This window comes from Buchnera aphidicola str. Ua (Uroleucon ambrosiae) (assembly GCF_000225465.1).
Taxonomy (GTDB): domain Bacteria; phylum Pseudomonadota; class Gammaproteobacteria; order Enterobacterales; family Enterobacteriaceae; genus Buchnera; species Buchnera aphidicola_B.
In genome coordinates this window covers 57,672-519,044 of sequence record NC_017259.1, presented here as the reverse complement: position 1 = coordinate 519,044, position 461,373 = coordinate 57,672, and the positions used below count along the sequence as shown (strand labels likewise).

The following is a 461,373-nucleotide window of genomic DNA, read 5'->3' as shown; positions in this document are numbered from 1 at the left end:
AAAAGGATTTTCTCCTTAAGCTGAGACTAGTCGAAGATACCAGCTGGCTGCAACTGTTTATTAAAAACACAGCACTGTGCAAACACGAAAGTGGAAGTATACGGTGTGACGCCTGCCCGGTGCCGGAAGGTTAATCGAAAGAGTCAAAGGTAAAACTTAAAGCTCTGGACTGAAGCCCCGGTAAACGGCGGCCGTAACTATAACGGTCCTAAGGTAGCGAAATTCCTTGTCGGGTAAGTTCCGACCTGCACGAATGGCGTAATGATGGCCAGGCTGTCTCCACCTGGGACTCAGTGAAATTGAAATTGCTGTGAAGATGCAGTATATCCGCGGCAAGACGGAAAGACCCCGTGAACCTTTACTATAGCTTGACACTGAATTCTAAATTTTAATGTGTAGGATAGGTGGGAGGCAATGAAATTAAAACGCCAGTTTTAATGGAGCCAAACTTGAAATACCACCCTTTAAAATTCGGTATTCTAATCTAGTGCCGTTATCCGGCACAGAGACAGTGTCTGGTGGGTAGTTTGACTGGGGCGGTCTCCTCCCAAAGAGTAACGGAGGAGTGCGAAGATTGGCTAATCACGGTCAGACATCGTGAGGTTAGTGCAAAGGCATAAGCCAGTTTAACTGTGAGCGTGATAACGCGAGCAGATGCGAAAGCAGGTCTTAGTGATCCGGTGGTTCTGAATGGAAGGGCCATCGCTCAACGGATAAAAGGTACTCCGGGGATAACAGGCTGATACCGCCCAAGAGTTCATATCGACGGCGGTGTTTGGCACCTCGATGTCGGCTCATCACATCCTGGGGCTGAAGCAGGTCCCAAGGGTATGGCTGTTCGCCATTTAAAGTGGTACGCGAGCTGGGTTTAGAACGTCGTGAGACAGTTCGGTCCCTATCTGCCGTGGGCGTTGGAAGATTGAGGGGGGCTGCTTCTAGTACGAGAGGACCGAAGTGGACGCATCACTGGTGTTCGGGTTGTCATGCCAATGGCATTGCCCGGTAGCTAAATGCGGAAAAGATAAGCGCTGAACGCATATAAGCACGAAACTTGCCCCAAGATTAATCTTCCCTGAAACAGAAATGTTTACTGAAGGGACGTTGAAGACTACAACGTTGATAGGCTAGATGTGTAAGCATAGTAATATGTTGAGCTAACTAGTACTAATGACCCAAGAGGCTTAACCTTACAACACCAGAGGTGTTTTTAAAATAAATTGAATTTTTATGAAAGCTTGTTTTTACTGAATTTAATATAATTTATCAATATATTTTAATAACATAATATTTATTAAAATGCCTGGTAAAAATAGTGCAGTGGTACCACCTGAATCCCATTCCGAACTCAGAAGTGAAACGCTGTAACGCCAATGGTAGTACGGGGCCTCCCCGTGTGAGAGTAGGTCAAATCCAGGAAAAAAAACCCGAAATTTTTTTCGGGTTTTTTTATATGTAAAATAAATTATTTATAAAAACAAATTACTTTCTAGCTAACAGTAGATTTACATGTTAATCTATTGAGAATTTAATTTTTTAAAATTATTAAAAATTGTTTATTAATATTTTTTTAATTTAGTATATTTTTTCATGTGAAGGTAATATAGATGTCCAAGATTAAAGGTAATGTTAAATGGTTTAATGAATCTAAAGGTTTTGGTTTTATTACTCCAGAAGATGGCAGTAAAGATGTATTTGTTCATTTTTCAGCTATACAAAGTAATGGATTTAAAACTTTAGCCGAAGGTCAGAGTGTTGAATTTGAAATAACTGAAGGAGCGAAAGGACCATCTGCTGCTAATGTTATTAGTATATAGTGTTTTTAATAGTTAATATACTTTTTTCATAATTTGATTATAAATAAACATTTATTTTATAGTACGGCTCTTAAATAGGGCTGTACTATATTATAATCATTTTTATCAATATAAAATAACTAATTTTTTACAAAACCATTCGAACAATATTAATTTTACTAATTTCATGATATAAAATTTCAATTTGTTCAAAATTTTTAGCACAAATTGTAATTGAAACAGAAAGATAGTTTCCTCTATTACTTGATTTGATTTGAGGTGTATAATCTCCAGGGATTTGAATTTGAATTACTTTAATTATTTGATCAATTAGCTCAGGTTGTGCTAATCCAATAATTTTATAAGTAAAAAAACAAGGGAATTTTAACATATCTTTTAATTTTGTTTTCATCATTAATCCCTAATTTTTTTATAATAAAATATACTTAAAAAAAATATAATATTTTTTATTAAATTTTATTTTTTTTCTATATTTTTTGATTAATTTTAAAAAATTTACATATGTTTTTAAAAAAACAATTTTATTATTTTAACACATTGATAGTATAGACAATAATATATTTTATTTAGTTTTTTTTAATTTTATTTTTAGGATTTAATTTATGTTGAAAATTTTTAATACATTAACTCGCAAAAAAGAAATTTTTAAACCTATACAAAAAAATAAAATTAATTTATATGTATGTGGTGTAACTGTATATGATTTTTGTCATATTGGACATGGACGTACTTTTGTTGCATTTGACATAATAATACGTTATTTACGATTAATTGGATTTCAAGTAAAATATGTTCGTAATATTACTGATATTGATGATAAAATTATCAAAAAATCTATGAATGAACAAATTAATATTTATGATTTAACTAATTTTATGATATCAGAAATGCATAAAGATTTATTATCTTTAGGTATTTCTCCACCAGATGAAGAGCCGCGTATTACGGATTATATTAATAATATTATTAAAATAATTATTAAACTAATTCATAATCAACATGCCTATATAAACAAAAATGGTGATGTGATTTTTTCTGTAGATAGTAATCCTCATTATGGAGCTTTATCTCGTCAAGCTTTAAGATTCTTAAAATCCGGATTGCGTATTCCAATAAATAATACTAAAAAAAATCCTTTAGATTTTGTACTCTGGAAAATAACTCATAACAAAGAATATTCTTGGAATTCTCCTTGGGGTCGAGGTCGTCCTGGTTGGCATATTGAATGTACTACAATCAATAATGTATTTTTTCAAGATTGCGTAGATATTCATGGTGGTGGTTCTGATTTACTTTTTCCTCATCATGAAAATGAGAGAGCACAATCTATGTGTTTTAATAGTCAAGCTCAAATTAATTTTTGGATGCATACAGGTGTAGTAATTTCAAAAAATCAAAAAATGTCTAAATCATTAAACAATGTTTGTTTTTTAAAAGATATTTTACAAGATTATGATGCTGAAATTTTACGTTATTTTTTTCTTTCAACACATTATCGTCATCCTCTATATTATTGTCAAAAAAATTTAAATCAAGCAGATATATCATTAAAATATTTATATTCAGCTTTAAATAATACTCATCCTATATCTAATAATGATGAAGGCATGAATTTTGAATTAGAATTTTATAATGCTATGAATAATGATTTTAATACGCCTAAAGTTTTTTCTATTTTTTTACAAATAGCACGAAAAATTAATTTTTTTAAAAAAAATGATGTATTAAAAGCAAACAAATTTGCTTTTAGATTAAAAAAAATAGCTAATTATTTAGGCTTTCTATTAAATAAACCAGAAGAATTTTTAAAAAGTAAATCTATATTAAATCAAAATTTAGAAAAAAAAATAGAATTATTAATCAAAAAAAGAAACATAGCTAGACAATTAAAATCATGGAAAGAAGCTGACAAAATACGAGATAAATTAACATCTTTAGATGTTATTTTAGAAGATTCATCTGATGGTACACATTGGCGTAAAAAATAATTACTTAATTAAGTATCATGATGATTTTCACAGGCTTCTAATGTGTTTTGTAATAATGTTGCAACTGTCATAGGACCTACTCCACCAGGTACAGGTGTGATATATGATGCTCTTAAATATGCGTTTTTAAAATCAACATCTCCTACTATTTTACCATTTTTTAATCGATTAATACCAACATCTATAACTATAGATCCGTTTTTAATCCATTTTCCTTTTAAAAAATTTGGTTTTCCAACAGCTACAATTAATAAATCTGCATTTTTTACATGATATTTTAAATTTTTAGTAAATCGATGTGTAACAGTAGTAGTACAGCCAGCTAATAATAATTCTAAGCTCATAGGTCTTCCAACTATATTTGATGCTCCAACCATAACTGCGTGTAATCCATGAGTTTTTATTTTATTATATTGTAACATGGTAATAATACCTTTTGGAGTACATGCCCTTAATTTAGGCGTTCTTTGACATAAAGAACCAGTATTATACGGATGAAAACCATCTACATCTTTATCAGGAATAATACTACTTAAAATTTTTATATGATTTATATGCTTTGGGAGAGGTAATTGTACTAAAATACCATCTATATTTATATTATTATTGAGTTGATTAATTAAATTTAATATTTCTATCTCATCAACAGTTTCAGGAAAATTCCAATATTCTGAAAAAAAACCAACATTTTTACATGCAATTTTTTTTTTGTTTAAATAAATTTCTGAAGGAATATGCTGTCCTACTAAAATCATAGCTAATCCAGGTATTTTTTTTCCATCTTTTTTTCTTTGATTAATTTTTTGTGCAATTTTTAATTGCAATTTTTGTGCAATTTTATTACCATCTATTATTATTGCAGACATTTTTAATTAACTCAGTGAAATTTTATAAAGCATATTTATAAAATTGTTAATGTAATATTAATTAATATTATATTATTTCATAATATTTATAGTATTTACTTGTATATATATACTATTAATGTTAAATTTTAATATAATATTTTATGCGTTCTTAGCTCAGCTGGATAGAGCAACGGCCTTCTAAGCCGTAGGTCACAGGTTCAAATCCTGTAGAACGCACATAATAATTATTTATTTTAAAGCTTGTTCTATTTTTTTATGAATAAATGATACTGAATTAGTTCCATTAATTTGAAAAAATTTTATATTCCCCATTTTTTTTTGGTTTATATAATACTTAATTAATGGATCATGTATTTTTTTATATTCCTCTAATCTTTGTATAACACTTTCTATTTTATCATCTTCTCGAATGATCAATTCTTGTCCAGTGATATCATCTTTATTTTGAATTTTTGGTGGTTTAAATTTAACATGATAAATACGACCTGATGCAGCATGTACACGTCTACCAGATATGCGTTCTAATATAGATTGAAATGGTACCATAAATTCTAAAACGTAATCTATTTTAAAATTAATTTTTGATAAATAATAAGCTTGTTCTAGTGTTCTTGGAAAACCATCTAATAAGAAACCATTAATGCAATCTTTTTTTTGAATTCTTTTTGCAATTAAATTACAAACAATTTCATTAGAAACTAATTTTCCTTTTTCAATAACATTTTTAATTATTCTACCTATATTAGTTTTTAAATGAACAGCTTCTCTTAGCATATCGCCTGTAGATATTTTTGGTATTTTATATCTTTCTGAAATAAATGTTCCTTGTGTTCCTTTTCCTGTACCAGGTGCACCAATAAGGATAATACGCATAATTAATAATATCTTATAAAAATATTAGTGAATATTAAGATTACTACTATATTACATAGTAGTAGTAATCATACTAATGTATTACTTTAAAAGCAATTTGTTCATTCTAGCAATAAATTTATGTGGATTATCTAAATGACCTTTTTCAGATAATAAAGCTTGATCTAATAATAGTTTAATCCATTCATTAAATTTATTTTCATCATGAATTAAACATATTTTTTTTATCAATAAGTGTTTTGGATTAATTTCAAAAATATATTTTAATTCTGGAACAGATTGTCCTGCTGCAGAAAAAAGTTTAGCCATTTGTGTAGTCATTTCAGTTGAATCACTTAATAACACACATGGTGTTTCTGTTAAACGATTAGTAAATCTAACATCTTTTACTTGATCGCCCAGTGATTTTTTGACTTTTTTTAAAAAATCAATCATTTCTGTTGAAATTTCATTATTTTTTATTTTTGTTTCTTGATTAAATTTGTTAATTGACAAATCTTCTTTACTGATAGATTGAAATTTTTTACCTTGAAATTCAATGAGATAATTCATCATCCATTCATCAATACGATCTGATAATAATAAAACATCAATATTATTTTTTTTAAATATTTCTAAATGAGGACTATTTTTTGCAGCTAAATAGCTATCTGCAGTGATATAATATATTTTTTCCTGTTTTTCATTCATATCAGATATATATTTTTGTAAGGACATATTTTGTTCAGAAGTATTATTTTTAATAGATGTAAAACGTAATAAATTAGCAATTATATCTATATTTTCATGGTCTTCGGCAGGTCCTTCTTTTAACACTAGACCAAATTCATTCCAGAATATTTGATATTTTTCAATATTATTTTTTGATATTTTATCTAGCATATTCAAAGATCTTTTAATTAACGCTTTTCTTAATTGTCCTGTAACAGCATTATTCTGTAATATTTCACGTGATACATTTAAAGGTAAATCATTAGAATCTAATAAACCTCTTATAAAACGTAAATAATTAGGAAGAAATTCATAAGAATTATCCATAACATATACGCGTTTTACATATAATTTTAAACCATGTTTATTATCTCTATTCCATATATCCCAAGCTGCTTTTTGGGGGATATATAATAAACTAATATATTCTTGTTTACCTTCTACATGATTATGACTCCATATAAGCGGATCTTTTTGATCATTAGTAAGATGTTTATAAAAATCTTTATATTCTTCATCAGTAATAGAAGATTTATTTAAAGTCCATAATGCTTTAGCTTTGTTAATTTGTTCCCAAAAATATGTTTTGTTTTTTTCATCATAATTTTGCATGTATATTGGAACTGTAATATGATCAGAATATTTACTAATAATATTTTTAATACGCCATGTTTCTAAAAATTCTTCTTCTTCTTTTTTTAAGAATAATGTAATTTCTGTACCTCTAGTTTTTTTAGTGATATTTGTAACATTATATTTTCCTTCTCCTGATGATTCCCATAATATTCCTTCATTAGCTGTTGTTCCGGCAAATCTAGTTCTAATGGAAACTTGATCTGATACCATGAAAGATGAATAAAAACCAACTCCAAATTCTCCAATTAGTTCATTTTTTTTATTTGTTTTTTGTTCTAAAGATTTTAAAAATAGTTTAGTCCCTGATTTAGCAATTGTGCCAAGGTTTTCAATAGCATCTTTTTTGCTCATTCCAATGCCATTATCACTAATAATTAATGTTTTTTGTGCTTTATTAACAGATATTTGAATTTTTAAATCATTATCATTTTCATATAATTTTGGTGATGAAATAGATTCAAATCTTAATTTATCTATTGCATCTGATGCATTAGAAACTAATTCTCTTAAAAATATCTCTTTGTTAGAATATAATGAATGAATCATCAAATGTAATAATTGTTTAACTTCTGATTGAAAATTATATATTTCTTTTTTTTGTTTATGCATAAGAATATCTCTTTTTATATTTTCAATAATTAATATTAAAAAACAAAAAATATTTATAGATTAAAAGATGTAAAATAGAAAAAATATATTAATTATCTTAAAATTATTTTAATTGAGCTTAGTTTCTATTTTTTTTCAAATTAAATAGGAATATTAAATCCATTAGGTAATTGCATTCCTGTAGATATAGCAGACATTTTCTTTTTTGCACTTCTGATATTCTTCTTGTAGCATCATTAAAAGCAGCAGCTGCTAAATCTTCTAACATATCTTTGTCATCTTTAAGAAGACTAGGATCTACTTCTACGCGTCTACAATTATGAGCTCCATTTATAGTTACTTTAACTAATCCAGCACCGGCTTCTCCTGTAACTTCCATTTTAGCTATTTCTTCTTGTATCTTTGCCATTTTTTCTTGCATTTGTTGTGCTTGTTTCATTAAATTACCTAAACCACCTTTAGTAAACATATTTTATTCTCTTTTAATGATATGAAAGAACGTATTTTCAGTATTATTGAATGAATATTATTTTTAAAACATTTATATATTAAAGAATTTTTTAGTTCTGAATATAAAATCTTTTACTAAAAATGAATTTTTTTAATACTGATTGTATTATATATATTTAAAATTATTGTTTTATGAGCAAATAAGTTAAGTTTATTTTTTATAATGAATTTTATTATTTTTTAATTAATTTAATGTTTTTAAATATTTTTTATTTTTTACGAATTGGGTATAAAATCATTATATTCTATATTCATAAGTAATTTATTCATATTTTTATTATAATATTTATTTAAAGATTATATATAATACATTATTTATATTTTTTAAAATTTTTATATGTTTATATTAGAATAATCATTGTAAACATGTCTGAATTCAATTTGTTTTAATGTATTTTCATTGTATTAATTGCACGCAGTAAAGTCATTTCAACACCTATTCTTCTACTAGGAGCAAATTGTAATTCTTTTCTTCCATTTAATAATATTTGATAGCATAATTGTATATTTTTTTTTGTTATATTATTAGCTATTATATTAATATGATTTTGATAAATATCTTGAATAGATTGTTTATATTGTGATGAAAAATATTGTGTTATAGAAATACGATGTAAAAAACGTAGTATTTCAATTAAAATCTCTTCCCATTCTACTCCTATATTATGCATTCTATTTAATAAAAACATTGTTTTTTTTGCATTAATTTTTAATACTGATCTAGTTAATAAAAAAGAATATTTTTCTAATGGTATACCTAACATTTCTCTTGTTGTATTTATTGTAATATGACCATTTCCTATATTAATAGCATATTCTAACAAATTTAATGCATCTCTTATACTGCCTTTAGCGTGATAAGATATTTTTTTTAAAGAATATATATCAGTTTTAATAGATTCTTTTAATAATATAATTTTTAGAAAATTAAAAATTTTTTCTTCAGATATAATCTGTAGTTGAAAATATAAACAACGCGAAATAATTGTTTTAGGGATTCTTTCTATATCTGTAGTAGCTAAAATAAATTTCACATGTTTAGGAGGTTCTTCAAGTGTTTTAAGTAATGCATTAAAACTATGGCGAGATAGCATGTGTACTTCATCAATTAAATATATTTTAAAACGACTTTTATTTGGTGCATAAGAAATATTATCTAATATATCTCGCATATCTTCTACTTTAGTACGAGAAGCTCCATCAATTTCGATTACATCTAAACATAATCCTTTTTCGATTTCTTGACAAATCAGGCATTTTCTACAAGGATTTGATGTAATACCTTTTTCACAGTTTAAACTTTTAGCTAGTAAACGAGCAATAGTAGTTTTTCCAACACCTCGTGTACCAGAAAATAACCATGCATGATGAATACGTCCAAGAGATAATCCATTAGATATAGCAGTAACAATATTTTTTTGACCAATGATATCTTGAAAAGATTGTGGACGCCATTTTTGTGCTAATATTTGATAATTCATATATTTTTTATCATTTTAATAAAAAGAATATTATGCTATCAATATTTATTATATTATGAAAGTATTCTTATATATTTTATAGAAGTTTTTTATTTAATTGTTTAAAAATATTTTATTAATATTATAAATATTAGTTGTAACTTACCTAATTGATCTATACAATAAAAAATATACTTGAATAAAAGTAAAAAACTTATTATATTTAAATAGTTTTCTGTTAGCTCCAAACACTGTCATATTGAAAACTTGGTCAGATTCGGAAGAAAGCAGCCGCATCAATAGATACAGGTGTTCTGATTAAGCTAACAGAAACTTTTAAAATTTTGATATTTGGCACATATACATTTTCCAATAAACATCTTGATTACTTAATAATGTTTTATGTGTTCCAGATTCAACAATTTTTCCTTTTTTTAGAACAACAATTAAATCTGCATCCGTTATAGTTGATAATCTATGAGCAATTACAATGAAAGTGCAATTTTTCCGTATTGATAAGAGTGTTTTTTGAATGAGCTGTTCTGTTTCAGAATCAATATTAGCAGTAGCTTCATCTAATATAAGTATTTTAGGATATTCAACTAAAACTCTAGCAATAGCTAATAATTGTTTTTGACCCACAGATAAATTATTACCTTCTTCTCCTAATACAGTATAAATTCCTTGAGACATAGATTTTACTAAAGAGGAAAGATAAACAGTATTTAATATATTCCATATTTTTTTTTCTGATATTTTTCTTCCTAATGCAATATTAGCAAAAACAGTATCAGACAAAACTATAGGATCTTGTTGTACCATTAATATATTTTTTCTTAAAACGCTGCGGCTAATTAAATCAATGGATGTATTATCTAAAAATATTCTTCCATGTTTTATAGGATAATATCCCATTAGTAAATTCGCTAAAGTACTTTTTCCGCTTCCAGTATCTCCTACAAATGCAATAAAACTTTTCGATGGAATATCAATATTAATATTATTAAGTGTGTTTTTTTTAGAATTTTTATAGCTAAAACTCACGTTTTTAATTGTTATTTTCCCACTTTTTAATGACGTTGTATTTTTTCCATATTTCTGCTGTGGCGAATCTATTAATAAAAAAATTCTTTCTCCTGCAACAATAGATTGCTGAAATACTGATTGCTGAATAGTAATAGCAATCAGCGGTTCATTTAGTCTGCCAAGATAAGTAATAAATGCATATAATATACCTACTTCAAATGTTTTTTCAGGAAATAAACTAAATAATAATATAAAATTACATAAAATAAGAGCAGATATAAAACTTAATAATGGTCTGAGTAAAAAACCATCTAATCTTAGTATTTTCATACGTGATATATAATGTAAATAGCTACTGTGTTTTATTTTTTCTTTAAAATGTTTTTCTTGACGAAATTGTTGAATAACATTTATGCCATTTATTGTTTCATTAAATTTATTATTAATGTCTGATAAGTAATATCTTACTTTTCTTAAAATAGGTGTACTATAGTATTGATAAAACAACATGATAGTAATCAAAATAGGTAAAATACATAAAGCTATAATTGCCATATGCCATTCAAGAGAAAACATAGCACATAATATAACAATAATTAATATTGTACTGCGAAATATTGTAGGTGCTACTGTATCATATAGTTCTTTTATTGTTTCAGTATCGCTAGTGACTTTAGAAATCATTTGTCCAATAGGTTGCGAATCAAATATACTAATTGGCTGTCTTAAAGCTGCATACATCACATCATTTCGTAGTTTATTGATAATTTTTACTGCAATTTTATTAAATAAAATACTTTGAAAATAATTTAAAAACACTGATAATATTTGCAATATAATAAAACATATTATTATCACCAATATTGTTAGAAAATATAATTGATGCTTTGCTAAAATATTATCAATAAAATAACTAATTAAGATTGGTCCTAAAACTTCTGATATTGATCCACCTAAAAGTAAAAAACATGCTAGTATTAATTGTTTTTTATAAGGATGCACATATATGAGCAAACGTTTTAAAATCGGCCAAAATTCAATAAAACGTGATATATTATAAATATTTTTCACCTATTTTTTAGTTATCCTTAAGTTTTTTTTCTAATTTTTGATAATTATACATAGATTTATACCAATTTTCTTCTTGTACTAATTTTAAATGATTTCCTCTTTGTATAATTATACCATTTTTAATTACTACGATTTCATTTGCATCTATTAATGTAGATAAACGATGTGTTGCAATAATTAATGAATGTTCTTGTTTTTTCCATTTTATAATATTATTTAAAATATTATTTGCAGTTTGTGCATCAACAGCAGAAAGAGCATCATCAAGTATTAATATTTCTGCATTTAATAATACAGCACGTGCTATACAAATACGTTGTTTTTGTCCACCAGATAACATAACACCTCTTTCTCCTACTTGGGTATCATATTTATTTGGTAAATCAATAATATCTTTATGTATATCTGATAATTTTGCTGCTTGTTCAATATCTTTTTGTGATGCATTAGGTTTTCCTAAAGAAATATTATAAGCTATGCTGTCTGAAAATAAAAAAGAAGTTTGATTTACTACTGCGATACGTTTTCTCCAATCATTAATTTTTAATTCTAATAATGATAAAGAATGATACGTAATATCTTGTTTATTAATAAAATTAAATTGTCTTTGAATTAGTTTTAATATTGTAGTTTTTCCAGATCCTGTTGGACCACAAATACCTAATATATTTCCTGGTTTAAGAATGATTTTTATATTTTTTAAAGATGGAATGTTATTTTTTGGATAATAAAATTTATAAATATTAATATTTAATATACCAGGATATAGTGGAATGGTTTTATTTCCATCTTTGATATACAATTCTTTGTTAATAATTGAGTAAATTCTTTCCCATGCAGCACTACCTCTTTCAACGATATTAAACATCCATGCCAAAGCTAACATAGGCCAAATCATTAATCCTAAGTACATAATAAAACTAGTTAGTTGTCCGATAGTGATTTGATTCTTCCAAACTAATGATCCTCCACTAATAATGGCTAATAAATTAGAAAAAGCTACTGATAAATAAATAACTGGATCAAAACAAGCATCAATTTTAGCTACTTCCATATTTTTGTTTCCAGCTTCTCTAACAATTGTGTTAAATTTATTTAATTGATTTTTTTCTAATCCAAAGGCTCGAATCATGCGAATACTAGTTAGTATTTCTTGTGTTTGATTATTTAATAAAGAAAAAGCGGTCTGCGCACTACGAAATTTGTTGTGTAGTTCTTGACCATATTTTTTAATAAATATCGCCATAATTGGCATAGGTAATAGTGAAATTATCGTAAGTAGAAAACTAATCTGAGTACTCATAACTATTAAAACAGAGCAACCCATAACTAATGAGTCTACAAGTGTTAAAACACCTTCACCTGCTGCAAAAACTACACGATCTACATCATTTGTTGCTCTAGCTATTAAGTCTCCAGTTCTATTTTTTAAAAAAAATATTTGGCTTTGTTGGCTAAGATATGAATAAAATTTTACGCGTAGTTCTATAGCTAATTTATAAGAAGCTCCAAATAATAATATTCTCCATAAATAACGTAATATATATATAGTTATCGCCACTAAGAGAATAATAAAAATCCATGAAAATATTTGCATACCATGAATATCATTTTTAATAATTAAATCTATTAATACACCTACTATTTTAGGTGGTAATAATTGTAAAATAGCAATTATTATCAATAATATAATTGCTCCTAAATATCTTTTCCATTCACGTTTAAAAAACCATCTTAATTGGTTGAACAATTTCACAAAAAAATCCTAAGTTAAATATTATAAATTTATTTTTTAACATACAAGTAATCATTATTTTTTAAAAAAAATATTTAAAAAATATTTTTAATTTTTCTAAAAAATATCATGCTTATTTTTAAAATATCAAATGAATATATATTGAAATATTTTTTTAAATTTATATTTTTTATATTTATGATATTTAATCTTTTCATATATTTCTTACTTTAATATTATGTGTTAAATTGTTTTATCTTTTAAAAGATATAAATAATTAATATTCATGTAAGATACTTAATAATTTTATAATTAATATATATATAAATTTTCATTTGAATTTAGATAAGTTAAATTAATTCAAATTAATACTTTTATAAAAATTATTAAGATATTAATTATAATGAACATAAAAATTTATTTTGTATTATTTTTATAAAAATATAATTATTATAAATTTTAAAATATACTATTAATAATAGATAAATTTTTATTTATATTAAATAACTATTAAAGTAATTTATCAAATTCTATCTTATTGTATGTAATTACTGATTTTTCACGTAGGTCTTTAAGAATAGAATTAAAAATTATTTGATTGTTATTTTGTTCTATATATTTAATAATCATATTATTTTCTTCTGGAGAAAAAGTTGTATTATAAACTTTTTCTAATGATATAATTATAAAATTATTGTTTTTATCTTGATATAAAGTATATGTTTTTTTTCCTTGTTTTGGTCGAGGTAAATTAAAAATTATTGATGTAATAGAATTTTGATCATAACGAGATATAATTTCAGGATCAGAAAAATATAGATGTGATTTTTTAAATAAATTATTTTTTCCTTTTTTCAATTGCAACATAATTTTTTCTGCTTTTTTTTGAGATTCTTTTGTAGCTTTTATAAGATTTATTTTATATATAATATTTTTTCGAACGTTTTGAAATGATTGTTTTTCTTGATTCTTGAAATTTACTAATTTAATTAAAAAAGCTTGATGTTTTTTTAAAATAATTAAATGAAAATATTTTTTTGGAATTTGATGATTTTGCAATAATTTCTTATGAAAGATTATTTTTTTCAAAATAAAATTATTTAAATTTTTAGGAACTGAATTTTTATTAAACCAATTTGTTTTTTCAATAACAAAATTATTTTTTTTAATAATTGATTCGATATTATTTGGATGTTTTTTTACAACATGAGATATGTTATGTATAAAAGTATTATATAAATTTAATGATTTTTTGTGTTGAATTTTTTTTTTAATTATATCAGATACTTCATCTATTTTTTTTGGTTGTGCAATTTTAATGTCATTTAATTTAATAATTAAAAATTCATTTTTAAATGTAATAATATTAGATATTTGATTTTTTCTTTGTAAATTAGCTTTTTTTATTTCATTAGGTGTTATATCTTCTGATATCCAACCAATATCACCTCCTTTTTTAGAAGAAATTGGATCTATAGAGTGTTTTTGAGCAATTTTTGAAAAATCTTTTGGTGCATTAGATAATTTAGATAATATTAATAAAGCTTGTTTTTTAGTTTTAGTTTGAATAATACTATATCTTCTTATTTCTTTTGTTGAATATTTTTGAATATTTTTTAGATATGTTTCATAAATTTCTTTATTATTACAACTAGTTTTAAATCGATCAATATTTAAGTGAATAAAATTAATTTTAAATTTTTCAGGAATATAAAAATTATTTCTGTTTTGATAAAAATATTTTCGTGCTTCTATATCATTTGTGTGTTGTTTATTAATTATAGAATCTGTTTTAATAATAGCTTTTTTAATAATTCTTTTTTGAGATAACAATTTAATAATGTTGTTTTTTTCATAGTTTAAAATAAAATTACTATTATATATAGCATTGACTAAATTTTCTGTATTAATTTTTTTTTTAATTATATCAATATACTCACGATTAGTTAAATTTATAGATGTAAGATAATTTAAATATTGTTCTTTATTAAATTTTTTATTTTTTTGAAATAAAGAAGAATTAAATATTATTTTTTTAATTTCAGAGTCATTGACTTGTAATTGCATTTTTTTTGCGTATTGTTCTAAAAGAACGTTATTAACTAACTGTGAAATAACATAATTATATGTTTGTTGTATAAATTGTACATTATTATGTATTTTAAAGAATTTTTTTCCTAATATTTTTTTTTGTTTTTCTTGTTCAATAAAATACATTTTTTGAAAGGTACTAAGATTAATTTTTTCACCATTTACTACAGCTATATATTTTTCAGAATTTTGATGAATATAACCATTTATAGTACTTAATATTAAAGATAAAATGATAATTCCTAAAATACATTTTCCTATTATATGAGTGAAGCGTGATTGCGAATGTTTTTTCATAATATGCTATAATCCTATATATTTTAAATATTCTTTTAAAGAAAAAATATTCTTATATTCTATTTATAAAGGCTGACAAATTTTGTCAGCCAAGATTTTGATTTTGCTATTATAATATTATTTTTTCTCTCTTAAAATATAAGGTGTATTTTCAAATGCTAAGTTTAGAACTTCTATAATATTTTTTATTGGATGTATTTTTAATCCTTTAATAATATTTTTAGGTATTTCTTCTAAATCTCGTTTATTTTCATATGGTATTAATACTGTTTTAATCCCGCCACGATGTGCTGCTAATAGCTTTTCTTTTAATCCTCCAATAGGTAATACTTGTCCTCTTAAGGTTATTTCTCCTGTCATTGCGATATCTGATTTAACAGGATTTTTTTTTAATGATGAAACTATAGCTGTACACATTGCTATACCAGCGCTAGGTCCATCTTTTGGAGTTGCGCCTTCAGGTACATGTACATGAATATCATATTTTTCATAAAAATTTTTTTGAATTCCTAACTGACAAGATTCAGAACGTACTACAGTTAATGCTGCTTGAATTGATTCTTGCATAACTTTTCCTAAAGAACCTGTATAAGTTAGTTTTCCTTTTCCTGGTATACATGCGGTTTCAATAGTAAGTAATTCACCACCTACTTCTGTCCAAGCCAAACCAATTACTTGACCAATTTGATTTTTGCAATTACTTTTTCCATAGTTAAAACGTTTGATGCCTAAAAATTTTTTTAAATTTTGATTTTTTACTTCAATTTTTGTTAAAGATTTATCTAAAAGTAAATTTTTTACTACTTTTCGACATATTTTAGAAATTTCACGTTCTAAATTACGAACTCCAGCTTCACGAGTATAATTTTGAATAATACTAATTATTGCGCAATCCGTTATCTTTAATTCATCTTTTTTTAGTCCATTTCTTTCTATTTGTTTTGGATATAGATATTTTTTTGCTATATTTAATTTTTCATTTTCAGTATAACCAGACAGTCGTATTATTTCCATACGATCAAGTAATGGTGCAGGTATGTTCATAGAATTAGATGTAGCTACAAACATCACATCCGAGAGATCATAATCAACTTCTAAATAATGATCATTAAAAGTTGTATTTTGTTCTGGATCTAATACTTCTAATAAAGCAGAAGCTGGATCTACTCTTATATCACAAGACATTTTGTCAATTTCATCTAATAAAAATAAAGGATTTTTTACTTTTGATTTTGCTATTTTTTGAATTAATTTACCAGGCATAGAACCTATATATGTACGTCTATGACCTCTAATTTCCGCTTCGTCTCTTATCCCCCCCAAAGCCATACGTACATATTTTCTTCCTGTAGATCTTGCAATAGATTTTCCTAATGATGTTTTTCCTACACCAGGAGGACCAATTAAACATAGTATAGGACCTTTTATTTTATTTTTTCGGCTTTGTACTGCTAAGTATTCTAAAATTCTTTCTTTTACTTTTTCTAGACCAAAATGGTCTATATCTAAAATTTTTTTAGCTTGTTGAATATCTTTTTTTATTTTAGTTCTAGCGTGCCAGGGAACTTGTATCATCCAATCAATATAGCTTCGTACTACTGTTGCCTCTGCTGACATAGGGGACATCATTTTTAATTTTTGTAATTCTGATTCAGTTTTTTCTTTAGCTTCTTTAGGCATTTTTGACGCTGTAATTTTTCGTTTTAGTATTTGATTTTCATCTGGAATTTCATCCATATCTCCAAGTTCTTTTTGAATTGCTTTTATTTGTTCATTGAGATAATATTCTCTTTGACTTTTTTCCATTTGTTTTTTGACGCGATTTCTAATTTTTTTTTCTACTAAAAGTAAATCTATTTCAGATTCCATAATAGCCATTAAAAATTCTAATCTTTCATTTATATTACATATTTCTAATACTGATTGTTTATCATTTAATTTTAATGGCATATGAGCAGCAATAGTATCTGCTAGTTTTTCTGAATTTGTGATATTATTAAGAGTATTTAATATTTCTAATGGAATTTTTTTATTAAGTTTAATATAAGATTCAAATTGATTAATTGTCGTTCGAATTAATACTTTTTGTTCTTTTTCTAATATTTTAGGAGGCTGAATTAATTCAACTTCTGCAATAAAATATTGTCCATTATTTGTTAAGTTTTTTATAGATGCACGTTGCAGCCCTTCTATTAATACTTTAACTGTACCATCTGGTAATTTTAACATTTGTAAAATTGCACTAATAGTACCGATATTAAATAAATCGTTTTTTGTAGGTTTTTCTTTAGATGCTTCTTTTTGTGCAATTAACATAATTTTTTTATCATTATTCATAGAATTTTCAATACATTGAATTGATGTTTTACGACCTACGAATAATGGAATTACCATATGAGGATATATTACTACATCTCTTAATGGTAAGACAGGAATTGTAATACGTTCAGAACGCTCAGAATTCATAGAGCTCTCTCTTTAGTTGAATTTTCCGCTATTTATTTTTAAAAACTGCAATATATAATAATAAAATATTCAGTATTTAAACCTATAATCAGTCAAGTATATCGGAATCGTTGCTTGACGTGTTTTATGTTAAGCGTTTGATAAAATAAAAGTCATAGCTTTTATTTTTATAAGATCATCGAATATATTTTATTCACCCGATGCTTTTTTGGATTTGTTTTTTTCATATATTATTTTGGGTGATGAATTGGAATTAATAACAGATTCATTAATTAAAACTTTTTTTACATGATTCATAGATGGTAATTCGTACATAATATTTAATAAGACATTCTCAATAATAGACCGGAGTCCTCTAGCGCCTGTTTTTTTGTTTATTGCTTTTTTTGCAATAGATTTCATACATTCTTTATTAAATTCTAATTTTACTTTTTCTAATTGAAATAAAATTTGATATTGTTTAATTAAAGCATTTTTCGGTTTATATAATATTTGTGTTAAAACATCTTCAGTTAATTGATTTAATATTGCTATAATTGGCAAACGACCAATAAACTCAGGAATTAATCCAAATTTTATTAAGTCTTCAGGTTCTACTTTTTTTAATAAAATATCTTCTGATATATTTTTTTGTGTTTTTTTAACATCAGCGTGAAAACCTATTTCCGTTTTGTTATCAAGCCTTTTAGAAACAATTTTAGATAAATCTAAAAATGCACCAGCACATATAAATAATATATTAGAAGTATTAATTTGTAAAAATTCTTGTTGTGGATGTTTACGTCCTCCTTGAGGAGGGATAGATGCTAATGTGCCTTCAATTAATTTTAATAAAGCTTGTTGTACTCCTTCCCCAGATACATCTCTAGTAATAGATGGATTATTAGATTTTTTTGCTATTTTATCTATTTCATCAATATAAATAATGCCTAATTCTGCTTTTTTTACATCATATTGACATTTTTGTAACAATTTTTGAATAACATTTTCAACATCTTCGCCTACATATCCAGCTTCTGTTAAAGTTGTAGCATCTGCAATTGCAAATGGTACATCCAAAAATTTAGCTAATGTTTGTGCTAATAATGTTTTTCCACTACCTGTTGGTCCTATTAATAATATATTACTTTTTCCTAATTCAACTAAATCTATATTTTTATCAAAATTGCTCAAACGTTTATAATGATTATAAACAGCCACAGATAAAACTTTTTTTGTATAATCTTGTCCAATTACATAATTATCTAAGTATGCTTTTATTTCATGTGGTTTTGGTAAGTCATGAATTTTATTTGTAATACTTTTTGTTTTTTGTTTTGGAGTTTCTTGATGAATAATATTATTGCATAATCGAATACATTCATCACATATATAAACTTTAGGACCAGCTATTAATTTTTGCACTTCTTTTTGATTTTTACCACAAAAAGAACAATAAAGCAGTATTGTAGAATTTTCTTTACTCTTATCTGTCATGATTAACCTCTTTTGATATCTAGTCATATTACTTGAGTAAATAGATTCTATATTTTAACTAAATTTTTTATTAAAAAGTATAATATATTCATTTTTCAACGTTGTGTTAAAACTGCATCAGTTAATCCATATTGAATTGCTTCATGTGCTGATAAAAAACAATCTCGTTCTGTATCTTTATTAATTTTTTTTATAGATTGTCCTGTGTGAAAAGACATTAATTTGTTTAGTTTTTTCTTCATATCCATAATTTCTCGTGCATGAATAGCAATATCTGATGCTTGTCCTTTATATCCACCTAATGGCTGATGAATCATTACTTTTGAATTAGGTAAACAAAATCTTTTTCCTTTTTTTCCAGATGTTAATAATAAAGCTGCCATTGAACATGCTTGACCTATGCAAATAGTACTAATATCTGATTTTACAAATTGCATCGTGTCATAAATTGACATTCCTGCCGTGATAATACCTCCTGGAGAATTTATATATAAAAATATATCTTTATCTGGTTGTTCAGATTCTAAAAATAATATTTGAGCTACAATATTATTTGCCATATTATCTTCAATAGGACCTGTTATAAAAATTATTCTTTCTTTTAATAATCTTGAATAAATATCATATGAGCGTTCTCCTCTAGAATGTTCTTCTATAACCATTGGAACGAATGTTCCGAATAAATGTTGTGCATTTTTACTATATAACATTTTTGTTCCTGTAAAAAATGAATATCATTTTTGTTAAAGAATTTTTATAAATATGTAAAATTTTAGTATACTGAATTCAATATATATAAGTATAAAATTTATGTAGCAAACTCATTATAAGTTTCCCATTCATAATTTATAAAATCATTAAAAGTCCAATATTTTTCAACTATATTAACGTTATTTTTTAAGAATTTTATAGCTTGATTTTTTAATTCTATGTTTTTTATAGTATTTTTAAAAGTTTCATTTTTATTATATAAATTAATAATTTCTGTTGGTTTTTTATAATTTAAAGATATTTTATTAATTAAAGATGTTAAATTTTTTTCGTCTACAAATATTTTTTCATTCGATAGGATAGTATCTAATATAATTTGCATACATAATTGCTTTTTAACTTTTATATCAAAATTATAATGATATTTCTTTTCTAATATATTACTATTTTTTTCGTGATATTGTTTTACATATTCTTTATGTAAATTTTTTTTGTTTTGTTTAAATAAAATTGGTGGTATTAAAATAATATTTTTTTTAATTATTTGATCAATTATTTGATCTTCAAGATATTTCTCAGTTATTTTCTGTATTTGTGCGTAAATATTATTTTTTATATTTTTATATTGTTTTTGATTTAATTTTTGTTCATAAATGTTTTTTATAGTATTTGAATCAGTTTCTATTTCTTCTTGTTCTTCGATTTTAGTAATTTTAATTTTAAATGTGATATTTTGATTTTGTAGTTCTTGTATTGGATATAATGCATGAAATTTTATTGTAAAAAAAATAATATCGTTTATAACATGATTAATAATTTTATATTTTAATTGAGGAATTAATGTAGTGTCAGATACAATAAATGTATAATTTTTTTTATTAAATTTAGTGATTAAGTGAATATTATTATAAACTTCATAATCAATAGTTACACGATTATTAGATTTAATAGGTTTATTAATTTTTTTCCAAAAAAAATTTTTATATTTATATTTTTCAATATTGTTTTGAATTTCTTCATCTGTAATCTGAACATTGATTTTATTTACTGTAATATTATTAATATTTTTTATTTGAAATGTTGGATAAATTTCATATATAACAGAGTATTGAACATATTCTTTTTTTTCGTTTTTATTGTTATGGATATAATATTGTGGAGAGCCAATAATTTTTATTTTTTCTTTATTTAAAAATTCATAAAAAAATTTTTGCATTAGTTGTTTAAATATATCATAATAAACAACATCACCATATTTTTTTTGTATAAATGTAATAGGAATTTTACCTTTTCTAAATCCATTAATAATTTTAGTTTTACTAAGTTTTATAAATTCTTTTTGAAGAGAATTATTAATTGTTTCTTTTAGAATATTAATTGTAACGCGATGGCTTTCATCTTGATTTTTTTCCATAACAAATTTCATTTTCTTACCTCAAACAATTAATTTTATTATTTATTTTATATTTCTATATTTTAAAGTTTATTAATTTTTTAAAATGTCATTTTTTATAAGAAATATATTGTATTTAGAAAAAAATAAAATATCATTTTTTAAAACATTTAGGATTATTATTGATTTGACATTTTTTATTTTGCCATTCATTTACAGTATAAGTATTTAATGTTACTGAATATATTTTTTTATTTTAAATAGTTTGGAAAAAATTAAACGATGTCTATCAAGTAAATTTTGATTTATAAAATCATTACTAACAATAATTATTTTTATATGCGTGAGATCTGTTTTGGAATGATGATGAAAATAGCTATTATTATAAATTTTAATAAAATCGATATGCATGTTAGATATTAAATATTTTTTTATTTTTTTTAGAATCATTAATTAATACTATTCCTTTTTTTTGAATACAAATAAAGATCAATCAAAATATTTATATTAGATTTTTAAAAAATGCTCTTAAAATATTGATTAAATTTTATCAATTTTTAACAAATAATTCAATTATTTCGAAAAAGTATTATCATTAATAATTAGTGTAATTTCTTATATAAAATAAATGTTATGTAAATTTTTTTAATAAAGAATCAGAATTATTTAGAGGCTATTAAATGATATGTTTAAGTAATATTTATACTAAATTTTTTAGAGTATTATCATTAATAGTAGTATTTTTTTTTCTAAATGGATGTAGCAGTATAATATTGCATCCTAGTGGATCTATTGCCATACAAGAATACTCATTAATATTAATATCATTTGTCATGATGTTATTTATTATTATTCCTGTTATTTTTATGACAATATATTTTGCTTTTAAATACCGCTCAACTAATACTAATCAGATATATCGACCGAATTGGTCAGATTCAAAAAAAATAGAAATAGTAATATGGACAATACCAATTGTTATCGTTTCTTTTTTAGCTTTTTTAGCTTGGAATAATACACATGTATTAGAACCAAAAAAATCTATTATTTCTATTCATGATCCTATTAAAATAGATGTAGTTGCTTTAGATTGGAAATGGTTATTTATTTATCCAGATTATCATATTGCTACTATTAATGAAATTATGTTCCCTGTTAATCGACCTATCATTTTTCGTATTACTTCAAAATCTGTTATGAATGCTTTTTTTATTCCGGATTTAGGTAGTCAAATATATGCTATGCCTGGAATGATAACAAAATTAAATTTAATTGCGAATTACTCAGGTAAGCATCAAGGTATATCATCGAATTATAGTGGAAAAGGTTTTTCTAATATGAAATTTACAGCTATATCTGTTTTGAATCATGCTGATTTTTTAGAGTGGGTAAAAAAAATAAAAACATCATCTAAAACATTAAATACAATAAAAGATTTTAATATTCTATCTATACCAAATGATAATTATTCTATAGAATATTTCTCCAATGTTAAAAAAAGATTATTTAATCAAATTGTTAATCAATATCGTATAAAAAATTTTAAAATCTTAGATAAAAATACTGAATATAAAAAAATAAATGAAAGTATTAAGTTTGGAGAAATAGAATCATGTTTGGAAAATTAACATTAAATTCTATACCATATGATGAACCCATTATTATGGTAACATATATTGCTATTATTTTAGTGTCATTATGTCTTGCATCAACTATTACTTATTATAAAAAATGGAGATATTTATGGTCTGAATGGTTTACTACAGTAGATCATAAAAAAATATCTATTATGTATTGCATCCTAGCTTTTGTAATGTTATTTCGTGGTTTTGTTGATGCAATTTTAATGCGTACTCAACAGGTCATTTCATCAGCAGGATACAAAGGATTTTTACCGCCACATCATTATGATCAGATATTTACAGCTCATGGTGTAATAATGATTTTTTTTGTAGCTATGCCTCTTGTTATCGGTTTAATGAATTTAGTAATACCATTACAAATTGGAGCGCGTGATGTAGCATTTCCATTTCTGAATAATTTAAGTTTTTGGTTAAATGCAAGTAGTGCTGTATTATTAACTTTATCTTTAGGAATTGGTGAGTTCGCTCAAACAGGTTGGTTAGCCTATCCTCCACTATCTGGTATTAAGTATAGTTCAGGTGTAGGAGTAGATTACTGGATTTGGAGCTTGCAAATATCTGGTGTTGGAACAACTTTAACAGGTATTAATTTTTTAGTAACAATTTTAAATATGCGAGCACCAGGTATGTCTTTTTTTAAAATGCCAGTTTTTACTTGGACTGCTTTATGCACTAATATTCTAATAGTCATTTCATTTCCTGTGTTAACTATTACTTTGATACTATTAACCTTAGATCGTTATTTAGATTTTCATTTTTTTACTAATGACTTAGGTGGAAATGCAATGATGTATGTCAATTTAATATGGATTTGGGGGCATCCAGAAGTATATATTTTAGTTCTACCAGCATTTGGTATATTTTCAGAAATAGTACCGACTTTTTCAAGAAAAAGTTTATTTGGATATATATCTTTAGTTTGGGCTACATTATCAATTACTATTTTATCGTTTATTGTTTGGCTGCATCATTTTTTTACTATGGGAGCAGGAGCAAATATCAATTCTTTTTTTGGTATTACGACAATGATTATAGCTATTCCTACTGGTGTAAAAATTTTTAATTGGCTTTTTACGATGTATCAAGGACGTATATATATACATTCTTCTATTTTATGGACATTAGGTTTTTTAGTTACTTTTTCTATTGGTGGTATGACTGGTGTTCTTTTATCAGTTCCTCCAGCTGATTTTATTTTACATAATAGTTTATTTTTGGTTGCGCATTTTCATAATGTAATTATTGGTGGTGTTGTTTTTGGTTGTTTTGCTGGAATTAATTATTGGTTTCCAAAGTTATTTGGATTTATTTTAAATGAAAAATGGGGAAAATGTGCGTTCTGGTTTTGGATTATAGGTTTCTTGTTGGCATTTATACCGTTATATTTTTTAGGTTTAATGGGTATGACTCGTCGTTTAAGTCAAGATATTAATCCAGAATTTCATAAATTATTATGTATTGCTGCTATTGGAGCTATATTTATAGGTATTGGTATTGTATGTCAAATAATTCAATTTTTTGTTTCAATAAGAGATCGTAAATATAATTTAGATCTAACTGGTGATCCTTGGAATGGAAGAACATTAGAATGGTCTACTTCTTCACCAGCTCCATTATATAATTTTGCTATTATTCCTCAAGTAAAATGTAGAGATGATTTTTGGGAGACCAAAAATAGCAGTAAAAATAATAAAAAAATGATGTCAAGTATTAATTATCATACAATTCATATGCCAAAAAATACTGGATTAGGTTTTTTAATTAGTATATTTTCTTTATTATTTGGTTTTGCAGCTGTTTGGCATATTACTTGGTTATGTGTTTTATCTTGTATTTCTATTGTTATTAGTTTAATTAAACATAGTCTCAATGAAGATACAGAATATACTATATCCATAGAAGATATAAAAAAAATTGAAAATAAAAATTTTAAAAATATTCAAAAAGCAGGTTTGCAATGATAAAATATGACAATAATAAAATAATGTTCAATTTTCGCTCAGATAATATTTCAAATAAAAAATCAGAAAATAATAAATTATTTGGTTTATGGATATATTTAATGAGTGACTGCATTATGTTTGCAGTTTTATTTTCTATTTATGCTATAATTTCTTCAAACATAGATATAAATATTATTAGCAATAAAATATTTAATTTATCTTATGTGTTGTTAGAAACATTTCTATTATTATTAAGTTCTTTATCATCTGGTTTAACTGTCACTTCGATGTATAAAAACAAAATTAATATGCTTTTTTTGTATTTAATTCTTACTTTTTGTTTGGGATTAATGTTTATATTTTTAGAAATTTATGAATTTTACAAACTTATAATAGATAATTTAGGTCCTAATCAACATGCATTATTTTCTATTTTTTTTACTCTTGTAGGAATGCATGGAATTCATATTTTTTTTGGACTAATATTAATATTATCAATTCTTTATCAAATTCAAAAGTTAGGTTTAACTAATATTATTTATACTCGTATTTTATGTTTTAATATTTTTTGGCATTTTTTAGATATTATATGGATTTGTATTTTTACTTTTATCTACCTCAATGGATGTATATAATGTGTTGTGATATTAAATCAAAGATTGATACAAATATAAAATCGTATTTTTTAGGTTTTTTGTTTTCTTTTATTTTGACTATTGTTCCATTTTTACTTGTTATAAATAAAATTTTTTCCAGTAACACAAATTATATTATTTGTTTACTTTGTGCTATTATCCAAATATTTGTGCATTTTATATACTTTTTGCACTTAAATTTTTCTGAAGAAAAAAAATGGAATGTGATTAGTTTATTATTTGTCATAATAATTATTTTTATTATTGTATTTGGTTCTACATGGATTATGCATCATTTAAATCATTATAATTATCACACCATAAAATATGCATATAATTAATATGTTTAAATATTACTTAGAGATAGTTAAACCTAAAATTGTCATTGGCAATCTTATTTTAGTAATAGGTAGTTTTTTATTTGCATCTCGTTTGTTTAATTTTGATATTTTTTTGTTTGTATATACAATTTTAGGCGGATCTTTAGTTATAGCTTCTGCTTGTGTATGTAATAATGTAATTGATCGTGATATAGATCAAAAAATGAAACGTACAAGTGATCGAGTATTATCAAAAAATCTAATTTCTTGCCAATCTGCTTTAATATTTTCAATTGTTTTAGGAATATTAGGTATTGTTATACTTGGTTTATTAGTAAATTATTTATCAATGTTTATATCAATTTTTGGGTTTTTTGTTTATGTTTTTTTATACACATGGATATACAAACGTAAATCAATTTATTCAACATTTATTGGAAGTTTTTCAGGTTCTACTCCTTCTATGATTGGTTATGTTGCAATATCTAATAAAATTGATTTATGTTCAATATTATTATTTATTATTTTAATATTTTGGCAAATGTCTCATTTTTATTCTATTGCTATTTTTAGAAAAATAGATTACAAAAATGCTAATATTCCTATTTTCTCTGTAGTAAAAGGTGTTATGACAACGAAAAAGCATATTTTTTTTTATATTCTTGCTTTTACTTGTTTTAGTTCGTTGTTAACTTTTTTAGGATATCTGAGTTATATTTTTTTATTTTTATTTTCTATAATTAATTTTTATTGGTTATTTTTATCTTATTGTAGTTTGAAAAAAAAATACTGTTCAATAAATTCATATCAATTATTTTTTTGTTCTATTGTAGTTATTGTTATTTTTAATTTTTTAATATCTATAGATAGATATTTTGAATTTATTTTGATTGAATAATTTTCAGTTATTGATATTGTTGTTTTTTATAAACATTTATTTGGTCTGGGTATACCTGCAATTTTACTGGCTTGTCTAGCTGGACCTTTAGGAAAAAGTTTAAATAGATAAATACTGTTTATTTCAGAGTGATTCATCTTGTATTTGATACTTTTAATTAACATTCTCATTGATGGTGTGAGTTTAAATTGCAAATAAAAATTTCGTATAAAAATTATTATTTTCCAATGGTCTGAACGAAGATTAATATTTTCTTTTTGTGCAATTATTTTTGCTATTTCTGTATTCCAATCTTCAGTTTTTTTTAAATATCCTTCTGAATCTTTTTCAATTTTTTGATATATTTTATTATTGTTATTCATGTATTTTTTATGTTTATATAAGATTAGTTTTATATTAAAAAATATTAAATTGTGAGGATTATAAAATGAATTTTTTAGAATTACAAGTTACATTAAGTTTTTGTGCAATTTTTTTTTACGAATGCTAGGAATGTTTATGGTGTTACCAGTTTTAAGTAAATATGGTATGTATTTAGATGATGGAAATAAATTTTTAATTGGTTTATCAATCGGAATATATGGTTTTGCTCAAGTGTTATTTCAAATTCCATTTGGAATTTTATCTGATCAATTTAATCGAAAAACAATAATTTTAATCGGTCTTCTTGTTTTTTTTATTGGTAATCTTATATCTGCTAATATTCATTCAATTTGGGGTTTAATAATTGGTAGATTCTTACAAGGTTCAGGTGCTATATCTGGTGTATGTATGGCTTTTTTATCAGATTTTATACGTGAAGAACATCGAGTTAAATCTATTGCAGCTATTGGTGTTAGTTTTGCTATTTCTTTTTTGATTTCTATGATTTCTGGACCTTTAATTATCCAAAATTTTGGATTTTTTTCAATTTTTTGGATATCATCATGTTTATCTATAATTTGTATAGTAATAGTTTTTTTTCTGATTCCTTTTTCAAAAACTAATAAAATCAAAAAACAAACCATACGCTTATCACATAAAAAAATATTAAAACTTTTCTTGAATAAAATTTTTTTTAGATCATATATGGGTATATTTTTTTTACATTTTATTTTAATGATGAATTTTATGATTATTCCTAATCAGTTAGAAATATTAGGTTATTTATTTAACGATCATTGGAAAATTTATTTGTATACGATATCAATTTCTTTTTTAATCTTATGTATATTTATTTTATACTGTAAAAATAGATTTTTTTTAAAAAATATTATTGAAATTTCTATTTTTTTGATTTTTTTTTCAGAATTTATTTTTTTATTAGCACATAGTTATTTTTTTTGGTTGATAATTTCTTTACAGATTTTTTTTATATCTTTTAATTTTCTTGAAGTTTTTTTACCTTCAAATATAGGTAATAATATATCTAAAAATTATAAAGGTAGCGCTATGAGTATTTATTCGACTAGTCAATTTTTAGGAATTGCTTTTGGAGGTATTTTTAGTGGATGGATTTATAGTTTTTTAAATATGTTTCAAATCTGTTTGTTTCAAATATTTATAGTGTTAATATGGTATTTTTTTAGTTTTTTTTGTAAAAAATAGCTTTTTTATAGTATAATTATAATTATTTCATAAAAATATATATTACAATTTTTTTCAATATATATTTCTTAGGTTTTTATACATGACTTTTTTAAAATTACATAAAATATATCAATATCGCATTAATAAAAAATTATATTATATATTACAAGGTTTATCTTTTAAAAAATCAGATCTTTTAAAAGCAATCCAATATAGTTTATTTTCAGGTAGTAAAAGGTTGCGTTCATCTTTAGTATATGCAACTGGTCATATGTTTAAAAGTCATCTAATAACATTAGATGTCATATCTGCAGTGATTGAATGTGTCCATTCATATTCTTTAATACATGATGATTTGCCATGTATGGACAATGATAATTTTAGAAGAGGTAAAAATTCTTGTCATATAAAATATGGTGAAGATATTGCTTTATTAGCTGGAGATTCCTTACAAAGTCTTGCATTTAATATTTTATCAAATAGTTTTATGCCTCATGTATCTAATATGAAACGTATAAAAATGATTTCTGAATTGTCGTATTCTATTGGTTCATCAGGTATGTGTATAGGTCAAATGTTAGATTTACAATTAAAAAAAAAAAAATAGTTAATTTGTCTCAATTAAATATGATTAATTTATATAAAACTGCATTTTTAATGCGTACTGCTGTTCGTTTAACATATTTTTCTTCAAATAGTTTTTCTAAATCGATTTTATCAATTTTAGATTTTTTTTCGATTTCTCTTGGTTTAGCATTTCAAATTCAAGATGATATATTAGATATCAAAAATGATTTAATTATTAAAAAGCATACTTATCCAACTATAGTAGGTTTAGAAGCTTCAAAAATAAAAATAAAAGAATTATATAAAAAATCATTTTTAGCACTCAATTATTTAAAAAAAAAATCTTTTGATACAAGTATATTAGAACAATTAATAAATTTTATTATTCAATCTGTTGAATTAATTTAATATGAGCACCTAATGAATGTCAATCTTAAAAAATATCCTCTTTTGTCATTTGCTAATTCAGTAAAAAATTTACGACTTTTACGGATTGAAGAACTACCACAATTGTGTTCTGAACTACGTCAATACTTATTAGATATTGCAACTATAGCGCAAGGACATTTTGCTTCTGGTTTAGGTGTAATTGAAATAACTGTTGCGCTGCATTATACTTATAATACTCCTTTTGATAATTTATTATGGGATATAGGACATCAAGCATATCCTCATAAAATATTAACTGGAAGAATAGATAGAATTAATAGTATTAGAAAAAAAAATGGATTGCATTCTTTTCCCTGTCGCGATGAAAGTGAGTATGATGTTTTAAGTGTAGGTCATTCTTCTACTTCTATTAGTGCAGGATTAGGAATGTCTATTGCAGCAAGAAAAGAAGGAAGAAATAGAAAAACAGTGTGTGTTATTGGTGATGGAGCTATTACTGCAGGTATGGCATTTGAAGCGATGAATCATGCTGGAGTAATTAAATCTGATTTTTTAGTAATATTAAATGATAATCAAATGTCTATTTCTAAAAATGTTGGAGCTCTTGCTTCTCATCTTAAAATATTAAGCAATACAACACAATATTCAAGAGATCAAATAAAATTTCATAAGCTTAATAAACAATTATCTATTAAATCTAATAAGATTAAAAATCTTCATTGTTATTTCAATTCAATATTTTCTCATTTAGGTTTTAAATATTTAGGTCCATTTGATGGTCATAATGTTTTTTCTATTATTAGAATGTTAAAAAATATTAAAAGTACACAAGATACTTATATGTTGCATCTAATAACTAAAAAAGGTAAAGGTTATCTTCCAGCAGAGTTAGATCCTATTAAATGGCATTCGATTTCTGTAAATAATAAATTATCTCCTAAAAAAACTATAAGTTATTCAGACATTTTTGGTGCTTGGTTATGTGAGATAGCTCAATTTGATAAAAAATTAATAGCGATCACTCCTGCAATGTGTGAAGGTTCTGGTATGTTAAAGTTTTCTCGTCTCTTTCCACAACAATATTTTGATGTTGCTATTGCAGAACAGCATGCTGTGACTTTTGCAGCAGGTTTAGCAATTAGCGGTTATAAACCAGTTGTTGCGATTTATTCGACCTTTTTACAAAGAGCATATGATCAAATTATACATGATGTAGCTTTACAAAAATTATCTGTATTATTTGCTATAGATCGAGGAGGAATTGTTGGGAATGATGGAGCAACTCATCAAGGTATATTTGATTTAGCTTATTTAAGATGTATTCCTGGTATAGTCATTATGACACCTAGTAATGAAAATGAGTGTCGTCAAATGTTATATACTGGTTATATGTATCAAAAAGGTCCGTGCGTGGTAAGATATCCTAAAGGTAATGGTATTGGAACATTATTAACGCCAATGAATATTATGCCATTAGGAAAATCTTTAATAAAAAGATATGGAAAAAAAATAGCAATTTTAAATTTTGGTACTTTATTACAAAATGCTTTTTTTGCTGCAAATAATTTAAATGCAACATTAGTTGATATGCGTTTTGTCAAACCTTTAGATACAAATATGATCTTAAATTTATCATCTAAACATAAATTTTTTATTACTCTTGAAGAAGGTGTAATTTCTGGTGGTGCTGGTAGTGCTGTAAATGAATTAATTATGATTAATAAAATTTGTTTACCTGTTTTGAATATTGGTTTACCTGATGTTTTTATTCCCCAAGGGTCTCAAGAAGAAATTAGACATGATTATCAATTAGATGCAGAAGGTATCTATAAACAAATTTTTTGTTGGTTAACATAATAATAAATACAATTACATATTCAATAAAACATTAATCTAACTATATTTGATTTGTGTTGTGTATCCCATTTTACACGCAACTTTGTCTAATACTCCATTAATAAATTTATGACTATCTTCAGAACCAAATAGTTTAGCTAATTCAATGCCTTCATTTATAGATACTTTGTAAGGTATATCTTTTCTATTATATAATTCATAGAATGCAATTCTTAGAATAGCTTTTTCAATATGTCCTAATTCTTTTAAAGATCTAAATAAATATGGTTTTATTAGATTATCTATATTTTGATAATGACATGTAACGCCAATAATTAATTCATAAAAATATGATATATCAATGTTTTTTTTATTAATTTCTTTTAAAAATTGAATAGCACTTTCTTTTATATTATTATGAGAAATTTCCCAGGAATATAGCATTTGTAAGGCACATGCACGTGCTTTTCGTCGATAAGCGGGTTTCATAGATTATAATTTTCTCTTATTTTTTTTATATATTTATATGGAATTTTTAGGAGATAATATTAATCTTATATCAGGTCCTATTTGTCGAATGTCTTGAAATTCAAATTGAAGAGAATTAGATAATTTCAAGTTTTTATGAATTATGCATAATGGTTTAGATTCATGTCCTAATAGTTTAGGTGCGACATATATAATTAATTCATCTATTAAATTATTTTTTAATAAAAATCCTGATAATTGACTACCTGCTTCTATCCAAATATTATTTATCTTAGATTCTCCTAAAAATTTTAAAAGAGCATTGATATTAATTTTTTTTTGATGCTCTTCTATTATGATTTGTTTTATGTTTTTAGGCCATATATTTTGATCGCGTTTTAATCTTATTAACCAAATATCTCCTTTTGTTTGAATGATTTTATGAAATGGTTGAACACGATTTTGACTATCTAAAATAATTCTAATCGGATTTTGAAATATTTTTTTAGGAATGATAGATAATGTTTTATCATCTAGTTCTTGATATCGTATATTTAATAATGGATTATCAGTGATAATAGTTGAACTACTACTTAAAATAGCTGAACTTTTCGCTCGAAATACTTGAACATCTTGACGTGCATATTTTGAAGTAATCCATTTACTTTCACCATTTTTAGTAGCTATTCTGCCATCTATTGACATCGCTAATTTAAGTTGTGTTCATGGTAAACCAGTTTTCATTCTTTTAAAAAAACCTTTATTATATTTTTTTGATTCTTGAGATAATAAACCTGTTTTTACTAAAATACCATGTTTTTTTAAATATAAAACACCTTTTCCAGATACTTTTGGATTAGGATCAATATTTGATATAATTGCGCGATGTATACCAGCTTTTACTAATGCATTACAACAAGGAGGAGTTTTTCCAAAATAATTACATGGCTCTAATGTTATATAAACAGTACTGCCTTTTGCTTCCGTTCCAGCCATTTCTAATGCATTAATTTCTGCATGATTATCTCCTGGTTGTTGATGCCATCCTTCTCCTATAATATGATTATTTTTTACAATCACACATCCGACATTAGGATTAGGTGAAGTAGTAAATTCTCCTAATTGACTAATTTCAATTGCTTTTTTCATATAAAATATATCGTTCATTTTAATCAACTTATGTTAGGTGTATTTGTAAAATTTTTAATTAAAATGATTAAAATTTTTATTTTCAAAAAATATTTTTTTTGATTTTAAAATAAATTTAAACCAGTTTTTATTGATTTCATATGCCTAATACACGTACAATTAATAGAGAATTTTGCATAAATTTATGTAATTAATTTATTTTTTGTTGAATTTTACAATATAGTTTATAATCTTCTTCTATATTGCATTCCAAATTTAAACAATATTGATGTTTAAAGTTATTCGTTCACATAGGCGAAATACATAATTTATTTAAATTAATATTTGCTCCACATTTACTTTTTTAAGTATATAACCTAAATCAGAAATTAGTCCATCGGATATATTAATTTCTGAATTAGTATTTTTTTTAAGATAGATTCCTTTATAAATTCTTGGTATAGGATGTAGATGTTTTTAATGAAATAATTTTTTATTTTTATATTTTTAATATAATTTTTTTGTCAACAAAATAATCTAGTTTCACTCTCTCCAAGAGTACTAGTAACATAAATACGATCTCCTATTTTAGCATTACTTCTTAATAGTTCAGTATTTTTTTTAATAATCCATCAATACTTAAAGTAATGCTTAATGGATTACAATGTATATCACTACCGATTAATCGTATATTATATTTATCTAAAACATCAAAAAAAACTATTATTAAATTTTTTTTAACCAGAGACTTTGATCTTTAGGTATTGTGATAGATAGTGTTATCCATTTTGAAATAAGCATCCATAGCAGCAATATCATTAAGATTCACTGCTGCTGTTTTATATGCTAAATCATTAGGAGATATATTTTTAAAAAAAATGAGACCTTTAACTAAAGTATTAGTACTAATTTCAAGAACATCATCATCTGCTATTTTAATGATCAGACCATCATCTCTGATTCCTTTATAATTTCATGAGAATCTTGTTTTTGATTACGTTCAAAAAAAATTTACAATAATTTCAAATTCAGTATATTTCATAATATTTAGTTTTATTATATGATATATTTATTAAATTAAAATATATATATTATAGTGATGTTTTTAAATTTTTCACTATATTAATCATTTCTAATGCTGCTAAAGCAGCCTCAGATCCCTTATTTCCCATTTTTAAACCAGATCTTTCAATTGATTGTTGCATATTATTTGTTGTTAATATTCCTAAAGTAATAGGTAAAAAATACTGTATGCTAATCTTTGAAAGATTACTGATAGTATCATTGCTAATGTATTTAAAATGGTCTGTTTCTCCTTGAATAATTGTTCCTAAAGTAATAATAGCATCATACTTATTAGATTTTGCAATATAATTTGCTATAGTTGATATTTCATATGCTCCAGGAACATATATTGTTAAAATATTTTCTTGCTTTACTTTTCCTATTCTTATTAATATATCTAACGCTCCTGATAATAAATGTTGATTAATAAAATCATTAAATCGAGCTATAATTATAGCAATAGATGCATTTTTAGATACAATACCTGATTGAATTATATTCATTTTTTAATTTACTTATCGTGTTTAAAATTTATAAAACTAATTTTTAATTATTTAATATCCAAGCATATCCATAATGATTATAAAATCCTGCTATGTTAGCAGCTTTTTTACCAATTCCTTCATAGATGTCAAAATGTTGATTTTTAATTGCACCTCCTACATCTAATGCAATAACTAAACGCATTTCATATTGATTAATAAAGATACCATTTTTATTAAGCAAAGGTATTTTTAACAGAATTACACTACCGCTGTTTATTATAGATTTATCTGCTGCTATTGATGCTTGAGAGACCAGTGGCACAGCACTTGCACCATATACTTCTTTTTGATTGGTTTCTTTGAAAAAAACAAAAGATTCATTTTTTTCAAATAAATCTTTTATTTCTTGTTCAGAATGTTGTTTGCACCATAATTTAATTGCTTGCATTGACATATTTTTTTTTTTGATATCACCATGATTAATTAAAATCTTTCCAATGGCTTTATAAGGCCAACCATTTTCTCCTGCATAGCTAAAAAACATTAATTTTTTATTATCTCCATAATCTATAAATGCACTACCTTGAATTTCCATAATAAAATTATTTATTAAAGAGTTGCTATAAGCTAAAATATATTTATTATCTAATACTCCATTATATATATCTTTTCTTTTTGGTAAAGTTTGATTTTTGTTCATACGATGAGGCATAGAATAGATTGGATATTTAAAATTACCTTTTTTAATTTTTCTAGCTTGTACTATTGGTGTATAGTACGCAGTTATTTTTACATTTCCATAATTATTTATTCCATTCATTTGAAATAAATGAATTCCAAATTTGTTTAATTCGTTAATATTAGCGTTATATTTTAACCAATTAGAAATTTTTGTATAAATTAATTGATGTTTTGAGTATAATAATGGAGCAAATTTTTTAATTTTTTCAATTTGTATTAAAAATGATTTAGAATTAATAATTTTTTTTTTAATATTTATTTTTTTTATTTTTTTAAAATTTTTAATTAATTTATCTTTATGTTGTTGTCCTTGATTATAAAAAATTTGTGTAGAATATATTTTTTGAGATAAAAAAAAGTAAATTAAGGATATTATTATTATTTTAATTTTTCTATATTTCATCTTGCTTGAACTTATATAAGTTATAAAATTTTTTAAATCATAATTTTTTTGATAAAAAATATTGTAATAGTTTTAATAAACTGATAATATATTCATATAAATTGACGCGGGGTGGAGCAGTCTGGTAGCTCGTCGGGCTCATAACCCGAAGGTCGTTGGTTCAAATCCAGCCCCCGCAACCAAATCAATTTCATTATTGCATTAAAATTTATTCAAAACTTATTCATAATTTTTTCATACCCTTCAAAATTTTAATATATTTTAGTCAAAAAATATGTAATATATACTTATCTAAATATGGAAGTAAGATTAAAAATGAAATAAGATAATGTGTATTACTTAATCAGTATAAAACAAAAATTAACACAACAATTTTATATTAAACTATTTTTTAAAAAATTTAATAAATATTGTACAAATTTTGTATTTTAATTAAAATTTTATAAATATATATTTTATATTTTAGATATAAGAAAAGACATAAGAAATAAAAAATATAAGAATTAATTTTATTATCTTATTAATTTTCATTTTTTTTAATTCTTATTCAATATTTATTAAAAAATTAATAATGTTTGATGTTTATTTTATCTAAAAAATATTATTAAAATAAATATAATTTTTTAATTGTGTCAGAATTGATTAATTTTCAAAAAAAATCTTGGTTAAAGATATTATTACAATGCTTATTGATAGTAAAAATTAATATATAGTTACTAAAAAGTTCAAAAATTTTAATTTTTTATATTCTCATTAATAACGTATTTGATTTGTTTGATTAAAAACAGATTTGATAAATGTATCTTTTTTTGAAAATATATTTAAAGTTTTTTGAGATCTTGTAATTCCAGTATATATAATATCTTGATTTAAATAAGAAGAATAAAAATTTGGCAATACTAAAGTAGTATTTATAAATTCTGAACCTTGAGCTTTATGAATAGTCATCACCCAAGCAGTTTTGTAATTTTTTAAAATTTTTACTGGAATATTATGAATAGTATTATTTTCTTTTAAAAAAGATGCTTGTACAACACCATTATGATTAATATTAATAATTCCAATATTTCCATTAAATACGTTTAAATATGGATTATTTTTAGTTATCATAATTGGTTTTCCTATATACCATAATTCTTTATTAATATCAATATATTTTATCATTTTTTTATGATACATATTTTCTTCAATTTTCATATTTAAGATATTAACACCAAATAAACCATCATTTAATACACATAATGTTTGATGTTTTTGAAAAGCTTGTATTATATTTAAAATATTTTTTTGATTCTGTATGATTTTCCAAAAATATGTATATTTTGAGGATATTTGTTCAATCATATTATTATATTTTTGAATAGAGTTTATTTGATAAAAAAATATATTTTTTATTTTATTATTACAAGCATTTTTAATAATTTTAATTTTTTGATTAATAACTGCATGCGCTAATGTATAAATGCCAGAATTTTGATTAAATCTATAATTTTTGTGTAATGTACATATATTATTGCTAATTAATATTGCTATTTTTTTTTTTATTTTGTTTAATAATTTATAACCTGTAATTTTTTCAATATTTAGTATATTTTTAGCATTATAACTATACTTAATATGATAATAAATATATCTTAATATAGATCCTGGTTCTATTGGACGTAGTTGATTTTGATCACCAATAAAAATTAATTTAGTTTTTTTTGATACTGAAAATAATATTTTTTCCATCATTAGAACATCTACCATAGAAATTTCATCAATAATTAATACGTCTAAATCTAATAGATTATTTTTATTTAAAATACTTTTTTGTGAAATTTTATGAATTTTTAATAATTGATGGATTGTTTTAGGAGTTAATAAAATTGATTGTTTCTCTTTTTCAGAGAGATAAATATCAAAAATATTATTTTTTATCATTTCAAATAAACGTGTTGTTGCTTTTCCTGTTGGTGCAGATAATTGAATTTTTATTATTTTGTTTGTACTTTTTATTAAAGCAATTATTATTTTTAATATAGTAGTAGTTTTACCAGTTCCAGGTCCTCCAATAATAAAAACAATTTTATTTAATAAAGCAGTTGCTGCTGATATTTTTTGAAAATCTTTTTTCTTATTAGGAAATAAATTATTTAATATAACTAAACATTTTTTTTTGTTAATTTTGTTTATGGTATGATGTTTTGATAAATAATCTAAAATATTATTTTTAGATTTCCACATTTTATAAAGATATATCTTTTTTTGATGAATAACTAAAGGGGTTGGTCTAGAACCATTGCTACAAGATGAATGTTTTAATAATTCTACTTCCCAATTTATTTTTTTTTCTAAAATAGTTAATATTTTGTTTATAAATTTTTGATTAAAACTAGAAAAAAAATTATTTTTTTCAAAATATTGAATAGGTAAAAAGATATGCCCTTGTCTATTTTCATAACTTATACACGCTGCAACTAAAATAATTATATTATTTTTTTTATCAAGAAATTTTGAAAAATCTAAATCAATTTGATTGATAATTTTTTTTTGTACAGCCTTTTTTAATAAATTCATCATATTTTATGAAATTAAATCAATTATTTTTTTAATAAGTAAATAATCTGGTTTTATATAAAAAATTCCATGATGTTTTTTTTGATCTTCTATTGCTCTTAAAAAAACATAAAACACTCCACCAAAGTCATTTTCATAATGATAATTTTTAAGTTTTTGTTTTAAATATTTATGTACTGCTATTGTATATATTTGATATTGAAAATCATATCTATTTTTTATCATTTCTGTTCTAATATTTTGTGGAGCATAAAAAGAATTATTGTCTCCTAACCAATTAGATTTATAATCTAAAATATAATATTTTTTATCCCATATAAAAAATAAATCAATACATCCATTTAATATCCCTTTTGTTGGATTAAATAATAATTTTGGAGTGGAAAAAGAAATTGGATTAAAACATTGCATAATTTTATTTAATTCTGCATTATATAAAATTTGTTTAATAGGTAAAAAAAATTCTAATTCTTTTATACATGATTGTTTTAGTATTGTTGATAAACGCATATTTTGATTATCAAGCGAAATGTGAAGAATATTTTTTATCCACGAAATTAATGTTTTCGTCCATTTTAAAGAAATATTATATTTTTCTAAAATATTAGAAAAGAAATTATTGTCTTTATAATTTAATATATACAAATTTTTTAATATAAAATGCATCATTAATCCAGTTTTTTTACCTTTTGGAAAATTATTAACTGTTAATTTTTTATTTTTTTTGATAAATATTTCAGTATTATATTGATTATATAGTATAGTTGATTTTTTATTTTCAAAAAAATTATTTTCTTTTTTTAATTTTGTAAAACTAGTTATATTCCAAATATACTGATGTTTTTGATTAAAATAAATAGGTTGATTGATTAAATAAATATTTTTTGTATTAGATAATACAAATTTTTTTGTGTTATTTTTCACTTCTAATAAATTATTTATACTTAATTGATTTATTTTTTTTAATAAATCTTCATAATTCATAGATTTTCCATTTTGTATAAGATATCCTATACTACTTATATGTATATCACTGTGTATTCTGTTTTTTTTTCTTTGTTTTATTAAACAAGATAATCCAATACAACAGTGCAACATAGATCTTGTAATTGCAACATATAATAATCTCATATCTTCTGCTAATCGTTCTTTATCAGCAATTTTAAAATATTTTTTATTAGACTGAATATTAATAATAACTTCATTATTATTATGATGAATATATGATGAAGATTGATTAAAATTCACCATAAAAGGTATCCAAATAATTGGGTATTCTAATCCTTTTGATTTATGTATAGTAATAATTTTAACTAATTGACATTCTTGATAATTTCTAATATATTCATTTTGTACAGGTTCTTTTATTTCTGATATTTTTTTTTGAAACCAGCGAATTAAAGATATTTTTTTATTAAAATATTGATATTGTTCTTGCAAGATTTCTGCAATATGTAAAAAATTTAAATTTTTTATATAGTTTGTATTAAGTTCAGTTAAAGTAGCATGTTTTTGATATTCTAATATCATATTTTGAATCAAATGGAAGATACTAATATCGTTCCATATTGCATAATATGCATATAATTTTTCAATCATCAAATATGATTGTGTTTTATTTTTTTTTTGTATTGTAGAAGCGATGACTTGAAAAATGTGTGTAGACATAGCTTGTTGTAATAATTTTATGTTATCTGGTTCTAAAACACATTCTAATATCCACAATAATTCTTGAGCATCAAAAATTTTGAATACACTGTTTCTTTCAGAAAAATATATTGAAGATATATTAAGTTGATGCAATTCTTTTTTAATAATATCAGCTTCTTTTTTATTTTTAACTAATATCGCAATATCATTAGATGATAATATTTTTTCTGTTTTTTGAGTTATAATTTTTGCTTTTCCATTTTGAGCGCAAGTTAACCAATAACTAATTTTTTGAGCACATTGCTTAGCAATCCATATTTGATATTCATCTAAAGATGTTTCTGTTTTTTCATATAAAAAAAATCTAATGGGCACTTGAGATATGCCATTAACTATAAATTGCATTTTAGAATTTTTTTGAGAAGCTATAATGGGTATATATGAAATGTCTTTAAATATAAATGGATTGCTGTTTTGTGAAAATAAAAAATTAATACTATTACACATATTTACTGAAGAACGCCAATTAGTATCAAGATAATAGTGTTTTTTTATCTTAGATGTTATATGTAAATAAGAAAAAATATCTGCTCCTCTAAAACTATATATTGCTTGTTTTGGATCTCCAATTAAGAATAATGCTAATTTTTTACTATTTTTATATAATATATTAAATATTTTATATTGTTTAATATTAGTATCTTGAAATTCATCAATAAATGCTATAGGATATTTTTTTCTTATTAACTTTCGTAAATTTTTTTCTTTTTTTAATATTTTTAAAAAAAGATTTAATATATCATTAAAACCAAATAATGATTGCTTTTTTTTTTCTTTTATTAATAATTTTTTAATTTTTTGTATAGCATGTAATATAAATATATGTTTTAATGAAAAATTATATTTTAATATTTTCTCTATTTCATTAAAAATAATACATTTTGAGTCAATGTAATCTATTGTATTTTTTTTTATGTAGTTTTGAGTAAAATATTTTAATATAATAGGAATATTATAATCTTGTGTTTGAGATTTTGACCATTTGTCAATATAATTTATCCATCTAGATATATTAACATCATGATATATTTTTTTGTTAATATTGACATGATTAATTATTTTTAATATTTTATAAGAATGTGTTAACCATTTTTTTTTAAAATAGTTTATTTGTTTTATATTTTTTTCATGTAATAAAATTAAAGATTCATTATTAAATATTTTTTTATTAAAATTTACTGAATCAAGATCTATAAAAGGTTTAATAATTTTTAAGAGATCTTTTGGGCTTTTAGAATATTGTAAAATAATTTTAATAATATTCTCTGGTAAAGTATATACATATAGTCTCCAAAAATCTTCTGTTGTTTTAAGATACAAATGATCTTCATTTTCAATAATTTTATCGTGAAAAGTATAATATATATCAAAAGTATTTGATTGTAATATATTTTGGCAAAAACTATCTATTGTATAAATAGAAGCATCATGTATATTATTTTTAGCTATTTTTAAAATTTTAATAGCTGCATTCGTATCTTGTATTTCATTTAAAAATAATTGACATATAGGATCTTCATTTCTTTTATTAATACAAGATAAATATAAATTATTAATTCCTTCTTGGAGACGTATATATAATTCTTCTTTTGCTGCATTTGTAAAAGTTAATACTAATATTTCATGTATAAGAAGTTTTTTTTGATATGTTTTTTTGCCTATTCCTAATAAACAACGTAAATATAATAAGACGATTGTAAAAGTTTTTCCTGTACCTGCAGAAGCTTCTATTAAATTAATTCCAGATAAAATAATTTTAAATACATTAAGTTTTTTTTTTATAAGTACTGTCATATTATTATTTTTTATATTTTAATATTGGAGTAAACCATGTTTGAGCTATTTTACAAATTTCTTTAATATTATATTCATTTAATTCAACAAATGTTTTTTGAATATAAAAATCATTTTTTTCTCCTTGAGAAAAATTATTTCCTATCCAAGTTTGCAATAATTTTAAATTTCCTTTTTGTTTTGTTAAATTATCTTTTTTGATTATATGATGTTTTATATCATAAACTGCATCTAACCAAGAGACGCCTGATTTGGTTAATAAAATAATTTTTTTTATCCCCTTGAAATATCCTTTAATATATTTTAGTAAATAATAATATGCTATATCAGGCTCTAAAGCACAAAAAGACCATATTTGTTTTTTATAACCTATGATTTTGCTATTTCCAATACCGCCTGATATGCAGTAAATTAAATGTTCTAACCATAAGCTGATACGATCACTATAGTTAATTGTATTTGGTTTCCAACGTAATAAACCGGTATCTTGTATTTCAGATAATATACCATTAATACGATATTTTTTAATCTTTAAATTAATGTTTTGTTCTTGTGTATTATTTCGAAACGTTACTACGAATTTTGCTATAGATTGCATTTCTTCAATACTTTTATCCCAGAATATCTTTCCAAAAACACCATAAGGTAATTTTCCTGAAGCAACATAATATTGAAATAATTCATCAATATTTTCATTATATATAATTTTTTTTAATAAAATACTTTTTATTTTAAAAGCATCTAATTGATTGACTGAAAATGGTTCTGTTGTTTTGATAATGTTTTGTTTTGTGTTAAATTGAATATTTAAGTTATACTTAAAAAAGTATCGTATTGGATTTTTCCAAAAATTAATAATATTTTGTAAGTACACTTGATTAATAGTATTTTTATTAAATTGATCTTTAATATCAATTTTTTTTTCTATATTTTTATATGTATATTGTAATTCTTTTCTAACATGATGATCAATAGTTTTGATGGTATAAAAATATTTTTTGTGATGTGTTTTACAGATATGTTTTATTATATTTTTAGTATTATCATGTATATTAACATGATCATTTTTACTTAAATAAAAATTTAATGATATATAATTTAATAATTGATTAACTATGTGAGAAGAGCATATTTTACTTTCATCTTTAATAGAATATCCAACATAACTAATATAAAAATATTTTGTCGCACAAGATAGACTTTGAAAAAACAAATAACAAGATTTTTCATAACTATTTAAATCTCCAATAGAAGAATATGTTTTTAATAAATTAAAATTATCTAATTGATTTTTTTCGGGAATACTTTGATGATCAGATCCAATAATACATATTATTTTAAATGGAATATAACAAATAGAACTGGCACTACAAAAATTTATTGCACCAGGTAAAATATTTTGGTTTTTGTTATGATTAAATTGGTTAAAAAATAAAATTTTTAATATATTAATCGAAATTTTATTTGAATAATACGCTAATTTACTATCATCAATTGTTTTTATCCATTTTTTTTTAATAATTTCAAAATATTTTTCTATATTTTTATGATACGAAAAAAAATCTTTAATTATATCATTTGCTAGTAAACTCCAATATTGTATATTGCGTGATTTCGATAATTTTTTTTGCCATTTTTTAAGTGTGTTTATGAATATAATTAGTTTTGATATCAGTTCTGCTCGAAAATTATTAATTACACTAGACGATACAATATGATTCCAAATATTATTTGTATTGTTCATAGAATAACTAAGTAATAGTTTTTCTATACCATATAGCCAAGTATTTTGTTTGTGTTTAGGGAACAATAAATCATCTTTATGTTGTTCATCAATGGCCCATCGAATGTTAGTTTCTTCTATCCAATGGTATAAAATTTTTATTTCTTCATCTGAAATGTCAAATTTACTTGCTATTTCAGGAATATCAAGTAATTCTAATATTTCTTTGTTTTCAAATCGACTATTTGATAAATTAAATATTTTTTTAAAAGATAAAATGATTATGTTAATTTTTTTATTAAAATTTTTAACAATACAAAAAGGTATTTGTTTTTTTTTATTTATAGCAGTAAATATAGAATGAATATATGAAGTATAAGTATCAATAGATGTTGAAGTAACAATGATATCACCTGGAGATATAGATGGGTTTTTGTCTAATAATACTAATAATGTTTCATATAGTATTTCAATTTCATTTTTTTTATTATAACAAATATGAATAGAAATAGAATGATCTGTAGCTTTTAATAATTTTTTTGTATTTTGATTGCAATCTTTTTTTTTTAAAAAATTATTTTTAATATTATTTAATAAATTGCTATTAGTGTATTTTTTAAAATAATTTGTTATCTTTGTTTGTTTAGATTCTATAATATAATATTCATATATTTTTTCATATTTTCCCCATAATTTTATTAATGAATTGTTTATATTGTTTTTTTGAGCTTTATTGTTTAAAATTGATTTTGTATTTTGAATTGTATTAAAAATATTATATTTATACGGTGTAATGTGTAGAAAATAAATATTACTATATGAACTAATTTTTTTAAAAATTTCGAGATAAGAAGGATTTAATGCAAAAGAAGAAATGATAAAAAAACGATGAGGAAAATTATTTTTATTTATTTTTTTTTCTTTAAACAATATATTAAAAGATTTAAACATATTTGCAAAATGATTAATAGATTGATTATTTTTTTTTATATTATTAACAATTTCCATCCATAATTTTATTTGCCATATTTTATTATGTTCAAGATTTGATATATTTTTACCTATTTCCCATGCATTAATCCAATGTGGACGATAAAAAATATATTGTTTAAATATATTTGCCATTAAAAAAGAAAATTTAAATTTGTTAATTGTATTTTTATGATTAAATTTTATAAAAAAATTGTTTTGATCTAAAAATTTCACAATATTCCACATTATTACTGAGTTAGTAAAAATACTTTTTATTTTTTTTTTAAATAATATTTTTTCAAATAATGTCCAAATAAAATCATGAGGATGATATAATTTTAAATTAGCTGAAATTCCAATTTTTTGAGCAAGAAATATATTGATATATTTAAATAATATTTTATTATCATGTACAAAAATTTCTTTTTCAAAGATATTTGGTAAAGGTTTTGCTTGCATAATTTGAATTGCTTTTGATAGCAATGTATTTATATGATTCGATTTGTATACAAAAAACATAAATGCCTATTTTTTATTTAGTTAAAAGATATGTTAATTTGATATAAAATTATTTACATTTATTTTTTTTTATAAAGATGTATATCTAATTGAGGATAAGGAATATTAATATTATGTTTATCTAATTCTTTTTTAAATTTAGCCATTAAATCCCAATATACTGGATTTAAATCATTATTTTTACTCCAGCAACGCACTATAAAATTTAAAGAAGATGGTGCTAATTCGCTTAAACCAATAATAATATCTTTATCTTTTATTACTCTGTCTTCTTTTTCTATAACTTTTCGTAATATTTTTATTACTAAATCAATATCACTATTATAAGCTACACTAATAATAAATTCATTTCTACGTGCCGGTTCTCTTGAATAATTAATAATATTATTAGATATAATTTTATTATTAGGTATTACGACAATTTTTCCATCTAAGGTACGAAGCATCGTATAAAAAATATGAATATTTAAAACAGTTCCTGAAACACTTCCTAAATTAACATATTCTCCAGTTTTTAAAGGTCTTAATGTAACTAATAATACACCAGCTGCAAAGTTTGATAAAGAACCTTGTAAAGCTAAACCAATTGCCATTCCAGCTGCTCCTAATATGGCAATAACAGATGTAGTTTGTACACCAATACGTCCTAATGCAGCAATAATTGCAAAAGTAATAATGATATATCGTATTAATGCAGACAAAAAACCAGCAATAGTAGCATCAATATTACGAGTGATTAATACCTGATTTACGCCATTAGATATAATTTTAGATATAAACATTCCAATAATGATAATTATGATAGCTGATGCTAAATTGAATATATATCCAATTAATAATTCTTGATTGCGTATTAACCAATTTCCTGCATGATTTATATCATTGACTACGTTAAGTTCGTCCATTATTATCTCTTTGAATGTAAATTTCTATAAGTATTTTTAAAAATACCATCATATATTTTAAAATAATAAATATATTTTAATAAATTAATTTTACGGAGAATATTTTTTATTTATTCCCCGAAATAAGTGATGATTTTTTATAAAAAATCTCTATAAAATATTATAAGAATTTAACTCCTTGAATGATTTTTCTAATCTAATTGACATTGATTCTTGTGAGTGTCTTATCCATGATCTTGGATCGTAATATTTTTTATTAGGTGTATTTTTATTATATTTATTACCCAATTGATTTTGTAAAAATTCTTTATGTTTATTATAAAAATTTAAAACTCCTTTCCATGTTGCCCATTGCATATCGGTATCAAGATTCATTTTGACAATCCCATATTGTATTGCTTCTTTTATATCTGTTAAATTTGAACCTGAACCTCCATGAAATACTAGATTTAATGGATTATGTTTTAAATTATGTTTAGTACTAACATATTTTTGTGATTGTTTTAAAATCATTGGTTTAAGATCTATATTTCCAGCTTTATAAACACCATGTATATTTCCAAATGAAGCAGCTATGCTAAAATTATTACTAATTTTATTTAATATTTCATAAGCATAATTAACATCTTCTGGTTGTGTATAAAGTAATGCTTTATCAATTGTAGTATTATCTATCCCATCTTCTTCACCTCCTGTACATCCTAATTCTATTTCTAGCATCATATTAATTTTATTCATTTTTTTAAAATATTTTTCACATATAGAAATATTTTCTTTCAATTTTTCTTTAGATAAATCAATCATATGTGAAGTAAAAAGAGGTTGATTGTGATCAGAATAATGTTTTTTTCCTATTTCTAATAATCCATCAATCCATGATAATAATTCTTTAGGACAATGATCTGTGTGTAGTATGACTGGAACTTTATAATATTTTGCCATTAAATGAACATGTTGAGCTCCAGATATAGAACCTTGAATGATTTGTTCTGGATAAGAAGGAAATCGATTATTATATCCAGCAATGAACGATGCTCCTCCATAAGAAAACTGTATGATAACTGGAGATTTAACTCGAGCAGCTGTTTCTAAAACAGTATTAATAGAATCAGTTCCTATACAATTTACTGCTGGAATAGCAAATTGTTTTTTTTTAGCTATCTCAAAAATTATTCTCGCTTCGTTTCCATTTAAAACACCTGGACTAATTGTATTTAAAATATTCAATTGTTTTCCTATTCATTATCTAATATATTTTTAAAATTTTTTTCTAACATTTTTATTGCAGGTAATTTTCTTCCTTCTATAAACTCTAAAAATGCTCCTCCTCCAGTAGAAATATAAGAAATATTATTGTGAATATTAAACATATCAATTACAGATAATGTATCTCCTCCTCCAGCTATAGAAAAAGCACTACTATTAGCAATTGTTTTAGCAATCATTTCAGTACCTTTTCTAAAATTTGGAAACTCAAATACACCAACTGGTCCATTCCAAATAATTGTTTGAGCATTTTTAAGAACGTTTATAATTTTTTGAATAGTTTGATCACCAATATCCATAATTTCTTCATCTGCTAAAATATTAGAAGGTGATTTTATGGTAGATTTTTCTGTTTTACAAAATTTTTTTCCAACACGAGAATCAATTGGTGTAATAATATTACATTTATTACGTAATTTTTTAGCTTCAAAAATAAAATTTGGTTCATGTAACGATTTACCGATATTATAATCAATAGCTAAAAAAGTATTTGCTATTCCTCCTCCAACAATAATTGTATCTGCAATTTTAGATAATGTATGTAATATATTAAATTTAGTAGACACCTTTGCACCTCCTACTATTGCTACCATAGGACGTTTTGGTTTTTTTAATGCGTATTTTAAAGCATTCATTTCATTTATTAGAAGCGGTCCAGCACATGCAATTTTAACAAATTCACCAATTCCATAAGTAGATGATTGTTTTCTATGAGCACTAGCAAAAGCATCCATAACAAATATATCGCAAAGATTAGAATATTTTTTAGATAATACTTTGCTATTTTTTAGTTCTCCTTCATTAAAACGAACATTTTCTAGAATGGCAATTTCTCCTGCATTTAGTTGAATATCTTTTAAAAAATTGTTAGAGAAGTATATTTTAGTCTGATTAAATTTTTTTTTAAAATATTCAAATATAGGTAATAAAGAATATTCTTTTGTATATAATCCTTCTTTTGGTCTACCTAAATGAGACATAATAATTACTTTAGCATTTTTTTGAAGAGCTAATTTAATAGCAGGTAGTGCTGCAAGTATTCTTGCTTCAGATTGAATAATTCCGTTTTCTATTGGAACATTTAAATCACTTCTTATTAAAACTCTTTGATTTTTCATATCTATTTGAGTCATTTTTTTTATAGTCATAAAATCATACCTTTTATAATTTTTTATTTTTTAAAATTTTCAACCTGTTACTGTTTAATAACAGGTCTGAAAAATAATATATTTTAATTTTTAAACCATGATGTCATTCCATCTAAAAACATCTGAGTAGAAAGCATAATTAATACTAACCCCATAAGACGTTCTAGTGCATTCACACTTTGCTTTCCAAATATTTTTAAAAATACACCAGATAATAATAATATTATAACAGTAAAGCACCATGCAATTAATAGTGATATAACTAGATAAGATATATGATTTAAATATTGATGCGATAATAACATTAGTGTAGCTAATAAAGATGGTCCTGCAATTAATGGTATAGCTAAAGGAACTAAAAATGGTTCTTCATGTGAAGAAAGATTACTATGTTTGTTATCTTCAGAAGGGAAAATCATTTTAATTGAAATTAAAAATAGAATAATTCCTCCAGATATCGAAACCGTTTCAGTTTTTAGATTTAAAATAATTAATATTTTTTCTCCAATAAATAAAAATAATAGCATAATAATTAATGCTATAATCATTTCGCGTATAACTATAATTTTTCTTCGTTTAGCTTTTAGATTTTTTAAAACTGTCATAAATATTGGTAAATTACCCAAAGGATCCATAATCAGAATTAGTAATATAGTTGTAGAGATAATCTCAGTCATAATTGATGTATCATACCCTTTTCAATAATAGTGTTGATTTAATGTTTTTAAATATCTTAATAACATGATATTTTTTAATATAGAGTTTTAATTTTTATAATATATTAAAAAGTAAAAAGAAATTTTTATATCAAGATAATTGTAAAAATATTATAATTAAAAATTTCTAATATTTTATAACTATTATATATTCCATCACGTGGAATTTATAATTATTTTTAGGAGCCAGAATATTTTTGCTTTAACTGTTTTCTTACCTTGAATAAGAAAATATTATGGTTAATGCAAAAACAAATCTGTGTATAAATTAATGATGAAAATTGTAGGTTTAATAGGATGGCGTGGAATAGTTGGTTCAGTTTTATTAAAAAGAATGCAGGAAGAACATGATTTTTTTAAAATTATTCCTGTTTTTTTTTCAACATCTCAATATGGTCAAAATGGTCCTGTAATTAATAATATCTCATATGATATTTTAAAAAACGCTTATGATATACATCTTCTTAAAAAAATGGATATTATTATTACATGTCAAGGTAGTGCATATACTGAAAAAGTTTATCCTAAATTAAGACAAAATGGTTGGAAGGGTTATTGGATAGATGCTGCTTCAACTTTAAGAATGGACAATGATTCTATAATTGTATTAGATCCAGTTAATTATAATATAATAATTCATGCTATCAAAAAAGGTATTAAAACTTTTGTTGGTGGAAATTGCACAGTTAGTTTAATGCTTATGGCATTAGGAGGTTTATTTGAAAAAAAATTAATTGAGTGGATTACTATTTCAACTTATCAAGCTGCATCTGGTGCAGGTGCTCGTCATATGATAGAATTATTAAATCAAATGGGAATATTATATAATACTGTTCAACAAGATTTATTAAATAATTCAGTTTCAATTTTAGATATTGAAAATAAAGTTACTAATATATCTCGTAGTTGTAATTTTCCTATAGATTGTTTTTCTGTTCCATTAGCAGGTAGTTTAATTCCTTGGATTGATCAAGAAATAAATCAAGGTCAAAGTCGTGAAGAATGGAAAGCATATTCTGAAGCTAATAAAATATTAGGATATAATAATTCATTTATGATTGAAAGTTTATGTGTACGAATAGGTTCTCTACGTTGTCATAGTCAAGCATTTTTTATCAAGTTAAAAAAAGAGTTATCTTTAAAAAATATTGAAGAAATTATTGAAAATCATAATCAATGGGTTAACGTAATTCCAAACAATATGCAAGATACATTATCAAAATTAACTCCATCTGCTGTAACTAATACATTAAACATACCTATAGGTCGTTTAAGAACATTAAATATAGGAAAAAAATATTTATCCGCTTTTACTGTTGGAGATCAACTTTTATGGGGTGCTGCGGAACCTTTAAGACGCATGTTAAATTTATTAATTAATTTATAATTTTTTTACATATATTTATTAATCATGATTTTAAATATATACACTATATTTGTATATTTATGAACATGATATACACAATATAAAGTGTATATATTAAATATATTATTTAATAAAAAATATTTTTTACATAAATTTTATAATTTATAATCCTTTTTTTAATAAATATGTATATAATTTATTTTTTATTTCATATTTTAATAATGTATGTTCCATAAAATAACAAAAATTAGGAATATCTCTTTTAGTTGTAGGGTCATCAGAGATAATTAATATATTATCATCAATATTTATTGTTCGAAGTGTTTTTCTGATTATCATAATTGGTTCAGGACATCTTAATCCAATCAAATTTAATTTAATATTTTTTTTCATTATATATTTTAAATGTTTTTATTGTGATATTGACGTTTATGTTAATAAATTTTATTAATATAAATATAATTTTTTTAATAAAATATAATTATTTACATTTTTAGGAACAAGAGTGTGACAACTTTTTCCTAAAGAATATTGTTTTCTAATTTCGGTAGAAGAGATATCAAAAAAAGGTATTTTAGAAAAAAAAATATAGCCAAAAGATTTTTGATGAAGAAAATGATAATCATGTATAAGATATAACTTAATCCAATCTATTAGTTGTTTTTTTTTTTTATGATTTCTAGGACAAATAATTAAATGAGCATAAAGTAATATTTTATTCCAATCTTTCCAGAGATGAAAATTATCTAAATTATCTTCTCCTATTATAAAACACAATGCTGTTGAATAATTAATTCTTTCCCTAATTTTCTTTAGGGTATCAATTGTATAACAAATATTGTTGTTATTTGTTTCTAAATAACTTATTTCAAATAAAGTATTATTCTGAGTTGCCAGTTGAATCATATTTATTTTATCTACTATAGATGTCTTAGTTTGAGCACGATGAGGAGGATAGTTATTTGGTAGAAATATAATTTTATCTATATATACTTCTTTTGCTAATCTTTTAGCTAAATAAATATGACCGTAGTGAATAGGATCAAAATTTCCTCCAAATATTCCATATAATTTTTTCATTTTTATTTTTAAATATATTCAATATTAATTATTAAGTATTAAAGTTAATTCTTGAAATTGATTCCATACAGAATAATAATAATTTTTTTTAATATTAATTTCTATTTTTACAAGAATTTGTATTGCTTTTAATAAATTACAATAATCTATTTTTTGAAAAGCATGTATAAAAAATTTATGTCTTATAGTACAGATATTACATTTTTTTAAATAATTATTTATATTTACATTATTTTCACGTTTCATATAAATTAGTGTGAATAAATCTTTTTGTAAAGATCGTACTAAAATTAGAGGATTATATTTTTTTTTAGAAAAAAAATCTAATATAGATATAGCTTTTTGTGTTTGAAATTGAAAGATATAATTAATTAAATTTAATGATGAGTAATCTATACAGTTAATAATAATTTTTTCAATCATCTGACATGTAATATAAGTATTAGGAAATGTAATTAAAATCATATCCAAAACATTTAATATAAATAAAGTATTACCTTCATAATATTTATATAATAAAAAATATGCTTGATCTTCTATCTTAATTTTTCTTTCTTCTATTTCATATTTAATCCAAAGCATCAGATTTGAATTATATGGAGGATCACAAACAATTATGTTGTTATTTTCTTGCAATTGATCAAAAAATTTTGAATGTTTTATTGAAATTGATAGATGATTAAATTTTAATATGATTACAATATCTGAATTTAATAAAGTAAATATTTTAAAAATTTTTTTTATTAAAATAGAGTTAATTTGCTTAATAAGAAAATTAACGACTAAAATAGTTTTTTGAAAAAATAAATTTCTTTTTTTATAAAATATAACAACTTTTTCCCAGTCTTTATCTTTTTCTATATCTATTTGAACAGTGTTTAAAAAACCTTTTTTAAATGCAAATATTTTGATTATATCTTGACTTTTTTTTGATAGAGAATCATCTTCTCCCAAAAAAACATAAATAGTATTTAATTTTTTTATTAAATATTTTTTTAATTCATATAGATGTATATTTTTCATTTTATATAACAAAATTTATTATTTTTTTTGGAATATATATTATTTTTTTTATATGGATGTTTTTTAAATATTTTTTAATTTTTTCTTGAGTTTGTGCATATAATATTATTTCTTCTTTGCTTAAATTATGTAACATTTTGATCGTACATCGCATTTTTCCATTAATTTGAATAACAATAATGTTGTATTTTTGTAACAGTATTTCTTTTTCAAATAATGGCCATTTTTCATAATCAATAGGAGTATTTTTATAAAAATAATTCCAAACAAAAAAACAAAAATGAGGTATAAATGGATAAAGCATTTTAATAATACAGATTAAAGCTTCTCGCATAATCAATTGATCTTGCTTTGCTTTAATAGGAGCTTTAGATAATTTATTAACTAATTTCATAATTTCAGCAATAGCAGTATTAAATGTTTTTCTACGACCCATATCATCAGATACTTTAGCTATAGTTTTATGTAATTGATATCTTAATTCATTTTGTTGATTGTTTAAACAATTCAAGTGAATATTTTCATCATATGTATTTTTTATACTAATATAGTTAAATATTAACATCCAAAGCTTTTTTAGAAAACGATATATACCTTTAACACCAGATTCACTCCATTCTAATTGAGATTCTATAGGAGCAGCAAACATAATAAATAATCGAATTGTATCTGCGCCATAACGTTGAATAATTAATTCTGGTTCAATTCCGTTATTTTTTGATTTAGACATTTTAATCATGCCTGCATAAACTATTTTTTTTCTTTTTTTATTATAGGCTTCTATAACTTCTCCTTTTTCATTACGTTTTATTAAAAGTATTGAAGGATTTAGCCAAGTTTTTTGAGATTTACTATTTATTTCATAAAAAGCTTCGGACAATACCATGCCTTGACATAATAAATTTTTTACCGGTTCATCAACATCAACTAATTTAAAATCACGTAATAATTTATGAAAAAATCTAAAATACATTAAGTGCATAGTTGCGTGTTCTATTCCACCAATATATTGATCTATAGGTAACCAGTATTTTGATGCTACAGGATCAATCATACCTATATTAAAATTTGGACAAGTATATCTTGCATAATACCAAGATGATTCTATAAAGGTATCAAAAGTATCTGTTTCTCTAATGGCAATTTGATTATCAACAAGAATTTGCATCCAATCCGCGTTAGCATGATGATTTATATTTAATAAGTGAACATTATTTGATACTTTTGGTAAAGTTACTGGAAGCTGATCTTCTGGTATAGAAATAATTTTTCCATTATTCAATGTTGCCATTGGAATAGGAGTACCCCAATAACGTTGCCTTGATATACACCAATCTTTTAATTTATAATGAATTTTTTTTTCTAATATTTTTTTGTTTAATAGTATTTCTTTTATTTTTTCAGTAGCGTTTTCAACAGTTAATCCATTAAATTCCTTAGAATTAAATAATAAACCTTTTATATTTATGTATGAAGTATATGAATTTAATTTTTGAGGTGTAATAATAGAATTACATACCACATATTTAATTTTTAAATTATTTTTAACCGCGAAATGCCAATCGTGTTTATGATGTCCAGGAATAGATAATACTGCATTAGTACCATATTCTATATCAGTAAAATTTGTTATCCAAATAGGTATTTTTTTTTCTGTAATCGGATGTAAAGCAAAAAAATTAGTATTTATTCCTATATATTTTATATTATTTATTTCTTCTGCTGGAATATATTGATATTTTTTTATAAAAGCTGCAATATTTTTATTGATTTTAGATAATTGTTTAGATAATGGGTGTTGAGTAGATATTGCAACATATGTCACTCCCATAATGAGATCTAATCTCATGATGAATACTGGAAATTTTTCAAGAGTATTAAAATTTTTTAGAATAATTTGAAATCCTTTTGATCTACCAATCCAGTTTTTTTGCATATTTTTTACATTTTTAGGCCAATGAGTTAATTTTTTTAAATCTTGATATAATAATTCAGCATAATTTCTAATTTTTATAAACCATTGTGGAATTTTTTTAATAATAATTTTATTTTGACATCTCCAACAACAACCGTTAACAACTTGTTCATTAGCTAAAACTGTTTTATCATAATCACACCAGTTTACTAAACTATTTTTTTTATAGACTAATTTTTTTTGATATAGTTTAGTAAAAAACCATTGTTCCCAACGATAATATTCTGGTTGGCATGTAGTTATTTCTCGGCTCCAATCATAACTAAAACCTAATGATTGTAGTTGTTTTTTCATATATTCAATATTTTTTTTAGTCCAAGAGAAAGGATGAGTATTATTTTTAATTGCAGCTTCTTCAGCAGGTAAACCAAATGCATCCCAACCCATAGGTTGTAAAACATTTTTTCCTAACATTCTTTGGTATCGAGCAATAACATCACTAATAGTATAATTTCTAACATGACCCATGTGTAACTTTCCAGAAGGATATGGTAACATGGGAAGGCAGTAATATTTTTCTTTTTTCAAATCTTCTTGTACTTGAAAAGTTTTATTAGTTTTCCAAAATTTTTGTACATAAAGTTCTATTTTTTTTGGTGAGTATTCTTTTTCCATATTTTTCTCTAAAAACAAATATTTAAAAATATTTTATATTTGATCAATCTGATTTTTGGTTTTTTTCTAATATTGGTATTTTATTTTCTGGAATAGTTACATATATTTGTATAACTTTTCGACTATCTGCTATAGATATTTTAAAAATATAACCATCAATATTAATACTTTCACCTTTAATTGGTAAATAACCAAAGGCTTTCATCACTAATCCACCAATAGTATCTACTTCATCATCATTAAAATTAGTATTAAAAGTTTCATTAAATTCTTTTATTGCTGTGAGTGCTTTAATAGAAAAAGTACATTTTTTTAATCTTCTAATATTTAATGTTTCTATATCATCATATTCATCATCAATTTCTCCAACAATTAATTCAAGAATATCTTCTATAGTTACTAAACCTGAAACTGCTCCAAATTCATCTATTACTATTGCCATATGATTTCTTGTAGCTCGAAATTCTTTTAACATTCTGTCTACATATTTGCTTTCTGGAACGACAACAACTGGTCTTATGATACTCTGAATACAAAAAACTTTCTTTGAATTTTGCATAAAAGGTAATAAATCTTTAGCAATTAAAACACCTTCAACATAAGTATGATCATGACTCATAACTGGAAAACGTGAATGTGCAGATTCAATAATAACATCAAGACATTGATTTAAATTAAATTCTAATTTTAATATAACCATTTGTGTTCTAGGAATCATTATTTCTTTGATTCTTTTTTTAACAATATGCATTACACCTTCTAACATATCACAAGTATCTTGATCAATAAGTTCATTTTGTTCTGAATCACGAATTAATAATAATAGTTCTTCTCTATTTTTAGGTTCATCATGAAAAATTTGATTTAATAAAACAGAAAAGAAACCTTTTTTATTAATTTTATTACAGTTTTGAGAATTTTTATCACTCATAATATTAGATTGTCTAGTTTTAAAAAGTATTATACCATTCTATGGTAAAAAGGTTTTATATAAAATATTTTTTATAAAAGATTGATAGTTTTTTTTAAATATATGGTTTTTGATAATTTAACGACATCATAATTTCGTTTTCTACCTTTTCCATAATTTTTGCTTGTATTTGAGTTTTATGATCATATCCTAATAAATGTAATGTTCCATGTATTATAATATGAGCCCAATGTTCTTCTAATAATTTATTATATTTGTAAGATTCTTCTTCTATAATACTTTTACATACAACTAAATCGCCTAATAATTTAGCATTATATTTTATTAATTGATTAAAAGGAAAAGCTAAAATATTTGTTGGTTTGTTGATTTTTCTATAAGTATAATTTAATTGTTGTATGTTTTTTTTATCTACTATGCGAATAGTAATAATATTAATATTGTTGTTATTTAAAATTTTTTTTATCCATTTTTTAAATAGTTTTTTATTTGGTATAAATTGAGTATTGGTACAACATTTTTGAAGATTAATAACAATATTTTTCATATTTTTCAGTATGCATGATTTTAAATTAATGTACCTTTTAATGAGTGTGTATGAATTTTGTTAATTTTTAAATTCACAAATTTTCCTATCATTTTTGGTGAACCTTTAAAAGTAACAATTCTATTATTTTCTGTTCGACCAAATAATTCCATAATATTTTTATTAGAGACACCTTCGACTAAAATAGATTGGGTGCTTCCAAACATTTTTCTACTCCATAACATAGTTTGCATATTTATGCGATTTTGTAAAATATATAAACGTTTTTTTTTCTCTTCAATTTGAATATTATCTTTCATTTTAGATGCAGGTGTTTTAGGTCTACGTGAATATATAAAACTAAAACTCATATCAAAATTAATATCTTTGATTAAATTCATAGTTTGCTGAAAATCTTGTTCAGATTCACCTGGAAAACCTACTATAAAATCAGAACTAATTTGAATATTCGGTCTAACTATAGTTAGTTTTTTTACAATTAATTTATAGTCTTCTACTGTATATAAGCGTTTCATTGATTTAAGAATTTTATTAGAACCGCTTTGTACAGGAAGATGCAAAAAACTAACCAATTTTGGTGTATCTTTATATACTTCAATAATATCATCAGTAAATTCAACTGGATGACTAGTAATAAAACGAATTCTATCGATACCATCAATTTTTGCTACTAATCTGATTAATTTTGAAAAACTACAAATTCTTCCATCGAAAGTTAAACTTTTATATGCATTAACATTTTGTCCTAATAAATTAATTTCTCTTACACCTTGTTTTGCTAAACTTGAAATTTCAAATAAAATATCGTTGCATGGACGACTCAATTCATGGCCTCTTGTATATGGAACTATACAAAATGAACAGTGTTTATTACATCCTTCCATAATAGATACCATTTCTGTATATTTTGTTTTTATGGGTTTTGAGGCATATTTAAATTTTTCTAATTTAGGAAAACTAATATCTATAGTATGTTTTTTATTTTTTTCTATTTCAGAAATCATTTTTGGTAATTTATGCAAAGTTTGTGTGCCAAATATAATATCTACATAATTTGCTCTTTTAAAAATATTTTTGCCTTCCTGTACAGCAACACATCCACCAACAGCAATAATAATTTCTGGATTTTTGTTTTTAATTTTTCTCCATCTTCCAAGTTGATGAAATAGTTTTTCTTGTGCTTTTTCTCTTATCGAACATGTATTTAATATTAAAATATTAGCTTTTTCTATTAATGATGTTAGTAAATATTTTTTTTCTTTTTCTAATAAATTAGCTATCATAGATGAATCATATTCGTTCATTTGACAGCCCCAAGTTTTAATATATATGTATTTCATATGTTAAAATGAATCCAAATTTAATTTTAAAATGTATATATATGATATGAATATGCTTTTTTTTATATAGATATTTTTGCTTTAATAACAGAATAAGGATTATATCCAGTAATTTGAAAATCTTTTATAGAATATTGAAATAATGACGGAGGTTTTTTTAGAAGAACTAATTTTGGAAGCTTGCGAGGCGTTCTGAGAATTTGTTTTTTTGCTAATTTAATATGATTATTGTATAAATGAACATCTCCTCCTGTCCATAAAAATTCTCCAACTTTTAAATCGCATTGCTGTGCAATCATATGTATAAGTATTGCATAACTAGCTATATTAAAAGGTAGTCCGAGAAAGACATCACAAGAACGTTGATATAGTTGACAACTTAATGTTTTTTGAAAAACATAAAATTGAAAAAGTACATGACAAGGTGGTAATTTCATTTTTTGGATGTCACCAACATTCCAGCTTGATACTAATATTCTACGTGAGTTAGGATTATATTTTAATTCTGTTAATACATTTTTAATTTGATCAATATAATGACCTTTAATAGTTTCCCATTTTCTCCATTGTTTTCCATATATTGGACCAAGATTTCCTGATTCGTCTGCCCAATTATTCCAAATAAATACGTTATTTTGATTTAGATAATCAATATTCGTATCTCCTTTTAAAAACCATAATAATTCATGAATAATTGATGGAATATGACATTTTTTTGTTGTAATAAGAGGAAAGCCTTTTTTTAAATTAAATTTCATATTATAACCAAAAATTGATAATGTTCCTGTTCCTGTACGATCTTCTTTTTGGTTGCCAATTTTAATAATTTTTCTAATTAATTTAATATATTGTTTCATGATATCTCATAATTTATTTTTTATAAGAAAAAGATTGAAAAATAATGATAAATCCAAAAATAATCATCGGAAATGATAATATTTGCCCCATAGTAATTATATTTTGAAATAATCCTATTTGAGGATCTGGTTCTCTAAAGAATTCTACAAATATTCTAAATATTCCATAAAAAATTAAAAATAAACCACTGATACTTCCTATTGATTGATTTTTTTTAGAAAAAAAATGTATTATAAAAAATAATACTATACCTTCTAAAAAAAATTCATATAATTGAGAAGGATGGCGAGGTAATGATCCATATTGATCTAAAAGTATTTTTAAATCAGGATTCATCTTAGCTATTTCTATATCTTGGTATTTAGAGTTAGGAAAAATCATTGAATATTTAAAATTTGGTGATACACGACCCCAAAGTTCACCATTAATAAAATTTCCTAATCTCCCAGCACCTAAACCAAATGGTACTAATGGGACTATGAAGTCAGAAATTTCAAATATGTTTTTTTTATATTTTACAGAAAAATATAACATTGTAATTATAGCACCTATTAAACCTCCATGAAATGACATTCCTCCTTCCCATGTATAAAATATATGTAGTATATTTTTAGAGAAATATGTAAAATTATAGAAAAGTATATATCCTATTCTTCCTCCAATACAAGATCCTAAAAAAATAGAATATAATAATATTTCTATTTGTTTTTCAGATAATTTTATTTTATTCTTTTTGCTATATTTTTTTGCATACCACATTGAAAATAAAAAACTAATGAGATACATAAAACCGTACCAATGAGCAGATACACATCCAACAGAAAAAATAATAGGATTCAATTTTGGGAAAAGTATATACATATTGCACATAATATCCTGTTATTAAAATAATTTTTCTAAATTTAATAGTTCTTGAATTGTTTGGCGTCTTCTAATAATCATAGAATTATTATTATATAGTAATATTTCTTGTATTAATGGTCTTGTGTTATAATTAGAAGACATAGAAGCACCATATGCACCTGTATCATGAAAAATTAAATAATCTCCTGTTTTAATATTAGGCAATTTTCTTGTTTGAATAATACCTCCTTCTTGTTGTGTAAAAATATCTCCTGATTCACACAATGGTCCTGCAACAACAGTGTCAATCATTTCTTTTGAATCAATTGTTCTATTATCACCAGATATAACTGATATATGATGATAACTACCATACATAGTCGGTCTCATTAAATCATTAAATCCAACATCTACTAAAACAAAATATTTATTCTTTGTTTTTTTGGTAGCCCATACTCTTGTAATTAAAAATCCAGATTCAGCAACTAAAAATCTTCCTGGTTCAATTTCTAACTGAATTTTTTTTCCTAAAAATTTAGAGATTATTTTTCTTGCAATATTCCAAGATAAAAAATATTTTTCTATATCAATAGGTTTTTCATTGAATTTATAAGGTATAGATAGTCCTCCACCAGCAGAAATCGATGATATTTTTTGATTTAATTGTATAACATGTTTTATCATAGCTTGACAAACTTTTTCTAAATGTACATAATTAACACCTGATCCGATATGCATATGTAAGCCGATTAATTTTAATTTATATCGTTTTATAATAGGTAATGCAAGTTTAGGTTCCCAAATACCATGTTTACTATTTTCTCCTCCAGTATTAGTTTTTTTACTATGTCCATATCCAAAACCTGGATTAATTCTTAACCAAATATGATGACCTGGAGAAACTTTTCCTAATTGTATTAACATGTCTAAAGATCCAGCATTTACTGGAATTTTATGATTAACTACCTTAGATAAAGTTTCTTCATCTAAAATATCTGCAGTAAAAATAATTTCATTTGTATGTGATTTAAATCCAGATATTAAAGCTCTTTCAATTTCACCTAATGAAACAGCATCTACTTTTACATTTTTATTTTTCATTAAACGTAATATATTGATATTTGAACAAGACTTTTGTGCAAATCTAATTACGTCAAATTTTTTTAATAATTTAATTTTTTTATATATAATATCTGCATCATACAGCCAAAATGGAGATTGATATTTTTTTATTAAATTACGAATTGTATTGATATTATTATCATTTAAAAGTTGTGGCATTTTTATCTCATTAAAATTTAATCAATGTTTTAAGAACGAATATTTAAATATCAGTGCAAACGTGTAAAATTATTTCTTTAAAGAACGAAGAGTTGGAAATAAAATCACATCACGAATACTCATTTGATTAGTTAAAATCATAATTAAACGATCAATTCCAATTCCTAAACCTGCTGTTGGTGGTAAACCATATTTTAATGCTTCTATATAATCTTGATCATAAAATATATCTTGATTTTCTTTTCTATTTGATTGTTCAATTTGCTTTAAGAATCTATTTTGTTGATCTTCTGCATCATTTAGCTCTGAAAATCCATTAGCTATTTCATGACCAGCAATAAATAATTCAAATCTATCAGCAATATTTTGATCAATATCATTACGTCGTGCTAGAGGAGAGACTTCTATTGGATAGTGAGTGATAAAAGTTGGTTGAATTAATTTTTTTTCTACTGTTTTTTCAAAAATTTCATTTTCTATGTGACCAATTTCCCATTTTTTTTCTATTTTTATACCTATTGATTCTGCAAATAATTTTATTTTTTTTAAATCTTTCAAGTCAGATAAGGTAATTTGTGTATTAAATTGAAGAATAGCATTTTTCATAGTTAATCTGTGAAATGGTTGTTTGAAATCAAACTCATATTTATGAAAAATAATTTTGTTTTTTTTAAAAATTAATGTTGTAATATTTTTTAACATATTTTCAGTTAATTGCATCATATCTTCATAATTAGAATATGCAATATAAGCTTCCATCATTGTAAATTCTGGATTATGACGGGAAGAGACTCCTTCATTTCTAAAATTTCTATTGAGTTCAAAAATACGTTCGAAACCACCAATAATTAACTTTTTTAAATATAATTCAGGAGCTATTCTTAAGTACATTTCAGCATTAATTTCATTATGATAAGTAATAAATGGACGAGCATTGGCTCCTCCAGGAATACTTTGTAACATTGGAGTTTCGACTTCTAAAAAATCGTTTTCTATCATAAAATTTCGAATTGCCATAATTATATTAGAACGACATTTAAAAATTTTATATAATGTATTGTTGCTAATTAAATCTAGATATCTTTTTCGATAACGTATTTCTTGATTAGATAGACCATGAAATTTATTTGGTAATGGTTTTAAAGATTTAGCAAGAATTTTAATTTTATTGCAATAAATAGATAATTCTCCGGTCCTTGTTTTAAACAAAACACCTGTTACCCCTAAAATATCTCCTATATCCCATTTTTTAAAATGAGTATGATAAAAATTAGATGATATTTTTGTTTCATTAACATATATTTGTATTTTTCCTTCTATATTTTGTAATGTACAAAAAGAAGCTTTTCCCATAATACGTCTTTGTATCATACGACCAGCAATAGATAAATTAATATCTAATATTTTTAATTCATTTATATCTTTTTTTTGATATTTTTTATGTATTTGTTTTAAATTAGTATTTCTTTTAAAATAATCTGGAAAGATAAAACCTTGTGTCTTCATATTCAACAATTTATTTTTTCTTTCTATGATTTCATTAATAAAAATATTGTTTTGATTATTTTTTATAATATTTGACATTGATTTTCCAAATCTGCTTATAATCCAATAATTAAGCTTTGTTCAATAAAATCGTCTAAATCACCATCTAAAACTGATTGAACATCTGTTTTTTCTATATTAGTACGAAGATCTTTGATTTTTGAATTATCTAATATATATGATCTTATTTGATTTCCCCAAGTAATGTCAGATTTATTTTGTTCTATTTTTTGTTTTTCTTGTTGTTTTTTTTGTATTTGCATTTCATATAATTTTAATTTCATTTGTTTAATCGCATGTTCTTTATTTTTATGCTGAGAACGATTATTTTGACATTGAGTGACAATATTTGTAGGTAAATGAGTAATACGAACAGCCGATTCTGTGCGGTTTACATGTTGACCTCCTGCTCCAGATGCTCTATATACATCAATTCTTAGATCAGAAGATTTAATAGTTATCTCAATATTGTTCTTTATATCTGGATATATAAAAATTGAACTAAAAGAAGTGTGTCTTCGTTTTCCTGAATCAAAAGGACTTTTTCTAATTAAACGATGTATTCCTGTTTCTGTTCTTAACCAACCAAAAGCATAATCTCCGCAAACTTTAACAGTAGATGATTTAATTCCAACTGTTTCCCCAATAGATTCATGAATAATTTCTGTTTTAAATTTTTTTTTGTCAGCCCATTTTAAATACATTCTTAGTAACATATATGCCCAATCTTGTGCTTCTATTCCTCCTGAACCAGATTGTATATCAATATAGCAATCACAATTATCATGTTTTTTTGAAAACATACGATAAAATTCTAGTTGATTTATTTTTTTTTCTATTTCTTGAGTTTCTATAATAATATCTTTTAATATTATATTGTCTTTTGTTTCTATTGCTAATTCAAAAAAAATAATTATTTCCTTTATATTTTCTTCTATTTTATTAATTTTTTTAATTATAGAATTTAAAAAATATTTTTCTTTATTTAATTTTTTGATAGATTCTTTATCTTCCCATGTTTTAGGCGATAATAATTCTACATCAATTTCTAAAAGACGTAATTTTTTTTTGGTATAGTCAAAGATACCTCTTAAGATTTTTGATACGTTGCTCAAAATTTTTAATTTGGTTATTGAAGATTTTTATTTCTATCATAGTTTTATTATTCTTCTGTGATTAATTAATGTAAATTAAAAAAAATAAATATTTTAATATATAAAATATATGTAAATTTATTTTTTATTATATCTATTTTGTAAAATAGATGCATTTATTTTCATTTTATATTATTTGTTTAAGGAAAAAAAGTAATGTCATCATTTATATTATTACAAGATATTGTTTACCCTTCAAATCAATTATCATTGACAATGATAGATTTAAAAGAATGGTCTTTAATGTATATATGTGGATCTGATAGTAAGAAATATCTTCAAAATCAATTAACTATTGATATGAATATATTATCTGATACTGATCACACGCTGTGTGCACATTGTAATTTTAATGGTAAAGTATGGAGTACTATGCGTTTATTTCGTTATCAAGATGGTTATGCATATATACAACGTAAAAGTATTTCTACAATACAGATAAAAGAGATGAAAAAATATTCTATTTTTTCTAAAATAGAGTTTCATGAATTAAAAAATATTGTGCTAATAGGATTAGCAGGATTAAATATAAGATTATTTTTATTAAAATTTTTTATTACAATACCCAGTAAAAATTGTCCAGTCATACATGAAAATAATAAAACATTATTATGGTATTCTAAACCATCAGAACGATTTTTGTTAATTATATCTAAATCAGATTTTGAACAATTTAAAAAAAAAATTAATCAAAATATTTATTTAAATAATAGTAAACAATGGTTATTATTAGAAATTGAATCAGGTTTTCCTGTTATTGATAAGATGTGTGAAAATAAGTTTACACCACAAGCGATTAATTTAGATATTTTAAAAGCTATAAGCTTTAATAAAGGATGCTACTATGGACAAGAAATAATATCACGAATATTTTTTAAAAATTCAAATAAATATCATTTATTTTTTTTAATTGGTATTGGCAATCTTTCTTTTAAAATAGGCACAATTATTGAAACAAAAATAAATAATAAATGGTTTAAAATTGGTTTTTTATTATCAGTAGTACATGTTAAATATAAAGAAATTTATATACAAGTTGTGTTACATAAATCTGTTGATATTAATAATATGTTTAGAGTACGTGGATTCAAAAATATTTTTCTTAAAAAAAATTAGATATGTATATAGTATTACTTATGTATTAATATATTTTAATATATAAAATATTTTTGTTTATAAAATTTTATTTTAAAGTATTTTTAAAACATCATGTCTCAAGGTATTCTTTTTATTGTTTCTGCTCCTAGTGGAACAGGAAAATCAAGTTTAATTCAAGAATTGTTAAATTCAAAAAATTCATATGATATTCAAGTGTCAATTTCTCATACTACTCGAATTATACGACCTGGTGAATTAAATGGAAAACATTATTATTTTATATCCAAACAAGAATTTCAAATTATGATTCAAAAAGAATCTTTTTTAGAGTATGCAAAAGTATTTAGTCATTATTATGGTACTTCTCGTGAATCTATTGAAAAAATGTTATGTTCTGGGATTGATGTTTTTCTTGATATTGATTGGCAAGGAGCTAAGCAAATTAAAAATAAAATACCGGAATCAAAAAGTATTTTTTTATTACCACCATCTAAAGATGTTTTGTATAATAGATTGAAAAAAAGAGGTCAAGATAGTGAGATAGTAATTGCAAATAGAATGGCAAAAGCAGTTGATGAAATGCAACATTATTTAGATTACGATTATTTAATTATTAATGATGATTTTAAAACAGCTATAAATGATTTAAAAACTATTATTACTGCTGAACATTTATGTTTATTACCGCAAAAAAATAAATACCGTGTATTAATTTCTAATTTATTAAAACGTTAATCTTAAACAATATTTTATATAATTCTATTACAAAAAATAGAATTATATAACTTAAAATATACTTTAATATGTTTTGAACTTTTAATTTTTATTTTTATTATTATTTAGCACTAATATTTTTATTTCGATTGGCTTTTTTTCTTTCACTTTCTTTTAAATAAAATTTACGTAATCTGATAGATTTAGGTGTGACTTCTATAAGTTCATCATCATTAATAAATCCTAAAGATTCTTCTAATGTTAAATTAATAGCTGTTGTTAACACTATTGCTTCATCTGTTCCAGATGCTCGCATATTAGTTAATTTTTTTCCAGTTAAACAATTTACTGTTAAGTCATTAGAACGATTATGTAATCCTATTATTTGTCCTTCATATATTTGCGTACCATGTCCTATAAATAATTTTCCACGTTCTTGTAAATTAAATAAAGCAAAACCTACTGCTGTACCTGTACTATTAGATATTAAAACTCCATTTTTTCTTTGTCCAATATTACTATTATGAATAATATCGTAGTGACTAAAAGATGAAGAATATAGTCCTGTTCCAGAAGTCATACTTAAAAATTCTGATCTAAATCCAATTAAGGCTCTGCTAGATAATATATATTCAAGACGTACTCTTTTTTTTGAATCTATAATCATATTTTTTAATTCACCTTTTCTTGTTCCGATGAATTTCATAATACTACCTTGATGTTTTTCATCAATATCTAATGTGACATTTTCATATGGTTCTTTTTGACATCCATTTATTTCACGAACAATTATTTTTGGACGTGAAACTTGAAATTCAAATCCTTCACGACGCATATTTTCTATTAATATAGATAAATGTAATTCACCACGTCCAGAAACAGAAAAAATATTTGCATCTTTTGTTTCTTTAATTTTTAAAGCTACATTATGTATAGTTTCTTTTTTTAATCGTTCTAAAATTTTACGAGATGTAATAAATTTTCCTTCTTTTCCTGCAAATGGAGAAGTGTTAACTAAAAATAATATATTAACAGTAGGTTTATCAATATTTAATTTTGGTAATGCTTGTAGATTTTCTGGATGACAAATAGTATCAGAAATGTTTAATTTATCTAATCCTGTAAGAGCAACGATATCTCCTGCATATCCTTCATTTATTTCTATTCTTTTTAAACCAAAATAGTTTAATACTTTATGAACTTTTCCATTACGAATATTTCCTAAATTGTTAATAATAGCTACTGAATCATTTGGTTTAATACAACCTTGTTTAATACGACCTACTCCTATAACTCCTAAATAATTATTATAATCAAGTTGTGAAATTTGCATTTGAAATTTTTTTTCAGGGTTAACATCAGGTGCTGGAACATATTGAATAATTGCTTCATATAATGGAATCATATTATTTTGCATATTTAGATAATTTTTTCCTGAACTACCAAGAATAGCAGAGGTATAAATAATAGGAAAATCTAATTGTTTATCATTAGCATCTAGATTAACAAATAAATCAAATATTTGATCTACGACCCAATTAGGACGTGAGTTTATTCTATCAATTTTATTAATTACAACTATTGGATTTAATCCATATTTAAATGCTTTTTTAGTTACAAATTGTGTTTGTGGCATTGGTCCATCTAATGCATCTACTACTAAAAGAACTGAATCTACCATAGACATAACACGTTCTACTTCTCCACCAAAATCAGCATGTCCAGGAGTATCAACAATATTGATTTTATAATTTTTCCATTTGATAGAAGTATTTTTAGATAAAATAGTGATACCTCGCTCTTTTTCTAAATCATTAGAATCCATAATTCTTTCAAGTTTTTCTTCATGTTTTTGAAATGTTCCTGATTGCTGTAACAATTGATCCAATAATGTAGTTTTTCCATGATCAACATGTGCTATGATGGCAATATTTCTTATATTTTGATGCATATTATTTCCTATGTAATAGAATATTTTAATTTATAGGTATGTGAAAATTGATTATATAGAATGATAAGATAAGATTCATATTTTGAAAAAATAGTATTTGTTTTTATATCATTACAGATTTTAAAAATATTTTTTAGTTAAAATAAATCTTTATAGATTAAATAAATGATTTTTAATTAAATAAAATTCTATACTAAAAATATATTTTTATTTAAATAATAGGATTGTACTTTGAGCTCATTAGACTATAATAAAACATTTTTTTTAAAAAGTTATTCTAAAATGACTGATATAGATATTAAAGATGGTGTTGAGATCGCATTTGTTGGTTACTCTAATTCAGGTAAATCTAGTGTTATTAATGCATTAACTAATCAAAAAAAATTAGCACGTTTTAGTAAAATTCCTGGAAGAACACAATTAATTAATTTTTTTGAGGTATGTTCAGATTTTAGGATAGTAGATTTACCTGGATACGGTTATGCGAAAGCGCCTATATTCCTTAAAATAAAATGGCAAAAAATAATATATCATTATCTAAAAATAAGAGATGAAATAAAAGTCTTTGTTTTAATCATGGATATTAGATATCCACTTAAAAAACTTGATCAAAATATTATTAATATTGCTATAAAAAAACAAGTTTTTGTATTAATTTTATTAAATAAATGTGATAAATTAAAAAAAATTCAATGTCAAAAACAGTTAAAAATAGTCAATGAAGAGTTGAAATTATTTTTGCATGATTTTAAAATCATATTATTTTCATCTTATAAAAAAATTGGTATTCAGAAATGTAAATCAATTTTAAATAATTTTTATAATATTCATAATATTTAAAATATCTTCTAATATTTTAGAGAAAAAATATACACATGATAAAAATTTTTTAATTGACATTCTATGAAATCATTCTTTCTTGTGAAAGATGTATTGTCTGAATATTTTAAATATATTTTTAGAAGAATATTGTTCTAATGTGATATCTTTTAAAGTAATATCAATAGGAATATCTATTTTAATTTTCGCTAATTTATATGAAAGAAAAGCTGTTTCTTTATATTTTTTTAATTGAAGTGTGATGTTTTTTGCGTTTCGTAATGGCAACAGTGGTATTTTTTCTATATTTTTATAAATTTCATGAAGATTAGAAAATTTATTTAGCAACGATAATGCAGTTTTAATTCCAATTTTAGGAATACCTGGAATATTATCAGATACATCACCTACTAAAGCTAATAAATCAATAAATGCTTTAGGTTTAATACCATATTTATCTTTGATATTTTCTGGTGTAATAATAGAGTTTTTTTGTTTATTAAAAATAAAAATATTTTTTGTGACTAATTGTAGCATATCTTTATCATGACTAATAATTAATATTTTTTCACCTTTTTCTTCAAAGATTGATGCAATACTACCTATAATATCATCAGCTTCGATTCCTGGAATATTTAATGTTTTAATACCAATTTTGTTAAGTATTTTCAAAAGTGGATCAATCTGAATATATAGTGATGCAGGCATAGGAGGTCTATTATTTTTATATTCTTTAAATAATTTTTTTCTGAATGTTTTTTTTGAGGAATCAAAAATAATAATAAATTTCTTTGAATATTCATATTTTTTTAGAATTTTGTTGATTATGTTTAACATTCCATATATTGCACCATATGGTTCACCTAAATGATTTTCAAAATGACGAAATGTGTAATAAGATGAATATAAGTATAAACTACCATCTATTATAATAACTGGATTATTTTTATTTTGATTCATGTTTGTTCTTTTATTTTTTTTGAATTAGAAAGTTAATTAATTCAATATATTTTTTAGAAAAATTTTTATGAAATATTTTTTCTAATTTATCGTAATCAATAATATATTTTCCATTAATAAGTATCATAGGTATATGATCTAAATGAGATTTTTTGATATCTTGATTGATTTTTTTGATTAATATTTTCAGTGTTAAACTATTCCAGAAATTATTAAATTGATTTTCATTAATACCTGCTTTGTTTTTAAATATTTTTTTTATATCATTAATATTATGAATTGTATGGGTGTCTTGAATACCTTGGAAAATAGGTAAAATAATTTTTTTTTCAATTCCCATTTGTTGAGCTATAATCCAAGATTTAGTTAATATTGGACTTAATTTTCCTCCTAAAAAATTTACATGATATTTTTGAAAAGAGATATTTTTTTTAAAATTATTTTTTGTTAAATATTGTATATGATGTATTTTTTCAAATTCATAACAATATGGACAAAAAAAAGAAAAAAATTCTATAATATTAGGTATATTGTGTATTATTTTCTTAGTTTGAGTATATTCTCTTCCGTTTTTAAATTCATAAGCGACAGCATTAAAAGATAAAATAATACTTAATAATATAATAAACATTTTTTTCATAATTTATTACCTTGTTACCTAATAATATTTTTATTGCATTTATATATTCAATTACAGTAATTAATTTAAATCATATAATATGTTAATTTAAAATACTATATTTATAAGTTTAAACATATATTTATTTTAAATATAAAATAAATTAAAAATGATCATAAAAATAATGTTTTTAATAATGATAATTAGATGATACAACAATATTCATATTTACAATTATAAAATTTAGATATTTTATATTTTATCAAATAGTTAATATTAGCGAATGATTTTATAAAGATATAACACTAATTGTTAAGTTATTACAAAGTATTTTAAAAAATCAGAAAATATTTAAATAAAAAATGCTATCTATATTTAGATATCTAGTGATTAATTCAAATATAATTTATAGAATTTTGTAAAATCATGCATTAGTATTAGTAGAACTGAATAATATTAATAAATTTAATCTAAAAGTTTTATATTTTTAAATAATCTATTTATATACAAGTAAAATATAAAATATTATTTTTTAAGTAGTTATATCTAGTGATTAAATATTCTGTTTAGAGTTATTTATAAGTTGAATTTAAAAAAATCATCATGTTTTATTTTTAACATATTTAATATATATAAATAATATATAAATAAAGTACTTAATGTATCGTATATTTTTATAATTTTTATTATATATCTCTGATAAGTCGTTTGCTTTTATAAACATAATCTATTGATGAAATATATAATATTTTTTTATATACATGAATTCTAAATATAATTTAAGTGATGAATATTTAACTTTTAATAAAAGTAATAAAATATTGAAGATTTTAAAATTCAAAAATTTTAATTTTTATTTTGAGTTATGATATAAATATTTGTTTATTTATGTTAATTCACAACTAGAATTCATAAAAAAAATCTATAAAAATTTTTTATTTCACTAATATTTCTAATTATTTATATATATGTTTATATGAAACGAAAAAATCAGATATCTAATAAAATTTATGACATCTCTTACCAGCGAAATTATTTAGATTACTTAATATTGCTATAAAAATGCTCAAAAAACTAAAAATATAATATTAATAATTGATTTTGATTCATTAATATATAAATAATTTATTATGAATGTACAAGATAAAATATTTAAATAAAATGTAAATGTGATCTAGTAGCTAAAAATTTATATTTTCTGTAAATTATATTTTATTAATCATAATAATTATTTTATTTAATAATATTTGGATGTTTAGTATAATGAAAAATCAAAATCTGTTTAATCTCTTATTACCCCTAAATACAGAACAATTAAATTATTTAAATAAACTAGATAGTTCTTGTTCTAATATTCAACGTGCTTGGTTATCAGGTTATTTTTGGAAAAGCGCAAATCAAATATCTGATTCTTGCACTGCTGATACTGATAGATCTAATATAAATAATTCATTAATAACTATTATCTCTGCTTCTCAGACTGGTAATGCAAAATCGCTATCTCAAAGATTGCATGAGTATTTAAATAAACATAATAAAAAAAATCGTTTAATTAATGCTATTGATTATAAATTTAAAAAGATACAAAACGAAAAAATATTAATTTTAATTATTTCGACTCAAGGAGAAGGCGAGCCTCCAGAAGAAGCTATATCTTTATATAAATTTATTATATCAAAAAAAGCTCCAAATTTAAAAAATTTATGTTACAGCATTTTTAGTTTAGGCGATAAATCTTATAATTTTTTTTGTCAAGCAGGAAAAGATTTTGATAAAAGATTTAAAGAATTAGGCGCAACTTCTTTAATAGATCGCTTTGATGCTGATATTGAATATGAAGATGCTTATAATAAGTGGTCTGAGAATTTATTAAAATCTATTAATAACCAGAACCAACATGCGCAATCTTTTTTTACATCATCTAATAAAAAAAATCAATCTGCAGATTTAACCGATAGTTTTTCTAGAAAAAATCCTGCTAAAGCTGTGGTATTAGCTAATCAAAAAATTACTGGTCGTAATTCTATTAAAGATGTTTATCATATTGAAATTGATATTAATAATTTAAATATTAAGTATAAACCTGGTGATGCAGTTGGTATTTGGTATAAAAATGATCCGCAATTAGTCAATAAAATAATAAAATTCTGTTCTATTGATTCATTAGATAAAGTAAACATCAAAAATAAGATTATTACTATTTTTGATGCATTAACAAATCATTTTGAATTAACAAATAATACTAAAGATATTGTTAAAAATTATGTAAATATTACAAAAAATAAAATTTTACAAAATATTATTTCTGATGAAATACATTTAGAAGATTATATAGCAAATACACCTTTTATTAAAATGATACATGATTATCCAGAAAAAATGTCTTCTACACAATTACTTAGTTTTTTACGTCCATTAACACCTAGATTATATTCAATTTCTTCATCACAAGCAGAAACACCTAATGAGATTCACATTACAGTAGGAGTTATAAAAAAAGTTATTTCTGGTTGTGTGTATTTAGGTGGATCTTCAGGGTATTTATCTCAATCTTTAAAAGTAGATGATATAGTAAAAATTTTTATTGAAACCAATAATAATTTTCGTTTACCAGAAAATCCTGATATTCCAATAATAATGATTAGTTCCGGAACTGGTATTGCGCCTTTTCGTGCTTTTATGCAACAAAGAGATAATGATTGTGCTAAAGGAAAGAATTGGATATTTTTTGGTAATCCAAATTTTACTGAAGATTTTTTATATCAAATCGAATGGCAGCAATACATTAATAAGGGACTTATTACTAATATGAATGTTGCTTGGTCAAGAGATCAAGAAAATAAATTATATGTACAAGATAAAATACAAGAACATAGTAAAGAAATATGGTCTTGGATACAAGAAGGCGCAGTAATATATATTTGTGGAAATGCTTCTAATATGGCTAAAGATGTTGAAAAAACATTATTAAATATTATTAGTAAAAATGGTAATATGAATCTTGAAAATTCTGAAGAATTTTTAAATGATCTTCGTTTAAATAAACGTTATAAAAGAGATGTATATTAATGAAAATAAATGATAAAAAAAAAAATATAGTAAAAAAATTAACTGATGCAGAACGTATAAAAGAAAATAGTAATTATCTTCGAGGTACTATTATCAATGATTTAAAAAATGAAATAACTAATGGTTTTATCGGGGATAATTTTTCACTCATTCGATTTCATGGAATGTATCAACAAGATGATCGTGATTTACGATTAGAGCGTTATGAACAAAAATTAGAACCTCGTCATGCAATGATGCTTCGTTGCCGATTGCCTGGTGGAATTATTCAAGCTAAAAAATGGTTAAAAATTAATGATTTTGCTAATAAATATACATTATATAAAACCATTAGATTAACTAATCGTCAAACTTTTCAATTTCATGGAATTTTGAAAAAACATCTGAAATGTGTACATAAAATGTTACATGATATAGGATTAGATTCATTAGGAACTGCTAATGATGTAAATAGAAATATATTATGTACATCAAACCCTTTAGCATCTTTAATTCATCAAGAAGCTTATAAATGGGCTCATAAAATTTCGAATTTTTTATTGCCTCGTACTAGAGCATATGCAGAAATTTGGTTAGATCAAAAAAAAATTTTTACAACAGATCACGAACCAATTTTAGGAAAAACTTATTTACCAAGAAAATTTAAAACAACAGTAGTCATCCCTCCATATAATGATGTAGATTTGTATGCAAATGATATGAATTTTATTGCGATTGCAAAAAAAGATAAAATTATTGGTTTTAATGTATTAATAGGTGGTGGATTATCTTTTATTCATGGAAATAAAAACACATGGCCTTTTCTTGCGCAAGAAATAGGTTATATTCCAATAGAACATACTTTACTTGTTGCTAAGGCTATAGTTACTACTCAAAGAGACTGGGGTAATCGTACTGATCGTGCAAATGCAAAAACGAGATATACGATTAACAATATTGGATTAGATGTATTTAAAAAAGAGATTGAAAAAAGAGCTAATATATCTTTTGAACGCATTCGTGATTATACTTTTATTAGTAGAGGAGATAGATTTGGTTGGATTAAAGATATTAATGATAATTGGAATTTAACATTATTTGTTAAAAATGGACGTATATGTGATAATAATAATCATTTATTTAAATCTGGATTATGTGAAATAGCTAAAGTTCATGAAGGTAATTTTAGAATTACTTCTAATCAAAATATAATAATTTCTGACATATCTAAAGATAAAAAAAATATAATAAACAATATCGTTCAATCATACAAATTAATTGATAATATTAGTCATTTACGTAAAAATTCTATGGCATGTGTATCTTTTCCTACTTGCCCACTTGCTATGGCTGAAGCTGAACGTGTGCTATCTTTTTTTGTTACGCAATTAGAAAATATCATGTTAAAATATGGTTTAGAACAAGAAACAATAGTTTTTCGTATATCAGGATGTCCTAATAATTGCGGAAGATCTATATTAGCTGAAATTGGATTAATTGGAAAATCTCTTAGTCGTTATAATTTATATATAGGAGGTAATAAAATAGGAAGTCGCATTGCAAAGATTTACAAAGAAAATCTTACTGAAAAAGAAATATTTTTTCATTTAAAATATTTAATTCAAGTTTGGTCTGAAGAACGAAATGAAAAAGAAGATTTTGGAGATTTTGTTATTAGAAAGCAGTTTGTTAAAGAAATTATAAATCCGATTTCTGATTTTTGGAATTAGTCTGGAGTAAATATAATGTCAATATTTAATATTAAAAATATTAATTCATTACATTCTAAAAAAAAAAATGAGATATTATCTGAATTAAATATATTACTATCACAGTATTCTGCAGAAGAACGTATTAATTGGGCATTAACAAATTTACCTGATTCACATATTATGTCTTCAAGTTTTGGTATTCAATCGATAGTATTAATACATCTTATGATTCAGCAAAAGCCTAATATTCCTATTATATTAATTGATACTGGATATTTATTTCCACAAACGTATCATTTTATTGATATGTTAACTAATAAATTTAATTTACATGTAAAAGTTTTTAGATCAAAAATTTCTCCTGCATGGCAAGAAGCAAGATATGGAAAATTATGGGAACAGGGAATAAAAGGAATTAATTTGTATAATAATATTAATAAAGTAAAGCCTATGAATTTTGCTTTAAATCAATTATCAGTAAAAACATGGTTTTCTGGTTTACGTCGTGATCAATCTAAAAGTCGTAATGAATTAACTTACCTTTCTATTCAAAAAGGAATATTTAAGATATTACCAATATTAGATTGGTCTCGTCAGACAATAAGTAAATATTTAAAACAACATAATTTAGATATTCATCCACTATATAAAATGGGATATGTATCTGTTGGTGATGTACATACTACACAAAAGTATCAATCTGGTATGTTAGAAGAAGAAACTCGTTTTTTTGGTTTAAAGCGTGAATGTGGTTTGCATGAAAACTAGTATTTTAAAATATTATATTTTTTTATGATAGTATTTTCATTATCACTTTCTACTTTATATTATTTACTATTAAAAACATATTATAATTGAGTTCAATCATATAATTTATTACCTTAAAATATTTAATATAAAATATTTAATAAGAAATATATTATCATTTTTTTTTTTTTTTTTTTGGAAATAAAGCAATTGTGAATTATTTTCCTATTTTTGTTAATTTAAAATCTAAAAATGTTTTAGTTATTGGTGCGGGAGAAGTGGCATTCAATAAAATTAAATTATTACTTCGTGCCGGAGCAATAGTTAATGTTATTTCTAAAAAAATATGTTCAGAAGTACAATTATTATTAAGTGAAAAAAAAATTAATTTCTTATCTGATAATTTTGATTTAATTTATTTAAAAAAAATATTTTTAGTAATTTCAGCTAATAATGATGTTCAGTTAAATGAATATTTATCAAAAATTTGTAATGAACGTTGTTTACTATTAAATGTAGTAGATGATACATTAAAATGTTCTTTTATTTTTCCTTCTATTATTGATCGTTCTCCTATAGTTATAGCTCTTTCTTCTGGAGGTACTGCACCAGTTTTATTACGTTTATTACGTGAAAAAATTGAAGCAATTTTGCCGATCAAATTAGGTGATGTAGCAAAAATAGCCGGTAAATGGCGTGCAGTTGTTAAAAAACATTTTTCTAGTTTTTTAATACGACGCCGATTCTGGGAGAAATTGTTTAAAGGTATGTTTCTCGAACATATACTTAATGGAAATCAAAAAAAAGCTATTCTTATTTTAAAAGACAATTTAGTTAAAAATAATTTTTCTAAAAAAATAGGCGAAATTATTTTAGTAGGAGCTGGACCAGGAGATAGTGGTTTATTAACTTTAAGAGGTCTTCAGGTATTACAACAAGCAGATGTAGTATTATATGATTACTTAGTTTCTAAAGATGTGTTAGATTTAGTACGTCGCGATGCTAAATTAATATGCGTTGGAAAACGTGCTGGTATAAAAAATATTAATCAAAAAGAAATTATTACATTATTAATACATTTTGCTAAAAAAGGTAACAAAGTAGTACGTTTAAAAGGTGGAGATCCTTTTATTTTTGCACGTGGCGGAGAAGAAATAGAAGCAGCAAAAAAAGAAAATATTAATTTTCAAGTTGTTCCGGGAATTACTGCCGCGATAGGTGTTTCAGCTTACTCTGGCATACCATTAACACATCGTAAGTATTCACAAGGTGTTATATTTATTACAGGACATCAATGTTCTAATGGTTTTATAAATAATTGGTCAATTTTATGTGATTCTTCTTATACTTTAGTAATATATATGGGTACTTTAAAAGCTATCGATATATCTAAAAAACTCATTTCATTTGGACGATTAAAATCTACTCCAATAGCTATTATTGAACAAGGTACTACTGTTCATCAAAAAGTGTTTATTAGTTCTCTTGAGAATATTCAAACAATCATTAACTTTGCTATGACTCCTTCATTATTAATTATTGGAGACGTCGTTAATTTACATAAAACATTATCATGGTTTCAAAATGATATAAAATAATACTAATAACAATTTTTTTTTGATTATACTCATTCAAGGAAACATCATGTTCAAAAAAAATATTACTTATTTAAATCAATTAGAATCAGAAAGCATTTATATCATGAGAGAAGTAGTTGCAGAATTTCAAAATCCTGTAATGTTGTATTCTATTGGTAAAGATTCTTCTGTAATGTTGCATTTAGCAAAAAAAGCTTTTTATCCTGGACCTATTCCCTTTCCTTTGCTTCATATAGATACTGGATGGAAATTCAAAGAAATGTATAGTTTTAGAGATTATATTTCTGAAACGTATCAAGTCGAATTAATAGTTCATATGAATGCACAAGGTAAATTATTAAATTTAAATCCATTTGAACATGGGGGGCATAAATATACTGATATTATGAAAACTGAAGGATTAAAAGAAGCAATAAATCAATATAATTTTGATGCAGCTTTTGGTGGGGCTAGACGTGATGAAGAAAAATCACGTTCTAAAGAACGCATTTATTCCTTTCGTGATTCGTTCCATCAATGGGATCCAAAAAAACAACGACCAGAAATTTGGTGGAATTATAATAGTAAAATTAATCCAGGAGAAAATATGCGTATTTTTCCGCTTTCAAATTGGACTGAATTAGATATTTGGCAATATATTTTTTTAGAAAATATTGAAATTGTTCCTCTTTATTTTGCTGCTATGCGTCCAATTTTAATAAGAAATAAAACATTAATTATGATTGATGATGATCGTATTAATATTGAAGATAATGAAATTATTCAAGAAAAAATGGTTAGGTTTCGTACATTAGGTTGCTGGCCTTTAACAAGTGCTATTGAATCAGAAGCAGTAAATGTTAAAGAGATTATTCAAGAAACATTAATGGTTAACACGAGTGAACGAATTGGACGATCTATTGATTATGATCAAAAAAATTCAATGGAATTTAAAAAAAGACAAGGTTATTTTTAATAAAATAAAGGTGATTTTAAAAATAATGAATATGAATATATTAGATAATTTTCAAAAATGGTTTGATTTAAATCAAAAAAAAACTTTATTAAAATTTTTAACCTGTGGTAGTGTAGATGATGGTAAAAGTACATTAATTGGTCGTTTATTACATGATACAAAACAAATTTATGATGATCAATTATTTTCTTTGAAAAATGATAGTAAACGTCATGGAACACAAGGATCGCAAATAGATCTGGCATTAATAGTAGATGGATTACAGTCTGAACGTGAACAAGGAATTACCATTGATGTAGCATATCGTTATTTTTCTACTAATAAAAGAAAATTCATTATTGCAGATACTCCTGGTCATGAACAATATACTCGTAATATGGTTACAGGTGCTTCTAACTGTGATGTATCTATTTTATTAGTTGATGCTAGAAAAGGATTATTAGAACAAACTTATCGGCATAGTTTTATCTCAACATTACTTGGTATTAAAAATTTAATTGTAGCGGTTAACAAAATGGATTTAGTTAATTATAAAAAAGAAATATTTGTAAATATAAAAAAAAATTTTTTACTTTTTGCTCAAAAACTTCCTAAAAATTTAAATATTATTTTTATTCCTATATCAGCTTTAATTGGTGAAAATATTGTTTTTAAAAAAAATATTATTTCTTGGTATAAAGGTGCAACATTATTAAATATTTTAGAAACAATCAAAATTGATAACAGCACTAATTTAGAAGAAATTAGATTTCCAGTACAGTATATTAATCGTCCTAATTCAGATTTTCGTGGATATTCTGGAATGTTAGTATCTGGTCAAATTCATATTGGTCAACCTATTAAGGTTTTACCTATTAATATAAATTCTTATATTGATAGAATTATCACTTTCAATCAAGATTTAAAAAAAGCAGAAGTTGGAGAAGCAATTACTATCACTTTAAAAGATGAGATAGATATTAATCGTGGAGATTTTTTAGTAAACGTTGATTCTATTTTAAAACCACTTCAGGAATCTATTATTGATATTGTATGGATGACAGATGATATGTTACTAGCAGAAAAAACATATAATGTTAAATTGTCTGGAAAAACAATACGTATTTATATAAAAGAAATTTTATTTAAAATAGACATTAATAATTTAGTAGAAATTAAAACTAATTCTCTTGGTTTAAATAGTGTTGGTCGCATTAAAGTAGTTTTTAGCGAGCCTATGATTTTTGATAGTTATAAAAAAAATAGAATGACGGGTAGTATGATTTTTATTGATTTAATAACTAATATTACCGTAGGAGCTGGAATGATTGTAGAAGGTTTAAAAATGAACAATAGTATTACTTGCAATAACCATAAAAATAATTTTGAATTAGAGTTGCGTGATTTAGTTTCTCGATATTTTCCTCATTGGAATATACCAAAAATTTTATAAACAAGGTTTTGATTAACTATGATAGATAATATTCAAAAAAACATTTTTTGGCATAATTCTTTAATTACACGTCAAAAACGTGAAAAAAATAATAAACATAAATCTATTGTCATATGGTTTACTGGACTTTCAGGGTCAGGAAAATCAAGTATTGCTAACTATTTAGAAAAGCAATTGTTTAAAAATGGTGTTCATACTTATTTGTTAGATGGAGATAATATTAGATCTGGTTTATGCTCTGATTTAACTTTTAGTGTAATAGATCGAAAAGAAAATGTTAGACGCATTGGAGAAGTAGTAAAGATTATGTTAGATGCTGGCATGATAACATTAGTATCAGTTATTTCTCCGTATCGAAATCAAAGAGAAATTATTTATAATATGTTAGGAGGAGTAAAAAATTTTTTAGAAGTATTTGTTGATACACCAATTAGTGTTTGTGAATCTCGAGATCCTAAAAAATTATATCGAAAAGCTAGAACAGGAGAAATTTCTGATTTTACTGGTGTACAATTTGAATATGAAATTCCTAATAATCCTAGTATAATTTTAAATGGTACAGATTCTTTAGACATTAATTCAAAAAAAATTATTAATCTTTTATATAAAAATAATATAATATCTTTTTGTTAAAATTTAAGATTATGAATATAATATGAAGATATTTAAAATATTTCTATTATCAGTATTGTTTTGGTTACAATACTCTTTTTGGTTAGGTAAAAATGGTTTGATCGATTATATCACAATATATAATAAAGTAATTATGGAAAAAAAAATAATGAAAATATTGATATACAAAATAAAAAATTAATTTTAGATATTCAAAATTTAAATAATACTATGGATATTAAAAAATAAAAAATATGATATTGATGTAAGAACGTTCAATAAATCATTTTGATATTTTTTATCAATGATTTTTTTATTTTTTTAAGTATAAAATGATTTTATTTAATATGTTTAAACCAAAAATTATCGCTATTGTTCCAGCTGCTGGAATAGGTTCTAGAATGCAATCAAATTTACCAAAACAGTATATTAAAATTCAAAATTGTACTATTCTTGAACATACTTTAAAAACATTGTTATTACATCCTAATATACATCGTATTGTTGTAAGTTTAAATAAAAAAGATGTTTATTTTAATAAATTAGCAATATCATCTAATTTAAGAATTATATCTGTCATAGGTGGTACAGAAAGAATGCATTCTGTTTTATCTGGATTAGTTTTTGAAACAGATGCAGATTGGGTTATAATTCATGATGCAGTACGTCCATGTTTAAGTTATAAAGATTTAGAAAATTTAATATCAATTATTAAAAAAAATCCAGTAGGCGCTATTTTAGCAAGACCAGTATCTGATACTATTAAATACAGTAATTGCACACAGAAAAAAATTTTATATACTTTAAATAGACAGAATTTATGGCATGCTTTAACACCTCAGTTATTTCGAATAAATTTGTTAAAATTTTGTTTAAAAAAAATCATACATGATAAAATTAATATAACTGATGAAGCGGCAGCATTAGAATATTTTGGATATAAGCCATTACTTGTTTTAGGAAGTAGTAAAAATATTAAAATTACTTGGCCTGAAGATCTTATTCTTGCAAAATTTTATTTAAAAAATCTTAATATACATCAATAGAAAAGGAATTTTTATGCGAATTGGATATGGTTATGATATTCATGCTTTTGGTAGCATGAAGCCATTAATTATTGGTGGTGTTATCATACCTTGTGATCAAGGTTTAATTGCACATTCTAATGGTGATGTATTAATTCATACAGTAATAGATGCGCTTTTAGGTGCTACTGCAATGGGAGATATTGGTACTTTTTTCCCAAGTAGCAATCAGATGTATAAAAACATTGATAGTAGAATACTACTAAAAAATATTTGGAATAAAATTCAATTAAAAAATTATCATATATCTAATATTGACATTACAATTATTACAGAATATCCCAAAATGTCACCTTATATATTTCTTATGAGATCTAATTTATCATTAGATCTTAAAACTCAAATAAATAATATTAATATAAAATCAACTAGTTCTAAAAAAATAGGTTGTATTGGAAGAAAAGAAGGCATTGCTTGTCAAGCAATAGTCTTACTTATATAAAAATATAAAATTAAATAGTGTGTATTTTAAATATATATTATAAATAATGTGTTTACTAACGTACTATGGATACAGTTAATGCAAGTAAAATTATTTTTTTGCTTTTTTTTGTTATTTTTTTATCATATTTTTGCGTTTGGATTATCTATTCATCAAAGAAATTATTCTGATTTTGATTTTAAAAAAAAAAATACAAAAAAGTTTATATTTTATAAAAAAAATGAAATTTTTCACTTTTTAAGGTTAGATAAAAATTTTTTTTCTATTAAAGATAATATTCTTATTAAGAATAAAAATTTTATTGGTATTCTAAATCAAAATATATTTAAAATATTTTATATTGTCAAATCAAAAGATACTTTATATTCTATTGCTAAAAAGTCTAATCATAATTATCATGAATTATCTAAATTTAATTTAATTAAAAAACCTAATAAAATAATTATAGGACAAAAAATATGGATAGGAGATTTTAAAATTAATAAAAATAATTGTTATATTTTTAATACAAAAAAATATATATCTTGTAAGACTATCTTTAAAGATGCATCACATATTTTAAATTTATTTAAAAGCAATATACAATTTAATAAAATATATTTGTGTTTTAGTAAAAAATTAAAAAATAATAATGAATTTTTTCATAAAAAAAATTTGAAATTTTCTCATATTTGGTATTGGCCTGTTATTAAAAAAAAGATGCAAAATGTTTATAATTCTGTATTAAGTAGTAATAAAAAAATAGAAATTTCTGGTGTTAAAGGACAATCAGTATTTGCTGCAGCTGCAGGAGAAGTTGTGTGTGTTATCGATTGTTTTAAAAAATATGGTCGATTAATAATTATTAAAAATAATAAAAATTATTTTAGTATTTATGCTTTTAATGATTTAATTTTAGTAAAGAAAAAAGATAAAGTATATGCAAAACAAAAAATTGCAACTATGGGTTTATCTCCGAAAAAAAAAATAGCACGACTTTATTTTGAAATACGTTATCAAGGAGAATCAATTAACCCGTTAACTGTATTACCTTAAATCTATTTAAAAATTCATTTTTTTATATTAATATTTTATTTAATATTTATTTAAATTTATATTTTTATAATCAATGGTATTTTTTAAACTTATGTCAATTTTAAAATTTATTATTCAATATAATAATATATTTGGTATAAGATATATGTTTTTTTAATAAGAAACAGGCATATTTTTAAAATACCTGAATCTCTTTTATAATATAATTTTAAAAATTTTAAAATGCAGATATAATTTCTCTTAAGCCATGAAAAGGAGCATTTTTCACGCCTAACTTTTCTTCTATTCTAATTAGTTGATTATATTTCACAGTTCTATCAGAACGACTTACAGAACCTGTTTTAATTTGACCTGATGATGTTCCTACAGATAAATCTGCTATAGAACAATCTTCTGTTTCACCTGAGCGATGAGAAATAATAACGTTATAATTTGCTTTTTTAGCTATTTTTATTGCTTCTATTGTTTCTGTTAATGTACCAATTTGGTTTAATTTAATTAAAATAGAATTTGCGACACCTAATTGAATACCTTTTTTTAACAGGTTAGAATTTGTAACAAATAAATCGTCTCCAACTAATTGTATTTTATGACCTAGTTTTTTTGTTTGATATAAAAAACCTTTCCAATCAGATTCATCTTGTCCATCTTCAATTGAAATTATAGGGTATTTATTAGATAACTTTTCTAAGTAATGAGTAAATTCTTGTGAAGTAAAAGAAATATTTTCTCCTTTTAATTCATATTTTTTGTTTTTTTTATTATATAATTCTGAAGCTGCACAATCTATTGCTAATCGGATATCTTTTCCTAATTGATATTTAGTTCTGAATATGGCTTCGTTAATTATGTTTAAAGCTTCTTCATTAGATTTTAAATTTGGAGCGTATCCTCCTTCATCTCCTACTGTAGTACTCATTTTTTTTTCTTTTAGCAAAGCACCTAAAGTATGAAATATTTCACATCCTATACGTATAGCTTCTTTAATTGTTTTAGCACCAATTGGTTGAATCATAAATTCTTGTATATCAATATTATTATCAGCATGCTTTCCTCCATTAATAATATTAATCATTGGAAGAGGCATAGAAAATATATTTGGGGTACCATTAATGTCTGCAATATGTTGATATAATGGTATTTTTTTAGATACAGCAGCAGCTTTCGCAACAGCTAAAGATACAGATAAAATTGCATTTGCACCTAGTTTAGATTTATTTGATGTTCCATCTAAATGAATCATAGTATAATCAATATCACTTTGATTTTTGGCATTCTTGTTGTGCAATGCTGTAGATATTTCTTTATTGATAAGCGTTACTGCTTTTTTTACTCCTTTTCCCATGAATCTATCTTTATCATTATCTCTTAATTCTATAGCTTCTAATGAACCTGTAGAAGCTCCAGAAGGAGAAGAAGCTAATCCTATAGAACCATCTTCTAAATGTACTTCAGATTCGATAGTAGGGTTTCCTCGAGAATCTATAATTTCACGTGCAATAATTTTTATAATTTTAGACATATTTTAACCTCAATATATTTAAATAAATTTTTTTTATTCTTTCCTGCTGATTTAATAAAATCTATAAACAATGGATGTCCTTTATGTGGTGTAGAAGTAAATTCTGGATGAAATTGACAAGCTAAAAACCATGGATGGTTAGATATTTCTATAATTTCTACTATATTATTTTTTTGAGAACGTCCTGTAACTTTTAATCCTGAAGTTTCTATGTTTTTTAATAAAAGATTATTAACTTCATATCGATGTCTATGTCTTTCTATAATGATATCTTGATTGTATAATTTATGAGATAAACTATTAATGCTTAATTTACAAGCTTGACTACCTAATCTCATAGTACCGCCTAAATTGATTTTTTTATTTTCTTTATTATGTAATGTTTGTACATCTTTATTGCAATTTTGTATTAAATCAATGAGAGGATACGTGCATTTAGAATCAAATTCTGTTGAATTTGCTTCTTTTATTCCAATAACATTTTGTGCAAATTCAATAATAGCTATTTGCATACCTAAACAAATACCGAAATATGGAATATTATTTTCTCTTGCATATTTTATAGATAATAATTTTCCTTTAATACCTCGATCACCAAAACCACCAGGTATTAAAATACCATTGAGATTGTTTAATAATTTAATGTTTTTTTTATCTATATCATTAGAGCTAATTAATTTAATGTAAACCTTAATTTTATTTTTACAACCTGCATGTTTCAGAGCTTCTATTACGGATTTATATGCATCAGGTAATTTTATATATTTTCCAATAATTCCAATAATAATAGTTTGATTATAATTTTTTTCTTCATGAATAACTTGTTCCCATTTTTTTAAATTTGCTTCAGGAACATTTAAGTGAAAATATTTACAGATGTAATCATCTAATTTTTGATGTTTTAATAATTGCGGAATTTGATAAATAGAACTTACATCTTTTAAAGATATGACTGCATTTACTGGTACATTGCAAAATAATGCAATTTTTTTTCTATCGTTAATAGGTATATTTTTTTCAGAACGGCAGATTAAAATATCTGGTTGTATTCCTATTGAAAGTAATTGTTTAACTGAATGTTGAGTTGGTTTAGTTTTTATTTCACCAGCTGTACTAATATAAGGAACTAGTGTTAAATGTATATATATAACATTTTTGCGTCCAATATCCACTGCCATTTGTCTAATAGCTTCTAAAAATGGTAATGATTCAATATCACCAACAGTTCCTCCTATTTCTACAAGAGTAATTTGACTATTCTTTGAACATATAATAATTCGTTCTTTAATAGCATTAGTAATATGAGGAATAACTTGAATAGTAGCACCTAAATAGTCGCCTCGTCTTTCTTTTTTTAAAACTTCAGCATAAATTCTGCCTGTAGTAAAATTATTTAAACATGTCATTTTTGTATGCATAAAACGTTCATAGTGACCTAAATCTAAATCTGTTTCAGAACCATCTTCAGTAACAAATACTTCTCCATGTTGCATAGGACTTATTGTACCAGGATCTATATTAATATATGGATCTAGCTTTATAATAGTGATATCTAATTTTCTTGCTTTTAATATTGCACCTAATGAGGCTGCTGCAATACCTTTCCCTAAAGATGAAACTACTCCACCAGTAATAAAAATGTAATTTTTAGTCATACCGAATGTAAAAATTAGTTAAAATGAGTAAGCGTGTAATTTAAAATATTTTATTTTAATTTTAATTATAAAATATGCGTTTTAATATAAAATTGTTTTATAAAAATTATATCTATTTTGTTTTTATTACATTTTATAATATAATTTTATGAGTATATACTGATATTCATTATTAGTATTCTTTATTTAGATGTATTTATTTTTTGACATTCCATACATCACGTAAATGTACTGTACGATTAAAGACTAAATAATTTTTTTTAGAATCTATATAATCTAAACAAAAATAACCAATTCTTTCAAATTGAAAGTGTAATTGATCATTATAGTTCATAATATATTTATATATCATTTTTTCTAATTTTTTTTCAATAAAACCATATTTTTTAATTAATGATTTTGGATTGATATAAGATAAAAAATTTGTTTGTTGTTCTGGATTTTTTATATTAAATAATTGATCATATAATCTAAATTCTGCTGGTAATGCATTATGTATTGAAATCCAATGTATTACTGCAGGATTTTTTTTGTTTTTTGGTTTTTTTCCTAAACTATTAGTATCACAGTAACATATTATATTAATAATATTATTAAATTTATCTTTTTCTATTTTTTCTGCTTTAATTATATAAGCATATCTTAAACGTATTTCTTCTCCAATTCTTAATCTTTTATATTTTTTGTCGTATTCTTCTTTAAAATCAGATCGTTCAATATATATAATATTAGTAAAAAGAATTTCATGTGTACCCATATCAGGATTATTAGGATGATTAGGTACTATAAGTATTTCTTTATGGTTTTTATCTAAATTATACAAAATAATTTTAATTGGTTCTAGTATAGCCATACTACGTATAGCAGTTTGATTTAATTCTTTTCGAATACAATGTTCTAATAAAGAATATTCTATTAAATTATTTTGTTTTGTAATACCAATTTTTTGGCAAAAATGTTTAATAGAAGAGGGTGTATATCCTTTTCTTCTTAAACCAGAAATAGTAGATATACGAGGGTCATTCCATCCTTCTACTATATTGTCATCAATTAGTATTTTTAATTTTCTTTTAGATAAAATCGAAAATTCTAAATTTAGTCTGGAAAATTCATATTGTTTCGGATAATGTTTGACATTAGTATTTTCTAAAATCCAATTGTATAAACGTTTATTATCTTGAAATTCTAATGTACATAATGAATGAGTAATTTTTTCAATAGAATCAGAAAGACAATGAGCAAAATCATATGTTGGATATATATACCAATCATCTTTAGTTTGATGATGATGAGCAAAAAGAATACGATATAAAACAGGATCTCGCATAATGATAAAAGAAGAATTCATATCTATTTTAGCACGCAAACAAGCTTCTCCTTCATTATATTCGCCTTTTTTCATTTTTTTGAAAAGCTTTATATTTTCTTGAATGGTTCTATCTCGATAAGGACTATTTCTTCCAGGTGTGTTTAAAGTTCCTCTATATTCACGTATTTGTTCTTTTGTTAAATGATCTACATAAGCTAATCCTTGATAAATTAATTGTTTAGCATATTGATATAGTTTGAAAAAATATTCAGATGAATAATGCACATTACCATACCATTTATAACCTAACCAAGAAATATCATATTTGATAGAATTGATATATTTAATATTTTCTTTTAGCGGATTTGTATCATCAAAACGTAGATTACATCGTCCTTTATATAAATATGCTAATTCAAAATTTAAACATATTGACTTAGCATGACCAATATGTAAATGCCCATTTGGCTCAGGTGGGAAACGAGTATGAAAAGATAAATTTTTATTTTTATTAAGATCTTGATCAATGATCTGACAAATAAAATTATGATATTTTTTATTGTTCATTTTTTTCTTAGTTAATTTGTTTATTAAAATAATTTTGTTGATTATTCACTATATATATTATAAAATATACATTTGTTAGGCTACGTAGCTCAGTTGGTTAGAGCACAGCACTCATAACGCTGGGGTCATGGGTTCGATTCCCGTCGTAGCTACCATTTTAAAAATTCGCGGGAGTGGCGAAATTGGTAGACGCACCAGATTTAGGTTCTGGCGCCGTAAGGTATGCGAGTTCAAATCTCGCCTCCCGTATATTATATTATAATACATATAATAAAAAATATTATTTAATATCAAAATTATAATATGGGGTATAGCCAAGTGGTTAAGGCACCGGTTTTTGATACCGGCATCCCTGGTTCGAATCCAGGTACCCCAGAAATTCTATTCTAACAATTATCTTTTTTTATTCAATTGATCTATTAAAGAATACTAATATTCTGATTATTAAGAATATTATTTTATTTTTTAAAAATTATTAGTTGAACTTGGTTTTATAATATATAAAATTATATATCAAATTTTCATTTAATTAGATTAAAATATATTTTTTTAAAATATATATTTTTAAATTAATCATTTCTATTTTAAATAATAAAAAGTTTTAAAATTATGAATGTAAATAAAATGAAAAAACGAGCAGCATGGGCAGCATTAGATTATATTCATCCTGGAACTGTTGTTGGGGTTGGAACCGGTACAACTGTTTTTTATTTTATTGAAGCATTAAGTACAATAAAACATTTAATATCTGGAGCTGTATCTAGTTCTCATGCTTCTACTGTATTATTGCAAAAAAAAGGCATCGAGGTATTTAATATAAAAGATTTTCGTTCTCTTACTATTTATGTTGATAGCGCAGATGAAATGAATCGTTTTATGCACATGACTAAAGGTGGAGGAGCTGCGTTAACTAGAGAAAAAATTCTTGCTGCAATGGCTAAAAAATTTCTTTGTATTATTGATAAATCTAAAATAGTAGATATTTTAGGTCAATTTCCGCTTCCAATTGAAATTGTTCCAATAGCATTTTCTTATATTTTTGAAGAAATGATTAAAATGGGAGGTCAACCAAAATATAGAAAAAATGTTATTACTGATAATGGAAATATAATTATAGATGTTTATAATTTACATATAAAAGATCCTATATCTATGGAAAAAAAAATTAATGCACTTCCTGGAGTAGTAACAGTCGGTTTATTTGCTGCTAGAATAGCTGATGTAATATTAATTGGTGAAGAAAACAGTATTAAAACAATTAACAATAAACAAAATAAGTCATTTTAATTTCTTATTATAAGAATGTCTATATTAATTATTTTAATAATGTATTTATTTTATAAATCACCAAATTTTAATTGTAATGCAGTAACTGATACAAGTGCAGCTGTTTCTGTTCTTAATATTCTCGGTCCTAATTTAATTGAAATAAATCCATATTGTATAATTTTTTGAATTTCATTATAAGAAAAACCTTGTTCAGAACCAATAATAATTCGAATATATTTAAGAGGTGTATTTAATTGATGAATTGTCATTATAGATTCTGGATGAAAAATTATTTTTGTATCATGTTTTCTTTTTTCGCACCATGAAAAAATATCTATTGGATGTCGAATTTCTGGGATAATATTTCTTTTACATTGTTGACAAGTAGCAATAGCTATTTTTTTCCAACGTTGAATTTTGTTAGAAATATTTAAATTTTTCTTTTTAAGATAAAAATTTTCAGATAATAATGGTGTGATAATATTTACACCCATTTCAATTGATTTTTGAATTATAAAATCCATTTTTTTATCATTTTTAGGAATTAATTGTCCTAAATGAATATGAATTGGAGATTCAATATTTTTAAATTGTTTTAAAAATATTTTAATTTTAATTATTTTATTAGACATATATATAATTTTAGCAAAAAAAATATGATTAGTATCATTAAAAATTTCTAATACATCTTCATGCTTGATTCTTAATACTTTATGCAGATAATGTATGTGATCTTTTGATAAAATGTAAATTTCATTTATATTAAAATGTTCTTGAATATAAATACGGGGAATATTTTTTTTTATTTTCATTGAAATTTTTTATGACATTGTTTATAAATATAATTATTATGATTACCTTGTATTTGAAATATTAAATTTTCTCTTTTACATTCCCATAGTGTTACAGGAAAATTTTTATCCCATATATAAAATAATCTTTTTTGTTGCGGAGATAAATTAATATTATATTTTTGACTCATATAAAAATATGTTCTAGCTATTATACCTTTAGCTCTTTTAGGAGGTTCTACTAATTTTTTTTGAAAGTCGATTTTCATATTACATCTTCCGTATTTTGAAGTATAATTATGTAACTCACTGTACATAAAATTAGAACGATCAGCATTTATTTCTCCGATAGCCGGTTGTAAATTATGTAGATCAGATTCAATGTATGTATATTCTTGATCTTTAATACATTTTTTGCGTCCTCCTTGTTTCCAGCATTTTTTTTGATAACCAAATTGCCATGCTGGAACTACATGTTCCCATTCAATTCTATTTGCTCTATTTGTATTTTTTCGAATTTTATAGCCACAAGAAATTAAATTTGGAATACCTTTTTTTTGTTTCCAAATAATTTTACATCCACAATAAAAAGAACCTGGTGCATTTTTATGAATTTTAATTGCTGCAAGTTTAGCTTGGTAAAAATTATGTATGGTCTTTTTATGTATGGTCTTTTTTGGTAAGTCATTTTTTTTTATATACAGACAAAAAAAAATATGCTAATTATAAAAAATATTTTTTTTATCATTTTAATATCATCTATTTTATTTTTAAAAGTGATTTTTGTAAAATATATATTTATATATCATTTAAAATATTGTTAATTGATTTTGTATATTATAAGAATTCTATTTTTAATATTGCTGTTTATATTATAAAATTATAAAATATTATAATAAAGTAATATTGTGTGCTAAATAAATAGAAATATCAATATATCTTATATTTTTCGATATTAAAATATTTTAATTATTTATAAGATATATTAGTGATTTCAAAATAAAGTAGATATTTTTTATAAATGAATATCTTTTTATATCTTAATTAGTTTTATATAAGTCATTTAGATAAATTTCTGATTAAATTTCTCGTGCTTTACTTGATAAAATATTAAAATAAGATATCCAATCATACTTTTCTTATAAAATTTAAGTTAAAACAAAAAAAATAGTTTTAATGAAAGTAACAATTACAACAACTTCATGGGTTTTATTTTGAAGAAATTACTCAAAATGTAATGAATAAAATTAATTATATTAACTCTGATTTAGGATTAAATTCTAATTTTTTTACAATTTTTAGTATCTTTGGTAAAAAATCATGAGATATGAATCAAGATGTTAATTATATTGATTGAAAAAATCAAGGTACTAGAGATTAAGGTCTGATATTTTGTTTGATTCTACTAATAAAACTTAAAGTTTTAATATTAAAACCTATTATTTATATATATCTTTTATAAATACATAAATAGAATTAAGAAAAAATATTTTACTTTATCTCAGATCTGATGCTATAAGTCAGATGATATTTAAATATGATAATAGGATAATAATATCTATAGATATTGTAGTTTTTGACACATGATAGTAAGATAATATTAATCAATATATATTAATAGCTGAAATTATGGAAACAATAATTCACCCTGTATTATTTAAAAATCATTCAATAAAAATACAAAATTTTTTTATTATAATATTACAGTTAGATTTTTAATTAGAGGTTTAATGAAGACTATCGTGTAAACAGTAAGAAAAATGATTTTTGATACATATAGTAAAATTTCAAAAAACAAGAGAGTTATTTTTTTTTTTTTTTTTTTGGTAAAGATTGCTTGAAAATAGATCTTTTTTTTGCTTATTCTGAAAGATATATAAAAAAAATATTGTTATAGTAAATTTTGTCTAATTATTTTAATATTCACTTTGTTATATTCTATTTAGAATAATAGAGCTCATGTTTTTATATATGATAGATACTTTTAGGATTAGCAAAATAAGTAAAATAATGCGTGAATTGTTTTAATTATAAATATGTTTAATTTACGTTTTGATAGAGTTTTAATTAAAAAATTAAATTTTATTTAACTTGTTTTATTTACAAATAGAACTTTATAAGAATTTTAGAAGAGAATAATTTTCATGAAAAAAATGAACAAGAGAATCGAGTTATTACAATAATATTAAAATATATAAATATTTATTTAATACAAGCATTATTTACCATTTATATATTCTTCAAAATTTAATATATCTGATTTTTCTATTTTTATTTGTTTATCATGAGAATATTGTGCTTCTTGTTCTAATATTTTTTTATTTAAATTAAATTTATTTTTATTAATAAAGGTATTATAATATCTTTGTGATAAATTTAATCCTGTTTTTTTAATCCCCTTTTCAATGAATAATCTTAAAAATTGAGCAGAATAAGTAAGTTCTGGATTAATAAAAAATAATTTCATTTTATTACATACTGTTTGATATTCAATATTATTTGCATGATTATCAAGTATTAATGCTATTTTTTTTAGATCTTGAAATATTACTTCAATTATTTCAATTAATTTTTTTTGTTTATTTTCTTGATATATATATATATTTTGATTTGGTTTTCGACCTTCAAAGATTATTGTTTCCCAATTTTTATTTATAAATATAAAATCTTTTTTATTAGTTTTAGGGGAATCAATCAAGGCGCACCAAATTAAAAATAGATCTAATAAAAGTATTTGGTTTTTATTAATACCGATAGGTGAAAATGGATTAATATCTAAAGAACGTATTTCAATATATTCAATTCCTCTATTTTTTAATGCTTCTATTAGTGATTCATTATTTTTAGTATTTCTTTTAGGTCGTATTTGTGTATAAAGTTCATTTTCACTTTGTAAAATATTAGTATTTAATTGTTGAAAATTGTTTTCTTTATCTTGCAATCCAATTTTCATAAATTTTTCTGATGGTGTTGTTAAAGCTTTTTGTAATGATTGAACATATTCATCAAAATCATTAAACATGATATTTAAATCTAAAATTTTTGTGTTAGTATATCCTATATCACTCAGTCTTAATGAAGTAGCCCATGGTAAATAAAAAATATTTTCTTTATTTTTTTTAAATTTATATTTTTGTTGAATATTTTTTAAAAAAAATGATGGGATTGCTGGTGATGCTCCAAATAAATAAGGAATAATCCAGCCAAATCGATAATAATTTCTAATTAAATGTAAATACCCTTTTGAAACATAATTAATACTATCTTTTATTTGTTTTTGTTTTTTCCAATTTTTCCAAAATAATATAGGTAATGAAAAATTATAATGTACACCTGATATGGTATTAATTAGATCGCCATAACGATTTTTTAATCCTGTGCGATAAATAGATTTCATTTTTCCAAGATTAGAACAACCATATTGAGCTATTTGAATGTTGGTTTTTTTTTTATACGAATATGGTATACTAAAAGGCCACATACGTTCATTATTAATTTTAGATGCGGTAAAACAATGTAGATCTGTTAAAAAAGATAATATATCATCTATATTATTACTGGCTGGTGTAATAAATTCTAATAAGTTTTCAGAAAAATCAGTAGTTATCCATTTATTTGTTAAAGAAGAACCGAGAAAATAAGGATGTTTAGTTTTAGAAAAATTACCATTTTTTTTTATTCTTAAAGTTTCACGTTCAATTCCTCGAAAAATACCTTCTAATATTTTTGGATGTTCGTGTAGCCAAGAAATGTTTTTCGAGATATTTGTGATCAATTTTATCTCCTATAATATTGCAATATTTGAAATATTTTTATAGAAAGTTTTTGTCAATATATTTTGTAAGAGATTGTTGATGTGTTTTTTGCATCCGGAAGGATTCGAACCTCCGACCGCTCGGTTCGTAGCCGAGTACTCTATCCAGCTGAGCTACGGATGCAAAATGCAGTAATAAATATATATAAAAATATATATAAAATTTTATTAATAATAACAACGGTGAGAGAGGGATTCGAACCCTCGATGCAGATATTGCTACATACTCCCTTAGCAGGGGAGCGCCTTAATCCTCTCGGCCATCTCACCTAAATATAAAAATTTTTATTGTTTTTATTTTACTTTTTTTTTTATATAAGTCAAATATATTTTACTATCAAACAAGTATATTCTATTTGAAAAATAAAAAAAATAACAAACTACATCTTACTTAAATTAAGTAAGATGTAGTATTAATTAATATTGATTTTTTTGTTTTTTTTCTATTTGAATACGTTGATATATTTCTTCACGATGTACCGAAACTTCTTTAGGGGCATTGACACCAATACGAACTTGGTTACCCTTCACTCCTAGTACTGTTACAGTTATCTCATCGCCAATTATTAACGTTTCACCGATTCGACGAGTTAGAATAAGCATTCTTTGTTCCTTGAAAGATAAAAGAGTTCGATTTCTCTAGTTCTTGGTGTCATGAATAATATAGTTTTCAATTTAAATTTTAATTTTTTAAAAAATATATTTTGTATTATATTTTTTCATAAATTCTTTGTATTGATTATTATTTAATATAAACATATATTGAGATATGGTTTATTTTTTATCCAATTGTTCATCAATCCATAATGGTATATTTTTTAAAACAATAGATAGTTTTTCAGTGTATATTCCTCCTCCTTCAGCAATTTCTTTTTTTCCTCCCCCTTTTGTATGAGTTTTTTCTACAATCATTTTCATGATTTGTATAGCTGTTATATGATCTAATAAGTTTTTTGTAACTCCAATAATAACAGTAAAACGATTATTTATAATATTAACTAATACAGTAATTGTTTTTTTTAGTTTTTGTTTTAATGTATCTGTAATTATTCTTAATAATTTATGTTCATATTGATTAAATACATGTATTAATAGTTTTATTCCTTTTATATCATAAGTATTTTTTAGTAATTTTGTTATGTAGTATGTATTTTCTTTTTGTTGTAATTGAATTATTTTATCTTCAATATTTTTTATTTTATTTTTTAGATTTGTAATTTTATCTTTAATATCTGAGTTATTACATTGCAATATAAGAGATAAGTCTGTTATATAATTATCTTTTTGATGCAAATAATCTATCGCTTTTTGTCCTGTTACAGCTTCAATTCTTTTAATTCCTGATGCTATACTTGAATAAGAAATAATTTTAAATAGTCCAATGTCACCAGTTCTTTTAGTATGTGTTCCACCACATAGTTCAATAGAAATATTTTTTATACTAACAACTCGTACTATAGAACTATATTGATTGTCAAATAAGGCTATTGCTTTTTGTTTTTTAGCTTCTTCTAAACTTAATATTTGAGTTTTGATGAGAATATTATGACGAATGTACATATTAATCATATGTTCAATGTCTTGTATCTGAGATATTTCTATTGGAGTTTGATAAGAAAAATCAAATCTTAAATGTTTATTGGTTACTAAAGACCCTTTTTGGTAAACATGTTCTCCTAAAATATGTCGCAATACAGCATGTAATAAATGTGTTGCTGAATGGTTTAATTGAATAGAATTTCTATTTACTTGATTAATTTTAGTGTTAATATATTTTTTAATTTCAATTTTTCCTGAGATTAACTTACCAAAATGTCCTATTGCATTTCCATATTTTTTTGTATTTTCTACTAAAAAGTAGCATTTTTTATTATATAATTCACCTATATCACCAATTTGACCTCCTGATTCAGGATAAAATGGTGTTTTATCAAGAAAAATAATTCCATATTCATTTTTTTTTATTATTGAAACAGATTGATTATTTATAAAAATATATTTTACTAATGATTTTGTTTTATTTTTTTTATAACCTTCAAATACACATGTATTATTAATAGTAATATTATTATAATTCTTATAAAATTTTTGGTTAATATTCGATTGTTTTTTTTGTTTAGATTTTTCTAATTCATATGCATTTAAGTCTATTTGAATATTTTTTTCACGACAAATATCAGCTGTTAAATCAATTGGAAATCCAAAGGTATCATAAAGATAAAAGGCAGTTTCACCAGATAGCATATTGTTATGTGCTTTTTTTATTTCATGTTGTAATATTTTTAAACCTTTTTCTAAAGTGTAAGAGAATTGTATTTCTTCTAATTTTAAAATTTCTTCAATTTTTTTTTGTTTTTGTTTTAAAATTTTACCTGAATCTCCCATAACCTCAATTACTGTAGAAACTAATTTATAAAACAATTGTTTTTTCATACCTATTTTATGACAATGTCTTAATGCTCTTCTAATAATTCTTTTTAAAACATACCCTCTATGTTCATTAGATGGAGTAATATTATCAGCAATAATGTATGTACAGGATCTAATATGATCAGCTATGACTTGTAAAGATGTATGATTTAAATCTTTTACTTTACTTAATTGAGATATGTGTTGTTTTAATTGTTGAAATATATCAATGTTATAGTTAGAAAATACGTTTTGTAAAATAGCAGCTATTCTTTCTAATCCCATTCCTGTATCTATTGATTTATGTTTTAAAGGAACTATTTTTTTTTTTGAAATACGATTAAATTCAATAAAAACAATATTCCAAATTTCAACAAAACGATGATTTTTATTTTCTAAGAAAGATTCTGGATTATTTACTATATTATTTTCATAATCATAAAATATTTCTGTACAAGGGCCACATGGTCCACTGTCACCCATTTGCCAAAAATTATCTGAATTATATTGAATATTATTATTATCTCCTATTTTTATAATTTGTTTAACAGGTATTTTTATAATATCTTTCCAAATTTTATATGTTTCATCATCTTCTTTATATACTGAAATCCATAATTTATGCTTGGGTATATTAAACCATTTTTTTGATGTTAATAATTCCCAAGCATATTCAATAGCTTCTTTTTTAAAATAATCGTTAAAACTAAAATTTCCAAGCATTTCAAAAAACGTATGATGTCTTGAAGTGTATCCTACATTTTCTAAATCATTATGTTTTCCTCCAGTTCTCAAACAACGTTGAACAGTAGCTACTCGTGAGTAATCTATTTTTTTTTCACCTAAAAAAATTTCTTTAAATTGATTCATTCCTGCATTAGTAAACAATAATGTTGAATCATTATATGGAACTAAAGAGCTACTAGGAAGAATCATATGTTTCTTTTCTTTAAAGAAGTTTAAAAAATCTTGACGAATTTTATTTGTTGTTATATTCATTTTATTCTTGATTAATTTAAAAAGACATTGTAATTGTATTTAAATATTTCAAAAAAAATTTGTTATATTTAATAATTAAATAATAATTTAGTTATTTTCATTAATTTGTAATTTTATTTATTTATTTTGAATTTTATTTAAAACAATTATTTTTGATATTTTTTCGGCTATATCAAAAAATTTTAATGAATAATAAGATTTTTCCATATATATAAGAGCTTGTCGTGCTGATTCTGTTTCTGGATATTTTTGAAGCATTTCTTGCCCTCGACTAATGACAGCTATATATTCTTTACGAAAAAAATAAAATTTTAAAATTTGTAAATCATATTCTGATAAATGATGTTTTAAGCATAATAAATGTTTTTTAGCATTTGGAACATATAAACTATGAGGATATTTTTTAATAAATTTTTTTAACTGAAAAAAAGTGTTTATTGAATGATAAAGATCTTTTTTGTAATAGTCGTTTAGTAAAATATTTAAAAATATATTTTTATCTAATTTTATGTTAATTAGACATTCTATATATGCAATATAATCTATATTTGGATGCTTTGGATAGCTGTTAAAAAACTCTTTTATGTTTTTTTTAGCCATATTGAAATTATTAGTTTTATAATAAGCATAAATTAAATGTATTATAATTTTATCATCATTAAAATGCGTGATGTTATTTTTTTTAATATGTTCTAATATTGATATTACATTATTAAATCGTTCATATTTTAATTCTTTTTTAGATTTTTCATAAAGAATATAAGTGTCTGTAAAAATATGATTATTTAAAGCTTTACAATTAACTGCTAAGTTCAGGAATAAAATAATAAAAATAAATATAATGTTTTGTTTTCTTTTCATTTTATATATTCAATTTAATTTAAAAAAATTATTTTTTAAATATTAGTTCTAGAATTATACTAGAATACCATATTATATAAATATTCAAGATTCAGTGTGAACTTTCTAAAAAAATAAGGAATATTATATTGAAAGAAATTGAATTAAGTACAACGATATCTTGTATATCTTTATTTGGAAAACGATTAGATAAAGTTTTATCAATTATATTTAAAGAATATTCTCGTTCCTATTTAAAAAAAATTATTATTCTGAATCAAGTATATGTTAATGGAATAATTGTAAATACGCCTGATAAAAAAATATTAGTTAAAGATACGATTACGATTCGTTTTAATCAAGAAGATATATCATATAATCTTCCAGAAAATATTTTTTTGAATATTATTTATGAAGATAATTATATATTAGTTATTAATAAACCCGCTGGTTTAGTAGTTCATCCAGGAGCAGGTCATAAAACAGGAACGATTCTAAACGCTTTGCTATATCATTATAAAAATATTCAATACATTCCCAGAGCAGGTATAGTTCATCGTTTAGATAAAGATACTACGGGACTAATGGTTATTGCAAAAAATATTTTTTCTTACAATTATTTAGTTCAATTACTAAAAGAAAGAAGAATTATTCGCGAATATCAAGGTATTGTTAAAGGAAATATGATTTCAGGTGGAACTATTAATCAACCCATTATGCGTCATCCTATTAAAAGAACATGTATGACAGTTCATAATTTGGGAAAAAATGCTATTACACATTACAAAATCATTAATTGTTTTAAGAATTATACACATATATCTATACGATTGGAAACTGGACGAACACATCAAATTCGTGTTCATATGTCATATATTCAGCATCCATTAGTTGGAGATCCATGTTATGGTAAATCTAAAAATTGCATAAATTTTAAACAAAATAATAAAATTGATCAAGTATATAAGTTTTCTCGTCAAGCATTACATGCAAATTATCTTGCTTTTCAACATCCTGCTCGTCAAAATTTAATGTCTTGGACAGTACCTTTTCCTCAAGATATTATTGAATTAATTTCGAAATTATAACAATAAACATCAGATATTTAATAATATTAATTATTAATAAATTATATTATTTATTTTGATTAAATAATTTTAAAATATATTATTAATTTCTATTAAAAAATAGAATAAAATAAAGAGTCGATAATGTAATGTTAGAAAAAAAAATAAAGAAAGAATTTTTATTGTATTCTAAAATAAATGTTGAAGATAAAATTATCAAAAAATCTTTAAATGAATTAGTGAAAAATGCTTTAAAATATTATTTATCAAATTTACGTGATAAAAAAGCAAATAATTTATATGAGCTAGTATTAACTGAATTAGAACCACCATTATTAGATATAGTAATGCAATATACTAGAGGCAATCAAACACAAGCTGCTTTAATAATGGGAATTAATCGTAGTACATTAAGAAAAAAATTGAAAAAATATAGTATGAATTAAATTTTTTTATTGCACTTTCTATTAGTAATTTAAAATATAAGAGAGTGCAAATTATTTTTTTTAAAATTTTTTGTTAGATTTATTTTGATAGGAATGAATTAATCTATTAGATATTGTTTTTAATGCCCAATAATAACCATCTAGTCCTAATCCAGAGATAACACCTTGAGAAATATCAGATAACCATGAATGCGAACGAAAACTTTCTCTAGCAAAAATATTTGAAATATGAACTTCAATAAACGGAATATCTACTGCAATTAATGCGTCTCTGATAGCAATACTAGTATGTGTAAATGCTGCTGGATTAATAACAATATAATTAATTTTATTTTTTGCAGAATGAATTTTATCAATAAGAACATGTTCAGAATTAGATTGTATATGATATAAAGATATATTATCTTTTTTTGATTGTTTTTTCATATTTTCTATTAAATCAGATAGAGTTTCATGTCCGTAAATATTTGTTTCACGTGTTCCTAAAAGATTTAAATTTGGTCCATTGATGATTAATACATGTATAATATTATTCATATATAAAATACTTTTTAATAATTTGTCGTAATCTTTATAATAAACTATAATTTTAAAAAAAACATCAAAGATGTTAAATAACATTTTTATTTTTATGTTATATTTTATAATATATTTTAATATTAATAATCAATTGAGTAAGTTGAAATGATATTTGAATTAGTTGGTGAATCTTTATTAATTAACAATAAAATAAATTATCAAAATGTTTTTATGGCATTAGAAGAACTTTGTACTCGTGATATAGATTATGGAGATTGTTTTTTTCAATCTCATCTTTATGAATCTTGGTTTTTAGAAAATAGTATTATAAAAGAAGGTAACTATCATTTTGATCAAGGAATAGGAGTTAGAGCAATTAAAAATGAAAGTATAGGTTTTGCATATGCAGATCAAATTTCTATAGAATCTTTAAAAACTAGCATTCATAAAGCACGTAGTATTATTTCTATGAAAGGTTCAGTAAAAAATAAAAAATTGTCTAAAAAATCAATAAAATATTATTATAATAATATTAATCCTTTAGAAATATTTTCTTCACAAGAGAAAATTGATCTTTTATATAGAGCAGATCATATAGCACGTAGTATTGATCATAGAGTGAAGGAAGTAAATGTAAATTTAACAGGATCATATGAACAGGTTTTAATTGCTTCTACTGATGGTAATATTGTTGCTGATATAAGACCATTAGTGCAATTTTCAATAAATGTTTTAGTTGAAGATCATGGAAAACGAGAACGTGGTCGAAGTGGAGGAGGTAGTCGTACTGACTATAACTTTTTTTTAAATAAAGATGATATTTCAAATGAGATTCGGATTGAATATTGGGCTAGAGAAGCTGTTCGTATAGCATTATTAAATTTATCTGCAAAGTCAGCACCTTCCGGTACATTTCCAGTTATATTAGGATCTGGATGGCCTGGTGTTTTATTACATGAAGCAGTTGGTCATGGTTTAGAAGGTGATTTTAATAGACGAAAAACTTCTGTATTTACTAATATGATTGGAAAAAAAGTTACATCAGAATTATGTACTATAATTGATGATGGTACTATGCATAACCAGCGTGGTTCAGTCAGTATTGATGATGAAGGTACTCCTGGTCAGCGTAATATTTTAATTGAAAATGGAGTATTAAAGAAATACATGCAAGATAAATTAAATGCACGTTTAATGGGTATGGAAGTTACTGGAAATGGACGTCGTGAATCTTATTCATGTTTGCCAATACCTCGTATGACTAATACTTTTATGTTATCAGGAAAATCTAAAATAGATGATATGATTAATAGTGTTGATTACGGAATATATGCTGTAAATTTTTCTGGAGGACAAGTAGATATTACATCTGGTAATTTTGTTTTTTCTACATCAGAAGCTTATTTAATAAAAAAAGGAAAAATTATTACACCAATTAAAAATACAACTTTAATAGGATCAGGTTTAGAAGCTATGCAACAAATATCAATGGTAGGTGATGATTTAAAAATGGATCAAGGAATGGGAATGTGTGGTAAAGATGGTCAAAATATTCCTGTAGGTATAGGGCAACCATCTATTAAATTAGATCGTTTAACTATAGGTGGAACTGCTTAATTTAAGTAATATATTTTTATATAATTGCTTGATTATAAAATAATGCAGTCAAGTTTAATGTCATGACTGCATATTTAATATTAATTAATTCAGTCTTTCTTTAATACGCGCAGCTTTACCAGTACGATATCTTAAATAATATAATTTTGCTTTTCTCACTAAACCTTTTCTTTTAAGAATAATTTCTTCAATATTATGAGAATGTGTTTGAAAAACTCGTTCAACACCTTCTCCATTAGATATTTTTCTAACTGTAAAAGATGAATTTAAATAACGATTTTTTATCGCTATTACTATTCCTTCAAAAGATTGTATACGTTTTTTAGATCCTTCAATTACCCATACTTTAACTTCTATAGTATCGCCAGGTCTAAAAATAGGTATATTATTTTTTATTTGTTCCTTTTCTATTGCGTGAATTATACTCGACATAATTTTCCTTTTTTTTGAATTAAAAAATATTATAAATTATTTTTTTTAGTTTGTTTTTTAAAATCATTTAGTAATTCTTGTTCTTTCATATTTAATTGTTTATCTTTTAAAAGATCTGGACGTTTAATCGATGTTTTTCCAAGTGATTGTTGTAAACGCCAAAGACGAATATTTTTATGATTTCCAGATAATAAAATTTTTGGAACTGACATATTTTGTACAACTCTTGGTCGAGTATAACTAGGATAGTCAAGAAGATTATTAGAAAAAGAATCTTCTTGTATTGATTGTTTAGTTTTAATAACGCCCGGAATTAATCTAGAAATAGAATCAATCATAACCATAGCAGCTAATTCTCCTCCAGTCAGTACATAATTTCCAATAGACCATTCTTCATTGACTTGAGAATCAATAATACGTTGATCTATTCCTTCATATCGACCACATATAAAAATAATTTTTTTTTTCGTAATTAATTCTTTTATGTTGTTTTGTTGAAATGTTTTACCTTGAGGAGATAAGTAAATAACAGTTGCATTGCTTAGAATTGATTTTGCATATTTTATAGCTAAATATAAAGGTTGAAAACTCATTAACATTCCAGCGCCTCCTCCATAAGGACGATCATCTATAGATCTATATTTATTATTACTAAAATCTCTTAAATTTAAACAATTGATATGAATTATTTTTTTTTGAATTGCTTTTCCAATAATCCCATAATTAGTAATAGCATGAAACATTTGGGGGAAAATAGTAATAATATTAAACCATATTAGGGGATTGTTATTTACTTTGTTCATTTAGAATATATGATTTAGTTCCATGTAACTATTATTAATTTATTATGAATATTAATGTTTTTTATTATTTTATTTTCTATAAATGGAATTAATATATTTTTTTTAAATGGACTTAATTTATTTTTTATTACAAGAATATCATTATTATTAGTTCTAATTAAATTAATTACTTGACCAATATAATTATTGTTTGTATTAAATACTTTACAATCAAGCATATCATTCCAATAATAATTATTGTCTTTTAATAATGGCAATGTATATTGATTAATAATTATGTATGAATTGGTAAAATTTTTTACAATTGAACGATCAGATATATCTTCAATATGCACAATAAAATTTTTTTTATATTTTCTCCAGTTATTTATTTTTATTTTAGTCCATTTTTTTTCTTTTAAAAAAAACCAAGGCAGATAACTGAATATTTTTTCTTTTTTTTCTGTAAAAGAAAAAACAGTTATCCAGCCTAATATTCCATAAGATTTTCCTACTTTTCCGATTATTAATGGTTTAATAGGTATATCAATATTATCTTTTATAAAATGCTCTCTTTTTTATTAAATAATTTTATTAATTGTTTAGTGCGATCTGACATTTGCGCTCCTTGATTGATCCAATATTGCACTCTTTGTAAATTGATTTTAAGTATTTCAGATGCTCCCTTAGCAATAGGATTAAAAAATCCTATTTTTTCAATAAAACGACCATTTCTAGAAAAACGGCTATCTGCTACTACCATTTTATAAAAAGGACGTTTTTTTGTTCCATATCTTGATAAACGAATTTTAACCATATTTTATTCCTTAAAAAAGTTTTTTCATATAGATTAATTATGATATCAAAAAATAATTAATATTTTATTTTAAAATAAAAATATTTTTATTTTAAAAAATTTTTTGGTAACATATTTTTTATCCCTCTCATTACCTTTGATATTCCACTAGTTTTTATTTTTTTCATTATTCTGCGTATATCATCAAAATTTTTTAATAATTTATTTACATCTTGTATTTTTGTTCCAGATCCTAAAGCTATTCTACGTTTTCTTGAACCTTTTATAATTGTTGGTTGTTTTCGTTCTTTAGGTGTCATAGAAGATATAATAGCTTCTATCTTTGTTAATGTATTTTCATTCGTGACACATGATAATGTATTATTAGATAATTGATTATTAATAGATAGTTTATCTATAAAATAATTTAACCCTCCTATTTTTTGCATTTGTTTTATTTGTATTAAAAAGTCATTTAAATTAAAATCATGGCCTTGTTTTATTTTTTTTGTTAGTTTCTGAATGTCTGATTGATTTACTTTTTCTTCAATATCTTCAATAAGAGATATCATATCATTCATTCCTAAAATACGATCAGCCATTTTTTCTGGATGAAATTCTTCTAATGATGTTATTTTTTCTCCTGTTCCTATAAATTTAATTGGTTTTCCAGTAATATATCGCATTGATAAAGCAACACCACTTCTAGAATCACCATCTGTTTTTGTTAATATTATACCAGAAATTAATAATTCATTATTAAATATTTTTGCCATATTTATGGCATCTTGCCCCATCATAGAGTCTACTACTAATAATGTTTCAATAGGTTTAGATAGTGTTTTTATTTCATAAATTTCATTCATCATATTTTTATTAATATGTAAGCGACCTGCTGTATCAATTAATAGTACATCATACAATTTTAATCTTGCATATTGCATTGCTTGTTTAGTTATTTCAATTGGTTTTTGATTTGTTTTAGATTGAAAGAAATCTATTTCAATTTGCTGAGATAATATTTGTAGTTGTTTAATAGCAGCTGCGCGATAAATATCAGTAGATACAATTAATATTTTTTTTTTGTATTTTTCTTTAATCCATTTCCCTAGTTTTGCTAAACTTGTAGTTTTTCCTGAACCTTGTAAACCAATTAATAATATTATTGCAGGTGGTTTAGTAGATAAATTTAATAAATTATTTTTTTTTCCCATAATAAATATTAATTGATTTCTAACTATTTTAATAAATTCTTGTCCTGGTGTTAAACTTGTATTAATTTCATTACCAATAGATTGATCTTTAACATTTTGTATGAACTGTTTTATAACTGATAATGTGACATCTGCTTCTAATAGTGCTTTCCGTACTTCTCGTATAGTATCTTTGATATTTTCTTCTGTAAGTCTTCCTTTATTGATAATTTTTTTAAAACTGTTTGCGAGACGTTGTCTTAAGTTTTTAAACATTATTTATTGCTCATGTTAAAGTTTTAATATTTAATTTTTGTAAAATATATATATTTATATATTTATAAAATTAGTTACTAAATTATTGATTTTTTAAAAATTTTTTAGGAATGATTAGGATAATGTTTTATAAGGATAACTACCTAAAATTTTTATAAGTGTAGTAAATTTTTTAATTTTTTTAAGAGTTTCTTTTATTAAAATTGATGATAGATTAACTTGAATTTCAATATAAAATTTTTCTTCTAATGATTGATGATTTAATGTTCGATCAGTTAACTTTTTTATAATAATTTTTTTGTTTTTTAATATAGATAATATATTAGCAAGAGCTCCTGATTTTTTTTTAATAGTAAATAAAAAAATTATTTTTTTATTTTTGTTTTTAGAAACATCAATTAGATTACGATTTAATATAATAAATTTTGTAATATTTTTTTCTTCATTTGCTAAATTTTTAGATAAAATTTTTAATCCATATATTTTACTACCAATTTCACTGCCTAATGCTGCATTAGTTTTTTGATTAGATTCAGATATTATTTTCATAGCATCTGCAGTACTGTTTGTATAATTAATTGTCCAATTTGGAAATTTTTTAATAAAATTGCTGCATTGTTTAAATGGTTGAGGGTGACTATAGATATTTTTAATTTTTTCTAATGTAATTTTTTCAATTGAAAGTAAACAGTGATTAACAAAAATATTAATTTCTCCAACAATAAATAAATTTGTATCTTCTAATAAATCTAATACTTCATTAATATAACCAGAACAAGTATTTTCAAGTGGTAAAATCGCATAATCTGATTGATGTTTTTCAACCGCTTTAATTACTTCTTGAAATGTTAAACATTCTTGTATATTGCATGTTTGAATATTTTGGTTTGAATATTTACAAGCTGCAATATGAGAATAAGAACCTTTAGGACCAAGAACTGCAAAATTAGCGTGAGTTAAATTATTATCATGATTAAATTTTTGTAATGTTTTTTTTTGAGTTAACACTGATTCTTCAATTATTACTTGAAATAATTGAGTAATAAATGCTGGTTCAAGATGATTTATTTTTCCTAAACTAGTTAGTTCATTGATCATTGTTTTTTCACGTTCTAAATCTCGTATTTCTTGTTTATTTTTAATTTTAGATTGAGCTATTTCTAATACTAAATGTTTTCTTTCTGCTAATAATTTTACAATGTTTCTATCAATTTTGTTAATTTTATCACGAAAAAATAATAAAGAATTTTTAGTAGGCATAATTTATTACCAATGAAATATTATAGTGCATTCAAATAAAATGATGTTTATAAAAAAATTAATTATTAAATATAATAATATAGATAAATTTTTATTAAATACTACTAATTATAATACAATTAATTTGATTAATTTGATTAATTTTATTAATTTTAATAAATCTTACAGTACATTTACTATATCTTATTAATTTCAATGATAGTATTATTTTATATATAGAAAATTATACTTAAGTGAGTTTTATAATGAAAACATTTTCAGTAAAATTAAATGATATCAAACGAAATTGGTATTATGTTGATGCAACTAATAAAATATTAGGTAGATTGGCCAGTGTATTATCATCTTATCTTCGAGGAAAAAATAATATTCAGTATACTCCTCATCTTGATACTGGTGATTATATTATTGTTTTAAATGCTTCAAAAATTTTAGTAACAGGTAAAAAAAAGATTGACAAAGTTTACTATCATCATACAGGTTATGTAGGTGGCATAAAAAAATATAGATTTGAAGAAATGATTTCTTTACATCCAGAAAGAATTATAAAACATGCTGTAAAAGGTATGTTACCTAAAGGTCCTTTAGGGCGTGCTATGTTAAAAAAATTAAAAGTTTTTTCAAATGGAGATCATCTTCATATAGCTCAATGTCCTAAATTATTAAATATTTTATAAAGGTATATAAAAAATATATGATTATAAATCAAAACTATGGTACTGGTCGTCGTAAAAGTTCTTCTGCTAGAGTATTTCTTAGATCTGGAAATGGAAAAATTTTTATCAATAAACGTTCCTTAAATGATTATTTTGGTCGTGAAACTTCTTGCATGATTGTTCGTCAACCATTAGAATTAGTAGATATGATCGATAAATTTAATATTTATATAACAGTTAAAGGTGGAGGTATATCTGGTCAAGCAGGAGCTATTCGTCAAGGTATTACTCGTGCTTTAATTAAATATAATCAATTATTACGGTTTGAATTAAGAAAATCTGGATTTGTCACGCGTGATTCACGTCAAGTAGAACGTAAAAAAGTTGGTTTACGAAAGTCTAGAAAACGTCCACAATTTTCTAAACGTTAAAATTTAACAATATTAGTATATCCATTTTTAAAAGAACTTGGTTTTGAAAAACCGAGTTCTTATTTTATTTTTCTAGATATTTACTAATGTCATAACATAGTTGTTTTATACTATTTTTTTGAATAGATGAAATGAAATAATATTGATTCGGTAATTTAATCTGATATTTAATTTCGTTTATAATTTGATTGATTTTAGTTTCATTTAATAAATCAGTTTTATTAAAAATTAACCATCTTGGTTTATGATATAAATCTAAACTGTATTTTTTTAGTTCTTTTAAAACTATTTTGATATTATCTAGTGGATGATAATTATTTTGAGGAACTAAATCAACTATGTGAAGTAGTAATTTACATCTTTCTAAGTGTTTTAAAAAACGCAGACCTAATCCAGAACCATGAGAGGCTCCTTGAATGATTCCAGGAATATCAGCTATAATAAATTTTTTATTATTTTTTATTTTTACACTACCTAAAATGGGATTTAATGTTGTAAATGGATAACTTGCAATTTTTGTTTTAGCACCAGATATGTTTGCAACAAAAGTAGATTTTCCAGCATTAGGCATGCCCAAAGTACCAACATCTGCTATTAATAATAATTCTAATTGTATTTCTCTTTTTTCTCCTTTTTGACCTAATGTACTTTGCTGAGGTGTACGATTAGTTGGAGATTTAAATCTAGTATTACCTAAACCATGCCAACCTCCTTTAGCAATAATTATTTTTTGTTTATGTTGAATTAGATCTTCTATTATTTCTCGTGTTTGATAGTTTATTACTTTAGTTCCTGTAGGTACGTATATCTTTAGATCTTTTCCTTTTTTTCCAGAGCATTTTTTACCTGATCCATTTTGTCCATTTTCTGCTTGAAATTTTTTCTTAAATCTAAGATCTATTAAAGTATTTAAATTATTATTAGCTTCTAACCAAATATTTCCACCATCTCCACCATCTCCACCATCTGGCCCTCCTTTAGGAATATATTTTTCTCTTCTAAAATTAACACAACCATTTCCACCGTTTCCTGCAATCACTTCTATTATAGTTTGATCAATAAATTTCATGTTTTATCCATGTACTATATGTGTTTTATTTTGTATTAAATAAATATTTATAATGGTTTTATATGTTATATAAATTAATTTATAAAATAATATATATAAAAAATAACCCCTAGAATAAGGGGTTTTTATAAAAAATTTATATATTATTTAATTGATAACGTTAATATATGTTCTTTTTTTTAATCCTTTTGTTTTAAATTCGACTTTTCCTGTTATAGTAGCAAAAATTGTATGATCTTTTGCACAACCTACATTTTTTCCAGGATGAAATTTAGTTCCTCTTTGTTTAACAATAATACTTCCTGCAGAAATAAATTCACCTCCAAAACATTTTACACCTAATCTTTGAGCATTAGAGTCTCGTCCATTTCTAGTTGATCCGCCTGCTTTTTTATGCGCCATGTATTATATCTCCTTGAATATTATAAATGTCTAAAATTTTAACATCAGTAAAATATTGACGATGACCTTGTTGTTTTTTATAATGTTTACGGCGATTAAATTTAATAATTTTAATTTTTTTTAAACGACCATGATTTTGAATGTTAGCTTTTATTATTCCACCAGAAATAAAAGGTGTACCAACAATTGTAGAATCTTTTTCAGATATCATTAAAATTTTATTAAAGTTTATAGTCTTACCGATTGGACAGTTTAATTTTTCTAATCTAATCACTTGATTTTTAATGGCTTTGTATTGCTTTCCACCGCTTATAAAAACTGCATACATACAATACTCCAGTTATGTTACTTGTTTTTAAAAATTTTTATAAAAATTATGTTTATATAATTTTTATATCAGCTCCTAATTTATTAAGTTTATCAGGAAATGAATCATATCCTCTAAAAAGATGATAAGTATGATTAACTATTGTCACACCTATAGCAATACAACTAGCTAAGATTAATGTAGCTGATCCTCTTAAATCACTACACAAAATATTCGAAGCTATTAATTTTGGTATTCCATAACATGTCATAGTGTTATTTTTAATCTTTAATTTTGCACCCATTTTAATTAATTGAGAAGCATAAATAAATCGATTTTCAAAAATGTTTTCCGTTATTACACCGACTCCTTGAGAAATTGTGTTTAATAATGCAAATTGAGATTGCATATCTGTTGGTAGTCCTGGATAAGGAGCAGTGTTAATATTTAAAGATTTTGGACGTTTTCCTCGCATATCTAATTCAATCCAATCTTTTCCTGTTGTGATTATAGCTCCAGATTTACTTAAATTCATTAATACAGTTTTTAAATGCTTAGGTTCAGTTTTCTGACAAATAATACAACCTTGTGAAATTGTTGCTGCTATTAAAAAGGTTCCTGTTTCAATTCTATCCGGAATAATTTTATGTTTTCCTCCAGTTAATTTTGATACACCTTTAATATATATTGTTTTTTTTCCTGCACCAACAATATTAGCACCTATAGAATTTAAAAATTTTGCAATATCTATAATTTCTGGTTCACGAGCTGCATTATCAATAATTGTTAAACCTTGAGCTAAAGTAGCAGCACTCATTATTGTGATAGTAGCACCAACACTAATTTTTTCCATAAAAATATATTTTCCCTGAAAACGTCCTTTTATATAAGCACTGATATAATCACCTTTTACATTAATAATCGCACCCAACTGAGTTAAACCAGATAAATGTAAATCTATTGGTCTATTACCTATTTTACATCCTCCAGGTAAATATATTTTAGCTCTTCCAAAACGTGATAAAAGAGGACCTAGTATCCAAATAGATGCTCTAATTTTATTAATTAAATAATATGGTGCATAAAAAATATTTATTGAACTGGCATCAATATGAATATTATTTCTTTTTTTAATTTTTGCTCCTAAGTGTATAAGTAATTTAAGTGCAATTTGAATATCAGTTAAATTAGGTACATTACTAATTTGAATTTTTTCTTTTGTTAATATAGTCATAAACAAAATAGGTAATGCTGCATTTTTAGATCCAGAAATAATTACATTACCATTTAAATTTTTGTTTCCTTTTATACATAACTTATTCATGTATTAATAGATCTCTATTTTATTTAAATATATTTTTAAATCATAAACATTATTTATTTTTTATGTTTTTCCCATTCTTCATTTGTATAAGTAAGAATAGATACTGCATGAATATGTTTTTCTGTGATCATCTCAATTAAAGGTTCATAAACGATTTGTTGTTTTTTCACGGAACTAAGTCCTATAAAAACATTTCCAATAGCAATTATTTTAATATGCTTGTTATCTCCTGTGACATATATTTCTTTTAAATTTAATTTTTTCATTAGTAGTAACTTGATGTTTTTATTATTCATTTTTATATACTTTTTATATTAATAATTTAATTGAATATTAATTTTTTATAGATTTTATTCGTTTTTAATTAAATTGATTTACAAATAAAACTAGATAATTTATGCGTTAAATAAATCGACTTGAAATATATAACTCTATTGTGAAAATTTTGATAAATTATTTTTTTTAATTTAAAATAGATATATATATTTTTAAATATATTTTAATTATTTATAAAATTTAATTAAATATCATTAATATAAATTTCATATTTGATAATATAATTTTAAAAACATTAAAATAAAATATACAGTATAAATTATAATTTTTTAAAAAATACAGTGTTATTATGTTTATAGCTTTTTACATTAATTATAATTTAACAGTTTTAAAAATTTTCAAAAGCATTTTATTAAATTTTGTTTTTAGAAGTTTTTTTTAAAGAAATATTCTATAAATAGAAAAGGAGTATTCATATTATGGTTCATTTAATCCCTATGACTGTGCGAGGTGCAGAAAAACTTCTTCAAGAACTTAAGATACTAAAAAGCATAAAACGTCCTCGTATTATTCAAGCAATAGTGGAAGCTAGAGAACATGGTGATTTAAAAGAAAATGCTGAATATCATTCAGCACGTGAAGAACAAAGTTTTTGTGAAGGTAGAATTAAAGAAATTGAATTAAAATTATCTAATTCTCAAATTATTGATGTAAAAAAAATATCTAATACTGGTCGAGTAATTTTTGGTTCTACTGTAAATATTTTAAATATAAACAACAATAAAACATTTACGTATAAAATTGTAGGTGATGATGAATCTGATTTTAAAAAAAATTTAATTTCTATTAATTCTCCCATTTCTAGAGGTCTTATTGGAAAAAAAATTAATGATACTGTTAATATATCTACACCAGGCGGTGATGTTAAATATAAAATTTTAAAAATTGATCATATATAGTTTTAAAAAAAATAAAAAGATTTATTGTTTTTGATTTTAATTTCATCAAAAACTATCTATTAAAAAATTAATATTTAAATAATAAAAATATGATTTCTAAAAAAAAAATAAAAAGTTCTAATTATTGGCTTCGAGAGCATTTCTCAGATCTATATGTCAAAGAAGCAAAAAAAAATAATATACGTTCACGTGCTTGGTTTAAATTAGAACAATTAGATAAACAAAATAAGTTATTTCAAATAGGTATGAATATTATTGATTTAGGTGCCGCTCCTGGTAGTTGGTCTCAATATGCTGTTAATAAAATAGGAAAAACAGGATATATTATAGCATGTGATATATTACCTATTAAACCAATAATAGGTGTTAATATTTTTCAAGGAGACTTTCGTAATCAAGAAATGTTAAATAAGATGTTATCTTTATTGAAAAATATAACATTTCATTTAGTGATGTCAGACATGGCACCTAATATAACAGGTAACTTTTCTATTGATATGCCACGCATTATTGAATTGTCTAAATTAGCATTAAAAATATCAAATTATGTTTTATCTAAAAATGGCACTTTTTTATTAAAATCTTTTCAAGGAGAAGGTTTTAATGAATTATATCAAGAGATTAAAACATATTTTAAAAAAGTTAAAATTTGCAAACCTAAAACTTCTCGAACAAGATCTCGAGAAATCTTCATTATAGCAACCAGATAAAAAATAGTAGATATCTGTGTTCTTTTTTAAATATATAGATTCAATGAGAGGTTGTTCCTTTGAGTGACATGGTTAAAAACCTGATCTTCTGGTTAGTTATTACAATTGTATTAATGTCTGTTTTTCAGAATTTTAATACTAATGATGTTAACAATAATCATAAAGTTGATTATTCAACTTTTTTATCAGAAGTTAATCAAGATCAGGTGCGTGAAGCGTATATTAATGGACGCATGATTAGTGTTACTAAAAAAGATAGTAGTAAATATATTACTTATATCCCTATTAATGATCCTAAACTTTTAGATAATCTTTTAATAAAAAAAGTTAAAATTATTGGAGCAGTTCCTGAAGAACCTAGTCTTCTTGTTTCAATTTTTATTTCTTGGTTTCCGATGTTATTATTAATTGGAGTCTGGATTTTTTTTATGCGTCAAATGCAAATTGGCGGTGGAAAAGGTGCAATGTCATTTGGAAAAAGCAAAGCACGTATGCTGTCAGAAAATCAAATTCATACTACTTTTTCAGATGTTGCTGGCTGTGATGAAGCAAAAGAAGAAGTGAGTGAACTAGTTGAATATCTTAAAGAACCTAGTCGTTTTCAAAAGTTAGGAGGGAAAATTCCAAAAGGTGTATTAATGGTTGGTCCACCTGGAACTGGTAAAACATTACTTGCAAAAGCAATAGCTGGTGAGGCTAAAGTTCCTTTCTTTACTATTTCTGGTTCTGATTTTGTTGAAATGTTTGTCGGAGTTGGAGCTTCTAGAGTTAGAGATATGTTTGAACATGCGCGAAAATCTGCACCATGTATAATTTTTATTGATGAAATTGATGCAGTAGGTCGTCAGAGAGGAGCTGGATTAGGTGGTGGACATGATGAAAGAGAGCAAACATTAAATCAAATGTTAGTTGAAATGGATGGTTTTGATGGTAATGAAGGTATTATTTTAATAGCTGCTACTAATCGACCTGATGTGTTAGATCCAGCTCTTTTACGTCCCGGTCGTTTTGATCGTCAAGTTATTGTTCCCCTACCAGATATTCGTGGAAGAAAACAAATTTTAAAAGTTCATATGCGTAAAGTTCCTTTGTCTAAAGATGTAGATCCAATGATTATTGCACGGGGTACACCAGGTTTTTCAGGTGCTGATTTAGCTAATTTAGTTAATGAAGCAGCTCTTTTTGCTGCTAGACTTGATCATCGCGTAGTATCTATGTTGGAATTTGAAAGAGCAAAAGATAAAATGATGATGGGTTCTGAGCGTAGATCTATGGTTATGAGTGATTTTCAAAAAGAATCAACTGCATATCACGAAGCTGGTCATGTGATTATTGGAAGATTAGTACCTGATCATGATCCTGCGCACAAAGTTACTATTATTCCAAGAGGTCGAGCATTAGGTGTGACGTTTTTTTTACCAGAGTCAGATACATTTAGTATTAGCCGTCAAAAGTTAGAGAGTCAAATATCGACATTATATGGTGGTCGTTTAGCTGAAGAAATTATTTATGGTACTAAAAACGTTTCTACTGGCGCATATAATGATATTAAAATCGCTACTAGTTTAGCGAGAAATATGGTAACTCAATGGGGTTTTTCAGAAAAATTAGGACCTTTATTATATTCTGAAGAAGAAGGAGAAGTATTTTTAGGTCGTTCTGTAGCCAAAGCAAAACATATGTCAGATGAAACGGCTAGAATTATCGATGAAGAAGTAAAATTATTAATTGAAATTAATTATAAAAGGGCACGGAATATTTTAAATGATAATATTGATATATTACATTCAATGAAAGAAGCGTTAATCAAATATGAAACAATTGATGCTCTACAAATCGATGATTTAATGGAGAGAAGAGAAGTACGTAAGCCAATAGGTTGGATTGAGACAGAAATTAATAAATAGTTTTTTAATTCAGTAATATAAATATTTTAAAAATATTTATTTTTTAATGTTTGATATTCTTTTTGACATGTCTTGAAATAAGATGAAGGCATAAAATTATTATCACTTCATCTTATTTTTTAAAAAATTCTTGAAAAATAATTTTTAAAAATAGTACAGGAATCTATTATCATGACTTTTTTACAATATTTCAAAACAGATGGAATTCGTGGAAAAGTAGGAGATAATCCAATGACGTTAAATTTTTTATTAAATTTAGGATGGTCAATTGGAACAGTATTAGGTAAAAATAAAAGTAAAAAAATTATTATCGGTAGAGATACTCGTATTTCTGGAAATATGTTACAGTCTATTTTAGAATTTGGGATTTTATCGACAGGTGTATCTACTTTATTAGTTGACTGCATGCCTACTTCAGCAATTGCATATTTTACAAAATTTTTTAATGCTTCTGCTGGTATTGTAATTTCTGCTTCTCATAATCTTTTTTATGATAATGGCATAAAAATTTTTTATAAAAATGGTATTAAATTAACTAAAAAAATTGAATGTAATATTGAAAATCATATTAAAAATAATTTTTTTTACTCTAATGTAAGTAATTTCGGTTGTTCTAAAAATATGATAGATCCTGAAAATAAATATATAAATTTTTGTAAAAATACTTTTCCTAAAAATTTAAATTTATCATATTTTACTATTGTTATTGATTGCGCTAATGGTTCAACATATAATGTAGCCCCAAAAATTTTTCAGGATTTAGGTGCAAAAGTTATAGTAATGTCTAATACTCCTAATGGAGTCAATATAAATGAAAATTCTGGATCAACTAATATTATAAAATTAAAAAAAATGGTTGTATTAAAACAAGCTGATATTGGATTAGCATTTGATGGAGATGGTGATCGTATTATAATGGTAGATCATTTAGGTAATCAAGTAGATGGAGATCAAATAATTTATATTCTTGCAAAAGAATATTTGAAAAATAAGAAATTAGAAGGTGGAGTAGTAGGCACTCTAATGACTAATATAGGCGTGATTTTAGGTTTTAAAAAACTAGGAATTCCTTTTTATACAAGTCATATAGGAGATCGTAATGTATACAAAAAAATTAAAGAAAAAAAATGTATATTAGGAGGAGAACAATCAGGTCATATTATTTTATTAGATAAACATTCTACTGGAGATGGTATTATAGCTAGTTTACAAGTATTTGTAAGTATGATTAATAATAATATGTCTTTATATCATTTAGCAAATCAAATAAAATTATTTCCACAGATTATACTAAATATTTATTTAAAAAACCTAGAAAATATTAATAAAAATATAAAAATAAAAAAGATTCTTAATCAATATAAAAAATTTTTAGGAGAAAACAGTTGTGTATTAGTTCGTAAATCAGGAACAGAACCATGTATTAGGATTATGGTTCAAGGGGAAAATTATACAAAAGTTTATAAGTTTGCGCATTATATTGCAGATACTATCAAATTACTTTAATATTATTAAATTCATATTATAAGATTAGATTATATTATAAAATATCATATTTAATAAATTTTCTATAAAATGAAATATTTTTAATACGATTCCATTAAAAAAAATTGAATAGTATTTGAAAAATATAAAATATATTTAATTTTAAAAAAATAATTTTATATCAAAATAAATAATTTATATCTAATCTCTTAGATATTCATGTTATATAAAAATATTTTTATTAAAATATATAAGTTGTAAAAATATAACACAAAAAGATATTATAATAAGGAAATAATTTTTTATGTATTGGTTTTTTTTAGTATGTTTTATTTTTATTTCTATTTCTTTAATTTTTTTAATTTTATTACAGCCCGTACAAGAACTAAATAGTACAATTTATTCTAGTATAAAAAATAATGATACAGTTTTTAGATGTGTTAAACAAAATAGTTTTTTAATAAATATTATTAGAATACTTGCTTGTTTATTTTTAATAATAAGTATGATTTTATGTAATATTAACAATAGAATAATAGAGTCTAATTTTTTTTTAGAAGATGATGCTAAACAAACGACTATGAAAACAGATTCTATAGATAAAAAGATATTAAATTCTGACATACCATACTAATATTTTTTAAAGAAATAAATATACTAATTATGTTTTATGCCGAGATGGTGAAATTGGTAGACACGCTATCTTGAGGGGATAGTGCTGAATAAGCATATGGGTTCAAATCCCATTCTCGGTATTAAAATATATTATAAATATAATTTAATAAATTTAAATTAAATTATTTTGTTTTTAAAGATTTTAAAATTATTAATATATATTTAAAAAATAGGGTAATAGTACCTAAAACCCCGAATTTTCGGGGTTTTTATTAGAATATTTATTTTTATAAATAATATGCATTTTCATTAATATTTAAATATTCATTAATTATTAATTATATAAAGTTTTAATTCATAAAACTTAATATATTAATTATCTGATTTTATAATTAAAATTTTTATCATTAATTGTATGTAAAATAATTGTTAATTATTCATTTTAAGAAGTTTTATTTTGAGGTTCTACAAGATGAATAAAGAAATCTTAGCTGTTGTTGAAGCTGTTTCTAATGAAAAATCTCTTCCCCGTGAAAAAATTTTTGAAGCTTTAGAAATTGCATTAGCAACAGCAACTAAAAAAAAATATGATCAAGAAATTGATGTTAGAGTAAGTATTAATCGTAAAACTGGAAGTTTTACTACTTTTCGACGTTGGATGGTAGTAGACGTAGTAACTCAACCAACTAGAGAGATTACTTTAGAAGCTGCATGTTTTGAAGGTGAAAAATTTTTATTAAATGATTATATAGAAGATCAAATTAAATCTGTAAATTTCGATAGAATAACAACACAAACTGCAAAACAAGTAATTGTACAAAAAGTACGTGAAGCCGAACGAGCTATGTTAGTTGAACAATTTCGAAAATATGTTGGTCAAATTATTACTGGGATCGTTAAAAAAAATAACCGAGATAACATAATGTTAGATTTAGGTAATAATGCTGAAGCATTAATTTTACGTGAAGGTATGTTACCTAGAGAAAATTTTCGTCCTGGCGATCGTGTTCGAGGTATTTTATATGGAGTATATCCAGAAGCTCGCGGTTCTCAATTATTTATAAGTCGTTCAAAAACAGAAATGTTAATTGAATTGTTTCGCATAGAAGTTCCTGAAATTGGAGAAGAAGTTATTGAAATAAAAGCAGCAGCACGTGATCCAGGTTCTCGTGCTAAAATTGCAGTAAAAACTAATGATAAACGAATTGATCCAGTAGGTGCTTGTGTAGGTATGAGAGGAGCGCGTGTACAAGCTGTTTCAAGTGAATTGTGTGGTGAACGCATTGATATTATTTTATGGGATGATAATCCTGCTCAATTTGTTATAAATGCTATGGCTCCAGCTGATGTTTTTTCTATCGTTGTTGACGAAGATAACCATACTATGGATATAGCTGTAGATTCTAATAATTTAGCGCAAGCTATTGGTCGTAATGGTCAAAATGTTCGATTAGCTTCTCAAATTAGTGGTTGGGAATTAAATGTTATGACAAAAGAAGATTTACATTCTAAACATCAAGAAGAAGCACATGCCGCATTTAGTATTTTTAAAAATAATTTAAATATTAATGAAAATATTATTAAGATTTTAGTAAAAGAAGGTTTTTCTTCTCTTGAAGAATTAGTTTATATACCTTTTGATGAATTATTAAAAATTAAAAGTTTAACTAAAGCAGAAGCAACTTTAGTACGTGAAACTGCAAAAAATAAATTACTATCAATAGAATTAAATCAAAAAAATGTTTTTAGAGAGAGAAAAGTAGAGGAAAATTTGTTAAAAATTGATGGTATGAATGATATTTTGGCCTCTCAATTAGCGAAAAAAAACATATTTACTTTAGAAGAGCTAGCTGATCAAGGGATAGATGATTTAAGTGATATAAAAAACTTAAATTCAGAACAAGCTGGCTTGTTAATTATGACTGCTCGTAATATTTGTTGGTTTGGTAGTAAAGTCTGATAAATAGGAAAATAGTATGCCAGATATAAGTTTAACAGTTTTGTCTGATGAAATTAAAATAGCAACTAATGAATTAATAGAAGCATTATCTAATATAGGTATAAAAAAAGATCATAATGATAATATTAGTGTATTTGAAAAAAATCTTTTATTAAAATATTTAGAGTCAAAAAAACAATATTCTTTAGACACTTTAATTTTGCAAAGAAAAACACGTAGTATATTAAATGTATCAACTATTGGAGGAAAAAATAAATCTGTACAAGTAGAGATTAGAAAAAAAAGAACTTATACAAAAAATAAAGATCGAAATATTTTTAAAAAAATAACAGAAAATAATAATATAGAAAATAAACACATTAATAATTTTGAAAATGTAGAATCAAAAAATAATAATATTATATTGCCTAATGTGCAAAAAAAAAATCAATGTAAAGTAATAAAACAAGATGACAAAAAGAAAAAATTAAAAAATAATATTGAATTAAACATTTTTGATATAAATAATAAAAAAAGAACTAAACATAAAAAAGAAAATTGGTCTTCTTACGAAGAAGAAAAAAAAGATTATCATCTAACAACATTTTTACATGCTCGTCAAGCTGAAGATGATAATGATAGAGCAGTGGAAATAGATAAAAGAAATCATAATCGAACTTTAAAAAATTATCGTAAAAAGAAAAATAACAAACAATTTTATCATGGAAAATTTCATAAAGAAGATGCTCGTATTAATCATCGTAATAAAAAAATTTTAAAACAAAAAAATAAACCTATTTTATTACAACAGGTTTTTCAAAAACCAGAATCTGTTGTTAATAGAGATGTAATTATTAGCAATACAATTTCTGTTTCAGATTTAGCTAATAAAATGGCTGTAAAAAGTTCTGAAGTAATAAAATATATGATGAATATAGGTATTTTAGGCACAATTAATCATATTCTTGATCAAGATACGGCTCAATTAATTGCAGAAGAAATGGGTCATAAGGTTATTATACGTCGAGAAAATGTATTAGAAGAACTCATAATGAAAGATCGTGATACAGGAAATAATATTTTTGTTATTAGAGCTCCAATAGTCACTATTATGGGACATGTCGATCATGGAAAAACTTCATTATTAGATTATATTCGTGTAACAAAAACTGCATTTTATGAAGCTGGAGGTATTACACAAAATATTGGTGCTTATCATGTAAAAACTGATTTAGGTGCGATTACTTTTTTAGATACTCCTGGACATTCAGCATTTACTGCTATGAGAGCTCGTGGCGTGCAGTTAACTGATATTGTTGTGTTAGTTGTAGCAGCAGATGATGGAGTAATGCCGCAAACAATTGAAGCAATTCAGCACGCAAAAGAGGCTAATGTTCCTGTCATAGTTGCTATTAATAAAATTGATAAAATTGATACTGATATTAAAAAAATAAAAAATGATTTAATGAAGTACAACATTCTTTCAGAAGAATGGGGAGGTGAAAATATATTTGTATCTATTTCTGCAAAAACAGGAACGGGTATTAACAAATTATTAAGTTCTATTTTACTTCAAGCAGAGATGTTAGAACTTAAAGCAGTATCTACTGGAATGGCAGAAGGAATTGTTATAGAGTCTTTTCTTGATAAAGGAAGAGGACCTATAGCTACTGTTTTAGTAAAAAAAGGAAATTTAAATAAAGGAGATATAATATTATGTGGTTTTGAATATGGTCGCGTTAAAGCGTTATATAATCAAAACGGTCATGAAGTAAATAGTGTAGGGCCTTCTATTCCTGTAGAAATTTTGGGATTATCTAAAGTGCCTTTTTCAGGAGATATTATTACTGTAGTACGTGATGAAAAAAAAGCAAAAGAAGTAGCTTTATATCGTAAAGCAAAATCTCGTGAGATCAAATTATTAAATCAAAATAGAATTAATTTAGATAATATGTTTGATAGTATAAATAAAAATAATATTTCTGAATTAAAAATCATTCTTAAATCGGATATACAAGGTTCTTTAGAAGCTATTTCTGGGGCGTTACTAAAATTATCTACTAGTGACGTAAAAATTAATATTGTAAGTTTAGGTATTGGAGGAATTACAGAAACAGATGCTTCTTTAGCTTTAGCATCAAATGCTATTATTTTAGGATTTAATGTTCGTGCAGACGCTGCTGCTAAAAAAATAATTCATACAGAAAATTTAGATTTAAGATATTATTCAGTAATTTATGATTTACTAAATGAAGTAAAAGCTGCGATGATTGGTTTATTATCACCTGAATATAAAGAAAACATTATTGGTTTAGCTGAAATTAGAAATATATTTAAATCTCCTAAATTTGGTTTAATAGCTGGTTGTATGGTTATAGAAGGTATTATTAAACGTAGTAATCCTATTCATATTTTAAGAAATAATATAGTTATATATGAGGGTGAATTAGAATCTTTAAGACGTTTTAAGGAAGATGTAAATGAAATACGTAATGGATTAGAATGTGGAATTGGGATAAAAAATTATCATGATATATGTATTGGAGATATTATAGAAGTGTTTGAAGTAAAAGAAATTAAAAGAACATTATAAATTATTATTTATATTTTATTTGGTTAGATAATTATGGAAAAGCCGTTTAATAGGTCTATGCGTATTGCTCAAGAATTGCAGAAAAATATATCGCATATTATTCAAGTTTCACTTAAAGATCCTCGTATTATAACTATGATTACAGTATCTTCAGTCAAAGTTTCTAAAGATTTATCTCATGCTCAAGTATTTTTAAGTTTATTTGATACTAATAAGTCAATTAACATTAAAAAAATATTAATTATATTAAATAAATCTGTTGGTTATATTAGAAAATTATTATGTCAAAAAATGAAATTACGAATCATGCCTAATATTATTTTTTATTATGACGATACTTTATTAAAAGGAAATAACATCTCATTACTTTTAAAAAAAGTAATAAAAAAATAATAAGTATATATGTAATGTTTCATAAAAAAGGTAAAATAGATGTTTTTTTATAAAAAACGCAATGTACATGGGCTTTTATTATTAGATAAACCTAAAGGTATATCTTCAAATAATGCTTTACAAAAAGTCAAAATTATTTTTAATGCAAAAAAAGCAGGTTATGTTGGAACTTTAGATCCTTTAGCTACAGGAATGTTGCCTATTTGTTTTGGAGAATCTACAAAATTTTCGCATTATTTAATGCAATCTAATAAAAGATATCATGTTATTGCTAAATTAGGTGAAAAAACGTCTACTTTTGATTCTGATGGTGTTGTTATACAAAAACGCCCTATTTTATTTGATTCTTTAAAACTTATATCATCAATTAATGAGTTTATTGGTACTATTAATCAAATGCCTTCAATGTATTCAGCAATTAAATATAAAGGTTTGCCTTTATATAAATATGCCCGTAAGGGATTAAATGTTCAAAGAAAAACAAGAAAAATTATAATACATGATATATATTCTGTTCATCAAGAAAAAAATTTAATTGAATTTAAAATATTATGTTCAAAAGGAACATATATTCGCACACTCATTGATGATTTAGGAGAAAAATTAGGTTGTGGTGCTCATGTGATTTTTTTAAGACGATTACAAGTAGCTTCATATTGTAATAATCAATTAATTACATTGCCTAGTTTATATACATTAAAAAATGAAAATAATATAAATAATATTGATTTTTTTAAAAAAATAGATAGTTTATTAATGCCTGTAGATAGTCCAATATCTTTTTTACCTAGAATATGCTTATCTACTCAAAAATCTTATAATTTCGCTTTAGGTCAAACAGTCAAATTGAATTTTAATATAAAAGATGGTTTAGTACGCGTAATAGAGGAAAGAAAAAAATTTATTGGTTTAGGAGAAATTAAACAGGGTAAGTTATTAATTCCATATCGCTTAATTTCTACACATGCTGCTAATTAAGTTATTCACTATTAAATTTAAGATTAGCATGATATTATTTTAAAATTATTAAAAAAGTTAATATAAATTTAATATAGTTTTAAATATATTATATGGAGTGTTATTACATGTTTTTATCTAGCATTAATAAACAAAACATTATTTTAAAATATGGGAAATCAAAAAAAGATAGTGGAATAACAGAAGTACAAGTGGCATTATTAACGAAACAAATCAATCATCTTCAAATGCATTTTTCTGAACATAAAAAAGATCATTGCAGTCGAAGAGGTCTTTTGAATATGGTTTCAAAACGTCGTAAATTATTAGATTATTTAAAGAAAAAAAATATAGATCGCTATACTATTTTAATTGAAAATTTAAATTTAAGACGATAGATAATTATTTTAGAAAAAAATAAAATTTTATATTAATACAAGTATATTTTATAAAGGGCTTTATTAGCCCTTTTTTACAATTTAATTTAAAATATTTGAGTAAAATATTTTTTATTAAAATGTATTTCATGTTAAGGATATTATTTTGTTAAATCCAATTATACGTAAATTTCAATATGGCCAACATACTATTACGTTAGAAACAGGTGTAATGGCTCGACAAGCTACCGCTGCAGTTATGGCTAGTATGGATGATACAGCAGTTTTTGTCACTGTTGTTGGGCAAAAAAAAATATATTCAGGACAAAAATTTTTTCCATTAACTGTAAATTATCAAGAACGTACATATGCTGCAGGTCGTATACCTGGTGGTTTTTTTAGAAGAGAAGGACGTCCAAGTGAAAATGAAATTTTAATTGCTCGATTAATAGATCGTCCTATTCGTCCATTGTTTCCAAAAAATTTTTTAAATGAAGTTCAAATAATAGTTACAGTAGTATCAGTTAACCCACAAATCAATCCTGATATTATTTCAATTATAGGTGCATCTGCAGCACTCAGTTTATCAGGAATTCCATTTTATGGGCCTATCGGTGCTGCTAGAGTAGGTTTAATTAATAATCAATATATTTTAAATCCCATTAGTGATGACATAAAAAATAGTTCTTTAGATTTAGTAATTTCAGGAACACAAAATGCAATTCTTATGGTAGAAGCTGAATCTAAAATACTTAGTGAAGAACAAATGCTTGGAGCTATTATTTTTGGTCATCAACAACAACAAGTAGTTATTAATAATATTCGTTCTTTTTCTAATGAAGCTAGTAAATTACCTTGGGTAATGTCATATCCAGAAATCAATAAAATATTAGAATCAAAAATAACTAGTTTGTCACAACAAAATATAAGTAATGCTTATTTAATTTTTAATAAACAAGAAAGATTTGAAAAATTAAATAATATTAAAGAAGAAGTCATTAAAGTGTGTTTAGAAGATGATTTAAATGTTGATATATTAGTTATAGAAGATATATTACAAAATATCGAAAAAAAAATCGTTCGAAAACGTATATTAAATCATCAAATACGTATTGATGGACGTGAAAAAGATATGATTCGCGCTTTAGATATTCGTACTGGTATTTTACCTCGTACACATGGTTCGGCTTTATTTACTAGAGGTGAAACTCAATCTTTAGTCGCTGTGACATTAGGTACATCTCGAGACGCTCAAAATTTAGATGAATTATTAGGAGATAGAATCGAAAATTTTTTATTTCATTATAATTTTCCGCCATATTCTGTTGGAGAAATAGGAATAGTCGGATCACCTAAAAGACGAGAAATTGGACATGGTCGTCTTGCTAAAAGAAGTCTTTTAGCTGTTATGCCTACATTAAATGATTTTCCTTATACTATTAGAGTAGTATCTGAAATTACTGAATCTAATGGTTCTTCTTCAATGGCATCTGTTTGCGGTGCTTCTCTAGCTTTAATGGATGCTGGCGTTCCAATTAAATCTGCTGTCGCTGGAATAGCAATGGGATTAATAAAAGAAGGTAAAAAATATGTTTTACTTTCAGATATTTTAGGTGATGAAGATCATTTAGGTGATATGGATTTTAAAGTCGCAGGTACAAAAGAAGGCATTACATCTTTACAAATGGATATGAAAATAGAAGGTATAACTCATGAAATTATACATACAGCTTTAAATGAAGCACGATCAGCTAGATTGCATATTTTAAATGTAATGAATCAAGCATTAAGTAAATCAAGAAGTGAGATATCTGAATTTGCACCTCGTATCCATACCATTAAAATTAATCCTGAAAAAATTAAAGATGTAATAGGAAAAGGAGGTTCTGTTATTCGTATGTTAACTGAAGAAACTGGAACGATTATTGAAATTGAAGATGATGGAACAGTGAAAATATCATCAAGTGTCAGAGAAAGAGCAAATAATGCTATTCGTAGAATTGAAGAAATTACAGCAGAAATTGAAGTAGGGCGTATTTATTCTGGAAAAGTAACTCGTATTGTTGATTTTGGTGCTTTTGTATCTATTGGTGTTGGTAAAGAAGGATTAGTACATATTTCACAGATTTCTAAAAAAAGAGTTGATAAAGTTTCTAATCATTTAAGACTTGATCAAGTTATATCTGTTAAAGTTTTAGAGATAGATCGTCAAGGTCGTTTAAGATTAAGTATTAAAGAGATAGACAATTCTATTTAATCTAATAAAATAATAAAAAATAATATTATTATATGTGTGATATATTAATTTAAATATTATTTATGTTTTTTTCAATAAAATATAGATTTATATCTATTCAGATAGTACCATATAAATAGAAATCGTATATAATTTAATGTATATTATTTTAATAATATTTTGTAAATGTTAATATATTAATTTCAATAAACTGCTAATGTTTTGTATATAGATATTATATATTTAAAATTATTATTAATAACAACTAATAAATATTATTATTGATAAATATAAACAAGTTCAATAATGTTATTTTTTAGATCATTTAATTTTTGCCGGTTCACACTTTTCAATGAGAATAAATCATTATTTTCATAATGAGCTATGTAGACTGGCTACTGTAACTTAAAAGGCATATCTACTGCATGACTCATATTGAAAGCACATTTTCTGTTCTTGGTTTAAATTCTTTTCTTATTCAATCTTTAAACGAAATGAAGTATGTTAAACCTTCTCCTATTCAAGCAGCATGTATTCCTTTGCTTTTAAATGGACATGATGTATTAGGAATGGCTCAAACAGGTAGTGGTAAAACTGCTGCTTTTGCATTACCTTTATTACATAATCTTAATATTAATTTAACAGCCCCTCAAATTTTAGTTTTAGCTCCTACTAGAGAATTAGCTGTTCAAGTAGCTGAAGCATTTTCAGATTTTTCTAAATATATGATTGGTATTAATGTATTACCTTTGTATGGTGGTCAAAGATATGATTTACAATTGCGTGCTTTACGACAAGGTCCTCAAATTGTAGTCGGTACTCCAGGTCGTTTGTTAGATCATTTAAAAAGAGGAACGCTTAATCTTTCCAACTTACATGGTTTAGTTTTAGATGAAGCAGATGAAATGTTGCGTATGGGATTTATAGAAGATGTAGAAACAATTATGACAAAAATTCCAAAAAAACATCAAACTGCATTATTTTCAGCTACTATGCCAGAAGCTATACGTCGTATTTCCAAAAGATTTATGAATAGTCCAAAAGAAATAAAAATACAATCAAATATTACTACGCGTCCAGACATAAAACAAAGTTACTGGATGGTATATGGTCGAAAAACTGATGCATTAATTCGTTTTTTAGAAGTAGAAGATTTTTCTGCAACAATAATTTTTGTGAAAACTAAAAATGCAACTTTAGAAGTTGCTGAAGCATTAGAAAAAAACGGATATAATAGTGCTGCGTTAAATGGAGATATGAATCAAGCATTAAGAGAACAAACTTTAGAAAGATTAAAAAATGGCAGATTAGATATTTTAATTGCTACTGATGTTGCTGCTCGTGGTTTAGATGTTGATCGTATTAGTTTCGTTATTAATTATGATATTCCAATGGATTCAGAATCGTATGTACATCGTATAGGTCGAACAGGTCGAGCAGGTCGAACAGGTCGAGCATTATTATTTGTTGAAAACCGAGAACGTCGTTTATTGCGTAATATAGAATATACTATTAAACAATCTATTCCAGAAGTACAATTACCTAATATAGATTTATTATGTAAAAGACGTCTTGAAAAGTTTTCAAAAAAAGTTCAACAACAATTAGAAAGTCGAGATTTAGACGAATATAGTGCTTTATTAGATAAATTGTATTCGATAGATGATTTAGATATTAAAACTTTAGCTGCAGCTTTATTAAAAATGGCACAAGGTGAACGTCCCTTAATTATTAAAAAAGATTTAATTAAACGTCCATCTCCTCGTGAGAGTTTTTTAAGAGATGATCGTCGACGTGAAGATAAAAGAAATAATAATCGATTACGTCGTGAACGTCGTGAATGTAAAGAAATAGAGCTATATCGTATAGAAGTAGGTCGTAATGATGGTGTTGAAGTACGTCATATAGTTGGAGCAATTGCTAACGAAGGAAATGTGCATAGTCGTAATATCGGAAATATTAAACTTTTTTCTTCTTATTCTACAATTGAATTGCCTAAAGGCTCCTCAAAAGATTTATTACAAAAATTTGCTCGTACTAGAATTTTGAATAAATTAATTCACATAAAATTATTACGAGATACTCGTGCTTATGAAAGTAAAACATCTAATCGTGTTATACTTAATCGAGATAAAAATAGTAATCGTTTTATTTCTGAAAAGAATACAAATAAAACTAACGCTTCTAAAAAAAATGAACTTAAATCATCTTTTAGTCGTCGTAGAAATATCTAGTACTTTATTTTTATGCCGCTTTGCGGCATATTAATTTTTAATTAATAATCAACTATGTTTTAAATGCCATTGCTTCAATTTCTATCTTTACATTTTTAGGTAACGCTTGAACTTCAACACAAGATCGAGCTGGAAAATTTGATGTATGATCTAAAAAAAATTTTTTATAAATTTCATTAATAATATTAATTTTTTTTAAAGTAGTTGTAAATATTGTTATTTTAACAATATCTTTAATTTCAAATTTTGCATGTATTAAAATTGATTTAATATTTTTTAATACAAGATAAGTTTGTTCTGCAATATTATCTGGTATATGATGAGATATAATATCAATAGGTATTTGCCCTGATAATATAATCATGTTATTAATTTGAATAGCTTGAGAATAAGGTCCAATAGGTTTGGGGGCTGTTTGTGTTTTTATTATTTTATTCATTTGAATTATCACTTTTTTTTAATAAGAATATTTATGAAAAGATTGTTTTTTTACATACCTTTTTATAATACCTATATTTTTTATATATATATATATTGATTAAAATAATTAGTAATACGTATAAATTTTTATAGATTATTTAAATTTTTTATTAGATTTTTTTTTTATTACTTTTAAATAATATTTTTGAATTTATATTAATATATTTTTATTTCAGTCTATCTAAATAACTATAATAGTTTGTTATCAATATAGATCAGTTTAAATTTATAACATCATTTTTTAAAATATTTAATTTATATAATTAATTATACTTTTATTATTTTATCTTGAACTGTATTTCATGATTGTTTTGAAAATAACATTTAAATATTTTTATATATAAATTTATTAAATAAATTATTCAAAAAGTATACTTTTTGAAGAAATAATTATATAAATATATTTCATAATATTTAAGTGTATAATTTGTTTAATTTTTATTGTTAAAATATCACATATTTTTAATTAAATAATGTTAAACTCATAATTAGAATTATTGTGTTTTTAAAGAGATATTATATTTTATATTGTTTTAATTGAAAAATATTAATATTTAAATGAAGATTTTAAGTAATCTTATAAATAAGTATAAGTTTAAGTTTAATTAATTGAAATATAATCAAAATAACTTTTATTTTATATCAATTATTAAACAATATTATGAATTATGTAAATATACATACAAAAAAAATATAAAATTTTTAATTGTAATTTATAAAACTATATTTTAAAAATTTATTTGTTTTAACAAACTAGATATGAGAATTGCTTTTATAGTATGTAATCGATTCTCAGCTTGTTCAAAAATAATTTTTTCATTTTTTTGAAATACATCATTAGTTATTTCTACTCCATTTTTAAATCCATATTTTTTAAACAAATCTTTCCCAATTTCAGTATTATCGTCATGTAAAGCAGGAAGACAATGTAATACTTTTACATTTGGATTATTAGTCATATCTAACATTGCAGAATTGACTTGATAATTATGTAATAATTGAATTTTTTGTTTCCAAGTTTCTTTAGATTCTCCCATTGAAACCCAAACATCAGTATATATAAAATCTACATTTTTTACTCCTTGTTGAATATTTTCAGTACATATTATATTTGATGTATGATCGCTTGTTTTTGCTTGATAAAATTTTAATAGTTTTTTTTCTGGCCAATATTTTTTAGGTGCAATGAAACGAAGATCGAAATTACATAATAAAGCAGCTTCTAACAAACTATTTCCTATGTTATTACGCGTGTCTCCAACATATGCACATTTTATTTCATGAAATTTTTTATTTGGAAATATTTCTTGTATAGTTAATAAATCTGCAAATAATTGTGTTGGATGAAATTTTTCAGTCAATCCATTCCAAACTGGAACTTTTGAATATTTTGCTAAAATTTCTATTGTTTTATGATTATGTCCTCTATATTGAATGCCGTCATATAAACGTCCAAGTATTTTTGCTGTATCTTCAATTGATTCTTTTTTTCCAATATGAGTACTACCTGGTCCAAGGTATGTAATATGTGCTCCTTGATCAAATGCAGCTAATTCAAAAGCACATCTTGTCCTAGTTGATTCTTTTTCAAAAATTAAAGCAATGTTCTTTTTTTTAAGTAATTGAATTTCTTCATTATTTTTTTTATTTTGTTTTAATTTTTTAGATAATTTAATTATATGTTCTAACTCTAATAAATTAAAATCTAATAGTCTTAAACAATTACGTTTATAAAGATTGTTCATAATTAAAAACTCATTGTTAATATGAAAATATATTTTTATAAATTCAAATTGAAGAAAAATTATTTTTATAGTATATAATATTTTATATTAAATTTAAATTATATAAATAAAATTTTAAAAAAAAATAAAACATTTTGATTGAATATTATATTAAAATATTAGCAGCATATAAAAATATATTCTTTTTTTTAGTAAGAAAAATTTTAATATTAATCGTGTTAAATTGAATAAACTATTTTAAAATAAGTGAAAATGCTATGAATTTTTTTGTAAAAAACTGTTTATTAGAGCAAGAAAATACTGATTGCATTATTTTAGCGATTTTTTCATCATGTGAATTTTCTGAATCTTTACATGATTTAAATAAATGCAGTGATAATTATATTTCATCTTTAGTTAAGTTAGGTGATATTCAAGGTAAAATAGGAGAAACACTTTTATTATACAATATACCTAATATTATTTCGAAAAGAATATTATTAGTAGGTTGTGGAAATAAAAATAAAATACATAAATCAGATTTCAAAAAAATTATAGAAAGCAGTACAAAAGTGTTAAAAAAGCTTGCTGTCAAAAATGTAATTTATTCTTTTTCAGAATTAATTATTGATGTTAATAATAACATATATTGGATTATTAGAGTTTTGTTGCTTTCTATAGAAAATAGTTTCTATAATATTCTTAAAATAAATAGCGTTAAAAAAAATAATTTAAATATAAATCATATTACTTTTAACGTACTGATAAAATATGATTTACATCATGCACAAGTATCTTTAAAACATTCATTAGCAATCAGTCATGGTATTCAATCAGCTAAAAATTTAAGCAATTTACCACCAAATATTTGTAATCCATTATATTTATCTTATGAAGTAAAAAAATTATACAAAAAATATAAAAAAAATATTACTATCGAAATTATTGATATGGAGCAAATGAAAAAATTAGGAATGCATGCATATTTAGCTGTTGGCAACGGAGCAAGGAATAAATCTTTTATGTCTATAATTAAATATTCTAGAAAAGATATTATTACAAAAAAAACCATTGTTTTAGTAGGAAAGGGGTTAACATTTGATTCTGGTGGGATATCTATAAAACCTTCTGCTAATATGCATTATATGAAATATGATATGTGTGGTGCTGCAGCTGTATATGGTATATTAATTATGGTAGCTGAATTAGAACTTCCTTTAACAATAATAGGTATTTTATCTGGTTGTGAAAATATGCCGGGAAGTCAAGCTTTTAGACCTGGAGATGTGTTAACTACTATGTCAGGTAAAACAGTAGAGATATTAAATACAGATGCAGAAGGACGTTTAGTTTTATGTGATTCATTAACATATGTAGAACGTTTTGCTCCTGACATAGTCATTGATATTGCTACATTAACTGGAGCTTGTGTTACAGCTTTAGGAGAATCAATTAGTGGTCTTTTTAGCAATAATCAAGATCTTGAAAAACAATTATATCTTGCTTCACAACAAACAAATGATCAAGTATGGTCTTTACCATTAGTTTCAGAATATCAAAAAAAATTAACTTCTAATATTGCAGATTTTTCTAATACTGGAACAAGTTCTGCTGGAGCCATAACTGCAGCTTGTTTTCTTTCGAATTTCACAAAAAAATATAAATGGGCACATTTAGACATTGCTGGTACTGCATGGACGTCTAATAAAAAATCAGGCGCAACTGGACGTCCTGTAGAACTATTATGTCAATTTTTATTGAATCAACTAAATAATTATGATGAATAAATATTAAAAACCAATAAATAATTATTTGTTAAATATAAAAATCTTTTTATTGATATCTGGCAATATCGCCTTCTTTTTTATTAAAAAATAATAGTACAAAATTATGGAAAAAAATTATAATCCTAAATATCTTGAAGAATCTTTGTATAATTTTTGGGAAAAAAATGGATTTTTTAAACCTGATTATACAAAAAAAACAACATTTTGCATCATGATGCCTCCTCCTAATATTACAGGTAGTCTACATATGGGTCATGCATTTCAACAGACTATTATGGATGTTTTAATTCGTTATCATAGAATGCAAGGAAAAAACACATTTTGGCAAGTTGGAACAGATCATGCAGGTATCGCAACGCAAATATTAGTTGAACGTCAAATATTTTTAGACGAACAAAAAACTAAAAAAGATTATAGTAGACATGAATTTATAAAAAAAATTTGGATATGGAAAAAAAAATCTAGCGATATTATAAAAAAACAAATGAGACGTTTAGGTATATCAGTTGATTGGGAGCATGAAAAATTTACTTTAGATCCTGAAATATCTATTGCTGTAAGAGAAGCTTTTATTATATTTTATAAAAATAACTTTATTTATCAAAAAAAAAGATTAGTACATTGGGATACAAAATTAGAAACTGTAGTTTCAGATTTAGAAGTTGATCATCGTATAGTTAAAGGAAAAAAATGGTTTATTCGTTACCCAATTATTCAAAATGATTTTCTTATAAGAAATAAAATGAAATATTTAGTAGTTTCCACTACTAGACCTGAAACTTTATTAGGCGATACAGCTATTGCTATTAATCCTAAAGATCCGAATTATAGTTTTCTTATTGGAAAATTTGTGTTATCTCCTTTGGTAAATAGAGTAATTCCTATTATTGGAGATCAATATGCTAATTTAGAAAAAGGTACTGGTTGCGTTAAAATTACTCCTGCGCATGATTTCAATGATTATACAGTAGGTGTAAATCATAAATTACCCATGATTAATATTTTTACACTTGATGGTCGTATTAAGTCTAGTTCTGAAGTTTATAATCATAAAGGTGAAATATCTGATCAATATAGCGCATATATTCCATATCAATTTCAACAGTTAGATATTTTATCAGCACGAATAAAAGTTGTTGAAGAATTAGAAAAATTAAAATTAATTGAACATGTTGAAGGATCTGATATTGTTGTCCCTTATAGTGATAGAAGCGATTCTATTATCGAACCTATTCTTACAAATCAATGGTATTTAAAAACATCAAAATTAGCTCAAGAAGCTATTCATGCTGTAAAAAATAAAAAAATTAAGTTTATACCAGAACAATATGAAAGAATGTATTTATCTTGGATGAATAATATTGAAGATTGGTGTATTTCTCGTCAATTATGGTGGGGACACCGTATTCCAGTCTGGTATGATGATCAAAAAAATATATATGTTGGACAAAATGAAAAAGAAATACGTCAAAAATATAATATTTCAGAAAATATATTATTAGAGCAAGATACTGATGTATTAGATACATGGTTTTCTTCGGGTTTATGGACTTTTTCTACATTAGGATGGCCTAAAAAAACTAAGTTTTTAAAAATTTTTCATCCTACTAACATTATAGTAAGTGGATTTGATATCATTTTTTTTTGGATAGCTAGAATGATTATGTTAACAATGTATTTGATTAAAGATAAACATAATCATCCAGAAGTACCTTTTAAAAATATTTATATAACAGGATTAATTCGAGATGAATATGGAAAAAAAATGTCGAAATCAAAAGGAAATGTTATTGACCCATTAGACATGATAGATGGAATTTCTTTAAATAACTTAATTAAAAAAAGAATAAAAAATTTATTAAATCCAAAATTATCTAATAAAATTATTCAATGCACTTTAAAACAATTTCCAGAAGGTATTACATCTACTGGAACAGATGCATTACGTTTTACATTTTTAGCGTTAGCTTCTAGTACACGTGATATAAAATGGGACATGAATCGATTAAAAGGATATCGTAATTTTTGTAATAAACTGTGGCATGCTAGTAGATTTGTTATAAATAATACACAAAATCATCAGTTTATAAAATTTAATATGAATGATGATATGATTTTAGTAAATAAATGGATTTTAATAAAATTGAATCATACAATAAAATTATATCGTCAATCATTAGATACTTATCGATTTGATATTGCATCTAATATTTTATATGATTTTATTTGGAATATTTTTTGTGATTGGTATTTAGAATTTGTAAAAGTAATTATTAAAATAAGCGTACCTGAAGAAATTAATTCTACTAAAAATATTTTAATATATGTTCTAGAATCTATTTTAAAACTCTCACATCCTGTGATGCCTTTTATAACAGAAATTATTTGGCAACGTATTAAATTGATAAAAAATATTACAAAAAAAACAATTATGTTAGAACCTTTTCCAGAATATCATCAAAATTTATTTGATAAAAAAATATTAACAAATATGAACTGGATAAAAAAGATTGTTATTTTTTTAAGAAATATCAGAGTTAAAATGAATATTCGTTCTAATAAATTATTACCATTATTTATATATAATATAAATAATGAAAAAGAAAAAATTATTAAAGAAAATATATTACTTATAAAAAGTATATCTTTTTTAGATAGTATTACTATTATTTTTGAAACATATAATAAAGATTTATGTATTAAAGAAATTATAGATGGAGTAGAAATTTTTATTCCAATTATAAAAATAATCGACAAAGAAAAAGAATTAGAACGTTTAAAAAAAGAAAAAAATAAAATTAAAATCAATATATCTAAAATTCAAAATATAGTTTTTAATAAAAATTTTTTAAAATTTGCTCCAATAAATATAGTTAATCAAGAAAAAAATAAATTATTAGAATTAAATGACACATTAAAAAAAATATCTAATCAAATAAAAGTTTTACAAAATTAATTTGTATAAAATAATTTTATGTCTTATTTTATTACATTAACTAAAGGTATTGTATATGTCTATTCTACATAATCTTACTTCTAGAAATGAACTAAAAAAACGTATCTTATCTAACAATGATGAACGTTTAACATTATCTTTTTATAAATATTTTATCATTCATGATGTTAAAAAATATAGAGATATAATTTATCAATATTTTAATCAATATAATATTTTAGGACGTGTTTATATTGCTCAAGAAGGAATTAATGCGCAAATAAGTATTCCAAAACAATATTATTCATTATTAATAAAATTTTTAACTCAATTAGATACTCAATTAAAAAATTTACGTATTAATAAAGCATTAAATAATAATACTTCTTTCTGGGTTCTATCTGTTAAAATTAGACATAAAATTGTACAAGATGGTATTACGCAAGATTTTTTTAATCCTGATCATGTTGGTATTTATATTAAATCTAAAACTGTAAATTTAATGTTAAATGACAAAAATACGATCTTTGTTGATATGAGAAATTCTTATGAATATGCTATTGGTCATTTTGAAAATGCAATAGAAATTAAAAGCTCAACTTTTCGTGAACAGTTAAAAACTGTAATAAAGGTAATGAGTTATGCCAAAAATAAGAACATTGTTATGTATTGTACTGGTGGTATTCGTTGTGAAAAGGCAACTGCTTGGATGCTTTTTAATGGTTTTAAAAATATATATCACATAGATGGAGGAATTCTTGGTTATGTACATGATGCTAAAAAAAAAGGATTACCAATTTTATTCAAGGGAAGTAATTTTGTTTTTGATTATCGCATGAGTGAAAAAATTTCAAATGAAATAATATCTTTTTGTCAACAATGTAATCAACCTGCTGATACTTATGTGAACTGTCAATATAATTTATGTCATCTTCTTTTTATTCAATGTTATCAATGCATGATATATTTTCAAAAATGTTGTTCTACATTATGTATGAAAAATTATGCATTACAAAAATAATATTTTTGATGCTTTTTAAAAATAAAAATAATTTTTATATGATGATTTTAATATCATGTAATATTTTTTTGATGTATTTTTTTTTCTAATTTTTCCCAATACATCATATTGTGTGTTAGTTTTTTTTCTTCTTTAGATAATGTGTGAAGTATTGGTAATTTTTCTTCTAATTTTTTTTTAAAAAAATTTGGTTCATTAATTAATTTTTGTAAATTTTTAATTATTTCTTCTATTTTTTCTATTTTATGTAATGTTTGATTTAATTCCTTGATTAAAGTATTTGATATTTTTGTTTTTATATTTTTTGAAGAAACATGGCATATTTTTTGTTTGATTATTAAATTATTATTTGTTTTTTTAAAAGATTTGTAATTTCCTAAATGAGTTTCAATATGTCCATTTTTTTTAAATAACCAACATTTATTAACTGTATTATTAATAAAAGTTTCGTCATGACTAACAATTAAAACAGTACCTGTATAGTTTATAATAATTTTTTCTATTAATTGCAAAGTATCTAAATCTAGATCATTTGTTGGTTCATCAAGAATTAAGACATTACTAGGTTGTAAAAATAATTGAGCTAGCAATAATCTATTACATTCTCCACCAGATAATGTTTTCACTAAAGATTTTAATTGATTAGGTTTAAAAAGAAAGTTTTTTAGATAACTTATTATATGTATTTCTTTACCATTTAAAGAAAAATACTCTTTACCATAAGATATATTTTCAATAATAGATTTATTTAGATTTAAAGCAGATCGGTTTTGATCAAAATATGATATTTTTAATTGATTACTTATGTAAATTTTTCCTGTTTTAGGTTGATTTATTCCTAATAAAATTTTAATTAATGTGCTTTTTCCACATCCATTATCACCGATTAATCCAATTTTATCTCCATACTGAACAATTGATGAAAAATTTTGGATAATAATTTTTTTATTAATTAAATATTTTATATTTTCTAATTTAAAAACAATTTTTCCTATGTATTTTTTAGATTCATTAATTGAAATACTATTCAATATTTCTATTTTTTTATAATCATGATCTTCTTGTCTTAAAATTTTTAAATTTTGCACTCTTCCTTCATTTCGTGTAGATCTTGCCTTAAGATTCTTTTTCATCCATTGTTCTTCTTTATTTAAATTTTTATCAAATAATTTTTTTTGTATTATTTCAATACGATTGCTTTCATTTTTTAGTTTGATAAAATTGTTATAATTTCCTGGCCAAGAAATTAATTTTCCGCGATCTAGATCTACAATACGAGTAGATATATTTTGAATAAAATTTCTATCATGTGATACAAATAAAATACTACCAGAAAATTTTTTTAAGAATTTTTCTAGCCATTGAATAGTTTTTATATCTAAATGATTAGTAGGTTCATCTAGTAAAAGTATATCAGGCTCTCCTATTAATGTACGTGCTAAAGTTGCTTTTCTTAATAAACCTCCAGATAAATCGGATAGTAAAGAATATTTATTTAATTTAATTAATTCAATAAATTTATTTATTTGTATTATATTTTTTATGTGGTGTTTTTCATTGTATGTTTTATTATTAAATCCTTCATAAATAAAATCATTTAAGGAGATATTTAGATTTATAGGATTATCTTGTTTTAAATAAGATATTTTTATATTTTTTTTATAAATAACATCACCAAGATCTAAATCTTGTTGTTTATTAATGACTTTTAATAAAGTTGATTTACCAGTTCCATTTTTTCCAATTAAACATACTCTTTCATTTTTTTTAAGAGATAATGTACTATTTTTCAGGATGTTTACATTATTAAATGTTAAATAAGCATTTTTCAAATGAATCAAAGACATAAATTGTTTAATCCTTTAAATTTATTGTATATGCTGTATTAGCCATGAATGATAATTATTAGAATATTTTAAATAATCTTTTGATTGTACTTGTTGAGTAATTTTTTTTGCATATAATTTGATCTTGTTCATAAAATTATAATCAAGTTCAAAATTTTTTGTAGAACTAGAAAAAATAATATAACCATGATAACGTAAAATTTTTTTTAAATTAATCATCAAATTAAAATAATCTTTTTTTACGTCAAATGATTGATTCATATTTTTAGAATTAGAAAAAGTTGGTGGATTAATAAATATTAAATCAAATGTTTTATGAGTCTTTTTTATCCATTTTAAACAATCAGATTTAATAAAAATATGTTGAGATCCAGTTAAATTATTAATAGCCATATTTTTCATAGACCATTTAATATAAGTATTAGAAATATCTATACTAGTGGTGCTTTTAGCATTACCTAATCCAGCATATACACTAGCAGTAGCAGTATATGAAAATAAATTAAGAAAATCTTTATCATAAGACATTTTACCTAATAATTTTCTTAAAATTCTTTTATCAGAAAATAATCCAGTATCTATATAATCTATTAAATTGACTAAAAATTTTGCATGATATTCTTGAATTAAAATAAAATTATTACTATTAGATAGCTTTTTATACTGTGTTTTATGTGTATTTTTTTTTCTAATTTTGAAAATTATATTATCTATTGAAACAGATAATATTTTTTTAGTATAGTAGATAGCATCACATAATCTTCTTAAAGTTTTATAACTATGTATTTCTTTTGGAGCTTGATATTCTTGAATTACTATCCAATTTTTATAAACATCTACTATGATATTATAATTTGGCAAATCAGCATTATATATACGAAAACATTCTATATTTTGAATATCAGCCCATTTTTTAAATTTTTTAAAATTTTTTTTTAATCTATTTTCGTATTCATTATTTATGATAACTTTATTTTTTAAATAAATAGTATAGTTATGTTGAATGCAATCTAATGAACCATTTTTAAAAAAATATTTTTTGTTAGGTTTCATTTGCAAGAAATTGAATAAAAATTTTGATGCGCTAAATATAGATAATTTCCAATTTTCAAAATAATTTTTAGATATGATACCCAATTGTATATATAAACTTACTAATTGGCTTTCAGTTTTATATCTATTTCCATATGGTGGATTAGTTAACAATATTCCTGATTCTATTTTTGTTTGATTTATGTTTTTAAAATTTTCTAGATTTTGTGTTTTAAACTCAATGATTTTTAATACGCCTGCATGTAATGCATTAATTTTAGCTTTTTTTATGATGTCTGTATTTGAATCATATCCTATAAAAAAATTTTTTAGACATGTTTGCATACCGATTTCAAATTTTTCTTTTGCTTCTTGTATAATTTGCGTCCATATTTTTTTATTATAATCTTTCCATGATTGAAACCCCCATTTTGATCTTTTGAGCCCTGGTGCTCTATTAGAAGCCATCATAGCTGCTTCAATTAATAAAGTTCCTGAACCACACATGGGGTCAATTATTGGTAAATTTTTATTCCATCCTGAATTAATAATTATTGCGCTAGCTAAATTTTCTTTAATTGGAGTTTGATTAAAAAATTTACGATATCCTCTTTTATGTAAAGATTCTCCACTTAAATCTAGCATTACATGTATTATATTATTATTTAATAATAATAATTTTATTCGAATATCTGGTTCAATTAAATTAATATTTAGACGAATACAATATTTTTTTCTAAATTGATCAATAATTGCATCTTTTGTAATTAATGCTCCAAACAAACTATTACGTATAATATTATTTGTTCCTTTAAAATTAATAGCAAAAGTGCTATTTTTATAAAAAATTTTATTCCAATCAATATCATATATTTTTAAATAAAGATCTTGGCTATTTTTTATATAAAAATTTGTAATACATAAAAAAATACGTGACGCAATACGACTCCACATTAAAGTTTTATATAACAAAAAATCATTTGCTTCATAATAAACTCCTCCATTTATAATAGTACTATTTTTAATTCCTAAACGTAATAATTCTTGTTTTAGTAATTGCTCAGTTCCAAAGTGAGTACTTGCAAACAAATAATTTATTTTCATTTTTATACTAGTTGTATTTAATTGAATTTAATTTTTTTAAAGATATATTATATCTGTTTATTTGATATAATAATTTATAGAGACATTTATTAAAATATAATAAAATTATGTCTTGATAACATCATAAAATATTTTATTTATTATTAATTATATATTGCACTAATTAAGTTTATAATATAATAGATAGTATTAACAAAAAAATTTTATCATAAATATAATTATATCATTGTTTTTTTAAAGAATTCACTTAATATTTGTATATCTTATAGATTGTATAAATATAATACTAATAAATAATTTTAATTAATATCAATGCAAAAAAATATTATAGAAATTTTATATATCATAAATCATTTTAAAATTTATATTAATTATTCAATTAACAATTCAATCAAATTTTTTTCTATGAATATATTTTTAGATAGATTAAAATGGTATTTTTAAAGATTGTAAAATGATTTTATATAATCTTGAATTTTTTTGTATTAAAAAATAATATGTTGATATTTTTTTTTGATTTGCTAGTTTAATATTATTTTGATTATTGTTAATATTATTAATATTTATGTTTTAAAGCATGAAATTTTGATATTATTAAACTTATTTTTTTATAATTAAATGTTTATATTAAACTTTTAAAATATTTTTTTAAAAATTTTAAATTAGGTATTAAAAAATGTAAAAAATATTTTTTGTTTAACGTTTAACAAAAAAAAATAAATAAAAAACTAATTTTATTTGAAAATGCACATTCATAATATTTTATTTTTATTTTAGTTCTAATAAAATTGTATGTTAGACAGTAATATATATATTTATTTTCTATGAGTACATTATTTTATAATAAATATTTAATAGTTTTATGTTTTTAAATACTGAAATATTATAAAAAATTAAATTTTTCAAATTATATTAAAAAAAAATAATAGTTTACGAGTTCAATAATAAAACATTATAATTCTTATTTAATATAGATTGAAATTCATAAAATCATAACAAAAATATTTTTAGATATTAATAGATTTTTTTATATTTGCAATTTTATGGTATATTTTTATATTAATATTTCAATAATATTAAATTTTATTAAAATATAAAACTGTGTAATATTTATTTTACAATAGCTGTTTTATATAAAACAGTATAATCAAATAAGAAAAAAACTATGAAACAATATCATAATCCAATAATAAAAACATTGCTTGATACTGATGCATATAAATTTCATATGCAACAAGCTATTTTTTATCATTATGATAATGTTCATGTAGTTTCTGAGTTTTTTTGTAGAGGAGAAAATAATTTAGGTTGTTATGCGAATATTTTATTAGAACAGATTAATATGATGCAATCTTTATCTTTAAGTCATGCAGAATATATGTATCTAATTTCTTTTCCATATTTTAAAAGAAAATATCTAAACTGGTTAAAAAATTTTCGTTATAATATTGCGCAAGTGAAAATTAAAAATCATCGAGGACAATTAAAGATTCGTATCAGTGGTTTATGGAAAGAAATAATATTATGGGAAGTACCTATTTTATCTTTAATTAGTGAAATATTTCATTATAATTTATCTCCAAATATTAATACTCAACTAGCTATTACACACTTAGATAATAAATTAAAAAAATTTTTTAATAATACGAATACATTAGATTTATCTCATTTAAAAATTGTTGATTTTGGCACAAGAAGACGGTTTTCTTATGATGTTCAATTATCTGTTATTGAAAGATTAAAAAAAATATGTCCTTTTTTTATTGGTTCCAGTAACTATCATATATCTCGTGTATTACAATTAAAACCTGTAGGAACACAAGCGCATGAATGGTTTCAAGCGCATCAACAAATTAGTACTAATTTGAAAAATAGTCAGATTTTAGCTTTAAAAATATGGCTACGTCAGTACAAAAATTATTTAAATATTGCTCTGACAGATTCAATTAATATGAATGCTTTTTTAAGTGATTTTAATTTCAGTTTAGCTTCTTCTTATCAAGGAATCAGACATGATTCTGGTGATCCATTTAAATGGTCTGAAAAAGCTATTAAACATTATAATAAATTAGGTATTAATCCTTTAACTAAAACGTTATTGTTTTCTGATAATTTAAATTTTGAAAAAATTATATTTTTATATAAAAATTTTTATAGAAAGATTAATATGATATTTGGTATTGGAACACAATTAACTTGCGATATTCCATATGTTAAGCCTTTAAATATTGTTATTAAATTAGTGAAATGCAATGGTAAACCTGTGGCTAAAATATCTGATAGTCCAGGTAAAACATATTGTGTAGATTCACATTTTTTAAATATTTTATGTAAAACATTTGATGTATCGTTAAATAAATAGATAAAATTACATGTTAAAATATCAATAATAATAATTCAATATATTTAGTAAGGTAATATAAATATCATTTATATTTCTATTTTACAATCTATATTGCTTCAATAAGTACTTGTTTTAATATAATTAAAATTTATTTTTTAGAAAATATAAAAAGTTTTTAATATTTTAAAAAAATTCTATAATCTATTTTCAAATAAGCAATAAGAAATGTAGGAAATATTATATGAATGTAGTATCAATATTAAATATATATAAAGATGATATTGTAGTAAATAGTTGTATTACTATACGCGGATGGGTCAAAAGTTGTAGAAGTTCAAAATTAGGTTTTTCTTTTATTTCTGTTTATGATGGTTCATGCGTTGAGTCAATACAAGTTATTGCTAAAAATATTTTATCTAATTATTATACAGATGTATTACGTTTGACTATTGGCTGTTCTGTTATAGTTACTGGAAAATTAATATTTTCTATTGGTATTAAACAAAAATATGAAATTGAATTAAAAAAAATTGAAGTATTAGGTTGGATTGAAAATCCAGATACTTATCCAGTTTCTGCTAAAAAACATAGTATGGAATATTTAAGGAAAGTAGCTCATTTAAGATCAAGAACAAATTTAATAGGTGTTGTATCTAGAATAAGAAATCATGTCATGCAATCATTACATCGTTTTTTTGATAAAAATAATTATTTTTGGGTACCTACACCTATTATAACTAGTTTAAATACTGAAGGTGCAGGTGATATGTTTCGTGTGTCAACATTAGATATGAAAAATATTCCTAAGAATGAAGATGGATCTGTTAATTTTAAAAAAGATTTTTTTGGGAAAGAATCTTTTTTAACTGTTTCAGGTCAATTAAATATTGAAACATATGCTTGTTCTTTATCAAAAGTTTATACTTTTGGTCCTATATTTCGAGCTGAAAATTCTAATACTGTACGTCATTTATCAGAATTTTGGATGCTAGAAGTAGAATCAGCTTTTTCTGACTTAAATGATATATTAGATTTTTCTGAATACATGTTAAAATATATTTGTAAATCTGTATTAAAACATTGTTTATCAGATATCAGTTTTCTTAAAAATTATACTGATACCCAAATCATTAATCGTTTAGAAAAATTATTATCATCTGATTATGTACGTATAGATTATATAGATGCTGTAAGTATTTTACAGGAATCTAAAGCACAATTTAACGAATCTGTTTTTTTAGGAATGGATTTATCTTCAGAACATGAACGTTTTATTGTAGAAAAATATTTTAAAAATCCTGTAATCATCAAAAATTATCCAAAAGAATTAAAAGCATTTTACATGAGATTAAATAATGATAATAAAACTGTTGCAGCAATGGATTTATTAGTTCCTAATATTGGCGAATTAATTGGTGGTTCACAACGTGAAGAACGTATTTCAATTTTAGATCAACGTTTATTAGAATTAGGCTTAAAACAAGAAGATTATTGGTGGTATCGTGATCTTCGTCGATATGGTACGGTGCCGCATTCTGGTTTTGGTATGGGTTTTGAACGATTACTCTCTTATATTACTGGAATTGTAAATATAAGAGATCTTATTCCATTCCCGAGAACTGTTAACAATGCTAATTTTTAATTATAATATTTTGATATTTTGTATAATATTTTTTTTAGTATTCCTATAAAGTATTTTATTTATATATAGTCTTGATATATACATATAAAATATATTACTTCAATAAGTAATTTTATTTTATATTGATAAATTAATATTGATTTAAATTATTTTTACTAAAAGGTAGTATAAAAAATTATGACAAATCGTAAATCTTTAGCAATTATCATACCAATTTTATTAGGAATGAGTAATGGAATTAATGCCGCAGAAATTTTTAATAAAAATGGTAATCAACTTAAATTGTACGGTAGTATTAATCCTAATTATAAATTATCTCATGGTTTTTTATCAAGCACAATTACATCTAATTCAGATGACACAAATGCTATTTTAGGTTTATCAGGGACAATAAATATCAATGATGAACTATTAAGCTATGGTACTCTTGAATATCAAACTCATTTTTCATATCCAGAAAAATTATTGAATGCACAACAGTCTAATACTGTTCGTTTAGGATATGCTGGTTTTAAATATGCTGATTGGGGTTCAATCGATTATGGGCGTAATTATGGAATTTTTAATGATGTTCAATTATTAACTAATCATATGCCATATATTAATCAAGATAGTTTCTTTAATCATCATGATCATTATATGATAGGTCGAAATAATGGTTTACTAACTTATAGAAATAATAATGTTTTTGGTTTAGTAGATGGAGTTAGTTTTGCAGTACAATATCAAGATGCAGCAAAAAATCAATCAAATAAGAAACAAAAAGGTGATATTTGGGGTGCATCTGTAAAATATGAGACTGATATTGGTTTTACTGCTGTTGGTTCTTTCTTTTCGTCTCCAAATTTATTTTTGAATAAAGATGATAAAAATAATAAGAGTGATAATATTGGAGCATATGGATTAGGCTTTAAATATAATGTAAATAATGTATATATTGCAGCTTTTTATGGTGAAGCACGTAATTTAATACCAGATAATGTTATTAATAATAACGAAGCAACTAATAATAACAATAATAATCAAGATAATACAAAGCCATATATTAATACAACACAAAATATTGAAGCTATTGCTGAATATGATTTTCATTCAGGTTTTTACTCTGCTTTAAGTTACTTAGATTCAAAGAAACAAACATCCATTTTTAAAGATGGAGCAAATAAAAATGATATAACATCATCAAAACAAATTAATATTTCTACACGTTACGAATTTAATAAAAATATTTCTACATATATGAATTATAAAATTAATTTATTAAAAAATGATAATGCTGACAAAAACCAAAACAATTTTACAGATAATACTATTGGTGCTGGAATAGTTTATCAGTTTTAATCTTATTTAAAAATATAATTATTTATAAAAAGTGTAAAATTTTATCTAGATATATTGGATGTTAAGAGTCAGAACTTTCTATTGAATATTATAAATAATCATATCTATTTTAAATTTTGCAAAAAATAATTATTTATGAAATTTAGTAGAAAGGACTGCTCTTATTAATATTAATAATAGTATTTATCATTTTATATATTTGCAATTATATATTAACAAATATATAAAACGTTAAATAATATATAATATTTAATTATTTATAATTAAATATAATAAATTTTTTTATAGCATTATTTTTTCCAATAAAATTTTTCTAATTGTGTAAACACTATTTCTCCTGTTTTAACCAAAACTAGTTCTATTTTTAATGAATAAGGATTTTTTTCTCCAAAAATATAGCTACGTAAATAATATGTTACATGATTATTACGAGATAATAACATAGCAACACTATTTTCTAAATTTTTATTTATATTAGATATACCTAATTTTTTTTTATCTTTTTCAATGCTTTTGTGTTCAAGAAAATTAATTATATTATTTGTTTTATTAAATTGTTCTTTTATTACATTTATTAAAATTGTATTATCTAAATCAATATTAGTATGATTTTCTGGAAAATCAATAAACCATAATGTATTTTGATAGTGCAATAAATTATTTAATTTTATGATATTTATCATAATTTTTTCTATAGCAGAATTAAAATCTACAATAATGAAATGTGTTTTTTCTTGAATTAAATTATTATTTAAATTTTTGTTAATATTACAACCATTTATAAAAAAATCATATAACAAATTAATAGCCAATATTTATTCACATTTTATCCTTAAATAATCATATATTGAAATTTTATTTTTTAAAATTAATATAAAAATTTTAGTTTTTCTCCTCCTAATAAATGCATATGAAGATAATTTATTTCTTGGCCTCCATTTTTATTACAATTAATAATGATTTTGTAGCCTTCTTTGCTAATATTTGTTTTTTTTGCAATTTTTACGGCAATATAAAACATATGTGCTAAAATATGTTTGTTTGTTTTATTAATTTCATTAGATGATGCAATAAAAACATTCGGTATAATTAATATGTGAATCAATGCTTTAGGTTTTATATCTTCAAATGCAGTTACTATATTATCTTCATAAATAATATTTGCTGATGTTTCTTTATTGATAATTTTTTTAAAAATTAAACCATCTTTCATAATTTAGTTTCCAAAATTATTATATTTTTTTTATATATTCATCTATTGCTGTTTTAATATTTTCAGATTTTGTACCAAATACAATTTGTATTCCTAATCCTGAAATAATTATTCCTGCAGCACCAATATTTTTTAAATCTGTTTGATTAACTTTTGATATTTCTAAAACTGTAATTCTTAATCGAGTAATACAAGCATCTAAATTCTGAATATTATTTTTTCCACCTAATGCTTTAACGATACATGGCGCAATTTCATTATTATTTTTTTCCAAAAACTCATATTTAATATTTTCTCGTCCTGGTGTATTTAAGTTAAAATTAATAATGATAAAATAAAATATACTGTAATATAATAATCCATATATAATGCCGACTATAGGAAATAGAAAAATATTGTGACTGTTTCCACTTAATATTATAAAATCTATAAAACCATGTGAAAAACTAGTGCCTGCACGCATGTCTAAAAAAATACATAATGGAAAAGATAATCCTGCTAGAAGAGCATGAATAACATATAGTATAGGTGCAACAATAATAAATGAAAATTCAATAGGTTCAGTAATTCCTGTTAAAAATGCAGTTAATGCTGCTGAAAGCATAACACTTCCTATTTTATTTTTATTTTCTTTTTTAGCTGTTTGCCATATTGCTAGAGCTGCTCCTGGAAGACCATACATTTTAAAGATAAAACCTCCTGATAAATTTCCAGCAGTTGAATCTCCAGCCATATATCTTGCAATATCTCCATGAAATACTTGTCCTATAGCATTAGTATATTCTCCAATTTGCATTTGAAACGGAACATTCCATATATGATGTAATCCAAATGGTACAAGCGTTCTTTCTACTAATCCATATAAAGTAAAAGCCAGCATAGGGTTTTGGTATGCTGCCCATTGTGAAAACTGTTTTATTCCATGACCAATTGGAGGCCAAATCATAGATAGTATTAAACCAATGAATATTGCAGACAATCCTGAAATAATAGGTACGAATCTTTTTCCACCAAAAAAACCTAAATATTCAGGTAATTGAATACGATAAAATTGATTAAACATATACGCTGAAATAGCTCCTGCAATAATTCCTCCTAATATACCAGTATCAGATAAGTGTTGACTTTTTATTATATCAATATTGATATGTAAAATAATTGGTTCAACTGTATTTAATGTTTGAACTAAAATTCCGTAAGAAACAACTGCTGCTAATGCTGCTACACCATCATTTTTAGTAAAACCAAGAGCTACACCAATTGCAAAAATTAACGGCATATTTGTAAAAACAGAACCTCCTGTTTGAGCCATAATTTCAGAAAGAATATCTGGAAATAAAATAAAATGAGCCGATCCTATTCCAAGTAATATTCCTGCAATAGGTAATACTGAAACAGGTAACATAAGTGATTTACCAACCTTTTGAAGGTTTGCAAATACGTTTTTAAACATATTTAAAAGACTCCTAAATATATATATATCAAATTTTTCATAAACTATATATTATTTTAATTTAAAGAGATTAAAAAAATTATTTGTTGTAATTTGTGCAAGAGTTTGTATATTAATATTTTTAATTATAGATATTTTTTTTGCTATATTAAACAAATAAGCTGGTTGATTTTCTTTGCCTCTATATGGAACTGGTGATAAATATGGAGCATCTGTTTCGATTAATAAATGTGTTAAAGGTATTTTTTTTATAGTATCACATAATTCTATAGAATTTTTAAAAGTGGTTATTCCAGAGCAAGAAATGTAAAAACCTAGTTCTAATAATTTTAATGCAGCATTCAAATTTTCATTAAAAGAATGTAATATGCCTTTACATTTTTCCGCTTGTTCTTCTTTTAATATATTAATAGTATCATGTATAGAATGACGTGAATGTACTATAATTGGTTTGTTTAATTTTATTGCAATTCTAATGTGTTCACGAAAAAAATTTTGTTGTATTTTTTTAGTTTGAAATGAATGATAATAATCTAAACCAGTTTCACCTATTGCTATGACTCGTTTACTATTAGATAATTTTTCTATTTTATCAAAGCAATTTTCTTGATTTTTAAAATTATTTAATTCTTTTAAACAATTTAAAGGATGTATACCGCAAGAGTACAAAATATTTTGATGTTTTTCAAATAACTGATTAATTTTATAAAAATTGTTTATAGATGTTGATATTGTTAAAAATTTTTTTACATTATTGAAATAAGCTTTATTTAACATATCTTCTATATCTTTATGAAACAATTTATAATTTAATCTATCAAGATGACAATGTGAATCAATTAATAACATAATTTTATCGCTTTATATAATTTAATTTTTAAACATATTATTTTAAAATTATTTCCCATTGAAGTAATTGTTCTAACAATAATAATTCGTGATTAATTCCAGGTATTTTTAGTAATCTATTTTTACAACGCATCCAAGTTCGTATACTGAAATCTAAAATCATATGTGTATAACGATAAGAAAGAAATTGAATAAATTTTATTTGATCAAAATTAATTAAATATTTTTTTTGATCAATATTAAATTTAATAGCATCAAATAATAATAAACATAGCCAATCAATTTTCATAATAGTATTTTTTTCTTTTAATATAGGTAGTATTTTTAATAAATTATAATCTTTAAAAGCAGAATCTAATAATTTAAAAAAAAATGTTCGTTCTATCCATATGCTACTATTAATAAATTTTTTGGCGGATAAAGGCGATCCTTGATGAATACGCAATGCAGTTAAACATGATCTATTTTTTTTTATATGCTCTTGTTTTAACCAATTTAAACTATGTTTTTCTGATGGAACAAATAATTTATAAATTAAACAGCGACTATTTAATGTATAAAAATAATTTAAATTACTGTAATCAATAAGAAAAAACCAAGTATTTTTTGGTGGTTCTTCTAAAGTTTTTAAAAATGCATTTACTGCTGATTCTGTTAATTTTTCAATATCTGATAAAAAAATGATTTTTCGTCCACCTTGTTGTGAACATTCAAATATTTTTTTATTAATTAAACGTATAGTATCTATATTACAAATTGTATTTTTTTGATTAATGCAGTTATGCCAATCAGGATGATTATTAGAAGACATTAATTTACATCCATGACACTCATTACAAAACTTTGTTCCCTTTGGTTTAAGACATAATAACCATTTACTAATAAACAAAATTAACAAAGATGCTCCTACACCTCGTTGGGTTTTGATTAAAATTGCATGGTGCGCTTTTTTTTTTTATGTTGTTGTATAATATTCTTATAAGGTTCTATTAACCATGGATATAATTTCATATATATTGTTTTTTTAACCAAATTGATATATTTTTTTTAATATTTTTATTGACTATCTGCAAATTTTCATTTGCATTAATAGTTATACTTTTTTTATCTAATTTAATATATTTTAAATAAGTTTTTCTAGTTCTTGTAAAAAATTCTAAAGATCTACTTTCAATTGCATCTAGCGAATTTCTTTTTAACGCTCTTTTTAAACCAATTTTTGGACAAACATCTAAATATACAGTGAAATCTGGAGTAAAATTATTTAAAAATAATAATTTTAATTGATTAATTATTACTTTTTTAATGCCTAATCCACCTCCTTGATAAGCTAATGAAGATAAATCATGACGATCTGAAATAACCCATATTCCTTTTTTTAATGCAGGTTTGATTTTTGTTTTAATTAATTGAATCCGCGCAGCATACATTAATAATAATTCTGTTTCTTTAGTCAGATTTTCTGAATATTTTTTTTTTATTAATTTTCTTATTATTTCTGAAATTTTTGTACTACCTGGTTGACGTACTAATAATATCTTTTTAATATTATATTTTGTATATAATAGATTTTTAATATATATACATGCATGGGTTTTTCCTGCACCTTCTAATCCTTCAATTACAATAAATTTATTTTTTATCATGTTTTTTAAATACTTATGAAGATAATATTTATTATTTTATTTGATATTTTTCTTTAAATAAATATATAAAATTAAGATTAATATTATAAAAATATAGAAAAATATTTATTTTTTTAAATGATAATTTTTAATAAAATTAATAGCTTCTTGTATTGTATTAATTTTTTCTGCTTCTTCATCTGAAATTTCAATATCAAATTCTTCTTCTAAAGCCATAATTAATTCCACTGTATCTAAAGAATCAGCACCAAGATCATTGATAAATGAAGCATTATTAAAAATATCTTCTTCTTTTATATCAAGTTTTTCAATAATTATTTTTTTAATTTTTTTTTCAATATTATGCATTTTTAATTTCTCTATTTAATTTGTAGAATATATTTAAAATATTAGGAAATATAATAATTCAGTATAGCAATATGTTATGATTATATCATATGCATGCCTCCGTTTATATGTAATGTATGTCCAGTAATATATGATGCTTTTTTTGATATTAAAAATATAACAGCATGAGCTATTTCATCTTTATATCCTATTCTTTTAATGGGAATTTTAGATACATAGTTTTGATATTGTGTAGAATTTAATGTTTTAATAAAATCTGTTTTAATCAAACCAGGAGAAATAATATTTACAGTGATACCTTTGGATGCTACTTCTAATGCTAACGATTTATGAAATCCTATTAATCCTGATTTAGAAGCACTATAATTTACTTGTCCTTTATTTCCTATATTAGCTATTATTGAACCAATAGTAATAATTCTACCTTGTTTTTTTTTAATCATTGAACGAATCACAGATTTAACAAGATAAAATACTGATGACAAATTAATTTTTATTACATCTTCCCATTCTTTGTGCGTCATTTTAACTAATAAATTATCTTTTTTAATACCAGCATTATTAATTAGAATATCAATAGAATATTTTTTTTTATAAATTTCTTTGATTGTTTTTATAATTGAATCAGTATTTTTTAAATCTAAAATTAAACCAAATCCATTATCTTTTAAATAATCATTAATGATTTTTACTCCAGTATTTGTGGTAGATGTACCAATAACTTTAATACCTTTTTGAATTAATTTTTTAGCTATAACTTTTCCTATACCCCGACTTGCACCTGTTATTAATGCAGTTTGTTTGTTTTTATTCATATTTATGTTTGATTAATTTTTTTAAATGCTATGAAAAAGTTTTTTAAATTATTAGTATTCAATGAAGTAATATTTTTATCTTTTTTATTTAAGTTACTTAAAACTTGATTTGGTCCAATTTCTAACATTGTCAAAATATTTTTTGATTTTATAAAATCTATAATTTCTTTCCATCTTACAGTACTATAAATTTGTCTAATTAATGCATTGATAATTTTTTTTTGGTTATGTTCAATTTTTACATCTACATTATTAATAATTGGAATTTTTGGTTGTACTATAGTAATCATATTTAATATTTTTTTTATTTTTTTTGATATTGGTTTCATTAATATTGAGTGAGCAGGTATATTAATATTCATTTTAAATATATTTTTAGCACCTAATTTTTTGCAATGAATAATAGCTTGATTAACTGCAGATGCATCTCCTGAAATAACTATTTGATCATGAGAATTTATACTTGCTAAAGACACAATTTGATTATTTGATATCATTCTACAAATATTTTGAATTTTTTTTTATCTATACCAATAATTGCTTGCATTAAAGTAGGTTTATTTTGAGTTATTTTTTGCATGAGTTTACCTCGTATAAAAACAATATTTAATGCATCTGAAAATTTTATAGAATTAGAACATACTAATGCAGAATATTCACCAAGGCTATGTCCTGACATAAACAATGGAGATATACCTTTTTTATCATTCCAAAAACGATATATTGCTAATGAGGCAGTTAAAATCACTACTTGTGTATATTGACTTTGATTTAATATTAATGAAGGTCCTTCTTGTATTAGTTTGAATAAATCATAATGTATATAATCTGATGCTTCATCAAAAGTATTTTTAAAAATATTATTTTTTTTATTACAAAAAAAGGAAGATAACATTCCTACATATTGAGAGCCTTGCCCTGGAAATAACATTGCAAATGCAGTCATAATAATTGCCTTTTTAGTCGAAATAATTATTTAATTTTTTAAAATATATAAATGAATATTTATTAGAATAATAATATTAATCAAATGAATATTTTTAAAATATCAAAATATTATTTTAAAAAGATTTTATTAATTGTATTTCTGTATATTTTTTTAAATGGTGCTTTTAAAAAACACCATTTTATATAAAAATTTTTTAAATAACTTTTTTGCCTTTATAGTATCCTTTCATAGTAATATGGTGTCTAATGTGTATTTCACCAGAACACTTATCTTTAGATAATGTCGGTTTTAATAAAGAGTCATGAGAGCGTCTCATCCCTCTTTTAGAGCGAGTAGGTTTATTTTTTTGCACTGCCATTTTTTATCATTCTCATGTCATTATATTTATATTAGTTGAATAATTAGTTTTTATTATAGATATTATCTTATATAAACTATATCATATTATTTAAATAATTTTTAAAACTTACATCTAATGGAGCAGTAATACATATTTTATTACCATTTTTTGGATGAATAAAATTAATTTTATAAGAATGAAGTAATAATCTAGCTATATGAATATTGTTTTTTATATTAGCATCTAAATGACTTTGACCATAACGTTGATCAAAAAATATTGGATGTCCAGCATGTAAAGCATGTACACGAATTTGATGTGTTCTACCAGTTTTAGGAAAAATTGATAATAATGTTGAAGTAGAAAATTGTTTTTTAATATAGAAATAAGTTTCTGAAGGTTTACCATTTTTATGAATAAAAACTTTTTTTTGATTATATTTAAATTGAATTTTTAAAAGCGGTTCTGAAATTTTTTTTATATGTCTTGGCCACAAACCATGTACTAGTGCTGTATATTCTTTTTTGATTTTATTTTCTCGTAATTGTTTATGCAATGATACTAAAGATATACGTTTTTTTGCTAACATTAAAATTCCTGAAGTTTCACGATCAATTCGATGTACAAGTTCAAGAAATGTATTTAGTGGACGTAATTTTCGAAAATATTCTATAACACCGAAATTACATCCACTACCACCATGAACTGCTATTCCTGAAGGTTTATTAATGATTAATAAATCATTATCTTCATATAAAATACTATTCATTAAAATTTTTGCATTATTTAAGGGAAAAAATTGTTTTTTTGTATTGCATAAAATTTTTATTGGTGGAATTTTTAATACATCTCCATTTTTTAATTTATAGTCTGGTTTGATTTTTTTTTGATTAATTTTAATTTTTCCTGTTCTTATAATACGATAAATCATACTTTTAGGTACATTTTTAAATTTCTTAAGTATAAAATTATCTATTCTTTGATTTATCATGTCTTTATTAATATATATAATAGATGTAGATATAGTGACATATTTCATTAAAAAAATTCGATTTATAAGTAATTTTTTAATTTTTATTTATTATAATATATTTATGCATATAAATATATTAATTATGTTTTTATATGTATTTTTTTAAGTATCTATATTTGTATACAATAATTAATGACGCATTTATTGTTCTAAAAAAATTAATTCAGAAGTTTTTTAAATATATTTTGATGATTATTTTATAAAAAAATAATTTGTTAATGTTTTTATATTTCCTGTTGATGTGTTTACTTATTTATAAAAATAAGAGAGAAAAAGTTATAATGAAAAGAATGTTAATTAATGCAACTCAGCAGGAAGAGTTGCGTGTAGCTTTGGTTGATGGTCAACGTTTATATGATCTTGATATAGAAAGCGCTGGATCTGAATCAAAAAAATCAAATATATATAAAGGAAAAATTACTCGTGTAGAACCTAGTTTAGAAGCTGCTTTTGTAGATTATGGTGAAAAAAAAAATGGGTTTTTACCATTAAAAGAAGTTTCTCAAAAGTATTTTCCAGATAAATATATTGATAATTTACGTTGTGATATCAAAGATATTTTACAAGAAGGGCAAGAACTTATTGTACAAATCAATAAAGAAGAAAGAGGAAATAAAGGAGCGGCTTTAACTACGTTTATTAGTTTAGCTGGAAGTTATTTAGTACTTATGCCAAATAATCCTAAATCTGGTGGTATTTCAAGAAGAATTGAAGGTTATGATAGATTAGTATTAAAAGAATTATTAACTTTATTAAAGTATCCTGAAGAAATGAGTTTAATTATTAGAACTGCTGGTTTAGGAAAATCTATAGAATCATTACAATGGGATTTATCACTTAGATTGCAGCATTGGAAGAAAATTCAAAAAATAGCAAATCATGTGAAAGCACCGTTTTTGATTCATCAAGAAAGTAATATTATAGTACGTGCTTTTCGAGATTACTTACGTAAAGATATTGGAGAAATTTTAATTGATAATCCTAAAATATTAAAATTGGCACGAGAACATATTGCTTTTTTAGGTCGTCCAGATTTTAGTAATAAAATTAAATTATATACTAAAGATATTCCTCTTTTTAGTTATTTTCAGATTGAAACGCAAATTAATTCTGCTTTTCAAAGAAAAGTTAGTTTGCCTTCTGGTGGTTCAATAATGGTTGATAGTACTGAAGCTTTAACAGCTATTGATATTAATTCTTCTCGTTCTAAAATTGGAACAGATATAGAATCTACAGCATTAAATACTAATCTTGAAGCAGTAGATGAAATTTCTCGTCAATTGCGTTTAAGAGATTTAGGGGGTTTAATAGTTATTGATTTTATAGATATGTCTCCCATTAGTCATCAAAGAGCAGTTGAACATAGATTACGTGAAATTGTACGCGAAGATAGAGCTAGAATTCAAATTGGTCAAATTTCTCAATTTGGTTTATTAGAAATGTCTAGACAAAGATTAAGCTCATCTTTAGGTGAATCTAGTCATCATGTTTGTCCAAGATGCACAGGAACAGGAACTATTAGAGACAGTGAATCACTATCGTTATCTATTTTACGTTTAATTGAAGAAGAAGCTTTAAAAGAAAATACTTATGAAGTAAGAGCTGTTGTACCTATAGAAATTGCTTGTTATTTATTAAATGAAAAACGCGAAGCAGTATATGCTATTGAAAAACGTCAAGCTGGTGGTAAAACAATCATTATTCCTAGCAAAAAAATGAAAACACCACATTATTCTGTATCTAGAATTAAAAAAGGTGCAAGTAAAAATACTTCTAGTTATATTTTTAATGAAATAAAAAAAAATAAAATTACAACATTTGTAAATGAAACAATTCTTAAAAAAACAGTGAAAACAAAATTTAATTATACTAATTTAATTTCATTAAATAATTTAAATCAATATAAAAATAAAATTAAACCTAAAAAACAAAAAGAAAGTTATCAAAATAAAATACATGAAAATATTTTTTTAAAAAAAAAATCAAATACTAATATCAGTTTTATATTTAAAGTGATAGATTGGTTAAAAAGTTCATTTTTTCTTAAAAATATCTTGATTAAAAGTAATATTTTTAAAAAAAATCATCTAAAAAATAAAGGTAACATTTTTTTAAAAGTAAAAAATAATTTTAATTTTTTAAATAGAAATAATTCTCAAAAAAATAAGAAATATGTTTTATCACAAAAATTTAAAAAAAATATTAACAACATAACTGTTAGTAATCAATTTATTGATTTTTTAAAAAAAAATGAAGATTTTTATTCACAAAATACTTATTTGTTTTATCAACAGTATAATATACAATTCTTAAAAAATAGAAAATTATCTGTTATTAATCAAAATAATATTTTTTTTAATGTTAAAAAAAAAGACAAGATATTTAATAAAGATAATGAAAAAAAAAATATACATAAAAAAATTATGTACCCTCAAATTTTATCAAATCAATGTAGTAGTAATATAAAAAATAATTTTATTGTTTCTCAAAACTTGCATACTTCTAATACTATAAGCAAGCATATTATCAAGTATAATTTTTTATACTTTTATAATATTCAATATTTTTTAATGAAAATTTTTCTAAAATCTTTTTTCAAATCAAAATCAAGCACAGTGCTAGTAAAATATCCAACTATAGTATCAGATGAAATTAAAACATTAAAAAATATTATGTCTATGAAACAAATAGATTCGTCATTTTTATTAAAAAGAAGAAAAATTATTAAAAATAAAAATTTTTTTAAAGTTAAAAAGATAATTAATAATAAATGTTTTTTAAAGCAATATAAAAAAAATAATAATCTCAGTGAAATAGTAATGAGAGCACAAACTGCATCACATCATACAGAAATAAAGATGCCAATTTTAGATGATAATGATTTATGTTATAATCTATCTTGTATAAAAAGTAATCAAAAAAATCAATCTAGTGCTCCTATTACTAAAATATCTGAAGTCTTTTGTTTGAATCAAACGCAAAATACATTTAAATTTAATTTATTAATGATAAATTTGAAGTGTAATAGAAAAAATTCTGCAGGAGTACATTCAGCTACAAATGTTTCTAATGCACCTGTTTCAATACCTAAAAAATATTTAATTTAACAATGAATATTTTTTTAAAAAAAAACTTTTTTAATTGTTATCGATATAAATAATAAAAACTTACTTAAAAGTAAGTTTTTATTTTTTTATCATAAAAATATCAATTAATTAACTATAACAGTCAATAATTTCATTGAAAATTTTTTCCGCTGTTTCTAAAACCTTAACATTTGCAAGATAACATGCTTGTTCATAATTTAATTCATTAAAATTTGTATTAATATCGTGAGAAACAGTCATTTTTTTATTGTCAAGTATTTTAACCATGCTTTTTTCAAAAGGAAGTTTTTCTTCAAGAATATGATATTTATACGATATAGCTTTAGAGAATTTTTGATAAGCCTGATCTAATTTTTCTTGATGCTCTATTAAAGTATGTATATTAAATTGATTAATTACTGGAGTATTTTGTTGGTTAATACGATGCATATTATCTTCTGAGGATAATTCAAATGGATCATTTGTATCATCTAATAACTCTAATGTTTCTAATGTTGTAGGATATGGTTTGATCATATAAATATCACCATCAGCATGTTGTCCCTTAATTAATAATTGAATTCCATCAAAATTTATAGATGTGATATTATCTTTTTGATCCATAGTATATGCTACCATACTATGATCTAACATTTTTGTTACAGTCCAAACATTGTTTTTAAAATATATAATATAATCAGTATCTTGTGGATTGCTAGTATCTTTCCATTGTACTAATGTTTGAGTAGATGAAGTATTTGTTGAGCTTTGTATTGTTTGTGGATCACTAATTTTAAAAATTTTTTTTTCTTGATTACCAAAAATATTATATCCTAATTTAGCATATTGATTCATATAGTTTGCAAAATCAACTGTTAATTGTCCTATTTTATTTCTAGCATTCGTTAGTTCTTCTTTTCGAAATTGTAAAAGAGACCCTAAAACAGCACTAGGAATCATATTTTCTATCTTGACCGGCATACTATGATCATTTTCAGCATATCCGATACTAACATATTTATCATCATATTTTGAGGTTAATGGCATCAAATTTTGTTTATGATTATTATCTATCAAAGATATATTATTGTTTAAATATATCGCATAATTATCATGATTTTTTATGACTTTAACTCCAACTAAAGTGTTGAGTTCATCAACTAAGTTATCTCTTTTATCAATTAAATTATTTATTGTATTATGCATTCGTGCAATAGGAAAATAGCGTATATGAACAGTCATGTCATGAATTGCATCAATTAACTCATTAGCTTTTTTTATATTATTTATCACAGATTGTTTTACATCTTGTTCTAAAAAACTTAACTTTTTATCAAAATCTTTAATTAAAGCAGTAATATCATGTAATTTTTTCTTTATATTTTGATTAATGGTTTTTGGATGATTTAAGAGCATGTCTTGTTTAATATCATAGTATAACTCATTCACGAGTTCATTAAATATATTAGATTTTTCACATAATAAATCTTCTAATTTAATTAATTGTTCAATTTTTTTTGTTTCATTGTGTATCTGTGCGTCTGTTATACGTTTTTCTTCTGTAATAAAGTCATTATACTCATCATAAATTTCTTGAATTTTTAATGAAATAACAGTAGGATGATAATCTTCTATAACATTATCTGTGAAAATCTGTGTATATGAATGGTTTTTATTAGGATTATTAATTTTATCAACAGTATGATCAATTATGACTTTCATGGCGTTGATACCAGCAATAGCTGTATTTAATACAGTACTCATTTTTTTCTTCCTTTTTAAGAATATATTTTTTTAAAACGCATTTTTTTGTTTTTGAATTTGTTTTAAAATCATATCAGTTAATCCTATTCCTTTTTTACTTATTTCTTCAGATATCTTTTGATTATATATATCAGTATATAAACGGCTTTGATTATTATCAAATAAATTATTTTTAAATAAAGTATTTCTCATACTTTTAAGGAGTATTTGTATAAATATACCTTCTACTTTTTTTGCTGCTTCAATATTATATTTTTTGGGATTATTACGGATTTGATATTTCAGTTCATCAATAAATTGTACATTATAATTTGATACATTAAATAGTGATAATTGATTATTCATTAAATAATTTCCAATTTAGCATGTAGGCAACCAGCACTTTGCATTAGCTGTAAAAGAGACATTAATTCGTCAGTTTTCGTCCCTATTGCATTAAGAGCATTAACTATATTATTTAAATTATCTTTATCAAGAGATACATTATCTATATAATTATTATGTTGTTTATATTTTTTTATCTTATGTCTTTTATGAAATGATTGAAATAAATTTGAATATCTTTTTTGATGTTTTATTTTATCAATTATTATAGACATATCTCCATTAGAAACTACACAAGATCTTAATTTAACTGATTGATTAATGACTATAGAACCAGTACGTGTGTTAACTACAATTTTTGCTTCTTGTGAAGGCAAAGTTACATCTATATCTTGAATACTTGAAAGCATATGGACTTGTACATCATTATTTGGAGAAGTATTTAATTGTACTGTTTTAGCATCAATAGGTGTTGCTGTATCTGGATATTTTATATTAATCATATCACTGATACGTTGTGCTATACCAAAATTTTCTTTATTCAGCTGTAAATTAATTGTTTTTTGTTTTCCAAAATCGGTATTAATTTCACGTTCAATGATTGCGCCATTATGAATTTTTCCAGAATTTACTTGATTAGAATGAATATATTGTACTTTATTTTTATGATTATATTTTTCTGAGACGAATACATTTCCTTGAGCAATAGCATAAATTTGATTATCAGTTCCTTTTAAAGGAGTCATTAAGAGTATGCCTCCTTTAAGACTTTTGGCATTTCCCATAGATGACACTACAACATCTATTTGTTCTCCTGTATGCCCAAATGGAGGAAGATTAGCTGTAACAATAACTGCTGCGACATTTTTTAAATGCATATTAGTATTTACAGGTATACTTACACCTAATTGTGATAACATATTACTTAACGATTGATTAGTAAATGGACTTTGTGTCGATTGATCACCAGTACCGTCTAAACCAACTATTAAGCCATAACCAATAAGTTGATTATCTCGAATTCCTTGAATACTAGTTAAATCACGTATTTTTTCAGCATGCAAAAATGATGAAAAACTTATAAGAACAAAAAAAATTAATTTCATCAATAAAAATAGTTTTTTATACATAAACAAACCTTTATGAATACACTTTTTAAAAAGTGTTATAATATATGTGAACATGTTTCCGATGAAAATTTTTATTTTTTTTAATTATTAATAGTTTTCATAAAGAACAAGAAATGTTCTTTATGAAATTGAATTAAATTTAGGACAATATTATTTTATCAAATTGATCATTGTAACTATAATATATTTATATGGGAGATATTTTTAATAATAATCTTTGAAACCATCCCATTTTTTGAATATGATTTATACGTCCACGACTAAAATACTCTATCCGTGCATCAGCAATTTTAGTAGATATAATGAAATTATTTTGAGTAATATGATTTGGATTAATTACCCCTGAAAAACGAATAAATTCTGTTCCTTCATTTATAGATACTTGTTTTTCTCCAATAATTTTTAAATTACCATTGGGTAAAACTGCTTGAACAGTTGTTGTAATTAAACCAGTAAAATGATTGTTAGCTGCATTACTACCTGTGCCCCGAAAATTATTTCTACCTATTGCATCTAATTTAGTTGCATCGCCTTTAAAATTTAGACCTAATACAGTATTCCATTGTCCAGGATTAATTGTAAGGCCTAAATTTGCATTTCCATTTCTACTAAGATCTGAAAATGAGCTATTACTGGCACTTATATTTTCTTGTAAAACAACAGTTACTGTATCTCCAATATTATGTGGACGATGATCTTCAAATAATGGTTGATATCCATAATTTATTGGTGTTGTTTCTTGGAACAAAGAACCATTGGTTATTTTAGGAAAAATATTAGGCGCAACAGCAGTTGTGATATCTCCGACTAATGGCTGATGTTGTTCAAAATTAGCACAGCTTTGCAATGTTAAGAAGACAACAACAGTTAAATAGTATTTAATTTTAGAAATCAATAACTTTATCACGAAAAAGTTACCTTTAATAATATATATTTAATATTATAATTTTTAAAAAATATACATTGTATTATATATTTTACAAGTCGAAAATTATAATTGCGATAATTTTTGCAACATTTGATCTGATGTACTAATAGATTTGCTATTTATTTCATATGCTCTTTGTGTTTGAATCATATTCACTAATTCTTCAGCTACATTCACATTAGAAGTTTCAACATATCCTTGGTATAACAATCCTGTTCCATTTAAACCAGGAGTAGTATCAATAGGTGCGCCTGATGCTAGTGTTTCTTGATATAAATTTTCTCCTAAACTTTCTAATCCAGCATGATTAATAAAATTAGTGATATTTAATTGACCAACTACAGTCGGTTGTGTTTGTCCTTGTTCAGTAACACTAACAATTCCATCTCTTGCTATATTAATACTTGTAGCATTAGGTGGAATAATTAACTCTGGAATAATAGAAAATCCACTGTTTGTTACTAATTGACCATTTTGATCTAATTGAAAAGAACCATCACGTGTATATGCTATATTACCATCTGGTAATTGTACTTGAAAAAATCCTGCTCCATTAATTGCAACATCTTTTGACGAATCTGTTTTTGATAAATTGCCTTGACTATGAATTCTTTCAGTCGATACTGGTCTTACTCCAGTCCCTATTTGTAAACCTGATGGCAATGTTGTATCCATTGATGAATTTGCGCCTGCTTCATGTATATTTTGATACATTAAATCTTCAAAAACTGCTCTAGATCGTTTAAATCCATTAGTACTTACATTAGCTAAATTATTAGAAATAACATTCATATTAATTTGTTGAGCATCAAGACCAGTTTTAGCAATCCATAAAGAAGACATCATAGTTTTTTATCCTATTATTTTTTTAATTGTTAATATTTATTAATTGATTTGCACATTCTGAATTTTGATCGCATGTGGATATCATTTTCATTTGCATTTCAAACTGTCTAGCATTTGAAATCATTTCAATCATATTTTTCACAATATTAACATTGCTTTCTTCTAACATACCATATTGTACATGTATATTGTTACTGTGCTTAATGTTATTATTTTTATTTATTTTACTATCATTTTTTAGATAAAATAATCCATTTTCTTTATGTATTAGATGATTTATAGGAAGATGTACTAGTTTTAATGCACCGATTGTATTTTCAATAATGTGATTATTATTGTTTTGTATTGCTTTAATTACTCCATTTGATAAAATTTTTAAAGTGGAATTACTTGGAACAAGTATGTGACAATTATTTCCTACTACTTCATTATTTTGAATAGTTAATTTTTTATTCGCATTAATGTTTAAATGACCGTTTTTTGTATATCCTTCTCTGCCATTGATATCTTTTACTACTAACCAACCGTCATCTTTAATATATAAATCTAAATTTCTGTTTGTATAATTTAATCTTCCTGAAGAAAGATTATAATATTCTCTGAATGTATTTTGATAATTATGATTTATATTTTTATCATGTACTGCAAAAATAAATTTTTCTTTAAAACCAGTAGTAGAAATATTAGCTAAATTATTAGAAATAATATTTTGTTTTTCTAATAATTGATTAGCTGCAGTCATAGATTCATATATTGAATTATCCATGATATTTAAAAACCTTATTAATAATATTAACGTAAATTAATTAACGTGTTTATCATTTTATCTTCTGCTTTGAAAGATTGAGCATTGGATTGATAATTACGTTGTGCAATAATCATATTGATCAATTCTTTATTTAAATCTACATTTGACATTTCTAAAAATCTACTAACTAAATTACCAAAACCATTCTGTCCTGCTATACCAATTATTTCTGTTCCAGATTCTGCAGTAGCAGACCATAAATTTCCATTTTCAGGTTGGAGTTTTTCAGGACTGATAAATTTTGATAATAATATTTGACCTATTATTTTACTTTTTTGATTAGCATACATTCCAAGAATTTCACCATTAGGTAAAAAATGAAATGTTTTTAATTTACTTTCAGAATATCCATTTTGAGCTAATTCTTCAAAAACATTATGAATGCCTGGTTTTTCTATAGTATCAGTTAAATCTAAATTAATATCATTATATTGTGAATTATTTGATTTAATATTAATATTAGCATCAGAAATTAATTTTCCATGTTCATTAAATCTTAATTCAAAAGTATTATTAATTCCATTTTGATTATCAGCATTATTTGATTTAAAATGTACTTCCCATTTATTTTTGTCTAGTTTATTAAAAGAAATATCAATTTTTTCTTCTTCACCATTTTTTTTGTATATACTAAGATAAGTAGTATTATTTTCTAAATCCATCAATTGATTATAAGAATTATTTGTGTTTGGGAGATTATTAGCTTGACTACTGTTTAAAAACATTTTTAATCGTATTTCAGTAGTTGGTTTAGCTTGTAATGTGTATGCATTTTTTAAATTGATAACTTCCATGTTAGATGTATTACAAGCATTTTTTAAAGATGATTGATTACAACCAGTTAGATACATACCTTGCATATTAACAATATTTTTGTTGCTATCAAGTATAAATTGACCATTTCTTGTATAATATATATGACCTTCAGTATCTAAAACACGAAAAAATCCTTCGTTTGCAATTCCGAAATCTAAATCTCTATCAGTTTGTTTTAAAGTACCATTATTAAAATTTGGTATAACTGTTAAAATACCAGCACCATTTCCAATAGCATTTTTTGAATGTAATGACGTAGAAAAGATATCAAAAAAAACAGGTTGGCTAGATTTATATCCTATAGTAGATGCATTAGCAATGTTATTAGATACATGATTGATATAATCATTACTAATTCTTAATCCATTTTCTGATCCTGACATAATTTTTTTTGCCCTTTTGATAATGTTAAAAAAGATTATTGTTATGTAAGAATTTCGCGAATATCAAATAGTTTTATATTTCCTGCTGGACCTAAATCGATGATAGAATCATTAGTAGATGATGTTATAATGCTATTTACTAAAGATTCTGATAAGGTTTCTACAGGAACATTTTGATTATTATTTTTAGCTGTTGCGGTAATATAATATTTCCCAGTTTGCATGATGTTATTATTTAAATCTTTTCCGTCCCATAAGAAATTATATATTCCAGGTTCTTGGTCTTTTATTATTTTTTCATATAAAATTTTATTATTTTTATCTAAAATATTTATTTTTATCGAAGTAGCATGACTAATTAATTCAATGCCAAATTTTGTTGGAATGTTTTCAGTATGTATGATTTGATGACTAGGTGTCATTACGTGATGTCCAATTAACGAATTTAATTGAATATTTGTCATACTATTAATTTGATTTGATACTTTGTTTGCAGCATTATTTAATTTTTCGATACCATTAGCTGTGTTAATTTGAGCTAATTGCGATGTTAATTCAGTATTTTTAATAGGATTAGTAGGATCTTGATTTTGAATTTGTGTAATTAATAGCGTTAAAAAATTTTTTTGTAAATTTAATGGATTAGATGGATCTGTTGAGTTTTTTGGAAAATCATGGTTAGGTTGTATAAAATGATTATTTATAGGTTGATTAATATGAATAGTACTCATGTTTATCCTGTTATTCGCTAAGTGTTAATGTTTTTATAATCATGTTTTTTACTGTTTTTAATACTTCTACATTAGCTTGATAACTTCTTGATGCTGAGATATTATTTATAATTTCTGAAATAGGATTGACATTTGATTTTAAAACATAACCTTTATTATTTGCCATAGGATTATGAGGATCATATATTAGTTTCATAGGACTTGGATCATCGACTATTTGAGATATTTTTACTCCTCCTATATCTGAATTTTGAAAATTTTCTAATGAAAAAATTACTTGCTTTGCGATATAAGGATAAAATTTTCCATTTTTATAAACTGCACTGTCTATATTGGCTAAATTACTAGCAATAACGCTTATTTTTTCTGCTTGCGCCGTCATGCCTGATCCAGCAATATTAAATATATTTAAAAGAGACATAATTTAAATTATCCTTTTATTACACTGATTATGTTTTTAATTTCATTTTTTAAAAAAATTAAACTAGCTTGATATTTTAAACTGTTATTAAGAAATTCAATTCGTTCTCGATCTATATTTACTGTATTACCATCTTTTTTTATTTGATTAGTCAATACAGGTATAGTATTTACAAAAGAATTATTTTTATATTTAGTATGAAAATGATAGGGAGAAGTTGTTTTTAAATGAACACATATATTGCTTTTGTATTTGTTTAACATTTTATTTAATTCATTTTTAAAATTAATGTCTATTGCTTTATACCCAGGTGTATCAACATTAGCAATATTAGAAGATAAAATTTCTTGTCTTTTAGCATATAAGTTTAACGCTTGTTGACTAAAATCAAATAGGTGATTGATTTTATCAAACATATTTTTTATCCTTATAAAATGATATTGATATTTATTTTAAAAAATTTTCAAGCAATATTTTATTCTGTTTTTTTTAGAATATCTATTTTTTTTATAAAAAATTTTCATTTGATTGAATATTTTACATTTCTTAAAAGAAAAAACATTTTTTATCATAACTATTATATAGTTTCTATATAAGAGAATGATTTAAAAAATATAAATATAAATTAAAATAAAATGCAATACAAATAATATATTGTAAAACTAAAGATTAAGGAAAAAATAATTCATGAAGATAATAATTTACTTGATTTTATTGTTTGTGCTCTGTTCAGTCAAATCTTTTTCTGCTTCGATTAATAAAACAGATTCTTTTATTTTAACTAAACAAATAAAAAATTTTTTAAAACAAGAAAAATTTTTTAATAAAGATGATATTTATGTGATCATACATACTCCATTAAATAAAAAGATCAAATATTGTCCAAAACCTGTTTTTTCTCTTTTAAAGAATACGCACACTTTCGGACTTGTTGATCTTTTATTAACATGCGATAAATTAACATATTATTTAACAGTAGAAATTCAATCTAAAGGAGAATATGTTGTTGCAAGTAAATATATACCGCACGGTATGATCATAAAAGAATCAGATGTAAAAATTTTAATAGGACGTGTAGATAAATTACCTAATCATACTTATCGAAAGAAAAAAGATGTAATAGGTAGAGTGAATATACGTGATTTTTTTCCATTTCAAACTATCACTTCATTTATGACTCGTCCATTTTGGTTAGTACATATTAATCAAGAAGTAGATATTATTATTCAAGGTAGTAATTTTACTATTTCTACCAAAGGAAAAGCATTAAATAATGGAGCTAAAAACGACAAAATACGTGTAAAAACGAGTACTGGTAAAATTATTAATGGTTTTGTAAATCAAAAAGGTGAAGTAATTATTTCTATTTAAAAAATATTCTTTTTTTATTGATGTAATTATATCTTTATGCAAAGATAATATATTAAATATTTTATGTAAATAATGTTGTAAAAATAACTATGAAAGAATTAATAAATATTTTAAAAAAAATAGAAAAAGTACTATTTTTAATAGAAACTTTACTAAAAAAAGAACATCTTTTCTTATTAAAAATCAATAATAATGTACATATATTAGACTCTATTATTAAAAGAAAAGAGAAGTTATTTAAAAAATTTTTGATTTTAAATCAAGAAAAAATTCTTTTTGAAAAAAATAATTCTGTATTTATGACTTTAAATATAAATTTAAAAAAACTAAATGATTATAATAAAAATATCCATGAAAAATGTATTTTATTAAGAGATCTAAATCGTAAAAATAAAATTATTATGAATCAAAATTTTTACTTGAATCAACATTTTTTAGAATTATGTATAGCACATAAAATAGCTATATCTGATAATTATCATAATGATTTAAAAATTTAATTTAAAAAGTTCAATTTCAAACTAATTTTAGAAAAAAATATCATAATTATTTCTGAATAAAATTATTTTTTCTAAAAAATTTATCTTTAAATAAAATTAATATTGTTATTTTAAAAAAATGACTTGTTTAAATAATTAATTATTTAACTAAAATACATATTTTAAAAATTTATTTTAGAGTAATCTCAAATGAAAATTATTTTAAATTTTTATTTTATTGAAATATTGAGATGAGAAAAAATTAAAATATTTTTTAGACTATATAGGTTATTTTAGAATGAATCTTTTAAAATCTTTTATATCTGTTAGCTTTATGACTTTAATATCTCGTATCTTAGGTTTTATTCGTGATATTTTAATTGCTAGTATATTTGGAGTATCTGTTTATACCGATGCTTTTTTTATATCTTTTAAAATTCCTAATTTATTACGTCGTATTTCTGAAAGTGCTCTTGCTCAATGTTTTACACCTGTATTTATAGAGTATAAAATTACAAAAAGCAAAATATATATGCAAAATTTTATTGCTTCTATTTCTGGTTGTATAATTTTTGTGCTACTTTTAATAATTATTTTTGGAAGTTTTTTTGCTCAATATATAATTAACATAACTGCTCCAGGTTTTTCAAAACAATCTGATCAATTAATTTTATCTTCAAATTTATTAATCATCATGTTTCCTTATGTTTTATTAATTTCTTTGTCTTCATTATATACATCTATTTTAAATAGTTGGAGTTATTTTTGTATTCCAGCTTTATCTCCAATATTTTTAAATATTAGTTTGATTATTTTTTCTATATTTTTTAGTTCTTTTTTTGATCCGTCAATTATTGCTTTATCATGGGCAGTAATTGTAGGTGGTTTTATTCAATTATTCTATCAATTACCATTTTTATATAAAATAAATATGTTAGTTATCCCAAAAATTAATTTTTATCATGTCGGTCTTATAAGAGTTGCAAAAAAGATGGGGCTTGCTATTTTAGGGATATCTGCTAATCAAATATCTTTAGTAATTAATACTATTTTTGCTTCTTTATTAAGTTCAGGATCAATATCTTGGATATATTATGCTGATCGATTAATAGAATTTCCTGTAGGTATTTTAGGTGTATCATTAAGTACTATTTTATTTACACCTCTTACTAAATATTTTAAAAAAAGATTCAATTTAAAATATGAAAGATTATTAAATTGGGGTATTCGAATTGGTCTACTTTTATCTATGCCTAGTGCTTTAATGTTATTTTTTTTAGCTAAACCAATAATTATAGTGCTTTTTCAATATGGAAAATTTACAGAATTTGATGTTCTCATGACAGTACAGGTACTAAAATTATATTCTTTTGGTTTAATTGCTTTTATTTTAGTAAAAATTTTAACTTTAGCTTTTTATGCACAAGAAGAAATGAATATTCCAATAAAACTTTCATTATTAACACTGATATTAGTTCAATTAATTAATCCGATTTCAATTTTTTATTTTAAACATGCCGGCCTTGCTTTATCTTTGAGTATATCAAGTTGGATCAATTTTTTATTGCTTTATTGGAAATTGCAAAAAAAAAATATTATAAATTTTAAATTTGATGAATTTATTTTTTTAATTCATGTCATTATTGCAACATTAATCATGTCTTTAATATTAATATCTTTATTAAAAATTATGCCGTTTTGGAGCATCGGATCTTTCTTATATAAAATTATACGTTTATGTTTTATAATGATAATGTCTAGTTTTGGATATTTATTGACATTGCATGTTTTAGGAGTTCGTTGGTTAAATTTTTATTATCAAACTGTTTAAATATAGTATTATTATATTAATAATGTATTAATTATAAGTCATGATTAATATATTATTAATATAATATTTATTATATAATAAACATATTTATATTATATTATTTATAATTTCGCTCAAAAATGGAGTCTTATAATGAAAAAAAAAGCTTATGCTATTATATTTTTTTTATTAGCAAGCTTAGTTACCTCTGTTTATGCTGAAGAAAATAATCAAAATAGATGGTACATGGGCACTAAAATGGGATGGTCTAATGTCAATCCTTTTACAGGAAATATAAATATTTTTAAAATTAAAAAAGAAAATATTTTAGACGATATTTTATCCAATAAATTGAGTGCACCAATTCTAGGTTTATTTTTAGGATATCAATTTAATCCGTATTTCAGTTTAGAAGTAGAAAATAATACTAATGGTTTTTTTCCTCATCTCATATTTCAAAAAAATAAAAGTATTATGCAACATAATACTATGAAAATAGCAACAAAATTATCATATCCAATTATAGACGAGTTGAATTTATATACTAAATTAGGTGGAGAAATTGTTTGGAATGATCTTATATCTAAAAATGTTTTTACTAATATCTTTTCCAAAGATTCTGCATTATCGTCTAGTTTATCGTTAGGTGCTGAATATGTTTTTAATGATTCTTTAATTACTCGATTAGATTATAATTGGAAAAATAGTTTTAAAAATATTATAAATCATTCTATTAAACCAGATTTAGGGGATGCTGTTTTTTCGATTGGATGGAAGTTTGGAAAATCTAATACAAATGATATTTTTTCATCTTATGATCCTGAATTTTTAAATACACAATATAGCGTATTAAATGAAAATATTACATTTCCATTTGACAGTACAGAATTAAAACCTAATGCTTATGATAAACTTAATAAATTAAGTGAAGATATTAGAAAAATGAAATTAAAAGATATTTCTATTATTCTTTTAGGTCATACAGATAAAATAGGAAATAAAAAATATAATCAAAAATTATCTGAAGATCGTGCTTATAGTATTAAGAATTATTTGACATCTAAAGGGTTTTCTAGAGATATAATTATCGTTCGGGGTGTTGGAGAACTATATTCATTAACTGATCAAGTATGTAATGATATAGATGATAAATCTTTATTAATTAGTTGTTTAGCTCCTGATCGTCGTGTAGAAATTGAAGTATTATCTAATATTGAATAAAAATTTTTTGATATATAATTTATTTTTTTTTTGAAAAAACAAATATTTTATTTTTTATAAAAATTAAAATAATTATATATTTTTTTTAATTTACGGAGAGAGAGAGATTCGAACTCTCGGACGATTTCTCGTCGGCGGTTTTCAAGACCGCTGCCTTAAACCACTCGGCCATCTCTCCGATTAATTTTAATATAGTAAATCATTATACTATTTATTGTAAAGATATTTTTTATTTGTAATCAATTTTAATAAAAATAAATTTTCTATTGTAATTTTTATTTTTTTTTTTTATAATAAGAGCATGGGCGTGTTGACAGATTGGATATGTAGCGGATTGCAAATCCGTATAACCCGGTTCGATTCCGGGATACGCCTCTAAAAAATTTTCTGCCCGGATGGTGAAATTGGTAGACACAAGGGACTTAAAATCCCTCGGCTTTAATAGCTTTGCGGGTTCAAGTCCCGCTCCGGGTAATAAAAAACATAATAATTTAATTTACAAAAGCTTGATATACTGTAAAAGTATTTGTTTGTTTTAAAATAATATATTTTTTAAAATATTTTTTTAAAATAAAATGATAGTTAAAACATCTATTTATTACAAACCTTAATTCTCCTGATTTTTTTAAATATATTCTTGAGTGAAATATCATGTTTTTTATTAATTTAAAAGTAATTTTCAAATCATCATGAAAAGGTGGATTGGATATAATTAAATCAAATTTTTTTAAAATATTTGAGTATAAATCACTGCGTATTATCTCTCCTGTAAAATTATTCGCATGTAGTGTTAATCGACTGCAATGTAATGCAGTAATATTATCATCAACTAATGATACAATAGCATTAGGCGAACAATACAATATAGATACTGCTAAAAATCCTGTTCCACAACCAATATCTAAAACTTCTCTATAATGAGAATTAGATATAAAAGTAGAGGCAAGTAATTTACTACCTTCATCTATTTTTTTATGTCCAAATACACCTGGTAATGATTTTATAAATAAATTTTTCCATACATGTATTTTATAAAAATCTTCTAAAATAAATGTTGTTCTTTTTTTTAAAATGCCTGAATATAAGATACAATGCTTCGCATTATCTATTTTATTTAATATAATCCATTTTTTTAATATTAAAAAAGCACTTTTTACACCACTAGAATTATGACCTACAATAAATATTTCAGTATCTATTTTTACATGAGACATAAGATTCATGCATTGAAATTTTGCTTCAGATTTATCTTTAGGCCAGTAATAAATAACTGTATTACAGTCTTTAATTATTTCTTTTGACAGTAAAAACGAATTTTTAATCTCTATGTTTTTTATTTTTTTTTTTTTTTTTAAGATAATGTAATCGCTATATTTTTTAAGGTTTATTATAGTACTAATTGTTTTTAAATATAATGGGTAATCATCTTGAATGCTTCCAAAAAAAAACACTTTTTTTGTTTTAAAAATATTTTTATTGCGTAATATTAGTTGACTATTTTGAGATAATAACAAGGGAATAATTTTCCTTTTTTAATAATTAAATAGATTATATATGATTTTTATAAATGCATTTTGTTTAGTTATTCTTATACATTAAATGTTATTTATAATATATATTATTTTTTTTTGATACAAAATAGAAATTGTTATCGTATATAATTTATATTATAATTTAATCGCATATAATTTTATATATTTCAATAAGAAATTAAGAATTAAATTTATGTTTTATGTAGATTTTATATGCTATAGATATAAGTAAATATTATCGAGCAATAATAATGGAAAAAAAATCTATTGAAATTAAAGGCAGTAATTTTACATTATTAGTACTATATTTAAATAATGAAAATGTAGATTTAATTAATAAATCATTATATAAAAAAATTCAAGAATGTCCAAAATTTTTTAAAAATGCACCTGTCATTGTAAATGTTTCAAGTTTATGCCATGTAGCAAATTGGGATAAAATAAAAGAAATTATTATTTCTCATGGTTTTTTAATTGTAGGAGTTACTGGTTGTAAAAATAACAACATATTAAAAAAAAATATTATTAATTCAGGATTACCTATTTTATCAGAAAAAAAAACAATTAATTCAGATTTAATTTCTGATTATTTTATTAATGCTCAAAAAAATATACAAAAAGAAAGTATTAATAAAATAGAAAAAACACACATAATAGATGTTCCGGTACGTTCTGGTCAAAAAATTTATGCAAAACATGCTGATTTAATAGTAATTAATAATGTGAGCGCAGGAGCAGAATTAGTAGCAGATGGTAACGTTCATATTTATGGCACAATTCGTGGAAGAGTACTTGCAGGAGCTAATGGAGATAGAACAAGAAAAATATTTTGTACAGAATTATTTGCTGAATTAGTTTCTATATCTGGTGAATATTGGTTATTAGATCAAATACCAATAGAATTTATTGGGAAATCAGCTCAAATTTACTTAAAAAATAAATTTTTAACTATAAATTTTCTCAGTTAAGTATATTTTTTTAAGGACATTTATATATGACACGGATTATTGTAGTAACTTCAGGGAAAGGAGGTGTGGGTAAAACTACTTCAAGTGCAGCAATTGGAACTGGTTTAGCAAAAAAAGGAAAAAAAACAATTGTTATAGATTTTGATATAGGGTTAAGAAATTTAGATTTAATCATGGGATGTGAACGTAGAGTTGTATATGATTTTATCAATGTTATTCAAGGTGATGCTTCATTAAATCAAGCTATAATTAAAGATAAAAGAACTAATAATTTATTTATTTTACCAGCATCACAAACCCGAGATAAAGATGCTTTAACATGTATTGGGGTTGAAAAAGTTTTAAATGAACTGATAAAAATGGAATTTGATTTTATTATTTGTGATTCACCAGCAGGTATCGAGACTGGTGCAATTTTAGCAATATATTTTGCAGATGAAGCTATTATCACTACTAATCCTGAAATATCTTCAGTACGAGATTCTGATCGAATTCTAGGAATTATTTCTTCTAAATCAAAAAGAGCTAAACAAAACATAACTCCTATCAAAGAATATCTTTTGTTAACAAGATATAATCCTACTCGTGTAAAAAAAGGAGAGATGTTAAGCATGACAGATATTCTAGATATTCTTCAAATTCCTATAATTGGTGTAATTCCAGAAGATGCATCAGTTCTTCGTGCATCTAATCAAGGAGAATCTATAATATTAGATATGCATTCGAATGCAGGTCATGCTTATGTTGATACTGTTAATCGATTATTAGGAGAAGAACATCAGTTCCGTTTTATTGAAGAAGAAAAAAAAAGTTTTTTACAACGTTTATTCGGGAGATAGGAGTATGGCTTTATTAGATTTTTTTTTATCCCGGAACAAAAATACCGCTAATGTTGCTAAAGAAAGATTACAAATCATCGTTGCAGAACAAAGAAGATATGATAATGCACCGGATTATTTACCACAATTAAAAAGAGAAATATTATCTGTTATTTGTAAATATGTAAATATAGAACCAAATATGGTGACTGTTCAGTTAGAACAAAAAAATGAAGATATCTCTATATTAGAATTAAATATTGTTTTACCAGATTAACATTTCAAATAAAAAAAATAATTAAAAAATTAATATTAAAATATATTAAAAAAATGTAATATTCATTTCATTCAATTAATACTGAAGTATATTAAATATTTCAGTATTAATTGTTTTTTAAACTGTATATTATAATTTTTAAAAATTATTTTAAAAAATTATATAAATAATTAAGATCATCATCTTTTTTATAAAAATTCTTGTGTTCTTTAGTTTTTAATAAAACAAATGGAATTATATCTTGTGCTTCAGGAACAAAACAATAATTTTTGTTGATATTTGAAATATTTTGTAATTCAATTAGTTCAGGAATATTGCTAATTATCGTTGATGATATTTTTAAAATATTTAATTTATTTAAAATAAGTTTTTTTAATATTAAAGATTCAGTATTTTCTCCTATCCATACAGATTGTGTATTTCTTGTATATTCAGCCCAATAACATTCTTTTTTAGTTGCTTGCATTAAAACTAAAATTTTTTTTTTTATATTTTCGCCATGCTTTTTCAGCCATAATAGCTAAAGTAGAAATACTAATAATAGGAATTTTTAAACTAATTGATAAACTATGAGCAATTCCAGCAGCAATACGTATACTTGTGAAATAACCAGGTCCTTTTGTATAAGCAATATAACTTAAATCATTTAATGTTGTTTGTGTTTGAAGCAATATTTTTTGAATCATAGGTAATATAGTGATTGTATGTTTATTTTTACATTTTTCTTTTAAGTGATGAATATATTTTTTTTTATATATAGCAACTGAACAATAATCTGTAGAACTATCAATTGATAAAATTATATTAGACATATTTTTTCTCAAAGCATTAATGTAATATTATAAATAATTTGATAATTTATTAAGATAATATTTTAATTTTTTTAAATTGTATTAACATTCATCTTGATTTTTTATAATTCTTACTAAATCAATACGATATTCTGTTGCTTTTACAATATGAAAATGAAAAGGATCAATATAAATTACTTCTCCAGGAATAGGTAATTGACCTTTTTGAGCAATTAATAAACCTCCTAAAGAAGCATAATTATTTTCTTGAATTAATTTTTTAGTATTTAACAATTGTTGTAAAGAATGTAAATCTGTTTCACCTTTTACTAACCAACTATTATTTTCTTGTATAATATCAGGTGTTTCATCAGCATCTGGAAATTCTCCTGCTATAGCTTCTAACACATCTAATGGAGTAATTAATCCTTGTACTACACCAAATTCATTACTTACAATTACAAAACTACCTTGAGCTCGACGTAAAACACCAAGAAGATCAATAGGATCTAAAGTATCTGGAATAATAATAGGGGGTATTTTACTAGCAAAGGTATATACATCTATTTTTTTTTCAATGGCAATTAATAGTTCTTTAGCACGCACAATACCTATTATCTCATCTAGTTCACCTTTGCATACTGGAAATAAACTGTGTGGAGTATCTAATAATTGTATGCGAATTTCATCAATATTTTTTTCTGTATTTACCCAAGAAATATTACTTCTTGGAGTCATAATACTTCTAATAGAACGACCAGCTAGTGTTAACACACTATTGATCATATATTTTTCTTCTTCTTTAAATGTTTCTTTTTCTTTTTCAGATTCAGCAGAATTGATTTCTTTTTTATTATTTTGTGTTGCATTTTTAGTTGTTTGATTGTTATTTTTTTCTTTAATCATTAAACGTAAAATAGCTTCTGCTGCTCTTTGTCGCATAGGTCTTCTAGATTGATTTTTCATAAAATTATGACTAGCTATTTGATTAAAAATTTCAATTAGGATAGAAAATCCTATTGCAGCATATAAATAGCCTTTTGGAATACAAAATTTTAATGCTTCTGTAACTAAACTAAAACCTATCATGAGTAAAAAACTAAGACATAATACAACAACGGTTTGATGAAGATTAACAAAATTAGTTAGTTTTTTAGATGCAAACGACATAAGTATTGTTGCGATTATTACTGCCAGCATCATAATTAATAATTCATTAACCATACCAACTGCTGTTATTATTGCATCTAAAGAGAAAACTGCATCTAATATAACTATTTGAATAACTACAGCCCAAAAACCTGCATAATTTTTATTTTCTGCATTTTCATGATAATTATTTTCTAATCTTTCATGCAATTCTATTGTAGTTTTAAATAATAAAAAACAACCACCACATAAAAGAATAATGTCACGTACTGATAAAACAAAAAATTGGTTATTGATAATAGGAGAATTAAGAGTTGCTACCCAAGATATTAATGATAATAATGCTAAACGCATTACTAAAGCTAGTCCTAAACCAATTAAACGTGCTTTATCTCGTTGATTAGGAGGTAATTTTTCTGATAAAATTGCTACAAATATTAAATTATCAATCCCTAATACTACTTCTAAGACAACTAATGTTAATAATCCAGCCCAAGTTGAAAGGGCTAAAGAAAACTCCATCAGAAAACTCCGTAAAAAAAATAGGGTATATCTATATTATATAAGATTAAATGTTTTGATAAAATAGATCATAAGATGATATTTTGAGAGAATGTATTTATAAAATTATTTGTTTCAAATGATATAAAAATTAAATTGATTAATGAAAATATACATTCTACTTTTCAGAAAGATAAAAAATAAAGTCTTCTGATTTTTTTTACAGAAGACTTTGAATATTGCATTGAATTTAATTTTATTTTATATAGAAAATACATTTATTGCAGCTGGACCTTTTTGTCCATCTTGAACTTCAAATTCAACATTTTGTCCTTCAGTTAATGTTTTAAATCCATTTCCTTGAATAGACGAAAAATGAACAAAAACATCTTTACTTCCGTCTAATGGTGTAATAAAACCAAAACCTTTAGATTCGTTAAACCACTTAACTTGACCTTTAATCTTAGTCATTTGTAACATCCTTCAAAATATTTTATAGTTTTATTGTCAATAATTATGGATAAAAAGGAAACATTACTGCATGAACATGAATTTAAGATTGGCCAAGAGAAGCTTTTTTTTAACGTCTTTACTCTAAACTTTTTAATTTTAATATTCCATGCATAAACAGAATTGTAACTTATTTTTATCTTAAAAATTAATTATATAATTAAAATTTTATAATAAAAAGCATAATATTTTATATGTTAAATGATTTTTATATATAAAGTCAAGTTTAAATTTGTTTAATAAATTTATTTAAACGTATCTTCTTAATAGAAATATAAAATATATTCCTATTAAGAAGAGTATTATATTTATTTTTTTATTTACATATATTCTCGATCATGAAGTGCTTGTATTCTTTTTTCTAAAGTAGGATGTGATGAAAACAATTTAAAAAAAGAATTAGATTTTCCATTTATACAAAATGCAATCATACTATCAGATTCTTGAGGCACATGACTTAGTTTTAAATGATTTAAAGCTGAGATCATTTTTTCACGACCGACCATTTTTGCAGAACTAGCATCTGCATAAAATTCACGATGTCTAGAAAACCACATAGTAATTATGCTAGCTAGAATACCAAAAACTAATTCAAGAAAAGTAGAAATTAAAAAGTATGTGAAAGAATTTTTTTCTTCAACATTATTTTCATTACGATTATTCGATAAAATACCACTAATAATTTGTGAAAGTAGACGCGATGTAAAAATTACAAAGGTATTAATAACACCTTGAACTAATGTCATGGTAATCATATCACCATTAGCAATGTGACTAATTTCATGAGCAATAACTGCTTCTGCTTCATGTGGAGACATATTATTTAATAATCCTGTAGACACGGCAATTAAAGCAGAATTACGACGTGCTCCTGTTGCAAATGCATTCATATCAGGAGCATCATAAATTGCAATTTGAGGCATAATAATACCTTTTTGAATAGATTGTGCACGTACAGTATTAATTAACCAACTTTCTATTTCAGTTTGAGGATGAACAATAATTTGACCATTTACTGATCGTAATGCAATCCATTTAGAAAGTAGTAAAGATAAAAGTGATCCACTAAAACCAAATAAGCTTGATATAATTAACAAGCCATAAATACTATTGGACTGAATTCCTGTTACACTTAAAATCAGACCAAATATTAACATAACTGCTAAATTAGTTAATAAGAAAAGAATAATACGTATCATAAGATATTATCTTCCTCGATTAGCAACAAAAAATGTTTAAAGGAAATTTAAGTTTTAAAATATTTTAATATATAAATTTAAAAAAATCACATTATTTTTTAATGTTATGAAATTAACCTATCACATTTATCTTAATTAAGTCAAGATTGATAATTTTTTAAATCACTTTAATGAAATTCATACCAATCATGATGATCATAATAAAGTAACATATTTGCACTTTTAGGACCCCAACTTCCAGCTTCATATAATTGTAAACTATTATTTTTTTCGTGTTTCCATCCATCAATAATTGGATCTATCCATTGCCATGATGCTTCTACTTCATCACGAGAGACAAATAAAGATTGTATTCCTCTCATACTTTCTAATAATAATCTTTCATATGCATCAATTATATTTTTAGAATTACTTTGATTGATATTATTATTAGATTTTAATTGAAGAATTTCTAATTTATATTTATTTTTTAAACTTGGCATTTTATTTAAAATATCATATTGAATATTTGCATTAGGTTCCAAACGTATGATTAATTTATTTGATAATAATTCTGTATTAGAATAGTTAAACAAGTGTATAGGATTTTTTTTAAAAACAATAACTATTTCAGAATATTTATGTGCTAAACGTTTTCCTGTTCTTAAATAAAATGGCACACCAGACCATTTTTCATGATTTAAATATATTTTCATAGCAACAAATGTTTCAGTTTTACTATTTGTATTTGCACCATTTTCTTCTAAATAAGAAGATACTTTTTTATTTTTAATTAATCCAGAAGAATACTGTCCTCGAACAGTATATTTATTTATATTATCAGTATTAATAGGATTAAGTGTACGTAATATTTTCACTTTTTCATTTCTAATAGTGTCAGATTGAATATTTTTAGGTTGATCCATAGTTATAATTGTTAATATTTGCAAAAGATGGTTTTGAACCATATCTCTTGTTTGTCCTATTTTATCAAAATAGTTCCATCGATCTTCAATTCCTACTTCTTCAGAGACAGTAATTTGAATATGATCAATGGTCTTATTGTTCCAATCATGAAATAATAATGAATTAGCAAAACGTAAAGCAAAAAGATTAAGTATTGATTCTTTTCCAAGATAGTGATCAATACGAAAAATTTGTTTTTCTGAAAAATATTTAGAAATTTGATTATTAATTTTTTGAGATGTTTTTAAACAAATTCCTAATGGTTTTTCGAGAATAATACGTGATGAAGGAAAATTTAAATTTGTATTTCCTAAACCTGAAAAAATTGCATGTAATGTTTCAGGAGGGATCGCACAATAATAAATTATTATATTATTTTTTTGTTCTAATATTTTTTTTAATCTAGAAAAATGTAATATTTCATTAACATCAATATTACAAAAAATTATACGAGCACTAAATTTTTTCCAAATGTTCTCTTGAATTGTTTCTTTTAAAAAATTTTTTATTTCTGTTTTTTTGATGTTTATATAATCTTCTGTGCTCCAGTTAGCACGTCCTGTGGCAATAATACGCATATTTTCATGTAATTTTTTCGATTTTTCTAATTTATATAAAGCAGGTAATAATTTTCTTTTTGTTAAGTCTCCTTTAGCACCAAAAATGACTAAATCACAAGCCTGATTTTGTTCTGTTATCATAGTATTCTCTTTTTTTAAAAATTTGAATATAAATTGCAAATATTTAATATAATAATTAAAAAAAATATTTTGCTTATGACAAAACTATTAAAATGTTGTTTATTAGTATAATTTTGTATATATATTTTTTTTTTAAAATATAATATCATTTAATAATATTTTTTGTTTGAAGTTAATAATGATATTTTACTAAATAACTTAATAAATGAAAAAGAAATATTTTATATTGTTTCTTAGATAGTTTATATAAAATAATAAAAGTTATTTTAAAAATATTTTTTAAAGGTATATTTTATGTTAAATCGATTAAGAAGAACAAAAATTATAGCTACTTTAGGTCCTTCTACAGATATAAATAATAATCTTGAAAAAATTATTCGATCTGGCGCAAATGTATTGCGATTTAATTTTTCTCATGGTTCAGCAAATGAACATCGGTTGAGAGCAAATCAAGTAAAAACAATTATGCGAAATTTAAATTGTCATATTGCATTACTTGGTGATTTACAAGGACCTAAAATTCGTATTTCTAAATTTAAAAATAATCACATTCTTTTACATGTTGGTGATATTTTTATTTTAGATGCGATGTTAGAAAATAATCTTGGAACTCAAGAACGAGTAGGAATTGATTATAAACAGTTATCACATGATTTAGAAATCAATGATATATTATTATTAGATGATGGTAGAATACAGTTAAAAGTAATTAAGGTAGCACATCATGAAATAATTACAAAAGTAATTATAGGTGGTCTTCTTTCAAATAATAAAGGTATTAATAAATTAGGTGGTGGTTTATCTGCTGATGTTTTAACTGATAAAGATAAAAAAGATATCATCCTTGCAACAGAAATTGATGTAGATTATTTAGCAATATCTTTTCCTAGATGTAGTGAAGATTTAAAACAAGCACGACAATTGGCTGAAAAATCTGGAAGCAATGCCAAGATTATTGCAAAAATAGAGCGCGCAGAAGCGGTAATTAATCAACATGTAATAGAAGATATTATTTTAGCATCAGATGCTATTATGATTGCTAGAGGAGATTTGGGAGTAGAAATCGGTGATTATGAACTTGCAGGTGTTCAAAAACAATTAATTAGAACATCTAGACAATTAAATAAAATAGTTATTACAGCAACACAAATGATGGAATCTATGATTACGAATCCATTACCTACTCGTGCAGAAGTAATGGATGTTGCTAATGCTGTTTTAGATGGCAGTGATGCTGTGATGCTCTCAGCAGAAACGGCATCAGGTAAATATCCATCAGAAACTGTTATAAAAATGGCAAAAATTTGTCAAGGTGCAGAAAAAGTTCCAAGCATTAATGTATCTAGACATCGTCTTAATATACAATTTAATGATATTGAAGAAGCAGTTGCTATGTCAGCCATGTATGTTGCTAATCATTTAAAAGGTATTAAAGCTATTATTATTATGACAGAATCTGGAAAAACTGCACTTATGACATCTAGAATTACATCAGGATTACCTATTTTTGCTTTATCCAAAAATACAAAAACATTAAAATTAGCAACTTTATATCGTGGTGTTACACCAATATATTTTAATAGTAAAAATGATGGATTTAAATCTTCTCAAGAAGCAATTACGCTTTTATGCAATAAAGGTTTTTTATTTAGTGGTGACTTAGTTATTATTACGCAAGGCGATATTATGGGAAAGATAGGTAAAACTAATACTAGTAGAATTTTAAAAGTTGCATAATCATAAAATACAGTACTAACTATTTCACAGTATATATTTAATTAATATTAAGTCTAATATAAAAATATTTTAAAATATTTATTTTATTTATTATTTTATAATATACACATTTTTATATTGAAGTTCTTCTTGTTAAAGAAATCAGATTTTTATAAATAAGTATCTAATGATTTATTAATGTATTTATATTTTTTTTAAACTATATTTTATTTTAAAATCAAAAAAGTTAATTAAGTAAATAAAATTTACAGACTAGTTGTATTCAGAAAGTTAATTATATAAAATATATCTTCAAAGATATTAAAGATTTAGTATAATCTACATATTTTTTTAATAATTTTTAATTTAATTTTATAACTAATAATATTAATATATTTTTTGTGCAGTTAGTATGTAATTTAATTTTCAAAAATTTTAATTTTAAGATAAGTTATATTTATCACAATTTTTAAAAAATATATTTTTTTCAAATATAAGTTATAAGACATGTGTAAATTTATTCAATTAAAAAATATCTATGTGAATTTATCTAATCGTTCTATACTTACTAATATAACGTTATCTGTATATTCTAATCAAGTTTTAACATTGATTGGTCCAAATGGAGCAGGTAAATCGACTTTAATACGCGTAATTTTAGGACTGATAAAACCTAATTCTGGTTCAATTGTTCGTCAACGTCATTTAGCTATTGGATACATACCTCAAAAGTTATCTTTAAATACTTTATTACCAATTACAGTAAATCGCTTTATGCAATTATCTCAAATAAAAAATAATATAAATATATCAAACATATTAGAACGTGTAAATGCAAACATGTTAAAAAATAGGCAATTACAAGAGTTATCTGGAGGAGAAACACAGAGAATTCTTTTAGCAAGAGCTTTATTGAATCATCCTAATCTAATTGTTTTAGATGAACCTATGCAAGGATTAGATGTGATGGGGCAATTGACTTTATATAAATTAATTAATGATATTCGTCATGATTTACAATGTTCAGTGCTCATTGTATCTCATGATTTAAATTTTGTAGCAGCTAAAACAGATAATGTGATTTGTTTGAATAATCATATTTGTTGTTCTGGAACACCGGAAACTGTACGCAATAATTTAGAATTTATTTCTATTTTTGGATTAAAAGGTTTTAAAGATTTAGCATTTTATCAACATAATCATAATCATATTCATGATTTTTGAATAAATTTTAGTAAAAAAAGAGCAATTATATGTTTAAACTGATTTTTTTAGGATGGTTAACAGGTATAGTTCTTTCTTTAACTACAGCACCATTAGGTTCATTTATTTTATGGCGACGTATGTCTTCTTTTGGTGATACCTTATCGCATTCTTCTCTTTTAGGTATCGCGATATCTATCATATTTAATATTAGCTCATTTTTTACATTGTTTCTTCTTATGAGTATACTTGCAATTATTTTAGCTTGGTTAGAAAAATTATTACCGTTTTCTATAGAAACAATATTAAGTATAATTTCACACAGTGCACTATCTTTGGGTATTATTCTTATGAGTGTAATATCAGCTAATCATAAGGAAGATATTACACATTATTTATTTGGAGATCTTTTATCTGTAACAGGATATGATTTGATAATTATTTTCATAAATAGCATAATTATATCAACTATTTTATATTGTCGTTGGCATTATATTTTATCTGCAACTATTAATGAAGAATTAGCTCAAATAGATGGTATAAATGTTTTTTATGCTCGTTTAACGATTATGTTAATGATTGCATTAAATATTTCTATATCTATTAAATTTGTAGGTGCATTACTCATTACTTCTTTACTGATCATTCCACCTGCAGCAGCGCAACATTTTTCTGATTCACCAGAAAATATGGTAATTATTTCTATTTTAATTAGTATGATTTCTGTAACGGGAGGAATTATATGTTCTCTTTATTTACATATACCAGCTAGTCCATCTATTGTACTATTTTCTTCTGGTTTATGTATTTTAAGTAATATAAGAAAATATTTTGTATAAGAAAATATGTTTTTAAAAATAAAATTTATATTATAATTTTTTTGATATTTGTATAGATAATTCTTGTAATATTGAATTTTCAACTATACTAGGAGAATCAGTCATTAAACAAGTTGCTGATGTTGTTTTAGGAAATGCAATGACGTCTCTAATATTATTACTTTTTGTTAATAGCATGACAATTCTATCTAATCCTAAAGCTATTCCTGCATGTGGAGGGGCTCCATATTGTAATGCTTCTATTAAAAAACCAAACTTTTCATATTGAATAGATTTTTTAATTCCAATTAAATTAAATACTTTTTTTTGTATTTCAACATTATGAATTCGAACTGAACCTCCACCAATTTCATAACCATTTATTACAAGATCATAACTATCTGAAATAGCAAGATCTGGTGCATTATTTAATAGTTCTATATCCATATTTTTCATAGCTGTGAACGGATGATGAACAGAAGATAGTTTTCCATGAACATTTCTATTAAACATAGGAAAATCAATAATCCATACAGGTTTCCAATTATTTTTATCAGTAATATTTAGATCATTTCCTAGTTTTAAACGTAACATGTGAAGAGATTTGTTAACAATATAATCTTCATCAGCTATTAAAAATAAAATATCTCCAATTTTTGCCTGACTTTTTTTGATTATTTTTTGTAATATTTTAGCATCTAATATATTTTTCATAGAACTAGATATATTTTGATGATTGAAGCTATCATTTGTGATTTTAATATAAAATAATTTTTTTGCACCATATTCTTTTACATATTCTACATAATTATTAATTTTTTTTCGACTTAAATATGCACCTTGAGGGATACATAATAATGCAATACGATTATTTTTTTTAATATTGATATTAAAAAAAATAATATATTTTTCATGTTTGAATATATTATATACGTCAATAATTTTAATTGGATTTCTTAAATCTGGTTTATCTGATCCATATTTCTTAATTGCTTCATGAAAAGACATTACAGGAAATTTTTGCAAATTAAAATTGATAATTTGTGACCAAAGTTTTATGATCATTTTTTCTATTAAATGACGTAATTTTTTTGCATTCATAAAAGATACTTCGATATCAATTTGTGTGAATTCTGGCTGACGATCTGAACGCAAGTCTTCATCACGAAAACATTTGACGATTTGATAATATTTATCAATACCAGAAATCATTAATATTTGCTTGAATAACTGTGGAGATTGCGGTAATGCATAAAATTTTCCATGATGATTACGACTAGGTACTAAGTAATCTCTAGCACCTTCAGGTGTAGATTTTGTCAAAAGAGGTGTTTCAATATCTAAAAAATTTGCTTTTGTTAAAAATCGTCTTATTAAATAAGTTATTTGATTTCTTTTTTTTAGATTATCTAAAATTTTTAAGTTACGTAAATCTAAATATCTATATTTCAGTCTTAAATCATCATTATTATTATTTGTATAATTTATTGGCAAATTTTCTGAATGATTTAAAACGTTTAATACATGTGCTAAAATTTCTATTTCTCCAGTTTTCATATTGATATTTATACTTTTTTCTGATCTTTTTTGAACTATTCCAGTAATTTGAATACAAAATTCATTTTTTAAATTTAAAGCTTGTTTAAAGATTGTTTTATTTTTTAGCTTAAAAATAATTTGAATTAAACCTGTATAATCTCTCATATCAACAAAAATAAAATGTCCAAAATTTCGTATTTTATTAACCCATCCACATAATATGACTGTTTGATTTACATGATTTATTCGAATATTTCCACAATATTGAGTACGCATAAGTTTTCTTTAATATTTTCTTATTCTTTAATAAGAATAGTTGAATGAATTTTTTTAAAGTAGATTATTAAAAGATAAGTTTTTAGGAGATGAATGTTATTTTAGAATATAATTGATTTTTTAGATATTAATTATGTTTTTAAAAATAATAATAATATTAACGACTTCTGAAAATAATTCTTCCTTTAGTTAAATCATATGGAGTTAATTCGACAGTTACTTTATCTCCCGTTAATATTCTAATATAATTTTTTCTCATTTTTCCTGAAATATGGGCAGTAATAATGTGTTTATTTTCTAATTCTACACGAAACATAGTATTTGGCAATGTATCTATTACTGTTCCTTGCATTTCAATGTTTTCTTCTTTAGACATTTTCTACTCATTAAAAATGTAATATAATATCATTAATATTATCAGATACTAGTCGTCTTGACTAGTATATTTTATAATACATGAAAATAAAAATAATTTTAAACTAATGAATTTATATAGCGTTCACTATCTAAAGCAGCCATACAACCACTAGCGGATGATGTAATTGCTTGTTTATATACATGATCAATGACATCTCCTGCTGCAAATATACCAGGTATACTTGTTTCTGTATAGTTTCCATGTATACCTTGTTTTACTTCAATATAACCATTTTTCATTTTTAATTCATTTTTAAATACATTTGTATTTGGAATATATCCAATAGCTATAAATAATCCAGAGACTTTAATTTTTAATGTTTTTGTTAGTTGATTGTTTTTATTTTGAATTAATACATGTGTAACTCCATTAAAATCTCCTAATATTTGTGTTACAGTAGAATTAAAGTAAGTAATAATTTTTTTACTTTTTATTTTTTTTTCTAATCGATCTAATAAAATTTTTTCAGCGCTAAATTGCATACGTCGGTGTATTAAATGTACTTTTTGAACAAAATTTGATAAATATAATGTTTCTTCTATAGCTGTATTTCCTCCGCCTACTACTGCAACTTCTTGGTTTTTATAAAAAAATCCATCACATACAGCACATGTTGAAACCCCCTTTCCTTTAAACAATTTTTCTGATTCTAATCCTAAATATCTTGGAGTAGCTCCAGTAGCAATAATTACTGCATCTGTAGTATATTGATATTTTTCTCCTTTTAAGTAAAAAGGTTTTTTTGTAAAATTGACTTCTGTTATATTATCAGATATTACTTTAGTATTCAGTTGTTTAGCGTGTTGATACATTCTATTCATTAATCCTGAACCACTTATTTTTTCTATATCTCCAGGCCAATTCTCAATTTCATTGGTATTCATTAACTGTCCTCCTGGATTATTTCCAGTAATCAAAATTGGATTTAAATTTGCTCTTGAAGCATATATTCCAGCAGTATATCCCGCTGGACCAGAACCTAAAATAATGATTTTATTATGTTTTATACTATTCATATGATATTTTTTATAAAATAAATGTTTTTATGATTAATTTGACTATCATACAATAAATATTATTATTTTTGCATATTGATTATTAATTTTTTTAAGAAAATAGTTTTTAAAAACAATAATATAATCATATTATATTGATAATTTTGATCATAATAATTATTTATGATAAAAATATTTTAATTATTTGAATTTTGTAAAATACATACTAATTTCAATATTTAATTCAAAATTATTAAAATTCATTATTCAATAATGTATTATCTTTGTTATGAATAAATTATAAAATAAATTGTTTTAAATATTTTTTATAATTTTAAAAGAGAAAACATATTATGTTAAATCCATACTTATTAAGAAATGAATTACATTTAGTCGCTCAAAAATTATTAAAAAAAGGTTATGTGTTAGATGTTAAAGAAATATCTTCGATGGAAAATTATCGAAAAAAATTACAAATTGAAACTGAAAATTTACAGTTTAAACATAATTCATTATCAACTTTACTTAAGCAATCTAAAGATAATACAAATCAACGGTTAATTTTAAAAAATACTCTTATAGAATCATCAAAAAATTTACACAATCTCAAAATTCAACTAAATAATTTAAAAGAGAAAATTTATAATTTTTCTATGTGTATTCCTAATATTCCTGCCGATGATGTTCCAGAAGGTAACTCTGCAATTTATAATAAAACAATTTCGTACTGGGGTAAAAAGAGAAAATATAATTTTATTATTAAAGATCATGTAGAAATAGGTAAAAAGTTTCAAGAATTAGATTTAGAATCTTCAGCTGAAATATCAGGATCACGATTTGTTGTTATGCGTGGTAAAATTGCTCTTTTACATCGAGCACTAATTCAATTTATGTTAGATTTACATACTTTAAATCATGGTTATATAGAAACATATGTACCTTATTTAGTACATCCTAAAGCTTTATATGGAACTGGACAATTACCTAAATTTAGTAATGATTTGTTTCATGTAACAATTTTAAATGAAAAAAAATATATATTAATTCCTACTGGGGAAGTACCATTAACTAATTTAGTTTATAATAAAATAATAAATGAAAATGATTTACCTATTATGTTAACTGCACACACGCCTTGTTTTCGTTCAGAAGCATCTTCGTATGGAAGAGATACTAGAGGATTAATTCGATTACACCAATTTGATAAAGTAGAATTAGTTCAAATAGTTAAACCAAATAAATCTATGGAAGCATTAGAAATATTAACTAATCATGCTGAAAAAGTATTACAACTATTAGATTTGCCATATAGAAAAATACTATTATGTACAGGAGAAATGGGTTTTTCTTCTATTAAAACTTATGATTTAGAAGTTTGGTTTCCTGCACAAGAAAAATATAGAGAAATTTCTTCTTGTTCTAATATGCACGATTTTCAAGCACGTCGTATGAAAGCCCGTTATAAAAAAAAATCTGAACAAAAAAATTTTTTTGTACATACATTAAACGGTTCTGGTTTAGCAATAGGAAGAACATTAGCTGCGATTTTAGAAAATTATCAGCATGCTGATGGTCGTGTAGAAATTCCTAAAATTCTTCAAAAAAAATATATGCAAGGATTAGAATTTATAAATTAATTGTAAATATCATAATAATAATATAATCGGGTGAAAGAATGAGTACAATTTATAATTTTAGTGCTGGTCCAGCTATGATGCCAAAAGATGTACTTTTGCAGGCTCAAGAAGAATTTCAGAATTGGAATAAATTAGGTTGTTCTATTATGGAAATAAGCCATCGTAGTGAAGAATTTATACAAGTTGCTATTGAAGCAGAAAAAGATTTAAGAGACTTATTAAATATACCTGATGATTTTAAGGTATTATTTTGTCAAGGTGGTGCCAGAGGACAATTTTCTGCTGTTCCTATGAATTTATTGCATCATGTTAAAAAAACAGATTATATAAATAGTGGTTATTGGTCTAATTGTGCTTTTATAGAATCAAAAAAATATTGTATTCCTAATACTATCTTAATTAAAAAAAAACATAATGAAAAAATATTTTTATTACCAATGAGTCAATGGGAAATTAATAAAGATTCAGCATATATTCATTATTGTCCTAATGAGACTATAGATGGATTATCGATTTATGAAGAACCATTATTTGAAAAAAAAGTGATTATTGCAGATTTTTCATCTTGTATTTTATCTCGTGTAATTAATATTAGAAATTATGATCTAATTTATGCGGGTGCACAAAAAAATATTGGTCCTTCAGGAATAACAATAATTATTATTCGAAAAAATATGATAAGATTTTTATCAAAAATATCACCGTCTATTTTAGATTATAAAATAATATCGGAACATCAATCTATGTTTAATACACCACCTACATTTGCTTGGTATTTATCTGGGTTAGTTTTTAAATGGCTTAAAAAAAAAGGAGGTTTAAAAAATATTGAAAAATTAAATAAAAAAAAATCAGATTTATTATATAAAAAAATAGATGATAGTGATTTTTATATTAATAATATTAATAATATGAATAGATCAATGATGAATGTAATATTTTATTTAAAAAATCCTAAATTAAATCAAATTTTTTTGGAAGAAGCGACTAAATCAGGTTTAAATTATTTAAAAGGACATCGTATCGTCGGAGGTATGCGTGCATCAATTTATAATGCTATGCCATTAGAAGGAGTTCAAGCTTTAATAAAATTTATGTCTTATTTTGAAAATCGATATGGATAAAAACTATATATTTAATTTTTTAAAAAACATTATTGTCATTTTTAATTGAATAAAGTGTAGGTTTATTATGCAAAATTTTTTTGATTTAAAACCAATGTCATATGTGAATGGAACTATTTATTTACCAGGTTCTAAAAGTATTTCAAACAGAGTTTTATTAATTGCTTCTATGGCAAAAGGTACAACTTATTTAACGAATTTATTAGATAGTCATGATACTCAATATATGTTAAATGCTTTAAAAACATTAGGTATAAATTATAATTTATCTGATAATAAAACAACTTGTTGTATTAAAGGTATAGGTCAATCTTTTAATTTATCTCAATCATATTCTCTATATTTAGGAAATGCAGGTACTGCTATTCGACCACTACTTGCTGCTTTATCTTTAAATAACAATAACATATATTTTAATGGCGATGATAGAATGCATGAAAGACCTATTAAAGATCTTATAGATGCATTAAAACAAGGAGGAGCAGTTATAGAATATGAAAAAAATATTGGATATCCTCCAATACGAACAAAAGGTGGTTTTGTTGGTGGTTCAATTACCTTGAATAGTAATATTTCTAGTCAATTTTTAACTGCATTATTAATTAGTTCCCCACTTGCTTCAAAAGATACAACTATTTATATTAAAAAAAGTTTAATTTCAAAACCTTATATTGATATTACGTTAAATTTAATTAAATCTTTTGGAGTAAATATTACACATGATTCTTATAATATTTTTTATATTAAAGGCAATCAAGAATATATTACACCAGGTGAATATATCATTGAAGGAGATGCGTCTTCAGCATCTTATTTTTTAGCTGCTGCAGCTATTAAAGGTGGTAGAGTTAAAGTGGTTGGTGTTGGCAAAAAAAGTATTCAAGGTGATATAAATTTTGCTCATATATTAGAAAAAATGGGAGCAAAAATTTTTTGGGAAGATTATTCTATCACTTGTGTACATAATACATTAACATCAATAGATTTAGACATGAATCATATTCCTGACAGTGCTATGACCATTGCTATAGTAGCGCTGTTTTCTAAAGGTACTACTATTATTAGAAATATATATAATTGGAGAGTAAAAGAAACTGATCGTTTATCTGCTATGACTAAAGAATTAAGAAAAGTAGGTGCTATAGTCAAAGAAGGAAAAGATTTTTTATCGATTTCTCCACCGAAAATATTTAAATATTCTAATATTGAGACTTATAACGATCATCGTATAGCTATGTGTTTTTCACTTATATCTTTATCTGGAATTGGTGTGAAAATACTTAATCCTGATTGTGTTTCAAAAACATTTCCAAATTATTTTAAAAATTTTTTATCTATTTGTCACAATTAAAGTCTTTATACATTTAAAAACATTATAAATGATTTTACTAATACTATTGTTGTTGTATTTTGATAATAGAGTTAAATTATATCATAATAAAAATATAGTTATTTTTTTAAATGTTACATAATATATTTTATTGATTTTTTCTATTAGTATTTATTAAATAGTATTAAAATCATAGTTTTTACATTAAATTATAAAGTCTTTTAAGTCATATAACTACTCTAAAAAAACATAATTAAATCAATTATTTTCTTTTTGATATAGATCAAAAATGATATAATATTAAATTCTATGTATATGATCTTATCAGAATTTATTGTATTTTTCATAACAAGTACTTTAAAAAAATTACAATAGAATTATTTCTAAATTCATAGTATTTGAAAATAATAGACTCTTTAATAAGGATTATTATAAGATAATATAAAATAAGATTATTTTGACATGAAGTTAAAATAAACACATAATAAAAAATTCGTAATATTATTAATATGAATGAATCTTTTGCTCAATTATTTGAAGAATCGCTCAAAGAGATTAAGACTCGACCAGGTTCAATTATTCGGGGTATTATTGTTTCAATAGAAAAAGATATGGTATTAGTTGATGCAGGTCTAAAATCTGAATCAGCAATTCCTGTTGAACAATTTAAAAATGCTCAAGGTGTTTTAGATATTAATGTGGGAGATACAATTGATGTTGCTTTAGATGCTATTGAAGACGGTTTTGGTGAAACGTTATTATCGCGTGAAAAAGCAAAACGTCATGAAGCATGGTTAATATTAGAAAAAGCTCATGAAAATTCAGAAACAGTTACTGGAATTATTAATGGAAAAGTAAAAGGCGGTTTTACTGTTGAATTAAATGATATACGTGCATTTTTACCTGGTTCTCTAGTTGATGTACGTCCAGTACGAGAAACAATACATCTTGAAGGAAAAGAATTAGATTTTAAAGTTATTAAATTAGATCAAAAACGTAATAACGTTGTTGTTTCACGTCGAGCTGTGATTGAATCAGAAAACAGTGCAGAACGAGAACAATTATTGGCAAATTTACAAGAAGGAATTCATGTTAAGGGAGTAGTTAAAAATTTAACAGATTACGGAGCTTTTGTAGATTTAGGTGGAGTTGATGGTCTTTTACATATTACTGATATGGCTTGGAAACGAGTTAAGCATCCAAATGAAATAGTAAATGTAGGTGATGAAATTCAAGTAAAAATTTTAAAATTTGATAGAGAAAGAACACGCGTTTCATTAGGATTAAAACAACTTGGTGAAGATCCATGGATCGCTATTTCTAAACGTTACCCAGAATCTACTAAACTTAGCGGACGTGTAACAAATTTAACAGATTATGGTTGCTTTGTTGAAATTGAAGAAGGAGTAGAGGGTTTAGTTCATGTGTCTGAAATGGATTGGACTAATAAAAATATTCACCCATCTAAAGTAGTTTCTGTTAATGACGTAGTAGAAGTAATTGTTTTAGATATTGATGAAGAACGTCGAAGAATTTCTTTAGGATTAAAACAATGTAAAACTAATCCTTGGAAAGAATTTTCAGAAACACATGTAAAAGGTATTCGTGTTATTGGAAAAATTAAATCTATTACAGATTTTGGTATTTTCATTGGATTAAATGGAGGAATTGATGGATTAGTACATTTATCTGATATTTCTTGGACTATACCTGGTGAGGAAGCAGTAAAAAAATATAAAAAAAATGATGAAATTTCTGCTGTTGTTCTACAAGTAGATGCTGAAAGAGAACGTATATCTTTAGGAATTAAACAATTAGAAGACGATCCCTTTAATTTATATATTGCTAATTGTAAAAAAAATGAAATTATTATGGGACAAGTTAAATCTATTGATAACAAACATATAATCGTGCAATTAACTGAATCACATATAGAAGGGATAATAAAATTATCTGATATCTCCCGTGTAAATTGCGAACAAATCATTAATAAATTACAAATAAAAGATAAAATATCAGTTAAATTATCTAGTTTTGATCGAAAAAATAGAGTCATTTATTTAACTATTTGTGTTCCTGATCCTAATGAACAAAAAAATATTGCACCAATATCTAATAATCAAACAAAAAATGATAATTTTTCTAATGTTATGACTGCGGCATTTAAAGCTGCTAAAAATACTGAATAGATATTTTGTATAAAAAAATAAATATTATTTTAATAATAGTAAAATAAGTAAAAATCATATATTGTAAGCTATATAAACCGTAGAGGTTATATGACGAAGTCAGAATTATTTACAAAAATTGCTCAAAATAAAATTAATATTTCTAATAAAATCATAAAATATGCTATAAAAGAAATGTTAGAATATATGACAACGTCATTAGTAGTAGGCAAAAGAATTGAAATTCGAGGATTTGGTAGTTTTTCTTTACATTATCGTGCTTCACGTATCGGTCGAAATCCTAAAACTGGGAAAATAGTACAATTACACCCAAAATATGTAACTTATTTTAAACCAGGAAAACAATTACGCAATCGAGCTAATATATATAAGTAATATGTTTTACAATCTTTATAGTAGAAACTAAGTTAATACATTTTATTTTTTATAAAAAAAACTTAGTTTCTATATTAGTTTCTATAACACATATTAAATATAAGGTACCAATGAACAAATTTTTAATTGTAGCTAACTGGAAATTAAATGGAAGCATAAATATGATTTCTAGTTTTTTTGAATATATAAAATTACATGCATCAATTTATTTAGAAAAAAATGTTATTGTTATTGCTCCTCCTACTATATATTTAGAACGAGTTTATAGAAAAATAGCTAAAATAAATATTTTTCTTGGTGCTCAAAATGTAGATATTAATTTAAAAGGGGCATTTACTGGCGAAACTTCTATTACAATGCTTAAAGAAATAGGTGTAAAATATGTTATTGTTGGTCATTCTGAAAGACGTTTATGGCATCATGAAAATAATGATATTATTTCGAAAAAAATATATTTAATTAAAAAATTTAACTTAATACCTATTTTATGCATAGGTGAAACAAAATATGATAGAGATCATGGTAAGACTATAACAATTATAAAAAAACAATTAGATGATATAATAGCAATATTAGGAAAATTAGTATTTCAAAATATAGTGATTGCTTATGAGCCTATTTGGGCTATCGGAACAGGTTTAGCAGCTGATCCAAAAAATATACAATTAATACATAAATTTATAAAAAATTATGTTAGAATTTATGATTCATCTATTAAAAATATCTTAGTCCAATATGGAGGTTCTATTAATCAAAAAAATGTAAAATCATTTATTAGTCAACCAGATATAGATGGTTTATTGATTGGTAGTGCATCTTTAAATGCTGAAGAATTTTTTAAAATCATACAAATTTCTCATAATTTTTTAAAAAATAAAATTAGTTATTATAAATATTTTTATATATCCAACCACCTAAATTAACTCCTACAATTGGACAAATATTAGGTATAAAAGAATATAAAATATTATTATTTCCTCCAGTAAACGATAAAGTACCCCATCCCATTAAACTTAAAAATATCTTAGGACCTAAATCTCGCGCTGGATTTAAACTGATATTACTAAATGGATTTATAACTAAATTAATTATACATATTACGCAACCTATGAGCATCGGTATCATAAATTTGTATTTTAAAAAAAAAATATATTTTTTTTTATTTAATTCTAATAAAATAATGATGAAAAGAATATTTGAAATTATCTCTATTATAGAATCATATATAACACTTTTATGATAATTAGGGTACACACAAAAAATATAAGCTAAATCCATACTTTCTATTGTACCTATAATAATATTATGTTTTTTTATAAATGCATTTAAAGTATGACTAAAAAAATAATATACAATAATAGTAAAACAAAAAGAACCTAATATTTGAGAAATAACATAAGGTAATACTTTTTTTTTATTAAACTTAGAAAATAACCAAAAGAAAATAGTAATAGCTGGATTTAAATGGGATCCAGATGTTGTAGAAGTAAAATATATTGAAATTGCAACGCTTAAACCCCAAATACAACTAATTTCTAATTGATTCAATTTAATATTGGTTAATTTTGAAACAGCTAAACAGCTAAGACCAAAAAATATTATTACACCTGTACCTAAAAACTCAAAAATACATTTTTTTATGATATTTTTTTTTCTACAAATATTCATTTTAAATAACCTATATTATCTTTTTTAAATAGATCATATTAAAATTAGAGCGCCGGAAACACCGGCACTAATTTTATATTAGTATAGTTTTTTAGCAGTCATCAATAATTCTTTTTTAAAAATATATTTCATATTTTTTAATGCATTTTCAATGTCGTTAAAAACTATTTTATCATTTTTTATTCCTACACATTTACCTTTATAACCTTTTAATAATAATTCTACTGAATAAGCTCCCATTCTTGAAGCTAATATGCGATCATAAGCTCCAGGCGATCCACCTCTTTGAATATGTCCAAGAATTGTAGCTCTAGTTTCACGTTTTGTTTGATGTTCAATATATTCTGCTAATTCTTTTACATCACAAATACATTCTGTAATTGCAACGATAGCATGTTTTTTACCTTTAGTAATTCCTGCTTGTATTTCCAGAACTAATTCTTCTTTTTTGAAATGTATTTCTGGTAAAACAATAAACTCACATCCACCAGCAATAGCTGCAGATAAAGTTAGATCACCACAATATCTACCCATAACTTCAACTATAGAAATACGTTGATGAGAAGAAGAAGTATCTCTTAATCTATCTATTGCTTCAACAACTGTTTGTAAAGCTGTAAAATAACCTATTGTATAATCAGTACCTGGAACATCATTATCAATAGTACCTGGTAAACTAATGCATGAAATACCCATGTCTGTTAATTTTTTAGCTCCTATATAAGAGCCATCTCCTCCAATTACAACAAGAGCATCTATTTTTCTTTTTTTAATATTTTGTACTGCAATAGCACGTATATGTTCTTGACAAAAATCAGAAAATCTTGCAGAACCTAAAAATGTTCCACCTCGATTAATCATATCAGATACACTATATCTATCAAGCATGACCATTCTATTTTCATATAAACCTAAATATCCATCATAAATTCCAAAAACTTCTAATTTTTCACTCAGTGCTGTTCTAACGACTCCTCTAATTGCGGCGTTCATACCTGGAGCATCACCACCGCTAGTTAAGACGCCAATTTTTTTAATCATTAGAACCTCTTATTTTGACTTCTATAAAAATTTGATTTGTTTATTTTTTAAATAATTTTAATTATCTTCTTGTTTAAAATTCATATTTTATACTGAAAATATATCAATTTATTAAAATTTTTAGATATAGATATAATGAAAAATATTTTTATATAAATTGAATACTGATTTAATTTAGATTAATGAGATGTAAATAAGCAAATAATATATACTTATTTTAAGTAATACCATTGAATAAGAGAATTATTTTGATTAAACTCTAAAACAATAGGTACAGCAGTTGGAATATTTAATTTTATAATGTCCTTATTTGTGATGTTGTTTAAATATTGAATTAAAGCACGTAAAGAATTCCCATGAGCAACAATAAGTATTTTTTTATTATTTTTTAATTGAGGATAGATAACTGTTTTCCAATAAGGAATAACTCTTTTCGATGTCATTTCTAAACTTTCACCTAAAGGAATATCAGAAATATTTAAATTAGAATAACGTAAGTCGTTTCCTGGAAAACGTTTATCTTGTATATCAATTTTAGGTGGAATAATATTAAAACTTCTTCTCCATAAAAGAACTTGTTTTTCTCCATATTTTTTAATTACTTCATCTTTATTTAATCCTTCTAAAGCTCCATAATGTCTTTCATTTAAACACCAGGATTTTTTTACTAAAATCCAATTTTGATTTAATTCATCTAAAATATATCGTAAAGTATAAATTGCTCTTTTTAATACAGATGTATATGCATAATCAAAAGAAAATTTATTTTTTTTTAATAAAATAGCTGCAGATTTTGCTTCATTTTTTCCATTTTCTGATAATGTCGCATCATACCATCCAGTAAATTTATTTAATTCATTCCAAATACTTTGACCATGTCTAATTAAGACTACTTTATTACTTTTCATTTTTTTCTCTTGTTATTTTTTTTGTTTGAACATTTTATTATTTTTTTGATTAATGATTAAATAATTTAATAGCATTAAAATATTAAAATGCTTTGGTAAAATTATACATTGATTAAAATTCGAACAAAATCTTCTAATATATTTTTTATAGCAATTAAAAAACCAACAGATTCTTTGCCGTCTATTAAACGATGATCATATGATAATGCTAAATACATCATTGGAAGAATTTCAATTTTTTCATTTATAACTACTGGACGTTTTTGAATAACATGCATACCTAATATAGCTGCTTGGGGAGGATTAATGATAGGAGTAGACATTAAAGATCCAAAAATACCACCATTAGTAATAGTAAAATTTCCACCTGTTAATTCTGTAATATTCAATTTATTCTCATAACCTTTAATAGATAATTCCTTTATTTTTTTTTCTATATCCGACATGGTCATATTTTCAACATTTTTTAATACAGGTGTAATTAAACCTCTTGGTGTTGAAATAGCAATATTTATATTAAAATTTTTATAAAATACTATATCTGTTTCATCTATATAAGCATTAATTTGCGGAAATTGTTTTAACGCTTCTACTGTGGCTTTAACAAAAAAAGACATAAATCCCATACGAATACCATGTTTTTTTTTAAAATCTTCACCATACTTTTTTCTTAAAGTGATTATAGGATTCATATTTACTTCATTAAAAGTTGTTAGCATAGCTGTATTATTTTTGCTATCTAATAATCTTTTTGCAATAGTTTGTCTTAATTGAGTCATTTTGACTCTTTTTGTAATATTATTATTTAATGTAACTTCATTTAATTTATTGTGATTACTATCTAAAATATCATTAAAAATTATTTGATTATTAATATTAATTTTATTTTTTTTAATTGAACGTCTTATAGATGGAGTAAGATACTCTTTATTTTTTGAAACAACACAATTAATTTGTTCCTTATTTATAAACTTTTTTTGTGAATCTGGTAAATATTTTTTTTTTTCTGAAAGCTTGTGATTAATAGTATTATTTTTTATGATATCTAATTGGTCTATTTCTCCTAATATTTGATGAGAGTTAACTATTTTACCTTCTTTCTCTAAAATTAATTGCAATATACCATTACATGGAGCAGATACTTCTAATGTTACTTTATCTGTTTCAAGATCTACTATATTATCATTATAGTAAACTATATCTCCGATTTTTTTATGCCATCTTACAATTGTTGCATTGTTAATAGATTCTGGTAATTCTGGAACAAGAATATTTATTTTTTTCATTCTTTATCCTGTTATTTAATAAATGTTTAATGCATTATTAATTATGTTTTCTTGTTGTTTTTTATGTATAGAAATAGAACCAACTGCAGGTGAAGCAGAAGCTGGACGTCCAATATATTTTAATGATAATGATGATGGTAATATTAAATTTAAATAATATTGTACATATAACCATGCACCTTGATTACAAGGTTCTTCTTGACACCATACAAAATCTTTTACATAAAAGTAATTATTCAATATCTTTAAGATCTCATTTTTAGGAAACGGGTATAATTGTTCAAATCGAATTAAAATAACATATTTAATGTTATGTTTGATTTTTTTATTTAATAAATCGTAGTATATTTTTCCAGAACAAAAAATCATACGTGTTTCTTTTTTATTAATATTTTGTTTTTCAGCCAGTATTGTATGAAATGTTCCTTCCGATAAACTTTTTAAAGAAGAACTTGCCATAGGATGTCTTAAAAGAGATTTTGGTGTAAAAATAATTAATGGTTTATAGATTTTTTTGAATATTTGTTGACGTAAAAGATGAAATATTTGCGATGATGTAGTAGGTATACATATTTGAATATTATTTTCAGCACAAAGTTGAAGAAATCGTTCAATTCTAGCAGATGAATGTTCAGGCCCTTGTCCTTCATAACCATGAGGTAAAAAAATAACTAAATTAGACTGTTTGTTCCATTTTTGTTCTCCAGAAGTAATAAATTGATCAATAACTACTTGAGCTCCATTAACAAAATCACCGAATTGAGCTTCCCAAATAGTTAATGTATGAGATGGAAATAAAGAATAACCATATTCAAAAGCTAAAACAGCTTCTTCTGATAAAACAGAATCCCAAATTTGAAATTTTCCTTGTTCTTTTCTAATATGATTTAAAGGAATATAAATAGAACCATCAATTTGATCATAAATATATGCATGACGATGAAAAAATGTCCCCCTACTTACATCTTCTCCAGAAATACGACAAGAAATCCCTTTATCAATAATAGATGCATAAGCTAATGTTTCCGCTGCTCCCCAATCAAATAACCTCAATTCTTGAGCCATTTCTAATCGTTCTTGATATAATTTTTTCACCCGATTATGTGTGTGAATTGATTGAGGAATATTATTAATTAATAAAGCTAATTTTTTTAAATTAATCAAGTTTATGTTTTGTATATTCTTATGTTTTAAATCAATTCTATTTATTTCATTTTTAAAAAAAATTTCTTTAGATTTTGAAAAAATATTTTTACCATGTTCTAATTTTAAATAATATTTTTTTATCATATCTTCATGATTTTCAAGTGTAATAATTTTTTGAGATATTAATAAATCAGCATATATTTTTTTTACGGTAGGATGAGATTGAATTTTTTGATACATAATTGGTTGAGTCACTGATGGTTCATCTACTTCATTATGTCCATGACGTCGATAACACACTAAATCTATTAAAACATCTTTTTTAAATTTTTTTCTAAAATTAAGAGCTAATTGAATAGAAAAAATAGACGCTTCTACATCATCTGCATTAACATGAAAAATAGGAGCGTCAATCATTTTAGCTATATCAGTGCAATATTTGCTAGAACGAAGATTTTTAGGATTAGAAGTAGTAAAGCCGATTTGGTTATTAATAACTATATGAATAGTACCTCCAATTTTATAGCCATTTGTTTGAGACATATTAAATGTTTCTTGTACTATACCTTGTCCGATAATAGATGCATCTCCATGTATACTAATAGGTAAAATATCATTATCCGTATTATTTTTTTGATCAATAAATGCTCGAGCCATTCCAGAAATAACAGGATTAATTATTTCTAAATGTGATGGATTATATGCCATTTGCATGATAATATTTTTTGTTTTATTTTTTATTTCAGCAATTCCACCAATATGATATTTTACATCACCACTAATTTTTTCAAGATAATTTACATCTAAAAATTCGTCAAATAATACCTTTGGATTTTTGTTAAAAACGTTCACAAGTACATTTAATCTTCCTCTATGTGCCATTCCTAATATTATTTTAGATATTTTATGTTTTTTTGAAAATCTAATAATTTCATGTAAAATAGGAATTAAACTTTCTGCTCCTTCTAAAGAAAAACGTTTTGTACCTGGAAATTGTTTTCCAAGGTGTTTTTCAAGAGCTTCAGCATATGTGATTTCTCTTAAAAAATTTATTTTTTCTTTTGTATTAAATAAGTTCTCATTAAAATAGGATTCTATATAATCTGTAATCCATTTTTTTTCTAATAAATTATCTATATACATATATTCAAAACCAATAGAATTACAATATTTTTTCAATAATAGCTGATGTAAATGAATCACATTTGTTTCAAAATTAGTACAATTTTGAAAATTTATTTGTATTTTTTTATATAAATCTTCTTTTTTAAAATGATAAGTTTTTAATTCTAAATCTTTTATTTTTGTTTCATGCATTAATTTTAATGGATCAATTAAAGATTGATGAAAACCTTGTGTACGAAATGCATTAATAATAGAATTTATTTTATACATTATTAAACATTCACTATTTTTTATTTCTTTTTTTTTGTTTATTTGATTTTGACCATCTAACATTTCTAAAAATATTTTATGCCATGTAATATCTATAGATTTAGGATTTATTAAAAATTCTTGATACATGTTTTCTAAAATATCTTGATTATCTCTACATAACCAAGACATATGTAATAAATTTTTTATCTTATTTATTTTCATAATATTTTATTAAAAGTTTTATAGATTAAATTTTATGAATATTTGAAATAAAATATATATTTATAAACATTTATAAATGTTTTAATTATTATATATTCACAAATTATAGTTGTAATTAAAAAAAAATTATGCGGGATTATTGATATCAATAAATTGAACATCAAGGAAATATTTTTTTTGTAACCATTTTCCTAATGATTTAATACCATCTTTTTCGGTAATATGATGCCCTAAAGAAAAAAAATGTATACCTAACTCTTTAGAAATATGCATAGTTTCTTCTGAAATTTCACCAGTTAAAAAAGCATGAATGTTAAATTTATATGCTTGTTTAATAAAACTTTGCCCTCTACCACTACACCAAGCAATACGATTAATATATAAAGGAGCATTTTCATATAAATGTATCGGTGTAATTTTAAACTGATTTTTTATTTGATTTACAAGTGTATCACCTGTAATTTTATTTTTCATAATTCCCCAAAAAACATAAGGTAAAACATTTCCTTTAACAGAAATATTTAATTTTTTAGCAATTTGTGCATTATTACCTAATTCTGTATGAATATCTAATGGTAAATGCCAACTATATAAATTAATATTATTGGTTAGTATGGTTTTTAATCTTTTTTTTTGCATATTATGAATATATCTAGTTTCATTTTTCCAAAAATAACCATGATGAACTATTATAGCATCAGCATTATAATATACTGCTTTTTCTAATAAATCTTGACAAGCAGTAACTCCTGTAATAATTTTTTTTACTACTGATCTACCTTCAATTTGTAGACCATTAGGAACAATATCATCATATTGATGAGAAGCTAATTTATAATTAATAATTTCTTCTAAATCAAAATTATTCATATTTTTTAGACCTTATTTTTATATTTTAATTTTATTTTATTAAATATTAATAAAAATTTTTTTCTACTGATAACATAATTAATAATAGGCTCGGGATAATCTAATTTAGATTGTGTTTTTTTAGACCATTCATATGGTTGATGAATGTACTGATTAGGAACATGTTTTAATTCTGGAATAAATTGTTTTATAAAACTACCAGACATATCAAACAATTTTGATTGATATAATGGATTAAAAAATCTAATATAAGGAACAGAATCACAACCAATGGATGCCGACCATTGCCATCCTCCATTATTTAATGCTAAATCTCCATCAATTAAACGAGACATAAAATATTTCTCTCCTTGTCTCCAATCAATAAAAAGATTTTTTACTAAAAAACTTGCTGTAATCATTCTTAATCTATTATGCATCCAACCTAATTGATTTAACTGTCTCATGCTTGCATCTATAATAGGAAATCCTGTATTTCCTTCTTTCCATGCATTTAAATATTTTATATTATCGATCCAATCAATATTTTTTTCCCATTTTGTTAATGATTGAAATTTACTAATTTCAGGAAATCCAATTAATAAATGATAATAAAATTCACGCCATAATATTTGGTTAAACCAAGTAGAATTAAGAATGTTTTTAAATGATTCTTGATTTTGTATGTTTCTTAGCATTATTAAACAATGTCTAGACGATATTATTCCTGCAGATAAATATGGAGATAACATACTAGCACTATCTATCAAAGAAAATTTTTTTTTCAAAGCATAGTTTTTAGTTTTATATGTACAAAAATTTTTTAAACGACTAATAGCTTCTTTTTCTCCAATAGGAAAAATATTTGTATTAAAATTAATCATTAAATTATTTTTAGGTAAAGAAGTAAAAAAAATATTTTTTTTCAATTTTCTTGGAGATGGAAGAAGTAGATTATTTAATTTATTTTTATATAAATGTTCAACAATTTTTTTCTTAAAAAAAGAAAAAATTTTATATGTTTGATTATTATTATTTTTAATAATTTTGTGAGAAACTAAAAGATTATCGTGAAAACCTTTAACTACATAACCTTTTTGAGAAAGTTTTTTTTTTACTAAACAATCTCGTTTACGTTCATTAATTTCATATTGATAGTTATAAAATACATTATTAATTTTATATTTTTGACAAAAGTATAGTAAATATTTTACTGAATGTAAAAAATCAGTAGATTCATGGTAATATAAAACAATATTTAATTTAAATAATTCCTTTTTTAAAGACTCTAAATTGTAATATATGAAAGATTTTTTTTTAACAGACATACCATGATTATTCCATTGATCAGGAGTAGCTATAAACAAACTAAAAACTTGATCTTCATTAGATTTGCAAGCTTGATACAAAGCTATATTATCTCGTATACGTAAATCATTTCGGAACCACATTAAATTATTTTGCATAATTTTTATATTAAATATTTATTAATTTTTTAAAATATTTTATATGAGATATGATTATTTATATATAAAAATATTTTAATTGCTGTTCAATATAAAAAAAATATTTTTAAATTGAAGTTATTCTAAATATTAATTTTACAATAATATTAAAAAACTATTTTTTATTTTTCTTAACGAAAAATATTTATTAATAATTTAGAATTTAATAAATATAATATAGATAAAATAGAAAAAAATCGAGTAACAATTTCTTTATTTAATTTTTTGATAATATAAATGTTAATTATTTTTTATATCATAATTATTTTATTTAGCATTTTTTATTCAAAATCAATAATATAAATAGACTACTAATATATATATTTTTAAAATATATTGTATTAAAGGATGTAATAATGAAAAAAATAGGTATTTTCTTTGGAAGTGACACTGGCAATACAGAAAAAATAGCTAAATTAATTCAAAAATATATTGGTAATGATATTGCGATATTACATGATATTGGTGCATCTTCACGACAAGATATTGAAAAATTTAAATTTTTAATACTAGGAATTCCTACTTGGTATTATGGAGAAGCTCAATGCGATTGGGATGATTTTTTGCCAACTTTAAAAAAAATTAATTTTTTAGATAAAACAATTGCATTATTTGGATGCGGCGATCAAGAAGATTATAGCGAATATTTTTGTGATGCTATGAGTTTAATTTACAAAATTATAAAAAAAAATAAAGGAAAAATTATTGGAAAATGGTCTACAAAAGAATATTGTTTTGAACAATCGAAAGCTTTATTAAATAAAGAATATTTTTTTGGATTAGTTTTAGATGAAGATCGACAACCAGAAAAAACTAAGATTAGAATTAAACAATGGTTAGAATATATCCTTCCGCATTTTACTTAAAGTGATTTAAATCATTTTTTTTATTTTTTAAAAACAGTTCTAAAAAATAAACAATATTAGATTTATAATTATTTTAAAATTAGTTAATTTTTATATAAATTAATATGATTTTTAATAACAATGATACTATATCATTAAATTATATTTAATTTTATTTATGTTTAATAGTCCATGTTATATTTAAAAAAATATTTTGAAATATGTAAATGCAGTATTAAGTTCAATACTTAATACTGCATTTTTTTTAAAAATCTATAAAAATAATTTATATATTATATAATTAATGATTTTTAATAAAAAAGTATATTTATATCATGTTACAAAAAATATGATTATATTTTATATTTTCATATCAGATATCAAGCAAACTAAATCAAGTACTTTACTAGAATAACCAGTTTCATTATCATACCAAGAAATCAATTTAACGAAATTATTATTTAAAGATAGACTGGCTTTTGCATCAAAAATAGAAGTTAATTCTTGACCATTAAAATCTGTAGAAACAACTTCATCTTCAGTATATCCTAAAATTCCCTTCATATCTTCTTGAGAAGATTTTTTAATTATTTCACATATTTCATGATATGTAGCAGATTTTTTATAGCGTACGGTTAAGTCTACTACAGATACGTTGGATACTGGAACGCGAAAAGCTATACCAGTTAATTTACCATTTAGGTTTGGTAAAACTTTACCAACAGCAATTGCAGCTCCTGTAGAAGAAGGAATAATATTTTGTAATGCCCCTCTACCTCCTCTCCAATCTTTTTGAGAAGCGCCATCAACAATTTTTTGTGTAGCTGTACTAGCATGTACTGTTGTCATTAATCCTTCAATAATTTCAAGTTCATTATCTATTACTTTAGATAAAGGAGCTAAGCAGTTGGTTGTACAAGATGCATTAGAGACAATTTTTTCTCCTTTATATTGATCAAAATTAGCACCTCGTACAAACATTGGTACATCATCTTTTGAAGGCCCTGTAATCACTACCTTTTTTGCTCCAGATAAAATATGTTTATGTGCTTTTTCATGTGTTAAAAAGAGACCTGTAGATTCAATTACTACATCAATATCTAAGTCACCCCACATTAATTGTTCAGGATCTTTGATTGATGTAATACGAATTTTTTTATTGTTGATAACAATATTATTATTTATTACTTCAATATTTTTTTCAAACACACCATGTGTTGAATCATATTTTAACATATAAGCAATATATTCAGGACTTAATAAATCATTAATAGCTACGATATCAATACCTAAACGTTTTTGAGCCAGTCTAAATAATACACGTCCAATACGACCGAATCCATTAATACCAACTTTAATAGCCATATTTTCACCATTTTAAAAAGAAATTATTTTTGAAATATGTAATTAATATTCTTTTAGTATATTACTAGGATTAATTTTTGAAGCATAATATGCTGGATACCAATTTGTTATAATTCCTATGATTATAGTACTAATAAATATATTAATTACATCTAATAAATTTATTTGTAAAAGAAAGAAATGATTATAATAAATATTATCTAATAAAATATTTCCTTTAAATTGTTTTTCTAAAAAAAACATTATTTTTTTGTAATGTGAGATAATGATTACACTTAAAGATAAACCTATAAAAGTTCCAATAAAAATAGAACGTAAACCGTAACATAAAAAAATTAGTTGAATCATTAAATTATTAGCACCCATACTACGTAAAATAGCAATATCTCGTGTTTTTTTAGATATCGTCATTAAAGAAATAGATGCAATACTAAAACATGAAATGATTACTAGTAATGAAAGAATTATATAAACAATTGTTTTAGTTTTTTGGATATCATGATATATAGATTGATAATTGTTAATCCAGGTATACACAAGAAGAGGAGTATGTATTTTTTTTAAAATATTTTTTATGACTATATCTACATTTAATGGATGATCTATATGTAATTCAATACTATCAATTTTATTACTAATTTTAAAATATTCTTTAAAAAAATCAAATGGAATATATACAATATTTGAATCTAATACTCCATTAGATTTAAATATATTTACAATTTTAAAAGAAAAATATTTAATTTGAATATTAAAACTATTATCTTGATTTAAAAAAATTAAATTAATTGAATCACCTATTTTAATTGATAAATGATTTGATAAATAAGATGAAATAATAATTTTATTTATATTTTTTTTTTTATAAAAATATTATCTTGATTAAGAGAAATAAAATTTTTTTTTAAATATTCAATATTACTAAAACTTTTGATTTCGACTGTTTTAAGTTTGTTATTAAAAGTTAGTAATCCGTTAATTAAAATGTATGGTTCAGCATAAGAAACATCTGTAATAGTATTTATTTTTTTTATTGTATCTTTCCAAGTTAGATTAGATTGATTAGTAAATGTTATAATTGCATGAGGTATAGTTGATAAGATTGTTTGATTTAATAGTTTTTGAAAACCATTTAATGCACTAAAACTCATCATTAATGCAAATACACTAATAAATATACCTATCCTAGATAATATAGTAATAAAAAATATTGTATAATTTGTTTTTTCTTTAAAATATATTTTTCTTGCAATAAAAAAAGGTAAAAAATTCATTCAATAAATCCTTTTTTAATTTTCATGATTAAATAATTTCCCATTTTTTATCTGAAATAAATAAGGCATTTTTTTTATTAAGTTATAGTCATGTGTCACAATAATAAAAGAAGTCTGAAAATTAGCATTAAATTCAAATATTAGATTTAAAATAATATTAACATTATATTGATCTAAATTACCAGTTGGTTCATCTGCTATAATTAAATCTGGTGTATTTACAAATGCTCTAGCAATAGCAACACGTTGTCTTTCACCTCCAGAAATTTCAGATGGATATTTTTTAATTTTATGTTCTAATTTTACTTTTTTTAATATTGTATATGCTATTTCTTTAGATTTTTTTATACTGTTATTATTAATTAAAAGCGGCATGGCAACATTTTCTAAAACATTAAAATCTAACATTAAATGATGAAATTGATAAATAAAACCTAATTTTGTATTTCTAAATTTTGCAATTTCATTCGATGTCATAGAATTAAATGATTGACCATTAAATAACACACTTCCAGAAGTAGGAGTATCTAATCCAGAAAGTAAATGTAAAAAGGTTGTTTTTCCTGAACCCGATTCACCAATAATACCCGAAATATCTCCTTTTTTTAATTTAAATGATATTTTTTTTAAAATATCATAATGTACATCTTGATATTTATAAGATTTGCTTAACTTGATACATTGAATTATAATATTATTCATTAGATAATACTCGAGCTGATTTTGATTGTACAGCATTCCAAGTAGGATACAATGTTGAAAAAATAGCAAGCAATATAGATATCATATTAATACATAAAATTTGAGATGGTATCATAATTATTGATATATCATTTTCTTTAAAACAATAACTAATAAAAAATTTTAAAAAATCATTTTGCATTATTAATACAATTGCAATAATAGTTCCTATAATACTTCCAATAATAGCATTTCCTGAACCAAATATAATAAATATTAACATAATTTTCCAATTAGATAACCCTTGTATTTGTAAAATTGCAATAACATATTTATGTTCTACTATATATGTAGTTAAATTTATGAAAATATTTAAAATAGATATGATTAAGATTAAAAAAAATAAAAATAACATAATATATTTTTCAATCTTCATTGCTTTAAATAATTCACCTTTTTGTAGCTTCCAATCAATTAATGTTAACTTATTTATTATTTTTTTAAATTCATATAAATTTAAATTTAATGGATCATGTAACCATATTCTCCAACCACTAACATAATTTTTAGAATATTTTAAAAAATTCAAACTATCTTTTTTATTCATTATGATTTGATAATAATCAATTTCATTTTGAGTAGAAAAAATATTAACAATTTTAAATATATGTTGATTAAAAATTTGTCCTGAAAAATTATTTTTTTTATTAGATAAAAGTATTAAATTAATTTTATCGCCAACATAAACATGAAGTTTTTTAGCTAAGTGTGTTCCAATGACTATATTATATTGACCTGGATTGAGTATTTTTAGAATATCTTTTTGATTGTAATTTTTTATATTATAATTATTAGTTTCATCAATACCAATAATTTCTGCTATAGAAATATTATTTTTACTTTGAACAATAATTTCTTTTGTAATTAAATCAGAAACTTTTTTAATGTTATTGATGTTTAAAATTTGTTTAGGAAAATCTGATTTTTTAACATATTGATCATGGTTAGTGATAATTAGATGAGGAATGAAAGATATAATATTTTTTTTAAAGTTATTTTCAGATCCATTTATAACAGATATTGTAATCACAATAGAAAATGTACTTATCATAATACTAGTAATGGATAAAAAATAAAATTTTTTAAAATTAGGTAAATTAATATTCCATAAATAACGTAAAGCAATAAAGAGATATATAGGTTTATACATTTTTTTGAAATCTTTAAATTAATAAAAGTCTTTTATTGTTTAAGTATTTTATTAAAAATAAAAATTTTTAATATTAAAAAAATATATTGATATATAAAAATTAATAAAAATTTATATATTTTTTCATCTTAAATTATATTATGAACTATTACATAGTACATATTAATATTTTACACTTCAAAATAATATTTGAAAATTTAAAAGTATATTTATCAATCTTAAAAATATTATTGAAATAATATTTATGTCATTCGACATTATATTACTGACATATTATTTGAAAATAGTTTTATGAAATATTTTTAATAACTAAAATTATTACATAATATTTTATTAAATAATATATTTGAATAATCTTAAAAAAAATCAGAATACATATTGATAATTATATGTATTATAAGAAATATACAATACCATTTAGATTTTATATATATTAAAATTTATTAACAATAAAATAATTTATTAAAAATTAATAATTATTTTTTTTAAAAAATTATATTCTATGAAAATTACAGAAAAAAAAGTATTAAAAAATCAAAATAATATTAATTTTAAATATAAAAAAATATTAATTTTATTTAAAGATATTAATAATCAAAAAAAAATTAATAAATTATTATCTTGCGTATCTTCATTTTCAGGAAAAATAATTTTTTCTTTAACAGAAAATAAATATTTAAAAAAGTTTTTACAATTTTTAAAAAAACATAATATATATCCAAAATATATCAAAAATATTCTTAATATAAATCAAAATATTGATTATTTTTATATGATCGATAACATTCAAAATAGTTTTTTAGATAAAAAAAATAATATTTTATTCATTTGTATTGAAGATTTATTACCAGAATTAATTAATCATCAAAATGATTCTGATATAAAAAAAAATATTAATCTTTCTAAAAAGGGGAATCTATCTCAGTTAATTTTCAATCATCCTATTATACATATTGAACATGGAATAGGAAGATATAAAGGTTTAACTACTATTAAAACAGCTAGTATACAATCAGAATATTTAATTATTGCTTATGCAGAAGGAGATAAATTATATGTACCAGTATCATATTTACATCTTATTTTACCTTATAATGAAACATCAATAGAAGATGCTCCTCTGCATAAATTAGGAAGTGAAGAATGGAATAAAGAAAAAAATAAAATTAGTAATATTATTCATGATCATGCATCACATTTGTTAAAAATTCATGCAAACAGAGCAATTCAAAAAGGCTATGTTTTTAAAATAGATATAAAATTATATAAACAATTTTGTAATGATTGTCTATTTCAAATCACAAAAGATCAACATGCAGTAATGACATCTGTGATAGAAGATATGTCAAAATCTATCCCTATGGATCGTTTAATTTGTGGTGATGTTGGTTTTGGTAAAACAGAAATTGCAATGCGAGCAGCTTTTATATCTGTTTCTAATAACAAACAAGTTGTTGTGTTAGTACCAACTACTTTATTAGCACAACAACATTATGAAAATTTTAAAAAACGTTTTTGCAATTATTCTTTTTCGATTAATATATTATCTAGATTTCAAACATTAAAAGAACAAAATATCATTTTTCAACAATCTGAAAATGGAAAAATTAATATTGTAATAGGTACTCATAAATTACTTTTTAAAAAAATAAAATGGTTTAATCTTGGATTGTTAATTATTGATGAAGAACATAGATTCGGAGTACATCATAAAGAAATTATAAAAAAAATGTATTCTAATATTGATATTCTAACTTTAACCGCTACACCAATACCCCGAACTTTAAATATGGCAATGACGGGTATAAAAGATTTGTCTATTATTTCTAGTCCTCCATCTACGAGACTAGCTATTAAAACTTTTATTCAAGAATATAATCCTTTATTAATAAGAAAAATAATATTACGTGAAATAACACGAGGCGGACAAATTTATTACATATATAATAAAGTTCAAAATATCATCAATGTTGCTAAAAAATTATCAATATTAATCCCCGAAGCAAATATTAGAATCGGACATGGTCAAATGAATAATATTGATTTAAAAAAAGTTATGCATGAATTTTATAATAATCAATTTAATGTTTTAGTTTGTACTACAATTATTGAAAGCGGTGTTGATATACCTAAAGCAAATACAATTATTATTGAAAATGCAGATCATTTTGGATTATCTCAACTTCATCAACTTCGCGGTCGTGTTGGAAGATCGAATAATCAAGCATATGCTTTATTATTAGTGAATAATTTTAAAACAATTACTTCAGATGCAAAAAAAAGATTAGAAGCAATTTCTTCAGTAGATAATTTTGGTGGTGGTTTTTCTTTATCTAATCAAGATCTTGAAATTCGAGGGGTAGGTGAAATTTTAGGTCAAGAACAAAGTGGTCATATAAAAAATATAGGTTTTTCTTTATATATAGAATTATTAAATAATGCTGTAAATTTATTAAAAAAAGGAAAACTATTTTCTCAAAATAAAAGATTAGAAAAATCATTAGATATTAAATTATATGTCTCTTCTTTATTACCTGATGATTATATTTTAGATGTAAATACACGATTATTTTTTTATAGAAGACTTTCTAATGCTATAAATGAAAAAGAAATAGAAGAAATACAAAATGAACTAATTGATCAATTTGGAAAATTACCTGATTTTGCTAAAAATTTAATTATAATTGCTAAGATTCGATTAATAGCTGATCAAATTGGGATTAAATATATAAAATCTAATCATAAAACAGGATTAATAAAATTCTATAATGAAAATTTTTTAAATATTAAATATTTACTTAAAATATTTCAAAAAGAACCTCATATTTGGAAAATGGTTGATACAACAAAAATCAAGTTTATTATTCATTTTGATAATGATTATTTACGTCTTAAGTGGATTCTAGATATATTAAAAAATTTATATAATCATAATGTATAAATATTTCTTATGTAATGTTATCTGAATAAAATTCAATCAATTTTGTATTATGTTAATTTTAAAAAATTTTTAAGTATTGTTGTGTGATTAAAATATCAAAGGAATTATATGAAAAGAATAGTTTATATTTCTAATTCAGATAGTCAGAGTATAGAAGTATGGAATTTATGCGATAATGGAAAGATGCATTTAATACAAACCGTAGATACATATAGTGAAGTTCAACCTATTAAAATTATTAAAAATCAAAAATTATTATATGCTGGACTGTCTAAAAATAATGAAATTATTACTTATAATATAGATGCAAAGGGTTGTCTTTATGAGAAGAGTAAAATTTCTTTTCCTGGAAAAGCAAATTTTCTTTCTTTTGATCAAAATCAAAAATTTTTATTTTGTAGTTCTTATCATACTAATTCTCTTATCGTTGCTCCATTAGATATGGATGGTCAACTTCAAAATCCTATACAAATTATTTATGATATAAAAGGTTGTCATGCTGCAAAAATAAATTATAAATATAATATCTTGTTTATTACTTCTCTAAAAGAAGATTGTATTTATTTATATTATTTAACATATTTTGGAATATTAAAAAATACTGAACAAAAAATACTTTATGCTCAAAAAAAATCAGGACCTCGTCATATTGCATTTCATCCTAATCAAGATGTTATTTATACTATCAACGAATTAAACGGGACAATAGATGTATGGAAGATATATAACACAAAAAATATCATAGAAATAAAAAATATACAAAATATACATATTACCGATAAACAATTTTTAAAACATTATTGGTCTGCTGACATTCATGTTACGTCATGCGGGCGTTTTTTATATGCTACTGATCGATTATTAAGCATCATTTCATTATTTTATATTAATCCAGATAATAATAAAATTATTTTATATAAAAGTTATCAAACAGAAGATCAACCTAGATCATTTTGTATTGATTATAAAGATCAATATTTAATAGTTGCTGGAGAAAAATCTAATACATTTATTATATATAATATTTCTCAAAGTACTGGAGAATTAAAAAAAATAAATATATATAATACAGGCAAGAGGCCTATATGGATACTTATACATCAACTGGATTAAAATAATATTTATATAAATAAAGCATGATGATTAAACGCTTCTAAAATAACATTAGTTAACTTATTTAATTCACGATTAGTAATAATATAAGGCGGTAAAATATAAATTAATTTTTTAAATGGTCTAATCCAAACACCATTTTTGACAAAAAATTTCTGTATTAAAAATATATTAATTAAACGTGAACATTCAATTACTCCAATAGCTCCTAAAACACGTACGTCAATTACATAAGGATGATTAATTAATGGTAATAATTTTTTCAAAAGTTGTTTTTCAATATTAGGTACTTGTGTTTTCCATTGATTTGTATTTAATATTTTTATATTAGCATTAGCTGCAGCACATGCTAATGGATTGCCCATATAAGTTGGTCCATGCATAAAACAATTAGTTTCACTTTTACTAATAGTATCAGCAATATTTCGTGATGTTAAAGTAGCAGCTAAAGTTATTGTACCACCGGTGATTGATTTTCCTAGGCATAGTATATCTGGTACAACATTAGCATGTTCAAAAGCAAACATTTTACCGGTTCTTCCAAATCCAGTTGCAATTTCATCAAAAATTAATGGAATAGAATAATACTTACACAAATTTTTTATTTTTTTTAAATAAGTTGGATGATAAAAATTCATTCCACCTACACCTTGCACTATAGGTTCTAATATTACACCTGCTATTTTAGGAGCATTTTCTTCTATTATTTTTTTAAAAGATGTAATATCACTAGTATTCCAATCTTTATGAAAAGAAGAAATTGGTGCATCAGCAAATAAATTTTTTGGTAATAAATTGTGATATATTTTGTGAAAAGAATTTTTCGGATCTGATACAGAAATTGCTGCAAAAGTATCTCCATGATAACCATTTCGGATCGTTAAAAATAATTTTCTTTTTTGACCTAAAGATTGCCAATACTGTATTAACATTTTTATCGCTACTTCGATAGCAACTGAACCAGAATCAGATAAAAAAACACAATCTAGTTTATTTGGTGTTAAAGATATAAGTTTTTGACATAATGCAATAGCTGGAGGATGTGTAATTCCACCAAACATCACATGTGACATTTTTTTAATTTGTTTTTTTAAAGATTTATTTAAAATAGGATGATTATAACCATGTATAGCTGACCACCATGAAGACATGCCATCTATTATATTTTTCCCGTTTTTTAATTTTAAATATACTCCTTTAGCAGACATGACAGTATAGCAAGGAATAGGATTAATCATTGAAGTATAGGGATGCCAGATATGTTTATAATCAAAAAATGTATCAGATTGACTCATAATAATTTATATATAAAATATTAAATAATTAAGTATAAACCTTTAATTAAAGAAAAAATATATTTTTTTGGAGATAAGCATGAAAAAAATATGGACTCTAGAAGCAACGAGGACACTATTTAAAAAACCCTTCTTTGATTTAATATTTCAAGCCCAACAAGAACATAGAAAATATTTTAATCCTAATATGATACAAATTAGCACCCTGCTATCAATAAAAACAGGATCGTGTCCAGAAGATTGTAAATATTGCCCACAAAGTTCTAGATATAAAACAGGATTACAAACAGAACCTTTATTAAAAATAGAAACAATTATTAATGCCGCAAAAAAAGCAAAATCTTCAGGTTCTAGTAGATTTTGTATGGGAGCAGCATGGAAAAATCCAAAAGAAAAAGATATACCGTATTTAGAAAAAATTATTAAAGAAATAAAAAAGTTAGGTATGGAAACATGTATGACTTTAGGTTCTTTAACTGATACACAAGCAAAAAAATTATCTAATGCAGGTTTAGATTTTTATAATCATAATTTAGATACATCTAAAAATTTTTATAAAAATATAATTACTACTCGTACATATCAAGAAAGACTAAATACACTAAATATAGTTCGTGATTCTGGAATAAAAATTTGTTCTGGAGGCATTATAGGTTTAGGAGAACAAATAAAAGATCGTATGCAATTATTAATGCAGTTATCTAATTTATCCATTCAACCAGAAAGTGTACCTATTAATATGTTAGTTAAAATACCAGGTACTCCAATGGAAAATAATACTAATGTCGATCCATTTGATTTTATTCGTATCATTGCTGCAGCACGCGTTATGATGCCAAAATCTTATATTAGATTATCTGCTGGACGTAAAAATATGAATGATCAAACTCAGGCAATGTGTTTTATGGCTGGAGCAAATTCTATTTTCTATGGATGTAAATTATTAACTGCAGATAATCCAGATGAAAAACATGATTTAAAATTATTAAAAAAATTAAATTTATCTCCAGAGTATAAAAAACAAAATATATCTCAAAAATTGAAAACTAAATCTTTTATAAAATTATCAAAAATTAATAAAAATCAATACTATAATGCAGATGTTTCATAATTTAAAAAACAATTAATTACGTTTGAATTCATAAATTATACAATATTTTTTTAAAATAGTTATATTTTTATTGTAAAATTTTCATCAATAAAATGAAATACTTGTTTTCATTAAGAATGATTTTATTTGATTATAATAGTAACTCAATATTATTATTATTATTATATAATATTTTAAAATATAAATAATAATCTATATTGAGTTACACAATTTTAAGATATATTTTTTGTACAAAATTTTTTGTAAAAATAATTTATTTGAAAGGAATCTATTATTAATATTAATAATATATAATAATATAATAAATATATTTTTTTTTGCAATTGAAATAAGAATATTGTATGATTAAAAAATTTTTTATTACTGGAACAGATACTAATGTCGGTAAAACTATTGTAAGTAGTATTTTATTAAAGAAAGCTTCTGAATATGGTTATAAAACAGCAGCATATAAACCTATTTCTTCAGGAGGTAAAAAAACATCAAATATTATTTTAAATAATGATACAATTATTTTACAAAAAAATAGTTCTATAAAATTAACTGCAAAAGAAATTAATCCTATTTCATTTTCTGAAAACGCACCTCCTCATATTTTAAGTGATCTTTATAATGAAAATATTACACAAAACAAAATGTCTTTAGGTTTAAAGAACATTGAAAAAAAAAGTAACTGGATCATTATAGAAGGAGCTGGTGGATGGTACACACCATTATCTTATAAAGATACTTTTTCAAGTTGGGTGAAACAAGAACAATTAACTGTTGTAATAATTATTGCAATTAAATTAGGTTGTATTAATCATGCTATTTTAACAGAAAAAGCTATTTTTTCTGAAAAAATTACATGTGGAGGTTGGATAGCTAATAATATTTTCCCAGAAAATAAATATAATATAGATTATATAAAAACTTTATTAAATTATATTAAATCTCCTTTTTTAGGTGTAGTTCCATATCTACAAGATCAAAATAAAATAGATGTAAATAACATTCAACTAATACTTCCTAAATAAAACTAAAATATTTTTATAAAAATTTTGACATATATATGTTTAAAGATATATTTTAAATATAAACAGGATATTTTGAACAAATTTCTAATACTTTTTGTTTAATTTTAAAAATATGTTTTGTGTGATTAATATCATCTAAAATATTAGCAATCCAATATGATATTTTACAAGACTCTTTTTCTTTTAAACCACGTCTTGTAATAGCTGCAGTTCCAATGCGTATACCTGAGGTAATAAAAGGACTTTGACAATCATTAGGTATAGTATTTTTATTAATTATGATATTCGCTTTACTTAAAGCAATGTCTGCATCTTTTCCAGTAATGTTTTTATTAGTTAAATCAATCAAAAAAAGATGATTGCAAGTTTGTCCAGATATAACTGTATATCCTCTTTCTAAAAAACTTTTTACCATAATTTTAGAATTTTTTATTATTTGTTGCTGATATATTTTAAATTTAGGATCTAAAGCTTCTTTAAATGCTATAGCTTTTCCAGCAATAACATGCATTAATGGACCTCCTTGTGCACCAGGAAAAACTGATAAATTTAATTTTTTATATAAGTCATCACTTCCATTTTTAGCAAGAATTAATCCTCCACGTGGTCCTGCTAATGTTTTATGAGTTGTACTAGTGACTACATGTGCATAATTAATAGGATTAGGGTAAATTTTCGCTGCTATTAAACCCGCAATATGCGCAATATCTACAACAAAATAAGCATTGACTATATCTGCAATATCGCGCATTTTTTTCCAATCACAGATTCCAGAATATGCTGAAAAACCACCAATAATCATTTTAGGTTTATTTTTTTTAGTTAAATATAATAATTCTTCATAATTGATTATTCCATTATCATCTACACCGTATGAAATAACATTATACATTTTTCCTGAAAAATTTACAGAAGCACCATGTGTTAAATGACCTCCATGTGATAATTTTAGACCTAATATTGTATCCCCAGGTTGTAATAACGCTGTATAAACGGCAAAATTTGCTTGAGATCCAGAATGAGGTTGGACATTAGCATAGTCAGCATGAAATAATTTTTTAGCTCGATTAATTGCTATTTCTTCTATCATATCTACATATTTACAACCACCATAATAACGTTTTCCAGGATATCCTTCTGCATATTTATTAGTTAATTGTGAACCTTGTACATTCATAACATAATGACTAGCATAATTCTCTGATGCAATTAATTCGATATGATTTTCTTGTCTTTTTTTTTCTTTTTCTATTGCATACCATATTTTTGGATCATATTTTGAAAAATCTGTTTTATTATTCAATATTTTTACCTGAAAATTTAATTATATTAAAAAAAATTATTTAAACATTTCTTGAATTTTAATCATAAGATCTTTTTTTAAAAGAAAATGTTCTGTATGTTTTTTTAAATCTTTAACTACAAAAATATTATTTTTTATTTCTTCATTTTTTATAAAAATTATAATTTTGGCTAAAGAATTTATAGCATGTTTTATTTTTTTTTTGATATTTTGTTTAAAAAAATTAATAAAAACTTTTAATGTTGGATTTAGATTTCTTATTTCTTCAGACAATTTAATAGCATTATTTTTGTTATCATTTTCAATAAAAATAATATAAATATTAATTTCTTCTAATGTTTTAGAAAAAATTTTTTTTAATTTAATTAATAAAACTAAACGTTCTATCCCTATTGCAAATCCTATAGCTGGAGTTTTTGGCCCCCCCATATCTTGAACTAAAGAATCATATCTACCTCCTGCACAAATGGTATGTTGTGATCCTAATTCATTACTTGTCCATTCAAAAACTGTGTTATTATAGTAATCTAATCCTCTTATTAAATTAGGATTATATTCATATTCAATACCATAAAAACTCATCATATTACACAAATTATTAAAATATTTTTTAGTATGACCATTAATATATTCACTTAATAATGGTGCATTTATTAATATTTTTTTTATATCTTGATTTTTAGTATCTAAAATACGCAGTGGATTAGTATGCAGTCTTCTTTTACAATCTTCATCTAATAAATGTTCATATTTTTTAAGAAATAAAACTAATGATTTTTTATATTCAAAACGTTCTATTTTAGACCCAATACAATTAATCTCTAGTTTAATATATGAATTAATTCCAATAATTTTCCATATACGATGTATTAACATAATCATTTCTAAATCAATATCTATTGTATTTATTCCAAATACTTCTGCTCCTAATTGATGAAATTGACGATATCTTCCTTTTTGTGGTCTTTCATATCGAAACATTGGACCTATATACCAAAATCGATTATTTTTCTTTTGTAATAAATTATTTTGTATTATAGCTCTAACGCAACTTACAGTACCTTCTGGACGTAAAGTTAAACTATTTCCGTTTCGATCATTAAAAGAATACATTTCTTTTTCTATAATATCAGTAATATCACCTATAGCTCTTTTAAAAATAGTAGTTTTTTCTAATAAAGGTAATCTAATTTCTAAATAACAATAACTAGTAAGTATTTCTTTTAATATAGTTTCTACATAATTCCAAATTATTAGTTCTTGTGGGAGATAATCATGCATCCCTCTAATTGATTGAATTGCTTTCTTCACTATTTTCTCTTGTTTTAAAATATGCATAAATAAGAATGAATTTTATTTTTTTTTGACATTTTGTAATTCATATACTTTTTTTCTAATTTTTTTTCCATATCTTCTATAATATTTTCATTATTTAATTTATTTTTTTGACGTATCCCATCTTCATACAATGCACTTTTTTTATAACCTCCAGTTAATCCTAATGTTGCTATTTTTGCTTCACCGATTCCGTTTACAATACAACCAATAATTGATACATCTAAAGAGGTAGTAATATCCTCTAATTTTTTTTCTAATTGATTTACTACTTGAATTACATCAAATTCTTGTCTAGAACAAGTAGGACAAGCTATAAAATTAATGCCTCTTGATCTTAATCCTAAAACTTTTAAAATATCATAAGCTACTTTGACTTCTTCAATAGGATTAGCTGCTAATGAAATTCTTAATGTATCTCCAATACCATCTAATAACAAAATAGACATACCTATTGCAGATTTTACAGTTCCATTTCTTAATCCGCCCGCTTCTGTTATACCAATATGTAAAGGTTGTGTAATTTTATTTCTTAATATTTTATATGCATCAACAGCTAAAAATACATTAGATGCTTTTACACTTACTTTGAATTGATTAAAATTTAAATTATCAAAATATTCAATATTTCTCATAGCTGATTCTACTAAAGCATCAGAAGTAGGTAATTTATATTTTTTTAATATATCTTTTTCTAAAGATCCTGCATTAACACCAATTCGAATCGGAATATTTTTATCTTTAGCATAATTAATAATTTCTAATACTTTTTTTTGATTACCAATATTACCAGGATTAATTCTTAAACAATCAGCTCCATATTTTATAGCTTTTAAAGCTAATCTATAATCAAAATGAATATCTGCGATTAATGGTATTTTAATATTTTTTTTAATTATTTTAAAAGATTCTGCAGCTTTAAAAGTGGGTATAGAAACACGAACAATGTCAGCGCCTACTTTTTGCAATTCTAAAATTTGATTAATGGTTTCTAAAGTATTTGAAGTTTTAGTATTAGTCATTGATTGTACTGAAATAGGAGCATTATTTCCAATAGGAACTTTTCCAACATAAATACGATCAGATTTTTTTCTATTAATTTTTTGATATATATTCATAATATTTTATTTAGTATATTGTATAAATAGTGAAACGCTAAAAATAATTTGTTAGTTAATCATATTTTACTATTTTACCGGTTAATTGACCGCATGCTGCATTAATGTCTTGTCCTCTATTTTTTCTAATAATTACAATAAATCCTTTATTTCTTAAAATATTTGCAAAAATATTAATTCTATTCATATTACTACATATAAAAGATGAACCTAAAAATGAATTCCATGGAATTAAATTAATTTTACTAGGTATATTTTTTAATAAATTAGCTAATTCTTCGGCATTATTATTAGAATCATTAATATTATCAAGCATAACATATTCTATTGTAATACCATTTCGATTAGCATGAGAATATTGTAAATATTTTTTTGCTGAATTTAAAACACAATTAATATTGTATTTTTTATTAATTGGCATAATTAAATTTCTTATATAATCATTTGGAGCATGTAAGGAAATTGCTAAACAAACATCAATCATGTGTTTTAATTTATCTAATGCTGGCACAATTCCTGATGTAGATAAAGTAATACGACGTTTTGATAAACCAAAACCATATTCATCTAAAATAATTTGTATTGCAGTTACAACATTATTTAAATTTAATAAAGGTTCACCCATTCCCATAAAAACTATATTAGTAATACGATTTTTGATATTTTTCTTTTTTAGTATTTTATTTGCTTGCCAAATTTGTGCAATAATTTCAGATACCTTTAAATTTCTTTGAAAATTGTTTTGTCCAGTAGCACAAAAATGACATTTTAAAGGACATCCAATTTGTGAAGAAACACATAGAGTAGCACGTTTTTTTTCTGGTATATAAACTGTTTCTATTTTCTGATCATTAATAGAAGTAATCCATTTAATCGTACCATCAAAAGAAATTCTTTCTTCTATAAATTTTGATGCAAATATAATAGATTGTTCATATAATTTACTTCTAATTTTTATACTAATATTTAGCATTTTATTGAAATCATCGCAGTAATGATTGTACATCCAGTGCATAATTTGTTGTGTAGAAAAACTTTTAGCTCCTAAAGACATGAGGAAAATTTTTAATTTTTTTCGATTTAAATCTAACAAATTAATTTTAGATTTAGAAATTTGCGTTATATTAATATTTTTATACATTTATAAACCTAACATATATGATATTTAAAATATTTTTTTTTCAATGAAAAATTATTATTTTCTTATTAAAAAATAATGATAAACATTTTTTATATTTCTAACAAATCGTATTATCTTTTAAATAAATTAATTTTAATTGAATACTAAATATATTGAAAATATGTTAATATTTTAATAAATCATATAAATAAACAGGAGAGTATAATGCGTCCAATGTTAAATATTGCTGTTCGTGCAGTACGAAAAGGAGGAAATTTTATTATTCAAAATTATGATATACGTAAATTTATTAAAGAAGATAAAGAAAAAAAGAAGATTTTTATTAAAAGCATTATATATCAAACTAATAAATTAATTAGTGATATTATATATAAATCTTATCCTAATCATATTATTTTAAAAGATAATCAATGTCATTTATTAAATCAATATGAAAAAAATACTATTTGGATTATTAACGCATTAGATGGAAAAAATAACTTTATTAAATATTTTCCACATTTTTGTGTTTCTATCGCTATTTTCACAAAAAACATAAATGAAATTTCTGTAATATATGATCCTATAAAGAATGATTTATTTACAGCTATAAAAGGACAAGGTTCGCAATTAAACGGATATAGAACAAGATGTAGTAATTTTAATAATTTATATTCTACTACAGCAGCAGTGCATTTACCTAATAAAAATTTTGATAATACATTACTATATAGTGAAATATATCAAAAATTAATTTTGTGTGGAATTTCTTTAAGATGCACAGGTTCTACTATACTCGATTTAGCCTATGTTGCAGCCGGAAAAATAGATTGTTTATTTTATTTTCATTCAGAAGCTTATGATTTTGTAACAGGTAAATTACAAGTTCGAGAATCTGGTTGTTTAATAAATACTTTTAAAAAAGTAAATGACAATAATAATTTTTATGGCTATATTATTAGTAACCCACAATTTGTTAAATTAATTGCAGAAAAAATACAAGAGTATCATTTTTAAACATAAATTAAAAATGATATTTTGATTTTTTATATTTTTAAAATTAAATATATTATTGATTTATAACACACCATTTATTTTTTATAAACACTGCTGACCAACCTGTAAACTTTCCTTTTTTTTTAGAAGTAACATAATATTCTTTATTTTTTCTATTAAAACAAACTATAGTCTTATTGCCTTTATCATCAACGATAGGAGCTTTTGATAAATAATATATTTTTTTAGGTAATAAATATTGAAATTTAGCTAGTTCTTCTATAAACGGAGATCTAGTTTCCCGTGATTTAGGAAAAGTACTTGCAGCAAAAAAAATACCAGAAACACCTTCTCTTAAAACAAAAGATGCATTAGATTTTTTACATAATAATTCTGGAAATGGAATAGGTTCTAATTTTGGATCAGATATTTCACCATTAGGTAAAATTTTTCTTGTATTTTTGCATTTTATGTTAACACATATAAAAAATTTTCCAAATGGACCCTTTTTTAACAGCATATTACTATAACATTTGTCACATTCAACAGTTTTAGATAGCCAAATAGGGATTTTAAAATTTCCTTTTTCAACTTTATAACCAATACAACTAGGATTATTAATACAAATATGCAATTGAATATTTTTATTAATAAAATAACTGTCCATAAACATATTGCATTTTTCGCATTTATTAATTAGTTTAGTAAAACCTGATGTAACTTCATTATTTTGTTTTTTTTTAAGAACATCATTTAATGGAATAAGATTTATAGTTTGTTTACAACGTTTTTTAAGATTATCTTGATATCCTAAACAGCTTAAAAATACACCAGTAATAGCATTTTTTATTCCCATTTTTTTAAAACAAGTAGGGCATTTAATAGAAGTAAAAACGATATTATTTAATTCCATTCCACCTTCTTCTGGATTTTTTTTAGCTTGATCTAATTTTTCAGAAAAATCTTTAAAAAAAGAATTTAACACGTTGATCCAACTAAGTTTATTTTCTGCAATTTGATCAAGTTTTTTTTCCATATTAGCAGTAAAATTGTAATCAATTAAATTACTAAAACTTTTTTTTAATCGTATGGTTAATATTGATCCCATTTTTTCTGCATAAAATTTATTTTTTTTAATTGTTACATATCCACGTTCTTGTATTTTTGATGTAATTACCGAGTAAGTAGATGGTCTTCCAATCCCCTTTTTTTCTAATTCACGAACTAATGATGCTTCTGTAAAACGAGGTAAAGGTTTAGTAAATTTTTGATTAATAATAATATTATCTATATTTAATATACTACCTATATCTATAATTGGTATTTGAGTAATATTCTCATTTTTTTCTTTGAACATTTTAGTCCAACCATCAAATAAAACAATTTTTAACTGTTTTTGTAATTGAAATAAATGTGAAAAAATTTTGATAGTTATAAATTGATATTGAGCTGGTTTCATTTGTGATGCTATAAATTGATTCCAAATTAATAGATATAATTTTTCTGCATCTAAGTTTATAGTATTTGTATTAATATTTTTGACTTTAATATCTGAAGGCCGGATAGCTTCATGAGCTTCTTGAGAATGTTTTTTGTTAGTATGAATGTAATATTTATTAGAAAGATAAGCATCGCCATAAAATTTTTTAATATATTTTCGTACTTTGTTAATGGCATTAAGACTCAAATAACAAGAATCAGTTCTTATATATGTAATATAACCTTCTTCATATAACTTTTGTGCTAAAAACATTGTTTTTTTTACACTAAATCCTAAAATTAAGCTAGCAGACTGCTGTAAAGTAGCAGTAATGAATGGTGCAGGTGCTTGTTTATAAATTATTTTTTTCTCAAATTTTTTAATAAAAAATGATGATTTTTTAATTTCTTCTATTGCTATATTTAGTTCATTTTGATTATTAGGACGAAATTTTTTATTATTAAAATGTGTTACATCCATAATAATTTTATTCTGATTTTTTAACACAAAAGATACATTTAATTTCCAATACTCCTCAGGTATAAATTTTTTTATAATATCTTCACGTTCTGCTATGATGCGCACTGCTACTGATTGAACACGTCCTGCAGATAAACCTCTAGAAATTTTTTCCCATAATAATGGGGAAATCATATATCCTACAATTCGATCCATAAATCGACGTGCTTGTTGTGCATGCACTCGATGCATATTGATTTTAGTAATATTTTTAAATGCTTTTTTAATAGCATGTTTAGTAATTTCATTAAATACTACACGACTAAATTTTGTAGAATCACCTCCTATAACTTCTTTTAAATGCCAAGCTATAGCTTCTCCTTCTCGATCTAAATCTGTAGCAAGATATATATGATCAACTTTATGAGCAATATTTTTTAATTCAGAAATTATTTTTTCTTTACCTGGTAAAATACTATATTCAGCTTTCCAATCTTTATAAGGATCAATTCCGATATTCTCAATAAAATATGTTTTTTGCTTATTATTCAAAGAATAAGATTGACTATATTTTTGACTTTTATGCGTTGGTTTTTTAAATTTTCTAGTGATTAAATCTCGTACATGTCCTATGCTAGATTTAACTATATATTCATTACCTAAATATTTATTAATAGTTTTTGCTTTTGCTGGAGATTCTACTATAACAAGCGATTTTGACATATTTTTATCCATAAATCATATTAAATAATATCGATTGAAACTACAATAAAATAAAATCAACTTACTTAATATTTTCATTTAATAAAATTATTTTTTAAAAATTATAAATAATATCTATAAAAAAATATTTTTAATAAAATTTTTTCAATTTTATCAGATATTAATGAAGTAAAGTGTTCTAATATTGTTTTATGGTAGACATATTTAATACTTAATAAAGTATATTCTTGCATTTTAGCGATTAATATATCATCACTAGTACTAATTTGATCGACTAATTTTTTCTTTAAAGCCATTGTTCCAAACCAATGCTCTCCATTAGATACATCTTCAATATTTAAAGAAGGTCTCATATCTTTAATAAAATTTTTAAAAAGTATGTGTGTTGTATTTAATTCTTCACAAAATTTATTACGCGTTTCTTCTGTATTATTTCCAAACATTGTTAAAGTACGTTTATAATCTCCTGCAGTATGTAATTCAATATCTATGTTATGTTTTTTTAATAATTTATTAAAATTAGGTATTTGACCTACTACACCAATAGAACCTACTATTGCAAATGGAGCTGAAACAATATAATCTGCTACACATGCCATCATATATCCTCCACTCGCTGCAATTTTATCTATAGATACAATTAAATATATTCCTCTTTGACGTAATCTCTGTAATTGTGCCGCAGCTAATCCATATCCATGAATGACACCTCCACAACTTTCTAATCTCAATAAAACTGCATCATGTTTATTTGCAACTGAAAGTATAGCAGATATTTCTTCTCGTAATCCTAATACTTGATTGGCATATACATCACCCTTAAAATCTAAAACATATAATGTTTTATTTTGAAATATTTTTTTGTCTTTATTTTTTTCTTTTTTTAACCATATTTTTTTTTCAAATTTTGTCATTTTAGATAACAAAATATTGTTTTTTATTTTTTCATAATTATTTTGAAGTAAAGTAATATTTAATATACTTTTATTATTTGTTTTATTTTTTTTAATTATATTAAATAATATTAATATAGAAAAACTAATTGCAATCCATGTAACAATTTTTGCTAAAAATAATTCATAGTTAATAAGTAAATTCACAAAATAAACCTTTTTAAAAAGATAGAAAATTTTATATTGAATATAAATATAAAAACATAGATTAATATTGTAATAATTTTGATTTCATTCTTGAAAAGATGTTAATTTAAATAAATGATCTAATAATACAGAATTTACTTTTATCCAATGTCCTGGTTTTAATGTTTTAGGCAAAACAATATTTCCATATCGCACTCTAATTAAACGATTAACTTGACATTTAACTTTTTGCCACATATATCTAATTTCACGATTTTTTCCTTCACATAATACAGCTTTAAACCATTTATTTTGAGATAATATTCTATTATGCATAGGTTCTATACTTTTAAATGCAGCATAACCAGTTTTAATTTTAACTCCATGCTTTAAAATATTTATTATTTTATTATCAACGTTTCCAAAAACACGAATATAATATTCTCTTTCTATGTTATTTTTAGGATGCATAAGTTTATTAGCTAAATGACCATTATTTGTGAATAATAATAATCCTGTAGTATTAATATCTAATCTACCAACACTAACCCATCTATTTATATCTAATAATGGTAATTTATTAAATACAGTATTACGATTTTTTGTATCATGTTTAGTACAAATTTCTCCTTCAGGTTTATTATATAAAATTACTTTAGTTTTAAATTTATTGTTTTTTATAGAGATCATTTTTCCTTTTATTATAATTTGTCCAGGATTTTTACAATTTACACGTTGTCCTATAATAACTTTTTTACCATTAAGAGATATACTTTCATTTAAAATCATTTTTTCAATACCCCGACGTGAAGCATATCCTAAATGAGATAAAAATTTTTGTATTTTTTCGCTCATTTATAAGACCTTATATTTTTTCATTATGAAATGGAATTAAAGTTAATAATATTCCTAAAAGTAATGGAAAAATAAACCATATTTTACACAATGATATTGTTTGTTGATTAAGATAATACTCTAAACATATTGAAATTATTGGAAAAATTAAAAAAACTGTAGAAGCATAAAATGTATTAATTTTTTTTTGTAAATAAAAATATGATAAAATTCCAAAAATTCCAGAAAAATTTCCAAGGTAAAATACAGCTATAATAGATTTATTAGAAAAATTTTCAATATGAGGATGTTCTATAAACCAAGATATTGTTGATAAGAATATGCCAGATAATAAAGATGGTAAAGCATTAAAAGTAATCACAGATACATTATAACATTTTCTCTGACATTCAGAATAAATAATAGCATGACTAAATAAAGCAATAAGTAAAGCTAAAATTCCCTTCCATTGAAAAAAATATTGTGATTTTAATTCTAATAACAGAATGATTAATAATGTAATTAAAGAAATTAATATACCTATTTTTTGAGTTAAATATATTTTGTTTTTAAAATATAATAATGATATTGTTAATACAGCAACTGGCATATTAGAAAATATCACTGAAGCTATTGAAGAACTGACATACATTCCTCCATATAACATTAAAGTAAAGGGTATGGAAAAATAAAAAATTGAAATAAAAAATTGAAACCATCTTTGTCCATACGGAAATAAAAGAGGAGTTTTTGTATAATAAGCAATGGTGATTAATAATGGAGATGCTGATAAAAAACGTATTCCAGTAGCAAAAAATGGGGGAATAGTTTCTATTGCAATTTTCATTGCGAACCATGTCGTTCCCCAAGTTATAGTCACTAAAGCAAATAATATTACAATTAATATTGTATTCATTTACAAAACTCCTTAAATAATAAAAAAATCTAATATAAATTATATTTTTCAAATAATAGTTATGTTTTTATTCTATTAATATTAAAATTTTTTATAAAGTTTTATAAAAAAAGTTTATAAATTTAAATTGAATTATTTATATCAATAGATTATTGTTAAATTTTTCAAAAGATAAATTTAAAAATATTATATTTAATAAAATTAATATTTTAAAACTTTTAAAGGTGATTAATGCAAAATATTTTGAATAAAATTTATGATTCAAAGTTATTAAGTCAACAAGAAAGTTATGAATTATTTAAGTTAATTTCTTCTGGTCATATCACAGAAATACAATTAGCTTCTATATTAACAGCTATGCGCATAAGAGGGGAATCTATTGACGAAATCATAGGAGCAATATACGCATGTTTAGAAAAAATGAAATATTTTCCAAAACTTAACTACATGTTTTCTGATATAGTAGGAACAGGTGGCGATATTAATAACACTATTAATATTTCGACTGCCAGTGCTTTTGTTGCTGCAGCATGTGGTTTTAAAATTGTTAAACATTGTAATAAAGCCATTTCAAGCAAATCAGGATCTTCTGATCTTTTAAATAAATTTCATATTCATTTTGATTCATCTTTAGAAAAATCTTTACAAATACTAGAAAAATGGAATATTTGTTTTTTATTTGCACCTCAATATCATAACGGTTTTAAATATTCTAATAATGTACGAAAATCTTTAAAAATTAAAACTATTTTTAATTTATTAGGACCATTTTTAAATCCTGCTAAACCTCCTCTAACTGTGATTGGTGTTTATAATAAAAAATTAATTGATCCTGTTATTAAAATTTTAAAAATTTTAAAATATAAACGAGCTATAGTACTGAATAGTAATAATACTGATGAAGTTACTTTATGTGGTATAACGTATGTATCTGAACTATTAAATCAGAAAATATATTCATATGAATTAACATCAAAAAATTTTGGTTTGGAGACTCATTCTAGAACAATATCTCAAATTAACTCTATTGAAGAAAATTATCATATTATAAAAAAAATTATGCAAGGAAAGGGAAATAGATTAGATGAAGAATTAATAGCAGCGAATGTAGCTATGGTGTTTAAAGTTTTTGGGCATGATAATTTAAAAGAAAACACTCAGTTAGCATTAAATAAAATTAGAAGTGGAATAGTATACAAAAATATAAAAAATATTGCTAATATGCTAAAAGAAGATCAACATGCAAGAAACAATACTTGAAAAAATTATACAAGATAAACGATCTTGGATTATAATTCAAAAAAAAATACAACCATTAATGACTTTTCAAAACAAAATTAATACACAAACACGTGATTTTTTTTATGCTTTAAAACAAAAAAAACCATGTTTTATATTAGAATGTAAAAAAACTTCTCCTTCTTTAGGTATAATTCGAAATAATTTTAATATATTAAAAATTGCTAATATTTATAAAAAATATGCTTCTGCTGTTTCAGTACTTACAGATGAAAAATACTTTCATGGAAATTTAAAATTTATTAATATGGTGCGCGAACATATTACTCAACCTATTTTATGCAAAGATTTTTTTATTGATGTATATCAAATTTATTTAGCTAGATATTATCATGCAGATGCTATTTTATTAATGTTATCTATATTAAATGATGAAAAATATAAAGAGTTAGCAATTACAGCAAAACAATTAAATATGAGTATATTAACTGAAGTAAATAATGCACAAGAATTACAACGCGCTCTGAAATTAAATGCTGATATTATTGGAATTAATAATCGAAATTTACATGATTTATCAATTAATTTAAATCGTACTCGTATATTAGCATCAATAATTCAAAAGAATAAAATTAAAAATAAAATAATTATTAGTGAGTCTGGTATTACTAAATATTCTCAAATTAGAGAACTAAGTAAATTTGTAGATGGTTTTTTAATTGGTTCTCATTTAATGTCTCAAAAAAATTTAGAGATAGGTGTACGTTCTATAATTTTAGGTAATAATAAAGTTTGCGGATTAACTCGTAATATTGATGTAAAATATGTTGAAAAATATGGTGCAATTTATGGTGGACTTATTTTTGTGCAAAATTCTCCGCGTTATATTACTTGCCAAATTGCAAAAAAAATTATTAAAAATAGTCAATTAAGATATATTGGAATATTTCAAAATGAAAATATTCAAATAATTTCTCATATCGCTCAAGAACTTTCCTTATATGCAATTCAATTACATGGTGATGAAAATCAAGAATATATTAATATGTTAAGGAAAACATTACCAAAAACAATAAAAATTTGGAAAGCTTTCTCTATTACTTGTATGTTACCAATTCGTAATTTAAATAATGTCAATATGTATGTATTTGATTCTTATGTTGGGGGGAGTAATATATCTTTTAATTGGTCTATTTTAAAAAATAGTATTTTAGATAATGTTATTCTAGCAGGTGGAATAAATATAGATAATGTGATGCAAGCATCTTTTCTAAATTGTTCAGGTTTAGATTTTAACTCTGGTGTAGAAATTTCTCCAGGAATTAAAGACCCTAAAAAAATTGAATTAATTTTTCAAAAATTACGATATTATTAATATATTTTATACTTGTTTTATCTAGGAAACATGAAATGACGTTAATTCATCCTTATTTTGGTAAATTTGGGGGTATGTTTGTCCCGCAAATATTAATGCCAGCTTTATTGCAATTAGAAAAAACCTTTGTTTCTGCTCAAAATAGTTCTGCATTTAAAAAAAAACTTAATGATTTATTAAAAAATTACGCGGGTAGACCTACTCCATTAACTTTGTGTAAAAATTTAACTAAGGGTACAAATACTCGTCTATATCTTAAAAGAGAAGATTTATTACATGGAGGAGCACATAAAACTAATCAAGTTTTAGGGCAAGCTTTATTAGCTACTAAAATGAAAAAAAAGGAAATTATTGCAGAAACTGGAGCTGGACAACATGGTGTAGCTACTGCGATTACTTGTGCATTATTAAATTTAAAATGCAGAATTTATATGGGAATTAAAGATATTAAAAGACAAAATTCTAATGTATTTCGTATGAAATTAATGGGAGCGGAAGTTATACCAGTAAAAAATGGTTCAGGTACATTAAAAGACGCATGTAATGAAGCATTACGTGATTGGTCCGATACTTATAGTACATCTCATTATATGATTGGAACTGCAGCTGGTCCACATCCTTACCCTACTATTGTTCGCGAATTTCAAAGAATTATTGGTCAAGAAACAAAACAGCAAATTTTAGAATATGAAAAAAACTTACCAGATTCAATTATTGCATGTGTAGGTGGTGGGTCTAATGCCATTGGCATATTTTCAGATTTTATTCATGATGATAAAGTGAATTTAATTGGCGTAGAACCAGCAGGTTATGGAATTGAAACGGGAAAACATGGTGCACCATTAAAATATGGTAGAACTGGCATTTATTTCGGTATGAAATCACATTTAATGCAAAATGAAGAAGGTCAAATTCAAAATTCTTGGTCAATATCCGCAGGACTAGATTTTCCATCTGTTGGTCCTGAACATGCTTGGTTAAATAGTATTAATCGTGCTCAATATGTTTCAATTAATGATAAAGAAGCAGTACATGCATTTCAAATATTATGTCAAAAAGAAGGTATTATTGCTGCTTTAGAATCTTCTCATGCTTTAGCATATGCATTAAAAATAATAAATGCAGAACCTAGAAAGAAACAAATTTTAGTTGTTAATCTCTCTGGTCGTGGTGATAAAGACATTTTTACTGTTCGCAATTTTTTAAAAAAAGAGAGATATAATGAGTCGATATTTAAACATGTTTAATAAATTAGCTATTTTAAAAGAAGGATGTTTTGTTCCTTTTGTAGTTTTAGGAGACCCTTCTTTAGAAATTTCAATAAACATTATCAATATTTTAATTGAAAATGGGGCTGATGCTTTAGAAATTGGTATTCCATTTTCAGATCCATTAGCAGATGGACCAATTATCCAAAAAGCAAATTTACGTGCTCTAGATCAAAACCAAAATATTTTAAAATATTTTAAAATATTAAAAAAAATACGCGAAGAAAACATAAGTTTACCTATCGGTATTTTAATATATGCTAATCTTGTATATAATCAAGGTATTGATAATTTTTATTTACAATGTTCTAATTCTGGATTAGATTCGGTACTTATAGCAGATGTTCCCATTGAAGAATCAAAAATTTTTTATCATACTGCAAATAAATATCGCATTGATTCTATTTTTATTTGTCCTCCAAATGCAGACGATAATTTTTTATATAATCTTGCTTTATATGCAAAAGGTTATATTTATGTATTATCTCGTTCTGGAGTAACTGGGATAAATCATTCAACAACATTATTATCGCCAGAGTTGATCAAAAGAATAAAAAAATATAATTCTCTTCCTTTATTACAAGGTTTTGGGATTTCTAATCCTATACAAATAAAAAAAGCAATATCATCTGGTTTATCTGGTGTAATATGCGGTTCAGCTATTATAAACATAATTGAAAAATATTTGCATCAAGAAGAAAAAATGATAAAAAAAATAAAAAAATTTACTAAGCTATTAAAGTTGTCTACTAAATTTCAATAATATTATTTATAAGAAAATATAATTTTTTATGTTATTAATAATACGTATCTAAAAAATAATATGTGTAATCTTCATATTAAATTATTTATAAGGAATATACATATGCCCATTACGGTCAGTGAATTATATCATGATACATACTATTTTGTTTCTAAACAAATAAGAATCATTATTTTTATATCTATATTAATTACATGTTTTAATATATTTATGGAAATGTTATTTCGACCAGATATACACATTTCATCTATAATAGATGATAATAATTTTATTAATGCAAATTCATTATTAGAATTAATAAATAATATGAATTTATATGAAAAACATGAATTATTTAAATATTCTATTATAAAAATGATTACTTTTTTAGCAAGTAAAACTATTTTAATTAGCAGTATTATAACTTTAATTTTATATTTATCTAAAATGGAAAAAGATTCAATATTTTCATTAATATGTTCTCGTTTTTCTCTTTTACCTAGTTTATTTATATTGAATTTTTTAACTGCTATCATTACTCAATTAGGCTTTGTTTTATTTATTATACCAGGAGTATTATTATCAATAACATTGCATTTATCACCTATTATTTTATCTTTTAAAAAACATAATATAATAGATTCTATAAGGATGAGTATATATTTATCTTGGAAATATATAAAAATAATAGGGCCAGGTGTTTTATTTTGGATATTTGGAAAATTTTCTATAACAGTATTTTTACTATCTTATATTCATGTTATAAATAAAAATATTACATTATTTCTTTTAAATATTAGCATACATATGCTATTTTCTATTTTAATTATATACTTATTTAGATTTTATATGATTGTTCTACGTTCTTAGATATTAAAAATTGTTTGGGTCTATATTATGAAACAAATACTAAATATATTACAAATGCTTGTGTTTTTTATTATTTATAAATTTTATAATATTTTTATAGCTTCCGGTTCTTTAATTATTACATCAGGATTAATATGTCTTTTTTATTGGATTGTTTATAATCAAATTGATAAAATGAATTTATTTAGTTTTTTTGTTATTTCATTTTTTAGTGTTTTAACAATATTATTTCATAATACTCAATTTATTAAATGGAAAATTACAATTATTTATACTATTTTTTCAATAATATTATTAATTAGTCAGTTCGTTACAAAAAAACCTATTATGCAAAAATTTCTAGAAAACGATATAAAAATATCAAATATTAATTGGTATAATATCAATTTTGTTTGGTCTATATTTTTTTTGATTTGTGCTGTTTTAAATATTTATATAGCATTATATTGCTCAGAAACAAATTGGGTAATATTTAAAGTTTTCGGATTGACAATTTTAACATTTCTTTTAATTTTAGTAACAGGTATTTATATAAATTATACAAAATTTAAAAAAAAATAATTATTTTAACATACATAAAGTGAAGATTTTAATAATGCTAGAAAATAATAAATTACCAAAAGGTATAATAGTATTAAAAACACTTTCAATGCCTGAAAACACTAATTCTAATGGAGATATATTTGGTGGTTGGATTATGTCACAAATGGATATTGGTGGAGCAATACTAGCAAAAGAAATTTCAGGTGGAAAAGTTGCTACAGTAGGGCTTAATAATGTTAATTTTTTAAAATCTATATCAGTTGGTGATATTTTTAATTGTTATGGACGTTGTATTAAAATTGGAAAAAGTTCTATAAATATTAATATAGAAATTTGGATTAAAAAAATTTATTCTCAACCATTAGGTCAATATTACTGTGCTGCAACAGCAGAATTTATTTATGTAGCTATTAATAATATAGGAAAACCTCGTGAATTATTACCTATGAGTATTATTTAAATAAACAATATTAATTGATTTTAATTTTTATAAAATAATATTTAAAAATTTAATATATAAAATATTTTTATACTTTTAAAGTATATACATACATTCTTTAAAATACCATTAAAAAAATAATTTTATATATTTTAAATTAAACTATATATTTAAAATAATTATAAAATAATAAAATTCAGTATTATATTAATTCATTTTGATACATATTTTAAATTTAATTTATATTTTTGAACAATATTCAATTAAATATCAAAATATTTTTGATATCCTAATGAATAGGAACGTCAATAAAATGAATATTTTCTACAATGTAATAAAATATTTCTTATTTTTAACATATTGGTTATTAATTGCAAATATTTCTTTTCGAGTTTTAATGAAACGTCGTAATATACCTGCATCTATGTCTTGGCTATTAACAATTTATATTATTCCCTTTATTGGAATTTCTATCTGGTTTATATTTGGTGAATTATATTTAGGTAAGAGACAAAAAAAAATTTCGAATAGAATTTGGTCTATATCTAATCAATGGCTAAATGAACTTAAATCTTGTAAACATATTTTTCAAAAAAAAAATAGTGAAGTAGCTCACTCATTGTTTCAGTTATGTAAACATAGGCAAGGTATATCTGGAATCAAAAGTAATCAAGTCAAATTACTTAGCAATACTAAAAAAATTATGCAAATTCTTATACGTGATATTTATTTAGCACGTAAAAATATTGAAATGGTATTTTATATTTGGAAACCAGGAGGAATAGCAGATGATGTTGCAATTGCTTTAATCAATTCAGCACAACGAGGAATACATTGTAGATTAATGCTTGATTCTATAGGGAGTATTGAATTTTTTCAAAGTCCTTGGTTTGAAATTATGAAAAAATCTGGAATTCAAGTTGTAGAAGCTCTAAAATTTAATTTATCACGTATTTTTTTAAGACGAATTGATATACGGCAACATAGAAAAATAGTATTAATTGATAATTATATTGTCTATTCTGGTAGCATGAATCTTGTAGATCCTTGTTTATTTAAAAAATCCTCTGGATTAGGTCAATGGATTGATTTAATGACTAGAATAGAAGGACCTATTGCTGCAACAATGGGGATTATATACTCTTATGATTGGGAAACAGAAACAGGTTCAAAAATTTTACCTCAATTACCAGATAAAAACATATTAAAAAATAAATTTAATATAAACTCTAGTGTTCAAGTTATTGCTTCTGGACCAGGTTTTCCTAAAAATATGATCCATCAAGCATTATTAACTGCTATTTATTCTGCTAAAAATGAATTAATTATGACTACTCCTTATTTAGTGCCTAGTGAAGATTTATTACAAGCAATTTGTACAGCTGCTCAAAGAGGAGTAAATGTTAGTATTATTATACCTTTATATCATGATTCTGTTTTAGTAAAGTGGGCTAGTAGAGTATTTTTTAGTGAATTGTTAGAAGCAGGTGTAAAAATTTATCAATTTAAAAAAGGATTATTACATAGTAAAAGCATATTAATTGATCAACAATTAAGTCTTATTGGAACCGTAAATTTAGATATGCGGAGTATTTGGTTGAATTTTGAAATAACTTTAGCTATTGATGATAGTGATTTTGGGCATAGTTTATTGACTATACACAATCAATATATTTCAGATTCTCAATTATTAGACAAAAAAATATGGTCTATGCGATCTTATTGGGTAAGAATTCTTGAAAAAATATTCTATTTTTTTAGTCCATTATTATAATTTCAATGATTTTATTTAATATCCATTATTCATTAAATTTATAAAAAATATTTATATAGTAAATTATATAATTAAATATTATTTAATATTATTAAATATTTTTTATAAACCATTATATTTAAGTATATTTTTTAATAGAAATATATTCATGAAATTATTTATTGTAATAAATAATTTTAAATAACTGTATAAATATTTTTAAATATATTTAAAAAAAATAATAATATATATATTTTTTTTAAAAAAATATATATATTATAAAAAATATAATTTGAACGTATAGATTTATTAAAATACAAAATATATTATATTAAAATCATATAAATAAATTTATATAATTGTATATTTCAATTCATTAAAAAATTTAAATATTTAATAACATCATTATTAAAAATAAATATTTTTTAAAATAATGATAATGTCATCTCTATTCAGATAATAAGTGACCCATTTTTTCAGATTTTGTTTTTAAATAATAAGCATTTTTAGAATTTTTTTTTGTAATTAGTGGAATACGTTCAACAATATTAATACCAGAATCACTAAGCATTTGTACTTTAAACGGATTATTTGTTAATAAACGAATTTTTTTTATATTTAATATATTAAATATACTTACACATATAGAAAAGTCTCTTTCATCTGCAGAAAAACCTAGTTTTTGATTAGCTTGAACGGTATCTAGTCCTTGATCTTGTAAAGCATATGCTTTAATTTTATTAAGCAAACCAATATTACGCCCCTCTTGACGATGATAAATTAATATTCCACTCCCTTCGCTTGAAATTCTCTCCATAGACATTTCTAATTGTGCTCTACAATCACAACGTAAACTAAATAAAGCATCTCCTGTAAGACATTCTGAATGTATTCTAGATAAAATAGGAACATTTTTTTGAATAGTTCCATATAAAAGAGCAATATGATTTTTTCCATTCTTTTTTTCTTTAAAACCAAAAATACAAAAATTTCCCCAAGGGGTAGGTAATATAGATTTTTCAATTAACTGCATAAATTTCCTTAATTTAACATTGAAGACATATTGAATAAAAAATTTTTGAATGTTAATCTATTGCATAGATTTAATAATTAAATCTAATTTTTTAATTGGATTTTTTGACATAGTAATAGAGCGTCCTATGACTATATAATCTATTTCAAACTCTTTTGCTTCTTTAGGAGTGATAATATTATTTTGATCATAAAGTAAATCCTGAGAAATTCGAATACCTGGAGTGATTATTTTGTATTGATTACCAAATAAAAATTTTATTTTTTTAGCTTCTTTTCCAGGACATACAATGCCATCTAAACCACAATCATTAGATAACTTAGATAGTTTTAAAATGTATTCTGTTAATGAAATTTGCACTCCAATTTCTTTTAGTTCTTCTTCTTTTAAACTAGTTAATGCTGTAACAGCAATTAATAAAGGAGGATTAGTTGTAAAAGATCTTAATGCTTTTTTTGCAGAAATTAACATATTTTTTCCACCAGAAGCATGAACACTTAACATCCATATTCCTAAATCTGCAGCTGCTTTTGTAGCATTAAAAACAGTATTAGGAATATCATGAAATTTTAAATCAAGAAATATATTAAATCCCAATTTATGTAATTCTTTAATAAATTTATAACCTAACATAGTAAACATTTCTTTTCCAATCTTTAAGTAGTATATAGATGGGTTAAGAAGATTTACTAATTTCATCGCTGATTTTTTATTGCAAAAATCTAATGCAATAATAATTTTTGGCATTTTAAACAAATTAGGATTTAACACTATATTACCTCTAGTATGAAAATATATATCAGTAAAAATATTATGTTTGATATATTTGAATAAAAAATATTCTATTTACATGCAATAAAAAAATATTTAATAAAATTAAATTTTTAATATCATAATTTCTTAATAGATACACATGATTGCAAACTAGCATGGTAAGATGAACGTACAAATGGACCACAAAAAGCATTAGAGAAACCAATAGATAATGCTTCATTTTTAATATTTTCAAATTCTAAAGGTGAAATATAACGTTTTACTGGTAAATGATTAATACTAGGCTGAAGATATTGACCAATTGTTAATAATTCAACACCACTAGAATAAAGATCTTTCATAACTTGAATGATTTCCGTATCTTTTTCACCAAGACCTAACATAAATCCTGATTTTGTTGGTATATGAGAATATTTCATTTTAAATGATTCTAGTAATAATAAAGATCTTTTATAATTTGCTCCAGGACGAACTTTTTTATATATACGAGGTACATTTTCTATATTATGATTAAAAATATCTGGAAGTCCTTTATCAAAAATTTTTAAAATTACATTGATTCTTCCTCGAAAATCAGGTACTAATATTTCAATTTTTACAATATTTTTTTTTCTAATTGATGTAATACAATTAACAAAATGTTGAGCTCCACCATCATATAAATCATCACGTGCTACTGATGTAATAACCACATAATTAATTTTCATATCTAAAATAGCATCAGACAATTTATTAGGTTCTTCTGTATTAACTAAACTAGGTTTTCCATGTTTCACTGCACAAAATGGACAATTTCTAGTACATACAGATCCAAGAATCATAAATGTTGCAGTGCCATGATGAAAACATTCTGATAAATTTGGACATTGTGCTTCTTCACAAACTGAATGTAAATTATGTCGACGTAAAGAATTTTTGATTTGATTTATCCGATCTGTTTGAATAGGTATTTTAATTTTGATCCAATCAGGTTTATTTATCTTTTTGTTTATTTTATTAACATTGTTAATGTTAATAATATTAATTTTTTTTAATATTTTAGGATTGGATAAACTATCCTGATTTTTTTTCATAAGAATGATTATCTCAATTAGAAGTATTTGATAAATGATATATTTTAACTTTAATAAATATTCAAAATGTTTTTAAATGATACCAGAATTAATGATTACATTTTGATATTGACTATTCACCATATTTACTTCTAAATATTTGGATAATTGTTTAATTAATATATTTTTTACATTTTTTATAGTAATTTTTTTATTAAATTCTTTTATTTGTGTCATTTTTATATTTTTATCTCCACAGGGATGAATATCCTCAAATGGTTGTAAATTCATATCAACATTTAGTGCTAAACCATGTAAAGTTGATCCTTTTTTAATTCTTAATCCTAAAGAACAGATTTTTTTTTTATTTACATAAACACCTGGCATATTTTGTTTAGTATAAGCTGAAATTGAAAAATAATTTAGCGTGGCTATTATAATATTTTGTATAATATTAATGAATTGACGAATACTAATTTTACGACGTACTAAATCAATTAAAAAATATAATATTTGTTGCCCAGGTCCATGATATGTAATTTTACCACCTCTATCAGTATTTACGATAGGAATACTACTAGAATAAAGTATATTATTTTTTTGTGTTAATACTCCTTGAGTAAAAATAGGATAATGTTCAACAAACCAAATTTCATCAAAGGTATTGATATTACGTGATATAGTAAAATTATTCATTTCTTGAAAGATATCTAAATAATTTTGTATGCCTAAATTACGAAAAAAAATTATTTTTTTTTGCAATGTTTTTCCAAAATATTTAAAAATATATTGATAACATTAATGCAATAATCCAGGAAAAATAGAACTAATACCAACACTAATAAATTCTATTCCAAGAGACATTAATAATAAACCCATAATACGTGTAATAATATTCATTCCTGTTTGACCTAATATCTGTACAACGCATGGAGCTACTTCAAAACATAACCAGCATACAAATGCAAATAAAATAATCACTAGAGTACATCCAAATAAATTAATCCAACTTGAATAATATGCACTCCAAACAATAGTAGAACTAATTGCTCCAGGACCAGCAATTAAAGGCATAGCTAATGGTACAACACTAATATTATCTAATGTATTGTCTTCTTTTGTTTTTTTGATTTGATTGATATTATTGATAAATTGACCACTAATCATTGAAAAAGCTATACTAATAATTAGTATTCCACCAGCAATACGAAAAGAATTAATTGATATACCAAAAATATTTAAAATATTGTTACCAAAAAATAATGATATTAATAAAATTAATAATGCTGAAAAATTTGCTATTAAATTAGTTTTTTTTCTTTCTAAAAATGATTGATGATTTGTCATAGTTGTAAAAATAGGAATCATGCCTATTGGATTAACTAAAGCACACAAACTAATAAAAAATTTTATATATATAGATAAATCAAAAATTGAAATATTCACATTATTTTCCTAAATCGTATTAAATTTTTTAAAACTAATTTAAAAAATGTATATAAAAAATTTATAAATAATTATTTATAACTTTAACATTCAATTTTAGCAATAATACTTCTACTTTCCAAACGAATATCTAATAATGTAATTTGAATGATATCAGATATTTTATAACGCATAATATTATTAATAAATACTTTTCCTATTTCTTTATTAAAATGTAATTCTTTTCTAATAGAATGAATAAATATTCCAGGAATAAAAACATAAGCACCATTCTTTATTAATCGAGCTCTTATCCCATTTCTAGAAATATCAGTTATTTCAGCATCAAATTTTTTATTTTGATATTGTTGTTTCTTAAAAAATATTACATATAACCAATCTGAAATATCTCTTTCAGCTATACGATTACGACGTTTATTTTCATTTATTTTAAATTTAATTTCTTCACTTGGTTTAGTTACTTTTTCATTATGAATAATAGATTTTAATAAGCGATGATTAATCATATCACTATATTTTCGAATAGGAGATGTCCAAGTTGCATATTCTAAAAAACCTAGCGAAAAATGAGGGCCGGGAAGAATACTTAAATCTCCAAAAGATTGAAAGCGCCGAACACGATTATCAATATAATTATTCGATAATATATTTAAAACTCTTTTAAGATTGCAAAAACCTTTTAAGGTAGTTATTTCTTTTGCATTAAAATTTAAATTATAATTTCTTAAAAAAGAAACAACATGTTCAGCATTGATAATATCAAAACCACTATGTATGCTATATATACCAAAGCCAAGATGTTTAGATAAAAAATTAGCTGCAGATATATTAGCAAGTATCATGCATTCTTCAATAATTTTATGAGAAATCAGTCTTTTTTCAACTAAAATATCTATTACATTACCATTTTCAGATAAATGAAAGCGATATTCTAAGCTATCTTTAAATAAAATTGCATTTTTTTGACGCCATTTTATACGTAATAGACATAAACGATGTAAAATTAATATCTGTTTTTGAATAGATTTAGTTGGAGGAATCCATGATCCGGATTTATTAATCCAATCTGCAACATGATCATAAGATAATTTTGCTTTTGATTTAATCCATGCTAAAAAAAAGTTTATATTATTAGACAGACTACCATCTTTTAAAATAGTAATATTACATGCTAAAACAGGGCGACATTTATTAGGACGTAATGAACATAGATTTTCTGATAAATTTCGAGGTAACATAGGAATGTTAAATCCAGGTAGATAATTTGTAAAACTTCTTTCTAATGCTATATGATCTAATTTACTATCATTCTTAATATATGCTGTAGGATCTGCAATAGCTATAGTTAAACAAATATTACCATGAGAATCTTCATTAACAAAAATTGCATCATCTATATCTTTTGTATTAATATTATCTATAGTAATAAAATCTAAATCTGTTAAATTTTTTCTGGGATAATGTTCTTTTAATATAAGATCATGTTCTTCTGCTAAAGGTTCTGTTTTATCAATTTTATGTCTTGCTAAAGTAACCCACCATGGTATAAATGGATCATCTTTATGTGTAATTTTTTCATTTAATTTAGCGTAAAAAATATGATCGCCTTTTAGTTTATGTTGTATTAATTGTGCTATCGCCCAATCTCCATCTTGAAAAATATTTATGCAGTTCTGATCAGGTTGACATATTATACGATCTTTTAAAAATGGATAATCTGGTATAATAAATAATTGATTATCTTTTTTTTCTATTTTTCCAACAAATCTATTTAAAAATGCTTCAATCAATTTTTCAGGTTCAACTATTTCTCTATCTTTTTCTATTTTTAGTAATGCAATTATTTTATCACCATGCATTACTTTTTTCATATTTTTAGGCGGTATAAAATAACTTTTTTGTGTATCTACTTCTAAAAATCCAAATCCTCGTTCATTACTTTTTACTATGCCTTCCACTCTTGGTATTTGAGCATGTAGATTTTTTTTTAATTTTGTGAGTAATGGATTATTTTGAAACATAATAATAAAACCTAATTGTTATATTAGAAAATTAATAATTTTATAAATTTATATACTGATCAAAATTTATACTTTATTAATGAAATGAATTTTATGAATAATTTATTCAATCAATTAATATTATTAATAATAACTGATTATAAATAATAAATAAGCAATTATATCGATAATATGTGATTTATATATTAATACTATTTGCATTAAAACCGTTATCAACGTAAATAACTGATCCAGTAATACCTAAAGATAAATTTGATAATAAAAAAGATGCTACATTTCCTATATTTTCACTTGTAATAGGTGTTTTTATAAATGAAGAAGCATGAGAATAATTTTTTATTTTATTAAAATCTTTAATTTGATATGAAGAAAGCGTTCTAATAGGACCTGATGAAATAGCATTAACTCGAATATTCTCTTTTCCTAATGAACACGCCATATAACGAACATTTGCTTCTAATGAAGCTTTAGATAAACCCATAACATTATAATTTTTTATCACACGTTGTGCGCCTAAATAAGATAATGTTAATAAAGAAGAATAATTGTTTAACATATTTCTACATTCCTTAACTAGCGCTACAAAACTATAAGAACTAATTTCATGTGTAATATTAAATCCCTGTCGTGTAATATTAGCAATAAAATCACCATTTAAATATTCTTTAGGGCAATATCCAACAGCATGTACTAAACCATCAAATTTTTTCCATTTTTTTCTTAAATTAATAAATAATTTTTTAATTTCTTCATCTTTAGAAACATCACAAGATAACACAATATGAGATTTCATAGAATGAGCTAAACTTTTTATTTTTCTACTGATATGTGAATTTTGACATACAAATCCTAATTCTGCTTTTTGATAATGTAAAGATTTTGCTATACCAAAAGAAATTGATCTGATTCCTGAAATACCAATAATTAAAATTTTTTTTCCTTTTAGTAAACTCATATTAAATCTCAAATATGTTATATAAATAATTAATGTAATGTTTTTATTTTTTTTTGAATTTGTTTTTCAAGAGTATAAATTGTCATCACTTTTTTTAAATATTTTGATGCTTGCATTTCTGGATGTTTTTTTTTATATATAAAAAAAAATTTTTTTTTGTCATATTGTTAATTATGGTTATAGCTTTTTGATGATTTTTAGAAAATGTTTTAAGCAATGTATTAATGCCATTAGAATATGCAACAATAGTAGCATATCTCATAATATTTTTATTTTTAATACCACTAAGTTTTTTTTGTAAAAAATTAATATAGGCAGTTCCAATATTAATATTTTTTTTAGGATTATACAATTCTTCAATAGAAGGTTGTCCTTTTTTTCCATATAAACGATATACTTCTAAACCAGCTGCAGAAGGTTTGATTTGCATCAATCCAATAGCATTAGATTTACTTTTAGCATAAGGGTTTCCAGCAGATTCAGCATAAATAATTGCTTTAATTAATATTTCATCAACTTTATATTTACATGCAGCATTCTTAATCAGATTAACCCAATGATTTAATTTTTGTTCAATACTATTTTGATCAAAAAAATAATATGTTCGAATATTTTTTGTTTTATTTAAAATATTATTGTTACATCCAGTTAAGAATACAAAAGAAATAATTAAAACTCCTAATGTCATAAAAATATTTCCTATTATATTTTAAATTATTTAAGATAATTATCTTACATGCAATTTTGAAAAAAAATATAAATATAGAATATTCTATTTTATTTCATCAACTATTTGATTAGCATAACCAATATAATTAAAAGGAGTAATGTTTTTTAAACGTTTTTTTTCTTCTTCTGGAATATTTAAACTAGAAATATAATCATGAATTGTATTTTTATTTATTTTTTTTCCACGAGTTATTTTTTTAAGTTGTTCATATGAGTTTTCAATATTATAACGACGCATTACAGTTTGAATAGGTTCAGATAAAATTGACCAGTTCTGATCTAAATTTTTTAATAATTGATTATTATTTATTTTTAATTTTTTAATACCTAATAATACAGAATTATATGCAATAATAGAATAAGATATAGCTACGCCTAGATTACGTAATACTGTAGAATCACTTAAATCACGTTGCCATCTAGAAATAGGTAATTTTTTTATCATATGATACATTAAAGCATTAGATAATCCTAAATTTCCTTCAGAATTTTCAAAATCAATTGGATTAATTTTATGTGGCATGATCGAAGAGCCTATTTCATGATCAACAATTTTTTGATTAAAATAATTTAAAGAAATATACCCCCACATATCTTGATTAAAATCAATTAATATTGTATTAAATAATGAAATACAAGAAAATAATTCTGAAATATAATCATGTGGTTCAATTTGTGTAGTATATGGGTTCCAACTAATTCCTAATGATGTGACAAAATCTTGGCTTATTTTATGCCAATTAATATGAGGATATGCTGCTAAACATGCATTATAATTTCCAGTACTTCCATTCATTTTTCCTAAAATTTCTATTTTAGGCAATTTTAAATATTGACGCTGCATGCGATAATAAAAATTAGCAATTTCTTTTCCCATTGTGGATGGCGTTGCTGGTTGTCCATGAGTTAAAGATAGTAAAGGAGAACATTTATATTTGACAATCATTTTTTTTAAAAAATTTAAAATGTCTTGCCATAATGGTAAAATGATTGTATCGCGCACATCTTTAAGCATTAATGCATATGCTAAATTATTAATATCTTCTGAAGTACAACCAAAATGAATAAATTCAGAAATATATAACAAATTTTTACATTTAGATATTTTACTTTTTAAAAAATATTCTAATGCTTTAATATCATGATTAGTTTTTTGTTCAATTTTTTTAATAGAAATGGCGTCTTGTTCATTAAATTTATTTATGATATTATCCAAAAATAATATCTCTTTAGATTCAATAGAATATTTAATATCTAGCAATTTAGACATACTAATAATTTTCTTTAACCATTGAATTTCAATATTAAGACGATATTTTAAAAAACTGTACTCACTAAAAATATTTCTTAATAATATTGTTATATTCGCATATCTACCATCAATCGGAGAAATTGCTGTTAATGAAGTTAATTTCATATTTTATATCTTATTTTTATAATTATATTTAAGTGGTATGTTTTAAATAAAACAATATTTTATTTACTTATTTAATAATACGTTTTCTAAAATAAATTAATTGGAATTGATTTCCATGAAATTGATTCTATAAAACTATTGCACGAATATCTGAAAATAGCAAACATCTAATTTTTTCTTATATATATTAATTTTTTAAAAAGACTTTTAATCCCTTAATTACAATTTGAAAATCTAAAGAACTAATAATTTGAAAATATAATCTTGCTATTTGATGAGTAAGATTTTTAATATTATCGTAGATGTAATATTAATTAAATATTGATAATATATTTTTTGAAAGAAGAAATAGCCATATAATTATTTTGCAATTTTTTATTAAAAATCATTATTTTAAAAATATATTTAAAAAATTCAATTAAATAAAAAAAATTAGAAAAAAGTTAAAATAGATATTAACATTTTTAATCTTATTTTTTCATCATTTTCATAGATTTTAATAACTGAAGTAGGATTGATATTTAAAATACTCTATTGTATTGTACATACATGAAATGCATTTTGATCACAAACTCCTGCATATGCTAATTTTTGTACTAAATAAACTGATTAACATATACCTGAAAGTGATACAGTAATAGAATATATATTTTTCATCATTGTAATTTCCTTATTTTAAAAAATCAAAATCATAATAATGGTAATCTAGATTCAATAATTCCGCCACCAATACATACTTCTAATAAATATAATACTACTGATTGCCCTGGTGTGACAGCAATAACAGGTGAATCAAATAATATTTTTAAGCGCTTATTTTTTATACATTCTATATTACATGAAATATCTATTTGACGATATCTAATTTTTATTTTACAAGATAAAGGATAAGAAATATAATCATTATTAATCCAATTAATATTTTTTGCAATTAAACCGACTGACATAAGATATATATTACTAGCACCTTGAGCAACAATTAATTGATTTTTTTTGATATCTTTTTTTACAACATACCAAGGTATATTATATTCTTCTTTAATACCCCCAATACCTAAACCTTTTCTTTGACCTATAGTATAATAAAAAATACCATTATGTTTACCAATAATTTTTCCTGATACAGTAACTATATCACCTATTTTTTCAGTAATATAAAAATTTAAAATTTTTAAATTTTTAGGTCCAATAAAACATATTCCAGTAGAATCTTTTTTTTTAGAAATCCGTATATTTATTTTTTTAGCAAAATTTCTTATTGTATTTTTTGTCCAATCACCAATTGGGAATAAAATTTTTTTAAGTTGTATATGATTTAAAGTGTATAAAAAATAACTTTGATCTTTATTTTGATCAATACCTTTTAATAAAATATATTTGCCATTATTATTTTTTATACGAGCATAATGACCTGTAGCAACATAATCAGCTTTAAGCACATGAATAGCATAATTAAAAAATACATTAAATTTAATTTCTTTGTTACATAATATATCAGGATTTGGTGTGTTTCCTTTCTTATATTCATCTAAAAATTTTTTAAAGACTAATTCCCAATATTCTGAAGAAAAATTAATTTTATGAAGATATATATTTAATGTTTTGCATACCGTTTCAGCATCAAATAAATCTTGAGCAGAATTACAATATCCTTGTTGATCATCTTCTTCCCAATTTTTCATAAATAAACCTTCTACTTTATAGTTTTGATTTTTTAACATCCATGCAGCAACTGATGAATCTACACCTCCAGACATGGCAACAATTACTTTTTTAGTATCTTTTATTTTTATGTTTTTCATATATTAGTTGAAGTATCTTACTTTTAAAAAATTTTATATATGTAGTATTGTAACATATTATATATTTTTCTAAATTATGTTATTTTTTAAAAATATTATTTAATATAATTCTTAATTATTAAAAATTTTATAAAAAAATAAAAAATATTTTTAGTGCATGTTAAAATATATAAAAAATTAATATTGTTAAAAATAAGATGAAAAATATAAGAAATTTTTCCATTATAGCCCACATTGATCATGGAAAATCAACTTTATCAGATAGATTAATACAAATATGTGGTGGACTATCTGCAAGAGAAATGTCTAATCAAGTGTTAGATTCAATGGAATTAGAAAAAGAAAGAGGTATTACTATAAAAGCACGTAGTGTGATGATTCATTATAAAGACGAATTAAATAATATTTTTAATTTAAATTTTATTGATACTCCTGGTCATGTAGATTTTTCTTATGAAGTTTCTCGATCATTAGCTGCTTGTGAGGGAGCTATTTTAGTTGTAGATGCTACGCAAGGTGTTGAAGCACAAACTTTAGCAAATTGTTATACTGCATTAGATATGAATATAGAAATTCTACCTGTATTAAATAAAATAGATTTGCCTAATGCAAATATAGAGAAAGTATCTAAAGAAATAGAAGATATTATAGGAATATCTGCATTAGATGCAATTAAATGCTCATCTAAAACAGGAGAAGGTGTTAAAGAATTAATCGAACGTATTATTACTGATATTCCTTCTCCTAAAGGTTTAATAAATGCTCCCCTGCAAGCTTTAATTATTGATTCATGGTTTGATAATTATTTAGGTATAGTTTCATTAATAAGAATTAAAAATGGGATTTTATCATACAAAGATAAAATTCAAGTGATGAGTACAAAAAAAATTTATTTTGTAGAACAATTAGGTATTTTTACACCAAAAAAAGTAAATAAATCTCAATTAAAATGTGGTGAAGTAGGATGGATTGTTTGCGGTATAAAAAATATTAAAGCATTTTCTGTTGGGGATACATTAACACAAGCAAATAATCCTGCACAAACGATTTTAAAAGGTTTTAAAAAAATTAAACCTCAAATATATGCTGGTTTATTTCCTATCGCATCTGATCAATATGAAACATTTAGAGATGCATTAGAAAAACTAAGTTTAAATGATTCATCATTGTTTTATGAACCAGAAAATTCTTTAGCACTTGGTTTTGGATTTAGATGTGGATTTTTAGGATTATTGCATATGGAAATAATTCAAGAACGTCTAGAACGAGAATATTCTATTGACTTAATTTCAACTGCACCAACAGTAATTTATAAAATAGTATTAATCAATGGAAACATTATTTATTTAGATAGTCCTTCAAATTTTCCTAATATAAATAATATAAAAGAAATTCAAGAACCTATAGTTGAATGTAATATTTTATTACCTACTCAATTTCTTGGTGAAGTGATAAAATTATGTATTAAAAAAAGAGGCACGCAAATAAACATGATTTATCATGCACATCAAGTATTATTAAAATATAATATTCCTATGAATGAAGTAGTACTGAATTTTTTTGATGAATTAAAATCTATATCTAGTGGATATGCTTCTTTAGAATATGATTTTAAATGTTTTCAATCTGCAAAAATAGTTAAAATAGATATCTTAATTAATTCAGAGAAAGTAGATGCATTAACCATAATATCATGTCATAAAAATGCACAATATCGTGCGCGTGAAATTGTAAATAAAATTCAAACATTAATACCTAGACATCAATTTGATATTTCTATTCAAGCTGTTATTAATAATTCTATTATTGCTCGTTCAACTGTTAAACAATTAAGAAAAAATGTATTAGCCAAATGTTATGGTGGTGATATTAGTAGAAAGAAAAAATTGTTAAAAAAACAAAAAGAAGGAAAAAAAAGAATGAAAAAAATAGGTAATGTAAATGTTCCAAAAACAATATTTTTTGAGATTTTGAATACTAATAAAAATTAATATAAGGAAATAAAGATGGCAAATATATTAACTATTTTTTTATTAATTAGTACAGTATTAACTGGTATCATTTGGATTTTTTATCGCATAAAACATATAAAAATGTATTTTTTAAATAAAAAAAATATCAAAAATAATCATTTATTCCTAGAAAATAAATTATTATTAAAGCATGAAACATCTTTATTCACATCATTAGCATCATTTTTTCCAGTTTTTTTAACGATATTTATTATACGATCATTTATTTATGAACCTTTTCAAATTCCATCAGGTTCTATGATGCCAACTCTTTTAATAGGTGATTTTATTATTGTAGAAAAATTTACATATGGTATTAAAGAACCCATCACACATAAAACATTAATTAATACTAGCAATCCAAAAAGAGGTGATGTAGTAGTTTTTAGGCATCCAAATGATTATAATACTAATTATATTAAACGTATAATAGGGTTACCTGGAGATAAAATTATATATGATATTAAAAAAAAACATATACATATATGTATTAATTATACTAATACAAAACATTGTACAGAAAAATTAGTTATTTATTATTCTAAACCTAAATTAAGTAATTTTGTACAAAAAATATATTTTTCAAATACAAATAATAATGCAATAGAACAAAAAAAAATATATCATTTATTACATTTTAATATTGTTGAAGAAAATTTTAATACTGTTAAACATAATATATTATTATTAAATAATATAAAAAATTCAACCCAAGATTATTTTCAGCAAAAAAATATGCCAAAATTAACTTGGATTGTTCCTAAAAATCAATATTTTATGATGGGAGATAATCGTGACAATAGTTTAGATAGTCGATATTGGGGTTTTGTTCCTGAAGAAAACTTAGTAGGAAAAGCCATTAAAATATGGATGAGTTTTGATAAAAATGAAAATGAATGGCCGACTGGGATACGTATAAACCGGATTGGTAATATATATTAAAATATCATAAAAATAAAATATAATTATTATATATTAACGTATATATTAAATTTTATCAAATTTTCTGTTTTCCTGTTATATATAATTAATGTAAATATTTTTAAAATCGGTATAACATGAATCATATTGTAACAAAAAAAATACAAAAAGTGTTGGGATATACTTTTACTCATAAAGATCTTTTAAAACAAGCATTAACACATCGTAGCGCAAGTAGTAAACATAATGAAAGACTAGAATTTTTAGGAGATTCTATTCTAAGTTTTGTTATTGCTAATGCTTTATATCAACATTTTCCATATATTAATGAAGGTGATATGAGTCGTATGCGAGCTACTTTAGTACGTGGTAACACTTTAGCTGAAATTGCTTATGAATTTGATTTAGGTGAATATTTAAAATTAGGACAAGGAGAACTAAAAAGTGGAGGATTTCGCCGTGAATCTATTTTAGCAAATACTGTTGAAGCTTTAATAGGAAGTATTTATTTAGATAGTAATATTAAAACAGTAGAAGAATTGATATTAAAATGGTATGAAAAACGCTTAGAAAAAATTAGTCCTGGAGAAAAACAAAAAGATCCTAAAACACGATTACAAGAATATTTACAATCAAAACATTTAGCTTTACCGAGCTATTTTATAGTCGAAGTATATGGTGAAGCACATAATCAATTATTTACTATTCATTGTAAAATTAGTATGATTACAGAACATTTTATTGGAACTGGTTCTAGTAGAAGAAAAGCTGAACAAAATGCAGCACAAAAAGCATTAATTCAATTAGGTGTAGAGTGAACATAAAACAAACATATTGTGGATATATTTCTATTGTTGGAAAACCTAATGTTGGTAAATCTACATTGCTAAATAAGATTATTGGTAAAACCATTTCTATTTCATCAAAAAAAAAATATACAACACAAAAAAATATTATAGGAATTAAAACACAAAATTTTTATCAAACTATTTATATAGATACACCAGGTGTAATTATCGATACAAAAAAAAAATCTATAATATATGAACAAGAAAAATTTTATAAAATAATAAAAATTTCAATATTAATTATATTTGTTATTGATCAAACATTTTGGACAGAAGATAATCAAATAATTTTTAACAAAATAAAAAAATATAATATACCAATCATTATTATAATTAATAAAATTGATAAAATTCATGACAAAAAAATTTTATTACCTCTTATTCAAATTTTAAAAAATAAAGAAAATGTTATAGAAATCATTCCTGTTTCTATTAAAAAAATAAATCATATTAATTTTTTACATAATACTGTTATCAAATATTTACCAAAAACGAAACATATATATCCTAGATCTTATATAACAACTAATACTCAATTATTTACTATTTCTGAAATTATTCGAAAACAATTAATATTATTTTTAGGAGATGAATTACCTTCTTCAATCAAAGTTACAATTGAATCTTTTAAAATAAACAAAAAAAAAGAAATTCATATTATTGCTATAATAAAAGTAAAAAATTTAAGACATAAAAAGATCATTATTGGTCATAATGGAGAGAAAATAAAAAAAATTAGTATGATTGCAAGACAAAAAATTAAATATGAGGTTTGTACTAAAACACATCTTTTTATTTGGATCAAATAAAAAATATATAAAATAAATAAAATATAACTATTTTTTTTTAAAATTAGTTAAAAAGTTATACAGTTAACTAATTTTAAAAAAATAAAATAAAAGGTATATATGCATTATGTCTATTATTGGAATAGGGATTGATTTAATTGAAATATTACGTATTAAAAATATATTATTTAAATATCAAAACAATTTTGCTAAAAAAATTTTATCTATAGAAGAATTTAAAAAATATATTTTTTCAAAAAACAAAATTCATTTTCTTGCAAAAAAATTTGCAGCTAAAGAAGCGGCATCTAAAGCATTAGGAACAGGAATTAATAGTTGTATTAAATTTAATGAGTTAGAATTTTATAATGATCAATTTGGAAAACCAAAATTAAGATTTTTAAATAATGCTTTTAAAAAATCTCAAGAATTAAAATGTAAATATATACATGTCAGTATAGCTGATCAAAAACTATATGCTTATGCTATAGTGATTTTAGAAAATTAACATAAAAATAGAGAATTTTATTTTTTTCTTTTATTTTTAAAAAATTTTATTAAAATATTCTCGCATTCATTTTTTAAAATATTATTTTTAATATCTAAATGATAATTTGTATTTGCATTAAAAAATAAATTTTTTAAAAAATGCTGATTACTTGATTTTTTACTATATGCACCAAATACTAAGCGTGTAATACGACTATTTATAAGAGCTCCGAAACACATAACACAAGGTTCTAATGTTACGTATAATGTACTATTTATTAAACGATAATTTTTTATAGTTTTTCCAGCATGACGTAAGGCTATAATTTCTGCATGTGCAGTGGGATCATGTCGAATAATAGAACTATTCCAACCCACTCCAATTATACGTTCTTCAAAAACTATTATTGATCCGATAGGGATTTCACCTTTTCTTTTAGCATAAGAGGCATATCTTAAAGCAATTTTCATCCAATTAATATCTTTTTGATATTGTGAAAGATTTTGATAAATTACTTTTTGTTTTTTAAAATTCTTAATTTTTCTTTGCCCCATTCTCTTTTTTTAGAATCTATTCTCTTATCTTGTCTATTTTTTCCTTTTGCAAGACCGAATTCTAATTTACACCAAGATTTTTTCCAAAACATAGACAATGATATAATAGTATATCCTATATTTTTTTTTTTTACAGATAAAAAATCAATTTCATTTTTATTTAATAATAATTTTCTTTTTCTTTTTGGATCACAAAAAATATGATTTGAAGACATATGTAAAGGTTGAATTACAGCATTAAAAAGATATATTTCATTACAATAATTAGATATATAACTTTCTGAAATATTTATTTTACCAGATCGAATAGACTTAATTTCCCAACCTTGTAATACAATACCAGCTTGAAAAATTTGCTCAATAAAATAATTATGATATGCTTTCTTATTAAATACAATTCTAGATTTTTTTTTTTGAGTATTTATTTTATATGACATAATTCAATGTATTCCAAAATGTAAATAATTTAGAATATTTATTAAGATACAATCAAAATTGTATATAATATAATATTTTTATTAATTTAATATTGAATTTAAATCTATTCTAAAAAACATTTTTAGATTTAATAATATAAAATTATATTTGATGATATTATTAAATCTAAAATATAAAATTTTTTTATGTTTTTTTCTTAGACACTATAACCATAGCAGGACGTAATAAACGAATATTATGTAGCATATACCCAGGTTGCATTACTGTAATAATTTTATTTGATTTGATTTCATCGGTATAATGAATCGATACAGCTTGATGGATAGATGGATCAAATGATACATTTACATCATCTATTTTTGTTATATTAAATATCATAAAACATTTTTTTAATGAATTATTAATATCTTTTAATTTATTGATTATATTTAAAAAAGTTTCTTTTGATTGACTTTGCTCTATTAAATTTAATGCACGTTCAATATTATCAATAATAGGGAAAAAATCTTTTAACAATTTTTCTAAAGAAAATTTTCTACAGTGTTCTATATCTTTATTAACTCTTTTATAAAGAGATATAATTTCTTTTTCACTTTGAATTTTTGTTTGTATTATTTTTTCATTAGATTCACGTAATTGGTTTTTTAATAAAAAAATTAAATTATTATTTTCATTATTTTCATTATTTTCATTATTTTCATTATTTTCATTATTTTCATTATTTTCATTATTTTCATTATTTTCATTATTTTCATTATTTTCATTATTTTCATTATTTTCATTATTTTCATTATTTTCATTATTTTTTGTTATTGTATCTTGTTGATTTATCATAAAAATATCCTTTTAATTTAACATGTATTAATATATAAAAATTTTTATTTTTTTTTAAAAAATATAAAATTTATTTAGGAAAACATTATATGTTTTTAAAGATATTAATTTGATTATATTTTTGAAATAATAGGAGAGATATAAGAAGTTGACATATCCCATGGTTGCTCAATCCATACATTTTGAGGAATATCGATTATATAATCATCAACTAATAAACGACCCATGGGTTTTGCAAAAATTGTTACAAAATAAGCTTTAGGATACAAATTACGAATAATTTTTGCAGTACCACCGGTATCTACCAAATCATCTATTACAATAATTTTATCTCCATCACTATCTGCTTTTTTTATTATTTTTCTTTTATTTTTTAAGCAATTATGCTGATAACTTTCAATGCATACAGTATCAATACATCGAATGTCTAATTCTCTTGCTAATACAGCTGAGGGAACAAGACCTCCCCGACTCACTGCAATAATTCCATTACAAAAATTATTTTTTTTTAGTAATCGAATAGCTAGCTTTCTTGTATGAATTTGAAGCATATCCCAGGTGACAATGTATTTCTCACTCATAAAGGACATTCCGAAACTATAAATAGTATTTATTCAATAATGGAAAGAGTTTTAAATTATTAAAAATATTAATATATAAAAATTTTTAATTAATTAATGATTTTTTTGCATTTCTTTTTCTATAATTAATATTAATATATGAATAATTTTAATATGCATTTCTTGTATTCGATCTGCATAACCATAATAAGGAACACAAATTGTTATATCAGATAAGATTTTAATCTTACCTCCATTATGACCTGTTAACGAAATTACTTTTATTTTTTTATTTTTAGCTATTTCTATAGCTTTAATAACATTTAATGAATTTCCAGAAGTAGAAATAGCCAATAAAACATCACCTTTACATCCTATACTTTGTATATAACGTGAAAATATTTGATCATATCCAAAATCATTTCCTACTGCAGAAATATAACTACTATCTGATATAGAAACAGCAGGATATCCATTTCGTTTTTCTCGATACACACTAGTTAATTCTTCTGAAAAATGTAATGCATCACAATGCGAACCTCCATTTCCACAAGAAATTACTTTATTTCCATTTTTAAATGCTTGAGAAATAAGAATAGCTGCTTGTTCAATATTATTTATTGCTTGATTATTTTTTAAAAATTTTTTTAAAGTTTGTAAAGCAGAATCAAATTCAGAAAAAATTGTTTTTTTATACATAATTTTTAAATTATTTAAAATAATTAATTTTTAAAAAAATATTATTTTTTATCGGTGCGGACGGGGCTCGAACCCGTGACCCCCGGCGTGACAGGCCGGTATTCTAACCAACTGAACTACCGCACCTATTTACTATCTTCATATTGTACATATTTTAAAAAAATCAGTCAATAATCTTTTTGATATATTTATAATAAAAATTACTTCCATAAACATAAATTATGACGTTTCATATATTGCAAATATTTTATATGTGAATCTATTTCTTGTTTTTTAGCATATAATATTTTTAAAGGAATATTTTGAGATCGAATAAATTTTTTTGGTTTTGAAGATATTTTTTTACTATTTACTATAGTATTAAAAAAAAGAGACTCTTGACCATTTGTCATTAAAAGATATACTTTACCTAAAAGGTAAGCATCTAATATAGCGCTATGTAAATTTCTACTAGATTTGTTAATTTTATATCTTGTACATAAGGCATCTAAAGTATTTTTTTTTCCTGGAAATAATTTTCGTGCGATTTTTAATGTATCTAATACATTACAAAATGTATCAATTGTTTTAATTTTTTGATTTAATAGATTTAATTCTTGATTTATAAAACCCAAATCAAATGAAGCATTATGAATTATTAATGTGGAATTTTGAATATATTTTAAAAATTTATTAACAATATCTTTAAAAATAGGTTTATCTTTTAAAAAATTATTAGTAATACCATGGACTTTTAATGCTTCAGATTCAATTAATCTATCAGGTTTAATATAAACATGAAAATTATTTCCTGTAAAACGACGTTCGATAATTTCAACAGCTCCAATTTCTATAATTCTATGATTAACATGAGGAATACCAATTTTATTTATACCCGTAGTTTCTGTATCTAATATAATCATTCTTTTGTCATTCATAATTGTTTATCTTACATATATAAATATGATTAAATAATTTTTGGAATAACTATCATTATGTTTAAAATTGTCAAAATGTTTACAGATGGTTCTTGTTTAGGCAATCCTGGTCCAGGAGGTTATGCTGTAATATTACGTTATAAATTAAATGAAAAAATTTTAACTTCGGGCTTTTATTTAACTACAAATAATCGTATGGAATTAATGGCTGTAATATCAGGATTAGAATTTCTTAAAAAACCTTGTTTTGTAAAAATTATAACAGATAGTTTATATGTAAAAAAAGGAATTATTGATTGGATGCCTATTTGGAAAAAAAAAAAATGGAAAACACAGAAAAAACAAGATGTAAAAAACATAGATTTATGGCTACGTATTGATAATGCCTTAAAACATCATTCAGTAGAATGGCTTTGGATTAAAGCACATATTGGTCATTTAGAAAATGAAAAATGTGATATAATAGCACGTCAATCTGCTAAACATCCTTCAATTAACGATTATTATTACGAAAATAGTAAATTTTAAAACTGTTAATAATTTTAATATATTTAATATAAATTTAATAAGAAAATATTATGTTGTTTTTAAAACAAATACCAATATTAATTGATAATTATGTATGGATGCTTGTTGACTCTTATGGTTTTTGTATTATTATAGATCCTGGATGTTCTGAAGAAATTATAAAAACAATCGAGCAAAATAAATGGCATCCTATAGCAATATTTTTAACTCATAATCACATAGATCATGTTTCAGGAGTTAAAAATATTATTCAATATTATTCTCATTCAATCACTGTTTTTGGACCAGATGAAACTAAACAGCATTATGTGAATACAATTTTAAAGCAAGGGGATAAAATTGTTATTTTAAACAAAACATTTGAAATTTTTTTTACTCCTGGTCATACTTCTGGTCATATTACTTATTATAGTTTTCCATATCTTTTTTGTGGAGATACTATTTTTTCGGGTGGTTGTGGACGTGTTTATAATAATCAATATCTAGAAATGTATAATTCTATAAAACTTATTTCTACTTTTCCTAATAATACAATATTATGTTGTGCTCATGAATATACTCTATTAAATTTAAAATTTACTATGTTTTTTATCCCTAATGATATAACAATACAATTATATTTTGAAAAAATTAAATCTCGATTAAAAATAGGTAAATCTAGTTTACCATCATATCTTATTTTTGAGAAAAAAATTAATTTATTTTTGAGAACAGATGAATTTTTTTTGAAAAAAGAGTTAGGATTAAGTAAATTTAGCAGTGCTTTAGAGGTGTTTAAGGAATTAAGAATTAAAAAAGATTTTTTTTGGAGCTAAGCGGGATTGAACCGCTGACCTCCTGCGTGCAAGGCAGGCGCTCTCCCAGCTGAGCTATAGCCCCAGATGATTTTATATTATGGTAGGCCTGAGTGGGATTGAACCACCGACCTCACCCTTATCAGGGGTGCGCTCTAACCATCTGAGCTACAAGCCTTTTAATTTTTATTAAATAATTTGTGTGGGCACTTTCAAAAAAGTATATATTTTTAAGGAGGTGATCCAACCGCAGGTTCCCCTACGGTTACCTTGTTACGACTTCACCCCAGTCATGAATCACAAAGTGGTAGGCGCCTTCCTTTTAATAGGTTAGGATACCTGCTTCTTTTGCAACCCACTCCCATGGTGTGACGGGCGGTGTGTACAAGGCCCGGGAACGTATTCACCGTGGCATTCTGATCCACGATTACTAGCGATTCCGACTTCGTGGAGTCGAGTTGCAGACTCCAGTCCGGACTACGATTTACTTTATGAGGTTTGCTTGTCTTTACAGATTTGCTTCTCTTTGTATAAACCATTGTAGCACGTGTGTAGCCCTGGTCGTAAGGGCCATGATGACTTGACGTCGTCCCCACCTTCCTCCGGTTTATAACCGGCAGTCTCCTCTGAGTTCCCGGCCGAACCGCTGGCAACAGGGGATAAGGGTTGCGCTCGTTGCGGGACTTAACCCAACATTTCACAACACGAGCTGACGACAGCCATGCAGCACCTGTCTCACAGTTCCCGAAGGCACTTTTTTATTTCTAAAAAATTCTGTGGATGTCAAGACCAGGTAAGGTTTTTCGCGTTGCATCGAATTAAACCACATGCTCCACCGCTTGTGCGGGCCCCCGTCAATTCATTTGAGTTTTAGCCTTGCGGCCGTACTCCCCAGGCGGTCGACTTAATGCGTTAGCTTCGGAAGTCACTTCTCTTGGAAACAACCTCCAAGTCGACATCGTTTACGGCATGGACTACCAGGGTATCTAATCCTGTTTGCTCCCCACGCTTTCGCACCTCAGTGTCAGTATTCGTTTAGGAGGCCGCTTTCGCCACAGGTATTCCTCCAGATATCTACGCATTTCACCGCTACACCTAGAATTCTACCTCCCTCTACGATACTCTAGCTTTTCAGTTTCAAATGCAGTTCCTAGGTTAAGCCTAGGGATTTCACATCTGACTTAAAAAACCACCTACGCGCTCTTTACGCCCAGTAATTCTGATTAACGCTCGCACCCTCCGTATTACCGCGGCTGCTGGCACGGAGTTAGCCGGTGCTTCTTCTTCAGGTAACGTCAAGAAATAAAATTATTAGTTTTATTTTTTTCCTCCCTGCTGAAAGTACTTTACAACCCTAAGGCCTTCTTCATACACGCGGCATAGCTGCATCAGGCTTTCGCCCATTGTGCAATATTCCCCACTGCTGCCTCCCGTAGGAGTCTGGACCGTGTCTCAGTTCCAGTGTGGCTGGTTATCCTCTCAGACCAGCTAGAGATCGCAGCCTTGGTAGGCTATTACTCTACCAACAAGCTAATCTCGTCTGGGTTCATCCAAAAGCATAAGGCCTAAAAATAGGTCCCCTACTTTAGTTTTACAACATTATGCGGTATTAGCTACCATTTCTAGTAGTTATCCCCCTCTTTTGGGTAGATCCCCAGATATTACTCACCCGTTTGCCGCTCGCCGCCAAGAAAGAAAAAAAACTTTCTCTCGCTGCCGCTCGACTTGCATGTGTTAGGCTTGCCGCCAGCGTTCAATCTGAGCCATGATCAAACTCTTCAATTGAAAAGCTTTTCTTAAAGAGAAATCTTTAAGAAATTTTAAATAACAAAAAATAAATTTTGTACTTAATTGTCTGTGCCCACACAGATTATTTAATATATTTTTAAAGAGCGTTGTTGATATTTTTGTTTTTTTGAAACTTTAGATTAAGAGATTACATTTTTTTTATTATCTTGTCAACTCTTTTATAAAAAATTTTTAATTTTTATTTTTTTTATAATTTTTTTTTTTATTAGTATAAAATTAAATAATACTTTTTTAAAAAATTAATAATGTTTAATAAAAGAAACTAATAATATTATATATCTCATCTAAAAATTAATATTTCTAATAAATTTTAATTAATATATAAAAAAAATATATCTTAATGTTTTAACGTATAAAATATTTACAATACAATTGCATATTAAAATACAAGGTTCTTAAAATGAATATAACATACCTAATTAAAAAAGATATTGAACACACTTTAATTGATATCGGTTATAAAAATTTCTGTAAACCGATTATTGTATCAAGTAAAAAAACAAAACTAGGTCATTATCAAGTTAACAATCTGATAAAAATAGCTAATATATTAAAATTAGATGTCTATGAATTAGCTAAAAAAATTATATTACATATTAAAAAAAAAAATATTTATAAAAAAATTACATTTTCTCAACCAGGTTTTATTAATATATTTTTTTGTAACCATTGGATTTCTGATCAATTAGAAACAATTTTTACTTCATCTCGACTTGGTATTAATCGTGTAGTTTCAAAAAATATTATAATAGACTACTCTTCCCCAAATATTGCAAAAGAAATGCATGTTGGGCATTTAAGATCTACAATTATTGGAGATGTGACAGTAAGAGCATTAAATTTTTTAGGACATAATGTAATTAGAGCCAATCATATTGGAGATTGGGGAACACAATTTGGAATGTTAATTGCATACTTAGAAAAAATAAATGTACTAAAAAATTATAATTTATCTCTTAAAGAATTAGAATCTTATTATTGTAAGGCAAAAAAAAAATATGATATTGATAAAAAATTTGCAGAAAAATCTAGAAAATATGTAGTGAAATTACAAAATGGAGATCAATATTGTTATTCTATTTGGAAAAAATTAGTATCAATTACTATGCTTGAAAACTATAAGATATACAACAGACTAAACGTTACTTTAAAAAAGATTCATACAATAGGAGAAAGTTTTTATAATACAATGCTTCCTGACTTGATTACAGATCTTAAAAATAAAAAAATAGCCGTACAAAAAAATGGAGTTACTATAGTTTTTTTAAAAGAATTTAAAAATAGATTAGGTCAAGCCATGGGTGTTGTGATTCAAAAACAAGACACAGGATTTTTATATTCTACTATTGAGATTGCTTGTTTGAAATATAGATACGAAAAATTATGTGCTGATCGTATTATATATTATACCGATTCTCGTCAAAGTCAACATTTAATACAAGCATGGACTATTGCAAAAAAAGCTAATTATATACCTTCGCATTTATTGTTAGAACATCATATTTTTGGAATGATGTTATCAAAAAACAAACGTCCATTTAAAACTCGTGATGGAAATAATATAAAACTTAAAGCATTGTTAGATGAAGCTATAGATAGAGCAATAAATTTAATTAAAAAGAAAAAACCTCATTTACCTAAAAAAAAATTAATTTCACTTGCTGAAATCATTGGTATCAGCGCAGTAAAATATTCTGATTTATCTAAAAATAGAAATACTAATTATGTATTTAATTGGGATGAAATGTTAAGTTTTGAAGGTAATACAGCACCATATATACAATATGCTTATACAAGAATTTCTTCTATTATAAAAAAATCTATTATTCCTATACATCAATTAAAAGAAAAAATTATTTTAAAAAAAGAAATCGAAATAACTTTAGCAATAAAAATATTAGAATTTGAAGAAATAATACTGTTAATTTCTCAAAAAGGTACTCCTCATATTTTATGTAAATATCTTTATCAACTTGCAACAAATTTTTCTCATTTTTATGAAAACTGTTCTATACTTTTTTCAAAAAAAATAAATACTTATAAAAGTAGATTAAAATTATCTATTTTAACAGCAAAAACATTAAAAAAAGGATTGAATATACTTGGTATTAAAATAGTTAAAAAAATGTAATATTAATATAAGAGTAATTTTTATATTGATTCAAAACAGTAAGGTGAGGGAATAATGTAGTACTAAATATGCACTACTTACTACCACACCATCTGTATGAAAAATTAAAAATATAATTAGCTATATTGTTTATTCAGAACCAATGATATTAGTTATTTTTATTTGTTTAACATCAGTTATCTCAAATTGAGATAAAACAGTTAATTCTGGAAAACTGTTGCGAAAAAAATTTGATAAAAAATCTCGTAAGGGATGACTAACTAACAATACAAGAGGCGAGTCTATTAATAATTGTTTTTTTATAGTTTGCTTAGTTTTCATAAGTAAATTTTGAGATAAAGTCGGTTCAAGATTATTTGAACCTGATTTAATACTATTTAGTAATAATTGTTCTAAATTAAATTCTAATCCTATTACTTCAATAATGTTTTTTTTGTTAAATAATTTTTGTACAATAATTTTTCTTAATGCTATTCGAACAAGACTAGTTAATTCATTGGGATTTTTTTGAACATCTGCATATTCTGATAATGTTTCTAAAATAGTTCTCATATCACGTATTGGAATATTTTCTAATAATAAGTTTTTTAGTACTTTATGTAAAGTAGTTAGATTAATTACATTAGGAATCAAATTTTCAGTTAATTTAGGCATTTCTGCAGTAACATAATCTAATAATTGTTGAGCTTCTTGACGACCAAATAATTCATCAATATGATGAGAAATTAAAAAATTTAAATGTGTAGAAATTAACATGCTCGATTCTATAATAGAATAACCTTTTTTTTGTGCTTCATTTTTAAATTCTTCATTAATCCAATAACCAGATAAACCAAAATCAGTATTGTATACTTTTTTAAAAGGTAAAGATTCCGTTTCTCTTCCTGAACTAATAGCCATATAAAGATTACAAAAACATTCACCTTTTCCTACTTCCACACCTTTAATAAATATACGATAAATATTTCCTGATAAATTCATATTGTTTTTAATATGCACTAATGGTGGTAAAAATCCAATTTCTTGAGCAATTTTTTTGCGTACTATACGAATCTTATCTAATAAATTACTTGTTTTATTTTCGTCAATCATTGGTGTGAGTTTATAACCTATTTCTATTCTAATTGGATCTTCTAATTTTACATCATTCCATGATGCTTCTGAAATAGAATTATGTACTAATTTATATTTTTTATTAGAGCTTAAAAAATTATTTTCTAAACTATATTGTTTTTCATATAACCACCAAGAAAGAATTAATAATAAAATTGTAAATACTAAAAATATAATATTAGGCATACCAGGTACTAAACCAAGAATACCTAAAACCATTGCACTTAATAAAATAACTTGAGGATTATAAAATAATTGACTAACCATTTGTTCCCCAACATTTTGATTACTACTAACACGTGTCACTATTACACCAGCTGCAGTAGAAATAACTAATGCTGGGATTTGTGCAACTAAACCATCACCAATAGTTAGTAATGTATAAACTTCTACAGCTTTATTTAATAGCATATCATGTTGTATTAAACCAATTATTAATCCTCCAAATATATTAATAACCATAATTAAAATACCAGCAATTGCATCTCCACGTACAAATTTACTAGCACCGTCCATAGAACCATAAAAATCCGCTTCTTGTGTTATTTTAATGCGACGTTTTTTAGCTTGTTCTTCACCAATTAAACCTGCGTTTAAATCAGCATCAATTGCCATTTGTTTACCTGGCATAGCATCTAATATAAATCGTGCACCAACTTCAGCTATACGACTGGCTCCTTTAGTAATAACAATAAAATTAATAATAACCAAAATTACAAATACTACTATTCCAATAGCAAAATTTCCACCTACTAAAAAATGACCAAATGATTCAATTACTCTTCCTGCTGAATTAGCTCCTTGATGACCTTGTAAAAAAATAATACGAGTAGAAGCAACATTTAAAGCTAAACGTAATAATGTAGAAAACAATAAAATTGTTGGAAATGCAGTAAAATCTAATGTTTTACGAGTAAACATAGAAACAAGTAAAATAATGATAGATAAAGCAATATTAAAAGTAAAAAAAATATCTAAAACAAAAGGAGCTAAAGGCAAAACCATCATTGATAAAATCATCAAAATCAATATTGGACCTGAAAGTATTTGCCATTGAATAGTTTTTATACTTTTCAAAACACGAAAAAAAGAAGCAAAATTAATCATTATTTTTATGTTCTCCTTTAACATGAAATTCTGATGGAATCGATAAATTATTAGGTTTTTCAGGAAAAACACCACCTTCTTTTTTCCATTGTCGAACCTTCCAAACCCATGCTAAAATTTCTGCAACAACTTTATAAAATGCACCAGGGATATATTGTCCTATTTCAGAATAACGATATAATGCTCGTGCTAATAACGGTGAAGAAATCACAGCAACATTATGTTTAATAGCTAACATTTTTATTTTTATAGCCATTTTACCTATTCCTTTTGCTATTACTTTAGGAGCATCCATTTTTTCTGCATCATATTTAAGCGCTACAGAATAATGTATAGGATTAGTGATAATGACATCTGCTTTAGGAATATCTGACATCATTCTTCTTCGTACAGTAGCCTTCATTTCTCGACGAATACGCATTTTAATATTTGGATGTCCATCTTGCTCTTTTGATTCCTCTTTTATTTCCTGACGAGTCATTTTTAATTTTTTATAATAACTAAATTGCTGCCAAAAAATATCAAAAAGAACTATAGGCATTAAGCCTAGTATAACTAAAAAACAACAAGTAGCTATTATATTAAAACCATTTAGTAACGCAGATAAATAATTTTGATAAATTAAAAATAATATTTTAGAAAAAGAAAACCATAAATACCAAAAAGATATAATGCTAACTAAAATAATTTTTAATATAATCTTATAAAATTCTATAAATATTTGAAAAGAAAATATGTTTTTTAAGCCATTAAATGGATTTAATTTTATAAAATCAAATTTTAATAATCTGAAATTAAATTTAATCCCACTAAATACAATCGGAGGTATAATAATAACTATAAGTAAAGAAATGAAAAATGGAAATAGAGCAAAGAACATATTTTTTAATAATATTAATATTTCTAATAAGTTATTATTATTTAATAAGATATTTCTATTAAAATAAAAACTCTTTAAAATAATTTTACTTAAATTCAAAACAATATCATCTTTACACCACCATATATTTATACATCCAACTGATATAATTAAAAAAGAATTTAATTCTCTAGAATATTTTGTTTTTCCTTTTTTTTGAAATTTCTTAATATGATGTTCGGTGGGATTTTCTGTTTTGTCTTCATTTGTACTATGATTCATTTTTTAATATTTTAACCTATTTAAATATATAAAAATTTTATTAAACCTCTGTATGAAAAAAAAACAAGTAAATTTTATTAAAAATATCAGATAATTATACAAATAACACTTCATTAAATTTATTAAATAAATTAAATATATATATTGTATATATAAATTGTATAAGCAAAAAAATATTTTTTTATATGAAATAAAAATTATTGTATAATATATTCATTTTTCATAATAAAAATATTATTTTGAGAACTAAATCAATGCTTACTAGTCAATATTTATTATTCACTTTAAAAGATACACCATATGATGCAAAAATTATTAGTCATCAATTAATGTTAAGAAGCGGAATGATTCGAAAAACATCTTCAGGTGTATACATATGGTTACCGACAGGAATTAGGGTACTAAATAAAATTAAAAAAATTATTAAAAAAGAAATGAAAAAAATTAATGCATTAGAAATATCAATGCCGATTATGCAATCTAAAAATTTATGGGAAAATAGTGGAAGATTAAATTTATTTGGAGAAGAATTATTAAAATTCTCTGATCGTCATAAAAATCAATTCATTTTAGGACCTACTAATGAAGAAATGATCACATATTTTATCGGTTCTGAAATTAATTCATATAAAGAACTTCCATTAATTATATATCAGATACAAAATAAATTTAGAGATGAAATACGACCACGTTTTGGAATCATTAGAACACGTGAATTTAACATGAAAGATGCGTATTCTTTTCATTGTGATCAGTCTTGTTTAGAAAATACTTATAATAAATTTTATATCGCTTATATAAATATTTTTAAAAAAATGAATTTAGATTTTTGTGTCGTCAAAGCTGATTCTGGTTCTATGGGAGGAAATATCTCTCATGAATTTCAAGCATTTTCTAAAAATGGAGAAGATGAAATAGTATTTTCTAAAAATAAATCATATTCTTCTAATATAAATATGGCTCAATCTTTAGATACCATTAATTTTTTCAAAAATCCTAATCAATATCAAGTTGATATAAAAAATATTAAAAATAAAAAATCTATAATTTTTTCTAAAAAAATTAATATTCCATTAAAAAATCAAATAAAAACAGTTTTAATTCGTATACAAAATCAGAATATTCAATCAATTATTGCATTATTAATACGAGGTGATCATGAATTAAATTTATTTAAAATAGAAAAAATTCATACATCAGATAAACCAATTATTTTACTTGATGAAAAAGAAATTTTTTTATTAACAGGATTGAAAAAAAAATTTTTAGGACCATTAGGTTTAAAATTTCCTATTATTGCTGATATTTCTGTTTGTAAAATGAAAAATTTTACTATTGGTGCAAATAATAATAATTATTTTTTTGTTAATGTCAATTGGCATATTGATTTACCTATGCCTACAATTAAAGATATAAGAAAAGTAACAGAAGATGATTTAAGTCCTGATGGTTCAGGATATTTAAACATTAAAAAAAGTATTGAAATTGGACATATATTTCAAATTGGTCAAAAATATTCTAAAAAAATACAATCATTTGTGACAACAAAAAATAGCAAAAAAATAAATACTTATATGGGATGTTATGGCATTGGAATTAATCGTATTACAGCAGCAATTATTGAACAAAATCATGATAATCATGGTATTATTTGGCCTAGTATTATTGCGCCTTTTGAAGTTGTAATTTTACCCATAAATATGCATCAATCTAATAAAATTCAAGAAATATCACATATTTTATATCAAGATTTTAAAAAAATAGGAATAGATATTATATTAGATGATCGAAATATACGACCAGGTGTTATGTTTCATGATATGGATTTGATTGGTATTCCACACCGAATTATCATTAGTGAAAATTTAATTAAAAACAATAATGTAGAATATTCTGAAAGAAAACATAAAAAAAATATTTTAATAAATCTGAAAGATATAATTAACTATATTTATCAAAAAATAATGCAATCATAAAAAATATATTAAATTAATTAAGATATTTTAAAGAAAATGATTTTTATGATAATCTAATTTGACTTTTTCATAACCTGGAATTAATTTTAGCTGATTTAAAAAACTATCAGTTATTTTTATTAACCATTTTTTGTTTAATTTTATATTTAAAAATGTTTGTTTTGTATTATAAAAAATAAATACAGGAACATTACCTCTATTTTGTTGATCTAAAAATATATACAACTTTTGTAAAGAAAGATCATCTATTTTTTTTGGATTTAATATAATTGTTAGTTTATGTATATTAATTTCTCTAATGTCATCTAAGCTCATAATATTATAAGCTGTCATTTTAAAATTTTTATATATTAAATTGACGTTTAACATACCTTTGACAAATAAAATATTATTTAACTTTAAAAGATATTCGCGTGAATTTAATAAATTTGAAAAAATGACTACTTCTAAACGACTAGTATTATCATCTAATATAATAATAGCGACACGATTTTTGTTCTTAGTAATCTTAATATTAATAGAAACAATTATTCCAACAACTAAAATCATTTTATTTTTATCAATAAATTGTAATTTAGATAATGTTAAATTATTAATATAGTTTTTTAATTCTTTGAGATATTGATGGATAGGATGTCCTGTGAGATATAAACCTAATACTTGATATTCATTTTTTAAATTATTTTTTTTAGAATCATGAATATTTATACAATTATTTTTTTGTACTTGATCTAATTCATTTTTAAATAAGCCAAATAAACTGTCTTGCTTAAAAGACTTTATTTTTAAAGATTCTTTTGATGCCTTAATAGCATCATCAATTGATTTTAATAAATAATTACGATTTTTGTTTAAGCAATCATAACTTCCAGACATGATTAATTTTTCTAAAACACGACGTGAGATTTTATTAGCACCCATACGTATACAAAAATCAAAAAAATCATGAAAAAAACCATTTTTTTTGCGTTCTCGAACAATATCACATGCTGAGTTTTTTCCTATACCCTTAATAGCACCAAAACCGTATACTATATGACCGTCATTATTAACATAAAATTCATAATTGCTTACATTGATATTTGGCGGTAAAATCTTTAATTGCATGCTCAAAGATTCATTAACTAGAACAATAATTTTTTCTGTATTATCCATATCTGATGTCATAGCAGCTGCCATAAATTCAGCAGGATAATGTGTTTTTAACCATAAAGTTTGATATGATACTAAAGCATAAGCCACAGAATGAGATTTATTAAATCCATATCCTGCAAATTTTTCTAATATATCAAAAATTTTTCTTGAAAATTTTTTGCTAATACCATTTTTATAAGACCCTTCTTCAAAAATTACTCTTTGTTTTGACATATCTTTCAAATTTTTTTTACTCATTGCTCGTCTTAAAATATCTGCACTACCTAATGTATAACCAGCTAATACTTGAGCTATTTGCATGACTTGTTCTTGGTATAATATAATACCATACGTTGATTCTAAAATAGGCTTCAATAATTTATGTTGCCATTTTTCATCAGGATATGAAATTTTTTCACGACCATGTTTTCGATTAATGAAATTATCAACCATACCAGATTGTAAAGGTCCGGGTCTAAAAAGAGCAACTAATGCAATGATATCTTCAAAACAATCAGGTTGTAATCTTTTAATTAAATCTTTCATTCCATCAGATTCTAATTGAAATATACCAGTTGTTTCAGATTTTTTTAATAAATCGAAGCATTTATTGTCGTTAAGAGGAATAGAATCAATATTGATGATTGATTGTTTATTTGAATTTAATTTAATATTAATCATTTGAACAGTATGATTAATAATAGTTAATGTACGTAAACCTAAAAAATCAAATTTAACTAATCCTATATGTTCTATATCATTTTTATCAAATTGAGTAACTGGATTATTACCTTTTTCATCGCAATATAAAGGACAAAAATCAGTAATTTTAGTAGGCGAGATTACTACTCCTCCTGCATGTTTACCAACATTTCTATTTATACCTTCTAATTTTTTAGAAGAATCAATTAAATATTTTACATCTTCATTATTTTTATAAAGATTAGATAATTCAGATCCCTGAGAAAAAACTTCATTTAAAGTAATTCCTGGATCTAAAGGTATTAATTTAGATAATTTATTAATAAATCCATATGGATAACCTAACACTCGACCTACATCTCGAATAACAGCTTTAGCAGTTAATGTACCAAAAGTAATTATTTGTGCTACTGCACTTCTACCATATATTTCTGAAACATGATCAATCACTTTATCACGTTTTTCCATACAAAAATCAATATCAAAATCAGGCAATGAAATTCGTTCTGGATTTAAAAATCTTTCAAATAAAAGATCAAAAGATAGTGGATCCACTTCAGTAATATTTAATACATAAGCCACAAGAGAACCTGCACCAGAACCTCGTCCTGGACCTACTGGTATATTATTATCTTTTGCCCATTTTACGAATTCCATAACAATTAAAAAATAACTTGGAAAACCCATCTTATTAATGACATTTAATTCCATATCTAAACGTTTTTTATATTGAATATAAATATCTTTATATTGTATATTTTTTTTATCATTTACAATACTTAAACGTTTCTTAAGGCCTTCATATGATTTTTTTACTAAATAATTTTCAACACTTATATTACCAGTAAAAAATTTGGGTAAAAAATATTTTCCAGAATATATAAAAACATTACAGCGTTTTGCAATTTCTACACTATTGATTAATGCTTCTGGCACATCTAAAAAAAGATCACACATCTCTTGTGGAGTTTTTAAAAACTGTTCATTACTATAATGATTCTGAATTTTTGAGCATTGCAATGTTTCGCCTTCATTAATTGCAATTCTAATTTTATGAATGTTAAAATCTTCTTTATTTAAAAAACATACATTATTAGTAGCAACAACAGGAATACCTGTCGATAAAGATAAATCTACTGCTAAATTTAAATAATTTTCTTCATTATCTCTATTAGTTCGTAACAATTCCAAATAATAAGAATCAGGAAAATATTTTTGGTAAAAAGAGATGCAATGAGATATTAATGTTAATTTCCCATATATTAATATTTTTCCAATTTCACCTTGACAACCTCCAGAAAGTAATATTAATCCTTTATGCAATTCTGATAACCATTTTTTTTCAATAGTTACATGACTATTGTTAATATATCCTTTTTGATATGCCCGAGAAATTAATAAAATTAAATTTTTATATCCTTCTTGAGTTGATGCTAATATAGTCAATGTTGTTAATTCATTATTGATTAAATTAGAAATAAATTTTACTGTCGCACCTATAATAGGCTTAATACCTAATTTATGAGCTGTTTTATAAAATTTAATTACACCATATAAATTATTATAATCAGTTATTGCAATAGATGCCATGTTTAAATCTGATGCTTTTATAATTAAATCTTCAGGTTTTGATAATCCATCAATAATAGAGTAATCACTATGTACATTTAAGTGAACAAATTTTGGTTCATTCATATATCATCCGAAATTTTGACATTACTATATTTTTTTTGCAAAAATAATTTTAGATTTACAAATTATATTTTTATTAACTGTAGCTTTATTTTTAAAAATAAACATATTCCTTTTAGATTGCAAAAAAGTTATTTCTATAATTATTTGATCTCCAGGAATAACTATATTTTTAAAACGGGCATTATCTATTCCGACAAAATAATATAATTTATTAATATTTAATTGACCTGTACTTTTATATATTAATATACTTGATGCTTGAGCCATTGCCTCAATAATAAGCACACCAGGGAAAATTGGTTCTTTTATAAAATGACCTTGAAAATATGGTTCATTAATAGTGCAATTTTTAATTGCTTTTAAGTATTTAAAATTTTCCAAATGCACAATCCGATCAATAAGTAAAAAAGGATAACGATGAGGTAAAATTTCAAAAATTTTATTAATATTTAAAATATCATATTTCCTATTCAAATATATTAACCTATTTAAAATTGATTTATTAAAAAATATTGTGTTATTAAAAATTATTATTAAATGATCTTTAATAACATCATTTAAAGATTACGTTTATTTTAAATATTACCAATTTCGCCCAAAATGAAACTGAAATGGTTCTAACTCATAATTATTATCCTGTTGCATAGGAATAGAATAAGAAAAAAATAATGGACCAATTGGAGACAACCATTGTAATGATGCGCCAATTGATGAATGAATATTATTTAATATATTGTTTTCTAAAGAAAACATATCAATTTTTTTATCATTATATAACGATATATCCCAAATATTACCAACATCTAAAAATAAAGAAGTACGAAAATAGTTAGAATATTGATGATCTATAAATGGAATAGGAGTAATAATTTCTAGATTAGTGGTGAAAGTTGCATTACCTCCAATAGAATCAATAGATTCACATTTATTATTATTAATATGTCCAATACAATTTTTTAAATTAGCAATATTATGAATTTTTTTAGGGCCTATAGTATTTATACGAAATCCTCGAATATTATTTTCACTATTAGCATAAAAATTTTCATAAAAAGGCAATTTTTCTTTATTTAAAATATTACCTATTCCAAAATGAACATGACTAAAAAAAATAAAGTCTTTGTTCATATTCAGCTGGAAATAATGCTTGCTATCTAATATAAATTTGTAAAAATTATTGTCAGATCCTGGAATTGTATTTTTTCCACTCATATATATTTGATTTCCAGAAATAGGAAAGTAAAAATATTCTAAAGCAGAATGTATCCAAGAATAATTTAAAGTAAAATTATTTACTATTTTATCTTTTAAAAAATTCGAATCTATTGATTGAGATTTAATATTATAAGTATCTATAGTTTTTTCTTGATTATTTATTTCGTTATGAGTATAACCCAAACCAATATTTATGTTATTAAAATTATTAATCATGATGCCTAAACTGCTTTCTAATCCATAAGTTTTTTTTACAAGATAGGAAAAATTATTAAAATTATATTTAAAATCATTATAAAAAAATCTAGTATTTAAATCTTTAATATTTGATATAAAATAAGGATAAATTATTGATATATCTGCATATTTTTGATTATTATTTTTTATAATACTAGCTTTAAAAGAATTTCCAGAACCAAATAAATTATCTTGAGATAAAGAGGTATTAAAACTAATTCCATTATCCATTCCATAGCCTAATCCAAAATTTATAGAACCAGTTGGCTGTTCTTGAACTTTATAAAAAATATCTATTTGATTAGAACCTAAAGAATGTATTTTTTTTATAATTTCGATATTCTTAAAATATTTTGTTTTTTGTAATGATTTTTTCCCTAATTCAATTAAATTTGTATTAATATATTTTCCTTCCATTTGTTTAATTTCACGACGTAATACTTTATCTTGAGTAATTTTATTTCCGATAAAATGAATTCTATGTACAAAAAAACGTTTTTTTATATTAATAAGAAAATTTAATACTATTGTTTTTGTTTGATGATTAATTTTTGGAGTTACTCTAACAAAAGCATCAATATATCCATTTTCAGATAATAATTTTGTTATATCATCAATAATACTATTAATTTTTTCTTGATTATATAACTCATTAGCATGAATTTTAATTAATTTTTTAATGAATCCTTGATATGGAGAAAAATTTCCATTAATAAATATTTTTGAAATACGATATTTTTCACCTTCAGAAATATTAATGGTAATATCAACTTGATTTTTATCTTTAATAAAGTTTATTTTTTTATCATTGATATGGAAAGAAACATAACCATGATTAAAATAAAAATTATTTAACATTTGTACATCTTGATTTAATTGTTTAGGAGAATAGAAACATGTTTTAAAAAAGTTACACCAAATAGAATAATTTTTTGACTTAAATAATGAAATGATTTTTTCTTGAGAAAAATGTTTTGCTCCAACTATTTTAATACTATTAATTTTTTTTGTAACACCTTCATTAAAAAGTATTTTTAAATTTACAGTATTATCTTGAGACAATTGTTTAAATATTTGTATATTCGATTGAAATCTTCCAAGATCATAATAAAAATCTTCTATTGTTTTAACGAATATATTAATAAAAATTGGATCAAACATACTTCCTTTTTGAATGTTTAATTTTTTTAAATATGAATTAAGAATAGAACTTTTAATAATATTATTTCCTGTAACAATAACATTAGAAATTATTGGTTTTTCTTTTACATAAAAGATAATATTTTTTTTTGAATATACTACTTTAATATCTTTAAATTTTTCAGTTGCAAATAAAGACTTAATACTCTTTTGTATATCATATTCAGAAATGACTTTTCCTATGTCCCACATAATACTTTTTGATACTTCAGTTTGCGAAACATGTTGCAATCCCTTAAATTGAATATTATTTATGACACCAATATTTTTTGCATGACTTGAGATACTAAATAATACTAAAAAAGTTATAAAAAATTTTTTAATAAACATTGTTATTATAATTTTTCCTACAATAAAGTGTTGTGCGAATTTTTCAAAATACATGTGTAATAAAAAGAATTAAATAAAAATTTTATTCAAAAAAAAACAATATGTTTTAATATATTTTAAACAACTTTTGTTTTTTCTAAAAACATATTTAAAAAAAATATATTTTGAAATAAATTTATGATTTATTAATTAAATATTTAATAAATAACATAAAATATATAACGATTTCTTAATTTTAAAATCCTCCAAAACGGCGTTCGCGAGATATAAAAAAATCAATAGCATCCTGAAAAACGTACTGATTAAAATCAGGCCATAAAATATCAGTAAAATATAATTCAGAGTAAGCTATTTGCCATAATAAAAAATTACTAATTCTTTTTTCTCCACCTGTTCTAATCACTAAATCTACTGGAAGTAATTGATGAGTAGATAAACATTTAGAAAAAGTATCTTCTGTAACGTCATTAACATTCAAAATACCTTTTTGTACTTTATTAATAATTTTTTTTACACTTTGAATAATATCCCATCTTCCACCATAGTTTGCAGCTATATTTAAAATTAAACCATTATTATTTAAAGTTAATTTTTCTGCTTGATGAATGTTATTTTGTAGCTCTTTATTAAATAATGTTATATCACCCATTACTTTAAATTTAATATTATATTTTTTAAAATTATTCATTTCATTTTCTAACATAAAAGAAAATAGTTTCATTAAATATTGAATTTCAAATATTGGACGATTCCAATTTTCACTACTAAAAGCATATACAGTTAATATTTCTAAATTTTTTAAGATAGAAAATCTTACAGCTTTTTTTAAAGCTTTAAAACCTTCTTGATGACCTATAATACGCATTTTACCTTTTTTTTCTGCCCATCTTCGATTACCATCCATAATAATTGCTATATGACGAGGATAGCATTTTTGAGTTTGTTTATGTTTTGTTAAGAAAGATTTATATCGCATAGCATGTACACATTTTTCTAAAAAAGAATTTTATTAAGATACTTTGTGATTAAAAAAAACATTTTAATCATATTTTATTAAAAATATATACTTTATTTTTTGCTAATATTCTTGATTTTTTATCAATTTCTAAGACATCTTCAATACAATTAGGCTGTGAAAAACAAGCAGATGTTAATGTTTCAATATTAACTTGATAAATTTGATTAAAAGAAATTTGAGAATTAAGAAAGGCTGCTACAGCAATTTCATTAGCAGCATTTAAAACAATCATAGCAGCTTGGCCATCAAAAAAAGCATCAATTGCTAATTTTAAACATGGAAATTGAGAAAAATTAGGTTCAAAAAACGACAATTTTTGAATATTAGAAAGATTTAAGAATTTAATTTTTGTATTTATACGATTAGGCCAAGACATTGCATAAGCAATAGAAATTCGAATATCAGGCACTGATAATTGTGCCAATAATGAACCATCACAATATTGTACCATAGAATGAACAATAGATTCAGGATGAATTATAATTTTAATTTCTGATGCTGCGGCATTAAATAACCATCTTGCTTCAACATATTCTAAACCTTTATTCATCATTGTTGCTGAATCTACAGAAATTTTTTTTCCCATAGACCAATTAGGATGAGAACATGCTTGATTTGGAGTAACATGAGATAAATCTGATTCAGAATAATTATAAAAAGGACCTCCTGATCCAGTTAAAATAATATGATCAATACCATTTTTCTTTAAATTAGAAAAACCTATTTTTTTTTGAATTTTTAAAGGTAAAACTTGAAAAATAGCACTATGCTCACTATCAATTGGTAAAATTTTAGCTCTACTAGAAGCAAGTGCTTTCATAAATAAATTACCACACGTAATTAAAGATTCTTTACTAGCTAATAATATTGTTTTACCAGCATGTATAGCAGATAATATTGGTAACAAAGCCGCCATTCCAACAATTGCAGCTATTACTTGATCTGTTTCTTTCAAAGAAGCTAAATAGCAAATATCTTTTTCACCAGAAAGAACTTGAGTTTTTATTTTTTTACTTTTGAGTTTTTTTCTTAATATATTCGCAGATTTTTCATCTTGCATTGCTACCCAATCTGGTGAAAATAACTCGCATTGTTTTAGCATAATCGTAACATTTTTATTCGCGACTAAAGCAATTACTTTAAAAAAATTTGGATTTTTTTGAACAATAGATAACGTATTGATACCAATAGAACCAGTTGATCCTAAAATGGTTATTTTTTTCATAAATTTTCTTAATTATAAACATTTATATGTTTTTATATACATCGATTAAAATATACATAACTTAAACAATTTAAATTTGCATTAATTCCATTTCTTTTTTTAACAAAATAGAATCTATTTTTTTAACATATTCATTTGTCATTTTTTGAATATTAATTTGAGCAATATGTTCATCATCTTTACTAATTATCTTATTTTTAAGATGTTTTTTAATAATATCGTTTGAATCTCTACGAATATTACGAATACTAATACGACTATTTTCAGCATCACTACGAATAACTTTAACTAATTTTTTTCTTCTTTCTTCTGTTAATGCCGGTATTAATATTAATATATCTTTACCATGTACAATTGGATTTAAATCTAAATTCGAATTTAAAATAGCTTTTTTAATTAATGACGTAATAGAACTATCAAAAATATTAATTTTAAGAGTATTAGAATTTTCAACAGTGATATTAGACAATTGACATAAAGAAGTTTTAGCACCAAAATATTCAATATAAATATTATTTAATAATTTAGGTGATGCTCGACCAGTTTTAATATTGTTAATATTATTTTTAAATGTTTCAATACATCCTGTCATTCTTTCACGAGTTGTTATATTAATTTGATTAATCACATGATTACCTATAAAAATATTTTTGAATTTATTAAAAGATAATTTATATAATAAATATTATTATTTTAAGTATGTTTAATTATAAATTTAACCTCTAATCATTGTACCTTCATAATTATTATTATTAGTAATAATACGATATAAAGATCCAGGTTTTTTTATATTAAATACTACAATTGGTAAATGATGATCTCTTGCCAGTACAAAAGCAGATAAATCCATTACTTTTAATTCTTTTTTAAGAACATCTTTATAAGTTAATTCTTTATATAAAACAGCATCAGTATATTTTTTTGGGTCTTTAGAATATACTCCGTCTACCTTAGTTCCTTTAAAAACAATATCAGATTTAGTTTCAATAGCACGTACACAAGCTGCAGAATCAGTTGTAAAAAAAGGATTACCTATACCTGCAGCAAAAATAAGAACAAAATTATTAGATAATAAATGAATTGCTCGCTCATAATTATATATTTCACAAATACCATTCAGTGGTATCGCAGACATTAAACAAGTATTAATAGATGAAATAGAATTAATCATATCTCTCATTGCTAAACTATTAATTACTGTTGATAATATACCAATATGATCAGAAACTACTCGATTTAAACCTAATGTAGATAAATGTGTTCCACGGAACAAATTACCACTACCAATTACTAAACTTACTTGAATACCAATATCTACTATAGACTTAATTTCTTTTGCTATTCTTTTTAAAGCATGTATATCAATTCCAAATTTATTCACTCCTTGTAAAACTTCTCCACTAATCTTTAATAAAATACGTCGATATAACAATTGCTTATGTGTGAACATATTTCAACCTAAATATATTTTTTTATTAATGTATTTTAAATTTATTTTTATTTAGAAATATTTTCACCTAATTCAAATCTATAAAATGATATAATCTGTGCATTATTTTCATTTAATACGTCACCTACTGTTTTTTTAGGATTTAAAATAAAATTTTGACCTACTAAAGAAATATTATTAATAAATTTATTCATTCTTCCTTCTATAATTGTTTTTAACACATTCGATGGTTTTTTAAAATTTTTAACTAATTCCGATTGAATTTTATATTCACGATTCCATACTGTACTAGGGATATTTTTTGGATATAAATATTCTGGCTTACTTGCAGCTATATGCATAGCAATATTTTTTAATATTGTTTTTGTTAATCCAACAGCACTGACTAATACACCAATTCTAATACCATGTACATACGAATAAATACTTTCTCCTTCTATCCAACAAAAACGTCGAATATTAATATTTTCACCTACTTTTAAAATTAAATCTGTTCTTTGTATTTCAAATATATTTTTAATTTGATCAATGTTTTGTATTTTGTTTTTTAGTGATTGTGATATAATTTTTTGTCCTAAATTAACAAATAAATTATCTTTAGAAACAAAATCTGTTTCACAATTTAATTCTAACATCACACCAAAATTATTTTGAATACCTGAAAAAATTACTCCTTGATTAGTAATTTTTTTATTTTTTTTTTCAGCGCTTAATTTTCCTGATTTTCTTAAATTATCAATAGCTGATTCTATATTTCCATTTTCTTCTATTAATGCTCGCTTACATTCTAAAAAACTTATTCCTGTACGAGATCTAAGATTCTTAATAAGATCTGCGGTAATGCTATTACTGATCATGTATAATATTCCTATTTGAAAATTTTTATTTGAATAAATTAATATGTATTATGATGTATTATGACGTATTATGCGTATGAAAAAGATTTATATATCATTTTTTAAATCAATTAATGTGTCATTATGATTTATTTTAGAAAAAATTAGTGATACAAATTTTAAATACAAAGTTACCGATCTAATAGCATCATCATTACCAGGTATAATATAATCTACTCCATCAGGATTAGAATTAGTATCAACTATGGCAAATACAGGAATACCTAAATTATTTGCTTCTTTAATAGCAATATTTTCATGTGCAGCATCAATTACAAATAAACAATCAGGCAATCCTCCCATATTTTTAATACCTCCTAAACTGTTTTCTAACTTATATAATTCTCTTGATCTTATTAAAGCTTCTTTTTTAGTTAATTTAGAAAAAGTACCATCTTTTGATTCTATTTCTAAATCTTTCAAACGTTTTATAGATTGACGAACAGTTTTCCAATTTGTTAACATGCCACCTAGCCAACGATGATTGACATAAAATTGTTCGCAATTAATAGCAGTTTCTTTTATTCCTTTACTAGCAGCTCGTTTAGTACCTACGAATAATATTCTTCCTTTTCTTAAATATATTTTTTTTAATTCATTCAGAGCTAAATTAAACATTGGAAGAGTTTTTTCTAAATTAATAATATGAACTTTATTACGTACGCCAAAAATAAACGGTTTCATTTTTGGATTCCAATAACGTGTTTGATGACCAAAATGAACGCCAGCTTTAAGCATATCACGCATTGATATCATTTCCATAACTACTCCTGATTATATAAAATATTAAATAATTTATTAAGTAATATATTAAAAAAAAGCAAATATCAATATATTAATATTATCTTCTCTTTTTTTTTAAAATATAAAATATGTTTATATCATATTTTTTTATAAAAATTTATTGATATATTTTAAATTAAATCAAAAAAAAAAAATAGATTTTATATGTATAATTTAAATATATCTTAAATTTTAAAAATTGATATAAAAAACGGCGAAATATTATGAGTTGTATAATTAAAACAGAATTAGAAATAAAAAAAATGCGAATCTCTGGACAACTTGCAGCTGAAGTATTAGAAATGATAGAAAAATACGTTCAACCAGATATGAATACTGAAGATCTCAATATAATTTGTCATGATTATATTGTAAACAAAAAAAAAGCAATTCCAGCATGTTTAGGTTATCATGGCTTCCCAAAATCTATCTGTGTTTCTATTAATGATGTAGTATGTCATGGTATTCCTAATAAACAACAAATATTTAAAGAAGGAGATATAGTTAATATTGATATCGCAGTTATTAAAAATCAATATTATGGTGATGTTTCAAAAATGTTTTTTGTAGGTCAAGTAAATACTTTATCAAAACGTTTATGTCAAGTAGCTCAAGAAAGTCTGTATTTATCTTTAAAATTAATTCGACCAGGTATACCATTATACAAAATTGGAAAAATAATTGAAAAATATGTTAACAAAAATAATTTTTCTGTTGTACAAGAATATTGTGGTCATGGAATTGGTCGAAATTTTCATGAAGAACCTCATGTATTACATTATTATAATAAAGAAAACAGTATTATTTTAGAAAAAGGAATGATTTTTACTATTGAACCTATGATTAATTCTGGAGCTCGACAAGTAAGATGTATGCCAGATGGTTGGACTATAAAAACTAAAGATCATTCGCTATCAGCACAATATGAACATACTGTATTAGTAACAGATTATGGTTGCGATATTTTAACATGGCAAAAAGATGAAAAAATTTCTCCAAAACTAATTAATAAAAAGTAAATTTTTAATAAAAAATATTTAATTTTTCAAAAAAAATAAGTTTAAAAAAAATAGGTTTATATGAATAATGAGAAAACTAAAACAAGTAGTTGAAAAAGTATATAAAAATAAAAATAAAATTAATTTCAATGATCTTGATCATGATGTTATAAAAAGTATCTTTGAAATTATTACATTATTAAATTCTGGTTCTATTAGAATTGCAGAAAAAAAAGACAATATTTGGATTACACATGAATGGTTAAAAAAAGCAGTTTTACTATATATGTATATCAAACAAAATAGAATTATTAAAGGTAATCATACTAATTATTATGATAAAATTCCATTAAAATATGAACAATATAATGAAGATCAGTTTCAAAAAGAACAAATTAGAATAGTACCCCCAGCCACAATCAGATACGGTGCATTTATAAATTATAAAACAGTTATCATGCCTTCTTATATTAATATAGGATCATATATTGATACAGGTAGTATGATAGATACTTGGGCTACTATAGGATCATGTGCTCAAATTGGAAAAAATGTGCATATATCTGGTGGTGTAGGTATAGGAGGTGTATTAGAACCATTACAAAATAACCCTACGATTATTGAAGATAATTGTTTCATTGGAGCTCGTTCTGAAATTGTAGAAGGAGTAATCATAGAAACAGGATCGGTTATTTCTATGGGTGTTTTTATTGGACAAAGTACTAAAATTTATGATAGAGAAAATGACAAAATTTTTTATGGAAAAGTACCAGCCAATTCTGTAGTTGTATCTGGAAGTTTACCATCAAAAAATAAAAAATATAATCTTTACGCTGCTATTATTGTAAAAAAAGTAGATTCAAAAACATTAAAAAAAACAGAAATTAATCAATTACTTAGACATGTTACTTAAAAAAAACCGCCCGTATTTTGCGGGCGGTTGTAACAATTATTTCTCACTGACTAAATATATAGTATTATTGCCTCGTTTAACCATAAAAACTAATATTTTAGGTTTTGCATCTAAAATAATTTTTAACTCATCTAAATTACTAATTAAATTTTGATTAATTCCAACAATTATATCATTTTTTTTAAAACCAATTTTTGATGCTGTAGTATTTAATTTCACATTCTTTACTTTAACAACTTGTCTTCCATTAGTTGTAACATTATTTAATTCTATACCTTCTATTCCCAGATAAACAGTTTCTGAATTTAAATTATTTCTAGTTGACTGTTTTAATTCAACAACAATATTTTTAATATTTCCTTCTCTAAATATTCCTAATTCCATTTTTGTTTTTACCGGTAATGCTCCAATCTCAGCACGTAATGCAGCAAAACTAGGAATAGGTTTTTTATTTAAAGAAATAATAATATCTCCGGCTTTAATACCTGATTCAAATGCAGAAGAATTCGGCACCACTTGACTTACAAATGCACCTTTTTGTACATTAATTTTCATAATTTTTGCTAAATTTGAATTAAGTTCCATACCTATTATACCTAATTCTCCTCGTCTAACTTGTCCAAATTGGACTATTTGTTCAGCTAAACTCTTCACCATATTTCCTGGAATAGCAAAGCCTATTCCAATATTTCCACCATCGGGAGCTAAAATAGCAGTATTAATACCTATTAATTCACCATTTAAATTTACTAAAGCTCCACCAGAATTACCTCGATTAATTGCTGCATCAGTTTGAATAAAGTTTTCATAATGCTCAATATTTAATCCACTTCGTCCTAAAGCAGAAATAATACCAGAAGTAACTGTTTCTCCTAATCCATATGGATTGCCAATAGCTACAGTATAATCTCCTACTCTTAATAAATTAGAATCAGCAATTTTTATAGCACTTAAATTATTAGCATGCTTTAATTGTATTAAAGCTATATCAGAACGTGAATCCTTACCAATAATATGAGCGTCATAACGACGTCCATCACTTAATTGAACCTGAATTTTATTTGCATGTTCAACAACATGATGATTTGTAACAGCATATCCCTTTTCAGCATTAATAATAACACCTGAACCTAATGCTTGAAATTTTTCATGAGTATTATGAGAATTAGGATTTAATTGACAAAAAGGAGAATTATAAAATGGTGAATTCTCTTGACAAAAAGGAGAGTTATCACCAAAAAACGGTTGAAATGGATGAGGTATACGTGTAGTACGTACTATTGTGCTACCTTCAACATTAATGCTAATAACTGACGGCATTACTTTTTCTAACATTGGAGCTAAACTAGGGCATGCTGAGTTAGAAATAATGTTACTTTGCTCTTTATTAGCACCAACATTCCCCCAAGACATGCCTAAACTAAATAATACAGTTAAAATTAAAGTTGTTTTTCTTAATATTATAACGAATTTTTTCATTATTTCTTTCTCATAATTACAATCTAAACTACAAATAACAATATTATTATAAATGACATTATGTCATGAGATAAATTTTTATTATACACTTCATCACCATTGAACTCCATTACTCTTAAATATCTATTTTAAAATATTTACAACATAAAAATTTATACTAATAATAAAATATAAAAATTTACAAAAAATTCTCATAAAAAATAACATAAATTATATGATTTAGCATTAAAATAAAAAATATAGCTAGGAAAATTAAAATGTATTATTTATCAATATAAATAAAAATTGTTTTATTCTTAAAATAATAAATTTATAGTATCGAAAATTAATTTAATGAATAATAAATAGTATAATCAAAAAAAATATTAAAATTACTATTGCCGTCAAAAGAAAAATTTTTTAATCATATTTTTTCTAAAATATAACACTTATTATAATTTAGTGATCTTATGATGTATTTTTAAAATTTTTAAATAAACACATTTAAAACTTATAAAATCATTCATATTAGCCTCAGAAAATATAAATTCGTGTTAAAAAATTATTTATTCTATTTATCTAGTTATTCAAACACATAACATATTTATTAAAACAAATATAATGTAAATATAAAAAACATGATTTCAAATAAATAGTTTATTATTAGTACTAATAATGTTATTAATACTTAAAATTCAAGTGATATAAATTATATTTAATACATTCTATTAATTAATAATATCTGATATTATTATAATAATAAAAAAATATTAATTTATGTACTTTTTTAATGTTTTAAAAAAATATTTTATACATTTATAAATCTAATTAATGCTACTTTTATCTAAGTAAACTACAGGATAAACTGATAAATAGCGAACTAGGAAATGCAACCTAATAAATTAGTATCCTGGAGGAAAAGATGGAAATGTTATCAGGAGCCGAAATGGTTATTCGATCATTAATTGATCAGGGAATACAGCATATATTTGGTTATCCTGGTGGTGCTGTACTAGATATCTATGATGCTATAAAAACTATTGGTGGAATCGAGCATATTCTAGTTAGACATGAGCAAGCAGCTACTCATATGGCTGATGGTTATTCTCGTGCTACTGGAAAAATAGGTGTAGTTTTAGTAACTTCAGGTCCAGGTGCAACTAATGCAATTACTGGAATCGCTACTGCATATATGGATTCTATCCCCATGGTAGTCATATCAGGTCAAGTAGCTTCTTCATTAATTGGATACGATGCTTTTCAAGAATGTGATATGATTGGTATTTCTCGTCCAATAGTCAAACATAGTTTTTTAGTAAAAAAAACTGATGATATACCAATAATTTTTAAGAAAGCTTTCTGGTTAGCATCAAGTGGTCGTCCAGGACCTGTAGTCATTGATTTACCAAAAGATATTTTAAAAAAAAGAAGTAATTTTCATTATCAATGGCCAGAAAATATTTACATACGTTCTTATAATCCAACAAATAAAGGCCACATTGGACAAATCAGAAAAGCACTAGATACATTTTTAAAAGCTAAAAAACCTGTAATTTATGCAGGCGGTGGAATTATTAGTTCTGACAGTAATAAAGAATTAAAAGAATTTGCAGAAAAAACGAACTGTCCTGTCACTACATCTTTAATGGGATTAGGTGCTTTTCCAGGTAGTCATAATCAAAGTATTTCTATGTTAGGAATGCATGGTACTTATGAAGCTAATATGGCTATACATCATGCCGATGTCATTTTTGCCATTGGTGTTAGATTTGATGATCGTACAACAAATAATTTAAATAAATACTGCCCTAATGCCATTATTTTACATATTGATATTGATCCTACTTCAATTTCTAAAACTGTTACAGCAAATATTCCTATTGTTGGAGATGCAAAATATGTCTTAAAAAAAATGTTAAAGCTGCTTGAAAAAGAAAAAACAATCGCATCTTTAGAATCTTGGTGGAGCACAATTAAAAAATGGAAAAAAGTTAATAGTTTAAAATATCAAAAAGATAACAAAAAAATCAAACCACAAACAGTTATTGAAACATTATTTGAATTAACTAAAGGAAATTCTTATATCACTTCAGATGTTGGTCAACATCAAATGTTCACAGCATTATATTATTCATTTAATAAACCTAGACATTGGATTAATTCAGGTGGATTAGGTACCATGGGTTTTGGATTACCTGCCGCATTAGGAGTGAAATTAGCTTGCCCAGAAGAAACTGTAATCTGTATTACAGGAGATGGTAGTATTCAAATGAACATTCAAGAATTATCTACAGCAAAACAGTATAATTTAGCAGTTTTAATATTAAATCTCAATAATTCTTCTTTAGGTATGGTTAAACAATGGCAAGATATGATTTATGCAGGACGACATTCTCATTCATATATGAATTCACTTCCAAACTTTATTCAGTTATCAGAAGCTTATGGACATTGTGGTATTAAAATAAAAAAACCTGAAGAATTAAAAGAAAAATTACAAATAGCATTAAAAAAATTATCTTATGGTAATTTAGTTTTTGTAGACGTGGAAGTTGATAATTCAGAGCATGTTTATCCTATGCAAATTCAAGGTGGAGGTATGAATGAAATGTGGTTAAGGAAAAAAGAGGTTTCCTAAAATATGCGAAGAATTTTATCTATTTTATTAGAAAATGAATCAGGTGCATTATCAAGAGTTATAGGACTATTTTCACAAAGAGGATACAATATAGAAACAATTACACTAGCACCAACTGAAGATGCATCTTTATCAAAAATGACTATACAAACAAAAGGAAACGAAAAATCCATTGAGCAAATTGAAAAACAACTTCATAAATTAATAGATGTATTGCGAGTAACTCAAATTAATCAATTATCTAATATTATTGAACGTGAAATTATGTTATTAAAAGTTCAAATCAATAATCATAAAAGAGATGATATTAAACATATTACTGAAGTATTTCGTGGACAAATTGTAGATATTACATCTAGTACATATATATTACAAATATCTGGCACCACAAAAAAAATTGACTCATTTCTAAAAATAATCCGTAATGTATCAGATGTCATTGAAGTGACTCGCTCAGGAATTATCGGAATGGCTCGAAGATAACATATAAAAATTTTATATATTAAATTTTAATAATATTAAATATACTAATACATCATTAAAAAATAATTGATTTATCATTAAAATATTTTTAGATCTTTATTAAATCAAGTTTGCATACCATTTTATATTAAATAAAATTTATTCAACATGGTCGTTATTTAAGTGACCATGTAAAACATTCTTAATTAATGTCACTTATAAAATATATTAAAAAAAATGAATAGAATATTAAAACATATCCCCGTAATGCAAAAGGAAATTATCCATTCTTTAAAAATCAAAAAAAATGGTATTTATATTGATAGCACATTTGGAATGGGTGGGCACACAAAAGCAATTTTAAAAGAATTAGGAAAAGATGGTAAATTATATGCAATCGATAAAGATCCGATAGCTTATTCTTTGGGAAAAAATATACAAGATTCACGTTTTCATATTATTAATCAAAATTTTTCAAAATTATTAGATTATGCAAAAAATAAAAAAATTATAGGAAAAGTTGATGGTATCATATTTGATTTAGGAGTTTCTTCAATACAACTTGATAATCATAATAGAGGTTTTTCATTCAAAAAAGATGGACCTTTAGATATGCGTATGAATCCTCAATCTGGAATTTCTGCAGCAGATTGGTTATTTTCAAGTAGTACTCAAGAAATTGCTCATGTATTAAAAAAATTTGGAGAAGAACGTTTTTCAAAAAAAATAGCTTATGCTATTAAATATTTTAGTAATATAAAAAAAATAACAAATACTTTAGAATTATCTAATATTATAAAACAAGCTATACCAATAAAAAATATATTTAAACATCCAGCAAGAAGAAGCTTTCAAGCTATTAGAATTTATATTAATCAAGAATTAGAAGAAATAAAAATAGCTTTAGATAGTACTCTAAAAATATTAAAACCAGGAGGACGTATATCAATTATTAGTTTTCACTCATTAGAAGATAGAATAGTTAAACAATTTATTATCAATAATAGCAGATCAGCTATGATTCCATATGGTATGCCTATCACAGAAAAACAAATAAAAAAACTCAAAATATGTGAATTAAAAATGATTGATCGCATATCACCAAGTAAATATGAAATAAATTATAATCCTAGAGCACGAAGCTCTATACTGAGAATAGCAGAAAAAAAAAATCAATATGAAAATTCAACGTTATGATTTAATTCAAATTATTAAAAATGATTTTATATTATACGGAAAAATTCATTTAATTTTATTAATATTAATCATATTATCAGCTAGTTTAGTAATTATTACAGTATATGAAACTCGTTTGTTAATCACTCAAGAAGAAGAATTAATTCTTCAAAAAAAAAAAAAAAATAATGAATGGAGAAATTTAATTATTGAAAAAAATTCTCTATCAAATCATTCTACACAAAAAAAATAATATTTTTTTTTGATAAATGATTCAATTTATGGATATTATGTAGAAAATGTATAAAAAAGACAAAATTATTTTTTTTAAAGAAAAAAAAATAAAAAAAAATACTTATTTAAACTGGCGTCTTTTTATATTATATCTTTTTATTTTTCTATCTTTTCTTATGTTAACTATGCGTATAATCTTTGTACAAGTTATTAATTCAGATAAACTAATAAGAGAAGGTGATCTGAGAATATCAAGAACACAATCTTTACTCAATACAAGAGGAATTATTCATGATCGTACAGGATATCCATTAGCAGTTACTATATCCGTTAATGCAATTTGCGCGGATCCATCAGAAATTATAAATATTAATAATATTTATCAAAATCCGCGTTGGCAGGCTTTATCTAATATTCTATCCATACCACTAAACATAATATTATCACATATTAATAATCATAAAACGTCTAAATTTATTTATTTAGCCAGACAAGTAACTCCGGAAATTGGAGATTATATTAAAAAATTAAATTTACCTGGTATTTTTTTATTAGAAGAATCAAAAAGATATTATCCTTCCGGAAAAATTGCTGCTCAATTAATAGGATTTACTAATATAGATGGAATTGGTATTGAAGGCATAGAAAAGAGTTTTAATACAATTTTAACAGGAAAACCAGGAAAAAGAAAAATAAGAAAAGACAACAAAGGACACATTATTGAAAATATATCTTTAATTAAAAAAGATATATCTAATAATTTAACATTAAGTATTGATAAAAAATTACAAACTATTGTATATCATCAATTACATAAAGCTGTTGAAAAACATCATGCGAATTCTGGAACTGCTATTTTAATGAATATTAACACTGGAGAAGTTTTAGCTATGGCAAATTTTCCTTCATATAATCCTAATAATATGAAGAATACAATTAAAAAAAATATTCGTAATAGAGCAATTGCAGATATGTTTGAACCCGGTTCAACAGTAAAACCTATAGTAGTTCTGGAAGCATTAAGATTAGGAATAATTCAAGAAAATTCTATTATTCAAACTAAACCATTTTTTATTCATAAACATCAAATTAAAGATATTTCATATCATGAAAAACTATCTATAACCGGAATATTAAAAAAATCAAGTAATGTAGGAATATCAAAAATTGCACTATCTATCCCTACTACGCAATTAATTAATAGTTATATGAATTTTGGATTAGGAAAACCTACTCAATTAGGATTAATTGGTGAAAAAAATGGACTGTTTCCTAAAAAAAAAAAATGGTCTGATTTAGATAAAGCTACTTTTTCATTTGGTTATGGATTAATGGTGACTCCACTTCAGCTGACACGATTATATGCTACTATCGGTAGTGGTGGAATATATCGACCTATTTCAATTCTTAAAGTTAACACACCAGTACCAGGAATAAGAGTCTTTCCTGAAAAATATGTCAATACAGTTATTAATATGTTAGAACGTGTTTCTCAACCAGGTGGAGTAGGAATACAAGCTGCAGTAAAAGGATACCGTGTTGCTATTAAAACAGGAACAGCAAAAAAAATAGATAAACACGGACATTATATAAAAAAATATATAGCATATACTGCAGGTATAGCACCAGTTAGTTGTCCAATATTTTCATTAGTCATTATAATAGATAATCCAACAGGAAAAAAATATTACGGCGGCGCAGTTTCTGCTCCAGTTTTTAGTAAAATTATGACATTAATATTTAAAAAAATGCATATTAAACCTGATAATTTATTGATTAATAATACTTAAAAATAAAATAAAAAGGAAATGAATGAATAAAACTTGTTTAAAATATTTACTATCTCCATGGATCAAATATGCTCCAAAAAAAAATATTTTACATTTGAATATGGATAGCAGACAATCAACTGAAGGAGAACTATTTTTAGCTGTTAAAGGTATTAATCAAGATGGACGTCATTTCATTTTACAAGTCATTAAAAAAAAAGTAGCAGCAATCTTGTATGATACGCACAAAAAAATAGAACATGGAACATGTAAATATATCAATCATATTCCTATAATAAAATTTTTTTCTCTATCTAAAAACATATCAATGTTAGCCAGTCGTTTTTATAAACAACCAGAAAAAAAATTAAAAATTATAGGAATCACTGGAACTAATGGTAAAACAACTGTAACACAATTAATTAACCAATGGAGTTATTTTTTAGGTTATAAAACTGCAACGATGGGAACTTTAGGAAATGGTTTTCATAATTCTTTATATCCGACAAAAAACACTACATCTTCAGCTATTGTCATTCATTCTTTTTTATCAATGGTATTAAAAGAAAAAGCTAAATTAGTTACTATGGAAATCTCTTCACATGGTTTAATACAAAATCGTGTTATATCTATTCCGTTTTATATTGGAATATTTACAAATTTAACACAAGATCATTTAGATTATCATAAAAATATGGAAAAATATGAAGCAGCAAAATGGTTATTATTTAGTACACATAAAGTAAAAAAAATTATATTAAATGCTGATAATGAATATGGAAAAAAATGGTTAAAAAAATTATTTAACTATTATACAGTAGCAGTAACTATTCAAAATGATACTCAAAAAAAATATTCTACAAAATGGTTAAACGCTACTAAAATTAAATTTCGTAATCACTATGTGCATATTACATTTGAATCGAGCTGGGGAAATGCTGAAATATTATCTTGTTTAATTGGAGATTTTAATGTAATAAATATTTTATTATCATTAGCAGCTCTTTTAGAATTAGGTCATAATCTATCAGACATAGTTAATATGTCTAAAAAAATAAAGCCTATAAATGGTCGAATGCAAATCTTCACTAAAAAAAATAAACCAATTTTTATTATTGATTATGCACATACACCTGATGCATTAAAAAAAACACTCAATGCAATTCAATTGCATTATAAAAAATATATATGGTGTATATTTGGATGTGGAGGTGAAAGAGATAAAACAAAACGTTCTATTATGGGAAATATTGCAGAAAATATGTCAAATCAAGTAATCATTACTAATGATAATCCAAGAAATGAAAAAGAAAAAAAAATTATTCAAAATATTCTCAGCGGTTGTAAAAAAAAAGATAAAATAATAATTATTCCCAATAGAAAGAAAGCAATATCTTATGCTTATTTTAAAGCAAAATATAATCACATAATTTTTATAGCCGGAAAAGGGCATGAAACACAACAAATTATTCGAAATAAATCTATTATTTATTCAGACCAAAAAACAGTATTAAATTTATTGGAAAAAAATATATGATTTCTATATCCTTAAAAACTATAGCTCTGATTACTAATGGACAACTATTTGGAAAAAATTTATTTATAGATAATATCATAATTGATAGTAAAAAAATTATTCCAGATTGTTTATTTATTGCATTAATAGGAAAAAATTTTGACGCTCATATTTTTATCCAAGATGCAATAAAAAAAGGGTGTTCGGCAATAATAACACAACAACATATTCAATATCATATTTCATATATTATTGTAAAAAATACTTCTCTTGCTTTAGGTCAAATTGCTGCTTGGGTACGTAAAAAAACAAACGCTCAAATACTAGCTATTACTGGTTCGTGTGGAAAAACTTCAGTAAAAGAAATGACAGCATCTATACTTAGAAAAAATGGTAATACAATATCTACTATAGGAAATTTTAATAATCATATTGGCGTTCCTTTAACTTTATTACAATTAAATCACTTGCATAAATATGCTGTAATTGAATTAGGCGCTAATAAACCAGGTGAAATTTCATATATTAGCAATATGAGTCAACCAGAAATTATATTAATTAATAATATTCAATACGCTCATTTGCAAGGTTTTAAATCATTATTTGGAGTGTCTCAAGCTAAATCAGAAATTTTTTCTGGTTTGAAACCTAATGGGATAGTAGTTATTAATTTAGATAGTCATCATCTCTCAAAATGGAAAAAAAATATTCAGAATCATCATATTATATACTTTTCTATTAAAAAAAAAAATATAGCAATTTTTTTTCTAGCAATATTAACACAAGTATATACGGAACATCTTTTTTAATGCATACTCCTAATGGAGAAATAAATATTTCTATACCTTTCTTAGGTTATCAAAATGTATCTAATGCATTAGCTGCTAGCGCTCTTTCTTTTGCTCTCAAAATACCTTTAAAAACAATAAAAACAGGTCTATTAGACACGCCTATATTATCAAAAAGATTAGAAGCTATTTTTTTAGAACCACATAAAATTTTAATTGATGATACTTATAATGCTAATGTTGCATCTATGATAACAGCAATCAAGGTATTAGAAAAAATGCCTGGTTATAAAATATTAGTTACTGGAGATATGGCTGAATTAGGAGAACATAGTCTTATATATCATAAAATGATTGGAAATTCTGCTAATTTATCTCAAATTAATAAAATTTTTAGTATTGGAAAAAACAGTCATGAAATTACCAAAATATTCCATAATGGTAAACATTTTATTAATAAAATAGATTTAAGTAATCAATTAAAAGATTATATTTCAAAAAAAACAAAAATTACAATATTAATCAAAGGATCTCGTAATACAAAAATGGAAGAAATAGTAGAAAATATTATTAAAGAGAGCAAAAAAAAATGTTAATTATGTTCAATAGATATTTAAATTTAGATATTATTTCTTATCTTCCATATCGTATGATATTCAGTTTACTAACTTCTTTTTTTATTCATTTATATATTACACCATATTTCATATCTTTTTTAAAAAAATATCAAAATTTTCAAATAATTCGCAAAAATGGTCCAAAAAAACATCATTTAAAAAAAAATATACCTACTATGGGTGGAATTTTGATAATTTTTTCTATTGTTCTTTCAACAATCATATATTGTAATCTATCGAATACAAATATTTGGTTTGTTATAAGTATTTTAATAGGATATGGAATAATAGGTTTAATAGATGATTATAAAAAAATTAAATATCAAAATAGTCAAGGATTGAAATTACGATGGAAATATTTTTTGATGTCTATTTATGCTATATTTTTAATATATATTATAAAAAATAATACTCAAGACATTTTTCATACTGAATTAATTATACCTTTTTATATAAAAAATACTTTTGAAATCAATTATTTATATCTTTTTATTTCTTATTTAGTGATTGTTGGTACCAGTAATGCAGTTAATTTAACTGATGGGTTAGACGGATTGGCTATTATGCCTTTTATTTTTACAATATCTGGTTTTACATTAATATCTTTATTTAGTGATGATATAAATAATTCTTATTATTTACATATTGCTTATGTAAAAAACTCAAGTGAATTAGCTATATTATGTTCTGCAATTATTGGATCAGGATTAGGTTTTTTATGGTTTAATAGCTATCCAGCTAAAATTTTTATGGGTGATGTAGGATCATTATCATTAGGCGGGTCTTTAGGAACAATAGCAATTTTGTTACATCAAGAACTATTACTTATAATTATGGGTAGTATTTTTGTTATTGAAACAATCTCAGTAATATTACAAATTTTATTATTTAAAATAAGAAAGAAAAGAATTTTTAAAATGGCACCAATTCATCATCATTATGAAGAAAAAGGCATATTAGAACCTTTAATTATTGTAAGATTTTGGATTGTATCATTAATATTTGTATTAATAGGACTTATTTCTTTAAAGGTATGTTAATGTCATACAATTATTTTGGTAAAAAAATATTAATTTTAGGTATAGGATTAACTGGTATATCTTGTATTAATTTTTTTTTAAAAAAAGGTATAACACCAAAAATCATAGATGAATCTAAAAACCCTATATTATTTATGAAAATTCCTAAAAATATTCAATATAGTTTAGGTAGTTTAGAGCATAAATGGATTTTAGAATCAGACTTAATTATTATCAGTCCAGGAATTTCCACTTTTAAACCACATTTAATAAAAGCACGTTTATTAGGTATTGAAATTATTAGTGATATAGAATTATTTGCAAGAGAAGTAACTGTTCCAGTTATTGCAATTACAGGAACAAATGGAAAAAGTACTGTAGCTACAATGATTACAAAAATTGCTAAATATTCTGGTTTTCATGTTTTGTTAGGAGGCAATATTGGCTTACCTGTACTCGATATTCTACATAAAAAAACAGATTTATATATAATAGAATTATCTAGTTTTCAACTAGAAAATACATTTAATTTAAAAGCAAAAATAGCTGTTATTCTAAATATCTATAAAGATCATATAAATCGATATCCAGAAGGTTTTGAACAATATAAAAATACTAAATTATCTATTTTCCATCAAGCAGATACTTGTATTATTAATTCTAATGATCAATTAGAAAATATTTTATACAAAAATAAGAAAAATTTTATTAGTTTTGGAAAAAAAAGTAGTGATTATTATATTTGTTCAACATCAAACGCTTATATTTTATGTTATAAAAATCAAAAAATACTGAATAGTTCTGAATTATTATTATCTGGTTATCATAATTATAATAATGTATTAGTTTCTATTGCTATTGCAGATGCAATGAAATTTTCTAGAAAAAATACAATATATGCATTAAAAAAATTTGTCAGTTTACCTCATCGTTTTCAAACTATTAAAAATGAAAACGGTATAAATTGGATAAATGATTCTAAATCTACTAATGTAAATAGTACTGAAGCCGCTTTAAATGCTTTAAAAATAAAAGGTACAATACATTTATTATTAGGAGGAGACAGTAAATCTAATACTTTTGATATATTAAAAACATATTTTAAAAAAACAAAAATAAAGATTTACTGTTTTGGTAAAGATGGAATAAAAATCTCTAAGGTATGCAAAAAAAAATCTGTTTATGTAGATAATTTAAAACAAGCAATGATATTAATTGTAAAAAATGTTCAATCAGGTGATACCGTACTTTTATCCCCTGGATGTAGTAGTTTAGATCAATTTTCTAATTTTGAAGAGCGAGGTAATTTTTTTATAAAATTAATCAAGGACATGACTTAATGCAATCTAAAAAAAAAATAAAGAATGAACAAAATATATCACAAACACATCATAAAGAAACATCTTATATAATATTATATGACCGTATATTATTATGGTTAACATTGAGTTTATGTTCTATTGGATTTGTTATGGTTATTTCTACATCTATTCCTATAAGTCAAAATATATATCATACTTCATTTTTTTTTATTAAAAGAGAAATTTTTTATTTTTTTTTAATATTTTTATTATCTTTTATTATTTTACGCACTCCAATAAATTTTTGGCAAAAAAATAGTAATTTTATACTTATGATTTCAATATTATTACTTATTTTTGTTTTGTTAACTAGTAATACAATACATGGATCATTTCGATGGATCAATATAGGTTTTGTACATATACAGCCATCTGAAATATGTAAAATTGCTTCTTTTTGTTATGTATCTAGTTATTTATCACGAAAATATTATGAAGTACGTAATAATTTTTGGAGTTTTTTTAAGCCAATGAGTATTGTTATTCTAGAATCTATACTTCTTTTAGCAGAACCTGATTTGGGAACCGCTATTGTTATTGTATTTACTACTATATCAGTATTGTTTCTTTCTGGAGTTAAAATAGGACAATTTTTATTTATTATTATTATCAGTATCTTAACAATTATTATATTAATATTATTAGAACCTTATCGCATTAAAAGAGTTTTATCTTTTTGGAATCCTTGGGAAGATCCATTTGGAAATGGATATCAATTAACACAATCATTAATTGCGTTAGGTCGAGGAAATTTTTTAGGAGAAGGATTAGGTAACTCAATACAAAAATTAAATTATTTACCGGATTCGCATAGTGATTTTATATTTTCTATTATAGGTGAAGAATTAGGTTGTATTGGTTCTTGTTTCATATTACTTATTATTTTTATTATTTCTTTTCGTGCTTTATATATTGGACAAAAATCTTTAGAAATAAAACAAATTTTCGCAGGCTTTTTAGCCTCTTCAATTGGTATTTGGTTTAGTTTGCAAACATTGATTAATATTAGTGCTGTTACTGGTATTTTACCGACTAAAGGACTCACATTACCATTTATTAGTTACGGAGGCTCTAGTTTAATTATTAATTCAATAGCTATTTTTTTTCTACTACGCATTGATTTTGAACGAAGATTGAGAACATCACAAGCTTTTCCTAGAGGATCGAAATGATTGATAAAAAAATAATAATTATGGCTGGAGGTAGTGGTGGTCATGTTTTTCCAGGACTAACTATAGCACGTTATTTAATTAAAAAAGGATGGCACGTAAATTGGATAGGAACAAAAAATAGTATAGAATCTGAAATTATACCAAAATATGGTATCAAAATTCATTTTATAGAAATTAAAGGACTACGTAATGCTAACTTAAAAAATTTAATTTGTTCACCAATATATATATTACGTGCTTATTATTGTGTTAAGAAAATCATAAAAAATTGGTCACCAAATATTATTTTAGGAATGGGAGGGTATGTATCAGGTCCAGGAGGAATAGCTGCTTGGAAATCTAATATCCCTCTTATCATACATGAACAAAACAAAATTTCAGGTATTACTAATTATTGGTTATCTAAAGTATCCACAAAAAATATACAAGCACATCCTGGAACTTTAAAAAATGCAATAGTAGTAGGAAATCCAGTTTGTGAAAGTATCATAAAAGTTCCAACTCCTATTAAACGTTTTAAAAATAGAAAAGGTCTTTTAAGAATATTAGTTATTGGTGGTAGTAAAGGATCATCAATTTTAAATCATATTTTACCAGAAGTATTTTTTTTACTAAAAGAAAAAATTATTATTTGGCATCAAACAGGAAATAATGAATTAGAACAAACTAAAAAAAAATATAAAAAATTTGGATTAAATGAATATTTTATTACTTGTTTTATAAAAAATATAGCTTCTGCTTATGCATGGGCAGATATAATTATTTGTCGTTCTGGAGCATTAACTGTTAGCGAAATATCTATAGTAGGATTAGCTGCTATATTTATACCTTATCCACATAAAGACAAACAACAACATCGAAATGCAGAAGATTTAGAAGCAATTGGAGCTGCGCAAATAATTGATCAATCAAATTTTAATACTGTATCAATATTTAATATACTCAACTCATTAAATAGAAATAAACTTTTAATAATGGCAGAAAAAGCTTTGTCTTTAGGTGTTCGTAATACAACAAAAAATATTTTTAATATAATTAATGATATATATAAAAAAACATGAATATAAAAAATATAAAAGATATAAATTTTTTTGTAAATAATAAAATAAAAAAAAAAATTCATTTTATTGGTATTAGTGGCGCAGGAATGTCAGGACTTGCTTTAATTTTATTACAGTTAGGATATAAAATTAGTGGTTCTGATTTATTAAAAAATCACATGACAAAAAAATTGATTAATTTAGGAGCAACAATATATTTTCAACATTCTGAAAAAAATGTTATAAATATTGATTTTATTATTAAATCCAGCGCTATTTTATCAAATAATAAAGAAATTATTAGTGCTAAAAAAAATAATATTCCGATATTATCAAGAGCACACATGTTAAAAATATTAATGCAATTTAAATTTGGAATAGCAATTGCTGGTACACACGGTAAAACTACTACAACATCAATAATTTCAGATATTTTTATCGAGAATGGTTTAGATCCAACTATTGTCAATGGTGGTTTAATAAAATCGATTAATTCTCATGCAAGATTAGGACATTCTAATTATTTAATCGCAGAAGCAGATGAAAGTGATGGTTCATTTGTATTGTTAAATCCAAAAATAGGAATTATAACTAATATTGAACCTGATCATATGGACTATTATGATAATAATTTGATAAAATTAAAGCAAACATTTTTAACTTTTTTAAAAAAAATACCATTATATGGAACTGCTATTGTATGTATAGATAATGATGCTATTTATAATATGTTGCCTGATATAAAATGCAAAATATTAACATATGGATTTAATCTACAAGCAGATTTTCGTATCTGTTTTTATAAACAAAATAATTTTGTTTCAAATTTTCAATTAATTATACATAATAAAACTAAATTAAATATTACATTAAACATTCCAGGAAAACATAATGCATTAAATGCTACAGCTGCTATTGTCTTAGCAATTAATGAAAACATAGAACATGATAGTATCATTTTATCTTTAAAAAATTTTAAAGGAACTTGTAGAAGATTTGAATTTTTAGGAAGATATTTAATCAAGAACAACACAAAAAAAAATAACAGTACTATCTTAATCGATGATTATGGACACCATCCTACAGAATTATCAGAAACTATTAAGACAATTAGAATTAGCTGGCCAAATAAGAACTTAATTATGATATTTCAACCACATCGCTACACAAGAACGCATAATCTATATTATGATTTTATTAAAACTTTATGTATAGTTGATTTTTTATTAATATTAAATGTATATCCTGCAAATGAAAAATATATTTTTGGAGCAGATAGTTTTTCAATTTATAGTGATATTAAAAAATTTAAAAAAAACTATATTAATTTAATTAATGATCATAATCTTATATTAGATACTCTTGTTCCTAGATTAAATGGAAATGATATTATTTTAATACAAGGTGCTGGCAATATAGATCATATAATAAAAAAACAATTAATCAATAAAATACAAAAAGTGATAATATGAATAAAAAAATAGCAGTTTTATTAGGTGGAACATCTTCTGAAAGAAATATTTCTATTAAATCAGGATATGCAATTCTTGATAGTTTATTAAAATCAAAACTAAATGCTTATCCTATTGATACACGTGATTATTCTATGACAGAATTAAAACAAAATGGATTTAATCAAGCATATATTGCATTACATGGAAAAGGCGGAGAAGATGGTAGTATACAAGGATTTCTTCAGTATTTAAATATATCTTATACGGGTAGCGGAATTATGGCCTCTTCAATTTCTATAGATAAATTTAGAACTAAATTATTATGGAAATCTCGTGGTCTTTTAACAGCACCTGATATTTATCTTTCAAAAAAAAAAAATATTGATTCTATTTATTCTACTATAGAAAAACAAACATTAAAATTAGGATTTCCAATCATAATTAAACCGAATAAACACGGTTCTAGTATAGGTATCACAGTTATTTCTTCTGTGACAAAACTTTATGAAGCTATTAACAAGACATTTAATTATGATGATAATATTTTGATTGAAAAATTTATAAAAGGAAAAGAATATACTGTATCTATTTTAGGTCAAACTGTTTTACCTATTGTTCATATTTCTACTAAAAATGCATTTTATGATTATAATGCTAAATATGTATGTCCTTCTACTCAATATGTATGTCCAAGTGGATTAAATCCAATTCAAGAAAAAAAATTAAAAGAAATAGCACTTTTAGCTTGGAATACATTGGAATGCTGTGGTTGTGGAAGAATAGATTTTATATTAGACAATAAAGATCAGTTTTGGTTATTAGAAATAAATACTATACCTGGAATGACGAATCGCAGTTTAACTCCAATGTCTGCAAAAGCAGCAGGGATGTCATTCGATGAATTAGTATTATTAATTTTAAAAATGAACGAAAAATATGTTTAATATAAAAATGTTGATTCAATATAGTATAAATATTTAAAAAAAATAGTTTGATTTTAAAAAAAAAAAAAAAAATCAAAAAAGTACAGGTCAAGAAATAATGATCATATCACAAGATAAAAAATTAGTAGTTGGATTAGAAATAGGTACTACTAAAGTAGTCACTTTAGTTGGAGAAATATTACCGGACGAAACAATTAAAATTATTGGATTTGGAACTTGTTTATCTAAAGGAATAGATAAAGGAAGAATTAATAATTTAGATGCAATAGTTATATGCATACAAGAATCTATCAAAAAAGCTGAAACCATGGCAGACTGCCATATTACTTCTGTATATTTATCTATATCTAACGAACATATCAATTGTCAAAATGAAATAGGAATAGTTCCAATTTCAGAAGAAGAAGTGACAAAAGAAGATTTAGAAAATGTAATACATATTGCAAAATCTGTACAAATTTTAAATGAACATCATATCTTACATGTCATACCACAAGAATATTCAATTGATCAACAATCTGGTATAAAGAATCCATTAGGTTTATCTGGAGTACGTATGCAAGTAAAGGTTCATTTAATTACTTGTCATCAAAATATCACAAAAAATATTATTAAAGCTGTAGAAAAATGTGACTTAAAAGTTAATCAACTTATTTTTTCAGGTCTTGCTTCAAGTAAAGCAGTGTTAACTGAAGAAGAATGTAAACTTGGTGTATGCATGATTGATATAGGTGGAGGAACAATAGATTTTAATATTTATATTGATGGTTTTGTTCAACACAGTCAAGTAATTCCATATGCTGGAAACATTGTGACTAATGATATTTCATATGCTTTTAGCATGTCTCATCATGATGCAGAAATTATGAAAATTGAATATGGTGCTGCAATAAAATCATCTTTAGAATCTTCAAAAAATATTGATTTTTCCAATATACATAGTAATTTTCAAAAAATTTTACAGCAAGATGAATTAATAGAAGTCATTGAGTCAAGATATGTTGAATTATTATCTTTAATCAAAGATAAAATTCTAAACATACAAAAAAAGTTATATAAAAAAGGAAAAAAATATGAATTATTAAGTGGTATAGTACTGACTGGAGGCGGATCGAATATTGCATGTTTAACTGAATGTGCAGAAAAAGTTTTTAATAAAAAAGTAAGAATTGCTACACCTTTAAATATTTCAGGATTAATAGAGAATATCATGAAACCACATTATGCAACAGTAGCTGGTTTATTACATTATAGTAAAGAATTTTACAAGCATAATAATGAAAAACAAAACAACAATTCTTTTATTGAAAAATTTTTTAAAAAAATTAATTTTTGGTTAACAAAAGAATTTTAAAATATAGCGTACTCAAAATTTTATAAAAATATAGATATATAATGGAAAAACATTATGTTTGAAGCTACAGAATTAAGTAACAATGCAATCATTAAAGTAATTGGAGTTGGAGGTGGTGGTGGAAATGCAGTAGAACATATGGTCAGAGAACGAATTGAAGGAGTAGAATTTTTTGCTGTTAATACAGATGCACAAGCATTAAGCAAAGTAGCAGTAGAACAAACTATACAAATAGGTAATAATGTTACTAAAGGATTAGGTGCTGGAGCTAATCCAGAAATTGGACGTACATCAGCAGAAGAAGATAAAGAACTATTGAAATCTGCTTTAGATGGTTCCGATATGGTATTTATTGCGGCTGGAATGGGAGGAGGAACTGGTACTGGAGCGGCTCCTGTAGTGGCAGAAATAGCAAAAGAATTAGGAATTTTAACTGTTGCAGTTGTAACAAAACCTTTTAATTTTGAAGGAAAAAAACGAATGATTGTAGCAGAACAAGGAGTAGTTGAATTATCAAAATATGTAGATTCTTTAATTACTATTCCTAATGATAAACTATTAAAAGTTTTAAATCGGGGGATATCTTTACTTGATGCTTTCAGTGCCGCTAACAATGTCTTAAAAGGTGCTGTTCAAGGTATTGCTGAATTAATTACAAGACCTGGATTAATGAATGTAGATTTTGCTGATGTACGTACTGTTATGATGGAAATGGGCTATGCTATGATGGGAACTGGAATATCTTCTGGAGATAATCGTGCAGAAGAAGCTTCAGAAATCGCTATATCTAGTCCTTTATTAGAAGATATTGATTTATCTGGTGCTCGTGGTGTATTGGTAAATATTACAGCTGGTTTTGATTTAAAATTAGATGAATTTGAAACAGTAGGAAATACGATTAGATCATTTGCTTCAGATAATGCAACAGTCGTAATCGGTACTTCTCTAGATCCTGATATGAATGATACTCTTCGTGTCACCGTTGTAGCCACTGGAATTGGTATGGAAAAAAATGTAGACCTTAATCAAATAAAAAATAAATCTTCTAGAGAAGTACTTATGGATTATCGTTATCAATATTTAAACCTGTCTCCATCAAAAAAGAAAAAAAATATTAAAAAAGAATTAAAACACTCAGAAAATAAAATTATTCAAGAACCAGAATATTTAGATATTCCATCTTTTCTTCGAAAAAAATCAGATTAAATTTTTTATAATTATAAATATTTTTTAAAAATATTGAATTCAATACTGATTAATAATATTATTTTTTAATAACAGCCGGCGCCAATAAAGACTAGATCATCTATCGGCGCACGGATATTTTATAGATTAAAAATATTTTATATAACATAAGTAACTATTATATAATATATTATCATTAATATATAAAAATATTTTGAGAGCATTGAAAAATGAAAATATTTTCTGAAAAATACTTAGAACTTACAGAAAAAGCAATTAAAAAATTAAAAAATATTATGGAAATTAAAAATAATTATCATTTAAAACTAAGAATTTATATAAACGGTGGAGGATGCAGTGGATTTCAATATCAATTTATTTTTGATACATTAAAAAATAAAGATGATATTATTATTACACAATCAGATGTATCATTAATTATTGATCCCATTAGTTTACAATATTTACATGGCGGGAAAATAGATTATTTAGAAAATTTAGAAGGTTCTAAATTTATTGTTTTTAATCCAAATGCAAAAACTACATGTAGCTGTGGTGCATCATTTGGAATTTAATAAAAAACATATGTAATATACTTTTAATATATCTTTAATAGTTTTTTAATAATAAAATATAACTTTATTCACATGAAAATTGGAATTATTGGTGCTATAAAAGAAGAAATAAAAAGATTTAAACGCATTATATGTTTAAATCAAAAACATGTTCAGAATTATATAATTTATATAGGCAAATTTAAAAAACATAATATTTATTTAATACAATCAGGAATTGGAAAAGTTGCTGCTAGTATAGCTACTATGATACTTATTAATTTATATCAACTAGATATTATTATTAATAGTGGTTCAGCTGGAAGTTTAGAATCATCATTAAAAATTGGTGAGATTATTCTTCCTAAAACCGTTTGTTATTATGATGTAGATTTAACAAATTTTAATTATGCTTATGGACAAATACCTACATATCCAAAACAATTCAAAATTAATAAAAAATTAAATAAATTTTTTCAAGAAAAAAATTTGAGAAAAAAATTAATATTTAAAACAGGACTTATAATTACTGGTGATTCATTCATTCAAAATAATACGTGTATAAATATTTTAAAAAGTAAATTCCCGTCTGCAATAGCAGTAGATATGGAATCAGCAGCTATAGCTCAAGTTTGCTATAAATTTAATATTCCTCTTATTATAGTTAAATCAATATCTGATTTATCTAATGAAGATGCTACAGATAATTTTAAAAAAAATATATCTATTGCATCTTTGAATTCTTATATATTTGTTAAATATATTTTAGAAAATATAATAATAACATAGATATCATATTAATGTGTTTTATGAAAAATAGCATGTTAATATTTTCTTTTTCTTTATATTAAAATAGTTTAAAACTATTTTATTAAATAAAAGATATGAATATCATTATTGATCTTAAAACATCAAATAAAACTAAAATATATTATAGTTATCAATAATATTTTTTGTCAAAATATTATGCTTATATAAAAATTTCAAAAAAAATATATAGATTATGGCATCTAATATATTAAACGTACATCGTTATATATCATCTTTTTTATGATAGAATTAATCATTCATTAAATAACAATTTTTTTATATTAATTAAAATATAATATTATTTAATTAACTATTTTTCTATTAACTGCGTTGATTATTAATGATTAATTATTATAAAATATTTTATCAAGATAATTATCTTAAAAACACAAAATTATTATGTACATATATAGAAGTTTATAAAAATAAAAAATTAAATAATATTATTTTTTTGTTCTATTTTTTTTTAGATTAAATCATATCTAATAACATATATTTAAAAAATACATTTCAAATAGCATTAATATTTATTTGAATAATATTCAATTTTTAATAAAATATTAAAATTATTAATATAGCATACAACAAATATTTTTTTTAGATATTATCAGTAAATAATAGTTCATGAATTAAAATAAAATTAAATGATACAATCATGAAGATTAATTAAATATGAGCAAATGTTGTATATATTTTAATGATATTTAAAATATTTTAAAAAATATTATTAAATATAAAGTGATTTTTTAGAAAAAGAAAAGACTATAGAAGCTCAATTTCTATAATCTTTTCTTTTTTCTAAAAAATAATACCCATAAATAAGCTAAAATATATAAATAAACTAATAACTATATATTTTAATTTAATACATCTGTTGCTGTTCCTTGAAAAATTTCTGCAGATAAACCAATAGATTCATATAACGTAGGATGAGCATGAATAGTTAATGCAATATCTTCAGCATCGCATCCCATTTCAATAGCAAGTCCAATTTCTCCAATTAACTCACCAGCATTAGTTCCTACAATAGATCCTCCAATAATTTTATTATTATTTTTATTAAAAATTAATTTGGTCATACCTGTACTACAATTTGAAGCAATAGCTCTACCTGATGCGCTCCAAGGAAAAATAGACGTTGCATAATCTATATTTTCTTTTTTAGCTTGCACTTCATTTAATCCAACCCAAGCAATTTCAGGTTCAGTATATGCTATTGATGGAATCACTCTTGGTTCAAAATAATGCTTATTTCCAGCAATGACTTCTGCTGCAATATGTCCTTCATGAACGCCTTTATGAGCTAACATAGGAAAACCAGTGACATCACCTATAGCGTAAATATTAGGTATATTTGTTTTTAATTGATTATTTACTTCAATAAAACCAAAATTATTGATTTTCAAGCCAATTTTATCTAATCCTAATTCATTAATATTAGGAGTTCTACCAATTGCAACTAATATAGCATCATAAAAAATATTTTTTTGATCACCACCATCTTGTATTAAATTAGCAATTAATCCAGATTGATCCAATTCAATTTTATCAATATGAGTATTCAACATTAAATTAAATTTATTATTGATAGATTTAATATATATATTAGAAATATCTTTATCTACTGCAGGAAGAAAATGATTAAATCGATCAATAATATCAACATTAGAACCTAATGCACTGTATATTGTAGCCATCTCTAAACCAATAATACCAGCGCCTATAATTAAAAAACGATTAGGTATATATTTTAATGATAAAGCATCACTTGAATCCCAAATTCTTATATCATCATTAGGTATAGAAGAAATCTGAATAGGCTTAGAACCTGTAGCAATAATTGCATAATCAAAAAAAATTGTTAATTTATCTTTTTCATTGACAACAAAAATACTTTTATCAGTATTAAAAATAGCATTTCCCTGAAAAATTCTTATTTTTCTTTTTTTCCTCATATGAGATAAACCATTAGCTAACTGCTTTATAATATTTTCTTTCCAAGTTTTAATTTTTTTAAGATCAATGACTGGTTCACTAAAAAAAACGCCTGATTGATTCAAATCTTTTGCTTCTTTAATAACTTTTGCTATATGTAATAAAGTTTTTGAAGGAATACAACCAACGTTTAAACAAACACCTCCTAATGTATTATAACGTTCTATTAAAATAGTATCTAAACCTAAATCTGCACAACGAAAAGCTGCAGAATAACCTGCTGGACCAGATCCAATAACTACTACTTTTGCATGAATTTTATTATTCATGATAACCTTCTTTTATAAATAATTTAATTAAAAAATTTCAATATAAAAAATATAAAACATCACATAATAAAAAAATGTATATCAGATAATACTTGGTTAATAAATGTAATAAAACGAGCTGCATAAGCTCCATTGATTACACGATGATCATAAGACAATGATAACGGTAATATTAGCGATGGAATAAATTTTTCTCCATTCCACCATGGTTTTGTACAAATTTTAGAAACTCCAAGAATTGCAACTTCTGGAGCATTAATAATTGGAGAAAACCAACCACCTCCAATACTTCCTAAGTTAGAAATTGTAAAACAACCTCCTGTCATATCTGAAATATTTAATTTTTTTTCTTTTGCTTTTTTTAACAAACATAGTAATTCACAAGATAATTGTTCAATATTTTTTTGATTAGTATTTTTTAAAACCGGAACATATAATTCATCATTTACATCTACAGCAATACCAATGTTAATATATTTTTTTAAAATAATTTTTTTATTATCTTTACTTAAAGAACTATTAAATATAGGAAATTTTTCTAATGCATATGATACTACTTTGATAATAAAAACTAAAATAGTAATATTATAATTTATTTGTTCTTTATTTTTTTTTGTATTATTATATTTTTTACGAAATTCTTCTAGTATCGTAACATTAACTTCATCAAATTGTGTAACATGAGGTATATTAATCCAATTCTGATAAAGATTGTGACCAACAATTTTTTGAATACTATTTAATTCTAATTCTTCTATTTCTAGTTCATTAGCAGTATTGTTACTATTAATTTTATGCTTTTCTTTTAAAAGATTATTTTGATATAATTCTAAATCTTCTTTTAAAATACGATTTTTAGGGCCAGTCGCAATCACTTGATTTAAATCAATATTTAAATTACGAGCTAAACGCCTAATAATTGGAGTTGCATGACACATATCATCTTTTTTAAAATTTTTTAATATATCCAATTTTTTTTTCTTAATATTAGATAAAAAAGTATTTGAATTATCAATTTCTAACATCATGATACAAGTATTAGTTTGAACTTTTTCACCAATCTTAATATAAATTTCTTTTACAATACCTGAATTAGGAGATGGTATCTCCATAGAAGTTTTATCTCCTTCTATAGTGATCAAACCTTGTTCCAATTCTACATATTCATTAACATTAACTAATATTTCTATTACCTCTAATTCATCTGAGCCAACATCAGGCATCTTTACTGCTATATCCACTAGTTTTATACCTCTTAAGCTAAACGCGGATTAATTTTATCAGGATCAATATTAAATTTAATAATTGCATCTTTAACTACCTGCATCTTAATATGTTGTATTTTAGCTAATAAATGTAAAGCTGCTATAACTATATAATGAACGCTAACTTCAAAATGAATACGTAATTGATCACGACTGTCTGAACGACCAAAACCATCTGTTCCTAAAATATGATATTCTTTTGATGGCATATAATGACAAATTTGTTCAGCAAACAATTTCATATAATCAGTTGCTACAACAGTAGGACTGTTATTCATAACTTGTTGAATATATGCTATTTTATTATTTTTCCCAGGATGTAACATATTCCATCGTACACAATCTTGACCATTTCTAGCTAATTCTGTAAAAGAAGTAACGCTATATATATCAGTGGTTACAGAATAATCATATAATAGAATCTCTGCAGCTTTACAAACAGAATGTAAAATAGCACCAGAACCCATCAATTGAACTTTTAATTCAGTAGTACTATATAAAGTCTTTAATTTATACATTCCTTTGCAAATACCTTTTTCTACACCTTTTGGCATAGCAGGCATATAAAAATTTTCATTAATAGTAGTAATATAATAGTATATATTTTCTTGAGAAGAACCATACATCCGTCTTAATCCATCTTGTATAATCACAGCTACTTCATATGCAAAAGCAGGATCATAAGATATACAATTAGGGACAGTCAAAGACTGTATATGACTATGCCCATCTTCATGTTGTAAACCTTCACCATTTAAAGTAGTTCGTCCAGAAGTGCCTCCAATTAAAAAACCTCTTGCTTGTTGATCTCCAGCAGCCCAAAACAAATCACCAATTCTTTGAAAACCAAATATTGAATAATAAATATAAAAAGGAATCATAGGAAAATTATTTGTACTATAAGAAGTTGCAGCAGCTAACCAAGATGATGCCGCACCTAATTCATTAATTCCTTCTTGTAATATTTGACCTTGTTTGTCTTCTTTATAATACGCTAATTGTTCTCGATCTTGAGGGATGTATTTTTGACCACTAGAATTATAAATACCTATTTTACGAAATAAACCTTCCATTCCAAAAGTACGTGCTTCATCAGCAATAATAGGTACTATCAAATCTTTTAAAGAATTATTTTTTAAAATAATATTTAAAAAACGAATAAAAGCCATAGTTGTAGAAATTTCTTTTGTTTGTTCTTCTAATAATAATTTAAAATCACTTAAATCTGGAATAATTAATGTTTTAGTAAACTTATCTAAACGAGAAGGAATATAGCCACCTAATTTTTTTCTTTGAGTATGCATATAATGATATTCTTTAGAATTATTTTGAAAAGTAACATATGGTAATTGATGTATATCATTATTAGATACAGGAATATTAAAACGATCTCGAATATACATTATTCCTGCTATGTTAATTTTTTTTATTTGATGAGCAATATTTTTACCTTCTGCAGTCATTCCCATACCATAACCTTTCACAGTATGAGCTAAAATAACTGTTGGTTTATTTTTAGTTTCTTTAGCTTTTTTTAAAGCATTAAATATTTTTTTAGGATCGTGTCCCCCTCTATTTAATTTCCATATTTCTTCATCAGTCATATTTTTAACTAATTCATATGTCTCTTTATATTTTCCAAAAAAATATTTACGAACATATGCACCATTTTTTGATTTAAACGTTTGGTAATCACCATCAACAGTTTCATTCATTAATTGAATTAATTTACCTGTTTTATCTTTTCTTAATAAAGCATCCCAATTACCTCCCCAAATTACTTTAATTACTTTCCATCCAGCACCATAAAAAAAACTTTCTAATTCATTAATAATTTTTCCATTACCTACTACTGGTCCATCTAATCTTTGTAAATTACAATTAATTACAAATATTAAATTATCTAATTTTTCACGTACTGCTATAGAAATAGCTCCTTTAGATTCTGGTTCATCCATTTCACCATCTCCTAAAAAAGCATATACTGTTTGTTGCGAGGTATTTTTTAGTTTTCGATATTGTAAATATTTTAAAAATCTTGCTTGATAAATAGCACAAATCGGTCCTAAACCCATAGATACAGTAGGAAATTGCCAAAAATTTGGCATTAATTTAGGATGAGGATAAGATGATAAACCTTTTCCATTAACTTCTTGTCGAAAATTGTTTAATTGTTCTTCTGACAAACGTCCTTCTAAAAAAGAACGAGCATAAATACCAGGAGAAATATGACCTTGAAAATAAACTAAATCACCTCCATCTTGATGATTACTAGAACGAAAAAAATGATTAAAACATACTTCATATATTGTAGCTGAAGATTGAAAAGATGATAAATGACCACCTAATTCTAAATTTTTTTTTGATGCACGTAACACCATCATTATAGCGTTCCAACGTACTGCTGAACGAATATTTTTTTCTAATAAAAGATTTCCAGGATATTTACATTCATCTTCACTAGAAATGGTATTAATATAATCACTATTAAAAAAAGATCTAAAAAATTTTGCTCTACTAATTTTAGAAATTTTTAAAATTTTTTCTATTAAAAAATATGCTCTTTCACGACCTTCTTGACGAATAACAGATTCAATAGCTTGCACCCAATCACTAGTTTCAATTGGATCCACGTCATGATATAAATTTTCTGACATGGCATACATTCCTTATACATTATATGTATTTAATATTTACATTTATTTTAATTTATAAAACTAATAAAATTATATATATAAATATAATCAATTTTATTAATTCTAAAAACATTATATATTTTAAAAATACATTTTATTCAGTTTTAAAAACATTAAAAATACGATTTTCTTGTTCAGTTACTCTTATGAATGTTGTTCTTTTCGTTAATTCTTTTAATTTTTCTGCACCAATATATGTACATGAAGAACGTAATCCCCCTAAAATATCACGTATTGTATTTTTAATATATCCACGAAATGGTATTTTAACAGTTTTACCTTCAGATGCACGATATCCTGCAATTTTTCCTTCATAACGTTTCATGGCAGACATTGAACTCATACCATAAAATAACATATATTTATTTGATTTATCTTTAATAATCTTTCCAGAACATTCTTTATGACCTGAAAGCATGCCTCCTAACATAACAAAATCAGCTCCTCCTCCAAAAGCTTTAGCAATATCTCCAGATACGGTACAACCTCCATCGCTAATAATATGCCCGCCTAATCCATGAGCAGCATCAGCACATTCAATTATAGCTGAAAGCTGAGGATAACCAACTCCAGTTTTAACACGTGTAGTACATACTGATCCTGGACCAATACCAACTTTCACTATATCAGCCCCAGATAATATTAATTCTTCAACCATTTCTCCAGTAACAACATTACCTGCACAAATAATTTTATCTATAAAAAAATTTCTAATTAATTTTAAAAAAGTAATAACATGTTCAGAATATCCATTTGCAACATCAATACAAATATATTTTATTTCAGGAGATAATAAAAAAATTTTTTTAATTTTTAAAAAATCCTCATTAGATGTTCCAATTGAAACAATTACATGATTTAATATAAATTTTGAAGATGTTCTGATAAAATCTTTCCAGTGTTCCAAAGAATAATATTTATGTACAGCGGTTAATATATTAAAATTTGATAAAGATTTGACCATTTCAAATGTACCTATTGTATCCATATTTGATGCAATAATAGGAATTCCTGACCAAATATATTCAGAATATTTAAAAGAAAAATTACGAATAAGATCAACTTGAGCACGACTTTTCAATATAGAACGTTTTGGTCGAATTAAAACATCTTTAAAACCTAATTTAATATCTTCTTCAATTCGCATAAAATTATTACCTTAATTTTAAAAATACAATAATACTAAAGAAAAATGTTAAAATATTATGACTTATATTGTAGCACTTACTGGTGGTATTGGTAGTGGAAAAACTACTATCTCTAATCATTTTAAAAAATTAGGCATTGATGTAATTGATGCTGATGTTATAGCAAAAAATATAATAGAAGATGATATAAAAATATCATATTGTATAAAAAAAAAAATTGGAAAAAAAATATTAAATAAAGATAATTCAATTAATAAATCTTTACTTAGAAAACAAATTTTAAATAGTAAAAACGATCGTTTATGGTTAGAAAACTTATTACATCCAAAAATTTTTAAAGAAACTCAAAATCAAATCAGACAAACACAGTCATGTTGGTGCTTATGGGTAATTCCTTTATTAATTGAAAAAAAATTAGAACATAAAGCTAATAGAATTCTTTTAGTTGACGCACCTGTAAAAGAACAAATAAAAAGAATTATAAAACGAGATAATATTAATATATTAGAAGCAAAAAAAATCATTTCAATACAAACTACTAGAAACAAAAGAATTGCTATATCTGATGACATCATTTTTAATAAAAAAAATAACAAAAACATTTATTTATATGTTAATTATTTAAATTTATTTTATACATATCTCTCAAAAAAAAATAAAAAAAAAATAAACATTAAAAAAAATTATCTAACAAAATTTTACTAAAATTAAATATATTTAGTATATTTTATATGTGATTTTTTATATTTAATGTTTGATTAAGTTATTTATATTTTTATGATTTTAGAAATACTTTAAGAAAAGTTATAATATTATAATTCGAAGATAGAAAATTAGAAAATTTAATACGTTATAAAGATACTTAAAATCAATATCAATATTTATAAAATGTACTTTTTTTTGATATTATATTAAAATATATATTATTTATTAATATTAAAAAATATATTAAATATTTTATAAAAAAACTTACAAACGACCATGACAATGCTTATATTTTTTACCTGAACCACAAATACATATTGCATTTCGACTAATATTTTTATTATTTAAAATATCTTTTAAACGTGCATTAGAATTAATATATTGTTGTATATGCAATACATCAATTTTTATTAAGCACGATATTACTTCATCTTTTAATAATTCTAGCATGTTAGAAAACATATTAAAAGATTCTCTTTTATATTCTTGTTTAGGATCTTTTTGAGCATAACTTCTTAAATGAATACCTTGTCTTAAATAATCTATTGCAGATAAATGTTCTTGCCACAATGTATCTAATGTTTGTAGCATAATTTTTTTTTCAACTATACGCATATTGTCTAAACCAATTAAATGTGCTTTTTTTTCATAGTTTTTTTTTGCACAATTAATAATTTTTTTTACTAATTCAATACTATTTAAATTAGGTTGTATATTTAACCATTCTAAAATTGATATTTTCAAATGAAAATTAACGTTTAATCTTTTTTCTAATTCAATAATTTGCCATTTATCTTTCATGGTATTATTTGGGATATATATGTTAATATTTTTTTTCAAAACATCTTGTAAAATATCATATATCATAATTTTAATATCTTTTGAATCAAGTAATTTATTTCTTTGAGCATAAATTATATGACGCTGTTCATTAATAACATCATCATATTCTAATAATTGTTTTCTAATATCAAAATTTCTACTTTCTACTTTTTTTTGAGCTTTTTCTATAGCTTTATTCACCCAAGGATGCTCAATCGCTTCATTTAAAGATAATCCTAATTTTTTCATCATAGAAACAATTTTATTAGATGCAAAAATACGCATTAATGAATCTTCCATAGAAAGATAAAAACGAGAAGACCCACTATCTCCTTGACGACCAGAACGACCTCTTAATTGATTATCAATACGTCTTGATTCATGACGTTCTGTTCCAATTATATGTAATCCACCAATCGATACAACAAAATCATGTTCTTTTTGCCATTTTTGTTTAATTTTTTTATATTCTGTCGCTGAAATATTTTTATTTTGATTTAATTCTACTTCTAGATTGCCACCAAGTACAATATCTGTACCTCGACCAGCCATATTAGTAGCAATAGTAATCGATTTAGGTTTTCCTGCTTGTGCTATAATATCTGCTTCTTTAGCATGAAACTTAGCATTTAAAACATTATGCTTAATATTTAATTTAAATAATTCTTTAGAAATACTTTCTGATTTTTCAATAGATATTGTACCTACTAATACAGGTTGTTTTAAAGATACACATCTTTTAATATCTTGAATAATAGCATGAATTTTTTCTTTTTCAGTTACATATACTAAATCAGGTAAATCTTTACGTATCATTTTTTTATTTGTTGGTATTACAATTGTATTAAGATTATAAATAGAACTAAATTCAAAAGATTCAGTTGCAGCAGTACCTGTCATACCCGCTATTTTATTATATAAACGGAAATAATTTTGAAATGTAATAGATGCTAAAGTTTGATTTTCATTTTTAATAGGTACATGTTCTTTAGCTTCTATTGCTTGATGTAATCCATCTGACCATCTTCTTCCTAACATGGCCCTTCCGGTATGTTCATCAACAATAATTATATTGTTATCTTTTACAAGATAATCAATATTACGAATAAATAATTTATGTGCACGTAATGCAGATAAAACATGATGCATTAATATAATATTATTAGTTGAATACAAAGATTCACCTGGTTTCATTAATTTTTTATTTAATAAAAAATTCTCAACTTCTACTAGCCCTCGTTCTGTTAAATATACTTGTTTTGATTTTTCATCGATAAAAAAATGCCCAATACCATTAAAATATTCTGAATCTTCTTGTTTTTGAAAGGTTAAAAAAGGAATAATATTATTTATTTTTTGATATACTTCAGAAGTATCATCAGAAGGTCCTGAAATAATTAAAGGTGTTCTAGCTTCATCTATTAAAATAGAGTCAACTTCATCGACTAATGCATAATGTAATCCTCTTTGTACTCTTTCTTCAGGTAAGAATACCATATTATCACGTAAATAATCAAAACCATATTCATTATTAGTTCCATAGGTAATATCAGATAAATAAGCTTTTCGTTTAGACAAAAAAGACATATCAGATAAATTTAAACCTACTTTTAAACCAAGAAATTCAAATAAAGGAGTATTTTTTTCAGCATCTCTACGAGCTAAATAATCGTTCATTGTAACTATATGAACACCTTTTCCAGTCAATGCATTAAGATAAGCGGGTAATGTAGATGTTAAAGTTTTTCCTTCACCTGTCCGCATTTCTGCAATACATTGTTCATTTAAAACTATTCCTCCTAAAATTTGAACATCAAAATGTCTCATATTAAATACACGTTTACTTGCTTCTCTAACTGTGGCAAATGCTTCAGGTAATATATCATTTAAAGTTTCTCCATTTTTTAATCGCAATTGTAATATATTTGTTTGATTTTTTAATTTTGTATCTGAGAATTTTTCAAAACTTTTTTCTATTTTATTAATATAACATACTATTTTATTAAATTTTTTTAAAACACGACTATTACGATTACTAAAGATTTTTTTAAAAAATTTTATTAACATACTATTAATTCTCATATTTAAATGTTTTAAATTTACAATTAAACTATTTAATTATTTTTAAAGTAATTTTATTTCATATTTTAATTTAATATTATTAATATTATAAACAATAAAAATTAACATAATAATTTTAAAAATATTTTTTATAATAAGTTTTTTAACCAAGACATAATATTTTTTTTCTTTTCTGTTGCATTACATTCTAATTCTTTATTAAAATAATTATTTTTTTTATTTTGCGCATTCCATACTGGTAAAAATCGATTATGTTGATCATTTTTATTGCAAAATAATCTTCCTAATTTATCGATATAAAAACTATTGATATCTTTTGGCGGTATTAATACTAATGGTGTTGGCAATTTATATTGCAGATATCTTCGATAAATTTGCATAGCACCAGAAGCACCATATAATTTAGTAGTTTTATTATTATCTCTTCCTATCCAAGTAATTACTACTTGTTTTCCATCAATTCCTACAAACCAACTATCAATTAAATTATTCGTAGTACCAGTTTTTCCTGCTAAAGAAAATTCTTTAAAAATTTTTCCTAATGATTTAGCTGTTCCATCATTAACTACTTGTTGCATAGCATATAATATTAAATAAGAAGCTTCAGTAGCAATAATATTTTTTGATTGAGGTACAGTGTGATAAAATATTTTTTTATCATCAAATGTCACTGATTTCACTGATGATAATGATTTTTTATAGCCATTATTTGCAATAATTTGAAATACCTGAGCTATCTCAATAGGCGTTAAATTAATCGCTCCTAAAGAAATAGATGGAAAAGAAGTAATTTGATTTCTCTTAATACCTAATCGTACCCAATTATCAACTAATTTTTCAAAACCCATATCCATACTAAGATTAATAGTAGGAATATTAATTGAATGAATTAAAGCATCTAACAACATTACTTTTCCACTAAAATGAAAATTATTATTTTTTGGTGTCCAATATTCACCATTATCTAATTTAATAGAAATTGGAAGATCAGATATCCAAGTATTTAAATGATATTTATCAGGTTGTGATAAAGCAGTCAAATAAGTTATTGGTTTAGATAACGAACCAATTCCCCGACGAGCATTTAAAACACGATTATATCCAGAAAATTTTGGAATCGAACTACCAATTAAAGCCTGAATTTCACCAGTAAATTTATCTATAACTATTGTTGCAATTTCTAAATCTTTTAATTTTTTTTGTTTTTTTAATATAGGTATTTCTTTTTTTACAGCTTTTTCTAATGCATTTTGTGAAACAGAATCAAGAGTAGTAAAAATTCTTATACCTGAAAAAGTATTAATAGGATTTTTTATATTTTTTTTAAACTCTTCAGATACTAATTGTATAAAATTAGGATGAGGTGAAGTAATATTGCCTTTAGGTTGAACATTTAAAGATCTACGAGACAAATGAAGATAAATATTTTTTGTAATATATGCTTGATTATATAATGATAATAAAACTAAATTTCTTCTTTTTAAAGCAGCAATAGGATGATTCCAAGGATTATATAAAGAAGCTCCTTTTACCATACCTACTAATAATGCATATTGATCTAAAGTTAATTCATTTATTGGATATCCAAAATAATAAATACTTGCCAATGGAAATCCTCGAATTTGCTCATCACCATCTTGACCTAAATACACTTCGTTTAAATATAATTCTAAAATACGATCTTTTGTATAAAAAAAATCTAAAATTAACGCCATATATATTTCATTTATTTTTCTTAAAATTGAACGTTGATTTGTTAAAAATAAATTTTTTATTAATTGCTGAGTTAAAGTACTTCCACCTTGAATAACATGTCCAGCTGTTATATTAGCTAAAAATGCTCTTATTATAGAAGATATATAAATACCATCATGTTCATAAAAATGTTTATCTTCAATTGATAAAAGTGTTTTAACTAATATTTCTGGAAATTTATTACGAGATAAAAAAATACGTTTTTCTTTTTTAGGAGACGTTAACATCGCAATTAATTGTGGTTCTAAACGAAAAAAACTAAAATTGCGACCATTTTTAATATTTGTAATTTTTTTTAAAGTATTATTTTTAAATAACAATTGTGTATAAAATTCTCCTTCTTGAATATCAGGAAAATCAAAAGAACGTCGTATAAATTTTATAACATTATCTTTTACACTATATTCTCCTGGTAACATAACACAATCTACTTTTCTATACATCGTATTTTTTAAAAAATTTAATATTTCGTTTTGAGAATATATATTTCCTGGTTCTAAATTAACTATACGCGAATATATTAAATTAGGAAAATTCCATACTTTTCCATGAATTACTTGATTAATTTTAATATATAAATAGCATCCATAAAAAATAATCAAACAAAAAATAAAAAAAAATATTGCTATTAAAATTTTCTTTTTTTTTTATTAAATGATACATTTATGAGTCCTTTTTCGAATATCTTAAATGTTTAAAAAAACATTAATAAATAAAAATTATTTAATTTTCATTCTGAAATTTAAAAAAATATAGTAGTATTTTTTGAATCTGGTATATTAAAATGCAAGGGATATTCTATAGATGATAAATATAAACCTTGAGCTGGAGCAGTAGCACTAGCATATCTTCTATTTTTTTTTTTTAATAATTCTTGAATCCAAAATTCTGTTTTTTTATTAATACCCACGTCAATTAACGCACCAACAATATTTCTAACCATATGATATAAAAAGGAATTAGCTGTAATATCTATTATTACAAAATCATTTAAACGAAAAATATTCAATTTTGTAATTTTTCTCCAGGCAGAAAAAGATTGACAACCAATTGCTCGAAAAGAGGTAAAATCATGTTCTCCTAATAAAAATTGTGCTGCAGAAAACATTTTTTTTTCATTTAGTTTTTTATAAACATAGTTTAATTTTTTTTGAAAAAAAACTGAACGAATTCTGTTATTATATATAATATAACGATATGAACGTGTAATAGCACTGTAACGTGCATGAAAATTTTCTGGAACCGATTTAATCCATTTAACAGAAATATATTGAGATAAGTAACTATTTGTTCCTATCAGCCAAGCAGTTATTTTACGTACAGTTGTTGTACTAAAATGTACAACTTGTCCTGTACTATGTACTCCTGCATCTGTTCTACCTGCACAAACAACATTTATTTTATGATTAGCTATTTTAGATAATGCTGTTTCAATTTCTTCTTGAATACTAGATGCTTTTTTTTGACGCTGCCATCCATGATAAGAACTGCCATTGTATTCAATTCCTAAAGCAAATTTTTTAATATTCTTTAAAATCATACATTACATCCTATTATAACAATGTATAACAATAAAAAAATTATATTTTTAAAAAATAATTCGCATCTTTAAAAAAAATGAATTATATAAAAATATATTTAATTATAGTTTATGTTAACATAATTTATTATTATATCTGTTTATATAACAGCATAATTAATTATATTTTTTTTTAAATGATATTAATGATGTTTAAAATACTTTCATATAAATTTATCATTATTGATAACTCAAATAATTTATTAAAACTATAATTTATTAAATATTTATTTAATTCAATTTTAAAATAAAAAATATCTAGGATGAAAATATGAAAAAAAAAAATACAAAAAAAACGTCATCTTTAAATGTTCTTGCTATTGCAGGTTTAAAACCTTATCAAAAACAACATAACGAACAATACATGAATGAACATCAAATATTACATTTTAATAAAATTCTTCAAACTTGGAAAAATCAATTAAAAAATGAAATTCATCATACTTTATTCTATATGCAAGATAAAGCTACAAATTTTCCTGACCCAATTGATCGTGCAACACAAGAAGAAGAGTTTAGTTTAGATTTGCGCAATCGTGATAGAAGTCGAAAATTAATTAAAAAAATTGAAGACACTTTAAAAAAAATTAAAGAAAAAGATTTTGGCTACTGTGATTCTTGCGGGATTGAAATTGGTATTCGTCGTTTAGAAGCTAGACCAACGGCTAATCTGTGTATTGATTGTAAAACATTAGCAGAAATTAGAGAAAAACAAATGACTGGTTAATTTTTTAAAACTTAAAAAATTTAGAGAAGGATATTCAATTGATTTATGTGATCAATAATGAGTATCTCTTCTCAATAATAAATCTATATTAAAAATAACTTTTATTCTCTAGAATCAATATAAAAATATGTAATTTATTATTATATAATCAAATATATATAAATATTATTTATCAAATTAATTGCTAAAATTAAAATTGTTAATTAATTGTTATAGTCTACTATTGTGATTTCATTATGCACATTATTATAATTAAATATATTCTTAAATATCTGATACATTATATTTTAAAATAGCTCAAAAATAAATTAATAAAATGTATTCTAAATATATTAAAAAATAAAATACATTTATTAATAAAATCAGATAATATTATTAAATAAAATTTTTAAAAAATTAATATATAATTATTTATTATTTTAACCATTAAAATAACTAATACAAAATAACATATTCTTAATACAAATATTAAAATGTTTTTAACCTTTCAAAAAATAACTTTGCCAATATATGGTAAATGACGATAAGATTGAGCATAATCAATACCATAACCTACTATAAAAAAATTTTTTAAAATAGAAAAACCGATAAAATCTACATTAATATCTACTTCGCGACAGTCTGGTTTATCTAAAAGAGTACAAATAGATAATGATTTTGGATTTCTCAGTTTTAAAATATCTAATACTTTACTTAACGTTTTTCCTGAATCAATAATATCTTCAACTATTAAAACATGTTTATTATAAATATCTTCATCTAAATCTTTTATAATTTTTACATCTCCACTAGATGTGATTCCTCGACCATAGCTAGAAGTAGTCATAAAATCTACTTCATGTTGCAACTTAATTCTTCTACACAAATCTGCTATAAATATAAAAGAACCACGTAATAATGCAATTAATATCATTTTATTTTTACTCTTTTTATATTTTTTAGTAATTTCTTCTCCTAATTCTCTGACACGAATATTAAGTTCTTTTTCAGTAATGATAATTTGAATATTATGTTTCATAATATTAAATAAATTTTTAGCATAAATTATAATGTGTGAAAATTTTAAATAATATACTGATGTTTATTAAAAATATACAGTTTTTAAAAAATAAATTTCTCTTCATATATTTAAAAATAAAACATTTCTGTTTTAACTATTGCAGTAATCACAATCATTATGTTATAAAAATTACTTAATTAATAAAATGTTTCAGAAATTTTTAAAAAATTTAAAAAAATTCATATTCTATATATATTAGAATATTATTTATGTAATATTCTCTATATAATTAGAAAATTTTATTTTAAAATACAATAAAAAATAAATTTTTATAAATATATTATTCGTTCATATAGAAAATTAATAAATTCATAAAAAAATATTCATGTCTATGTATAGCCTCTTCACTAGAATAGCTATTCTAATTATTATAACTAATCATGATATGGTGAGCTCAGATTATTTTTTTAAACCCGCGCATATTTAAAGCGGGTTTTTTATGATATCAATATAAGGAATTATATAAATATGAAAGTATTAAAATTTGGTGGAACGTCATTAGCTAATGCAGAAAAATTTTTATCTGTCGCTAATATTATAGAACAAAATATGATCATTAATCAAATTGCAGTAGTACTTTCAGCTCCTGCTAAAATTACAAATAACTTAGTAAATATCATTGAAAATATAGATAAAAACGACCAAATGTTAGAAAAAATAAAACTGACAGAAAATATATTTATTACATTAATTCATGATCTATCAAATATGCAAGAAAATTTCTTATATCAAGAAATACAAAACATTATAAAAAAAGAATTTGATCAATTAAAAAATATAATTCATGGAATTACATTATTACAACAATGTCCAGATAATATTCGTGCAATGATTATTTCTCGTGGTGAAATACTTTCTGTATTAATAATGAAAAGTATTCTTCAAACTAAATATCATAATGTCACTATTATTGATCCTGTAAAAAATTTTGTATCTTTTAGTAATAATTACTTAGAAGCTACTATTGATATACATTCTTCTAAAGAATATATTAATAAATTAAAAATAAAAAAAGATGAAGTTATCTTAATGCCTGGTTTTATTTCTGGCAATCAAAATAAAGAATTAATAGTTTTAGGACGCAATGGTTCTGATTATTCTGCTGCTGTTTTAGCCGTATGTTTAAATGCAAATTGTTGTGAAATTTGGACAGATGTAGATGGCGTATTGACTTGTGATCCTAAAATAGTTTTAAATCCTTACCTATTAAAATCTATATCATATCAAGAAGCTATAGAATTATCTTATTTTGGTGCTAAGGTTTTGCATCCGCGAACTATTGCTCCTATTTCAGAATTTAATATTCCTTGTTGGATTAAAAATACTAACAATATTCAATCAAAAGGTACTTTAATTTGCAACACACATGATTCTGAAAAAAATGGTTTAAAAGGAGTTACTCATCTTAATGATATAGTAATGTTAAATATATCTGGAAATTATATTCAAGATTTAAGAAATATAATTCCACGTGTATTTACTAGAATCCTCAAAAACAACATTAAAATTTTTCTAATTAATCAATCTTCTTCAGAAAATAAAATGAATTTGTTTATTTCTAAAAATGATCTTTCAAAAATTTTATATTTATTAAATAAAGAATTTCAATTAGAATTACAAAACAAACTATTGAATACTTTTAAAATACGAAAAAATCTATCTATTCTATCAGTGATAGGATCTAATATTCATATGCAATGTAATATATTATCAAAAATTTTTTCTATTTTAAATCAATCAAAAATTAATATTTTTGCTGTTTCACAAGGGGCTTCTAAACATTCTATTTCACTAGTTATTCATCAAGAAAACGTTTTACAAGCAGTTCAAAATGTTCATTATGAATTATTTAGCAATAAAAAAATAATTCATGTGTTTTTAATTGGAATAGGTGGAGTAGGTAGTACATTAATCAATCAAATATTAAAACAAAGAAAATATTTAAATAAAAAAAATATAATAATTAAAATTTGCGCCATTGCAAATTCTAAAAAAATATTATATTTAGATAATATAATAAATTTATCTAATTGGAAAAGTAGTTTTGAACAATTTTCAAAAGAATTTAATATAGAAATATTGAATCATTTAATTAAAAATAATCATCTATCTAATTCAGTTATAATAGACTGTACATCTGATCAAATATTATCAGAAAAATATGTAGATTTTCTTTATAATAATTTCCATGTAGTCACCTCAAATAAAAAAGCTAATACTAGTCAATTACACTACTATAAAAAAATAAGAAAAGCTATTTCAATAACAAATAATAAATTTTTTTATGAAACTAATGTAGGAGCCGGATTACCAGTTATAGAAACTATTAAAAATTTATTTCAAACAGGTGATAGTTTAATTCGCTTTAAAGGAATATTATCTGGTTCATTATCTTTTATTTTTGGAAGATTAGAAGAAGGTATTTTACTCTCTCAAGCTACTCAAGAAGCTAAAAAATTAGGTTTTACTGAACCAAATCCATGCGATGATTTGTCTGGAGCAGATGTTGCTAGAAAATTACTTATTCTTGCACGTGAATTTGGATATAACATAGAATTAGAAGATATTAAAATTGAAGCATTATTACCAGATATATTTAAGCATAATAAAGATGTTGATGAATTTTTACTAAAATTACAAAAATTAGACTCAATATTTTTTAAAAAAATTAATAAAGCGTTAGCTAATAATAACGTATTAAGATTTGTTGCAACAATAGAAAATAACAAACAATTTTTTGTCAAATTAGAAGAAGTGAATATTCATGATCCATTATACAAAGTAAAAAATGGTGAAAATGCACTAGCATTTTATACTAATTATTATCAACCAATTCCTTTAGTATTAAGAGGTTACGGTGCCGGTAATGATGTAACAGCATCTGGAGTATTTTCCGACTTATTACGTACACTATCATAAAACGCGTTAGGATAATATTAATGATTAAAATTTATGCACCAGCTTCTATTGGTAATGTAGGAGTAGGATTTGATATTTTAGGTGCAGCAATCATTCCAATTAATGGAACTTTATTGGGTGATTTTGTTACAATAAAATTATCAACAAAGTTTAAATTAGTTAATAAAGGTATATTTTCCAATCAATTACCACAAAATACTCAACATAATATTGTTTGGAAATGTTGGTTAAAATTTTGCAAAATTATAAAAAAAAATATTTCGGTATCGATTACACTTGAAAAAAATATGCCCATTGGATCAGGTCTAGGATCTAGTGCTTGTTCAATAGTAGCTACTTTAGTAGCAATGAATGAAATATTTAATAAACCTTTAAATTCCAATGAATTACTTCTTCTTATGGGAGAGATAGAAGGAGAAATATCAGGAAGTATACATTATGATAATGTTTCTCCATCTTATCTTGGAGGATTACAATTAATATTAGAAGACTCTGAAGTAATTAGTCAAAAAATACCGAATTTTAAAAATTGGTTTTGGATAATAGCTTGGCCAGGTATTAATATTTCCACTTCAGAGTCAAGAAAAATACTACCAAAAAAATATACAAAAGAAATTTGTATTAAAAACAGTCGTTATTTATCTGGATTTATCCATGCTTCATATAGTCAACAACCTAATTTAGCCGCACGATTAATGCAAGATTTTATAGCAGAACCATATCGTATGAAATTATTACCTAATTTTTTAAACGCAAAAGAACATATTAAAAAAATTGGAGCAATAAGTTGCGGAATATCTGGATCAGGACCTGCTATTTTTTCTGTTGCTAATAATATATGTATAGCTGAAAAAATATCTTTATGGTTAAAAAAAAATTACTTACAAAATAATACAGGATTTGTTCATATTTGTTTTTTAGATTTGAAAGGTGCACGAAAAATAGGATAAAATAATGAAACTTTATAATTTAAAAAATCATCAAGAACTAGTAGATTTTGAAACAGCTGTTAAATTAGGATTAGGACAAAAACAAGGATTATTTTTTCCAGTTGAATTACCTGTTTTAAAACCTATTGAATTATCAAAAATATTAAATATGGATTTTATTACACGTAGTACTGAAATACTTTCTAAATTCATTCATCATGAAATATCTAAAAAACAACTATATAAACATGTTCAAGAAGCATTTTCATTTACACATCCATTAAAAATAAATATTACAAAAAATATAGACTGTTTAGAATTATTTCATGGACCAACATTAGCATTTAAAGATTTTGGAGCCCGTTTTATGGCTCAAATGATATTATTAATGAATAAAAAAAATGAAACTGTAACCATTTTAACTGCAACATCAGGAGATACAGGAGCAGCAGTAGCACATGCATTTTATGGAATGAAAAACGTTCGAGTGATTATTTTATATCCAAAAGGTAAGATTAGTAGTTTGCAAGAAAAATTATTTTGTACTTTAGGTAAAAATATAAAAACGATATCAATTAATGGCAGTTTTGATGATTGTCAAAAATTAGTTAAAGAAGCTTTTAATGATAAAAAACTTAAAGAATCAATAGGATTAAATTCAGCTAATTCTATAAATATTAGTAGATTATTAGCCCAAATTTGTTATTATTTTGAAGCTTTTTCTTTAATATCAGAAGAACAAAGAAAAAACTTAGTGATAGCTGTTCCATGTGGTAATTTTGGAAATCTAACAGCTGGTTTATTATCTAAAGCTCTTGGTTTGCCAATTAAATCATTCATCGCGTGTACTAATTCTAATGATACAGTACCAAGATTTCTGACTAGTGGAAAATGGCATCCTAATAAAACTATATCTACAATTTCTAATGCTATGGATATTAGTCAACCTAATAATTGGGCACGTATTGAAGAATTATTTAATAGAAAAAAATGGAATTTAAAAGAATTAAGATTTGGAAGTGTTTCTGATGACGCTACAAAAAAAGCATTAAAAGAATTGTTTGCATTAGGCTATACATCTGAACCTCATGCTGCAATAGCATATCAATTATTAAAAGATCAATTGAAAGAAGGAGAATTTGGTTTATTTTTAGGAACTGCACATCCAGCTAAATTTAAAAATACTGTAGAAAAAATATTAAATAACCAAATCACATTACCAAATGAATTAAACAATCGAGTTAATTTGCCATTATTATCTTATAATATCAATCCTGATTTTCAAAAATTAAAACAATTTTTAATAACTAAATAAATATAATCTAGAGAGGATAAAAAAGAAATATTTTCCTCTCTAAAAATAATATTATATATATTTCTTAAATTAATCATCTTAAATGTTAAATAAAAAATGAACAATATCACCATCTTCAATATGATATTCTTTTCCTTCTATTCGACATTTTCCTATTTCTTTAATTTTAGTTTCATTTTTATATTTTATAAAATCTGTATATTTAATAATTTGTGCTCTAATAAAACCTTTACTAAAATCAGTATGTATTTTATGAGCTGCTTGAACACTAGTACTACCTTTTAAAATTGGCCATGCACGAATTTCTTTTTTACCTGCAGTAAAAAAAGTTATTAAATTTAATAAATTATAGCCAGAAGAAATAATTTTTTTTAAACTTAATATTTTAATATTAAAAGCTTCCATAAAAGATTTTTGTTCTTCATCATTCATTTTGACTAGATCTAATTCTAAATTAGCATAAATTGGAATAACTATAGATTTTTCTTGATTAGCTTTTATATATAATTGATTTAAAAAATACTCAGATTCTTTTTCTTCATTAATATTAGCAATATACATAGTTGGTTTGATAGTTAAAAAATGTAGATAATCAATTATTTCTTGTTCATCTTGATGCAAATCAAGTGTTTTTAACATTGAAAAATTTTTTAAGTGATTAAAACATTTTTTTAAAACATATATTTTTTTTTCTATATCTCTGTTGTTAAACATTGTTTTTTTTTCTAATTGTAATATAGCATTTTCACATAAATCAAAATCAGATAATATTAATTCGGTATTAATAATATCTATATCTTTAATAGGATTAATGATATTATATATATGAGTAATATTATCATTTTTAAAACAACGAACAACATGTGCTATAGCATGTGTATCTCGTATATTATTTAAAAACTGATTACCCAATCCTTCTCCTTGAGCAGCTCCTTTAACTAAACCAGCAATATCTATAAATTCTATAGAAGCATTAATTATTTTTTTTGGAGCAAGAATATTAGCAAGATTATTAATACGTTCATCAAAAACTGATACAATGCCTATATTGGGTTTAATAGTACAAAAAGGAAAATTCGCAATTGCTGAATTACCTTTAGTTAAAAGATTAAATAAAGTTGATTTTCCAACATTAGGCAAACCGATAATGCCACATTTAAAACCCATATTTTATGTACCTTGAAAGATATAAAATATTATTTAATTATATTTCTAGATAATTTATTAAAATTTTTTTTTCTATAGCATTTAAAATTGATTTTTGAATCAAAATTTTTTCTTCTTCTGTAGGCATAGACAAAACAAAAGAGGCTACTTTTTTCTTTTCTTCTGGACGACCAATTCCAATTCGAAATCGAGAAAAATTTATTTTTTTATTAAAAATATTAATAATATTTCTTAATCCATTATGTCCATTATGACCATAACTATATTTAAATTTTAGAGTACCTGGTGGTAGCTCTAAATCATCATGTACTATTAATATTTCATTTAAATTAAAATTATAAAATGATGCTATTTTAAATATAGCTTGTCCATTAATATTCATAAAAATATTTGGTATAAACAAACGAATATAATACGACTCTATTTTACAAAAAGAAGTAAAACCAAAAAATTTATCTTCTTTTTTAAAATGTTGTGAATAATATTTAGCTAAAGCATAAATATACCAAGAACCAACATTATGACGTGTATTATCATATTCTTTTTTTGGATTAGCTAATCCTACTATCATTTTAATATGACTCAAAAAAAATCCTTGTATTTATAAATAATTATTTTATTTAATATTTGCAAAAATATTAAAAAACATATAACAATCTATTATATGTTTTTTAAAGTTATGATATATATTTATTTAGACTAAAATATAAAAAATACAGCAAAAAAAATTCATCTAATATTATAGTAAATATATTATCTTTGTAAAAGATCTGTTGCTCTTTCCCAATTAACGACGTTCCAAAAAGATTTAATATAATCTAATCTTCTATTTTGATATTTTAAATAATAAGCATGTTCCCAAAGATCTAAACCAATAATAGGGTCACCATAAGTATTAGATATTGTTTTACCCATTAATGGATTATCTTGATTAGCAGTGGAAACGATAGATAAAATACCATTTTGATTAACTAACCATACCCAACCAGATCCAAAATGATTTAGAGCCGCTAATTCAAACTGTTCTTTAAAAAGCTCAAAAGTATTAAATTGTTTTTCTATTTCTCGTTTAAAAGTACTCGTTAGAACAGTTCCAATTTTTAAAATTTTCCAGAAAAAACAATGGTTTATATGTCCACCTGCATTATTACGTAATAAATTTTTATTATCTAAAATAATCTCATTAAAAATAGAAATTAATTCATGAATAGATAGCGAAGAAAAAGTTGTATTTTCTAAAATAGAATTAGTATTATTAATATAATTTTGATGATGTTTAGTATGATGAATTTTCATAGTCTCTTCATCAAAAAAAGGCTCTAATGCATTATATGAATAAGGTAAAGAAGGAAGAACATAACTCATTTTATTTTTCCACTATTGTTGTAATTAAATTATTGTACAATATCTTAAAAGTATTTAATTAAAAATTAAATATTTTTGTAAATTATAGTACACTGATTAAATATTTTATTATAATCATAATATATATTTTTTAAAAGTCTCGAAAATAAAATCACAAAATATATAACATAACTATATTAAAACACAAAGTGTTTTAAAAAATGAGATTTTGATGTCTACAACTCAAGAATTCAATTTATTAAGTAATAGATTTCGTACATTTTATCCTGTTGTCATAGATATTGAAACAGCAGGATTTAATGCACATACTGATGCAGTATTAGAAATTGCAATAATTACATTAAAAATGGATGATTTAGGATGGTTACATAAAGAAAATACACTACATTTTCATATCAAACCATTTAAAGGATCTATAATTAACTCTGATGCAATAGCTTTTAATAAAATTGATCCATTTAATCCATTACGCGGTGCGATTAGTGAAAAACAAGCAATTCAATCTATATTTGACATAGTAAATAAAGGAATTAAAATACAAGGATGTAGTCGGGGGATTGTTGTAGCACATAATGCTAATTTTGATCATAATTTTTTAATGGCTGCTATTCACAGAGCAAATATAAAAAATAATCCTTTTCATCCATTTGTAACATTTGATACAGCATCATTAAGTGGATTAGTAGTAGGTCAAACAGTATTAGCTAAAGCTTGTAAAGCTATTGGATTATCATTTGATAATAATCAAGCTCATTCCGCATTGTATGATACTTTGCAAACCGCTAATCTTTTTTGTGCATTAGTCAATCGTTGGAAAAAATTAGGTGGATGGCCTATTCATTTAATTAAAAAATAAAAAATATTTAAAGATTCTAAAATATATAAGATATGACATTAGTAATAAAAATTTAAAATATAAAATTTTTTATTTAATGTCATATCTAACTATTTATATAATAATATATATTTCTATGAATTATTCAGATGATATGATATTTTTTTTTACTGCTTTTGATATTAATTCTTTTAATGCACCATTTTCTAACATATCAAGCATGATACTACAACCACCAATTAATTCACCATTAATCCATAACTGAGGAAATGTTGGCCAATTAGCATATTTTGGTAACTCATGTCTAATATCTTCATTTTCTAAAACATCAATATAAGCAAATTTCTCACCACAAGCAGATAAAGCTTGTACTGCTTGAGCAGAGAAACCACAACTAGGAGATTGAGGAGTGCCTTTCATATAAATTAAAATTATATTATTTTTAATTTGATTTTTAATTTTCTCAATAATATTCATATTTATTTCCATTTTGTAAGATTATATAATATATATTTTTATAAAAATATTATATAAAATTTTTTTAAAAAAAATATAATAATTAATAGACAAAAATATTTTTTTTTGCAATACTGAATGCAATTAAAGGGGCTGTTTTTGGATTTGACAAAATTATCAGCAAAGTAAAGTGCATGCCGAGGGACGGTTTGCCTCGAAAAAAACCGTAAAAAAATAGCTGCAAATAATAACAATAAAAACTACGCTTTAGCAGCTTAAAAAACTGTTTTAAAGCCTTTCCTTCTTAACCTCCCTCTTTAGGAATAAGAAAACAAGAAAGTCATTAAAAAGAGAAAACGTGGACATTCAGCTTGGAAATGACACGAAATAATATTACAAGCTATATATCTAAAATGCGTTTTTCCAAATTAGATAATGAAATTAATACAGAAAAACTAAGCATGTAGTACTTTATTAGTAGAAATTTTGGACGCGGGTTCAAATCCCGCCAGCTCCAAAAATTTATATTTATCTTAAATTATCTTAAATACTAATATTTATGCTATTTTTTTTAAATATTTAAAAAAATTTTTTAGACCAATTTAATTTAGAATTTAATGTTTTAAAATAATTATAGCTTTTAGGATGAATGAGATTTAAATAATAATGACTTCTACGAATAACAACACTTTCATTTTTTTTAACTGTTAAAATATTTTGACTATCACAGCTAATTTTTAAGTTTTTTTCAATATCAGAAAATCTTAAACAAATAACACTATTACTCTCAATGACTAAAGGACGAGCAGACAAAGTATGTGGAAACATAGGAATTAATACAATAGCTTCTAAAGAACCTGCAATAATTGGTCCACCAGCTGAAAGTGAATAACCAGTTGAACCTGTTGGAGTTGAAATGATTAATCCATCAGCTCTCTGAGCAAAAGAAAATTTATTATCAATATATACTTCAAATTCTATCATATGAGCTAAATGCTTAGTATGTAATACTACTTCATTAATTGCTATACTAGATTTAGACACTATATTTTTTTGACAAATTTTTACGTCTAACATAAAACGATTCTCTAAAAAATATTTTCCAGACAATACTTCTGATAATTTTTTTAGACTAGTTTCTGGATTTAAATCAGTTAAAAAACCTAAGTTACCTCTATTAATTCCAATAATTTTAATGTTATAAAATGATAAAATACGTGCTGCACATAATAAATTACCATCTCCTCCTATAACAATTGCTAAATCACATAATTGTCCAATTTCAGATAATGTAGCAGTTTTAGGATTATCTAATTTTAATTCTTGAGCGATAGAACATTCTACAATCACTTCGTAACCATTTTTGATCAACCATTTATATAATTTTTTATGCGTCATTAATGCGTTTGTGAAACGTGGACGTCCAATAATTCCAATAGAACTAAAATATTGCTTCATTACATAAAAATTCCAATAAAATATAATATATTTTATATTATAATAAATAACCTTGAAAGATTAATTATAAACCTTATAATACTTAATAATTAAATATTAAAAATGGTAATTTTATGAAAAATCATCAAGATGAACAAGTTTTAGATAATAAAAAAACAAATATAAAAAACACAATTACATGTCAAAATAAAAAAATAGAAGATTTAAAATTGCAATTATCAAACAATCAAAATAAAATTAATGATATTACACTACGTAAATTAGCAAATATAGAAAATATAAAAAAAAATACACAACAACAAATAAAGAACATTAAACAAACTGAATTAGAAACATTTTTAAAAACGATCATTCCTATCATCGATTCTTTAGAAGATATCGTAATATTATCTAATGAATTAGAAAAAAAAGATCAACCTTTAATAGAAGGTATCGCTTTAACATTACAATCTTTGCTAAATATACTATATAAATTAGGTGTAAAAATTGAAGGCAAAAAAAATGACATCTTTAATCCTAAACTACATAATTCGATTTTAATTCAATCATCTTCAAATACACCACCTGGTCATATTATTTCTGTTCAAAAAAATGGATTAACTTTTAATAAAATATTATTACGTAAAGCTATTGTAACTATTTCTAAAAAATAATTCTTTATTAGAATTATATTTTTTATATATCACTAAATAAAATAATATTTAAATTCAAAAGTATTTTATTTTTTTTAAATTTCAAACCAATTAATTGGTTTTTGACCGTTTTTTAATAAAATTTTATTTGTTAAAGAAAAATGTTTACATCCGAAAAATCCTCGATATGCTGATAAAGGAGAGGGATGCGATGCTTTTAATATATAATGATTATTGTGGTTAATTAAAATAGATTTTTTTTGTGCATCATTTCCCCATAATAAAAAAATAATAGAATTTTTATGTAAATTAATCATAGAAATAACTTTATCAGTAAAAATATTCCATCCTATAGAACTATGTGATTTTGGTTTTCCTGATTCAACTGTTAAAATAGTATTTAATAAAAAAACACCTTGTTTTGCCCAACTTATAAGACAACCATGTTTAAAAACAAAATTTTTTTTAAAATCACTATTTAACTCTTTATATATATTTTTTAAAGAAGGTGGTATATTTTGATGTTCTGGAACAGAAAAAGATAACCCATGAGCTTGATTGTGAGAAAAATACGGATCTTGTCCAAGAATAACAACTTTTATATTATTAAAACATGTTAAAAAAAAAGCATTAAATATATCTCTTTGATGAGGATAAATAGTATTATGCAAACGTGATTGTTTAAGAAATTGCATGATATTAAGAAAATACTTTTTTTTTTTCTTGAAATAAAAGGTCTTTCCAAGATAAATTAGATGTCATTTTGTTTAATTTCCGTTTTAAGTAATAATAACTAAAAAAATAAATTTTTAAAATTATATATTTAAAAAAATGTTTATTTAATTTAATAAAGATCAAGGAAAATATATATTATGATTTTAGTAACACAAACTGCACCAAACTTTATAGCACCAGCAGTTTTAAAAAATGGTGAAATTATTGAGACATTTGATCTAAAAAAATATGCTAATGGTCAATCTGTTATACTATTCTTCTGGCCGATGGATTTTACTTTTGTCTGTCCTTCAGAAATTATAGAATTTAATCAATTATATTCAGAATTTCAAAAAAGAGATGTCAAAATTGTAGGTGTATCTATTGATAGTGTATTTGTTCATCAAGCATGGCAGAAAACACTACCAAAATATGGTGGTATTGGAAAAATTAATTTTCCTATGATTTCTGATATCAAACATGACATTCAAAAATCTTATGGAGTTGAACATCCAACATTAGGTGTAGCACTAAGAGCTTCATTTTTAATAGATTGTAATTGGATTATACGTCATCAAATTATTAATGATTTACCATTTGGTAGAAATATACATGATATGATACGTATGGTAGATGCGCTAGATTTTCATAATAAATTTGGAGAAGTATGTCCTGCTAATTGGAAAAAAGGAGACAAAGGTATCAAAGCTTCTTCTGAAGGAATTTCTGAATATCTAAGTCAGTATTCTTAAAAAAAAAAATTAAAGTCAGCAAAAAAAATTTTATGCTGGCTTTATTTTTTTTTAGTATTAAAAATTACTAATAAAACTATTAAAATAATAAAATCAATTTTTAAATAAAATTATCATCATTAGCATCAAAATCATCTGTAGCGTTATTATCAAAATCTTCTGAATTTGATTCATATTTATTAGAATTTATATCATTATGTTTATAATTTATTAAATCATTATTTTCATTTTTATCAAAAAAATTTTCTTCTATATGATTATCTGATATTGATGTATAAGATGAATGAACAGTATCAAATATTTCTTCTTCTGGTTTACTATGATTGAATACATTCATTAACATATTTCCTAAAATCATACCACCTGCTACACCTGTAGCTGTCTGTAAAGCACTGCTTAAAAAACCATTACTTCTATTATTCCCAGTAGGGTAATGATTAACAACAGGTAAAGATTGAGACATAGGTGAATTAGGAATAGATGAATTAGCATAATTAGATTGTGAAATATTTTCTTTATTTCTCCAAATATTATTATCATTAGATGTGGATTGCGGTTTAAAATTAGGATTTGTTTTAAAAAAACTAGATAAGAAACTAGGTTTTTTATTAGATTCTTCTACATTGAATTTATGAATTTTTTTTTCTAATTCCTCAATTTTGTTGCTCATTTTCTTAATAGCTGTTTCTTGAATCAATATTGTTTGAGTCATATAATAAGAAGAAGCAGGTTGTTTAGAAACTAAATTTTGAATTAAATTATCTGCTGATATATCTCTTTCAGAAGAATTTAATTCAGTTTGTTTTAAACGATAAAATAAATTTTCTATTAAATTTTTTTCTTCGTCTTTCATAATTTATATCTCATTATTTATTAAGTTACATTAATATATTATATTATATCATATTACTTTTTAACAATTTTATATTAATACTTTCATTTAAAATAAACAACACAAAAGATATATTTATTATAAAAATATATATTATAAAATAATTTAAAAAAAGAATAGTTTTCTTTATATGCATCTAACTGTTGAATTATGTTATACTTTTAATTGAATTATTTTTTTATTATACAGAGATAAAAGTTCTATGAAAGATGCTGCAAAAGATATTATACACGTTAATATTGAAGAAGAATTAAAAAGATCTTATCTAGATTATTCTATGTCTGTGATAATTGGTCGTGCATTACCTGATGTCAGAGATGGTTTAAAACCTGTACATCGTAGAATACTTTTTGCAATGTATGTTTTAAATAATGATTGGAATAAAGCATATAAAAAATCTGCTCGAGTCGTAGGTGATGTCATAGGAAAATATCACCCACATGGTGATTCTGCCGTATATGATGCAATAGTTCGTATGGCTCAAAATTTTTCATTACGTTATATGCTTATTGATGGTCAAGGTAATTTTGGTTCTATAGATGGTGATTCTGCAGCAGCTATGAGATATACGGAAGTTCGCATGTCTAAAATCGCTCATGAATTATTAAATGATTTGGAAAAAAATACTGTTGAATTTTTATCTAATTATGATGGAACTGAAAAAATTCCTGAAATACTACCAGCAAAAATACCTAATCTTTTAATAAATGGTTCGTCAGGAATAGCTGTTGGAATGGCTACAAATATTCCTCCGCATAATTTACATGAAGTAATTAATGGATGTTTAGCTTATATTGATAATCAAAATATTACTCTTCCAGAGCTTATTAAGCATATTCCAGGACCAGATTTTCCAACAGCAGGTATTATTAACGGAACATCAGGTATTGAAGAGGCTTATCGTACAGGAAAAGGTAAAATTTATATTCGAGCACGTAATAAAATTGAAAAAAACAAAAAAAACAAAAAAGAATCTATTATATTTGATGAAATACCGTATCAAGTGAATAAATCACGTTTAATTGAAAAAATAGCAGAATTAGTAAAAGATAAAAGAATTGATGGTATTACTGCTTTACGTGATGAGTCTGACAAAGATGGTATGAGAATTGTTGTAGAAGTTAAACGAGAAACAATATCTGAAATAATTTTAAATCAATTATACGCTTTAACTCCATTGCAAATATCTTTTGGTATTAATATGGTAGCTTTATGTCACGGACAGCCAAAAGTTTTATCTTTAAAAGAAATATTAAAAAATTTTTTATCTCATAGACAAGAAATAATTATCAGACGTAGTATTTTTGAATTAAATAAGATATCAAATCGTATTCATATTCTAGAAGGATTTAACACTGCATTTATAAATATTAATTTAATTATTGAGCTTATCAAACTTTCAGGTAACTCAACTGATGCTAAAAATGCAATAATTCAAAAACAATGGATGTCTGAAGATATAAAAAAATATAATTTTACACAATCAAAAAATATAATATTACCTCAATCTGATAATAAAAAATATTTTTTTAGTAAAATACAAGCACAAGCTATATTAGATTTACGTTTACATAAATTAACAAATTTAGAACAAAAAAAAATTCTTTTAGAATATAATGATTTAAAAAAAAGACAACAAGAATTAAAAGAAATACTTGACAATCCCAATTGCATGTTAAATGTCATTAAATCAGAATTATTATCAATACAAAATAATTTTAGTGATAAAAGACGGACAAAAATTACTAATAATCATCCTAATATTAATATCGAAGATTTAATTACCCAAGAAGATGTAGTAGTTACGTTATCTCATTCAGGATATGTAAAATATCAACCACTGTCTGATTATAATGCTCAAAGACGTGGTGGAAAAGGAAAATCAGCTGCAAAAATAAAAGAAAAAGATTTTATAGAAAGTTTAGTTATAGCAAATACACATGACACAATATTATGTTTTTCTAGTAAAGGTATTTTATATTGGATGAAAGTATATCAATTACCGGAATCTAGTAGACATGCTAAAGGTAAACCTATAGTTAATCTGTTACCATTAAGTACTAATGAAAGAATTACAGCTATATTACCAGTAAATGAATATCAAGATAATCTTAATATCTTTATGACTACTGCATATGGAATAGTAAAAAAAAGTTCTTTAAAACAATTTAAAAAACCTAGATTTTCCGGAATTATAGCTATTAATTTACATGAGCATGATGAATTAATTGGGGTAGCTCTGACAAACGGTAACAATCATATTATGTTATTTACACAAAATGGAAAAGTAGTACAATTTTTAGAAAATAGTGTTAGAACAATGGGTAGAACTGCTTCTGGAGTTAAAGGTATTAAAATTAAGAAAAACGATAAAGTTGTATCATTAATAGTTCCTAAAAATGAAGGATCTATTTTAATAGCAACAGAAAATGGATATGGAAAACGTACAAAAATAATTGATTTTCCTATTAAATCACGCGCAACACAAGGTGTAATATCAATTAAAATTACAAAAAAAAATGGAAAAATTATAGGAGCAATACAAGTTTTTGAAAAAGATCAAATTATGATGATTACTAATGCAGGTACATTAGTCAGAATTAGAGTATCAGAAATTGGAATATTAGGACGTAATACACAAGGTGTCATATTAATAAGAACATCAAAAAAAGAACAAGTTGTTGCTTTACAAAGAATTATCGAACCTATATAAATAATATTTATTTATAGTTTTTAAAATAAATAAAATAAAAATCAATACATCTTTGTACTTTTTAAAATAAGTTAAATTTATTATGAAAAATAATATTTTTGTTACTAAACGTGATGGAAGAAAAGAAAAAATTAATTTAGATAAAATTCACAAGGTATTAAATTGGGCATCAGCAGGACTTCATGATGTATCTGTATCACAAGTTGAATTATGTTCTCGAATTCAATTTTATAATAACATTACAACTATTAATATTCATGAAACAATTATTAAAGCTGCGGCTGATCTAATCTCGCAAGAAACACCAGACTATCAATATATGGCCGCAAGATTAGCAATTTTTCATCTTAGAAAAAAAGCATATGGTCAATTTACACCACCAGAATTATATGATCATGTTAAAAAAATGGTAAAATTAGGAAAATATGATAAAGAACTATTATATAACTATTCTTATTCAGAATTTATACATATGAACTCTTTTATTGATCATTGGCGAGATATGAATTTTTCATATGCAGCTGTAAAACAATTAGAAGGTAAATATTTAATACAAAATCGCATTAGTGGAGAAATATATGAAAGTGCACAATTTCTGTACATTTTAATATCTGCATGTATATTTTCTCAATATCCAAAAAATATCCGAATGAATTATATTGAACGTTTTTATAATGCTATTTCAACTTTTAAAATTTCATTACCTACACCTATTATGTCTGGAGTGAGAACACCAACTCGTCAATTTAGTTCTTGTGTGTTAATTGAATGTGCTGATAATTTAAATTCTATTAATGCTACTGCTAGTGCTGTTGTTAAATATGTTTCTCAACGTGCAGGAATTGGAATTAATGCCGGGAAAATTCGCGCATTAGGTAGTCCAATTAGAAATGGCGAAGCTTTTCATACTGGTTGCATACCTTTTTATAAATATTTTCAAAGTGCTGTAAAATCATGTTCACAAGGTGGTGTTAGAGGTGGAGCTGCAACAATTTTCTATCCAATTTGGCATTTTGAAGTAGAAAGTTTACTAGTTTTAAAAAACAATAGAGGAGTAGAAGAAAACAGAGTACGTCATCTTGATTACGCTCTTCAAATTAATAAATTCATGTATCAGAGAATGTTATCAAGAGGCATAATTACCTTATTTAGTCCTTCTGATGTACCTGATTTATATGAAGTTTTTTTTTCTAATCAAGAAAAATTTAAAGAATTGTATGTAAATTATGAAAATAATAACAAAATAAGAAAAAAAACTATTAAAGCAGTAGAATTATTTTCATTAATCATGCAAGAAAGAACTTCAACTGGACGAATTTATATACAACATGTTGATCATTGTAATACACATAGCGCATTTAATCCTTTACTATCTCCAATAAAACAATCTAATTTATGTTTAGAAATCACTTTGCCAACTAAAGCACTAAACAATATTGATGATACTCAAGGAGAAATTGCGCTATGCACATTATCAGCATTAAATTTAGGTGTAATTCGTGATCTTAAGGAATTAAAAGAACTAACAATATTATCTGTACGTGCACTCGACGAGATATTAGAATATCAAAATTATCCAATTTTAGCAGCTAAAAAATCAGCGATATCCAGACGTGCTCTTGGAATTGGTGTCATCAATTTTGCTTATTATTTAGCAAAAAATAAAGTTCGTTATTCAGATGGAAGCGCAAAAAATTTAACACATAAAACATTTGAAGCAATACAATATTACTTATTAGATGCATCATGTGAACTTGCAAAAGAAAAAGGAAAATGTTCTTTATTTCATCACACTAATTATTATTTAGGAAAGCTGCCTATTGATACATATAAAAAAGATATTGATGAAATATGTCATGAACCACTACACTTAGATTGGGATTTATTACGTTTAAAAATTAAAAAACATGGTTTAAGGAATTCGACACTATCTGCTTTAATGCCTTCAGAAACATCTTCACAAATATCTAATGCAACAAATGGTATTGAACCACCAAGAGGTTTCATTAGTATTAAAGTATCTAAAGATGGCATTTTAAGACAAGTAGTACCAGAATATAAAAATCTAAAATCACAATATGAATTACTTTGGGATATTCCAAATAATACAGGATATTTACAACTTGCGGGGATCATGCAAAAATTTATTGATCAATCGATTTCAGTTAATACTAATTATGATCCAAAAAAATTTATAAATAATAAAATTCCTATGAAACAACTTTTATATGATTTACTTTTAGCTTATAAACTAGGCATTAAAACACTATACTATCAAAATACTCGAGATGGTTCTGAGGATCATCAAGATATTATATTCGATTCTACATTAGAAAATATATGTGACAGTGGTGCATGTACTATATAAAATGTATAATATAAAATTACATTTAATCTTAGGACAAATATTATGTCTTATACTATTTTTTCAAAAAAAAAAAATAATCAACTTAAAGAACCAATGTTTTTTGGACAACCTGTCAATATTGCGCGATATGATCAACAAAAATATAATATCTTTGAACAGTTAATTGAAAAACAATTATCATTTTTTTGGAGACCTGAAGAAATAGATTTATCTCGTGATAGAATAGATTTTCAAAATTTACCTGATCATGAAAAACATATTTTTATTAGCAATTTACAATATCAAACATTACTTGATTCAATTCAAGGAAGAAGTCCAAATATAGCTTTTTTACCAATTATATCCATCCCTGAATTAGAAACATGGATTGAAACATGGTCATTTTCAGAAACGATTCACTCACGTTCTTATACGCATATTATTAGAAATATTTTTAATACTCCTTCTCTAGTTTTTGATGATATCATATCAAATAAACATATAAACGATCGAGCACAAAATATTTCTATTTATTACGATGAATTAATTAACATGACTAGTTATTGGCATTTATTTGGAGAAAGTTCACATGTAATTAATCAAAAAAAAATTAATATAAATTTAAATTTATTAAAAAAAAAATTATATCTATGTTTAATTAGCGTTAATGTACTAGAAGCCATTAGATTTTATGTAAGTTTTGCATGTTCATTTGCATTTGCAGAAAGAGAAATTATGGAAGGAAATGCAAAAATTATTAGATTAATAGCTCGTGATGAAGCATTGCATTTAACAGGAACTCAGCATATATTAAATATTTTAAGTAATATAGAAAATGATAATAATATGAAAAATATAGTTTCAGAATGCAAACAAGAAGCTATCAATATATTTATTTCAGCTGTACAACAAGAAAAAAAATGGGCTGAATATTTATTTCAAAATGGTTCTATGCTTGGATTAAATAAAGATATTCTTTTTCAATATATAGAATATATTACAAATATTCGTATGCAAGCAATAGGTTTTAACACTATTTTTAAAAAACAATCAAATCCTATTCCTTGGATTAACAATTGGTTAAATTCTGATTATGTACAAAATGCTCCTCAAGAAACAGAAATTAGTTCTTATTTAGTTGGTCAAATTGATTCAGAAATATCTGATAATGAATTTAAAACATTTAAATTATAAAGTATGCAATATAACATTATTACAATAATTAATATTAAAAAAAAAATTATTTATAAAAAAAATATTTCACTATTATTAATATTAAAAAAAAATGAAATTAATATATCACATCAATGCTGTTCTGGATATTGTGGTTTATGCAGAATTGAATTAATACAAGGGAAAATACGTTATTTAATAAAACAGCCTATGGCTGCTTTATTTACATCACAAGACATTCTTCCATGTTGTTGTATACCTTATGGTAATATTGTAATTAAAATATAAAAATATTTTTTATTTAACTTGAATTGATGTTAATGCAATAGTATAAATGATTTCTTCTACCGAAGCTCCTCGTGATAAATCATTTACCGGTTTCCTTAATCCTTGCAACATTGGACCAATAGAAACAATATTTGCAGAACGTTGAACTGCTTTATAAGCTATATTACCAGAGTTTAAGTCTGGAAAGATCAATATATTCGCCGATCCTAAAATCGGTGAATGTGGTGATTTTAATTTAGAAATAGTTTCTGAAATAGCAGCATCATACTGAATAGGACCATCAATAATTAAATCTGGTCTTTGTTTTTGAATAATAGCAGTTGCGTGTCTAACTTTTTCAACTTGATACCCAAATCCAGAATAACCAGTAGAATAAGACAACATAGCAATACGTGGTTCTATATCGAACATTTTTGATGAATCTGCAGATTGAATTGCAATCATTGCTAATTCTTCTGCATTCGGATCGATATTAATAGCACAATCACCATAAACTAATACTGTATTTGAAAGTAACATAAAAAAAATTGATGAAACTAAATGATTATTAGGATATGTTTTAATAATTTGTAATGCTGGACGTATAGTATCTGATGTAGTATTTACTGATCCAGAAACTAAACCATCTACTTTATTATCTTCTAATATTAAAGTTGCTAGAACCATATTATCTTCTATCTGTTTCTTAGCAATAGATTCATTCATTCCTTTATCTTTTCGAATATCTATAAGACGAGAAATATATTTCTTTTTTATTAAAATAGGATTAATTATTTCAATATTTTTACTTAAATTAATATTATTATCATATGCTATTTGGTAAATTTTTTTAGCATCACCTAATAAAATACATTGTGCAATTTTTTCAGATTCACATATTGAAACTGCTTTTAAAATTCGTACTTCATATGATTCAGGTAATATAATACGTTTATTTTTTATTTTAGATAATAATTTTATATAATAACAAAATTCTTTTGGTGAATATTTTTTTATATAATTATTTTTTTTATTTAAAAAAAATTTATTAGATATACAAAAAAAACTAGTAATAAATTTTTGTAATTTTTTAATATATATTTCATTTTTTAAATGAAGATTAAAATTAAAATTATCTAATTGAGATAATATTTCCATGGTATTTTTTTTTGTAAAAAAAATAGAAATAGATTTTTTTATTAAAAATTTACAAGAAAAAATGATATTTGCTTTTGATACTGATATTCCAGTTAATATCACACACTGAATTTTATTTTTTTTAAAATCTAATAATTTTATTATATCTATAAAATTATCTATACGACTAAAAGGAATTATTATTAAAGTATTTACATATGTTTTATTTAACATATTTTCATAACTTTCATCAAATATCATAATTTCTTCTATAATATTCGTGCTCTTTTTAATTAAATACACATCATTAATATTGAGAAAATTTAAAATATCTACTGTATTTATATTTAAAATCTTTCTATTCCAAGGAATATAAGCAATAATTGAAAAAAAATGATCTTTAAAAAATTCTTTAGATATAACTATGTCTCTAATTTTATTTTTATGTTCTTTTAAAATTGCTAATTTATCTATAAAAGAATACTTTTTATCTATTAAAAAAGGATTATGAATTTTATTAAAAATAATACCTAAAATATTTTTATATTTTCTTTTTTCTAAAAAAAAATTTATTTTTTTTTCTTTATTTATAACATATTCTACAGAATCATTTTTTAAATTATCTATAAATATTACTTCTGCATTTAAATTTTGTGCAAGATCATAATTAATTTTTTCAGCATGAATATGCTCATGCTTATTGATACCTTTAATCAAAATTAATTCATATGATAATTTTTTTTTATAACAAATATCCATAATATGTTCAAATAAAGCTAAGTATTCTGGAGATTCAAAAAAAAATTTAGAAAAATCTATATTTTTTAAAGTATGAATAATTTTTGAAAAATATTTATTAATAATTAATGTACTATAGTCTAATTGATTTTTTATACAAGAAAAATACAACATAGATTGCTTAGATGGATTATTGTTATTTTTTTTATTAAAAAAATACAGCATACTCAAACTAATTGCGGTTAAACCAACATGTTTATCTAAAGGAATTAACATTATAATACGTGACATAATTATTCCTATATATTTTATTATATGAATCACAATAATACTAAAATAACTATTATTTTTTATTGATTATATTAATAGTTTCTTGAGCTATTGCTAATTCTTCATTTGTTGCAATGACGAATACTGGACGAGACCTAGATTCAGTAATTAATCCTGATTTTCCTCCTACAGTTAAATAATTAAGCTTTAAATCAATTTTAAAATTTAATAAAGCTAGTTTAGAAAATGTTAATTCTCTAATTAAAGATACATTTTCTCCAATACCTCCAGTAAATACTACTGCATCTAAACGATTTTCCATTAAACTCATATAGCCAGAAATATATTTAGATAAACGATGACAAAATACCTGAACAGATCTTTTTGCAGCTTTTTCTAAATTATATGCTTTTTCAAAATAACGAAAATCACTACTAATTTCACTAAGACCTAATAATCCTGATTGTTTATTTAAAATCATTTCAATTTTATCGATACTAATATTAAGTTGTTTATGCATAAAAAAAATAATTGAAGGATCTATATCTCCACTACGAGTTCCCATAACTAATCCTTCTAAAGGAGTCAAACCCATAGAAGTATCGACACATATTCCATTACAGATAGCTGAAATTGAACATCCATTTCCTAAATGACATGTAATAATATTTAAAGAATTGAATTTTTTATTTAAAATAATCCCCATTTCATGAGCTATATAATTATGACTAATACCATGAGCACCATAACGTCTAATTCCATGTTTCTTATAAAATTTATATGGTATAGCATATAAAAAAGAAGTTTCAGGCATGTTTTGATAAAAAGAAGTATCAAAAACTGCTACGTTAAAATTTGATAAAATAGAATATTTTTTTATAATAGTTTTAATTCCAATTAAATTAGCTGGATTGTGCAATGGAGCAAAACAAGTAGCATTTTTAATACAATCTATCACATAATCATCAATTAAAATAGATTGTTTGATTTGATTACCTCCATGTACTACTCTGTGTCCTATACCAATTATTTTTTGACAAATGCTTTTTTGTTTTAATAAAATATGATCTATAATAAAATTTAAAGCATCTTTATGGTTTATATGTGAACCTATTTTTTTATTATATTGTTTTTTTAAACAAGTCCATTTAACATATGTATTAGATAGAAATAAACATTCTACAATACCATATAAATATTTTTTTTTATTTTTAGGATCTAAAATTGCAAATTTTATAGACGAACTACCACAATTTAAAACTAAAATTAAATTCTTCAATTTATTATCCATTATTCTTATTGATAAAATGAAACATACTAGATTTTTTTTATAACTAAGAGATTATAATGCTACAAAAAAAAATTATAAAATTAATGGGAGTTAAACCAAAAATTATCCCAAAAATAGAAATTCAAAATTGTGTTAATTTTTTAAAAACATATTTATTGCATAACATTACTTTAAAATCTTTAATTGTTGGTATTAGTGGAGGACAAGATTCTACATTAACAGGAAAATTATGCCAAATGACTATACAACAGTTAAGAGATGAAACAAAAAATATGAATTATAAATTTATTGCATTAAGAATGCCGTATGGAATTCAATGTGATGAACAAGATTGTCAAGATGCTATAAATTTTATAAAACCAGATCAAATTTTTAATATTAACATTAAACCAGCAATTTTAAGAAGTGAAAAATCTTTACGAAAATCAGGCATTATTATTTCAGATTATGTTAGAGGTAATGAAAAAGCTCGCGAAAGAATGAAAATACAATATAGCGTTGCTGCTATGAATCAAGGTCTTGTAGTTGGAACAGGCAATGCAGCAGAACATCTAACTGGATTTTTTACAAAATTTGGAGATGGTGGAACCGATATTAATCCTATTTATAAGTTGAATAAACGACAAGGTCGTTTATTATTACGAGAATTAAATTCTCCTAAACATTTATATTTAAAAAAACCTATGGCTGATTTAGAAGATAATCACCCACAACAAGATGATGAATCTGTTTTAGGTATTACATATAATGTCATTGATGCTTACTTAGAAGGAAAAAAAATAGATATTAAACAACAAAAAAAAATAGAAGTAATATATTTTAAAACATTACATAAACGTTTTTTACCAGTAGTACAATAAAAAATATTTAATGTAATATAATTTTTTTTTGTTCAATAGAATGTATTTGAATTTTAATAATTTCGCTGACAGGATCTTCAGGACAATGTTCTACAAAATATATTAAATCTGTTAATGCTACATGATTACATTCTAAATGTGCATATATTAGTCCACGATCACGAATTTCATATGGATCATTAGGATCAATATGCAACAATAAGTTAGTGACGTTTAATGCTAATTCCATTTTTTTTTCTTCCATTAATGCAGATTTTAATATATCTAGCATTTTACGAATAACAGCAATCGATTCAGATTTATATAAATCATTTTCATATAATTCTGCTGTTGGACTAATATTGCCTTTTAACCAAACTTCTAATGTATGTGTATCTAAAATATCCCCATTAAAGGGATTAATAAGCCATTTTTTCTCATTAATCCAATCTGCTCTTAAAATTAGTTGAGTAGGAAATACAACAGGATTTAATGGTAATTTTAATTCTTGAGCAATATGTAATAAAATAATTCCAAGAGATACTGCTGTTCCTTGACGTGTTTTTAATACATTGTCAATCCATATTACATCTGAAAGTTTATAAATACCACTTGCACCACCAAAATTCCAATGCATATAAAATAATTCTAACAATTTTTTTAATTGTTTATTTGGTTCATTTTCTGACGATACATAAGATTTAGCTTCTTTTATTCTACTTTTTAATTCAGATAAAACACAATTAGCAGGAAAATCTTCTCGAATCGCTTGAGAAGCAGCAATAATAGAATCAAAAAGTGATAATTTAGAAAAATTAATATTAGAAAAAGATTTCATATTATTAGTAGTAATACTTTTTTAAAATAATAAAAATTTAGATAATATAAATTTTATTGAATTAATATATTTAATATTAAAATATAACATTTTTTTTTATTTTTGTTAATAAAACATTATTTATGTTATAAAATATTTAAAATTTTATTTATTATATTTTCCTATAGTTACACGATCATTCCCTCCATAATCTTGATAAGACTGTATTTCACAAAAATCATATTTTTCAAATAAATGCTGTACTGCTAATTTTTGTTTCCATCCATGCTCAATTAATAACCAACCACCAAAAAATAAATAATTTGTTGATCTTTTGATAATTTTTTTAATTTCAGATAAACCATTTTTATCAGCTATTAAAGCATTCAAAGGTTCAAAAAAAATATCTTGTTTTAAAAGTTGCATTTCTTTAACACTAATATATGGTGGATTACTTATAATAATATTAAATTTTTGATTAATATTTGAAAACCAATCGCTAAAATGAAAAGAAACATTTTTAAACTTGAATTTTAATGCATTAATACGAGCTATTTTAAGAGCTTTTTCTGATTTATCAACACCGATAATTTTCCAATTAGGACAAATACTTGCTAAAGCTAAAGCAATTGCTCCGCATCCAGTACCTAAATCAAGAATTAGAGCAGAATTATTATGAATTTTAGATAATGCTTGTTCTACTAAAATTTCTGTATCCGGTCTTGGAATAAGAGTATCATATGACACACGTAAAGACAAAGACCAAAATTCTTTTTCTTTCATTATATAAGCTATAGGTTCTCCTAACGATCTACGATAAATAATATGATTTAAACTTTTATATTGTTTTTTTGTTAATGAAATATTATCTGCTTGCATAATAAAACTATAAGTATACTTAGTCACGTACGATAGTAATAATTTGGCTTCATATTGAGGATTATCAGAATAACATAATTTTTTAATACAATATTTAATCCAATTTTGAATATTCATATTTTTGATTGAGATAAAGAAGATAACATATCTGCTTGATATTCTTGACTTATTGGATCAATAAGAAAATCTAATTTTCCTTGTAGGACTTCATCTAATTTATAGATTGTTAAATTAATTCTATGATCTGTAATTCTATTTTGAGGAAAATTATATGTTCTATTTCGATCTGATCTATCTCCACTACCTAATAATATTTTTCTTATAGAAGAATTTTCTTGATGAGTTTTTTCTAATTTTGCTGCATAAATACGTGCAGATAAAATAGATAATGCTTTAGCTTTATTTTTATGTTGTGAACGCTCATCTTGACATTCTACTACTTGTCCAGTAGGAATATGCGTAATTCTAATAGCAGAATCAGTTGTATTTACATGTTGGCCTCCAGCTCCTGAAGATCGAAAAGTATCAATTTTTAAATCAGCAGAGTTAATTTCTTCTTTTTCAGCTTTAGGAATAACAGGCATAACAGCTACAGTACAAGTAGAAGTATGTATTCTTCCTTGTGATTCGGTTTCTGGTACTCTTTGTACACGATGACCACCTGATTCAAATTTTAAACGTCCACATGCACCTTTTCCTTTAATTTTTAAAATAATTTCTTTAAATCCTCCTTTATCACTTTCGCTAGTATACATAACTTCTACTTTCCATAAACAAAGTTCAGCATATCGAAAATACATTCTAAATAACTCACCAGCAAAAATTGCAGATTCATCGCCACCAGTTGCTGATCTAATTTCAATAAAACAACTATGTTGATCATTAGGATCTTTAGGCAATAATGAAGTACTAATTTCTTTTTCTAATTTTTTTTGTTTTTGATTTAATAAATATAATTCTTCTTTAGCTATCTCGTGCATTTCTAGATCATTTAATAAAAACTCAATATTTTTAATATCTTTATTTAATGTTTCCCATTGAATAAAAATTGTTATTATCTTAGATAACTTTAAATATTCTTTAGACAAACTTTTAAAATATTCTCTATTTGTAATAATATCTTTCTGAGTAAGCATACATTCCAGTTCTTGATAACGATTATGTAAAGATTTTAATTTATTTAAAATAGAATTATTCATAAAATCCTTATAATTAAAAGTATTGCTTAAAAATATTTTTTAATTAAAATTAAACTATGTATTATAAATATAATTACATATTTTATAAAATATTTTTTATTTAAAAAAATTTTTATATGTATCAAAAAAAATGTTTACATCACAAAATTATATCATTTTAAATGATTTCATTGTAATTTTAATTACAACTAATATCACAATCTTTTTACATTACTCAATGAAAATTAAAACAATCTATACATGGTGGCCATCACCTGCAAAAATTAATTTATTTTTATATGTAACAGGTATACGTCCAAATCGGTATCATAATATACAAACATTATTTCAATTTTTAAATTATGGTGATAAATTAAAAATTATTCCTAATAATACAGGTAATATTCAATTATTTACTAAAAATAAACATCTCTTAAATAAAAAAAATAGTATTATTACTGCTGCTAAATTATTAAAAAAAAAAGGATTACTTCATAAAAGATTATGTAATTCTTTACATGGAGCGCAAATATTTTTAAAAAAAAATATACCTATAGGAAGTGGATTAGGAGGCGGTTCATCTAATGCAGCAACTACATTAATTGTTTTAAATAAATTATGGAATACACAATTTACTTTACAAGAACTATCTTCATTTAGTCTAGAAATAGGATCAGATATACCTGGTTTTATTATGGGAAAAACAGCAATTATTGAAGGAATAGGAGATATATTATATCCTATTAAACAAAAAGAAAAATGGTATGTAATTATATATCCTAATATTACTATTTCAACAAAAAAAATGTTTTCCAATCTTTGTTTTATCAAATATACTTCTAAAAAATCTATTCAAGAATTATTGACTTTACCTTTTAGTAATGTTTTTGAAGAAATAGCAAAAAACAAATTTATTAAAATAAACCAATTAATTTCAATATTATCTTCATATGCTCCATTTCGAATGACAGGTACAGGTTCGTGTATATTTTCTGAATTTAATGACAAAAAATCTGCACAAAAAATATTTCAACTAATACCAAAAAATACAAAAAGTTTTATAACAAAAAGTGTTAATATTTCACCATTACACAAAATTTTTAATTAATTAAAACATATTTATAATTGAAAAAATATCTTAGTATCAATTTATTTATTAAAAATTTTTAAAATAAAAATATTATTTTTGAATTAAACAAAAAGGTTTTTTTATGCCAGATATGAAACTTTTTTCAGGAAACTCTATTCCGAAACTAGCAAAATATATTGCTAATCGATTATATATTAACTTAGGAAATGCGTCTGTAGGTCGATTTAGTGATGGTGAAATAAGTGTACAAATTAATGAAAATGTAAGAGGTGGTGATGTTTTTATAATTCAATCTACTTGTTCACCAACTAATGATAATATAATGGAACTCGTAGTTATGGTAGATGCCTTAAGACGAGCTTCTGCTGGTAGAATTACTGCAGTCATACCATACTTTGGATATGCTCGTCAAGACCGCCGTGTAAGATCAGCAAGAGTTCCTATAACAGCAAAAGTCGTAGCTGATTTTTTATCTAGTATTGGAGTCGATCGTGTATTAACAGTAGATTTACACGCGGAACAAATACAAGGTTTTTTTGATGTACCTGTAGATAATGTTTTTGGTAGTTTAATTTTATTAGAAGATATGTTACAAAGAGAGTTAAAAAATCCTATTGTTGTTTCTCCCGATATAGGTGGAGTAGTTCGAGCAAGAGCAATTGCCAAATTACTTTATGATACTGATATGGCAATTATTGATAAAAGAAGACCTCATGCTAATGTATCTCAAATTATGCATATTATTGGAGATGTTGCAAATCGCGATTGTATTTTAGTAGATGATATGATAGATACAGGAGGTACTCTATGTAAAGCAGCAGAAGCTCTGAAAGAAAGAGGTGCTAAAAGGGTATTTGCATATGCTACTCATCCTATTTTTTCTGGTGATGCTGCAGTAAATTTAAAAAACTCTGTTATTGATGAAGTAGTAGTATGTGATACAATTCCATTATCAAAAAAAATTGAATTACTTCCAAATGTACGAACATTAACTTTAGCAGGAATGCTAGCAGAAGCTATTAGAAGAATTAGTAACGAAGAATCTATTTCTGCTATGTTTGAACATTAAATATATCTATTAATTTTTAACACAATTATTTCTAAGCACACTATAATTTTGATACTAACAATGTGCTTAGTTTAATATAATAAAAAATTATACATATAATAAAAAAAATGAATGAATATAGAATGATGTATATAATAATTATAATAAACTTTACTAAAATAACTTAAAATAAACAGTATAAAATATACTAATATTATACCTCTAAAGATTCCAAATATACCTCCTAAAAAAATATTATAATAAGTTACATTTAGTTTTGTAACAATTTTTTTTACATAAAAATTTATAATACGCTTTATAATAAAAAAAAATATCATGACGAATATTAGAGTATTATGTGTTAAAAAAATACTTTGAATAGAATTTTTAAAAAAATAAAAAAAGTAATTATATTTACTAAAAAAATAAAAATTCCAAAATAAAAAAAACAAAGAAATTATTTCTTGATACAAACCACGTAATAATCCAAAAAAAAATGAGATCACAATAGTAAAAATGATTATATAATCTAATACAAACATAATATTTATAATGATTTTTTTATATATTTTATTATTTATATATGTTATTAAGAAAAAAGTTCTGAAATAGCAAAAAAAGAACCAAAAATTAAAATAAGATCTTCTTTTTTTGCTATCATAGACACTGTTTTATAAGCTTCATGTATACTATTAAATATAGATGTATTATGAATAGGAAATGCATGTTTTAATTGTATTTTAGTAGCAGTACGAATATTTTTTAAAGGTGATGTCCACCAATAATCAATTTTGTTTTTTAATTGATTTATAATACCTAAAATATCTTTATCTTGTAATATTCCTACTACTGCATGTATTTTACCTGTGATATGCATTTCATCTAATTTATTAAATAAATATAATGCAGCATCAGGATTATGAGCAACATCTCTAATAACATAAGGAGAAACAGAAATTATTTCAAATCTACCTGGCAATTGAATAGTAGCAATATATTTTCTTATAATGTTTTGATCAATTTGAATACCAGAATAATAAATAGAAGATAAAGCCAAAGCAGCATTAGACAAGGGTATTTGAGTGATAGGTAAGTTATATAATTGAACATTAGGATGAATAAAATTCCAATAATTATCTTTCTTGTTCCAAAACCAATCTATATTAATTTTTTTTAATATTGTTTTTTTTTCTAAAGCTATTTTATTCATAGAATTTGGAATGTTCGTTTCACCAATTACAGCAATTTTATTTTCTCTAAATATACCAGATTTTTCACGTGCAATACTTTCACGATCTTTACCTAATACATTCACATGATCTATACCAATATTAGTTATTATAGATACATCAGAATTAATAATATTAGTCGCATCTAATCTTCCTCCTAAACCGACTTCTAATATTATAAAATCTAATAGATATCTTTTAAATAAGATTAAAGCTGAGAGCGTAATAAATTCAAAATATGTTAATGAAATAGACTGTCTTATAAGTTCGATATTTTGAAAAGAAGAAATATGATCTTCTGCATTTAATACCAATCCATTAACTCGTATTCTTTCTTTATAATCAAATAAATGAGGAGATGTATATAATCCTACTTGATAACCTGAATACAACAATAATTGTTCTAACATTTTACAAGTCGTGCCTTTACCATTTGTTCCGGCTACTGTAAAAATAAAAGATTTAAAATGCAAAACATCTAATTTTTGTGCAATCCATTTTAATTTAGTAAGATTAACTGTTTTTTTTGTATTTAATCGTTCTAATTTTTTAAGCCACATAGATAAAGAATAGTTTTTATTAATCATATTACTCTTATTTTTTTTAAAATTAAACAATGATATTTTAATTTGTTTATAAATTATATTGTTATAATACATGCATTAATATTAGCTTGATCTAAAACTTATAACATTACATTGTAGAATATATTTTTTAAAATTATATAAGTATTTTAATATTATATGTACTATATAATATCATTTAACTAAAATTAAATAGATAATTGAACTAAATAAATTAATTCATTTGGATATATACCTAAAATAAACAAGAGCATTCCTGAAATAAATATTATCATTCCAGATGGAGTATAAACCCAATCACTAGATATATTAATTTGATTTTTTACCAAATGTAATGGCTGTAAATATAAATTTAAGATAACTCTTAAATAACAATAGAGACCTAATAAAGTGCTAATTAAAAATGCTGAACCTATGATCCATAAATGCTCTTTTATAATAATAGATAATATATAAAATTTACCAATAAATCCTAATGTCATAGGAATACCAGATAAAGATAAAAATACTAAAGTAAGTATAATAGATAAAAGAGGATGAGACCAAAACAATCCTTGATATGAATTTAACAAATCTACATTATTAGTTTTATATTTATGTGTAATAAAATTCATAATACCAAAAAATGCTATATTACTAAAAAGATAACTATACAAATATATTGCACTAGCTTCTAAAGAAAATAAATAATTCTTATTTGATACTAAAAATATTATAAGAAGATATCCTAATTGAGATATAGACGAATAACCAAATAATCGTTTAATATTATTTTGAAATAAAGCCATCAAATTTCCAAATAATATAGAAAGAATAATTATTAATGATAATATAAAATATATTGTTTTATTTGAATAAGAAACGTGTGATAAAAAATTTAACAAAACACTAAAAACAGCAATTTTACCAGAAGTAGAAAAAAAAGATAATACAGCTGCAGGAGTGCCTTGATAAATATCAGGTGTCCATAGATGAAATGGTACAATAGATAATTTGAAAAATAGTGATAAAAGTATCATACTGATTCCAAATAATACAACTAATACTTCATTAGTAGAAATATTATTTAAAAGTGGAATAATAGACGTAAAACTTAAATCTCCAGAAACGGAATAAATCCATGCGATACCAAATAGCAAAAAACTAGATGACACACCAGATAAAATAATATATTTAAAAGCAGCTTCTAAAGAATATTTTTGATAATGCGAATAAGAAATTAAACCAAAAATTGGTAATGACAATATTTCAATATTAATAAAAAAAGAAGCCATATGATGAGATATAATTAATGCTATCGCTCCTAAATGTGAAATAATTATTAAAAAATAAAATTCTTCTTTATTATAAGCATAACTTTTTAACCATTCATATCCAAACACGCAAGTACTAATACTGGATAGTATAATCATACTAATATATAAAATAGAATAATGGGTTATATAAAATAAACCATTAATATCTATTGGTAAAATTTTGATTAATAAATATAATGAACAAAATGAAGAGATAAATCCAAATATACTTAATAGAGCAACAAAAAAGTGATTTCGATTATAAGAAATAGATAATATTACCGTCATTGCAGTAAATATCATAATCAACAAAGGCAGCAGCGCTGTTAATTGTTGTAAATTTATTGTCATTGCTAATTAAAACCTTATCTGTAAAATTAAAATGATTAAATTCTTTTTTGAATCGTATGTATAGAATTATACGAAATGTTTATAATAGCTTGTGGATACAAACCTAGAAAAATTAATATACATACTAATAAGATCGTGATAAATAATATTCGTTTTGGAATAAACATAACAGAATTATTTGCTTCACATGAACCATAAAAAATATTTTGTATAAAATTTAAAGAATAAACAGAAGAAAAAACGATGCCAATTGTTGCTAAAATTGCAATAAATGGAAAAATTTGAAAAACACCAGATAGAATTAGAAATTCACCAATAAAATTACCAGTTCCTGGAATTCCTAAATTTGATAAAGCAAAAAATAAAGATAAACCTGGAACCCAATAAATACAAGACCACAAACCTCTCATAACATTAATATTGTGAGTTTGAAAAAATTTATATAATTGTCCAGATAGAATACATAAAGCTGTCGTAGTTAAACTACTTGATAAAATTTGAATAATAATACCTTGCAGTGCGATTTCATTATTGCTATAAATGGCAATTAAAATTAATCCCATATGAGAAATAGAAGAATAAGCAATAAATTTTTTAATATTTTTTTGTGAAAAAGCTATCCAAGCACCATAAAATATACTCAATAAACCTAAAAACATTGCTATTGGAGCAAATATATTAGTGGTATTAGGAAATAAAACTAAATTATATCGTATTAATGCATAAGGAGCAGTTTTAAATAAAACACCAATAATTTCAACGGATCCACAAGAAATAGATTTAGAATGTAAATTTGGTAACCATCCATGTAATGGAACAATAGGCATTTTTATAATAAATGCTAAAAAAAAACCTATCATCGCAATATATTCTACATCTTTATTTATATTTGCATGAAGAAGTATATTATAATTAAACGTCAATATATTAGTACTGTGATAATAACTAAAAACTATTAATAAAATAGATGATAATAATATTAAACCAGAGGTTTGTCCGTATATAAAAAACTTATTGGCAGCAATAATAATTTTATTTTTTTTATTTTGATCACTCCATAAAACAATTAAAAAATACATTGGAAGTAACATAATTTCCCAAAAACAAAAAAATAAAAATAAATCACAAGCTATAAAAATACCAATAATTCCAGTCATCACAAACATAAAATTACAATAAAAAAAACCTTCATTTTCTTTTATTTCATTCCAAGAAGATAAAATTGCTATAATAGATAAAACAGAAGCAAATAAAAGCATAATAATCGAAAATCCATCGATCGCAATATTAAATTCAATACCAAATCGTATAATCCACGGTATAATTAATTGACGACTCCAATTGAAATGATTATTAATCATAAAAAAACTATTATAATCTTCAAGAAATATTATAATTGTGATAAAAAAAATTAAAATTGTTCCTAATAAAGCAATCCAACGAGGTATTGTTTTCTTTATTTTGTAAGAAAATAAAGAAAAAATACTACTTAACAACGGAATGATAATTAACAAAGAAAGTAACATTGTTTGTATATTCCTATTATTTACTATAACTATTTAATAAATGAAATATTTTATTTCAAAATCGATAAATTAGATAAAATTCTTACATATTATTTTTTTAATATAAAAGAATTAAAATAAAAATTATATTAATACCTAATATCATTGATGATACGTACCATCTTATATAACCATTACTAGTCTTTAATAAATATACATTACATATTTTTGTAATCTTTAAAAAATAATTCATAATTTTATTAAATGGATCATAAGATAATATTTTAGATATATATATATAAATATTTATAACAAAAATATTATACATATAATCAAAACCCCATCCTTTTAAAAAAAAGTAATGCATTTTTTTTATAAATGGAAATTCAAAATATTTATTAATCAAAACAATTTTTTTAATCCATAAAAAATAAGCTAAACATATTCCAGAAATAGATAATATGCTAGATATTATTTCAAAAACAAACTTATTATTTTGTAATAAATCAAAAATAGGAAATACATAAAATAATGGTAATGATATGTATGATCCTAACACAGTAGATAATAATAAAAGAACACATAATGGAAGATGATGTTTGAAACTAGTAATAGGAACAACTGGATCAATATGATGATTATAATTACCATGAAAAATTAAAAAAATCATTCTAAATGTATATAAAGACGTTAAAAAAGAACAAAATAAAGCAATAGAAAACAACCAAAAAGATTCATTTTGTAAAACATTAAACAAAATATTACCTTTACTATAGAAACCAGCAGTTAATAAAGGAAATGAAACTAAAGATCCCCCTCCAATTAAAAAATTAATATATAAAAAAGGTAATTTTTTTCTTAACCCTCCCATTTTAAATATATTTTTTTTATTATTACATGACACAATTAATGAACCAGCAGATAAAAATAACAATGCTTTAAATATTCCATGCACAATTAAATGAGTAATTGCTGCACTCCATGCTTTAGCTCCTAAAGCTAAAAACATATAACCTATTTGACTCATAGTAGAATAAGCTAAAATACGTTTTATATCATGTTCAACTAAAGCTGATATACTAGAAATCAATATTGTTAATATACCCAATAATTCTATAAAATATAATATTTCTGGAGTTAACAAAAATAAAAAATGAGTCCTAGCAATTAAATATACACCTGCTGTTACCATAGTAGCTGCATGAATTAAAGCTGAAACAGGACTAGGACCAACCATAGCGTCACATAACCAAGTATGTAAAGGCAATTGTGCTGATTTTCCAATAACACCAATTAATAAAAATAACGTAATATAATTTAAATCAAAAATATTTTCTACGCTAAAATATGTTGATAAAAATTTAATTTCTTGAAAATTCAAAGTATTATATTTTTTATATATTAAAAATATTCCAATAATCAAAAAAACATCAGAAATTCTAGTTAAAATAAAAGCTTTAAAAGCAGAACGATAATTGTTTATTTTAGTATAATAAAAACCAATTAGTAAATAAGAACATATACTTACCCCTTCCCATCCTAAATACATAAATAAAAAATTATCAGAAAGTACTAAAATTGACATACTTGCTATAAATAAATTAGTATATGCAAAAAAACGTGAATAACCTTCTTTATTTTCCATATACCAAGAAGAAAAAATATGTACTAATAAACCAATTCCTGTAATTAAAAATAACATACTTATAGATAATCCATCTATAAGAAAACTACAATTAATCTTTAAATCATTAATAGATACCCAACTCCATAATACTTGTGTAAAAATTTGATTATGATTATTATTTATCATAAAACCATAAAAACAAGTAGTAAAAAAAGATATTAATATTGTTAGTATACCTAAATTTGATGTTATTTTGTTAGAAATCATACCCTGCGTAGACGATAAAAATAAAAATCCTAGCAGCGGAAAAAGAGTTATGAAAAAAATAATATTCATCCTTTCATCTCATTTAAAATATCAATATTTAATGTTTTATTACGTTTATAAAATTGTAGTAATAATGCTAGAGCTATACTAGCTTCTGCTGCTGCTAAAGTAATCGTAAATATATACATTATTTGTCCATCAACTTGTTGCCAATAACTACCAACTATTATTAATGCTAATCCAACAGCATTGATCATTATTTCTAAACTAATTAATAAAAATAATATATTACGTCGTATCATTAAAGAAGTTAAACCTAAAATAAATAATATTAATGATAAAAATAATCCGTGAAATAAAGAAATCATGTACTATCACCTTCAATCAATATAAACCAATTATAAGAATTTCTTTTTATTGACATAATGTGTTCCAATATGAAAAACAATCACTAAAGCGGACAATAAAAGAATTGAAGATAGTTCAACTAATAACATATAAGGACCAAATAAGCTGATACCAACTATTTTTGAATCAATTAATAATCTATGAATTTTTTTTTCTTTTAAATAAAATATTGTATAAGTCATAAAAATAAATAAAATTGATGATAAAATACTAGGTCCAATCCAAAGAATCGGTTTAAAAAAATTTTCTTGTTTTGAATAATTTTCTTTATTAACATTTAACATCATAATTACAAAAACAAATAATACTATAATAGCTCCTGCATAAATTATAACTTCTAAAGCTCCAGCAAAAAAAGCTCCAAGAAAAAAAAATATTCCAGATATTGATAGAAAAGAAAGAATTAAATACAACAAAGCATACACTGCATTTTTTTGAATAATTGATAAAAAAGTAGATATTATAGCTATAAAAGATAATGCATAAAAAATAAAATCCATAATAATCTCCTTATGGTAATAAATTCTTCACATTAATCGGTTTAGATTCAAAATCCAAATCACCTATTTTTTTATTTTTAATCGCTACACCTGAAAAATGATAAAAATTATAATCTGGATATTTACCTGGACCCGAAATTAATAAATCTTCTTTTTCATACACTAAATCTTTTCTTTTAAAATCAGATAGTTCCACATCAGGAGTTAATTGAATGGCAGTTGTAGGACATGCTTCTTCACATAAACCGCAAAATATACAACGAGAAAAGTTAATTCTAAAAAAGGTTGGATACCAACGACCATCTGTTTTTTCAGATTTCTGCAAAGAAATACAATCAACTGGACAAACTGCTGCACATAAATTACAAGCTACACAACGTTCTTGTCCATCTAGATTGCGAGTTAATATAATACGGCCTCGATAACGAGTAGATAAATTTAATTTTTCTTCTGGATATAATCTTGTTTCAGATTTAAAAAAAATATTAGAAGCAATCATAAAAAGACTTCTTATTTGTGTATAAAATCCGATAATAATATTTTTTAATGTCATAGATAAAATCTCTTATAAAAATTCATAACAAAAGAAAAAAAGCAGTCAAAAATAAATTTAATAATGTAAGTGGTAAACAATATATCCATCCAAATAATAATATTTGATCATATCTCGGTCTTGGTAATGAAGCTCTGATTAGAATAAACATAAAAATAAAAAATATAGTTTTTAAAAAAAACCAAATACATCCAGGAATCCACGGACCTAACCATCCACCAAAAAACATTGTTACTATTAATGATGAAATAACAATCATAGAAATATATTCACCAATAAAAAATAAACCAAATTTCATTCCTGAATATTCAATATGATAACCGTCAGCTAATTCTTGTTCAGATTCAGGTTGATCAAATGGATGTCTATGACAAACAGCTAAACCTGCTATAAAAAAAGTTAAAAAACCAAAAAACTGAGGAAAAAAATTCCATATGTCTTTTTGACTTATTATAATATCTGACATTTTAAACGATCCTGAACGCGCGACTACTCCCATTAATGATAAACCTAAAAATACTTCATAGCTTAAAGTTTGAACACATGCACGCATAGCTCCTAACAAAGCATATTTATTATTACTAGACCAACCAGCAAAAAGTACAGCATAAACAGATAAACTTGCCATCATTAAAAAAAATAAAACACCTATATTTAAATCAATAATAATAAAATTGGGTGTAAAAGGAATTATAGGAATTACACATAATAAAGAAAGAAAAGCTATTATAGGTGATATAATAAAAATGAATTTTTTACTAAATGGAGGAATCCAATCTTCTTTAAATAAAATTTTAATCATATCAGCGCACACTTGCAAACTTCCCATCCAACCAACTCGATTAGGTCCATGTCTATTTTGAAATAATGCTAATAATCTTCTTTCAATAACACTTAATAACGCCGCAAAAAAAACTGTTAAAAATAAAAGAAAAAAAATATTTAAAAAAGAAAAAAATATGTTTAATATCTTTGCTTCAAATCGTATCATTTAATAAATTCCTGTAAAAATTTAATTTTTTTACCAATTAAAGAAATAGGAAATCCTTTTCTTCCTAAAGGCAAACCTATCTGTTGTTTATTTAAATATTTAGATAATTGTATTGATAAACGATAATTTTTATTTAAACAATTAAATTCTACTATTGAATCTTCTTTTAAATTTAACTTAGCGCTATCTTCAAAACTAATTAAAGCATATTCTATAGGTATATTTTCTATGATTACAGATGAATACTGAGTTAGTTCTTCGTTTCCAAAAAGATGATAATAAGGAATGATGTACCAGTATGTTTCTTCTATAATATTATTAAAAATAATATTTGAATGCATATTAACTTTATTTTTATTTTTTTTAAAAAGATGAATACCTGAATTCTTAGAAAATAAATTTTTACCTATCTGTTTTTGAAATTTATTCCATGATTGAGGTGAATTCCAACCTGGAAACCAAGCAAAAGGAATATGAGACATAGATTTATTAGGTTGATTATAACCTTCCATAGAAAAAGCAAACATGGTATCAATATCAATAGGTTGACTGGGTTCATGAATATTAATATGAGAACGCAAAGATGTTCTTCCACTAGAACGAATTGGAGATCGAGAAATTTTTTGACCATGAATACGAAAACTTGAATTTAATTCTTTTAATTTTATTGGTTCTAAAATTGTATATTTTTTAGCATAAGAGTCAATTACATCATCTAAATTTAACCATGATATTTCAGTTTTATCAATTTTTGATTTAATAAAATGTAACCATTTCCAACTTTCAAATAAACAATAATCATCACTATAAAAATTAGGATCATATACTTGAAAAAAACGCTGAGCTCTACCCTCAAAATTGATTACTGTTCCAGAACTTTCAGTAAAATTTTTTGACGAAAAAGCTAATCCAGATTTTTTATAAGTTTGTGTATATTGATGATCTAAAGTCATAATATTTTCTTGATTTTTTAAAAGATCATCACAATCATATTCAGATATAAAACGATATATGTCGTATTCCATAAAAACTATTGCATCTGCTTTTTTATTTTTAATTTCTTGTAATGCAGATTCTATAGACATTCCTCCAATTAATGCAGTTCCTAAAGCATTAGAAGATGCTGTTAAAAAAACTGCACCAACATGGTGATTAATAGCTTTAATTTTAATAGCATTAGCTATATTTATAGATGCTTGTATTGTTGAACTATCAAAAGAATGCGAACCTGAAATAATTAAAGTTTTTTTAGATGAAATTAATCTCTTAGAAATTAATAATACTTTCTCTTTTAATAAAGGATCTAAATCATATACTTTCGGCAAATTTGGATTTAATTCACATGCAATAGCAGATGCAAAATGTACTTGCTTATGAACAGGTGCAAAATAAGACCATTCAGCGATATCATCTAACTTATTTTCATGTGTATGCAATATAAATAAAGAATTTTTAAACTCTTCAGAAATATGAATATTAGGAGATACGTTCCATTTTGGAATACCATTTAAATAATTAATATCTTTTGATTTTTTTTTAACTGCCTGACGTATCGCTAAAGCAACACGAGCAGATGTTTGTGTTACATCTTCTCCTATAACTAAAATCACATCATAACTTTCAATTTCTCTTAATGATGGAGTATATATAAAATTATTGTTTAAAAATTCTAAAATTAATTTTACACACATCTGTTCTTTATCAGACATTCCATTGGAAAAATTATCTTTTCCTACTAATTCTTGTAATGCAAAATTATTTTCTATACTAGATCTTGTAGAACCGATTCCAATAATACGTTTAAATTTTTTAAAAAAATTCACTCCTTCTTTAATAGCTTCATTAAAATTTAATATAGTTGAATACTTCTTATTACTACAAACAGGATATTTAGGACGTGCACTTAAATATGTATGAGTATAACTAAAACGACCAAGATCACAAATTAAATAATGATTAATTTTTTCATGATATCTATTTTCTATTCTACGAACTTCACCATAACGTTCTCCAATACTAATATTACATCCAACACTACAATTTTGACATATACTAGGAGCATATTGCATATCCCATTTACGAGTATATTTTTGAGAATAAATTTTATCAGTAAATACACCAGTAGGACATAATTCTATTAAATTACCTGAATGTTCATTTTCTAACATACCATCTTCTAAACGACCAAAATAAATATTATTATTCGAACCATATACTCCAAAATCAGTCCCATCTGCATAATGATTGTAATATCGAACACAACGATAGCATGTAATACAGCGATTCATTTCATGTTTTATAAAAGATCCTAAATATTGATTTTTATGTGTTCTTTTGTTAAATCGATACTTACGTGTATTGTGTTGAACCATTACCGTCATGTCTTGTAAATGACAATGACCACCTTCTTCACATACAGGACAATCATGTGGATGATTAGTTAATAATAATTCAGTTATAGCATTTCTAAAAACTGCTGATTCAGTGTTATGCACAGCAATGATAGTCCCATCTATTGCAGGCGTCATACAGGACATAATTAATTGACCCTGATTATCTTTTAAATTTTTATACTGTGTGACAGCACATTGACGACATGCGCCTAAACTACCTAATAAAGGATGCCAACAAAAATAAGGAACATCAATTCCTACTGATAGACAAGCTTGTAATAAGTTATCTGATTCATTTACAATATACATTACACTGTCTATATAAATTTTAGCCATATAAAGAATAATTCCAAAAATGTTCTATATATAAAATGTGATTAAAAAATAAATATTTCTATAAATGTTTTATATTTTCATACTAAATATTATTAGATTGAATACCAATAATTTTTTATTTAAACTTATATGTTTTAAATTAATCCCTGATTCAAATTCAGATCGAAAATATTTTATAGCACTTTGTAAAGGTTCTATGGCTCCAGGAGCATGCGCACAAAATGTTTTTCCAGGACTTAAATGAATACATAATCTTTCTAAATCCTTAATATCATTTTTTTGTCCTCTATTTTCTTTTAAACTTTTTAATATTTTTACAATCCATGGTAATCCATCTCTACATGGCGTACATAAACCACAAGATTCTCGAGAAAAAAATTTTTCTATATTATATACAAGAGCAACCATGTTAGTTTTATGATCTACAGCCATAGCAATAGCAGTACCTAAACGACTACCAGCTTGTCGTATATTATTAAAATCCATTGGTAAATCTAAATGTTTTTCAATTAAAAAATCTGTTCCTGCACCTCCTGGTTGCCACGTTTTTAAATAATAACCAGATTTCATACCATGAGCATAATCTTCTAAAATTTCACGAGCAGTGACACCAAAAGGTAATTCCCATACGCCTGGATTATTTACCTTTCCTGAAAAACCCATTAATTTAGTTCCAGTATCAGAACTATGGGATAAATTTTTATACCAATTTACACCATTTAATATGATATTTGGAACATTAGATAATGTTTCAACATTATTAACACAAGTAGGTTTACCCCATAGTCCAAAAAATGCAGGAAAAGGCGGTTTAGATCGAGGATTAGCTCTTCGACCTTCTAAAGAGTTAATTAATGCTGTTTCTTCTCCACAAATATAACGTCCAGCTCCAGTATGTAAAATGATTTCACAATTAAAATTACTGCCTAAAATATTGGATCCAATAAAACCAAAAAATGTTGCTTCTTGTATAGATTTTTTTAAAATATATTCAGCTTGAACATATTCACCTCTTAAAAAAATATAAGCACGCGATACATTTAATGCATATGCTGATAACATTATGCCCTCAATTAACTGATGAGGTATTTTTTCTATTAACAATCGATCTTTATATGTTCCTGGTTCCATTTCATCTGCATTACATATTAAATAAGCACTATTTTTTTTATCTGAACTATTTTCAAACATTAAAGTCCATTTTAAACCAGTAGAAAAACCAGCACCTCCTCTGCCTTTTAGACCTGATTCTTTTATTATATTAATTACATCTTTGGGTAACATATTTTTTAATGTTTTTTTTAAAGCTTGATAACCATTTTTTGAAAAATATTCTTTAATCCAAACAGTTTCTTGATCTTCTCTTAAACGCCATGTTAATGGATGAGTTTCTGCAGTACGTAAATTATTATTATTCATTTATATAACTCCAGTATACATGGTATCGATTCTGGAGTTAAAAAAGAATGTGTATCTTCATTAATCATCATTGTTGGACCTTTGTCACAATTCCCTAAACAACAAATAGGTAATAAAGTAAATTTATTATCCTGAGTCGTTTCTCCTATTTTAATTTTTAATAATTTTTCTAAAGTTATTTTAATTTCTTTATAACCAGTTAAAAAACAAACTACACTATCACAATAACGAATGATATTACGACCAACTGGTTGACGAAAAATTTGACTATAGAAAGTAGCTACTTCTTCAACTTCACTGGGATTAATTTGCAATATTTCAGCAATCGCATAAATAGCTTGATCAGAAATCCAACCACGTTTTTTTTGTACAATTTTTAATGCTTCTATAGAAACAGCGCGAAAATTTTCATAATATTTCTTTTGATTTTCTATTTCTTTTATTTCTTCATTAGTTAATTTAAATTTAATAGAAATTTCTCGTATTTGACTTTTTTTTTATACATAATTATCTATCCACGTCAGACATAACAAAATCTATACTACCTAGATATACAATTAAATCTGATATTAAACTTCCACGAATTACTGAAGGTATTTGTTGTAAATGTGGAAAACTAGGTGTACGTATTCTTGTACGATAACTCATCGTACCACCATCACTAATTAAATAATAACTATTAATTCCTTTAGTTGCTTCAATCATTTGAAAACTTTCATTTGCTGGCATAACTGGACCCCAAGATACTTGTAAAAAATGTGTAATCATAGTTTCAATATTTTGTAAAACACGTTCTTTAGGAGGAGGAGTAGTTAATGGATGATCAGATTTAAAAGGACCTTCTGGCATATTATTTAAACACTGTTTTAAAATAATAAGACTTTGATAAATTTCTTCTACTTTAATCATAACCCGTGAATAAGAATCACTAATGCCTGATCCAATTGGTATTTCAAAATCATAATTTTGATAACCAGAATATGGTCTCATTTTTCTTACATCAAAATTTAATCCTGTAGCGCGTAAACCTGCTCCAGTAACACCCCATTCTAATGCTGATTTTTTATTATATTTAGCAATACCTACAGAACGATTAATTAAAATACTATTTTTTAAAGCAGAGGTAATATAATATTTTAATCTTTTTGGCATCCAATTTAAAAAATCTTTTAATAACACATGCCAGTCTTTTGGTAAATCGTTAGCCACTCCACCAATACGAAACCAAGCTGGATGCATACGAGCACCAGTGATTGCTTCAATTAAATCATATATTTTTTGACGATCAGTAAATGCAAAAAAAACAGGTGTCATACAACCAATATCTTGAATAAAAGTAGAAATATATAGAAGATGGCTATTAATTCTAAATAATTCTGAAAGCATAACTCTGATAACTTCTACTTTTTCTGGAACTGAAATATTAGCTAATTTTTCTACAGCTAAAATATAAGGCATTTCATTAACACAACCTCCTAGATACTCAATGCGATCAGTATACGGAATATAATTATGCCATGATTGACGTTCTCCCATTTTCTCAGCTCCACGATGGTGATATCCAATATCTGGTACACAATCTACTATTTTTTCTCCATCTAATTGTAGTACAATTCTAAAAGCACCATGAGCAGAAGGATGATTAGGTCCTAAATTTAAAAACATAAATTCTACATCATCATTTTTAGGTTGCATACCCCACAATTCAGGTTTAAATCTTAAGCTTTCCATTTCAAGATCTTCTTTTTTTTCATTTAAAAAAAAAGGTTCGTATTCTGTTGCTCTAGCAGAATAATTTTTTCTTAATGGATGCCCTTCCCATGTATCAGGCATAATAATACGAGTTAAATTTGGATGTTTATCAAAAATAATACCAAACATATCCCATATTTCACGTTCATACCAATTAGCGTTAGGAAACAAATTAGTAAATGTTGGTACAGTTAAATCATTTTCTAATAATGGTACTTTTATCATAATATCAGAATTACGTTCAATCGATATTAAATGATAAAAAACCGAAAAATCAACATGAGGTAACTGTTTTCGATTTAATCTTAATCGTTCATCAACTCCATGTAAATCATAAAGCATTGTATAAGGCTGATGCATAGTATGTAAAAACTTGCCAATATCAATTAATATTTCTTTATCAATCCAAATTATAGGAAAACCAGTCAAAGTAACTTGACACATAAATAATTCTTTACCAAACATATCAAATAAAATTTTTACTACTGGATCTTTTTCAAAATCTTCCGATTTTTTTTTAAATAAACAAATATTTTCTTTTTTTATAAAATTGATCATACATATCTCATTACACTGAAGTACTATAATTATCTGTTATCAAAGTTAAATAAATATAATGTTATAAAATTATATATGTATCTAAAAAATTAGTTAAACTATAATAATGATAATATTAATCTAAATTTTTTCTGAAGTCGGAAGATTAACAATATTAATTCTCTTGTTTCTTTTTGCGTTTCTTTCAGATCGCATTTTTTTATGATATATACCTTGTTCTCCTACTATCCAAGATAATGGTCGTCTTTCTTCATTAATTAATTTTTGTAATAACATTAAACCTTGTATATACGCTTCAGGACGAGGCGGACAACCGGGAATATAAATATCGACTGGTAGAAACTTATCTACACCTTGAACAACAGAATAAATATCATACATTCCTCCTGAATTAGCACATGCTCCCATAGAAATAACCCATTTAGGTTCTAACATTTGATCATATAACCGTTGAATCACTGGAGCCATTTTTATAAATGGAGTACCTGCAATGACCATAACATCCGCTTGTCTTGGAGAAGCACGTAATACTTCTGATCCAAAACGTGCTATATCATGTACAGAAGTAAAAGCAGAAACCATTTCAACATAACAACAAGATAATCCAAAATTATAAGGCCAAAGAGAATTTTTTCTACCCCAATTAACTATCTTATGTATTAATTGCGTTAATTTTCCCATAAAAATATTTTTTTTTATATATTGTTCTACAGGATCTACAACAGATTTAGATGTTTGTTTTGGATATTTCTGATAATGATTATTGCTTACTCGAGTTAAAGTATATTTCATTTTATGTTCCATGAAAAAATTAAATTTAAAATAATCTTTATATTATTGTTTAATTAAGATATCCAATTTAAAGCTTTAATACGAATTAAATAAAAAAGAGCTAATAAAAGAGACAGCGCAAAAGCAAAAGATTCAAAAAATCCTATCCATCCAGATTCATGAATACTTACTGACCAAGCGTATAAATATAATGATTCAACATCAAAAATAACAAAAAACATAGCAATTAAATAAAATTTTACAGAAAAATTAATATTAGTATTTACCGCAGCAACGATACCCGATTCAAAAGGTGTATTTTTATTTCTAGATGAAGATCGACCACCTAAAAACCAACTTAATATAAGCATAAAACAGCATAAACCTAAAGAAGCAATGATAAAAATAAAAAAAGACAAACATTCTTGATTAATTAATAATTTTTGAATCATATATCTTCCTTAAAAAAAATTAAAACTGTCTTCTTAAAAAATATATTATATCATTAAATATATTAATGAATCTGTTATCTTTAATAAATAAAAAATTAAAATTCTATTTTTACTTAAATAAAACTTTATTTTTTTTTTCTTAACCCTTGATGAGAGAAAAAGCGACCCCATTTAATAATCATTCAATATTGTAGAAAAATATAATTAAAACATGTAACTAATTAAAAGCCAAAAAAATGGCCGCATTAAGGTTGCAAACCCAAATTTATCAAAGGAGAAATGTTAATGGGTAAAATTATTGGTATTGACTTGGGAACAACCAACTCTTGTGTTGCCATTATGGATGGCAATAAACCACGTGTGTTAGAAAATTCTGAAGGTGATCGTACTACACCTTCAATTATCGCATATACTAAAGAAGGAGAAGTGTTAGTAGGACAACCTGCAAAACGTCAAGCTATAACTAATCCAAACAATACACTGTTTGCTATCAAGCGCTTAATTGGAAGAAAATTTGCAGATGATGAAGTACAACGTGACATCAAAATTATGCCATATAAAATTATTAATTCTGATAATGGTGATGCTTGGATTGATGTAAAAAAGCAAAAAATAGCACCTCCTCAAATTTCTGCAGAGGTATTAAAAAAAATGAAAAAGACTGCAGAAGATTATTTAGGAGAAAAAATTACAGAAGCTGTAATTACAGTGCCTGCATATTTTAATGATGCTCAACGTCAAGCAACCAAAGATGCTGGAAGAATAGCTGGATTAGAAGTTAAAAGAATTATTAATGAACCTACAGCTGCAGCACTAGCTTATGGTTTAGATAAAGGTCAAGGCAATAGAACAATAGCAGTATATGACTTAGGTGGTGGTACTTTTGACATATCTATCATTGAAATTGATGATGTTGATAAAGAAAAAACATTTGAAGTACTTGCGACTAATGGAGACACCCATCTTGGAGGAGAAGATTTTGATAGTAGACTAATTAATTATTTAGTATCAGAATTTAAAAAAGAACAAGGAATAGATTTAAGAAATGATCCATTATCTATGCAGCGTTTAAAAGAATCTGCAGAAAAAGCAAAAATAGAATTATCATCTGCACAACAAACAGATGTAAATCTTCCTTATATTACAGCAGATGCACATGGCCCTAAACATCTAAACATAAAAGTAACTCGAGCAAAATTAGAATCTTTAGTAGAAGATTTAATCATACGTTCTATTGCACCGCTAAAAGTAGCTTTAAAAGATGCAGGATTATCTATTTCAGACATACATGATGTAATATTAGTTGGCGGTCAAACTAGAATGCCTATGGTACAATCTAAAGTTGCACAATTTTTTGGAAAAGAACCTAGAAAAGATGTAAATCCAGATGAAGCTGTCGCAGTTGGTGCTGCGGTACAAGGAGGGGTTCTTTCTGGAGATGTCAAAGATGTTTTATTATTAGATGTAACTCCGTTATCACTAGGAATTGAAACAATGGGTGGTGTTATGACTTCTCTAATAAACAAAAACACTACTATTCCTACTAAGCATAGTCAAATTTTTTCAACAGCAGAAGACAATCAATCAGCAGTTACTATTCATGTCTTACAAGGTGAACGTAAAAGAGCATCAGATAATAAATCATTAGGACAATTTAATTTAGATGGGATTGATCCAGCTCCTAGAGGCACAGCACAAATTGAAGTAACATTTGATATTGATTCAGATGGGATCTTACATGTATCTGCTAAAGATAAAAAAACAGGAAAAGAACAAAAAATTACTATTAAAGCATCTTCTGGACTCAATGAAGAAGAAATTAAAAAAATGGTCAATGATGCAGCAGCTAATTCTGAAGCTGATCAAAAATTTGAAGAATTAATTCAAACAAGAAATCAAGGTGATCAATTAGTACATAATGTTAAAAAACAATTAAACGAAAATAAAGAATCCATTGATGAAAACAATAAAAAAGATATTGAAATAGCTTTAAAAGAACTAGAAGATGCATTAAAAGGAGAAAATAAGTCAGATATTGAAAAAAATATAAAAAATCTTTTACAAAAATCATCTAAATTACAAGAAAAACATCAAGATCAATCAAAACAAAATACACAAAATGAAAATATGTCTTCTACTAAAAAAGATGACAATATTATAGATGCCGAATTTGAAGAAGTGAAAGATCCTAAAAAATAATTAATTTTATTCAAATATTAAAAAAAAATGATCATAGAATTTCAACTAGCACGGGCGTAGTAGCTCATCTACGCTCGTGCAATTTATTTTTAAATTAAGTAGAGTAAGAAAAGAATGGTAAAACAAGACTACTATCAAATTTTGGGAGTTTCAAAATCAGCTCAAGAACGAGAAATCAAAAAAGCATATAAAAAACTAGCTATGAAATATCATCCTGATAGAAATCAAGGAGATAAAAATTCTGAAGAAAAATTTAAAGAAATTAAAGAAGCTTATGAAGTTTTGATCAATGAAGAAAAAAGAAATGCATATGATCAATATGGACATGCAGCTTTTGAAAATGGTCAATCTAGTAGTAATACATATACTAGTTTTACCAGTTCAGCAGATTTTAGTGATATTTTTGGAGACGTATTTGGTGATATTTTTGGAGGTACTAGAACACAGAGAAATAAAAAAGGAGCTGATTTGTGTTATAATATGGAAATTTTATTAGAAGAAGCTGTAAAAGGTACTCAAAAAGAAATAAAAATTCCTACTCTTCAAACATGTAAAACATGTTATGGAAGTGGTGCAAAAACAGGTACAAAACCTCGTTCATGCTCTTTATGTCACGGAAAAGGTCAAATACATACTAGGAAAGGTTTTTTTACTGTACAACAATCATGCCCTACATGTCATGGAAGAGGTTCAGTAATTGTAAATCCTTGCAATATGTGTCGAGGACAAGGACGAGTAGAAACATATAAAAAATTATCAGTGAAAATACCTGCAGGTGTTGATACAAATGATCGCATACGTTTAAATAATGAAGGTGAACCTGGTATTAATGGAGCGCAATCTGGTGATCTTTATGTACAAATTACTGTTAAAAAACATCCTATTTTTGAAAGAGAAGAAAATAATTTATATTGTGAAGTTCCTATAAATTTTACAATGGCTGCATTAGGTGGAGAAATAGAAGTTCCAACATTAGATGGAAAAGTAAAATTAAAAATACCATATGAAACGCAATCTGGAAAACTCTTCCGAATTCGTGGACGAGGTGTAAAATCAGTACAAAACAGACATCAAGGTGATTTATTATGTCGTGTTGTGGTAGAAACGCCCGTTAATTTAAATGATCAACAAAAAAATTTACTATATGAACTAGGAAAAAGTTTTCATGGTTTTCGTGGTGAAAATAATAGCCCTCGTTCAAAAAGATTTTTTGATGGAGTAAAAAGATTTTTTGACGATTTAACAAAATAAATTATTATAAAGTATTGCTTCTGTATAAAATTAGAGGCAATACTGTTGTTATATTAATATTAAGAGATTTTATTAATTTGTAATGATAAAATAGATTTATAACGTGCAGCTTTATTTTTATGTATTAAACCTTTATTTACATGACTATCAATAATAGGTTGCATTTTTCTAAATGCATCTTCTGCTATTTTTTTGTCCCCTGAATTAATTGATTGCCGTACTTTTTTAATAAAAGTACGAATCATTGAGCGCCGACTAGAATTATTTTTTCGACGATTTTTAGATGTTATTACATCTTTTTTAGAAGATTTAATATTAGCCAATTTTGACTCCTAAATGAAAAAAATAAACATTCGTTTGAAAAAATAATATTAATCAATATACTAAAATATATTATTCAAATTACATAATTATATAATATGATGAATATAATAATAACATTTTCAGTAAAAAATTTTAAAATATAGCTTATTTTATTGTAAAAGGTTTATTTATAATGCAGATTATACGAGGCATTCATAATATTAAAAAATAAATTCTAATTCAGTTGTTACTATCGGAAAATTTGATGGCATACATTTAGGTCATCAAAAATTATTTTCAAAAATATATAACATAGCTAAAAAATATCAATTATTAAGTATAGTTATTTTATTTGAGCCTCAACCATTAGAATTTTTAAAAAAAATAGATTGTCCTATACGCATTACTAAATTCCGTGAAAAAGTAAAATGGATTTCGTCTTACAATATTGATACAATTTTATGTATTAGATTTAATAAATCTTTTAAATCTTTAAACGCCCAAGATTTTATCATAAATATACTAATAAATAAACTACACATTAAATTTATAGTCATAGGTAATGATTTTAAATTTGGGTCTCAAAGAAATGGAAACATTAATCTTTTAAAAAAAATAGGGAAAAAATATAAATTTAATGTAATTAAAATACGATCGTTATATAAACATTCTATAAAAATTAGCAGCACAAATATTAGAGCAGCACTATCTAAAAATAATATACAATTAGCTACTATTTTTCTTGGTCGTCCTTTTAGTATTATTGGAAAAGTCATTCATGGCGATGCATTTGCAAGAACATTAAATTATCCTACAGCTAATATACGTATAGATGAAAAATTTTTATTAACTAACGGAGTATATGCTGTCAAAATAAAATATTCTATTAATAAATATTGTATAGGCATATCTAATATTGGTGTAAAACCTACTTTTATTAAAGATAAAAAACAAAAAATTACTTGAAGTACATTTATTTAAAAAAAATATAGATTTATATAATCAATATATAGAAGTTTTTATATATAAAAAAATACGTGATGAAAAAATATTTCCTTCAATAAAAGCACTAAAAAATCAAATTATTCAAGATATTATTCAAGTTAAAAAATATTTTAAAATTTAAAAAGAGAAAATAATGGATGATTATAAAAATACTTTAAATTTACCTCTAACAAAGTTTTCTATGCGAGGAAATTTATCACAAAAAGAACCAAAAATATTAAAAAATTGGCAAGAAAATAAATTATATCAATTAATTAGAAAAAATAATCAAGAAAAAAAAATATTCTTTCTACATGATGGCCCACCTTATGCAAATGGAAATATTCATATTGGACATGCAATTAATAAAATTTTAAAAGACATTATCATCAAATCTAAAAATATGTCAGGTTTTGATGCTCCATATATTCCATCTTGGGATTGTCATGGACTTCCTATTGAACAAAAAGTAGAAGAGCAAAATAATATCAATAAAGACAAAATATCTATTTTAACATTTCAAAAAAAATGTAGAAAATATGCAGAACAACAAGTTGAAAAACAAAAAATAGATTTTATTCGCTTAGGCGTTATTGGCGATTGGGATAATGCTCATTTGACAATGAATTTTAAAAATGAAGCAAAAATAATTGAAACATTATCTGAAATCATTAAAAAAAAATATTTATATCAAGATTTTAAACCTATACATTGGTGTATAGAATGTTCATCATCATTATCAGAAGCAGAAATTGAATATTTTCCAAAAAAATCTGATTCAATAATAGTTGCTTTTAAATCTAAAAATCCATTAATAATAAAAAAATTATTTAATTGTGAATTAAATCATGAACAAGACATCTATTTTCCTATCTGGACTACTACACCATGGACTCTTCCATCTAGCAAAGCTATTGCAATACATCCAAATATTCAATATCAATTAATTCAAACTGAAAAATGGACTATAATTGTAGCTAAAGATCTTGTACAAAATATAGTAAATAAACTTAAAATTAAAAAATGGAAAATAATAAATTCTGTTCAAGGAAAAATATTAGAAAATTTAATATGTTTACATCCTTTTTTAAAAAATATTAATATACCTATTATTTTAGGTGACCATGTAAGCTATGAATCCGGTACTGGTGCAGTTCATACAGCACCAGATCATGGAATAGATGATTATATAGTAAGTCAAAAATATCATATTCAAACAAGTAATTTAGTTAATTTTAAAGGAAACTATATTGCTAATGTACACTCACAATTAGATGGTGTAAATGTTTTTCAAGCTAATCCAATTATTATAGAACTTTTAAAAAAAAATAATCTATTGTTACATTATGAATTTTTAAAACATAGTTATCCACATTGTTGGAGACATAAAACTCCTATAATCTTTAGAGCAACTCCGCAATGGTTTATAAACCTCGATAAAAATCAATTCCGTCTTAAATTATTAAAAGAAATTAAAAAAGTAAAATGGATTCCTAATTGGGGAAAATCAAGAATAAAAGACATGATTCAAAAAAGACCTCATTGGTGCATTTCTAGACAAAGAAATTGGGGTGTTCCAATGTCAATTTTTATACATAAAAAAACAAGAGAACTACATCCAAATATTTATAATTTAATGCAAAAAATAGCAAAAAAAATAAAATATGAAGGAATACAAGCATGGCAAGAAATTAATATAAAAGAATTTTTAGGTTCAGAATATCAATCATATGATAAAATTTTAGATATATTAGATGTTTGGTTTGAATCAGGAAATACACATACATCAATAAAATATAAAAATAAAAAATATGATACAAATATTGCTGATATGTATTTAGAAGGATCTGATCAACATCGAGGTTGGTTTATGTCTTCACTTATTATTTCTACATTAATAAATAAAAAAGCACCATATTCTACAGTATTAACTCATGGATTTGTGGTAGATGAAAAAGGACAAAAAATGTCTAAATCTATTGGTAATACTATCAGTCCGAACAAAATAGTTAATACACTTGGAGCTGATGTTTTAAGATTATGGGTTGCATCTTCTGATTATTCTAATGACATTTCAGTTTCTAATGAAATATTAAAAAACTCATCTGACATGTATAGACGTATTAGAAATACAGCACGTTTTATGTTAGCCAATATTACTGATTTTAATCCTAAAACAGATTTAATATCTAAAGAACATATGATCTTTTTAGACCGATGGGCTATCGGAAAAACTAAAATAGTGCAAGAAGAAATTATTCATTGTTATCAGAACTATAATTTTCATGGAGTAGTCAAGCGTATAATGTATTTTTGTTCTATAGAAATGGGTTCTTTTTACCTTGATATTATTAAAGATAGACAATATACTTTAAGAAAAAATAGTAATGAAAGACGCAGTTGTCAAACAGCAATATATTATATTATTAATGCGCTTGTTCGATGGATTGCGCCTATATTATCTTTTACTGCTCATGAAATATGGAATTATCTACCTAACATTAATTCTCAATATGTTTTTATGGAAGAATGGTTTGATAAATTATTTGATTTAAATGAAGATGATATCTTTAATCATCAGTTTTGGAACAAAATTATTAAACTGAAACACGAAATCAATAAATTTTTAGAAGAAAAAATAAAAAATAAAATTATTAATAACTCACTTGAAGCTTCTATTATATTATACGTTTCTAAAAATTTATTAAAGAAATTAGAAATTTTAGGAAAAGAAATAAAATTTATATTTTTAACCTCATCTGTAGAAATTAAACCATATAATACAGCACCTTTAAATACAAAAAAAAGTAAAATAATTCATCAATTAAAATTATCTATACATAAAGTAAAAGGAGAAAAATGTCCAAGATGTTGGCATTATTTTATTGCTGATGAACATCATATAAAAAAAAGTAATATTTGTTATCGATGTATTTTAAATACTTTAGGAAATGGTGAAAAACGTATATTTATATGATAAAAAACAAAGTACATAATATCAAAAAATATTTATCTATAACTATAATAATATTTGTTATTATTATAGATATATTTAGTAAATATTTAATTACAAAATACATTCAGTTATATGATACAAAAATAATTTTTTCAATGTTGAATTTATTTCATATACACAATTATGGGGCTATATTTAGTTTATTTTATAATGAAAACGGATGGCAAAGATGGCTATTATCTATTATTAGCTGTTTTATTATCTTGAGAATAATAAAAATAATTCAAAAGTTAAAAAAAAACGAAAAAAACAAAATAATTGCTTTATCTCTCATAATCGGAGGTGCAACAGGAAATTTAATTGATCGAATTTATTATGGTTTTATAATAGATTTTATTGATTTACATATTAATAATTGGCATTTTGCTACATTTAATATAGCTGATTGTAGTATTTTTTTTGGAATTATTATTTTTTTAAAAAACTATTATAAAACATAAACATATAAAATACACATCTATCACATATATTATTACTATTAAAATATATACTCTCTGGAAATTTATACAAGTGAATATTATATTATCTAATCCCCGAGGTTTTTGTGCAGGAGTTAAAAGAGCCATTTTAATAGTTGAACAAGCATTAAAAATTTATAAAAAAACAATTTATGTTAAGCATGAAATCGTTCATAATGAATATGTGGTTAATCAATTACGTCTGAAAGGAGTTATTTTTGTTGAAAATATTTCACAAATTCCAGATTATTCTATAGTTATATTTTCAGCACATGGTGTCTCAAAAAAAACTATACAAGAAGCTAAAAAAAAACACTTAATTATATTAAATGCTATTTGTCCATTAGTTCAAAAAGTACATAGAGAAGTATCAAAATCTAGTGCACAATCAATAGAAACTATACTGATAGGTCATAAAGAACATCCTGAAGTCAAAGGAATATTAGGTCAATATACTAATAAAAATAGTAAAATACATATTATAGAAAATGTTCAAGATATCAAGAATTTATTTATAAAAAATCATCAAAAATTAAATTTTTTTACACAAACTACTTTATCTATTAAAAACACAAAAAAAATTATTACTGCTTTAAAAAATAAATTTCCTCATATTTCTGGACCGCATAAAGAAGATATATGTTATGCAACAACTAACCGGCAAAGAGCAGTATATCAACTATCTAAAAAAGTTAATATGATACTTGTTATTGGATCAAAAAATTCTTCTAATGCTAATCGTCTCGTAGAACTAGGTAAAGAAACTGGAACATATACTAAATTAATCAATTCTGTTATTGACATTAAAAAAAAATGGTTAAAAAATATCAATAATATTGGTATTACAGCTGGTGCATCTACACCAGAAATATTAGTTAAAGAAGTCGTTCAATACCTCAAAAAATTAGATGCTAATGAACCAATAGAAATGTTAGGAATTAAAGAAAAAACTGTTTTTAAAATTTCTAAAAAAATGTTTAGTACTAAAAATATTTTAAACTAATAGTAGGATAAATATGAACAAAAAAATTCGTATTGCTATTTCTGGCCCATTAGGTCGCATGGGTCAAACACTGATTAAAGAAATAATAAAAAACCAAAAAACATCTTTAACAACAGTATTTATTCAAAAAAATCATCAATTAATTGGAAAAGATGTTGGTAAAATTTTAGGAATAGGAAATATTGGTATATTTATTACTGATAAATTAAATATACAAAATAATAATTTTGATGTTTTAATTGATTTTACTACACCTAATAGCACATTAAAATATTTAAAATATTGTAATAAATTTAATAAAAATATTATTATTGGCACTACTGGATTTTCAGAAGACGAAATAAAAAAAATAAAAATATACTCTCAAAATATTGCAATAATTATGTCATCTAATTTTAGTATTGGTATGAATATAATGTTTAATTTAATAAAAAAAACAACTCAAATTATAGGAAAAAATTCTGATATCGATATTATTGAATATCATCATCGCAATAAAATAGATGCGCCTTCAGGGACAGCTTTAAAACTAGGAGAAATTATATCAAAAGAAATGAAATGGGATTTAAATAACCATTCTTTATACTATAAAAAAGGAATAACAAATATTAGAGAGCATTCAAAAATTGGATTTTCTATTATTCGATCTGGAAATATTGTCGGTAAACATACTGTTATGTTTTCTAGTTCTGGTGAAGAAATAAAAATAACACATACTGCATCTAGTCGAGTATCTTTTGCTCAAGGTGCAATACATTCCGCGTTATGGATTCAAAATAAAAAACAAGGTTTATTTGATATGTCGCATGTATTGTCATTTTAATGACAAAAATCAAAATACAGTTAATAATGATCATAATAGACAAAAATATTAATTTTAGTTAAAATAAAACATAACTAGTACAATACTAATAAACATTTAAATATAAAATAGTTTTTTTGGAGGATGTTTTGAGCCAATCAGCAGTACTAGTTTTAGAAGATGGAACGAAATTTCATGGAAAATCTGTTGGAGCTAAAGGAAAAACTGTAGGAGAAGTTGTTTTTAATACATCAATTACTGGTTATCAAGAAATCATTACTGACCCTTCTTATTCACATCAAATTATAACATTGACTCATCCTCATATTGGCAATGTTGGAACTAATTTACAAGATGCAGAATCATCTAAAATTCATGCAAGCGGTCTAATTATTCGTGATTTATCAAATATTGCAAGTAATTATAGAAATCAAAAAAATCTCACATCGTATCTGAAAGAAAATAATATTGTTGCAATATCCGATATTGATACAAGAAAATTAACACGTATTTTACGTACACAGGGTTCACAAAATGGATGTATTATAGAAGATAAAAAAGAAAATTATAGAATAGCACATAATTATGCTAAAAACTTTTTAAATGTACAAGGTTTAGATTTAGCAAAAAAAGTTTCTACTCATTCAATTTATAATTGGAATGAAGGTAGTTTTATTTTAGAAAAAAATAAATTTTTTTCTATACCAAAAGAGCAAAGTTTATATCATGTTGTTGTCTATGACTTTGGAGTAAAAAGAAGCATACTGCGTATGCTTGTAGATAGAAAATGTTATTTAACCATTGTACCTGCCACTACTGATCCAAAAACTGTTCTAAGTTTGTTACCAGACGGTATTTTTCTATCAAATGGACCAGGTGATCCAAGACCTTGTAATTATGCAATTCATGCAATTCAATCTTTCTTAAAAACTAATATTCCTATTTTTGGCATATGTTTAGGTCATCAGCTTTTAGCTTTATCTAGCGGGGCTAAAATTATCAAAATGAAATTTGGACATCATGGCGGAAATCATCCTGTTAAAGATCTCAAAAATAATCGTGTAATAATTACATCTCAAAATCATAGTTTTACTGTAGATATTAAAAATTTACCAAATAATATAAAAATCACACATACTTCTCTTTTTGACGGAACCTTACAAGGACTTTCTTTGACTAACAGATCTGCTTTTAGTTTTCAAGGTCATCCAGAAGCCAGTCCTGGACCACATGATGGGTCATCTTTATTTGATCATTTTATTCAACTAATTATTCGTCAAAAAATTAAAACTCAGTAATTAATTAGGGGAAAAAGATGCCTAAATCTACTGATATAAAATCTATTTTAATTCTTGGGGCTGGTCCAATAGTTATTGGGCAAGCATGTGAATTTGACTATTCAGGAACACAAGCTTGTAAAGCTTTGAAAGAAGAAGGATATAGAATTATTCTTGTTAATTCTAATCCTGCTACTATCATGACAGATCCGGATATGGCTGATGCTACATACATCGAACCTATTCATTGGAAAATAGTAAAAAAAATTATTAAAAAAGAAAAACCAGACGCAATATTACCAACTATGGGAGGTCAAACAGCATTAAACTGTGCTTTAGAATTAGACGAAAAAGGTATTTTAAGTTTATATAATGTAAAAATGATTGGCGCTACAGTGAATGCCATTAAAAAAGCTGAAAATAGAAAATTATTTGAACACGCAATGAAAAAAATAAACTTAAACACTGCTAAATGTGGAATCGCTCATAATATTCAAGAAGCTTTTTTAGTTTTAAAAACTGTAGGTTTTCCATGTATTATTCGTCCTTCTTTTACTATGGGCGGAAGTGGTGGAGGCATTGCTTACAATCATGAAGAATTTGAAAATATATGTGAAAGAGGATTACAATTATCTCCTAACACAGAATTATTAATTGATGAATCATTAATAGGTTGGAAAGAATATGAAATGGAAGTTATACGAGATAAACATGACAATTGTATAATTGTATGTTCCATTGAAAATCTAGATCCTATGGGTATACATACAGGTGATTCTATTACTATAGCACCTGCACAAACTTTAACTGATAAAGAATATCAAATCATGAGAAATGCTTCTATAGCTATTCTACGAGAAATAGGAGTAGAAACAGGAGGCTCTAATGTACAATTTGCAGTAAATCCAAAAAATGGTCGTATAATCGTTATTGAAATGAATCCTAGAGTATCACGATCATCTGCTCTAGCATCTAAAGCAACAGGATTTCCAATTGCAAAAATAGCCGCTAAATTAGCTATAGGATATACTTTAGATGAGCTCTCACATGATATTACAGGAAAAAACATAACTGCATCGTTCGAACCATCAATAGATTATATAGTAACTAAAATTCCTAGATTTAATTTCGAGAAATTTCCTGGATCTGATGATAGACTTACTACACAGATGAAATCTGTTGGAGAAGTTATGGCAATAGGTCGTACTTTTCAAGAATCTATACAAAAAGCCATTCATGGTTTAGAAGTAGGTGCGACAGGTTTTGATTCTAAAATATCTTGTTTTAATCCGGAAAATTTAATTAAAATTAGACATGAATTAAAAGATGCAGGATCTGAACGTATTTGGTATATTGGCGATGCTTTTCGATCTGGTATGTCTGTTAATGATGTTTTTGAATTAACATCTATTGATCCATGGTTTCTTGTACAAATTGAAGAAATTATTTTATTAGAGAAAAAAATCATAGAAAAAGGATTTATTGGATTAACATATAAATTCTTTTATTTCATTAAACGAAAAGGTTTTTCAGATCAACGTATCGCAATATTAACTCAAAAAAAAGAAAGTGAAATAAGACAATTACGTTATCAATTAAAATTACATCCTGTATATAAAAGAATTGATACTTGTTCAGCAGAATTTTCGACTGAAACAGCATACATGTATTCAACATGGGAAGATGAATGTGAATCATACCCAAACAAACACAACAAAAAAATTATTATATTAGGAGGTGGTCCAAATCGTATAGGACAAGGTATAGAATTTGACTATTGTTGTGTACATGCAACTCAAGCGCTACGTGAAGATGGTTTTGAAGCAATTATGATTAATTGTAATCCAGAAACAGTATCTACTGATTATGATATTTCAGATCGTTTATATTTTGAACCAATTACATTAGAAAATATTTTAGAAATAGTAAGAATAGAAAAACCTACAGGAGTTATTATTCATTATGGTGGTCAAACACCTCTAAAATTAGCACGTGAATTAAAAAAAGAAAAAGTACCTATTATAGGAACAAGTCCAAATTCTATTGATAATGCTGAAAATCGATACCGTTTTCAAAAAACTGTTACTAAATTAAAATTAAAACAACCTTTAAATGCAACTGTACTAAATTTAAAAGATGCTTATAAAGCAGCAGAAATTATCGGATATCCAATTATGGTTCGACCATCTTATGTTTTAGGTGGACGAGCAATGGAAATTGTTTATGATGCAGATAGTTTAAAAAAATATTTTCAAAATATGTTGAAATCAAATAATACTACTTCTATTTTATTAGATCAATATTTAAATTATGCAACCGAAGTAGATGTAGATGCTATATGTGATGGAGAAACAGTTTTAATCGGAGGTATTATGGAGCATATTGAACAAGCTGGAGTGCATTCAGGTGATTCTGCATGTTCATTACCAGCATATACTTTAACTCAAGATATTCAAAATCAAATTAGAAAACAAGTAATTAAATTAGCTTTTGAGCTATCTATCAAAGGACTAATGAATGTTCAATTTGCTATTCAAAATAATAAAATATATATTCTTGAAGTCAATCCTAGAGCAGCTAGAACAGTACCATTTGTATCGAAAGCGACAGGTCTTGCATTAGCAAAAATTTCTGCACGCGTCATGTATGGAAAAACATTATTAGAACAAGGTTTTATAAAAGAAATTGTTCCACAATATTTTTCAGTTAAAGAAGCTGTTTTACCATTTGAAAAATTTCCAGGTGTTGATCCAGTATTAGGTCCAGAAATGCGTTCTACAGGTGAAGTAATGGGTATTGGAAAAAACTTCTCAGAAGCTTTTTCTAAAGCAATGTTAGGTTCTCATACAAATATGAAAAAATCAGGTCGAGTTCTCATTTCAGTAAGAAATGATGATAAAAAGAATATTGTTAATTTAGCAATAAAATTACAAAAAATTGGATTTAAAATAGATGCAACTAGAGGTACATCTATAGTACTAAAAAAATCTGGTATAACATCCAGATTAGTTAATAAAGTACATGAAGGACGTCCTCATATACAAGATCGTTTAAAAAATGGAGAATATACTTATATTATAAACACAACATCATCATCTCAACAAATAATAAAAGATTCAAAATTAATATGTTGTAGTGCTCTTCAATATAAAGTACATTATGACACAACTATAAATGGTGCTTTTGCTACTATTATGTCTTTAAATGAAAACCCAACAAAAAATATTACATCTTTACAAAAAATACATAAAAAACTTAATTTATTTTATAAAAAATAATTAATTAATTACTTGATTAAATCATATTTATAAATATGTTGTAAAACATATTTATAATACATAAACATCATGTTGGTATTTATATATGAATATAAGTTTAATTGCAGCTATATCTAAAAATTTAATTATTGGATACCAAAATAAAATACCTTGGTATATTCCTAATGATTTAAAATGGTTTAAAAAAAACACAATACATAAAAATATCATTATGGGTCGTGTAACTTGGGAATCTATTGCTCAACCTTTATCTCATCGTAGAAATATTGTTATTAGTAAAACAGAAATCAAAAATAAAAACGTTATTTGGTGTCATTCAATATCTGATGCAATATCTAATGCAGTATCTAATATAATTGTCTCTAAAAAATATCAGCAAGAAATTATGGTAATTGGAGGAGAAAAAATATATAAACAAATGTTGTTTTATGCTAATAAATTATATTTAACCAATATAGATATTGATATTATTGGTGATTCTTATTTCCCTCAATATATGTTATATCCATCATGGAAAATTTTATTTAAACAAAACAATATTAAAAATAAATTTAATCCTTATAATTATTCTTTTCAGATTTTATCAAGATAATATTTTTTAAGAAAATTATTAATATTTTCTACATCCAGAAGATTGAAAAAACCATTTTTTATCTTCCCATCGAAATATCCTCAACTCTTCACCCCAACAACAACCTCCATCTAATGAAATAAAAGGTTCTGGAATATAAGTACCTTTTAAAGAAGACCAATGTCCAAAAAAAATAGAATATATTTTTGGAATTTTTGAGGGTATTAAAAACCATGGTTGCAAAGGATATGGAACTAAACTAGGTGATTGCTTATATAGCATATTTAATCTACCATCAGGATAGCAATATCTCATTCTTGTACAAGAATTTAAGGTATATCTTAATTGATCAAATTGATTTAAATATACAGTCCAAAAATCTATATTATCAGCATACATATCTTTTAAAAACGAGATATAATTTTCTTGCGATAAATATTTTATAAAATCACGTGTATATATTTTCGCTGTATTAATACTCCATTGTGGACTAATGCCAGCATGAGACATAATAATATTATTTTTTTTATCAATTCTTAAAAGAGCTTGAGAACGAAGCCAATTAATTAATTCTATACTATCTGATGCAGAAAGAAACTCATCAAAATAATTTTCTTTTTTATTTTTTTTAATGCCTGCATGTACTGCAATTAAATTGATATCATGATTACCTAAAACTATTTTAACTTTATTTCCTAACGAATAAAGATATCTTAAAACTTTTAGAGAATCGGGACCTCTTGATACTAAATCACCAGCAATCCATAAATAATCTTCTTTAGAATTAAATAAGACTTGTTTTAAAAGCATTCTTAATTCCTTATAACAACCATGAATATCACTTAAAAAATAAGTACTCATATTATATTCATCCTGATCTCAAGTAAATTAAAAAAAATTCTTAAAAATCAATTAAAAATTAATTATTAATAAACTGTTTATGTTTTTTATATAAATTATTAGCCAATTGACAATATTGAATAATAGAAACATTTTCAGCTCTTAAATTTGGATTAATTTCTAAATGAATTAAATCTTGCTCAGAAAAAAAATTTCTTAAACTATGACGCAATATTTTTCTTCTATGTTGAAAAGCATGTTTTGTAATACTAGTTAATAAATTAATATCATAAACAAAATAAGGAGAATGAATATGCGGAGTTAAATTTACAAACATTGAATTAACTTTAGGAATAGGTTGAAAATTTTCAGGTCGAATATGTAATAATATTTTAATATTACAATAATATTGAGATATAATACTTAAACGACCATAAAGTTTTTCACCAGGAATAGCAACTAATCTTTTAGCCACTTCTTGTTGTAACATAAAATTCATATCTTGAATAATATCAATATTCCGAAATAAATATATTATTAAAGATGTAGAAATATTATATGGTAAATTTCCAAAAATACGAATTAATTGACTTTTTTTATAGAATATATTTTTATAATTAAAATCTAAAGCATTATGACAATATATTTTTAATTTATCAAAAAATATACATTTCTTTAAAAAAGATAATATATTAGGATCTATTTCAATGACGATAAGTTCATTTAAAAATTCACAAATAGGTTTTGTTAACGCACCTAAACCCGGTCCAATTTCTAATAATGTTTGCGTTTTTTTAGGATTAATTATTTTGATAATATTTTTGATTATTTCTCTATTTACAAGAAAATTTTGTCCGTATCTTTTTAAAGGAATAAATTTTTTATATTTATTTAGTATCATAAAAGTTATAGATTATATATTTGCTTGAATTGTGAAAGCATATTTAAAAAATATATCATGATTTGATAATTTTTATATAAGCGTTTTTTTTTAAATTATTTATCCATTGTTGTTTTGCTAATATTTTTTTTTGAATAAATAGAATATTATATGCCTGTTTTTTTTTAAAATTATAAAATTGATCAACCTGACGCGTATTTAATAATTTCAATATATGCCATCCAAAATGAGATTTAATAGGTTTACTAATATAATGTTTATTAAAATGTAAATGTTTTTTATTAAAATACATATTTAAAAATTCTTTTGATACCCAACCTAAATCACCTTTTTTATGAGATAGATCAGTATCATGAGAAAAATGTTTGACAGCATAATCAAAACTATATATTCCTTTTTTAATATTTTCGTATATATTAAAAATATGTTTTTTATCTTCTCCATCTTTTGATATAGATGATTTTATTAAAAAATTTTGTATATGAAATTCAGTGACCAAATTTTCTTGATTATTATGAATTTCATGAATTTTTAATATATAAAATCCTTTAGCTCCTAAAAAAGGTCCTAATATCTCTCCTTTTTTTGTAATTTTTAATGTTTGAGATATTTGATTATGTATATCAAATAAAGACATCCAAAACATTTTTTTTACTAAAACAGTTGGATTATTTTTAAAATCTATTAATGATTTTCCAAAATCATAACCTTTTTGGATTTTATCTTTTATATTTTTTGCTATTGTTTTAATATCATTAATTTTTTTATTAGAATATTCTTTTGAAATAGGTAATAAAATATAACTTAAATTAATTTTTTTTAATTTATTATTTGATTCAATTAATTTTTTTAAAATAATATTTACTTCTTTTTCTGAAATCTGAATACGTTTATGAAGTTCATAGTTCTCTATAATATTTATTTTCAAAAATTCTTTAATATTTTGTATATAATCATCATAATAATGATGATGTTTTTTATTATATAAAATAATACGTTTATTTAAATCGTGCATACTAATATGTTTTTTTAAAGCAATATTTTTCATAATAGTATTAATTTGTTCTTGAGTAATTTCAATATTCATTCTATTTGCTTCTTGTAGCATTAAAGAATGTGTAATTAATTTTTGAATAACTTTTTCTTTTAAAAAATCGTGTTTAAATATTGGTTCTTTAATATTGTTATGCTTTTTTTTAAAAATAGATAAAATTCGATTAACATCACTATTTAATATAATTTGATCATTTACAATAGCTACAATGTTATCTACTAAATACGTTTTAGCTGACACAGAAAATATACTAGTAAAAATATAAAAAATTACAAAAATAAACAATTTCATTATTATTCTTCTTCTGCGTTTTAATGGTTAATATTTAATATTACAGTTATTTTATTATTATAAACATCATACAACAATTATTGTATTTTAAAAAAAATAAATTATAATATTTTTCTTAAAGTTACTTAAAAAACATATACAGTATAAAATATATATATATAAAAATATGTTTTTAATAACAAATATAATGAGCATTTATGGAATCTTGGATAGAATGTTTTATAACACAATCTTTAACATATTCTCTGCTATTAGTTGGAATTATTGCGTTTTTAGAATCTCTTGCTTTAATAGGATTATTGCTACCAGGTATTATTTTAATGACTACGTTAGGAACATTTATTGGTGATGGAAAATTGTTATTTTATCCTGCTTGGATAGCTGGAACAATTGGATGTTTATTTGGAGATTGGGTTTCATACTATATTGGATTATATTTTAAAAACTGTCTAAGTAAATTAAAATTTCTGAAAAACAATCAAAAATTAATTGACAAAATTACATCTGTATTACATAAAAATAGTATGACAGCTATTATTCTTGGACGATTTGTAGGACCAACTAGACCATTAATGCCAATGATATGTGGTATGCTGAGATTATCATTAAATAAATTTATTTATCCCAGTATTATTGGATGCATACTCTGGCCTCCGGTGTATTTTTTTCCTGGAATTATCACTGGAATTGCTATTAATATGCCAGAAAACGCGCAAAATAATTATTTTAAATGGCTGTTGTTAATTATTGCAATATTAATATGGATAGGAATATGGCTTTTATCAAAATGGTGGAAAATTCCAAAAATTAATCAAAAAAATAACGTATTTTTAAATAAAAATATAATTGGATTTTTAGCTTTTTTAACAATTACTGCTGGTATAATAGGCTTAATTGCTATACAATTTCATCCTACTATGTTTATGTTTAGACATATTTTTTTTACTATATTATTGAAATCATAAATTTAAATTAATAAACGATTTTTTACTGAATAGATTTGTTCATTTGTTCATAAAAAATGTTTTTTGTGTTTATAAAAAAGAATATATCAATCATATATATATATGAAATCAATGTGTAATAATTTTAATTTAAATGAATGTCTTTGGATTGCATGAACTTTAACTTTATGTTCTTTATCATTAATTAATAATAATATACTTTCATTATAAAATTCTGATTTTTTTTGTAGATTAAAAATAGCATTGTGATCTAACGTTAACAAAATACTATTTTTGTTAATTCCATATAAAATACCAGGAAACTTATTATTAATTCGTAATCTTCTACTAACATTTGTACCTTTTTCTTGTCTTGTTTCTGCTTTTATAGTTAACATATCAAATCCTCTTTCATATCTTTTATTATTACATGATTTAACTACTTAATTATTTTATTTGTAATCTTAACCAATCGATTTCTTGCCTCCATATTTCAGGATTAGCAGTTTCTAAAATCATAGGTATATTATAAAAATTTTGATTTCTAATAATCCAACTAAAAGCTAATGTTCCTATTTCACCTAAACCTAAACTTTCATGACGATCAATACGACTATTAATTTTTTTTTTCGAGTCATTTAAATGTATTCCCTTTAAATATTTTAATCCTATTATGCTATTAAACTTTTTAAACGTATTTTGACAATCTTGTTCAGTACGCAAATCATATCCTGATACAAATAAATGACAAGTGTCAATACATACTCCAATTCTTGATTTATCATCAATATTATTAATAATTTCAGCTAAATGTTCAAAACAATATCCTACATTTGTGCCTTGTCCTGCAGTATTTTCTAATACAGCTATAACATTTTTTGTTTTATCTAAAATCATATTAATAGAGTTGGCAATTCTTAATAAACACAATGTTTCAGTTATTTGATTTAAATGACTTCCTGGATGAAAATTTAAAAAATTCAAACCTAATTGACTGCAACGTATCATTTCATCCAAAAATAATGCTTGAGATTTTTTTAATAATTCGTTAACTGGATGGCCGAGATTTATTAAATAACTGCTATGAGGTAAAATTTGTTGAGGTGTAAATTTATACTTAATACAAAAATATTTAAAACAATCAATTTGTTTTTGACTGATTGGTGGAGCATACCATTGTAGTTGATTTTTAGTAAAAAAAGAAAAAGCTGTTGCATTAATTTTACGAGCACGTAAAATAGTTTTTTCTACACCACCAGCCGAACTAATATGCGCACCAATATACTTCATTTTATTCCTATTTTTTAATAAGTAATATTGTAAAATGTTTAAAAATGATTTATATAAATTAATTCAAAAATGACTGTTTTACATGTATTTTATTTTATATGAAAAATAAATATAATACTAATAAAGTTAATGATAATCAATAAAAATTAATTTATTATTACATTGATTTAATAAATTTTTTTATATTAATATCTATATTATTTTTTCTATAGATATTTTAACATCATTTAGAATAAATTTTTTAAATATTTTTATACTATTTTATAAATAATCTTTATTTTTTAAAAAAAAATTTATTCAGAATACACTAAATATTTTTAAAAAAATATAATATAATTTTTTAAAATTTACACAAAATATATTTATATAATATAAAATATGATTAATATTGTATTTTTAAACTTGAAAACAAGTAATAATTTTATATATTATTAATAGAATTCACAATAGATAATTATCTTTATTTTTCATATATATCATTGTATTCTCTTTTATATCTAATAAATAATCTTTCTTATATAAAATATTAATGTTGTTATATATTTTAATTAAAAAATTGTAATATTCTCATTCAGAATAATCATCAATAATAATATATATTTCTATCTCTGGATATACAATGAAACATAATTACAATAATTTTTATAATTTAATTGACATATTACAAAAATACTGGCTACAACAAGGATGTACTATTTTTCAATCATTAGATCTTCCAATTGGAGCAGGAACATTCCATCAAGCAACTTTTTTAGGTACCATTGGACCAGAACCCATACAAGCAGCATATTTACAAACTTGTCGTAGACCTTCAGATGGAAGATATGGAGAAAATCCCAATCGATTGCAGAATTATTATCAATTTCAAGTAATTATTAAACCACCTTTAAATAATATTCAAAATCTTTATTTACATTCATTAAATTTATTAAATATTAACGAAAAAACAAATGATATACGTTTTGTAGAAGATAACTGGGAAAATCCTACATTAGGTGCATGGGGTATTGGTTGGGAAGTTTGGTTAAATGGAATGGAAATTACGCAATTTACTTATTTTCAACAAGTAGGTGGGCTAGAATGTAACCCTGTAACTGTCGAAATAACATATGGTTTAGAAAGACTCGCTATGCATATACAAAATAAACCCAATGTTTATGATCTTATTTGGAATACACATAAACATCAAGAAATAACTTATGGAGATATTTTTAAACAAAATGAAATAGAACAATCTCAATATAATTTTGAAAATTCTAATATCGATTTTTTGTTTTATACTTTTGAACAATATATACTAGAATCAACAAGATTAATTAATCTAAATAAACCATTATTATTAGTTTCATATGAAAAAATACTACAAGCTAATCATATATTTAATTTATTAGATGCTAGAAAAGTTATATCTTCAAATGAAAGACAAAATTATATTTTACGTATTCGCAAATTAACTACTCAAATTGCAACAAAATACTTGCATCAAAGAAAAAAATTAGGTTTTCCATTATGTACTAAAAAAAGAGAAAAAAATGAAAACACAAACATTATTAATTGAAATAGGTACTGAAGAATTACCTGCTAGATTACTTAATAATATATCTCTTAATTTCTATAAAAATTTTATTACAGAATTAAATATATTAAATATCAAATATAAAAAAATTTCATATTTTTCTACCCCAAGAAGATTAGCATTAAAAATTCAAGATATAAATATGCAAGAACAATATATAGAAATACAGAAAAGAGGTCCATCTATAATAAAATCTTATGATAAAAATGGATACTTAACAGAATCAGCTATTTCTTGGTTAAAACATTATAAAATTAATATAAAAGATACTATTCGTTTAAAAAATAAAAAAGGTGAATGGCTATTATATAAAACTAAAAAAAAACAAGATAAAATAGAATCCTTAATACCAAAAATAACTGAATTAGCACTAAAAAAAATTTCTTCAATGATTCCAATGCGTTGGGAAGTTGATCATATAAAATTTTTTCGTCCTATTCGTAATATTGTAATGCTATTAGATGATCAAATTGTTTCAGGAAAAATATTTAATATTAATTCTAATAGAATTTTACATAATCATATTGCCTATAAAGAACAAAAAATAATTATTAATCATGCAAAAGAATATCCTAATATTCTGTTTGATAAACAGAATATTCTCGCTAATTATATAATTCGTAAAGAAGTCATTATTAAAGAAATTAAAGAAACTATAAAAAAAATTCATGGTTATATAGAAAAAAATCATATATTAATTGATGAAATAACTTCTTTAGTAGAATCTCCTATCGTACTTTTAGCAAATTTTAAAAAAAAATTTCTTAAAATACCTAGAAAAATACTGAAGTATGTTATAGAAAAACAACAAAAATGTTTGCCAATATATAATGATAAAAATGATATTCTGCCATATTTTATATTCGTATCTAATATAAATTCAAACAAATCAAAAATAATTATTTCAGACACTGAAAAAGTAATGCATGCTAGACTTTCAGATATTGAATTTTTTTTAAAGAATGATAGAAAAACAAAGTTAGAAAATCATCTTATTTCTTTAAAGAATGTTTTATTTCAAAACAATATTGGTTCAATGTATGAAAAAACATTACGTCTTCAACATTTAATAAGATGGATTACGCAATATTATCCAAATAATTTAGAAGATGCAACTAGAGCAGCAATGTTATCAAAATGTGATCTTATAACAAATGTTGTATGTGAATTTCCAGAATTACAAGGCACAATAGGAATGTATTATGCATTAGAAAATCAAGAAAAAAAAACGGTTGCTCTGGCTATTGAAGAACAATATTTACCTGCTTTTTCAGGCGACATACTGCCAAAAACTTATATAGGTTCTATATTATCTATTTCTGATAAAATTGATACTTTATCAGGAATGTTTTATATTGGAAATATTCCTAGTTCCAATAAAGATCCATTTGCATTAAGACGCCTAGCTCTTGGAATATTACGTATTATTATCAAACAAAATATATCATTAGATTTAAAAGAATTAATTAATAATAGTTTATCTTTATATAATAAAAAGTATATTGATGATTCAAAGTTATCTGATCAAATTATTAAATTTTTTATATCAAGATTATTTTATTGGTATCAAGAAATAGGATATAGCAAAAATATTATTCAATCAGTATTATCATATAAATTAACACAACCTATAGATATTAATAAAAGGATAAAAGCAGTATCTATTTTTCAAAAATCAACAAATTCAGAATCAATAATGTTGTGTATTAAAAGAATTATTAACATTTTAGAAAAAGAAAAGCAAACACTTTCAACTAAAATAAATACTCAATTAATGGAAAAAAAAGAAGAAATTATTTTATTTAATCAAATAAATAATCTATATATTGCTACAAAACAGTTATTTTTAAAACAAAAGTATGAAGATATTTTTTTAAAAATTAAAGATCTTGAAAAACCTATATATCATTTTTTTGATAACGTCAAAATATATCATTCTAATCCTAAAATTTGTTTAAATCGATTAATTTTATTAAATAGTTTTAAAAAAATTATTTTTAAAATAGCAGATTTTTCTTATTTATACTAAAATAATTAGTATAATAAAATATTATAAAGATTTTAAAGTACCTTTAGGTAATAATGATACTATAAAATCTTTTTGAATTAATACTTCAGTAGTATCATTTAATTGCAGAAAAACATATCCGTTGTTTGTAACTTTATTAATACGTCCTAAAAAACCACTTGTAGTTATAACTTCATCTCCTTTAACGAGAGCATTTATAAGATTTTTATGTTCTTTATCTTTTTTTTGTTGAGGACGGAAAAGAACAAAATAAAAAACTAATAAAAATATAAATATCATAAATATTAAAGAGTATGAATTACTATTTCCTGATGATTCAGTTACAAAATCATTAGTTTTTTGAATTAAAAAATTCATTTGATCATCCTATATATTTATTAATAATATTTTTTTGTTTGTAAAAATTTATTTGAAACTGATGAAAAACATTATTTTTTATTGCACTTCTTATATTTGACATTAGTGTCTGATAATAATGCAAGTTATGAATTGTATTTAAACGAGCACCTAATATTTCATTGCAAGCATCTAAATGATGTAAATAAGCACGACTGTAATTTTTACAAGTATAACAAGAACAAGTATCATCTATAGATGATAAATCTTGTTTATATTTTTTATTTCTAATTTTAATGATACCATTTGTAACAAATAAATATCCATTTCTAGCATTACGTGTAGGAATTACACAATCAAACATATCTATACCATGATACACTCCTTCTACTAAATCTTCTGGTTTTCCTACTCCCATGAGATATCTAGGTTTATTTTTTGGTATTTGAGGACAAATATGTTTTAATAATTTATACATTTCGTTTTTTGGTTCTCCAACAGCTAAACCACCTAATGCATACCCATCAAAGTCTATTTTGATTAATTCTTTCAGTGAAACATCACGTAAATCTGGATATATTCCTCCATGAATAATACCAAATAATAAATTTTTATTTTTATATAAATCAAAATAAAAACGACTTTTTTTTGCCCATTCTAATGATCGTTCCATTGAATTTTTTGTTCTTTCCCAATTATCAGTATATCGAATACATTCATCAAATACCATCACAATATTAGAACCTAAATTTGATTGAATATTCATAGATATTTTCGGATTCAAAAAAAATTTTTTTCCATTAATATGATTTTGAAATAAAACGCCTTCTTGATTAACTTTACAAAAACGAGATAAACTAAAAACTTGAAAGCCTCCAGAATCTGTAAGAATCGGTCCTGGCCAATTCATAAAATTATGCAATGTACCATGTAATTTAATTATTTCTTGACCAGGTCGTAAAAATAAATGAAACGCATTAGCTAAAATAATTTTACTACCTGTGCTTTGAATTTCATCTGTACTAACACTTTTTACAGTTCCATAAGTTCCAACTGGCATAAAAATAGGAGTTTCAATTTTTTCTGTTTTAAAAGTAAACATACCATATCTTGCATTACCATCTTGATTTAAAAGTTTAAAATTCATTTTTTCTCCATAATTTTTAAAATTTGTTTTAAAAAAATTATGTAAAATGCTTTATATGAAAATAATTTATTTATAGAAATATATAAAAAGTATATAAAGAAAAAAAATAATATTTATTTATTAATCTTTAATTATTAGAATTCATAATACTTTATATAATCTAAAAAATAAACTGCCAAAATAATTAATATTAAATTTAAAATATAAAAAGTAAGAGTCAAGACATTAATAACATAATAACAACTAAAATTTATTAAAAATTAATTTAAAAAAAATTTTACAAGCGTTAAAATACATAATATTTTTTTAAATTTAAATTGCTGTAATTAATTCAAATATGATAAAATCTACATGGAAAATATTATCATATAATTTATATTGATATGTCTGTTCTTGAATTTATCTAATTAAATACAATTAAATGTAAGTCTTATTAGCCAAAAGTATAACATCACCTATTTTGAAAATAGTTTTGTTATAAATCTTAATATATAATTGATTTTTAATTTGTTTATATCACAATAGTCAAAAAATTTATAATCTTTTTTACTAGATAAATAAAATTATGAAATTAAATTTTTAACTAGATATTTCTATAATTAATTATAAAATTTTTAACATTATTTAATAATCAAAAAATTTTAGCATTAATTTTAATATTGTAATATTTTTTGACTAACTCATATCTTATTAATATTTACTGTTATTTTTTCTAATACTGTCAATTTATTCTGCTTTGTTATACTTTTATAAGTATCCAAGCAAAACTTTTATGTCATTTAAGATAATTAAATTACTAGAATTATAATTCCATGAATCATTTTAGAAAAAATATATAATATACTTTCTAGTCAAATCTATTAATTATCATTAAACGACAAGTATTTTAAATTAATCAAAGATAGAAAAATATAAGCGATTTGTTATAACATAAATCAAAATAAGAAATTTTCATACTAGACTTATTTTAGAACATATATAAAATACTAAATTTTAGAATTTTGTTTTATTAAATAATTATCAATTTTCTTTTTTAATTTTTGACCGGCTTTAAAAGTCACTACTCGTCTAGCTGTTATAAGAAAATCTTCTCCTGTTTTGGGATTTCTACCAGGACGAGCATTTTTATTTTTTATTTGAAAATTTCCAAATCCAGATAATTTTACATCTTCTCCTTGTTCTAACGCTTTTCTAATCTCTTCAAAAAAGCATTCCACCAATGCTTTGGAATCTCGTTTAGTCAAATTAAATGTTTCAAATAAGTGTTCTGTTATTTCAGATTTTGTTAATACCATAACTTTTTATTTCCTTAACATCACTTGAAATTTTTTTTGCAATACTCCTATACAATCATTGATCATTAAATTAATTTCATTATCTTGTAAAGTTCTTTTATAGTTTTGAAAAATAAAACTAATACCTAAACTTTTTTTCTTTTCTAATAACTCTTGATAAGAATATACATCAAATAGATTAATTTCTACTTTTTGATTCATAAAAAAAGTTTTGCATGTTTTAATAACATCATAAACAATAATATTATCGGATATTAATACAGAAATATCTCTTCGTATCGTAGGAAATTTTGAAACACCTTGAAATTTTGTTTGTTTAATAATATTAAAAAAGTATTTTAATGAGATTTCGAATAAAAATGTCGCACTACTTACATTTAATTTTTTTTCTAATCTTGGATCAATTGCACCAATTCTTCCAATTTTATTATTCTTAAAATATATAGATGCACTTTGCTCAGGGTGCAAACCAAAGATTCTTTCAGGTCGAAATTCTATATGATTTAATTCACATATTGAATCTAATATTAATTCTAAATCACCTTTTAAATCATAAAAATCCATTTTTCTCATTTTAAGAAACCAATTTTCTGTAAAATAGTTACCGCTAATTGCAGCTGCTAAAAAAAAATCTTGTTTAATTTCTAGATTATTTTTTTTATTTATTGAAAAACATAATCCGCTTTCAAAAATCCGTATGCTTTTTTGCTGACGATTTTTATTATAAGAAATATTTTTAAGTAAACCAGGCCATAAAGATAAACGCATACATGACATATCTTTAGCAATAGGATTAGAAATTAAAATATTTTTTTTATTTTCAAAAATTAAATTTTCTATTTGAGGATCAATAAAACTATAATTTATAACTTCATAATATCCTTTGTTAATTAATATCATAGCAGATTTTGTTAATAAAAAATCTGTTAATTCATTTTTTTTATGACAATTCAAATCTTCTTTTAATGGATTTAAAAAAATATTATTATATCCGTATATTCTTAATATGTCACTAATCACATCTTCTTCAATTAATATATCAAAACGCCAACTAGGAGGAACTACATCCCAAAAATATTTTTGAAAATCTAACTTATAATCAAGATTATATAAAATATTCGAAATAATTGTATCTTTAATATCTATCCCTGCTATTTTTTGAAATTTTTTATAATACAATCTAATTGTATTGTTTTGATGTAGAAATGAATTAATTTTGAAATCATTAATCAAATTAGATTCACCTCCACATATATTTAAAATTAATTTAGTAGCATATTCTAAAGCATATTTTTGAAGAGAAGCATCCACACCGTAATTGTAATACTCTAATATTTTATTAGCATCTATTTTCTTTAAAATAAAATAAATTAATTGTTTATCAATTAAAGATACACTTAAAAATATATTTTTAGTTTTTTGATTGATTTCAGAAAAAATAGAATGAATATTACCAGGAAGAGATAATATTTTATTTTTATCAGCAAATACTAATATGTTTTCATTTAATTTTATTTTGCTTTTATTTTTTAAAACAATACTTTCTTCATTTTTAGCCATACGAATAATAAGCTTGTTATCATCTATATTATCTGCATTAAATATATTTAAAGGTTGTCCAATTTCAATTAATATATAGTTTATAATATTAGTGATAACATTATCAGATAACATATCAGAAAAAAATAATTTTTTTTTCATCCATAATGGAGTATCTACATTAACATTAATATTTTGTATAATTCTTCCTAAAAAATGTGTACATGCTTTTTGTGCTTCAATATTAATATTAATTTTTTTTTGAACGTGAATAGGTGCCGATATATTTTTTAAATATGGTTGTTTGAAATTATTTATAGCGGCAATATTACGTGATATTCCTAAAATACTTAATCCATCTGGCCGATTTGATGTAGTAGAAATTTTAATGATATTGTCTTCTAATGATAAACAATGGTTAACATTTATACCTATCAATGTTTCTTTAGGAAATTCAATAATTTTGTTATCTTGTAAAAAAATTCCTAATTCATAAAAAGAACATAGCATACCTTCTGATAATTGATTCTGTATTATTTTTTTTTTAACAAAAATATTATCTTTTAAAATAGCACCAACAGTAGCTACTGCCACTTTTATACCATGACGACAATTTAATGCTTTACATACAATATTTAATAATTTTTTTTTCCCTATATCTACTTTAACTATTTTATAATCATTAAATACAGAATGCACAATACATTCAACTATTTTCCCAACAACAACACCAGTAAATCTTGGTTTAAATTTTTTTATATATTCTACTTCAATACCAGAACTAGAAATTTGTTCACATAATATATTACTATCAATTTTAATATTGATCCATTCGCGCAACCATTTTTCACTAAATTTCATTTCATCTCACTAATTGTATTTAAATTGATTTAAAAATCTTATATCATTTTCAAAAAAAGATCGAATATCACATATTTCATAACGTAACATAGTCATTCGTTCTATACCTATTCCAAAAGCGCAAGCAGAATATATATTCCAATCAATATTAACATTTTTTAATACATTAGGATGCACCATCCCACAACCTAATATTTCTAATGATTGCAAAGTATCTTTCTTAATAATATCTACTTCTGCAGAAGGTACAGTAAAGGGAAAATAAGATGGACGAAATTTAATAGATACTGTCTTTCCAAAAAAATCATATAAAAAATTATATATAATCCATTTTAAATTGGAAAAAGTAATATTTTTATCAACTATTAAACCTTCAATTTGATGAAACATAGGTGTATGTGTAATATCATAATCATTTCGATATACTTTACCTGGAAAAATAAATCGCATTGGTGGTTTTTCTTCTTTCATAATACGAATTTGCATATTTGAAGTTTGAGTTCTTAATAATCGATTAGTATCAAACCAAAAAGTATCATGACAATCACGAGCAGGATGATTTTTAGGAATATTTAAAGCATCAAAATTATGATATTCATCTTCTATTTCAGGACCGTTAATTGATTGAAATCCTAATTTAAAAAAAAAATTTTTAATATAATTAATTGTTTGTGTTATAGGATGCAAACAACCATTTTCAAAACGACGACCAGGTAAAGAAATATCAATTTTTTCTTGTTTAATTCTTTTTTCTAATTTAATGGTCATTAAATATTTACTATGTTTGTTAATATTATTAATAACTTCCTTTTTTGAATGATTTATAATAACACTATATTTTTTTTTATCTTTCAAAGAAAAATTTTTTAAATTTTTTATATAGTTAGTTAGAATGCCTTTCTTACCTAAATACTTAATTTTAATTTGATCTAATTCTTCTATTGTTGTTGTTTTTTTGACATCTATATTAATATTTTGAAATAATTGATTTAAATTTAACATTTTGTTTTCTTTTTATTTTTTAATAAACATTAATATTACATAGCTAATAAAAAGCTTCCAAAAACAGGAAGCTTATTTTTTATATAAAAAAAAATTAAACATTTAAATATAATGTCAAAATATTGTATTTAATATTATTAATTTATTGAAATGGAGGGGGGATTATATTCCCCTCTTAATATATTAAAATTCAACATTTACGACAAAGCTTTTTTTGCTCTCTCGACTAATTTATTAAATGAAAAAATATCAAATATAGCAATATCAGATAATATTTTTCGATCAATATTAATTGAAGCTTTCTTTAACCCAAACATGAAGTTACTATAAGACATTTGACTTTGACGAACAGCAGCATTAATACGTGAAATCCATAATTGACGAAATTGTCTTTTTTTTTGTCGTCTGTCACGATACGCATACTGACCAGCTTTAGTCACTGCTTGACATGCAACTCTATAAATTCTCGAACGAGCTCCATAATAACCTTTTGCTTGCTTTAAGATTTTTTTGTGGCGAGCATGAGCAATTACACCACGTTTAACACGAGCCATTTATGCTCTCCTATTCACAAAATCTTAACAAAATAAATTTTTTATGCATATGGTAAAAAAGATTTAACTCGATCTATATCTCCTTTAGATACTAGAATTTTAGAACGAAGATGACGTTTTTTATGTGTTGTTTTTTTTGTTAAAATATGACGTAAGTTAGCTTGTTTACGTTTAAATTTATCAGATGCAGTTTTTTTAAAACGTTTAGCTGCACTTTTTAAAGTTTTAATTTTTGGCATAAATTATTTCGTTAAAATTATAAAAAGAAAATATAATTAATTTATTAGCACTATTTCTTCTTAGGTGCTAAAATCATTATCATTTGACGACCTTCAATTTTTGATGGAAATGATTCTACAATTGCTAATTCAATTAAATCATGTGTAATACGATTTAAGACGTTTATACCAATTTTTTGATGAGCCATTTCGCGACCTCTAAATCGGAGGGTAATTTTTACTTTATCACCGCATTCTAAAAATCGTATTAAATTACGTAATTTAACTTGATAATCACCTTCATCAGTTCCTGGACGAAATTTTATTTCTTTTATGTGAATTACTTTTTGTTTCTTTTTTTGTTCTTTAGAAGATTTACTTTTTTCATAAAGAAACTTTCCATAATCCATAATACGACAAACAGGAGGTTCAGCATTTGGGCTAATTTCTACTAAATCTAATCCTAATGCTTCAGATTTTTCTAAAGCTTCACGTAAGTTAACTATCCCAATTTGATTTCCATCTACACCTGTAAGGCGAACTTTAATAGCTCTTATTTCGCCATTAATTCGATTAGGACGTGTTAATTGCATTCTTTTTCCACCTTTAATACTTTATTCCTCCATTTGATGAAAGTTACGAGTCAAAATTTCTTTTTGTAACTTTTGAATAAATAAATCAACATCAATCATTTTAAAAGTCTCACCTTTTCTATTACGGACAGATATTTTTTTAGCACTAATTTCTTTTTCACCACAAATAATAATATAAGGTATTCTACGTAATATATGTTCTCGAATTTTAAAACCTATTTTTTCATTTCTTAGATCTGATTCTACACGAATATTAATATTAGCCAATTGCTTAATTAATTTATTAATATAATTACAATCAACATTTGAAATACTAATTATAACTACTTGTACTGGAGAAAGCCATGTTGGTAAATTTCCTGAAGATTCTTCAATTAATATACCAATAAAACGCTCTATTGAACCTAATATTGCACGATGAATCATAATAGGTATTTGACGTTCATTTTTTTCATTAATATAAAATGAATTTAAACGTAATGGTAAATAAAAATCAAGTTGAATTGTTCCACATTGCCAATTTCTATTTAAAGAATCTTGTAAAATAAATTCAATTTTAGGACCATAAAAAGCGCCTTCTCCGGATTGATATTCAAATGATAAATGATTTTTGATCAGCATATCAGATAAATCTTTTTCTGCTGCATTCCATAAAATATCAGTTCCAATGCTTTTTTTTGGACGTGTAGATAATTTAACTAATATTTTTTTAAAATTAAATATACTATATAAATCATATATCATTTTAATACAATCATTAATTTCAGTACGTACTTGCTCTCTAGTGCAAAATATATGTGCATCATCTTGAGTAAAATTACGTACACGCATCAAACCATGTAACGAACCTGAAGGTTCATTACGATGACAACTACCAAATTCTGCCATACGAATAGGTAAATCTCGATAAGATTTTAATTTATTATTAAAAATTTGAAGATGACCAGGGCAATTCATCGGCTTAATACAGTATTCTCGATGTTCCGATAATGTGGTAAAAATTGCATTTTTATAATTATCCCAATGTCCGCTTTTTTCCCATATTAACTTATCTATTAATAATGGTGTTTTAACTTCTTGATATTGATATTCTTTTAATTTTGATCGAACAAAATTTTGTAGTTCATTAAAAATAATCCAACCTTTATCATGCCAAAAAATCATACCTGGAGATTCTTCTTGCATATGATACAATTCAAGAAACTTTCCAAGTTTTCTATGATCTCTTTTATCCAATTCATGCAAATATTTAAGATGTTCTTCTAATTGTGTTTTATTAGACCAAGCAGTACCATAAATACGCTGTAACATCTTGTTTTTTTTATTGCCTTTCCAATAAATACCTCCTATTTTTTGTAATTTAAAATTATTACAAAATTTTATATTATAAACTTGCATACCAATATCAAAATCTACATAATTTTCATGGTAATATAACGAAATTTTTTTATTGAGATTAATTTTGTTATCCATAAAAAATATTTTATATGGTTCATTAAATTCTTGAAATATTTTTTTCGCTTGAGAATAAGAAACTAACTTATTAACAATTTCATATTCTTTTTTTATAAGCAGTTTCATCTTATTTTCTAAAATTACAAGATCCTTGATTAAAATGGAATCTTTTACATCTATATCACAATAAAAACCATTTTTAGAAATATTAATTTCAGCAATGTGTCCATGTGGCCAAATATTTTTTATAGCATAACTTAAAAGTTGTGCACAAGAATACCGAATAATATCTAATGCTTTATCGTCTTTTTTACTTATTAAATTTATAATAGAATCTTTTTTTATTATAAAATTTAAATTGGAAAAATGGTTATTTATAGAAATTGCAATAAGAGACTTAATTATATTAGGATTTTTATTTTTAATCGTCTCTATTAATGCAATAGCATTGTCGTACACCTGTTGACTTCCATCGTTAAATCTTATTACAGGCATTCTATTCGGTCCTTAATTAAAAATATTGTTTATTTAATATAATTAAATATATAAATTTAAAAACATAGTTATTTATGTAAATATATATATTTTACATACAAAATATAAAAATCACATATTATAAAATATATAAAATTGTTTTAAATTGAACTAATATGCTAGTCAAATTTTTTGACTAGCATATAAACTAAAAACGAGCATCTACAGCATCGGCTAATTGTTTAATTATTAAAGTGCTATCTTTCCAATTTAAACAAGCATCAGTAATTGATTTTCCATATATTAATGGTTGATTTTTTACTACTTTTTGAAAGCCCTCTTCTAAAAAGCTTTCAATCATAACACCAAATATCGCTTGGGAGCCATGAGAAATTTGATGAGAAATAGATTTAGAAACATCTTTTTGACGAAGATGCTCTTTTAAACAATTACCATGACTAAAATCAACCATTAAGTATTCTGATAAATTAAATTCACGTAAATTTTTTACTGCTAAATCAATATTATTAGAATGATAATTAGGAGTACGCCCACCACGCATAATTATATGACCATATGGATTACCACTAGTATGATTAATTGTCATTTGCCCATTTTTATTAGGTGCTAAAAATAAATGTTGGACTTTTGCTGCACGAATCGCATCAATAGCAATTCGTATGTTACCATCAGTACCATTTTTAAAACCTACTGGACATGAAAGAGCAGAAGCCATTTCTCTGTGAATCTGACTTTCAGTTGTTCTGGCTCCAATCGCACCCCAACTAATCAAATCTGCAATAAATTGACCTATAACTATATCAAGAAATTCAGTTGCAGCAGGCATTCCTATTGCATTAATGTCTAATAATAATTTTCTAGCGATTGCTAATCCATGATTTACTCTAAAACTACCGTTTAAATCTGGATCTGAAATTAATCCTTTCCATCCAACTACTGTTCTTGGTTTTTCAAAATATGTTCGCATTATAATTTCAAGACGTTCTTGATATTTCAATCTTAATTCATATAATCGATGAGCATATTCTACTGCTGCGACAGGATCATGAACTGAACATGGACCTATTACTACAAGTAATCGTAAATCTTTTCCAGTCATGATACGAGCAATATTTTGTCTTGTTGCGATAACAGTATCCATAATTTCTGAAGTAATAGCATATTGCTTTGCTAATTCAAATGGAGTAATTAATGGATCAATTCGTATTGTACGTAGTTCATCTGTTTTTTTCATTTTATTCTCTAAATGAATTTTTTGTTCTGGAAAGAATAATAAGATATGATAAAATTACGAAAAATTAATTAGTTCAAATTTGATTTCTAATAATGTTTTAATACTTAATAGAAACATTTTATAATATTAGGGAGAAGAAATTGTTAATAGTATAATATAAATAATATTACATAAGTTTAAACAGAGATAAATGAAGATTAAATCTTAAATAGTTATTATTTTATGATTATTTTTTTATTTTATCTGTATTAGATGCAAATAAATTATTTTTATAAATGTATTATAATTAAGATTATATTTAATTTAAAATATTTATTTAACTCTACTTTTTCTATATTTATATACTTGTTTTTAACAATGTATTTTTTCTAAAAAAGATGCAATCGAAATTCCATATATCCATGAAATTATTAAACGATAAAATATCACTAACACAACTGGACCAATAAATAAACCAATCATACCAAAAATTAATAAACCACCAATAACTCCAAATAAAATTAATAAAATAGGCAAATCTGCCCCTATTCGTATAACAAACGGTCTAAGTATATGATCAAGTATAAATACAAGACTACTCCAAACTAATAATATTGTACCCCAAGTAGTGTTATTATTCCAATATAGCCATATAATTGAAGGTATTAAAATAGGTAATGGTCCTAATTGTATTAAACAAGAAAAAAAAATTATTATCATTAGTAATGCCCAATAAGGAATACCAGACATTAATAATCCTATACCAGATAATAAAGCTTGTATTAAAGCTGTAACTGCCACACCTAATGCAACAGCTCTTATTGCTTGAGTTGCGAGTAAAATAATAGCATAACCGTTATTTTCACTTAGTCGTAATGCAAATTTTTTTACTACTTCACTAATTTTTTCACCATTCCAATATAGTAAAGTACTAAAAAATAGCATTAATATTAAATGAATAAAAAACAAACCACAATTTTTAACTTGTATTATAACAAATTCTGTTGTACGTCCCATATAAGGTTTAACTTCACGAATTAAAGCTCTTCCATCGCTATCTAATAATTCTTGATAGCTTAAAAATATTTTTTTTCCAACAAGGGGAATATCTTGCAGCCATTCTAATTCTGGAAATTCTAAAGTATTTGAACTCAACCAGTGTATAAGAGGTATACTTGTAGCAATTAAACTATTGACTAAAAAAAACACTGGAATAATAAACAACAATAGTAAAATTATAATCATTATTATTACTGCAATAGATCGTTTACCTCCAAAAAATTTTTGTATTTTTAACATTAATGGCCAAGTAGCAATTACAATCATACTAGCCCAAGAAAATCCTAATACAAATGGTCTAATAACTAAAAAACTTATTACACCCATAGAAATAATAAATATCAATGATAAAATAGATTGTAATAAATCTATCTTGTCTTTTGAATTTTGCATATAATTATTTTACCTCAATATTTTTATATTATAAGTAATTTCTTGCAAAATTAATTTTTATAAAAAATTTATATTTCTATAGAAATATAAAATAATTATAACATTAAAAATTATAAAAATAATTAATAAAAAGTAATATTGTGTAAAATATAAATATTTAATTACAATATTGAACATTTTAAATACAATTATTTTTTCTAAAAAATATTTTAAAAAAGAGAATATCATGAAAAAATATGAAATAAACACATATTTAATAAATAAAATAAAATGGAAAGGTATTTTTATCACTGAATCTGCTATCAATCAAATAATATTTTTAATTAATTTAAATGCTAATAATAAAGGAATTAGATTAAAAATAAAAAAATCAGGATGCGCAGGATTTCGTTATACAATGAAATTAGTACAATATTCAGATTTAAAAAAAGAAAATGATATAGAAGAAGTAGCTTTTTTCTATAAAAAAATTTTAATATATATGTACTCTAAAGATATACCATTTTTCGATGGAGTCAAAATAGATTTTATTAAAATTAATGTTAATAAAGTATTTAAATTTTATAATACTAAACTAGAAAAATTTTGCGGTTGTGGCGAAAGTTTTTCAATTAATTTTAATAATTACCAACATAATAAAGAATGATGTTTTTTCCCTCTAGATAACAGTGTAAATTTTCCAAAAAGTTTATCTTGATTATTAAAAATATGATTTTTTCTGATTTTTTGTCGATTAATTGAAATAGAATTTGAAATTATCATATTTTTAGCATGAGTTCGAGATTGCGCTAATGAAGTATAAACTAAAGCATCTTGTAAATCTTTTATATATTTTACTTGCACTGATGGTATACCATCTTGTTTTAATTGCTCAAAATCAGACTCTTTAAGATAAATATGTTGTTTTGAAAAGAGAAAGTGAGTAATACGCTCAACTGATAATAATTGTTCTTTTCCATGAACTAATTCAGTAATATTTTTTGCAAGACAAGATTTATCATACATAACATTATTTCCAATATGTCGTTCTTTCTCTCTTTGATTAATTTCTAAAATATCTATAAAAGTAAACATTTTTAAAAAATCATAAACATTAGTATCTTCTATATTCATCCAAAATTGATAAAATTTATAAGGACTAGTTTTCTTAGCATTGAGCCATACAGTTCCGGATTCTGTTTTTCCAAATTTAATTCCATTAGATTGAATTAATAGAGGAATTGTTAAACCAAAAACTTTTTTTCGATTTCTACGATAAATCAAATGCATACCAGAAGAAATATTACCCCATTGATCTGCTCCGCCAATTTGGAGTAATACTTGATATTTCTCATGTAAAATAAAAAAATCATATGCTTGTAATAAATTATAAGAAAATTCTGTGAATGAAATACCTTGATCAGGTCTAATAATTCTTTGTTTTACTGCAGTTCGATTAATCATAGTATTAATCGAAAAATGTTTTCCAACGTCTCTTAAAAAAGATAAAATATTTATTTTATTAAACCATATATTATTATTTAATAAACATGCGCTATTATCTCCACAATTAAAATCTAAAAAATAAGAAATTTGTTTACTAATTTTTTCTGTCCATAAATTAATATTTTTATTAGAACAAAAAATACGTTCTTTTTTCTTAAAACTTGGATCGCCTATTAAACTAGTAGCACCTCCTATTAATACTATAGGTCGATGGCCTGCTATTTGAAATCTTTTTAAAGTAATCAATGGTAAAAGATGACCAATATGTAGACTATCATCTGTAGGATCAAAACCACAATAAAGAGAAATAAAATGATTTTGAATAATTTCATTTAAACTATTTTCATGTGCAATATGTGATATTAAACCTCTATTACGTAACATGTCAATTAAATTACATGGATTCATAAAACCTTCTATTATATATTTATATAGAATTAAATATTTTATTCTAATTCTTTTATAACTTCAACATTATAAAAAAATAATCATTGTTTTTTTAATTGGGCTCAATATCTATAAACCATTTTACACGTTTTGAAATAGTAAAAATATTAACTATATCAATAGATATATTTAATAAATAATTTAAAATAGAACGTGAAGAGCATTCAATTAACAATTGATTACAAAAAATATTTTTATTTGTTAATCTCATAGAATGATCAGGACCTATAAACCATAAAAAAATATTATATTTATTAGATTGCTTTTGTAAAATTTTACGAATTAAATTTAAAAAAGCAATATTATATTCAGCATCTATACTTTCAGAATAAATAACACTATGAAAACTCCAAGGTGGTAGAAAAAATTTTTTTCTTATAGATAGCAATATATTAGAAAAATTGTGATACCTATTATTATATATGTCTTTTAAGTGAAAATTGTCAGATAATGATGTTTGCATAAATATTTTTAAAGATTCTTTTTTAAATCGCGTTAATTGATTTAAGTTCATGTAAAATTGTGCAAAATATTCTATAGAATGTAAATGAAAAGAAAGATAATGATGATCAATACAAATTAAACTGATTAATTGCACATTAGGAAAATAATAATTTTCTACAATTTCTTCTGTACTGATAATAATATAAGGATTAGGCAAAGAAATTTTAAAATTATTTTTATTTGATATATTCTTATAAATTTTACTTTCATTAAATAAAAACAACAATGGAATATTTGAAAAAATATTTTTGATTTTATTTTTAACTTCTTCTAAATTAATATTTTTAATAATTAAAGAAACACTTCCACAAACATAACAAAATTTTGGTTTTTCTAACTGAATTAAACAAAATGTACAAAATAAAATATTATAATATTTTTTTATTTCGATATATTCACGACATAAACTACATGTAAATATCCAAGAACATTTATTACATGTTAATATAAAAAACAATAAACTAAACTTATTAAAAATTAATAATACTTGTTTATTTTTAAAATTTTTATAAATTTGATGAATTAACGTTAAAGATAAACGAAATTTTATTTTTTCTTTTTTCAAATTAATAATGTTATAATTTTGTCTATTAATAGTATAATATTGATTTAAATTAACATAAAAACATTTTTTATTTAAAATATTATATAATGTTTTTAATGATGGCGTATTTGAATCTAAAATGATTGGTATATTTGTTTTATATGCTCTGAATATTCCTAAATCCCGAACATGATATCTAAATTGATTTTTATTTTTATATTTTAAATGATGTTCTTCAAGAACAATAATAAGACCTAGATTTAAAAAAGGTAAAAAAATACTTTTATTTGTACCAATCACAATAGAGTTTTTACTATTTTTTATATCCAACCACACTTTTAAGTATTGTCTACTCGTTAATTTTGCATGACATACATTAATAGATACATCAAAAAATTTTTTTAAAAATATTACAATCATATTTATATTTTTAATATAAGGCACTAAAATGAGTATTTGCATATTTTTATGCAATACTTTTTTAATTAAACCTAAATAAAATTTAACTTTAATATATAAAGTAATATTTGTTAATAACCACGATTTAAAACATTTTTTATTTAAAATATCATTAATTACTATTAATATTTTTTTATTTAAAAAAAATTTTTTTTTCATCTTAAAATTATATTGATTTTTTAAACATATACTATTGATTTGACATAATTTTTGGTTTTCTAATTTTTTTAAAATAAATTTAGATAAGTTATATTGTTTTAATTCAGTATCTAATATGCTAGTTTTTTTTAAAATTTGTAATGCATTTAATTGTTTTTTTCTATTTTTTAAATAGTTTAAATCTAGCTCTTGACCTTTTTTTGTTATATTCCATTTTAAAACAACTATATCTTTTAGAATATAATCAGTACGTAAGCATTTTGGCAAAACAGAAAATAATAAATATCCAACAGGACAATGGTAATTTTTGCTTATCCAAATTAAAATATCTAAGACAATTTTATTGTAAAGTGATTTAGTATCAATTAATGATTTGACATATTTTAAATTTAATTGACTGACATTATTAGTTTTATAAAAATCAATTACAATACCTACTGTATCTTTAGAATTAAATGGTACTAAAATACGCCCCCCAATAATAGGATACATATAATTAGGGAGAAAATATTTAAAATTTTGTCTAATTGAATATGGTAAAACAACTGTTACAATAATCATGTGTATATCCATAAAATATATTATTTATTTTTAAATTCACATAATTCAAAGATTAAACATATATGACATTTAATTTTTCGTGCAGTACAAATATGTTTTCCATGCCAAACAAACCAGCTATGGACAAACAACTTAAAAACATTCGGTACAACTTTAATTAATTTTTTTTCAACTACTTTGACATTTTTACCTGTAGCAAAATTAGTACGATTTGATACTCGAAACACATGTGTATCGACAGCAATAGTTTTTTTTTTAAATAATATATTCAAAATAATGTTAGCAGTTTTTCTTCCAACACCAGGTAAAGATTCTAATTCAATACGATTATTTGGAATATTGCCATTATATTTAGTTAACAATAAAAAAGCAGTTTCAATAATATTTGATGATTTAATATTATATAATCCAATACCTTTAATATAATGTTTAAGACCTTTTGTTCCTAGTAATAAAATTTTTTCAGGAGTATTAGCTATTTGAAATAATTTTTTAGTAATTTTATTTACCATCAAATCAGTAGATTGTGCAGATAACATAACGGATAATAATAATTCAAAATCAGAAGTAAAGACCAGATCTGTCTTCGGTTCAGGATATTTCATGAAAAATAATGATAAAATTTTATAACGTTTTTCTTTATTCATAATAATATTATTTTTGAAAATTAACTTAAGACAAAATATTGTTTAATTTTATCAACATATAAATTATTTATAATATTTTCTTTAATTTTTTAATATTATTAATTATTAAATTGTATAATTAACAGTATAAATTATTAAATTTACTAAATACAATAACTGTTTAAAAATTTTAAATAATTGTTTTGTTGTCGTGAATAACATATAATATATAGACTATTGATATAAATTTATCAATACATAAAAAATAATATAATAAATTATAGTAATAAGCATGTATAAGTTTCATTATATCAAAGCATGATTATGTTTAATACACGTAGTTTATAATTCAATTAATTTATAAAATATATATTGATTATGACTCTTAAAAATTGATATAGATTAAATCTATTTAATAACCTCACAAAAAATAATTTATTGAAAATCTTTTTTGAGTAAACGTTCTGTTGTATCTACAATTGTCTGAGTATAAAAATCAATTTCAATATTCATAATATCATTAATTTTTTTGCTTCCTATTGTTGTAACAAATAAAGTATGCGGGATAATATTTATACAAAATTCATTTTGAGTAATCTTGCCAATAGTTAAACTAATTCCATCAACACAAATAAATCCTTTATAAAAAAGATATTTTATTAATTTATTATTTTTTAATTGAAGCCATATAACATAACTATTATTTACATGAAGTATATTTGAAATTTTAGCGGTAGTTATGATATGACCTGATATTATATGACCGCCAATTTCATCACCATATTTTACTGATCTTTCTACATTAATATTATCTCCAATAGAAAGCATGCCTAAATTAGTAATTTTCAATGTTTCTTTAATAACATCGCATATAAAATAAGAATTATTTATATTTTGAATAGTTACACAACATCCATTATATGCAATTGAATCACCTACCTTTAAATTTTTAGATAAAAAAGATGAAAGTTCAACAGTAAAGGTATAAATATTTTTTTTCTTTTCTATAAATACGATAGTCGCGATTCCATGTACAATACCTGTAAACATAATATTTCCTTTTAAAAATTTTTAAAAAATATAATAATATTTTATATTAAAAATTTACAGACTGTTAAAAAATATTTGTATATTATTATAGTAATAATGTATAATTTTAAATTATAAGTTTTTATAAAAAATATTTTACGTTCGTAGCTCAATTGGTTAGAGCGCTACCATGACATGGTAGAAGTTAGTGGTTCAAGTCCACTCGAACGTATTAAAAATTTAAAAATAGGAATAAATATAAATTTGATTGATAAAATTATTAAAAACTATCAAAATAAATCTTTTTTAATTGCTTATAGTGGCGGATTAGATTCCACAGTTCTTCTTTATCAATTACTAAAAATAAAAAAAAATAATATTCAAATACGCGCTATTCATATTAATCATAATATTCACTCACTTTCACAACAATGGACAGAACATTGTCAAAAAATTTGTGTTAAAAATCAAATACCATTAATTATTGAATATCTTCAACCTCACAAAAACATGAATAATCTTGAAGAAAGATTACGTATACAAAGATATAATATTTTTTATAAAAATTTATTGAAAAATGAAATATTACTTACTGGTCATCATATTAATGATCAATGTGAAACATTTATTTTATCTTTAAAAAGAGGTAGCGGTCCCACTGGATTATCATGTATGTCTTTTCAAACCTCGCTTGGTAACAATATAATTATTCGTCCTTTTTTAAATATAACAAAAAAAGAATTAGAACTATGGGCTAAAAAGCATCAATTAAAATGGATAGAAGATATTAGTAATCTTCAAATTCATTATGATCGTAATTTTATACGTCATAATGTTATGCCTATCTTAGAAAAAAAATGGCCTTATTTTATACAAAACTGCTTACGTACTATAAATATATGTCAAAAAGAAACTAAACTACTAAATTATTTTCTTCATAAAAAAATTTATAATTTAATCATATTTAATGACTGTCTAAATATTAAAACATTTAAAAATATGCAAAAAGATATGTGTACAGCTTTAATTAGATATTGGCTTTCATTAAAAAAAATAAAACTGCCTTCATACAAAAGTATTCAATATATTTATGATCAAATAATTTTCAGTCGACAAGACGCTAATCCTAGAATAGTTTTAAAAAAAAATGAAATTAGAAGATATAAAGAAACTTTATATTTTTTAAAAATTCAACCAAGTGTTCAAAATACTATATTATTTTGGCATAATCATAATATAAAACTAAAACTTCCAAATAATTTAGGATATTTAGAAAAAAATAAATATGGAAACAAATTACCTGCACCTCACAAAAACGAATTAATTAATATTCGTTTTCAATATGAAGGTAAAATTTTTATTTTAGGACGACATAAAAAAAGACAAATCAAAAAAATTTGGCAAGAAAACAATATTCCACCATGGTTAAGAAACCAAATTCCACTTTTATTTTATAATAATATTTTTATTGCTGCTTTAGGAATATTTATTGTTAATTGTAATATGACATATCGAGATGATTGGATGCTATCTTGGAATAATCATGTTAAATTACCTAATAATTATTTATTTTCTTTTTTTTAAAAAAAATATTTTCAATAATAATATTATTCATTTGCATAAATTCATTAGTTTATTAATTTGTTCAAACTTAATTCTTGTATATAATAATGAAAACTTATTTATTTTATGTGATAAAAGTGGACTGTTTATATTTTTCCAATTTAATTCTATTGCTAAAAATAATTCTGTTTTATATGATAAATCAGGAAGAATAGGTTTTAAAAAAATCATAACAATTCTAAAAAAATTAATACCTATTGTACATATTTTTTGTAATTCAATCAGATTATTTTTATTAATAATCATTTTCCATGGTTTCTTGTTATTAATATATTGATTAGCTATATCTAATAATCTCATAGATTCTTTTACTACAAAACTAAATTGACGATTTTCAAAAAATTTCTTAATATCTATACTAGAATTAACAAAATAATTATACAATTGAACATCATTTAGTTCATCAGATAAATATCCATTAAAATATTTATTAATAAAACTAGCATTTCTTGATGCTAAATTTACTAATTTATTTACAATATCGCTATTTATTTTCTGAACAAAATCTTCTAAATTCATTTCGATATCATCAATTTTATTAGATAACTTACTTGCATAATAATAACGTAAACTATCTGAATCAAAACACTGAATCCAATTACTAGCTTTAATTACAGCACCTTTTGATTTTGATAATTTTAAACCATTCATAGTAAGATAACCATGAACGAAAATTTTATTAGGTTTTCTAAAAGAAGATGCTTCTAATATTGCGGGCCAAAATAAAGTATGAAAATAAATAATATCTTTTCCAATAAAATGATATAATTCATAATTAGATTTTTTATCCCATAAATCATTAAAATTTAAATATTTATTTTTAAAACATAAATTTTTAAATGCACTTATATAACCAATTGGAGCATCTAGCCAAACATAAAAATATTTGTTTTGATAATTAGGTATTTTAAATCCAAAATAAGGTGCATCACGAGAAATACACCATGATTTTAAACCTATTTTAAACCATTCTTCCGTTTTTTTAATTACTACATTATCTAAAACTCCAGAATTAATCCAATTTTTTAACATTTTACTAAAAATAGGTAAATTAAAATATAAATTTTTTGTATTTTTTAAAATAGGCTGTGTCCCTGATATAACAGATATAGGATCAATCAAATCTATAGGTTCATATATTGCACTACATATTTCACAAAAATCTCCATATTGATTTTTTGCATAACAAATTGGACAAGTACCTTTTATAAATCTATCAGGAAGAAAAATGTTTTTTATATTATCATAAAATTGAGAAATATTTTTTTCTTGAATTAGCCCTTTCTGATTTAAAGATTTAAATATATTTCTTAATAAATATAAATTTTCTAAGCTATGTGTAGAATAATAATTATCATGCGAAATGTTAAAATTTAAAAAATCTATTTTATGTTCTTTTCTTATATTTTTAATTAATGCATGTGAAGAGATTTTTAAATCTTGAGATTTTAGCATGATCGCTGTACCATGTGCATCATCAGCTGAAACAAACCATACTTCATTTCCACACATTCTTTGATAACGTACCCAAATATCTGCCTGAATATGTTCTAACATATGACCTATATGAATTGAACCATTTGCATAAGGTAACGCACATGTCACTAAAATTTTTCTTAATATATTTGACATAAAATTATATTTTTTAATAAATGTATATTATAAACAATAATATTAATCATAAACTATTCTGATACTAAATAAATAGTTTTTTTTAGAAAATACTAAAAACTTTTAAAAAATTATTCTTTATGAATACGACTTGGTATCACTCCATTTTGATTATTATATTTAGCTTCTTGTCTTAAATTATAAGGACGTAAAACTGGTTGAGATAATACTTCAAAACTTAATGTTGCAATTTTTATTTTAGGACGTAAAACTAAAGTTAACTTTCCTGCATTAAAAATTTCTAAAACAATATTACCTTTCCAACCTGGATCAATACGATGAGCAGTAGCATGAACCATTAATCCAAGACGAGCTAAAGAAGAACGACCATCTAGCCAACCTACTAAATTATTTGGAATTGTAATATTTTCAAAAGTTGAAAACAATACTAAAGATCCCGGTTGTAAAAAAAATGGTTTCTCTTTAGAAAAAACTATTTCATCACTCATAATCTCTTTTAGCGCTAATTCTCTGTTAATTTTTGAATCACTTAAATCAAAAAATGATCTAGTATGTTCATGAAAAAAACGAAATGTGTTGCCAAGATGTATATCAACTGTAATACCATGAATAAGTTTTTTTTCAGGATACGGATCAATAATTAAGTCTTTTCTTTTTAACCATTCTTCAATATCTTTATCACATAAACGCATTTTAAACCTTACTAAATAAATAATGGATTTGTTTGCAATTATTATAAAATAAAATTTTTAAATTATAAATAAGATCTAATAGCAGAGAGATATTTTTATATCTTCTGCTATTTTTATTCTAATCATAAAATTTAAATTATAAAATAAATAATATTTTTATAAGATGAGCAATAGTAATATATTTTAACTTTTTTTATCTTAATATTAGATTGACCAATTAGTATGAAAATCACCTAACTTATCAATTCTTTGATAAGTATGTGATCCAAAATAATCTCTTTGTGCTTGAATTAAATTAGCAGGTAAATTTAATGATCTATAACTATCATAGTAAGATATTGCTGCAGAAAAAGCTGGAATAGAAATGCCATATTTTATTGCATAAATTACAATTTGACGTAATGAACTTTCATATTCATTAGCTATTTTTGAAAAATAAGACGTTAATAATAAGTTAACAGTATTTTGATTCTTAGAATATTCTTCAGCAATTTTTTGTAAAAATTCAGCTCGAATAATACATCCAGCTCGAAAAATCTTAGCTATTTTAGAATATTGTAAATTCCAATTATATTTTTTTGAAGCAGCACTTAATTGTGAAAAACCTTGAGCATAAGAAATAATTTTTCCTAAATATAAAGCACGTCTAATTTCTTCAATAAAACCATTTTTATCTTGAATTAAATGTTTAATTCTAGGTCCTGTTAAGATTTTTGATGCAATTATACGTTGTTTTTTTAAAGAAGATAAATAACGTTCAAAAACAGATGCAGTAATTAATGAAAGAGGTTCACGAAGTTCTAAAGCATTTTGACTAATCCATTTTCCAGTTCCTTTATCTTTTGCTTGATCTAAAATCATGTCTATCAAATAATTATTGTTTTGATCTTTTTTAAGAAAAATATCTTTTGTAATTTCAATTAAATAACTATTTAATTCAGTTTTATTCCATTCAGAAAATATTTTTGATAATTCTTCATTATTGAGAAATAATATATTCTTTAACAAATGATAAGATTCTGAAATTAATTGCATGTCTCCATATTCAATTCCATTATGTATCATTTTAACATAATGACCGGCTCCATCTGGTCCAATATAGCTTAAACAAGATTCACCTTGAAACTTTGCTGATATTTTTTTTAACATAGGATGAACAAGTTGATATGCTTTTTTTTGACCGCCAGGCATAATAGAAGGACCTTTTAATGCTCCTAATTCTCCCCCAGATATACCCATACCAATAAAATTAATTGAATATTCAGATAATTCATCATTTCTTCTAATAGTATCTTTATAAAAAGTGTTACCTGCATCAATTAAAATATCTTCTTTTTCTAAATAAGGCATTATTGATTTAATAGTTTCATCAGTTGCTTTTCCAGATTTGACCATAAGTATAATACATCTAGGTTTTATAAGTGAGTTCACAAAATCTTTAATAGAATAATATGGAAAAAGATTATTATTCTGATGTTTTTTAATTACTTCTTGAGTAGTACTATGAGTTCTATTAAATATAGATACAGTATAATTTTTGCTTGCAATATTTAAAGCTAAATTTTTACCCATTACCGCCATTCCTATAACACCAATTTGTTGTTTTGACATTATTTCTCCGAAATTTAAAAATCAATAGTGTATAATAATTATTATATAATATAATAATTTTTACTCATTCTTATATACAAATGACAATAATAATATTGATTATAAAATTATTTTAAAGATATTATATTATAGCTTTTTATTTGAAGTTATTTTATATTTTTGATAATTATATTATTTTTTTATTTCTTTTTTTTAAATTTTCAATCACTGTGGTTAAATTTAAATCTTGATTATGTAATAATACAATGAGATGATAAATTAAATCTGAAGATTCATTAATTAATTCATTTTTATCTTTTTTCATAGCAGATAATATTGTTTCTATAGCTTCTTCACCTACTTTTTGAGCTATACGATATATACCAGATTGATATAAATAAGACGTATATGAATTATTAATATAATTATTTTTTTTATCTTCTATAAGCTCTTCTAAATCAAATAAAAAATCTATATCATATTTTCTTACAGAAAAACAACTTTTATTATTTAAATGACATGTTTCTCCTATAGATGATACTAAAATTAATAACGTGTCATAATCACAATCTGTGCTAATTTCCATGACTTTAAGATAATTACCAGATGTGTGACCTTTAGTCCATAAACATTTTTTAGTACGGGAATAAAATGTTACTAAACCTTCTTTTTTAGTTTTTAATAAAGCTTCTTTATTCATATATCCATGCATTAAAATTTCTTTTGAATAATAATGTTGTATAATTGCAGGAATCATTCCATTAGTTTTAATCCAATTTATCTTAGATAAATCATATTTTTTTAACATTCTCTAATTTCTATACCTTTGTTTATTAAAAAACTTTTTAAAATTTTAATATCTATTATTTTCTTATGAAAAACCGATGCAGCTAAAACACCATCTACATTAGAATGATATAAAGCATCATAAAAATGTTCTAAAGTTCCAGCTCCTCCTGATGCAATCAATGGTACTTTACATATTTTTCTAATTTTTTTGAGATGAATAATATCATAACCCGTTTGCAATCCATCTTGATTCATTACATTTAATACAATTTCACCAGCACCTTGTTCTTGTACTTTTTTTACCCAATCACTGGTTTTCCAAATAGTTTGATAAGTTTGACTGACATCGCCTGTATATTGTTGCACCATATAACAATTTTTTTTTTGATCAAATAAAGAATCAATTCCAACTACTGTACACTGGACTCCAAACTGATTGGAAATTTCAGTTATTAAATGAGGATTAATCAATGCAGCAGAATTAATGGATATTTTATCTGCACCACTAGATAAAATATCTTGAGCATCTTTTATACTTTTAATTCCACCAGCTACACAAAAGGGAATATTAATTACTTGTGCAATTTTTTTAATCCAATCATGACTAACTAATTTATTTTTTGTTGATGCAGTTATGTCATAAAAAACCAACTCATCTATACCTTCGTTTGCATAACGCTTAGCTAACGGTATAATATCACCTACAATTTGATGATTTTTAAACTTAATTCCTTTTACTACTACACCATTGCTAACATCAAGACATGCTATGATTCGTTTTGCCAACATTTTAAAGCCTCTTCAATTGTAAATTTCCTTTCTAATAAACTTCTACCAATAATAACACTTTTAACACCGGTTTTTCTTAATGCAATAATATCTGCTAATTTTGAAACACCTCCAGATGCTTGAAATTCAATTGTTTGAAAAGAATTAGTAATATCTTTATATAATTGAATATTGGGACCTAATAGTGTTCCATCTTTCGATATATCTGTACATAATACATGTTTCAATCCACTAGGTAAAAAATATTCAATAATGTCTTCTAAAACATATTTAGTTTTTTTTGTCCAACCATTAATATATATTTCTTTATTATCTTTATTATTAATACGTATATCTAATGCTAAAACAATTGAATCTGAACCATATATTTTTAACCATTCTTTTATTTTTTGTTTATTTTCTATAATAGAAGAACCAATTACAACTCTTGTTACTCCTAATTTAAGCAATTCATTGATATCTTTTTTAGTTCTAATTCCTCCTCCTATTTGCATAGATATATCGGTAGAAGATAAAATATTATTAAAAAATTCTATTTGTCTATTTTTTTTATTTTTAGCTCCATCTAAATCTACTAAATGAACAATTTTTACTCCTTTGTGTTTATATTCTTCTAAATAACTAATCAAATGAATATTATATTTTTTTTGATTTAGATAATCTCCTTGATATAAACGTACTATTTGATTATTAATTAAATCAAATGCAGGAATAATCATTAAATTATATCTCCAAAAAATTTTTTAATAATTGAGATCCTATATTTCCAGATTTTTCTGGATGAAATTGAACACCAAAAAAATTATTTTTTTGTATAATTGAACTAAAATTAATACCGTAAGTAGTTGTAGATAATGTATATTCATTAATTGGAACTATATAACTATGAACAAAATAAAATCTTGAATAATTTGGTATATTTTTAAACAAAGGATGTGCTATTTGAAATTTAATTTGATTCCATCCAATATGAGGCAACGATAGATTAGTGTCTTTTAAACGTAGCACAGGATATTTCATAACACCAAGTGTTTTGATACCATTAGATTCTTCACTAAAATTAAAAAAAAGTTGCATTCCAAGACATATACCCAAAACGTTTTGTTTTAGTTCTTTAATAATATTAATTATATTTTTTTTCTGTAAAACCTTCATAACCGCAGCAGCTGTACCGACTCCAGGTAAAAAAATTTTTTTAGCTTTCAAAATAATAGAAGGATTGTCAGTAATTATAGAATTATAACCTAAATGTTTAATTGCTACTTGTATTGAAGTTAAATTTGCACATCCTGTATCTATGATAACTATATTCATTATAAAATACCTTTTGAAGTTGGTAATTTATTTCCTTCAATTTTAATAGCTTGACGTAATGCACGTCCAAAAACTTTAAATAAACTTTCTGCACAATGATGATCATTCTTTCCTTCAGCATATAAATGAAGAGTAATTTTCATTGCATAACACAAAGAATAAAAAAAATGTTCAATCATACTCGTACTAAGATCACCTACCATTTTATAATGAAAAGTTGTTTTAAACATTAAATATGGACGATTTGATATATCTATAATACAATTAGACTTACTTTCATCCATAGGCAAATAAAAACCAAATCTAGATAAACCTATTTTATTTCCTAAAGCTTGTAATAACGCATCTCCTAAAACAATACCGGTATCTTCTATAGTATGATGATCATCCACTTCAAGATCACCTTTTATATCAATATTCATACAAATTCCACTATGAACTGATAATTGTTCTAACATATGATCAAAAAATTTAATACCTGTATTAATTTGACTCGTTTCTTCTGAATCTAGCCACAATTGTACATGTGCTTTAGTTTCTGTTGTAGTTCTAAATACTTCTATATATCTATTATATTTAACAATATATTTTTCAATATCTATCCAATTAAATGATGTATCATCGTATTTAATTCCTTTTAATTGCATATTCTTTGCTAATTCCATATCTGTTTCTCGATCACCAATAACGTAACTATTATGTAAATTGATTTTATTCAACCAAGGTTTTAACATATGAATTTTAGGTTTACGACATAAACAATTATCATGTAAATAATGAGGACAAATTAATACATCATCAAATGTTACTCCTTCTGAACTAAAAACGTTTAACATAAATCTATGCGGTCGATTAAAATCTTTTAATAAAAAATTATTGCTACCAAGCCCATCTTGATTTGTCACTATAATTAATTTATAGTTTAATTTTATTAATTTGCGTAATGAAGAAATAACATTCTTTTTAAATCGCAACTTATCTATTGAATCTATTTGGTAAGTATTTTTTGGTTCATGAATTAATGTACCATCTCGATCAAGAAATAATATTTTACTTTTCACTGACACCACCTGAAAACATATTTTTTTTAGAAAATATTTTGAGTTCTTTAATTAAAAGTACATTTTCTGAATGTGTTCCTATGGATATTCTAATGCATTTTTCTAAATTTTTTTTATCATGTTGATTTCTTAAAATTATCCCTTTGTTCCATAGTGTCTTAAAAATTTCTTTAAACATAAAAAATTTCACTAATACATAATTAGCTTGACTTATAAAAACTTTTTCTACACATTGAATACTTTTTAATTTTTTGATCAACCAAATACGGTGATTGTTTAACATTGATACTCTATTCTGCATTAATTGAATATTTTTTTCTTTTAAAGCTTGAACGGCAATGTCAGTAACAGGTACAGATATAGGATAGGGACTAATAACTTTTTTTAAAATATTAATGATCTCTTGATTAGCTAAAGTAAAACCACATCTTATACCAGCTAATGCAAAAGATTTGGATAAAGTTCGTAAAATAACTAAATTTGGATATTCTGACAAATATCTAGTCATAGTATCAGTCGGAGAAAATTCAATATAAGCTTCATCAACTACCACTAAACATTGATTAGAAGTGATACTTAATAAGTTTATAAGATCATTTAATAATATAAGATTACCGGTAGGATTATTAGGATTACAAATATATATTAACTTGACTCCAATTAAATTAGACTTAATATTACATAAGTCTAATTGCCAAGTATTTTTTATAGTAGGGATTTCTTTAATTTCTACACCTGCTATTTTTGCACTTACTTTATACATATCATAAGTAGGAGGACAATAAATAATTGCATCTTTTTTAGGTTCACAAAAAGATTTGATTAATAATTCAATTCCTTCATCGGCACCACGTGTTACTAATATTTGTTCGCAAGATAAATTGACATAAGAAGCATATAATGATATTAAATGATTAGGTTGACATTCAGGATAACGATTAAATATTTTTTTTTTTGATTTAAAACAAACAGATAGAGGTGATTCATTAGCATTTAATAATATATTACCATGCATTCCTCCAATATGTCTTGCAGATTGATAAGGTATTAAATTTTGTATATTATTTCTAAACAATTTCAAAATTTTATTTTTCATATTTTTCCTTTAAAAAATCTGTTCTAATTTTTACAGCATTCTTATGTGCTTCAAGTTTTTCTGCAGAAGCTAAAATTTCAATAGTATTAGATAGATTTATTAGTCCTTTAGGTGTTAATTCTTGAATTAGCACACGTTTTTGAAAATCTGCTAAACCTAAAGCTGAATCAGTAATAGATTTTCCATATGTAGGTAAAACATGATTTGTTCCAGATGCATAATCACCAACAGATTCAGGAGACCATGAACCTAAAAAAATAGAACTAGCATTTGAGATATGAGGTAATATTTCTCTTGGTGAACTTGTTTGAATAATTAAATGTTCAGGAGAATACACATTCGATATATTTATACACTCTAATAAATTTTGAGTCACAATAATTGCGCTATTTTTTAATGCAATTAAAATTTCTGATAATCTAGATAAATTTTTTAACTGTTTATTAAGTGAATTTAAAACTTTTTTTGCTAATTCAACATATGGTGTTAACAAAATAACTTGAGAAGATATTCCATGTTCAGCTTGTGATAATAAATCTGCAGCAATAAAATCTGCATTAGCAGTATTATCAGCGATTATTAACAATTCTGATGGTCCTGCTAACATATCTATAGCTGTTCCATTTAATACTGAACTTACTTGTAATTTTGCTTCTGTAACATAAGCATTACCTGGGCCAAAAATTTTATCGACTTTAGGAATTGTTTCAGTACCAAATGCTAGTGCTGCTATTGCTTGAGCACCACCAACTTGAAAAATAGTATTAATTTTACAAATATGAGCTGCATATAATATTTCATTACTAATTGGAGGAGGAGAACAAAGAATAATTTTATTACAACCAGCAATCTGAGCTGGTATTGCCAGCATTAATACAGTAGAAAATAAAGGAGCTGTTCCACCAGGTATATAAATTCCTATTGCATTTAAAGGTAGATTAACTTGCTGACAACGCACTCCAATTTCAGTTTCAACATCTACTTTAGATAAACTTTGTGCTTGATGAAAAAATTGAATATTTTTTTTTGCAATGTCAATAGAATTTTTTAAATCTTTATTTAAATATAGTGAAGATACGGTAATCTGCTTACTAGATATTTGAAATTTTTTACAATCATATTTATCAAATAAAATAGAATAATCTCTTAATGCTTTATCACCTAATACTTTAACATTATTAATAATTTCTTTAACAGTCTTTTTAATATTAAGATTTTTTTTTAAATCAGGTCTAGATAATATTTTTTTTTGTTCATATACATTTAATTGATTCCAAAAAATTATTTTATTAAAATTATTCATTTTATAGTTTTACTCCATCATTTTTTCAATTGGCAAAACTAATATTGAACTAGCCCCTAATAATTTTAATTTTTCCATAGTTTCCCAAAACAATGTTTCACTACTAACCATATGCATTGCTACTCGATTTTTATCACCTGCTAATTTTAAAATAGTAGGTTTTTCTGCGCCTTGTAATAATGATATTACTTCATTTAATTTATTTATAGGAGCATGTAACATGATGTATTTAGATTCACGTGCTTTAATAACCCCTTGAATACGTGTCATTAATTTATTGATTATTTCTTTTTTATTGATATTAATATCACCAGTTTTGCAAACAAGACATGCATGCGAATGATAAACTACTTCTACTTCACGTAAACCATTAGCTTCTAATGTTGCTCCTGTAGAAACTAAATCACAAATAGCATCAGCTAAACCAGCCCTAGGTGCTACTTCCACTGATCCATTTAACATACAAGATTTAAATGTAATATTTTTTGAATCTAGATATTTTTTTAATAAATGAGGATATGAAGTTGCTATTCTAATATTTTGTAAAGATGTAATATTAGAATAAATCATATTCACTGGTAATGCTAAAGACAATCTACATATTCCAAAATCAAGTCTTCTTAAGGTAATATAAGAACATTCTAGTTTTTGTGATGTGCGTTTTAATGATTCTTCTTTCAGCACATTTTCTCCTACTATTCCTAAATCTACTATATTATCCATTATGAGACCAGGAATATCATCATCACGCACTAACATGACATCAATAGGCATATTTTCAGCAAAAGCTATCAATTTTTTTTGTTTCAAATTAATTTTAATACCACAACATGTTAATAACTTTATAGAATCATTACTCAAACGACCATTTTTTTGCATCGCTATACGTACACGATTATTTTCAAACATGTTTAAATTCCTTAAAAATTTTTTATCAATAAAAAAGAATCTATACTGAATTTAGTTCAAAAATAAAAAACCCAAAATAAGGGTTTTTAGAAAAATATTACTATAATACTGTGAATAATCTAATCTTTAAATTGTAGTCATAACGATAATAATATTATTATATTTTAAGATTACGAATAATAATTATTTAAATACATAATTTATATAATGTTCAATTATGAACTTATGCATGTATAAAACATTTTTTAAGATAAAATTATGTAATTTAAATTGTAATAAAATATATATTCAAGAATGGATTTCAATTATGACTATAATTGCAGCATCGCTTCCAAAAAATTTAGGAGCTTGATGAAAAGCTATAATATCTGGATGTTGAGATAACCAAAAGGGCGTTTGCTTTTTTAATATATTTTTACCATATCCATGCATAATATGAGCACAAAAAAATTTTTCTTTTTGACATGTCGTAATTAATTCACCTAATGCTTGTTGTGCTTGATATTGTGTTAATCCATGTAAATCAAGAAAAATATCTGGATTATATTTTCCTGCTTGTAAATTTTTTAAGATATTATATGCGCTGTCATGCCGAATATAAGATACAGGATTATCTTTAAATAAATTTTTTTTTTGATTTCTATAAGAAAAATAGTGACTATGAGCATTTTGTTCAAAAATGAAACGTTTAGATATAATATTAGTATTATTTTTTTTATGCATTCGAGAATGAAAAATAGTATCTTGCACTATCTCACGAGTACCATTCAACCATGTACGAAATAAATTCTTCGAATTAATAATATCTCGATTATTTTTATCCATAATTTTAATTACCAATAAAATTAATTCATTGAACAGATTAAAAGTAATATAATTTATTTAAATTTATATAGTTATTTACTTATTTTTATTAATTATATAATTTAGTTTTTATAAAAACAACAAATAAAATATTATTCTTAAAAAATTAATTTTTAAAAAATAATATTTAAAATAAAATATATTTCACGTTTTTAAAAATAAAAATTATGTTTTTATATTTGTTCTGTATAGTTATATTATTCACTTTTATATTTAGAGAAAAAATAATGTCTGGAAATACAATCGGTAAAATATTTTGTGTTACTACTTTTGGTGAATCACATGGAACAGCATTAGGATGTATTGTTGATGGGACACCGCCAGGTCTTAAATTATGTTGTGAAGATTTACAGCACGATTTAAATCGTAGAAGACCAGGTACATCTCGTTATACTACTCCACGTCAAGAACTAGATCAAATTCATATATTGTCTGGTATATTTAATGGTATTACAACCGGTACTAGTATTGGATTAATTATTTATAATAATGATCAACGCTCGCAAGATTATAAGAATATAAAAAATATCTTTCGACCAGGACATGCAGATTATACTTATGAAAAGAAATATGGAATAAGAGATTATCGTGGAGGAGGAAGATCTTCTGCTCGAGAAACTGCAATGCGAGTTGCTGCTGGAGGTATTGCAAAAAAATATCTTTATAATAAATATGGAATTATTATACGTGCATATTTATCTAAAATAGGAAATATAAATTGTCCTTTTAAATCATGGGAAGAAATAGAAAACAATCCTTTTTTTTGCTCTGATCATAAAAAAGTTTTTGAAATTGCAAATTTAATAAAAGATTTAAAAAAAACTGGTGACTCTATTGGAGCTGAAATTACAATTATAGCTGAAAATGTTCCTATAGGACTTGGCGAACCGATTTTCGACCGTCTTGATGCTGACTTAGCACATGCTTTAATGAGTATTAATGCCGTTAAAGGTGTAGAAATTGGAGATGGTTTTCAGGTAGTCAATCAAAAAGGAAGTATACATCGTGATGAAATTACACCAGAAGGATTTAAAACTAATCATGCTGGAGGTATTTTAGGAGGTATTAGTAATGGTGAAAACATTATATTAAAAACAGCTTTTAAACCTACATCAAGTATTTGTAAAAAAGGAAATACAATTAACACAAAAAATGAAAAAGTTTCAATTATTACTAAAGGTAGGCATGACCCATGTGTTGGATTACGTGCAGTACCAATCACTGAAGCTATGGTAGCAATTATTTTGATGGATCATCTATTAAGATTTCGTGCACAATGTAGTGAAAAATAATTTTTTAAAATATTTTAAGTATCCAATTAGAAGCATAATTATTTCTTCAAATTTATAATTTAATTTTTTATTTATTATTACAATAAATTTTCAAATTTCTTTATAGATTATTAAATACTGCCTAATTGTTTCATATGCTAAAATCTTATATTATATATTGTATATATGTTCATTTAAGATTAAATATTATATAAAAAATATTATTTTATACAATAAACAAATGTATTTTATATTGTTTATAAATAAATAAACATTTTAAAAAAATTGAAAATTAAATTATTTTAATAATATAAATAATATTTATAATTATAACATTATTGATATTTTATGATATCAATTATATTTTGTACTATTAATCTTTTAATATATTTTAAAATATATTTTTAAATAGTATATCTATTATTTCTATATATTTTATTTTTAAAATATGTCAAACATCCCATAAGATATTTTTATGGAGGAGCACAAATAATGTTCAAAGGAAGTATTGTTGCACTAATTACACCCATGGATGAAAAAGGTCAAATTTGTCGTTTTAGTTTAAAAAAATTAATTGATTATCATGTATTAAACAAAACTAAAGCTATTGTTTCTATTGGAACAACAGGAGAATCAGCAACACTTAGTCAAGAAGAACACGTTAATATTGTAATGTTAACTTTAGAATTAGCAGATCAACGCATTCCAGTTATTGCTGGAACAGGGGCTAACGCAACAACAGAAGCTATATCTTTAACAAAAAGATTTGAAAAATCTGGTATTTGTGGTTGTCTAAGTGTTACACCTTACTATAATAAACCTACTCAAGAAGGATTATATGAACATTTTAAAGCTATTTCAGAAAATACTGAATTACCACAAATTTTATATAATGTTCCTAGTCGTACAGGATGTGATTTATTACCCAAAACGGTTGCTAGATTAGCTAAATTGAAAAATATCATAGGCATTAAAGAAGCAACAGGAGATTTATCAAGAATAAATAAAATAAAAGAAATGGTCAAAAATGATTTTTTATTAATTAGTGGAGATGATGCTACAGCATTAGATTTTATGCAATTAGGTGGTGAAGGGGTAATATCAGTTACAGCAAATATCGCGGCAAGAGAAATGGCAAAAATTTGTTCTTATGCACTTAAAGGGGACTTTTTCAATGCACGATCGATTAATAAACGTTTAAGATTATTACATGAAGCACTATTTATAGAACCTAATCCTATTCCAGTAAAATGGTTAGCTAAAAAAATAGGATTAATCAAAAATAATACACTACGTTTGCCAATGACACCAATTTTACATTCTACTTGTTTGCAACTGGAAAAAGCTATTCAATATGCTAATATTTCAAAAAAATAAAAATTTTTAAACATTATAATCATATTACAAATTCTTAGTACATTATTTACTTCTTCTTGTATGCTAAAAAATATGTATCAAAATCATGATTCAAACTTTAAACAAGTCAATAGTCAATTAAAAGAATTAATTATGCCAAAAGGAATTAGTATTCCTATGAAAAATGAAGAATATAGTATCCCTTATCAAGATAAAGATCTAGAAGAAAAAAATTATAATATCTTGCCTCCTGTATAAAAATATAATTTTTTAAAAATAAAATCAGATTAAAAAATATATTTGTATAATATATTAATTTATATTAATTGATGCAGCTTATCTTAATGATATTCTGCATCTGATATCAATGATGATAATAATTATATAAATATTTTTTTAAATTATGTCAGTAATCTTTTCATTATATCTTCATAAATACAACTTAATATTTGCAAATCAGATATTTTTACACACTCATTAATTTTATGAATTGTGTTATTTGTTAAACCTAATTCAATAACTTCAGCTCCCATTAAAGCAATAAATCTACCATCAGAGGTACCACCTGAAGTAGATAAAATAGGTTTTTTTTTATTAAAAAATTTAATAGATTGCATAACAGTATCTATCAATATACCTTTCTTAGTAAGAAAAGGTTGCCCTGAAATATCCCATTTTATCGAATAATCAATTTTATTTTCATTTAATATATTAATAATTTGTGATTGAATTTTTAGTTCCGATGTTTCTGTACTAAAACGAATATTAAATTGCACAAATAATGATTTCGGAATAATGTTACTAATTCCTTCTCCAGAATGAATATTAGCAATATTTATGCTAGTTGGTGAAAAAAATTCATTTCCATCATCTAACTTCATAGATAATATTTTAAGAATAATTGGTAATGCTTTATGTATTGGATTATCTGCTAAATGAGGATACGCAATATGTCCTTGCATTCCATTAATAGTAATATTAGCAGTAATAGAACCACGTCGTCCATTTTTTATAACATCTCCAATTGTTTTAGTACTAGATGGTTCTCCTACTATACAGTAGTCAATTATATCATTTTGATTTTGTAAATATTCTACTACTTTCGTAGTACCATTAATTGCACTTGATTCTTCATCTGAAGTAATTAAAAAAGATAATCGTCCTGTATGATATGGAAATTTTTTTATAAAATTTTCAGAAGCGATAATCATAGATGCTAAAGCACCTTTCATATCTGAAGCACCTCGACCAAATACAAATCCATTACGAATCACTGGATCAAAAGGATTTGTATCCCAATCTTCATATTTTCCTGGTGATACTACATCTGTATGTCCTAAAAATGTCAATGTTTTTCCAATACCTCTAAAAGCCCATAAATTTTTTGTATCATTAATATTAATTTGTTTAATTGTAAATCCCATGGAACATAAACGTTTAATAATAATATTTTGACAACCTAAATCTTGTGGACTAATAGACGGAATAGAAATTAACTGTTGTGCTAATTTAGTAATTGAGCAAATCATATTACCTCTAAATGAAAATTTATATATTCATAAATATTATTTTATGTTTATATAAAAACGGGGCTATAGTTTAGCCCCATGATAATTCAAATTAATTTAAAAAACTATTAAGATTGTAAGAAAATTATTGATTTTTTAACTACATTATCTATAGTAAAACCAAATTTTTTAAATAAATCTTCCGCTGGAGCTGATGCACCAAATGTTTTCATACCAATGATTAAACCATTAATTCCTACATATTTGTACCAAAAATCTTCTATACTTGCTTCAATTGCAACTTTTTTTATAACATAAGATGGTAATACAGATTGTTTATATGTAGAATCTTGTCGATCAAATACATTAGTAGAAGGCATAGATACTACGCGTGTAGAATATCCTAAACATGTCAATTTTTTTGCAGCCATTAAAGTAATATAAAGCTCTGAACCAGTAGATATAAAAATAATATCCAATGGTTTATCAGAATCATATAATATATATCCTCCATAAGAAATATTATTTAATGTTTTAGAATTTCTAGAAAATTGAGGTAAATTTTGACGTGATAAAATTAATGCTGTTGGTCCTGATTTTTTCTCAATAGCATGTTTCCAAGCTACTGCTGTTTCCACTTGATCACTAGGTCTCCATACATCTATATTAGGAGTCATACGTAAACTAGCTATTTGTTCTATAGGTTGATGTGTAGGACCGTCTTCACCTAATCCAATAGAATCATGAGTATATACAAAAATATGTTTTGTATTCATTAAAGCAGCCATACGAACCGCATTTCTTGCATATTCAACAAATATTAAAAATGTAGCAGTATAAGGAATAAAACCACCATGATGAGCTATTCCATTTGCAATAGCAGTCATTCCAAATTCACGAACCCCATAATGAATATAATTACCTGATAAATTATCTTTTATCGAATTGCAATTAGACCACATAGTTAAATTGCTAGGTGATAAATCAGCTGAACCACCAATTAATTCAGGTAAAATATTAGCATATTTCTCTAATGTATTTTGAGAAGCTTGTCGACTTGCAATATTTTTTTTATTATTTTGTAAAAAATGAATATAATTATTAGTGATTTTATTCCAATTATGAGGCAATTTTTGATTAATTCGTCTTAAATATTCTGATGATAAATCAGGATATTTTGATTGATATAAAGCAAATAATTCGTTCCATTGTTTTTCTAATTCTAAACCTTTTTTGATATAATTCCATTTTTTATAAATTTTATCAGGAATTTTAAAAGAAGAATAATTCCAGTTTAAATGTTCTCGAGTTAAAGAAATCTCCATTTCACCAAGAGGAGCTCCATGTGATTCTGATGTTCCTGATTTATTAGGGGAACCAAAACCAATAATCGTATTACAAATAATAATTGATGGTTTATTTTTCACTGATTGAGCTATTTTGATGCTTTTATTAATTATATTTGCATTGTGACCATCTATATTGTCTATCACATGCCAATTATAAGCTTCAAAACGTTTTGCAGTATCATCTGTAAACCAATTTGATACTTTACCATCTATTGAAATACCATTTTTATCATAAAAAATAATTAATTTACCAAGATTTAAAGTACCAGCTAAAGAACATACTTCATGAGAAATTCCTTCCATTAAACAACCATCACCTAAAAAAACCCAAGTATAATGATCAATAATATTATATCCTGTTCTATTAAAATAAGCACTTAAAGTTCTTTCAGCGATTGCCATACCTACAGCATTAGCTAATCCTTGACCTAAAGGACCAGTAGTTATTTCGACACCAGGTGTTTCACCTATTTCAGGATGCCCTGGAGTTTTTGAATGAAGTTGTCTAAAATTTTTTAATTCTTCTATTGATAAATTATACCCTGTCAGATGTAATAAACTATATAACAACATCGAACCATGTCCATTTGATAATATAAATCGATCACGATTATACCAATTTGGATTTTTAGGATTATGTTTTAAAAAATCTCTCCACAAAACTTCTGCAATATCAGCCATACCCATAGGCATTCCAGGATGTCCTGATTTTGCATTTTGAACAGAATCTATACTTAACATACGAATTGCATTAGCTAATTCTTTTCGTGAACACATATATTTTCCTTAAAATTATACATATCTTATGAAATTTTAAAATATTATATTCTTTTAGACAGTATTTTTTCTAATTCCAGTTGATCTTGTCCAAAATGACGTATACCTTCAGATAACTTTTGAACAGCCATCGCATCTTGATTATGTTCCCATCTAAACTCATCTTCAGATAATGAGACAGGAGATGATAATAGAATATTAGGAAGGTTAAGCTGTCGTTCTATTGTTCCAGTATAGGATTTTAATTCTTTTAATAAGATAGGTGAAATAGTTAATTTATCGCATCCAGATAAGCATAATATTTGTTGAATATTACGAAAACTTGCAGCCATAATAATCGTTTTATAATTATGTTTTTTATAATAATCATAAATCTTACACACTGACATAACACCAGGATCTTTTCCTGTAAAAGATTTAGATAATAAATTTTGCGAAACATACCAATCATAAATTCGACCAACAAAGGGAGAAATCAAAAACACGTTTGATTCAGCACATGCTCGTGCTTGAGCAAATGAAAATAACAAAGTTAAATTACAAGAAATATTATCTTTCATTAGTTCTTCTGCAGCTTTAATACATTCCCAAGTTGCAGCTAGTTTAATTAAAACTCTATTTCTCGAAATGCCTGCTTCTTCATATAAATTAATTAATTTATGTGCTTTTAAAATACATTTTTCTGTACTAAAAGATAGACGGGCATCAACTTCACTAGAAATATAACCTGGAATATTTTTTAAAATTTCTATTCCGAGATCAACTAATATTTTATCGCTGGCATTAATTATTTTATCTTTAAATGAACCTCCTTTCTGTTTAGCGTATTGTACAGCTTGTGCTATAAATTTTTGATTTTTATCTATGCTAACTGCTTGAAGTATTAAAGACGGATTAGTAGTAGCATCTTGAGGTTGATATTTACATATAGATTCTATATCACTTGTATCTGCTACAATAGTAGAAAATTGCTTTAAAATATTTAATTGATTCATATTCAATTCCTATTGTGTTATATAAAATTTTTTTAATGTCAAGATATGACTGCTTAAAGTTAAGATATATTTTATATAATTACATGATATGTTTTAATAATAAAAAATCATTTTAATATTTTCCATATTAAAATGATTTTTTATTATTAACACTATAAACAATAAAATATTTAATATTCTTAATTGAATAAGATATAACAATAACATATAATATTAATATTTTTTTATTATTAATGAAACATTTGAGCCACCAAAACCAAAACTATTAGACATAGCTGTATTAATTTTTACATTAGTGATTTTCTGAATAATATTCATATTTTCTGCATTAGAATCTAATTTTTTAATATTAATTGTCGGAGCGATAAAATTATGTTTCAGCATTAATAATGTATAAATCATCTCATGCACGCCTGATGCTCCTAACGCATGACCAGTCATAGATTTGGTTGCAGATATCATTGGCTGATTTTCATGTAAAAATGCTGTTTTTATAGCACGCAATTCTATTAAATCACCGATTTTAGTAGAAGTTCCATGCGCATTAATATAATCAATAAATATATCTTTATTTTGTTTTGCTAAATTCATGCAACGAACGGCTCCATCTCCTGATGGTATAACCATATTATAACCATCAGATGTTGCTCCGTACCCAATAATTTCTGCATAAATATGAGCTGAACGAGATAAAGCGCAATTTAATTCTTCAATAACTAATATCCCTGCTCCACCTGAAATAACAAAACCATCACGATCTACATCATAAACACGTGATGCTTGTTTAGGATTTTGATTAAAATTAGCAGATAAAACTTTCATAACATCAAATTGATGAGCTAATTCTACACTTAACTCTTCACCCCCACCTGCAAAAATAAGATCTTGTTTTCCAGATTGAATTAATTCAAATGCATTTCCAATACAATGTGCAGAAGTAGCACAGGCTGAACTAATAGAATAACTAACTCCATGAATTTTAAATAAAACAGATAAACAAGCAGATATTGTAGATGGCATAGTTTTAATAGCAAGATAAGGACTAGTAATATTTGAAATATATTTTTTTTTAACATGACATTTATGATAATGAATAAAACTTTCTGTAAAACTACATCCTGATCCTGTAATAATTCCTACACGAGGATTATTTTGATAATATTGATTTGTTATATTTGCATCTTTTATAGCTTCAAGCATAGTTATAAATGAATATCTAGACGCATTGTTCATAAATCGATTGATTTTATTTATTATCATATAATTTTTTGGCAATTTAATACTACCCCAAATATTACTACGCATATTTAATTGTTGCATTTCTTCTGAAAAAACAATTCCAGAAACACCATGATATAAAGAATTTAATACTTCTTCTTTATTATTACCAATACTAGAAATAATACCAATACCTGTAATAACTACACGTTTCATATTTTAATCCTTTTACTCATTACACATCATAAATACAGTTAAAATAAAATAATAAAAAACAAAAAATATTTTATTTTAATCAAAATATTCGAGATAATCTTTATTATTATAAATATAATAATATTTTATGGAAAAAAATGAATCAAAATTATACTGGTATGCTATATGTTGTACCAACTCCAATTGGTAATTTATTAGATATAACTCATAGAGCATTAGAAGTATTAAAAAAGGTTAATATAATTGCTGCGGAAAATATTCAACACACTAATATTTTACTTCAGCATTTTAATATTAAAAATTATTTAATATCAATGAATAAAGATAATGAAAAGAAACAAAGTGATCATTTAATTAAAGAATTAAAAAAAGGAAAAACAATTGCTTTAGTATCTAATGCAGGCACTCCAATTATTAATGATCCTGGTAATCTATTAATAAAAAAATGTCATAATTTTAATATTCAAGTAATTCCTCTTCCTGGACCTTGTGCTGCTATTACTGCGTTAAGCGCCTCTGGTCTCATGTATAATCGTTTTTGTTATGAAGGGTTTTTGCCTTCTAAAAAAACAGAAAGACAAAATTTATTATATTCTTTAAGAAAAGAAACACGACCAATTATTTTTTATGAAACAAAGTATAGAATACTTGAAAGTATGCAAGATATAATAGAGCAAATAGATAAAAATAGATATATAGTAATAGCTAGAGAAATTACAAAAAAATGGGAATCTATTTATGGAGCAACAGCTATTTCATTGCTCAAATGGCTGAAAGAAGAAAAAAATCGTTATAAAGGCGAAATAGTAATTATTATTGATGGTTATAAAAAATTAAAAAATGATACTTTAAATCAAAAAATATTAGACACTTTTTTTATTTTAAGAAATTTCTGTACCTTAAAAACATCAGTTTTAATTACTTCTAAAATACATGATTTTAATAAAAATAATTTATATCAATATGTTATAAAAAATAAAAATGACAAAATTATTTAAATATTGTATAATTAATATTTGAAGTTGACCAAACAGTCGCTGTTTAATTTTTATAAGATTAAAAAGAGGAAAGTCCGGGCTCCATAGAGCAAGGTGCCAGATAACATCTGGAAAGCGTAAGCTTATGACAAGTGCAACAGAAAAAAACCACCTATTTATTGTCATAAATACGGAAAGGGTGAAAAGGCGTGGTAAGAGCACACCGCATAATTGGCAACAATTATGGCTAGGTAAACTCCACCTGGAGCAAAGCCAAATATAAGGTTCAGTTGAAATTTTGTGCTGCTCGTACTATATAAATCTTGGGTAGGCTGCTTGAATTAATAAGTGATTATTAATCTAGATGAATGACTGTTAACACAGAACCCGGCTTATAGGTCAACTTCATTATATAAAAAAATTTTCTTCAATAAGTATTAAAGGTAATAAATTTATTACCTTTAATTTTTTAAAAAATGCATTTTTCTAATTTAATTTCCAGATACTTGTATTTCAGATAATAAAACTGAACCACATTGAATATTATTTCGTATATCAATATCATTACTAATACTAACAATATTATCCCACATACTTCTTAAATTTCCAGATATTGTGATCCCATGAATAGGATAAGAAATTTTTCCTTGTTCTATCCAAAAACCTACAGCACCTCGTGAATAATTTCCATTAATAATATCTACACCTTGCCCCATTAATTCAGTGATTAATATACCTTTATTCATATTTTTTAATAATTCTGAAAAAGATATATTACTATGTGAAACTAACCAATTATAAATTCCACCACAATTTCCTGTACTATCTAATTGTAGTTTACGAGCATTATAACTATTTAATAACCATGTTTGCAAAATTCCATTACGAATAATATATTTAATATTTGTAGATACACCTTCATTATCAAATGGTTTGCTGCCCAAACCTTGTTTTATATGAGGATTCTCTATAATATCTAACCAATCAGGAAAAATTTTATTTTTTAAATCATTAATTAAAAATGTAGATTTTTGATATACATGATTACCACTAATTGCAGAAATAAGATGTGAAAAAAACATATAAGATATTGAAGATAAAAAAATAATTGGTGATTTCATTGTAGCTATTTTTTTAGAACCTAATCTAGATACAGCACGTTTAGCACTATTTTGACCTAATATTTCTGGTTTTAATAAATTATCTATTTTTCTTGAAATAGAATAATCAAAATCTCTTTGCATAGAATATTGATCTTTTGCAATCATACAAGTATAACTTGAATAACGCGTCGATTTATATTTTTGCAACATACCTAAACTATTTCCAAAAATATTTATCGTCATATGTCCATTAAAAAAACTACCTTCACTATTAACAATTCTGTTATCAAATTTAAAAGCTTCTTGTTCTGATAGAACAGAAAATTTAATTGCATTTTCTATATTCCATTCCCATGGATGAAATAAATCAAGTTCTAGTGCATTAAAACATAAATTTTTTCTATCCGGTAATCCTGAAAAGAAGTCAGAAGAAGTATATTTTGAAATATTAATAGCCATTTCTAACATATTTTTTATTCCATGCATACTAAAATCTTTTGATGATACAGTACCTTTAGAAAATTTATTATATACTGTAATAAACAATGCACCATCACTATTAAATTCAACATTCTCTACAATACTATTTCTTATATTAACACTAATTCCTATAGTTTTTTTTATATACACTTCAATAGAAATATTTTTATTTTTAGACAATTCTAACGTCTTTTGAACAGTATTTAATAATGATAATTCTTCTGTTTCTATATCTTTAATTAGTTCCATATATTATAAATCCTTAAAATTATATATTTATATAAAATATTATATTAAAAAATACTAAAAATGAATATAACTTAATAGTTATAAAAAATAGATATAATTATTCTTCAATGTTAAAATGCTTACTTTCATTGAATTATTAAATTATATTAATAAAAAAAATATTATTAAAGGAAAACTATAATGAGCTTTAAAAATATTAAAGCAGGTGATAATATACCGCATGATATATATGTTATTATAGAAATATCATCCAATTCATCGCCTATAAAATATGAAATGGATAAGCAATCAGGTGTACTTTTTGTTGATCGTTTTATACCTACTCCTATGTTTTATCCCTGTAACTATGGATATATTAATCAAACTTTATCGTTAGATGGCGATCCTTTAGATGTCTTAGTTCCTTCACATTATCCAATACAATCAAATTCTATAATTCATTGTAAACCAATTGGAATATTAAAAATGAATGATGAATCAGGAAATGATGCTAAAATTATAGCTGTACCAAAGAGTAAAATTTGTGAACAATATAAAAATATAAATGATATTTCAGATATATCAGAACTATTAAAACAACAAATTAGTCATTTCTTTAAATATTATAAAAAATTAGAAAAAGAAAAATGGGTAAAAATTATTGATTGGGGAAATGCTCAAGAAGCTAAATTAGAAATTAATAACGCATACCATCGTGCGAAAAATATATCAATTTAAATATTTTCAAAAATCATTCTCAATTAAAAAATAAAATTTTTTTCATTAATTTTAAAACAAAAAAAAGGTAATTTTATAAACCCCATTAAATCATATTGTGATAGTAAATAATGTAAATTTAAATATGAAGAAAATTTCACCTGAATTTTTGAAAAAATGAACATAGATATTTTGTTACTATTAAAAATAAGATGCCATTCTGTTTTAGGATAATTATTTTGAAAAGATGGATATAATTTAAATAATATTTTACCTTTCTTTATTGTAATTTCTTGATTAATTTTTATAGTATGAATTTTTTTTGGTAAATAAGGAAAAAATAAAGTGATATATTTTAATATATTATTACTTTTAATATAAATATCTTGCAAATTAATATCAGCCAAAATTTTAGGCTGATAAATAGTTCCAAAAAATTTTATCTTACTGCTAAATAAACCATTTATTGCATTGTTATTAGAAGAAAAAAAATTTAAAAATGAAATAGGAAAATTAATAAAATAACATTTACCATTGATATTTTTTTGATGATAAATATTTATAATATTTAAATATCCGAATATCATATCATTTTTTGATGATTTTTTTATTTTTTTAATCATCCATTTACTTTTTAAAGTATTATTTACTAAATTTATAGATAATTTTAACAAATCGATTTTTTCTAAAAATATTTTTTTATTTTGATTTTTTTCTAATTCTATATTAGTACCTGTTAAAAAAATTTTTCCATTAGAAAGACCATTTCTTAAAAAACTTTTTAAGTATCCTTTAATAAATAAATTACTTCTAAAATTTATAAAAGGTTTATTGAAAATATCCAAAGAAGATAATTTTTTATTATAGAATATAGATGATAATCTTTCTTTTTGTTTCATACTATTTTTATAAAAATTATTTAATTTATCATTAATATTATAATAATTGAATGCAAATATATTTTGAAAATTAACTTGCCCTAAGCATGTTCTAATATTTATTGTTTTTAATAAACTATACCTTATTCCTGTTTGTTTATTAAATATTCCATTTATTGTAAAATTTATATAAAAATTTTTACTTTTTAATAAAAAATCAAAATGCTGTTCATAATTATGAAAATAGGTTTGAATACGTAAATTATTAATATAAGTATCATAAAAACTAATTTTTTTCGCATCTAATAAAAAATTTCCTGAAATAATATTCTTAACATTCATATTTGTAAAGATTTTAACATTGTTAATATGTATACGATTAGTATATAAATTCGCAGCTAAAATTTTTCCAGTTAAAATAGAAAGCATATTATTTCCATACAATTTTGCTTGAGCTGTAATTTTCCCTTTTAAATTAGGATAAAAATAATTCAAATGATTTGCATAAATTGATGAATATATATTATATTTTTGTCCTATAAAACCTTTTAAAAATAACTTATTTTTTCCTATAGAAAAATTTATTTTTGGAATATTTAATATATTATTATTTCGATAATAAAAAGACCCTAATATAGCTAATTTTTTCTTCATAAACTTAAGATCTAAATTAATCTTAGGAATATATAAATTTGTTGTATTATTATAATTATTAGTGAATATATTCATTTTTCCTATTAATTTTAATATATTTTTATTATATTTTAGATTATCTATAATAGATTTTTTTGTTTTATCGTTTTTAATATTCATAGGAAATAATTGAAGTCTTTTTAAAAATATATTTTTTAAATTTCCTTGTCCTTCAACATGAAAAAAAATTGTAGGTAATCCTCTTAAAACAAATTTATTTTTTAAAGATATTAAATAATTATTTCTTTGTCCTTTTATACAAGCATTTAAATTAATAAACTTTAAAAAATATTTATTTTTTACAGGCCAAAATAAATTATAACTATCTAATTTTAGATTAAATGGATGATTAATATCATTCAATAATACTGATCCATGAATTTTAAATTTATATAAATATTTAGATTGTAATGTAAATATAAATTTTTTGTTGACATATGATTTAAACACAATATTTATACTTTTGTTGTTTAGTTTTGGTATAATTATTTTATTATTAATGAGAGATGAAATAGAAGAATTATTATGAAATATAATCTTTCCAAAAGATTTTATTCTTAAAATATTAGAATTTATTTTAATAGTTTTGATGTCTAAAATTTTATCTTTTATTTTAGCTTGTAATGCTATCTGGAATGAACTAAAATTTTTATTATGAAAAATTTTTATTGTGTTACATTGTAAATATTGTAAATCAATGTTGAATGGAACACATACTTGAGAAGTATTTGAACAATATTTCAAAAAACTATATATTTTTTTAACATGATTCAATTTCTTCATTAAATTAAATGGTTTGATTGTATTATTTTTTTTAAAAATTATTTTAGATGATGTTACATGAGGTAGTATTAAATTGATGTTATTAATATAAGTAGGTAAAAATAAAATATCATTATTGATTAATTGGATACCAGTTAAAATATTAAAAAATAATACGTTGATTTGAGAAGATCGAAAAAAAAACTTATCTACATGTATTTTTTGAAATATCATTGGATATTTAATTAATATATTTTTTTTTGAAATATTATTAGATACATTTTTGTTAGAAATATTATTGTTGTTAGAAATATTATTAGATGTATTATCGTTTAATAAAACAATTAAATTTTTTATTTGAATATCTTTAAAAACTGTTGATATTTTAAATAAAGATTTAGTATCCAATATTACATGGACACTATCAGCTCTGATAGAAAAACCTAAAATATCATATTGAATATTTTTTAATAAAAAATCACGCCAATTGCCTGATATCTTTTCTACTTTAAATTCTATAAAAAAACGATTGGCAAAATTAAAAATCCATTTAAAACCTATATTAGTTTCTAATAGTAATACAAAAGTAATAAGTAGAATAGAAAAAAACATCAAAGATCTAGATAAGAATCTCTGATATATTTTCATATAAATTGTCCTAATTTAACATTAATTTAATAATATATAATATTATTTAAATAATAATCAATATAATATAACATTTTTATATTAAAAAATTTATTTAAAATTTTTTATTTAAAAAAAATTAGAAAAAATTAAACGACTATTATAGTCTTTTATAATATGTTAAAATATTCTTTTTAAAATTATATAACTTAATTAAATTTAAGAGAAAAAATTATGTCACGTATTTGTCAAGTTACTGGAAAAAAAAGAATGATTGGAAACAATCGATCTCACGCAATGAATGCGACTAAAAGAAAATTTTTAATTAACATTCAATATCATCGATTTTGGGTTGCTGATCAAAAAAGATTTGTTAAATTACGTGTTTCAACTAATGGTATGCGCTGTATCGATAAAAATGGAATCGAAGCAGTCATACAAAAAATAAATCTTAAAAAATTAAGGTAATTTATGGCTAAAAAAAATCGTGAAAAAATAAAAATGATATCTTCTGCAGGAACTGGTCATTATTATACGACAACTAAAAATAAAAGAAATACACCAGATAAATTAAAATTTAAAAAATATGATCCTGTAATTCAAAAACATGTTTTATATAATGAAGGTAAAATTAAATAAAAAAATAACTTATTTGATATATGAAAAAACTAAAGTATAATTTTCCTAAAAAAATTATACTTTATTTATAAAAATTAAATCTGTATAAAAGTATTAGTGATAAAAATAATTAACTCGTTCATTAAATGTTCAAAAAATGGAAGTATATTAGGTATTAAAAAATATAAAACTAATATTCCAATAAATAAATTTAATGGAAAACCAATTGAAAAAATAGATATCTGAGGAGATAAACGATTTAACAAACCCATCATACAACTTAATACTAATAAAATGATTATTATTGGTAAAATAAAAATTATACCATTGAAAAAAAAATAACTAGAAAATTTTAATAAAACAAAAAAAATATTTGCATTTAAAAAATAACTATCAATAGGTATACTGTAAAAACTATCAATTAATATAGAAATCAAATGTAAATGAGTATCGAGTACAAGAAAAAAAAATAAAGTTAAAATATTTAACAAACGAGATATTATAGAATTTCCAAGATGTATATTATTACTAAAAATAACAGAAAATGATAAACCCATTTGTAAACTTATAACCTCACCAGCTAAATTAATTGCAATAAATAAAAATTGTGCAACAAAACCTAATACACAACCAATTAATATTTGCTGAATAAATAATAATAAACCAAAATATGAAAATAATATTGTATGTACTTCAGGCAAGAATGGAGCAATTAACCAACTAATTATTCCAGATAAAATTATTTTATTCTTTTTATTTAAAATTTTATTATTAAAAATAGGTATAACAGAAAGAAATGATAAAATTCGCACCATAGGCCAGAAACAATTGCTAATGAATGTCATTAATTCTAAACTATTAAAAGTTAACATTATTTTATAATCAATGGTATATTTGTAAATAAATTATGCGTATAATCTAGCATAACACCTAACATCCAGGGACCTAATATTACAATTATACTTATAACAGAAATAATCTTTGGAATAAAAGAAAGTGTTTGTTCATTCACTTGTGTAGCTGCTTGTAATATACTAATAATTAAACCACTAATTAAAGCTGCTAATAATAATGGTGATGCAAGCATTAATGTTACTTTCATTGCATCATGAAACAATTCCATTACATATTCAGATGTCATTAATTAATATCTCCATTGAAAAATTTAAATACGATTTAATATATCAAAATATTTATAAAAATATTATGTATTAAAACTTTCTGCTAATGAAGTAATTAATAATTGCCACCCATCAACTAATACAAATAACATTAATTTAAAAGGTAAAGAAATTGTTGAAGGTGGTACCATCATCATACCTAGAGCCATTAAAACACTAGCTACTACTAAGTCAATAATTAAAAACGGTATAAAAATTGTAAAACCTATTTGAAAAGCTGTTTTTAATTCACTAGTCATAAAAGATGGTAATAAAATACGCATAGGTATATCATTCATATCTTTATACGTAGAAATATGTGCTAATTTTGAAAATAATTCTAAATCTGTTGTTCGTGTTTGATTTAACATAAACTTTTTTAAAGGAACTGCACCTTTTAAAATCGCATCTTCCATATTTAATTTATCTTCACTAAATGGCACATAAGCATCTTTATAAATTGTATCAAATGTAGGAGACATTACAAAAAAAGTCAAAAAAAGTGCTAAACCAAGTAATATCTGATTAGATGGAGCATATGGCGTTCCTAATGCATTTCGTAATAGGCCAAATACAATAATAATTCTAGTAAAACTTGTCATCATTAAAAGAAATGCTGGAAGAAATGTTAAAGATGTTAAAAAAACTAATGTTTGTATAGGTACAGACCATGTTTGTCCTCCGTCTTCTAACATATGACTTGTTATTCCGGGTATTTGAGCGTTAACATTTGGACACAATAGTAATAAAAATACAATTGAAATAATTTTATAAAACATTTTTTTTTTCCAGAATATTTTAGAAAAATTTCTTAAAAAATAATTAAAATATTTTTTTTTAAATAAAATATTATCTATTTTTTTTATTGGTTCATCTTGTAAAGATGTTTTTGTCATAATTGTTGAAAAAGTATATAAATGAGTAATATTGTGTGTTGTTACACCTAAAATTAATTTTACATCTTTAATTTTAACAAGAATAATAGATTCATGAGGACCCACAGATAATCTATCTAATATTGTCATATAAGACATCATATTATTAATTTTAAAAAAAGAAATTTTTTTTAAAAGCCAAGTTAAAATGAGTATTAATAATATGATGACAGATAACGAACTAAACATTTGAAAAAATTGTTCATTATTAAATATCTCATGAACATGATTTAATGATGATTCAATAGAAGAGTTGTTTTTCATAAAATTTAATTTTAAGATGAAATATCTATATTGTTTAAATAACTTTTTATATTTGTAATACGAATACCATATTTTTGATCTAAAACAACAATTTCTCCAGATGCAATTAAATAATCATTAATAAATATATCTAATGGCTCTTGTACGGATTTATTTAAAACTAATACGTTTCCTTGAGATAATTTAAGAAAATCTTTAATTTTTATTTTAGATTTTCCTAATTCAATAGTAATTGTTACTAATGTATTAAGTACAAGATTTTTTGATGTAATTAATTTTTCAGAATCATTTAATTCTTTTTCATGAGAGAAATCTTGATTTATTAATTCAGTTTCTAATGTTTTTTGTTCAGATGTAGTAGTAATGTTTTGATTTTTAGAGTGTTTTAGTGTGTTGCTCATTTACGCCTTCCTATTCTTGATTTAACTCTAAATCATTATTAATAAATTTTTCTATAAAAATAATAGATTGTTTATTAAAACTTTTATAATTACCAAAAAATATAGGTTGATTCTCTATATATCCTATAATTTTATCAGGTTGGTTAATTGGTAAAATATCACCTACTGATAAATGATGAAATTTATCTTTTGATATTTTCATAGAAATCATGCGAGCAATAATATTTAATTCTACATTTTCTATATCTTTCAGAGAAAAGTTATTTGTTTTTTTATGTATATTATTATCATCATTTATTAACATGTTTTTATTTACATTTATTTTTGAAATTATTGATTCAGGAATTAATATATCAAAAGAAAATTCTATATTATTAATTTTAAAATTAAAATTATTAATTAAAAACATCATATTTAAATCGATATGATGTGTTGTATTATTAAAAAATATTTTTTTATCAATAAAATTAATTTCCTTACAAAAATTTTTTTGATAAATATTCGAAAGAAAATTAGTAATAAATGTAATAATTTTTTTATTAATAAATAAATCAGTATCTGTTATTTCTTGAGTATTTTTTATTTTTGTTGAAAAAGTCCCCGCACCTCCAAATAAAAAATCTAATGTGACTGATAAAAAATTATTATAAAAAATGATAAAAGATTTATTTTGATAAGGAGATATTTCTATTAAATTATAACATTTAACATTTTTTTTAATTATATTTTGAAAATTATAAGAATCTATTTTAAAATTATACTCAATTAATTCAATTTTATTTTTAATGAAATGAGAAAAAAAATCAACGAAATGATTAACAAAACAATCATTAATATTTTCAAATATTTGAATTGCATCTTCTTGTAAAAATTTATGTAAATTATTGTCTCTTTGATAAACTTTTTTCAGTTGATCATTAAAATTATGACTTTTCCCCATTTATATACCTCACAGGTAAAAGTTAATCAAACGTAATCTATAAACAAAAATAAATGCTGATACATTACAAGGTTTTTATTAAAACTATTTTTCTTGAAAAGATATATAAAAATTATTATACATACCAATCTGTTTTCTCTGTTCTCTTAGATTTTATAAAATTGATTTCTTTTTCATATATATTTATTTTTTTTTCAAATTTATCAATATCATTAATATATTTTTTAGAGCAAGTTTTGTAATTATTATTTGTATAATGTTTAAATGAGCTGAATATATTACATTTTTTTAATTTAATACCTTGCTTTTTCAGCTCATTAGATAAAAAAGGCACACATTCATTTAATAACATTCTCACTTTATTATGTGTTGAAACAAATTGTAATATAATATTATCATTTTTCATATTAATTATAATATTTATTGATCCTAATGATTCAGGTTTTAAATTTATTTTAACTTGACTATAATTTTTAGAAATTAATGAAAGTATTTTTTGATTAATTGAATTTTTCCATTCGATAAAATTATTAGAACTTTTTAAAACTATTTTTTGTATATTTAATGATTCAAATTCTTCTTGATTTAATATATTGGATTTATATTGATTATTAATTATAGTAGAAAATTTATTATCTATGTTAGATCTTTCTAAATTATTTTGAGCAATTTTAAAATCTAATGCTAAAGCTATTTTTTTATTGTCATGAATGATATTAATTTTTTCTTTACAAAATTTTATTTTTTTTTGAAGATCTTGAGATCTAATTTTAGAAAACTGTAAATTTTTTACTTTATTTATATTATTTAATTTATATGTTTGATTATTTTGTTTTATATTATTTTTATATTGATTTTTGTTTTCTTGAATTTGATGCGATAATTTTTTTTTTAAAAATATTTTACGATATTCTTTTATTTGTTTTATTTTACGTATATTTTTTAAAAAAGAATTGAACTGTATAGAATTATTATCATTCTTTATATCTATTGTTTTTTTTTTTATGTTTTTATCTTTGATCATTTTTAATTCTGTAGAATTATATGAAATTTCATTTTTATTAAACATATTTAGTAAATTATTCAATATATAATTAAAATTAAAATATATAATATTTTTATCATTGTATTTTTTTTCTTCTGCTAATATCGTATTCAATTTGATTTCTTTTTTTAATGCAGATACATTATATATATTAAAAATAGAAGTAAATACATCTAATTTATTAAGTGAATACAAAAAATTATTATTTTCATTAATCGTATTGTTCTGAAATATTATGTGATTCATTATTTCCGACATTAAAATAAGCATCCTTTTTAAGAAATTTTAGTTGAGTATAATTATCATTAATGCTCTGTTCTTTAATGGTTTTTATTTTTAATATACGTTGTTTATTTATTGCATTTAAATATGTCCAAGTTTTTAAATTAATATGATTTTTAGTTAAATTTTCTATACTCTCTTTAATAATTTTTGTATCATTTTCAATCACACATAAATTTTCTTGGATAATGTGATCTAACATAACAATAAAACTTTGATAATTTATTAAACAATGCACACTAATACCTGATATCATTTCTGCATGCATTTTTTTTATATATTCTTTTTTATAACTAGTTAAGATTTCTAATTGATTTAATGTTTTATTTTTTTTTAAATAGATATTTTGAATCTTCATCATTTTTTTTTTATTTTATTATTTTCTATTTTTTCTAAGATAGCAAAAATATTGTTTTTATCTTTCATTTTGTTAAATATCCAAAATATTATTGAAGTTTTAAAGAAATATTTCATTTAAATCTTTACAAGAAGCATCATAATTATGTTTTTCTGATATTTTTTGTTGCAAAAATTTTTCTAATTTTGGCCAAATTTTAATAGCATGATCTAAAATCATATCAGTTCCATGAACATAAGCTCCAATATTAATTAAATCTCTGTTTCTTTGAAATGCCGAAACTAATTTTTTAAAATAAGATGCTTGCTTATACTGTTTTGAATCAATAATATTAGGCATTACTCGACTAATAGAAGATTCAATATCAATTGCAGGATAATGACCTGCATCAGCATAATAACGAGATAATATGATATGTCCATCTAATATAGAACGTGCTAAATGTGCAACTGGATCTTGTTCATCTTCACCTTCATTTAAAATTGTATAAAATGAAGTAATTGAACCTTTTTTGTTATTAACCATCCCAGTAGATTCAACTAAACTTGAAATTTTTGAAAATAAAGATGCTGGATAACCTTTAGCAACTGGTAATTCACCTAATGATAATGAAATCTCCCTTTGAGCCATTGCATAACGAGTTAAAGAATCAATAATTAATAAAACATTTTGATTTTTTTTAAAAAAATATTCTGCAATATTAGCTGCATAAGATGCAGATTTTATTTTTAAAATAGGTGAAAAATCTGCAGGAGCAGCAATAATTACTGATCTCGATAAACCTTTAGTACCTAACGTGTTTTTTATAAAATCTTTTACTTCTCGACCCCGTTCTCCAATTAAACCAATCACAATAACATCAGCTTTTGTATATTTTGCTATCATTCCAAGTAAAATGCTTTTACCAATACCAGAACTAGAAAAAATTCCTATTTTTTGACCTTTTCCAATAGTTAAAAGCGCATTAATTGAACGTATTCCAGTATCTAATACCTCAGTAATTGATGTTCTATTTAATGGATTAATAATCTTTTTTTCTATTGTAGAATAATATTTATAATCTATTTTAGGTAACTGATCTAACGGATTACCTCGAGCATCTAATACTCTTCCTAATAATTTAGTAGTTAATGGTATTTTTTTTAAAGAATAGTTTTTATGATTTCCTAATTTTAAAAAAATACGAGCTCCAGGTAATACACCGCTAATATCTTCAGAGGCTAATAAAAACGTTTTTTTTCCTGAAAAACCTATGATTTCAGCTATAATATCTCTTCTTTTTGATTCTATTATACGTTCTATAAAACATTCTGAACCTATAGAACTATTTAATCCGAAAGCTTCTAAAACTAATCCATTAATACTTATAAGTCGACCATAATTCAAAATATTAGATAGTTGGTCAATCTGATTTCCAAAAGAAGAAAGCTTTTTTAATAATTTAGAAAATCTTAAATTCATTAATATTCCTCTGAAAATATAAGACGATATAATTCTTGCCATCTAGCATTAACTGTAGCATCGATATAACTATGTTCTGATGTAACTTTACAACTATTTAAGTCAATACTATTATCATATTCGAATGTCCATTGATAATTCTTGATAAATTGTTTAAATGTATTTTCTATTAATATCTTATTATCTGGATGCACGATAAGTTTAGGATTTTTTAAAAAAGAACCATGTTCATTAATGATTTTTTGAATGTAATTAATTAACATGGCTTGATCAATATCAATTTTCTTTCCAATAATATAAGACGAAATTTTTAAAACAATGTTCAATAATTCAGAATATAATTGATGTTCAAAATTAGAAATATCATTTTCAAAAGATAAGCATAAATTATTTAATTTTTGCGTGATAATATCATGAGCTAATTGACCTTCTAAAAATCCTTTTTTAAAAGCTTTTTCATATATTTCTATGTTTGTTTCGTCAATGTTTGATTCTTTCTCTATATTATTTTCATTATTTTGAACACAAAAATCTTCTTGTTTAATTTTATAAAAATCAAACAACATTATTTTATTATTTTCAATATTTTTTAAAAATACTTCTTGTGGAGACCACGTTACCCATGTTTTTTTTAAGTTTAAATTAGACATAATACTCTCTTAAATTTTCTAATAAAAGATCTCCATTTTTTAGAATATTGTGAATCATAATTAAAATAAGTTTTTGTTCATTTTTTATAGACACACTAGAAATATAAGATTTTTTATCTAATTTTTGAGAAAGTTGTCTTGATTCTATATCAGACATATTCTTGAAAAATTTTTCTTTAATAGCTAATGTAGTATTTTTTAACGCAATATATAATTTTTCCTTTTCTAAATTTTGAATCACAATTTTAATATATTTGTCATCTAAATCTACTATATTTTCAAATAAAAACATTTCATTTATAATTGATTTTGCTAATTTTTCATTCAATTTACTGATTATTTTTATAGTTTCTTTTTCCTTTTTTATTTCCATTTGATTTAAAATTTTAACAGCAGTTTTTACCCCTCCTTTTTCTGATAAAATTAATTTTTTATTATCTATTAAATTTTTCATGACTTTATTAATCTGAATCAAAAGATCATCTTTAATTCCATGAAATTCTGTAATTCTTAATATAATTTCAGCACGTTTTTCATTATTAAAAAAAGAAAGAATTTTAGCTGATTGATGTTGATTTAAAAACACAAGTATTGTAGTAATAATTTGTGGATGTTCATTTTTTAATAAAAAAGCTATTGTTTTTGCATCCATATTATTAAGCGTTTTAATAGATATCTTAGCATTACGTGCTTCTAATACTTCTTTTAAAAGAGAAGTTCCTGCTTTTTCTCCTAATGCTTCAGTTAATATTTTACAAATATATTCATCACTATTGTTGTAATTAAAAGTGTTATTTTTTATAGCAAGATTATAACATTCTGCAAGAATTTCCTGCAATTTTTTATTAGAAACGCTCTTAATATTAATCATCGAAATAATTAATTCTTGCACTTCAACAGGAGTCAAGTTTTTTAATATTTCTCCTGCTTGCTTAGCTCCTATTGTCATTAATAATAATGCACTTTTCTCAGTACCATTTAAAATCATATTTTATCACTCATCCATTCACGAATAATTAATGCGATAGTACGTGGATTTTGATTAGATATATTACCAATCTGATGAATTAACTTGTCTAAGTTATTATTTTTTTGTATATCAAATTGAAACATATCTTGTTCTAAATCATTAGTTTTTTTTATATTTTTGTTTTCTTCAGAAATGCTTATGTTTTTAAAATCATTTTTTTTAGAATCAGGGAAAATATATTTTTTTAATAAAAATATTAAAAATAAAAATGAAAAAATCCATGGTGCAAAAACAAAAAAATGATCTGTGGATTCAACTTTTTGAACATGATTTACTTGTACTGGAAATTTATTTTTATGCTTAAAAAATGATGCATTCACAATTTGAATACTATCTCCTCTCAATGCAGAATATCCTATTACTTCACGAGTTAATTTTTCAAAATTTTTTATTTTTTCTGGCGTAAAAGGTATTGTTTTACCATTTTCATCTTTAATAAAATTAACAATTACTGCTGCTGATAATCTTTTTATCTCTCCAATATTCATTTTAGTATGTAAAATACTATGATTTAATTCATAATTTATTGTATTATCTCGAGTCACTGTTTTATCAACAGGTGTATGTTCATTTTTAACATTATTACTTTTAGAATTTAATTCTTTTTTATTATGTGTCTCCTGATTAAAACCTAAATTATTATTAGAATTAGAAAAAGCATTAGGTACATCGACTTTTTTTGTCTGATCATGCACACTTGTTTGATGAGATCTTATAGCTTGATTTTTATGATTAGTATTTGGTGAATATTGTTCTTGTGTTTTTTCTTGTGCATTAAAATCAATTTGCGCTGTAACTTCAGCGTAAACATTACCTTTTCCGACTAATGGTTCTAAAATATTTTTTATTCTATTTATATAACGGTTTTCAATATCTTTAGTATATTTCAATTTTATATTATTTTCTTGATCATATTCAAAAGAACTTTGATTTAACAATGTACCTAATTGATCTACTATAGTAATATTTTTTATTGGTAAATTAGATACACTATTAGATATCAAATGTAATATAGCATTAATTTGTCCTGCATTTAATTTATACCCTATTTGAAGTTCGACAATAACTGAAGCAGATGATGATTTTTTATTTTGTAAAAATAATGATGATTCAGGAAAAGTTATATGTATTCTAGCATTTTTTATAACTTGAATTCTTTGTATAGTTCTAGCTAATTCTCCTTCTAAAGCTCGTTGATAATTTATTTTTTCATGAAATTGACTAATCCCAAATTTTGATTGATCTAATAATTCAAAACCTACTCCTCTATTTTTAGGAAGATTATTTTCTGCCAGATGCAAACGAGCTTCATAAATTTTATTTTTAGGAACAGATATTTGACCTGCAATATCAGTAAACTGATAAGGCATTTGAATTTTATTTAACTCATTAATAATAGCTCCACTATCTTCATTAGACAAATTATTATATAAAACTTCATAATCAGGAGATTTAATCCATATTGAAACAGAGACAGCAGTAATTACGGTAGCTGTTAATAAAATAATTAAAATACGAGAATTTTTTAAAAATCGAGATGCAAAATTACTAAATTTGTTTTTCTTTTTTAAAAACGAATCTTCTATAGTGCTAAAATTCATGAAATCTTCCTATCTAAATAGTTAGTCCTAAATATAATTTAATAAAAATGAAATAATTAACTGACTATTTCAAAAGTGAATATAAATACAAAATATTTTTATAAAATAAATACTTTTAAAAATACTATTTAATAATATATCAAAAAAGATATTTTTTTTGATATCTTTCAAGAGATATTATGATAATATTTCAAGAACAAGTATAAATAAAGTATTAACATATGAGGAAGACCATGTTTATTAATAATATAAATAATCAAGATATTAAAAAAATTACATTTAATTGGCTTGAAACAAGTTCAAGCAAAAAAGCAGAAAATGACTACTTTTTCAAAAACATGAAAAGGGCTTTAAAAGAAGTAAGTGATACTCAACGTAATGCAAAAACTGATAATGAAGAATTTGTACTAAATAAACCGCATATATCTCTTAATGATATCATGATTGATTTAGACAAATCTTATATTGCTACACAAATAGCTGTCCAAGTAAGAAATAAATTCGTATCAGCTTATCAAGAGATAATGAATCAACAGGTTTAATTAATATATAATTTTTTATACTGTGCTTATAAAATAGCACAGTATTAAAAAATTTATTTTTTTAAAAAATTTACAAGAATTTCTTGGAGCTAAGCGGAATCGAACCGCTGACATCTTGCATGCCATGCAAGCGCTCTACCAAATGAGCTATAGCCCCAAAATGTTACAATATAAAAACAGGTGAATTCTGTCAATATTATTTTCTAAATTTATATATTTCAAACTTGGTTTATGAAGCATCATCTTACTTATATTTAGTATTGTTATCATCATAGACAATTATTTTTAAAAAGATATTGATCAACTTTTTACATATTTTTTATATAGTTCATAGCTTTTTGTGTTCTTAATAACGTTTTTTGTTTTCCAATCAAATAAATTACAGAACTTATACTTGGAGTATGCAAATTACCTGTAACAACAAAACGTAATATTATATTTATTTCTTTACTTTCTAAATTCGTTTTTTTTGCTATATCATTAATGATAATTAATATATATTTATTTTTCCAATAAGATAAATTGTTTATTTTTTCATAAAATATTTCTAAAATAAAATAATTTTCTACTATTAAATATTTTTTAGCTATTTTAAAATCAAAAATAATACACTCTTCATAAAAACATCGAAAAGATTCCATCATTTCTTTTAAAGTACAATGACGACCTTGAAATAATTCTAATAAAGCTTTTAAATCAGGACCATTAGCAATATTAATATCTTTTTTTTGCATATAATTATTAAGTAATTGAGCAATATGATTTAATGATAAATTATTAATATAATATTTATTTATCCATAAAAGTTTTTTAGTATTTATAATACTAGCAGATTTACTAATAGATTTTAAGTTAAATAATTTTATCATATCTTCTCTATTAAAAATTTCTTGATTACCATGAGACCAACCTAATCTTATAATATAATTTAATAACGCTTCAGGTAAAAAACCATTTTGATAGTATTCTAATATATTTAAAGCATTGTTTCTTTTAGAAAATTTTTGTCCTGATTCATCTAAAATCATAGATAAATGTGCATAAATAGGTATTTTAAAACCTAAAGATTTGAACACATTAATTTGACGTGGTGTATTATTAATATGATCTTCTCCACGAATAATATGGGTAATTTTCATATCTACATCATCTATTACAACGCAAAAATTATAAGTGGGCATACCATTTGAACGTTGAATAATAAAATCATCTAATTCTGTATTTTTAAAAATAATTTTGCCTCTAACTTGATCTGTAAATATAACTTCACCAACAAGTGGATTTTTAAATCGTATGACATAATTTTTATTGAATATATCCTTAATTTTTAAATTGCGACAAATGCCAGGATAACGTGGTTTTAATCCTTCTTGAATTTGTTGCTTCTTTATTTCTAATAATTTTTCAGATGAACAAATACATACGTATGCATCTTCTTTTTCTAACATCATAGAAATAACTTCTTTATATCTATTTAATCTATTAGTTTGAAAATAAGGCCCTTCGTCCCAATTTAAACCTAACCATTTTAATCCCTTTAAAATAGAATTAACTGAAATGGAATCCAAACGATTAAGATCAGTATCTTCTATACGAAGTATAAATTTTCCATTATGATGTCTTGCAAATAACCAAGAATATAAAGCAGTACGAAGACTACCAATATGTAAATTTCCAGTAGGACTAGGTGCAAAACGAGTTTTAATTATCATAAATACCTTATAGAATTCATATTGATTTTAAAAATTTTAGAAAAACATAAAAAATTTCTTTAAATATTAGATTTTTTTAATATACTTTTAAAAAAGAATATAATTTAATTATTGTGATTAAATTTACAACAAATAAATATTTTTTTTAAAAAAAAGATTGACTCTATAATTCTCCTAGCTTTACAATAGTCAATAATATATTTTATTAAACAGGTGATTAGCTCAGTTGGTAGAGCTCCTCCTTTACACGGAGGAAGTCGGCGGTTCGAGTCCGTCATCACCTACCAAAATATACTAAAATATATTTTATTAAACTAGTTTAATAAACTAAAAATAGTTAAAAATCTTTTAGGGTCGTTAGCTCAGTTGGTAGAGCAGTTGACTTTTAATCAATTGGTCGCAGGTTCAAATCCTGCACGACCCAAAAATATTTTTTTATATTTTTTTATGATTAAAATTAATAAAATTGTACAAATCTTCTTCATAAATAATTAAAATTTTAAATTTTTTAGCCTGATATAATTTAGAACCAAATTTTTTCCCACAAATTAAAAAATCAATATTTTTAGAGATATGATTTAAAACTTTAGCTCCTAACTGAATTAATAGTTTCTTTAATTCTGTTCTGGAAATATTTTTGAATACACCAGTTAAAACAATTTTTTTATCAAGTAAAAATAAATTTTTATTTTCTATTGAATCAATTTCTTGATGATTCCAAAAAATACCTACTTCATTTATTAACTTATTAACCATCTTACAATTAGAAACTATAGAAAAATAATTATATATATTATGCGCAATAGTCTTTCCTATTCCAGATATTAAACTAATTTTTAAAATATCAGAATACATTAATGCTTCTAAATTCACAAAATGATTGGCAAGTTTTTCAGCAATAACTTCACCTACATTTGATATACCTAAAGAAAAAATAAAACGTTTAAACGTAGTTTTTTTACATGAATGAATTGAAGCAAGTATTTTTAGACTTTTTTTACGTCCAAAATTATTTAATTGCATTAAATTTATTTCTGTGAGATAAAAAAAATCTATAGGATTATTAACATATTTTTTTTGAATTAGTTCATGAATAATTTTTGGACCTAATCCAACAGCATTTAAAGCTTTTTTAGAAAAAAAATGTTCTAAGGCTTTTTCTTTTTGAACTGCACATACCCAGCCAGCATGACAACGAATTATTTTATCTTCTGAATTTTCTAATAATTTATTTTGACATACTGGACAATATTTAGGAAAAACAATTTTTTTCTCATGATTCGAACGTAAAGCTTCTACAACACTTAATATTTTGGGTATAACATCACCTGATCGACAAATTATAATAGAATCATTTATGTGTAAATTTAATCTTTCTATTTCATTTTTATTATGTAATGACGCTTTTCTTATTATAACACCAGATATACATACAGCATCAAAATAAGCGACGGGCGTAATTGCACCTGTTCTTCCAACTTGAAATTTAACATCTTTTAATAATGTAATTTTTTCTGCAGATACAAACTTCAATGCTATAGCCCATCTTGGGAACTTTGTATTACATCCTAATTTTTTTTGTAATTCTATCGAATTTACTTTAATAACAATACCATCTATATCAAAATCGAGAATACGTCTTTTTTCTTCAAATTTCTTATAAAAATCAAAAATATCATTATTATTTATACAAACTATAATATCTGGATTAACTGGTAAACCCCAATATTCACACTTCATAAGTCTTTCATAATGAGTAGTCAATGTTTGAGTTAGATCTGGAAAAAAAATACACATGTAACATGTAAACATTAATTTTCTTTCAAATATTATTTTTGAATCAATATGACGTAATGAACCGGCTGCTGCATTTCGAGGATTAGAAAAACATTTATTTGAATTTTTTTTATATTCTTTATTTAATTTTATAAAATCAGATTTTAACATAAATATTTCACCTCGAACTTCTAATCGTTCAGGTATATCAGAACCAGTTAATTTTAAAGGTATTGATTGAATCATTCGAACGTTATGAGTAACATTTTCACCTTTTAAACCATCGCCTCGAGTTACAGCTCGTACTAATATTCCTCTTTCATAAATTATACTAATAGCTATACCATCTATTTTAAGTTCACAACAAAAAATAATTTTTTTATTAATGCCAATAGATTTTTTAATTTTTTTCTTAAAATTTAAATATCCATTTATATCAAATGTATTTTCTAAAGATAACATAGGAGAGAAATGTTGGTTTTTTTTAAATCTGGATAATAAATTAGCGCCAACTTTTTGTGTAGGTGAATCTAAAGTAATTAATTCTTTGTTTTCTAATTCTAAATTATATAATTTTTCTAATAAATAATCATATTCTGCATCAGAAATAATTGGTTGATCTAAAGTATGATAAAAATATTCATATTGTAAAATATTTTTTTTTAATTTATTAATTTTTTTTTTTAAAGATGTCATAAATTTATTATAAAAATAATTAAAATGTAATAAATTATCTCAAAAATTATAAATTAATAATATTAGTATTTTAAAATATTTTTTATATTATAATTTTTACTTATAATAAATTTGAAATTTTTGAAAATTATAAAATAAGTATAATTAAACAAAAACAAGGAATCATATGAGTAAAATATATCAAGATAATTCTTTTACTATTGGTAATACGCCATTAGTTCGTTTAAGAACAATAGGAAAAGGAAATATTTTAGTAAAAATAGAATCAAGAAACCCAAGTTTTAGTGTGAAATGTAGAATTGGTGCTAATATGATATGGGCCGCAGAACACAATGGAACACTAAATAAAAATATAGAATTAATAGAAGCGACAAGCGGAAACACAGGAATCGCCTTAGCTTATGTTGCTGCTTCAAGAAATTATAAGTTAACTCTAATTATGCCTGATACAATGTCTATTGAAAGAAGAAAATTGCTAACAGCACTAGGAGCAAAATTAATACTAACAGATGGAAAATACGGAATGAAACAAGCTGTTTCTCAAGCTAATGAGATAGCTTTGTCTAATCAAAAAAAATATCTTTTATTAAAACAATTTGAAAATCCTGCTAATCCTCAAATTCACGAAAAAACTACTGGACCAGAAATTTGGCTTGATACTGAAGGGAAGGTAGATATTTTAATTTCTGCTGTAGGTACAGGAGGTACTATTACAGGAATCACAAGATATATAAAAATTACTAAAAAAAAGAAAGATTTTATTAGTATTGCTGTTGAACCTTCTGAATCACCCGTAATTACACAATTTTTAAAAGGGGAAGAAATACAACCTGGACCACATAAAATACAAGGTATTGGTGCTGGATTTATTCCTAAAAATTTAGACTTAACATTAATTGATAAAGTCGTTACTGTTTCTAGTCAAGAATCAATCATAATGGCTAAAAAATTAATGAAAAAAGAAGGAATACTAGCAGGAATTTCTTCTGGTGCTGCTTTATGTGCAGCTATAAAAATACAAAAACAAAAAATATTTTCGAATAAAAAAATAGTTGTGATTTTACCATCTTCAGGAGAACGTTATTTAAGTACAGAATTATTTTCTAATTAAATTCAAATCATCAACTAAATTATTATAATAACTATTATAAAATAAAAATTCTTAACAATCTTATTTTTTTGTTATAAAAAATATATTTTATGTTTTACAAAAAAATAAAAAATTTAAACAATATTAAAAAATTATTTCACATAATATTATTAAGGGAAAAGAAATGGTTAAAAATGAAGTGAAAATCACTGCTCCACATGGATTGCATACTCGTCCAGCTGCGCAATTTGTAAAAGAAGCAAAAAAATTTATTTCTGAAATTTCTATTATTTATAATGGTAAATCAGTAAATGCAAAAAGTTTATTCAAAATTCAAACATTAGGTTTAATTCAAGGTAGCTTAATTACACTTTTAGCTGAAGGTGAAGATGAAAAAAAAGCTATTGAACATTTATCTGCAATAATGACAGAACTAGAATAATATATAATTAAAACATATTTATAAATTTTCTAATAATATTAGATGTAATGCGCATATTTCTTCTAATAAATTTATAAAAGTATATATTTGCCTGACACGTCATTTGTTATTGCTGAATAGACAAAATTTATTATTAAAGGTAATGTTATGATTTCAGGCATTTTAGCATCACCGGGTATAGCTTTTGGAAAAGCTCTTTTGTTAAAAGAAGAAAAAATTGTTATTAACCGGAATTTAATTAATATTAATAATATTAAACAAGAAATAGAAAAATTCTTTATAGGTAGAAAAAAATCAATACAACAATTAACAGACATTAAAATTAAGACTAGAAAACAATTAGGCGAACAAAAAGAGAGTATTTTTGAAGGGCATATCATGCTCTTAGAAGATGAAGAATTAGAACAAGAAATAATATTTTTGATCAAAGAAAAAAAAATATCTGCTGCAGCTGCTACCGAAATGATTATTGAAGGACAAGCTCAAGCATTAGAAAAACTCAAAGACGAATATTTAAAAAATAGAGCAATTGATGTAAGAGATATCGGAAATCGTTTATTAAAAAATATACTTAACCTTAATATTATTGATTTAAATAATATTAATAAAAAAGTGATTTTAATCGCACGAGATTTAACTCCATCTGAAACAGCACAAATTAATCTTAAATATATTTTAGGATTTATTACTGACTTAGGAGGTAAAACCTCACATACATCTATTATGGCAAGATCTTTAGAAATTCCTGCGATTGTAGGAACAGGAAACATTACAAAGTTAGTAAAAAATAATGATAATATTATTTTAGATTCTATTAATAATAAAATTTTTATTAATCCATCTAATGAACTAATTGATCAAAAAAAAACAATACAAGAAAATTATTTATTAAAAAAAAATCAATTAATAATTTTAAAGAATTTACATGCTACTACTATCGATGGTCATAGTGTGAAAATTGGTTCTAATATTGGTAATCTTAAAGAAATTCATTCTGCAAAAAAATATGGCGCAGAATGTATTGGTTTATATCGTACTGAATTTTTGTTTATGGGTCGCAATTCTTTACCTACTGAAAACGAACAATTTATAGCATATAAAACAATTGCAGAATTAATGCAAAATAAATCTGTAATCATTAGAACTCTAGATATTGGAGGTGATAAAGATTTACCTTATATGAACTTACCAAAAGAAGAAAATCCTTTTTTAGGATGGCGCGCTATACGTATTTCAATAGATCGTAAAGAGATATTACATACACAATTAAATGCGATTCTTCGAGCTTCTGCATTTGGTAAAATACATATTTTATTTCCTATGATAATATCTGTAGAAGAAATTAAATTATTAAAATTAGAGATTATAAAATTACAAACTCAATTAAATAAAAATAAAATATTATTTGATAAAAATATTAAAATTGGCATTATGATAGAAACTCCATCTTCAGCTATTATCGCAGAACATTTAATTAAAGAAGTAGATTTTTTTAGTATTGGTACTAATGATCTAACACAATACACTTTAGCTGTTGATAGAGGAAATAAATTAATTTCACATCTTTATAATCCTATGCATCCAGCTGTTTTAAAACTCATTCAAAAAGTTATAAATATTTCACATGCACATGGAAAATGGACTGGTATGTGCGGAGAACTTGCGGGAGATGAACGTGCTACTGTTCTTTTATTAGGATTGGGATTAGATGAATTTAGTATGAGCTCAATAAGCATTCCAAAAATTAAAAAAATTATTCGAAAAATATCTTTTAATCAAGCTCAAGAATTAGCAAAAAAAGCATTAACATTATCAACAACTAAGGAAATACTCAATTTATTAGAAATGTTTATTAATTATAAAAGGTAGAAAAAAAATGAGTTTCTTTTCTGATTTTTTTAATAGTAAAAAAAGCAATTTTTCTAAAAAAATAGAAATTTTTGCACCTTTATCAGGTGATATTATAAAACTAGAAGATATACCAGATCCTGTTTTTTCTAAAAAAATTGTAGGTGACGGAATTGCTATTAAACCATCGGGAAATCAGATACTTGCACCAGTGAATGGAACTATTGGTAAAATATTTGAAAGTAAACATGCTTTTTCAATTATTTCAGAAGATAATGTAGAATTGTTTGTCCATTTTGGTATTGATACAGTTCAATTAAAAGGAGAAGGATTTAAAACAAAAGCTAAGGATAACCAAAAAGTAAAAATAGGAGATGAAATTATTACATTTGATTTAGATTTTTTAAAAAATAATGCTAAGTCTGTTTTCACTCCTGTTATAATATCTAATATGGAAAATTTTAAAAAAATAGAAAAGTCATCTGGTACCATTATTGCTGGGAAAACAATTATTATATCTTTATACAATTAATTTTGAATATAAAAAAACGGTGCTGTTATTTAGTACCGTTTTATTATTTTATATAAATATTACAATTATAATACTATTGATATCAAATATTTTCACAGGAAAAAAATGCTTAATTTATATCAAGTTATTACTTCAATTATTATCGGTATAATAGAAGGAATTACAGAATTTCTTCCTATTTCTTCGACAGGACATATGATTATTGCTTCTCATTATTTACAAATAGAAAATAACAAAATAAAAATATTAGAAATATTTATCCAATTTGGTTCTACATTATCTACATTATATTTTTTTCGACATACAATTTTTAATATAATCAAACACACAAAAACAAAAAAAAAAACAAAAAATATACATATTATTTTATCAATTTTACCAACAATATTATTTGGATTGATATTTTATCATCAAATTAAACAATTATTTTATCTAGAAAATGTTATATTTTCATTAATATTAGGTGGAATATTTTTAATATTTTCTGAAATATTTCAACCTAAAAAACATACAATAGATCATATTAAAAATATTAGTTTACGACAAGCAATTATCATTGGATTATTTCAAATTTTTTCTTTATATCCTGGTTTTTCAAGATCTGGATCTACTATAGCAACTGCTATTCTATTAGGTATCAAAAAATCAGTTGCAATAGAATTTTCTTTTATAATATCTATTCCATTATTAATAGGAGCATCTTTTTTTGAATTATTAAATAATATAGCGAATATTAAAATATCAGATATTCCAATATTGTTTATAGGATGCTTAATTTCTTTTTTAGTTTCTTTTCTGTGTATTAGATGTCTATTAAAAATATTAAATAAAACATCGCTAATATTTTTTGGAATATATCGTTTGATAATATCTGGATTAATTTATTTTGTTATAAAAAATTAATTTAAAAAATTTTAACTTTAAAAAAATATACTTTATTTATTTTATAGCGCCAAAGTTCTAATTTTTTAATTCTTAAACGCATTAATTCTTCTTTAATTTGAGATCCTTGGAAATCTTTTTTTAAAATAGATTGAACAGAAATATTTCTTACGATAGAAAAACATTGTTTTAAAAATAATCCTGGCAGAATATCAGAATTTTGTGTTTCTAATTGATACAAAAAATTAAAATTAGTTAAAATTGCTATTTTTTCAACACGTTCAGGTTTTCTCCAAGCATCAATTTTTGAAAAAAAATTTATAATACTTTCAGTTTTTTGATAATAAATTGTATTTAAAAAATAATAAAAACCTGTATGTAATACTGCTATTTCTCTAATATAAGACGGAATATGAAAACGTTTACATATATTAAGTACAATTGAAGCGGAAGATACATCAAAAAAAATATTTGAAAATTTTTTATATATACTATTATACACTGATATAAATTGACATAAACAAGCAAAACGAATATCAATATCTTTATATTCCATTGATATTTTCGCTAACCTCATTAATACTGAATATTGATTATATAATGGTTTAAAATAATTAAAGTCTAAAAAAAAATTTTTTTCATATATAAATTGTATACTTGGAAAAAAAAAATGTAATGCATTACATTGATATAATACTTGAAAATATACATGAGGATGAGATGTTTTAAAAGCCTTTTCTGTTTCATTCCATATTCTATTAGCAGTTAAATATAATAATTCTTTTTTTTTCACTATAGTTTGCATTAAAATCATAGTTTCTTTTGCAATGGTAAAGCCTAAATGAACTAATGATGCAGCAAATCTAGCTGTACGCAAAACTCGAAGAGGATCCTCTATAAAAGATTCTGATACATGTCGTATCAGTCTACATTTAATATCTTTTTTCCCTTCAAAAGGATCAATATAATTACCATATTCATCTTGAGCAATAGCATTCATGGTTAAATCTCGTCTGATTAAATCATCTTCTAGAGTAATATTAGAATTATAATCAGTATCAAAACCAGTGTATCCTTTTCCAGATTTTCGTTCTTTTCTTGCTAAAGCATATTCTTCATTTGTTTCTGGATGTAAAAAAACTGGAAAATCTTTTCCAACTTGTCGAAATTTTTTTTCTAATAATAGTTTTTCTGTTCCACCTACTATTACCCAATCTTTATCTTTAACAGGTAAATTTAATAATGAATCACGAACTGCTCCTCCTACTAAATATATCTTCATATTTAAGATCTCACACTAAAATAATCAAAATTTATTCTATAAAAAATAAAAATCAATTACTGTAATAATTATTTTTTATTTTAAATAATTAAATATTGTAATAAGATAACAGATAATATATAAAAAATTATCTTATTAATTTCAATTGTCAATTTAAATATTAATTACACTATATCTTATTAAGAATAATATTACATTTTGATATTTAAAATAATATTTATTTATAAAGAGCAAATTATGAAAAAAAAATTAATTAATTTTAATAATTCACTTATTCTAGTTGTTGGAGATCTAATATTAGACTGCTATTGGTATAGTAAAAATCATTGTAAGCTACTCGAAAATAATACTCCAATAATACCCATTAAAAAAATTAAAGAACAACCAGGAGGTGCTGCTAATGTAGCTAAAAATATTGCAGAAATTGGAGGTTTTTGTAAAATCATTGGATTTATTGGTATGGACTATGAAGGATTAATATTAAAAAGATTACTGAATCATATTAAAATTTATTATGACTTAATTTCTATCAAAAATAATAAAACTATTACTAAAATTAGAATTTTATCAGACGAAAAACAATTACTGAGAGTAGATTTACAAGAACAATATTTTACTAATGATATAGATATTTTACATCAAAAAATTCTTGATTCATTATCAAAATATAAAATTTTAGTATTATCAGATTATGCAAAAGGAACCTTAAAAAATATAAAACAAATAATTCATTTTACAAAAAAAATGTCTATTCCTATACTGATAGATCCGAAGGGTTTAAATTTTGATAAATATTCTGGAGCTAGTTTATTAACTCCAAATCTTTCTGAATTTGAAAAAATAGTTGGAAAATGTCATCAAGAAAATGATATTTTAGAAAAAGGAAAACAATTATTATCTAAACTTAAATTATCAGCATTGCTTGTTACACGATCTAAAAATGGAATGACTTTATTTCAAAAACAAAAAAAGCCTATACATTTTCCAGCAAGTTCTAAAAAAGCTTACGATGTAATTGGAGCAGGAGATACAGTAATTGCAATTATTGCTACCGCTTTAGCATCAGGTTATTCTTTAGAAGAGGCATGTTTTTATGCTAATCTTAGTGCTGGTATAGTTATAAAAAAAATTGGTACTGAAACAATAACTATTAACGAATTAAATATGGTTTTAAATCGTCAACTGAAATAAAAAATACTTTATATTTAATAATTTTTTAAAAAATTTTATCAATCATATATATTATGAATCAAAATGATTACATTAAAAGATTTTCATAATAAAAATAAAATATTATTAAACTAAAGTTTTCTACATTGCTCTTGCACTGCATTCAATATATAATATATAAATTTTAAGTGTCAGAAAATTATCTATATTTAAAAAATAAAATAATAACTTAAATAAAATATAATCAATACAATTTTATTTGTTAATAATTTAACTTTATTAAGGTTGTTATAATGAATCGAATACTCCCATCTAAATTTGGAACATCTATAGAGCGAGTTCAAAAATCAATATTAGCTTTACAATCTGGTCAGGGAATTATTATATTAGACGATGAAACTCGTGAAAATGAAGGAGATCTAGTTTTTGCATGCGAAAACATGACAGTAGAACAAATGGCATTAACTATTCGATATGGTAGTGGTATAGTATGTCTATGTATTACTGAATCTAAACGTCAACAACTTAATTTACCTATGATGGTAAAAAAAAATACTAGTCTATATCGTACGGGTTTTACAGTAACAATCGAAGCTTCAAAAGGTATTTCTACTGGCGTATCAGCTCAAGATAGATTAACTACTATCCAAACTGCTATTGCTGATAATGCCAAACCTGACGATTTAAATAGACCAGGACATGTTTTTCCATTAAGAGCTAATCATGGAGGTGTTTTATCAAGAGCAGGACATACAGAAGCTGCTATAGAAATTGTTTCCTTAGCAGGTTTTAAACCTTCTGGAGTAATTTGTGAATTAACAAACAAAGATGGTACTATGGCCCGTACACCTGATATTGTTAAATTTGCTGAATATAAAAATATGCAAATATTAACCATAAAAGATTTAATTTTTTATATCACAAACATAAATCACTAATAGACCATTTTGGTTTGACTAATATTTCTAATTGAGGATTATTTGCTTCTTTTGCTCTCATATATCCAATTTGTGCAATCATAGCACCATTATCCGTGCAATACTGTAAGTCAGAGAAAAATACTTCTCCATTAAAGTATTTTTGTATCATGTCTTTTGCTTTTTTTCGTAAACAAAAATTTGCACTAACACCACCAGCGATAATTAAACGATTCCATTTTTTTATTTTTAATGCTTTTTTAGTCTTAATTAATAATATATCAATTACCGCATCTTCAAATGCTCTTGCAATATTTGCTTTTTCTTGTATACTTTGATTACACCTTTTAATGACTTGAGCTGCAAAAGTTTTTAAACCAGAAAAACTAAAATTTAAACTAGCATGATGTATCATAGGTCTTGGAAAATATAATATATTTTTAATTCCTTTACGTGCTAAATTCGACAATTCTGGACCACCGGGATATGTTAATCCTAACAATTTTGCAGTTTTATCGAATGCTTCACCAACCGCATCATCTAAACAATTGCCTAATATTTCATATTCACCAAATTTATAAGCCGCAATAATTTCTGTATGTTTTCCTGATACTAATAATCCAATAAATGGAAATTTAATAGATTTGAAATTTAACATTGGTGATAAAAGATGTGCTTCCATATGATTTACAGGTAAAACAGGTATATTTAAAGATAATCCTAATGTACATGCAAATGTTGCTCCTACTAATAACGATCCGACTAAACCAGGTCCTGCAGTATATGCAATTAAATCAATCTCTTGAGAAACATTGTATTTTTTAAAAATTTTTCTTAATAACAAAATTATTGCTTGCATATGTTCTCGAGATGCTAATTCTGGGATAATACCTCCATAAATATTATTTATTTTTTTTTGATTGTATATTTTATTAATTAATAATCCTTTTTTACTATCATAAATCGCTACACCTGTATCATCACAAGATGTTTCAATACCTAATATTTTCATAAATTTGTACCTAATAATTAACGTTTTATAATCAAAATCTCTTTAATACTACTTTAAAAATTAATATTATCTAAACAAATGAATTTTATAAAAAATGATACTTTACAATATCATACTGATTGATATAGGATCTATTATTTAAAATCTTTATAATTTTTTATTTTATTTACAATTGAGGTTAATCTTATATGCCAATAATAAAAGTTCGAGAAAATGAACCATTCGATGTAGCACTGCGTCGATTTAAAAGATCTTGTGAAAAAGCTGGAATATTAGCTGAAATTCGTCGTAGAGAATTTTATGAAAAACCAACTACTGAACGTAAACGTGCTAAAGCTTCCGCTATAAAACGCCTTGCAAAAAAACTAACACGGGAAAATGCAAGACGTATTCGTATGTACTAAATGCATTAAAAGATACATAACTATAAAAACCGTTCTTTTTTTAAGAACGGAAACAAATATAATATACTAAAATATATGCCTGGAAAAATACCTAAAGATTTTATTACTGAACTACTATTTCGTACAAATATTGTAGAATTAATTAATAGAAGATTGATCTTAAAAAAATGCGGTCAAAACTATAAAGCTAATTGTCCTTTTCATGATGATAACACTCCATCGTTTACTGTTAATAAAGAAAAACAATTTTACTATTGTTTTGGATGTAATGCACATGGCAATGCTATTGATTTTTTAATACAATATGAACATTTAAGTTTTATAGAAAGTATTGAAGAACTAGCGTTAATGCATGGTATGAATATCCCATTTGAACAAACTACTCAACATAACTTATATTTTAAAAAACAAACATTATATTTATTAATGCAGAAAATGTGTAAATTATATCAAGAAAATATTAATTTTACTAATTCAGCAAAAAAATATTTGTCTGATAGAGGTATTAATAAAAAAATGGTTGATTTTTTTTTAATTGGAGTTTCTAGTTTTAACTGGAATGAGTTTTGCACAAAATTAAAAATCAATAAAATATTTGAACAAGAATTATTAACGCATAATATTATTGCAATTAATGCTAAAGGATATAAATATGATAGATTACAGGGACGTATTGTATTTCCTATACAAGATCATCATGGTAGAATTGTAGGTTTTGGAGGTCGTACATTAAATAATATCTTACCAAAATATTTGAACTCACCTGAAACATATATTTTTTATAAACGCAAACAAATTTATGGATTGTATCAAGTTAAACAAAAATGTTCTAAACCTTTATACTTATTAGTTGTAGAAGGATTCATTGATGTTATTACATTGACTCAATATAATATAAATTATGTTGTTTCTTCTTTAGGTACTGCAACAACTAGTGAACATATTCAACTTTTATTTCAAAATACAAATTTAGTTATATACTGCTATGATGGTGATGAAGCAGGAAAAAATGCAGCCTGGCAAACTTTAAAAAAAGCACTACCATATATATCAGAAACAAAAACATTAAAATTTATATTATTACCAAATAATGAAGATCCTGATACTATTATTAGAAAAGAAGGTCGAGAAAAATTTCAAAAACGTATTAATAATGCAATAACCATGTCAAAATTTTTTTTTAAAAATATACTAAAAAATGTTAATTTATCATCTAATGATGATAAATTTTATTTAAGTGCTCGTGCTTTACCATTAATTAATACGATTTCTAGTGATACAATTCGAATTTATTTACGTCAAATATTAGCAAGAATGATAGGAATTTTAGATGATGATCAATTTGAAAAATTTTTATATGAAAAAGAAATTAAAAAAAAATATAGATCACATTTTCAAATTAAATATACTCCAATGCGTATATTAATAAGCTTGCTTGTGCAAAATCCAAGTTTATCAAAAGCCGCTCCTGAAATAGTAAAATTTCAAAAATTTAAATTAAAAGGACTCCCTATTTTTCTAGAAATATTACAAACATGTCTCGATTATCCTAATATTAATACAGGTCAATTATTAGAATTATATAGAAATACAAAAATTATTAATATTTTAAAAATATTATCTAAATGGGATCATATGATTGTTAAAAAAGAAATTCAAAATATGTTTTTAGATTTGTTAACTAATATATATAATAAAATTCTTGAAGCAAGACAAGAATATCTGATTGCTCAAGAAAGAATAAAAGGACTAACAATTAATGAAAAAAAAGAAATTTGGTCTATCAATAAAGCATTATCTAAAAAATAATATTAAATTTTATAAAAAATATAATATTAACTAAATATTTTCATATTTATTCATTGCTTGAAAATTTTTATAATCATTTTATTACTCATTATTGACTAAACAGTCAATTAATATTCATTAAATTAATACAATCTGGATACCGTATTATGGATCAAAACCCACAGTCGCAACTTAAACTACTTATAACACACGGAAAAGAGCAAGGATATTTAACTTATTCTGAAGTTAATGATCATTTACCAGAAGATATAATTGATTCTGAACAAATTAATGATATTATTCAAATGATCAATGATATGGGCATTCCAGTAGTTGAAGAAGCACCTGACGCTGATGATCTAATCTTAAATGAAATTAATACAGATACCGATGAAGATGCAGTTGAAGCAGCAACTCAAGTACTATCTAGTGTAGAATCAGAATTAGGACGAACTACAGATCCTGTTCGCATGTATATGAGAGAAATGGGAACTGTTGAATTGTTAACACGAGAAGGAGAAATTGATATAGCTAAACGTATTGAAGAAGGTATTAATCAAGTTCAATGCTCAGTCTCAGAATATCCAGAAGCAATTACATACCTTCTTGATCAATATGATCGTGTAAAAACTGGACAAATACGATTATCAGATATAATAACAGGATTTGTTGATCCGAATGCAGAAGAAATA

General features: G+C 23.8%; 387 protein-coding genes, 18 tRNA genes, 3 rRNA genes, 3 other RNA genes and 8 pseudogenes (2 of these 419 running past the window's edge). 173 read left to right on the top strand and 246 right to left on the bottom strand.

What is annotated here, in order from left to right; genetic code table 11:
• The 3 genes from BUAMB_RS02320 to cspE (BUAMB_RS02310) form a co-directional block, all read left to right on the top strand.
• Positions 1-1,189, top strand: a 23S ribosomal RNA gene (locus tag BUAMB_RS02320) (it extends 1,731 nt beyond the left edge of the window).
• Positions 1,190-1,299: 110 nt separating this feature from the next.
• Positions 1,300-1,416, top strand: a 5S ribosomal RNA gene (rrf, locus tag BUAMB_RS02315).
• 188 nt (positions 1,417-1,604) lie between these two features.
• Entirely contained in the window at positions 1,605-1,814 is a 210-nt protein-coding gene (gene cspE, locus BUAMB_RS02310) for a transcription antiterminator/RNA stability regulator CspE (RefSeq protein ID WP_013878025.1), read from the top strand.
• Positions 1,815-1,941: 127 nt separating this feature from the next.
• Here the strand turns inward: cspE (BUAMB_RS02310) and ybeD are convergent, their stop codons facing one another.
• On the bottom strand, positions 1,942-2,205 hold the full coding sequence (ybeD, locus tag BUAMB_RS02305) for a DUF493 family protein YbeD (RefSeq protein ID WP_044035068.1): 264 nt from the start codon (positions 2,203-2,205) through the stop codon (positions 1,942-1,944).
• 211 nt (positions 2,206-2,416) lie between these two features.
• On the opposite strand from ybeD, the gene cysS reads away from it, so the two are divergent.
• Complete coding sequence (gene cysS / locus BUAMB_RS02300) at positions 2,417-3,802, top strand: cysteine--tRNA ligase (protein ID WP_014500163.1); 1,386 nt, start codon at positions 2,417-2,419, stop codon at positions 3,800-3,802.
• Positions 3,803-3,810: 8 nt separating this feature from the next.
• On the opposite strand, the gene folD is transcribed toward cysS, so the two are convergent.
• Positions 3,811-4,668 carry a bifunctional methylenetetrahydrofolate dehydrogenase/methenyltetrahydrofolate cyclohydrolase FolD gene (gene folD, locus BUAMB_RS02295; protein WP_014500162.1) on the bottom strand — a complete coding sequence of 286 codons (858 nt, stop codon included), beginning with the start codon at positions 4,666-4,668 and terminating at the stop codon, positions 3,811-3,813.
• A gap of 145 nt (positions 4,669-4,813) precedes the next feature.
• On the opposite strand from folD, the gene BUAMB_RS02290 reads away from it, so the two are divergent.
• Positions 4,814-4,887: transfer RNA gene (locus BUAMB_RS02290), tRNA-Arg, on the top strand.
• Between the two features lie 12 nt (positions 4,888-4,899).
• Here the strand turns inward: BUAMB_RS02290 and adk are convergent.
• The 4 genes and pseudogenes from adk to dnaX all read right to left on the bottom strand — a co-directional run bounded on the left by adk (position 4,900) and on the right by dnaX (position 9,491).
• A complete protein-coding gene (gene adk, locus BUAMB_RS02285; protein WP_014500161.1) occupies positions 4,900-5,544 on the bottom strand; it encodes an adenylate kinase in 645 nt (214 codons plus the stop codon).
• Positions 5,545-5,625: 81 nt separating this feature from the next.
• Positions 5,626-7,500 carry a molecular chaperone HtpG gene (gene htpG, locus BUAMB_RS02280; RefSeq protein WP_014500160.1) on the bottom strand — a complete coding sequence of 625 codons (1,875 nt, stop codon included), beginning with the start codon at positions 7,498-7,500 and terminating at the stop codon, positions 5,626-5,628.
• A gap of 140 nt (positions 7,501-7,640) precedes the next feature.
• Positions 7,641-7,969, bottom strand: a pseudogene (locus BUAMB_RS02275) (YbaB/EbfC family nucleoid-associated protein).
• Between the two features lie 427 nt (positions 7,970-8,396).
• Positions 8,397-9,491: a DNA polymerase III subunit gamma/tau gene (gene dnaX / locus BUAMB_RS02270; RefSeq protein ID WP_014500158.1), complete on the bottom strand. Its 1,095-nt coding sequence runs from the start codon at positions 9,489-9,491 to the stop codon at positions 8,397-8,399.
• A gap of 215 nt (positions 9,492-9,706) precedes the next feature.
• Here dnaX and ffs point away from each other — a divergent pair.
• An RNA gene (gene ffs, locus BUAMB_RS03025) (signal recognition particle sRNA small type) lies at positions 9,707-9,802 on the top strand.
• A gap of 4 nt (positions 9,803-9,806) precedes the next feature.
• On the opposite strand, the gene BUAMB_RS02265 is transcribed toward ffs, so the two are convergent.
• The 8 genes and pseudogenes from BUAMB_RS02265 to BUAMB_RS02230 all read right to left on the bottom strand — a co-directional run bounded on the left by BUAMB_RS02265 (position 9,807) and on the right by BUAMB_RS02230 (position 22,186).
• Complete coding sequence (locus BUAMB_RS02265) at positions 9,807-11,549, bottom strand: SmdB family multidrug efflux ABC transporter permease/ATP-binding protein (RefSeq protein ID WP_044035131.1); 1,743 nt, start codon at positions 11,547-11,549, stop codon at positions 9,807-9,809.
• 25 nt (positions 11,550-11,574) lie between these two features.
• Positions 11,575-13,323 (bottom strand): SmdA family multidrug ABC transporter permease/ATP-binding protein, encoded by a 1,749-nt coding sequence (locus BUAMB_RS02260; RefSeq protein WP_014500156.1) that lies wholly within the window; start codon positions 13,321-13,323, stop codon positions 11,575-11,577.
• Positions 13,324-13,812: 489 nt separating this feature from the next.
• Positions 13,813-15,690, bottom strand: a complete 1,878-nt coding sequence (locus BUAMB_RS02255; RefSeq protein ID WP_014500155.1) for a SurA N-terminal domain-containing protein — start codon at positions 15,688-15,690, stop codon at positions 13,813-13,815.
• Positions 15,691-15,807: 117 nt separating this feature from the next.
• Positions 15,808-18,156, bottom strand: coding sequence for an endopeptidase La (lon, locus tag BUAMB_RS02250; protein WP_014500154.1), 2,349 nt, complete (start codon positions 18,154-18,156; stop codon positions 15,808-15,810).
• 189 nt (positions 18,157-18,345) lie between these two features.
• A complete protein-coding gene (clpX, locus tag BUAMB_RS02245) occupies positions 18,346-19,632 on the bottom strand; it encodes an ATP-dependent Clp protease ATP-binding subunit ClpX (protein WP_014500153.1) in 1,287 nt (428 codons plus the stop codon).
• A 95-nt stretch (positions 19,633-19,727) separates the two neighbouring features.
• Positions 19,728-20,342, bottom strand: coding sequence for an ATP-dependent Clp endopeptidase proteolytic subunit ClpP (gene clpP, locus BUAMB_RS02240; protein WP_014500152.1), 615 nt, complete (start codon positions 20,340-20,342; stop codon positions 19,728-19,730).
• A 98-nt stretch (positions 20,343-20,440) separates the two neighbouring features.
• The gene (gene tig, locus BUAMB_RS02235) at positions 20,441-21,769 is read right to left on the bottom strand and encodes a trigger factor (RefSeq protein WP_014500151.1); all 1,329 of its coding nucleotides are present in this window, start codon (positions 21,767-21,769) and stop codon (positions 20,441-20,443) included.
• A gap of 121 nt (positions 21,770-21,890) precedes the next feature.
• Positions 21,891-22,186, bottom strand: a pseudogene (locus BUAMB_RS02230) (BolA family protein).
• 230 nt (positions 22,187-22,416) lie between these two features.
• Here BUAMB_RS02230 and cyoA point away from each other — a divergent pair.
• From cyoA to cyoE, 5 genes are read left to right on the top strand one after another with little or no spacing between them, the layout of a single operon-like run.
• Positions 22,417-23,364 (top strand): ubiquinol oxidase subunit II, encoded by a 948-nt coding sequence (cyoA, locus tag BUAMB_RS02225; protein WP_014500150.1) that lies wholly within the window; start codon positions 22,417-22,419, stop codon positions 23,362-23,364.
• The gene (gene cyoB / locus BUAMB_RS02220) at positions 23,349-25,340 is read left to right on the top strand and encodes a cytochrome o ubiquinol oxidase subunit I (RefSeq protein WP_014500149.1); all 1,992 of its coding nucleotides are present in this window, start codon (positions 23,349-23,351) and stop codon (positions 25,338-25,340) included. The genes cyoA and cyoB overlap by 16 nt, the downstream gene beginning before the upstream one ends.
• Complete coding sequence (gene cyoC, locus BUAMB_RS02215; RefSeq protein WP_014500148.1) at positions 25,337-25,957, top strand: cytochrome o ubiquinol oxidase subunit III; 621 nt, start codon at positions 25,337-25,339, stop codon at positions 25,955-25,957. Before cyoB ends, cyoC begins: the two co-directional genes overlap by 4 nt.
• A complete protein-coding gene (gene cyoD / locus BUAMB_RS02210; protein WP_014500147.1) occupies positions 25,957-26,298 on the top strand; it encodes a cytochrome o ubiquinol oxidase subunit IV in 342 nt (113 codons plus the stop codon). The genes cyoC and cyoD overlap by 1 nt, the downstream gene beginning before the upstream one ends.
• 1 nt (position 26,299) lies before the next feature.
• The gene (gene cyoE / locus BUAMB_RS02205; protein ID WP_014500146.1) at positions 26,300-27,175 is read left to right on the top strand and encodes a heme o synthase; all 876 of its coding nucleotides are present in this window, start codon (positions 26,300-26,302) and stop codon (positions 27,173-27,175) included.
• A gap of 26 nt (positions 27,176-27,201) precedes the next feature.
• Here the strand turns inward: cyoE and BUAMB_RS02200 are convergent, their stop codons facing one another.
• A complete protein-coding gene (locus BUAMB_RS02200) occupies positions 27,202-27,537 on the bottom strand; it encodes a TusE/DsrC/DsvC family sulfur relay protein (RefSeq protein ID WP_014500145.1) in 336 nt (111 codons plus the stop codon).
• A 136-nt stretch (positions 27,538-27,673) separates the two neighbouring features.
• On the opposite strand from BUAMB_RS02200, the gene BUAMB_RS02195 reads away from it, so the two are divergent.
• The 3 genes and pseudogenes from BUAMB_RS02195 to dxs all read left to right on the top strand — a co-directional run bounded on the left by BUAMB_RS02195 (position 27,674) and on the right by dxs (position 31,558).
• On the top strand, positions 27,674-28,762 hold the full coding sequence (locus BUAMB_RS02195; RefSeq protein ID WP_014500144.1) for an MFS transporter: 1,089 nt from the start codon (positions 27,674-27,676) through the stop codon (positions 28,760-28,762).
• Between the two features lie 82 nt (positions 28,763-28,844).
• Positions 28,845-29,709: pseudogene (locus tag BUAMB_RS02190) on the top strand (polyprenyl synthetase family protein).
• A 22-nt stretch (positions 29,710-29,731) separates the two neighbouring features.
• A complete protein-coding gene (gene dxs / locus BUAMB_RS02185; RefSeq protein ID WP_014500143.1) occupies positions 29,732-31,558 on the top strand; it encodes a 1-deoxy-D-xylulose-5-phosphate synthase in 1,827 nt (608 codons plus the stop codon).
• A 36-nt stretch (positions 31,559-31,594) separates the two neighbouring features.
• Here the strand turns inward: dxs and nusB are convergent, their stop codons facing one another.
• The 5 genes and pseudogenes from nusB to mltA form a co-directional block, all read right to left on the bottom strand.
• Positions 31,595-32,026, bottom strand: coding sequence for a transcription antitermination factor NusB (gene nusB / locus BUAMB_RS02180; RefSeq protein ID WP_014500142.1), 432 nt, complete (start codon positions 32,024-32,026; stop codon positions 31,595-31,597).
• Between the two features lie 33 nt (positions 32,027-32,059).
• Positions 32,060-33,154, bottom strand: a pseudogene (ribD, locus tag BUAMB_RS03140) (bifunctional diaminohydroxyphosphoribosylaminopyrimidine deaminase/5-amino-6-(5-phosphoribosylamino)uracil reductase RibD).
• A gap of 736 nt (positions 33,155-33,890) precedes the next feature.
• Positions 33,891-34,043, bottom strand: coding sequence for an AIR synthase related protein (locus tag BUAMB_RS03160; RefSeq protein WP_343207509.1), 153 nt, complete (start codon positions 34,041-34,043; stop codon positions 33,891-33,893).
• 181 nt (positions 34,044-34,224) lie between these two features.
• Positions 34,225-34,701, bottom strand: coding sequence for a 6,7-dimethyl-8-ribityllumazine synthase (gene ribH, locus BUAMB_RS02165; RefSeq protein ID WP_014500139.1), 477 nt, complete (start codon positions 34,699-34,701; stop codon positions 34,225-34,227).
• A gap of 43 nt (positions 34,702-34,744) precedes the next feature.
• Positions 34,745-35,827 carry a murein transglycosylase A gene (gene mltA, locus BUAMB_RS02160; RefSeq protein ID WP_014500138.1) on the bottom strand — a complete coding sequence of 361 codons (1,083 nt, stop codon included), beginning with the start codon at positions 35,825-35,827 and terminating at the stop codon, positions 34,745-34,747.
• Between the two features lie 105 nt (positions 35,828-35,932).
• Here mltA and BUAMB_RS02155 point away from each other — a divergent pair.
• A tRNA-Met gene (locus tag BUAMB_RS02155) sits at positions 35,933-36,009 on the top strand.
• 571 nt (positions 36,010-36,580) lie between these two features.
• On the opposite strand, the gene recD is transcribed toward BUAMB_RS02155, so the two are convergent.
• From recD to BUAMB_RS02120, 7 genes are all read right to left on the bottom strand, one after another.
• Positions 36,581-38,389: an exodeoxyribonuclease V subunit alpha gene (recD, locus tag BUAMB_RS02150; RefSeq protein ID WP_014500137.1), complete on the bottom strand. Its 1,809-nt coding sequence runs from the start codon at positions 38,387-38,389 to the stop codon at positions 36,581-36,583.
• A 3-nt stretch (positions 38,390-38,392) separates the two neighbouring features.
• Positions 38,393-41,890, bottom strand: a complete 3,498-nt coding sequence (gene recB, locus BUAMB_RS02145; protein WP_014500136.1) for an exodeoxyribonuclease V subunit beta — start codon at positions 41,888-41,890, stop codon at positions 38,393-38,395.
• 4 nt (positions 41,891-41,894) lie between these two features.
• Positions 41,895-45,104 (bottom strand): exodeoxyribonuclease V subunit gamma, encoded by a 3,210-nt coding sequence (gene recC / locus BUAMB_RS02140; protein WP_014500135.1) that lies wholly within the window; start codon positions 45,102-45,104, stop codon positions 41,895-41,897.
• A gap of 59 nt (positions 45,105-45,163) precedes the next feature.
• Positions 45,164-46,009 (bottom strand): small-conductance mechanosensitive channel MscS, encoded by an 846-nt coding sequence (gene mscS, locus BUAMB_RS02135; protein ID WP_014500134.1) that lies wholly within the window; start codon positions 46,007-46,009, stop codon positions 45,164-45,166.
• Positions 46,010-46,159: 150 nt separating this feature from the next.
• Positions 46,160-47,236, bottom strand: coding sequence for a class II fructose-bisphosphate aldolase (gene fbaA, locus BUAMB_RS02130; RefSeq protein ID WP_014500133.1), 1,077 nt, complete (start codon positions 47,234-47,236; stop codon positions 46,160-46,162).
• An 8-nt stretch (positions 47,237-47,244) separates the two neighbouring features.
• A complete protein-coding gene (locus tag BUAMB_RS02125; protein WP_014500132.1) occupies positions 47,245-48,423 on the bottom strand; it encodes a phosphoglycerate kinase in 1,179 nt (392 codons plus the stop codon).
• Between the two features lie 83 nt (positions 48,424-48,506).
• Positions 48,507-49,100 carry a YhgN family NAAT transporter gene (locus BUAMB_RS02120; protein ID WP_014500131.1) on the bottom strand — a complete coding sequence of 198 codons (594 nt, stop codon included), beginning with the start codon at positions 49,098-49,100 and terminating at the stop codon, positions 48,507-48,509.
• A gap of 310 nt (positions 49,101-49,410) precedes the next feature.
• Between BUAMB_RS02120 and asd the strand changes: the two genes are divergently transcribed.
• Positions 49,411-50,526, top strand: a complete 1,116-nt coding sequence (gene asd, locus BUAMB_RS02115; RefSeq protein ID WP_014500130.1) for an aspartate-semialdehyde dehydrogenase — start codon at positions 49,411-49,413, stop codon at positions 50,524-50,526.
• Between the two features lie 141 nt (positions 50,527-50,667).
• Here the strand turns inward: asd and tusA are convergent, their stop codons facing one another.
• The 12 genes from tusA to prfB all read right to left on the bottom strand — a co-directional run bounded on the left by tusA (position 50,668) and on the right by prfB (position 63,698).
• Positions 50,668-50,898 carry a sulfurtransferase TusA gene (gene tusA / locus BUAMB_RS02110; RefSeq protein WP_014500129.1) on the bottom strand — a complete coding sequence of 77 codons (231 nt, stop codon included), beginning with the start codon at positions 50,896-50,898 and terminating at the stop codon, positions 50,668-50,670.
• 54 nt (positions 50,899-50,952) lie between these two features.
• Positions 50,953-51,585 (bottom strand): nicotinate (nicotinamide) nucleotide adenylyltransferase, encoded by a 633-nt coding sequence (nadD, locus tag BUAMB_RS02105; RefSeq protein ID WP_014500128.1) that lies wholly within the window; start codon positions 51,583-51,585, stop codon positions 50,953-50,955.
• Positions 51,586-51,609: 24 nt separating this feature from the next.
• Positions 51,610-52,608 (bottom strand): DNA polymerase III subunit delta, encoded by a 999-nt coding sequence (gene holA / locus BUAMB_RS02100; RefSeq protein WP_014500127.1) that lies wholly within the window; start codon positions 52,606-52,608, stop codon positions 51,610-51,612.
• A gap of 1 nt (position 52,609) precedes the next feature.
• Positions 52,610-55,198, bottom strand: coding sequence for a leucine--tRNA ligase (gene leuS, locus BUAMB_RS02095; RefSeq protein ID WP_014500126.1), 2,589 nt, complete (start codon positions 55,196-55,198; stop codon positions 52,610-52,612).
• A 43-nt stretch (positions 55,199-55,241) separates the two neighbouring features.
• A complete protein-coding gene (gene corC / locus BUAMB_RS02090; protein WP_014500125.1) occupies positions 55,242-56,129 on the bottom strand; it encodes a CNNM family magnesium/cobalt transport protein CorC in 888 nt (295 codons plus the stop codon).
• A 94-nt stretch (positions 56,130-56,223) separates the two neighbouring features.
• On the bottom strand, positions 56,224-56,676 hold the full coding sequence (ybeY, locus tag BUAMB_RS02085) for an rRNA maturation RNase YbeY (protein ID WP_014500124.1): 453 nt from the start codon (positions 56,674-56,676) through the stop codon (positions 56,224-56,226).
• A 20-nt stretch (positions 56,677-56,696) separates the two neighbouring features.
• Positions 56,697-58,016 (bottom strand): tRNA (N6-isopentenyl adenosine(37)-C2)-methylthiotransferase MiaB, encoded by a 1,320-nt coding sequence (miaB, locus tag BUAMB_RS02080; protein WP_014500123.1) that lies wholly within the window; start codon positions 58,014-58,016, stop codon positions 56,697-56,699.
• A 62-nt stretch (positions 58,017-58,078) separates the two neighbouring features.
• Positions 58,079-58,873, bottom strand: a complete 795-nt coding sequence (gene thyA, locus BUAMB_RS02075; protein ID WP_014500122.1) for a thymidylate synthase — start codon at positions 58,871-58,873, stop codon at positions 58,079-58,081.
• Between the two features lie 13 nt (positions 58,874-58,886).
• Positions 58,887-59,735, bottom strand: coding sequence for a prolipoprotein diacylglyceryl transferase (gene lgt, locus BUAMB_RS02070; RefSeq protein ID WP_079172810.1), 849 nt, complete (start codon positions 59,733-59,735; stop codon positions 58,887-58,889).
• Positions 59,736-59,756: 21 nt separating this feature from the next.
• Entirely contained in the window at positions 59,757-60,998 is a 1,242-nt protein-coding gene (gene lysA / locus BUAMB_RS02065) for a diaminopimelate decarboxylase (protein ID WP_014500120.1), read from the bottom strand.
• Positions 60,999-61,067: 69 nt separating this feature from the next.
• Entirely contained in the window at positions 61,068-62,582 is a 1,515-nt protein-coding gene (gene lysS, locus BUAMB_RS02060; RefSeq protein ID WP_014500119.1) for a lysine--tRNA ligase, read from the bottom strand.
• 17 nt (positions 62,583-62,599) lie between these two features.
• Positions 62,600-63,698, bottom strand: a protein-coding gene (gene prfB / locus BUAMB_RS02055) for a peptide chain release factor 2 (protein WP_193372447.1) whose coding sequence is annotated in 2 segments (ribosomal slippage) — positions 62,600-63,622 and positions 63,624-63,698 — 1,098 coding nt in all. Because the reading frame shifts where the segments join, the coding sequence is not laid out codon by codon here.
• A gap of 155 nt (positions 63,699-63,853) precedes the next feature.
• Between prfB and ygfZ the strand changes: the two genes are divergently transcribed.
• Both ygfZ and gmk read left to right on the top strand, forming a co-directional pair.
• On the top strand, positions 63,854-64,813 hold the full coding sequence (gene ygfZ, locus BUAMB_RS02050) for a tRNA-modifying protein YgfZ (protein WP_014500117.1): 960 nt from the start codon (positions 63,854-63,856) through the stop codon (positions 64,811-64,813).
• 93 nt (positions 64,814-64,906) lie between these two features.
• Positions 64,907-65,530: a guanylate kinase gene (gene gmk / locus BUAMB_RS02045; RefSeq protein WP_014500116.1), complete on the top strand. Its 624-nt coding sequence runs from the start codon at positions 64,907-64,909 to the stop codon at positions 65,528-65,530.
• A gap of 100 nt (positions 65,531-65,630) precedes the next feature.
• Here the strand turns inward: gmk and typA are convergent, their stop codons facing one another.
• Entirely contained in the window at positions 65,631-67,460 is a 1,830-nt protein-coding gene (gene typA / locus BUAMB_RS02040) for a translational GTPase TypA (RefSeq protein ID WP_014500115.1), read from the bottom strand.
• A gap of 231 nt (positions 67,461-67,691) precedes the next feature.
• Here typA and yihA point away from each other — a divergent pair, with 231 nt between their 5' ends.
• Positions 67,692-68,300 carry a ribosome biogenesis GTP-binding protein YihA/YsxC gene (gene yihA, locus BUAMB_RS02035; protein ID WP_014500114.1) on the top strand — a complete coding sequence of 203 codons (609 nt, stop codon included), beginning with the start codon at positions 67,692-67,694 and terminating at the stop codon, positions 68,298-68,300.
• Between the two features lie 69 nt (positions 68,301-68,369).
• Here yihA and BUAMB_RS02030 read toward each other — a convergent pair whose 3' ends face one another.
• Both BUAMB_RS02030 and BUAMB_RS02025 read right to left on the bottom strand, forming a co-directional pair.
• Entirely contained in the window at positions 68,370-69,239 is an 870-nt protein-coding gene (locus tag BUAMB_RS02030) for a 5'-3' exonuclease (RefSeq protein WP_014500113.1), read from the bottom strand.
• Between the two features lie 10 nt (positions 69,240-69,249).
• Positions 69,250-69,879 (bottom strand): DsbA family protein, encoded by a 630-nt coding sequence (locus tag BUAMB_RS02025; protein ID WP_014500112.1) that lies wholly within the window; start codon positions 69,877-69,879, stop codon positions 69,250-69,252.
• A gap of 1,242 nt (positions 69,880-71,121) precedes the next feature.
• Here BUAMB_RS02025 and BUAMB_RS02020 point away from each other — a divergent pair.
• The 10 genes from BUAMB_RS02020 to BUAMB_RS01970 all read left to right on the top strand — a co-directional run bounded on the left by BUAMB_RS02020 (position 71,122) and on the right by BUAMB_RS01970 (position 82,524).
• Positions 71,122-72,927, top strand: coding sequence for an assimilatory sulfite reductase (NADPH) flavoprotein subunit (locus BUAMB_RS02020; RefSeq protein WP_014500111.1), 1,806 nt, complete (start codon positions 71,122-71,124; stop codon positions 72,925-72,927).
• The gene (cysI, locus tag BUAMB_RS02015) at positions 72,927-74,636 is read left to right on the top strand and encodes an assimilatory sulfite reductase (NADPH) hemoprotein subunit (protein WP_014500110.1); all 1,710 of its coding nucleotides are present in this window, start codon (positions 72,927-72,929) and stop codon (positions 74,634-74,636) included. Before BUAMB_RS02020 ends, cysI begins: the two co-directional genes overlap by 1 nt.
• 15 nt (positions 74,637-74,651) lie before the next feature.
• Positions 74,652-75,386 (top strand): phosphoadenylyl-sulfate reductase, encoded by a 735-nt coding sequence (locus BUAMB_RS02010; protein ID WP_014500109.1) that lies wholly within the window; start codon positions 74,652-74,654, stop codon positions 75,384-75,386.
• Positions 75,387-75,577: 191 nt separating this feature from the next.
• Positions 75,578-76,963, top strand: coding sequence for a siroheme synthase CysG (gene cysG / locus BUAMB_RS02005; RefSeq protein ID WP_014500108.1), 1,386 nt, complete (start codon positions 75,578-75,580; stop codon positions 76,961-76,963).
• A 46-nt stretch (positions 76,964-77,009) separates the two neighbouring features.
• Positions 77,010-77,918 (top strand): sulfate adenylyltransferase subunit CysD, encoded by a 909-nt coding sequence (gene cysD / locus BUAMB_RS02000; RefSeq protein WP_014500107.1) that lies wholly within the window; start codon positions 77,010-77,012, stop codon positions 77,916-77,918.
• A 25-nt stretch (positions 77,919-77,943) separates the two neighbouring features.
• Positions 77,944-79,350 (top strand): sulfate adenylyltransferase subunit CysN, encoded by a 1,407-nt coding sequence (gene cysN, locus BUAMB_RS01995; protein ID WP_014500106.1) that lies wholly within the window; start codon positions 77,944-77,946, stop codon positions 79,348-79,350.
• An 18-nt stretch (positions 79,351-79,368) separates the two neighbouring features.
• Positions 79,369-79,983: an adenylyl-sulfate kinase gene (gene cysC / locus BUAMB_RS01990; RefSeq protein WP_014500105.1), complete on the top strand. Its 615-nt coding sequence runs from the start codon at positions 79,369-79,371 to the stop codon at positions 79,981-79,983.
• Between the two features lie 311 nt (positions 79,984-80,294).
• Positions 80,295-81,008 (top strand): 2-C-methyl-D-erythritol 4-phosphate cytidylyltransferase, encoded by a 714-nt coding sequence (gene ispD / locus BUAMB_RS01980; protein WP_014500104.1) that lies wholly within the window; start codon positions 80,295-80,297, stop codon positions 81,006-81,008.
• A 13-nt stretch (positions 81,009-81,021) separates the two neighbouring features.
• Positions 81,022-81,489 (top strand): 2-C-methyl-D-erythritol 2,4-cyclodiphosphate synthase, encoded by a 468-nt coding sequence (ispF, locus tag BUAMB_RS01975; RefSeq protein WP_014500103.1) that lies wholly within the window; start codon positions 81,022-81,024, stop codon positions 81,487-81,489.
• A gap of 78 nt (positions 81,490-81,567) precedes the next feature.
• Positions 81,568-82,524, top strand: a complete 957-nt coding sequence (locus tag BUAMB_RS01970) for a peptidoglycan DD-metalloendopeptidase family protein (protein WP_014500102.1) — start codon at positions 81,568-81,570, stop codon at positions 82,522-82,524.
• Positions 82,525-82,741: 217 nt separating this feature from the next.
• Here BUAMB_RS01970 and eno read toward each other — a convergent pair whose 3' ends face one another.
• The 3 genes from eno to glnS all read right to left on the bottom strand — a co-directional run bounded on the left by eno (position 82,742) and on the right by glnS (position 87,577).
• Entirely contained in the window at positions 82,742-84,046 is a 1,305-nt protein-coding gene (gene eno, locus BUAMB_RS01965; RefSeq protein WP_014500101.1) for a phosphopyruvate hydratase, read from the bottom strand.
• Positions 84,031-85,701, bottom strand: coding sequence for a CTP synthase (locus BUAMB_RS01960; RefSeq protein WP_014500100.1), 1,671 nt, complete (start codon positions 85,699-85,701; stop codon positions 84,031-84,033). The genes eno and BUAMB_RS01960 overlap by 16 nt, the downstream gene beginning before the upstream one ends.
• A gap of 196 nt (positions 85,702-85,897) precedes the next feature.
• Complete coding sequence (gene glnS, locus BUAMB_RS01955) at positions 85,898-87,577, bottom strand: glutamine--tRNA ligase (protein WP_014500099.1); 1,680 nt, start codon at positions 87,575-87,577, stop codon at positions 85,898-85,900.
• Between the two features lie 78 nt (positions 87,578-87,655).
• Between glnS and BUAMB_RS01950 the strand changes: the two genes are divergently transcribed.
• The 4 genes from BUAMB_RS01950 to rpiA all read left to right on the top strand — a co-directional run bounded on the left by BUAMB_RS01950 (position 87,656) and on the right by rpiA (position 88,864).
• Positions 87,656-87,732: transfer RNA gene (locus BUAMB_RS01950), tRNA-Met, on the top strand.
• A 12-nt stretch (positions 87,733-87,744) separates the two neighbouring features.
• Positions 87,745-87,826, top strand: a tRNA-Leu gene (locus BUAMB_RS01945).
• A 55-nt stretch (positions 87,827-87,881) separates the two neighbouring features.
• Positions 87,882-87,953: transfer RNA gene (locus tag BUAMB_RS01940), tRNA-Gln, on the top strand.
• Between the two features lie 233 nt (positions 87,954-88,186).
• Positions 88,187-88,864, top strand: coding sequence for a ribose-5-phosphate isomerase RpiA (rpiA, locus tag BUAMB_RS01935; RefSeq protein WP_014500098.1), 678 nt, complete (start codon positions 88,187-88,189; stop codon positions 88,862-88,864).
• Positions 88,865-88,914: 50 nt separating this feature from the next.
• Here the strand turns inward: rpiA and BUAMB_RS01930 are convergent, their stop codons facing one another.
• The 8 genes from BUAMB_RS01930 to BUAMB_RS01890 form a co-directional block, all read right to left on the bottom strand.
• Positions 88,915-89,658 (bottom strand): 16S rRNA (uracil(1498)-N(3))-methyltransferase, encoded by a 744-nt coding sequence (locus BUAMB_RS01930; protein ID WP_014500097.1) that lies wholly within the window; start codon positions 89,656-89,658, stop codon positions 88,915-88,917.
• Entirely contained in the window at positions 89,655-90,353 is a 699-nt protein-coding gene (locus BUAMB_RS01925) for an endonuclease (RefSeq protein ID WP_014500096.1), read from the bottom strand. The genes BUAMB_RS01930 and BUAMB_RS01925 overlap by 4 nt, the downstream gene beginning before the upstream one ends.
• Positions 90,354-91,855: 1,502 nt before the next feature.
• Complete coding sequence (gshA, locus tag BUAMB_RS01915) at positions 91,856-93,412, bottom strand: glutamate--cysteine ligase (protein WP_014500095.1); 1,557 nt, start codon at positions 93,410-93,412, stop codon at positions 91,856-91,858.
• Between the two features lie 89 nt (positions 93,413-93,501).
• Positions 93,502-93,575: transfer RNA gene (locus BUAMB_RS01910), tRNA-Arg, on the bottom strand.
• Between the two features lie 57 nt (positions 93,576-93,632).
• Positions 93,633-93,721 (bottom strand) — tRNA-Ser (locus BUAMB_RS01905).
• Between the two features lie 147 nt (positions 93,722-93,868).
• Positions 93,869-94,054: a carbon storage regulator CsrA gene (csrA, locus tag BUAMB_RS01900; RefSeq protein WP_014500094.1), complete on the bottom strand. Its 186-nt coding sequence runs from the start codon at positions 94,052-94,054 to the stop codon at positions 93,869-93,871.
• Between the two features lie 171 nt (positions 94,055-94,225).
• The gene (gene alaS, locus BUAMB_RS01895) at positions 94,226-96,859 is read right to left on the bottom strand and encodes an alanine--tRNA ligase (protein WP_014500093.1); all 2,634 of its coding nucleotides are present in this window, start codon (positions 96,857-96,859) and stop codon (positions 94,226-94,228) included.
• A gap of 117 nt (positions 96,860-96,976) precedes the next feature.
• Positions 96,977-97,720, bottom strand: coding sequence for an outer membrane protein assembly factor BamD (locus tag BUAMB_RS01890; RefSeq protein WP_014500092.1), 744 nt, complete (start codon positions 97,718-97,720; stop codon positions 96,977-96,979).
• A 128-nt stretch (positions 97,721-97,848) separates the two neighbouring features.
• Between BUAMB_RS01890 and rluD the strand changes: the two genes are divergently transcribed.
• Both rluD and fis read left to right on the top strand, forming a co-directional pair.
• Positions 97,849-98,787 carry a 23S rRNA pseudouridine(1911/1915/1917) synthase RluD gene (gene rluD / locus BUAMB_RS01885; protein WP_014500091.1) on the top strand — a complete coding sequence of 313 codons (939 nt, stop codon included), beginning with the start codon at positions 97,849-97,851 and terminating at the stop codon, positions 98,785-98,787.
• A 128-nt stretch (positions 98,788-98,915) separates the two neighbouring features.
• On the top strand, positions 98,916-99,212 hold the full coding sequence (gene fis / locus BUAMB_RS01880; protein WP_014500090.1) for a DNA-binding transcriptional regulator Fis: 297 nt from the start codon (positions 98,916-98,918) through the stop codon (positions 99,210-99,212).
• Positions 99,213-99,272: 60 nt separating this feature from the next.
• Here the strand turns inward: fis and aroQ are convergent, their stop codons facing one another.
• Positions 99,273-99,749, bottom strand: coding sequence for a type II 3-dehydroquinate dehydratase (gene aroQ / locus BUAMB_RS01875; RefSeq protein ID WP_014500089.1), 477 nt, complete (start codon positions 99,747-99,749; stop codon positions 99,273-99,275).
• A gap of 147 nt (positions 99,750-99,896) precedes the next feature.
• Here aroQ and tldD point away from each other — a divergent pair, with 147 nt between their 5' ends.
• Positions 99,897-101,348 (top strand): metalloprotease TldD, encoded by a 1,452-nt coding sequence (tldD, locus tag BUAMB_RS01870; protein ID WP_014500088.1) that lies wholly within the window; start codon positions 99,897-99,899, stop codon positions 101,346-101,348.
• A gap of 84 nt (positions 101,349-101,432) precedes the next feature.
• On the opposite strand, the gene rplS is transcribed toward tldD, so the two are convergent.
• From rplS to BUAMB_RS01840, 6 genes are all read right to left on the bottom strand, one after another.
• Positions 101,433-101,780: a 50S ribosomal protein L19 gene (gene rplS, locus BUAMB_RS01865; RefSeq protein WP_014500087.1), complete on the bottom strand. Its 348-nt coding sequence runs from the start codon at positions 101,778-101,780 to the stop codon at positions 101,433-101,435.
• Between the two features lie 29 nt (positions 101,781-101,809).
• Entirely contained in the window at positions 101,810-102,583 is a 774-nt protein-coding gene (gene trmD / locus BUAMB_RS01860; RefSeq protein ID WP_014500086.1) for a tRNA (guanosine(37)-N1)-methyltransferase TrmD, read from the bottom strand.
• Positions 102,584-102,597: 14 nt separating this feature from the next.
• Positions 102,598-103,113 carry a ribosome maturation factor RimM gene (gene rimM / locus BUAMB_RS01855; RefSeq protein ID WP_014500085.1) on the bottom strand — a complete coding sequence of 172 codons (516 nt, stop codon included), beginning with the start codon at positions 103,111-103,113 and terminating at the stop codon, positions 102,598-102,600.
• An 8-nt stretch (positions 103,114-103,121) separates the two neighbouring features.
• Positions 103,122-103,379: a 30S ribosomal protein S16 gene (gene rpsP, locus BUAMB_RS01850; protein WP_014500084.1), complete on the bottom strand. Its 258-nt coding sequence runs from the start codon at positions 103,377-103,379 to the stop codon at positions 103,122-103,124.
• Between the two features lie 86 nt (positions 103,380-103,465).
• The gene (gene ffh / locus BUAMB_RS01845) at positions 103,466-104,827 is read right to left on the bottom strand and encodes a signal recognition particle protein (RefSeq protein ID WP_014500083.1); all 1,362 of its coding nucleotides are present in this window, start codon (positions 104,825-104,827) and stop codon (positions 103,466-103,468) included.
• A 114-nt stretch (positions 104,828-104,941) separates the two neighbouring features.
• Positions 104,942-106,087 (bottom strand): chorismate mutase, encoded by a 1,146-nt coding sequence (locus BUAMB_RS01840; protein WP_014500082.1) that lies wholly within the window; start codon positions 106,085-106,087, stop codon positions 104,942-104,944.
• Positions 106,088-106,332: 245 nt separating this feature from the next.
• Between BUAMB_RS01840 and rplM the strand changes: the two genes are divergently transcribed.
• Both rplM and rpsI read left to right on the top strand, forming a co-directional pair.
• The gene (gene rplM, locus BUAMB_RS01835; RefSeq protein ID WP_014500081.1) at positions 106,333-106,764 is read left to right on the top strand and encodes a 50S ribosomal protein L13; all 432 of its coding nucleotides are present in this window, start codon (positions 106,333-106,335) and stop codon (positions 106,762-106,764) included.
• Between the two features lie 17 nt (positions 106,765-106,781).
• Positions 106,782-107,174, top strand: a complete 393-nt coding sequence (gene rpsI, locus BUAMB_RS01830) for a 30S ribosomal protein S9 (RefSeq protein ID WP_014500080.1) — start codon at positions 106,782-106,784, stop codon at positions 107,172-107,174.
• Positions 107,175-107,238: 64 nt separating this feature from the next.
• Here the strand turns inward: rpsI and cgtA are convergent, their stop codons facing one another.
• The 5 genes from cgtA to BUAMB_RS01805 all read right to left on the bottom strand — a co-directional run bounded on the left by cgtA (position 107,239) and on the right by BUAMB_RS01805 (position 110,572).
• Positions 107,239-108,243 (bottom strand): Obg family GTPase CgtA, encoded by a 1,005-nt coding sequence (cgtA, locus tag BUAMB_RS01825; RefSeq protein ID WP_014500079.1) that lies wholly within the window; start codon positions 108,241-108,243, stop codon positions 107,239-107,241.
• A gap of 147 nt (positions 108,244-108,390) precedes the next feature.
• Positions 108,391-108,645: a 50S ribosomal protein L27 gene (gene rpmA / locus BUAMB_RS01820; protein WP_014500078.1), complete on the bottom strand. Its 255-nt coding sequence runs from the start codon at positions 108,643-108,645 to the stop codon at positions 108,391-108,393.
• Positions 108,635-108,973 carry a 50S ribosomal protein L21 gene (gene rplU, locus BUAMB_RS01815; protein WP_014500077.1) on the bottom strand — a complete coding sequence of 113 codons (339 nt, stop codon included), beginning with the start codon at positions 108,971-108,973 and terminating at the stop codon, positions 108,635-108,637. The genes rpmA and rplU overlap by 11 nt, the downstream gene beginning before the upstream one ends.
• 52 nt (positions 108,974-109,025) lie before the next feature.
• Complete coding sequence (gene murA, locus BUAMB_RS01810; RefSeq protein WP_014500076.1) at positions 109,026-110,276, bottom strand: UDP-N-acetylglucosamine 1-carboxyvinyltransferase; 1,251 nt, start codon at positions 110,274-110,276, stop codon at positions 109,026-109,028.
• Positions 110,277-110,329: 53 nt separating this feature from the next.
• Entirely contained in the window at positions 110,330-110,572 is a 243-nt protein-coding gene (locus tag BUAMB_RS01805; protein WP_014500075.1) for a BolA/IbaG family iron-sulfur metabolism protein, read from the bottom strand.
• Positions 110,573-111,031: 459 nt separating this feature from the next.
• On the opposite strand from BUAMB_RS01805, the gene greA reads away from it, so the two are divergent.
• The 13 genes from greA to BUAMB_RS01745 all read left to right on the top strand — a co-directional run bounded on the left by greA (position 111,032) and on the right by BUAMB_RS01745 (position 126,957).
• A complete protein-coding gene (gene greA, locus BUAMB_RS01800; protein ID WP_014500074.1) occupies positions 111,032-111,511 on the top strand; it encodes a transcription elongation factor GreA in 480 nt (159 codons plus the stop codon).
• Between the two features lie 89 nt (positions 111,512-111,600).
• On the top strand, positions 111,601-112,221 hold the full coding sequence (gene rlmE, locus BUAMB_RS01795) for a 23S rRNA (uridine(2552)-2'-O)-methyltransferase RlmE (RefSeq protein WP_014500073.1): 621 nt from the start codon (positions 111,601-111,603) through the stop codon (positions 112,219-112,221).
• Positions 112,222-112,289: 68 nt separating this feature from the next.
• A complete protein-coding gene (gene ftsH, locus BUAMB_RS01790; protein WP_014500072.1) occupies positions 112,290-114,128 on the top strand; it encodes an ATP-dependent zinc metalloprotease FtsH in 1,839 nt (612 codons plus the stop codon).
• A 171-nt stretch (positions 114,129-114,299) separates the two neighbouring features.
• On the top strand, positions 114,300-115,634 hold the full coding sequence (gene glmM / locus BUAMB_RS01785; protein ID WP_014500071.1) for a phosphoglucosamine mutase: 1,335 nt from the start codon (positions 114,300-114,302) through the stop codon (positions 115,632-115,634).
• A gap of 283 nt (positions 115,635-115,917) precedes the next feature.
• The gene (gene secG, locus BUAMB_RS01780; RefSeq protein WP_014500070.1) at positions 115,918-116,247 is read left to right on the top strand and encodes a preprotein translocase subunit SecG; all 330 of its coding nucleotides are present in this window, start codon (positions 115,918-115,920) and stop codon (positions 116,245-116,247) included.
• Between the two features lie 38 nt (positions 116,248-116,285).
• Positions 116,286-116,368: transfer RNA gene (locus tag BUAMB_RS03070), tRNA-Leu, on the top strand.
• 332 nt (positions 116,369-116,700) lie between these two features.
• Positions 116,701-118,188, top strand: a complete 1,488-nt coding sequence (nusA, locus tag BUAMB_RS01775; RefSeq protein ID WP_014500069.1) for a transcription termination factor NusA — start codon at positions 116,701-116,703, stop codon at positions 118,186-118,188.
• A gap of 16 nt (positions 118,189-118,204) precedes the next feature.
• On the top strand, positions 118,205-120,760 hold the full coding sequence (gene infB, locus BUAMB_RS01770) for a translation initiation factor IF-2 (RefSeq protein ID WP_014500068.1): 2,556 nt from the start codon (positions 118,205-118,207) through the stop codon (positions 120,758-120,760).
• 33 nt (positions 120,761-120,793) lie between these two features.
• The gene (gene rbfA, locus BUAMB_RS01765) at positions 120,794-121,153 is read left to right on the top strand and encodes a 30S ribosome-binding factor RbfA (RefSeq protein ID WP_014500067.1); all 360 of its coding nucleotides are present in this window, start codon (positions 120,794-120,796) and stop codon (positions 121,151-121,153) included.
• A gap of 39 nt (positions 121,154-121,192) precedes the next feature.
• Complete coding sequence (gene truB / locus BUAMB_RS01760) at positions 121,193-122,131, top strand: tRNA pseudouridine(55) synthase TruB (RefSeq protein WP_014500066.1); 939 nt, start codon at positions 121,193-121,195, stop codon at positions 122,129-122,131.
• A gap of 107 nt (positions 122,132-122,238) precedes the next feature.
• Positions 122,239-122,508, top strand: coding sequence for a 30S ribosomal protein S15 (gene rpsO, locus BUAMB_RS01755; protein ID WP_014500065.1), 270 nt, complete (start codon positions 122,239-122,241; stop codon positions 122,506-122,508).
• A 145-nt stretch (positions 122,509-122,653) separates the two neighbouring features.
• Positions 122,654-124,744, top strand: a complete 2,091-nt coding sequence (gene pnp, locus BUAMB_RS01750; RefSeq protein ID WP_014500064.1) for a polyribonucleotide nucleotidyltransferase — start codon at positions 122,654-122,656, stop codon at positions 124,742-124,744.
• 404 nt (positions 124,745-125,148) lie between these two features.
• The gene (locus BUAMB_RS01745; protein WP_014500063.1) at positions 125,149-126,957 is read left to right on the top strand and encodes a DEAD/DEAH family ATP-dependent RNA helicase; all 1,809 of its coding nucleotides are present in this window, start codon (positions 125,149-125,151) and stop codon (positions 126,955-126,957) included.
• 52 nt (positions 126,958-127,009) lie between these two features.
• Here the strand turns inward: BUAMB_RS01745 and BUAMB_RS01740 are convergent, their stop codons facing one another.
• Positions 127,010-127,396: a Rid family detoxifying hydrolase gene (locus tag BUAMB_RS01740; RefSeq protein ID WP_014500062.1), complete on the bottom strand. Its 387-nt coding sequence runs from the start codon at positions 127,394-127,396 to the stop codon at positions 127,010-127,012.
• A 769-nt stretch (positions 127,397-128,165) separates the two neighbouring features.
• On the bottom strand, positions 128,166-129,182 hold the full coding sequence (gene argF / locus BUAMB_RS01735) for an ornithine carbamoyltransferase (protein WP_014500061.1): 1,017 nt from the start codon (positions 129,180-129,182) through the stop codon (positions 128,166-128,168).
• A 257-nt stretch (positions 129,183-129,439) separates the two neighbouring features.
• Here argF and BUAMB_RS01730 point away from each other — a divergent pair, with 257 nt between their 5' ends.
• The 3 genes from BUAMB_RS01730 to BUAMB_RS01720 all read left to right on the top strand — a co-directional run bounded on the left by BUAMB_RS01730 (position 129,440) and on the right by BUAMB_RS01720 (position 134,904).
• Positions 129,440-130,948: a leucyl aminopeptidase gene (locus tag BUAMB_RS01730; RefSeq protein ID WP_014500060.1), complete on the top strand. Its 1,509-nt coding sequence runs from the start codon at positions 129,440-129,442 to the stop codon at positions 130,946-130,948.
• A 103-nt stretch (positions 130,949-131,051) separates the two neighbouring features.
• Positions 131,052-133,904 carry a valine--tRNA ligase gene (locus BUAMB_RS01725; protein WP_014500059.1) on the top strand — a complete coding sequence of 951 codons (2,853 nt, stop codon included), beginning with the start codon at positions 131,052-131,054 and terminating at the stop codon, positions 133,902-133,904.
• Between the two features lie 55 nt (positions 133,905-133,959).
• Positions 133,960-134,904, top strand: a complete 945-nt coding sequence (locus BUAMB_RS01720) for a rhodanese-related sulfurtransferase (protein ID WP_014500058.1) — start codon at positions 133,960-133,962, stop codon at positions 134,902-134,904.
• Between the two features lie 53 nt (positions 134,905-134,957).
• Here BUAMB_RS01720 and BUAMB_RS01715 read toward each other — a convergent pair whose 3' ends face one another.
• The gene (locus tag BUAMB_RS01715) at positions 134,958-136,751 is read right to left on the bottom strand and encodes an ATP-binding cassette domain-containing protein (protein ID WP_014500057.1); all 1,794 of its coding nucleotides are present in this window, start codon (positions 136,749-136,751) and stop codon (positions 134,958-134,960) included.
• A 21-nt stretch (positions 136,752-136,772) separates the two neighbouring features.
• Positions 136,773-138,887: a bifunctional 23S rRNA (guanine(2069)-N(7))-methyltransferase RlmK/23S rRNA (guanine(2445)-N(2))-methyltransferase RlmL gene (rlmKL, locus tag BUAMB_RS01710; protein WP_014500056.1), complete on the bottom strand. Its 2,115-nt coding sequence runs from the start codon at positions 138,885-138,887 to the stop codon at positions 136,773-136,775.
• Between the two features lie 1,165 nt (positions 138,888-140,052).
• Between rlmKL and pncB the strand changes: the two genes are divergently transcribed.
• The 3 genes from pncB to BUAMB_RS01695 all read left to right on the top strand — a co-directional run bounded on the left by pncB (position 140,053) and on the right by BUAMB_RS01695 (position 144,214).
• The gene (pncB, locus tag BUAMB_RS01705) at positions 140,053-141,249 is read left to right on the top strand and encodes a nicotinate phosphoribosyltransferase (RefSeq protein ID WP_014500055.1); all 1,197 of its coding nucleotides are present in this window, start codon (positions 140,053-140,055) and stop codon (positions 141,247-141,249) included.
• 223 nt (positions 141,250-141,472) lie between these two features.
• The gene (gene asnS / locus BUAMB_RS01700) at positions 141,473-142,873 is read left to right on the top strand and encodes an asparagine--tRNA ligase (protein WP_014500054.1); all 1,401 of its coding nucleotides are present in this window, start codon (positions 141,473-141,475) and stop codon (positions 142,871-142,873) included.
• A gap of 177 nt (positions 142,874-143,050) precedes the next feature.
• On the top strand, positions 143,051-144,214 hold the full coding sequence (locus BUAMB_RS01695) for a porin (protein WP_014500053.1): 1,164 nt from the start codon (positions 143,051-143,053) through the stop codon (positions 144,212-144,214).
• Between the two features lie 290 nt (positions 144,215-144,504).
• Here BUAMB_RS01695 and BUAMB_RS01690 read toward each other — a convergent pair whose 3' ends face one another.
• From BUAMB_RS01690 to rluC, 12 genes are all read right to left on the bottom strand, one after another.
• Positions 144,505-145,026, bottom strand: a complete 522-nt coding sequence (locus BUAMB_RS01690; protein WP_014500052.1) for an outer membrane lipoprotein - activator of PBP1B activity — start codon at positions 145,024-145,026, stop codon at positions 144,505-144,507.
• 56 nt (positions 145,027-145,082) lie between these two features.
• Complete coding sequence (locus tag BUAMB_RS01685; RefSeq protein ID WP_014500051.1) at positions 145,083-145,427, bottom strand: histidine triad nucleotide-binding protein; 345 nt, start codon at positions 145,425-145,427, stop codon at positions 145,083-145,085.
• Positions 145,428-145,446: 19 nt separating this feature from the next.
• The gene (gene ptsG / locus BUAMB_RS01680) at positions 145,447-146,880 is read right to left on the bottom strand and encodes a PTS glucose transporter subunit IIBC (RefSeq protein WP_014500050.1); all 1,434 of its coding nucleotides are present in this window, start codon (positions 146,878-146,880) and stop codon (positions 145,447-145,449) included.
• A 51-nt stretch (positions 146,881-146,931) separates the two neighbouring features.
• Entirely contained in the window at positions 146,932-147,729 is a 798-nt protein-coding gene (locus BUAMB_RS01675; RefSeq protein WP_014500049.1) for a TatD family hydrolase, read from the bottom strand.
• 37 nt (positions 147,730-147,766) lie between these two features.
• Positions 147,767-148,627 carry a DNA polymerase III subunit delta' C-terminal domain-containing protein gene (locus BUAMB_RS01670; protein ID WP_264356582.1) on the bottom strand — a complete coding sequence of 287 codons (861 nt, stop codon included), beginning with the start codon at positions 148,625-148,627 and terminating at the stop codon, positions 147,767-147,769.
• Positions 148,628-148,736: 109 nt separating this feature from the next.
• Entirely contained in the window at positions 148,737-149,375 is a 639-nt protein-coding gene (tmk, locus tag BUAMB_RS01665; RefSeq protein WP_014500047.1) for a dTMP kinase, read from the bottom strand.
• A gap of 105 nt (positions 149,376-149,480) precedes the next feature.
• A complete protein-coding gene (gene acpP, locus BUAMB_RS01660; RefSeq protein ID WP_014500046.1) occupies positions 149,481-149,723 on the bottom strand; it encodes an acyl carrier protein in 243 nt (80 codons plus the stop codon).
• 80 nt (positions 149,724-149,803) lie between these two features.
• Entirely contained in the window at positions 149,804-150,538 is a 735-nt protein-coding gene (gene fabG, locus BUAMB_RS01655; protein ID WP_014500045.1) for a 3-oxoacyl-ACP reductase FabG, read from the bottom strand.
• 2 nt (positions 150,539-150,540) lie between these two features.
• Entirely contained in the window at positions 150,541-151,035 is a 495-nt protein-coding gene (locus BUAMB_RS03135) for an ACP S-malonyltransferase (protein ID WP_050793209.1), read from the bottom strand.
• Positions 151,032-151,484 carry an ACP S-malonyltransferase gene (locus tag BUAMB_RS03130; RefSeq protein ID WP_071818480.1) on the bottom strand — a complete coding sequence of 151 codons (453 nt, stop codon included), beginning with the start codon at positions 151,482-151,484 and terminating at the stop codon, positions 151,032-151,034. Before BUAMB_RS03130 ends, BUAMB_RS03135 begins: the two co-directional genes overlap by 4 nt.
• A gap of 196 nt (positions 151,485-151,680) precedes the next feature.
• Positions 151,681-151,845, bottom strand: coding sequence for a 50S ribosomal protein L32 (gene rpmF / locus BUAMB_RS01640; protein WP_014500044.1), 165 nt, complete (start codon positions 151,843-151,845; stop codon positions 151,681-151,683).
• Positions 151,846-151,921: 76 nt separating this feature from the next.
• Complete coding sequence (gene rluC / locus BUAMB_RS01635) at positions 151,922-152,866, bottom strand: 23S rRNA pseudouridine(955/2504/2580) synthase RluC (RefSeq protein ID WP_014500043.1); 945 nt, start codon at positions 152,864-152,866, stop codon at positions 151,922-151,924.
• Between the two features lie 275 nt (positions 152,867-153,141).
• Between rluC and rne the strand changes: the two genes are divergently transcribed.
• On the top strand, positions 153,142-155,967 hold the full coding sequence (rne, locus tag BUAMB_RS01630) for a ribonuclease E (RefSeq protein ID WP_014500042.1): 2,826 nt from the start codon (positions 153,142-153,144) through the stop codon (positions 155,965-155,967).
• 108 nt (positions 155,968-156,075) lie between these two features.
• Here rne and BUAMB_RS01625 read toward each other — a convergent pair whose 3' ends face one another.
• The 10 genes from BUAMB_RS01625 to flgB all read right to left on the bottom strand — a co-directional run bounded on the left by BUAMB_RS01625 (position 156,076) and on the right by flgB (position 164,513).
• Positions 156,076-157,710 (bottom strand): FlgK family flagellar hook-associated protein, encoded by a 1,635-nt coding sequence (locus BUAMB_RS01625; RefSeq protein WP_014500041.1) that lies wholly within the window; start codon positions 157,708-157,710, stop codon positions 156,076-156,078.
• A 30-nt stretch (positions 157,711-157,740) separates the two neighbouring features.
• On the bottom strand, positions 157,741-158,055 hold the full coding sequence (locus BUAMB_RS01620) for a rod-binding protein (RefSeq protein ID WP_014500040.1): 315 nt from the start codon (positions 158,053-158,055) through the stop codon (positions 157,741-157,743).
• On the bottom strand, positions 158,055-159,164 hold the full coding sequence (locus tag BUAMB_RS01615) for a flagellar basal body P-ring protein FlgI (RefSeq protein ID WP_430393305.1): 1,110 nt from the start codon (positions 159,162-159,164) through the stop codon (positions 158,055-158,057). The genes BUAMB_RS01620 and BUAMB_RS01615 overlap by 1 nt, the downstream gene beginning before the upstream one ends.
• 187 nt (positions 159,165-159,351) lie before the next feature.
• The gene (locus BUAMB_RS01610) at positions 159,352-160,071 is read right to left on the bottom strand and encodes a flagellar basal body L-ring protein FlgH (RefSeq protein WP_014500038.1); all 720 of its coding nucleotides are present in this window, start codon (positions 160,069-160,071) and stop codon (positions 159,352-159,354) included.
• A gap of 84 nt (positions 160,072-160,155) precedes the next feature.
• On the bottom strand, positions 160,156-160,938 hold the full coding sequence (flgG, locus tag BUAMB_RS01605) for a flagellar basal-body rod protein FlgG (RefSeq protein WP_014500037.1): 783 nt from the start codon (positions 160,936-160,938) through the stop codon (positions 160,156-160,158).
• 22 nt (positions 160,939-160,960) lie between these two features.
• Positions 160,961-161,704, bottom strand: coding sequence for a flagellar basal-body rod protein FlgF (flgF, locus tag BUAMB_RS01600; RefSeq protein WP_014500036.1), 744 nt, complete (start codon positions 161,702-161,704; stop codon positions 160,961-160,963).
• Between the two features lie 26 nt (positions 161,705-161,730).
• Entirely contained in the window at positions 161,731-162,945 is a 1,215-nt protein-coding gene (locus BUAMB_RS01595; RefSeq protein ID WP_014500035.1) for a flagellar hook protein FlgE, read from the bottom strand.
• A 41-nt stretch (positions 162,946-162,986) separates the two neighbouring features.
• Positions 162,987-163,676, bottom strand: a complete 690-nt coding sequence (locus tag BUAMB_RS01590) for a flagellar hook assembly protein FlgD (protein ID WP_014500034.1) — start codon at positions 163,674-163,676, stop codon at positions 162,987-162,989.
• 10 nt (positions 163,677-163,686) lie between these two features.
• Complete coding sequence (gene flgC / locus BUAMB_RS01585; protein ID WP_014500033.1) at positions 163,687-164,097, bottom strand: flagellar basal body rod protein FlgC; 411 nt, start codon at positions 164,095-164,097, stop codon at positions 163,687-163,689.
• 8 nt (positions 164,098-164,105) lie between these two features.
• Positions 164,106-164,513 (bottom strand): flagellar basal body rod protein FlgB, encoded by a 408-nt coding sequence (gene flgB / locus BUAMB_RS01580; protein ID WP_014500032.1) that lies wholly within the window; start codon positions 164,511-164,513, stop codon positions 164,106-164,108.
• Positions 164,514-164,784: 271 nt separating this feature from the next.
• Between flgB and flgA the strand changes: the two genes are divergently transcribed.
• From flgA to BUAMB_RS01555, 4 genes are all read left to right on the top strand, one after another.
• A complete protein-coding gene (gene flgA / locus BUAMB_RS01570; protein WP_014500031.1) occupies positions 164,785-165,468 on the top strand; it encodes a flagellar basal body P-ring formation chaperone FlgA in 684 nt (227 codons plus the stop codon).
• Positions 165,469-165,557: 89 nt separating this feature from the next.
• Positions 165,558-165,968, top strand: a complete 411-nt coding sequence (locus BUAMB_RS01565; RefSeq protein WP_014500030.1) for a flagella synthesis protein FlgN — start codon at positions 165,558-165,560, stop codon at positions 165,966-165,968.
• 277 nt (positions 165,969-166,245) lie between these two features.
• A complete protein-coding gene (gene murJ, locus BUAMB_RS01560) occupies positions 166,246-167,778 on the top strand; it encodes a murein biosynthesis integral membrane protein MurJ (RefSeq protein ID WP_014500029.1) in 1,533 nt (510 codons plus the stop codon).
• Positions 167,779-167,910: 132 nt separating this feature from the next.
• Positions 167,911-168,978 carry an OmpA family protein gene (locus tag BUAMB_RS01555; RefSeq protein ID WP_014500028.1) on the top strand — a complete coding sequence of 356 codons (1,068 nt, stop codon included), beginning with the start codon at positions 167,911-167,913 and terminating at the stop codon, positions 168,976-168,978.
• Between the two features lie 93 nt (positions 168,979-169,071).
• Here BUAMB_RS01555 and BUAMB_RS01550 read toward each other — a convergent pair.
• Positions 169,072-169,156, bottom strand: a tRNA-Ser gene (locus BUAMB_RS01550).
• Between the two features lie 126 nt (positions 169,157-169,282).
• On the opposite strand from BUAMB_RS01550, the gene BUAMB_RS03065 reads away from it, so the two are divergent.
• Positions 169,283-169,353: transfer RNA gene (locus BUAMB_RS03065), tRNA-Cys, on the top strand.
• A gap of 14 nt (positions 169,354-169,367) precedes the next feature.
• Positions 169,368-169,452, top strand: a tRNA-Leu gene (locus BUAMB_RS01545).
• Positions 169,453-169,469: 17 nt separating this feature from the next.
• Here the strand turns inward: BUAMB_RS01545 and rsmC are convergent.
• Positions 169,470-170,492 (bottom strand): 16S rRNA (guanine(1207)-N(2))-methyltransferase RsmC, encoded by a 1,023-nt coding sequence (gene rsmC, locus BUAMB_RS01540; protein ID WP_014500027.1) that lies wholly within the window; start codon positions 170,490-170,492, stop codon positions 169,470-169,472.
• Between the two features lie 269 nt (positions 170,493-170,761).
• On the opposite strand from rsmC, the gene minC reads away from it, so the two are divergent.
• The 3 genes from minC to minE are packed head-to-tail and all read left to right on the top strand — an operon-like array spanning position 170,762 to position 172,573.
• Positions 170,762-171,478 carry a septum site-determining protein MinC gene (gene minC, locus BUAMB_RS01535; RefSeq protein WP_014500026.1) on the top strand — a complete coding sequence of 239 codons (717 nt, stop codon included), beginning with the start codon at positions 170,762-170,764 and terminating at the stop codon, positions 171,476-171,478.
• 26 nt (positions 171,479-171,504) lie between these two features.
• Entirely contained in the window at positions 171,505-172,317 is an 813-nt protein-coding gene (gene minD / locus BUAMB_RS01530; protein WP_014500025.1) for a septum site-determining protein MinD, read from the top strand.
• A gap of 4 nt (positions 172,318-172,321) precedes the next feature.
• A complete protein-coding gene (gene minE / locus BUAMB_RS01525) occupies positions 172,322-172,573 on the top strand; it encodes a cell division topological specificity factor MinE (protein ID WP_014500024.1) in 252 nt (83 codons plus the stop codon).
• A 145-nt stretch (positions 172,574-172,718) separates the two neighbouring features.
• Here the strand turns inward: minE and BUAMB_RS03125 are convergent, their stop codons facing one another.
• The 6 genes from BUAMB_RS03125 to zwf form a co-directional block, all read right to left on the bottom strand.
• On the bottom strand, positions 172,719-173,039 hold the full coding sequence (locus tag BUAMB_RS03125; RefSeq protein ID WP_226988373.1) for a hypothetical protein: 321 nt from the start codon (positions 173,037-173,039) through the stop codon (positions 172,719-172,721).
• Entirely contained in the window at positions 173,026-173,385 is a 360-nt protein-coding gene (tsaB, locus tag BUAMB_RS03120) for a tRNA (adenosine(37)-N6)-threonylcarbamoyltransferase complex dimerization subunit type 1 TsaB (RefSeq protein WP_226988372.1), read from the bottom strand. Before tsaB ends, BUAMB_RS03125 begins: the two co-directional genes overlap by 14 nt.
• A gap of 81 nt (positions 173,386-173,466) precedes the next feature.
• Entirely contained in the window at positions 173,467-175,035 is a 1,569-nt protein-coding gene (locus tag BUAMB_RS01515) for a TerC family protein (protein WP_014500023.1), read from the bottom strand.
• Positions 175,036-175,275: 240 nt separating this feature from the next.
• On the bottom strand, positions 175,276-175,485 hold the full coding sequence (gene cspE, locus BUAMB_RS01510; protein WP_014500022.1) for a transcription antiterminator/RNA stability regulator CspE: 210 nt from the start codon (positions 175,483-175,485) through the stop codon (positions 175,276-175,278).
• A 359-nt stretch (positions 175,486-175,844) separates the two neighbouring features.
• Positions 175,845-176,723 carry a protease HtpX gene (gene htpX / locus BUAMB_RS01505; RefSeq protein WP_014500021.1) on the bottom strand — a complete coding sequence of 293 codons (879 nt, stop codon included), beginning with the start codon at positions 176,721-176,723 and terminating at the stop codon, positions 175,845-175,847.
• Between the two features lie 167 nt (positions 176,724-176,890).
• On the bottom strand, positions 176,891-178,369 hold the full coding sequence (gene zwf, locus BUAMB_RS01500) for a glucose-6-phosphate dehydrogenase (RefSeq protein ID WP_014500020.1): 1,479 nt from the start codon (positions 178,367-178,369) through the stop codon (positions 176,891-176,893).
• A gap of 294 nt (positions 178,370-178,663) precedes the next feature.
• Here zwf and pyk point away from each other — a divergent pair, with 294 nt between their 5' ends.
• From pyk to BUAMB_RS01485, 3 genes are all read left to right on the top strand, one after another.
• Positions 178,664-180,106: a pyruvate kinase gene (pyk, locus tag BUAMB_RS01495; RefSeq protein WP_014500019.1), complete on the top strand. Its 1,443-nt coding sequence runs from the start codon at positions 178,664-178,666 to the stop codon at positions 180,104-180,106.
• 486 nt (positions 180,107-180,592) lie between these two features.
• Entirely contained in the window at positions 180,593-181,309 is a 717-nt protein-coding gene (gene znuC, locus BUAMB_RS01490) for a zinc ABC transporter ATP-binding protein ZnuC (protein WP_014500018.1), read from the top strand.
• Between the two features lie 29 nt (positions 181,310-181,338).
• Positions 181,339-182,127 carry a zinc ABC transporter permease gene (locus BUAMB_RS01485; protein WP_014500017.1) on the top strand — a complete coding sequence of 263 codons (789 nt, stop codon included), beginning with the start codon at positions 181,339-181,341 and terminating at the stop codon, positions 182,125-182,127.
• 30 nt (positions 182,128-182,157) lie between these two features.
• Here BUAMB_RS01485 and aspS read toward each other — a convergent pair whose 3' ends face one another.
• From aspS to trxB, 3 genes are all read right to left on the bottom strand, one after another.
• Positions 182,158-183,921 (bottom strand): aspartate--tRNA ligase, encoded by a 1,764-nt coding sequence (gene aspS / locus BUAMB_RS01480; RefSeq protein ID WP_014500016.1) that lies wholly within the window; start codon positions 183,919-183,921, stop codon positions 182,158-182,160.
• 157 nt (positions 183,922-184,078) lie between these two features.
• Positions 184,079-184,297 carry a translation initiation factor IF-1 gene (gene infA, locus BUAMB_RS01475; RefSeq protein ID WP_014500015.1) on the bottom strand — a complete coding sequence of 73 codons (219 nt, stop codon included), beginning with the start codon at positions 184,295-184,297 and terminating at the stop codon, positions 184,079-184,081.
• Between the two features lie 98 nt (positions 184,298-184,395).
• A complete protein-coding gene (gene trxB, locus BUAMB_RS01470) occupies positions 184,396-185,355 on the bottom strand; it encodes a thioredoxin-disulfide reductase (RefSeq protein ID WP_014500014.1) in 960 nt (319 codons plus the stop codon).
• A 332-nt stretch (positions 185,356-185,687) separates the two neighbouring features.
• On the opposite strand from trxB, the gene serS reads away from it, so the two are divergent.
• The 6 genes from serS (at position 185,688) to tpiA (ending at position 192,912) form a co-directional block, all read left to right on the top strand.
• Positions 185,688-186,971, top strand: a complete 1,284-nt coding sequence (serS, locus tag BUAMB_RS01465; RefSeq protein WP_014500013.1) for a serine--tRNA ligase — start codon at positions 185,688-185,690, stop codon at positions 186,969-186,971.
• A gap of 38 nt (positions 186,972-187,009) precedes the next feature.
• A complete protein-coding gene (gene serC, locus BUAMB_RS01460) occupies positions 187,010-188,095 on the top strand; it encodes a 3-phosphoserine/phosphohydroxythreonine transaminase (protein ID WP_014500012.1) in 1,086 nt (361 codons plus the stop codon).
• A gap of 67 nt (positions 188,096-188,162) precedes the next feature.
• Positions 188,163-189,446, top strand: a complete 1,284-nt coding sequence (gene aroA / locus BUAMB_RS01455; RefSeq protein ID WP_014500011.1) for a 3-phosphoshikimate 1-carboxyvinyltransferase — start codon at positions 188,163-188,165, stop codon at positions 189,444-189,446.
• A 488-nt stretch (positions 189,447-189,934) separates the two neighbouring features.
• On the top strand, positions 189,935-191,614 hold the full coding sequence (gene rpsA, locus BUAMB_RS01450) for a 30S ribosomal protein S1 (RefSeq protein ID WP_014500010.1): 1,680 nt from the start codon (positions 189,935-189,937) through the stop codon (positions 191,612-191,614).
• A 72-nt stretch (positions 191,615-191,686) separates the two neighbouring features.
• Positions 191,687-191,989: an integration host factor subunit beta gene (ihfB, locus tag BUAMB_RS01445; protein ID WP_343207508.1), complete on the top strand. Its 303-nt coding sequence runs from the start codon at positions 191,687-191,689 to the stop codon at positions 191,987-191,989.
• A 110-nt stretch (positions 191,990-192,099) separates the two neighbouring features.
• Complete coding sequence (gene tpiA / locus BUAMB_RS01440) at positions 192,100-192,912, top strand: triose-phosphate isomerase (protein WP_014500008.1); 813 nt, start codon at positions 192,100-192,102, stop codon at positions 192,910-192,912.
• On the opposite strand, the gene BUAMB_RS01435 is transcribed toward tpiA, so the two are convergent.
• The 7 genes and pseudogenes from BUAMB_RS01435 to phrB all read right to left on the bottom strand — a co-directional run.
• On the bottom strand, positions 192,869-193,657 hold the full coding sequence (locus tag BUAMB_RS01435) for an MIP/aquaporin family protein (protein ID WP_014500007.1): 789 nt from the start codon (positions 193,655-193,657) through the stop codon (positions 192,869-192,871). The two genes, tpiA and BUAMB_RS01435, sit on opposite strands and share 44 nt — an antisense overlap.
• Positions 193,658-193,735: 78 nt before the next feature.
• Entirely contained in the window at positions 193,736-194,698 is a 963-nt protein-coding gene (pfkA, locus tag BUAMB_RS01430; RefSeq protein WP_014500006.1) for a 6-phosphofructokinase, read from the bottom strand.
• A gap of 212 nt (positions 194,699-194,910) precedes the next feature.
• Positions 194,911-195,606: a 2,3-diphosphoglycerate-dependent phosphoglycerate mutase gene (gene gpmA / locus BUAMB_RS01425; protein ID WP_014500005.1), complete on the bottom strand. Its 696-nt coding sequence runs from the start codon at positions 195,604-195,606 to the stop codon at positions 194,911-194,913.
• A 101-nt stretch (positions 195,607-195,707) separates the two neighbouring features.
• A complete protein-coding gene (gene sucB, locus BUAMB_RS01420; RefSeq protein WP_014500004.1) occupies positions 195,708-196,892 on the bottom strand; it encodes a dihydrolipoyllysine-residue succinyltransferase in 1,185 nt (394 codons plus the stop codon).
• Positions 196,893-196,907: 15 nt separating this feature from the next.
• Complete coding sequence (locus tag BUAMB_RS01415; protein ID WP_014500003.1) at positions 196,908-199,637, bottom strand: 2-oxoglutarate dehydrogenase E1 component; 2,730 nt, start codon at positions 199,635-199,637, stop codon at positions 196,908-196,910.
• A 126-nt stretch (positions 199,638-199,763) separates the two neighbouring features.
• A complete protein-coding gene (locus tag BUAMB_RS01410) occupies positions 199,764-200,507 on the bottom strand; it encodes a Nif3-like dinuclear metal center hexameric protein (protein WP_014500002.1) in 744 nt (247 codons plus the stop codon).
• Positions 200,505-201,952: pseudogene (gene phrB, locus BUAMB_RS01405) on the bottom strand (deoxyribodipyrimidine photo-lyase); the annotation flags it as partial. The pseudogene phrB and the gene BUAMB_RS01410, both read right to left, overlap by 3 nt.
• Before the next feature lie 395 nt (positions 201,953-202,347).
• Here phrB and fldA point away from each other — a divergent pair.
• On the top strand, positions 202,348-202,857 hold the full coding sequence (fldA, locus tag BUAMB_RS01400; RefSeq protein WP_014500000.1) for a flavodoxin FldA: 510 nt from the start codon (positions 202,348-202,350) through the stop codon (positions 202,855-202,857).
• Between the two features lie 339 nt (positions 202,858-203,196).
• Here the strand turns inward: fldA and gap are convergent, their stop codons facing one another.
• From gap to BUAMB_RS01380, 5 genes are all read right to left on the bottom strand, one after another.
• On the bottom strand, positions 203,197-204,201 hold the full coding sequence (gap, locus tag BUAMB_RS01395; protein WP_014499999.1) for a type I glyceraldehyde-3-phosphate dehydrogenase: 1,005 nt from the start codon (positions 204,199-204,201) through the stop codon (positions 203,197-203,199).
• Between the two features lie 42 nt (positions 204,202-204,243).
• Positions 204,244-204,738: an FtsX-like permease family protein gene (locus tag BUAMB_RS03115; protein ID WP_226988371.1), complete on the bottom strand. Its 495-nt coding sequence runs from the start codon at positions 204,736-204,738 to the stop codon at positions 204,244-204,246.
• A gap of 311 nt (positions 204,739-205,049) precedes the next feature.
• The gene (locus BUAMB_RS03110) at positions 205,050-205,475 is read right to left on the bottom strand and encodes a hypothetical protein (protein ID WP_226988370.1); all 426 of its coding nucleotides are present in this window, start codon (positions 205,473-205,475) and stop codon (positions 205,050-205,052) included.
• 15 nt (positions 205,476-205,490) lie between these two features.
• Complete coding sequence (gene lolD, locus BUAMB_RS01385; RefSeq protein ID WP_014499998.1) at positions 205,491-206,177, bottom strand: lipoprotein-releasing ABC transporter ATP-binding protein LolD; 687 nt, start codon at positions 206,175-206,177, stop codon at positions 205,491-205,493.
• Positions 206,170-207,366 carry an FtsX-like permease family protein gene (locus BUAMB_RS01380; protein WP_014499997.1) on the bottom strand — a complete coding sequence of 399 codons (1,197 nt, stop codon included), beginning with the start codon at positions 207,364-207,366 and terminating at the stop codon, positions 206,170-206,172. The genes lolD and BUAMB_RS01380 overlap by 8 nt, the downstream gene beginning before the upstream one ends.
• A 502-nt stretch (positions 207,367-207,868) precedes the next feature.
• Here BUAMB_RS01380 and mfd point away from each other — a divergent pair.
• Together mfd and BUAMB_RS01370 are read left to right on the top strand one after the other, a co-directional pair.
• Entirely contained in the window at positions 207,869-210,307 is a 2,439-nt protein-coding gene (gene mfd, locus BUAMB_RS01375) for a transcription-repair coupling factor (protein WP_014499996.1), read from the top strand.
• A gap of 108 nt (positions 210,308-210,415) precedes the next feature.
• Positions 210,416-211,420, top strand: a complete 1,005-nt coding sequence (locus BUAMB_RS01370) for a beta-propeller fold lactonase family protein (protein ID WP_014499995.1) — start codon at positions 210,416-210,418, stop codon at positions 211,418-211,420.
• A gap of 8 nt (positions 211,421-211,428) precedes the next feature.
• On the opposite strand, the gene bioA is transcribed toward BUAMB_RS01370, so the two are convergent.
• Positions 211,429-212,715, bottom strand: a complete 1,287-nt coding sequence (gene bioA / locus BUAMB_RS01365; protein WP_014499994.1) for an adenosylmethionine--8-amino-7-oxononanoate transaminase — start codon at positions 212,713-212,715, stop codon at positions 211,429-211,431.
• A 79-nt stretch (positions 212,716-212,794) separates the two neighbouring features.
• Here bioA and bioB point away from each other — a divergent pair, with 79 nt between their 5' ends.
• A complete protein-coding gene (bioB, locus tag BUAMB_RS01360) occupies positions 212,795-213,826 on the top strand; it encodes a biotin synthase BioB (protein ID WP_014499993.1) in 1,032 nt (343 codons plus the stop codon).
• Between the two features lie 341 nt (positions 213,827-214,167).
• The gene (bioD, locus tag BUAMB_RS01355) at positions 214,168-214,842 is read left to right on the top strand and encodes a dethiobiotin synthase (RefSeq protein WP_014499992.1); all 675 of its coding nucleotides are present in this window, start codon (positions 214,168-214,170) and stop codon (positions 214,840-214,842) included.
• Positions 214,843-214,894: 52 nt separating this feature from the next.
• On the opposite strand, the gene glyA is transcribed toward bioD, so the two are convergent.
• From glyA to BUAMB_RS01335, 4 genes are read right to left on the bottom strand one after another with little or no spacing between them, the layout of a single operon-like run.
• Positions 214,895-216,148: a serine hydroxymethyltransferase gene (glyA, locus tag BUAMB_RS01350; RefSeq protein WP_044035055.1), complete on the bottom strand. Its 1,254-nt coding sequence runs from the start codon at positions 216,146-216,148 to the stop codon at positions 214,895-214,897.
• Between the two features lie 33 nt (positions 216,149-216,181).
• A complete protein-coding gene (hisS, locus tag BUAMB_RS01345; protein WP_014499990.1) occupies positions 216,182-217,456 on the bottom strand; it encodes a histidine--tRNA ligase in 1,275 nt (424 codons plus the stop codon).
• A gap of 14 nt (positions 217,457-217,470) precedes the next feature.
• Complete coding sequence (ispG, locus tag BUAMB_RS01340; RefSeq protein WP_014499989.1) at positions 217,471-218,598, bottom strand: flavodoxin-dependent (E)-4-hydroxy-3-methylbut-2-enyl-diphosphate synthase; 1,128 nt, start codon at positions 218,596-218,598, stop codon at positions 217,471-217,473.
• 55 nt (positions 218,599-218,653) lie between these two features.
• Complete coding sequence (locus tag BUAMB_RS01335) at positions 218,654-219,739, bottom strand: bifunctional tRNA (adenosine(37)-C2)-methyltransferase TrmG/ribosomal RNA large subunit methyltransferase RlmN (protein ID WP_014499988.1); 1,086 nt, start codon at positions 219,737-219,739, stop codon at positions 218,654-218,656.
• 204 nt (positions 219,740-219,943) lie between these two features.
• On the opposite strand from BUAMB_RS01335, the gene BUAMB_RS01330 reads away from it, so the two are divergent.
• Positions 219,944-220,735: an inositol monophosphatase family protein gene (locus BUAMB_RS01330; RefSeq protein ID WP_014499987.1), complete on the top strand. Its 792-nt coding sequence runs from the start codon at positions 219,944-219,946 to the stop codon at positions 220,733-220,735.
• 52 nt (positions 220,736-220,787) lie between these two features.
• Here the strand turns inward: BUAMB_RS01330 and topA are convergent, their stop codons facing one another.
• From topA to BUAMB_RS01310, 4 genes are all read right to left on the bottom strand, one after another.
• Positions 220,788-223,376, bottom strand: a complete 2,589-nt coding sequence (topA, locus tag BUAMB_RS01325; protein ID WP_014499986.1) for a type I DNA topoisomerase — start codon at positions 223,374-223,376, stop codon at positions 220,788-220,790.
• Between the two features lie 101 nt (positions 223,377-223,477).
• Entirely contained in the window at positions 223,478-224,476 is a 999-nt protein-coding gene (gene sohB, locus BUAMB_RS01320; RefSeq protein ID WP_014499985.1) for a protease SohB, read from the bottom strand.
• Positions 224,477-224,560: 84 nt separating this feature from the next.
• Positions 224,561-225,310 (bottom strand): pseudouridine synthase, encoded by a 750-nt coding sequence (locus BUAMB_RS01315; protein ID WP_014499984.1) that lies wholly within the window; start codon positions 225,308-225,310, stop codon positions 224,561-224,563.
• Positions 225,311-225,320: 10 nt separating this feature from the next.
• Positions 225,321-226,205 (bottom strand): DMT family transporter, encoded by an 885-nt coding sequence (locus tag BUAMB_RS01310; protein WP_014499983.1) that lies wholly within the window; start codon positions 226,203-226,205, stop codon positions 225,321-225,323.
• A 231-nt stretch (positions 226,206-226,436) separates the two neighbouring features.
• On the opposite strand from BUAMB_RS01310, the gene trpD reads away from it, so the two are divergent.
• The 8 genes from trpD to cls all read left to right on the top strand — a co-directional run bounded on the left by trpD (position 226,437) and on the right by cls (position 234,455).
• Entirely contained in the window at positions 226,437-227,465 is a 1,029-nt protein-coding gene (gene trpD, locus BUAMB_RS01305) for an anthranilate phosphoribosyltransferase (protein WP_014499982.1), read from the top strand.
• Positions 227,446-228,819 carry a bifunctional indole-3-glycerol-phosphate synthase TrpC/phosphoribosylanthranilate isomerase TrpF gene (gene trpCF / locus BUAMB_RS01300; RefSeq protein WP_014499981.1) on the top strand — a complete coding sequence of 458 codons (1,374 nt, stop codon included), beginning with the start codon at positions 227,446-227,448 and terminating at the stop codon, positions 228,817-228,819. Before trpD ends, trpCF begins: the two co-directional genes overlap by 20 nt.
• Before the next feature lie 35 nt (positions 228,820-228,854).
• Complete coding sequence (gene trpB, locus BUAMB_RS01295) at positions 228,855-230,066, top strand: tryptophan synthase subunit beta (RefSeq protein WP_014499980.1); 1,212 nt, start codon at positions 228,855-228,857, stop codon at positions 230,064-230,066.
• Entirely contained in the window at positions 230,041-230,850 is an 810-nt protein-coding gene (gene trpA / locus BUAMB_RS01290; RefSeq protein WP_014499979.1) for a tryptophan synthase subunit alpha, read from the top strand. The genes trpB and trpA overlap by 26 nt, the downstream gene beginning before the upstream one ends.
• Before the next feature lie 102 nt (positions 230,851-230,952).
• Positions 230,953-231,699, top strand: coding sequence for a YciC family protein (locus tag BUAMB_RS01285; RefSeq protein WP_014499978.1), 747 nt, complete (start codon positions 230,953-230,955; stop codon positions 231,697-231,699).
• 27 nt (positions 231,700-231,726) lie between these two features.
• On the top strand, positions 231,727-232,260 hold the full coding sequence (locus tag BUAMB_RS01280; protein WP_014499977.1) for a septation protein A: 534 nt from the start codon (positions 231,727-231,729) through the stop codon (positions 232,258-232,260).
• A gap of 34 nt (positions 232,261-232,294) precedes the next feature.
• Positions 232,295-232,702: an acyl-CoA thioester hydrolase YciA gene (yciA, locus tag BUAMB_RS01275; RefSeq protein WP_014499976.1), complete on the top strand. Its 408-nt coding sequence runs from the start codon at positions 232,295-232,297 to the stop codon at positions 232,700-232,702.
• Positions 232,703-232,994: 292 nt separating this feature from the next.
• Complete coding sequence (gene cls / locus BUAMB_RS01270; RefSeq protein WP_014499975.1) at positions 232,995-234,455, top strand: cardiolipin synthase; 1,461 nt, start codon at positions 232,995-232,997, stop codon at positions 234,453-234,455.
• A gap of 427 nt (positions 234,456-234,882) precedes the next feature.
• Here cls and ribA read toward each other — a convergent pair whose 3' ends face one another.
• From ribA to mnmA, 10 genes are all read right to left on the bottom strand, one after another.
• Positions 234,883-235,467 (bottom strand): GTP cyclohydrolase II, encoded by a 585-nt coding sequence (gene ribA / locus BUAMB_RS01265; protein WP_014499974.1) that lies wholly within the window; start codon positions 235,465-235,467, stop codon positions 234,883-234,885.
• A gap of 57 nt (positions 235,468-235,524) precedes the next feature.
• Positions 235,525-236,238: an orotidine-5'-phosphate decarboxylase gene (gene pyrF / locus BUAMB_RS01260; RefSeq protein WP_014499973.1), complete on the bottom strand. Its 714-nt coding sequence runs from the start codon at positions 236,236-236,238 to the stop codon at positions 235,525-235,527.
• A gap of 119 nt (positions 236,239-236,357) precedes the next feature.
• On the bottom strand, positions 236,358-237,314 hold the full coding sequence (lipA, locus tag BUAMB_RS01255; protein WP_014499972.1) for a lipoyl synthase: 957 nt from the start codon (positions 237,312-237,314) through the stop codon (positions 236,358-236,360).
• 72 nt (positions 237,315-237,386) lie between these two features.
• Positions 237,387-238,055 carry a lipoyl(octanoyl) transferase LipB gene (gene lipB / locus BUAMB_RS01250; protein WP_014499971.1) on the bottom strand — a complete coding sequence of 223 codons (669 nt, stop codon included), beginning with the start codon at positions 238,053-238,055 and terminating at the stop codon, positions 237,387-237,389.
• A gap of 36 nt (positions 238,056-238,091) precedes the next feature.
• Positions 238,092-238,739: a YchE family NAAT transporter gene (locus tag BUAMB_RS01245; protein ID WP_014499970.1), complete on the bottom strand. Its 648-nt coding sequence runs from the start codon at positions 238,737-238,739 to the stop codon at positions 238,092-238,094.
• Between the two features lie 83 nt (positions 238,740-238,822).
• Entirely contained in the window at positions 238,823-240,760 is a 1,938-nt protein-coding gene (gene rnb, locus BUAMB_RS01240) for an exoribonuclease II (RefSeq protein WP_014499969.1), read from the bottom strand.
• Positions 240,761-240,938: 178 nt separating this feature from the next.
• Positions 240,939-241,715, bottom strand: coding sequence for an enoyl-ACP reductase FabI (locus tag BUAMB_RS01235; RefSeq protein ID WP_014499968.1), 777 nt, complete (start codon positions 241,713-241,715; stop codon positions 240,939-240,941).
• A gap of 94 nt (positions 241,716-241,809) precedes the next feature.
• Positions 241,810-242,403: a transglycosylase SLT domain-containing protein gene (locus BUAMB_RS01230; RefSeq protein WP_014499967.1), complete on the bottom strand. Its 594-nt coding sequence runs from the start codon at positions 242,401-242,403 to the stop codon at positions 241,810-241,812.
• Positions 242,404-242,487: 84 nt separating this feature from the next.
• Positions 242,488-243,861, bottom strand: a complete 1,374-nt coding sequence (gene purB / locus BUAMB_RS01225) for an adenylosuccinate lyase (protein WP_014499966.1) — start codon at positions 243,859-243,861, stop codon at positions 242,488-242,490.
• A gap of 689 nt (positions 243,862-244,550) precedes the next feature.
• Positions 244,551-245,654 carry a tRNA 2-thiouridine(34) synthase MnmA gene (gene mnmA, locus BUAMB_RS01220; protein ID WP_044035105.1) on the bottom strand — a complete coding sequence of 368 codons (1,104 nt, stop codon included), beginning with the start codon at positions 245,652-245,654 and terminating at the stop codon, positions 244,551-244,553.
• Positions 245,655-245,860: 206 nt separating this feature from the next.
• Between mnmA and lepA the strand changes: the two genes are divergently transcribed.
• From lepA to acpS, 5 genes are all read left to right on the top strand, one after another.
• Positions 245,861-247,654, top strand: a complete 1,794-nt coding sequence (gene lepA / locus BUAMB_RS01215) for a translation elongation factor 4 (RefSeq protein WP_014499964.1) — start codon at positions 245,861-245,863, stop codon at positions 247,652-247,654.
• A 15-nt stretch (positions 247,655-247,669) separates the two neighbouring features.
• Positions 247,670-248,617, top strand: a complete 948-nt coding sequence (gene lepB / locus BUAMB_RS01210; RefSeq protein ID WP_014499963.1) for a signal peptidase I — start codon at positions 247,670-247,672, stop codon at positions 248,615-248,617.
• A 116-nt stretch (positions 248,618-248,733) separates the two neighbouring features.
• Positions 248,734-249,414: a ribonuclease III gene (gene rnc / locus BUAMB_RS01205; protein WP_014499962.1), complete on the top strand. Its 681-nt coding sequence runs from the start codon at positions 248,734-248,736 to the stop codon at positions 249,412-249,414.
• Positions 249,411-250,253 (top strand): GTPase Era, encoded by an 843-nt coding sequence (era, locus tag BUAMB_RS01200; RefSeq protein WP_014499961.1) that lies wholly within the window; start codon positions 249,411-249,413, stop codon positions 250,251-250,253. Before rnc ends, era begins: the two co-directional genes overlap by 4 nt.
• 106 nt (positions 250,254-250,359) lie before the next feature.
• Positions 250,360-250,740, top strand: coding sequence for a holo-ACP synthase (gene acpS, locus BUAMB_RS01195; RefSeq protein ID WP_014499960.1), 381 nt, complete (start codon positions 250,360-250,362; stop codon positions 250,738-250,740).
• Positions 250,741-250,757: 17 nt separating this feature from the next.
• On the opposite strand, the gene tadA is transcribed toward acpS, so the two are convergent.
• The 7 genes from tadA to dnaQ form a co-directional block, all read right to left on the bottom strand.
• A complete protein-coding gene (gene tadA, locus BUAMB_RS01190; RefSeq protein WP_079172809.1) occupies positions 250,758-251,276 on the bottom strand; it encodes a tRNA adenosine(34) deaminase TadA in 519 nt (172 codons plus the stop codon).
• Entirely contained in the window at positions 251,234-251,713 is a 480-nt protein-coding gene (gene smpB / locus BUAMB_RS01185; RefSeq protein ID WP_014499958.1) for an SsrA-binding protein SmpB, read from the bottom strand. Before smpB ends, tadA begins: the two co-directional genes overlap by 43 nt.
• Positions 251,714-251,897: 184 nt before the next feature.
• Positions 251,898-252,548, bottom strand: a complete 651-nt coding sequence (locus BUAMB_RS01180; protein WP_014499957.1) for a nucleotide exchange factor GrpE — start codon at positions 252,546-252,548, stop codon at positions 251,898-251,900.
• 113 nt (positions 252,549-252,661) lie between these two features.
• On the bottom strand, positions 252,662-253,129 hold the full coding sequence (gene gpt / locus BUAMB_RS01175) for a xanthine phosphoribosyltransferase (RefSeq protein WP_014499956.1): 468 nt from the start codon (positions 253,127-253,129) through the stop codon (positions 252,662-252,664).
• Positions 253,130-253,222: 93 nt separating this feature from the next.
• Positions 253,223-253,807: a D-sedoheptulose 7-phosphate isomerase gene (gene lpcA, locus BUAMB_RS01170; RefSeq protein ID WP_014499955.1), complete on the bottom strand. Its 585-nt coding sequence runs from the start codon at positions 253,805-253,807 to the stop codon at positions 253,223-253,225.
• 52 nt (positions 253,808-253,859) lie between these two features.
• Positions 253,860-253,933, bottom strand: a tRNA-Asp gene (locus BUAMB_RS01165).
• 74 nt (positions 253,934-254,007) lie between these two features.
• Positions 254,008-254,724, bottom strand: a complete 717-nt coding sequence (dnaQ, locus tag BUAMB_RS01160; RefSeq protein WP_014499954.1) for a DNA polymerase III subunit epsilon — start codon at positions 254,722-254,724, stop codon at positions 254,008-254,010.
• Positions 254,725-254,781: 57 nt separating this feature from the next.
• Here dnaQ and rnhA point away from each other — a divergent pair, with 57 nt between their 5' ends.
• Both rnhA and gloB read left to right on the top strand, forming a co-directional pair.
• Complete coding sequence (rnhA, locus tag BUAMB_RS01155) at positions 254,782-255,252, top strand: ribonuclease HI (protein WP_014499953.1); 471 nt, start codon at positions 254,782-254,784, stop codon at positions 255,250-255,252.
• 53 nt (positions 255,253-255,305) lie between these two features.
• The gene (gene gloB / locus BUAMB_RS03010; RefSeq protein WP_071818483.1) at positions 255,306-256,067 is read left to right on the top strand and encodes a hydroxyacylglutathione hydrolase; all 762 of its coding nucleotides are present in this window, start codon (positions 255,306-255,308) and stop codon (positions 256,065-256,067) included.
• On the opposite strand, the gene BUAMB_RS01145 is transcribed toward gloB, so the two are convergent.
• The 3 genes from BUAMB_RS01145 to BUAMB_RS01135 all read right to left on the bottom strand — a co-directional run bounded on the left by BUAMB_RS01145 (position 256,059) and on the right by BUAMB_RS01135 (position 257,831).
• Positions 256,059-256,131: transfer RNA gene (locus tag BUAMB_RS01145), tRNA-Ala, on the bottom strand. The two genes, gloB and BUAMB_RS01145, sit on opposite strands and share 9 nt — an antisense overlap.
• A gap of 16 nt (positions 256,132-256,147) precedes the next feature.
• Positions 256,148-256,224 (bottom strand) — tRNA-Ile (locus BUAMB_RS01140).
• Positions 256,225-256,277: 53 nt separating this feature from the next.
• Positions 256,278-257,831 (bottom strand): 16S ribosomal RNA (locus BUAMB_RS01135).
• A 424-nt stretch (positions 257,832-258,255) separates the two neighbouring features.
• Here BUAMB_RS01135 and argS point away from each other — a divergent pair.
• Positions 258,256-259,986 carry an arginine--tRNA ligase gene (gene argS / locus BUAMB_RS01130; protein ID WP_014499951.1) on the top strand — a complete coding sequence of 577 codons (1,731 nt, stop codon included), beginning with the start codon at positions 258,256-258,258 and terminating at the stop codon, positions 259,984-259,986.
• 129 nt (positions 259,987-260,115) lie between these two features.
• Here argS and flhA read toward each other — a convergent pair whose 3' ends face one another.
• Together flhA and flhB are read right to left on the bottom strand one after the other, a co-directional pair.
• Entirely contained in the window at positions 260,116-262,206 is a 2,091-nt protein-coding gene (flhA, locus tag BUAMB_RS01125) for a flagellar biosynthesis protein FlhA (protein ID WP_014499950.1), read from the bottom strand.
• Positions 262,199-263,347 (bottom strand): flagellar biosynthesis protein FlhB, encoded by a 1,149-nt coding sequence (flhB, locus tag BUAMB_RS01120; protein WP_014499949.1) that lies wholly within the window; start codon positions 263,345-263,347, stop codon positions 262,199-262,201. The genes flhA and flhB overlap by 8 nt, the downstream gene beginning before the upstream one ends.
• Positions 263,348-263,601: 254 nt before the next feature.
• On the opposite strand from flhB, the gene BUAMB_RS01115 reads away from it, so the two are divergent.
• Entirely contained in the window at positions 263,602-265,323 is a 1,722-nt protein-coding gene (locus BUAMB_RS01115; RefSeq protein ID WP_014499948.1) for a proline--tRNA ligase, read from the top strand.
• 27 nt (positions 265,324-265,350) lie between these two features.
• On the opposite strand, the gene dnaE is transcribed toward BUAMB_RS01115, so the two are convergent.
• The 9 genes from dnaE to rpsB all read right to left on the bottom strand — a co-directional run bounded on the left by dnaE (position 265,351) and on the right by rpsB (position 277,187).
• Positions 265,351-268,854 (bottom strand): DNA polymerase III subunit alpha, encoded by a 3,504-nt coding sequence (gene dnaE / locus BUAMB_RS01110; protein ID WP_014499947.1) that lies wholly within the window; start codon positions 268,852-268,854, stop codon positions 265,351-265,353.
• Positions 268,855-268,878: 24 nt separating this feature from the next.
• A complete protein-coding gene (fabZ, locus tag BUAMB_RS01105; RefSeq protein ID WP_014499946.1) occupies positions 268,879-269,328 on the bottom strand; it encodes a 3-hydroxyacyl-ACP dehydratase FabZ in 450 nt (149 codons plus the stop codon).
• A 108-nt stretch (positions 269,329-269,436) separates the two neighbouring features.
• A complete protein-coding gene (gene bamA / locus BUAMB_RS01100) occupies positions 269,437-271,836 on the bottom strand; it encodes an outer membrane protein assembly factor BamA (RefSeq protein WP_044035053.1) in 2,400 nt (799 codons plus the stop codon).
• Between the two features lie 235 nt (positions 271,837-272,071).
• Complete coding sequence (gene uppS, locus BUAMB_RS01095) at positions 272,072-272,812, bottom strand: polyprenyl diphosphate synthase (protein ID WP_014499944.1); 741 nt, start codon at positions 272,810-272,812, stop codon at positions 272,072-272,074.
• Between the two features lie 67 nt (positions 272,813-272,879).
• Positions 272,880-274,079, bottom strand: coding sequence for a 1-deoxy-D-xylulose-5-phosphate reductoisomerase (ispC, locus tag BUAMB_RS01090; protein ID WP_014499943.1), 1,200 nt, complete (start codon positions 274,077-274,079; stop codon positions 272,880-272,882).
• A 70-nt stretch (positions 274,080-274,149) separates the two neighbouring features.
• Positions 274,150-274,707, bottom strand: a complete 558-nt coding sequence (gene frr / locus BUAMB_RS01085) for a ribosome recycling factor (RefSeq protein WP_014499942.1) — start codon at positions 274,705-274,707, stop codon at positions 274,150-274,152.
• Between the two features lie 87 nt (positions 274,708-274,794).
• Positions 274,795-275,529: a UMP kinase gene (gene pyrH, locus BUAMB_RS01080; RefSeq protein WP_014499941.1), complete on the bottom strand. Its 735-nt coding sequence runs from the start codon at positions 275,527-275,529 to the stop codon at positions 274,795-274,797.
• A 47-nt stretch (positions 275,530-275,576) separates the two neighbouring features.
• Complete coding sequence (gene tsf, locus BUAMB_RS01075; protein WP_014499940.1) at positions 275,577-276,386, bottom strand: translation elongation factor Ts; 810 nt, start codon at positions 276,384-276,386, stop codon at positions 275,577-275,579.
• 87 nt (positions 276,387-276,473) lie between these two features.
• Complete coding sequence (gene rpsB, locus BUAMB_RS01070) at positions 276,474-277,187, bottom strand: 30S ribosomal protein S2 (protein ID WP_014499939.1); 714 nt, start codon at positions 277,185-277,187, stop codon at positions 276,474-276,476.
• A gap of 245 nt (positions 277,188-277,432) precedes the next feature.
• Here rpsB and map point away from each other — a divergent pair, with 245 nt between their 5' ends.
• Entirely contained in the window at positions 277,433-278,227 is a 795-nt protein-coding gene (gene map / locus BUAMB_RS01065) for a type I methionyl aminopeptidase (RefSeq protein WP_014499938.1), read from the top strand.
• A gap of 67 nt (positions 278,228-278,294) precedes the next feature.
• The gene (dapD, locus tag BUAMB_RS01060) at positions 278,295-279,119 is read left to right on the top strand and encodes a 2,3,4,5-tetrahydropyridine-2,6-dicarboxylate N-succinyltransferase (RefSeq protein ID WP_014499937.1); all 825 of its coding nucleotides are present in this window, start codon (positions 278,295-278,297) and stop codon (positions 279,117-279,119) included.
• A gap of 36 nt (positions 279,120-279,155) precedes the next feature.
• Here dapD and degP read toward each other — a convergent pair whose 3' ends face one another.
• Positions 279,156-280,598 (bottom strand): serine endoprotease DegP, encoded by a 1,443-nt coding sequence (gene degP / locus BUAMB_RS01055; protein WP_014499936.1) that lies wholly within the window; start codon positions 280,596-280,598, stop codon positions 279,156-279,158.
• A 901-nt stretch (positions 280,599-281,499) separates the two neighbouring features.
• On the opposite strand from degP, the gene BUAMB_RS01050 reads away from it, so the two are divergent.
• From BUAMB_RS01050 to BUAMB_RS00970, 18 genes are all read left to right on the top strand, one after another.
• Positions 281,500-283,215 carry an acetolactate synthase 3 large subunit gene (locus BUAMB_RS01050; protein ID WP_014499935.1) on the top strand — a complete coding sequence of 572 codons (1,716 nt, stop codon included), beginning with the start codon at positions 281,500-281,502 and terminating at the stop codon, positions 283,213-283,215.
• 3 nt (positions 283,216-283,218) lie between these two features.
• Positions 283,219-283,698, top strand: coding sequence for an acetolactate synthase small subunit (gene ilvN, locus BUAMB_RS01045; RefSeq protein ID WP_014499934.1), 480 nt, complete (start codon positions 283,219-283,221; stop codon positions 283,696-283,698).
• A 216-nt stretch (positions 283,699-283,914) separates the two neighbouring features.
• A complete protein-coding gene (gene rsmH / locus BUAMB_RS01040; protein ID WP_044035052.1) occupies positions 283,915-284,874 on the top strand; it encodes a 16S rRNA (cytosine(1402)-N(4))-methyltransferase RsmH in 960 nt (319 codons plus the stop codon).
• A complete protein-coding gene (ftsL, locus tag BUAMB_RS01035) occupies positions 284,855-285,106 on the top strand; it encodes a cell division protein FtsL (protein ID WP_014499932.1) in 252 nt (83 codons plus the stop codon). Before rsmH ends, ftsL begins: the two co-directional genes overlap by 20 nt.
• A gap of 46 nt (positions 285,107-285,152) precedes the next feature.
• Positions 285,153-286,877 (top strand): peptidoglycan glycosyltransferase FtsI, encoded by a 1,725-nt coding sequence (ftsI, locus tag BUAMB_RS01030; RefSeq protein WP_014499931.1) that lies wholly within the window; start codon positions 285,153-285,155, stop codon positions 286,875-286,877.
• A 22-nt stretch (positions 286,878-286,899) separates the two neighbouring features.
• A complete protein-coding gene (gene murE / locus BUAMB_RS01025; protein ID WP_014499930.1) occupies positions 286,900-288,393 on the top strand; it encodes a UDP-N-acetylmuramoyl-L-alanyl-D-glutamate--2,6-diaminopimelate ligase in 1,494 nt (497 codons plus the stop codon).
• Positions 288,390-289,181 carry a UDP-N-acetylmuramoyl-tripeptide--D-alanyl-D-alanine ligase gene (locus tag BUAMB_RS03105; RefSeq protein WP_264356902.1) on the top strand — a complete coding sequence of 264 codons (792 nt, stop codon included), beginning with the start codon at positions 288,390-288,392 and terminating at the stop codon, positions 289,179-289,181. The genes murE and BUAMB_RS03105 overlap by 4 nt, the downstream gene beginning before the upstream one ends.
• Positions 289,181-289,756, top strand: a complete 576-nt coding sequence (locus BUAMB_RS03100; RefSeq protein ID WP_264356901.1) for a glutamate ligase domain-containing protein — start codon at positions 289,181-289,183, stop codon at positions 289,754-289,756. The genes BUAMB_RS03105 and BUAMB_RS03100 overlap by 1 nt, the downstream gene beginning before the upstream one ends.
• On the top strand, positions 289,750-290,817 hold the full coding sequence (mraY, locus tag BUAMB_RS01015; RefSeq protein WP_014499929.1) for a phospho-N-acetylmuramoyl-pentapeptide-transferase: 1,068 nt from the start codon (positions 289,750-289,752) through the stop codon (positions 290,815-290,817). Before BUAMB_RS03100 ends, mraY begins: the two co-directional genes overlap by 7 nt.
• Entirely contained in the window at positions 290,817-292,136 is a 1,320-nt protein-coding gene (gene murD, locus BUAMB_RS01010) for a UDP-N-acetylmuramoyl-L-alanine--D-glutamate ligase (protein WP_014499928.1), read from the top strand. The genes mraY and murD overlap by 1 nt, the downstream gene beginning before the upstream one ends.
• Positions 292,136-293,329 carry a cell division protein FtsW gene (gene ftsW, locus BUAMB_RS01005; protein WP_014499927.1) on the top strand — a complete coding sequence of 398 codons (1,194 nt, stop codon included), beginning with the start codon at positions 292,136-292,138 and terminating at the stop codon, positions 293,327-293,329. The genes murD and ftsW overlap by 1 nt, the downstream gene beginning before the upstream one ends.
• Positions 293,326-294,390 carry an undecaprenyldiphospho-muramoylpentapeptide beta-N-acetylglucosaminyltransferase gene (gene murG, locus BUAMB_RS01000; protein ID WP_014499926.1) on the top strand — a complete coding sequence of 355 codons (1,065 nt, stop codon included), beginning with the start codon at positions 293,326-293,328 and terminating at the stop codon, positions 294,388-294,390. The genes ftsW and murG overlap by 4 nt, the downstream gene beginning before the upstream one ends.
• The gene (gene murC / locus BUAMB_RS00995) at positions 294,387-295,841 is read left to right on the top strand and encodes a UDP-N-acetylmuramate--L-alanine ligase (RefSeq protein WP_014499925.1); all 1,455 of its coding nucleotides are present in this window, start codon (positions 294,387-294,389) and stop codon (positions 295,839-295,841) included. The genes murG and murC overlap by 4 nt, the downstream gene beginning before the upstream one ends.
• Complete coding sequence (locus BUAMB_RS00990) at positions 295,838-296,767, top strand: D-alanine--D-alanine ligase (protein WP_014499924.1); 930 nt, start codon at positions 295,838-295,840, stop codon at positions 296,765-296,767. Before murC ends, BUAMB_RS00990 begins: the two co-directional genes overlap by 4 nt.
• 97 nt (positions 296,768-296,864) lie before the next feature.
• The gene (ftsA, locus tag BUAMB_RS00985) at positions 296,865-298,121 is read left to right on the top strand and encodes a cell division protein FtsA (protein WP_014499923.1); all 1,257 of its coding nucleotides are present in this window, start codon (positions 296,865-296,867) and stop codon (positions 298,119-298,121) included.
• 54 nt (positions 298,122-298,175) lie between these two features.
• Positions 298,176-299,327 (top strand): cell division protein FtsZ, encoded by a 1,152-nt coding sequence (gene ftsZ / locus BUAMB_RS00980; RefSeq protein WP_014499922.1) that lies wholly within the window; start codon positions 298,176-298,178, stop codon positions 299,325-299,327.
• Positions 299,328-299,536: 209 nt separating this feature from the next.
• The gene (erpA, locus tag BUAMB_RS00975) at positions 299,537-299,881 is read left to right on the top strand and encodes an iron-sulfur cluster insertion protein ErpA (protein ID WP_014499921.1); all 345 of its coding nucleotides are present in this window, start codon (positions 299,537-299,539) and stop codon (positions 299,879-299,881) included.
• 72 nt (positions 299,882-299,953) lie between these two features.
• Positions 299,954-300,649, top strand: a complete 696-nt coding sequence (locus BUAMB_RS00970; RefSeq protein WP_014499920.1) for a 5'-methylthioadenosine/adenosylhomocysteine nucleosidase — start codon at positions 299,954-299,956, stop codon at positions 300,647-300,649.
• Positions 300,650-301,527: 878 nt separating this feature from the next.
• Here the strand turns inward: BUAMB_RS00970 and lpdA are convergent.
• From lpdA to BUAMB_RS00950, 4 genes are all read right to left on the bottom strand, one after another.
• Positions 301,528-302,934 (bottom strand): dihydrolipoyl dehydrogenase, encoded by a 1,407-nt coding sequence (gene lpdA / locus BUAMB_RS00965; protein WP_014499919.1) that lies wholly within the window; start codon positions 302,932-302,934, stop codon positions 301,528-301,530.
• A gap of 59 nt (positions 302,935-302,993) precedes the next feature.
• The gene (locus BUAMB_RS00960; RefSeq protein ID WP_044035102.1) at positions 302,994-304,157 is read right to left on the bottom strand and encodes a 2-oxo acid dehydrogenase subunit E2; all 1,164 of its coding nucleotides are present in this window, start codon (positions 304,155-304,157) and stop codon (positions 302,994-302,996) included.
• 32 nt (positions 304,158-304,189) lie between these two features.
• Positions 304,190-306,856 (bottom strand): pyruvate dehydrogenase (acetyl-transferring), homodimeric type, encoded by a 2,667-nt coding sequence (aceE, locus tag BUAMB_RS00955; protein ID WP_014499917.1) that lies wholly within the window; start codon positions 306,854-306,856, stop codon positions 304,190-304,192.
• Between the two features lie 133 nt (positions 306,857-306,989).
• Positions 306,990-308,042, bottom strand: a complete 1,053-nt coding sequence (locus BUAMB_RS00950; RefSeq protein ID WP_014499916.1) for a GMP reductase — start codon at positions 308,040-308,042, stop codon at positions 306,990-306,992.
• A gap of 58 nt (positions 308,043-308,100) precedes the next feature.
• Here BUAMB_RS00950 and coaE point away from each other — a divergent pair, with 58 nt between their 5' ends.
• On the top strand, positions 308,101-308,748 hold the full coding sequence (coaE, locus tag BUAMB_RS00945) for a dephospho-CoA kinase (RefSeq protein ID WP_014499915.1): 648 nt from the start codon (positions 308,101-308,103) through the stop codon (positions 308,746-308,748).
• Between the two features lie 264 nt (positions 308,749-309,012).
• Here the strand turns inward: coaE and secA are convergent, their stop codons facing one another.
• From secA to truA, 3 genes are all read right to left on the bottom strand, one after another.
• Positions 309,013-311,637, bottom strand: a complete 2,625-nt coding sequence (secA, locus tag BUAMB_RS00940) for a preprotein translocase subunit SecA (protein WP_014499914.1) — start codon at positions 311,635-311,637, stop codon at positions 309,013-309,015.
• A 143-nt stretch (positions 311,638-311,780) separates the two neighbouring features.
• The gene (gene mrcB, locus BUAMB_RS00935; protein WP_014499913.1) at positions 311,781-314,009 is read right to left on the bottom strand and encodes a penicillin-binding protein 1B; all 2,229 of its coding nucleotides are present in this window, start codon (positions 314,007-314,009) and stop codon (positions 311,781-311,783) included.
• Positions 314,010-314,149: 140 nt separating this feature from the next.
• A complete protein-coding gene (gene truA / locus BUAMB_RS00930) occupies positions 314,150-314,947 on the bottom strand; it encodes a tRNA pseudouridine(38-40) synthase TruA (protein ID WP_014499912.1) in 798 nt (265 codons plus the stop codon).
• A gap of 310 nt (positions 314,948-315,257) precedes the next feature.
• On the opposite strand from truA, the gene dksA reads away from it, so the two are divergent.
• Positions 315,258-315,713 carry an RNA polymerase-binding protein DksA gene (dksA, locus tag BUAMB_RS00925; RefSeq protein ID WP_014499911.1) on the top strand — a complete coding sequence of 152 codons (456 nt, stop codon included), beginning with the start codon at positions 315,258-315,260 and terminating at the stop codon, positions 315,711-315,713.
• A 487-nt stretch (positions 315,714-316,200) separates the two neighbouring features.
• Here dksA and hpt read toward each other — a convergent pair whose 3' ends face one another.
• On the bottom strand, positions 316,201-316,731 hold the full coding sequence (hpt, locus tag BUAMB_RS00920) for a hypoxanthine phosphoribosyltransferase (protein WP_014499910.1): 531 nt from the start codon (positions 316,729-316,731) through the stop codon (positions 316,201-316,203).
• A gap of 510 nt (positions 316,732-317,241) precedes the next feature.
• Between hpt and thrA the strand changes: the two genes are divergently transcribed.
• Genes thrA through thrC form a run of 3 tightly spaced genes read left to right on the top strand, consistent with a single transcriptional unit; the run spans position 317,242 to position 321,936 of the window.
• Complete coding sequence (gene thrA / locus BUAMB_RS00915) at positions 317,242-319,692, top strand: bifunctional aspartate kinase/homoserine dehydrogenase I (RefSeq protein WP_014499909.1); 2,451 nt, start codon at positions 317,242-317,244, stop codon at positions 319,690-319,692.
• A 20-nt stretch (positions 319,693-319,712) separates the two neighbouring features.
• Positions 319,713-320,642 (top strand): homoserine kinase, encoded by a 930-nt coding sequence (gene thrB, locus BUAMB_RS00910; RefSeq protein WP_014499908.1) that lies wholly within the window; start codon positions 319,713-319,715, stop codon positions 320,640-320,642.
• A 4-nt stretch (positions 320,643-320,646) separates the two neighbouring features.
• Positions 320,647-321,936, top strand: coding sequence for a threonine synthase (gene thrC, locus BUAMB_RS00905; RefSeq protein WP_014499907.1), 1,290 nt, complete (start codon positions 320,647-320,649; stop codon positions 321,934-321,936).
• A gap of 78 nt (positions 321,937-322,014) precedes the next feature.
• Here thrC and ychF read toward each other — a convergent pair whose 3' ends face one another.
• From ychF to BUAMB_RS00890, 3 genes are all read right to left on the bottom strand, one after another.
• Positions 322,015-323,103 carry a redox-regulated ATPase YchF gene (ychF, locus tag BUAMB_RS00900; RefSeq protein WP_014499906.1) on the bottom strand — a complete coding sequence of 363 codons (1,089 nt, stop codon included), beginning with the start codon at positions 323,101-323,103 and terminating at the stop codon, positions 322,015-322,017.
• Positions 323,104-323,140: 37 nt separating this feature from the next.
• Complete coding sequence (pth, locus tag BUAMB_RS00895) at positions 323,141-323,674, bottom strand: aminoacyl-tRNA hydrolase (protein ID WP_014499905.1); 534 nt, start codon at positions 323,672-323,674, stop codon at positions 323,141-323,143.
• 182 nt (positions 323,675-323,856) lie between these two features.
• Positions 323,857-324,468, bottom strand: coding sequence for a Fe-Mn family superoxide dismutase (locus BUAMB_RS00890; protein ID WP_014499904.1), 612 nt, complete (start codon positions 324,466-324,468; stop codon positions 323,857-323,859).
• Between the two features lie 211 nt (positions 324,469-324,679).
• Here BUAMB_RS00890 and rnt point away from each other — a divergent pair, with 211 nt between their 5' ends.
• Positions 324,680-325,324 (top strand): ribonuclease T, encoded by a 645-nt coding sequence (rnt, locus tag BUAMB_RS00885; RefSeq protein ID WP_014499903.1) that lies wholly within the window; start codon positions 324,680-324,682, stop codon positions 325,322-325,324.
• Positions 325,325-325,444: 120 nt separating this feature from the next.
• On the opposite strand, the gene grxD is transcribed toward rnt, so the two are convergent.
• Positions 325,445-325,780 (bottom strand): Grx4 family monothiol glutaredoxin, encoded by a 336-nt coding sequence (gene grxD, locus BUAMB_RS00880; protein WP_014499902.1) that lies wholly within the window; start codon positions 325,778-325,780, stop codon positions 325,445-325,447.
• A 128-nt stretch (positions 325,781-325,908) separates the two neighbouring features.
• Between grxD and ssrA the strand changes: the two genes are divergently transcribed.
• Positions 325,909-326,279, top strand: a transfer-messenger RNA (tmRNA) gene (gene ssrA / locus BUAMB_RS02975).
• A 59-nt stretch (positions 326,280-326,338) separates the two neighbouring features.
• Here the strand turns inward: ssrA and nadK are convergent.
• Complete coding sequence (nadK, locus tag BUAMB_RS00875) at positions 326,339-327,217, bottom strand: NAD(+) kinase (RefSeq protein WP_014499901.1); 879 nt, start codon at positions 327,215-327,217, stop codon at positions 326,339-326,341.
• Positions 327,218-327,330: 113 nt separating this feature from the next.
• Here nadK and BUAMB_RS00870 point away from each other — a divergent pair, with 113 nt between their 5' ends.
• A complete protein-coding gene (locus BUAMB_RS00870) occupies positions 327,331-327,870 on the top strand; it encodes a nucleotide exchange factor GrpE (protein ID WP_014499900.1) in 540 nt (179 codons plus the stop codon).
• Positions 327,871-327,944: 74 nt separating this feature from the next.
• On the opposite strand, the pseudogene ung reads toward BUAMB_RS00870, so the two are convergent.
• Positions 327,945-328,611 (bottom strand): annotated as a pseudogene (gene ung / locus BUAMB_RS00865) (uracil-DNA glycosylase).
• A 110-nt stretch (positions 328,612-328,721) separates the two neighbouring features.
• Between ung and BUAMB_RS00860 the strand changes: the two are divergent.
• Positions 328,722-329,315 carry a peroxiredoxin gene (locus BUAMB_RS00860; protein WP_014499898.1) on the top strand — a complete coding sequence of 198 codons (594 nt, stop codon included), beginning with the start codon at positions 328,722-328,724 and terminating at the stop codon, positions 329,313-329,315.
• A gap of 100 nt (positions 329,316-329,415) precedes the next feature.
• Here the strand turns inward: BUAMB_RS00860 and BUAMB_RS00855 are convergent, their stop codons facing one another.
• Positions 329,416-330,168, bottom strand: coding sequence for a DUF2076 domain-containing protein (locus BUAMB_RS00855; RefSeq protein WP_014499897.1), 753 nt, complete (start codon positions 330,166-330,168; stop codon positions 329,416-329,418).
• A gap of 241 nt (positions 330,169-330,409) precedes the next feature.
• Between BUAMB_RS00855 and gyrA the strand changes: the two genes are divergently transcribed.
• From gyrA to BUAMB_RS00835, 4 genes are all read left to right on the top strand, one after another.
• Positions 330,410-332,920 (top strand): DNA topoisomerase (ATP-hydrolyzing) subunit A, encoded by a 2,511-nt coding sequence (gyrA, locus tag BUAMB_RS00850; protein WP_014499896.1) that lies wholly within the window; start codon positions 330,410-330,412, stop codon positions 332,918-332,920.
• Positions 332,921-333,002: 82 nt separating this feature from the next.
• Positions 333,003-335,288 carry a class 1a ribonucleoside-diphosphate reductase subunit alpha gene (nrdA, locus tag BUAMB_RS00845; RefSeq protein ID WP_014499895.1) on the top strand — a complete coding sequence of 762 codons (2,286 nt, stop codon included), beginning with the start codon at positions 333,003-333,005 and terminating at the stop codon, positions 335,286-335,288.
• Between the two features lie 42 nt (positions 335,289-335,330).
• Positions 335,331-336,461, top strand: coding sequence for a class Ia ribonucleoside-diphosphate reductase subunit beta (gene nrdB / locus BUAMB_RS00840; protein WP_014499894.1), 1,131 nt, complete (start codon positions 335,331-335,333; stop codon positions 336,459-336,461).
• A 3-nt stretch (positions 336,462-336,464) separates the two neighbouring features.
• Positions 336,465-336,728, top strand: a complete 264-nt coding sequence (locus BUAMB_RS00835; protein ID WP_014499893.1) for a 2Fe-2S iron-sulfur cluster-binding protein — start codon at positions 336,465-336,467, stop codon at positions 336,726-336,728.
• 9 nt (positions 336,729-336,737) lie between these two features.
• Here the strand turns inward: BUAMB_RS00835 and pta are convergent, their stop codons facing one another.
• The gene (gene pta / locus BUAMB_RS00830; RefSeq protein ID WP_014499892.1) at positions 336,738-338,873 is read right to left on the bottom strand and encodes a phosphate acetyltransferase; all 2,136 of its coding nucleotides are present in this window, start codon (positions 338,871-338,873) and stop codon (positions 336,738-336,740) included.
• A 52-nt stretch (positions 338,874-338,925) separates the two neighbouring features.
• Positions 338,926-340,143 carry an acetate kinase gene (locus BUAMB_RS00825; protein ID WP_014499891.1) on the bottom strand — a complete coding sequence of 406 codons (1,218 nt, stop codon included), beginning with the start codon at positions 340,141-340,143 and terminating at the stop codon, positions 338,926-338,928.
• 53 nt (positions 340,144-340,196) lie between these two features.
• Between BUAMB_RS00825 and nadE the strand changes: the two genes are divergently transcribed.
• Positions 340,197-341,003 (top strand): ammonia-dependent NAD(+) synthetase, encoded by an 807-nt coding sequence (nadE, locus tag BUAMB_RS00820; RefSeq protein ID WP_044035044.1) that lies wholly within the window; start codon positions 340,197-340,199, stop codon positions 341,001-341,003.
• 7 nt (positions 341,004-341,010) lie between these two features.
• Here the strand turns inward: nadE and sirB1 are convergent, their stop codons facing one another.
• The 3 genes from sirB1 to prfA all read right to left on the bottom strand — a co-directional run bounded on the left by sirB1 (position 341,011) and on the right by prfA (position 343,877).
• Positions 341,011-341,820 (bottom strand): invasion regulator SirB1, encoded by an 810-nt coding sequence (gene sirB1 / locus BUAMB_RS00815; RefSeq protein WP_014499889.1) that lies wholly within the window; start codon positions 341,818-341,820, stop codon positions 341,011-341,013.
• A gap of 144 nt (positions 341,821-341,964) precedes the next feature.
• Positions 341,965-342,795: a peptide chain release factor N(5)-glutamine methyltransferase gene (gene prmC, locus BUAMB_RS00810; RefSeq protein WP_014499888.1), complete on the bottom strand. Its 831-nt coding sequence runs from the start codon at positions 342,793-342,795 to the stop codon at positions 341,965-341,967.
• A complete protein-coding gene (prfA, locus tag BUAMB_RS00805) occupies positions 342,792-343,877 on the bottom strand; it encodes a peptide chain release factor 1 (RefSeq protein WP_014499887.1) in 1,086 nt (361 codons plus the stop codon). The genes prmC and prfA overlap by 4 nt, the downstream gene beginning before the upstream one ends.
• Positions 343,878-344,007: 130 nt before the next feature.
• On the opposite strand from prfA, the gene ispE reads away from it, so the two are divergent.
• Both ispE and BUAMB_RS00795 read left to right on the top strand, forming a co-directional pair.
• Positions 344,008-344,964: a 4-(cytidine 5'-diphospho)-2-C-methyl-D-erythritol kinase gene (ispE, locus tag BUAMB_RS00800; protein ID WP_162467667.1), complete on the top strand. Its 957-nt coding sequence runs from the start codon at positions 344,008-344,010 to the stop codon at positions 344,962-344,964.
• Positions 344,965-345,067: 103 nt separating this feature from the next.
• Positions 345,068-346,015 (top strand): ribose-phosphate pyrophosphokinase, encoded by a 948-nt coding sequence (locus tag BUAMB_RS00795; RefSeq protein ID WP_014499885.1) that lies wholly within the window; start codon positions 345,068-345,070, stop codon positions 346,013-346,015.
• Between the two features lie 71 nt (positions 346,016-346,086).
• Here BUAMB_RS00795 and BUAMB_RS03005 read toward each other — a convergent pair whose 3' ends face one another.
• The 15 genes and pseudogenes from BUAMB_RS03005 to ndhC all read right to left on the bottom strand — a co-directional run.
• Positions 346,087-346,536: a CvpA family protein gene (locus tag BUAMB_RS03005; RefSeq protein WP_014499884.1), complete on the bottom strand. Its 450-nt coding sequence runs from the start codon at positions 346,534-346,536 to the stop codon at positions 346,087-346,089.
• A gap of 47 nt (positions 346,537-346,583) precedes the next feature.
• Positions 346,584-347,810, bottom strand: a complete 1,227-nt coding sequence (gene folC, locus BUAMB_RS00780) for a bifunctional tetrahydrofolate synthase/dihydrofolate synthase (protein WP_014499883.1) — start codon at positions 347,808-347,810, stop codon at positions 346,584-346,586.
• Positions 347,811-347,995: 185 nt separating this feature from the next.
• Positions 347,996-349,453, bottom strand: coding sequence for an NADH-quinone oxidoreductase subunit N (locus BUAMB_RS00775; protein WP_014499882.1), 1,458 nt, complete (start codon positions 349,451-349,453; stop codon positions 347,996-347,998).
• A gap of 35 nt (positions 349,454-349,488) precedes the next feature.
• Positions 349,489-350,979: an NADH-quinone oxidoreductase subunit M gene (locus tag BUAMB_RS00770; protein ID WP_014499881.1), complete on the bottom strand. Its 1,491-nt coding sequence runs from the start codon at positions 350,977-350,979 to the stop codon at positions 349,489-349,491.
• A gap of 97 nt (positions 350,980-351,076) precedes the next feature.
• On the bottom strand, positions 351,077-352,921 hold the full coding sequence (nuoL, locus tag BUAMB_RS00765; RefSeq protein ID WP_014499880.1) for an NADH-quinone oxidoreductase subunit L: 1,845 nt from the start codon (positions 352,919-352,921) through the stop codon (positions 351,077-351,079).
• Positions 352,918-353,220, bottom strand: coding sequence for an NADH-quinone oxidoreductase subunit NuoK (gene nuoK, locus BUAMB_RS00760; protein ID WP_014499879.1), 303 nt, complete (start codon positions 353,218-353,220; stop codon positions 352,918-352,920). The genes nuoL and nuoK overlap by 4 nt, the downstream gene beginning before the upstream one ends.
• 30 nt (positions 353,221-353,250) lie before the next feature.
• Positions 353,251-353,760 (bottom strand): NADH-quinone oxidoreductase subunit J, encoded by a 510-nt coding sequence (gene nuoJ, locus BUAMB_RS00755; RefSeq protein ID WP_014499878.1) that lies wholly within the window; start codon positions 353,758-353,760, stop codon positions 353,251-353,253.
• Between the two features lie 10 nt (positions 353,761-353,770).
• Positions 353,771-354,313: an NADH-quinone oxidoreductase subunit NuoI gene (gene nuoI, locus BUAMB_RS00750; protein WP_014499877.1), complete on the bottom strand. Its 543-nt coding sequence runs from the start codon at positions 354,311-354,313 to the stop codon at positions 353,771-353,773.
• A 22-nt stretch (positions 354,314-354,335) separates the two neighbouring features.
• Positions 354,336-355,304, bottom strand: a complete 969-nt coding sequence (gene nuoH / locus BUAMB_RS00745; protein ID WP_014499876.1) for an NADH-quinone oxidoreductase subunit NuoH — start codon at positions 355,302-355,304, stop codon at positions 354,336-354,338.
• The gene (gene nuoG / locus BUAMB_RS00740; RefSeq protein ID WP_014499875.1) at positions 355,301-358,033 is read right to left on the bottom strand and encodes an NADH-quinone oxidoreductase subunit NuoG; all 2,733 of its coding nucleotides are present in this window, start codon (positions 358,031-358,033) and stop codon (positions 355,301-355,303) included. The genes nuoH and nuoG overlap by 4 nt, the downstream gene beginning before the upstream one ends.
• Positions 358,034-358,102: 69 nt before the next feature.
• A complete protein-coding gene (gene nuoF / locus BUAMB_RS00735) occupies positions 358,103-359,452 on the bottom strand; it encodes an NADH-quinone oxidoreductase subunit NuoF (protein WP_014499874.1) in 1,350 nt (449 codons plus the stop codon).
• Positions 359,449-359,937: an NADH-quinone oxidoreductase subunit NuoE gene (nuoE, locus tag BUAMB_RS00730; RefSeq protein ID WP_044035041.1), complete on the bottom strand. Its 489-nt coding sequence runs from the start codon at positions 359,935-359,937 to the stop codon at positions 359,449-359,451. Before nuoE ends, nuoF begins: the two co-directional genes overlap by 4 nt.
• Positions 359,938-359,959: 22 nt before the next feature.
• Positions 359,960-361,762: an NADH-quinone oxidoreductase subunit C/D gene (gene nuoC, locus BUAMB_RS00725; RefSeq protein ID WP_014499872.1), complete on the bottom strand. Its 1,803-nt coding sequence runs from the start codon at positions 361,760-361,762 to the stop codon at positions 359,960-359,962.
• Between the two features lie 120 nt (positions 361,763-361,882).
• Complete coding sequence (locus tag BUAMB_RS00720) at positions 361,883-362,554, bottom strand: NuoB/complex I 20 kDa subunit family protein (protein WP_014499871.1); 672 nt, start codon at positions 362,552-362,554, stop codon at positions 361,883-361,885.
• Positions 362,555-362,616: 62 nt separating this feature from the next.
• Positions 362,617-362,985, bottom strand: a pseudogene (gene ndhC / locus BUAMB_RS00715) (NADH-quinone oxidoreductase subunit A); the annotation flags it as partial.
• A gap of 285 nt (positions 362,986-363,270) precedes the next feature.
• Between ndhC and dnaK the strand changes: the two are divergent.
• Together dnaK and dnaJ are read left to right on the top strand one after the other, a co-directional pair.
• Positions 363,271-365,184, top strand: coding sequence for a molecular chaperone DnaK (dnaK, locus tag BUAMB_RS00710; RefSeq protein ID WP_014499869.1), 1,914 nt, complete (start codon positions 363,271-363,273; stop codon positions 365,182-365,184).
• Between the two features lie 114 nt (positions 365,185-365,298).
• Positions 365,299-366,435: a molecular chaperone DnaJ gene (gene dnaJ / locus BUAMB_RS00705; protein ID WP_014499868.1), complete on the top strand. Its 1,137-nt coding sequence runs from the start codon at positions 365,299-365,301 to the stop codon at positions 366,433-366,435.
• A gap of 59 nt (positions 366,436-366,494) precedes the next feature.
• On the opposite strand, the gene rpsT is transcribed toward dnaJ, so the two are convergent.
• Positions 366,495-366,758, bottom strand: a complete 264-nt coding sequence (gene rpsT / locus BUAMB_RS00700) for a 30S ribosomal protein S20 (protein ID WP_014499867.1) — start codon at positions 366,756-366,758, stop codon at positions 366,495-366,497.
• Between the two features lie 208 nt (positions 366,759-366,966).
• Here rpsT and ribF point away from each other — a divergent pair, with 208 nt between their 5' ends.
• From ribF to BUAMB_RS00660, 9 genes are all read left to right on the top strand, one after another.
• Positions 366,967-367,704, top strand: a complete 738-nt coding sequence (ribF, locus tag BUAMB_RS03000) for a riboflavin biosynthesis protein RibF (RefSeq protein WP_343207507.1) — start codon at positions 366,967-366,969, stop codon at positions 367,702-367,704.
• Positions 367,682-367,864 carry a riboflavin kinase gene (locus BUAMB_RS03150; protein WP_264356947.1) on the top strand — a complete coding sequence of 61 codons (183 nt, stop codon included), beginning with the start codon at positions 367,682-367,684 and terminating at the stop codon, positions 367,862-367,864. The genes ribF and BUAMB_RS03150 overlap by 23 nt, the downstream gene beginning before the upstream one ends.
• A 12-nt stretch (positions 367,865-367,876) precedes the next feature.
• Complete coding sequence (gene ileS / locus BUAMB_RS00690) at positions 367,877-370,699, top strand: isoleucine--tRNA ligase (protein WP_014499866.1); 2,823 nt, start codon at positions 367,877-367,879, stop codon at positions 370,697-370,699.
• A complete protein-coding gene (gene lspA / locus BUAMB_RS00685; protein ID WP_014499865.1) occupies positions 370,696-371,178 on the top strand; it encodes a signal peptidase II in 483 nt (160 codons plus the stop codon). Before ileS ends, lspA begins: the two co-directional genes overlap by 4 nt.
• Before the next feature lie 70 nt (positions 371,179-371,248).
• Entirely contained in the window at positions 371,249-372,199 is a 951-nt protein-coding gene (gene ispH / locus BUAMB_RS00680) for a 4-hydroxy-3-methylbut-2-enyl diphosphate reductase (RefSeq protein ID WP_014499864.1), read from the top strand.
• Between the two features lie 13 nt (positions 372,200-372,212).
• Positions 372,213-373,022 (top strand): 4-hydroxy-tetrahydrodipicolinate reductase, encoded by an 810-nt coding sequence (gene dapB / locus BUAMB_RS00675; RefSeq protein ID WP_014499863.1) that lies wholly within the window; start codon positions 372,213-372,215, stop codon positions 373,020-373,022.
• A 128-nt stretch (positions 373,023-373,150) separates the two neighbouring features.
• Positions 373,151-374,299 (top strand): glutamine-hydrolyzing carbamoyl-phosphate synthase small subunit, encoded by a 1,149-nt coding sequence (gene carA, locus BUAMB_RS00670; RefSeq protein ID WP_430393307.1) that lies wholly within the window; start codon positions 373,151-373,153, stop codon positions 374,297-374,299.
• Positions 374,300-374,316: 17 nt separating this feature from the next.
• The gene (gene carB, locus BUAMB_RS00665; protein ID WP_014499861.1) at positions 374,317-377,556 is read left to right on the top strand and encodes a carbamoyl-phosphate synthase large subunit; all 3,240 of its coding nucleotides are present in this window, start codon (positions 374,317-374,319) and stop codon (positions 377,554-377,556) included.
• An 85-nt stretch (positions 377,557-377,641) separates the two neighbouring features.
• A complete protein-coding gene (locus tag BUAMB_RS00660; protein ID WP_014499860.1) occupies positions 377,642-378,148 on the top strand; it encodes a dihydrofolate reductase in 507 nt (168 codons plus the stop codon).
• 18 nt (positions 378,149-378,166) lie between these two features.
• Here the strand turns inward: BUAMB_RS00660 and apaH are convergent, their stop codons facing one another.
• From apaH to BUAMB_RS00645, 3 genes are read right to left on the bottom strand one after another with little or no spacing between them, the layout of a single operon-like run.
• Positions 378,167-378,988, bottom strand: a complete 822-nt coding sequence (gene apaH / locus BUAMB_RS00655; protein ID WP_014499859.1) for a bis(5'-nucleosyl)-tetraphosphatase (symmetrical) ApaH — start codon at positions 378,986-378,988, stop codon at positions 378,167-378,169.
• 58 nt (positions 378,989-379,046) lie between these two features.
• Entirely contained in the window at positions 379,047-379,868 is an 822-nt protein-coding gene (rsmA, locus tag BUAMB_RS00650; RefSeq protein ID WP_014499858.1) for a 16S rRNA (adenine(1518)-N(6)/adenine(1519)-N(6))-dimethyltransferase RsmA, read from the bottom strand.
• A gap of 55 nt (positions 379,869-379,923) precedes the next feature.
• On the bottom strand, positions 379,924-381,216 hold the full coding sequence (locus tag BUAMB_RS00645; protein WP_264356945.1) for a peptidylprolyl isomerase: 1,293 nt from the start codon (positions 381,214-381,216) through the stop codon (positions 379,924-379,926).
• A gap of 194 nt (positions 381,217-381,410) precedes the next feature.
• Between BUAMB_RS00645 and BUAMB_RS00640 the strand changes: the two genes are divergently transcribed.
• On the top strand, positions 381,411-382,178 hold the full coding sequence (locus BUAMB_RS00640; protein ID WP_014499856.1) for a DedA family protein: 768 nt from the start codon (positions 381,411-381,413) through the stop codon (positions 382,176-382,178).
• A gap of 86 nt (positions 382,179-382,264) precedes the next feature.
• On the opposite strand, the gene rplY is transcribed toward BUAMB_RS00640, so the two are convergent.
• The gene (gene rplY, locus BUAMB_RS00635) at positions 382,265-382,555 is read right to left on the bottom strand and encodes a 50S ribosomal protein L25 (RefSeq protein ID WP_014499855.1); all 291 of its coding nucleotides are present in this window, start codon (positions 382,553-382,555) and stop codon (positions 382,265-382,267) included.
• A gap of 49 nt (positions 382,556-382,604) precedes the next feature.
• A complete protein-coding gene (nfo, locus tag BUAMB_RS00630) occupies positions 382,605-383,447 on the bottom strand; it encodes a deoxyribonuclease IV (protein ID WP_014499854.1) in 843 nt (280 codons plus the stop codon).
• Positions 383,448-384,066: 619 nt separating this feature from the next.
• Here nfo and glyQ point away from each other — a divergent pair.
• The gene (gene glyQ / locus BUAMB_RS00625; RefSeq protein ID WP_014499853.1) at positions 384,067-385,005 is read left to right on the top strand and encodes a glycine--tRNA ligase subunit alpha; all 939 of its coding nucleotides are present in this window, start codon (positions 384,067-384,069) and stop codon (positions 385,003-385,005) included.
• A complete protein-coding gene (gene glyS / locus BUAMB_RS00620; RefSeq protein ID WP_014499852.1) occupies positions 384,980-387,052 on the top strand; it encodes a glycine--tRNA ligase subunit beta in 2,073 nt (690 codons plus the stop codon). The genes glyQ and glyS overlap by 26 nt, the downstream gene beginning before the upstream one ends.
• Before the next feature lie 21 nt (positions 387,053-387,073).
• Here glyS and yajC read toward each other — a convergent pair whose 3' ends face one another.
• The 11 genes from yajC to ydiK form a co-directional block, all read right to left on the bottom strand.
• Complete coding sequence (gene yajC / locus BUAMB_RS00615; RefSeq protein WP_014499851.1) at positions 387,074-387,409, bottom strand: preprotein translocase subunit YajC; 336 nt, start codon at positions 387,407-387,409, stop codon at positions 387,074-387,076.
• Positions 387,410-387,413: 4 nt separating this feature from the next.
• The gene (gene tgt / locus BUAMB_RS00610; RefSeq protein ID WP_014499850.1) at positions 387,414-388,535 is read right to left on the bottom strand and encodes a tRNA guanosine(34) transglycosylase Tgt; all 1,122 of its coding nucleotides are present in this window, start codon (positions 388,533-388,535) and stop codon (positions 387,414-387,416) included.
• A gap of 986 nt (positions 388,536-389,521) precedes the next feature.
• A complete protein-coding gene (locus BUAMB_RS00605; protein ID WP_014499849.1) occupies positions 389,522-389,830 on the bottom strand; it encodes an integration host factor subunit alpha in 309 nt (102 codons plus the stop codon).
• A gap of 6 nt (positions 389,831-389,836) precedes the next feature.
• Positions 389,837-392,230, bottom strand: a complete 2,394-nt coding sequence (gene pheT / locus BUAMB_RS00600; RefSeq protein ID WP_014499848.1) for a phenylalanine--tRNA ligase subunit beta — start codon at positions 392,228-392,230, stop codon at positions 389,837-389,839.
• Between the two features lie 9 nt (positions 392,231-392,239).
• Positions 392,240-393,232, bottom strand: a complete 993-nt coding sequence (pheS, locus tag BUAMB_RS00595) for a phenylalanine--tRNA ligase subunit alpha (RefSeq protein WP_014499847.1) — start codon at positions 393,230-393,232, stop codon at positions 392,240-392,242.
• A gap of 197 nt (positions 393,233-393,429) precedes the next feature.
• Positions 393,430-393,786, bottom strand: a complete 357-nt coding sequence (gene rplT / locus BUAMB_RS00590) for a 50S ribosomal protein L20 (RefSeq protein ID WP_014499846.1) — start codon at positions 393,784-393,786, stop codon at positions 393,430-393,432.
• A 41-nt stretch (positions 393,787-393,827) separates the two neighbouring features.
• Complete coding sequence (rpmI, locus tag BUAMB_RS00585) at positions 393,828-394,025, bottom strand: 50S ribosomal protein L35 (protein WP_014499845.1); 198 nt, start codon at positions 394,023-394,025, stop codon at positions 393,828-393,830.
• Between the two features lie 50 nt (positions 394,026-394,075).
• Positions 394,076-394,615 carry a translation initiation factor IF-3 gene (infC, locus tag BUAMB_RS00580; protein WP_014499844.1) on the bottom strand — a complete coding sequence of 180 codons (540 nt, stop codon included), beginning with the start codon at positions 394,613-394,615 and terminating at the stop codon, positions 394,076-394,078.
• A 3-nt stretch (positions 394,616-394,618) separates the two neighbouring features.
• Complete coding sequence (gene thrS, locus BUAMB_RS00575) at positions 394,619-396,547, bottom strand: threonine--tRNA ligase (protein WP_014499843.1); 1,929 nt, start codon at positions 396,545-396,547, stop codon at positions 394,619-394,621.
• Between the two features lie 187 nt (positions 396,548-396,734).
• Entirely contained in the window at positions 396,735-397,781 is a 1,047-nt protein-coding gene (locus BUAMB_RS00570; RefSeq protein ID WP_014499842.1) for a 3-deoxy-7-phosphoheptulonate synthase, read from the bottom strand.
• A gap of 351 nt (positions 397,782-398,132) precedes the next feature.
• Complete coding sequence (ydiK, locus tag BUAMB_RS00565; RefSeq protein ID WP_014499841.1) at positions 398,133-399,212, bottom strand: AI-2E family transporter YdiK; 1,080 nt, start codon at positions 399,210-399,212, stop codon at positions 398,133-398,135.
• Positions 399,213-399,438: 226 nt separating this feature from the next.
• Here ydiK and BUAMB_RS00560 point away from each other — a divergent pair, with 226 nt between their 5' ends.
• Complete coding sequence (locus tag BUAMB_RS00560; protein WP_014499840.1) at positions 399,439-399,858, top strand: iron-sulfur cluster assembly accessory protein; 420 nt, start codon at positions 399,439-399,441, stop codon at positions 399,856-399,858.
• Here the strand turns inward: BUAMB_RS00560 and tyrS are convergent.
• The 4 genes from tyrS to BUAMB_RS00540 all read right to left on the bottom strand — a co-directional run bounded on the left by tyrS (position 399,837) and on the right by BUAMB_RS00540 (position 405,047).
• Positions 399,837-401,105 carry a tyrosine--tRNA ligase gene (gene tyrS, locus BUAMB_RS00555; RefSeq protein ID WP_014499839.1) on the bottom strand — a complete coding sequence of 423 codons (1,269 nt, stop codon included), beginning with the start codon at positions 401,103-401,105 and terminating at the stop codon, positions 399,837-399,839. The genes BUAMB_RS00560 and tyrS overlap by 22 nt on opposite strands.
• A 91-nt stretch (positions 401,106-401,196) precedes the next feature.
• On the bottom strand, positions 401,197-403,371 hold the full coding sequence (gene priA / locus BUAMB_RS00550) for a replication restart helicase PriA (RefSeq protein WP_014499838.1): 2,175 nt from the start codon (positions 403,369-403,371) through the stop codon (positions 401,197-401,199).
• Between the two features lie 20 nt (positions 403,372-403,391).
• Entirely contained in the window at positions 403,392-404,018 is a 627-nt protein-coding gene (gene nth, locus BUAMB_RS00545) for an endonuclease III (protein ID WP_014499837.1), read from the bottom strand.
• A 414-nt stretch (positions 404,019-404,432) separates the two neighbouring features.
• Positions 404,433-405,047: a riboflavin synthase gene (locus BUAMB_RS00540; RefSeq protein ID WP_014499836.1), complete on the bottom strand. Its 615-nt coding sequence runs from the start codon at positions 405,045-405,047 to the stop codon at positions 404,433-404,435.
• A 137-nt stretch (positions 405,048-405,184) separates the two neighbouring features.
• Between BUAMB_RS00540 and BUAMB_RS00535 the strand changes: the two genes are divergently transcribed.
• Both BUAMB_RS00535 and tilS read left to right on the top strand, forming a co-directional pair.
• Positions 405,185-405,258, top strand: a tRNA-Val gene (locus BUAMB_RS00535).
• 32 nt (positions 405,259-405,290) lie between these two features.
• Entirely contained in the window at positions 405,291-406,610 is a 1,320-nt protein-coding gene (gene tilS, locus BUAMB_RS00530) for a tRNA lysidine(34) synthetase TilS (RefSeq protein ID WP_014499835.1), read from the top strand.
• Between the two features lie 27 nt (positions 406,611-406,637).
• On the opposite strand, the gene metG is transcribed toward tilS, so the two are convergent.
• The 12 genes from metG to smrB all read right to left on the bottom strand — a co-directional run bounded on the left by metG (position 406,638) and on the right by smrB (position 418,649).
• The gene (gene metG, locus BUAMB_RS00525; protein WP_014499834.1) at positions 406,638-408,281 is read right to left on the bottom strand and encodes a methionine--tRNA ligase; all 1,644 of its coding nucleotides are present in this window, start codon (positions 408,279-408,281) and stop codon (positions 406,638-406,640) included.
• Between the two features lie 110 nt (positions 408,282-408,391).
• The gene (gene dcd, locus BUAMB_RS00520) at positions 408,392-408,973 is read right to left on the bottom strand and encodes a dCTP deaminase (RefSeq protein WP_014499833.1); all 582 of its coding nucleotides are present in this window, start codon (positions 408,971-408,973) and stop codon (positions 408,392-408,394) included.
• Between the two features lie 204 nt (positions 408,974-409,177).
• Positions 409,178-410,584, bottom strand: a complete 1,407-nt coding sequence (gene gndA, locus BUAMB_RS00515; RefSeq protein ID WP_014499832.1) for an NADP-dependent phosphogluconate dehydrogenase — start codon at positions 410,582-410,584, stop codon at positions 409,178-409,180.
• A gap of 166 nt (positions 410,585-410,750) precedes the next feature.
• Positions 410,751-411,371, bottom strand: a complete 621-nt coding sequence (gene hisIE, locus BUAMB_RS00510) for a bifunctional phosphoribosyl-AMP cyclohydrolase/phosphoribosyl-ATP diphosphatase HisIE (protein WP_014499831.1) — start codon at positions 411,369-411,371, stop codon at positions 410,751-410,753.
• Positions 411,365-412,141, bottom strand: a complete 777-nt coding sequence (gene hisF, locus BUAMB_RS00505) for an imidazole glycerol phosphate synthase subunit HisF (RefSeq protein WP_014499830.1) — start codon at positions 412,139-412,141, stop codon at positions 411,365-411,367. Before hisF ends, hisIE begins: the two co-directional genes overlap by 7 nt.
• Positions 412,120-412,860, bottom strand: coding sequence for a 1-(5-phosphoribosyl)-5-[(5-phosphoribosylamino)methylideneamino]imidazole-4-carboxamide isomerase (gene hisA / locus BUAMB_RS00500; protein WP_014499829.1), 741 nt, complete (start codon positions 412,858-412,860; stop codon positions 412,120-412,122). Before hisA ends, hisF begins: the two co-directional genes overlap by 22 nt.
• A gap of 4 nt (positions 412,861-412,864) precedes the next feature.
• Complete coding sequence (gene hisH, locus BUAMB_RS00495; protein ID WP_014499828.1) at positions 412,865-413,455, bottom strand: imidazole glycerol phosphate synthase subunit HisH; 591 nt, start codon at positions 413,453-413,455, stop codon at positions 412,865-412,867.
• Positions 413,455-414,516: a bifunctional histidinol-phosphatase/imidazoleglycerol-phosphate dehydratase HisB gene (gene hisB / locus BUAMB_RS00490; protein WP_014499827.1), complete on the bottom strand. Its 1,062-nt coding sequence runs from the start codon at positions 414,514-414,516 to the stop codon at positions 413,455-413,457. Before hisB ends, hisH begins: the two co-directional genes overlap by 1 nt.
• A complete protein-coding gene (gene hisC / locus BUAMB_RS00485) occupies positions 414,506-415,612 on the bottom strand; it encodes a histidinol-phosphate transaminase (RefSeq protein WP_014499826.1) in 1,107 nt (368 codons plus the stop codon). Before hisC ends, hisB begins: the two co-directional genes overlap by 11 nt.
• Positions 415,602-416,915, bottom strand: a complete 1,314-nt coding sequence (gene hisD / locus BUAMB_RS00480) for a histidinol dehydrogenase (RefSeq protein WP_014499825.1) — start codon at positions 416,913-416,915, stop codon at positions 415,602-415,604. Before hisD ends, hisC begins: the two co-directional genes overlap by 11 nt.
• Before the next feature lie 9 nt (positions 416,916-416,924).
• Positions 416,925-417,824: an ATP phosphoribosyltransferase gene (gene hisG / locus BUAMB_RS00475; protein ID WP_014499824.1), complete on the bottom strand. Its 900-nt coding sequence runs from the start codon at positions 417,822-417,824 to the stop codon at positions 416,925-416,927.
• A gap of 288 nt (positions 417,825-418,112) precedes the next feature.
• A complete protein-coding gene (smrB, locus tag BUAMB_RS00470; protein ID WP_014499823.1) occupies positions 418,113-418,649 on the bottom strand; it encodes an endonuclease SmrB in 537 nt (178 codons plus the stop codon).
• A gap of 266 nt (positions 418,650-418,915) precedes the next feature.
• Here smrB and aroC point away from each other — a divergent pair, with 266 nt between their 5' ends.
• From aroC to BUAMB_RS03075, 3 genes are all read left to right on the top strand, one after another.
• Positions 418,916-419,980 (top strand): chorismate synthase, encoded by a 1,065-nt coding sequence (aroC, locus tag BUAMB_RS00465; RefSeq protein WP_014499822.1) that lies wholly within the window; start codon positions 418,916-418,918, stop codon positions 419,978-419,980.
• Positions 419,981-420,451: 471 nt separating this feature from the next.
• On the top strand, positions 420,452-421,336 hold the full coding sequence (dapA, locus tag BUAMB_RS00460; RefSeq protein WP_014499821.1) for a 4-hydroxy-tetrahydrodipicolinate synthase: 885 nt from the start codon (positions 420,452-420,454) through the stop codon (positions 421,334-421,336).
• Between the two features lie 72 nt (positions 421,337-421,408).
• Entirely contained in the window at positions 421,409-421,573 is a 165-nt protein-coding gene (locus BUAMB_RS03075; protein ID WP_158306989.1) for a hypothetical protein, read from the top strand.
• 143 nt (positions 421,574-421,716) lie between these two features.
• Here BUAMB_RS03075 and dapE read toward each other — a convergent pair whose 3' ends face one another.
• The 4 genes from dapE to BUAMB_RS00440 form a co-directional block, all read right to left on the bottom strand.
• A complete protein-coding gene (gene dapE / locus BUAMB_RS00455; protein ID WP_014499820.1) occupies positions 421,717-422,844 on the bottom strand; it encodes a succinyl-diaminopimelate desuccinylase in 1,128 nt (375 codons plus the stop codon).
• A 107-nt stretch (positions 422,845-422,951) separates the two neighbouring features.
• Positions 422,952-424,949 (bottom strand): transketolase, encoded by a 1,998-nt coding sequence (gene tkt / locus BUAMB_RS00450; RefSeq protein ID WP_014499819.1) that lies wholly within the window; start codon positions 424,947-424,949, stop codon positions 422,952-422,954.
• 44 nt (positions 424,950-424,993) lie between these two features.
• A complete protein-coding gene (tal, locus tag BUAMB_RS00445; protein WP_014499818.1) occupies positions 424,994-425,944 on the bottom strand; it encodes a transaldolase in 951 nt (316 codons plus the stop codon).
• A 213-nt stretch (positions 425,945-426,157) separates the two neighbouring features.
• Positions 426,158-427,378, bottom strand: a complete 1,221-nt coding sequence (locus BUAMB_RS00440) for a beta-ketoacyl synthase N-terminal-like domain-containing protein (protein WP_014499817.1) — start codon at positions 427,376-427,378, stop codon at positions 426,158-426,160.
• Between the two features lie 137 nt (positions 427,379-427,515).
• Between BUAMB_RS00440 and rsmI the strand changes: the two genes are divergently transcribed.
• Positions 427,516-428,376, top strand: coding sequence for a 16S rRNA (cytidine(1402)-2'-O)-methyltransferase (gene rsmI / locus BUAMB_RS00435; protein WP_014499816.1), 861 nt, complete (start codon positions 427,516-427,518; stop codon positions 428,374-428,376).
• A 20-nt stretch (positions 428,377-428,396) separates the two neighbouring features.
• An RNA gene (gene rnpB / locus BUAMB_RS02985) (RNase P RNA component class A) lies at positions 428,397-428,766 on the top strand.
• 80 nt (positions 428,767-428,846) lie between these two features.
• On the opposite strand, the gene pmbA is transcribed toward rnpB, so the two are convergent.
• On the bottom strand, positions 428,847-430,187 hold the full coding sequence (gene pmbA / locus BUAMB_RS00425) for a metalloprotease PmbA (protein WP_014499815.1): 1,341 nt from the start codon (positions 430,185-430,187) through the stop codon (positions 428,847-428,849).
• 180 nt (positions 430,188-430,367) lie between these two features.
• On the opposite strand from pmbA, the gene ppa reads away from it, so the two are divergent.
• Entirely contained in the window at positions 430,368-430,904 is a 537-nt protein-coding gene (gene ppa / locus BUAMB_RS00420) for an inorganic diphosphatase (protein WP_014499814.1), read from the top strand.
• A 23-nt stretch (positions 430,905-430,927) separates the two neighbouring features.
• Here the strand turns inward: ppa and BUAMB_RS00415 are convergent, their stop codons facing one another.
• The gene (locus BUAMB_RS00415) at positions 430,928-433,864 is read right to left on the bottom strand and encodes a hypothetical protein (RefSeq protein ID WP_014499813.1); all 2,937 of its coding nucleotides are present in this window, start codon (positions 433,862-433,864) and stop codon (positions 430,928-430,930) included.
• Positions 433,865-434,077: 213 nt separating this feature from the next.
• Here BUAMB_RS00415 and rpmB point away from each other — a divergent pair, with 213 nt between their 5' ends.
• Together rpmB and rpmG are read left to right on the top strand one after the other, a co-directional pair.
• Entirely contained in the window at positions 434,078-434,311 is a 234-nt protein-coding gene (gene rpmB / locus BUAMB_RS00410; RefSeq protein ID WP_014499812.1) for a 50S ribosomal protein L28, read from the top strand.
• A gap of 3 nt (positions 434,312-434,314) precedes the next feature.
• A complete protein-coding gene (gene rpmG, locus BUAMB_RS00405; RefSeq protein WP_014499811.1) occupies positions 434,315-434,482 on the top strand; it encodes a 50S ribosomal protein L33 in 168 nt (55 codons plus the stop codon).
• Between the two features lie 74 nt (positions 434,483-434,556).
• On the opposite strand, the gene fliR is transcribed toward rpmG, so the two are convergent.
• The 12 genes and pseudogenes from fliR to fliF all read right to left on the bottom strand — a co-directional run bounded on the left by fliR (position 434,557) and on the right by fliF (position 444,588).
• Complete coding sequence (gene fliR, locus BUAMB_RS00400) at positions 434,557-435,333, bottom strand: flagellar biosynthetic protein FliR (RefSeq protein ID WP_014499810.1); 777 nt, start codon at positions 435,331-435,333, stop codon at positions 434,557-434,559.
• Positions 435,333-435,602, bottom strand: coding sequence for a flagellar biosynthesis protein FliQ (fliQ, locus tag BUAMB_RS00395; protein ID WP_014499809.1), 270 nt, complete (start codon positions 435,600-435,602; stop codon positions 435,333-435,335). Before fliQ ends, fliR begins: the two co-directional genes overlap by 1 nt.
• A gap of 63 nt (positions 435,603-435,665) precedes the next feature.
• Positions 435,666-436,400 carry a flagellar type III secretion system pore protein FliP gene (gene fliP, locus BUAMB_RS03095; RefSeq protein WP_044035092.1) on the bottom strand — a complete coding sequence of 245 codons (735 nt, stop codon included), beginning with the start codon at positions 436,398-436,400 and terminating at the stop codon, positions 435,666-435,668.
• A 120-nt stretch (positions 436,401-436,520) separates the two neighbouring features.
• Positions 436,521-436,745, bottom strand: a pseudogene (fliO, locus tag BUAMB_RS03090) (flagellar biosynthetic protein FliO); the annotation flags it as partial.
• Positions 436,746-436,831: 86 nt separating this feature from the next.
• Complete coding sequence (gene fliN, locus BUAMB_RS00385; protein ID WP_014499807.1) at positions 436,832-437,221, bottom strand: flagellar motor switch protein FliN; 390 nt, start codon at positions 437,219-437,221, stop codon at positions 436,832-436,834.
• 10 nt (positions 437,222-437,231) lie between these two features.
• On the bottom strand, positions 437,232-438,161 hold the full coding sequence (locus BUAMB_RS00380) for a FliM/FliN family flagellar motor switch protein (RefSeq protein WP_014499806.1): 930 nt from the start codon (positions 438,159-438,161) through the stop codon (positions 437,232-437,234).
• A 115-nt stretch (positions 438,162-438,276) separates the two neighbouring features.
• Positions 438,277-439,452 carry a flagellar hook-length control protein FliK gene (locus tag BUAMB_RS03040; protein WP_050793202.1) on the bottom strand — a complete coding sequence of 392 codons (1,176 nt, stop codon included), beginning with the start codon at positions 439,450-439,452 and terminating at the stop codon, positions 438,277-438,279.
• The gene (locus tag BUAMB_RS00370) at positions 439,418-439,846 is read right to left on the bottom strand and encodes a flagellar export protein FliJ (RefSeq protein WP_158306988.1); all 429 of its coding nucleotides are present in this window, start codon (positions 439,844-439,846) and stop codon (positions 439,418-439,420) included. The genes BUAMB_RS03040 and BUAMB_RS00370 overlap by 35 nt, the downstream gene beginning before the upstream one ends.
• 99 nt (positions 439,847-439,945) lie before the next feature.
• The gene (locus tag BUAMB_RS00365) at positions 439,946-441,349 is read right to left on the bottom strand and encodes a FliI/YscN family ATPase (protein ID WP_044035031.1); all 1,404 of its coding nucleotides are present in this window, start codon (positions 441,347-441,349) and stop codon (positions 439,946-439,948) included.
• Positions 441,307-441,957, bottom strand: a complete 651-nt coding sequence (locus BUAMB_RS00360; protein ID WP_014499802.1) for a flagellar assembly protein FliH — start codon at positions 441,955-441,957, stop codon at positions 441,307-441,309. Before BUAMB_RS00360 ends, BUAMB_RS00365 begins: the two co-directional genes overlap by 43 nt.
• Positions 441,950-442,945 carry a flagellar motor switch protein FliG gene (gene fliG, locus BUAMB_RS00355; protein WP_014499801.1) on the bottom strand — a complete coding sequence of 332 codons (996 nt, stop codon included), beginning with the start codon at positions 442,943-442,945 and terminating at the stop codon, positions 441,950-441,952. The genes BUAMB_RS00360 and fliG overlap by 8 nt, the downstream gene beginning before the upstream one ends.
• On the bottom strand, positions 442,942-444,588 hold the full coding sequence (gene fliF, locus BUAMB_RS00350; RefSeq protein WP_014499800.1) for a flagellar basal-body MS-ring/collar protein FliF: 1,647 nt from the start codon (positions 444,586-444,588) through the stop codon (positions 442,942-442,944). Before fliF ends, fliG begins: the two co-directional genes overlap by 4 nt.
• Before the next feature lie 221 nt (positions 444,589-444,809).
• On the opposite strand from fliF, the gene fliE reads away from it, so the two are divergent.
• Positions 444,810-445,130, top strand: a complete 321-nt coding sequence (gene fliE, locus BUAMB_RS00345; RefSeq protein ID WP_226988378.1) for a flagellar hook-basal body complex protein FliE — start codon at positions 444,810-444,812, stop codon at positions 445,128-445,130.
• Positions 445,131-445,214: 84 nt separating this feature from the next.
• On the opposite strand, the gene BUAMB_RS00340 is transcribed toward fliE, so the two are convergent.
• Both BUAMB_RS00340 and gltX read right to left on the bottom strand, forming a co-directional pair.
• A tRNA-Ala gene (locus BUAMB_RS00340) sits at positions 445,215-445,287 on the bottom strand.
• A gap of 151 nt (positions 445,288-445,438) precedes the next feature.
• On the bottom strand, positions 445,439-446,842 hold the full coding sequence (gene gltX, locus BUAMB_RS00335; protein ID WP_014499798.1) for a glutamate--tRNA ligase: 1,404 nt from the start codon (positions 446,840-446,842) through the stop codon (positions 445,439-445,441).
• Positions 446,843-447,053: 211 nt separating this feature from the next.
• On the opposite strand from gltX, the gene BUAMB_RS00330 reads away from it, so the two are divergent.
• Together BUAMB_RS00330 and BUAMB_RS00325 are read left to right on the top strand one after the other, a co-directional pair.
• Positions 447,054-447,129: transfer RNA gene (locus BUAMB_RS00330), tRNA-Val, on the top strand.
• A gap of 64 nt (positions 447,130-447,193) precedes the next feature.
• Positions 447,194-447,266: transfer RNA gene (locus BUAMB_RS00325), tRNA-Lys, on the top strand.
• A gap of 11 nt (positions 447,267-447,277) precedes the next feature.
• On the opposite strand, the gene ligA is transcribed toward BUAMB_RS00325, so the two are convergent.
• Positions 447,278-449,314 (bottom strand): NAD-dependent DNA ligase LigA, encoded by a 2,037-nt coding sequence (gene ligA, locus BUAMB_RS00320; RefSeq protein WP_014499797.1) that lies wholly within the window; start codon positions 449,312-449,314, stop codon positions 447,278-447,280.
• Positions 449,315-449,480: 166 nt separating this feature from the next.
• Here ligA and cysK point away from each other — a divergent pair, with 166 nt between their 5' ends.
• The 5 genes from cysK to BUAMB_RS00295 all read left to right on the top strand — a co-directional run bounded on the left by cysK (position 449,481) and on the right by BUAMB_RS00295 (position 454,129).
• Entirely contained in the window at positions 449,481-450,425 is a 945-nt protein-coding gene (cysK, locus tag BUAMB_RS00315) for a cysteine synthase A (protein ID WP_014499796.1), read from the top strand.
• A gap of 163 nt (positions 450,426-450,588) precedes the next feature.
• Positions 450,589-450,846: an HPr family phosphocarrier protein gene (locus tag BUAMB_RS00310; protein ID WP_014499795.1), complete on the top strand. Its 258-nt coding sequence runs from the start codon at positions 450,589-450,591 to the stop codon at positions 450,844-450,846.
• A gap of 147 nt (positions 450,847-450,993) precedes the next feature.
• Positions 450,994-452,715: a phosphoenolpyruvate-protein phosphotransferase PtsI gene (gene ptsI, locus BUAMB_RS00305; RefSeq protein WP_014499794.1), complete on the top strand. Its 1,722-nt coding sequence runs from the start codon at positions 450,994-450,996 to the stop codon at positions 452,713-452,715.
• A gap of 7 nt (positions 452,716-452,722) precedes the next feature.
• A complete protein-coding gene (crr, locus tag BUAMB_RS00300) occupies positions 452,723-453,226 on the top strand; it encodes a PTS glucose transporter subunit IIA (protein WP_014499793.1) in 504 nt (167 codons plus the stop codon).
• Positions 453,227-453,331: 105 nt separating this feature from the next.
• On the top strand, positions 453,332-454,129 hold the full coding sequence (locus BUAMB_RS00295) for an undecaprenyl-diphosphate phosphatase (RefSeq protein ID WP_014499792.1): 798 nt from the start codon (positions 453,332-453,334) through the stop codon (positions 454,127-454,129).
• A gap of 1 nt (position 454,130) precedes the next feature.
• On the opposite strand, the gene BUAMB_RS00290 is transcribed toward BUAMB_RS00295, so the two are convergent.
• Complete coding sequence (locus BUAMB_RS00290) at positions 454,131-455,390, bottom strand: tRNA CCA-pyrophosphorylase (RefSeq protein WP_014499791.1); 1,260 nt, start codon at positions 455,388-455,390, stop codon at positions 454,131-454,133.
• A gap of 237 nt (positions 455,391-455,627) precedes the next feature.
• On the opposite strand from BUAMB_RS00290, the gene rfaE1 reads away from it, so the two are divergent.
• Both rfaE1 and ribB read left to right on the top strand, forming a co-directional pair.
• The gene (gene rfaE1, locus BUAMB_RS00285; RefSeq protein ID WP_014499790.1) at positions 455,628-456,581 is read left to right on the top strand and encodes a D-glycero-beta-D-manno-heptose-7-phosphate kinase; all 954 of its coding nucleotides are present in this window, start codon (positions 455,628-455,630) and stop codon (positions 456,579-456,581) included.
• Positions 456,582-456,853: 272 nt separating this feature from the next.
• Positions 456,854-457,498, top strand: coding sequence for a 3,4-dihydroxy-2-butanone-4-phosphate synthase (ribB, locus tag BUAMB_RS00280; RefSeq protein ID WP_014499789.1), 645 nt, complete (start codon positions 456,854-456,856; stop codon positions 457,496-457,498).
• On the opposite strand, the gene tsaD is transcribed toward ribB, so the two are convergent.
• Positions 457,479-458,489 carry a tRNA (adenosine(37)-N6)-threonylcarbamoyltransferase complex transferase subunit TsaD gene (tsaD, locus tag BUAMB_RS00275; protein ID WP_014499788.1) on the bottom strand — a complete coding sequence of 337 codons (1,011 nt, stop codon included), beginning with the start codon at positions 458,487-458,489 and terminating at the stop codon, positions 457,479-457,481. The genes ribB and tsaD overlap by 20 nt on opposite strands.
• Positions 458,490-458,677: 188 nt before the next feature.
• Between tsaD and rpsU the strand changes: the two genes are divergently transcribed.
• The 3 genes from rpsU to rpoD form a co-directional block, all read left to right on the top strand.
• Positions 458,678-458,893 carry a 30S ribosomal protein S21 gene (gene rpsU / locus BUAMB_RS00270; protein WP_011053591.1) on the top strand — a complete coding sequence of 72 codons (216 nt, stop codon included), beginning with the start codon at positions 458,678-458,680 and terminating at the stop codon, positions 458,891-458,893.
• Positions 458,894-458,968: 75 nt separating this feature from the next.
• Positions 458,969-460,702 carry a DNA primase gene (gene dnaG, locus BUAMB_RS00265; protein WP_014499787.1) on the top strand — a complete coding sequence of 578 codons (1,734 nt, stop codon included), beginning with the start codon at positions 458,969-458,971 and terminating at the stop codon, positions 460,700-460,702.
• 146 nt (positions 460,703-460,848) lie between these two features.
• Positions 460,849-461,373: the beginning of an RNA polymerase sigma factor RpoD gene (rpoD, locus tag BUAMB_RS00260; protein WP_014499786.1), read on the top strand. The gene runs 1,302 nt beyond the window's last position; only the first 525 of its 1,827 coding nucleotides appear in the window; its start codon is at positions 460,849-460,851; the stop codon falls past the right edge of the window.

Coding starts and splice junctions, on each gene's coding strand:
- cspE (WP_013878025.1), top strand. CDS start 1,605: ATGTCCAAGATTAAAGGTAATGTTAAATGGTTTAATGAATCTAAAGGT.
- ybeD (WP_044035068.1), bottom strand. CDS start 2,205: ATGAAAACAAAATTAAAAGATATGTTAAAATTCCCTTGTTTTTTTACT.
- cysS (WP_014500163.1), top strand. CDS start 2,417: ATGTTGAAAATTTTTAATACATTAACTCGCAAAAAAGAAATTTTTAAA.
- folD (WP_014500162.1), bottom strand. CDS start 4,668: ATGTCTGCAATAATAATAGATGGTAATAAAATTGCACAAAAATTGCAA.
- adk (WP_014500161.1), bottom strand. CDS start 5,544: ATGCGTATTATCCTTATTGGTGCACCTGGTACAGGAAAAGGAACACAA.
- htpG (WP_014500160.1), bottom strand. CDS start 7,500: ATGCATAAACAAAAAAAAGAAATATATAATTTTCAATCAGAAGTTAAA.
- dnaX (WP_014500158.1), bottom strand. CDS start 9,491: ATGAATTATCAAATATTAGCACAAAAATGGCGTCCACAATCTTTTCAA.
- BUAMB_RS02255 (WP_014500155.1), bottom strand. CDS start 15,690: ATGAAAAAACATTCGCAATCACGCTTCACTCATATAATAGGAAAATGT.
- lon (WP_014500154.1), bottom strand. CDS start 18,156: ATGAATTCTGAGCGTTCTGAACGTATTACAATTCCTGTCTTACCATTA.
- clpX (WP_014500153.1), bottom strand. CDS start 19,632: ATGACAGATAAGAGTAAAGAAAATTCTACAATACTGCTTTATTGTTCT.
- clpP (WP_014500152.1), bottom strand. CDS start 20,342: ATGTTATATAGTAAAAATGCACAACATTTATTCGGAACATTCGTTCCA.
- tig (WP_014500151.1), bottom strand. CDS start 21,769: ATGAAATTTGTTATGGAAAAAAATCAAGATGAAAGCCATCGCGTTACA.
- cyoA (WP_014500150.1), top strand. CDS start 22,417: ATGATATGTTTAAGTAATATTTATACTAAATTTTTTAGAGTATTATCA.
- cyoB (WP_014500149.1), top strand. CDS start 23,349: ATGTTTGGAAAATTAACATTAAATTCTATACCATATGATGAACCCATT.
- cyoC (WP_014500148.1), top strand. CDS start 25,337: ATGATAAAATATGACAATAATAAAATAATGTTCAATTTTCGCTCAGAT.
- cyoD (WP_014500147.1), top strand. CDS start 25,957: ATGTGTTGTGATATTAAATCAAAGATTGATACAAATATAAAATCGTAT.
- cyoE (WP_014500146.1), top strand. CDS start 26,300: ATGTTTAAATATTACTTAGAGATAGTTAAACCTAAAATTGTCATTGGC.
- BUAMB_RS02200 (WP_014500145.1), bottom strand. CDS start 27,537: ATGAATAACAATAATAAAATATATCAAAAAATTGAAAAAGATTCAGAA.
- BUAMB_RS02195 (WP_014500144.1), top strand. CDS start 27,674: ATGGTGTTACCAGTTTTAAGTAAATATGGTATGTATTTAGATGATGGA.
- dxs (WP_014500143.1), top strand. CDS start 29,732: ATGAATGTCAATCTTAAAAAATATCCTCTTTTGTCATTTGCTAATTCA.
- nusB (WP_014500142.1), bottom strand. CDS start 32,026: ATGAAACCCGCTTATCGACGAAAAGCACGTGCATGTGCCTTACAAATG.
- ribH (WP_014500139.1), bottom strand. CDS start 34,701: ATGAATATAATTCAATCAGGTATTGTATCTAAAAATGCATCTATTGCT.
- mltA (WP_014500138.1), bottom strand. CDS start 35,827: ATGAAATATAGAAAAATTAAAATAATAATAATATCCTTAATTTACTTT.
- recD (WP_014500137.1), bottom strand. CDS start 38,389: ATGATGAATTTATTAAAAAAGGCTGTACAAAAAAAAATTATCAATCAA.
- recB (WP_014500136.1), bottom strand. CDS start 41,890: ATGACAGTACTTATAAAAAAAAAACTTAATGTATTTAAAATTATTTTA.
- recC (WP_014500135.1), bottom strand. CDS start 45,104: ATGTTTTTTGTATACAAATCGAATCATATAAATACATTGCTATCAAAA.
- mscS (WP_014500134.1), bottom strand. CDS start 46,009: ATGGACGAACTTAACGTAGTCAATGATATAAATCATGCAGGAAATTGG.
- BUAMB_RS02125 (WP_014500132.1), bottom strand. CDS start 48,423: ATGACTATAAAAAAAATGACTCAAATAGATATGAAAAATCAAAGAGTT.
- BUAMB_RS02120 (WP_014500131.1), bottom strand. CDS start 49,100: ATGACTGAGATTATCTCTACAACTATATTACTAATTCTGATTATGGAT.
- asd (WP_014500130.1), top strand. CDS start 49,411: ATGATGAAAATTGTAGGTTTAATAGGATGGCGTGGAATAGTTGGTTCA.
- tusA (WP_014500129.1), bottom strand. CDS start 50,898: ATGAAAAAAAATATTAAATTAAATTTGATTGGATTAAGATGTCCTGAA.
- nadD (WP_014500128.1), bottom strand. CDS start 51,585: ATGAAAAAATTATATGGAATATTTGGAGGAAATTTTGATCCTATTCAC.
- holA (WP_014500127.1), bottom strand. CDS start 52,608: ATGAAAAATATACATCTATATGAATTAAAAAAATATTTAATAAAAAAA.
- leuS (WP_014500126.1), bottom strand. CDS start 55,198: ATGGAAAAAGAATACTCACCAAAAAAAATAGAACTTTATGTACAAAAA.
- corC (WP_014500125.1), bottom strand. CDS start 56,129: ATGAGTGATAAAAATTCTCAAAACTGTAATAAAATTAATAAAAAAGGT.
- ybeY (WP_014500124.1), bottom strand. CDS start 56,676: ATGAAAAATATTGTTATTAATCTTCAAAAATGTTGTACCAATACTCAA.
- miaB (WP_014500123.1), bottom strand. CDS start 58,016: ATGAAATACATATATATTAAAACTTGGGGCTGTCAAATGAACGAATAT.
- thyA (WP_014500122.1), bottom strand. CDS start 58,873: ATGAAACAATATATTAAATTAATTAGAAAAATTATTAAAATTGGCAAC.
- lgt (WP_079172810.1), bottom strand. CDS start 59,735: ATGTATATACTTTTCCCAAAATTGAATCCTATTATTTTTTCTGTTGGA.
- lysA (WP_014500120.1), bottom strand. CDS start 60,998: ATGCCACAACTTTTAAATGATAATAATATCAATACAATTCGTAATTTA.
- lysS (WP_014500119.1), bottom strand. CDS start 62,582: ATGTCAAATATTATAAAAAATAATCAAAACAATATTTTTATTAATGAA.
- ygfZ (WP_014500117.1), top strand. CDS start 63,854: ATGTCATCATTTATATTATTACAAGATATTGTTTACCCTTCAAATCAA.
- gmk (WP_014500116.1), top strand. CDS start 64,907: ATGTCTCAAGGTATTCTTTTTATTGTTTCTGCTCCTAGTGGAACAGGA.
- typA (WP_014500115.1), bottom strand. CDS start 67,460: ATGCATCAAAATATAAGAAATATTGCCATCATAGCACATGTTGATCAT.
- BUAMB_RS02030 (WP_014500113.1), bottom strand. CDS start 69,239: ATGAATCAAAATAAAAATAATCCAGTTATTATAATAGATGGTAGTTTA.
- BUAMB_RS02025 (WP_014500112.1), bottom strand. CDS start 69,879: ATGAAAAAAATGTTTATTATATTATTAAGTATTATTTTATCTTTTAAT.
- BUAMB_RS02020 (WP_014500111.1), top strand. CDS start 71,122: ATGAAAAATCAAAATCTGTTTAATCTCTTATTACCCCTAAATACAGAA.
- cysI (WP_014500110.1), top strand. CDS start 72,927: ATGAAAATAAATGATAAAAAAAAAAATATAGTAAAAAAATTAACTGAT.
- BUAMB_RS02010 (WP_014500109.1), top strand. CDS start 74,652: ATGTCAATATTTAATATTAAAAATATTAATTCATTACATTCTAAAAAA.
- cysD (WP_014500107.1), top strand. CDS start 77,010: ATGTTCAAAAAAAATATTACTTATTTAAATCAATTAGAATCAGAAAGC.
- cysN (WP_014500106.1), top strand. CDS start 77,944: ATGAATATGAATATATTAGATAATTTTCAAAAATGGTTTGATTTAAAT.
- cysC (WP_014500105.1), top strand. CDS start 79,369: ATGATAGATAATATTCAAAAAAACATTTTTTGGCATAATTCTTTAATT.
- ispD (WP_014500104.1), top strand. CDS start 80,295: ATGATTTTATTTAATATGTTTAAACCAAAAATTATCGCTATTGTTCCA.
- ispF (WP_014500103.1), top strand. CDS start 81,022: ATGCGAATTGGATATGGTTATGATATTCATGCTTTTGGTAGCATGAAG.
- BUAMB_RS01970 (WP_014500102.1), top strand. CDS start 81,568: ATGCAAGTAAAATTATTTTTTTGCTTTTTTTTGTTATTTTTTTATCAT.
- eno (WP_014500101.1), bottom strand. CDS start 84,046: ATGTCTAAAATTATAAAAATTATTGCACGTGAAATTATAGATTCTCGA.
- BUAMB_RS01960 (WP_014500100.1), bottom strand. CDS start 85,701: ATGACTAAAAATTACATTTTTATTACTGGTGGAGTAGTTTCATCTTTA.
- glnS (WP_014500099.1), bottom strand. CDS start 87,577: ATGAACAATAAAAAATATCATAATTTTATTTGTCAGATCATTGATCAA.
- rpiA (WP_014500098.1), top strand. CDS start 88,187: ATGAATGTAAATAAAATGAAAAAACGAGCAGCATGGGCAGCATTAGAT.
- BUAMB_RS01930 (WP_014500097.1), bottom strand. CDS start 89,658: ATGAAAATAAAAAAAAATATTCCCCGTATTTATATTCAAGAACATTTT.
- csrA (WP_014500094.1), bottom strand. CDS start 94,054: ATGCTTATTCTAACTCGTCGAATCGGTGAAACGTTAATAATTGGCGAT.
- alaS (WP_014500093.1), bottom strand. CDS start 96,859: ATGAATATAACAACAAATAAAATTCGTCAAGATTTTTTAAACTTCTTT.
- BUAMB_RS01890 (WP_014500092.1), bottom strand. CDS start 97,720: ATGAAAAGAAAACAAAACATTATATTTATTTTTATTATTTTATTCCTG.
- fis (WP_014500090.1), top strand. CDS start 98,916: ATGTTAGAAAAAAAAATAAAGAAAGAATTTTTATTGTATTCTAAAATA.
- aroQ (WP_014500089.1), bottom strand. CDS start 99,749: ATGAATAATATTATACATGTATTAATCATCAATGGACCAAATTTAAAT.
- tldD (WP_014500088.1), top strand. CDS start 99,897: ATGATATTTGAATTAGTTGGTGAATCTTTATTAATTAACAATAAAATA.
- rplS (WP_014500087.1), bottom strand. CDS start 101,780: ATGTCGAGTATAATTCACGCAATAGAAAAGGAACAAATAAAAAATAAT.
- trmD (WP_014500086.1), bottom strand. CDS start 102,583: ATGAACAAAGTAAATAACAATCCCCTAATATGGTTTAATATTATTACT.
- rpsP (WP_014500084.1), bottom strand. CDS start 103,379: ATGGTTAAAATTCGTTTATCAAGATATGGAACAAAAAAACGTCCTTTT.
- ffh (WP_014500083.1), bottom strand. CDS start 104,827: ATGTTTAAAAACTTAAGACAACGTCTCGCAAACAGTTTTAAAAAAATT.
- BUAMB_RS01840 (WP_014500082.1), bottom strand. CDS start 106,087: ATGCCTACTAAAAATTCTTTATTATTTTTTCGTGATAAAATTAACAAA.
- rplM (WP_014500081.1), top strand. CDS start 106,333: ATGAAAACATTTTCAGTAAAATTAAATGATATCAAACGAAATTGGTAT.
- rpsI (WP_014500080.1), top strand. CDS start 106,782: ATGATTATAAATCAAAACTATGGTACTGGTCGTCGTAAAAGTTCTTCT.
- cgtA (WP_014500079.1), bottom strand. CDS start 108,243: ATGAAATTTATTGATCAAACTATAATAGAAGTGATTGCAGGAAACGGT.
- rpmA (WP_014500078.1), bottom strand. CDS start 108,645: ATGGCGCATAAAAAAGCAGGCGGATCAACTAGAAATGGACGAGACTCT.
- rplU (WP_014500077.1), bottom strand. CDS start 108,973: ATGTATGCAGTTTTTATAAGCGGTGGAAAGCAATACAAAGCCATTAAA.
- murA (WP_014500076.1), bottom strand. CDS start 110,276: ATGAATAAGTTATGTATAAAAGGAAACAAAAATTTAAATGGTAATGTA.
- BUAMB_RS01805 (WP_014500075.1), bottom strand. CDS start 110,572: ATGAATAATAAAAACATCAAGTTACTACTAATGAAAAAATTAAATTTA.
- greA (WP_014500074.1), top strand. CDS start 111,032: ATGGTTCATTTAATCCCTATGACTGTGCGAGGTGCAGAAAAACTTCTT.
- rlmE (WP_014500073.1), top strand. CDS start 111,601: ATGATTTCTAAAAAAAAAATAAAAAGTTCTAATTATTGGCTTCGAGAG.
- ftsH (WP_014500072.1), top strand. CDS start 112,290: ATGGTTAAAAACCTGATCTTCTGGTTAGTTATTACAATTGTATTAATG.
- glmM (WP_014500071.1), top strand. CDS start 114,300: ATGACTTTTTTACAATATTTCAAAACAGATGGAATTCGTGGAAAAGTA.
- secG (WP_014500070.1), top strand. CDS start 115,918: ATGTATTGGTTTTTTTTAGTATGTTTTATTTTTATTTCTATTTCTTTA.
- nusA (WP_014500069.1), top strand. CDS start 116,701: ATGAATAAAGAAATCTTAGCTGTTGTTGAAGCTGTTTCTAATGAAAAA.
- infB (WP_014500068.1), top strand. CDS start 118,205: ATGCCAGATATAAGTTTAACAGTTTTGTCTGATGAAATTAAAATAGCA.
- rbfA (WP_014500067.1), top strand. CDS start 120,794: ATGGAAAAGCCGTTTAATAGGTCTATGCGTATTGCTCAAGAATTGCAG.
- truB (WP_014500066.1), top strand. CDS start 121,193: ATGTTTTTTTATAAAAAACGCAATGTACATGGGCTTTTATTATTAGAT.
- rpsO (WP_014500065.1), top strand. CDS start 122,239: ATGTTTTTATCTAGCATTAATAAACAAAACATTATTTTAAAATATGGG.
- BUAMB_RS01745 (WP_014500063.1), top strand. CDS start 125,149: ATGACTCATATTGAAAGCACATTTTCTGTTCTTGGTTTAAATTCTTTT.
- BUAMB_RS01740 (WP_014500062.1), bottom strand. CDS start 127,396: ATGAATAAAATAATAAAAACACAAACAGCCCCCAAACCTATTGGACCT.
- argF (WP_014500061.1), bottom strand. CDS start 129,182: ATGAACAATCTTTATAAACGTAATTGTTTAAGACTATTAGATTTTAAT.
- BUAMB_RS01730 (WP_014500060.1), top strand. CDS start 129,440: ATGAATTTTTTTGTAAAAAACTGTTTATTAGAGCAAGAAAATACTGAT.
- BUAMB_RS01725 (WP_014500059.1), top strand. CDS start 131,052: ATGGAAAAAAATTATAATCCTAAATATCTTGAAGAATCTTTGTATAAT.
- BUAMB_RS01720 (WP_014500058.1), top strand. CDS start 133,960: ATGTCTATTCTACATAATCTTACTTCTAGAAATGAACTAAAAAAACGT.
- BUAMB_RS01715 (WP_014500057.1), bottom strand. CDS start 136,751: ATGTCTTTGATTCATTTGAAAAATGCTTATTTAACATTTAATAATGTA.
- rlmKL (WP_014500056.1), bottom strand. CDS start 138,887: ATGAAAATAAATTATTTGTTTGCAAGTACTCACTTTGGAACTGAGCAA.
- pncB (WP_014500055.1), top strand. CDS start 140,053: ATGAAACAATATCATAATCCAATAATAAAAACATTGCTTGATACTGAT.
- asnS (WP_014500054.1), top strand. CDS start 141,473: ATGAATGTAGTATCAATATTAAATATATATAAAGATGATATTGTAGTA.
- BUAMB_RS01695 (WP_014500053.1), top strand. CDS start 143,051: ATGACAAATCGTAAATCTTTAGCAATTATCATACCAATTTTATTAGGA.
- BUAMB_RS01685 (WP_014500051.1), bottom strand. CDS start 145,427: ATGAAAGATGGTTTAATTTTTAAAAAAATTATCAATAAAGAAACATCA.
- ptsG (WP_014500050.1), bottom strand. CDS start 146,880: ATGTTTAAAAACGTATTTGCAAACCTTCAAAAGGTTGGTAAATCACTT.
- BUAMB_RS01675 (WP_014500049.1), bottom strand. CDS start 147,729: ATGTTATTAATTGATTCACATTGTCATCTTGATAGATTAAATTATAAA.
- tmk (WP_014500047.1), bottom strand. CDS start 149,375: ATGATAAAAAATAAATTTATTGTAATTGAAGGATTAGAAGGTGCAGGA.
- acpP (WP_014500046.1), bottom strand. CDS start 149,723: ATGCATAATATTGAAAAAAAAATTAAAAAAATAATTATTGAAAAACTT.
- fabG (WP_014500045.1), bottom strand. CDS start 150,538: ATGAATAAAAACAAACAAACTGCATTAATAACAGGTGCAAGTCGGGGT.
- BUAMB_RS03135 (WP_050793209.1), bottom strand. CDS start 151,035: ATGATATCAAATAATCAAATTGTGTCTTTAGCAAGTATAAATTCTCAT.
- BUAMB_RS03130 (WP_071818480.1), bottom strand. CDS start 151,484: ATGACTGCATTTGCAATGTTATTTCCAGGGCAAGGCTCTCAATATGTA.
- rpmF (WP_014500044.1), bottom strand. CDS start 151,845: ATGGCAGTGCAAAAAAATAAACCTACTCGCTCTAAAAGAGGGATGAGA.
- rluC (WP_014500043.1), bottom strand. CDS start 152,866: ATGAAATATGTCACTATATCTACATCTATTATATATATTAATAAAGAC.
- rne (WP_014500042.1), top strand. CDS start 153,142: ATGAAAAGAATGTTAATTAATGCAACTCAGCAGGAAGAGTTGCGTGTA.
- BUAMB_RS01625 (WP_014500041.1), bottom strand. CDS start 157,710: ATGAGTACTGTATTAAATACAGCTATTGCTGGTATCAACGCCATGAAA.
- BUAMB_RS01620 (WP_014500040.1), bottom strand. CDS start 158,055: ATGAATAATCAATTATCACTATTTAATGTATCAAATTATAATGTACAA.
- BUAMB_RS01615 (WP_430393305.1), bottom strand. CDS start 159,164: ATGTATAAAAAACTATTTTTATTGATGAAATTAATTTTTTTTGTTCTT.
- flgG (WP_014500037.1), bottom strand. CDS start 160,938: ATGATGTCTTCTTTATGGATTGCTAAAACTGGTCTTGATGCTCAACAA.
- flgF (WP_014500036.1), bottom strand. CDS start 161,704: ATGGATAATTCAATATATGAATCTATGACTGCAGCTAATCAATTATTA.
- BUAMB_RS01595 (WP_014500035.1), bottom strand. CDS start 162,945: ATGTCAGGATCAGAAAATGGATTAAGAATTAGTAATGATTATATCAAT.
- BUAMB_RS01590 (WP_014500034.1), bottom strand. CDS start 163,676: ATGAGTACTATTCATATTAATCAACCTATAAATAATCATTTTATACAA.
- flgC (WP_014500033.1), bottom strand. CDS start 164,097: ATGTCTCTTTTAAATATATTTAATATTGCTGGATCAGGCATGACGGCG.
- flgB (WP_014500032.1), bottom strand. CDS start 164,513: ATGTTTGATAAAATCAATCACCTATTTGATTTTAGTCAACAAGCGTTA.
- flgA (WP_014500031.1), top strand. CDS start 164,785: ATGAAGATAATAATTTACTTGATTTTATTGTTTGTGCTCTGTTCAGTC.
- BUAMB_RS01565 (WP_014500030.1), top strand. CDS start 165,558: ATGAAAGAATTAATAAATATTTTAAAAAAAATAGAAAAAGTACTATTT.
- murJ (WP_014500029.1), top strand. CDS start 166,246: ATGAATCTTTTAAAATCTTTTATATCTGTTAGCTTTATGACTTTAATA.
- BUAMB_RS01555 (WP_014500028.1), top strand. CDS start 167,911: ATGAAAAAAAAAGCTTATGCTATTATATTTTTTTTATTAGCAAGCTTA.
- minC (WP_014500026.1), top strand. CDS start 170,762: ATGGAAAAAAAATCTATTGAAATTAAAGGCAGTAATTTTACATTATTA.
- minD (WP_014500025.1), top strand. CDS start 171,505: ATGACACGGATTATTGTAGTAACTTCAGGGAAAGGAGGTGTGGGTAAA.
- minE (WP_014500024.1), top strand. CDS start 172,322: ATGGCTTTATTAGATTTTTTTTTATCCCGGAACAAAAATACCGCTAAT.
- BUAMB_RS03125 (WP_226988373.1), bottom strand. CDS start 173,039: ATGCAAGCAACTAAAAAAGAATGTTATTGGGCTGAATATACAAGAAAT.
- tsaB (WP_226988372.1), bottom strand. CDS start 173,385: ATGTCTAATATAATTTTATCAATTGATAGTTCTACAGATTATTGTTCA.
- BUAMB_RS01515 (WP_014500023.1), bottom strand. CDS start 175,035: ATGGAGTTTTCTTTAGCCCTTTCAACTTGGGCTGGATTATTAACATTA.
- cspE (WP_014500022.1), bottom strand. CDS start 175,485: ATGACTAAGATTAAAGGTCAAGTTAAGTGGTTTAACGAATCTAAAGGT.
- htpX (WP_014500021.1), bottom strand. CDS start 176,723: ATGATACGTATTATTCTTTTCTTATTAACTAATTTAGCAGTTATGTTA.
- zwf (WP_014500020.1), bottom strand. CDS start 178,369: ATGATAACAGAACAAAATCAGGCTTGTGATTTAGTCATTTTTGGTGCT.
- pyk (WP_014500019.1), top strand. CDS start 178,664: ATGTTAAATCGATTAAGAAGAACAAAAATTATAGCTACTTTAGGTCCT.
- znuC (WP_014500018.1), top strand. CDS start 180,593: ATGTGTAAATTTATTCAATTAAAAAATATCTATGTGAATTTATCTAAT.
- BUAMB_RS01485 (WP_014500017.1), top strand. CDS start 181,339: ATGTTTAAACTGATTTTTTTAGGATGGTTAACAGGTATAGTTCTTTCT.
- aspS (WP_014500016.1), bottom strand. CDS start 183,921: ATGCGTACTCAATATTGTGGAAATATTCGAATAAATCATGTAAATCAA.
- infA (WP_014500015.1), bottom strand. CDS start 184,297: ATGTCTAAAGAAGAAAACATTGAAATGCAAGGAACAGTAATAGATACA.
- trxB (WP_014500014.1), bottom strand. CDS start 185,355: ATGAATAGTATAAAACATAATAAAATCATTATTTTAGGTTCTGGTCCA.
- serS (WP_014500013.1), top strand. CDS start 185,688: ATGTTAAATCCATACTTATTAAGAAATGAATTACATTTAGTCGCTCAA.
- serC (WP_014500012.1), top strand. CDS start 187,010: ATGAGTACAATTTATAATTTTAGTGCTGGTCCAGCTATGATGCCAAAA.
- aroA (WP_014500011.1), top strand. CDS start 188,163: ATGCAAAATTTTTTTGATTTAAAACCAATGTCATATGTGAATGGAACT.
- rpsA (WP_014500010.1), top strand. CDS start 189,935: ATGAATGAATCTTTTGCTCAATTATTTGAAGAATCGCTCAAAGAGATT.
- tpiA (WP_014500008.1), top strand. CDS start 192,100: ATGAACAAATTTTTAATTGTAGCTAACTGGAAATTAAATGGAAGCATA.
- BUAMB_RS01435 (WP_014500007.1), bottom strand. CDS start 193,657: ATGAATATTTGTAGAAAAAAAAATATCATAAAAAAATGTATTTTTGAG.
- pfkA (WP_014500006.1), bottom strand. CDS start 194,698: ATGATTAAAAAAATTGGCGTCTTAACTAGCGGTGGTGATGCTCCAGGT.
- gpmA (WP_014500005.1), bottom strand. CDS start 195,606: ATGAAAAGTAATAAAGTAGTCTTAATTAGACATGGTCAAAGTATTTGG.
- sucB (WP_014500004.1), bottom strand. CDS start 196,892: ATGAAAAAAATAAATATTCTTGTTCCAGAATTACCAGAATCTATTAAC.
- BUAMB_RS01415 (WP_014500003.1), bottom strand. CDS start 199,637: ATGAAAATAAATAAGATAAAAAATTTATTACATATGTCTTGGTTATGT.
- BUAMB_RS01410 (WP_014500002.1), bottom strand. CDS start 200,507: ATGAATAATTTTGATTTAGAAGAAATTATTAATTATAAATTAGCTTCT.
- fldA (WP_014500000.1), top strand. CDS start 202,348: ATGAAAAAAATAGGTATTTTCTTTGGAAGTGACACTGGCAATACAGAA.
- gap (WP_014499999.1), bottom strand. CDS start 204,201: ATGGCTATTAAAGTTGGTATTAATGGATTCGGTCGTATTGGACGTGTA.
- BUAMB_RS03110 (WP_226988370.1), bottom strand. CDS start 205,475: ATGAATTTTTTACCTTTTTTTATTGCAAGAAAAATATATTTTAAAGAA.
- lolD (WP_014499998.1), bottom strand. CDS start 206,177: ATGAATAATATTATAATTCAATGTATCAAGTTAAGCAAATCTTATAAA.
- BUAMB_RS01380 (WP_014499997.1), bottom strand. CDS start 207,366: ATGTATAAACCTATATATCTCTTTATTGCTTTACGTTATTTATGGAAT.
- mfd (WP_014499996.1), top strand. CDS start 207,869: ATGAAAATTACAGAAAAAAAAGTATTAAAAAATCAAAATAATATTAAT.
- BUAMB_RS01370 (WP_014499995.1), top strand. CDS start 210,416: ATGAAAAGAATAGTTTATATTTCTAATTCAGATAGTCAGAGTATAGAA.
- bioA (WP_014499994.1), bottom strand. CDS start 212,715: ATGAGTCAATCTGATACATTTTTTGATTATAAACATATCTGGCATCCC.
- bioB (WP_014499993.1), top strand. CDS start 212,795: ATGAAAAAAATATGGACTCTAGAAGCAACGAGGACACTATTTAAAAAA.
- bioD (WP_014499992.1), top strand. CDS start 214,168: ATGATTAAAAAATTTTTTATTACTGGAACAGATACTAATGTCGGTAAA.
- ispG (WP_014499989.1), bottom strand. CDS start 218,598: ATGAATATATATCAAAAAATTAATAGAAAAAAATCTGATCGTATTTAT.
- BUAMB_RS01335 (WP_014499988.1), bottom strand. CDS start 219,739: ATGTATAAAAATATTAATATAACGCAAATTTCTAAATCTAAAATTAAT.
- BUAMB_RS01330 (WP_014499987.1), top strand. CDS start 219,944: ATGCGTCCAATGTTAAATATTGCTGTTCGTGCAGTACGAAAAGGAGGA.
- topA (WP_014499986.1), bottom strand. CDS start 223,376: ATGTCAAAATCGCTTGTTATAGTAGAATCTCCAGCAAAAGCAAAAACT.
- BUAMB_RS01315 (WP_014499984.1), bottom strand. CDS start 225,310: ATGAGCGAAAAAATACAAAAATTTTTATCTCATTTAGGATATGCTTCA.
- BUAMB_RS01310 (WP_014499983.1), bottom strand. CDS start 226,205: ATGAATACAATATTAATTGTAATATTATTTGCTTTAGTGACTATAACT.
- trpD (WP_014499982.1), top strand. CDS start 226,437: ATGCAAAATATTTTGAATAAAATTTATGATTCAAAGTTATTAAGTCAA.
- trpCF (WP_014499981.1), top strand. CDS start 227,446: ATGCAAGAAACAATACTTGAAAAAATTATACAAGATAAACGATCTTGG.
- trpB (WP_014499980.1), top strand. CDS start 228,855: ATGACGTTAATTCATCCTTATTTTGGTAAATTTGGGGGTATGTTTGTC.
- trpA (WP_014499979.1), top strand. CDS start 230,041: ATGAGTCGATATTTAAACATGTTTAATAAATTAGCTATTTTAAAAGAA.
- BUAMB_RS01285 (WP_014499978.1), top strand. CDS start 230,953: ATGCCCATTACGGTCAGTGAATTATATCATGATACATACTATTTTGTT.
- BUAMB_RS01280 (WP_014499977.1), top strand. CDS start 231,727: ATGAAACAAATACTAAATATATTACAAATGCTTGTGTTTTTTATTATT.
- yciA (WP_014499976.1), top strand. CDS start 232,295: ATGCTAGAAAATAATAAATTACCAAAAGGTATAATAGTATTAAAAACA.
- cls (WP_014499975.1), top strand. CDS start 232,995: ATGAATATTTTCTACAATGTAATAAAATATTTCTTATTTTTAACATAT.
- ribA (WP_014499974.1), bottom strand. CDS start 235,467: ATGCAGTTAATTGAAAAATCTATATTACCTACCCCTTGGGGAAATTTT.
- lipA (WP_014499972.1), bottom strand. CDS start 237,314: ATGAAAAAAAATCAGGATAGTTTATCCAATCCTAAAATATTAAAAAAA.
- rnb (WP_014499969.1), bottom strand. CDS start 240,760: ATGTTTCAAAATAATCCATTACTCACAAAATTAAAAAAAAATCTACAT.
- BUAMB_RS01235 (WP_014499968.1), bottom strand. CDS start 241,715: ATGAGTTTACTAAAAGGAAAAAAAATTTTAATTATTGGTATTTCAGGA.
- BUAMB_RS01230 (WP_014499967.1), bottom strand. CDS start 242,403: ATGACATTAGGAGTTTTAATTATTTCTTTTGTATTCTTAACTGGATGT.
- purB (WP_014499966.1), bottom strand. CDS start 243,861: ATGAAATTAACTTCATTAACAGCAATTTCTCCGATTGATGGTAGATAT.
- lepA (WP_014499964.1), top strand. CDS start 245,861: ATGAAAAATATAAGAAATTTTTCCATTATAGCCCACATTGATCATGGA.
- lepB (WP_014499963.1), top strand. CDS start 247,670: ATGGCAAATATATTAACTATTTTTTTATTAATTAGTACAGTATTAACT.
- rnc (WP_014499962.1), top strand. CDS start 248,734: ATGAATCATATTGTAACAAAAAAAATACAAAAAGTGTTGGGATATACT.
- acpS (WP_014499960.1), top strand. CDS start 250,360: ATGTCTATTATTGGAATAGGGATTGATTTAATTGAAATATTACGTATT.
- tadA (WP_079172809.1), bottom strand. CDS start 251,276: ATGGGGCAAAGAAAAATTAAGAATTTTAAAAAACAAAAAGTAATTTAT.
- smpB (WP_014499958.1), bottom strand. CDS start 251,713: ATGTCATATAAAATAAATACTCAAAAAAAAAAATCTAGAATTGTATTT.
- BUAMB_RS01180 (WP_014499957.1), bottom strand. CDS start 252,548: ATGATAAATCAACAAGATACAATAACAAAAAATAATGAAAATAATGAA.
- gpt (WP_014499956.1), bottom strand. CDS start 253,129: ATGAGTGAGAAATACATTGTCACCTGGGATATGCTTCAAATTCATACA.
- lpcA (WP_014499955.1), bottom strand. CDS start 253,807: ATGTATAAAAAAACAATTTTTTCTGAATTTGATTCTGCTTTACAAACT.
- dnaQ (WP_014499954.1), bottom strand. CDS start 254,724: ATGAATGACAAAAGAATGATTATATTAGATACAGAAACTACGGGTATA.
- rnhA (WP_014499953.1), top strand. CDS start 254,782: ATGTTTAAAATTGTCAAAATGTTTACAGATGGTTCTTGTTTAGGCAAT.
- argS (WP_014499951.1), top strand. CDS start 258,256: ATGAATATAACATACCTAATTAAAAAAGATATTGAACACACTTTAATT.
- flhA (WP_014499950.1), bottom strand. CDS start 262,206: ATGATTAATTTTGCTTCTTTTTTTCGTGTTTTGAAAAGTATAAAAACT.
- flhB (WP_014499949.1), bottom strand. CDS start 263,347: ATGAATCATAGTACAAATGAAGACAAAACAGAAAATCCCACCGAACAT.
- BUAMB_RS01115 (WP_014499948.1), top strand. CDS start 263,602: ATGCTTACTAGTCAATATTTATTATTCACTTTAAAAGATACACCATAT.
- dnaE (WP_014499947.1), bottom strand. CDS start 268,854: ATGAATGAACCAAAATTTGTTCACTTAAATGTACATAGTGATTACTCT.
- bamA (WP_044035053.1), bottom strand. CDS start 271,836: ATGTTTATTAAAAAATTTTTTATAACTTTTTTAGTATTATTTAGTATC.
- uppS (WP_014499944.1), bottom strand. CDS start 272,812: ATGCGATATAAATCTTTCTTAACAAAACATAAACAAACTCAAAAATGC.
- ispC (WP_014499943.1), bottom strand. CDS start 274,079: ATGAAAAAAATAACCATTTTAGGATCAACTGGTTCTATTGGTATCAAT.
- pyrH (WP_014499941.1), bottom strand. CDS start 275,529: ATGTTCACACATAAGCAATTGTTATATCGACGTATTTTATTAAAGATT.
- tsf (WP_014499940.1), bottom strand. CDS start 276,386: ATGATCAGTAATAGCATTACCGCAGATCTTATTAAGAATCTTAGATCT.
- rpsB (WP_014499939.1), bottom strand. CDS start 277,187: ATGGAAATGATATCAATGCGTGATATGCTTAAAGCTGGCGTTCATTTT.
- map (WP_014499938.1), top strand. CDS start 277,433: ATGAGTTGTATAATTAAAACAGAATTAGAAATAAAAAAAATGCGAATC.
- dapD (WP_014499937.1), top strand. CDS start 278,295: ATGAGAAAACTAAAACAAGTAGTTGAAAAAGTATATAAAAATAAAAAT.
- degP (WP_014499936.1), bottom strand. CDS start 280,598: ATGAAAAAATTCGTTATAATATTAAGAAAAACAACTTTAATTTTAACT.
- BUAMB_RS01050 (WP_014499935.1), top strand. CDS start 281,500: ATGGAAATGTTATCAGGAGCCGAAATGGTTATTCGATCATTAATTGAT.
- ilvN (WP_014499934.1), top strand. CDS start 283,219: ATGCGAAGAATTTTATCTATTTTATTAGAAAATGAATCAGGTGCATTA.
- rsmH (WP_044035052.1), top strand. CDS start 283,915: ATGAATAGAATATTAAAACATATCCCCGTAATGCAAAAGGAAATTATC.
- ftsL (WP_014499932.1), top strand. CDS start 284,855: ATGAAAATTCAACGTTATGATTTAATTCAAATTATTAAAAATGATTTT.
- ftsI (WP_014499931.1), top strand. CDS start 285,153: ATGTATAAAAAAGACAAAATTATTTTTTTTAAAGAAAAAAAAATAAAA.
- murE (WP_014499930.1), top strand. CDS start 286,900: ATGAATAAAACTTGTTTAAAATATTTACTATCTCCATGGATCAAATAT.
- BUAMB_RS03105 (WP_264356902.1), top strand. CDS start 288,390: ATGATTTCTATATCCTTAAAAACTATAGCTCTGATTACTAATGGACAA.
- BUAMB_RS03100 (WP_264356901.1), top strand. CDS start 289,181: ATGCATACTCCTAATGGAGAAATAAATATTTCTATACCTTTCTTAGGT.
- mraY (WP_014499929.1), top strand. CDS start 289,750: ATGTTAATTATGTTCAATAGATATTTAAATTTAGATATTATTTCTTAT.
- murD (WP_014499928.1), top strand. CDS start 290,817: ATGTCATACAATTATTTTGGTAAAAAAATATTAATTTTAGGTATAGGA.
- ftsW (WP_014499927.1), top strand. CDS start 292,136: ATGCAATCTAAAAAAAAAATAAAGAATGAACAAAATATATCACAAACA.
- murG (WP_014499926.1), top strand. CDS start 293,326: ATGATTGATAAAAAAATAATAATTATGGCTGGAGGTAGTGGTGGTCAT.
- murC (WP_014499925.1), top strand. CDS start 294,387: ATGAATATAAAAAATATAAAAGATATAAATTTTTTTGTAAATAATAAA.
- BUAMB_RS00990 (WP_014499924.1), top strand. CDS start 295,838: ATGAATAAAAAAATAGCAGTTTTATTAGGTGGAACATCTTCTGAAAGA.
- ftsA (WP_014499923.1), top strand. CDS start 296,865: ATGATCATATCACAAGATAAAAAATTAGTAGTTGGATTAGAAATAGGT.
- ftsZ (WP_014499922.1), top strand. CDS start 298,176: ATGTTTGAAGCTACAGAATTAAGTAACAATGCAATCATTAAAGTAATT.
- erpA (WP_014499921.1), top strand. CDS start 299,537: ATGAAAATATTTTCTGAAAAATACTTAGAACTTACAGAAAAAGCAATT.
- BUAMB_RS00970 (WP_014499920.1), top strand. CDS start 299,954: ATGAAAATTGGAATTATTGGTGCTATAAAAGAAGAAATAAAAAGATTT.
- lpdA (WP_014499919.1), bottom strand. CDS start 302,934: ATGAATAATAAAATTCATGCAAAAGTAGTAGTTATTGGATCTGGTCCA.
- BUAMB_RS00960 (WP_044035102.1), bottom strand. CDS start 304,157: ATGCCTGATGTTGGCTCAGATGAATTAGAGGTAATAGAAATATTAGTT.
- aceE (WP_014499917.1), bottom strand. CDS start 306,856: ATGTCAGAAAATTTATATCATGACGTGGATCCAATTGAAACTAGTGAT.
- BUAMB_RS00950 (WP_014499916.1), bottom strand. CDS start 308,042: ATGCGAATTGAAGAAGATATTAAATTAGGTTTTAAAGATGTTTTAATT.
- coaE (WP_014499915.1), top strand. CDS start 308,101: ATGACTTATATTGTAGCACTTACTGGTGGTATTGGTAGTGGAAAAACT.
- secA (WP_014499914.1), bottom strand. CDS start 311,637: ATGTTAATAAAATTTTTTAAAAAAATCTTTAGTAATCGTAATAGTCGT.
- truA (WP_014499912.1), bottom strand. CDS start 314,947: ATGATTTTAAAGAATATTAAAAAATTTGCTTTAGGAATTGAATACAAT.
- dksA (WP_014499911.1), top strand. CDS start 315,258: ATGAAAAAAAAAAATACAAAAAAAACGTCATCTTTAAATGTTCTTGCT.
- hpt (WP_014499910.1), bottom strand. CDS start 316,731: ATGAAACATAATATTCAAATTATCATTACTGAAAAAGAACTTAATATT.
- thrA (WP_014499909.1), top strand. CDS start 317,242: ATGAAAGTATTAAAATTTGGTGGAACGTCATTAGCTAATGCAGAAAAA.
- thrB (WP_014499908.1), top strand. CDS start 319,713: ATGATTAAAATTTATGCACCAGCTTCTATTGGTAATGTAGGAGTAGGA.
- thrC (WP_014499907.1), top strand. CDS start 320,647: ATGAAACTTTATAATTTAAAAAATCATCAAGAACTAGTAGATTTTGAA.
- ychF (WP_014499906.1), bottom strand. CDS start 323,103: ATGGGTTTTAAATGTGGCATTATCGGTTTGCCTAATGTTGGAAAATCA.
- pth (WP_014499905.1), bottom strand. CDS start 323,674: ATGATAGTAGGATTAGCTAATCCAAAAAAAGAATATGATAATACACGT.
- BUAMB_RS00890 (WP_014499904.1), bottom strand. CDS start 324,468: ATGAGTTATGTTCTTCCTTCTTTACCTTATTCATATAATGCATTAGAG.
- rnt (WP_014499903.1), top strand. CDS start 324,680: ATGTCTACAACTCAAGAATTCAATTTATTAAGTAATAGATTTCGTACA.
- grxD (WP_014499902.1), bottom strand. CDS start 325,780: ATGAATATTATTGAGAAAATTAAAAATCAAATTAAAAATAATATAATT.
- nadK (WP_014499901.1), bottom strand. CDS start 327,217: ATGAAGCAATATTTTAGTTCTATTGGAATTATTGGACGTCCACGTTTC.
- BUAMB_RS00870 (WP_014499900.1), top strand. CDS start 327,331: ATGAAAAATCATCAAGATGAACAAGTTTTAGATAATAAAAAAACAAAT.
- BUAMB_RS00860 (WP_014499898.1), top strand. CDS start 328,722: ATGATTTTAGTAACACAAACTGCACCAAACTTTATAGCACCAGCAGTT.
- BUAMB_RS00855 (WP_014499897.1), bottom strand. CDS start 330,168: ATGAAAGACGAAGAAAAAAATTTAATAGAAAATTTATTTTATCGTTTA.
- gyrA (WP_014499896.1), top strand. CDS start 330,410: ATGAAAGATGCTGCAAAAGATATTATACACGTTAATATTGAAGAAGAA.
- nrdA (WP_014499895.1), top strand. CDS start 333,003: ATGAAAAATAATATTTTTGTTACTAAACGTGATGGAAGAAAAGAAAAA.
- nrdB (WP_014499894.1), top strand. CDS start 335,331: ATGTCTTATACTATTTTTTCAAAAAAAAAAAATAATCAACTTAAAGAA.
- BUAMB_RS00835 (WP_014499893.1), top strand. CDS start 336,465: ATGCAATATAACATTATTACAATAATTAATATTAAAAAAAAAATTATT.
- pta (WP_014499892.1), bottom strand. CDS start 338,873: ATGTCACGTATTATAATGTTAATTCCTTTAGATAAACATGTTGGTTTA.
- BUAMB_RS00825 (WP_014499891.1), bottom strand. CDS start 340,143: ATGGATAATAAATTGAAGAATTTAATTTTAGTTTTAAATTGTGGTAGT.
- sirB1 (WP_014499889.1), bottom strand. CDS start 341,820: ATGAAATCTTTTTCTAATATTAATTTTTCTAAATTATCACTTTTTGAT.
- prmC (WP_014499888.1), bottom strand. CDS start 342,795: ATGAATATTCAAAATTGGATTAAATATTGTATTAAAAAATTATGTTAT.
- prfA (WP_014499887.1), bottom strand. CDS start 343,877: ATGAATAATTCTATTTTAAATAAATTAAAATCTTTACATAATCGTTAT.
- ispE (WP_162467667.1), top strand. CDS start 344,008: ATGTTTACATCACAAAATTATATCATTTTAAATGATTTCATTGTAATT.
- BUAMB_RS00795 (WP_014499885.1), top strand. CDS start 345,068: ATGCCAGATATGAAACTTTTTTCAGGAAACTCTATTCCGAAACTAGCA.
- BUAMB_RS03005 (WP_014499884.1), bottom strand. CDS start 346,536: ATGTTTGTATTAGATTATATAATCATTTTTACTATTGTGATCTCATTT.
- folC (WP_014499883.1), bottom strand. CDS start 347,810: ATGATTAATAAAAACTATTCTTTATCTATGTGGCTTAAAAAATTAGAA.
- BUAMB_RS00775 (WP_014499882.1), bottom strand. CDS start 349,453: ATGACAATAAATTTACAACAATTAACAGCGCTGCTGCCTTTGTTGATT.
- BUAMB_RS00770 (WP_014499881.1), bottom strand. CDS start 350,979: ATGTTACTTTCTTTGTTAATTATCATTCCGTTGTTAAGTAGTATTTTT.
- nuoL (WP_014499880.1), bottom strand. CDS start 352,921: ATGAATATTATTTTTTTCATAACTCTTTTTCCGCTGCTAGGATTTTTA.
- nuoK (WP_014499879.1), bottom strand. CDS start 353,220: ATGATTTCTTTATTTCACGGATTATTTTTATCATTAATATTATTTATT.
- nuoJ (WP_014499878.1), bottom strand. CDS start 353,760: ATGGATTTTATTTTTTATGCATTATCTTTTATAGCTATAATATCTACT.
- nuoI (WP_014499877.1), bottom strand. CDS start 354,313: ATGACATTAAAAAATATTATTATCGGATTTTATACACAAATAAGAAGT.
- nuoH (WP_014499876.1), bottom strand. CDS start 355,304: ATGATACGATTTGAAGCAAAGATATTAAACATATTTTTTTCTTTTTTA.
- nuoG (WP_014499875.1), bottom strand. CDS start 358,033: ATGGCTAAAATTTATATAGACAGTGTAATGTATATTGTAAATGAATCA.
- nuoF (WP_014499874.1), bottom strand. CDS start 359,452: ATGAATAATAATAATTTACGTACTGCAGAAACTCATCCATTAACATGG.
- nuoC (WP_014499872.1), bottom strand. CDS start 361,762: ATGATCAATTTTATAAAAAAAGAAAATATTTGTTTATTTAAAAAAAAA.
- BUAMB_RS00720 (WP_014499871.1), bottom strand. CDS start 362,554: ATGAAATATACTTTAACTCGAGTAAGCAATAATCATTATCAGAAATAT.
- dnaK (WP_014499869.1), top strand. CDS start 363,271: ATGGGTAAAATTATTGGTATTGACTTGGGAACAACCAACTCTTGTGTT.
- dnaJ (WP_014499868.1), top strand. CDS start 365,299: ATGGTAAAACAAGACTACTATCAAATTTTGGGAGTTTCAAAATCAGCT.
- ileS (WP_014499866.1), top strand. CDS start 367,877: ATGGATGATTATAAAAATACTTTAAATTTACCTCTAACAAAGTTTTCT.
- lspA (WP_014499865.1), top strand. CDS start 370,696: ATGATAAAAAACAAAGTACATAATATCAAAAAATATTTATCTATAACT.
- dapB (WP_014499863.1), top strand. CDS start 372,213: ATGAACAAAAAAATTCGTATTGCTATTTCTGGCCCATTAGGTCGCATG.
- carB (WP_014499861.1), top strand. CDS start 374,317: ATGCCTAAATCTACTGATATAAAATCTATTTTAATTCTTGGGGCTGGT.
- BUAMB_RS00660 (WP_014499860.1), top strand. CDS start 377,642: ATGAATATAAGTTTAATTGCAGCTATATCTAAAAATTTAATTATTGGA.
- apaH (WP_014499859.1), bottom strand. CDS start 378,988: ATGAGTACTTATTTTTTAAGTGATATTCATGGTTGTTATAAGGAATTA.
- rsmA (WP_014499858.1), bottom strand. CDS start 379,868: ATGATACTAAATAAATATAAAAAATTTATTCCTTTAAAAAGATACGGA.
- BUAMB_RS00640 (WP_014499856.1), top strand. CDS start 381,411: ATGGAATCTTGGATAGAATGTTTTATAACACAATCTTTAACATATTCT.
- rplY (WP_014499855.1), bottom strand. CDS start 382,555: ATGTTAACTATAAAAGCAGAAACAAGACAAGAAAAAGGTACAAATGTT.
- nfo (WP_014499854.1), bottom strand. CDS start 383,447: ATGAAGTATATTGGTGCGCATATTAGTTCGGCTGGTGGTGTAGAAAAA.
- glyQ (WP_014499853.1), top strand. CDS start 384,067: ATGAAACATAATTACAATAATTTTTATAATTTAATTGACATATTACAA.
- glyS (WP_014499852.1), top strand. CDS start 384,980: ATGAAAACACAAACATTATTAATTGAAATAGGTACTGAAGAATTACCT.
- yajC (WP_014499851.1), bottom strand. CDS start 387,409: ATGAATTTTTTAATTCAAAAAACTAATGATTTTGTAACTGAATCATCA.
- tgt (WP_014499850.1), bottom strand. CDS start 388,535: ATGAATTTTAAACTTTTAAATCAAGATGGTAATGCAAGATATGGTATG.
- BUAMB_RS00605 (WP_014499849.1), bottom strand. CDS start 389,830: ATGGTATTAACAAAATCTGAAATAACAGAACACTTATTTGAAACATTT.
- pheT (WP_014499848.1), bottom strand. CDS start 392,230: ATGAAATTTAGTGAAAAATGGTTGCGCGAATGGATCAATATTAAAATT.
- pheS (WP_014499847.1), bottom strand. CDS start 393,232: ATGTTAAATTTAAATCAATTATTTCAAAATATTAATATAGATGTCAAA.
- rplT (WP_014499846.1), bottom strand. CDS start 393,786: ATGGCTCGTGTTAAACGTGGTGTAATTGCTCATGCTCGCCACAAAAAA.
- rpmI (WP_014499845.1), bottom strand. CDS start 394,025: ATGCCAAAAATTAAAACTTTAAAAAGTGCAGCTAAACGTTTTAAAAAA.
- thrS (WP_014499843.1), bottom strand. CDS start 396,547: ATGCCTGTAATAAGATTTAACGATGGAAGTCAACAGGTGTACGACAAT.
- BUAMB_RS00570 (WP_014499842.1), bottom strand. CDS start 397,781: ATGAAAAAAACAGATGAACTACGTACAATACGAATTGATCCATTAATT.
- ydiK (WP_014499841.1), bottom strand. CDS start 399,212: ATGCAAAATTCAAAAGACAAGATAGATTTATTACAATCTATTTTATCA.
- BUAMB_RS00560 (WP_014499840.1), top strand. CDS start 399,439: ATGAAAAAATATGAAATAAACACATATTTAATAAATAAAATAAAATGG.
- tyrS (WP_014499839.1), bottom strand. CDS start 401,105: ATGAATCCATGTAATTTAATTGACATGTTACGTAATAGAGGTTTAATA.
- priA (WP_014499838.1), bottom strand. CDS start 403,371: ATGATTATTGTAACAGTTGTTTTACCATATTCAATTAGACAAAATTTT.
- nth (WP_014499837.1), bottom strand. CDS start 404,018: ATGAATAAAGAAAAACGTTATAAAATTTTATCATTATTTTTCATGAAA.
- BUAMB_RS00540 (WP_014499836.1), bottom strand. CDS start 405,047: ATGTTTACAGGTATTGTACATGGAATCGCGACTATCGTATTTATAGAA.
- metG (WP_014499834.1), bottom strand. CDS start 408,281: ATGTCAAATATATTAAGAAAAATTTTAGTGACATGTGCGTTACCTTAT.
- dcd (WP_014499833.1), bottom strand. CDS start 408,973: ATGCGTTTATGTGATAAAGATATTGAAGAATGGTTAAAAAGAAAAGAC.
- gndA (WP_014499832.1), bottom strand. CDS start 410,584: ATGTCAAAACAACAAATTGGTGTTATAGGAATGGCGGTAATGGGTAAA.
- hisIE (WP_014499831.1), bottom strand. CDS start 411,371: ATGTTAAAAAAATATGATTTATCTAAGATAAATTGGATTAAAACTAAT.
- hisF (WP_014499830.1), bottom strand. CDS start 412,141: ATGTTGGCAAAACGAATCATAGCATGTCTTGATGTTAGCAATGGTGTA.
- hisA (WP_014499829.1), bottom strand. CDS start 412,860: ATGATTATTCCTGCATTTGATTTAATTAATAATCAAATAGTACGTTTA.
- hisH (WP_014499828.1), bottom strand. CDS start 413,455: ATGAATATAGTTATCATAGATACAGGATGTGCAAATTTAACTTCAATA.
- hisC (WP_014499826.1), bottom strand. CDS start 415,612: ATGAAAAATAAAATTTTGAAATTGTTTAGAAATAATATACAAAATTTA.
- hisD (WP_014499825.1), bottom strand. CDS start 416,915: ATGAATAATTTTAATAAAATAATTTTTTGGAATCAATTAAATGTATAT.
- hisG (WP_014499824.1), bottom strand. CDS start 417,824: ATGTTTGAAAATAATCGTGTACGTATAGCGATGCAAAAAAATGGTCGT.
- smrB (WP_014499823.1), bottom strand. CDS start 418,649: ATGGATAAAAATAATCGAGATATTATTAATTCGAAGAATTTATTTCGT.
- aroC (WP_014499822.1), top strand. CDS start 418,916: ATGTCTGGAAATACAATCGGTAAAATATTTTGTGTTACTACTTTTGGT.
- dapA (WP_014499821.1), top strand. CDS start 420,452: ATGTTCAAAGGAAGTATTGTTGCACTAATTACACCCATGGATGAAAAA.
- BUAMB_RS03075 (WP_158306989.1), top strand. CDS start 421,409: ATGTATCAAAATCATGATTCAAACTTTAAACAAGTCAATAGTCAATTA.
- dapE (WP_014499820.1), bottom strand. CDS start 422,844: ATGATTTGCTCAATTACTAAATTAGCACAACAGTTAATTTCTATTCCG.
- tkt (WP_014499819.1), bottom strand. CDS start 424,949: ATGTGTTCACGAAAAGAATTAGCTAATGCAATTCGTATGTTAAGTATA.
- tal (WP_014499818.1), bottom strand. CDS start 425,944: ATGAATCAATTAAATATTTTAAAGCAATTTTCTACTATTGTAGCAGAT.
- BUAMB_RS00440 (WP_014499817.1), bottom strand. CDS start 427,378: ATGAAACGTGTAGTTATTACAGGTATTGGTATTATTTCTAGTATTGGT.
- rsmI (WP_014499816.1), top strand. CDS start 427,516: ATGAATCAAAATTATACTGGTATGCTATATGTTGTACCAACTCCAATT.
- pmbA (WP_014499815.1), bottom strand. CDS start 430,187: ATGGAACTAATTAAAGATATAGAAACAGAAGAATTATCATTATTAAAT.
- ppa (WP_014499814.1), top strand. CDS start 430,368: ATGAGCTTTAAAAATATTAAAGCAGGTGATAATATACCGCATGATATA.
- BUAMB_RS00415 (WP_014499813.1), bottom strand. CDS start 433,864: ATGAAAATATATCAGAGATTCTTATCTAGATCTTTGATGTTTTTTTCT.
- rpmB (WP_014499812.1), top strand. CDS start 434,078: ATGTCACGTATTTGTCAAGTTACTGGAAAAAAAAGAATGATTGGAAAC.
- rpmG (WP_014499811.1), top strand. CDS start 434,315: ATGGCTAAAAAAAATCGTGAAAAAATAAAAATGATATCTTCTGCAGGA.
- fliR (WP_014499810.1), bottom strand. CDS start 435,333: ATGTTAACTTTTAATAGTTTAGAATTAATGACATTCATTAGCAATTGT.
- fliQ (WP_014499809.1), bottom strand. CDS start 435,602: ATGACATCTGAATATGTAATGGAATTGTTTCATGATGCAATGAAAGTA.
- fliP (WP_044035092.1), bottom strand. CDS start 436,400: ATGTTTTATAAAATTATTTCAATTGTATTTTTATTACTATTGTGTCCA.
- fliN (WP_014499807.1), bottom strand. CDS start 437,221: ATGAGCAACACACTAAAACACTCTAAAAATCAAAACATTACTACTACA.
- BUAMB_RS00380 (WP_014499806.1), bottom strand. CDS start 438,161: ATGGGGAAAAGTCATAATTTTAATGATCAACTGAAAAAAGTTTATCAA.
- BUAMB_RS03040 (WP_050793202.1), bottom strand. CDS start 439,452: ATGAATCACATAATATTTCAGAACAATACGATTAATGAAAATAATAAT.
- BUAMB_RS00370 (WP_158306988.1), bottom strand. CDS start 439,846: ATGAAGATTCAAAATATCTATTTAAAAAAAAATAAAACATTAAATCAA.
- BUAMB_RS00365 (WP_044035031.1), bottom strand. CDS start 441,349: ATGGCAAGAATTATATCGTCTTATATTTTCAGAGGAATATTAATGAAT.
- BUAMB_RS00360 (WP_014499802.1), bottom strand. CDS start 441,957: ATGTCTAATTTAAACTTAAAAAAAACATGGGTAACGTGGTCTCCACAA.
- fliG (WP_014499801.1), bottom strand. CDS start 442,945: ATGATTTTAAATGGTACTGAGAAAAGTGCATTATTATTAATGACAATA.
- fliF (WP_014499800.1), bottom strand. CDS start 444,588: ATGAATTTTAGCACTATAGAAGATTCGTTTTTAAAAAAGAAAAACAAA.
- fliE (WP_226988378.1), top strand. CDS start 444,810: ATGAGGAAGACCATGTTTATTAATAATATAAATAATCAAGATATTAAA.
- gltX (WP_014499798.1), bottom strand. CDS start 446,842: ATGATAATTAAAACTCGTTTTGCACCTAGTCCTACTGGAAATTTACAT.
- ligA (WP_014499797.1), bottom strand. CDS start 449,314: ATGACATCTTTAAAAAAAAAAATTAATAAATTAAAAAAAAATATTTTA.
- cysK (WP_014499796.1), top strand. CDS start 449,481: ATGAGTAAAATATATCAAGATAATTCTTTTACTATTGGTAATACGCCA.
- BUAMB_RS00310 (WP_014499795.1), top strand. CDS start 450,589: ATGGTTAAAAATGAAGTGAAAATCACTGCTCCACATGGATTGCATACT.
- ptsI (WP_014499794.1), top strand. CDS start 450,994: ATGATTTCAGGCATTTTAGCATCACCGGGTATAGCTTTTGGAAAAGCT.
- crr (WP_014499793.1), top strand. CDS start 452,723: ATGAGTTTCTTTTCTGATTTTTTTAATAGTAAAAAAAGCAATTTTTCT.
- BUAMB_RS00295 (WP_014499792.1), top strand. CDS start 453,332: ATGCTTAATTTATATCAAGTTATTACTTCAATTATTATCGGTATAATA.
- BUAMB_RS00290 (WP_014499791.1), bottom strand. CDS start 455,390: ATGAAGATATATTTAGTAGGAGGAGCAGTTCGTGATTCATTATTAAAT.
- rfaE1 (WP_014499790.1), top strand. CDS start 455,628: ATGAAAAAAAAATTAATTAATTTTAATAATTCACTTATTCTAGTTGTT.
- ribB (WP_014499789.1), top strand. CDS start 456,854: ATGAATCGAATACTCCCATCTAAATTTGGAACATCTATAGAGCGAGTT.
- tsaD (WP_014499788.1), bottom strand. CDS start 458,489: ATGAAAATATTAGGTATTGAAACATCTTGTGATGATACAGGTGTAGCG.
- rpsU (WP_011053591.1), top strand. CDS start 458,678: ATGCCAATAATAAAAGTTCGAGAAAATGAACCATTCGATGTAGCACTG.
- dnaG (WP_014499787.1), top strand. CDS start 458,969: ATGCCTGGAAAAATACCTAAAGATTTTATTACTGAACTACTATTTCGT.